This is a genomic window from Sandaracinobacteroides saxicola, assembly GCF_014117445.1.
Classification (GTDB): Bacteria; Pseudomonadota; Alphaproteobacteria; order Sphingomonadales; family Sphingomonadaceae; genus Sandaracinobacteroides_A; species Sandaracinobacteroides_A saxicola.
Window position 1 is genome coordinate 168,531 of record NZ_CP059851.1, and the last position, 450,807, is coordinate 619,337.

Genomic DNA, 450,807 nt, shown 5'->3' on the forward strand with positions numbered 1-450,807 from the left:
TGCACGCCTTCATCGTCGGCACCGCCGCGCCCGAGGCGCTGGCGAGCGCCGTCCGCGCCCGCCTGGCCTCCTACAAGGTGCCCAAGGGTTTCAGCTTTCTGGACGAACTGCCGCGCAACGCCGCCGGCAAGCTGTTGAAGCGCGAGCTGCGGGACCACCCGGTCACGACAGGATGAAGGAGGCAGGGGATGAAACGCCAGGTTGGACGGATTTCGATGGCGGCACTGCTGTGCGCCTGCGCGGGCGGTGCGCTGGCGCAGGCGCCGGCGGCCGGGGCGGGCGCGAAGGACAGCGACGAGATCGTGGTGACGGCGCAGCGCCGCGCCGAACGCCTGCAGGATGTGCCCATCGCGGTTACCGCGATCGACAGCGCGGCGTTGCAGGCGCGGCAGATGACGCAGCTGGTGGACATCATGGCGACGGTGCCCAATCTGCACGCCTCCAACAACATCGGGCAGGGTTCGGCCACCACCGTGTTCATCCGCGGCGTGGGGGAAACCGAATCGATCGTCGCCATCGACCCGCCGGTGGGCTTCTATGTCGATGACGTGCTGATCGCGCGGCAGGGCGTCAACAACATGGCGCTGTTCGACATCGAGCGGATCGAGGTGCTGCGCGGGCCGCAGGGCACGCTCTATGGCCGCAACACGTCGGCGGGTGCCATCAAGGTGGTGACGAAGAAGCCCGAGTTCGAAAACGGCTTCCTGGGCGAGGCGAGCTATGGCCGTTTCGACACCTGGATGCTGAAGGGCAGCGCCAACCTGGCGCTGGGACCGGCGACGGCGGTGCGGCTGAACGCGATGGTCGGCGATGGCGATGGCGACACCTTCAACCGCGTGCTGAACAAGCGCGTCAACGGCACCGAGACGGTGGGCGTGCGCGGCCAGCTGCGGCATCAGGCGGGCGATGTCGAGATCAACCTGTCGGCGGATTTCGCGCGCGGCAACCAGAATGGCCGCTATGGCGTCGATGTCTCGGGCCTCCTGCGGCCGCCGGCGCCCAGCCTCTACATCTCCTCCACCGGCACCGACATGCGCAATATCGGCAAAGCCTGGGGCTTTGCCGGCACGGTCGAATGGCCGCTGTCGGACGCGCTGACACTGAAGTCCATCACCGGCTATCGCGCCACGCAGCAACGCTATAACCTGGAGCTGACCGACCAGAACCCCAGCCTCTATCTGGTCTATTCCGATGTCGACAGTCGCCAGTTCACCCAGGAATTGCAGGCGAACGTCACGCAGGACCGCTTCAACCTGGTTGCCGGGCTTTATTATTTCAACGAGCGCAGCACGCAGTTCATCGGTGACTATATCTTCAGCAGCTTCTTCTTTCGCAAGGACATCCGCGTGCGGGCTGATGCCATCGCCGGGTTCGCGCAGGGAACGTTCAGGCTGACCGACACGCTGTCGCTGATCGCCGGCGGGCGGCTGACGCACGAGGTGAAGGCCATCGACATGTCGCTGAAAGGCGATTTCACGGGCACGGACCGGCAGTTCGCCGATTTCGCCGGCGTGCCGCTGTTCACCAACAGCACCATCTGCGGGCAAGTGATCCCGCAGCGGCCGAAACCCGTCGCCTGCCGGCTTTCGGTGACGCGCTTCACCCCGCGCCTGGGGCTGGAGTATAAGCCCGACGAGGATCTGATGCTCTATGCGAGCTGGACGCGCGGCTTCAAATCGGGCGGCTGGTCGGCGCGGGTGAACAGTGCCGCGGAGTTCCTGGATTTCGATCCCGAGCAGATCGACAGTTACGAGGCGGGGCTGCGCTCCAGCCTGCTCGACCGCCGCGCCACGGTGAACCTGACCGGCTTCTATTATGATTACACCAACCGCTTCGCCTCCGGCACCACGCCCTCGGGCGGGTTCGGCATCGCCATCACCGACGCGAAAATCTGGGGTGTCGAGCTGGAGACGAGCTGGCGGCTGGCACCCGGCGTGCGCGTCACCGGCAACCTCGCCTGGCAGGACAATTCGCTGTCGCGCCCGGCCACCGCGACGATCATTTTGGGCGACCGGTTGCAGCGGTCGCCGGCGTGGCAGGCGTCCGCCGGGCTCTATGTCGACACGCCGGTCGCCGAGCGCCTGAACCTGCTGGCCAGCGCCGACTATAGCTACATGTCCAAGCATTTCGTCAGCCCGCAAAATTTCGCCAGCACGGAGACCGGTCCGATCAACCTGGTGAACGCCTCGCTGGGGGTGCGGCTGGATGGCCGGCACGAGCTCAGCGTCGGCTGCCGCAACTGTTTCCAGGCCAATTATTTCAACCAGGCGCTGCCGTTCCCGGCGTTTGGCTTCGTCACCGTCTATCCCGGCGCCCGGGCCAGCTGGACGATCACGGCAAGGACCCGTTTCTGATGGACAGCCTCTCCCCCCGCGACCGCGCGGTCGCCTGCCTTCGCGCCTTCTGGGCCGCCGACCTCGACGCGACCTTCAGCCACTTGGCGCCGGGCGCGGTCTTCCGCTTCGCGCCCTCCATGCCCTACAGCGCCGAGGCCGGACGGGACTGGGACGCGCGGGTGGCGTTGCGGCGCATCATCGACGACCTGTTCACCACCTTCGACGCCGAGGGGCCGCTGACCGTCGAACTGACCGGAACGCTGGCGGAAGGCACGGAGGTTGCGGTCGAATATACCGCCCGCGGCACGGTGCGCGGCGGGCGGGTCTATGCCAACGACTATCTGATGCGCGTCAGCGTCGGCGCCGATGGCCTGATCACCCGGCTGATGCCCTATAACGACACGCGGCTGCTGTTCACGCTGATGATGGAATGACACGCCTTGATCCCAGCCACACCGCGCTGCTGCTGATCGACATGCAGCACGGCTTCCTGTCGCCCGGCGGTTCGGTCGCGCGCATCGGCTTTCCGGTCGGGCTGCTGGCACCGGCGGTGCCCGCATGTGCGCGGCTGCTGGCGGCGGCGCGGCGGCAGGGCATGCCCATCGCCCACACGCGCTATGTCTTTGAACCCGGCCTCACCGATGGCGGCGTGATGGTGGATGACATGCTGCCCGAGCTGCGGCGGGAACGGGCGCTGGTGCGCGGCTCGGCGGACGCGGACATCATCCCCGACCTGGCGCCGGCCCCCGGCGAGCGGGTATTCGACAAGAACCGGCCCTCGGCCTGCCTCAACACCGGGCTGGAAGCCTGGCTGCAGGCGGGCGGCATCCGCCAGGTCATCGTCGCCGGCGTGACCACCAGCGTCTGTGTGGAGACCAGCGTGCGCGACCTGGCGCAGCGCGACTGGCGCGTCATCATCGCCGAGGATGCCGTCGCCGAATATGATGCGGAACGCCATGCGGTCGCGCTGAAGACGCTGGGCCTGCTGTTCGCGCGGCGGATGATGACGGCGGAGATCATCGCCGCGATGGAGGATGCGGATGCCGCTGCCTGACCGCCTCTACCAGGTCGCCTTCATGGTCGATGACCTTGAGACCGCCTGCCACCGCTGGGTGGCGACCGCCGGCGCGGGACCCTTTTTCGTGATGGACCCGATGGCCTTCATCGATCCCGCCCCCGCCGATCCGGGCATCGCCATCGCGCTCGGCTATTCCGGCGACCTGTTCATCGAGCTGATCGCGGTGCGCGGCCCCGGACCCTCGATCTTCCACGGCCATGCCGCGAACGGCCTGCACCATGTCGCGCGGCTCTCGGCCGATGTCGATGCGACGCTCGCCGGACTGGCGACGGCGGGCCACCCGACCGTCTTTACCGGCGCCTTCGCCCCCGCGACGCGCATGGGCTTTGCCGATACGCGCGCCGCGCTCGGCTGCTATACCGAGGTCATCGAGGCCAACGCCGACATCGATGGCGCGCTCGCCTTCATCCGCGCCGCGCACGATGGCTGGGACGGGCGCGATCCGGTGCGGACCTTCGGCTGATGCTGGGCAGACGCCGGCTGCTGCTGGCGGGCGCCGCCACGGCGCTGGCCCTCGCGCTGCCGCTGCGCGCCGCGCCCGCGCCATCGCTGCTGCAGGCCGCGCGCGACCTGTTTCCGCACGATGATGTGCCCGACGCCGACTATGCCGCCACGCTCGCCGGCCTGTCGCCGGAATTGACCACCACGCTTGTCGGCCTGCTCGACACGCCGACAGTCCATGCCTCGCTGTCGCCTGCCGAGCGAAAGGCCCGGATGGCCGTGCTGCTGCCGCAACCGGCGATGCAGGCGCTGCGCGCCACCGTGATGATCGGGCTTTACGGCAATCTCGCCGTCACGCGCCGCTTCGGCTACCAGGGGCCCAGCCTCGCCGACGGCGGCTATCTCGACCGCGGCTTCGATGCGCTGCCCTGGCTCCCGCGCGCGCCGCGGGGCGGAGGCGAACCATGGTGGCCCTGAGCCTCGGGGAGCCGCAGATCGTCATCATCGGCTCCGGCGCCGCCGGCGGCACGGTCGCGCATGAGCTGACGCGGCGCGGCCACCGCGTGGTGCTGCTGGAGGCCGGCAAGCGCATCGAGCCGGGCGATTTCCACCAGGAGGACATGCCGGCCTATGCGCAGCTGAGCTGGCTCGATCCGCGCGTCGCCACCGGGGACTGGCTGGCGGCGCGCGTCGCGCCCGATCGCCCGGCCTGGGTGGTGAAGGCGGTCGGCGGCTCGACGCTGCACTGGAACGGCCTGGCCTATCGCGCGCAGCCGCATGAGCTGCGCGCGCGCTCCACCTATGGCGCGGTTGCCGGCAGCAGCCTTGCCGACTGGCCGCTCGACCATGCCGAACTCCTGCCCTGGTATGGTCGGGCCGAAGCGAAGCTGGGCGTCACCGGCACGCATGGCATCGCCGCCCACCCGGCCACCGCGCATTACAGCCTGCTCCACGCCGGCGCGCGGCGGGTGGGATACCGCCGCATCAGCAACGCCCGGCTTGCCATCAACAGCGCCGCGCGAGACGACCGCCCCGGCTGCCAGCAGCTGGGGTTCTGCAACCAGGGTTGCATGATCAGCGCCAAATGGTCGACGCTGGTCAGCGAGATCCCCAAGGCCGAGGCGACCGGCCGGCTCGACCTGCGCACGGAATCGACGGTGGTGCGCATCGAGCATGGCGCCGACGGCCGCGCCGATGCCGTCGTCTATGCCGACGCCACCGGTGCGCTGCATCGCCAGGCGGCGCATGTCGTGGTGCTGGCGGCGAACAGCATCGAGACCGCGCGCCTGCTGCTGTTGTCGGACAGCAACCGCTTCCCGCGCGGTCTCGCCAACGGCTCGGACCAGGTCGGCCGCAATTACATGCGCCACGTCACCGGCCTGACCTACGCCGTCATGCCCGGCCCGGTGAACATGCACCGCGGCATCGTGACGCCCGGCACGGTGTTCGACGAGGCGCGGCACGACCCGGCGCGGGGCTTCGCCGGCGGCTATCTGATGGAGGCCGCCGGCCTGTCGCCGCTCAGCGTCGCGCTGCTGCTCGATCCCGCGGGCTGGGGTGCCGACTATGCCGGCTTCATCGCGCGCTACGACCATCTCGCCGGGATGCTGATGAATGGCGAGGAGCTGCCGAGCGCCGACAATCGCGTGACGCTGGACGACAAGGTGAAGGATGCCCGCGGCCTGCCGGTCGCGCGCGTCCATGTGGTGGAACATGCGCACACCCGGGCGATGCGCGCGCATTTCTTCGAGCGTTCCGCCGCGCTCTACCGGTCGCTGGGCGCCACCGACATCCGCCACGGCCAGCCCGCCTCGGCAACACACAACATGGGCACCGCGCGCATGGGGGATGATCCCGCGACCAGCGTGGTCGACCGCTTCGGCCGGGCGCATGAGGTGCCCAACCTGTGGATCGTCGACGGCAGCATCATGCCCACCAGCACGGCGGAAAATCCCACGCTGACCATTGTCGCGCTGGCGTTGCGGGCGTCGCACCGCCTCGCCGGCCGGCATCTGTCGGGAAGCGCCGCCACAACAAAAGCTTAGGCCGGCACTCTGCGGATCGCCCGGTCGCCGCAGGACAGGGCCGGCGGCTTTCATCCCGCCGGGCATGATTTCGCCGGCTTGCCTTCGCCCCGCGTCCGCGCCACAGGCAGCGCATGTCCGAGGCCCCCGCCTATCGTGTGCTCGCGCGCAAATACCGGCCGCAGGGCTTCGATGCGCTCATCGGCCAGGATGCCATGGTGCAGACGCTGGGCAACGCCATCGCCAAGGGGCGGCTGGCGCAGGCCTGGCTGCTGACGGGCGTGCGCGGGGTGGGCAAGACCTCGACCGCGCGCATCATCGCCAAGGCACTGAACTGCACCGGCCGCGATGGCACGGGCGGGCCGACGATCAGCCCGTGCGGCGTCTGCGATGCCTGCACTGCCATCACCGCCGGCCAGCATATCGACGTGATCGAGATGGACGCCGCATCGAACACCGGGATCGACGACATCCGGGAGATCATCGAGGCGGTGCGCTACGCCACCGTCTCCGCGCGCTATAAGATCTACATCATCGACGAAGTGCACATGCTGTCGAAAAACGCCTTCAACGGCCTGTTAAAGACGCTGGAGGAGCCGCCGCCGCATGTGAAGTTCATCTTTGCCACCACCGAGGTGGCGAAGGTGCCGGTCACCATCCTGTCGCGCTGCCAGCGTTTCGACCTGAAGCGCGTGCCTGTCGAGCTGCTCGCCGCGCATTTCGCCGGCATCGCCAAGGCCGAGGAGGTCGGGATCGAGCCCGAGGCGCTGACGCTGATCGCCCGCGCGGCGGAGGGCAGCGTGCGCGACGGCCTCTCCATCCTCGATCAGGCCATCGCCCATTCGGCGGGCAGCGTCACCGCGGCGCAACTGCGGGACATGCTGGGCCTCGCAGACCGTGGCCAGACCCGCGCGCTGATGGCACTGCTGCTGGCGGGTGACGCGCCCGGTGTGCTCGCCCATGTCGCCCACGCCCATGCGCTGGGCGTCGAGCCGCAGGCGATGCTGAACGACCTCCTCGATCTCACCCACGGCCTCACCCGCGCCCGCCTGTCCGGAAGCACCGATGTCGCGCTGGCGCAGGAAGACCGCGCGATGATGCAGGATTGGGCGGCGGCGCTGGACTTCCCGCTGCTGCACCGGCTGTGGCAGCTGCTGCTGAAGGGGCTGGCGGAAACCAATGCCGCGCCCAATCCGATGCAGGCGGCGGAAATGGCGCTGCTGCGCATCTGCCATGCCAGCAGCCTGCCCGATCCCGCCGAACTGGTGCGGCGGCTGAGCGAGCAGGCCGATGCGCCGGCCGCTCCCGCCGCGCCGCCGCCGCGCGCGCCCATGGTGCCGGCGGCGCCGGCCGCCCTGGCGGCCATCCCGCCCGATTTCGCCGCGCTCGTCGCGCTGTTCGAGGGGCGGGAGCCGATGCTCGCCAACCTGTTGCACGATGCGGTCGCGCTGGCCGACTATGCGCCGCCACGCCTCGCGCTCAGTGCGTTGCGTCCGCTCGACGCGGGCTTTGCGAAACAGCTGGCCGCCCATCTGGCGGAATGGACGGGCGCCGCCTGGGATGTGTCCGTCACCCGCGGCGAGGGCCAGAGCCTGCATGCCGCTGCCATGATTGCCGAGGCGGCGCGGCGGGAGGCAGCGCTGGCCGACCCCACGGTCAAGGCGCTGTTCGCCGCCTTTCCCGATGCCGAACTCATTGAACCACGGAGTGCCGCATGAACCTCGACGATATCATGCAGATGGCCAGCAATGTGCAGGAGCAGATGGCCAAGGCGCAGAACGACCTCGACCGGATCGAGGTGGAGGGCAGCAGCGGCGGCGGCATGGTCAAGGTGCGCGCCACTGCCAAGGGCCGCATCCTGAAGCTGGACATCGCGCCCGAACTGCTGACGCCCGCGGACAAGGACATGGCCGAGGACCTGATCGTCGCCGCCTTCAACGACGCCCGCGCCAAGGCCGACGCCGCCGCCCACGCCGAAATGCAGAAGATGACCGCCGGCCTGCCGCTGCCACCGGGGTTCAAATTCTGAAGCCCATCGTCAACCCCGTACCCCGGCCCAGTACATCGGCCCGCCCGTGGCGCGCGGCCAGCCATAGCCGTTCACCCACACCACATCGATGTCGCTGGCGCGCTGGGCGATGCCCTCGGCCAGGATCGCCTTGCCCTCGGCGATGAAGGGCGTCATCAGCCGGTCGAGAATCTCCTCCTGCGAGATCGATCGCGGTGTCACGCCCTTCTCCCGCATGAAATCGCGGATCAGCGTCTCCACCACGGGGCTCGGGGTGCGCTTGCGCTCGGCATCATAGTCATAGAAGCCGGCGCCGGTCTTCTGCCCGCGCCGGTCCATCTCGCACAGCCGGTCGCGGATGGTGGCGCCGGTCGATGTCTCCCGGCTCCAGCCGATGTCCAGGCCGGCGAGGTCGCTCATCTGGAACGGCCCCATCACCATGCCGAAATCAGTGAGCGCCTTGTCCACCTCCCACGGCATCGCGCCTTCCAGGATCAGCGCCTGCGCCTGTTCCTGTCGCTTGCTCAGCATGCGGTTGCCGATGAAACCGGGGCACACGCCGCTGACGACCGGCACCTTGCCGATCTTCACCCCGATTTCCATGGCGGTTTTCAGCACGTCGGGCGCGGTGGCGGCGCCGCGCACCACCTCCAGCAGGCGCATGACATTGGCCGGGCTGAAGAAATGCATCCCCAGCACATCGGCGGGACGGTTCGTGGCGGCGGCAATCTCGTTCACGTCCAGATAGCTGGTGTTGCTGGCCAGGATCGCGCCGGGCTTCGCGATGCCGTCCAGCCGGGCGAAAATCTCCTTCTTCAGCGCCATGTTCTCGAACACCGCCTCGATGACCAGGTCGCAATCGCCGAGCGCCTCCATCGACAGCGTCGGCGTGAAGCGGCCCATGCGCGCCGCCACCTCGTCCGCCGTCAGCTTCCCCCGCGCGGCGCTGCGGTCATAATTGCCGCGCACCACCTTCAGCCCGCGGTCGAGCGCCGCCTGCGCCGTTTCCACGATCGTCACGGGCACGCCGATGTTGGCGAAGTTCATCGCGATGCCGCCGCCCATCGTCCCCGCGCCGATGATCCCCACCCGTGTCACCGGCCGGGTCGGCGTGTCCGCCGGCAGGTCGTCCACCACCGGCGAAAGCCTCTCCGCCGCGTCGATATGGGCCAGGGCGTCGCTCATCTCTTTTCCTTCGCGCTGTTCGCGCCTATCTGACGCGCAGCTCGCCCGCATGGAAGGCCGAAAATGGATGCCCGCCTGAACTTTGGCCGCAACCCTGTGGGAACCGACCTGCGCGCCGAGATCGACCGTCTGCGGCGCGACAGGAACGCGATCATCCTCGCCCATTATTACCAGAAGCCGGAAATCCAGGACCTGGCGGACTTCGTCGGCGATAGCCTCGAACTCAGCCGCAAGGCGGCCGAGACCGACGCCGAGGTCATCGCTTTTTGCGGCGTGCGTTTCATGGCGGAGGTGGCGAAGATCCTGTCGCCGGAAAAGACCGTGGTGCTGCCCGACATGGATGCCGGGTGCAGCCTGGAGGACAGCTGCCCGCCGGACGCCTTCGGCCGCTTCCGCGCGGCGCACCCCGATCACCTCAGCCTGACCTACATCAACTGTTCGGCGGCCGTGAAGGCGCACAGCGACATCATCGTCACCAGCAGCAGCGCTGAAAAGATCCTGAACGCGCTGCCCCGCGACCAGAAGATCCTGTTCGCGCCGGACAAGCATCTGGGCGCCTGGCTCGCCCGCAAGACCGGCCGTGACATGCTGCTGTGGGACGGCAGCTGCATCGTGCACGAGGCGTTCAGCGAGACCGAGCTGCTGAAGCTGAAGGCGCTGCACCCCGATGCCCCGGTCGCCGCCCACCCCGAATGTCCGGGGCACATCCTGGACCATGCCGACATGATCGGCAGCACCAGCGCCATCCTGGCCTTCGCGCTGGCGAGCCCCGCCCAGACCATCATCGTCGCCACCGAGCCGCACATCATCCACCAGATGCAGCTGAAAGCGCCGGAGAAACAATTCATCGGCGCGCCCGGTGCCGACGGCAAATGCAACTGCAACGATTGCCCCTACATGGCGCTCAACACGCTGGAAAAACTCTATCTGTCGCTGCGCGACCTGACCCCGCGGATCGACGTGCCGGAACCCCTGCGCAGCCGGGCGCTGCTGCCGCTGAACCGCATGCTGGACATCGCCGCCGGCAAACCGACCGATCTCACCCCAGCCCTCTGAAGGATGAAGATGCGCTTCATGACCGCCGCGCTCGCCGCCACCCTCGCCGTCGCCGCCCATGCCGCCGCGACTGACCCGCACCAGTGGCTGGAGGATGTCACCGGCGACAAGGCGCTCGCCTGGGTGCGGCAGCAGAATGCGAAATATCTGCCCGAGCTGGAGGCCGTTCCCGGTTTCGCCGCATGGCGCGAACGCGCCGAGGCGCAGCTGACCGACCCGCGCCGCATCGCCATGCCCTCGGGCGCCGGCGGCGGCTCGGTGACGGCGACGCAGGTGCATAATTTCTGGCGGGACAAGGCGAACGTGCGCGGCCTGTGGCGGGTGACCAGCCGCGCCGCCTATGACGCCGGCAAGCCCGAATGGACGACGCTGCTCGACATGGACGCGCTCGCCAAGGCCGAAGGTGCCAACTGGCAGTTCGGCGGCGCCGAATGCCTGCCCGCGCCTGCCACCCGCTGCCTCGTCGGGCTGTCGGACGGCGGCAAGGATGCCGAGACCGTGCGCGAGTTCGACCTGGCGACCCGCCAGTTCGTGCCCGCCAGCGCCGGCGGCTTCGTCTCGCCCGAAGCGAAGCAGACCGCCGCCTGGATCGACGAGAACACGCTCCTCATCGCCAGCGACTTCGGCCCCGGCAGCCTGACGACCAGCGGCTATGCCCGCACGGTGAAACGCTGGACGCGCGGCACGCCGCTTGCCGCCGCCACGCCGCTGCTGACCATCGCCGAGGGCGAAATGGGCGTCTGGCCCGCCGCCTGGGGCAGCGGGGCCAACCGGCGCGTTGCCGTCAGCCAGCGCACGGGATTCTGGACGGGCAAGATGCTGCACCTGATGGCGGACGGCAGCCTGGTCGCCGGCCCGTTGCCCGATGATGCCGATGTGCAGTTCATCGCCGCGACCGGCGGCACCCCGCGCGCCTACGCCCTGCTGCGCACCGATTGGCGGCAGTTCAAGGCCGGCAGCCTCGTCGCCTATCCCGTCCCCACCACCGGCGCCATGCCGGCGGAAAGCGTTGCCCTGGTCTATGCCCCCAGCGGCAACCAGGCGATCGCCGGCGTCGATGCGACCGACGCCGCCGTCTATATCAGCCTGCTGGCGGATGTCGCCGCGCGCCTGAAGCGCCTCACGCCCGGCAATGAAGGCTGGGGGCAGGCCGACGTCGCGCTGCCGGCCAACAGCGCGGTCACGCTGGCGGGCAGCAGCGATGGCGACGACAGCGTCTTCTTCACCGTCGCCGGCTTCACCGATCCCAACCGGCTGATGCTGGCGAAATCCGGTGCCGCGCCCGCCACCATCGCCAGCAACCCCGCCTTTTTCGACGGCGGCAACTTCACCGTCAGCCAGCGTTTCGCCATCTCGAAGGATGGCACGCGCGTGCCCTATTTCATCGTCCGCCCGCGCGATGCCAAGGGCCCGCTGAAAACCCTGCTGTGGAGCTATGGCGGCTTCGAAATCCCGCTGACCCCCGCCTATGCCGGCCCGGACGTGCAATTCTGGCTGGAGGACGGCAACCAATATGTTGTCGCCAATATCCGCGGCGGTGGCGAATATGGGCCGTCCTGGCACCAGTCCGCCCTGCTGGAAAACCGCCAGCGCAGCTATGATGACCTGCACGCCGTGGCCAAGGCGCTGAAGCGCGAGAAGCTCGCCAGCAAGATCGCCGTCCATGGCCGCAGCAACGGCGGCCTGATGGCGGCGGTCGCCTACACCCAGCGCCCCGACCTGTACGATGCCGCCATGGTCGGCGTGCCCTTGGCCGACATGCAGCGCTATCACCTGCTGCTCGCCGGCGCCTCCTGGATGGCGGAATATGGCAATCCGGACGATCCGAAACAGTGGGCCTATATCCGCCAATATTCTCCCTATCAGAACATCCGGAAAGACGTGAAATACCCCCGCGTCTTCTTCTACACCTCGACCAAGGATGACCGCGTCCACCCCGCCCACGCCCGCAAGATGGCGGCGCGCATGCAGGAACAGGGCCACCCCATCTATTATTACGAGAATATCGACGGCGGCCACGCCGGCGTCGCCAACCTGAAGGAAAGCGCCTACCGCAGTGCGCTGATGCTCGCCTATCTGAACCGCGAACTGGGCAAATGATCGACGGCTTCGACGTGGCCGGCTTCGTTGCTGCCACGCTTGCCGAAGACCTCGGCGAGCGTGGCGACGTTACCAGCACCGCCTGCATCCCCGCCGATGGACGGTTGACCGCCGTGCTCAGCAGCCGGGATGCCGTCACCGTCGCCGGCCTGCCGCTGGCGGCGGCCTTCTTCCGCGCGCTCGATCCCGTCTGCACGGTCGAACCGCTGGTCAAGGAGGGCGACAGCGTCACGGCCGGCACCGCGCTGCTGCGCGTTGCCGGCAACGCCCGCGCGCTGCTGTCGGCGGAACGCTCGGCGCTCAATACGCTCCAGCATCTCACCGGCATCGCCACGCTCACCGCAGCTTATGTGGCCGCGATCGCCGGCACCGGCGCCACCCTGCTCGACACGCGCAAGACCATCCCCGGCATGCGCCGCCTCGCCAAATATGCCGTGCGCATGGGCGGCGGCACCAACCACCGCGTCGGCTTGTTCGACGGTTTGCTGATCAAGGACAACCACATCGCCGCCGCCGGGGGCGTGACCGCCGCCGTGTCCGCCGCCAGGGCCGCGAACAGCGGGCTTCCTGTGCAGGTCGAGGTCGACACGCTCGACCAGATCGAGCCCGCGCTCGCCGCCGGCGCCGACCGGCTGCTCTTGGACAACATGTCGCCGCCGCTGCTGGCCCGCGCGGTCGCGCTGGTCGCCGGTCGCGTCCCGACCGAGGCGTCGGGCGGCGTCAACCTCACCACCATCCGCGCCATCGCCGAAACCGGCGTCACCTTCATCAGCGTCGGCCGCCTGACGCAGAGCGCGCCGGCCGCCGACATCGGCATGGATTATGGGTCGGGCTGAACGCGGCTGACCAGCAGCTTGTCGATCTTGCGCCCGTCCATGTCGATCACTTCGAACCGCCAGCCGCGCGCCTCGAAATGCTCGCCCGTCGCGGGAATGTGCTCCAGCTCCGCCAGCACGAAGCCGGCGACGGTCTGGTAATCCCGCTCCTCGGGCAGCTCGAACCCCAGCGTCTCCGCCAGCTCGTCCGCCGCCATGCCGCCGCTCACCAGCAGGCTGCCATCCTCGCGCGTCACCAGATGCGGGTCCAGCTCGTCGTCCATGTCGCTCTTGAACTCGCCGGCGATCGCCGCCAGCAGGTCGGCGGGCGTCACCACGCCTTCGAAATGGCCATATTCGTCGATCACCAGCGCCATCGGCACCGCGGCATCGCGCAGCGCGGTCAGCGCGTCGGTCGCGTCCGCCACATCGGGCACCGCCGGCGCGGCCTTTGCCAGCGCCCGCAGGTCCAATGGCCGGCCCTCCAGCAGCGCCGCCAGCGCGTCGCGCGCCTGCACCACGCCGATGATGGTGTCGATGTTGCCGTCCGCCACCACGATCCGCGTGTGCGGCGTCGCGATCAGCCGCGCCCGCACCTCGTCCTCGCCGGCGCTGGCGTCCAGCCAGTCCACCTCCACCCGCGGCGTCATCACCCCGCGCACCGGCCGGTCGGCCAGCCGCATGATGCCCGAAATCAGCGCCCGCTCGCTCTCCTCGATCACCCCGGCGCTCTCGGCGTCGGTCACCATGCTGCGCAACTCCTCCTCGGTCACGGCATGGTCGGCGTCGCGTTTCAGCCGCAGCAGCCGGAACACCAGTTGCGAGGATTGGTCGAGCAGGAACACGAACGGCCGTGTCACCCGGGTCAGCAGGTCCATCGCCGGCGCCACCGCCGCCGCCAGCGGCTCCGGGGCGCGCAACGCGAACTGCTTGGGCACCAGCTCGCCGATGATCAGGGAGACATAGGTGACGATGACGATCACCAGGGCGAAGCCCACATCATCGGCCACCGACGCCGACAGGCCGAACCAGCCCTCCAGCCGCGCCGCCACCGGCCCCGCCAGGCTGGCGCCTGAAAAGGCGCCGTTCGCCACCCCGATCAGGGTGATGCCGATCTGCACCGCCGACAGGAACCGGCCGCTGTCCGCCGCCAGCGCCAGCGCCCGGCCGGCGCCGCGTCGCCCGGCGCGCTGCATCGCCTGCAACCGCGGCCGCCGCGCCGACACGATCGCCAGCTCGGCCATGGCAAAAAAGCCATTGAGCGCGATCAGCGCGAGGATGATGGCAACATCCGTCCAGGGAAAGGCGGGCATGGTCGGCCCCCTTATGCCGTGCACACCGCCCATCGGCAAGCAACGCGACGCCGCTTCCCGCGTTGGTCAGGCAGGATTAAGCCACGCCGGGCCAGATGTGCCGCACCCAACAGGAGACCCCCATGAAAAAACCCGCCATCCTCATCGGCCTGTCGGCCCTGCTGCTGACCACAGCGGCCTGCACCACCGACCCGGACACCGGCGAGCGCCGCATGTCGAAGGCCGGCAGCGGCGCGTTGATCGGCGCCGGCGGCGGCGCCCTGCTGGGCGCCATCCTGGGTGGCCGCAACAACCGCACCGAAACCATCCTGGGCGCCGGCATCGGCGCCATCGCCGGCGCCGGCATCGGCAGCTACATGGACAAGCAGGAGCGCGAGCTGCGCGAAAAGACCCGCGGCACCGGCATCGAGGTCAACCGCGTCGGTGACGAGATCAAGCTGGAAATGCCCTCCAACGTCACCTTCGCCTTCAACTCCGCCTCGCTCGACCCCGCCTTCCGCCCCAATCTCGAAAAGGTGGCGCAGACGCTCGGCAGCTATCAGTCGACCTTCATCGACGTCTATGGCCATACCGACAGCATCGGCAGCGACGAGGTCAACCAAAAACTCTCCGAAGCCCGCGCCGCGACCGTCGCCGACGCGCTCGGCATGATGGGCGTCAACCGCGCCCGCATCGCCACGCGCGGCTATGGCAAGACCCAGCCGATCGCCAGCAACGACACCGAGGCCGGCCGCGCCCAGAACCGCCGCGTCGAAATCCGCATCTCCCCGGTGACCGAGCAGGACACCCAGGGGCGGCGCAGTTAAGCCCGCAGCGTCGCCCCCAGCTTCGCCGCCGCCACCACCACCGCCGCGCCGACCGCCTCCAGCTGCGCGTCGGTCAGCGTGGCGGCGGCTGGCTGCAGCGTCACCTGCACACCCAGGCTGACCTGCCCGGGTTCCAGGCTGCCGCCGCTGAAACGGTCGAACAGCGCGACATCCACGATCAGCGCCTTGTCCGCCGCCGCCACCGCGCGCAGCAGCGCATCGGCGGACAGGCTCTCGGGTGCGACAAAGGCATAGTCCCGCGTCACCGCCTGCAACGCGGGCGGCGCGAACACCGCGCGCGCCCGCTTTGCACCGCGCTGCGGCAGCGCATCCAGCATGATCTCGCCCGCCACCACCGTCCCGCGAAGCTCGGCGGTGACGCTGGGATGCAGCTCCCCGAACTGCGCCAGCACCGCCTTGCCCAGCACCAGCCTGGCCGAGCGTCCCGGATGATAATGCCCCTCCGCCGGCGCTTGGACACCCAGCCGCTCCACCGGCACGCCCAGCGCCGCCAGCGTTGCCATCACCTCCGCCTTGGCATCGAAGGCATCGAAAGGCAGCGCCTTCCCCGTCCGCCAGTCGCGGGGAACCCGATCCCCGGCCAGCAGCAGCGCCGCCGTCGCATGCTCGCCATCATCCCGATAGCGCCGGCCGATCTCGAACAGCCGCACGTCCGCCAGCCCCCGTGCCGCGTTGCGCGCCGCGGCCGCCAGCAGGCCGGGCAGCAGCGACGGCCGCATCACCGCCAGCTCCGCCGAAATCGGATTCTCCACCGTCGCCACGCCACCGCCGAAGCGCGCGGCATCCGCCTCCGCGATGAAGCTCCAAGTGATCGCTTCATTCAGCCCCCGGCTGGCCAGCGTCCGCCGTGCCCGCCGCTCCAGCCGCTGCGCTGCCGTCGCCGTCGGCTTCGCCACCCCCTCGGCCCGCGGCAGCGGCGTGGCGGGCACCCGGTCCAGCCCGTGCAGCCGCACCACCTCCTCCACCAGGTCGGCGCCGCCATCGACATCGCGCCGCCAGCTCGGGATGGTCACCGTCCAGCGCGCCTCGCCGCTCACGCCGAACCCCAGCCGCTCCAGGATCGCGCGCTGTTCCTCCGCCGGCACCTCGATCCCGGCCAGCCGCGCCACCTGCCCCGGGTCATACGCCGCCACCGTGCGCGCCGCCTCGGGCACCCCCCCGGCCACCGCCATTGCCGAGGCCTCGCCGCCGCACAGTTCCAGCACCATCGCCGTCGCCAGGTCCAGCCCCGGTGCCACGAACGCCGGATCCACCCCGCGCTCGAACCGCGCCCGCGCGTCGGAGGTGATGCCCAGCGCCCGGCCGGTGGCGCCGATGCGCTCCGGCGCAAAGAAAGCCGCCTCGATCAGCACCTCGGTGGTGGCCTCCGACACGCCAGACTCCATGCCCCCCATGATGCCGCCGATGTCGTGCACATGGGCATCGTCCGCGATCACCGTCATCGACGGATCCAGCGCATAGCTCTTGCCATTCAGCGCCAGCACGCTCTCGCCCGCCCGCGCCCGCCGCGCCGTCAGCCCCCCTTGCAGCGTCGCCACGTCATAGACATGCAGCGGCCGGCCATGGCCGATGCTGAAATAGTTGGTGATGTCCACCAGCGCGCTGATCGGCTTCTGCCCCACCGCCGCCAGCAGCCGCTGCAGCCAGGCCGGCGACGGGCCGTTCACCACGCCGCGCACATGCCGGGCCAGAAAGGCCGGGCAGCCCTCCGTGTCCTCGGTGGCGATGCGCAGCGGCGAAACGAAGGCTTCGCTCAACACCGGCGCCGGACGCGGCTTCAATGTCCCCAGCCCCAGCGCCGCCAGGTCGCGCGCGATGCCATAGACACCCATGCAATCCTGCCGGTTCGGCGTCACCGCGACATCGAACAGCGGATCATCCAGCCCGGCCCAGGCGGCATAGGCCACGCCCACCGGCGCATCCGCCGCCAGGTCCATGATCCCGTCATGCTCCTCGCCCAGCCCCAGCTCCCGGCTGGAGCACATCATGCCGCGCGATTCCACGCCCCGGATCGCCGCCACCTTCAGCGTCAGGTCCAGCCCCGGCACCTGCGCGCCCGGCGGCCCGAACACGCCCTTCATCCCCGCGCGCGCATTGGGCGCGCCACAGACCACCTGCACCGCCCCGCTTCCGGCATCGACGCTCAGCACCTGCAACTTGTCGGCCTGCGGATGCGGCTCGGCGCTCAGCACCTCGGCGATCACGAACGGCGCCAGCGCAGTGGCGGGATTGCTCACGCTCTCCACCTCCAGCCCCAGCCGGGTCAGCGCGTCGGCGATGGTCGCCGCGTCGGCATCGCTGTCGAGATAGCGTGCGAGCCAGCTTCGGGTAAATTTCATGCCCCCACCCCGCCGCTCAGCGTCGGCACGTCCAGCGCGCCGAAGCCATAGTGCCGCAACCAGCGCAGGTCGCCGTCGAAGAAGGCGCGCAGGTCGGTCATGCCATATTTCAGCATCGCCAGCCGGTCGACGCCGGTGCCGAACGCGAACCCCTGCCACTCCTCCGGATCCAGGCCGCAGTTCCGCAGCACCTTGGGATGCACCATGCCGCTGCCCAAAATCTCCATCCAGCTCTCGCTGCCGCCGATCGAGAGCCGCCCGCCCTGCCACGAACAGCCGACATCCACTTCCACCCCCGGCTCGGTGAAGGGGAAATAGCTCGGCCGGAAGCGGAGCGTCACATCGTCCACCTCGAAAAAGGCCTTGATGAAGGTCTCCAGCGTCCAGCGCAGGTGCGCCAGCGTGATGCCCCGGTCGATCACCAGCCCCTCGATCTGGTGGAACATCGGCGTGTGCGTCGCATCGCTGTCGCTGCGATAGACGCGCCCGGGCGCGATGATGCGAATGGGCGGCGCCTGCCCCATCATCGTGCGGATCTGCACCGGCGACGTGTGCGTGCGCAGCACGGCCCGGCCGTTCGCCCCCGCCGGGCCACCGCCCGTCACATAGAAGGTGTCGTGCATCGCGCGCGCCGGATGTTCCTCGGGAATGTTCAGCGCGGTGAAATTGTGCCAGTCGTCCTCGATCTCCGGCCCTTCCGCCACCGCGAAGCCCAGGTCGGCGAAGATCTCCGCCAGCTCGTCCATCACCTGGCTGATCGGATGCACCGTGCCGCGCGGGCCGGGCAGCACCGGCAGGCTCATGTCCAGGCGTTCCGTGGCCAGCCGCGCCTCCAGCGCGGCCGCCTCCAGCACCGCCTTGCGCGCCGCCAGGGCCGCGGACAATTCTTCCCGCAGGCCGTTGAACGCCGGCCCCGCCACCTGGCGCTGCTCCGCCGTCATGCCACCCAGCGTCTTCAACAAGGCCGTCACCTGCCCGGCCTTCCCCAGCGCCGCCACCCGCACCGCCTCCAGCGCGGTCAGATCGGCGGCACCGTCGATGGCGGCCAGCAGGTCGGTTCTCAGCGTCTCGGTCTCGGTCATCGCCGCGTCGGTTAGCCGCTTGCACCCGCCCCGGCAACCGCGCATCCTGCCCCGATGTCAGAGATGATCCGCCCCGTCGACGCCGCCGCCATCGAAGGCCGGACGCTCCGCTATTATGATTATTGCATGGCGGCCTTCGTCGCGCTGCTGATCTGCTCCAACCTGATCGGCGCCGGCAAGGTCGCCAGCTTCGACCTGCCGCTGGTCGGCGCGGTCACCTTCGGCGCCGGCATCCTGTTCTTCCCGCTCAGCTATGTGCTCGGCGACGTGCTGACCGAGGTCTATGGCTATGCCCGTGCCCGCCGCGTCGTCTGGGTCGGCTTCGTCGCCAGCCTGTTCACCGCGCTGATGGCCGCGGTGATCGTCGCCATGCCGCCGGCGCCGGGCTGGGGCGACCAGGCGGTCTATGAAAAGGTCTTTGGCCAGGTGCCGCGCATTTTCGCGGCGTCCATCGTCGCCTTCTGGGCCGGCGAGTTCGCCAACAGCTTCGTGCTGTCCCGCATGAAGGTCTGGACCAAGGGCCGGATGCTGTGGACCCGCACCATCGGCAGCACCGTGGTGGGGCAGGGCGTCGACAGCCTGATCTTCTACCCGCTCGCCTTCTGGGGTGTCTGGTCGAACGAGCAGGTCATCACCGTCATGCTCACCAACTATGCGTTGAAGGTGCTGTGGGAAGTGCTGCTCACGCCCGTCACCTACCAGGTCGTCGGCTTCTTCAAACGCCGCGAAGGGCTGGACGTGTTCGACACCGCGGTCGATTACACGCCGTTCAAGACGCGGATATAAGGGCGGATATAGGAAGGCGGCGGAGGTTGCCCCCCGCCGCCCGCCAAGCCACCGCTACAATGCCATTCAGGCGGCAACAACCTTGCGCCGGCGCATCGCGCTGCCCACCAGGCCGAAGCCCAGGATCATCATCGCCCAGGTCGCCGGTTCCGGCACCATCGAGGTCGTGCCGAAGTTGATGTCATCCACGGCGAAGTCGTTGCCGCTGAAATCGGTGCTGCCGTTGATCAGCCGCAGCACGACCGAGCTGTTGCCGCCCGAGTTCCACTGGTTGCTGAACCCCTGCCACACGCCCGGCGCGCCCGTGGTGTAGGTGTTGAGCACCGCCGAGCTGACATCGCCGATCACCGAAAAGGTGAGGTTCGACGCCGCGCCGGTGAAGCCGCCGCAGCACATGTTCGACGCGAAGGCTTCGAAGAAATAATTGGTGCCGCCCGTCACCGCGATGGGGCCGGATTCCCACACCGTCACGCCGCTCTGGATCGCGCCGTTGACGATCAGATAGTTGCCGCTGCCCGACGTATGGTCGCCATAGCTCGCCCACTGGTTGTGGACATTGTTGGCGTTGGTGTCGACGGTATAGGCACCTTCCGGATAGAGCGAAAACTGCCCCGCCGGCGCGATATAGGTGTAGCCGCTGCTGAAGCCGGTGTTGCCGGCCTCGAAATCGCCGTTCACCACCAGGTTGGCGGCCTGCGCGCCCGTGGCACCCAGCAGCAAGGCGGCGATCGCCGCGCGTGTCATCATCGTCATCATGAATTCCCTGTTCTCGGCGCTCAACCTTTGAGCATGCCGGCCGTTTATCGGATCGGGTCGATGAACCCAAGGCCGGAACAGGGTTAACCGCCGAAAGGTCATAGTTGTTTACCCATTTTCGCGCGTCCCCGCGATGCGCGGCGGCACGAAAAAGGGCGGCAGGGTCCACCCCCGCCGCCCCTCGCGGCACTTTTCAGAGCGCTCAGGCGAGCGCCAGACGCTGCCGGCGCATCGCGCTGCCCACCAGGCCGAAGCCGATGATCATCATCGCCCAGGTCGCGGGTTCCGGCACCGCGCTGCCGGTGATGTCGTTGAAGAAGCCCACCGTATGGTTGTCGCTCTCATAGCCGCCGACCATCGGCGACTCGAAAAAGCGGATACGGTCGAAGGTCAGGCCATCCTTGAAATAGACGTTGACGAAGGCATAGGGCTCGCCGCGGTTCCAGCCGGCGAACGGGCCGCTCGGGTTGCCGAAATAGGCGCTGTTGCCTCCGATGGCATTGCGCACATCACCCGGTGCGAAGGTGAACACCTTGCTGCCGCCCTTGTAGAATTCCAGCACATTGCCCCCGTCCAGCGCCGGCAGCCAGTAACCGAAATAGGTCAGCCCGCGCGGATCGCTGGTGCTCAGCGCCAGCTCGAAGCCGGTGCCGGAAAAGGTCTCGGCATAACGGCCGACGCCACCGGCGCCGCCATATTGGTTGGCATCGCGGATATCGACGTTGGAATAGCGCCCCGTGATCAGCGTCGACTGGCCGCTGGTGCCAAAATCGGTGACGAAGCTGGTGCCGCCCCCGGTCGGCCGGCTGTCGAACGTCTCCACGCCGACGAAATCGAAACCGGCGGTGGTGTTCACCACGCCCGGCGCTTCATAGGTCACGGTTACCGCGGCCTGGCCGGCGGTCGACAGCAGCGCCACGGCGCCGATCATCAGGCTCTTCATCATCATCCCATCCTTTTCCGACATCTCATTTGATGCCCGGGCCCTACCGCATCGGCCCGGAAAAGTTTAGGGTCGAACAGCGTTAATTGCTGCTTTTGCAAGCGAATTAACGATCTTTTGCCTTTCACGTAAAGTGCGCAAAAAAAAAGGCGCCGGGTTCCCCCGACGCCTCTGTTGAACAAAGATCACATTTTACAACCGGTTGCCCCGGCATCCTGTTCGGCGTCCGCAGCCGTTTTCGCGGCCCGGCCTGGGCGGTCTGCCGGGCCGTTTCAAAGCGCCTTGATCTCGTTGAACGGCGTGTCCTTGTCGCCGCGCAGGTCGCCCGGCAGCCCCAGCACGCGCTCGGCGATGATGTTGCGCAAAATCTCGTCGGTGCCGCCGGCGATCCGCAATCCCGCCGACCACAGATAGCTCTGCTGCAACTTCTCGATGTCGCTCCCCGGCTCTGCAGCGAACCCCGCGCCTTCCGAAAGGTCCAGCGCGAACGCCGCCATGTCCTGCATGGTCTTGGCGACCACCACCTTGCTGATGCTCTGCTCAGGCCCCGGCATCTGGCCCTTGCTCAGCGCGGAGAGCGCCCGCATCTGGGTCAGCTTGATCCCCTCGTCGGCGATATAGCTGTCGGCGATCCGCCGCCGCACATCCGCCTGCTCCATCGCCGGGCCGCGCTCGGTCTCCACCTCGGCCGCCACCTTCATCAGCGTGGCATAGCCCGGCGCGTGCCGCGGCTTGCCGCCCACCGCCAGCCGCTCATGCATCAGCGTCGTCAGGCTCACCTTCCAGCCATCGCCCACCTCGCCCAGCCGGTGGCTGTCCTTCACCCGCACATCGGTGAAGAAGACCTCGTTGAAGTCGCTCGAGCCGCTCATCTGCCGGATGCCGCGCACCTCCACGCCCGGCGCCTTCATGTCCACGATGAACATGGTCAGCCCCTTGTGCTTCGGCGCCTCCGGATTGGTGCGCGTCACCACGATGCCGAAATCGCTCTTGTGGGCAAAACTCGTCCACACCTTCTGGCCGTTGATCACCCACTCGTCGCCGTCCTTCACGGCCTTCGTGCGGATGCTGGCGAGGTCGCTGCCCGCCACCGGCTCACTGAACAGCTGGCACCACACTTCCTCGCCCTTGAGCGCCTTGGGCACATAGCGGGCGATGACGTCGGGATTGCCGTGCGTGAACACGGTCGGGATGCACATCCCAAGGCCGATGGAATAAAGCCCGGTCGGCACATAGGTGCGGCTTTCCTCCTGGTTGAAGATGATCTGGTGCATGGGGCTCAGCCCCTGCCCGCCGACAGCCTTCGGCCAGGTGATGCCCACATAGCCGGCGGCATGCTTCTTGGCCTGCCACGCCTTGGAGCGCACCACGAAATCCTCCAGCCCCCAGGGCTCCTTCGGCGGATGGAGATATTCGCCGGCGTTCGCCGCCATCCAGGCCTTCACCGTGGCGCGAAATTCGGCTTCCTGCGGCGTGTCGTTGAAATCCATCGTCCTTCTCCTCAAGCCGCCTGGCGATTCCGCCGCTCCAACGCCCGCACCAGCCGGTCGGCCCAGTGCGCCCGGCTGCCCAGCGCGAACTGCAGCGTCCGGTTGCGGCGGTAATAGAATTGGCAGTCATGCTCCCAGGTGAAGCCGATGCCGCCATGCAGCTGCACCGCCTCCTCGGCAACATAGTTCATCGCCTCCAGGCTCGACACCCGCGCCGCCGCCGCCGCCTGTGACAGCTCCGGCGCATCGCTGCCGAACGCCCAGGCCCCATGCAGCGCGTGCGCCTCCGCCAGCGTCACCTTGATATACATGTCCGCCAGCTTGTGCTTCACGCCCTGGTAGCGCCCGATGCGCAGCCCGAACGCCGTGCGATCCTTGGCATAGGCGACCGTCATGTCCATCGCCGCGCGCGCGCTGCCCAGCGTCTCGAACGCCGCGATCACCGCCAGCCGGTCGCACAGTTTCGCCCAGTCCGCCGCCGTCCCCAGCGGTTCGGCCGCGGCCCCATCCAGCGTCAGCGTTCCCGACCGCCGCACCAGGTCCAGGCTCTCGACGTCCGCGCGCGACACGCCCGGCCCCGCCAGGTCGACCAGCGCCATCGCCGGGCCATCCGCCGACGCCACGGTCACGATGGCCAGATGCGCCCCCATCAGGTCGGGCACCGGCGACTTCACACCGCGCACCGTGCCGGCCGCCAGAACCGTCGCCGGCATCGCCGAAATCGCCTTCGCGCCCTCGCTCCAGGCGATCACCGCCACCACCTCGCCGGCGGCGATCCGCGGCAGCCAGGCCGCCCGTTGCGCTTCCGTGCCCGCCAGCAGCAGCGCCTCGGTCGCCGCCAGCGTGCTGGTCAGCGGCACCGGCGCCAGGCTGCGCCCCACTTCCTCCGCCAGCACACACACTTCATCTGCGCCCAGGCCGATGCCGCCATGCGCCTCGGGAATGCGCAGCGCCGTCCAGCCCTGACCGACGACCTCCGCCCACAGGGCGGAGTCGAACGGCGCCTCCCGCCCCATCTGCGCCCGCGCCACGGCAGGTCCCGCCTTGGCATCCAGAAACTTCCGCGCCGCATCGCGCAGCGTCTTGGCATCATCCGACAGATCGAAATTCACGCGACAAACTCCCTCTCACCCGGAGTTAGGCCAGCGATGCCCCCTCGCCAAGCGCGGCAATCAGCGCGCTATCAAAAAAGCGCGGAGGGCCACTGCCCTCCGCGCCCTGTCGTCATTGCTTGTCGGCGCTATCGGCTCACGCCGCCTTTTTCATCCGGCGTTGCGGCGCGGCGGCCGCTTCCTTGTCTTCCTCTTCATCCGGCTGCTCGGCGCCGCTCTCGCTCAGCGCCTCGCCCAGCTGCTTCAGCTTGTCGCCATTCCTGTCGGCGCGGTCGGCGATCTTTGTCACGGCACCGCCCAGCCGGTGCAGCAGCGCTTCCACCCGTTCGCCGTCCGGCTCGTCCATTTCCAGCTGCTTGCGCAGCGCCGCCAGGTCGCGCGCGATGCCCTTCGCACCCGGCACATCCACTTCGGACAGCGCCGTCTCCCAATCCTCGATGATCGAAACGGCGGTCTTCGGCCTGGTGGATTCAATCCCGCGATTGAAGGCATTCATCGTTGCAGCAAAACGCACAGCCATGGCTCACTCTCCTGGGTTGCCGGGGCAGAATGACCCGGTCAGCCCCGTAACCCCGGCATCCATTGGGGGTTCCCAACGCTCTGTCTGTTGCAGAGACTGTGTGAGAAATTGCTCAGGCCGTGGCGAGAACGTTGATTTTCGAGCACCGAAGCGCAGCGACCTTCAGGGTCGTGAGCATCGGAGCGCAGAAAATCGGCGTTCGCAGCCCGGCATGGGCAATTTATCGCACAGTCTCTATGCGGCAGCCTGCCGCGCCATGCCCGGCCACTTGGCCAACAGCGCCTTCCGCCGCAACGCCACTGCCTTTGCCGCATCTTCCTTCACCGGCCCGAACCCGCGCACGTCCAGCGGCAGCCGCGCGATCTCCACGGCCAGCGCCAGATTGTCTGCCCGCAACCCGCGCAGCAGCATTTCCACATCCGCCTCGAACGCGCCGATCGCCGCCCGCTCATGCCGCCGCTCCTCAGTGCGCCCGAACAGGTCGAACGCCGTCCCGCGCAGGCCCTTCATGCGGGCGAGCACCCCGAACAGCGGCACCACCAGCCAGCCCGGCAGCCCGATCTTCTTCGGCCGCCCGGTCGCCGGGTCGATGCGGGAGAGCAGCGGCGGCGCCAGATGGAAGGTCAGCCTGGCGCGCTCGGCGAAGGTCGCATCCAGCTGGCCGGTAAAGCGCCCGTCGCTGTACAGCCGCGCCACCTCATATTCATCCTTATAGGCCATCAGCTTGTGCAGGCTGGCCATCACCGCCTCGGTCAGCGCGGTCGATCCGAACGGCGCTTCCGCCGCCCGTACCCGCGCAACCCCATCGGCGAACCGCTGCGCATAGGCCGCATCCTGATAGGCCGTCAGGTCACTCACCCGCGTGGCGATCCGTTCATCCAGCGTCAACGCCGGCGCCTCGCCCCCGCCGACCATCGCCTCCACCCGCGCCGGCTCCGCCGCCAGCAGCCGGCCGAGCGCGAAGGCCTGAAGGTTGAACGGCACCGATACGCCGTTCAGCTCGATCGCACCCTGGATCGCGCTGAGCGGCAGCGGGATCAGCCCCTGCTGCCAGGCATAGCCCAGCAGCATCACATTGGCGGCAATGGCATCGCCCATCAGCGCGGTGGCAATCTTCTCCGCCGCCACCATATGGCTCGCCTTGCTCGCCCCCTCGATGGTCTTCACCACCTGGTGCGTCTTGAAATCCAGGTCGCGGTTGCGCACGAAATCCGCCGTCGGCGCGATGTTCGCATTGGCCACCGTCACCGTCCGCGTCGGGATCATCAGCGTCTGCGCGGCCTTGTCCGCCGCCACCACCGCGTCGCAGGCGATCACCAGGTCCGCCGTCCCCGCCATGATGCGCGGCCCCAGCAGCGCCTCGTTGGTCGGCGCCAGCCGCACATGGCTCCATACCGCGCCACCCTTCTGCGCCAGGCCGGCCATGTCCGCGGTCGTGCTCGCCACGCCGGCCAGATGTCCCGCCATCCCCAGCAAGGCCGACACCGTCAGCACGCCGGTGCCGCCGATCCCCGTCACCAGGATGTTCACCGGCGCGGTCAGCGCGGGCACCGCCGGCTCCGGCAGGGTGCCGATCTCCAGCGACGTCGCCGCCGGCTTCTTCAGCTTGCCGCCGCTGACGCTCACGAAGCTCGGGCAGAACCCCTTCACGCAACTGAAATCCTTGTTGCAGCTCGATTGGTTGATGCGCCGCTTGCGGCCGAACTCGGTCTCCAGCGGCTCCACGCTGACGCAGTTGGATTGCACCGAACAATCGCCGCAGCCCTCGCACACCGCCGGGTTGATCACCACCCGCCGGTCCGGGTCCGCCATCAGGCCGCGCTTCCGCCGCCGGCGCTTTTCCGCGGCGCAGGTCTGGTCATAGATGATCACGGTGCAGCCCGGTGTCGCCGCATAGGCCTTGCTCACCACGTCCAGCATCGCCCGGTCGTGCAGCGCCACTTCCTTCGGCAACAGTCCATCGGGATAGCGGCTCAAATCCTCGGTCAGCACCGCGACCGATTTCGCGCCCTCCGCCAGCATCTGCCGCGCGATCTGCGGCACCGTCAGCTCGCCGTCATGCTTCTGCCCGCCGGTCATGGCGACCGCGTCGTTATAGAGGATCTTGTAGGTGATGTTCACGCCCGCCGCGATCGACTGCCGCACCGCCAGCAGGCCGGAATGGAAATAGGTGCCATCCCCCAGATTGGCGAACACATGCTTCTCGTTCGTGAACGGCGCCTCGCCCACCCAGGTCACGCCCTCGCCACCCATCTGGGTGAAGGTCTCCGCCCGGTCCATCCACAGCGCCATGATGTGACAGCCGATGCCGGCCAGCGCGCGGCTGCCCTCGGGCACCTTGGTGGAGCTGTTGTGCGGGCAGCCGCTGCAGAAATAGGGGCTGCGCTTCGCCGGCGTCACATGCCGCGCCGCCTTCGCGTCCTGGTCGGCGAAGAAGGACAGCGCGTTGGCGATCCGCTCGGTCTTGTGGAAGCGCGCGATCCGCTGTGCCACCACCTTGGCGATCATCCCCGGCGACAGCTCATTGTCCGGAGACAGGAGCCAGTCGCCCGCCTCGTCCTGCTTTCCCACCACCCGCGGACGCACATCCTCGCGCCAGTTGTACAATTGCCATTTCAGCTGATGCTCGATGAACTCGCGCTTCTCCTCGATCACCAGAACCTCTTCCAGCCCCTCGGCAAAGCCGCGCATCCCGTCCGGCTCCAGCGGCCAGGGCATGCCCACCTTGTAGAGCCTGAGCCCGATGTCGCGCGCCACCGCCTCGGTAATGCCCAGCTCGTCCAGCGCCTCCATGGTATCGGCAAAGGCCTTGCCCGTGGTCACGATGCCGAAGCGGGGCTTCGGCGTATCCCACACCACCCGGTCGATGCCGTTCGCCTTGGCGAACGCCATCGCGGCAAAACCCTTGTAGCGTTGCAGCCGCGTGTCCTCGTCCCGCCAGATGTCGTTCGGCCGGACATGAAGCCCGCCCTCGGGAAAATCGAACGGCGGAATAATGATCGACCGCCGCTCGTTCGCGGTATCCACCGTCGCGCTGGTCTCCACCGTGTCCGCCGTCGCCTTGTACCCCACCCAAGTGCCGGCAAAACGGCTCATGGCGATCCCCAGCAGGCCATATTCCACAAACTCATGCACGCTCGCCGGCGCCAGGAAGGGCACGAAAGCGGCGCTGAAATTATGGTCGCTCTGGTGCGGCAGGGTCGAGGATTTGGCGCCATGATCGTCCCCCACGATCGCCAGCACGCCGCCATGCTTCGCCGTCCCGGCGGCATTGGCATGCTTCAGCACGTCCATCGCCCGGTCGAGCCCCGGCCCCTTGCCATACCAGATGCCGAACACGCCATCCACGGTCGCGCCCGGCCGCATCCCCACCATCTGGCTGCCCCACACCGCCGTCGCCCCCAACTCCTCGTTCACCCCGGGCACGAAGCGCACATTGGCCGCCTCCAGCAGCTTCTTCGTCCGCCACAGCTCCTGGTCGAACGCGCCCAGCGGACTGCCGCGATAGCCGCTGATGAAGCCGCCGGTGTTCAGCCCCGCCGCCGCATCGCGCGCCCGCTGCACCAGCGCCAGCCGCACCAGCGCCTGCGTGCCGGACAGGAAGATGCGCTCCCCCTCCACCGCGTAACGATCATCCAGCTTCACCGCCCGATTGCGCAATTCGATGCTGCTCACCCGCCGTCTCCCCACCCGAATCAGGGCGTAATAGGACAATAATACTGACCTTTTATCCCCGATGCAAGATCAGGACTTTACCGTCTTGTGCCAATCTTCCGCAGGTCTTAGCCTGCCCTTGAGGGGATATCAGGGAGACACACATGAGCCTCGTCCGCGTTTCGATTGCAACCCTCGCCATCGCGCTCGCCACCCCGCCTGTCGCCGCGCACGGCTCCCACGGCGCGCTGCGGCCCGGCCTCGCCAAACTCACCATGGCCGGCGACCAGGACACCCCCACGTCCAAAACCCCCGCCGGCGCCGTGCCAAAGGAGCAGCTCGCCGTCCCGCCCGCCAACGCGCAGCGCTTCACCATCCTCTCGATCGCCGGCCCGCATGGCAGCGCCGCCATCTGGCGCACCGCGGACGGCACCCTCATCAGCCGCGAATCCATCCTGCTGCGCGGCCAGGTGTGGGAACAGGATCAGACCATCCGCCCCGGCGCCGACGGCATGCCCGTCTCCAGCACGGTGCGCGGCTACAGCCCGCAGGGCAACAGCGGCGAAACCTTCACCATCGCCAACGGCCAGGCGAGCTGGAAAAGCCAGATCGATGCCGGCAGCGTCGCCTACAGCGGCCCGGCCTATTATGCCACCGCCGGCGGCACCTTCAGCGCCAACGCCGACCTTGCGGAAAAACTGCTCGCCGCCCCCAACCGCACCCTGAAACTCCTCCCCGGCGGCGAGGCCCGCGCCACGAAACTCACCGAAGCCACCGTCGGCAGCGGCGCCAGCCAGAAAAAGATCATCGCCTGGGCGATCGAGGGCTTCGGCCTCTCCCCCTTCCCGGTCTGGATGAACGAGGACGGCAGCTTCTTCGGCATCGGCGGCGGCTTCGCGCTCCTCCCCGTCGGCTACGAGGGCGAGCTCAGAAAACTCGAAACCGCGCAGGACGAGGCGCTGGCGAGACGCTCCCCCGACATCGCCCGCACCGTCGGCGTGAAGGCGCCCGATGCCATCGCCTTCACCAATGTCCGCACCTACGACGCCGACAAACAGCGCTTCCTCGACGCGCAGACGGTCGTCGTCACCGATGGAAAGATCAGCCGCGTCGGCCCCGCCGCCGGCTTCACGCCCGCGCAGGGAACCACCCTCATCGACGGCAGCGGCAAGACCCTCGTCCCCGGCCTGTGGGACTGCCACATGCATTTCGGCGACGATTTCAGCGGTCCCATGCTGCTCTCCCTCGGCGTCACCAGCGTCCGCGACCCCGGCAACAGCATCCCCCTCACCCTCGCCCGCCGCGACCGCGCGGCGAAAGGCGAGCTGCTGACGCCCAAGGTCTACGCCAGCGTCCTCATCGACGGCAAAGGCCCCAACACGGCGCAGGTCGCCAGCGTCGCCACCACGCAGGCCGAGGCCGACAAGATCATCGAGGACGCCAAACGCGACGGCCTCATCGGCGTCAAATTCTACGGCACCTTCGATCCGAAGCTCCTCAAACCCAGCATCGCCAAGGCGCACAGCCTCGGCCTCCACGTCCACGGCCACATCCCGCAGGGCCTGCGCACGCAACAGGCGCTGGACGCCGGCTATGACGAGATCACCCACATCAACTGGGTGATGATGCAGGCCATGCCCGACAGCATCGTCACCACGTCGAACGGCATCAACCGCTTCGAAGGCCCGGGCCGCTACGCCAAGGATGTCGATCTCAACGCCGAGCCGATGAAGTCGCTGATCGCCCGCATGGCCAAACAGAAAACCACCGTCGATCCCACGCTGGTGACGTTCGAGGGGCTGTACGTCCCCGACAATGGCGACCTGTCGCCCGCCTACGCCCCCTTCCAGGGCACCATGCCGCCGGCGACCGAACGCGGCTTCCGCCAGGGCGGTTTCGCCGTGCCCGCGGACCTCACCCGCGCCGACTACCGCCGCAGCTTCGCCAAGATGCAGAGCCTGGTGTTCGAACTGTACAAGGCCGGCGTCCCCATCGTCGCCGGCACCGACGGCAGCGGGCTGGAGATCGTCCGCGAGCTCGAACTCTATGTCGCCGCCGGCATGACGCCCGCCCAGGCGCTCAGCACCGCCACCATCCAGCCCGCGCGGCTGGTGGGCGCCGCCGCCACCACCGGCAGCATCGCGGTCGGCAAGGCCGCCGACCTGGTGCTCGTCGATGGCGACCCCTCCAGGAACATCGGCGACCTCCGCCGCACCAAACTCATCCTCACCCAAAACCGCCTGATGGACGCCGACGCCCTCCGCAAAGCCAGCGGCTTCAGCGGCCCGCCGAAATAAACCAAAACACCCCTCCCGCACTGCGAAGCAGACAGCGGGGAGTCGCAGACGGCGCAAAGCACCAGCGGCGACTCGCGCGATAGCGCGGCGGGGGTGGGTGGTGTCAGCGCTTGAAGAGCACAACATCACCACCCCCCCAGCCCCTCCCCCGCAAGCGGGGGAGGTGTCAGCGGCCAAAGGCCGATGACGGAGGGGGCCCGGCCTGACACGCGGCCACCGCGCGCCCATCAGCTCTCCCCCGGCGCCGAAGGCCAGCGAAGCTACCGGGGAGCGACTCGCGCAGCGAGCGGAGGGGGCCAGCGCCCCAAAAGCAGCCATATGCACCCTTGCAACTAAGAACCATTCGCAATAATCTCCCGCCCCAAGGAGACCCGCGCATGCTCACCCCCCTCACCACCCTCCTCACATCCCCCCAGGTCGCCCCGCACCTCCCCCGCGCCCTCATCGTCCGCGCCGCGCGCCAGTGGGTGTTGATCGCCCGCGCCGGCCGCAACCCCCGCCCGGCGCTCGCCACGCTGCTCGGCCCGCGCGGCGCCGCCGCCTTCGCCTGCCTGATGGAAAGCCTGGTCGTCGCCTGGCCCGACCCCTTCACCACCTATCCCCCCTGCGCCACCACCGAATCCCCCGACGAACGCACCCTCCTCACCCTCCTCACGCTGGCCGGCGACGACCCCGCCTTCCACACCCACCTCGCCGACCTCCTCCCCGCCGCCGACCGCACCCGCCTCCACCGCCTCGCCACCCGCACCACCGCCGAACTCACCACCCGCTTCGCCTGACCAACACCCCTCCTGCCCCGCGAAGCGGAGAGCGGGGAGTCGAAGACGACGCGAAGCATCAGCGGCGACTCGAGCGATAGCGCGGCGGGGGTAGGTGCGCTGACGCCGCGCCCAAACCACCGCGCTGTTTCCCCCCGTCGGGGGGAGCGACTCGCGGCGCAGCCGCGGCGGAGGGGGGCCTCGCCAACACCAAGGTCCTCCCCTGCAAGGGGAGGTGGCCCGAAGGGCCGGAGGGGTGACACCCTTCCCGCTGACACCCCGCCGCTGCCACCACCCACGTCATGCTGAACTCGTTTCAGCACCCATTCCGCACACCGCACGCGCCAACACCCTTTTCCTGTCCCTCCGACCCACGCCATCATCCGCCATGCGCCCCGCCTCGTGCCCTCCTGATCCGGCATCAACCGGATAACTGTACCGATGGGCTATCGGCTGTGCGCTGCCGATGGGATCGGTCTGCAGGAACCGTCCCAGCTTGGGGGAGTAGGCCCGCGCCTTGTCGTGATAGACCCCCACCTCCAGCAGCCACATCTGACCCGTATAGCGGATGCGGCCCGTGTCCTGACCAGCCCCGCCAACCCCCGGTTCGCCGAGTGGGCCGTAGCTGTTCAGCACGGTCGCCACCTGACCCGAACCATCGGCCTGCGCCGCCACCGACCCTAGCGCATCGGTAAGCATCGATTGCCGACGGGCGTAGAAATGCTCACTAGGGCTGCCCTGGAACCGGCTTCATCCATGGCATCGCTTTGAACCGCGAGCGGCGGTTGTTCACAAACATTTTCTGGTTCGCCTGTTCAGCGTCATCGGGGTGGATATAGGTTTCATGAGGGGTCCGATAGGATTCGAAGCCATCTCCCATCACGCGGCCACCCAACCGTTCCGCCAGCTTCAGCAGCAGTTCCATGCCCATCGGCGATGGATTGATGATATACAGCGCCGATGACGCAAAGCATAACGTCGACTCATAAGGCGCGCCCGTATCCATGATGATCGCGCCCCGGTCGCGCTCTACCTTCCAGGTTGGGTTGTCGCGAATAATCGCTTCGACTTCATCTTCAAGCACCGCAAGCTGCTGAACAATCTTGCCAACTAAAAACTGCCTTCGGTGTATCGTTCTAATGATACCGACCTTGTATTTCTTCGTCATTTGCCGGACCATGATCGGTCGTTAATGGCGCCACCCGTGCTTTGGCCCAGGCCCGACCTCAAATTACGGTGACAGTTTACTAAATGAGCAGACTTGGCCTCAAGTCTGACGCAGTCAGTCGCTCTTCTCTGAAACAGCTTGCCAACCTCGCGGTCCTCTGCTAACCATATTGGCATCATCGAGTCTCCGTCCAACACGCATACACCCCGCCCGACCCACCCAAAATCCCCGAAATCGCTAACGCCTTGATTCAGGCTGTCACTTTTTTCGACAAACCTTCCAGATTTCCTATCCGCAACAAACCAACAGCGCGTGATCTCCCCCTGTAAGGGGGAGCGACTCGCGAAGCGAGCGGAGGGGGTGAAACCTTCCACGCCAACAGCCCAACTGCCGTGCACACAACCCCGTCATGCTGAACTTGGTTCAGCACCCATCGCCCCTCCAACACCCCACGCAGCGCACAAAACCGCCGTTTCCGCCAACCCCTTGATTAAGCACGCCACTTTTTTCGGTCAACCTTCCATAATCCTACAGCCCCTGCGCGGCTAAGCCGCGCGAAACGAGCGGCAATCTGCGCGCAGAGAGCGAGAAGAAAGAAAGGAAGAACAAAAAGCGTGGCCAAGCCACGCTGTCGGACGTGTCGGTCGGCCACCGGCCGCCCGCACGCCGGCCAGGCCTTCGGCGAGTCGAAAATAGCGCCCAGCGCTATTTTTCGCCGCCTACGGCCGCAACCGCGTCACACACCCCCACCACCCCCCCGGCACCCCCGCCCCCGCCCGCACCGCCGCGCCCTCATCCCCGAACAGCGCAAAACACGTCGCCCCGCTCCCGCTCATCCGCGCCAGCTGCACCCCCGCCAACCCGCGCAGCCACGCCAGAACCTCGGCAATCGCCGGCGCCATCCCCACCGCCGGCCCCTCCAGGTCATTCCGCGCAGCCTTCGCCACCGCCAGCGTCTCCCCCGCCGGCAGCGCGCCGCGATCCACCCCGTCCCAGGCCCGGAACACCGGCCCCGTCGCCACCGCCACCCGCGGGTTCACCAGCAGCACCGGCACCCCCGTCACCGCCGACACCGGCGTCAGCACCTCGCCCCGCCCCTCACCCCGCACCGTCACACCGCGCACGCACGCCGCCACATCCGCCCCCAGCGTCGCGCCGATCGCCTCCAGCTCCGCCACCGACCGACCCAGCCCCCAATGGCGGTTCAACAGCCGCAGCGCCGCCGCCGCATCCGCGCTGCCCCCGCCCAGCCCGGCCGCCACCGGGATCCGCTTCTCCAGCCGCAATGCCGCGCCCCGCCCGCTTTCCAGCGCCCGCGCCGCCCGCAGCACCAGATTCTCCTCCCCATCCCCCGCCGCCCCGGCGAATTCGCCCGACACACACAGCGTCAGCGCCTCGCTCTCCGCCACCGCCAGCGTGTCGCCGAACTCGGTAAACGCGAACAGCGTCTCCAGCGCATGATAGCCATCCGTCTCCCGCCGCCGCACATGCAGCGCCAGGTTCAGCTTCGCCCAGGCCGTCTCGATCACCGCGATGCCAGCCGCGCCGCGACCTCCAGCCCATAATCCAGCTTCTTCGCCAGCTTCGGCGCCAGCGTCGCCGATGGCTCCAGCGACGCCGCCTGCGCCCAGGCAAAGCGCGCCTCGATCCGCCGCCCTGCCATCCACAGCGCATCCCCCAGATGGTCGGCAATGGTGGGGTCCGCCGGCTCCGCCGCCACCGCCTTCTGCAACAGGCTCACCGCCTCGTCATACCGCCCCTGCCGATACGCCAGCCACCCTGCCGAATCGATGATCGCGCCATTGTCCGGCTCGGCTTTCAACGCCCGCTCGATCAGCGTCGCCGCCTCCGCCATCTTCAAGCCACGGTCCAGCAGCGAATAACCCAGATAGTTCAGCAGCGTCGCATTGTCGGGCGACAGCTCCACCGCCTTGCGCAGGTCCGGCTCCGCCGCCGCCCAGTCGCCGGCCTGCTCCAGCGCCGAACCGCGCAGGAAGAAAAAGAACGCATCCTCCGGCCGTGCCGGCGTCGGCAGCAGCGCGATCGCCTTGCTCACCGCCGCCGCCGCGGCGCGATAATTGCCCGCCCGCCGCTCCAGGTCGGCCAGCCGCATCCAGTCCTCCGGCACCACATCCGCCCTCTGCGTCAGCCCGGCCAGCACGTCGCGCGCCGCGTCCATCCGCTTGGCATCGGCCAGGATCGCCGAGGTCCGCCCGGCCACCGGCCGCACGAACCGCTCGCCCCCCACGCCGCGCAACGCCACCAGCGCCTGTTCGCCCTGGCCCTGGCGCGCCAGCTGGTCCGCCACCATCAGCAGCGCTTCCGGAAAGTCCGGCGCGGCAAAACTCCCCAACCGGGCGAAATACAGCGATACCGGGTTCGCCCGCTCCCGCGACAGGTCGGCCGACACCCGCAGGAACAGGTTCGCCACGCCGTCCGCCGGCCGCAGCAACAGCCCGCCGCTCTCCCGGTCGCCGATGTCCCGGCCTGCCAGCAGCTTCGCCCGCGCCGCCGCCAGCTGCGCGTCGTCCCGCGGCCCGCCGCCCAGCATGGTGATCGCCGCGTCGCGCCGCCCCACCTTCACCAGGCAGGCCGCCGCCGCCACCCGCAGCCGCGGCACATTGGCACCCTCGGTCGCCACGATCGCGCCAAAGGCCTCCGCCGCCTCGTCCCACCGCCCCGCCGCCGCCAGCATGTGGGCGCGGTTCTCCTCCATGTAGCTGCGGGCGATGCCGCGCTCCGTCGGCACCTCCAGCCGCGCCAGCGCCGCCTCCGGCCGGCCGGCCCCCAGCAGGCCCCAGGCCTCCAGGATCGGCTTGATGATGGCGATGCTGCCGCCATCCTCGAACTTCGCAGTCGCTGCGGCAAAGCGTGCCCAGTCGCGCCGGTTCAGCGCCGCCACCGCATTGGTCAGCGCGCTCAGCGCCGTGCCCTTGCCCGAGGCGTCCAGGCTCGCCGCCATGCGATAGGCCAGCCTGGCGTCGCCGCCCGCCAGCGCCAGCTCGAACGCCCGGCGCGTCAGGTCGGGGTCCTGCGGGTCGGACCGCAGCGCCGTCTCGAAATGCTTGGCCGCCACGTCCAGCCGCTGGTCGGCGAACGCCAGCCGCCCCTGCACATAGGCCGAAAGGCCCGCGTCCCCCGGCGCCGCCATGGCCGGCCCCGCCAGCAGCAGCGCGAACAGCAAAGCCCTCATGCGTCGATCTCCTCGGCGGCCACGCTGGCCGCATGCGCCTGAATGAAGTTGAAACGATGCTCGGGCAAGCGCCCCATCAACCGGTCCACCAGATCCTTCACCGCCGCCCGCTCCTCATATTCATGCGGCAGCGTCACGCGGATCAGCGTCCGCCGCGCCGGGTCCATCGTCGTCTCCCGCAGCTGCATCGGCGCCATCTCGCCCAGCCCCTTGAACCGCCCCATCTCCACCTTCCGCCCCTTGAAGCGCGTCGCCAGCAGCGCGTCACGGTCGGCGTCGTCGCGGGCATAGGCGACATCGCCGCCGGCGCTCAGCCGATAGAGCGGCGGCTGCGCCAGATACAGCTTCCCGTCCCGAACAAGGTTGGGCATCTCCTGAAAGAAAAAGGTCATCAGCAGCGTGGCGATATGCGCCCCATCCACGTCCGCGTCGGTCATGATGATGATGCGCTCGTACCGCAGCGCGTCCGGGCGATAGCGGTCGCGCATCCCGCACCCCAGCGCCAGCGCCAGATCGGCCACCTCCTGGTTCGCCGCGATCTTCGCGGCCGCCGCGCTCGCCACGTTCAGGATCTTGCCGCGGATGGGCAGGATCGCCTGCGTCACCCGGTCGCGCGCCTGCTTGGCGCTGCCGCCGGCGCTGTCCCCCTCCACGATGAACAGCTCCGTCCCCTCCGGCGCATCGCGCGAACAATCGGTCAGCTTGCCGGGCAGCCGCAGGTTGCGCTTGTTCACCGCGGTCTTGCGCTTGGTCTCGCGCTCCGCCTTGCGCGCCAGCCGCTCGTCCATCCGCTCCATCACAAAGGCCAGCAGCGCCCGCCCGCGTTCCTGGTTCCCGGTCAGCCAATGGTCGAAATGGTCCTTGACCGCCGCCTCCACCAGCCGCGCCGCGTCGGCGCTCACCAGCCGGTCCTTGGTCTGGCTCTGGAACTGCGGCTCGCGGATGAACAGGCTCAGCATCACCTCGGCGCCGTTCATCACATCGTCGGGGGTCAGCTCGGCGGCGCGCTTCTGCCCGACCAGCGCGGCAAAGCCCTTCAAGGATTTGCTCAGCGCCGCCCGCCAGCCGGCTTCGTGCGTGCCGCCGTCCGGCGTCGGGATTGTGTTGCAATACCAGCTCGCCTCGCCCTCGCCATACAGCGGCCAGGCGCAGGCCCATTCCACCGAGCCCTGGCCGTCGGGAAACGCCACCTTGCCGGCGAACGCCTCCTTCGTCGCGGTCTCGCGCTCCCCCACCCGCTCGGCCAGATGGTCCTTCAACCCGCCGGGAAACACGAACACCGCGCTGTCGGGCACATGCTCGCTCGCCAGCGATGCGTCACAGCGCCAGCGGATTTCCACGCCGCCGAACAGATAGGCCTTGGACCGCGCCAGCCGGTACAGCCGCCCGGCATCGAACGCCGCGCCCACCCCGAAAATCTCCGCGTCCGGCACGAAGCTCAGCGTGCTGCCGCGCCGGTTCGGCACCGCCCCCAGCTTTTCCAGCGGCCCCAGCGCCTGCCCCCGGCTGAACCGCTGCCGGAACAGCTCGCGATTGCGCGCCACCTCCACCACCAGCTCGCTCGACAGCGCATTCACCACGCTCACGCCCACGCCGTGCAACCCGCCGCTGGTGGCATAGGCATCGCCCGAGAATTTGCCGCCGGAATGCAGCATCGTCATGATCACTTCCAGCGCGCTCTTTCCTGGATAGCGCGGATGCGGGTCCACCGGGATGCCGCGGCCATTGTCGCTGATGGTCAGCCGGCCGTCGGCCGCCAGGCTCATCTCGATCCGTGTCGCGTGCCCGGCCACCGCCTCGTCCATGGCATTGTCCAGCACCTCGGCGGCCAGATGGTGCAGCGCGCGGGCATCGACCCCGCCGATATACATGCCCGGCCGCCGCCGCACCGGCTCCAGCCCCTCCAGCACCTCGATGTGAGAGGCATTGTAATCGGTGGCGGAGGCGGTGGCGGCAAACAGGTCGGTCATCCCCGGCAGCATAGCGGCGGACCGCGCCGATGGGAACGGGCCGGGAACGGCAATCTGCTGTTGCCGTCGCGCAACAATTTCCGCCCTGCGCTCCGGCCTCATGCTTTTCTTCTTGTGCGATGCACAAAACCCCGGCTAAACTTTCTGCCAGAAGGTCTAAACCTCACACCTCCGGACCGCTTGAGCGAGTGGCCACCGTTACCAACAAGAGGAGTGGGGAATGTCCCGTTTGCTGAACTTCACCGCCGCGCTTGCCGCGACCACCGCCGCGCTCGCCGCCACGCCCGTGCTGGCGCAGGACGAGGCGCCCGCCTGGGCCATCACCGGCACCGCTGCCTTCGTCAGCGACTATCGCTTCCGCGGCGTCTCGCTCTCCAACAAGGATCCCGCGGTGCAGGCCAGCATCCAGCTCACCAGCAAGGCCGGCTTCTTCGTCGGGGCCTGGGGCAGCTCGATCGCCACCTATGGCGGCGCCAATACCGAGGTCGACCTTTATGGCGGCTGGACCGGCCCGCTCGGGCCGCTGACCGCCACCATCGGCGTCTACAGCTACCTCTATCCGGGCGGCAGCGGCGTCGATGTCTATGAACTCTACGGTTCGCTCGCCGGCACGCTCGGGCCGGTCACCGCCACCGTCGGCGTCAATGTGGCCCCCGATCAGAAAAACCTGAACCGCAGCAGCCGCTACGCCTATCTCAACCTTGCCGCTGCCATTCCGGACACGCCGATCACGCTGAAGGGCAACATCGGCCACGAACAGGGCAGCTTCGTGGTGGACGGCACCGGCACCACCACCAAGAAGTTCGATTACCTGATCGGCGCCGACATCAAATGGCGCGCGCTCACGCTCGGCCTCGCCTACATCGGCAACGACCTGCCGTCGAAAAACCTGTTCAACACCCCGGCCAAGGACCGCTTCGTCGTCAGCCTGACCGCCAGCTTCTGACGCCGCCACACCCCTCCTGCCCGGCGCAGCCGAGAGCGGGAGGGGCGACTCGCGTTAGCGAGCGGGGGTGGGTGCCACCCCCAATTTGGCCACTAAGCCGCGTCGGCCTTCTTCGCCCGCGCCTTCTTCGCCGGCGCGGCGGGCGCTTCGGCGGCGGCTTCCGCCGGCGCGGCCTCGGCGTCCTTCGCCTTCTTCGCGGCCGGCTTCTTCACCGGCGCCTCTTCGGCCACCGCCTCGGCAGCAACCGCCTTCTTCGCCGGCTTCTTCGTCTTCACCGGCGCATGGTCGTGGTCATGGTCATGGCCGCAATCCGGCCCATGCACATGCCCCGGCGTCTCATCCTCGCTCTCGATCGCGGCCTGCAATTCCTCGCGGCTCACCACGCGGTCGCTGATCTCCGCCTTGCCCAGCAGGAAATCCACCACCTTCTCCTCATACAGCGGTGCCCGCAGCTGCGCCGCCGCCATGGCATTTTCGCTGAAATATTTGGCGACTTCCTGCTCCTGCCCCGGGAAGCGCCGCGCCTCCTGGGCGACCAGCCGGCTCATCTCCGCCTGCGAGATCTGCACGCCATTCGCCTGGCCGATCTCCGACAGCAGCAGCCCCAGCCGCACCCGGCGCTCGGCGATGCGGCGGTAATCCTCGCGCTCGGCATCCAGCTTGCTCGTCGCCTCGCTGTCGCCCTTGGCTTCTTCCTCCAGCTGCGCCCAGATCTGGTCGAATTCGGCGTCCACCATCGATGGCGGCACGGCGAAATCATGGCTTGCCGCCAGCTGGTCCAGCAGCTTGCGCTTCAGATGGGTGCGCGTCATGCCGTTCAGCTCGGATTCGACCTGGTCCTTCAGCACCTCTTTCAGCTTCTCCAGGTTTTCCAGCCCCAGGTTGGTCGCCAGCGTGTCATCGACCGCCACCGGCTTCGCCACCTTCACCGCGGTCACCTTCACCTTGAACTCGGCGGCCTTGCCCGCCAGGTTGCCGGCGCCATAATCGCTGGGGAAGGTCAGGTTCAGCACCTTCTCGTCGCCGGTCTTCACGCCCACCAGCTGCTCTTCAAAACCCGGGATCAGCCGGCCGCTGCCCAGCTCCACATCCATGCCCTCGCCGGTGCCGCCCTCGAACGCCACGCCGTCCACGCTGCCGGCGAAATCCATCACCACCTGGTCGCCCATCTTCGCCTTGTGCTTGGCCGGCGCGTCCTCGAACGCCTTCTGGCTGTCCGCCAGCTTCCGCAGCGCGTCCGCCATGGCGGCGTCATCGGCCTCCACCGTCAGCCGCTCCAGCTTGATGCCGTCGATCTTCGGCGCCTCAATGACCGGCAGCACTTCCATGTCCACCGTGAACGTCACGTCCTTGCCCTCGGCCAGGTCCGGGTCCAGATCCACCTTCGGCTGCACCGCCGGGCGCAGGCCGTTGTCGGCCAGCAGCTTGTTGACGCCGTCGTTCACCGCTTCCTTGATCGCCTCACCGCGCAGCGCCGGCCCGTGCATCTTGCGGATCAGGTTGCCGGGCACCTTGCCGGGGCGGAAACCGGGCATGCGCACCTGCGGCGCCACTTCGGCGATCGCCTTGTCGATGCGCGACGCCAGGTCGGCGGCGGGGATGGTGACGCGAAATCCGCGCTTCAGGCCTTCGTTCAGCGTTTCGGCGATGTTCATCAACGGCTCCAGAATAATGTTTCCCACGCTCGGACGGTCGCTTGGTGCGGGCGAAGGGACTCGAACCCCCACGTCTTGCAACACTGGAACCTAAATCCAGCGCGTCTACCAATTCCGCCACGCCCGCGCGCGCTCAGGCGAAGCGCCGCCCTATAGCAGCGCGCCCAAGAAGGGCAAGGCCGGCCTTCATCGCCAGCGCATCAGCCCAGCACGGCGGCAAACGCCCGCGCCGTCACGATCCGCGTGCCCCCATGGCTCCCCAGCGCCAGCAGGTCCCCCTTGTCCCCCGTCACCAGCCAATCCACCCCGCCGGCCTCACACAGCGCCAGCAGATAATCGTCCCGCGGGTCCGGCGAGCGCGACACGGCGCGCAGTCGGTCGGGCATGACGGCGTCCCGCCTGATGCAGTTGATCAGCCGCCCAACCACGGCGGGCTTCACCGCCCGCTGCATCCAGGGCCGGCGTGACACCTCGCGCAGCTCGTCGATCTGGACATCATGGCTGATCAGCGTGAAACGTTCCGCCTGCCAGGCTTCGATCATGCCGTCGCCGATGCCACCCTTGGTCAACAGCGCGCTGACCAGAATATTGGTGTCCAGAACAACCCGCAAATCAGGGTTGCGGATCGAGTTGGTAGCGCCCGGCCTCGCGCATCTCCCGGCGCACGATCGCCAGTTCGGCTTCGATCAACCGATCGATCTCGTCGGAATCGCGGTCCGCATTGGCCTGCCGCGTCCGTTCGATTTCCAGGGCCAGCAATTGCCGGGTGACGGCCTTGTCGACAAAGGCAGAGACCGCGCGCGTGTCATCGCCCACCAGCTCACGCACGGCAAGGTCGGTATCGCGCGGCACTTCCACGGTCCAGCGTGCAACGTCATCCATGATGCGGACCTAGCACAGCGCCCCGCTCCGGAAAAGCTACCCCAGCCCCACCACATAATGCCATGCCGTCCGCCCGCTGCGGCTGCCCCGCGTCGCCGCAAACTCCAGCGCCGCGCCCCGCTCCCACGCCTTGCCCGCCGCCTCGGCATGCCGCCGCACCATCTCCAGATACTCGTCCTGCCCCGCCGCATGAAACCCCAGCGTCAGGCCGAACCGGTCCGCCAGCGCCAGCTGGTCATCCTCCTCGTCCCGCGCGTGTCGAACCTCTGTGCTGGCCACCCGCTGCAACAAATGCCGATGGTTGCTCGTCACCACCAGCCGCACATTGCCCGGCCTGGCGCGGGTGCCGCCATCCAGCAGGCTGCGCAGCAACCGCGCCTCGCCATCCCCCAGCACCAGATCATCCACCCACACCAGCCACGCCCCCGCCGCCGGCAGCACCGCGAACAGCGCCGGCAGGCTCCGCAGGTCGCCGGCGGACAGCTCCACCAGCCGCAGCGGCACCCCCACATGCGCCGCCACGCTGCGCACCAGCGCGCTCTTGCCCATCCCCCGCGCGCCCCACAACAGCATGTCGTGCGCCTGCCCGCCGCGAGACAAGGCCCGCGCGTTCGCCAGCATCGCGTCGCGCTGCCGATCCACGCCCACGAACCGCGCCAGCGGCAGCGCCCCCGCCGCCTCCACCGCCTCCAGCCGCGCCCCGTCCCAGCGCAGCACCGCATGCGCCAGCGGGTCGATCGCCGCCGGCGGATGGGGCGCCAGCCGCTCCAGCGCATCGGCAATCCGCCCCAGAATCGCCGCCAGATCGCCCACGCGCATATCCCGTTTGAAAAACCCCGCGCCGCCGTCTATGGGGCGCGGTCAATCAACTCCACCTAATCGAGGTTTCCCGATGTTCGCAACCCCGGCCTATGCCCAGGCCGCCACCGGCGCCGCAGGCGGCACGTCCGCCTTCCTCATCCAGATCGTGCTGTTGATCCTGCTCTTCGTGATCTTCTGGTTCCTCATCATCCGGCCGCAGCAGAAGCGGCTGAAAACCCACCGGGACATGGTGGCCGCCGTCGCCCGCGGTGACGAGGTCGTCACCGGCGGCGGCCTCATCGGCAAGGTCAGCAAGGTGACCGATACCGAGGTCGAGATCGAACTCGCCCCCACCGTGAAGGTCCGCGCGGTCAAATCCACGCTCACCAGCGTCACGCCAAAGGGCACGCCCGCCGCCGCCAACGACGCGAAGGCCTGAGCCCGGTCATGCTCGATTTCCCGCGCTGGAAAATCTGGGGCATCATCGCCGTGCTGATCGCCGGCCTGGTCTTCGCCACCCCCAATTTCTTCCCCGAAAAAACCGTCGCCGCCTGGCCGGACTTTCTGCCGAAGAAACAGCTCAACCTCGGCCTCGACCTGCGCGGCGGCAGCCACCTGTTGCTGGAGGCGGACACCGCCGACATCGCCAAGGGCAAGGTCGAACGGCTGGAGGAAATCGCCCGCGCCGAACTGCGCCAGGCCGATGGCGGCGCGATTCAATATGGCGACATGAGCATCCGTGACGGCGCGCTCAGCTTCCTCGTCCGCAACCCCACCGATCTCGACCGCGCCGTCGAAACCATGCGCGGCCTCTCCCAGCCCGTCGGGCAATTGTCGGGCATCCGCGACCTCGATGTGGAGGTGCGCGACGGCGCCCGCCTCGTCATCACCCCCACCAAACAGGGCCTCGCCACCGAGGCCGACCGCGCCATGGGCCAGGCGGTCGAAGTCATCCGCCGCCGCATCGACGAGCTCGGCACCCGCGAACCCACCATCATCCGCCAGGGCGACAACCGCATCGTCGTCCAGGTCCCCGGCCTGAAAGACCCGACGGCGCTGAAGGCGCTGCTCGGCAAGACCGCCAAGCTCGAGTTCAAGCTCGTCGATCTGGAGGCCGACCCGGCGCAGGCCGCCGCCGGCCGCGCCCCCCCGGGCAGCCAGGTGCTGCCCAACGTCGAGGGCGGCGTCATCGTCGTGAAGCGCCGCGTGCTCCTCACCGGCGACCAGCTGATCGACGCCGGCGTGAATTATCGCGATGGCCTCCCCGTCGTCACCTTCCGCTTCGACAATGCCGGCGGCAAGCGCTTCGCCAAGGTGACGCAGGAAAACACCGGCCGCCCCTTCGCCATCATCCTCGACAACAAGGTGATCTCCGCGCCGCGCATCAACGAGCCGATCCTGGGCGGCAGCGGCGAGATCAGCGGGCAATATACCACCGAAACCGCCAACGAGCTCGCCATCCTTCTGCGCGCAGGCAAACTGCCCGTCGAGCTGAAGGTGATCGAGCAGCGTAGCGTCGGGCCGGATCTGGGTGCCGATTCAATCCGTGCCGGCGCCACCGCCAGCATCCTCGCCACCGTGCTGGTCGCCCTGTTCATGATCATCACCTACGGCCGCTTCGGCGTCTATTCGGTGATCGCCCTCATCTTCAACGTCCTGCTCATCCTCGGCACCATGAGCCTCGTCGGCGCCACGCTGACGCTCCCCGGCATCGCCGGCCTGGTGCTGACGATCGGCGCCGCGGTCGACGCCAACGTGCTCATCAACGAACGCATCCGGGAAGAATTGCGCAAGGGTCGCAACGTCATCTTCGCCATCGAAACCGGCTACCGCGAGGCGAGCCGCACCATCTTCGACGCCAACGTCACCAACGTCATCGCGGCGGCCGTGATGTTCTGGTTCGGCAGCGGGCCGATCAAGGGCTTCGCGGTCGTGCTCACCATCGGCATCATCACCTCGGTGTTCACCGCGGTCACCTGCACCCGCCTCATCATCGCCTGGTATCTGCGGGCGCAACGCCCCGCGGCGCTGGTTCTATAGGGTCCCGCCATGCGCCTCCTGAAACTCGTTCCCGACAACACCAACATCAAGTTCCTGCGCTGGCGCTGGGTGGCGCTCGCCTTCACCATGGCGCTGGTCGTCGCCTCCATCGTGCTGCTGGCGGTGCGCGGCCTCAACTTCGGCGTCGATTTCGCCGGCGGCCTGATGATGGAGGTGCGCTTCGAGAAACCCGTCGCGCTCGACGAGCTGCGCACCACCGTCAACCGGCTCGACGTCGGCGAGGTGTCCCTGCAAACCTTCGGCAACGCCAACACCATCAGCATCCGGCTGCCGCTGCCCCCCGGAGACGAGGAGGCTGTGCAGCGCGTCGTCGCCAAGGTGCAGGCGGCGCTGAAGGTCAACCACCCGGACGCCGAAACCCGCCGCGTCGAAACCGTCAGCGGCAAGGTCTCGGGCGAGCTGCTGCGCGACGGCGCCTGGGCGATGGCGCTCGCCATGCTGGCGGTCGCCATCTACATCTGGTTCCGCTTCGAATGGCAGTTCGGCGTCGGCGCGCTGTTCAGCCTGTTCCACGACGTCACCATCACGCTCGGCTTCTTCGCGCTCACCCAGCTCGAATTCAACCTCAACATCGTCGCCGCGGTGCTGACGATCATCGGCTATTCGCTCAATGACACCATCGTCGTCTATGACCGCATCCGGGAAAACCTGCGCAAATACCGCAAGATGGAAATCGAACCCCTGCTCGACCTGTCGGTGAACGAGACACTGTCCCGCACCATCGTCACCTCGCTCAGCATGCTGATCGCGCTCGGCACGCTGGTGGTGCTGGGCGGCGACGTGATCTTCGGCTTCTCGATCGCCATGTTCCTCGGCATCCTGATCGGCACCTATTCGTCGATCTACGTCGCCGCCCCCCTCCTCATCTGGCTCGGCGTCGGCCCCCACAGCTTCCTGCCGAAAGAAAACGAACTCACCGCCAAGGCAGAGCGCGTCGCGCCGAAAGCCTGACGCCCTCAACCCCCCATCTTGCCTTCTTCGCCTCGCACATGTCATTGTGCGCTGGGGCGACGGGGGGCAGTCATGGCATGGTCGGACGCAATGAAACTGGAGGATTTCCGCGATTTTCGCGCCGATCTGCAGGGTCAGTCCGGCTGCTATGAAATCGGCCATGTCCGCGCTGGCTATTTTTATGCGAAATATGCCGGGAAGGCGAGCTGCCTCTGGGACCGCATTTCCACGTACAACTCACCCTCGAAATGCCACAACATCCATATCGCCGAACGGCATCTGGCGTCCGACATCAAACGTCGAAACCTCTACTTCCACATTTTCCGAACGCGCGATTTCGCGGCCATGGAATCACGGCTGCTTTCGCGCGAGGGTATCGGCCTCGGCAACATGTACCGCTTCAACCAGAAATACGAAGCGGCCCATGAACATGAAGACTATTCACGCGCCGCCACGCTCAAGCTTCCCGACATCATGAACAAATGCAGTCACTGCACCAGGGCATGCCCCCGCCAGGCCTGAGATCCTACATCGGCAAACACACCCCGCTCACGCACAACTGGCTGCACCACCCCAGCACCGCCGCCACCGCCACCATCACCGCTTTCGACGTCAGCATCACATCTCTCCTTTGTCCAGCATCCCATGTAGGCGCTTCGGCGCCAACCGCACCCAGGCATCGCGCACCAGCTCCGCCAATTCTTCCACCTCGATCAGGTCCAGCCGCAGCCGCAACCCGCGCCAGCTGCCCCACACCGCCACCGAGAACATCTCCGGCCGAACCTCCGCCAGCAGCTCCCGCCGATGCTCCGGCACATTCACAATCGCATAGGTCGCCCCCGGCACCGCCACCTCGCCCTTCGGCCGGTCACTAATTTGCGCCCCCTTTGGGGGCAGCGTCTCCTGCGCGAAAATCTTGCCGCCCACGCGAAAACTCGTCACCTCCCAATGCGGCATCTCCACCGCCTCCGGCAACCCCATCGCCACCGCCCGCAAATCCTCCAGCGTCGCCATCACCCGCTCCCCACGCCGCAGCCCGTCAAAGCCCCTCCCCCACCCGTGGGGGAGGTGTCAGCGGCCAACGGCCGATGACGGAGGGGGCCAGTCAAGCCGTGCAAGGTCACCCCACCCGCGCCTTCACATAACGCCCCGGCGCCTCCTCGATCGCCGCGAACCCCGGCGCCGCCCCCGGCACCCGCGCCGCCACCTGCCCGCTCGAATGCGCCGCGATCCAGCGCGACCAATCCGGCCACCAGCTCCCCTTGGTCTCCCTGGCCGCCGCCTGGAAATCCTCCACCCGCTCCGGCATCGCTTGCCCCTCGGGCAGCGTCCAATGCTGGTATTTGCCGCTCGACGGCGGGTTCACCACGCCGGCGATGTGCCCGCTCCCCGCCAGCACGAACCGCACCGGGCCACTGAACGCCTTCGTCAGCTTCCACACCGATTTCAGCGGCGCGATATGATCCTCCTTGCCCGCCTGCACATAGGCCGGCGTCGTCACCTTCTTCAGCTCGATGGCCACCCCCGCCACCCGCACCGCGCCGGGGCTGACCAGCAGATTGTCGCGGTAACATTGCCGGATATAGTCGCCATGCCATTTCGCCGGAACGTTCGTGGCGTCGCTGTTCCAGAAAAGCAGGTCGAACGGCGCATATTCCTTCCCCAGCAGATAATTGTTCACCACATAGTTCCAGATGAGGTCGGTCGGCCGCAGCATGTTGAACGTCGCCGCCAGATAGCGCCCGTCCAGATACCCCTTGCCCTCGGACAGCTTGCCGATCGTCGCCAGCTGCGTCTCGTCGATGAAGTTCAACAGGTCGCCCGCTTCGGCAAAATCCACCTGCGCCGTGAAATAGGTCGCGGTCGCCACCTTCGCCGCTTCGCCCTTCGCCGCCAGATACGCCAGCGTCACCGCCAGCGTCGTCCCCGCCACGCAGTAACCGATGGCGTGCACGGCCTTCGCGCCGGTGGCGGCGAGTGCGGCGTCGATCGCCGCCACCTGTCCCTCCAGCACATAATTGTCCAGCACCACGTCCGCCAAACTCTCGTCGGCGTTGCGCCAGCTCACCACGAACACCGTCAGCCCCTCGGCCACCGCCCAGCGGATGAAGCTCTTCTCCGCCGTCAGGTCCAGGATGTAGAATTTGTTGATCCACGGCGGAAAGATCAGCAGCGGCTCGGCGTGCACGCTCTCCGTCGTCGGGCTGTACTGGATCAGCTGGAACAGCCGGTTCTCGAACACCACCTTGCCCGGCGTCGCCGCCACATTCACCCCCACCTCGAACGCGCTCTCATCGGTCAGCGTCAACTGCCCGCGCTGCAAATCCCGCAGCATGTTTTCCAGGCCGCGCACCAGGCTCTCGCCGTCGCTCGATTGCGCCGCCGCCAGTACCTCGGGGTTGGTCAGGGCGAAATTGGTCGGGCTCATCGCATCGACGAACTGCTTCGCCTGGAACTTCGCCCGCGCCATCTCCGCGTCCGAAAGCCCCTGCAACCGCCCCACCCCCTCCAGGATGTGCGCGCTCGCCAGCAGGTAACTGCGCTTCAGCATGTCGAACACCGGCTGCTCGCTCCAGGCACTCGCCCTGAAACGCCGGTCCTCGCCCGCCGCCGCCGCGGGGATCGCGCTCAGGTCGCCGGTCAACAGCCCGGACCACAGCTTCAGCGAATCCTGCCAGAAATCGGTCTGCATCCGCACGAATTCGCCCGGTTCCAGCATGTGGCTCGCCCGCGCCCAGGCTTCCCAGGTCTCCGCCATCGCCGCGAACGGGTTGGAATCGCCCCCCCCTTCCAGCAGCGTCGCGGGCAACTTCGCCGCGGACTTCTGCCAGAAATCCAGCATCATCGTCTGCACCCGGCCGCTCACTTCCGCCACCCGCGCCAGGGTCGCCGCCGGATCCGTCACCATCTCGCCCATCGCCATCTCCCGTCATTCCCGCTTTGCCATGATCGGCCCGTCCCTCACAAGCACCCGCTCATCGCCGATGCGGAACCATCCGCCGCGCACGGACGTTGCACCCCCATCGAATTGAAAGGAGACCCTCATGTCCCGATTCCTCTTGACCGTGGCCGGTGCCACCCTTCTCGCCGGCGCCGCCTTGGCGCAAATGCCGCCCGCGGACAGCACGCCCCCGGTCACCACCACGCCGCCACCCGCGATGCCCACGGATCCGGCGCCCGGCACCCCGCCGCCCACCGCGCCCTCCACCATGCCGGCGCCCGCCGACCCGATGGCACCCCCCGCCACCCCCCCGGCGCCGGGCGCGTCGAACGACATGCCGGTGCCTTCGGACACGCTGCGCCCCCCCACTGGCGGCCAGCCCACCACCACCGCGTCGATGGGCGGCACGCAGACCGCGATGACCTATCCGCTCTGCTCGCGCACCGTCCGCGACCGCTGCATGAACCGCAGCGAGCGTCCGCGCCGCTAGACTGGCACTGCACAGGGACTTTCGCCTATAGGGAAGGGCGGGCAATCACGCCCGCCCTTTCCGAATCGAAGGTCGCATGTCCGAAGACTTCTACCGCATCCGCCGCCTGCCGCCCTATGTCATCGCCGAAGTGAACGCGATGCGGGCCGCGGCCCGCGCCGGCGGAGAGGACATCATCGACCTCGGCATGGGCAATCCCGACCTGCCGCCACCCCCCCACGTCATCGCCAAGCTCGCCGAGGTCGCCGCCAAGCCCGACGCCCACGGCTACAGCGCATCAAAGGGCATCCCCGGCATCCGCCGCGCCCAGGCCGGCTATTACGCCCGCCGCTTCGGCGTCACCCTCTGCCCCGAAACCGAAGTCGTCATGACCATGGGCTCGAAAGAGGGCCTCGCCAGCCTTGCCACCGCCATCACCGCGCCCGGCGACGTCGTGCTCGCGCCCAACCCCAGCTACCCGATCCACACCTTCGGCTTCATCATCGCCGGCGCCACCATCCGCAGCGTCCCGACCACGCCCGACGAGAATTACTGGCGCGCGCTCGACCGTGCCATGGTCTTCACCGTGCCCCGCCCGTCGCTGCTGATCGTCAACTACCCCTCCAACCCCACCGCCGAAACCGTCGACCTCGCCTTCTACGAACGCCTGGTCGCCTGGGCGAAGGCCAACAAGGTCTGGGTGCTCTCCGACCTCGCCTATTCCGAACTCTATTTCGATGGCCAGCCCACCCGCTCCATCCTGGAGGTGCCGGGCGCCAAGGATGTCGCGGTCGAGTTCACCAGCATGTCGAAAACCTATTCGATGGCCGGCTGGCGCGTCGGCTTCGCGGTCGGCAACAAACAGCTGATCGCCGCTCTCACCCGCGTCAAATCCTACCTCGATTATGGCGCCTTCACCCCCATCCAGGCTGCCGCCTGCGCGGCATTGAACGGCCCGCAGGACATCGTCGAAACCAACCGCGCGCTCTACCACAAGCGCCGCGACGTGCTGGTGGAGGCGTTCGGCCGCGCCGGCTGGGACATCCCCGTCCCCCGCGCCAGCATGTTCTGCTGGGCGCCGCTGCCGCCCGCGCTGGCGCATCTCGGCAGCCTCGAATTTTCGAAACAATTGCTCACCCACGCCGGCGTCGCCGTCGCGCCGGGCGTCGGCTATGGCGAGGAAGGGGAGGGCTTCGTCCGCATCGCCATGGTCGAAAATGAACAGCGCCTGCGCCAGGCCGCCCGCAACGTCCGCAAATATCTGCTGTCGATGGGCGTCAACACCCCGGCCCAGGCCGCGGGCTGAGCACGATGCGCGGCGTGGCGGCGCTGGCGCTGGCGGCGCTGCTCACCGCCTGCGCCACCACGGCGCCACCGCCCCGCCCGCCCTCCCGCATCGTCGTCAAACCGCCACCCGCCCCCGCCCCGGCGCCCCGCCCCGCCTGGCAACCCCGCCGTGTCATCGCCGATGGCGCCGTCGTCCCCGGCGGCCGCCGCCACATCGTCAAGCGCGGCGAAACCGGCCTCGGCATCGCGCGGGCCTACAATGTCCCCTGGCCCCGCATCGTCGCCGCCAACAACCTCGATGCCGAGGAACCGATCGAAATCGGCCAGGCCATCTTCATCCCCTTGCCGAAACTCTCTCCCGAGGAAGCCGCCCGCAACTTCACCCTCGACATCGACGACCTCGTCAGCGCCACCACCGAAGCCCGCCGCGTCACCCCTCCCTCCCGCGGCTCCGCCACCACCCCAGCCCCTCCCCCGCTTGCGGGGGAGGTGTCAGCCCAACGGGCTGACGGAGGGGGCCGATCCTCCCCCAGCCTGTCTGCGGGAGGGGGCACCCCCGCCCCCACCTTCACCTGGCCCACCGACGCCCGCGTCATCCTCTCCGGCTTTGGGCCCAAACCCAACGGCCGCGTCAACGACGGCATGAACATCCGCGTCACCGCCGGCTCCCCCGTCCGCGCCGCCGCCGACGGCACCGTCATCTACAGCGGCAACGCCATCGCCGGCTACGGCAACCTCCTGCTCATCCGCCACCCCGGCGGCTGGACCACCGCCTACGGCCACCTCGAATCCGCGCTTGTCGTCCGCGGCGCCACCGTCCGCCGCGGCGACCTGATCGCCCGCGCCGGCAGCACCGGCACCGTCGACGAGCCCCAGCTCCACTTCCAGATCCGCACCGGCCGCCGCCCCCTCAACCCCGCCCCCCTGCTCCGCTAACACCCTCTTCCGCTCGCGGGAGAGAGTGGGAACGCGAGGAACCCCCACACCCCTCCCGCGCCGCGAAACGAAGAGCCGGGGGAGGCGACTCGCGTCTCTCCCCCGGCACGGGGGAGCGACTCGCGCAGCGAGCGGAGGGGGCCAGCGAGCGGGGGTGGGTGCCCACCGCCCGGCGAACTTGGGGGCGATTTACCGACCCGCCCCCAGCACATTCACCGTGAACGCCACCACCCCGATATTGAACACAAACGCCGCCAGGCAGTGCAGCGTCACCGCCCGCCGCATCGCCGGCGTCGTCACCTCGGTGTCCGATGTCTGGAACGTCATCCCCAGCGTGAAGGCGAAATAGACGAAATCGCCATAATCCGGATCGCCGTCCCCGCTGAACCCCAACCCGCCCTCGCTGCCGCGACGATAGTAGAGATGGGCATAGTGCAGCGCATAGATGCTGTTGGAAAACAGCCAGGCCAGCGCCAGCGTCGCCACGATCAGCGGCTTGGCCCAGGGATCGCTGCCGCCGATCTCCACGCCCACCGCGGTCAGGATGGCCGCCATCGTCGCCGCCGTCACCGCCAGCAGCATCGGCCGGTTGGCGTCATTCGCCGCCGCATGCTTCCGCAACTCGTCGGCCGAATGGCGCCGCAGGAAGGGCAGGCAGCTCAGCAGGAAGGCCAGCGCCGCCGCATCGAACCCCAGCATCACCGCCCGCGCCACCCCCAGCGGCCACAGCAACGCCACCCCGCCCAGGAACAACAGCACGAACATGACAAAACGCGGCGGCGCGATCCGGGAACCCATGGCCGCACGCTACCACACCCCTCCCGCGCCGCGAAGCGGAGAGCCGGGGAGGCGACTCGCGTCTCTCCCCCGGCACGGGGGAGCGACTCGCGCAGCGAGCGGAGGGGGCCAGCGCGGCGGGGGTGGGTGCCTCCTCCCCCCCCCCCCCCCACGAAGCATCGTCGGCCGTCATCGTTCGCCGCCGCATCGTGCGCCGTTCACGCCCCGCCGATTTGCCATCGACCGCAAGCAGCGATAGCATCACGCAAAACCGGTCTGGGAAGCATCAGCCGGAACCATAAAGACAGGGGGTATCCATGATCCGTCGCACCACCGCGCCGCGCGTCAAGCGTTCGCTGTTCTTCTCCACCGCCGCCGTCCTGTTCGCCGCCCCGGCCGCGGCACAGACCGCGCCGGACGCGCCGGAACCCGATATCGTGGTCACCGCCAGCGGCCGCGCGCAGACCGCCGCCTCCATCCCCTTCAACGTCAGCGCCATTTCAGAGGCGCAGCTGCGGGAGGAGAACATCACCGACATCAAGTCGCTGATCGCCCTCAGCCCCAGCATCAACGCGCCCGGCAACGGTGCCCGCTTCGCCGATTCCGTCACCGTGCGCGGCCTCAACGTCTCGCCGGTCAACGCCAACAACATCGAACAGTTCGCCCGCTCCACCATCGCCTATTATCTCGACGACACGCCGCTCCCCAACATCGCCTACCGCATCAAGGATATCGCCCGCGTCGAAACCCTGCTCGGGCCGCAGGGCACGCTCTACGGCGCCGGCAGCCTCGGCGGCACCATCCGCTACATCACCAACAAGCCGCGCTTCGATGCCGTCGCCGCCCGCCTCAGCACCAGCCTATTCGCCGCCCGCAGCGGCGGCCTCAGCCATGATACCGATGCCATGCTGAACGTGCCGCTCGCGGACAATGTCGCCATCCGCATCGTCGCCTCACGCCTGGACGACGCCGGCTATACCGACCGTGTCTCCAACCCCTCCTGGCGCACCGGCGCCTTCGCCTGGAGCACCAAGCCCGATCCCAACCGCAACCTTTACAAGAATGACGACTACAACCGCGTCAGCAGCGGCCGCGTTTCGCTCGCCTGGGAGGTCACCGACGATGTGAAGATCACCCTCGCCCACGCGCAGCAATCGCAACTCGCCCACGGCACCTCGGCCACCTCGCTGCTGCCGCTCGGCATCGCCAACGCCGGCGGTCCGGCGGACATCGCCGCCTACATCCAGGATCCGCGCTTCAACCCCTGCGGCAGCAGCTGCCGCTTCACCAACCCTTATGAAACCCCCACGCTCGCCGGCACCGATGTCACCGTCTCCCGCTACCCGGAATTCGCCCGCCGCAATTTCCGCCTGAGTTCGGTCGATCTCGACATCGGCCTCGGCTTCGCCGACCTCCACTCCAGCACTTCGGTGTTCCGCGACACGCGGCGCGGAGAGGCCGATTATGCCGGCCAGGGCTGGCTCTTCTATTTCGGCCTGGGCGATGCCGGCGCCGCGTTCGACAGCGGCCGCTCCGCCTTCATCACCTTCGACAACAGCTATTCCGGGGTCAACCACGAAACCCGGCTCACCTCTACCGGCGAAGGCCCGTTCCAGTGGATCGCCGGCATCTTCTACAGCAATACCAAGCGCAACCTCAAATTCTCCGAATTCCTGCCCGGCCTCGATGCCTACAACGGCATCAACCGCGCCGTCTCCGGCGGCAATGTCGATGAAGGCTACCGCGAAAATCTCGGCAGCCGTTACGAGGAGATCGCCGCCTATGGCGAACTCAGCTACGCCATCACCCCGCGCTGGACCACCACGGTCGGCGGCCGCATCTTCAATTACAAGGATCGCGCCATCTCGCAGATCCGCGATTATTCCTTCGACCTCGTGAACAACAATGTCGACGTCACCCGCTCGGTCAAGGGCAAGGCCTATTTCAAGTTCAATACCTCCTACAAGCTGACCGAGGATGCGCTCGCCTATGGCACCATCTCGCAGGGCTTCCGGCGCGGCGGCACCAACGGTTTCCGCAACGTCGGCGGCCTCACCGTCAACCCCGATGTCCAGGCATTCGCCCCCGACACCACCACCAATTACGAAATCGGCGTCAAGGGCCGCTTCTTTCAGCGTCGCCTGTCGGTCGATGCCAACATCTACCAGATCGACTGGAAGGATGTTCAGACCTATTTCAGCCAGGAAATCAACTTCTTCCCGGTGAACGGCACGGCCAACGGCCCGTCCGCGCGCAGCCGCGGGGTAGAGGCCACGGTCCGCGTCAACATCACCGATGACCTGAGCGCCGGCTTCAGCACCGCCTACAACGACGCGAAATGGAGCCAGACGCGCGAAGTCTGCCTCTACGTCAATCCCAACAGCGGCTGCCGCACCTATGAAAAGGGCGGCGTGCTCGGCGGCAGCCCGCGCTGGAAACATTCGGGCTTCGTCCGCTACGATACCGACCTCGGCGGCGATACCCGCGGCTTCATCAGCCTGAACGCCCGCCAGGTCGGCGCCATCCCCATCGATCGATCCGACTCCCCCAACGACGTGGTCGAAACCTTCCGCCCCTACGCCATCGTCGATGCTCGCATCGGCGTGAAATGGGGCCAGGCCGACATCAGCCTGTGGGTGGAGAATATCGGCAACAAGCGCAGCGTGGTCTCGCGCCAGCCCGACCGCGTCATGGGCAACCGCGTCTTCTACACCCAGCCCCGCACCATCGGCCTCAACCTGTCCTACGCGCTCTGACGACCCCCGCGCCCTGCCGCATGACGATTTGGCTTGCCAAAACGCCGGAAACGCGATAACCATATCGGTTATGCGGCCATTCTCCGGCGCACCCGCCCACAAAATACCGCCACCCTGTAGGAAAAAAGAACAAAATTCGAAAATCAGTCAAGATTTCAATCTTGACACATGCAAACAGGCCATTCAAAACAAACGATAATTACAGGCTACGCCGCAATCCGCATCCCCGCCGCCGCATATTCCCGCTGCAACCGCGCGATCAACTCGGCCGCCGGCACCACTGCCTTCACCGCGCCGATCCCCTGGCCACAGCCCCAGATGTCCTTCCAGGCCTTCGCCTCGGTATTGCCGCCGCTGCCGAAGTTCATCGTCGAATAATCGCCCTTGGGCAGATTGTTCGGGTCCATGCCGGCGGCCACGATGCTCGGTTTCAGGTAATTGCCGCTGACCCCGGTGAACAGGTCGGAATAGACGATGTCGTCGCCGCTGCTCTGAACGATCATCTCCTTGTACCGCTGGTCGGCCCGCGCCTCGTCCGTGGCGATGAAAGCACTGCCGATATAGCCGAAATCCGCCCCCATGGCGCGTGCCGCCAGCACCGCGTCGCCCGTGGCGATCGACCCTGACAGCGCCAGCGGCCCGTCGAACCACTCGCGGATCTCCTGCACCAGCGCGAACGGAGACAGCGTCCCGGCATGCCCGCCTGCGCCCGCCGCCACCGCGATCAGCCCATCGGCGCCCTTCTCGATCGCCTTCTTCGCAAACCGGTTGTTGATCACATCATGCAGCACCACGCCGCCATAGCTGTGGATCGCCGCGTTCACATCCTCCCGCGCCCCCAGGCTGGTGATGATGACGGGCGCCTGGTACTTCACGCACAGCTCCAGGTCGGCCATCAGCCGGTCGGTCGACTTGTGCACGATCAGGTTCACGGCATAGGGCGCGTCGTCCGGCCCCAGCTCGCCGTTCAGCCGCTGCAACCACTCCTCGAACTGCGGCAAGGGCCTCGCATTCAGGCTCGGAAAGCTGCCGATGATCCCCGCCCGGCACTGCGCGATCACCAGCTCCGGATTGGAAATGATGAACAGGGGCGACCCGATCACCGGGATCGACAGGCGGGAGAGCAGCTTCGCGGTAACCGGGTTCATGCCTATCCTTCCAGCATCATCTTCAACGGAACGGCAGGATCGGCCAGCCGCGCGGGATCGACCACAGCCCCCCGCTCCACCAGCGCCTTGCCCTGCACATAGTCACGCGGGCTGCTGATGCAGTCGAGCGCCACCACCGCGCCAGCCCGCAAATAACAGAGGCTCCACGACCGGGACGCCGGATCGCCCCGCACCACCACCGCATCATGCCCGGCGCTCAGGCCCACCGTCTGCAGGCGAAGGTCATACTGGTTGGACCAGAACCAGGGCACCGCCTCATAAGGGCGGGCGTCGTCGCCGTCCATCACATGCCCCGCCACCACCTTCGCCATCTCCACCGCATTGGCGACCGACTCCAGCCGCACATGGCCTCCGGCCGCAAAACGGTTGGGATGATGCGCGCAATCGCCGATGGCATAGACATCCGGCAACGTCGTGCGCCCATGTCCGTCCACCCGCACGCCATCGCCACTGTCCGCCCCCGCCGCCACCAGCGGCGCCACCGACGGCACCAGCCCGACGCCAACGATCACCAGGTCCGCCGGCAGCGCCTCGCCGCTCGCCAGCCGCACGCACGCCACCCGGCCATCCGCGCCCGCCTCCAGCAGCTGCACCCCGGCCCCCAGCCGCACCTCCACCCCCTGTGCCCGATGCTCGGCCGCATAGAAATCGCCCACCGCGGCCCCCGCCACCCGCGCCAGCAGCCGCGCCTGCGCCTCCACCACCGTCACGGTCTTGCCGGCCTTGCGCAGCACCGCCGCGCTCTCCAGCCCGACATAGCCGCCGCCCACCACCACCACGCGGGTTGCGGCGTCCAGCTCGGCCCGCAGCCCGTCCACATCGGCCCGGCTGCGGATGACATGCACGCCCGGCAGCTCACCGCCGGGCACCGGCAGCCGCCGCGCATGCCCCCCCGCCGCCCAGATCAACCGGTCATAGCCGAAGCCGCGCCCATCCTCCGCGTCCGCCGTCCGCGCCACGGCATCCACCGCCACGATCCGGCACCCGGTCACCACCTCGATCCCGCGCTCCGCCCAGAATCCCGCCGGCCGCAGCAGCAGCCGCGCCGCCTCGCGCTCGCCCGCCAGATATTCCTTCGACAGCGGCGGCCGCTCATAGGGCAGGTCGGGCTCCTCGCCCACCATGGTGATCCCGCCCCCGAACCCCGCCTGCCGCAGGGAGATCGCCGCCTGCGCCCCCGCCTGGCCCGCGCCGACGATCAGGACCCGCACCTACTCCTCGTCACCATGGATGCGCACCTGCCGCGCGCCGTCGCTGGTCACCCGCGCCCGGTACATGCCGTCGCTGTTGAACGACCAGCCGTTCACGCCGGCGGCATCGATGGCGATCACGCCACCGTCGCCGCCATAGGCCTTCACCTCCGCCAGCGCCGCGTCCATCGCCGGCTTCAGCTTTTCCCCGCCGAACCGGATGCGGTCGCAGATCTGCGCGGCAACGCGCGCCCGGATGAACATCTCGCCGCTGCCCGTCCCGCTGACCGCGCAGGCGCGGTTGTCCGCCACCGTGCCGCCGCCGATGATCGGCGCATCGCCCACCCGGCCCGGCATCTTGCCGGTCAGCCCGCCGGTGGACGTCGCCGCCGCCAGATTGCCCGCTCTGTCCCGCGCCACCGCGCCCACCGTCCCATATTTCAGCCGCACGTCGAACACACTGGCGCTCTTGCGCATGTCGTCCAGCATCTTCTGCCGCTCTGCCGTGATGAAATAGCCATTCGCCACCTGATCGGCGCCTGCCTTCGCCGCCACCGCATCCGCCGGCGCGCCCGCCAGCATGACATGCGGCGTCGTCTCCATCACCGCCCGTGCGGCACGAATGGGGTTCTTCGTGGTGGTTACGCCGGTCACCGTGCCGGCCTTGCGCGTCGCCCCGTCCATGATCGCCGCGTCCAACTCCGCCGTCCCCGCGCTGGTCAGCGCGGCCCCGCGCCCGGCGTTGAAATTCGGGTCATCCTCCAGCACGCGCACCGCGGCCTCCACCGCGTCCAGCGCCTGGCCGCCGCCCGCCAGCACCGCCTGGCCCGCATCCAGCGCCCGATTGAGCGCCGCCCGGATCGCCTTGTCGCGCGCCGGCGTCATCTCCGCCCGCGTGATCACGCCGGCGCCGCCATGCACCACCAGCGTCCAGTCGGGTGCCGCCTCAACCGGCATGGCAAAGGCTGCAGCAAGTGCTGCCAACAGCATCAGACGCATCGGAAATTCTCCCCATATCGCCGTCCGGCTAGCAGTGCCAAATCAGGGGCGCAAGCGACGGAGGGTGCTGGTGGCGGGGGCGGGAGTTGAACCCGCGACCTCAGGGTTATGAATCCTGCGCTCTAACCATCTGAGCTACCCTGCCACATGCGCACTGGCGAGCGCGCGCCATAGCCACATGGCGCCGGGCGGTCAACCGCCCTTCACCCAGGCGGCGACATCGGCGGCCAGCGCATTCGCCGCCTGGTTCAGCGCGATCGCCACCGCATTGCCGCTGTCGCCGGCCGCCGGGGCGCTCGCCTCGAACCGGCGGGTCGCCGTCCGGCCGCCGCCCACCAGCACGGCATCATAGCGCACCCGCACCGTCGGCGTGCCGCGCCGCATGTCCAGCCCGAACTCCGCCAGCTCGCCCCCCAGCACCCGCCCGGCGCGCGGCCCGCCGGCGCGCGCATCCAGCACCACGACGCCATTGGCGGACAGCGTGTCGCCCAGCAGCCGCGCGAACTGCCGGTTCGGCTGCTCCGCCCAATTCGCCTTGGGCAGATATTGCACCCTCGTGTCGGCGACGGTCACGGCCACGCGCGTCGTCTGCAAGGTGCCGGGCACCATCGGCACCTCCACCTGCAGGGCATTGGCCAGCGTCACCGGTCCCGCCGGCGCGCTGCCGGTCGCGGTGGCGCGCAGCGTCAACAGCGCGTCGGGCGGCGGCGTGTTGCCGCCCACCTGCACGATCGGGCCACAGGCGGCCAGCAGCAGAAGCAGCGGAAGGATGCGCATCATTTGTCTCCCTGTGGCGTGTAATCGGGCAAGGTGCGGCCGCCCACCAGCGCGCCCGCCGGGTCCTCATCCAGCTTGGCGGCAAAGGCGCCCAGCGATTGCGACACTTGGCGCAGGTCGCGCACCAGCCGGTCCACTTCGGGCAGCGTCGATTCGCTGAACCCCTTCACGCCGGGCTCCGCCGCCGCCAGCAGCGAATCGATCTTTTCCATGCTCGTATTGGCCCGGGCGAGGGTGCTGCGCAGGTCGGCGACCAGCGGCTTGCCGTCCTGGGTCAGCAGCGTGTTGGCGCTGGCGCTGACCTGGGCGATCTCCTCCGCCGCGCGGTTGGCGCTGGCCAGCGTCGTGCGCAGCTGCGCCAGGCTGGCGCGGAAATCGCCTTTCTCATCCGCCATGCTGCCGGTCAGCGAATCGATGTTTTTCAGGATGTTGGCCAGGCTGTTGCGGTTGCGGTCGTCCAGCAGCAGGCTGATGCGCTCGGTCAGCACGCTGACCCGCTCCAGCAGTTGCGGCGCGCTTGCCAGCAACTCGCCGAAACCGCTGGCCTTGGTGGGAATGACCGGCACGCCATAGGGGCCCTCGTCGACAATCGGCTCGGCGCCGCGCATCGCGCCCGACAGCGCGATCTGCGACACGCCGGTGAAGCCCACGCCCTCGATGGCCGCCGACGTGCCCTGCAGGATCGGCACGGTCTCATCCACATTGATGCGCACCCGGACGAATTCCGGGCTCTCCGGCATCAGCGCGATCCGCTTCACCTGGCCCACCGGCACGCCGCCGAACAGCACCGGCGAGCCGGTCGCCAGCCCGCTGACCGATTGCTTGAAGAAAATGTCATATTCCTTCTTCGGCTCGCCGGTCAGCCGCCCCAGCCACAGCGTGAAGGCAAAAAGGGCGACCAGCAGCGCCACCGCGATGGCGCCCACCAGCACATGCGATTGTCTATTTTCCATGCCCGGCTCCTGCGGCCCGTCCGCGCGGACCCGAAAAATAATCCTGCACCCAGGGGTGATCGAGTTTCACCAGTTCGGCGATCGGCGCCACCGCCAGCACCTTGCGGTCGGCCAGCACCGCGACCCGGTCGCAGATGGCATGCAGCGTATCGAGATCATGGGTGATCAGGAACACCGTCAGCCCCATGGCATCCGCCAGCGTGCGGATCAGCGTGTCGAACGCCGCCGCGCTGATCGGATCGAGTCCCGCCGTCGGCTCGTCCAGGAACAGCAGCCGCGGGTCGAGCGCCAGCGCGCGCGCCAGCGCCGCCCGCTTCACCATGCCGCCCGACAGCTGGCTGGGATATTTCGGGCCGGCATCCGTCGGCAGGCCCACCATCGCCACCTTGAAGCTGGCAATCTCGTCCATCAGCGTTTCCGGCAGCCGGAAATATTCGCGCAGCGGCACCTGGATGTTTTCGGCGACGGTCAGCGTGCTGAACAGCGCGCCATTCTGGAACAGCACGCCCCACTGGCGGGTCAGGTCGGCGCTTTCCATCGCGTCCAGCGCGTGCACGGTACGCCCCAGCACCCGGATTTCGCCCGCCGCCGGCTGTTGCAGGCCGATGATGGCCCGCATCAGCACTGATTTGCCCGTGCCCGACCCGCCGACCACGCCGATGATCTCGCCGGCATGGACATCCAGGTCGAGGTCCTCGTGCACCACCTGCTCGCCGAACTGGTTGCGCAGGCCACGCACGGAGATGATCGGCTCCTCGCTCATGCGAACCCCAGCGCGGTGAAGAACACGGCGAAAAAGGCATCGAGCACGATCACCATGAAGATGGACTGCACCACCGCGAGCGTGGTGCGCAGGCCGACGCTTTCGGCATTGCCGCTGACCTGCATGCCTTGGAAACAACCGGTCACGGCGATGATCGCGCCGAACACCGGCGCCTTCACCAGGCCGATCCAGAAGTCGCTGATCGGCACCACCTCCCGCAGCCGGGTGACGAAGGTGACCGGCGGGATGTCCAGGCTGACCCAGGCGAAAACGCCGCCGCCGGCGACCGCAAGCGTCGCCGCGTAAAAGGCCAGCAGGGGCATCATGATCACCATGGCGATGATGCGCGGCAACACCAGCACCTCCAGCGGATCGAGGCCGATGGTGCGCATGGCATCGATTTCCTCGTTCAGCTTCATGCTGCCGATCTGCGCGGCAAAGGCGCTGGCGCTGCGCCCTGCGACCATGATCGCCATCAGCAGCACGCCCAGCTCGCGATAGGTCGAACGGCCGACGAGATTGATCACGAACACATCGGCGCCGAACTGCCGCAACTGCACCGCGCCCTGCTGGGCAAGCACGATGCCGACCAGGAAGCTCATCAGGCCGACGATGCCCAGGGCATTCACCCCGGCGGCCTCCATCTGATGGGTGATGGCGTTGAGGCGAACGCCGCGACCATGGCGGATCACGCGCCACAGCGCCGCCAGCACCGAGCCGAGGAAGGCCAGGCCCGACCCGATCGTGTGGCTGAAACTCGACAGATACTGCCCGAAATCGCCCAGCGCGCGGATCAGCACCGGCCTTGTGTCCGGCCGCACCCGGCATGGCATGTCGGCCGCGGCGACCGCCTCCAGCAGCCGCTGCGCCTGCTCGCTGGCATGGGTCAGGCGGATGTCGTCGCGGCTGCGCAGCAATTTGTGCAGCACCCATGCCCCGGTGGTATCGATCCGGGAAATGGCGGACAGGTCGATGGTGATCGGCCCGGGCGTCGTGTCCCGGATATCGGCGAGGGCAGCGTCCAGCGTGGCGGCACGCGACACCGTCAGCCGCCCGGACAGCGCCAGCGTGGTGCCGCCATCGTCCTGGCGCCGTTCGATCTCGACCTCGGTCATGGGCGGCAGGGTGGGCATGGCGGCGCGTGCGGGCTCCTGGGGTGGCCACCGTCTTGCCCCGCGACGCCGACAGGTGCAAGTCAATGCAATGACGGTCAGAACATGGTTCCCGGCGATTGGTTCCCTGATGCTGGCGTGGCTGTTGCCACAAACAGCGGTCGCACAGACGTTCGATGGCGTGGTGGTGCGGGTGAAGGATGGCGACAGCCTGCTGGTGCAACGGCCGCTGGTCGGCCGGGTGAACGAGATCCGCATGGCGGGGATCGACGCGCCAGAACTGCACCAGCCCTGGGGACCGCAGGCGAAATCCGCGCTGCGCCGGCTGGTGCAGGGCCGGTCGGTGCGGGTGCAGGTGACCGACCGCGACCGCTATGGCCGCCTGGTGTCGCGCGTCTATGTCGGCCAGACCTATGTCAACGCGGCGATGGCGGCGGGCGGCAATGCCTGGGCCTACAGCCGCTATCTGCCGGATGCGGTGATCGCGCGGGCGGCGACACGGGCGAAGGCGCAGCGGCTCGGCCTGTGGTCGCTGCCGGCGCCCGACCGGCTGCCGCCGCCGGCGTGGCGCGAAAACCACCCGCGACGCCTGGACTGAATGACCGGCGGAACGGCCGTGCTGCTGGCGGGTGCCCGCCCTGGCGTCGACCCGCTGGCGCGGGCGGCGGGCGTCCGGCTGAAGGCGATGATTCCGGTGGCCGGCGTGCCGATGGTGCGGCGCGTCGCCTTGACGCTGCACCAGGCCGGGTTCGGGCGCATCCTGTTGCTGGCCCAAAGCCCCGACGAGGTGATGCCGTTGCTGGCCGGCGTGCCGGGCATGGTGCCGCGCGCCAGTGGCGCCGGCATCGCGGCAAGCATCGCATCGCTGCTCGATGAGGAGGCCGTGGCCATGCCGCTGCTGGTGACAACCGCCGACCATGCCCTGCTGACGCCGGCGATGGTCATGGATTTCCGCCGGTCGGCCGCGGGGGCCGACGCGGCGGCCGGCGTGGTGGCGGAGGCGACCGTGACGGCGGCTTTTCCCGGCACGCGCCGCACTTGGCTGCGCTTTGCCGAAGGCGGCTACAGCGGCGCCAACCTGTTCTGGCTGGGCAGCCGGGCGGCGCTGCCGGCGGTCCGGCTGTGGGCCGGGGTGGAGCAGGACCGCAAGCGCGGCTTTGCGCTACTCTGGCAGCTCGGGCCGGCGCTGGCGCTGGGCGCGGCGCTGCGGCTGCTGACGCTGGAGGGCGCCGTGCGGCGGCTTGGTGCGCGCCTGGGATTGACGTTGCGCGCGGTGGTGCTTGACCATGCCGGGGCCGCGGTGGATGTGGACAGCGTGGCCGACCTTGCCCTTGCCGAAGCCCGCCTGTCGTGAAGCTGGCGATCTATGACATGGACCGCACCATCACGCGCGGGCCGACCTGGACACCCTGGCTGCTGTTCTGGCTGCGGCATGAGGCGCCCTGGCGGGCGTTGCTGCTGCCGCTGCTGCTGCTGGCGCTGCTTGGCTATGCCCTGCGGCTGTTCGACCGCGGCATGCTGAAGTCGGCGATGCAGCGGCTGGTCATGGGGTCGCGCGTGGCCCGCGACCGGGTGAGCCGCGCGGCGGCGCGCCATGCCGACGCGGTGCAGGCCGGCAATGTGCGTGCCGGCGCGCTGGCGCGCATCGCGGCGGATCGGGCCGAGGGTTTTCGCATCCTGTTGGCAACCGCCTCCTGCCATTTCTATGTCGATGGGCTTGCGGCGGCATGGGGCATCGAGGATGTGGTGGCGACGCGCAACCGCTGGGAGGGCGACATGCTGCTGCCGGCGCTCGACGGGCCGAACTGCTATGCCGAGGCCAAGGCCGCGCTGGTGCGGCGATGGCTGGCGGACCAGGGCATCGACCTTGGCGCGTGCGAGGTGCGCGCCTACAGCGACCATATCAGCGACCTGCCGCTGTTCGCGCTGGCGGACGAGGCGGTCGCAGCCAACCCCAGCCGGGCGCTGCGCGATCATGCGCAGGCCGCCGGCTGGCGCATCGAGGACTGGCCATGATCCGCCTGCTTGCCCTGTTGCTGACCGCCGCGCCGCTGCTGGCCGCGACCCCACCCGACCCGCTGGCGCCGAAAAGCAGCGCCGCCGACGCGCTGACCAGCCCCTTGGCGGCGGTGACCCATCTGACCGGCGATCCGGCGAGCGCGGCGCGCTTCTATGGCACGGCGATGGGCATGAACCGGCTGGATTTCCGCATGGATGCCGGCTTTGCCCGCGCCATGGGCCTGCGCGGGCGGCCGCTGGTGATGCGCTTCACCCGGCCGGTCGATGGCGTGGCGGTGGATGTGGTGGCGGTGGACAGCGACGGGCCGAACGCACGGCCGGCCTGGCAGGCGCGGCTGCCCGGCGTGCTGGGGCTGGGCTTTCCCAGCGCCGGCAACGAGGCACTGGATGCCCGCGTGCGGGCAACCGGGTTCGCCTCCAACGCCGGGCTGACCAGCATCACGCTGCCGTGCGGGGAAGGATGCAGCTATCGCGTGGGCGAGGTGCATTACCGGGCGCCCGACGGCGTGCTGGCACTGGGCATCGACCGGGGCAGCATGAAGCCGGTGGGGGTGATCGATGTGGACGCCGGTGTCGGCGGCCCCGCCTATGCCAGCATCGTGGTGAGCGACGCGGGACAGGCGAAGCGGCTGCTGGGCGAGGTGCTGGGGTTCGAGCTGCGACGGGAGACGGAGCTTGAGACCAGCGGGCCGAGCGGCGGGCTGGGGCTGCCCAGGGGCACGCGCTTCGCCTTCCAGCAATGGTATGCGCCGGGCGCGGTCAGCGGCTATGTCATCGTCATGGCCTATCGCGGCGGGGGCGGCCTGCCGGGAGTGGCAAAACTCGGGCCGCCGACGCGCGGCATCGCCTTGCTGAGCGTGGCGACGCGCGACCTGGACGCGATCGCCGCGCGGGCGACGGCGGCAGGCATGCGCACGGAAGCGAAGGCCTACGCCAAGCCGGCGATCGGCCCGGTCAGGGCGCTGTGGTTGCGCACCGCGGACGGTTTTCCCATCGAAGTCTATCGGGCCGATCCGGAAGCCGACTGAGAAAATAACCAATCAGGTTCCACGTGGAACATGTTCCTACAGGGCGCGGCGTCGCGGCTGTAGGAATTTCACGCGCGACAGCAGCAGCAGGACGAGGATGGCGGCGTAGATCCAGGGTTCCCACTGGAAGCCCTTGACCCGCAGGATGAAATGCACCGCGACCGCGATACCGGCGAGATAGACGGCGCGGTGCAGCGCCTGCCAGGGGCGGCCGCCCAGGCGTTTGATGGCGGCCCGCGTGCTGGTGGCGGCGAGCGGCAGCAGCGCGAGGAAGCCGACCATGCCGAGCAGGATGAAGGGCCGTTTGGCGATGTCGGCGGCGAGCGCGCCGAAGGCCAGTTGCAGGTCCAAGAGCCAGTAGAGCAGGAAATGCACCAGCGCATAGGCGAAGGCCCAAAGGCCCAGCATCCGGCGGTAAAGAAGCGGCTGCCGCCAGCCGAGCCATACCCGCGCCGGCGTGGCGGCAAGCGACAGCAGCAGCAGCCGGAACGCCCAGAGGCCGGTGAAATTCTGGCTGAAGGCGACGGGTTCCGCACTGAGGGCCAGCGACGTTTGATCGATGAACAGCAAATTCACCCATGAAACCGCCAGCCACAGCAGCGGCAGCGCGGCGAGCAGGTGGAGGGCGGGACGTGTCAGCTTCGTGGCGGTCAGAACCATTTTCTGAGGTCCAGCCCCTTGTACAGGCCGGCGACCTGGGCGGCATAGCCGTTGAAGGGCAGGGTGTCGCGGCGCAGGAACTCGCCGATGCGGCGCTCCTTCGCCTGGCTCCAGCGCGGATGGTCGACGGCCGGGTTCACATTGCTGAAGAAACCATATTCGTTCGGCGCGCTCTCGTTCCAGCTGGTCTTCGGCTGGCGTTCGACGAGATCGATGGCGACGATGCTCTTGATCGACTTGAAGCCATATTTCCATGGCACCACCAGCCGCAGCGGCGCGCCATTCTGGTTGGGCAGGCGGCGGCCATAGAGGCCGACGGCCAGGAAAGCCAGCGGATGCATCGCCTCGTCGATGCGAAGCCCCTCCCGATAGGGCCAGTTCAGCACCGGGGAACGGAGCCCGGGCATCTGTTTCGGATCGTTGAGCGTGCGAAAGGCGACGAACCTGCCGTTCCCCGTCGGCTCGGCGGCTTTCAGCAGGGTGGAGAGCGGGATGCCGATCCAGGGGATGACCATCGACCAGCCCTCGACACAGCGCAGGCGATAGAGGCGTTCCTCGAGCGCGCTGCTGGTGATGAGCCTGTCGACGTCGAGCGTCTGCGGCTTGGCCACGGCGCCACCGATGGCGAGGCTCCAGGGCGAGGGCCGGAGCGTGCCGGCGTTGCGCGCGGGGTCGCCCTTGTCGAGACCGAACTCGTAGAAGTTGTTGTAGCTGGCAACCGCGGCGAGCGGCGTCGGGGTCTCGTCGAGCGACACCGTGCGGCGGGCCTTCAGCGCGGTGAGCTTGCCGACGTCGGTGCCAGCGGCGGCGGCCGCGGGCAGCAGGCCGGTGGCGGCCATGCCGGCGAGAATGTGGCGGCGGTTGAGGTAGAGGCTTTCGTCGGTCGCCTCGCGTTCGGGCAGGAACCAGTCGGGCTTGCGGTGGATGGGCATCAGGAGTCTCCGTTCGGCTCCTGCTTATACGCAGAGGCTGAACAAAGGATGATGCCTAAATCGCACGGGCCGACGACGACGCCTATCGCAGGTCGGCGCAGGCCCGCTGGATGCGCTCGCAGGCGTCGGTGAGGGTGGCGGTGTCGGTGGCGTAGCTGATGCGGAAGGCGGGCGACAGGCCGAAGGCGGCGCCGTGGACCACCGCGACGCCGACCGATTCGAGCAGGTAGCCGGCGACGGCTTCGTCGTCGGTCAGGGTCTGGCCGCCGGGTGTCACTTTGCCGATCAGGCCGGAACAGTCGGGATAGACGTAGAAGGCCCCCTCCGGACGCGGGCAGGTGAGGCCGCGCGTCTGGTTTAGCATCGAAACCACCAGGTCGCGGCGGGCGACGAAGGCGGCGTTGCGTTCCGCCAGGAAGTCCTGCGGGCCGTTGAGCGCGGCGGTGGCGGCGGCCTGGGCGATCGAGCAGGGGTTCGACGTGCTCTGCGACTGGATCTTGGCGATGGCCTTGATGATGCGCTCGGGGCCGCCGGCGTAGCCGATGCGCCAGCCGGTCATGGCATAGGCCTTTGACGCGCCGTTGACGGTCAGCGTGCGGTTGTAGAGGCGCGGCTCGACCTGGGCGATGGTGGCGAATTCGAAGCCGTCATAGACGATATGCTCGTACATGTCGTCCGTCAGGATGAAGACGTGCGGGTGGCCGAGCAGCACGTCGGCGAGCGCCTTCAGCTCGGCGGCGGTGTAGGCCGCGCCGGTGGGGTTGGAGGGCGAGTTGAAGATCAGCCATTTGGTGCGCGGGGTGATGGCGGCGTCGAGCTGTTCGGGGCGCAGCTTGAAGCCCTGGTCGAGGCCGCATTTGACGATGACCGGCGTGGCGCCGGTGAGCTGCACGATGTCGGGGTAGCTGACCCAGTAGGGCGCCGGGATGACGACCTCGTCGCCCGGGTCCAGCGTCGCCATCATGGCGTTGAAGATGGTCTGCTTGCCGCCGACGTTGACGGTGATCTGGCTGAGCGCATAGTCGAGGCCGTTGTCGCGTTTGAACTTGGCGCGGATCGCTTCCTTGAGCGCCACGGTGCCGTCGACGATGGTATATTTGGTGGCGCCCTTGCGGATCGCCTCGATGGCGGCCTCCTTGACGAAATCCGGCGTGTCGAAATCGGGTTCGCCGGCACCCAGCGAGATCACGTCGCGCCCTTCGGCCTTCAGGGTCGCGGCGCGGTTGCTGACGGCGATGGTGGGCGAGGGCTGGATGCGCTGGATGGCGGCGGACAGGACGGACATGGACTTCCCCTTTTTGGCGGGGGCGGGCTTACGCCGGTTGCTGCGTTGCATCAACCGCAGATGCGCGGCCAAAGGGCCGCGCGGGCGCAAGATGCGCCGGCAACAGCCCGCGCAGGCTGTTGCCGATGAAGAAAGGCTGCGTGAGGTCGGCGGCGGTGAGCGGGTGTTCCACCGCCTGCCCCGTGGCGATCAGCTCTTCGCGCAGGATGCCGGGGAGGAGGCCCGCGCTGGCGGGCGGAGTGAGCAGCAGGCCATTGCGAGGCACGAAAAGGTTGGTGAAGCTGCCTTCGGTGAGCTGGCCGTCGGGGCGGACGAAGAGGGTTTCGAAGGTGCCGGCGGCACGGCGGGCATCGTCGTAGAAGGCGCGGTCGCTGGTCTTGTGGGCGAGGCGCCAGTCGTCCGGCGCGACCGGCAGCGGGGTGAGGGCGACGGCGACGGGTTCGGTGGGGGTGGGGGGTGCGGGGGAGAGGTGGAGGGTGAAATGGCCGGAGGCGCTGAGGAGGATGCGGAGGCGCTGGGGTGGGTAGGGCGACGCCCCCTCCCGCTCGCTGGCGCGAGTCGCCTCCCCCTCTCTCCGCTGCGCGGGGTGGGGGAGGAGCTTTGCGATTTCACCCTTGAGGACGTGGGGATCGCAGGGGAAGGCGAAGCGGGCGGCGCTGTGGGTGAGGCGGGTGAGGTGGCGGGAGAGGCGTTGGGGGATGCCGTTTTCAACCCGCAAGGTTTCGATAAGGTGGTTGGGGCGCTGCGGGCGCAGGAAGCGGGCCTTGGTGAGGCATTCGGCCCATTCCTGCGCCGCGTCGCTGTCGGCGACGATGCCCCCGCCGAGGCCGAGCGTTGCATGGGTGCTGCCCTGTTTCATCTGTAAGGTGCGGATGGCGACGTTGAAGGCGGCATCGCCGTTCGGGGCGAGCCAGCCGATGCTGCCGCAATAGGCGTTTCGCGGGTGACGTTCGGTTTCAGCAATGATCTGCATCGCGCGGATCTTGGGGGCGCCGGTGACGCTGCCGCAGGGGAAGAGGGCGATGAGGGCGTCGAGCGCGGTTTGGCCGGGGTTCAGCGTGGCGGTGATGGTGGAGGTCATGGTGTGGAGGCTGGGGTAGGTTTCGAGCGCGAACAGGTCGGGGACGGCGACATCGCGGGCGACGCGGCTGAAATCGTTGCGCAGCAGGTCGGTGATCATCAGGTTTTCGGCGCGGTTCTTGGGGTCGGCGTGGAGGGCGGTGGCGTTGGCGCGATCTTGTGCCGGGTCGGCGCTGCGGGGTGCGGTGCCTTTCATCGGGCGGGCGGTGAGGCGGCGGTTTTCGGCGCGGAAGAAAAGTTCGGGGGACAGGCTGAGCAGCCAGTGCTCGCCGGTGTGGACGAGGGCGGCGTAGGGCGCGCGGGCCTGTTCGCGCAGGCGGGCGTAGAGGGCGAGCGGGTGGCCGGCGACGGCGACGCTCGCCTGGAAGGTGAGGTTGGCCTGGTAGATGTCGCCGGCGGCGATGAGCGCCTGGATGCGGGCGACGGCGGCGGCATGCTGGGCTTGCGTGATGCCGGGGAGGGCGGGGCCGATGTGGGTGGGGGTGTTGAAGGGGGCGAGGAGCTGGGGGGCGTCGACGGTGGCGGGTGGGGGGAAGGTGCCGAACCACAGGAGGGGTTGGGGCGCAGCGGGCTCGCTGCGCTCGCACCCACCCCCTGCCCCTCCCTTCTCCGCTTCGCGGGAGGGAGGGGAGACGCGGGAGGGAGGGGAGTTGAGGGGGGTGCCGGCTTCGTAGGCGAGGTGGCCGGCGAGGTGGGCGCCTTTGGCCAGCGCGGCGCGCATGGCCTTCAGCGCGGGCAGGACTTCGGAAGGGCAGTTGGCCTGGATGATGGTTTTGGGGTTGGTGAACAGGCGGGCGGGGCCGGCGAAGCTGTCGGTGAGGACGAAGGGGTGGGTGGGGTCGAAACGCACGGGCGGGGACTTGCCCGAGCGCGGCAAAATCGGCAAGGCGCGGGCAGGGAGAGTTTGCAATGATGAAACATGGTTTGCTGATCGCGGTGGCCTTGATGCTGGTGACGCCGGTGGCGGCGCAACCCGCCGATGTGATCCCGGCGCCGGCGGCGCTGGTGACCGATGGCATGCCGCCGGTGCCGGTGGCGCTGCGGGCCGCGACGCAGCCCTATATGGAGTTTCGCACGGCGGGGTTCGTCGGCTGGAATCCGGCGGGGCCGGGGATTTTGATCGCGACGCGGTTCGGCAACACCAACCAGTTGCACAGCGTGGCCATGCCCGGCGGCGCGCGGACGCAGATCAGTTTCGAGCCGGAGCCGGTGGCGAATGGCGGTTATGCGCCGGGTAAGGGCGATGTGCTGCTGGTGAGCAAGGACATCGGCGGCAACGAGAATTTCCAGCTCTATACGCTGAAGGAGGGCCGGCTGGCGCTGCTGACGGACGGCAGGAGCCGGCATACCGGCGCGCTGTGGAGCCGGGACGGCACGCGGGTGGCCTATGCGTCGAACGCGCGCAACGGCCGGGACAGCGACCTGTATGTGATGGACCCGCGCGATCCGAAGAGCGCCACCATGATCCTGCCGCGCGAGGGCGGTGGCTGGGCGGCGCTGGATTGGTCGCCGGACGGCAAGCGCCTGCTGATCGCGCGCTATGTCAGCGTGCAGCAGTCCGAGCTGCACCTTTATGATGTCGCCACCAAATCCGTGCGGCGCATCGACAATCCGAAGACGCCGGCAAGCTATGGCGGGGCGAAGTTCGCGGCGGATGGCACGCTGTTCGTGACCAGCGACCTGGGCAGCGAGTTCCAGCAGCTGGGGACGCTGGACCCGGCGAGCGGGCGTTTCGTGCCGCACGGCAAGCCCGCGGCCTGGGATGTCGAGGCGTTCGACCTGTCCCCCGATGGGCGGTTCATCGCGGTGGTGACCAACGAGGACGGCGCCTCGAAACTGCGGCTGCTGGATGCGGTGACGGCGAACGTGATGCTGGAGCCGAAGCTGCCGACGGGCGTGATCGGCGGACTGGAAATCGCGCAGGCGGGGCCGAACGCCGGCAAGGTGGGGTTCACGCTGTCGAGCGCGACGTCGCCGGCGGATGCGTACAGCGTCGATCCGGCGAGCGGTGCGGTGACGCGCTGGACGATGAGCGAGACCGGCGGGCTGGACCCGGCGAAGAACCGCGAGCCGGAGCTGGTGCGGGTGAAGAGCTTCGACGGGCTGATGGTGAGCGGCTTCCTGTACCGGCCCGATCCGGCAAAGTTTCCAGGGCGGCGCCCGCTGATCGTGAGCATCCATGGCGGGCCGGAGGCGCAGACGCGGCCGGGTTTCCAGGGGCGGAACAATTACCTGCTGAACGAGATGGGAGTGGCGATCTTCTATCCCAATGTCCGCGGCTCGACCGGCTATGGCAAGCGCTTCGTCAGCCTGGATAACGGGCCGTTCCTGCGCGAGAACAGCGTGAAGGATGTGAATGCGCTGGTCGGTGCGCTGGCGAAGGACGGCGGGCTGGATGCGACGCGGTTCGCGGTGACCGGTGGCAGCTATGGCGGTTACATGACCTATGGCAGCCTGACGCTGTTTCCGCAGCTGTGGCGGGCGGGGATCGGCATCGTCGGCATCAGCGATTTCGTGACCTTCCTGAAGAATACCGCGGAATATCGCCGCGACCTTCGGCGGGTGGAATATGGTGACGAGCGGGACCCGAAGCAGCGCGCGAAGCTGAAGGAGATCTCGCCGCTGGGGCGTGCCGAGACGATCAGGGTGCCGTTGATGGTGGTGACCGGGGGCAACGACCCGCGGGTGCCGGCGAGCGAGGCGGACCAGATCGTGGCGGCGGTGCGCAAGAATGGCGGGCAGGCCTGGCACCTGCTGGCGCGGAACGAGGGGCATGGCTTCGCCAAGAAGGAAAACCAGGATTACCAGTTCTGGAGCAGCGTGCAGTTCTGGCAGCGTTACCTGCTGGACGCGAAGTAGGAACCGGCGGCGGCGACGGTCGTTTGCCGCCCATGAGCGACAGGGTGCCGACGGCGACGATGGCCGCCAATGCCGAAAAGGGCCTGAAGCTGCGCGAGCGGTTCGGGCGTGGTGGCACGGCGGTGGGCGTGCGGCGGGCGCGGCAGCTGGCGGCGCGCGAGGCGCTGGGCGAGGCCGACATCAAGGCGATGCACAGCTATTTCGCGCGGCATGCGGTGGACAAGAAGGCGAAGGCCAAGCGCTGGGGCGACGAGAGCGACCCGAGCGCGGGCTATATCGCCTGGCTGCTGTGGGGCGGGGACGAGGGGGCGGCCTGGGCGCGGGCGCGGCATGATGAACTGAAGGACGGATGATAGCGACACTGCGGGTCGGGGCGAAGGTGAGCTGGCATTATGGTTCGGGCACGGCGCATGGGCGGGTGGTGGACATCTTCGAGCGGCGGGTGCAGCGGACGCTGAAGGGCGCGAAGGTCACGCGCAACGGCTCGGCGAAGAACCCCGCGGTGCTGGTGGAGACGGAGGGCGGCGACCGGGCGCTGAAACTGCGGTCGGAGCTGTCGGTCGGTTGACGCTGCACGCTGGCGCGTTGCGTCCGCGCCGGTTAACATTTCCGCCGAATCAAGGCGGAGGCGATCGTGGACCGTGTGTTGACCTGGTGGGATGGGGTGCAGGCGCTGGTGATTGCCGGTGCGCTGAAGGTGGCGGCGGCGATCCTGCTGTACATGGTGGGGCGCTGGCTGATCAGTTTCGCCATCCGCGCGCTGACCGGCGTGCTGACGCGGCGGAACTTCGACGCGACCTTGCAGCGCTACATCGCCAACATCCTGGCGGTGGTGCTGAACGTCGTTCTGGTCATCGCCATCCTGGGCTATTTCGGGTTGGAAACGACGAGCTTCGCCGCGCTGCTCGCGGGCGTGGGGCTGGCGATCGGGGCGGCGTGGAGCGGATTGCTGGGCAATTTCGCGGCGGGCGCGTTCCTGATCATCTTCCGGCCGTACAAGGTGGGGGATTATGTGGTGGCCGGTGGCGTGGAGGGCACGGTGGTGGAGATCGGCCTGTTCAACACCACGATCACCGCGCCGGACAATGTGACGACCATCGTGGGCAACAACAAGGTGTCGAGCGAGATCATCAAGAATTTCAGCCACAACCCGTACCGGCGGGTGGAGCGGTTCGCGCAGCTGGCGTTCGGGGTGAATCCGGCCGAGGCGATCGCGCTGTTGAAGGCCGATCTGGCGACGATACCGAATGTGATGGCGGAGCCGGCGCCGGACGTGGAGATCCTGGACTTCAACGAGCGTGGCACGCTGCTGGCGGTGCGGCCCTATTGCCATACCGACCATTTTTGGCAGGTCTGGTTCGATACCAACCGGCTGATCGCCGAGAAATTCGGGGCCGCGGGCCTGCCGGCGCCAAGGACGGTGCATGATGTGCGGCAGGTGGAATAGCCGGATCAGGGATGGGAGACGGGGGTGGTTTCCATCGCCGTCGCATGCCGCGCCAGTCTTTGGTCGAAGCTGAGAAAGCCGGTGCAATGGGATGCGCTGCCAAGGTGCAGGGCATCGGCGAAGTCCATGCCCCGTGACGACCAGTCGAGCGCCCGGGCGGCAAGCGCCGGATCTTCCAGCGTCACGCCTGGCAGCCCCGCCAGTTTTCGCAGGGCTGCGATGACGGCCGCCGGTGCGAAACCATAGGCGCTGCGCAGAACCCATTCGCTTTCCAGAAGCACGGTGGTTGAAATGAAAATCTGACCGGCGGAAAGGGCGGCGCGGGCCGCGGCTGCCTGATCCGGTTCGTCACCGGTGATGTAGCGGACGATGACGTTGGTATCGATTGCCCGCATTATTTGCCGGCAACCCGGCGAGCCTCCGCCACAATGGCGGCGTCCATCTGGTCGAGGGTCAACGGCTCGCCCTCATAGGGCAGGCAGCCGAAGGTTTCTTCGATGGTGGTCGGCGCGAACCAGGGCGCGGCCTTCAGCAGGACGCCGTCCTCATGCTCCTCGACAAGCAGGCGTGTACCGGCCTCCCATTGCCGCGCTTGCCGGATGGCCTTGGGGAGGATCAGCTGGCCTTTGGTGGAGAGCCGGGTGGCGAGTGCGGACATTGCAGAACCTTTGTAAGATGATGGTAAGATAGCAAGTGCGGTCGATGATGGCAAGGGGTTGGAGAGTGTTTGAGAAATTGTTCAGGCCGTGGCGAGAAGGGTGATTTGAGAGCACCGAAGCGCAGCGACCTTCAGGGTCGTGAGCATCGGAGCGCAGCAAATCGCCCTTCGCAGCCCGGCATGGACGGTTTATCAAATACTCTCTCAGAGGGTGTCGATGGCGGCGAGGAGGCGGGCGAGGGCGGCGTCGCGTTCGGCGCTGAGCGCGGCGGCGCGGTCGGGCGGGAGGCGGTAATCCTCGCTCCAGGGGGTGTCGGGACGGGTGGTGACCCAATGTTCGAGCCGGGCGAGGCGGTCGCGGGTGACCCAATGCTGCTGCGCCAGTTCGAGCAGCATGGCGAGCAGCGTGTCGATGGCGGGATCGGCGAACACCGGGGCGGGGCGGGTGCGGGCGGTGGTGGGGAGCGGCGGATAGTCGGCCATCAGCGTTTCCAGGCGCCGTAGATGAACCATTGCACGCCATCAGCCAGCCGGCCGGTCTTGCTGCTGTCGGCGGGTTTCGCCTGACGGATGGCGGTTTCGCCATACCAGCCGAGCGAGGGGACGGTGGTCTGGAAATAGTCGCTGAAGCCGGCGTCGGCGCAGAGGGTTTGGGGCGAGAGGTCGCGGTAGCCCTGGTAATAGGGTTCGGCGTTATAGTGGCTGTCCCAGTCGAGATAGAAGCCGTCATAGGGGCTGAGCGCCTCGTTGGGGGGCAGTTCATAGTGCAGCATGAGGCCGCCGGGCTTGAGGAGCCGGTGGGCTTCGGCGAAGACGGCGCGAATGTCCTTCACGGGGAGTTCGTGCAGGAACATGCTGCTGAAGACGAGGTCCTGGCTGGCATCGGGGAGGGGGACGGCGGTGGCATCCGCCTGGAGGAAGTGGGCGGCGAGGTCCATGGACTGGGCGCGGGCGTGGGCGTAGCGCAGGCAGGCGGCGCCGACATCGAGGCCGGTGACATGGGCCTTTGGGTAGGCGCGGACCCAGGGGAGGGTCTGGTGGCCGACCGAGCAGCCGAGGTCGAGCACGTGCGCCGGCTGGAAATCCGGGTGGTTGAGGGTGAGCCAGAGGGCGACCGAGCGGCCGATGTCGTCGAGCGTGTCCCCCATCAGGCCGAAGCTGAACACGCTGAGGCCATTGTCATACATCGCGCCAGCGGCGACGTCGCCCTCTCCGCCATCGAGATGGTAGTTGCCGGGCATCAGGTGGACGTCGAGCGCGCTGACGTTGCGGGGGATCGGCAGGTCGGGGTTCAGCGTGAGGGTGCCGCCGGTGGGGCGCGCGGCAAGCGCGGCGGCGCAGGCGGCGAGGGTGGCGCGCTGCCGTTCGAGGGTGGGGCGGACGCTGGCCCAGACCATCTCCTGCGCCTTGATGCGGGTGGCGGTGTAGAAGCGGAAGGCGGGATGGGGTTTCAGCGCCTTGTGGACGGCGCGGGCGTCGGCGTGCGCCGGAAGGGTGGGGGCGACATCGGCGTCGAAGGCGGTTCTGAGGGTGGTGGAGAGGTGGTTGAGGACATGGTTGCGCAAGGAGGAGACGAAATCCTGCGCGGCGGCTTCGTCCGCGGTGGGGGCGAGCGCGAGGTCGTGGGTGACGTAGCGGGTCATGGCGGGCTCCTCTGCGGCGGGTTTAGCGGGGGCGGCGCGGCGCGCAAACTGCGAGATGAAGGGGGAGGGCGGGGTAAAGCGCGCGGGGCGGTGGCCGTTACAGGAGGAGGAACGGGAGACAGGACATGCTGCACCAGGCGATGACGAACCCGCGGCTGCTGGCGGCGCGGCGGATGATGGCGCTGCGGGCGATGGACGGCGGCGCGGCGGCGCGGGTGCTGGCGGGGCAGGCCGATGCGGCGCCGGGCGTGCGCGACACGGTGGAGCTGCTGCGGCTGGCGGACCAGCAGCTGCATGCGGCGGCGCTGCGGGCCGCGGACGCGGCGGAGGGCCTGGAGGGACGGCGGGTGCTGAATGGTTTTGCCGAGTCGGTGCTGCTGGGCGTGCATTGGGCGGCGGAGGGCGAGGCGGTGTGACTTAAAGACTTTGTTAAACTTGCAAGTGCGCGGTTCGGCGGCTATGGCGGCGGCGATTCCACAAGGAGAGATGCCGTGGCGAGCCAGCCCAAGTTCGAGGATTTTGCCGTTGCCGACCTGAGCCTGGCGGGCTGGGGCCGGAAGGAAATGGCGATTGCCGAAACCGAGATGCCGGGCCTGATGGCGCTGCGCGCCGAATATGGCGAGCGGCAGCCGCTGAAGGGCGCGCGCATCGCCGGCTGCCTGCACATGACGATCCAGACCGCGGTGCTGATCGAGACGCTGACCGCGCTGGGCGCGCAGGTGCGCTGGGCGAGCTGCAACATCTTCTCCACGCAGGATCATGCCGCGGCGGCGATCGCGGCGGCGGGGATTCCGGTGTTCGCGCACAAGGGCGAGAGCCTGGCGGATTACTGGCGTTTCGTGGACGACATCTTCCAGTGGGGCGCGGAGCCCTGCAACATGATCCTGGACGATGGCGGCGACGCCACCTTCTATATCCTGAAGGGCGCGCAGCTGGAGGCGGGCATCGACCTGCCGGAGCCGACCAATGAGGAAGAGGTGGAGTTCTTCGCGATGATCCGCAAGCGGGCGGCGCTGTCGCCGGGCTTCTTCACCAAGACGCAGGCCGCCATCCGCGGGGTTTCGGAAGAGACCACGACCGGCGTGCACCGGCTGTATGAGGTGGCGAAGGCGGGCGCGCTGCCCTTCCCGGCGATCAATGTGAACGACAGCGTGACCAAGTCGAAGTTCGACAATCTTTATGGCTGCAAGGAATCGCTGGTCGACGGGATCAAGCGCGCGACCGACGTGATGATGGCGGGCAAGGTTGCCGTGGTGGCCGGGTTCGGCGACGTGGGCAAGGGCAGCGCGGCATCGCTGCGCAGCCAGGGCGCGCGGGTGATGGTGACGGAAATCGATCCGATCTGCGCGCTGCAGGCGGCGATGGAAGGATACCAGGTGACGACGATGGACGATGCGGCGCCGCATGCCGACATCTTCGTGACCGCGACCGGCAATGCCGATGTCATCACGCTGGACCACATGCGGGCGATGAAGGACCGCGCGATCGTGTGCAACATCGGGCACTTTGATGCGGAGATCCAGATCGGCGCGTTGCAGAACATGGTGTGGGAAGAGGTGAAGCCGCAGGTCGACGAGGTGGTGTTCCCCGATGGCAAGCGGCTGATCGTGCTGGCGAAGGGCCGGCTGGTGAACCTGGGCTGCGCGACGGGCCATCCGAGTTTCGTGATGAGCGCGAGCTTCACCAACCAGGTGCTGGCGCAGATCGAGCTGTGGACGGCGCCGGCGGGCAAATATGAGAACAGGGTCTATGTGCTGCCCAAGCATCTGGACGAGAAGGTGGCGGCGCTGCACCTGGCAAAGCTGGGCGCCAAGCTGACCGTGCTGAGCGAGAAGCAGGCGGGTTATATCGGCGTGACGCCGGCGGGGCCGTTCAAGCCGGAGCATTACCGTTACTAGGGTCTGATTTGCACGACCTTTACGCCGACGGCGGCCCCAACGGCGCTCCACGGTCGGTCGGCAGTCAACGCTGGTGCACCCATGCGGCGGGCCAGCGCCAGGCAAAAGCGGTCGCCGAGCGATAGACCGGCGGCTGATGTTTCGACGGCCATCAGGCCGGCCTCGATTGCGAGCCAGTCGTCCGGTCGGCGAAAGTGCAGCGGCAGGCTCTCCATTAGCGCCGGCAGCGCCGAGGGATCATGGTCGCGCGTCAGGCGAGCGACCACCTCCGACAGGTTGACAGTCGACATATGGGCATCCCCTAGCGCGTTTCGAACGACATCGGCGCCGGGTTCTCCGAGGAGATAGGCAAGGAGCGCTGACGAGTCGAGGACAACTGTCAAGCGTCACGCTCTGCACGGGCCTCGCGGCGGCGCTCCGCCAGAAAATCATCGACGGTGCCTGCATTGCCAGTGCGCACGGCGGCAAGCCGCGCCACCACTTCGTCACCTTGCTCGGCCGCGCTTTTGAGCGGCGAACGTGCGATGGGTGCCCCGCTCTGATGCGTCTGGCGCTCATAGATGGCCCCACTGCTGAAGAATCTGCCGCCGGATACCCGGTTACTGCGCGACACCCGCCACCCGCGCGGCGCAAGCACGTCACGCATCAGCCTGCCGGCATGCTGTTTTTCCGTATCGGTCAGGGGTGGCAACTCGCGCGATGCCCATTCATCAATGGCGGCAACGGCCGGTCGGCCCGCAAGCGATGTCTGTTCCACAGATGCGATGACGCGCGGGTCCATCAGGTGCGTGATGAGCTTTTCACCGGTTTGGGAATGGCGAAACTCGATATAGCTTGGCATGGCCCATCTTCTGACATTGGAGGACGGTAACGTCCAGAAAGTACATGCAAATTACATGTTGTCAACATGTTTATAGATGAAGTGTCGCATGTTGCTGAGAAGCTTGCCGCCGTGTTGCGCGTGGGCGATGTGGTGGCGCTGTCGGGCGAACTGGGAGCGGGCAAGACCACGCTGGCGCGGGCGGTGATCGCGGCGCTGGGGTGGGCGGGGGAGGTGCCGAGCCCGACGTTCAACCTGGTGCAGGACTATCCCGGCCTGCGGGTGCCGGTATGGCATGTCGACCTGTATCGGCTGGAAACGGCGGCGGAGGCGGACGCGCTGGGGCTGGACGAGGCGCTGTTCGACCATGCGCTGCTGCTCGAGTGGCCGGAGCGGCTGGGGGCGGCGTTGTGGCCGGAGGCGCTGTGGTTGCGGCTGGAGGGCGCGGGCGAGGCGGCGCGGCGCTTGACTTGGCGCGTGCCGGACGCTTGGGAGGGGCGATGGCCGCCGACCCTGCAACACTGATCGCCTGAGCCGCATGCAGCCGCCCGCGACCGCCCCGGATTTCCTGGCCGCGCATGGCTGGGCGGGGGCGACGATTGAGCCGCTGGCCGGCGACGCGAGTTTCCGCCGCTATTTCCGGGTGCATGACCGGGGACGGCGCGCGGTGCTGATGGATGCGCCGCCGGACCGGGAGGACAGCCGGCCCTTCCTGTTCGTGGCGGACGCGCTGCTGGCGCGGGGCTTTTCCGCGCCGCGGCTGCTGGCGGGCGACCTGCAACAGGGCCTGTTGTTGATCGAGGATTTCGGCGACGCGCTGATGGGGCCGGTGCTGGCACGCGGCGAGGCGGACGAAGAGGAGGTCTATGCCCGCGCGGTGGATATCCTGGTCGCGCTGGCGGCGGGACCGCCGCCGCTGGAGCTCAGGCCCTATGACCGCGGCGAGCTGGCGCGCGAGGTGATGATCTTCGCGGAATGGTATGCGCGGGCGGCGGGGATCGAGGTGGACGCCGACGGCTACCTCTCGGCCTGGGATGCGGTGTGGGGCGACGTGCTGCGGGAGACGGCGCTGGGGCCGGTGCTGACGCTGCGCGACTATCACGCCGACAATCTGATGCTGCTCTACCGGCCGGGCGTGCGGGGGCTGGGGCTGCTGGATTTCCAGGATGCGCTGGCGGGGCACCCGGCCTATGACCTGGTGAGCCTGTTGCAGGACGCGCGGCGCGATGTCTCGGTGCGGTTGGAGCGGGCGATGCTGGCGCATTATGCCCGCGGTGCCGGGGTGGAGGATGCGGGCGCCTTCGAGGCGGCCTATCAAATCCTGGGAGCGCAGCGGAATGTGAAGATCCTGGGGGTGTTCGTGCGGCTGCGGGACCGGGACGGCCGGGCCGGCTATGTCGAGCGGCTGCCGCGCGTCTGGGGCTATGTGGCGCGCAATTTCGCGCATCCCGCGCTGGCGCCGGTGAAGGCCTGGTTCGACGCGCAGGTGCCGCCGGAGAAGCGGGCCGACTGGTGCCGGTAGCGGTGCCCGAGTGCGCGATGGTGCTGGCCGCCGGGCTGGGCAAGCGGATGCGGCCGCTGACCGCGACGCGGCCGAAGCCGCTGGTGGAGGTGGCGGGGCGCAGCCTGCTGGACCGGGCGTTCGACACGCTGAAGGCCGGCGGCGTCCGGCGCGCGGTGGTGAATGTGCATTACATGGCGGACCGGCTGGAGGCGCATCTGCGCGCGCGATCGCCGGGGCTGGAGGTTGCGGTGTCCGATGAGCGGGCGCAATTGATGGAGACGGGTGGCGGCATCGCCCAGGCGCTGCCGCTGATCGGTTGTGATCCGTTCCTGTCGATCAACGCTGACAATATCTGGATCGACGGCCCGGTGTCCGCGGTGCGGATGCTGAGCGAACGGTGGGACGATGCGGCGATGGATGCGCTGCTGCTGACGGTGCCGCTGGCGCGGGCGAACAACCATCCGGGGCTGGGGGATTTCCACATGGACGCGCTGGGGCGGCTGCGGCGGCGGCTGCCGGGGCGGGTGGCGCCGTTCGTCTATACCGGGCTGCAACTGCTGTCGAAGCGGCTGTTCGCGGACGCGCCGGCGGGGCCGTTCGGGATGATGACCTTGTGGGAGCGCGCGGCGGCGGCGGGGCGGCTTTATGGCGTGGGGCATCAGGGGCTGTGGTATGATGTCGGCACGCCGGCGGCGGTGAAGGCGACGGAGGCGATGCTTGCCGCGGCCTGAGCGGGTCGCGCTGTACACCATCCCGGCGGAGCGGCCGTTCGTCGATGACCTGGCGGCGGGGCTGCTGGCGACGGCGGCCGATGCGATGGCGCTGGCGCGGACGCTGGTGCTGCTGCCGAGCCGGCGGTCGGTGCGGGCGCTGACCGAGGCGTTCGTACGGCAATCGGGGGCGCGGGCGCTGTTGCTGCCGCGCCTGGCGGCGGTGGGCGACCTGGACGCGGACGAGGCGCTGGGGACCTTTGCGGAAGGGCTGGAGGAGGCGCCGGAGCTGCTGCCCGAAATGCCGGCTCTGGAGCGGCAGTTGCTACTGGCGGCGCTGCTGTCCGACGGAGGGCCGGCGGCGCGCTTCGCGCTGGCGGGGCAGCTGGGGGCGGTGCTGGACACGCTGACCATCGAGGGGCGGCGGCCGGCCGAGCTGGCGGAGATCGATGCCGGCGGACTGTCCGACCATTGGGCGAAGAATCTGAAGGTGCTGGAGACGGTGTGGCGCCGCTGGCCGGCGGTGCTGAAGGCGATGGGGCGGCAGGATGCGGTCGACCGGCGCAACCGGCTGCTGCGGATGCTGGCGCGGCGCTGGCGGCGGGCGGGGCCGGGGCATGCGGTGGTGATGGCGGGCTTTGCCCAGGCCGCGCCGGCGGTGGCGGAACTGGCGGGAGCGGTGGCACGGATGGCGGGGGGCACGGTGGTGCTGCCGGGGCTGGATCTGGCGCTGGACGCCGCGGGCTGGGCGGCGATCGCCGGCGGGGAAGAGGCGCGGCCTGCGGACACGCATCCGCAGGCGGGGTTGGCCCGGCTGCTGGCGGCGATGGGGGTGGCGGCGGAAGAGGTGCAGCCGTGGCCGCACCGGTCGGACGCGGCGGGAAGCGCAGCCGCGCGGCGGGCGCTGGTGGCGGCGGCGCTGGCGCCGGTGCGGCTGGCGGTGCGGCCGGCGGTGGCGGAGGCGGCGGCGCTGGCCGGGGTGCAGTGGCTGGAGGCGGCGACGCCGGCGGAGGAAGCGGCGGCGATCGCGCTGGCGCTGCGGCAGGTGGTGGCGGTGCCCGGGAAGACCGCGGCGCTGGTGACGCCGGACCGGGAGTTGGCGCGGCGGGTGAGGGTGGCGCTGTCGGGCTATGGCATCGCGGTGGACGACAGCGCGGGGGAGCGGGTGGCGGCGACTCCGCCGGGCGCGCTGCTGGTGGCGCTGGCGAGTGCGGTGGCGGAGGATTTCGCGCCGGTGGCGCTGCTGGGCCTGCTGAAGCATCCGCTGGTGATGCAGGGCGGGGGGCGGCTGGACTGGCTGGAGCAGGTGCGGACGCTCGACCGGCTGGTGCTGCGCGGGTTGCGGCCGGCGCCGGGGCTGGCGGGGGTGCGGGCGCGGATCGCGGCGCGGATGGGCGACCGGACGCATCGGATGGCGCCGGCCGACCGGGCGCGGCTGGGGCCCCTGCTGGCCTGGTGGGAGGGGGATGTGGTGCCGCGGCTGGCGGCGGTGGCGGCGCTGCCGGCGGAGGTCGAGCTGGTGGCGCTGTTGGCGGCGCTGCGGCAGGCCGGCGAGGCGCTGGCCGGCGAGACGCTGTGGGCGGGGGTGGCCGGGCGCGCGCTGGCGGGGCGGGTCGAGGCGCTGGCGGCGGCGGCGGACGCGGTGCCGATGCCGGTGGCGCGCGGCGAGGCGCCGGGGCTGCTGGGGGCGATGCTGACGGATTGCGCGGTGCGGCCGCCGTTCGGGCTGGACCCGCGCGTGGCAATCTGGGGGCCGCTGGAGGCGCGGTTGCAGCGGGCGGACGCGCTGGTGCTGGGGGGGTTGAACGAGGGGGTGTGGCCGTCGTCGGGCGCGCCCGATCCCTGGCTGGCGCCGATGGTGCGGCGCGCGCTCGACCTGCCGACGCTGGAGCGGCGCGTGGGCTTTCAGGCGCATGACTTCATCAGCGCGCTGGGGGCGCCGGAGGTGATGCTGACGCGCGCCGGGCGGGTGGGGAGCGCGCCGGCGGTGGCGAGCCGTTTCTGGCAGCGGCTGCACGCGGCGTGCGGCGGGCAGGGCGCGGCGGGGACGCTGCTGCCCGACGCGGGCGCGTTGCTGACGCTGGTGCGGCAGATGCGGGCGGCGACGCCGGGGGTGATGATGGGGAAGCCGGCGCCGGTGCCGCCGCGGGGGGTGCGGCCGACGCGGTTGAGCGTGACCGACGTGGCGGTGCTGAAGGCCGATCCCTTTGCCTTTTACGCCAAACATATCATGAAGCTGGCGCCGCTGGAGCCGATCGATGTCGAGCCGACGGCGGGGGAGCGCGGGACGGCGGTGCATCGCATCCTGCAGCGCTGGGTGGAGGAGCCGGCGCGGCGCGGCGACCCGGCGGGGTTGATCGACGAGGTGCTGGCGGGGTTCGGCGAGCGGCCGGCGCTGGCGGCGCTGTGGCGGCCGCGGGTGGCGCGGATGATCGATTTTGCCGTGGCGCTGATGCTGGCGGACGAGGACTGGACCGCAAAAGGGGCAGAACAATCAGGCGCCATTGTGCTGGGGGGTGTCAAGCTGAGCGGGAAGGCCGACCGCATCGACGAGGGCGAGGAGGGGTATCGCATCGTCGATTACAAGACGGGCGGGTTGCCGGCGATTGCGAAAACAAGGACTTATTATGATCCGCAACTCGCGCTGCTGGCGTTGATGGTGGCGAGCGGTGGCATGGAGGGGATCGAGGCGAAACCGGTGGTGGCCTTGGACTATATCAAGCTGAGCGGCGGAAGGACGGAAGGGAAGGTGCAGGCGGCGATCGGCAAGGAGGGGCGGGATGTCGCGCTGGTACAGGCCTGGATCGAGGGCGCGAAGGCGGATTTCGAGGCGCTGGCGGCACGTTATCTGACCGGTGATGGCGCGTTCGAGGCGAAGCTGCATCCGGTCTATTCCGCTGCCAGCAAGGATTATGACCAGCTGGCGCGGCTGGTGGAATGGCTGGGGCGCGATGGCTGAGGCGGCGACCCTGATGCCGCGCACGGCGCGGCAGCTGGCGGCGTCGGCGCCGGACGCCAATGTGTGGGTGAGCGCGTCGGCGGGGACGGGCAAGACCGCGGTGTTGACCGACCGGATGCTGCGGCTGATGCTGATGGGCAGTGATCCGGACCGGATCCTGGCGCTGACCTTTACCAAGGCGGCGGCGGCGGAGATGCAGAACCGGTTGACGGCGCGGCTGGCGACCTGGCTGCGTTGCGATGACGACGCGCTGCGGCATGACCTGCGGATGCTGGGGGTGGTGGCGGATGCGCGGCGGCTGGCGCGGGCGCGGGCGTTGTTCGCGCTGGCGCTGGAGGTGCCGGGCGGGCTGAAGGTGCAGACGATCCACAGCTTCGCGCAGAGCCTGCTGGCCGGGTTTCCGGTGGAGGCGGGGGTGGCGCCGGGCTCGGTGGCGCTGGAGGAGCGGGATGCGACGCTGTTGCAGCGCCGGGCGCTGAACGAGCTGATTGAGGAGGCGGCGCGCGGGGACCGGGGGTTCCTGGACGATCTGGGCGCGCTGTCGGTGGCGAAGGGCGAGGGCGGGGTGTGGTCGGCGCTGGGAACGCTGGTGAAGCATGGCGGGGCGATTGCGCAGTTCAGCAGTGAAATGGCGGTTCTGCCGGCGGTGCGGCGGGCGCTGGGGCTGGCGGATGGCGAGACGGCGGAGAGCATCGTGCGCGATGCGGTGGCGCCGGGGGTGTTCGATGATGGCGCGCTGCATATGTATGCAGAGGCGATGGCGGCGTGGGGGGCGGCAACCCGAACGGTGACCGGCATCAAGAACGCGGCAGTGGCGAGAGATTGGTTGGCGCAAGATACCGTGGAGCGCGCAAAGAAACTGCCTGAGCTGCGGAAGCTGTTTCTGACGACAAAGGACAAGGACAAGGAGCCGCCAAAGAAGCATCCCGAACTAGCCGGGACGATTGCCGATTTTGCGCAAGCCGTGCGCGCCATTGAAGCGAGGGTGCGGCTGGTGGCGATGGCGGCGTTTGCGGCGCTGCATCTGCGCGTGGGGTTGCGGTTCGCCGGGCGCTATGCCGCGTTGAAGGACGCGGCGGTGGCGATCGATTATGACGACATGATCGCGCGCGCCGCGGCGATGCTGGCGCAGGATGGCATGGCGAACTGGGTGGCGATGAAGGCGGACGCGCGCTTCGACCATGTGCTGGTGGACGAGGCGCAGGACACCAACCCGGCGCAATGGGCGATCATCCGCGCGCTGACGGCGGAGATCGAGGCCGGCGGCGGCCGGGGCGATGCGCCCGGCGAGGGGCGCAGCCTGTTCGTGGTGGGGGATTACAAGCAGGCGATCTATGGCTTCCAGGGCAGCGATCCGCAGGAATTCGAGCGCCACGAGCGCGAGATCGCGGCGCAGCTGGAGGGGACGCCGCAGGCGTTGCGGCCGGTGGCGCTGGACCGCTCCTTCCGCTCCGGGCCGGCGGTGCTGACGCTGGTGGATGCCGTGCTGGACGCGGTGGGGCATGAGGCGCTGGGGTTGCAGGCGCCGCCGGGGCCGCATGTGCCCGAGCGCGAGAATGCACCGGGCGAGGTGGTGCTGTGGCCGGTGCTGGTGCCGGGGGTGGAGGAGGAGGATGACGGGGGTGCCGATGGGGGTGCCGACGGGGGCGCCGATGGGGATGGCGAGGAGGGTGCGGCGGCGGCGGCGCGGCTGATGGCCTCGACCTTGGCGCGGCAGGTTCGTGACTGGGTGACGGTGGGGCATCCGGGGCAGTTGTGGCTGGGGTCGAAGGGGCGGGTGGCGCGGCCGGAGGATATCCTGGTGCTGGTGAGGAAGCGCGGCGTGCTGATGGCGGCGCTGGTGGCGGCGCTGCACCGCGAGGGGGTACCGGTGGCCGGGGTCGACCGGCTGCTGCTGACCGAGCCTTATGCCGTGCTCGACTGTCTGGCGCTGCTGAAGTTCGCGGTGCAGCCCGAGGATGACCTGAACCTGGCGTGCCTGCTGGTGTCGCCCTTCCTGGGCTGGACGCATGAGGCGGTTCGGGAACTGAGCGGTCCGCGCCCGGCGAGCCTGTGGCAGGCGCTGGGGACGGCGGGGGATGCGGCGAGTGTGGCGGCGCGGGCCTGGCTGGGGCGGGTGCTGGCGCTGGCGGATTTCGGCACGCCCTATGGGTTGCTGGATACCGTGCTGGGGCCGGATTTCGGCGGACGCGAGCGGTTGCTGGCGCGGCTGGGGAGCGAGGCGGAGCAGGCGATCGACGAGCTGCTGAACCAGGCGCTGGCGTTCGAGGCGGCGCATCCGCCGCTGATCGAGCCGTTCCTGGCCTGGATCGGGGCGGAGGGCGTGACGGTGAAGCGCGAGGCCGACGCGGTGCGCGCCGAGGTGCGCCTGATGACGGTGCACGGCGCCAAGGGCTTGCAGGCGCCGGTGGTGGTGCTGGCGGATGCCGCCGGCGAGCCGCGCGGGGCGGACGGCCCGGTGATGATGGCGATGGCGGGGCAGGCGGCGGAGGTGCCGCTGTTCTTCGCTTCGAAAAAGGATCTGGGCGGCAAGGCGGCGTTGCTGTGGCAGGCGCAGGAGGCGCGCGCGGCGGAGGAGGATCTGCGGCTGTTGTATGTGGCGCTGACGCGGGCGGAGGATTGCCTGTTCGTGGGCGGGGCCGAGGGCGCGAAGGCGGCGGCGCGGCGGGCGAAGGCGGCGGAGAAGGAGGAGGTTCCGGTGGACCGGCGCTGGCATGCGCGGGTGCGGCAGGGGCTGGCGGCGCTGCAGGCGCGGGGGCTGGCGGTGGAGGCGGTGGCGCTGGCGGACTGGGATGCGAAGGCGCTGGTGCCGGGGGCGCTGCGGTTGCGGATGGGGAATGCCGGGATGGCGCCGCTGGCGGTGCGGCCGGAAACGGCGGTGCATGCGGTGCACCGGATTTTGACGACGCGCGCCGAGCCGCCGCCGCGGCCGCCGCGGCCGCTGGCGCCGAGCGCGATCCTGCCCGACGATGTGGCGCTGCCGCCGCCGGGGCCGGCGATGCGGGCGGCGGCGGAACGGGGGCGCTTGCTGCACAGCCTGTTCGAGCGGTTGCCGGCGGTGGAACCGGCGCGGCGGGAGGACGTGGCGCTGCGCTGGTTGCGGGCGCGGGATGCGGGGGATGCGGAGGCGCTGGTGGCGACGGTGCTGGGGGTGATCGAGGCGTTCCCGGCGCTGTTCGGCCGGCACGCCCTGGCGGAGGCGCCGATTGCCGGGCTGGTGGAGGGGGTGCCGATCGCCGGGACGGTGGACCGGCTGCTGGTGGAGGAAAGCCGCGTGCTGGTGGTGGATTTCAAGACCGGGCTGGGTGTGCCCGACGGGCCGGAGGGGGTGGTGGCGGGCTATCGCCGGCAGATGGGGGCCTATGTCGCGGTGTTGGGCCAGGCCTTTCCGGGGCGGGCGGTGGCGGCCGGGCTGCTGTATACTGCGGCGCCCAAGCTGGTGATGCTGCGCCCCCAAGATTTGCTGTTGCCGGCGGTGGCTTGAACCGGGCGGGACAGGGGTTATGTGCAGGGGTGAAGGAGTGTGGCGATGGCGACGATCAAGGTGAGTGACGAGAGTTTCGCGGCCGATGTGCTGGGGTCCGAGAAGCCGGTGCTGGTGGATTTCTGGGCGGAATGGTGCGGGCCGTGCCGGATGATCGGGCCCTCTCTGGAGGAATTGTCCGACGAGCTGGGCGAGAAGGTGACGATCGCCAAGCTGAACATCGATGACCATCCGGAGGCGCCGGGCACCTATGGCGTGCGCGGCATTCCGACGATGATCCTGTTCAAGGACGGGAAGCCGGTGGCGACCGAGGTGGGGGCGAAGCCGAAGAGCGCCATCAAGGGGTGGCTGGAGAGCCAGCTGGTTTGAGCCTTGGTGATTGCACCGGCTCGAAACATGCCGCGGACGTCTTCGGCTATTCAATGGTGATGCCGACAACCCGCCATTCGCCGCCTTCGTGCTCGAGGGAGACCGTTTCGATCGCGTCGGGCCGCCGGGCAAAGCGTGTGCGAAACTTGACCATCCAATAGCCGTTGGGCGGCGCCGGCACATCGCTGACGCTGACCAGGTCGCGGCTGATGGCGGCGCCCAGCGGCGCGCGGGCCTTTTCCGATGCGGCAGCCCAGGTCGCGCCGCTGTTCAGCGACCGGAACGCCGTTCCGGTGGCCTGGTAGCTGGCGTTCCAGTCGCCCGCGTCGAGCAGCGCCAGCCAGTGTCGCGCGGTGGCGACGGTTGCGCTCTCGGCGGTGGTTGCCACCGGTGTGGCGGGCGTCTCGTTCGATGGTGAGGATGCGGCGACGGCAAGGGCGACGAGCAGGGACAACATGGCAATTCCTCCGATGATCAGGCCAGGACGAGGATGGCGGTCGGCGCCAATGCCCTCGCTGGTCGAAGGTTGTGCGGGGGTCCGGTCTGTGTCTGCCCCCAAAAAGTTGTCCGCAGCTTTTTCGGGGGCTGCCCCCTCCTGATCGCGCAACAGCCTGGCCGCTTCGCGGCTGCTGGATGTGCCAAGCTTGTGGCGGGAGTCGCGAAGCCGCTCGTTGACGGTGTGCACGGACAGCCCGAGATGAGCGGCGATGCTTTTCGCGTCATGGCCGGCCGCCAGCAGGCGCAGCGTCTGCTTTTCCTTTTCGGTGAGCCGGGGGTCGGGCATCGGAGAGGGATAGGCGGGCGGTTTGGTGCAAACCACCCCGAATTTTTTGGGTAGGAGCGACGCTGGCGTCAGGCGGCGGCGATCGCCTGCCCGAGGCGCGGGAAGTGGAGGGCCAGCGGGCCGGCCTGGTCGCTGTGGCGGGCGATGACGATGCCTGTGTCGTTCAGGGCGAGCAATGGCCCGATGGTGGCGGGGTCGGCGCAGCCGGGTTGGCTGATGGCGACGGGCTGGTTGGCGGTGAAGCCGCTGGCGGGGTCGATGGGGCCGCCGGCGAAGGGGGTGGACTCTGCCGCGATGGCGATGGCCGCTTCGCCGCTGAGGGGGGTGGGGGTGCCATGGCCGAAGGCCGCGACGCGGGCGGTCCAGGCGGCGAGGTGGGGGCGGGGGATGAGCAGTTCGGCCTGGTTGCCGGCGAACTGCTGGAACCAGACGAGGCTGTAGTGGGCGAGGTCGGCGTGGCCGACGGTATCGCCCAGCAGGAAGGGCCGGGCGTCCGACAGGCGGGTTTCGAGGCTGTCGAGGTGGCTGTGGAAGGCGGCGATGAGGGCGGGGACCATGGCCATGAAGCCGGTGGGGTCCATGCCGAAGCGGGCTTTCCGGTCCTCCCAGAAGGCGTCCATATTGTCTGTGCGGCCGCCGTTGCCCATGGCGGCGCCGACGGCGGCGAAGAAAGTGGGGCCCTGCGCGGTTGCGGCGAGGTCGGACTGGCCGGGGCCAAGGAGGCTGGGGCCGAAGGGTTCGAGCGCGGCGATGATGGCGGTGGTGTCGCAGAAGATGTCGGCGCCGATCTGGAGCACGGGGGTGCGGGCGTAGTTGCCGCTGAGTTCGGTTTGGTGCGGTTTGGGGAGGATGTTGGGGACGGTGACGCTGTGCCAGGCGAGGGCTTTGACGCCGAGGGCGGCGCGGATGACTTCGGCCCAGGGGGACATGGGGTAGTGGTGGAGGATGGGCGCTAGCGGGTTCATGGTGGGGAGTGTGGGCGGGGTGGTGGGGGAGGGGTAGCTGGTGGATGGAGCAGGGGGGCGCGGTGCGGTGCGCAGCGCGGCGTAAAAATAGCGCAGCTATTTTCGACTCGCGCAAGCATGGCCGGCGTGCGGTTGGCCGGTGGCCGACCGACACGTCCGACAGCGTGGCTTGGCCACGCTTTTTCTTCTTCCTTTTGTTCTGTTCATCCCCTCCGCGCAGGCCGCTGTTCGTTTCGCGCGGCTTGGCCGCGCAGGGGGTGTTGGTTTGTTGCGGGTAGGAAATCTGGAAGGTTTGTCGAAAAAAGTGACAGCCTGAATCAAGGGCTTAGCGATTTCGGGGGGGTTAGGCGGGTCGCGCGGGGTGGCTGTGCGTTGCATGTTGACTCGATGATGCCAATATGGTTAGCAGGTATAGGTTGATTGGGCAAGCTTTTTTAACGGTGTTGGCGGGTGATATTGGCTTCGGGGGTCAAATTCGCTCATTTGGCGAACTGTCACTATAATCCAGTGTAATTCGAAACATAATGCAACCCGCTTATAAGAATTTTTCAATTATATTAGATACTTTATCATTAAATTCCGATAAAAGCGGTCCCACCGCAAATCCATCTAGTGCCGATGGCTCTTTATACACAATATCAAAACGTACTCCGAGCGGACAAGTTACTGCTGAAAACCATGCCAAATTTACTTCTCGTCCAATTTCACTAAAAACGACTGGCCCACATTGTAAATGTCCTATATGACCATCACCTGTAGGAAACACGTTTCCAAGACATGCCCGCCGCAGTAAATCTTGATGCTTACGAACTCGATCTGCTTCGTGCAATTGAAATAATACCTGATCTCTATCTTCAGGATTATCAACTGATGGTAGCCAAGGTTTCATAGATTCAATGGTTGTTTGATGGTCAGTTGAAATTTTGCGTATCTTTTTCTTTGTACTTGGTAGGTAAAATATATCTTTTGTTTTTGTGATTGGATAATATACATCACTAATATCATTCGCTCCGTTTCTCGTCGCCAGCTTACACGCAAGAGCATCTAATATTGATCGCTGCTCATTGACAATCATTCCTACTTTTTGACGAAGTGGTGTTGGTGGATGGGCAAGTAATTTCGCTTTAATGTCGCCAGTTCCTGGTTGCCAAGGAGAAAGCCAATGCAATATCGATTGTCCTGCCAAGTTAGCAATATTGATCTGCAAATCGTCAGCCTCAGCTTGACAATATTTTACTCTTTCGAGTAGTTCATCTAAATCACTATACATACAGCACGCTCCAAAGCAAAATTAATGTAATGGGCATAGATATTGCTGATCAAAAGGCGTGGTAAAGCACAATAAAAAAATTACTAACATATGAGATATTTTCTCAATGGTCCTTTAATTGTCAAGCGAGACGCTGCTATCGCAAAAATCCACTACGTCAATAATTTCATGGGTACTCCCTTAGTCTAAGTTTGCGGCGCTAACCTGCGGGAGGGGCAGGCGGCGCATGAACGGGAACGCCTCCAGCTTCACCGTCATAGGCCGGCCCTCGCGCACAAACCCCGCATCCTTGTTGAGCATCCGCGCCTCCACATGCAGGCCACTCTTGTTGTCATAGACAGGAAGGATCGGGTCTGCGGGAGTTGTCAAGCGGGACGGGGGGTAGTGGGTCGGGTGGGTTGCCAACGTCGAGGGTGTCACCCCTCCGTCCGCTTCGCGGCCACGTCCCCTTGCAGGGGAGGATCGTAAGGCCCCCCTCCGCTCGGCTGTGCCGAGTCGCTCCCCCCTGTGGGGGGAGACAGCGCGGTGGTGTGGGCGCGGTTATTCTGCTCGCGCTTTTGGCGTGCCGAATGGGCCCCGGGTCAAGCCCGGGGTGACGGGGTAGTGGGTGTGGTGGGTTGCCATCGGCGAGGGTGTCACCCCTCCGTCCGCTTCGCGGCCACCTCCCCTTGCAGGGGAGGATCAGCGAGGCCCCCCTCCGCTCGGCTGTGCCGAGTCGGTCCCCCCTGTGGGGGGATAGCTTGTCTGATGTTTGCGGCGGGTGGGGTGGGGAAAGGGCGGCTCTTGCCGCGTAGCGACCGCACCCACCCCCGCCGCGCTGTCGCGCGAGTCGCCCCTCCCGCTCTCCGCTTCGCGGGGCAGGAGGGGTGTAGTGCGTCACCGCCGTTCGCTCAACCTCCCACGCCTTCGGCGCGGGCCCCTCCCTCTCCCGCAAGCGGGAGAGGGGTAGGTCAGCTTCTATAATCGGCGTTGATGCTGACGTAGCCGTGGGTGAGGTCGCAGGTCCAGACGGTGGCGCGGCCTTCGCCGAGGCCCAGGTCGACGGCGATGTCGATGTCCTGGCCTTTGAGGTGGGCGGCGACGGGGGCTTCATCGTAGCCGGGGACGACGGTGCCGTGTTGGGCGACGGTGGTGCCGCCGAAGCTGATGCTGAGCCGGTCGCGGTCGGCGGGTTCGCCGGCCTTGCCCACCGCCATGACGATGCGGCCCCAGTTGGCGTCTTCGCCGGCGATGGCGGTTTTGACGAGGGGGGAGTTGGCGATGCTGAGCGCGATGGTGCGGGCGCTGGCGTCGGTGGTGGCGCCGGTGACGCGGATTTCGATGAATTTCGTGGCGCCTTCGCCGTCGCGGACGACGAGCTGGGCGAGCTGGCGGCAGAGGTCGGTGAGGGCGGCCTGGAAGGCGGGGGGGGGTTCGATGGCCGCGACTTCCCCACCCCCGCTCATTTCCCCACCCCCGGTCGTTTCCCCACCCCCGCTCGCTGCGCGAGTCGCCCCTCCCGTGAACGGGAGGGGAGATCCGGTGGCGAAGGCGAGGATGGTGTCTGAGGTGCTGGTGTCGCTGTCGACGGTGATGCAGTTGAAGGTGGTGGCGGTGGCCTGGGTGAGGGCGGCTTGCAGGGCGGTGGGGTGAAGCGCCGCGTCGGTGACGATGAAGCCGAGCATGGTGGCCATGTCCGGCGCGATCATGCCGCTGCCCTTGATGAAGCCGACGAGGGTGACGGTCTGGCCACCGACGATGGCCTGGGTCATGGCGGCCTTGGGGAAGGTGTCGGTGGTGCCGATGGCATGGGTGGCATCGAGCCAGCTGGCGGTGCCGAGCGCGGCGTGGGCGGCCTGCACGCCGGCGATGGCCTTGTCGCGCGGCAGGGGCACGCCGATGACGCCGGTGGAGGCGGGGAAGATGTGGGCGGGGTCGCAATCGAGCAGCGTGGCGAGCGCGGCCACCTGCGCGGCGGAGGCGGCGGCGCCGGCGGCGCCGGTGAAGGCGTTGCTGTTGCCGGCGTTGACGAGGAGGGCGCGGGCCTGGCCGGACGCCAGGTTGGCGCGGCAGGTCTCGACCTCCGGGCTGGGGCAGGCGCTGCGGGTGGTGACGCCGGCGACGCTGGTGCCGGGCGGGAAGGCGATTGCCGTGACATCGGCGCGGGTCCAGGGCTTGTAGCCGGCGGTCGCGGTGCCGATGCGGACGCCCGGGAGCGTGGGGAGGGCGGGGAAGGGGGTGGCGAGGGGGGAGACGGGCATGATGGACGCGCCATAGCGCGAGGCTCGTTTCGTTGACTATCCCCCGGCGCATGCCTATTTGCTGCCCGCTTGGGGTGGCGCGTTGCGCTGCCCATTTTCTGTTTGTGCTGGAAAGTGCCGGATGCTCGGGTTGAACAAGGTCGCCAAGGCGATTTTCGGGTCGTCGAACGACCGTTATGTGAAGTCTCTGGCGCCGCTGGTGAAGGCGGTGAACGCGCTGGAACCGCGGTTCGAGGCGATGACCGACGAGGAGCTGAAGGACCAGACGCGGATCTTCCGCGAGCGGCTGGCGACGGGCGAGAAGCTGGATGCGCTGTTGCCGGAGGCGTTTGCCTGCGTGCGGGAGGCGGCGAAGCGGACGCTGGGGCAGCGGCATTATGACGTGCAGCTGATCGGCGGCATCGTGCTGCACCGCGGCGAGATCGCGGAAATGCGCACCGGCGAGGGCAAGACGCTGGTGGCGACGCTGGCGGTGTATCTGAACGCGCTGGTGGGCAAGGGCGTTCATGTCGTGACCGTCAACGACTATCTGGCGCGGCGCGACAGCGAGTGGATGGGGCAGGTCTATAAGTTCCTGGGGCTGAGCGTGGGGGTGATCGTGCCCAACATGCACGATCCGGAGCGGCAGGCGGCCTATGCCTGCGACATCACCTATGGCACGAACAACGAGTTCGGGTTCGATTACCTGCGCGACAACATGAAATATGAGCGCAGCCAGATGGTGCAGCGGCCGTTCCATTATGCCGTGGTCGATGAGGTGGACAGCGTGCTGATCGATGAGGCGCGGACGCCGCTGATCATCTCGGGCCCGACCGACGACAAGAGCGAGATGTACATCGCGGTCGATAGCATCGTGAAGACCTTCCAGCCCGAGCATTATGAGAAGGACGAGAAGCAGAAGAGCGTGGTGCTGACCGAGGCGGGGACGGAGTTCGCCGAGCGGGCGCTGGAAGATGCGGGGTTGCTGGAAGGCGCCAACCTGTATGATTTCGAGAATACGCAGGTGGTGCATCACCTGAACCAGGCGCTGCGCGCGAACATGATGTACCGGCTGGACACCGATTACATCGTGAAGGGCGGCAAGGTCATCATCATCGACGAGTTCACCGGGCGGATGATGGACGGGCGGCGCTGGAGCGACGGGCTGCACCAGGCGGTGGAGGCGAAGGAGGGCGTGGAGATCCAGCCCGAGAACCAGACGCTGGCCAGCGTGACCTTCCAGAATTATTTCCGCATGTACCCGAAGCTGGGCGGGATGACGGGGACGGCGGCGACCGAAGCCGCGGAATTCTTCGACATCTACAAGCTGAACACGGTGGAGATCCCGACCAACCTGCCGGTGCAGCGCAAGGATGTGGACGACGAATTCTACAAGAGCGAGGGCGAGAAGTTCGAGGCGATCACCAAGGCGATCGCGGAGGCGAGCAGCCGCGGCCAGCCTGTGCTGGTGGGGACGGTGAGCATCGAGAAATCGGAGATGCTGAGCCGGTTCCTGAAGGCGAAGGGCGTGGAGCACAGCGTGCTGAACGCGCGCTTCCACGAGCAGGAGGCGCATATCGTGGCGCAGGGCGGCCGGCTGGGGGCGGTGACCATCGCCACCAACATGGCGGGCCGCGGGACGGACATCCAGCTGGGCGGCAATTTCGAATATCGGGTGGCGGACGAACTGTCCAAGCTGCCCGAAGGGCCGGCGCGTGACGAGGCGATTGCCGCCATCAAGGCGGAGGTGGCGGCCGAGCGCGAGAAGGTGCGCGAGGCGGGCGGGCTGTTCGTGCTGGGGACGGAGCGGCACGAGAGCCGGCGGATCGACAACCAGCTGCGGGGACGCTCGGGCCGGCAGGGCGATCCGGGGTTCAGCCGATTCTATCTGTCCTTGGACGATGACCTGCTGCGGATTTTCGGCCAGCAGAACATGCTGACGCGGGTGATGAACAGCGGGCTGGGCGAGGGCGAGGCGATCGTTCACCCCTGGATTTCGAAGGCGATCGAGACCGCGCAGAAGAAGGTGGAGGCGCGCAACTACGACATCCGCAAGCAGCTGTTGCAATATGATGACGTGATGAACGACCAGCGCAAGGTGGTGTATGAGCAGCGCGCCGACATCATGGACAGCGCCAAGGTGAGCGATGTGGTGCTGGACATGCGGCGCGACACGGTGGTGGACATCGTGGAGACGCATTGCCCGCCGGGGACCTATCCCGAGCAGTGGGACGTGGCGGCGCTGAAGGAGGCGCTGGCGACGCAGGTCAACCTGGACGTGCCCGTTGAGGACTGGGTGAAGGAAGAGGCGGTTGACCAGGAGATTTTCACCGACCGGCTGAACGCGCTGCTGGACGAGAAGATCGAGGCGAAGGCGGCGGCGCTGCCCGAGGAAAGCTGGTTGCAGATCGAGAAGAATTTCCTGCTGCAAAGCCTGGACCATCATTGGAAGGAGCATCTGGCGACGCTGGATGCGCTGCGGCAGGTGGTGCACCTGCGGGCGTACGCTCAGAAGACGCCGATCAACGAGTATAAGTCCGAGGCGTTCGCGCTGTTCGAGCGGATGCTAAAGGCGACGCGCGAGGATGTGACGCGGATGCTGGCGTTTGCGGAATTCAACTGGAACCCGGAACCGATGGCGATGCCGGACATGCCGGATTTCCTGAAGCTGGATGGCGGGGCGCAGACCAGTGGTCCGATGTTCGGGGCGGGGTCTCTGTTGGGCGGGGCGCCGGGTGCCGGGGTGTTCGCCATGGGCGATGCGCTGAGTTCGGATGAGCTGGCGGCAGCGGAAGCGGTGGCGGATCAGTTCGGGCCGGATTTCGTGGCGGCTGATCCCGAGAGCTGGCAGCGGACGGTGGCGCGCAACGCGGCCTGCCCGTGCGGGTCGGGCAAGAAGTTCAAGCATTGCCATGGGATCAGGGCATAGATTTTGTTGCCATGGGATCAGGACGTAGGCGCCCTGGTCAGGGCAGCCTGAAGCGGTCGCCGGCAAGCGCCAGGATGGCGATCCAGAACCAGGCGAACATCATGGTGGTGCCGCCGATGGGGGCCAGCGCCGCGATCCAGCGCGGGGCGCCGAGCGCCAGCGCATAGAGGTCCGCGGCGAAGATCAGGCTGCCCAGCGCGAGGCCGAGTGCGCCATAATGGGTGGCGCGGTCGGAGCGCCAGCCGAGCAGGGCGAAGACCGCGGCGACGTGCGGCAGCTGGAACAGCACGCCGGTCATGATCCAGTCCCGCGCCTGGCCGGGGGGGATGCCGTGCGCGGCGAAGGTGCCGACGGTCAGCGCCAGCATGGCGTTGAAGGCGGCGAGGGCGGGGATGAGGCGGGTCATGCGGCGCTTCGGGCGTGCAGGCGCAGCGCCAGTTCGGTGAGCAGCAGCGGCCCGATCCAGTAGAGCCAGATGCCGACGGCGATGGCCTGGTCTCCGAACGGGACGAGGAGCGGGGTCTGTTGCGCGAGACGGCAGAAGACGAAGGTCCAGGTGAGGACGGCGCTGCGGATCATCCAGCGGCGGTGGGAGGCGATGCGGTGCCGGGTGGCGCGGCGCCAGGCGATGCCGGCGACGAGGATCCAGACGACGGAGAGCGTGCCGGTGGCCAGGGCGATGCCGTTGGCGGCCGGGTGGGCGAGGGAGAGATACAGCGAGGCGAGCGTCGCGGTCATGCCGGCGCCGAGGTAGGTGCAGCCGACGTGGCGGTGCCATTCGAAGCCGCGGCGGGTCTGGCCGATGTAGAGGCCGAGCGGGGCGGTGACGAGCATGAGGGTGCCGGTGAGCGCGTGGAGCAGCACCCAGCCCCAGCGGTCGGGGAAGCGGGGCCGGGCCTCCCCCACCAGCACCGGCCAGACGACGGTGGCGAAGATGACGGCGGTGGAGAGGATGTAGAGGGTGAGCAGCAGCGCGCCGGTGCGGGGGAGGGGGGTGGTGGGGGCGGACGCGGGAGCGGTCATGGAGGGGGGAGGCTATCGTGGGGGCGGGGAAGGGGCAAGGTGGGGTTGACAGCGTGCGCCTGACCTGGTGCCAGGTTGCATGGCGCGGGCGTGGTGGCAGGGGGATGGTGCGACGCTGGCGGCGACGGAGGTTGCCGCGGTGGTGGGGGCGTTGGCGTTGAATTCGCCCTTTCCGGATGAACCGGCGCAGAAGGCGGCGTGGCGAGTGAGCGTCGAGCATCTTCGGTCTGTAGCGCGTGAATTGCCCGATGCCTGGGTGGCGCTGGAGTTTTCCATTCCACGCATGGGGCGGCGGGCGGATGCGGTGCTGGTGTGGCGGGGCATTGTCTTTGTGGTCGAGTATAAGGTGGGGGAGGTGGCGGCGACGCTGGCGGGGCGGGCGCAGGTGCATGGCTATGCGCTGGATCTGAAGAATTTTCATGAGACCAGCCAGGCGGTGCCGATCGTGCCGCTGCTGCTGCCGACGGCGTGCGCGCGGGCGCAGTTCGAGATGCCGATGCTGGCGCCGGATGGGGTTGCCGAGCCGGTGGTGTGCGCGCCGGGCGATATGGCCGGGGTGATGCAGGCGTTCGCCGATGCGGTGGCGGCGCCCGCGTTGGACGCGACGCGTTGGGCGGCGGGCCGCTATCGCCCGACACCGACGATCATCGAGGCGGCGCAGGCCTTGTTTGCCGGGCATCGGGTGGAGGAAATTTCGCGCAGCGAGGCGGGGGCGGAGAATCTGACGGTGACCGCGGACGCGGTGGACGCGGTGATTGCGCGGGCGCGGACGCAGCGGGAAAAGGCGATCATCTTCGTGACGGGGGTGCCGGGGGCGGGCAAGACGCTGGCGGGGCTGAATATTGCCTGCCGGCACCTGGATGGTCGGGCGGGGGAGGATGCGACCTATTTGTCGGGCAATGGCCCGCTGGTGGATGTGTTGCGGGAGGCGTTGCGGCGCGATCTGCGGGCGCAGCGGGCGGGCGCGCGGGTGGCTGGGCGGGATGGTTTTGTGGCGGCGCGGTCTCCGGACAAGTTCATTCAGAATGTGCATCATTTCCGTGACGATTATGCCGGCAATGGCGATGTGCCGAGCGATCATGTGGTGATTTTTGACGAGGCGCAGCGGGCCTGGGATCGCGACCAGACCAGTGCCTTCATGCGGCGCAAGCGCGGGCTGGTGGATTTCGACCAGTCGGAGCCGGCCTTTCTGTTGAGCGTGATGGATCGCCACCCCGACTGGTGCGTGGTGGTGGCGTTGATCGGCGATGGCCAGGAGATCAATACCGGCGAGGCCGGCGTGGCGGAATGGATGGCGGCGCTGGCGGGGCCGTTTCGCCATTGGCGGGTGCATGTGCCACCGCGGCTGTTGAGCGCGGGCCATGGCGTGTCCAAGGAATTGGCGTTTCAGGTGGGGCGGTTGGCGACGGGCACGGACCCGGCGTTGCATCTGGCCGTGTCGGTGCGGTCGTTTCGCAGCGAGCAGGTGGCGGCCTTTGTGGCGGCGATGCTGGGGGATGATGCGGCGGCGGCGCGGGAGGCCCGCCCCGACCCGGCGCGCTTTCCGATATGGCGGACACGTGATCTGGCCGTGGCGCGCGCGTGGGTGCGGGATCGACGCCGGGCCGGCGAGCGGGCAGGACTGCTGGCGCATTCAAAGGCGTTGCGGTTGAAGCCAGAGGGGGTGTTCGTGAAAGCGAAGGTCGATCCGCCGGTCTGGTTTCTGAACGAGGGTTGGGATGTGCGGGCGTCCGATGCGCTGGAGGATGCGGCGACGGAATTCGATGTGCAGGGGCTGGAGCTGGATTGGGCGGTGGTGGCGTGGGATGCAAATCTCACGCGCGTTGATGACCAATGGCTCCATCGGGAGTTTCGCGGTGCGCGTTGGACGCAGGTAGGGCAGGCGCATGCGCGGCAATTTCTGGTGAATGCCTATCGGGTGTTGTTGACGCGGGCGCGGCAGGGGATGGTGATTTTTGTGCCGCGGGGGGAGGAGCGGGATGTGACTCGGGCGCCGGCGGGGTATGACGCGATCGATGGCTGGTTGGCGGCCTGTGGGGTGGGGTTGGTGGGAGAGAGATTGTGAACCTGGTGACGGTGGCGATGCAGGGGCCGGTGGCGGTGGTGACGCTGAACCGGGCGGAGGCGATGAATGCGCTGTCGAAGGCGCTGCGCGCGGCGTTGGCGGCGGCGATGCGGCGGGTGGATGCCGACCCTGAAGTGCGGGCAGTGGTGCTGACGGGGGCGGGGACCCGGGCGTTCACCGCGGGGCTGGACCTGAAGGAGCTGGGCAGTGATGCCGCGGCGATGGACGATGCGACCGGGCAGGGGGCTGATGCCAATCCGGTGAAGGCCGTGGAGCAGTGCCGCAAGCCGGTGGTGGGGGCGATCAACGGCGTGGCGATCACCGGCGGGTTCGAGCTGGCGCTGGCGTGCGATGTGCTGATCGCCAGCGAGAATGCCCGGTTCGCGGACACCCATGCCCGGGTGGGGATCATGCCGGGGTGGGGGTTGTCCCAGAAACTCTCTCGGTTGATCGGGATTTACCGGGCGAAGGAGCTGAGCCTGACGGGAAATTTCCTGGACGCGGTGACGGCGGAACGGTGGGGGCTGGTGAACCGGGTGGTGGCGGCGGATGACCTGTTGCCGGCGGCGGTGGCCCTGGCGACCGACATGGCGGGCGTGGAGCCGGGGTTCAGCGCGGCGTACAAGCGGCTGATCGATGATGGCTTTGCAGTGGCGTTTGGGGAGGGGTTGCGGCTGGAAACGGCGCGGTCTTCGGCGGCGAATGCGGGCGTGGGGCCGGAGGAGGTTGCGCGGCGGCGGGAGGCGGTGCAGGCTCGGGGACGGACGCAGGGGTAGTTGATGCGTGTTTGACGTCCCCACCCCCGGCCCCTCCCCTGAAGGGGAGGGGAGTTGATGGAGATCTTATGTTGAAGCTGCTTTTGTCCTTGGGTGTGGTTCTGGCGGCGCCGGTGGGGGCGGAGACGGTGTTGGTGACGGCGGACCGGATGGTGGATGTGGTGGCGGGGCGCCTGGTGGAGCGGCCGGCGATCCTGGTGACCGACGGGCGCATCGTGCGGGTGGGCACACAGGGCAGCGTGGCGGCGCCGGCGGGGGCGAAGGTCATCGACCTCAAGGGCCTGACGCTGGTGCCGGGGTTCATCGACATGCATGTGCATCTGACCAGCGAGGCGACCATCGGCGGGTTGCAGGGGCTGCTCTATACCGACAATTTCTGGACGGTGATGGGGGTGGCGAACGCCAGGAAGATGCTGGAGGTGGGGTTCACCACCGTGCGCAACGTCGGCAGCGGCAATTTCGATGATGTGGCGATCAAGCAGGCGGTGGATGGCGGCTTTGTGCCGGGGCCGCGGATCGTGCCGGCGGGCTATGCGCTGGGGGCGACCGGCGGGCATTGCGACGAGACCTTCTTTCCGCCGAGCTTCAAGGCGGTGAGCCGCGGCGTGGCGGACGGCGAGGTGGCGCTGCGCGCCAAGGTGCGGGAAATCCGCAAATATGGCGCCGAGGTGATCAAGGTGTGCGCGACCGGTGGCGTGTTCAGCCGCAATACCGAGCCGGGGCAGCAGCAGCTGAGCGAAAGCGAGCTGCGGGCGATCGCCGAGGAGGCGCACATGTGGGGGCTGAGGGTGGCGGCGCATGCGCATGGCACCAGCGGCATCAAGGCCGCCATCCGCGCCGGGATCGACACCATCGAGCATGCCAGCCTGATCGACGATGAAGGCATCCGGCTGGCGAAGGAGAAGGGCACCTGGCTGTCGATGGACATCTACAACACCGACTATACCCAGGCGGAGGGGGCGAAGAACGGGGTGCTGGAGGATAATCTGCGCAAGGACCGCGAAGTGGCGGACGTGCAGCGCGAGGGCTTCAGGAAGGCGGTGAAGGCGGGCGTCGGGATGGTGCTGGGGAGCGATGCCGGGGTGATGCCGCATGCGCTGGCGGTGAAGCAGTTCGCGACCATGGTGCGGTTCGGGATGACGCCGATGCAGGCGATCCAGGCGGCGACGCTGAACGGCGGCAAGGCGCTGGGGCGGGAGAAGGATGTGGGGGCGATTGCGCCGGGGCGCTTTGCCGACATGGTGGCGGTGGCGGGTGATCCGACCGCCGACGTGACGCTGCTGGAGAGGGCGGCGGTGGTGCTGAAGGGCGGGGTGGTGGTGGCCGACCGGCGCTGAATCCCTGTTGACCGCAGAGGCTTCCCGGGATAAGGGCGCGCTTCGCTCGCGGGCTGGTCGTAGGTCTTCTCCTAAACACAGTGTCGCTTTGACATCGGGACGGTTTCCCCGGTTGGTTCCAAGGGCGGATGCACGGACAGGCTTTGGCTGCGCTGGCCCCATGGGGCTGGCAGGTCGAAGCCTTTGTGCATGGGATGAGGACGGGCGGTGGCCCACCCGCGCTGGTGCGGACAAACACGGAGATTGAAGTGCCGACGATTAACCAGTTGATCCGCAAGGGGCGCGAGCCGCAGAAGGCGCGCAACAAGGTGCCCGCGATGCAGGCCTGCCCGCAGAAGCGTGGCGTGTGCACGCGCGTTTACACGACCACGCCGAAGAAGCCGAACTCGGCTTTGCGGAAGGTGGCGAAGGTTCGCCTGACCAACGGGTTCGAGGTGATCGGTTACATCCCCGGCGAGGGCCACAACCTGCAGGAGCACTCGGTGGTGCTGATTCGCGGCGGCCGGGTGAAGGATTTGCCCGGTGTGCGCTATCACGTGCTGCGCGGGGTTCTGGACACGCAGGGCGTGAAGAACCGCAAGCAATCGCGTTCCAAATATGGCGCCAAGCGGCCCAAGTAAGAGGTATCTGATATGTCCCGTCGTCGTCGCCCCGAGAAGCGCGAAATCCTGCCGGACCCCCGTTTCGGGGATGTCACCCTGTCGAAGTTCATGAACCTTGTGATGTACGAGGGGAAGAAGTCGGTCGCCGAATCCATCGTCTATGAGGCGCTGGACACCATCGAGACGCGCGCCAAGCGCGAGCCGGTGGGCGTGTTCCACGACGCGCTGGCGAATGTTCGCCCGCTGGTGGAGGTGCGCAGCCGCCGGGTGGGTGGTGCCACCTATCAGGTGCCGGTGGAAGTGCGGCCCGAGCGGGCGCAGGCGCTGGCCATCCGCTGGCTGATCGCGTCGGCGCGCAAGCGGGCCGAGAAGACGATGGCGGCGCGGCTGTCGGCCGAGCTGATGGAAGCGTCGAACAACCGGGGCTCCGCGGTGAAGAAGCGGGAAGACACGCACAAGATGGCGGAAGCCAACCGTGCCTTCAGCCATTACCGCTGGTAGTCCTTGAATTTCATCTGAGAGATTGATCCCATGCCCCGCAGCAATCCGCTCGAGCGTTATCGCAATATCGGCATCATGGCGCACATCGACGCCGGCAAGACGACGACGACCGAGCGTATCCTGTATTATACCGGCAAGTCCTACAAGATCGGCGAAGTGCATGAAGGCACGGCGACGATGGACTGGATGGAGCAGGAGCAGGAGCGCGGGATCACGATCACCAGCGCGGCGACGACCTGCTTCTGGAACGATCACCGGATCAACATCATCGACACGCCCGGACACGTGGACTTCACCATCGAGGTGGAGCGGTCCTTGCGCGTGCTGGATGGCGCGGTCGCCTGTTTCGATGGCGTGGCCGGCGTGGAGCCGCAATCCGAGACGGTGTGGCGCCAGGCGGACAAGTATAAAGTGCCGCGCATGTGCTTCGTGAACAAGCTCGACCGCACCGGCGCGAATTTCGACCGCTGCGTGCAGATGATCAAGGACCGGCTGGGCGCGCGCCCGGCGGTGCTGTACCTGCCGATCGGGCTGGAGGGCGATTTCGTCGGCCTGGTGGACCTGGTGGAGAACCGGGCGATCGTGTGGCTGGAAGAGAGCCTGGGCGCGAAGTTCGAGTACAAGGACATTCCCGACAATCTGAAGGCGGCGGCGGCGGCCGCGCGTTCGGAGCTGATCGAGATGGCGGTGGAGCAGGACGACGCCGTCATGGAAGCCTATCTGGAAGGCAGCGAGCCCGACGTGGCGACGCTGAAGGCGCTGATCCGCAAGGGCACGCTGGCGTTTGCCTTCGTGCCGGTGCTGTGCGGCTCGGCGTTCAAGAACAAGGGTGTGCAGCCGCTGCTGGATGCGGTGGTGGATTATCTGCCCAGCCCGCTCGACATTCCGCCGGTGCAGGGCATCGACCCGAAGGGCAATGAGGACACGCGCAAGGCCGACGACAGCGAGCCGTTCAGCGCGCTGGCGTTCAAGATCATGACCGACCCGTTCGTGGGCACGCTGACCTTCGCGCGCATCTATTCCGGCAAGCTGGAAGCGGCCTCGACCGTGCTGAACAGCGTGAAGGACAAGCGCGAGAAGATCGGCCGCATGCTGTTGATGCATGCCAACAACCGCGAGGACATCAAGGAGGCCTTCGCTGGCGACATCGTCGCGCTGGTGGGGCTGAAGGATGTGACCACGGGCGACACGCTGTGCGCGCCGCTGAAGCCGATCATCCTGGAGCGGATGGAGTTTCCGGACCCGGTCATCGAGGTGGCGGTGGAGCCGAAGACCAAGGCCGACCAGGAGAAGATGGGCATCGCGCTCAACCGGCTGGCGCAGGAGGATCCGTCGTTCCGGGTCACCAGCGACATCGAGAGCGGCCAGACCATCATCAAGGGCATGGGCGAGCTTCACCTGGAAATCCTGGTGGACCGCATGAAGCGCGAGTTCAAGGTGGAGGCCAATGTCGGCGCGCCGCAGGTGGCGTATCGCGAGAGCCTGGCGCGCAAGGTGGACGTGGATTACACGCACAAGAAGCAGTCGGGCGGCTCGGGCCAGTTCGGGCGCATCAAGTTCACCGTCGAGCCGGGCGAGCGCGGCAGCGGCGTGGTGTTCGTGGACGAGGTGAAGGGCGGCAACATCCCGCGCGAATATATCCCGTCCGTTGAGAAGGGCATCCGCGAGGTGGCGGAATCGGGTTCGCTGATCGGCTTCCCGATCATCGACTTCAAGGCGACGCTGTATGACGGTGCCTATCACGACGTCGATTCGAGCGCGCTGGCGTTCGAGATCACCGGGCGTGGTGGCATGCGGGAAGCGGCGACGAAGGCCGGCATCAAGCTGCTGGAGCCGATGATGAAGGTCGAGGTGGTGACGCCGGAGGACTTCATGGGCGACTGCATCGGTGACCTGAACAGCCGTCGGGGCCAGATCCAGGGCACCGACAGCCGCGGCAACGCACAGGTGATCGAGGCGATGGTGCCGCTGGCGAACATGTTCGGTTATGTGAACCAGCTGCGTTCGATGACGCAGGGCCGGGCGCAATATACCATGCAGTTCAGCCACTATGACGAGGTGCCGGCCAATGTGGCCGAGGAAGTGAAAGCCAAGATGGCCTGAGGGCCGTGTTGAACCCTTAACAACAGCGCAAGAAGCACGAGGAAAGAGCAATGGCGAAGGCGAAGTTTGAGCGGAACAAGCCGCACTGCAACATCGGCACCATCGGTCACGTCGACCATGGCAAGACGTCTCTGACGGCGGCGATCACGAAGGTGCTGGCGGAAACCGGCGGCGCGACCTTCACCGCCTATGACCAGATCGACAAGGCGCCGGAAGAGCGCGAGCGCGGCATCACCATCTCGACCGCGCACGTCGAGTATGAGACGCAGAACCGCCACTATGCCCACGTCGACTGCCCGGGCCACGCCGACTATGTGAAGAACATGATCACCGGCGCGGCGCAGATGGACGGCGCGATCCTGGTGGTGAGCGCGACCGACGGGCCGATGCCGCAGACGAAGGAGCACATCCTGCTGGCGAAGCAGGTCGGCGTGCCGGCGATGGTCGTGTTCATGAACAAGGTCGACCAGGTCGATGACGAGGAAATCCTGGAGCTGGTCGAGCTGGAAATCCGCGAGGAACTGAGCAAGCGCGATTTCGACGGCGACAATATTCCGATCATCAAGGGTTCAGCGTTGATGGCGCTGGAAGGCAAGCGCGACGACATCGGTCGGGAAGCGGTGCTGAAGCTGATGGCGGCGGTTGACGAATATATCCCGCAGCCGGAGCGTCCGCTGGACCGCCCGTTCCTGATGCCGATCGAAGACGTGTTCTCGATCTCGGGCCGTGGCACCGTGGTGACCGGCCGCGTCGAGACCGGCATCGTCAAGGTGGGCGAGGAAGTCGAGATCGTCGGCATCAAGGATACGGTGAAGACCGTGTGCACGGGCGTGGAAATGTTCCGCAAGCTGCTCGACCAGGGCCAGGCCGGCGACAACATCGGCGCGCTGCTGCGCGGGACGAAGCGTGAGGACGTGGAGCGCGGCCAGGTGCTGTGCAAGCCGGGTTCGATCAAGCCGCACACCGAGTTCGACGCGGAAGTCTATGTGCTGTCGAAGGACGAAGGCGGCCGTCACACGCCGTTCTTCGCCAACTATCGCCCGCAATTCTATTTCCGGACGACCGACGTGACCGGCGAGTGCAAGCTGCCCGAGGGCACCGAGATGGTGATGCCGGGCGACAATGTGAAGCTGGGCGTGAAGCTGATCGCCCCGATCGCCATGGACCAGGGCCTGCGCTTCGCCATCCGCGAAGGTGGGCGCACGGTTGGCGCAGGGGTTGTCGCCAGCATCACGAAGTAGTAAGGGGCCTCTCCCGCCTGGCAGGTTGATTCGTCATCCTGCCGGGCGGGTCGCTTTTTGGGGATATGCCCGAACGAGCGGGTGGGTCGACAGTTAGAGAAGAAACGATGGAAACGCAGAATATCCGCATCCGGCTGAAAGCCTTCGACCATCGCGTGCTGGACACGGCGACCGGCGAGATCGCCGATACCGCCAAGCGCACCGGCGCCGATGTGCGGGGGCCGATTCCGCTGCCGACGCGGACGGAGAAGTTCACGGTCAACCGCAGCCCGCATGTGGACAAGAAGAGCCGTGAGCAGTTCGAGGTGCGCACCTACAAGCGCCTGCTGGATATCGTTAAGCCGACGCCGCAGACCGTGGACGCGCTGATGAAGCTGGACCTGGCCGCGGGTGTCGACGTGGAAATCAAGCTGCAGGGGTAACCCCGCGGTTTTCGCAAGCCCCCCGGGCATGGGGTTCAGGGGGCCTCTGAAGGACAAGCCGGTTCGCTTCGGCGGATTGGCCTCTGGAAGGAAAAGTGGATGAGAACGGGCGTAATCGCCAAGAAGATGGGCATGACCCGTCTGTTCCGGGACGATGGGGTGCATGTGCCCGTCACCGTCCTGGCCTTGGAAAACTGCCAGGTGGTGGCGCAGAAGACAGCGGAGCGTGACGGCTATGTCGCGTTGCAGCTGGGTGCGGGCACGGCCAAGGCGAAGAATCTGACGAAGCCGGAGCGCGGCCATTTCGGCAAGGCCGAGGTGGAGCCGAAGGCCAAGCTGGTCGAGTTCCGCGTCGACGAGGATGCGCTGGTCGAGGTGGGCGCAACCATTGCTGCCGACCATTTCGTGACCGGGCAACTGGTGGACGTGACCGGCGTGACGCAGGGCAAGGGCTTTGCCGGCGCGATGAAGCGCTGGGGTTTCGGCGGTCTGCGCGCGACGCACGGGGTTTCGGTGTCGCACCGTTCGCATGGTTCGACCGGGCAGCGGCAGGATCCGGGCAAGGTCTTTAAGAACAAGAAGATGGCCGGTCACATGGGTGACAAGCAACGGACGCAGCAGAATCTGGAAGTGGTGTCCACGGATGTCGAACGCGGCCTGATCTTCGTGCGCGGGTCGGTGCCGGGGTCGGCCGGTGGCTGGCTGTTCGTGCGCGACGCTGTGAAGGTGGCGCGCCATGCGGAGGCGCCGTTCCCGGCGTCCGTGAAATCGGCCGCCAATGATGTGGCGCCGGTGGCGGATGTTGCTCCTGAGGCTGTGGCTGAGGAGTCGGCACAATGAAGATGGTCGTGAAAACGCTCGGCGCGGCGGATGCCGGCGAGATCGAGCTGAATGCGGATGTGTTCGGGCAGCCGGCGCGGGCGGACATCCTGCACCGGGTGGTGACCTGGCAGCTGGAAAAGCGCCGGGGCACGGCGCGCGGCGCGCAGGAGCGGTCCGACGTGAGCCGCACCGGCAAGAAGTTCGGCAAGCAGAAGGGTGGCGGGACCGCCCGTCACGGCAACCGGGCGGCGCCGCAGTTCATCGGCGGCGGCAAGGCGCACGGGCCGCGGGTGCGGGATTTCAACCCGAGCCTGAACAAGAAGGTTCGCGCGCTGGGCCTGAAGATCGCGCTGTCGGTGAAGGCCGCCGAGGGCAAGCTGATCGTGGTGGACAATCTGGCGCTGGATGCCGCCAAGACCAAGGGGCTGCTGGGCACGCTTCAGGGTCTGGGCATCAGCAGCGGGCTGTTCATCGACGGAACGGCGGTGGATGTGAACTTCGCGCTGGCCAGCCGCAACATCCACAAGGTGGACGTGCTGCCGGCGATCGGCGCCAATGTGTATGACATCCTGAATCATGACCATCTGGTGCTGACGCGCGCCGCGGTCGAGCAGCTGGAGGCGCGTTTCAATGGCTAAGGAAAGCGCACAACCGATCGACCTCAAGCATTATGATGTCGTTCGCAAGCCGGTGATCACCGAGAAGAGCACGCTGGTGTCCGAGCACAACCAGGTGGTGTTCAAGGTGGCGCTGGGGGCCAGCAAGCCCGAGATCAAGGCGGCCGTCGAGGCGCTGTTCTCGGTGAAGGTGCTGGCGGTGAACACGCTGGTGCAGAAGGGCAAGACGAAGAAGTGGAAGGGCAAGCCCTATTTCCGCTCCGACGAGAAGAAAGCCGTCGTGACGCTGGCCGAAGGCCAGTCGATCGACGTGACCACGGGGATCTGACGCCATGGCGCTGAAGCAATATAACCCGACCAGCCCGTCGCGGCGGGGCCTGGTGCTGGTGGACAAGTCCAGCCTGCACAAGGGCAAGCCGGTGAAGGCGCTGACCGAAGGTCTGAAGAAGACCGGGGGCCGCAACAACATGGGCCATGCGACTGCGCGTGGCATCGGCGGCGGGCACAAGCGCAGCTATCGCATCGTCGATTTCAAGCGTCGCACCTGGGACGTGGAAGCGACGGTCGAGCGGCTGGAATATGACCCGAACCGTTCGGCGTTCATCGCGCTGGTGAATTATCCCGATGGGGCGCAGGCCTATATCATCGCGCCGCAGCGGCTGGCGCCGGGCGACAAGATCGTCGCCGGCAAGAAGGTCGATGTGAAGCCGGGCAATGCCATGGAAATCGGCCAGATGCCGGTGGGCACGATCGTGCACAATGTCGAGCTGAAGCCCGGCAAGGGTGGTCAGCTGGCGCGCGCCGCGGGCACGTTCGTGCAGGTGGTCGGGCGTGACCGTGGCATGGTGGTGATCCGGCTGAACAGCGGCGAGCAGCGTTATGTGCGCGGCGACTGCATGGCGACGGTGGGCGCGGTGTCGAACCCCGACAACAGCAACCAGAACCTGGCGAAGGCCGGCCGCAACCGCTGGCTGGGCTATCGTCCGCTGACGCGCGGTGTCGCGAAGAACCCGGTCGACCACCCGCATGGTGGTGGTGAAGGCCGCACCAGCGGTGGTCGCCATCCGGTGACGCCGTGGGGCAAGCCGACCAAGGGCGCCAAGACCCGCAGCAACAAGTCGACCGACAGCATGATCATCCGTTCGCGTCACGCGAAGAAGAAGAGGTAGGCGCGATGGCACGTTCAACCTGGAAGGGTCCGTTCGTGGACCTTCATCTCATCAAGAAGGCGCAGGCCGGCGCGCGGGGTCCCATCAAGACCTGGTCGCGGCGCTCGACCATCCTGCCCGACTTCGTGGGGCTGACCTTCAATGTCTATAACGGCAAGAAGTTCATTCCCGTGTCGGTGACCGAGGAAATGGTCGGCATGAAGCTGGGCGAGTTCGCGCCGACGCGCAACTTCCCCGGCCACGCCGCCGACAAGAAGTCGAAGAGGTAGTCATGTCGAAACCAGCATCTCCCCGCAAGGTCGGCGAACGTGAAGCCCTGGCGCTGGCCACCACGGTGCGTGGCAGCCCCTACAAGCTGAACCTGGTCGCCGGTTTGATCCGCGGCAAGAAGGCGGAAGACGCCGTCAACATCCTGACCTTCAGCCGCAAGGCGATGGCGGTGGATGTGAAGAAGTGCCTTCAGTCGGCGATCGCCAATGCCGAGAACAACCACAATCTGGACGTGGACAGCCTGTATGTGCAGGAAGCCAGCGTCGGGAAATCGATCGTGATGAAGCGTTTCGCCACCCGCGCGCGGGGCCGGAGCAGCCGCATCATCAAGCCGTTCAGCCGCCTGCGCATCGTTGTGCGCGAGCGTGATGCCGAAACGCAGGAGGCCTAAGCATGGGTCAGAAGACGTCCCCCATCGGTCTGCGCCTGCAGATCAACCGCACCTGGGACAGCCGCTGGTATGCGGATGGTGATGAATATGGCCGGCTGCTGCTGGAGGATCTGCGGATCCGCCAGTTCGTGCTGAAGGCGCATCCGCAGGCCGCGATCAGCAAGGTGGTGATCGAGCGTCCGGCGAAGCTGGCGCGGGTGACCGTCTATGCCGCGCGGCCGGGTGTGATCATCGGCAAGAAGGGCGCCGACATCGAGAAGCTGAAGAAGCAGATCGGCGCGATGACCAAGAGCGAGGTCAGCCTGAACATTGTGGAAATCCGCAAGCCGGAAGTCGATTCGAAGCTGGTGGCGCAAGGCATTGCCGACCAGCTGGAGCGCCGGATCGCGTTCCGCCGGGCGATGAAGCGCGCGGTGCAGTCGGCGCAGCGGCTGGGTGCGGAGGGCATCAAGATCACCTGCGGCGGGCGGCTGGGCGGCGCGGAAATCGCGCGTTCGGAAACCTATCGCGAGGGCAAGGTGCCGCTGCACACGCTGCGCGCGAATGTCGATTATGCCGAGGCGCAGGCGCACACCGCTTATGGTGTGTGCGGCGTGAAGGTGTGGATCTACAAGGGCGAAATCCTGGGCCACGATCCGCTGGCGCAGGAGCGACTGATGATGGAAGCACAAACGCAAGGGGTCCGACCCGCGCGATAAGCGACGCTGACAAGCGTCGCCTTATCGGGGGTTGTCCCTGTCTGAAGGCGAAAGACGATGTTACAACCGAAACGGACCAAGTTCCGCAAGGCCTTCAAGGGCCGTATTCATGGCGATGCCAAGGGCGGCACCGCGCTCAACTTCGGCTCATACGGGCTGAAGGCGATGGCGCCCGAGCGCATCACCGCCCGCCAGATCGAGAGCGCGCGCCGCGCGATCACCCGCCACATGAAGCGCCAGGGGCGTTTGTGGATCCGCATCTTCCCGGACGTGCCGGTGAGCAGCAAGCCCGCCGAAGTGCGGATGGGCAGCGGCAAGGGCACGCCCGAATATTGGGTGGCGCGGGTGAAGCCGGGCCGCATCATGTTCGAGATCGAGGGTGTGAGCCGCGAGATCGCGGAAGGCGCGTTCGAGCGCGCGGCGGCGAAGCTGCCGATCAAGGTGAAGATGGTTGCCCGCCTGGGCGACACGGCGCAGGAAGGCTGAGGCGATGGCGAAGATTGCCGATCTGAAGGTCGCGTCCGACGACCAGCTGGCGGATCAGCTGCAGCAGCTGAAGCGCGAGCAGTTCAACCTGCGGTTCCAGGCCGCGACGCAGCAGCTGGAAAAACCCAGCCGCGTGCGCACCGTGCGCCGGACGATTGCGCAGATCAAAACGCTTCAGACGCAGCGCGCCGCCGCTGCGGCTGGCAACTGAGGAGGCCTTCGATGCCGAAACGAATTCTGCAGGGCACGGTGGTCTCCCACAAGACCGACAAGACCGTGGTCGTGCTGGTGGAGCGCAAGGTCGCGCACCCGGTCTATGGCAAGATCATCCGCCGTTCGAAGAAATATCATGCGCATGACGATGCCAACGCCATCAAGGCCGGCGACGTGGTGCGGATCGAGGAATGCGCGCCGCTGTCGAAGCTGAAGAGCTGGCGCGTGCTGGACAAGGTGGCCTGACATGATTCAGATGCAGACCAATCTGGATGTCGCCGACAACAGCGGTGCCAAGCGCGTGATGTGCATCAAGGTGCTGGGCGGTTCCAAGCGGCGTTTCGCCGGCGTGGGCGACATCATCGTGGTGTCGGTGAAGGAAGCGCAGCCCAAGGGCCGGGTGAAGAAGGGGGACGTGCATCGCGCCGTCGTCGTCCGCACCGCCAAGGACATCCGCCGCGCCGACGGCAGCGTGATCCGGTTCGACAGCAATGCCGCCGTCCTCATCAACAAGAATGAGGAACCGATCGGCACGCGGATTTTCGGGCCGGTGGTGCGCGAGCTGCGCTCGACGGGGCACATGAAGATCATTTCGCTCGCGCCGGAGGTGCTGTGATGAGCATGGCGAAGATCAGGAAGGGCGACCGCGTGATCGTTCTGACCGGCAAGGACAAGGGCCGGGAAGGCGATGTGGTGCGCGCCATGCCGAAGGACGGCAAGGTGGTGGTGCAGGGCGTGAACATGATCGCGCGGCACACCAAGGCGACGCAGGCCGACCCGCAGGGCGGCATCAAGCGGCGCGAGGCGGCGATCGCCGTTTCGAACGTGGCAATCAAAGATCCCAAGACCGGCAAGCCGACGCGCGTTGGTTTCGAGGTGCGGGACGGCAAGAAGGTGCGGGTCGCGAAAGGCTCGGGCGAGGTGATCAATGGCTAAGGCAGACAGCACGCGGGCGCTGCCGCGCATGCAGAAGATGTATGAGGAGCGCATTCGCGCCGCGATGACCGAGGAATTCGGCTACAAGAACGTCATGCAGGTGCCGAAGATCGACAAGATCGTCATCAACATGGGTGTTGGTGAGGCGACGCAGGACAAGAAGAAGGTGGAGGTTGCCGCCGCCGAGATGGCGCTGATCGCCGGGCAGAAGCCGGTGATCGCCAAGGCCAAGAAGTCGGTCGCGCAGTTCAAGCTGCGTGAGGGCATGCCGATCGGCTGCAAGGTGACGCTGCGCCGCGAGCGGATGTATGAGTTTCTCGACCGGCTGATCACCATCGCGCTGCCGCGCGTGCGCGATTTCCGCGGCGTGAACCCGAAGAGTTTCGACGGCCGCGGCAACTATGCCATGGGCCTGAAGGAACAGCTGGTCTTCCCCGAGATCAGTTACGACAAGGTGGACAAGATGCGGGGCATGGACATCATCATCACCACCACCGCGAACAGCGATGACGAGGCGCGCGCCCTGCTGCGTGCGTTCGGCATGCCGTTCATCGGCGAGGCCGACGCCCGCAACGCTGCCGCTGCCAAAGCGGCCTGAGAGAGGAAGAACTTAAGTCATGGCGAAACTGAGTTCTGTGAACAAGAACGAGCGTCGGAAGGCGCTGGTCGTGAAATATGCGGCCAAGTATGAGAAACTGAAGGCAAAGGCCAACGACGACAGCCTGGATGAGGGCGAGCGTCTGGTGGCCCGGCTGAAGATGGCGGAGCTGCCGCGCAACGCGAACCCGACGCGGGTGCGCAACCGCTGCGAGCTGACCGGCCGCAGCCGGGGCTATTATCGCAAATTCAAACTGTCGCGCGTGATGCTGCGGGAACTGGGCAACAAGGGCCTGATCCCCGGCGTGACCAAGTCGAGCTGGTAAGGCTGACCCATGAACATGACCGATCCTTTGGGTGACATGCTCACCCGTATCCGCAACGGCCAGGCCGCGAAGAAGGACAGCGTGCTGACGCCCGCATCCAAGCTGCGCGCCAGTGTGCTGGATGTGTTGCAGCGCGAGGGCTATATCCGCGGCTATCAGCCGGTGGCGGATGCCGGCCCGGCGGCGACGATCCGCATCGAGCTGAAATATTTCGAGGGCCAGCCCGCCATCCGCCATCTGGCGCGGGTGTCGAAGCCGGGCCGCCGGGTCTATTCGGGGGCGCAGGAGCTGCCGCGCGTCCGCAACGGCCTGGGCATCACCATCGTTTCGACGCCGAAGGGTGTTTTGTCGGACGCGGAAGCGCGCACGGCGAACGTCGGCGGCGAAGTCCTCTGCCAGGTGTTCTGATATGTCGCGCATTGGAAAGAAATCCGTGGCCATTCCGGCGGGCGTTCAGGCGAGCATCGCCGACGGCCAGCTGACGGTGAAGGGGCCGAAGGGCCAGCTCGCGATGGCGCTGCTGGACGACATCAGCTATTCGGTGGAGGCGACCGAGATCAAGGTGCTGCCGGCGAACGACAGCAAGCGGGCGCGCGCCTTCTGGGGGATGCAGCGCACGCTGGTGTCGAACCTGGTGGTGGGTGTGACCGACGGCTTCACCAAGGTGCTGGAGATCACCGGCGTCGGCTATCGCGCGAGCGTGGCGGGCAGCCGGCTGAAGCTGCAGCTGGGGTACAGCCACGACGTGGAATATGACCTGCCCGAGGGCATCACGGTGAAAACGCCGGACCAGACCACGGTGGAGATTTCGGGTGCCGACCGCCAGAAGGTGGGCCAGGTGGCCGCGGAAATCCGCCGCTGGCGCAAGCCGGAGCCGTACAAGGGCAAGGGCATCAAGTATCGCGGCGAGTTCATCTTCCGCAAGGAAGGGAAGAAGAAATAATGGCACATCTGTCTCTCTTCGAGCGGCGCCGGCGCCGCGTGCGCACGGCGCTGGTGGCGAAGGCCGGCGGGCGGCCGCGGCTTTCGGTGCATCGCACCAACGGGCATATCTATGTCCAGGTGATCGACGACAGCGCCGGCAAGACGATCGCCGCGGCCTCGACCAACGAAAAGGGTTCGGCCGGTTCGGGCGGCACGGTGGCCGCGGCGAGCGACGTGGGCAAGCGGATCGCCGAACGGGCGAAGGCGGCCGGCGTGTCGCGCGTGGTGTTCGACCGGGGCGGGTTCCTGTTTCACGGCCGGGTGAAGGCGCTGGCGGATGCGGCGCGCGAAGGCGGATTGGAGTTTTAAGGCATGGCTGACGAAATTCAGATGGATGCGCCGGCGGCCGAAGCTTCGGCGCCCGAGGGTGGCCGGGGCCGGGGCGGTCGTGGCCGTGGCCGCGATGGCGGCAATCGTGAGGGCGGCAACCGCGGCGGCAACCGCGGGCGGCGCGACGAGAAGCAGGCGCTGACGGCGGACGATGGTGCGGAACTGGTCGAGAAGCTGGTGCACATCAACCGGGTGTCGAAGACGGTGAAGGGCGGCAAGCGCTTCGGCTTTGCGGCACTCGTTGTGGTGGGTGACGGCAAGGGCCGGGTCGGGTTCGGCCATGGCAAGGCGCGCGAAGTGCCCGAAGCCATCTCCAAGGCGACGGCAGCGGCGAAGAAGGCGATGGTTCGCATTCCGCTGCGCGAGGGCCGGACGCTGCACCATGACGGCTTCGGCCATTTCGGCGCCGGCAAGGTCTATGTGCGCAGCGCGACGCAGGGAACGGGCATCATCGCCGGCGGCCCGATGCGCGCGGTGTTCGAGAGCCTGGGCGTGGCGGATGTCGTTTCCAAGTCGGTGGGCACGAACAACCCGTACAACATGATCCGCGCGACCTTTGCCGCGCTGACCGAGCAGGTCAGCCCGAAGGCGGTGGCGCAGCGGCGCGGCAAGAAGGTGGCCGACCTGCTGGCGCGTCGCGGCGACATCAGCGCGGTGCAGGCGACGGTCGATGCCGACGCCGTGGTTGCCTGAGGAGAGTGACGATGGCAGCGAAGAAACAAGCGGAGGCCGCGGCGCCGGCGACGATCAAGGTGACGCAGACCGGTTCGCCGATCCGCCGCACGCCCGACCAGCGCGCGACGCTGGTGGGCCTGGGGCTGAACAAGATGCACCGGACGCGCGAGCTGGAAGACACGCCGGCGGTGCGCGGGATGATCCGCAAGGTGCAGCATATGGTGAAGGTGACCGAAGGCTGAAGGGCCGATATTCAGCCCATCCCGGGCTGCAAATGGCGACGCGCCGAACTTCCGGTGCTCACGTGCCTCAAGCACGCTGCGCTCCGGTTTCGTCTCCTCACCATTTTCGCCGCGGGCTGAGTTGAATCTCACCCCTTCAGACGGACGTGCAAAGAACAGGCGCGAACATAGCGAAAGCGAGTGCAATGAAACTGAATGAGATCAAGGACAATCCCGGCGCCCGCGTCGATCGCGTGCGGGTGGGGCGTGGCATCGGTTCCGGCCTGGGCAAGACCGCCGGGCGCGGACAGAAGGGTCAGAAGAGCCGCTCCGGCGTGGCCGTGAAGGGGTTCGAGGGCGGGCAGATGCCGCTGCACATGCGGCTGCCCAAGCGTGGCTTCAACAAGCCGAACGCGCGCGAATACAGCGAAGTGAACATCGGCGCCCTGCAGGCGGCGGTGGACGCCGGGAAGCTGGCGGCAGGTGGCGCGGTCGACGTGGCGGCGCTGCAGGCGGCGGGTCTGGTGACGCAACCGAAGGACGGCGTGCGGCTGCTGGGCAAGGGTGCCATCACGGCCGCGCTGAACCTGACCGTGGCGGGCGTTACCGCGTCGGCGAAGGCGGCGGTGGAAGCCGCCGGCGGCAGCGTGACGCTGATCGCGCGGCCGAAAACGGACGCCTGAGGCTTTTCACCCGGCGCTTTGCCCCTTACATCGGGCGGGCGCCGGGCGGGGCCTGAAGCGGTTTGAAGGATATTTGCATGGCGACGGCGGCCGATAATCTGGCATCCAATCTGAGCTTCGCCAATTTTTCCAAGGCGACCGAGCTGAAGAAGCGGCTTTGGTTCACGCTGGGCGCGCTTGTCGTGTTCCGGCTCTGCTCCTTCGTGCCGATCCCCGGCATCGATCCGGTGGCGCTGGACCAGCTGTTCAGCCGCACCCAGGGCGGTGTGATGGACTTCTTCAACATGTTCTCGGGCGGCGCCTTGCAGCGCATGTCGATCGTGGCGCTGGGGATCATGCCCTATATCACCGCCTCGATTGTGGTGCAGCTGATGGGCAGCATCTATGGCCCTTGGATGGCGCTGAAGAAGGAAGGCGAGAGCGGCCGCAAGAAGCTGAACCAGTATACCCGGTTCGGCACGGTGATCCTGACCATCTTCCAGGGCTATGGCATCGCCATCGGGCTGGAAGGCTGGGGTGCGTCCAATGGCATCAGCGCGGTGATGGATCCGGGCTGGTTCTTCCGCATCACCTGCATCATCACGCTGCTGGGCGGCACGATGTTCCTGATGTGGCTGGGCGAGCAGATCACGGCGCGCGGCATCGGCAACGGCATCAGCCTGATCATCATGGCGGGCATTGTCGCGCATCTGCCGACGGCGATCGGCGGCTTGCTGGAACAGGGGCGGACCGGGGCGATCTCGGCGGGTTTCATCCTGATCGTCGCCGTGCTGGCGCTGGTGGTGATCGCCGGCATTTGCCTGATGGAGCGGGCGCAGCGGCGCATCCTGATCCAGTATCCCAAGCGGCAGCAGGGCAACCGCATGTTCCAGGGCGACAGCAGCCACCTGCCGCTGAAGCTGAACACGGCCGGGGTGATCCCGCCGATCTTCGCCAGCAGCCTGTTGCTGATGCCGCTGACCGTGGCGCAGTTCGCCGGGCAGGGGGCCAAGGAGGGCAGCAGTGCCTTCGGCGATTTCCTGATCACGCTGACGACGGCATTGCAGCACGGCGCGCCGCTGTACATGGCGCTTTATGCCTTCGGGATCATCTTCTTCAGCTTCTTCTATACCGCGGTGGTGTTCAACCCCGAGGAGACGGCGGACAATCTGAAGAAATATGGCGGCTTCATTCCGGGCATCCGGCCGGGCGAGCGGACGGCGCAATATCTGGATTATGTGCTGACGCGGATCACGGTGGTGGGGGCGGCCTATCTGACCATCATCTGCCTGTTGCCGGAATTCCTGATCAGCCAGATGGCGGTGCCTTTCTATTTCGGCGGCACGTCCCTGCTGATCGTGGTCAATGTGACGATGGATACGGTGACGCAGATCCAGAGCCACATGCTGGCGCACCAATATGAGGGCCTCATCAAGAAGGCGAAGTTGCGCGGCGCTCGTCGCTGACGCGGATGGTGCGGCTGCGGCCGCGAAGGGGGACGGCATGGCGGCGTTGAACATCATCCTGCTGGGCCCGCCCGGCGCGGGCAAGGGGACGCAGGCGCAGCGGCTGGCGGCGCATCGCGGGATGGTGCAGCTTTCGACCGGGGACATGCTGCGCGCGGCGATCAAGGCGGGAACCGCGGTGGGTGTGCAGGCGAAGGCGGTGATGGACGCCGGCGCGCTGGTGAGCGACGAGATTGTCAGCGGGCTGATCGACGAGGCGCTGGCGGCGCTGCCGATGGAGACGGGGACCATCTTCGATGGCTATCCGCGGACGTCGGCGCAGGCGGACTCGCTGGATGCGCTGCTAGCGAAGCATGGCCGGTCGCTGGATGCGGTGATCGAGCTGGAGGTCGACGAGGATGCGCTGGTGGAGCGGATCGTCGGCCGCTTTACCTGCGCGAATTGCGGCACCGGCTATCATGACCGGTTCAAGCAGCCGGCGCGCAAGGGTGTTTGCGATGTCTGCGGCGGCATCGAGTTCAAGCGGCGCCCGGACGACAATGAAGCGACGGTGCGGACGCGGATGGCGGAATATCGGGCGAAGACCGCGCCGATCCTGCCGATCTACGAGATGCGGGGCCTGGTGGGCCGGGTGGACGGCATGGGCAGCATGGAAGCGGTCGAGGCCGGGATCGAAGCCATTCTGGCGGATGTCTGATGGTGGTTGACAGGAAGCGGGCTGGCGACTAGCACGTCCGCTTCCGAGTCCTGCTGTTGTCAGGGGCGCTTTTTCGCGTCTCTGCCGCATTTGGACGGATCAACGCAAAGAGATAGCGGGCGCGCCCAACGCCTGCTGTGGAGCAGGAGTGAGTTTGTGGCACGTATCGCCGGGGTCAATATCCCGACCAACAAGCGCGTTGAGATCGCGCTGACCTACATTCACGGCATCGGCCGTGCGAAGGCCAAGGAAATCACCACCAAGCTGGGGTTCGAGCCGCAGCGCCGGGTGCAGGACCTGAGCGACCAGGAAATCCTGACGATTCGCGAGGCGATCGACAAGGATTACACGGTCGAGGGTGACCTGCGCCGCGAGGTGGCGATGAACATCAAGCGGCTGATGGACCTGGCCTGCTATCGCGGGCTGCGCCATCGCAAGGGCCTGCCGGTGCGCGGGCAGCGCACGCACACCAATGCTCGCACCCGCAAGGGTAAGGCGAAGCCGATCGCAGGGAAGAAGAAGTAATGGCACGCGAACCCGCCCGTTTGAAGCGCCGCGAGCGCAAGAACATCACCGCCGGTGTCGCGCATGTGAACGCCAGCTTCAACAACACGATGGTGACGATCACCGATGCCCAGGGCAATGCCATTGCCTGGTCGTCCGCGGGCACCGTGGGCTTCAAGGGCAGCCGCAAGTCGACGCCCTATGCCGCGCAGGTTGCCGCGGAAGACGCCGGCAAGAAGGCGGCGGAACATGGCGTCCGCACGCTGGAGGTCGAGGTCAAGGGTCCGGGCTCTGGCCGCGAATCGGCGCTGCGCGCGTTGCAGGCGGTGGGGTTCCAGATCACGGCGATCCGCGATGTGACGTCGATCCCGCACAATGGGGTGCGCCCGCCGAAGCGTCGTCGGGTCTGATGATTCGGGTGCCGCCGGCGGGCTCGGCGGTGCCTTTTGACTGAACGGGTGGCGTGGCCTGCCGCCCCAGGTACGAGGTGATGAGCGTGGCAGCAGTGATCGCAAAGAATTGGCAGGAACTGAAGAAGCCGAACGCGCTGGAAGTGAAGGCGGGCGGCAATCGCAAGAAAAAGGCGTTTGTGGCGGAACCGCTGGAACGTGGTTTCGGCCTGACGCTGGGCAATGCGCTGCGTCGCGTGCTGCTGTCGAGCCTGCAGGGCGCGGCGGTGACGGCGATCCGCATCGATGGCGCTCTGCACGAGTTCAGCTTCCTGAACGGCGTGCGGGAGGATGTGACCGACATCGTCCTGAACGTGAAGCAGATCGTGGTGAAGATGCAGGGCGACCAGCCGAAGCGGCTGACGCTGTCGGCGACCGGCCCCGGCGAAGTGACCGCCGGGCAGATCGCGGTGACGGGTGATATCGAGATTTCCAACCCCGAGCTGGTGATCTGCACGCTGGACCAGGGCGCGACCTTCAACATGGAACTAACGGTGATGACCGGCAAGGGCTATGCGCCCGCGTCGGCCAACCGTCCGGCCGACGCGCCGATCGGGCTGATCCCGGTCGATGCGCTGTTCTCCCCCGTGCGTCAGGTGGCGTACAAGGTGGAGAATACGCGGGTCGGGCAAGAGCTTGATTATGACAAGCTGACGCTGACGGTGGAAACCGACGGCAGCGTGACGCCCGATGATGCGCTGGGCTATGCCGCGCGCATCCTGCAGGACCAGTTGCAGCTGTTCGTCAACTTCGACGAGCCGAGCGCGCGGCCGGTGGCGGTGCCGGTATCGACCGGCATGGCGCTGGATGAGCCGACCGATGTCAGCATGAACCGCAACCTGCTGAAGAAGGTGGATGAGCTGGAGCTGTCGGTGCGCAGTGCCAACTGTCTGAAGAACGACAACATCATCTACATCGGTGACCTGGTGCAGAAGTCGGAGCCGGAGATGCTGCGCACGCCGAACTTCGGCCGCAAGAGCCTGAATGAGATCAAGGAAGTGCTGGCCACGATGGGCCTGCGGCTGGGCATGGACATCCCGGGCTGGCCGCCGGAGAATATCGAGGAACTGGCGAAGAAGCTGGAGCAGGAGTTTTAGGCCAAGCGGGGCGCACGGCCTGGAAGCGGATTGCGAAGCAATCGGCTGAAGGGCGCCGACTCCCGCGCAGGCCGACCGGCGGGGCCTGCCGGAACCCGTCCGACGGCTTCGGCGCCCGACGACAAACCCAAGGCGCCCGGGGTCAAGCGGGCGTGGTCTGGGGTTCCCGGTCGGCACAGTGCCGCGCGGCCCCTTAACGAACGGAAGGAAGAGACATGCGTCACGGGGTTTCAGGTCGCAAGCTGGGGCGGACCTCCAGCCACCGCACGGCGATGTTCCGCAACATGGCGGCGGCGCTGATCAAGCATGAGCAAATCACGACGACGCTGCCGAAGGCGAAGGAGCTGCGCCCCTATGTTGAGAAGCTGGTGACGCTGGCGAAGCATGGCGGCCTGTCGAACCGGCGCCTGGCGCAGGCGCGGCTGATGGACGAGGCACAGCTGGCCAAGCTGTTCGATGTGCTGGCGCCGCGCTATGCCGACCGGCCGGGCGGCTATGTCCGCGTGCTGAAGGCGGGTTTCCGGGCCAGCGACCAGGCGGCGATGGGTATCATCGAATTTGTCGACCGCGACATGAGCGCGAAGGGGCAGGACAGCGGCCCGGTCGAAAACAACATGGTGGCTGACGAGGCCGCATAGACCCTCATCTTTTCCTTGCCTTGGCGCGAGCGAGGCGGAATAAGCCGGTCGGCGTTGCAGTGCAGCAATGCCGGCCGGAGTGACTTATGGCGGCGACGGGGACGGGGCGGTTTTTCGAGGGGCTGTCGGCGCGGTTTCGCGCGGGTCGGGATGTGGCGCTGCGGGCGTTCCTGTCGCGGCTGTCCGCCGCGAACGGCGGTGCGCTGCGCGTGCTCGATCTGGGCGGCCGCGTGGACTATTGGGCGCGCGTCGGGTTCGATTTCCTGGATGCCCATGATATCCATATCCATTGCATCAACTATACCACCGACGAGCTGCGGCTGAATGTCGGGCAGCATCCGCGGATCACCGCGGAGGTGGGGGACGCGCGGAACCTGCCGCATCTGGCGGACGGCAGCTTTGACCTGGTGCACAGCAATTCGGTGATCGAGCATGTCGGCCGGTTCGCCGACATGCTGGCCTTTGCCGGCGAAACGCGGCGGCTGGCCCCGGCCTATTATCTTCAGACCCCCTATTTCTGGTTTCCCATCGATCCGCATTCGCCGCGCGCGCCATTCATCCACTGGTTGCCCAATCCGCTGCGGCTGAAGATCGTGCGGCGGGTGAAGGTGGGGTGGGCGCGCCCGACGCGCGATGTGGCGCACAGCATGCGGAACATCGAAAGCACGATGCTGATCGACAAGTCCATGCTGCGTGCTTTGCTGCCGGATGCACGCATCCGGTTCGAGCGGTTGCTGCTGCTGCCCAAATCGCTGATCGCCGAGCGCGGCTGATGTTCGATTTCCGCTATGGCCCGCGGCTGCGTGTGGGCGCCGGGGCGGCGGTGGGAATCGATTCGCTGCTGCCGCCGGGACCGGTGCTGGTGGTGAGCGATGCCGGCCTGACCGCGCTGGGGCTGGTGGATCCGTTGCTGCGGGCGTTGCGCGCGGCGGGCCGGGTGGTGACCTTGTTCGATGCGGTGGAGGCCGATCCTTCGGCCGCGACGGTGCTGCGCTGCGTGGCCGCGGGGCAGGGCGTGGCGGCGGTGGTGGGGTTCGGCGGGGGCTCGCCGATGGATGTGGCGAAGCTGGCGGCCTATCTGCTGGGCAGCGGCGACCTGCTGGACGACATTTATGGCGTTGATCAGGCGCAGGGGCGGCGGCTGCCGCTGGTGCTGGTGCCGACAACGGCGGGGACGGGCAGCGAGGCGACACCGATCAGCATCATCACCGTGGGCGAAACCGAGAAGAAGGGTGTGGTATCGGCGCCGCTGGTGCCGGACTGGGCGGTGCTGGATGCGACGCTGACGCTGGGCCTGCCACGCGCCGTGACGGCGGCGACCGGTATCGATGCCATGGTGCATGCGATCGAAGCCTATACCAGCAAGCGGTTGAAGAACCCGATGTCCGACATGCTGGCACGGGCGGCGTTGCGGCTGCTGGCGGCGAACATCCGCCGGGCGTGCGATGTGCCGGGCGACATCGAGGCGCGGCAGGCCATGCTGATGGGCAGCCACTTGGCGGGTGTTGCCTTTGCCAATGCGCCCGTGGGGGGCGTGCATGCGCTGGCCTATCCGTTGGGGGGGCATTTTCATGTGCCGCATGGCCTGTCCAATGCGCTGATGCTGCCCGGGGTTTTGCGCTTCAACCTGCCGGAAGCCGCGGATTTCTATGCGGAACTTTCCTTCGAGCTTGACGCCGCGGGGGCGGACGTCGCAAAGGTTAACGGGGCGGAAGGTTTCATTGCTGCGTTGCAGCGCATCGCTGTTGATTGCGGTCTGCCGGATCGGCTGTCAGCAGTGGGGGTGGCCGAGAGCGATCTCGATCTGCTGGCAGCCGAGGCAATGAAACAGCAGCGACTGTTGATCAACAATCCGCGTGTCATCGGGGAGGGGGACGCGCGCCGGCTTTACGCCGAAGTGCTTTGAAGGAGTTTTATGTCGTCCCGTTCTGCCTATCGCCCGCGCAGCCATTATCGCGCCTGGCGCACCATCCCGACCCGATGGATGGACAATGACGTTTATGGCCATGTCAACAATGTGGTGTTCTACAGCTGGTTCGACACGGCGGTGAACGCCTGGCTGGTCGACAAGGGCCTGCTGGACATGATGAAGGGCGACAGCATCGGCCTGGTCGCCGAAACCGGATGCCGCTATGCCCGGCCGGTGGCGTTTCCGGACGAGGTGCAGGCGGGGATTGCGGTTTCGCACCTGGGCAACAGCAGCGTGCGTTACGACATCGGCCTGTTCGTCAACGGCAATCCGGCGCCGGCGGCGGAGGGGTTTTTCGTGCATGTTTATGTCGACCGTGCCCATCGGCGACCACGGCCGCTGGGGGACGATTGGCGCCGACTTTTGCAAACCATCATGATTTGATCCGCCGTTCAGCTTTGGTGCAACCGCCGTGCCACAAGAAGGTCAGCCGCAATCGCGCGGCGATGGGCAAGGATGATGGCCATGGGCCTGATGCTGCGGTGGATGGTGACGGGGGCTGCGACGCTGGCGATGCTGGGAACGCCGCTGGCGGCGCAGGATTGGCGCGGCGGCGGCTATGGCGGCTATGGCGGCTATGGCGGCTATGGCGGCTATGGCGGCTATGGCGGCTATGGCTGGCGGGGTGACGACCGGCGCGGCTGGGGCGGCTATGACCGGCACCGTCGGCGCGACCATGTGGATGTCGGCGCGGTGGCCATCGGCGCGCTGATCCTGGGGGGCATTGCGATTGCGGCCAGTCAGGCCGGGCGCAACCGGGCACCGCAGGATCGCTATGATCCGCGCTATCCGCCGCGGGACATGCCCCAGGCTTATGCGGATGAAGGCTATCCGATGTCCGGCGGGCGTTATGGCGGCGGGTCGGCGCTTGCCGCCTGTGGTGACGTGGCCTTGTCCCAGCTGGGCGGGCGCGGCCGGGTTGTGGAACTGCGCGATGCCGGCACGGATGGCCGGTTGAGCTGGATTACCGGCACAGTCGAGGGTGACGGTGCCTATGGCCGGGGGGAGAGCCGCTTTTCCTGCGGCTTCGACGGGCAGGGCGTGACGGCGTTTCGCTTTACCGACGGCTTTGCCGCGCGCTGAACTGGACGCATGGCATGGCGGGTCTTAAGGACCTGCCATGTCACATCCCGAGACCATCCTGATCGTCGATTTCGGCAGCCAGGTGACGCAGCTGATCGCGCGTCGCGTGCGCGAGGCCGGCGTTTATTGCGAGATCGCGCCGTTCAACCTGGCGGAGGCGGCGTTCGCGCGGCTGGCACCGCGCGGCGTGATCCTGTCGGGCAGCCCGGCATCGGTGACGGCGGCGGGATCGCCGCGGGCGCCGATGTCCCTGTTCGCGGCGGGCGTGCCGATCCTGGGCATCTGTTATGGCCAGCAGACGATGACCGCGCAGCTGGGCGGGCAGGTGGAGGCCGGCCATGGCGGCGAATTCGGGCGGGCCGAGATCGAGGTGTCCGAAGACTGCCGCCTGTTCGAGGGGCTTTGGGACAAGGGCAGCCGGCACCAGGTGTGGATGAGCCATGGCGACCGGGTGACGGCGTTCGCGCCGGGCTTTCGGGTGGTCGCGACCACCGCGGGGGCGCCGTTCGCGGTCATCGCGGACGAGGCGCGACGCTATTATGGCACCCAGTTCCATCCCGAGGTGGTGCATACGCCGGACGGCGCCAGGCTGATCGCCAATTTCGTGCGGACGGTCTGCGGCTGTACCGGGCAGTGGAACATGGCCGGGTATCGCGATGCCAAGATCGCCGACATTCGCGCTGAGGTGGGCGATGGCAAGGTGATCTGCGGCCTTTCCGGCGGGGTGGATTCGGCGGTGGCCGCGGTGTTGATCCATGCCGCCATCGGCGACCAGCTGACCTGCGTGTTCGTGGACCATGGCCTGATGCGGCAGGGGGAGGCCGAGCAGGTGGTGAGCCTGTTCCGCGAACATTATCATATCCCGCTGGTGCATGTGGATGCCGCCGACATGTTCCTGGCCGGCTTGGCCGGCGTGAGCGACCCCGAGCAGAAGCGCAAGTTCATCGGCGGGGCGTTCATCGATGTGTTCGAGGCGGAGGCGAGGAAGATCGGTGGCGCGAAATTCCTGGCGCAGGGGACGCTGTATCCCGATGTGATCGAGAGCGTTTCCTTCACCGGCGGGCCGAGCGTGACCATCAAGAGCCACCACAATGTCGGCGGATTGCCGGCGCGGATGAACATGGCGCTGGTCGAGCCGCTGCGCGAGTTGTTCAAGGACGAGGTGCGCCGGCTGGGTGTGGAGCTGGGCCTGCCGCCGGCCTTTGTCGGGCGACACCCCTTTCCGGGGCCGGGCCTGGCGATCCGGATTCCCGGCGAGGTGACGCGCGAGGCGTGCGATACGCTGCGCAAGGCCGACGCCATCTATCTCGACGAGATCCGCAAGGCGGGATTGTATGACGAGATCTGGCAGGCTTTCGCTGTCCTGCTGCCCGTGCGCACCGTTGGCGTGATGGGCGACGGGCGGACCTATGACAAGGTCTGCGGATTGCGCGCCGTCACCAGCGTGGATGGCATGACGGCGGATGTCTATCCGTTCGAAAGCGCCTTCCTGAGCCGGTGCGCGACCCGGATCGTCAATGAGGTGCCGGGCATCAACCGCGTGGTCTATGACTATACGTCGAAGCCACCCGGTACGATCGAGTGGGAATGATTTTTGCCTATCCGGTGGTATCCAAAACTACGCCGGAATACGACGTAACCACCTGAAAAACAAAAACATTTCAGACGAGACCTATCGAGAGCTATCGGTGGGCATCAAACGCGTCTGTCGTGCCCGCTGACGGACCCTGCCCCCGTTGATCATCCGGAAAATCGAAAGTACCGTCAGAGCCACTGAGGCCAATGACGGTACTTTTTTCAGCCTAACACGCTGAGCATAAACAGAAATATTCGTCAAAAGCCTCCAGAAACCGCGTGACGGTACTTTTCCGCTAGGAGGCGCAGAATGTTGACGGATGCGGCACTCAAGTGCCTGAAACCAAAAGCCAAAATGTACAAGGTGACCGATCGTGACGGCATGTATGTGCGTGTCGCGCCGACAGGTGGCATCTCGTTCAGGCTCGACTATCGGCTGAACGGCAGGCGGGAGACCGTCCATCTCGGCAAGTACGCCCGAGATGGGATCTCGCTCGCCCGGGCGCGGGAATTGTGCCTGGACGCGAAACGCATGATCGCCGAGGGGCGGTCCCCCGCCATCGAGAAGCAGCGGGAGAAGCGCCGGATCAAGGAGGCCAAGAGCTTCGGCGAGTTCGGCGAGAAGTGGCTGACGGGCGCGCCCATGGCGGACAGCACTCGCGCCATGCGCCGCGCCATATTCGAGCGTGAACTCAAGCTGGTCTGGCAGAACCGTTTGCTGACCGAAATCACGCCTGATGACCTGCGCGCCCACTGCGCCAAGATCGTGGAACGGGGCGCGCCCGCGACGGCCATCCATGTGCGGGATATCCTGAAGCAGATCTACGCCTTCGCCATCCTCCACGGCGAGAAGGTCGCGAACCCGGCCGATGACGTTGGCCCGGCTTCGATCGCCACGTTCACGCCCAAGGACCGGGCGCTTTCGCCGACCGAGATCCGCATCATGCTCAAGCAACTGGAGCATGTCGCGACGCTGCCGACGATCCGGCTCGGCATGAAGCTCTACCTCCTCACCATGGTCCGGAAAAGCGAACTACAGGACGCGGTCTGGGATGAAGTCGATTTCGAAAACGCCGTCTGGACGATCCCGAAGGAGCGCATGAAGCGATCGAAGCCGCACAATGTCTACCTGTGCCGGCAGACCCTCGACATCATGATCGCACTCAAGACCTGCGCCGGAAATTCCCGGTATCTGCTGCCTTCCCGGTACGATGCGGATGCGCCGATGTCGCGGGCGACCTTCAACCGGGTCACTTACGGTGTCGTCGAACAGGCCAAGAAGGAGGGGCTGCCGCTGGAGCCGTTCACCGTGCATGACCTACGCCGCACGGGCTCGACGCTGCTCAATGAGCTGGGCTTCAACCGCGACTGGATCGAAAAGTGCCTGGCGCACGAGGACGGGCGTTCATCACGCGGCGTCTACAACAAGGCCGAATACGAGGTTCAGCGTCGCCACATGATGCAGGAATGGGCCGACACCGTCGATGCCTGGGTCGAGGGGCGGAAGTATGTTCCGACGCTGCTTCCGACAGTCATGCCGTCTATCACGCTCGATCCTGCCCTTTGACTGGGCGGGACTTGCGCTTGGTGACGTCGGGATGCTGTGCGCGAGGGATTGGCTTCGCGCGCCGCGCCAGCAACCAGGCGTGGACCTCGGCGAGATCCCAGACGATGCAGCGCGGTGACAGCGCGAAGCGGCGTGGGAATTCGCCGCGCTGCTCCATCTCGTAAATCGTGCTGTCGGCCAGAGGCACTATCTCGCGCAGCTGGTGCCGCCGGATGGTCTTCCTGATTTCCAAAGGATCGTTTTGGCCCATTCTCAATCTCCTTCGCGGCTGTCGCTGGCGATTGAGAACGATAGGTGCCGATCCTGGAAGACTCTTCCGAGTGTCGTGCGGCAATTTCGGGCTCTCGCGTAGAAATCGGCGGCTTATGATGCCGCCGAGTGCCCGTGACAAGCCGCAATCATACTGCCTAGCGCTGACGTAGCATCGCGAACAGTATGGCGAGCGTCTTCTCGTGACGACAGTTCAAGCGAGAGCCGCTGCCGCAGCAGTAGAAACTTGTAATCTAGTACGGACGGTTTTGGGCCGCACACGAAACGACCAGGGTAAATGGCCGCGTCAATGAAATTCAGGAATGGCAATAGACGTGCCCCGCCAGCCATTCTCCTCGGTTGGCTGGTAGTCCGACGCGAAACTTAAACCGAAAGGACTTTGGTGAGCGCGTCAGTTGCGCTCACCATTTCCTCTTCGTTGAGACTGGCGAATCCGAGTCGGAGACCGACTTCGTGATCGCCACCGAATGCGCAGTCGAAGCTGGATATGAACTGCACCGAGGCCTCGGCAGAGCGAAGCGCCAGCGTCTCGCGGGTGACAGGATCGAGGAGCCGAAGCCAGATCGACAGGCCCCCAGCCGGAAGAGTGAACGTCGCGACGGCATGGAGCCGTTCCGCCAGTAGGGCGGCGAAGCTGTCGCGGCGCGCTTGGTACACCCCATGCATCCGTCTGACATGGCGGCGCAGCACGCCCGTCTCGATCAGCTCGACGATCGCGAGTTCGACGACTGGGTCGCCCTGTCGGTCAAGGCAGCCGATCCGCCGACCGACGCGCTCGACCAGCCAGGGCGCGGCAGAGACATAGCCTGCACGCAGGCTCGGACTAAGCACTTTCGAGAACGAGCCGATGTAGACGATCTGCCCGCCCGGATCGTTGCTGGCGAGGGGAAACATCGGCTGATGTTCAAAATGAAACTCGTGATCGTAGTCGTCCTCGACAATCGCAAAATCGAACTGCGCCGCTAGCGCCCTCAGGCGCAGACGTGCAGGTGGTCGCATCATCACCGTCGTCGGAAACTGGTGATGCGGGGTCACGTAGATCGCCCGCGGGGGCCTCCTACGACAGAGCTGTTCGAGCCCGTCGAGATCAAGTCCGTCTTTATCGATTCGAACGAATAGAGGTTTGGCGCCTGCCATTCGAAAAGCCTCCACCGCGGGCGGATAAGTCAGCTCCTCGAAAACGACTAGGTCATCTGTCGAAACGAGCGCGCCGGCGACCGCGTGCAGCGCCATCTGGCTGCCGCGCGTCAGGCAAATGTTCTCGGAAGTGGTGCTAAGACCCCGTTCGAGGTTGAGCATGCGAGAGACGGCGTCGCGCAATTCGAGCGAACCTCGTGGGTCGCCATAGGAAAAGAGCCGCTTGCGGCCGACTGAGCGCGCCGCCGAAGCGTAGGCCCTGGCGATCTCGTCGGCGGGTATCAGTCGCTGATCCGGCAAACCGTCATCGAAGCGGTGCTTGGCCGAAGGTGGCCACAACAATGGCGGGCCTAGCTTGGAGTTGTCGGGAAGGTTGAATGCCGGTGTATCCGTCGCGGGCGCTGCAAGCCCGTCGTCGCCTACGAAAGCATCCGATACGAACGTCCCGCGCCGCGGATGGCTCTCAGCCCAGCCTTGCGCGACGAGCTCGTCGAAGGCGCTGATCACCGTCTTGCGGCTGACCTTCAGTTGCTCAGCGAGTTCGCGTGTGCCGGGGAGCGCGTCTCCGGCCTTAAGCCTGCCGCGCTGGATCTCTTCGATCACGGCATGTGCGATCCTGAGCGACATGGAGCCACTCTTGCCTTCCCGCACAACCAATCCGGCGATCCAAGGCCGTAGCAAGCTGGACTCCTCGTCGCATAAAAACTGGATGACGACTGATACCTCCGAGCTTCGCAAATATACAGACTGAGTTTCGACGTTGCTTTTGTTGGACCTGAGGAACGCCTGGGAAACCATTCTTCGACATCCAAAGGAGGACCACATGTCAGCTTACCGTAAACCGCTTCGCTATGGCCATCTCGCGCTCACGCTCGCGCTCGGCATCTTCGTCTATTCGTCGTCAATGCGTGAAACGGCGTGGTTCGTTGATGTCATTCAACTGGTCGCGTTTCCGCTCTCGGCCTTCACGGGATTGGGAATGTGGTTGGCTCCGCGGCTCTTCCTGCACGCCGGTTCGCAGCAGGCCGCAGTTCCGGCAAGGAGGGCATCATGAGCGCGACCGAAAAGCTGCGTGGCAAGAAAGTCGTCATTTTCAACGGGGCCGAAGAGGATGGCCCCGTGCACGAGTTGGCGCAGACCTGCGAAAGTCAAGCGCTGGATCGGGAGGCGTCCGTCCGGATTTTCCACCTTCGTCACATGAGCGTCGCGCCGTGCCTCGGCGAGTTCGACTGCTGGGTCCGAACGCCGGGGCGCTGCCGCATTCCCGATGAAGGCCAAGAAATCGCCAAGGCAAGTCATGACGCCGATGTCGTCGTGCGCGTGACGCCCGTCGTGTTCGGCGGCTACGGCGCGACCATCAAGACGGCGATGGATCGACATTTGCCACTGATCTTGCCGTTTTTCCGGCAGACCAGCGACTTTACGCATCATCAGCTCCGTTACGGCTACGGACCACATCTTGTCACGCTGGGTGTCGACTCCACGCCGACACTTGAACGCCGACGCCTTTTTCGGGCTCTGGCGGAATCGAATGCCGTCAACAAGGGCTGTCCAACCTGGGCCGCCGATATCTTTGGCAGAGACCTCGCCGGTGCGGCTGCGACCTTAGACCTCGCCTTCGAATCTGGAGCGCAAGCAGGCGACGCGGCCGGATCGCGGGAGAACGCGCGCGCCGAGCTGGTTGATGCGATCCAGGCCGACGCAACCCATTGTGGGACCACGGCGCGGCCGAAAGTCGCCATCTTGATGGGTAGTCCGCGTCTAACCGGTGTTAGCACCTCGCGTTCGATCGCCGCCTACCTCTCGGAGCGCTTTGCCCACCACAACGTGACGACCGAACTCATTCCAGCGTCGCAGTTCATGCGTGGACCGGCAGCCGCCGATGCCGCAGCAGTGCGTTTGGCTGGTGCCGATGTGCTCTTTGTCATCGCGCCCATGTATGTCGACGCTTTGCCCGGACCCGTCATCGCCGCGATGCGCGCGATCGCAGCGATCCGTCAAGACCGTCCTAGACCCGGCTGCGTTGCGGCAATCATCAATTGTGGCTTCCCGGAGCCAGAACAGACCCGCTATGCCTTCGCGCTCGTTAAGGCATTCGCTCACGAGGCGGGATACGGATATGCTGGAGGCCTGCCGGTTGCCGGTGGCGAGGCGATTGCCGGCACGCCGCTTGCGGCGCGCGGACCGGTCACAAGTCATATTCGCGCAGCGATTGACCAGGCAGCGGCGCACCTTTCGGTCGGCCGCGCCATCCCGCATGCTGTCAGCAACGCGATTGCCGGACGCTCTACAATGCCGCCTGCGCTCTATCACATCGCCGGGACCGCCGGCTGGTATGCCAAGGGCTTGTCCAATCATGTCGCGCCATGGGCGATGCGGCAGGCGCCGCTCGACGGTGTCAGCGAAGCGCAGTGGGCCAAGATGGCGCTGGCGGGTTCGACTCGGGCGCGGCCGCTCCGTGTGATCGGAAAGCAACTGGAGACGCCCGATGCAACGACGATCCTGTTCGAGGACCCGGCCCATGATCCACTCATCTTCGAAGCCGGCCAGCACGTAACGCTCGAGGCTATAATCGATGGCGAACGCGTCCGCCGTGCATATTCCATCGCAACGATCCCCCGCGACCGCGCGATCGCGATTACCGTGAAACGGGTGTCAGGCGGGACAATGTCGAACTGGCTGCATGATCACCTCGACGTCGGCGATCTCGTCCGGAGCTACGGCCCTTCGGGCAGCTTCATTGCAGGACCCGCGCCCGCGGCAGGTCGACGTCTGCTGCTCATCGCCGGCGGTGCGGGGATAGTTCCCCTTCAGGCTATCGCGAGACAGGTGCTGGGTGAAGAGGCGGCAGCGCAGATCACCCTGATTTATGGCGCGCATAGCCCGCAGCACATGATCGGACGTGAGTCCCTGATGCAGCTTGCCGACATCCACGAGAGCCAGCTTCGGCTGCACCTGGTGTTTGAGAATGATGTGGACGGCGCGGCCAACGCTCGGCTCGACGCAGCAGGTCTCAAGCCCCTCCTTGATGGCCTCGACCTTGCACACTTCGACCGGGCCATGGTTTGCGGACCCGACGGCATGCGCGTCGCTGTGCGGGCCGCGCTTGCTCAGCGCGGCCTATCCGCTGAGCGGGTGGTCGAAGAAAGCTTCGTTTCGCCGCGCGCCGCCTGTGTCAGCGACCACGAAGAGGTAGTGACGCTCCATTCGCGCGATGGCGATCGGACCTTCAGCGTTAAACCTACAAAGACGCTCCTTGAAGCCGCGCTCGATGCCGGCGAAGATCTACCCTTCTCCTGCATGGCAGGCGGGTGCGGGGCCTGCCAGGTCCGCATCGTCGATGGCCTTGCCAATGTCCGTCTCGACGAACCGAACGAGACCGATCCGGCAGAGGTCGGCCGAGGGATCGTCCCGGCTTGCATTTGCCGCGTATCAGGGCCGATTTCGTTCGCGGTTGCTGGACCAGATGCAGCGCGACCGATGGAGAGGCGTCGCAAGCAGGAGAGCCTCTAATGGGTGACACCGTCCTTGCAGCCACCCACTTTGTGCTTGCGTTCCTTCTGGTCGCAACGCTCGCGGTGGAACTGACCTTGATTCGGCCGGGCATGTCGGCGGATGACGTCCGAACAGTCGGCCGGGTGGATATGGCTTATGGCTTACTGTTCGGCGCTTTGGTGCTTGTCGGATTCGGCCGCGTGTATTTCGGTCCTGCTGGCGCCAGTTACTATTTCGGCAACGGATGGTTTTGGACAAAGCTGGCTGCGCTCGGCGTCGCTGCTGCCTTGAGCTTGCCGCCAACCTTGACCCTCCTTCTCTGGCGGAAAGCAGCAAAACGCGACGGAACGGTGCCTGACGCGGCGCGCATCCGCGGCGTTCGCAATTGGATGCATGCAGAGGCCGCGGTCCTCCTGGCCGTGCCGGTCCTAGCCGTTCTTATGGCTCGCGGGTGATGCGGATCGGTCCCCAGACGCGGGAAACAAGCGGGTCGGCTCGCGACAGAAATCAACGATGCGCTACCTTTGATTGATATGGAGGAGAAAGTCTTGTGGAACTGTATGTGTTGCTTGTCTTCGGCGTGATCAGTAGTGCCGCGCTTCCGCTGGGAATTGTCTGGTTGGTCCAGCGCGGAAAGCTCGAAAGAGCTTTGCTGCAAGTACAGGTCGCTAGCGCGCCCGATGCAGCCCGATTGGATCGTATTGAGTCGCGGCTGGCAACGCTGGAAGCGATCGTAACGGATACGCCCGGCCAACTGGCTCGCGACATCGCCGCGCTTTGAGTTTTTGCGCCAAAGGGCGATCCGCATGGAAGCAGGCGGTTTTGCGCGATCGCGGCGGATCAAGTGCGCTTAAGCGATGGGGTTCTAGCCGAATGACCTCCTTTGACAATGACGTAGGAAAATTGAGACCGTGTCGTGCCGAGATCAAGGATCGAGCTGCGCCATGTGCGGTACGTCATCGCCGCTGCCGAAACCGGTAGTTTTCGGCGAGCGGCTCTCCTGCTCGGAGTAGCGCAATCGGCGATCAGCCGTCGGATCCGTGAAGTTGAGGAGGAAATTGGAGGCTCGCTATTTCATCGCCACGCCACGGGCGCCGAACTCACTCAACTCGGAACACGCTTCTTGCGTCAGGCCCAACTTGGGGCCAACCATATTGGGTTTGCCATTGACAGTGCCAAGTCGATCGCCCTTGCCGACCGAGGTTTGCGGATCGGCATTTTCGGCCCGCTTACCTTGGGGTTCTTGTCAGAGCTTTTCGGGCAGTACCGCCGCGACAATCCTCAGGTGAAGTTGCGATTTAGCGAGGGAAGTTCCCTTGAGCTTGTGGTAGGTTTAAGACGGAGACAATTGGACGTAGCCGTTCTTACGAATGTATCGGCGGTCAGAGGCTATCAAATAATGAATTTATGGAAGGAGTTTTTATACTTGGCGATGGCTGACAGCGACATACTTACGGCGCGCGACAAGATATGCTGGAATGACCTTCGCAACCGCCATTTCGTTGTGACTGACCTGCCAACTGGCGATTTTGCGAAACGGTATTTGCAGCAGATGCTTGAAGGGCGTTCGGACGAGCTGGACATTGAGCAACTGTCTGTAACGCGGGAGTCGCTCATGCAGATTGTGGCCCAAGGCGGGGGCGTGACTATTGTAGGAAGCGCCCACAGCCGTTTCGATTTCGCAGGCATTTCGTTTCGACCGATAGACACTGCGCCCCTTAGCTATGCCGCCATGCATGCGAGTGGGTCTTCATCTCGGGACCTGGAACGTCTGCTGTCTTCAGCGAAGTCGCTGGCGCAGCGAGATGATGCTTGGTTTGCGCAGCAAGGCCTCATTCGTCCTAGCTGTCTTTGCGCGCCGCCCCTTGATCGCCATCGCGGCGCGCGCGGGCGAACCCCCGATCGGTTGCAATGAAGCGCTCGAGCATGGGCACGATCAGCTTCGTCGGGTCGCCGATGGTCTGGCCTTGTTCGCGGCCGAGTGCTGCGGCGTAGGCGACGAGGTCGCGATGCAGCGGCGCAGGGAGTTCAATCGTCACCTTCACCGGCTTGTCGTCGATGATCGGGCCGAGCTTCAGCTTGGTCATCACAACCCTCCATAAGGTTCGAGCACGAGGTCGCGGGTGACGATGACGCGCACGGGGAACCCCGGTCTGATCGTTAGGGTCGGCGCGACATTGAGTTGCCGACGGATGATCTGCTGGCCTGCGTCGTTGATGGTGTCCTGCCCGCCGTTGCGGATCGCCCGGAGCAGCCGATCCTGATCGTCAACGGCGAGTTCGGCGCCGACTGACAGCAGTGTCGACAGGCCGGCAGCCTTGGCGAGATCCCACCAATGATAGTCGACGCCATCCTGAAGACCCGCATAGCCTTGCGCGTCGGCTCCAGGTTGACGTTCCAGGACAATCGAACGGCCGTTCGGGAGGATGAGCCGCTTCCAGACGAGCAGCACCCGGCGCTGACCGAAGCCGACGTCGTTGCTGTACTCGCCGATGAGCCGCGTGCCCTGCGGGACGAGCAGGATGCGCCCGGTCGGGCTGTCGTAGACATGCTCCGTGACCTGCGCGGTGATCTGGCCCGGCAGGTCAGATCGGATGCCGGTGATGAGGGCCGCGCCGATGACGGCGCCGGTCTGAAGCACGTAGGGCGATGCCGGAGCCATCACGCGATCTGGCGAGACGGTGCGGCGGTCCACGCCCGCATTCAGGAATGCGAGCTGGCGATCCTGCGCCGTTGGTGCGCTTGGCTGGCCCGGAAGACCCAGCCCGGCGAGGCTCGGGCCGCCTGGTCCGCCAGCTGTCGCAACCGGAGCCGCGATGCGCGCCTCCGTCTGAAAGAAGACGCGGCTCGCTCGGGCAGCTTCTTCTTCCGCGCGCCTGCGCTGCTCGACCGGATCGACGGCGGGCGCTGCCGCCATCGGCGGCGTGACGGGCTGGCCACGATTCTGCGCATCGAGGATGGGGCGCCCCAGATCCCCAGGAAGCGGAGTCCCAAGCACCGGACCGGTATAGTCGCGTGGCAGGCCGGCGAGCCCGTCCGCGGTTCGCCGGTTCTGCGTGGAGTAAAGCTCCTCACTGCCAGGGCCGATACTGCGCGTCTGAAGCGCATAGATGAGCGCGCCACCGACCCCAAGGGCAGCGACGAGACTGACACCGCCCAGCACCTTTCGCGACAGTCGGGTGACCCGGGGCGGTTCGGCGCGCAGCCGCATTGGCGCAGCGGCGTCGCCGGGCTGTGTGCCGACCAGCGGTGCGTTGGCTTCGTTGGGCGCGTCGCGCTCGCTCATGACGCGGGCCTCCCATCGGTGCGAACGATCCGGACCGTCTGCTGGCGCTCGCCACTGCCGAGACGGAGCTCGGCGGCGCCGAACATGCGGTCGACGATCAGGATGTTCTGGTGGATCCGGCTGTTGGCGATCTGCGGTTCGCCATCTGCGCCGATGACGAAGAGCGGCGGCATCTCGCCCTGAACGATCCCGCGCGGGAACTCGACATAGACGCGGCGCCCGTCGTCGTAGACCGAGATCGGCCGCCACGGCGGCGTGTCGCCCGTGAGGCCGTAGCGATAGTTCCGTGCCGCAACGGCCGGGATCACTGGCGTGGCGGGCGCTGCCTGTCTCTGCGAGGCGGGCGGCTGCGGATAGGCCCAGGCGACGGCCGGCATATAGGGGCGTTCGCCCGAGCGCAGCTCGATCATGTAGATGCGCCGGTCGGTAGTGATGACCAGATTGGTCGTGATGTCTGGCCGCGTCGGCTTCACGAGGACATGGACGCGCCGGGTGGTGCCCGAGCCGCTCTCGGTGTCGCCGATGATCCAGCGCGCCGTGTCGCCCGCAGCGATCGGGCCGGCGCCGGTCAGGCTTTCGCCTGTTTCCAGCGCGATGTTGGTGATCTGCCCGGGGGCGGCATAGACCTGATAGAGCGCGCCCTCGCTCCACGGATAGATCTGGATCGAGTTGTAGTAGCCCTCGCGACGTGGCTCGACGCGCGCGGCGGCATTGGCATTCTCCACGCGGCCCGCCGGCGTCCCTGCGGCAGCGCCACCGCGCGCGGGTGTCCAGGCGGGCGGTGTGTGAAGCGGCCTTGGTGGCGCCTCCGTAACGGCAGCCGGCGCAGGGGGAAGCGGCGGTACATCGGCGTCATAGCTGATCTGTGGCGGCCGGTTGGTTGCGCAGCCGGCCAGCGCCAATCCGGAGATCAGCAAAAGCGCAGACCCGGATAGGCGGAAACCACGGCTCGCGGATCGGCGGAGATGATTTCTCATTGCCCCATCTCCCGCGACCAGTTGATGGCGTTGACGTAGATCCCAAGCGGATTGGCCCGCAGCCGCTCTGCGTCGCGCGGGGGTTGGATCACGATGGTCAGGATGGCTGTCCAGCGCTGTGTCGTGGAGAGCTGGCCGTTCTCGTACTGGCGTTCGGTCCAGGCAACGCGGAAGCTGTCAGGCGACGCGCGGATCACGCTCGACACTTCGACCGACACCTGCTGCTTTCCGACGCGGGTGAACGGATCGTTGTCGCGTGCGAAGTCGTTGAGGGCCGCCGCGCCGCGATCGGTCGTGAACTCGTAGGCGCGCAGCCAATTCTGCCGCACGACGATGGCGTCGGCCGGGATCGAGCGGACCTGCTCGATGAATCGCGCCAGATGCCAGGCCACCTGCGGGTCGGTGGGGCGGTAGTCGGCCTGCGCTGGCGCGACCGCCTGCGCCTGGCCGAGATTGTCGACCTGCACCACCCACGGGACGATGGTCCCGCGCGCCGATTGCCAGACCAGCGCGGCGGCGAAGCCGGCGGAGAGGATCAGGCAGCCGAAGGCCATGAGCCGCCAGTTTCGGGCCTGGACACGCGCTGAGCCGATCCGATCGTCCCAGATCTGCGCCGCGCGCTGATACGGCGTCTCGGGCTCGGGCGTCTTTCCAAAGTGGGTTGCGGGTCGCTTGAAGAAGCTCATGTGCGGTCGCCTCCGGAGAGATTGATGGAAGAGCCGCCGCCGTGGCTGTCGCCCGATCGGATCGCGTGTGCCGCGAGCGTGACGCCGTGGCTCATGGTCTGCCCACGCCGCATGCGCTGTGCCCACGCCGGCGGGCTGGCGGCCGAGCCTGTGGCGGCCGGTGCGGCCGAACCGACATCATTCGCGACCGTTCCCATGCTCGAGGAGCCGCCGGTGCCGCCGAAGCCGCTTTTGACGCCGTCGGCGAAGCTCGAGCGAACGCTTTGCGCGACCCGGCGCAGCGGAGAGGCTGCCGCGCCGCCGGCCGCTCGTGCGACGCCGCCAAGGCCCGACGCGACGCCGGCAGCGCCCGACTGGCCGAGGGAACCGAGACTGTAGGCAGCGGAGGCGGCTCCCGCCGCGGTGGCACCACCGCGCATGGCGGCGGCTCCGCCGGAAATGGCGCTCGCGCCACCGCGCAGGGCGAGCCCGGCCGCGCCGCCGACAGCCATGGCTGCGCCGCCCGCGACGAGGCTGGTGCCGATGGCGGAGCCTGCGCCGAGTTGCGGGCCGCCGGAGACGATGCCGTTGGCGATACCCGGACCGAAGATGCCGAGACCGAGAAGCGACAGCGCCGCCAATACGACGGCCATCGCGTCGTCGATGGTCGGTGGCTGACCGCCGAACCCTGCCGTGAACTGACTGAACAGAGTCGAGCCGATGCCAATGATGACGGCGAGCACCAGCACCTTGATCCCTGACGAGATGACGTTGCCCAGCACGCGCTCGGCCATGAAGGCGGTCTTCCCGAACAGGCCGAACGGGATCAGGACAAAGCCGGCCAACGTGGTCAGCTTGAATTCGATCAGCGTGATGAAGAGCTGGATGGCGAGGATGAAGAAGGCGAGCAGCACCAGCGCCCAGGCGAAGAGCAGGCAGGCGATCTGGATGAAGTTTTCGAAGAAGGCGATCCAGCCCATCAGGTTTGAGATGGATTCGAGCAGCGGCCTCGCCGCATCGAGACCCGTCTGCGCGACCCGGCCCGGGCGCATCAGGTCCTGGATGGAAAACCCGGTGCCGGACGCCTGAAGTCCGAGGCCGGCGAAGCTTTCGAAGACGATTCGCGCGAGGTTGTTCCAGTTGCCGATGATGTAGGCGAAGACGCCCACAAACAGCGTCTTCTTCACCAGGCGCGCGATGATGTCGTCGTCCGCGCCCCAGCTCCAGAACAGGGCGGCCAGCGTGACGTCGATGACGATCAGCGTCGTCGCGATGAACGCTACCTCGCCGCCGAGCAGGCCGAAGCCGCTGTCGATGTAGGAGGTGAAGACTCCGAGGAAATTGTCGATGACGCCGCTGCCGCCCATGGTTCAACGCCCTTCGTCGGCGCGTCGCGGCGCGGTGCGGCTGCCAAGGAAACGGTCGCGGGTTTCGGCCCAGATGCGCAGACACTCGCCGTCCCTGGCGGCGGCTTCCCCCATCTGCTGGCACCGACGCTGGCCCTCGCGCAGCGGGTCCGGCGCCTCCTCAAGCACGGGCGTCGGCCGAACCGCTGGCCTTTCCTCTTTCCGGGTCATCTCGATCGCCGTTGCCGTGATCGCGACGGAGACGAAGATGATTGCGCCCACACGGGCCAGCGTCTTGCCCTCCATTCTGCTGCCCTCAGTTGCCGTTCGGGAACATCCGGGCGTTGCCGGGCTGATAGCCGGAGCCTGGCGTCAAGAACCGGCGGCGCTGTTCACGCCCTTGTTCGGCGGCGGCGGCGCGCTCGGCATCGACAAGCGCCTGCGCCCGGCCGTTTGCAGCGACGACGGCGACCAGGTCTGCGAGTTGCTGCGCCTGCAATGCGAGCAACTGGTTGCCGGCCTGGGTTGCCTGAAGCGCGCCGGTCGCACCCTGGCTCTGCCCGACCAGAGCCGCCATCTCGGCGCGGTTGGTGTCGATGTTGCCGACGACACCCGCCTGCACGCGCATCGCGTCCTGAAGACCGCCGACGGTGTTCTGCCAGCGCGATCGGGCATCGGCGACGAGCCGCTGATCCGAATTCGACAGCGAGATGTTGCCGTACTGGCTCTGGAAGGCCTGATCGATCTGCTGCACGTCGAAGGCGATGCGCTGTGCCTGACCCAGCAGCGCTTGCGTGCGCTGCACCGATTGCTGGAGCTGCTGAAGCGAGGAATAGGGCAGGCTCGCGAGATTGCGGGCCTGGTTGATCAGCATCTGCGCTTCGTTCTGGAGGCTCTGGATCTGGTTGTTGATCTGCTCGAGCGCTCGCGCGGCCGATAGGACATTCTGGACGTAGTTGGTCGGATCATAAACGACCCACTGCGCCGCTGCCGGGGTGACGAATACGGGCGAGAAGGCGACGGGCAGCGACAGGATGGTTGCGGCGAACAGCGCCGCGCGAGAGCGTCGGATCATCATGGCTTGGGCTCCAGGTTGGTGAGATCGGGAATGAGGTCGGCGGCCCATCCGACATCGCGGGCGCGCAGCCAGGCGGACAGGAAGCCGTCGCGGCCATGCTCGGCGAGGATCGCCTCGATGGCGGCCTGATCAGTTTTCGAGGATGCCGCGCAGAGCGCGAGGGCGACTTCGGAGAGCCCCAGCTCGAACAGCCGGTTGCCGCGCCGCGACTGGCAGTAATAGTCGCGCTTGGGTGTGGCCCGGCTGAGGATTTCGATCTGACGGTCGTTCAAGCCGAAGCGCCGGTAGATCGCGGTGATCTGCGGTTCGATCGCGCGTTCGTTCGGCAGCAGCAGGCGCGTCTGGCAGCTTTCGATGATGGCCGAAGCGATCGCGCTCCCATCGATGTCGGCCAGCGACTGCGTGGCGAAGACGACAGACGCGTTCTTCTTGCGCAGCGTCTTCAGCCATTCGCGCAGTTGCGCCGCGAAGCCCTCGTCGTCGAGCGCGAGCCAGCCTTCGTCGACAATCAGGAGCGTGGGCCGTCCATCCAGACGGTCGCCGATCCGATGGAAGAGATAGGCGAGGACCGCCGGCGCCGCGCCGCGGCCGATCAACCCCTCGGTTTCAAAGGCCTGCACTGCGGCGTCCCCCAGCTGCTCGCCTTCCGCATCGAGGAGCCGTCCGTAGGGACCGCCCACGCAATAGGGTCGCAGCGCCTGCTTGAGATCGTTCGACTGGAGGAGGACGGCGAGGCCCGTCACCGTGCGTTCGGGGATCGGCGCTGACGCCAGCGAAGTCAGCGCTGTCCACAGATGTTCCTTCACCTCCGGCGTGATCGTGACGCCCTCGCGGGCAAGGATCGCCGCGACCCAGTCGGCTGCCCAGGCACGCTCATGGGTCTCGTGAACACGTGCGAGTGGCTGGAGGGAGACCGACGACGCGGCGCCGTCCGTCAGGCTGCCACCGAGGTCGTGCCAATCGCCTCCCATGGCGAGCGCGGCTGCGCGGATCGAGCCGCCAAAGTCGAAGGCGAAGACTTGGGCGTCCGGATAGCGCCGGAACTGAAGCGCGATAAGCGCGAGCAGGACGGACTTGCCCGCGCCGGTCGGTCCGACCACCAGCGTGTGGCCGACGTCCCCGACATGCAGCGAAAAGCGAAACGGCGTGCTGCCTTCGGTCTTGCCGTAGAGCAGTGGCGGCGCACCAAAATGCTCGTCCCGTTCCGGCCCTGCCCAGACCGCCGAGAGCGGAATCATGTGGGCGAGGTTCAGGGTGGAGATCGGTGGCTGGCGGACGTTGGCGTAGACGTGGCCGGGCAGCGATCCGAGCCAGGCGTCGACGGCGTTGATGGTCTCGGACATCGCGGTGAAGTCGCGGCCCTGGATCACCTTTTCCACGAGGCGCAGCTTCTCGTCGGCGGTGCGCGGATCGGCATCCCAGACGGTGACGGTGGCGGTCACATAGGCCTGACCGGCATAGTCCGCTCCTAGCTCCTGCAAGGCCATGTCGGCATCTGCCGCCTTGTTCGCAGCATCCGTGTCGACGAGCGCCGATGCCTCGTTGGTCATCACTTCCTTGAGGATCGCGGCGATGGACTTGCGCTTGGCGAACCACTGCCGCCGGATGCGCGTCAGCAGCTTCGTGGCGTCCGTCTTGTCGAGAAGGATCGCCCGCGTGGACCAGCGATAGGGAAAGGCGAGCCGGTTGAGATCGTCGAGAATCCCTGGCGTCGTCGCGGTCGGAAAGCCGTTGATCGTCAGGACGCGCAGATGGGCGGCGCCGATCCGCGGTTCGAGGCCGCCGGTCAGCGGCTCATCGGCGAGAAGTGCATCGAGGTAGATCGGCGTTTCGGGCACGCGGACGCGGTGGCGCTTCGTTGAGACGGTCGCGTGCAGGTACGTCAGGGTCTCGGCATCATCGAGCCACCGGCATTCCGGCATGAAGCCATCGACGAGCTGGAGGACGCGGTTGGTGCGGTCAATGAAGGCCGCGAGGGCTTCATGGGGATCGACGCCGGACTGTTGGCGACCCTCGTAGAGCCAAGTCTCCGCCCGCGCGGCGTCCTCGGCAGGCGGGAGATAGAGAAAGGTCAGGAAGTAGCTCGACTCGTAATGCGCGCCCGCTTCCTCGAAGTCAGCCTTGCGCTCCGCATCGACGAGGGCGGAGGCAGCGTCCGCGAAGAGGCTTGCCGGATAGGAGGCGGCTTCGTGACGCTGCGCTTCGACGAAGATCGCCCAGCCCGAGCCCAGACGCCGGAAGGCGTTGTTGAGGCGGCTGGCGACGGCCACCAGTTCGGCCGCCACAGCTGAGTCGAGATCGGGACCGCGAAAGCGCGCGGTGCGCTGGAAGCTGCCATCCTTGTTGAGCACGACCCCTTCGCCGACCAGCGCCGTCCAGGGCAGGAAATCAGCGAGGCGGGTCGCGGTACGGCGGTATTCGGCGAGGTTCATCATGGCCACGCCTCAGACCGAGAGATGGCCCGGAATGCGCAGATGCCGGCGGCCGACTTCGACAAAGAGCGGATCGCGCTTGGCTGCCCAGACGGCGGCGAAATGGCCGATCGCCCAGATGAGGAGACCGACCAGCCATAGCCGCAAGCCGAGACCGACAGCGCCGGCGAGCGTACCGTTCATGATGGCGATGCTGCGCGGTGCGCCGCCCAGCAGGATATGCTCGGTCAGCGCGCGGTGGACCGGAACCGAGAAGCCCGCGACCTCATCGGGATGATGCAGGAGGCCCGCCATCAGACGAGCGCCCCGCCGCCGAACGAGAAGAACGACAGGAAGAAGCTGGACGCCGCGAAGGCGATCGACAGGCCGAAGACGATCTGGATGAGGCGCCGAAATCCTCCGCTCGTGTCGCCGAACGCCAGCGTCAGGCCGGTGACGATGATGATGATCACCGCGATGATCTTGGCGACCGGTCCCTCGATCGACTGGAGGATGGACTGCAGCGGCGCTTCCCAGGGCATCGAGGAGCCGGATGCGTGGGCGGCGGGCGCCAGAAGAAAGCTCAGGGTCAGCGCTGTGGCGGCGGTTGCGAGGCGCTGATGGCCGCGCGCGATATGTCGGATCATGCGGGTTCTCCTTGTGGGTCGGGGGGCTGGGTTGCGGGGGAAAGGCGGTAGTCGGTGTCCGTCCCGAGCCCTTCGACGCGGGCGAGTTCGGCGAGACGCCGCGCAGCGCCGCGGCCGGAGAGCACGGCCACCAGATCGATGGTCTCGGCGATCAGCGCCCGGGGGACGGTGACGGCAGCTTCCTGGATGAGCTGCTCGAGGCGGCGCAGCGCGCCGAGCGCGGTGCCCGCGTGGATCGTGCCGATCCCGCCGGGATGGCCGGTGCCCCAGGCCTTCAGGAGATCGAGCGCCTCAGCCCCACGCACCTCGCCGATCGGGATCCGATCCGGCCGCAGCCGCAGCGAGGAGCGCACCAGGTCGGACAGGGTCGCGACGCCGTCCTTGGTGCGCATGGCGATGATGTTCTGCGCCCGGCATTGCAGCTCGCGGGTGTCTTCGATGACGATGACGCGGTCGGTTGTCTTCGCGACCTCGGCCAGCAGGGCATTGGTCAGCGTGGTCTTGCCTGTGCTGGTTCCGCCGGCGACGAGGATGTTGGCGCGCGCTGCGACCGCCTGCCGGAGGATGTCGGCCTGGTCGGCCGTCATGATGCTGGCGGCGACATAGTCGTCGAGCGTGAAGACGGCGACGGCAGGCTTGCGGATCGCGAAGACCGGAGCCGTCACGACCGGCGGCAGCAGGCCCTCGAAGCGCTCGCCGGTTTCGGGCAGCTCGGCCGAGACACGCGGCCGACGGTCATGCACCTCGGCACCGACATGATGGGCGACGAGGCGGATGATGCGTTCGCCATCGGCTGCCGAAAGTCGCTCTCCCGTATCGGACAGGCCGTCAGACAGCCGGTCGACCCAGAGCCGCCCATCGGGGTTGAGCATGACCTCGACGATCGCGGGGTCTTCCAGGAATCGGGCGACCGCAGGCCCCAGCGCGGTGCGCAGCATGCGTGCGCCGCGTGAAGCTGCTTCCGATTGCTGATGGTTGACCGCCACGTCGTCCCCGTTCGCTTGCGGGCTCGCGCGACGCGCGGCCCTGGATCGGGGATGAGTAAGAAAGGCAGGAATTGGGGCGTTGCAACAACGCTTGAGGGGTCATCGTACTGTGGCGAAGAAAGACAGGTGATCGGCGGACCGGCGTCGAGCCACGGCAGCGTTTGCGGCTCCTGATTGGCGCGTTTTCCCGAGCGGGAATAATTCAGACCCGGGAGCTACCCCCACACGCAGGCTTTCCCGAGCGGGAAATTCTTATAGACATTCTTCAGGAATCCATGATACTTTCCCGTTCGGTAAATATCATGGCCAGACGCAACCTCACCACCGCCGAGATCGGCGACATTGTTCGGACAACCCGCAAGGCCGCTGGCCTGCGGCAGGACGAGCTTGCCGGCGCAGCTGGCGTCGGCCTGCGCTTCATCGTCGATCTCGAAGCGGGCAAGGCGACCGCGCAGATCGGCAAGACGCTTCAGGTCCTATCGGCGCTGGGCTGCTCGCTCGATATCACACCGCCGTCCGACCCCAAAGGAGCGCGGAAGGCATGACGCGCACCCTCGATATCTGGTGGGACGGGCGCCTGGTAGGCCAGCTGACGCAGGACAAGCACGGTGAACTCGGCTTCGCCTATGCGCGGGCTTGGCTTGACGATGAGGAGGCGCAGCCCTTGTCCGCCTCGCTGCCAAAGCGGGCGGAGCCGTTCACCCGCCGCGAATGCCGCCCGTATTTCAGCGGTCTCCTGCCGGAAGAAAGCCAGCGCGACGCCGCAGCTCAGGCACTCGGCGTGTCGCGGGCCAATGATTTCGCCCTTCTTGATCGCCTCGGCGGCGATGTGGCGGGCGCGCTCCAGCTTCTGCCGCCCGGCGAAGTACCAGCCACTCTTGCCCCCGATCAACGGCCAACCCCGCTTGACGATGCAGGGTTGATCCGGGTTCTGGATGCGCTGCCCGTCCGACCATTGCTGGCTGGCGAGGAAGGCCTGCGTCTCTCTCTCGCTGGCGCGCAATCGAAGGTTCCGGTGGTTCTGGTGGATGGCGTGGTGGCCTTGCCTGCGCCGGGCCAGCCGACGACGCATATTCTCAAGCCCCCGATATCCCGCTTCGCGGCCACGACCGAGAACGAGGCGTTTGTGATGCGCCTTGCTGCCGCAATCGGCTTCGATGTCGCGCCGGTAGAAGTCCGCATCGTGCAGGATCGAACATTTCTGCTGGTCCAGCGCTATGACCGCGCCACCGGCGACGATGGCTTCGTGCGCCGGATCCATCAGGAGGATTTCTGCCAGGCGCTCGGCGTGCCGCCGGAGACCAAGTACGCCAGCGAGGGCGGCCCGACGTTCAAGGATTGCTTCGCGCTGCTCCGCCGGGTCGTCGCAAGGCCCGCTGTCGATGTGCTGAAGCTCCTCGATGCCGTGATCTTCAATGTGATCGCCGGGAACGCCGACGCACATGGCAAGAATTTCTCGATCCTCTACGGCGCCGAAGGCCCACGCCTCGCCCCGCTCTATGATCTGCTCGCAACCGTTGCCTATCCCGATCTCTCGCCGAAATTCGCTATGAAGATCGGAAGGCGGGCGACGCTCGCGGAACTGGACGCCGATGGCTGGGCAGCGTTTGCGGCGGACGCGGGTGTCGGTCTGCCGCTGGTACGACGACGGATTGCAGAGATCAGCAAAGCTGTCCTTGAGAAGGCAACCGCCGTCGGAGCCGAGCTTTCGCGTCCAGGGTTGGACAGAACGGCTATTGCGCGGTTTGCCGAGATGATCCGCGAGCGCGGCGAGCGCTGCGCTCTTACGGTCGCGGGACCTTCTCAATGAGCCGACCGACTCAGAGCCACCCATGCAGGTTGGGCGTGACCTCGACGATTCCCGCATCTTTCAGGAATCGAGCGATCGCAGGTTACATCTCAGCGCGAAATGTGCGTGCGTCGCATGACGCTGCTTCCGACTACTGATGGCTGAAAGACGCATCAATGAAAACGACGGACGCTCCCCAACAAGCAGCCGCGCGATCGCACACCGTTCAAATCAACAACATTGAGCTGCATTATGAGGAGTACGGAGACGGAACACCTCTCGTGCTTTTGCATGGGTTTGGCGGTTGTGCGCAAAACTGGCATCCTTTCACGACCGACCTCTCAAAGCGCCATCGACTGATCGCCGTGGACTTGCGCGGGCATGGCTACTCAACCAATCCCGACAAGACGTTCACGCATAGAGCAGCGGCCAGCGACGTGTTTCTGCTGCTGGAAAGACTGAAAGTCGATCAGTTCTCTGCAATGGGAATGAGCTCGGGTGGGATGGTACTCCTGCATATGGCCACAAGCCAACCTAAACGCATCGACTCGATGGTGTTGATCAGTGCCACCTCCCATTTCCCCGACCAGGCGAGGGCGATTATGCGCCGAGCATCGTTCGTCGCCATGCCTCGACACGTGCAAGACATGTATCGGCACTGCGCAAAACGCGGCGACGCACAGATTCACGAACTCATCTCGCAGTTCAACGCCTTGGGCGACAACTACGACGATATGGATTTCACGGCACAGCGTTTATCGAGCATTTCAGCTCGTACCCTGGTCGTCCACGGTGATCGCGACCAATTCTTTCCCGTTGAAATTGCGGTAAGCATGTACCGTTCAATACCGAACGCTGAGTTGTGGATTATTCCTGGCGGCGATCACGTTCCGATCTACGACTCCGAGGTGCCATTCAGCTCAGCCGCTCTGCGATTTCTCGATCAGCACGTCGGCAAGCAGCAATCATTATTCTAATGAGGTGCTCTGCTCGGTCGCTTTTAGCTGATTGCCGCCAAATTCACCCACGCAGCGCGTCGACGATCTTCGCGATGCGCCGGGCCCTGGTTTCGGGGGTTTTGGCTTCTTCGATCTGGCGCAGCCATTCCTTGCGGCGGGAGGGCGCAGCGCTTTCGAACGAGGCCTCCAGACCCGCCGAGCGGAGGGCTGATGCGACGTCGTCCGGGACGATCGCCGGCGTCGGCGCTTCGGCCAATTCGAGGGTGACATCGACCTCGTCATCGCCTTTCAGACCGGCCGCCTCTCGATGCTGGGCGCTCAGGCTGATCATGAACTTGCCGTCCATCTTTCCGACGGTCGAAATATATTCGTAGCCGTTCAGACGAACCTTCAGCCGGGGGCGCTGGCCGGCTCCAAGGGCGTCGATCACGTGGGGCGGCACCTCGATTCCAGTGACGTTCTTCGTTTGCCCAGCCAGGATGCGGGTGCGGAATTTCTGCGCGGACATTGTCTGATCTCCTCATCAAGGCACGCGGGTTCTCGTTCTCGCCGCCGGTCGTGCGGCTAGCTCGTCTTGCCCTTGAAGGTCGCGTAGATCGCCATGGCGTGGCCGTGGCCGAGGTCGTACTCCGCCTTGAGCCAGTCGGTGACCATCGTGGCTTTTGTCGACGGTTTCAGGACGCCATCGGCAAGGAAACCCTTGTCCTCGGCGCGTTTTCGGAAATCGTCCGGCGATAGACCGGTTTTGGCCTTTATGTTGTCGATGTAGGACTGGAACGACATGTCGGACTCTCTTTCTTGACTGCAGGTTAGGATGGCTGTTCCTGCGACGGCAGGGGTGTCTTACCTGTCGAGAAGGAGCGCGCGGAGACGGCCGTTGCGCAGCATCAGGCCGCCCCAGACCATGATGCCGAGATAGACGCCGAAGAGGACATGGCTGAACAGCGGCGCGCCGATCCGCAACTGGCTCGCGATGGCCCCGCCGAGATAGCCCGTCAGCAGGATCGCTCCCATCAGAGCCGTTCGCGGAAAGGCGTAGAGCGCCGCCGATAGCAGGCCAAGAACGCCCAGGAGGCGCGCCAATTCCGGCGTCGTCGGCCAGCCGATCTGGCTCATCGTCTCGGTGACGATGTCGAGCGGGATCAGCTTGATGCCGCTGTCGAAGAGCATGAAGGCGAACACGAGACCGCTGAGCGTGCGGCCGGTCCACATCGCGGCCCGAGAGCGAGGCCGATCCGTCGTGGCGGCATGCCATTCACCTGAATTCGCTGAGAGAACGGACATGGTGTTTCCTCCTATGTTCATGGTGTTTTGAAGAGAAGTTCGACGTAACGCCGCAGATGATCGACGCTGGCGGCAGCGATCGCGGCGTCGCCGGTGGCCTTGGCCAGGATGAATGCGCCCTGGAGAACGGCCTGCATGTGCAGAGCGAGGCTCTCGGCGGTCCATCCGCCCCGAAGACCGCGCTCAGCCATCGCCGCCGTGATGTCCGGAACGAGCGTGGCCGCATGCCCGGTGATGCTGGCGGCGGAGGCGTCGCGGATCGCCGGGGCCGTGCTGTAGGTCTCCTGCACCATGGTGCCGACGAGGCAGGTGAAGTCCGGCACCTCGCCCTGCAGGATCGCGCGGCGGAAATCGATATAGCCGAGCACCCTGTCCAGCGGATCGGGATGGTCGTGGTAGGGCGCCGCGGTGAAGAATCCTCCGGTCGTCTCCGACCAATGGCCCGCCGCCGCCACCGCGAGGGCTTCCTTGGACGCGAAGTGATGGAAGAAGGCGCCCTTGGTGACGCCGGCCTCGCGGCAGAGATCGTCGACCGTGGTGCCGGCATAGCCTTGCCTGCGGATGACCTTCAACGCCGCGTCGAGAAGCGCCGTGCGGCCGTCTCGCCTGGGTTTCGGGGGTTGGGCGTGTTCCATGAGGCTACATACCAACCGGTCGGTATGTTTGTCAATACTGAAACTCAGCTTGATCAGAGACCCGGTCGCACGCCAAAATTCCACGGGATTTGGAGCAACCTAGCCTTCGCGCAGTTTGCACGTCGCTATAGCGACCATGCTCTATTCCACGCCGCTGTGCTCGTTCGCCACCAAGCCGCCGGTTTCCGCCCTGATCGCTCGATCCCGCCGACTTCTGGCAAGTTCGATTTTGGCCGCTTAGCTGCCTGCGGCGTCGTCGCTGCCGACGTCGTCTGGGATCTCCCGCAAGAAGCTCTGGCCCTTTTGGAGGCGCCGCCCCAGCGTCTCGATGAATCCCTCGTAGCGTTCCCGCCCTTTGGCCTGTGCTGACGCTTGGGCATCGTTCGGCAAGGGCGGCGTGATCGTCAGCCAGAACCGGACGAACAGGGCGAGCGTTTCTGCGGTGACGCCGAGGTCGCGCTCCAAGCGCTGGACCTGGCGCGACAGGCGATCAAGGCGGCGCGCGAACGCGGCCTCGCGCTTGTCCGCGCCATCAGGTGACAGGAATGACGCAACCGCCGCCTCGACGATCGCGGAGCGGGAGAGTTTCTTGCGGTCGGCGAGATCGGCGATCTGGCGGAGCATCTCGGGCGGGAAATAGACGTTCATCCGGTCGCGCATGGCCGCCTCACAAATCGATGCCGTCATTGGGATCGAGCGCGACCTGTCGCGCCACGCCGCGCATCTGCTGGCGCAGCGCCTGTCGCTGCCGGGCCGCGTCTTCGGGCTCATCGTCAAGGATCATTGCGAACTCGTCGACCGGCGCCGGTCCGGTCTTCTCCTTGGCGATCGCGACATGGTCGGGCAACTCGGGCTCGCGCCGCAGCCCGCCATTGGCGGTATCTTCCGCCTTGTCGAGCTCAGCCGCGAGCACCGCGTCGGGCCGCTGCGGCTTCAACTCGGACCAGGCGTCCTTTCGGGTCGAACGCCCGCATTTCGCCGGGTTGGGCGATGGCAGGATGCGCTCCTTGAAGCGGCGATCCTCGAAGTAACGGGCCTTCTTGGCTCGGATGGGATGGACACCAGCGGCCATGACGATCTCGTCTGTAGCGGGCAGCTGCATCACCTCGCCGGGTGTGAGGAGCGGCCGCGCCGTCTCCGAGCGCGAGACCATCAGGTGGCCAAGCCAGGGGCTGAGCCGATGCCCGGCATAGTTCCGCATCGCCTTCATCTCGGTGGCGGTGCCGAGCGCGTCGCTCACGCGCCTGGCGGTGCGTTCGTCATTGGTGGCGAAGCTCACGCGCACGTGGCAGTTGTCGAGGATCGCGTTGTTCGGGCCATAGGCCTTCTCGATCTGGTTCAATGACTGGGCGATGAGGAACGACTTCAGGCCGTAACCGGCCATGAAAGCGAGCGCGCTCTCGAAGAAGTCGAGGCGGCCGAGCGCTGGAAACTCGTCGAGCATCATCAGCACGCGATGCCGCCGGTCACGCGCATGCAGATCCTCGGTCAGGCGTCGGCCGATCTGGTTCAGCACGAGCCGGATGAGCGGCTTCGTCCGGGAGATGTCGGATGGCGGAACCACGAGGTAGAGCGTCGCCGGCTTCTCATCTGCGATCAGGTCGGCGATCCGCCAGTCGCAGCGGCGCGTCACCGCGGCCACCACCGGGTCACGATAGAGGCCGAGGAAAGACATGGCGGTGGACAGGACGCCCGAGCGCTCGTTGTCGCTCTTGTTGAGGAGTTCGCGCGCCGTCGACGCCACGACGGGATGAGGGCCGCCGGGTCCGAGATGCGGCGTCGTCATCATCGCCTTTAGCGTGGCTTCGATCGGACGGCGTGGGTCCGACAGGAAGGCAGCGACACCGGCGAGTGTCTTCTCCTCTTCCGCGTACAGCACATGCAGGATGGCGCCGACGAGCAGCGAATGGCTCGTTTTCTCCCAGTGATTTCGCTTGTCGAGCGAGCCCTCGGGGTCGACGAGAACGTCGGCGACGTTCTGCACGTCGCGGACCTCCCACTCGCCGCGTCGCACTTCGAGGAGCGGGTTGTAGGCGGCCGACTTCGCGTTGGTGGGATCGAACAGCAGGACGCGGCCGTGCCTCGCGCGGAAGCCGGCTGTCAGCTGCCAGTTCTCGCCCTTGATGTCGTGGACGATAGCGGAGCCCGGCCAGGTGAGGAGCGTGGGAACGACGAGGCCGACACCCTTGCCCGATCGGGTCGGTGCGAAGCACAGGACATGCTCCGGTCCATCGTGCCGGAGATAAGCGTCACCGAGCTTGCCAAGGACGACGCCATCGGGTCCGAGTAGGCCCGCTGCCTTCACCTCCCGGATTTCAGCCCAGCGGGCCGAGCCATAGGTCTCGACATTCTTCGCCTCACGGGCACGCCATACCGACATCGCGATGGCGACGGCGATGGAGATGAAGCCGCCTGAAGCGGCGATGATTGCGCCTTCAACAAAGATCGGCGGGGCATAGGCGTCGTAGAAGTACCACCACCAGAAGAAGGCGGGTGGATAATAGACCGGCCAACCCGCCAGCTCGAACCACGGCGTGCCGAGCTGCGCCTGAAAGCCGAGCCGCCAGGCGGTCCATTGGGTCGCGCCCCAGGTCGTGAGCAGCACGATGAGGAACACGGTGGTGATCTGGCCCCAGAGGATTTTCGTCGCGGACATCGGCGGCGGTCCTTTCTTCCTTGCTGGCTAGAGGGCGAGCCCGCGCTTGCGGCCGAGGCCCCATTCGATGCCGCCGCCATCCTTCACGGCGCCAGCGACATGCTGGCCGAGCTTGCGTTCGATCTCGCGGGACCAGGGCACGAGCTGGAAGCCGAGGCCGTTGTCGATCATCGCGAACCGGCCGGAGGAGAGGTCGAGACGCTGGCGATAGATGCCCGCGACCTGATCACCGGCGGTCTGCTTCATGTGCGCAAGGCCGGTCTCGGCGGAGAGGCGCGCCCCGACCGCATCCAGTTCGCGCCGCCGCAGCGTGGCGAGGAGGTCGCGTTGCAGGATGATCCGCTGGCCTTGGCGTCGACCGAGGCCTTGGTCGGCGAGATGCTCGGCCCGTGCCTGAAGGGCGTCGCGCACCTCTCGCCCGAAGCCTCCCATCGACAGCGGCATGGGGTCCGCCTCCACAAGCCGATGGTCCAGCCAGGTGGCCCCCGGCGCCTTGATCTGCTGGCCGAGTTCGAGGTCTGACCGGCTCGCGAGAACAAGCGTCGGGCGCGGCTCATCGGCTCGGCCAAAGCGCCGAACCTCCACGATGCCGCCGATCGCAGGCGCATGCTCGAAGGCCTCGACACCGCGGAACCGGACATGGTGGGCGCGGCCATCGGTGCCGTCGATCACCGCATAGGCTTCGCCCGTCAGTTCGTCGTGCAGGCCGCGATCGACCAGCCGCCCGATGATCGGCACCTGTCCGCTGCCGCCTTCGATGACATAGTCGGCGACAGCGCGATCCTCACCGCGCTCGGCGAAGGCGCGGTGCATGGTCTTGATGATGTCCCCGCGAAGCCCGAGGTCGCGCAAACTGCGTTCGGCGTCGAGCCCGACCATCCACTCGCCGGGGCTGGCGGATGACGCGAGGCCCATCTTCTCCAGGTGCTGGAGCCGCCCGATCATGAGCCGGCGGGTCTGGGGATCAGCGGCGCCGGATTGCTCGGGACGAAGATCGATGAAGCCGGTCTCGTCGGCGGCGATGCGAATCTCGACATCGAGGCGCGTCCAGCGCTCGGCCGTGATTTCGCGCTCGAGCGCCGTCTTGATCTCGTGCTCCGGCTTCGGGCCGAGTTCGATCGACACGAGATCCTCGGCCCGGGATCGCAAGCCGCGGCTGATGTAGTCGCGTGAGATGACGAGGTCGGTGCCCTGGGTGTCGACGCCTCGCACCAGCAGGTGGACGTGGGGATTGTCGGTGTTCCAGTGATCGACCGCGACCCAATCGAGCCGGGTCCCGAGGTCGGCTTCCATTTGGCGCGCGAGGTCGCGCGTGAAGGCGCGCAGGTCCGTCATCTCGCCGGCGTCCTCGGGCGAGATGATGAAGCGGAAATGGTGCCGGTCGTCCTTCGAGCGCGCGGCGAAACCAGCGTCATCGGCGCGGTCGCTGTCTGCATCGAACATCACGGCCTTTTCACCGTCGCGCGTGACGCCGTCGCGCTTGAGATAAGAGAGGTGGGCATTGAGCGGCGCAGACCGAAAGGCCCGGCCCTGGTGGCGGGCGATCCGCGCCTTGACGACGACGCGGCGCGACGAGCTGAAAAGCCGCGCGCGGCTGAAGGCGATCCGTCCGCGCCCGAAGCTCGAACGGCCATAGCCGGACGCCTTGCGGCCAGGACCGCCGCCGGTGCCGACATGCCCCGAGCGCTTGGCGGCGCGCAGGACTTGGTTGATGAAGCTCTTGGGTTTCGGCGCCCGCGTCGAACCGATGCGGCCCGGCCGGACCCGGAAGTCGCTGTCGCCGTCGCTCATCGCCGGCCTCCGGCGGGCCAAACGCGGGACAGTGCCGGCAATGTCCTTGAAATAACTTGGATAATAGCCGGAACCGGCACTGCCCCCGACCGACCGGCACGTGAAAAGCCATGCGAAAGCAATGGCTTGCACGCGAGTGGCGAGCCGCTTTTATCTCGCCATCTGTTGGTCGTGTCTGCTTCGCCCCAACCGCCCCGTGCCGCCTCTTTCCGGGAGCTCGCTACACCGCGCCGGAGTGCGATTCTGGTCATGGACGCCCCCTATCAAAGGCGCGGGTCACGAAGATGCCTGCCGTCTGCGTCGAACCGGCGATTGGGGGTTGCTGCGGATCTGCTGTTCGGCTGCCGTTCCTTTGACGATCGGGCTGCGATCGTTCTGCTGCAGCGCTGCCGTCGGAGCGCGCGACGAACAACGGAGACCGAGTCCACGCGAGCGGGTCGACGGTCGCGACAGCGACGCCGGCAGCGAGCGGCTCACTGCCGATCAACGGCACGATCGCGGCCACGTAGGCGATGGTCTCGGCGGGCAGCGCGCGGCCAGCCGAGAGATAGTCATCGTAGCGCCCGGGGCCGGCATTGTAGGCCGCAAGGAAGCCCGGCGCGCCGTAGCGGTCGTGCATTTCGCGCAGATATGCTGCACCAGCCAGGATGTTGTCGCGCGGGTCAAAGGGATCGGCCCCCAGACCGTGGCGCGCCCGCAGATCCGCCCAGGTCGCGGGCATGATCTGCATGAGTCCCAGCGCGCCTTTGGGCGAGACCGCGCGCGCACGACCGCCGCTCTCGACGCGCATGACTGCCCAGATCCAGCGCTCGGGAATGCCGAACCGCTGCGCTGCCTCGGCGACCGCTTGTGTGTAGGGCGAGCCTGCAGCGGGTCGCTCGATGACCGAGGTCTGCGCCAGAGACGGCGCGGGCATCGCGCCGGCAAAGGCCAGGCCGGAAAGCAGAAGGAAGGGCAGTCGGCGGGCAGCCCCTTTCGCTCCTGCAGCGGGCTGGCGACGGGAGACGCGCATCGGTCAGTCCCGCTCGCTGCGCTTGGTCGGCCGGTTCCAGTAGAGACCCCATGCTGACTTGTCGTCGGCCGACTGGAACAGGTTGGCCCGGATCGGCTGTGCGAAGGTCGGATCGTCGAGCTGCAACGACACATACTCGCCGGCTTTCTCGCCGGTGCGCTTCCATCCCGCCCCCACTTCCGGCCCATCGGCGTCGTCGCCGAGGTGAACGCGATAGTCGGGCGCGTTCTCGGCGTCGGTGTGCTCCGCCGGCACGAGCACCAGAGCGGCGTCGAGGGCGAGCGTGCGGATGCGGCCGCCATAGCCGCTCTTGGTGCGGGTGAATTCTCCTATCAGGCTCATGGCAACCTCTTTGGCGATGCGGTGGAACGGGTCATGGCTGCGCCGTCACCGCGTCGGCGCGTGCCAGACGAAGCGACCGTCGCCGTCTTCGTCGGTGTAGAGAGGCGTGGCCCGGCCGATCACGGTGGTGACGGCGAGAGGCCCGAAGTAGCGGCCGTCCAGGCTGTCCCGGACGCCGATGTTCATGAGGAAGAGTTCGCTCGCGCCGATCCGGTGGCAGCCTCTCCAGATAGGCAGCGTGCGTCCCAGACGGTCGCGGTCGAGCGCATTGCCGACGGTGATCCCGTCGACGGTAATGTCCCCTTCCGAACGGCAGACTGTCTGCCCGGGAAGTGCGGCAACGCGCTTCAAGAGCGGTACGCCGCGCGGCAGATAACCCCGGTCCGCGAGGAATGCGGCAAGCGGCTCCGGTGCATTGACCGCGACAAGGTCGGTGACCTCGAGCGGCGTAGCCGAACCGATCTCATAGAGGCCGACCGGGACGCTGGCCGATGCGTTCCAGACGAGCCGCGGTGCAACGTGCACCATCGCCAGCGTGATCACCAGGAGCGCGGCGCCCGTGGCCGTCAGCAGGTAGCCGGCGCGCGTCATGGCTCGGCCCTCTGTCGCAAGCGCCAGGCGCGGTGCTGCTGTCGGGAGTAGGATCGCGGGGCGTCCCCGGCGGCGAGCCGGTTATGGATATGGCGCCAATAGTCAGGCGCAGCTTCGGCGGGATCGATGTCGAGCGCTTCGATCGCGTCGATCAGAAGCAGCACCTGCTCGACGCTCGGCCAGCCGCTCGTTTGCAGCAGGATTTCACCACCGGGCCGCACCGAGGGTAGCGTCTGATAGCCTTCGCCCGCGCGGACGGCGCGCAGGATGTCGATGCGCGAGACGACGGTGCCAAAGCCATTCGATGCCCAGCGGACGAAGGCGAAGACAGCCCCGGCGGGGAAGCTGAGGACGCGGCGCCGTCGGTCGAGGATCTGCTCGTGGACCGCATGGCCGAAGCGGATCCAGTGCTCGATCTGCTTCTCGCGCCAAACCAGTTCGACCTCGGTGAACCGACCGGGAGGTGATGATGGCCGAACGCCCGCTGCGCCATGAATTGCCGGTGCGCTCATGGCGCGTCCCCCTCGGCAGGAAACGCGCCCGCGAGGAGATCGCGCAGCATGTCCGCCACAGTCTGGCCGCGCCGGAACGCGGTGACCTTGATCCGGCCGCGCAGGTCGGGCGTGACATCGATCGTGAGGCGCGCGGTGTAGGCGATGGCGTCAGCCCTGCGGCCGCGCGGATCGTCGGCGGCCTTGATCCAGGTGTCCGGGTCGCCGGGCCGTGCGGCGAAGCTGCGCGTGGTCATGGTGCGAGCCTTCCAACCTCGGCGCAGAGCGCTGCGATCTCGCGCGTACCGGCACGCTGGCCATCGAGCTCCGAGATCAGGCGGCCGGATTGCGCGGCATCCGCGAAGCCGACGCGTTGGCCGATCGCGCTAGCCAGCACCGGCGGATCGTGTTCGGCGAGCGCCTTGGCGGTCTCGCGTGCGATGATGGTGCGCGCGCCACAGCGGTTGAGCACGAACCGGGCGACAAGCGACGGGCGGAACAGGCGTGCTTCGCGGAGCAGTGCCAGCATCTCGGCTGACGCCCATCCGTCGAAGGGCGACGGCTGAACCGGGATGAGGACGAGATCGGCGGCGAGCAGGGCCGAGCGCATGAGGCCGGCGACGCGCGGGGGACCATCGATCACCACATGATCGGCGCCGCGCGCCAGTTCGGGCGCTTCGCGGTGCAAGGTGTCGCGCGCCAGTCCGATGACGGCGAACCGGCGGGGCAGGCCTTCACGGGCGCGCGCTTCGGACCAGTCGAGTGCGGAACCCTGCGGATCGGCATCGATGAGCATGACGCGTTGATCGCGGTTCGCCCATTCGCCGGCGAGATGGAGGGCGAGCGTCGTTTTGCCGACTCCGCCCTTCTGGTTGAGCAACGCGACGATCATGACCGCGCGCTCCGTCGGCCGCGGGGTGGTTTTCCACCGTCGCCCCGCTCCAACAAGAAGTTAGATTCCTTGTTAGACTCCAAGTTAAGGCTCGGAATCGCCGTTTCAGGCCAGAGGGTTAGTTGCGATCCGCGCGCCCGAAGTCCCGAGGCGGCTGCGCCCGAAATCCCGATACCATTTGCGCCCGAAGTCCCGATCGCATCCACAACACCATCCACAGGGCCTATGGACAAGTTGATGGGGCGGATGTGCAGGCGTTCCTGACGAGCGGCGCGCTCCAGAGCCAAGCGATAGCCGGGCAGCGGCTGGCGGGCGACGATGCGGCGGATGTCGATTGCGAAGTCGGAAACACGCGCCTGGCTGCCCGATTTGGCGTGCAGGTGCGCGATTTCAAAGGTCCAGCCCGCTGGCTGACGGCCGGCATGCTTGCGGGCGACCCGATAGAGCCAGCGCTCGATGCCGCCGGTCAGTCGGAAATAGGCGGGATCGATGGCGAGGACGAGCGAGCGGTCGATGACACCGCGATAGAGCCAGTCGGGCAGGACGAATTCCATGCCCTCCACGCGGCCGTCGCGCGTCGTGCATTCCCCCCACTCGTTGATCCAGGAGAATTGCTGACGCCGCCAATGCTCGCCGTTGCGGATCGTGGTGCGGATGACCGTCGATTGAAGGCGCGCGAGAGCGCCCTTGAGAAGCCGATAGTCGCGCGATCCGGTCTGGCGCCCGATGGCGGTCAGGAGTTGATACGGCGTGAAGCGCAGGAAGCGTGACGTTTGGAAGTCGAGGTTTGCGGCCTCGACGATCTGGCTCGCGGCCCAGATCAGGATGTCGGCGTCCCAGATGGTCGCCATGCCATGCTCGGGAACTGCGAAGACTTCGACGCGGACGTCGCCGGCTTCGTAGTGGATCGGTGAGGTGCGCTTGGCCTTGGCAAGCGAGAAGAAGGGCCGCTCCATCAGATCGCGCTGGTCGCGCGGACTGGCGTCGCCGGTGGCGACGACGAACGGGTCGAGCCGCGATCGTTCGCTCAAGGAGAGGGGGCGCTGCCGCGGGGACATGTCGGATGGCTCAGCGGGCTTGGCCGCCGCCGAAGGCAGGCGTGACGGCGGCATGGCGCTTGGCGGGAAGGACACTCCCGCGCGGATCGGACGTCGAGGTGACGAAGCCGCGGTCGGCCCAGGCTTTCAGGTCCTCGAGCGCGTAGACGACGCGCCCGCCGAGCTTGCGATAGGCGGGACCGGTGCCGTAGGTCCGGTGCTTCTCGAGCGTGCGATCCGAGAGACCGAGGAAGCGGGCCGCTTCAGGCGTGCGGAGAAAGCGCTGCGGTACGCCGGCGCCATTGGGTGACATGATCGAGCCTCCGAGGTTGCGCGAGAGCCGCAGGGGGACAGCGGCGGTCGGCGGCTACCCTGGCGGAGCGCGAAGTTGCGGAGGGAGTGGGAAGCTGGCGGGAGCAAATCCCCACACCAAACCCGCACCAGTCAAAGAGCGTGAATTGGAGAAGCCGCCTCTGCGGCAAACCGCGACGACGTCTGAGCCGGGTCCTTAGAAAAGCGTCGGACTTGTTGCGATCGTCTCGTGATCGACTAGAATCTTACCATGGCCGCCAGATCAATCTCTTTTGTTATCAAGGCAGAAGTCAAAGACTGCCAGAAGACTCGGCTCAAATTTGAAGCGCAAAAGACGATGTATGGCGGTAAGAACATAGCTGTGGGTGACTGCATCTTCATATTCGCAAGTGAGAATGAAGGCGGGCACGGGCTGTTCGGCCGTGGTGTCGTGTTGAATGCCGAGGCCACACCAAGGACGGAAGCTGTCAGGCAGACGCCGCGTGTCACGGTTGAAGTTGAGCTCACCAAAGTTGCAAAATGCCCACTCGGCCGGACGGAGCTGCGAAGCTATCGAAGCTGGGTGGACGGTCGACCGGAGACTGAACTGAATTTTAAGCTCTACAGGCAAGCCACGAACAAAATTGTGGGGCTGTCAGATGCGGCTCGCCAATACCTTGAAGGCTTCTTTTGACCTCATCCGCCTTGCGGTCGATTGAGTCGAAGGTTTGTATTTCGATATCGCCAAAAATGTAGCCTTGTCCTTGGCCGATTTCTTCGGATTCTCCGTGTGCGCTGGCAGCCCTACCATCTACGGCGATGACTCAGCAGGCGTCGATAGCCGCCCGCGATCATGGCGAGGCCGCCGCGCACAAGTTCCATCGTTGCAAACCGGCGCGAGGATGTTTTCCACGGTTCATCGGCAAGGTCGCGCGTGCCGAACAGTGTCACGGCGATTTCGCGGTAGCTGGCGCCGCTGAGACGACCGTCCACGGCCTGCAACATCCGTCGCGCACGTTGACGCTGCTGCCGCGTGAGCCGCGTGTCGGCAGGGATCGCGCGACCATGAAGCGAACTCAGAAGACGGGCGACGGCCTCAAGCCGATCAAAGCCTTCGGGGCCGAGCGGGATGACGGCCGCTGCGCCTTCGTCGGCGCTCGCGCCGGCGAGGCGTAGTATCTGAAGCCGTTCACCGTTCGTGAGGCTGTGAAGAAAGTGGGATCCCTGCGCGTCTGAGTGGCTGGCAGTCTGCGACTCAATGGCTGGCGACTTGTCGTCCTTCGCCAGGATCGCAGGCGGCGCGGTCAACATTACGACGCCGGTGTTCACGGTGGGCGCCCAGATGGGTGCGGCCTCTTTGGCGTCGAGGATCGGCGACAACAGGAAATCGCAGCCCCCATTTGCGCCGCGCCGCATCGGCCGCCGTGGTGTTAGCGTCCGGCGCTGCCTGAGCCGTTTGGAAGTCGTGCTGGTAGTCTTCGTTGCGGCGCAGCCATTCCCAGGCGAGTTCAGGCGAGACGAGATCTTCGACGTATTCGTAGCGTCCGGACGATCGCCAGTGCGAGATGTCGGGGGTCATTAATACTCCGCCAGCAAATCTACAACAGCTTTGCCGAATAGATTCCACTGCTGCGACGAGAGCGGAAGCGGGAGAATCGGAAACCCGCGATGCCACACCGGCATCACCTCCCGGATCACCGGCGAGGGCGCTCGTGCGCGAGCTCGCGGTAGCCGTGCTGGCTCATCCATCTGGCGCGGGCAAGATGACTGTCGTGGACGCGGCGTGCGCGCTCCGGCTCGGCAGCCGGGTCGATGCCGAACAGGATCGAAACTGCTTCTTCCCAAGCCGCGCCGTCGGAAGCGGCATCGAGGAGGCGCAGGTAGAGCGTCATGTGCGACCGATCATAGTCGGTGACCGATACGCCCTCGGGCGGTCGTTCCAAGAAATCAGCCTTTGTCACGACGCCCCACCCAGATCGCTTCGCTGCCCGTCGGCGGCCGGAGCGTTAACCAGCATGGGTTCACGGAGCAATCGCTCCAGATGCGCAAGCTCGACCAACTACACTCGCGAGCGTTCCTGCACGGTCGATGTTCGGTTACGGACAAGCATCACCCCTTCACCTTGGTCGGACTGCAGAACAACGATGCCATGCGCTTCAAAGGCCCGGCGCACCTGATCGCGCGTGCTCTCGTACACCTTCAAGTCGCTCTCCGACTCGAGGCGCTTGAGCGCGGTCAGTGATACACGGGCTTCGTCAGCGAGCGTCTCCTGTGTCCAACCCAGCAGCGCGCGTGCGGCCCGCGACAGTCGGGCGGTGATCATGCATGATCACCTCCACTCGGACCTCAGCGCACGCCAGAACTACGGCTATAATAGTCGTTCTGGGCCTCAGTGGCCAGACTGAAGAGCGTCTATTGCGGTCGTTCGAGTAGTTCAGGCAGCAACCTGATTCGGATGCTTTGGCTGACGAAGACCCCGTCCGGATCGACCGGACGGGGCGTCGCCGGAGCCTCAGTCGCCGTTGCGGCGGGTGGGGCGAGACCAGATGAGGCTGAAACCTTCGCCGTCCTCATCGTCGAACAGGTTGGCGTAGATCGGGGCGTTGAAGCTTGGGTCGTCCAGCTTGAGGCCAAGATAGTCGCGGCCCTCGTTGGAGCGCTTGGACCAGGCGGCGCCGATCTCGGCGCGACCGACCAGGACGCGGTGGCTGGGGGCGTTCTCGCCGGTGGCCCGGGTCTCGGGGACGATGCGGACATTCTTGGCCTGAACGCTCAGGGTGACGATCTCGCCGGTGAACTCGTTCGTGCCGGTCTTCTTGAAGGTGCCGATGGTGGCCATGTCATTTCTCCTCGATCTGAAGTCTCGAGCCCGCACCATTGCGGCCTCGATGGCGATCGACGGGCCGGAGACGCTCGGCGGCGCACCCCAGCCTCGGGGCCCCAGTTCACTGGGTTAGGCTTGGGGCCTGACAGCAAAGGAGGAACTTTCTTGTCCCGCGAGGAATGGCGGCGCAGCCGGCAGGGGAAGAAAGTTGTGACGCCGCTGTTGCGCCATAGGCGAGCGAGGCGTGAGCCGGTATTCGGCCAGATCAAGCCATTGAAGAGGCCGCTCGGGTGCGCTCGATGTGGCTAGATCCCGAGGGGATGAAGTGGCGGCGCAGGGCATCGACCGACTTGGCACGCGCGGTTCACGTGATCGACGTTTCTGAGCGCGGAGCTGACACGTCTCGTCCTGCTGATGAGGAGCGCCTGACCGATGACGCCCGTCAGCTTGCGTTAGGTCAGTCGGCGAATGAGCAGCCTGGGATCAGACGATCAGCGAGCACTGCGCCATGACAGGTTGCGCGCTGACGTGCGCGCCCTTTCGCCCGATCTCACATCAGGTCGGTCGATGGTTGTTGCGTGGTGCACGTCCGCTTTCTGGTCCGGCTCTGCGGCCAGTTGGGCATTCAGGCATTGGCAACGCCCCGGCTAGTCGATCCTGGCGGGGTGAGCGACGTCACGCGGATGAAGGTCGTGACTGCAACCGCAATCGCCCCGATGACCGAGAACGCGAGCTGCCAGGTTTCCGAGGGCATGATGTGCTTCACGATGCCATGCGTCGCGTGAAAGCCCGCGATGGCTGCGGGCGCGACGAAAGCCAGGGCGACGAGGATTTTCAGCCAGGCCGGCCGCAGAACGGCAAGCAGAAGCTGGCCGACGCCGAGTGCGATACCGGCGCCAACGGCGCCGATGACGATGGCACCGAGCAGGCCGGCGCCGGTCTGATGCGCCCAGATGCCGGCGCTGACGCCGATGAAGGCTGGGAGCGCAAAGACAGCGAGCGTGAACAACAACCAGCAAAGCACGCCGATGGCGGCAAGCGAACCGAGAATGGCGAAGACGATCATGGTGGTGGCCTCCGTGACAATAGGTCTGACGGGTGCGCCGACCACCACCACCAAGGCGCAATAGAAAGTATAGCCAAATTCGATGCGCTTCGGGAGCGGAAATCGAACCGATCTCCGCCTGCGAAGCTGTTCCGCCAGACGTCAGACGTCGAACGGATCGATCTCGGCCACGATCTCGGCATCGCCGTCGAACTCGTTGCAGGGAGTGACGGACAGTGTGCCGTCGCCCGCCCGGAAGATGATGATGGCGACCATCAGGGTGCCAGCGAGGCTGTTTGCGAAGGCGTAAGCGGCGTCGAGGGACATCGGTCCGGCTCCTGTTCCGAGCGGAGGACCATCCCCCGCTGACAGGCGCCCCGAAGTGTCCGGCCGTGGGCCGCAATCACCGCGCAGGCGAAGACGAAGCGGCGGCACGCCATGGCGTAGCCGACCCTTCACGGGTTGATGGCTTCAGGCCCTCGGTTGGACCAAGGATCAGCGCAGGGACGAGGGGGTGGGCGGACGCTGAATATGGGCGGGATTGCAGCTTGCTTACCGAAGTTTGGCTGACTGCAGTCAGCGCGTCACGGTTGCCAAGGATCGGCCAAGGTCGGGCCTGGGGCGCCGAACGTTCTTGTGTCACCCCATTGCACCACGAACCCGACCTTGTGGGCGATCGTGGCGATGCAACTCGTGAACATCGGGAAACCCATGCAAACGGGCGTGCATTGACGGCTAGAATGAGCCGGCGGCGCTTACAAACCGCCATGTATCGAGGTCCGAGTTGCGGTGGCATGCAGACAGGCAGGCCCTGGGCGACATGTGACAAAAATCGCCGTTTCGCTGACTTGCTTGAGCGGGTTGCGAGCCCCATGAGCGCTGTGGCGAGCATCTACTAGCGACCGCCTGCAATGCCAGTTAAGAAGAGGACGACGAGCTCTGGAATTGAGCAAAACGAGGCGTTTCGAGGCAGGTGAAAGCCGATGAAGACCATCGGACTAATTGGCGGCATGAGCTGGGAAAGCTCGGCGCAGTATTATCGGATCATCAATCAGGGCACCCGCACTCGGTTAGGCGGCGTTCATTCAGCCAAGAGTGTGATGGTGTCGGTCGACTTTGGCGAGATTGAGCGCCTGCAACACGATGGACGCTGGACCGACCTGACGGAGCGCATGGTGGAGGCGGCTCGTCAGGTGGAACGAGCAGGCGCAGACTTCTTCCTGATATGCACCAACACCATGCACCGAATGGCGAAGGAAGTAGAGGATGCGGTGGAAATCCCGCTCCTTCACATCGCGGACCCTACGGCTGAACGGATCACAGCGGACGGACATGCCCGTGTCGGGCTGCTTGGTACCGCATTCACGATGGAGCAGATGTTCTACAAAGGACGGCTGACAGACCGGCACGGGCTGGAGGTGCTCATCCCTGATCGGGACGACCGTGCTGTGGTCCACCGGATCATCTACGAAGAGCTTGTCACCGGGCGCGTGCTCGACTCTTCGCGCGAGGCGTATCGGGACGTGATTGCCCGGCTGGTTGTGCGCGGAGCCGAGGCAGTTATTTTGGGCTGTACGGAGATCATGCTTTTGGTCGGTCGCGACGACAGCGCTGTGCCTTTGTATGACACGACCGCCCTCCACGCCGAGGCGGCAATCGAGTTAGCAACCGCCATCGCAAGCTGATCAGTCCAAGCTGCCGGAAAGCAGGCGATCGGCATTGGGCGTTTCAAGGCGGCGGCAAGCGATAGGACCCCTTCGCGATTTCGTTGAGAATGCTTCCCTCATGTACCGGACGCCAACCGAGTGAGCGCGCCCTCGAACTTGCCGTCTGATTGTTGATCGCCATCATTGCGGCGAGCCAATCGCCCCAAATCGTCGTCGCCTCGTTTCGATCAATCGAAAGAGCTGACCTTTCCGTCGCCACACCGACGGCTTGGGCGAGGCCGAACGCGGAGACGCCATTCTCGGCGGCGGCGTGGATCAATGTACCGCCGAGTTCTGCGTTTTCGAGGACGATACGATAAAGCGTCGCAGCGTCGTCGACATGAACCGCTGAATAAAGGTTTGCGCCCGCGCCAACATAGCCCGAATAGCCAATCTTGCAGGCCGCCTTAAAGAGCGCGGGAACGAAGACGCTCCCTCCATGGCCGTAAACAAAAAGCGGCAGCCGCACGACGGCGCAATGCATCTTGTTTCGGCGGCCGTAGTCAACGACGAGGTGCTCGACCGCCGCACGGCCCGAACGATCCGCGACCGGCATCGCCGTCTCCGCCGCATCGTCGATCACCTCCTTTCCGGTGTCGCCCAGAATGCCGGAGCCGGATGATAGGATGAAGCGAGTTCCCGGTCGTGACAGCCCGTCCAACATGGCGAGCACGGCCGCGCGATCGGTCTGGACGGCCTCGCCGAAGCGGGACAGGTCGTGGTCGAATGCGGTATGAACGACCGCGTCAACGGATTGCACGGCGCTGGTCAGCGTCGCCGTATCGCGGAGGGATCCTTGCTTCGGTGCGACGCCGATCCGGTGGAGCGCCTGCGCGGAAGCATCCGACCGTGCCAGTCCGATGACTTCGTGCCCTGCCTCGATTAGCAGGTTTGCGACTCGGCTGCCGACATAGCCGGTGGCACCGGTAAGGAAGACGCGCATCCTCCGCCTCAACCGACGCGAAGAAGGATTTTGCCGACGACCGTGCCGCTGTCCTGCGCCGCGTGGGCGCGGGCGATTTCGTCGAGCGGCAGATCAAGTCCGATGACCGGGCGACAGGCGCCGCTTGCCAGCGCGGCATTGATGTCGCGCGCGGCATCGAGGTGCGCCTGATGCGGCATGGCATAGACGAACACCCAGCGGATCGTTGCGCCGCCGAGCAGCGCGGGCACGAAAGGCACGGTTAGCATCGTATCGGCGCTGTCCGAAGCGTAGGCACAAATGACGCCGTTGGTGGCGAGGCAGGCGAGATCGGTCGCGATGTTGGTGGCGAGCGAAACGTCAATGACGCGGTCGACGCCGTGTCCATCCGTTGCCTCGCGCACGTGCGACGCGATGTCGTCGGCGTGCCGGTTCAGGACGAGGTCGCACCCGGCAGCGCTGACCACGCGCGCCTGTTGTTCGCGGCTCACCGTCGCGATCACGCGCGCGCCGAGATACTTGGCGAGCATCACCGCCGCCAGTCCGACCGCGCCCGTGCCGCCCTGAACCAGCACCCAGCGTTCTTCGATCGCTCCATCGGCGAGGAGGCAGCGATGCGCCGTCATCGCGGGCACGCCGAGACAGGCACCGACCTCGAACGAAACCCCTTCGGGCAACGCAACCGCCTGTTCGGCGGGTACGATGCAGAGCTCTGCGCCTGTGCCGAAGGGGCGGCCGCGCTGCGCCTCGTAAATCCAGACACGTTCACCGATCCGTGCGGGATCGACGCCGGGACCGACGCTTTCAATCACGCCAGAGCCGTCCTGATGAGGCACGATGCGCGGGAACGGCATCGGCGCGCCGCCCCATCCGCTACGCCCCTTCGTGTCGGACGGGTTCAGCCCGCTGACCGCGATGCGCACGCGCACTTCGCCAGGGCCGGCCATCGGATCGGGCAGTTCGCCGAGCCGGAGGACCAATGGGTCTCCCTGCTGATCGTAATAGGCTGCGCGCATATCTCTGCTCCTCGCGTCGACCATCGTCCGGACGGATCACCAAACGCAAGTAGGCAACTTGATTGCTGCTAGGGTGCTTTTGTATACTAAAAAGATGCCAAGTGCTGATCGCCAGTTTCAATGTCCCGTCGCCGCGACGATTGCGGTCGCTGGCGGCAAGTGGAAGCCAATCATCGTCTTCCACTTGCTCGATGGCACGCGACGGTTCGGCGAGCTGAAGAAGCTCAGCGGTGGCGCGTCGCAGCGCGCACTGACAATGCACCTGCGTGAACTCGAAGCCGATGGGATCGTGTCGCGCCGCGTTTACGCGGAGGTGCCGCCGAGGGTCGAATACTCGCTCACTGAGCGGGGCCGAAGCCTTGAACCCGTGCTTCGGGCGATGAAGGCGTGGGGCAGTGAATACGTGACAAGCTACAAGGGCCCGGAGAAGTAGCTAGGGATGCGGCCGCTAGTTGCGGTTAAACGTTCATTGCCGACCGACCGAAGCAATGTCGGTAGCAGACGTTGCAAGCGGATCGTGATGGCGGCGCTCACGCGCCGCCGAACCTCCAGACCGGGATGCCGAGCTTCTTCGCCTTGTCGGCCAGGTTGTCCTGGATACCGGTGCCGGGGAAGACGATGACGCCGATCGGCAGTATGTCCAGCATCTGATCGTTGCGTTTGAACGGGGCGGAGCGGCCGTGCTTGGTCCAGTCGGGGGCGAAGCCGATCTGCGCGACGCCGCGGTTGTCGGCCCAGCGGGCAGCGATCTTCTCGGCCCCTTTCGGAGATTTGCCGTGCATCAGCACCATGTCGGGATGCTTCGCGCGGACTTGGTCGAGCTTGGCCCAGATCAGTTGGTGGTCGTTGAAGTCGAGCCCGCCGGTTAGCGCGATCTTCGTCCCGGCGGGCAGCAGCACCTCGCGATCGGCGCGTTTGCGCGCGGCGATGAAGTCGCGGCTGTCGATCATCGCAGAGGTGAGCTGGCGATGGTTGACGCGTGAGCCGTGGCGGGGAGACCAGTTCGAGCCGGTCGTCTTCCGGTAGAGGTCGGCGCCGGTGTCGCGGAGGAGTTCGAGGGCGTCGCGGCGTTCGATGAGCCGCTGTCCGGTGGCGATCAGCGCTTCGAGTTGCACGGCCTTCACCTCGGAGCCGTCCTGTTCGCGTTGCCCCTGCTTCTGCGCCTGCTCGTTGTCGTCGAGCGTGCGTTCGACCCGTTCGACGGCGCGGTGGAAGGTGTTGACCGTTGACCAGAGCAGGTCGTCGAGATCTGCGTCGAGGCCGGTATCGGCCATGGTGGCGATCAGAGCGTCGAAGATGTCGGCGACGGCGCCGGCGATCACGCGATCTTCCGGGATTGGTCGAGGATCGGGTTCATCCTCGCGGGGATGGAAGCCGTAGAGCTGAAGCTCGGTCAGAACGTGGTCGGTGGGAGATGAGATGTGGTCGGGCTCAAATTCGTCATGCTCGCTCATCGGAAGCTCCGTTCGCTGGACCGCGACCGCCGCGGCCTTCATGGCGACGAAGCCGTCGGACGGGCTGGACTGGCACCGGGAGCGAAGCGAGGGGCCGCAGCGTGAGCGAAGGACCGCAGTGGCCGGCTATTTTGTCTCGCGATGGAAAGGCCCGAGCCGGGGTCCCCGCGCGGCTTGACCGCGTGGGGTGGAACGGGCCGCCGGAAAATAGTCGGCCACAAGGTTGCCTGGATGGACCGTCTGATGGCCGATCGCCCTCTGGAAGGCCGGGGCGCGGTCCTCTGGCGAAACGGTTATCCCAGATGCAGGCGTTTCACGAAGTGCTCGACCGGCGGTCGCCTGCCTCCATCCCGGTCAGGCTGCATGCTCCATGAAGCGTGCGACGTCCTGGGGCGCGATCTGGACTCGGATGGCCGCCCGTAGCGCCGCGAGCCCCAGCAGCCGGAGGTCTTCATTGAAGTCGCCAAGCGTCGGAGACAGGATGACCGCCTCGATGCCCGCTTGCTCCGCGCGGGTCATCAAGGTCGTCACCGCTGCATCGCCGGCGGGATCGTCATCACGCGCGACATACAACCGGTGCAGGGTGTCGGGGAACTGGATGGCGGCGAGATGCGCCGCCGACAGCGCGGCCACCATCGGCATGGTCGGCAGGACGCAGCGCAGCGACAGCATGGTCTCGACGCCTTCGCCGGCCGCCATCACCGAGCCCGGCAATCCGAAGCGCACGGCAGAACCGAGGAGACTGCCCATCGCCCGTCTCGGTGTCTCGACTGGCGCCTTGCCTAAGGTCGCTTCGTTGAAGCCGTCGGGGTCCAGCCAGGTGCGGTGCGCGCCGGTGAGCTTGCCATTGAGATCCGTGACGGCGGCGATGATCGCCGGCAAGATCTCGGTCGGGGAATGCTCATCGGGCCGGAAGAAGCAGCGAGGATGGAAGCGCAGCGATCCGGTTTCGTGCAAAGACGTAATGCCGCGTCTGCGCAGATACGTCTCGGCGAGTGTACGGCTGATTGGCCGTGCCATCGCGAAGAGACGCCTCGCGGCTTCTGGCGAACCCATGGGCATCGCAGACGTCCTAGCCCGCCGCGACTCTAGTGCGGGCTCTGGATGCGGGAGGCTCAAGAAGCGCCGCGCCTCCTCGGCGATTTGCTTGAAGTCGCGAAGGCCGCAGGTTTCGCGAATGACATCGAGCAGATCGCCATGCTCGCCGGTGGCGGCGTCGGTCCACTTGCCGACGGCGCCCTTACCCGTCTGCGGCCCCTTGAGCCGCACGAACATTGAGCGGCCTGGCGTGTTGCGAACGTCGCCGACCAGCCAGTAGCCTCCCTGTCTTGTGCCGTTGGACAGATAGTGCCGGCACACGGCTTCGGCTTGGCCGGCAAGGCGGGCAGCAAGATCGGATGCGTGCAAGCTGGCCATCACGCGGCCTCCCGTTCAGAGATTCGCGTGACCGGATAGCGCTCCATCACCTTGGCAAGGACGGCCACGCCGGTCGCGTCGGTCGGAACGAACATCCGGAGCTTCCAGGAGATGATCTCGTGGAACAGGCCGTAGGATCGGAGGCGATCGCGCATCGTGTCGGAGAAGCCCGATAGCTCGATGCGGTGGACGCCCATCACCCGCACGCGGTGGAGCTGTAGGTCTTCGGCGAGATCGATCACCGTGCCGCCGGCCACCAAGGCTGCGAAGGCATCGGCAGCCGTCAGCGTGGGCACTTCGATCGCGAGCGCGTTGGCCGCCCAAGCTGGAGACACGCGTCGACCTATGATGCGTTCACCGTCGTCCGTCTGGAGGCGATAGACACGCGTGCACTCATCCGGGAGACGCTTCCAGATTGGAAGCAGGAGCCCGGCGACGACATGGATCGTGCTGTTGGTGAACTCGGGGATCTGCCCCAGTTCGCGCTGCCATGCCGCCGCGAAGACCTCGCGATCGGCCACTCGCCAATGGCTTTCCGCCATCGACGCCAGCGATGCATGGTGATGTTCCATCGGCCGGAGCAAGCGCACCCGGCGTTCGATTTCGCCATCATCCAACATGATGCTCGGGGCAGGCACCTGCACCGCCGCCCTTGCGGACCGCTCGTTGATGAGCAGAGCCGCCCGTGGATCGGCGAGAAGCTCGAAGGCTTGCTCGAGCGACAGGGGCCGGTTGCGCTCGCGCTGAGTGATCGTCAGCAAGCGGGTTTCCGCGCCAGTGGCGGGATGCGTGTAGATGGTGTGCCGGTCGGTGACGACGAAGCTTTCGGCCTTCAGCGTTTCAAGCCCGATGTCATAGGTTCCGCTGGCCAGTGCTCCAGCAATCCGGGCATTGAGAAGTTGCTCGAAGGCCCTGAACAATATGCTCTGCAGGTCGATCGTCAGCGCCAGCAACCGATTGAGAAAGGTCGTGATCGGCGGCAGCTCGTCGCGGATGCCCGTGTCGTCCATCAGGCTGAGGCCGGTGGCGCTCTCGAAGAGCTGGAGCGGGCAGCCATCGACCTTGCCGCGGACGATCAGCATGTAAAGTTGGCGCAGCGCGTCGCGCGCGTGGGGGCTTTCGAGATTGTCCTCGGGTCTGAAGAGGCCCTGTCCGCCGGTCTGGCGCTGGCCGCGGGTGATTGCCCCGAGCGTGTCGAGCCGGCGGGCGATGGTCGACAGGAAGCGCTTCTCGGCCTTCACATCGGTTGCGATCGGACGAAACAGCGGCGGCTGCGCCTGGTTGGTGCGGTTGGTGCGACCAAGGCCCTGAATGGCGGCGTCGGCCTTCCAGCCCGGCTCGAGGAGATAGTGGACGCGAAGGCGCTGGTTACGCGCCGCGAGGTCGGCGTGATAACTGCGCCCGGTGCCGCCAGCATCACTGAACACTAGGATGCGCTTGGCATCATCCATGAAGGCGGCGGTCTCGGCGAGGTTGGCGGAGCCCGGACGGTTCTCGACCATGAGCCGATCACCTTTGCGGATGATGCGCCGCGATCGCCCGGTCACCTCGGCCACCAGGTCGGTTCCGAAGCGCTGGACGATCTGATCGAGCGCGCCAGGCACCGGTGGCAGGCTTGCGAGTTTCTCGATCAGCCGGTCACGCCGGGCGACCGCTTCGCGGCTTTCGACGGGCTGCCCGTCGCGGGAAACGGGTCGCGAGGAGAGATTGCCTTCCGCGTCGGTGAACGGCTCGTAGAGCTGCACCGGGAAGGAGTGTTGAAGGTAAGACAGCACATATTCGCGCGGCGTGATGTCGACGCGCACGTCGTTCCAATCCTCAGTCGGCACCTCGGCCAGTCGCCGCTCCATCAGCGCCTCACCGGTGGAGACGATCTGGACGACGGCCGCGTGTCCGTCATCGAGATCACGCTGGATCGAACGGATCAGCGTTGGGGTCTTCATCGAGGTCAGCAGATGCCCGAAGAAGCGCTGCTTGGTGCTCTCGAAGGCCGAGCGGGCCGCAGATTTGGCGCGGGCGTTGAGGGTTCCGGTCTCGCCGGTGATGTTCGCGGCCCGCATCGCGGCATCGAGATTGTTGTGGATGATCGAGAACGCGCCAGCATAGGCGTCATAGATGCGGCGTTGCTCATCGGTCAGCGCGTGCTCAACCAGCTCGTACTCGACGCCGTCATACGACAGGGACCTGGCAGTATAGAGGCCGAGGGCGCGAAGATCGCGGGCCAGTACCTCCATCGCCGCGACACCGCCGGCCTCGATGGCTGCGACAAATTCGGCCCTGGTGACGAACGGGAAATCCTCGCCGCCCCACAGGCCGAGACGCTGGGCATAGGCGAGATTGTGGACGGTGGTGGCGCCTGTCGCCGAGACGTAGACGATCCGAGCGCCGGGGAGGGCGTGCTGGAGCCGCAAGCCGGCACGGCCCTGCTGCGATGGCGCGACATCGCCTCGTTCTCCCTTTCCGCCGCCGGCGTTCTGCATGGCATGGCTCTCGTCGAAGATGATCACCCCGTCGAAATCGAAGCCCAACCAATCGACGATCTGGCGGACGCGCGAAACCTTGTCGGCCTTCTCATCGGACCGCAGCGTGGCATAGGTGGTGAATAGGACGCCTTCCGGCAGTGTGATCGGCCGTCCCTGCGAGAAGCGCGAGAGCGGCGTCACCAGCAGGCGCTCCATGCCCAGGGCCGACCAGTCGCGCTGCGCGTCCTCGATCAGCTTGTCCGACTTCGAGATCCAGACGGCCTTGCGCCGACCGTGCAGCCAGTTGTCGAGGATGATGGCGGCGGACTGGCGCCCCTTGCCGGCGCCCGTGCCGTCGCCGAGCATGAAACCGCGCCGGAAGCGGACGGCGGATGCCGCCTCGTCAGGTGCAGCAGAGACGACATCGAACGTCGCGTCGACAGTCCAGGCGCCGCTGAGGAAGCCCGTATGGGCCTCGCCGGCATAGATCACGGTTTCGAGCTGCGCGTCCGACAGTATGCCCTCGTTGATGAGCCGTTCGGGCAGGCGTGGACGATAGCTTGGCTTGGGCGGCGCGACCGACGCCATGGCCGCAGATTGCACGAGCTTGGTCGGATGGGCCTGAGAGCCGGGAATGCGGATCGTCTGAAGTCCGTATTCCTCGTAGATGGCGTCGGTCAGTCGCCCACCCTCGGCCGGCTTCCAGTCGAGGGTCTCATAGGAGATGTCGAGGTAACCCGGCTCTTCGAGCGATGACCTCTGCGGCGCGTTCGCGGTGCCGCGCGCAATCGGACAGGCAACCTGCTTCGGCGCCATCGCCGACGGCGCCGGCAGGGCGACCGAACTCGCCAGTGTGAGCCGTGGGGGAACGTGTTCCGTGACCCAGCCCATAAGCGTCTGCGTGTCGGGTGCTTGACCCTGTGATGCGGGAAACCGGGCCGGATCGTCTGCTGGCAGCTTGTCGAAGACGGTGAGCCGCGTCTCGATAGTGGTGCCGTGCTTGGCGTAGACGGCGCCGTCGATGCTCGCGGTGAATACGACGCGTCCGCGCTCCTGCAGTCGGATGAACGCGTCGCGCCAGGCTGGATGCTCCGGGCTGACATTGGCGCCGGTGATGGCCACCAAGCGCCCGCCCTCGGCGAGGCGGGCGAGCGCGGATGCGATGTGTCGCAGCGCTGCGTCGGCCATGCGACCGGAGACGTTCGCCATCGCCGAGAATGGCGGGTTCATCAGCACGACCGACGGGACCATAGCCGGGTGCAGATGATCGTCGATCTGCGCTGCGTCGAAGCGCGTGACTGCGACCGTCGGGAAGAGGGAGGACAGGAGGCTGGCGCGGGTTTCCGCCAGTTCGTTGAGGATCAAAGTAGCGCCCGCAATCTCGGACAGAATGGCGAGCAAACCGGTCCCGGCGGACGGTTCGAGCACACGGTCGGCAGGTGTAATAGCGGCCGCGCGCGACGCGATGAATCCGAGCGGGATGGGCGTTGAGAATTGCTGGAACGTCTCGCTTTCGAGGGAGCGGCGGGTGTGCGTGGGAAGCAGACCGGCGACTTTTGCGACCAGCGGCAGGGCAGCGGCCGGAGAGCCGGCTTTTTGCAAAAGCGCTTTGCCGTATTTGCGGAGGAAGAGAACAGTTGCTGCCTCGCAGGCGTCGTAGGCCAGTTTCCAATCCCAGGCTCCGGCAGCGTCGCTCGCGTTGAAGCTCGCTCCCATCGCGTCACGAAGCAGGGTGGCGTCGACACGTCGGCCGGCCTCGAGGTGGACGAGGATGGATCGGGCGGCATCGAGCAGGGCGGCCGTCCGATCGACGCGTGGCAGATGAGACGCCGGCCTGTGTTCTTGCGCGCATGGTGCGGAACGATCGTGCATGGGGAAGACCTCGAGGAGAGCGGGAACAGGGCGAGCCCTTGGGCGCTCTCTCTCGACCGTCCGGGCTCAAACCCGTCCCGGCCCCCTCTGCCTCTCGACGTGCGAGCGGCAGGCTGAATCAGCCGAAGCGCCGGCCCGCTTCGGTGAAGGTGTAGCCGTTCGCTGCAATCGCCTCGTCAACCACCTCGTCCGAGGTCAGATGCTCGTATTCCCGTTCGAGCTGGCGGTAGAGCCAGCGGGCCAGATCGCGGAGCGCTTCCGATACGGCATCTTCTGCATCGGCGGTCATGTCCTGACCCACGGGACTGTCGCGATCGACCATGATGGCCATGCACTGCTCGTGATAGTAGCGCCCCCGCTGGGTCATCGTGGCTCGGAGCTGGTAGACGTTGCGCCGCTGAACGGGCTGGAGGGTATCGGCGATCCGGTGAAGCGCGGTATCCGTCGGTGCATAGGCCCGGATGCGGCCGGAGGCGGATCTCGCGTGTCGGTAGTCGCCCTCGAAGCAGGCTCCGTCGCCCTGGCTCCAGAAGCCCGAAAACCAGATGCAGGGTTTCGAGCGGGTGCTGCCGCTGAACAGCGGGACAGGGCGCGTCCTGAGGCGGATGCCGAGGATCGCGCAGATACGTTCGAAGTCGTCATAGACGAACTCGAACCAGTCATAATCGAAGCCGCCCTCGCGGTACCATCCGCGCGCGGCATCCTTCGCCGCAGCTGAGAGTTCGTCGAGGCGATAGACGATGGTCTCGATGATCTCAGGCATCGGGATCACCTCCATCCACCGCGGCGGCGAGCCAGCCATCGGTGTCGATCCATCCGAGGGTCTCACCCGTGCCGAGGTCGAGGACGTGCGCACCGCCACCGAACGCATTGAGCCGGGGCCGCGAGCAGGTATTGGCGTATTGGAAGCCCCAACGGCCCTTGAGGCTGAACTCCGCCGCGCAGAGTTTCACGAACTGGATCAGCCGTTCGGGATCGCCGGAGACGTCATCCCGTAGCCAGAGCTGCGAGCCTCCGTGCTCCGGTTGGATGGAAATGAGGAAGCCCTCCGACGGCGGTTCTTCTGGCGCGCCAGCCTCGGACAAGGCATTGAAGAGATCGAGCGCACGCGCGGCATTTTGTGGCGTGCCGACGTCGAGCAGGCAGGAGAAGTGCGTGAAATAGTCTGCCATGACAGTCTCCCAAGAACATGGAAAAGCCCGGCGTGGCGACCGGGCTGATGGAAGGGGCTTATGAGGAAAGATGCGGGACCGCCGGAGCGGTCCCGCCTGGATCGGCTACTCGGCTGCGATGGCCGGGAGCGGCTCGGAATCTTCGTCCGAAGCTTCCTCGTCGCCTGAGAGGAACGCCGGCAGATCCACGGAACTTCCCTCAGCTTCGGGTTCGCCCGGTTCGGACGATGTGTCCGTGTCGGCGAGCCGCAGCGGCTCGGGGAGCCACCGGGCGTCGGCGAGAAGGCGTTCGGCTTCTTTGGCCATTTCAGCCTTCTTCAGATGCTCGATGAGCTGCGCCGCCCGGTCTCCCGCGCCCTCACGCACGGCCTCGACGATGCGGTGCTTCGGCACCCGGCCGAGATAATTGTCGACCGAAGGACGCCATCCGGCCTCCACCATGTCGAGACCAGTCGCCCGCGCGAGCCGGTCGGCCTGGGTAAGACGGCGTTCGAGCCCGTGCTGGGACACGCCGTTCCCGCCGTAGGGGTTCGGCTTCTCGTAAAGCGCGTTGACGCCGAAGCTCACGCAATGCGCGAGCAGCGAGAGTCGGCTCTCGTCGTCGAGTGCCGACAGCCAGTTCCAGAGCGCCTGATCGTCCTGCGGAAGATCGGCCTTCCAGGCGTCCTGACGCTTCGCGATCGCGCGTGCGGAGGGGCTGTCCTTGAGGTCGGCGGCCTGTGCGGGGAAGAAGACGTGTCGCACGGACGCTTCCAGGCATCCGCCGCCGGTGCTGGTGCGCTGGAATGTGTCGATGACGAGCTTGTGCAGCAGCGCCGTCAGCGCGGTCTGTGGGTTGCTCGCCACGGCGTCGCGCAGCGCGAGCGTGCGATGGGCGGTCAGTTCGATCACCAGGCGCTCGGGCAACGGCTTGATCACGTCGTCCTCGTCGTCCTCGCTTTCGATCGGCTGCCCGCCGACCGTGATGACGGTGCGGGACGTGCCGCTCGGTCCGGGTTCGCCGGCTTGGGCGCTGGTCGCCGCCGTAGCGCCATCGGTCTCGTCATCGGGCAGGACGAGGGGCGCCTCGTCGTCCGGGCGAACATAGCCGCGTTCGACCACGAGCCTGCCGTCCGCGCCGATGCTGACGAAAACGCCTGCACGGGTGATGTCGCTCGGATCGAAGATCATCGGCCGGTTGTCGAACTCGCCAAGCATGGCTTCGATCTCACCGAGCCGCGCATCGACCTCGTCGGGCAGTTCGTCCGCTTCTTCATACTCGGCCTCGAGCCGCTGGTACTCGGCGTTGAGCGCATCGATCGTCGCCTGCTCGTCTGCCGATCGTTCGGCGGCGACGCCGTCGATTTGGCGTAGACCATGGGTGTGACCGTAGGGGAAGTCGGCAGCGACCTCGATCCACTTCCAGCCTTCGGCCGCGATGGCCTCGGCCTCTGTCTTCAGCTTGGCGGCAACCAGGGTATCGAGCAGGGTGATATCGGCGAGCCAACCGCCATCGTCCTGTTGGAAGAGATCGCGCAGGACCGTTCCGCCAGCGGCTTCATAGGCATCGAGCCCGACGAACATGGCGCGGCGGTCCGACGCGCGCACCGTCTTCTCGGTCAGCATCCGGCGGATCTGATACGGCTCCCTGGACCAGGAGCCTGCGATAGTCTCCCAGACCTGTTCCTGCCTTGCATGGTCGGCACCGACCGTGAAGGCCATCAGCTGCTCCAGCGTCATGCCGTCCTCGGCATAGATGTCGAGAAGCTTCGGCGAGACGCCGGCAAGGCGCAGACGCTGCTTCACCACATGGGCCGAGGTGAAGAAGGCCGCGGCAATGTCTTCCTCGGACTGGCCCTTGTCGCGCAGCGCCTGGAACGCCCGGAACTGATCGAGCGGGTGGAGCGGGGCACGCTGAAGGTTCTCTGCGAGGGAGTCGTCTTCGGCCAGAATCGGCGTCGCGGGATCGCGCACCACGCACGGCACGGGGGCAGTCTTGGCGAGGCGCTTTTGCTTCACCAGGCGCTCGAGCGCCCGGTAGCGACGCCCGCCGGCCGGGATCTCGTACAGGCCGGTCTCAGCGCCATCGGCATCGAGGACGGGCCGGACGTTGAGGCTCTGCAGGAGACCGCGGCGCGCGATGTCCTCTGCGAGTTCCTCGATAGACACACCGGCTTTGATGCGCCTGACGTTCGCCTGCGAGAGCGTGAGCTTGTTGAAGGGGATGTCGCGCGACGGCGACAGGGTGATCTTCTGAATGGCAGTGGCCATGACAGGTCTCCGCGACGGGCGGCCTGGAGCCTCTCTCCCGACCTCCAACCCGTCACGAAAATCGGCGCAGCCCTCTTCCTCTCATCGCTTCCGGAAAGCCGGAACGCCGTAGAGCCGGAAAGACGGGACTGCGCCGATGCTTGGACCGATAACGAGTCGGTCAGGCCGCCTGGCGTGCGGCCTCGGGGGTGGTGGCAATTGCCTGACCCGGTTCGCCCGCATTTGGGGCGAAGGCCAGCAACCAGTCCGCTGCCTTGCTTGCCTGACTGGCTGCACGGACGATGGCGCGATTGTCCTCGCGCAGGACCTCGGCCCAGGATCCGATGTAGTCGGCGTGGCGGACGGTCGGGGCGATGCCGAGGGCGGCGCAGCAGAGGGCCGAGGCGATTTCGGCCACCAGTTCCTCGAACGCGTATTTCTTGGAGCCGAACGATCCTGTGAGATCGCGCCCCAGCCGATGGGCCGCGCCGCTGGCATGGGCGCATTCATGCAGCGCCGTGCGATGCCAGTTGATGGGCTCGAAGAAGGCCTGGGGCGGCGGCACCATCACATAGTCAGGTGCCGGCGCGTAGTAAGCCCTGTCGCCGCCGATGCGAAAGTCGATCCCGCTCGCCCGGATCAGCGCGTCGACCGTGGGCTCGATCAGCCCGGGTTCGGGCGTCGGCACGGCGGCCACGAGGTCCTCGGGCAGGCCGTCACACTGAGCGACGTTGAAGACCGTGAAGCGCTTCAGGAACGGGACCGCCTGTACGTCGTCGCCGGTCTCTCGCGCACGACGGCGTTCACCGTCCGGCACGAAGCGGTCGGCATAGACGACGGTGGTGCCGCGCTCGCCCTTTCGGACATTGCCGCCGAGCGACAGGGCCTGGCGGAAGGTCAGCCAGCCTTGGCTCGGGAAGCCAAGCGAGATCACCGCGCCCCAGAGGACCAGCACATTGACCCCCGAGTAACTGCGCCCAGTTGCGGCGTTGGTCGGCATGGCGAGTGGCGCCTTGGCCGCGGCCGTCCCCCAGGGCTGGACCCAAGGCAACCGTCCGGCCTCAAGTTCGGCCAGGATCTTGCCGGTGATTTCGTCATACAGGCTCGTCCGGTCGGCGCTCGGCCGGCAGCGTGGATCAAGTTTCGTCATCGCGGGTCTCCGCTACGGGCGCCGGAAGCCTCTCTCCCAGCCTTCAACCCGTCACGGAAAACCCAGCCTGCACTCTCACTCTCGGGGGCGTTGCGGGGAACTCCCCGCAGAAGGGGTCGGCTGAGACACGGCTCAGCTGCAGGGGAATGCTTTCCCCTCAACCGCTTACGGCGGTAGACAGCGCTGTCGAATCTCAATTAGCGGGTTTCTGGCTACCAATCTGCCGACGTTTTAACCTATCTCCACTTGGGAGTTTGGTTGAAGAGATCCGTCGACCTGCGTGCCGTCATATGGCGGCAGGCAGAGCTGAAAAGACCGTTCGAGGCGCGATCTCACCATGGGTTGTACGGCTGCGCGCCGAGCTTTAGGGCTTCCTGAGCAACAAAATAGATCTGTATTTCAATACTTTGAAAAAAAGTTTGTCGAACCGCGCACATTAGGCTCGGGATGTTGGCCTAGTGTAAGTGTCACCACGCGGCCAGGAGCCGTGATCAAAGGAGGATGACATGACCACCACTGACTTGAACACCACCAGCGACCGCCTGCTCACCGAGGTCGAGCGCCAGCAGAAGTACCTCGACCGTTTGCCGGAGAACTACGCCTTCCCGCTTTTCAATGCGGCGCAGGCGCTCGAGTCCCAGCGGCGCAGCGGATACCGCAACACGGCATCTGCGGCCCGCGAAATCGTCGATAACGCCTTGGAAGCTGGGGCGACCCGCGTCGATGTCTGCTTCGAGCGTCCCAAGACGCTGAAGGCTTATCAGCGCGCCGACTCCATCAGCGCGATCGCGTTCATCGACAACGGCTCTGGCATGATCCCGAAGATGGCCCAGTACGCGCTGTCCTGGGGCGCCGGCACGCACTTCGATGAGCCCGACTTCATCGGCAAGTTTGGCTTCGGCCTGCCGAATGCGTCGATCAACCAAACTCGCCTGGTAGAGGTCTACACCAAAGTCTCCGGCGCGCCGACGCTCACGAAGGCCTGGCTGGACGCCCGCGACGTCAAGGATCATGGCTTGCAGGCGATCCCTGCGCCCGTCGAAGCGCAACTGCCCGAGTTCGTGCAGACCTACTTGGACAATAAGGGCCTCTCGTTTGACCACGGCACGGTGGTCGTGTGGGTCGAGCCGGACCGCATCTCGTACCGGACACCGGCGCTGATGCGCGAGCATCTGGTCGATGATTTTGGCGTGACCTACCGCTACCTGCTCGACAAGGCGGAACTGTACGTTGAAGGCTCCAAAATCGAGCCGGTCGATCCGCTCTTCCTGACGAAGGGCGCGCGCTTCTACCTCGATGAGGACAAGGGCGGTGCGAAGATGCAGCGCGACTGGAACATTCCGGTGAAATACGCACGCGACGAGGAGGGCATCCTCTCGCTGTCGAAGGTCGAGGATATTGCGGAACTGGATTCGGAGGATCCGAATCTTGAAGCTGCCGGCGCGATTTACATTCGCGTCAGCCGGTTTCCGTATGGCTTTGCCGAGCACAGCAAGGGCAAGGCGGAGAACGACAGCCACCGTCGTTTCGAAATTCGCAAGACCCGCCGCGGCATGTCCTTCGTTCGGGCGGGTCGCGAAATCGAAACCGTGGACGTTTTCCCCAAGTCGATGCGCGATCAGGCCAAGGGTCTGGGCGATTGGCCGCTCCTGCAATCTTATGCGTACCACTGGGGCGTGGAGGTTCGTTTCGATCCGGCGCTGGACGAGATCTTCGGCATCACCAATGACAAGCAGACGGTCCGGCCGATCGAAGACCTATGGCGTCTGTTGACCCTTGAGGGGGTCGACAAGCAACTAGGCCTTGAACAGTCGTACCAGCGCAAGATGCGCAAGGAGGAGAAGGAAAAGCGCGAGGCCGCGGAAGCGGCGCGAAGCGCTGTCGCGACCGTCGCCGAGACGGCGGCGGCTCAGGCCGACTCCATGACCGGGAACAAGCCGCGGGTCACCGATCGCGCCAAGGGACAGGTGCGGGAGGAACTCGAACAGCAGGCGAAGCAGCAGGCTAAGGTCACCAAGACCTCGATCGAAAGTGCCCGCAAAGCACTGGAGGACCAGGCCAAGCAGCGGCCCTACGTCATCGATTTCTATGACGAACCCAAGGGGCCGTTCTACAAGCCCGAGTGGCAAACGGGCGGACAGGTCGCGGTGCTGATCAACCGCGAGCATGCCTTCTTCCAGGCCCTGTATGGCCCGCTCCTGAAGTTCGCGCAGGGCAATCAGGCAAAGCAGGCGCTCGATGTGTTGCTGATCACGCTCGCTCGTGCGGAACTGGTCATTGAGGACGAAACCTGTGCCGCTTGGTACGAGACGCAGCGTGAGCAGGCGTGGAGCCCGTTCTTGGCCAACGCCTATAAAATGCTGCAACAGGCAAATGCCCCGGTCGACGAAGAGACTGCCGAGTCGGCTGATGTCGATACAGATGACGAGGCCGGAGACGAGGGCAATCAGGCCGCCGCCGCGTGACCGTTTGGGGTGAGGACGTGGCCAACGTCCTCACCCTCTAGCCTGCCGGTCGCAGGCGCGCTATCATGGCCGAAGTACGAGTACAGCTCGAGACCAGTGTAGGTGCGGCCAAGAGCCGTCATGTCCCCGGACGCTGCAACGGCCTTCAAGCTGAGTTTTGAAGGCAATCGCAGCGAAAGGAGGACTCCGTGGGCAACGGCGTCACAACAGTCATGTTGGATCAGTTGATCCAGGCCGCCCTTACGGGCCAGCCGTATAATCAGCAGCGTCTCGGCGCTGAAGCCGAGCGCTACTCCCTTCGGCTGACCCGCGCTAAAGCGCCGGATCTGCCGGACGACCTGCACGAAGAAATCTGCCTTGAGGCGTTCGTCGAACTGTTCAAGGTGGGCGCCAGCGCGTTGACCAAGCACAGCGGTCGCATCCTGTTCCGGCACGCTGTCCTCGCGGCAATGCGCACGGTGCGCGCCAACTATGCGCCGCCGGGCGAACGGACTCGTCCTGCCAAGTTCAAGTCGGCCGCTGCTCGGCAGACGGTTCCGGCGAAGATCGCTGCCGAAGATGTTGGCCGTATCGCCGACGCTTATACGGTGGAGGGCAATACGGTCCTGGAAGGCGAGTTCGGGCACATCGACTTCGATCGCTTTTCGGATCGCCAGCAGCAGGTGGAGATTCAAAGGATCGAGTTCCGGGTCGAAGCCGACGCCGTTCTCAAGCACGCCCTTCCGGAGGTGGCGCGAGCGCTCCGTCTGATCCATCTCGACGACCACACGATCGAAGAGGCGGCTCAGCAGGTTAACATGAGCCGCTTCGTATTGAAGAGACGCATGGACAGCTTCTGCGCGGATATGCAGGCGGCCGCCTGAGCGATGTCCTACGTCAGACAGTCGGCGCGGGAGCCGGATTTCGGTCCGGTTCTCGACGCTCAGCGCACCTACGCCGCGAGTCGCGGTCAACGCTCGCGCTTTGGCCTGATGGTTCCGGAGGCCTTTGTTCGAGGCATCCGGGACATTGGGTATCGCAGCAATGGCGACGCGATCGCTGAACTGATCGACAACGCCCTTCAGGCCTACGCGGATCGCGTCGATGTCCTGTTTGGCTACGAGGGTACCACTTCCAACAAGAAGCCGATGCAGTTGGCCGTCGTTGATAACGGCCACGGCATGGAAGCAGAAATGATCCGTATGGCGGTCATGTGGGGTGGCACGCACCGGGAAAACGACCGTCGGGGGCTTGGGCGGTACGGCTATGGTCTACCATGCTCGTCCGTCAGCCTGGGGCGGCGGTTCACCGTCATTTCGCATGTCACCGATGGTTCATTTCGAAGCGTCACCCTCGACCTCGATGCTATCACTGCGGGCGATTACACCGTTGCTTCGGGAGACATCGTCGTACCTGAACCGGTCCCTGCCGAACTGCCGCCTTTCGTTCGCCGGCACATCGCCGAAGCTTATCCAGACGGCTTCCGGTCCGGAACGATCATCCTGGTCGAAAAGCTAGACCGGCTGGAATGGACGACTGCGCAGGGGCTGCGAGACAATCTCTGCCGACAGTTCGGCGTCACCTATCACAAGCTAAGAGGGGAGGCGGCGCTGTTCGTGGACGGCACCTTTGTCGAGCCGATCGATCCGTTGTTTTTAACCCCCGGCTTCCATCTGGTCGACCTTGACACGGATCGGTCCAACCCCTTCGATCCGGTTCGGATCGAGATCCGCGATCCTGAGTCCAATGCCTATCTCGGCGCGGTCACCCTTCGCTATGCTTGGTTTCCGCCGAGTTTTGGCTCCATCGACAAAGGTCGAGACGCCGTTGGTCTGAATGCAAATCCTCGCTTCTCGATCCTGAAAGATTATCACGGGCTGATCTTCAGCCGGAATGGCCGTCTCATCGACGTACAGACGCGTACGCCTTGGACGAGCTTCATCAACAACGACCGCTATATCAAGGTCGAAGTCGAGTTCTCCGCCACTCTCGACGAAGCCTTCGGGGTCACGACGTCCAAGCAGCAGGTCACAGTCTCGCCGTTCATTTGGGACCACCTGCGGGCAGCGGGCCTTCCCAAGGCGATCGAGCAGTTGCGTAACAAGGTCAAAGAAGCGAAAGCCGAGCGAAGACAGGAGGCCTTGTCGCCAGGTGCGGGGGAGCAGCGACTGTCCGAGCGCGCCATGACAATCGCCGGCGCGATGGGCGTCGCGGGAGGCGATCAGCACCAGTGGAATCTGGCGTTACGCGTTTCCCCTTATCGGCTTGAATATGAACATCTGATCGGGCAGCCCTTCTTCAGGGTAGGCCGCGAGCATGGCGCACGGACCCTGCACCTCAACACGGCGCACCGATTTTTCGAAGAGATTTACGATAGCCGGATGTCGACGCCAGAACTGCGCTCAGCGCTCGAAATCCTGCTCTTCTCGCTTGGCGACGTCATGCTTGAAGGGCCGGAGGAGGACCGACAACGGGCGTCTGACCAACTGCAGTCCTGGTCAAAACGTCTCGACCTTGCGTTGGGGATGTTGGCCGAACACCTGAGCGTGGGCGATGGCACGGATGTGGGCGTGTCAGCTTGGTCGGACGAACTTCCCTAGCGAAGAGGACCCTGTTGGGCTATCGTCCAAAGGGGTCGCTTGCGCGGCCCCTTGCGATTCTGGGGTTTGAGTGTCCACTGACGAGAAACTATTTGGTCCAGGCCGTTCGCGCGCGTTTTCCCCCTATCTGGCGCCGGGGGAACGCAAGCAACTTCATGCCCTCCTCAATCCTGGTGCCGCCCTTCCTGCCAGTTTTGCCGACGAATTGCGCTCCCTCGCGCGGCGCTACATCGATGACGGCGACAGCATAAAGTTGCGGGCGGTTTGCCTGCTCGTCGCAGATCTGTGCGAACAGGGCTGGCAAGTCGCGTTGGAGTCCGATCGCATAACTTTCCAGCCTCCGGGCATCTCTCGAACGGACGAACAGTCCGTCGACGATATCAAGGTTCGGGTTCGAGCGGCCCTTCAGAGCGCTCGGCGCCGACAATTGCAGGAACCGGCGGTTCGCAATTTCTTGATCAGGGTCGAAAGGCGCACGTTCCGATCTGGCCATCGCGCTTCAATTATCGACCTGATCGACGACGGGGTGTCACTCGCCAAAGCTCTGCGGTCGATCGAACATCTGCCGGACGACGATCGGGAGATCGCCTTGAGAGGCATCATCGACCCTGTCGTCGAGATCGCCGAGGCCGGCGCGAAATGCGCCGATACCGGGCTGCCCCTCATCGATATCTGGCGTTACTTTCGCCACACCTGGGCGCACGAATATCGTTCGATTCCGGGGCGTCAGATGATGGTGCTGATCCGGAACGCGGCGCGACCGCTGCGGCCGGTCATGGGGATCGCCATGCTCGCCAGCCCCGTCATGCGGCTGGCTGCGCGGGACAACTGGATTGGCTGGCTTCGCGACGCAGCTGAGGAGCGGGTGCGCTCAGAGGTTTGGGACGCGGGCGATTTCGGCGCTTCGCTGATGCATCGGATCGACTCGTCGATAAACGCCGTACGCTGGGATGATTTGGCGACCATCGATGAAATCGCGGATCCGGGTGAAACGGTCGCGCTGCGGTTAGAGCAGAGGGCTGCCGGCGCCGCTTTCGCGCGGGATCAGCAGTTACGTGATCACTACGAAATGCATCGAGATGCTGATGGTCAGGTTCGGCCACATCGCGGCGTTCTGAAGAGCGCTCAGCCGGACTCCGATTGGCGAGCGGCCTCGGAAGATCTGCTGTTTGTTCGCAAGCGCGCCGAGAGCCTTGCCCAGCTTCTTTTCGCAAAGGGCATGTTGAAGGGCGCGAATTTGATCCGGGAGCCGGCGGCTGGGCTGGAGCGTCTGTTTGCAACCCGCAGCGGACAGCGGGCCTTGGACATCGCGCTTGCGGAGTTCCGTAAGGCAGGCTTGTCCAGCGAGGTTGCCGACGTCAGTATCTGCGGCGCCGTTCACCCGTACAATGAATTGCTAGGTGGCAAGCTCGTCGCGCTCCTCCTGACGTCTCAGGAAGTCAGGGACGCCTACTCGAGACGTTATGGCGGTCAGACCAGTGTCATCGCCTCGCAGATGGCGGGACGTGCCATATCGAAGCCTGCCGATCTCAAAATCCTGACAACCACCAGCCTCTACGGCGTGGGCTCCAGTCAGTATAATCGCCTCGTGCTTCGTGCCGATGACCACCCCGGGCTCCCCTACGACATCAAATGGGGTGCAATCGGGAAGAGCCTTACCGGCGGCTTCGGCACCCTCCACCTGGGCGGCGAGACCGCTCAGGCCTTGAGAAGCATGGCGATGTCCCGTCACGACTCGCGGCGGGTGAACAACCGGTTCGGCGAAGGCACAAGCCCTAGGCTGCGGCAAATCCGGGAAGGTCTTGATGCCTTGGGGCTGAAGAGCGATGCGATCCTACACCATGCGACGCCGCGGATCTTTTACGGGTGTGAACTCAGCCCTGGGTCAAGGTCAGCGCTGCTGAATTTGACGCCGGCAACCGACACCTACGCGACCTGTCCTGACATCGGTGCCGCTTGGCGGCGTCGGTGGGTCATGAACCGGGCTCGCCGCGAGGAGACGCTCCAGGCGCTTGAGAGGCTGGGACCGACCAGCATCCGGGCGAGCCTGCATGCAGATGCGGATGGTCAGTTTCTGCTGCCTATAGATGGCGGATAGGCAACTGCGGGCTAGCCTGCCGCTTAGGTGACTTGTGACAAAACCTCTGATAGAAGCGCGATCGATCGGAGGATTCGTCACATGCCGCCTTCCCGGGATTCGCAAAGGATCCAGCTCAGAACCCTGCTCGACAGTCGTAGCATGATGCGCGCACACGAACTGCGTGAAGCTGGGATCAGCGCGCAAACGATCGCGCGTGCCGTCGAGACCGGGGACATCGAACGCATATCGCGCGGGGTTTACCAGAGGCGTGGATCCGAGATCGAAGAGAACCAAATCCTCGCCGAGGCCACCATGCGCGTCCCCAAGGGTGTTATCGCTCTTGTGTCGGCGCTCGCGTTTCACGGCCTGACCGATCAGATGCCGCGGCGCATCTGGATGGCCATCGGTGCCAGTGACTGGGCTCCGGTGCAGGCCTATCCCCCGATGCGCATGGTGCGGTTTACCGAGCCTTACCTGCGCCAGGGTGTCGAGAACCATATGATCGCTGGCCTTCAGGTCCCGATCTATTCCGTGCCGAAGACGCTTGCCGACCTTTTCCGCAATTCGAAGCTGGTTGATCGGTCGGTCGCCGTGGAAGGCCTGCGCGCCACCATCGAACAGCGCAAGGCGACCCCGAGCGCGATCGCGCAGGGGGCGAAAGACGGCGGCGCTTGGAAGATCATGCAACCCTATCTCGAGGCGCTCACGTCCAATGGCTAAGACACCGACCGACATGGCCAAATCCGTTAAGGATCGGCTGCTGAACATCGCCCGCCAGGAAGGCCGGGTGTTCGACGTTCTGTTGGTGCGGTTCGCGCTGGAACGTCTGCTCTATCGGCTGTCGATTTCGGAGCATCGGGACCGTTTCGTCCTGAAGGGTGGAATGCTGGTAACGGTCTGGGTCGAAGACGACAATCGGGTCACCCGAGATGCGGACTTCCTGGGCCATGGCGATCCCAACCCCGAACGCCTAACCGCCGACTTCCGGGAGATCATGGCGATCGAGAGCGAGGACGGCCTCGTTTTCGACCTCGACTCCCTGGCTGCGACAGCAATCCGCGAGGAGATGGAATATGGCGGCACTCGCCTTAAGACCGCGGCTTATCTCGAAAAGACGCGCATCCCTGTGACGATCGATATCGGCTTTGGCGACGCGATGGCCGATGCTACCCAGCGACTGGACTATCCAACCTTGCTGGATCTCCCTGCGCCCAATGTGCGTGCCTATACGCCCGCCACCGTTATCGCCGAGAAATTCCAGGCGATGGTCGCGCTTGGCGTCCTGAACGGACGGATGAAGGACTACTACGATTTGTGGGCGATCCCGCGCGCGCTCAATATTGCCGCTGAAGATCTGGATGCGGCCATCACCGCGACGTTCGAGCGCCGCCAGACGGCGATCCCGACGGAAAGGCCGCCGGGACTTTCGGCCGAAATGGTCGATGATGAGGTCAAGCAGCGCCAATGGCGTGCCTACGCAGCATCCGTCGAACTTGAGGGCGTCTCTCTGGAATCGATCGTCGACACGGTGTGGGGACTGGTCGGACCATCCTGCGCGAGGATCGCGGCAAAGGCAGCGAAGGCATGATCGCCGATAAGGTGGGCGGCAGGGTGGCAGTAACTATCGACTTGCCATCGAAATGACGGTACTTTTTGCGAGTCTTGCCGCTAGCCGCTGTCGCGTCATAACGGCTTCGGAAGCGCAATCGACATCGATAGATGCCGAAGCCAAGCAAAAAAATTTTCAGCACAATTTTCTAATAAAATCAAAAGCGTAGCATTTTGACGGCCTCACAGTCGGCGACGGACCGTCAAATACGGGTAAAAGTCTATTCTTTTCAGGAGCTTATGGTCGATTTAGACAATCGAGTGGGAGTGATTTTGCCCGTCCGGAGGTATTCGAAACGACGCCGGAAGGAACCGTAACCACCTGAAAAGGTGGGAAGTATCAGCGGCTCTATCGACAGCCTTTGGCCTTCATCAGAATCGATTCTAGGACCCGCGACGATGGTGATCGTCATGTGGCGTGACCTTCTTTCCGGGCGCCGCGGATACGTCTTGCCATGAAACGCTTGACCAACCTCCTTTTTGCAATCGCAATCAAATTGCTTGCTCAAATTCATGTTTCAACGGCGATGTGCGCCGCCTCCGAGCCGGTAGTTGTCCTGTTGTTTGCGATGAGGCAGAAAGCTGCCTCTTTCGTCTGCATGTCCGCACATCCTGTATTGCATACCAATGCAAAAAACGGCATTAAAAGCGCGTGGCGGTAGGCGATGGTTTGTCCAAAAAGCATCATTTGGTGCTCTGCTGCATGCGATGGGGCGGATCAGGGAGGGCAAGGTGATGACGGAATCAGAAAGCTGTAAGGCCAATCTGCCATTTCTCCTCCCCGAAAGGCCGAATGCGCGGCGTATTCGCAAGGTCGATACGCGCGAACTGAAGCAGGCGGGCGGTCCGCGGACGATGCCGATGCGTGGTTTCGAGGACAGCTATACCGATATCGTCGACTACATCGTCCGCATCACGGAGGAGATCTGGGCTGGCCGCGGCATCGGGCGCATTTACGATACCTATGATGCCGGTTGCGTCGTCTATTCGGCGCTGTCGACGATCCGTTCGGTCGAGGATGTGGTCGCCAATACGCTCACCGGCATCGATCAGGTTGCCGATGGCGAGTCCCATCATCTCAATGTTGCCTGGAGTGGGGACGACGAGGAGGGCTATTACACGTCACATTTGGGGTTTCACCTGTCGACCAACAGCCGCGATACCATGTTCGGTCCGGCGTCGGGGCGCAGGGTTGGGCGGTTTTTCGTCGCCGACTGCATCACGCGCGACAACCGCATCCACACCGAATGGTTGATGCGTGACAATGGTGCCGCCGTGCGGGCCATGGGGTATGACATACACGAGGTCGCGCGCCGTTTGGCCGACAGCCCGTCAGGGGAGCGATCGTTCGTCGTCCCGGCGACCCGGCTTGAGGGTCAGGCACCGCGCAAGCTGTATGAAGGCCCGACCGACACGATCGAAGGGTGGGTTACACATCATTTCCAGAACATCTGGAACATGCGCCGCCTTGACCATGTGTTTCAGCATTATGCCCCTCATGCCATCGCGCATTGGTGCGGCGGACGCGTGGCGCATGGTCGGCGCAATATCCAGGCGCTACTCATTCATCTGCTCGCGAGCGTGCCCGATTCCGTCGTCCGCGTTGACCATGTCAGCTGGTCGGACGAGACCGACGGCGTCATCGTCGCGGTGCGCTGGGTGCTTGAGGGACGATCGCGCAGTGGCGGCTTTCTGGGCAGCTTGCCGTCGGGATTGCCGGTCAGCATCCTGGGATCGACGCATCTGCGTTTCGATGGCCCGTATATCGTTGAAGAATGGAGCATCTTCGACGAGGTCGGGACGCTGATGAATGCTTATCGTGGCAGCTGAAGCGACCGGAATGCGCAGCCGCGCCTATTGGCTCGAACTGTGGCGCGAGCGACGGCCATTGGGCGCCGCCGCGATCGGCACCGGGTTCAGCGTCGCGCTCAACATGTTCATCGCGAGCATATTCATGCCCGCGATGACCGCGGAATTCGGCTGGACGAGTTCGGAAATATCCTTCGTCGGAACGCTCGGCCTGATCGGCATGCTGACATTCCCCCTGGCGGGGCGTCTCGCCGACGTTTTCGGCAGCCGTCGCGTGATGATGTTCGGTGTCATCGCCTTGCCATCAATCTACTTCCTGTACAGCCTGCAAACTGGTCCGATCTGGCAGTTCTGGGCCATCCAAGCGATCTGGGCGATCTTTTCACCCCTCTGGAGTGCGACAGTCCTGGGTCGCATCGCGGCGGGGCGGCTCGTTCTGGCGCGCGGGTTCGGCATCGCCCTGCTGTTGTCGGCTCCCGCAATCACCGGTGCGATCGCCGCGCCGCTGCTGGGTGGGCATATCGAGGCCGAGGGGTGGCGGTCGGCCTATCGGGTGCTCGCCGCCGTGGTGTTTGTTGCGGGAGTCGTCGCAGTCCTGCTGCTGCCCGGGCAGGGGGATCGGCAAGCAACGCGCACTGACACGCGGCCGACCGCACAGGCGTTTCAGGATATTTTTCGCTCGCGCGCGTTCATCATTCTCGCTGCCGCCATGGTGCTGTGCAACCTGGGCATCATCGCGACCGGATTGCAGTTCGCGTCGATGTTGATCGAGCGTGGGGTGAACCCGCGCGCGGTCGGAAGCTATCTTTCGGCCTATGCGGTCGGCGTTATCATCGGACGTTTCGCCATCGGCCTGTCGCTTGACCGCTTTCCCACGCGCTATGTCGCCGCGATCGGCATGGGCATGCCTGCGATCGGCTTTGCGCTGCTTGCAGCGCTGCCTGGCGCGTCGGAGGTGGCGTTCGCCGCGGTGCTGCTGCTCGGCCTCAGCCAGGGGGCGGAAGGCGACATCGGCGGTTATGTCGGTGCGCAATATCTGGGGCCGCAGTTGTTCGGCACAATCTTCGGGCTGGTGACCGCCTTCACAAATTTCGCAGGCTTCATCGGCGCCCTGGTGGCAGGCTGGCTGATGTACGGATCATCGAGCTTCGGTCCGTTTCTCGCCTTTCTCGCCTGCACAACGGCGCTCGGCTCGGCAACTTTCCTGCTGCTTCCAAAGGCACCATCGCTGCGCGCGGCCTGACCAGGCGCCGCCGCCACGCAGGCTTCCGACGCGACACGGCGGGGCAACGAGGGACATCATCAAGAGCTTGCCGCAGTGCCTCATGTGGGTGCCTGGCGGCTCGGCCAGGCACAAGGCATTGCTTCCCGCCACCCGAAAATGTCCGCGCGTGGACGCTTTCAGGTGGCGGGGATGATCAGAAGCGAACGCCCGCCTTGATGCCGTAGGTGCGTGGCGTGCCGAAAACGCCGTTCAGGCTGCGGTTGGCGCCGAATGCGACACGGTTGAGCACCGCCGCATTCTCGAGATTTTCGACATAGGCCTGAACGCGGAACTTCTCGTCGCCTGACACCCAGCTCAGCCGCATATCGGTGCGGGTGAAGGCGGGTTGATTGCCGAAATTGGGCGTGAAACCGGCGTTGATGAACGATGAGGAGAAGTAGGTCTGCACGCTTGGCGTCAATGTGCCGCCGGCCACGTCGAGGTCATAAGACACGCCGACCTGGACCACATATTTTGGCGACAATGGTGTATCGGCGACATAGGTGGTGCCATCGGCACCCTTGCCGCCGATGACATAGTTGTAGACCGGCAGGGTCGCACCGCCCGATGTCTGCGTTGCAGGTACCACCGTCCCGTTGGGCAAGGTGATGAAGACCTGGCGGAAGCGATTGGGATCGCTGATCACGTTCGGGAATGCTGCACCTTGCGGACCGACCCCGACCGCATTGACCGCCAGCGCGGCTGAAACCGCCGCAATTTCGGCCGCCGTCGGCGCAGCCGGGTTGGCGTATGCCGGAACCGCGACGCAGCCGCCGGACGAGAGGACGCCCGTGCTGCAGATGCCGTTCGCCTGCGTGCCGAACACCAGGTCGGTATCCTTGGCATTGAGGTAGTTGAACGAAGCCTGGAAGGTGAGGCGACGCGTCGGCTTCACGATGGCGTCGAGCTCGATGCCATAGGCGCGGCTTTTGCCTGCGTTCGTGATAATTGAAACCGTGGTCAGGCCATTCGGCGCAGGCAGCGTATTCTGTACTTGCAGCTGTTTGAAATCATTGTAGAAAACGGCGGCGTTCAGCTGCACTTTGCCATCCGCCAAGCGATTCTTCGTGCCCAATTCATAGGCAGTCACGACTTCGGGTTCGAACGGCAGCACCTGCCCGGTCACCGTGTTCAGCACATTGTTGAACCCGCCCGACCGGATGCCGCGCGAAACGCTGCCATAGACCATGTTGTCGCGCGTGAACTGATAGTCGATGGCGCCGCGCCAGGTGTGGAAATTGAAGTCGCGCTCGCCGCACTGGATGCCGAGCGCATTGGCGGCGTTGGTCGCGGTGGATTGTGGCGAGGCTGGGTTGTTGCCAAACAGGGCAGTTGTCGCGCCGGGCGCCGGGCAGGTATAGTTGACACGCTGGTTGAGGTCGAAGGCGAGGAAGCCGCCACCGGCAGCGCCCGAGGTGATGCCTGCCGCATAGCGTTTCTGATCGCTCGTGTAGCGGTAGCCGGCCGTCAGGCGCAGCTTGTCAAAGAAGGTGTATGACAGCTGCGCGAAGCCTGCATATGACTTGGTCTTGAGCAGCACCGGCGCGAAATTGTCCGACCGGATATTGCTGAGTGGCGTGTTCGCCGGAAAGGCGGCGCCTGGCAGATAGCTGATCCCGAAGGTCGATAGCGCGGGTTGTCCCGCTACGGGATAGTTGGTGAAGTTGTCGGAAAAGAAGATCTCTTCCACCTTGTCATTATAATAGAAGCCGCCAATAATCCATTGGAACGGTGACGTCGTGTCATTCGACAGCAACTGCAATTCCTGTGTGAACGTCTTCACTTTCGTCAGATTGCTGTCGATCGCGATCGGGACTGAGGAGAAATCATTGTCCGATTGCCGCAGTGCGTTGAAATCGGTGTAGCTTGTGATCGAGCGGATGCGCGCCGTGTCGAAATCATAGTTGATCACGCCGGAAAACTGTTTCTGTTCGGTCCGCCTCGTCACGCGCGCATCGAAGTTGATTTTCCAGGGATCGGCTTCGATCGGCACGCCCACATCGGCCCCGCCGATATCGGGGATGCCATCCCGGAAGCGCGAATTGAACGGCGCCCGGAATTCCGAACCCAGCGAGGTCGGAAAAGCCTGACCATTGAAGCCATTGGTAAATGTCAGGACACGTCCGTTGGGAAGCGCGATCGATCCGCCTGGTGCGCGGACGAGGTTGGGCGCCACCAGTGTTCCGATCGACTTGTAGCCGAATGCCGAAATGCCCGCGCCGCCCTGCTTGTAGTAGGAACCGCGGAGTTGCACCTCAAGTCCTGAACCCACGGGCGCGATCTTCAGGATACCGCGCACATAGCCAGCGTCCTCGTCGCCCAGGTCCGACCCGGTCGAGCTGTTCTTGACATAGCCGTCCTGCCGTTCGTAGCTGCCGGCAAGCCTGAAGGCGATGCTGGGGCCAAGCGGCTGATTGATGAAGCCTTCGAAGCGGGCCCGGTTGAAACGGCCATAAAGCGCGTCGAAGCCGGCCGCGAATTCGTCCTTGGGCACCGTCGAATAAATGGCGATGTTGCCGCCAAAGCTGTTGCGCCCGTACAATGTTCCCTGCGGCCCCTTTTGGACCTCGACACGCTCAAGATCGACAAAGCCGGTCAGCGCCTGGCTGGTGCGCGACTGATAGATGTCATCGATGTAGAAACCGATGCGAGGATCTGAGTTGGCGCCGATGGCTTCGGTATAGACGCCCCGGATCGCCGGACGCGCATCCGAACCCGACCGCCCGATCCGGACGCCGGGAACCAGCTGCTCGATCCGATTGACATCGGTGACATTGGCTTCGCGCAGCGCTTCTCCGGTCACTGCCGTGATCGACAGCGGCACACGCTGCAGGCTTTCTTCGCGGCGCTGCGCGGTGACGACGATGTCGGCAATCGCCCCATCGTCGACCTGTGACGCCGGTGCGGTCTGCGCGACCGCCGAGGAGGCGAGCGCTGTCGCCAGCGCCGAAGATGAAACCATCGTCCAAACTGCTTGACGGATCGCGCGCATTTCTCACTCCCCCGGTTATGACTGGCACAATGCATCACAATCTGACTGCGTAGTCAATACCAACTTCTGCAGGGAGTGACATTGCCTGGAGCGGTCTCGTGCTCCCCAATGAGGAACCAAGGTTGATTGCCTCGATAGGGGCGCAACGCGGATTGCAAACCAATGCATGTCGATTTATCGCATCAGGATGGGATCACGCCCCCGAGTCGAGAATCCACGTGGCAATCGCGCAACGGCGGCAGAGGTCGCAGCGCTCGCCGGCGTGTCGCAATCAGCGGTATCGCGCACCTTTCGGGACGGTTCGGTATCCAAGCCTTATCGCAAACGGATTCTCGCCGCGGCGGAACAGCTTGGCTATCGACCCAACGCGATCGCTCAAGCCCTGCTGAGCCGGCGAACGCATATCCTTGCCGTCCTGATGAATGCGTTGACGAACCATTATTATCCTGAGGTTTTGCCGGCCCTGACACGGGAAGCCGCTGCCCGAGGGCTTAGGATCATGCTGTTGGGCATCGATGATGCCACGACCGTCAGCGCGGCCGTCGAATATTCATTGGCCTATCAGGTGGACGCCGTGATCGCGCTCGTCGACCTGCCGTCGGACGATGCAGAGCGTCTGGCGCATGAGCGTGTTCCTATCGTGCTCTACAACCGCTCCTCCGCTGACTATAAGGCGACCAGTGTCGGGTGTGACCATTATGCCGCCGGAAGGACGCTCGCCACGCATGTCATGAGGGCCGGACACCGGCATGTTGCCTTGATCGGGGGCCCAGCGGAGTCCGTCCTCGCCGCAGAACGCGCGGCCGGTTTTGCAGAAATGCTCGCGCGCAATCAGGATGCCCCGCGATTGTCCCGGATAGCGGGCGACTTTGGCTATGCCAGTGGCCGTGCTGCTGCGCGGACCGTGCTCGCCATGCCCTCGCCTCCGACGGCGGTGGTCGCGGTGAATGATCTCATGGCGATTGGCGCCATCGACGGGGCGAGCGATCATGGTCTGCGCGTCCCGCACGATGTGGCAGTCGCGGGCTTTGATGGCATCGCGGCGGGAAACTGGGCTCCCTATCGGATCACGACGATGAGGCAGCCTTTGCAGGCGCTGGCGGCGGCAGCCGTCGATGCGGCGCTGGCCCTTATCCGGAAACCGGATGCACCGGCAGAACGGCGCATTTTCGCATGTGACTTGCATGTCGATCATTCAACCGGCCAGGACAGGGGCGGCAGCGCCTGTGACGTCCGCTAAGGTTTCGCCCTGCGCTTGCTGCTCCCGCCCAGATCAACCGGGGCGAACAGGACAAGACCGACCGGACTGCGGCGCGCCTGATGTTGTGCGCTCCATCGAGCATCAGGACAGCACCCGCCGCGAGCCCGGATGGATTTTCACGACAGCGATCACCGACGGAATAGGGTTTCCCATGGAGATGGACGGTCGTGGAGGCCTCCGGTGGAATGACGCAGCAGTCACCGTGCCATAACGATATTTAATAGATTTCCTTTTTGTCATTTTGTATCTTGACGGCAGCAAGTGGGCGATGAGATACTCCCTGCGATGACGGGGGTTGCCGATCAGATTGGTCCAAGCGCTCGTGCCGGCACGGGTTGGGGAAGCCTTTGGCCGATCAATCTGTCGGCCTTCCGGCGGTTTGTCAGCATGGACGAGCCCTGGATCTGGCTCTGCTATTCCACCTGTTACGCCCTGCCATGGCTCTGGCTGCCGCCGACGCCGCAGCAGATATGGGGCGGGCTGTTCGCCTTTGTTTTCCTCACGTCGCTCTATGTGCTCAGCTACCGCACCGACGGCTGGCGGCTGTTTGCGGCGTCATCGGGCATCATGGCGATCGCCCTTGCCGTCATGCCGCTGGGGGACAATTGGAGCGCCTTGACCATCTACGCCATGGCAGCGGCCGGGCGGCTGCGACCGCCGCTGCATGCGATGGGCGCGATTGCGCTGTTTTTCACCATCGGCGTCGTCGCCGGCGTGCTGAGCGCCCATTCGCCGATGTGGTGGTTGCCGAGCGTGATGATCGGGGTCCTGATCGGCGGGGCCGCGATGTCGCGGCGTGCGCTGGCGGACAAATCGGCGAAGCTGATCGCGGCACGCGAAGAGGTCCGGCAGCTGACGATGATTGCCGAGCGCGAGCGCATCGGCCGGGATCTGCACGATGTGCTCGGGCGCACGCTGACGCTGATCGCGGTGAAGGCCGATCTGGCGGCACGCCTGATCGGCACTGGCAATGCCGAGGCGCGGACCGAGGTTGAGCAGATCGCGGCCACCGCCCGCGCGAGTTTCGCCGATGTGCACGGCGCGCTGGTCGGGATCGATCAGCCGGCCCTGGCGGATGAGATGTTGGCCGCCAGAGACGTGTTGGTCCTGGCGGGGCTGGAAGCGGACGTTCGCGGCGATGGCCGCGACATTCCCATGGAACAGGCGGCCATCCTAGCTGCCGTCTTGCGCGAAGGAGTGACGAATGTCGTGCGCCATGCGCACGCGGGACGCTGCATGGTGGAGGTCACGGAAAGCCCCACCCATGTCGGCGTCAGTATCGAGGATGATGGCATCGGCGGCGTGAAGGAGGGTTTCGGGCTGCTGGGCATGCGGGTCAGGGTCGAAGCGGCGGGGGGACATCTGCATGTCCGTTCGCGCTGGCCGGGGAGTGTGGTTACGGCCGCCATCCCCCTGCATGCTCCAGCAACCATGGCACCTGCGTGACGGCGGCGATCACCATCGTGATCGCGGAGGACCAGGCGCTGGTGCTGTCCGCGCTCAGCCGTCTGTTGTCGCTGGAGACGGATTTTACCATCGCCGGCAGTGCCGCCGACGGACAGGAGGCGTTGCAGGTGACGCGCTCGCTGCGGCCCGATGTGCTGATCCTGGACATCGAAATGCCGGGCATGCTGGGGCTGGACGTGGCGGCGATGCTGCATGCCGAACGGGCGCGTACGCGGGTCATCATGCTGACAACCTTCGCGCGGCAGGGGTATCTGCAACGGGCGATGGCAGCGAATGTCGCGGGGTTCCTGCTGAAGGACAGCCCGGTCGATGTGCTGACCGCGGCGGTGCGAAAGGTGGCCGCGGGACAGCGGGCCATCGATCCGAAACTCGGCGCCATGCTGTGGGATTTCAAGCCGGATCAGCTTTCGGATCGGGAGCGGTCGGTCATCCGGCTGGCGGAGGAAGGGCGGTCGAACAAGGATATCGCCCGGGCGCTCGGCCTGTCGCCGGGGACGGTGCGCAACTATCTCTCCTTTGCCGCCAGCAAATTGGGGGCGGCGAACCGGCAGGAGGCAGGCCGAATCGCGCGGGAGAATGGCTGGCTGTAACGGCCGCTGCGATCAGGCGCGTGCGCCGGCAAGAGGCTGTTGGGCTGGATCGAGTCCGGGGTCGTCGAACGCATCGCTGGCTTCCAGAAGATAGGCCGCCACCATATGGCCCAGCAGCGGTCGCAGCCCGTCAAAGCCCAATGACCGGGCATGGCGTTCGGGATCGGGCCACATCGGCCCGCAGCGCCCTTCATACCATTGCTGAAGCAGGGTAACATCGATGGCATGGTCGGTGGCGGTCAGCCGGCCGGCATAGTTGCTGCCGAACGCCGCCGCGGCTCGCACGGCGAGTTCGCGGACGGCGCTCGACCGGTCAGTGGTGACAGCCGCGGCGGCGGCGAAGCGGCCAAGCGACGGCGCGAAGCGCGCGACCAGTTCGGCGACGCGGGCCTCCATCGACAGCAGGGCCTGCCAGCGTTCGGGGTCGGAAACCTGGTTGCGTTCCCGCCAGGCCGCCAGGGCAGTGCGGGTCGACAGCCGGTTGACGCGCGCCAGCCGGCCCGCCGCCGCCGCGAGGTCGGCCGGTTGCGGGTGCCAGTGCGGCAAGGTCGAGGCGGCAAATGCCATCAGCGTGGCGCGTTCCATGATGGCATCGCGCGCCGGATCGACGGCGCGCAACAGGTCGAGCGCGGCGCCATCCAGACCGAAATCCTCACCGTCGCGGGCATCGCGGTCGGCGGTCAGCGCCGTCCAGAAGCTGGTGCGGTTCAGGGTGAAATCGACCCGGCTGGGCAGGGTGGAAGCACCTTCTTCCATCGCAACGCGGCTGAGCGCCGCGCGGGCGTCGGCACTTTTGGCATCGCTGCTCGCGGACAGGCGAAGGCCATCCAGGGCGGTGGCGCCAAGCCCGATGCGACGGGCCTCCGCGATTGCTGCCGGCCAGCTCCGCTCCGCATAGGGCAATGCCTTCATGGCGGCGACAAGATGGTCGTGGGCCTTCGGCACGAGAACGCCGGAATCGCGCAGGCCGGCAAGACCGAAGCGCAGGCTGACCATGGCAGCTGACAGCGAGCGATAGCCCTGCGTGGCGTCGGCGTGCACCACCGCCACCTCGTCATCATCGGTCAGCTCACCCCTGCTGATCGCGGCATAGATGCGGCCGATGCCGATCATGCCGAACGCGTCCAGTTCCGCGGCGCGCAGCGCACCCATGCTGGACGCGCCATAGAGCGCGACGCCCCGTTCCAGCGCAAACAGCAGTTCCTTGTGCCAGACCGCAGCGGTCTGCTCGAACAGGCCGTCGATCAGCAGGATGCGGTCACCCGCGCCAAGGATGCGCGCGACCGCATAGATGTCGCCGGCGGCCGCCGGCGGGTGGAAATGGGCGGTTTCCAGAAGCGCGTGGGCGGCCGGAAGCGGCAGCGAGGGGCCGAGAAAGACGTGAACGGTCATGCCGCGCTCCTGAAGGTCTGGCGGATGCGGCGGCCGCGCAGCAGCGGTACCGGCGCGGCGAGCCCGGGGCAGACCAGACGGACGACCGCCACGCCGATGTCCGGCCGCGACAGGTCGACCGCGACCGCGCGCCGGATGCCGCGCCGCCGCAGCGCCGTCAGCAGCCGGGCGAGATCGCCTTCGAAATCGTCGGTGGCGAGGTCGCCGCGGTCGAAACGCCGCTGGGGGTCGCGTCGGAGGAGCTGGCGGTAGGCACCGACATCGTCGTCATTGCCGGCACGGGCGAAATCGGCGGGCAGGATGTCGTCCCGGCTGCCGCTGATGTGGGTCAGGCGGCTCTGCGCCGCCTCTGTCAGGGCGCGCAGCAGGGCCACCGCGGGGGTCAGGTGGCAGCCGTAACCGTTGAAGGCGGGAAGGGTGCGCCAGCGGGATGCGCTGTCCGCGTCGACGATGGTGGCGCCATAGACCGGAATGCCAAGGTCGCCGGTCAGGTCGAACAGTCCGGTCATCAGCCCGGCGGCGGCCAGACGGTCGAAAAGCTGCCGGCAGGTCGTGTCTTCCACACTTGCGGGGTCCACCATGATGGCCGGGTCGAGGGTGCGGACTGCGTCCTGCGCCATCGTAAGCTGATCGCGTTCGATCAATTCTGCGAGCGCGTGGACGCAGGCCTCCAGCGGATGGTTGCCGCCGGACAGGCCGTTGCTCGACTGCACGAAAGCGGATTCCATGGCGCGTCCGGCGCCGACGACATAATCGGCGCTGACCGTTTCCAGCGGCACGAGACAGGTGCCGCCACCGAGCAGGTCCTCGCCTTCGACCCAGGGAATGGCGATGTCGGCGCGTGGTGGCCGGTCCTCATAGTGCGGCAGGCCATCGAAGACGAAGGCCGCGCCTTCCGCTCGCAGCGCCGCGGCGGAGGCAATGCGCATCGGCCTTACGATCGTTTCCGCATGCCAGCATTCGATCGATTCCATGATCGCCGATGCCTGTGCCGCGGCGTCGGTCAGGCCCTTCCCCTGCGCCGTCGAAAGCCCGCGGCTGTTCGGGCGGACCGCGATCCACACCGGCAGGCCGATGCGGTCGAGCCCGGTGATGTTCGCCAGGCGCGTGATGCCGAGCCGCGGCATCAGCGGCTTGAGACGCGCGACCGTGTCCTCCGGCGGGCGGCTGCGGTGGGTGCCGTCGCGGAACTGCTTGGGCAGGCAGGCGGTCTTGCCGAACAGCCGCATGGCTCAGGCGGCCCGCGCGGCGGGGCCGCAGACGGCGCAGTGGGGATCGGCGGCATGGCGCAGCTCCCGGAAACTGCCGGCGAGCGCGTCGAAGCGAAGCGCCCGCCCGGACAGGGGCGCGCCGAGGCCGAGCAGCAGCTTGAGCGCCTCGGTCGCCTGCAGCAGGCCGATGACGCCGGGCAGCACGCCGAGCACGCCGCCTTCGGCGCAGGACGGGGCCAGTTCCGGGGGCGGTGGCGCGGGATGCAGGCAGCGGTAGCAGGGGCCGCCGGGCAGGCCGAAGACCCCGACCTGCCCGTCGAAGCGATAGACCGAGCCGTGGACGACTGGCAGGCCGAGGCCGACGGCGACATCGTTGATGACATAGCGCGCGGCGAAATTGTCGGTGCCGTCGATGATCAGGTCATAATCGGGAAAGATGGCGCGGGCGGCGGCTTCGTCCAGCCGTTCGCTGTGCAGGCGCACAGCCACATCGGGGTTAAGCGCCTGCAACGCGTCGCGGGCGCTTTCGGTCTTCAGCCGGCCGATGCCGTCGGCACGGTGCAGGACCTGGCGCTGGAGATTGGAGGGATCGACGATGTCGGCATCGCAGATGCCGAGGGTGCCGACACCGGCCGCCGCGAGATAGAGGCCGGCGGGACAGCCGAGGCCGCCGGCCCCGACCAGCAGCACCCGCGCCGCCAGCAGGCGGGCCTGGCCTTTCTCCCCCACACCGGGAATGGCGAGGTGGCGGAGGTAGCGCCGCCGCTGGGCATCGGAGAGCTGCGGCGGCAGTTCGACCGCCAGCCCCTCGGCCTTCCAGGCTTGTAGGCCGCCGTCCAGGCTGACCACCCGTTCATAGCCAAGATAGGCCAGCGCCTGGGCGGCGAACAGCGACCGCACGCCGGACTGGCAATAGCAGAGGATGGGGGCGGTGCGGTCCGGCACCAGGTTTTCGATCGACTGTTCCAGAAAGCCGCGGTCGGCGTGCACGGCGGAAGGCAGATGGCCCTGGCCCCACTCCTGCGCGGTGCGCACGTCCAGCGCGACGGCGCCATCGGCCAGAAAGGCGAGCGCGGCCGCGGGCGCCATGGTCTCCACCGCCGATTGCAGTTCGCGGCGCCAAGTGGCGAAACTGCGTGGCGCGTCGCCGCCGGCGATGGCGGGCACCAGTTCCAGCGTGTCGGCCGGGCTGACCGGCGTGTCCACGCCATCGAGCATGCGCACATCCTGACCGTTGAGGAACAGCGCGACGAAGCTGCGCAGCCCGTTTGCCGGATCCATGATCTGGTCGCGCAGTCGCGGGTGCGCCGCGGTCAGCGCGTCCAGCGCCTGGATGATGGTGCTACCGGGCATCGCCAGTTCCGCGGTGCCACCGGCGAACGGGCGCAAGGTCGTGGGGATCAGCACGAGCGGCATGGCTGGGTCTCCTGGATGAGGGGCTGTTCGTGCCAGGCGTCGGCGGCCGTGATGAAGGCGCGCAGCCCGGCGGGGGCGATGATGATGTGCAGCGTGCCGGGAAAGCCGCCGGCGGTGGCGATGTCGCGGGGCGATGGCTGCGGTGCGCCGCGCGGGTGGCCGTGGAACCAGCCGATCAGATCGAGCCGGTCCTGTCGTGCCAGCGCGGACGAACGGGCGCTGTCGGCGGGGTCGATGGCAAAGCCGTTGAGCGGCGACGGGGCCCGGTTCGGCAGGGCGACGGCATCGATGACTCTGGCGCCGGCTTCGTCGTGGCGACCGAGCAGCGCGCCGCAGCATTCCGCCGGCGTCGCCGCGGCAGCCGCCGCGACGATGGCGGCCCGCGCCGCCGCCGACAGCAGGACAGGATCAGGCCGGGACGGCGGCATCGACAAAGCGCCCCTTGTCCAGCGCCAGCGTGGTGCGCGCATGGTCGGCGGCCATGCGGTCGTGCGTGACCATGATGATGGTCTTGCCCAGCTCCTCGTTCAGCGTCCGCAGCAACTCCAGCACCTCGGTCGAGGCGTTGCGGTCGAGGTTGCCGGTGGGCTCGTCGCACAGCAGCACCTCGGTATCGGCGACGATCGCGCGTGCGATCGCGACGCGCTGCTGCTGCCCGCCCGACAGTTGCGAGGGCGGCCGGTGTCCGCAATGGCCAAGGCCGACGAGATCGAGGGCGACGCCCACCCGCCGTTCCCGTTCCGCCCGGCCGAGGTCGGTCAGCGTCAGCGGCAGCTCGACATTGCGCGCCGCCGTCAGCATCGGCAGGAGGTTGAAGGACTGGAACACGAAACCCACGTGCCGCGCCCGCCAGACCGTCAGCTCCGCCTCGCTCATGCTGTCGATGCGGCGACCATCGTAGCGAAGCTCGCCGCTGTCGGGCCTGTCGATCCCGCCGAGCAGGTTGAGCAGCGTGGTCTTGCCCGAGCCCGACGGCCCCATCAGCGCGATGAAGGCGCCGCGCGCAATGTCCATGTCGAGACCGTCGAAAATGGTGACGGCGTCATCGCCGCGGGCGTAGCGTTTGGCGATGCCGGACAGGGTGAAGATGTTCGCTTGCATGACAGTCTCCTCGGGCGCGGGATGGAAGGGGCTTACAGGAAGGCTACCCGCGCCCCCATGTCGGGCAGCACGCGGGGGTCGGGGTCCTTGATGGCGATGCGCACCTGCAGCGTGCCCTTGGCGCGGTCGGCGCTGGGCATGATGCGGGCCACTTCGCCTTTCAGGGTCAGGTCGGAAAAGGCGTAGAGGCGGATGTTGACGGGCTGTCCGATCCGCACCCGGCGCAGCATCTGTTCCGACACGTCGACGACGATTTCCAGGGACGCCATGTCGACGATGGTGAGGAGGCCGGTGCGGGTGAAACCGCCGCTGGCGCCGGCCGGGGCCAGCAGTTCGCCGACCTGGGCGTTTTTCTCGACCACGATACCGGCGAAGGGGGCACGCAGCGTGTAGTTCTGCAACATGGTCATCTGCTGCTGGATCTGCAGCCGCTGCACGGCCATCTCGTCCCGCGCCACTTCGAGGAGGGTCTCGGCGGTTTCGACAGCGGACTGTTTCACCTCCAGCCGGGCGGCGGTCGAGAAGCGCTTTTCGAACACCGCCTGTTCGCGTTCCAGTTCGTGCTGCGCATGCAACAGTTGCTTCTGGGCGTTTTTGACGCGGGCGATGATTCCCAGCAGCTGCGTTTCGGCGACTTCCACCTCACGCCGCGCGAGGCTGTCGTCGAGATGACCGAGCACCTGGCCCTTGGCGACACGATCGCCGGCATCCACCTCGACCGCGGTGACCACGCCGGCGACGCGGGTGGAGATGGTGGCGCGGCGGGTCGCCTGAACGAAGCCCTGCGCCTCCAGCGCGGCGGCCGGGGCCGGAGCGCCGGCGGCGGTGGATCGAACGGCGATCGCCGCCGGCGCCGGCGCGGCGGCGGGGGGGCTGTTGCCGAACATCAGCCAGACGATGACGCCGGTTTGCGCCAGCAGGCCGGCGCCGAGCAGCCAGCCGCGTCTGTCGCGCCGCCGTGCCGGTGCCGGCATCTCCCGCGCCACCGGCGCGCCATCGCGGGCGATGACCAGGCTGCGCAGCCGGGCACTGCGGTCATCGGGCACGGGCGCTTCGGCGCGCGGCGGCGGGATCGTTGCAGTCAGCGGTGCGGACGCCATGGCTCAGGCCCTCCTTTGGAAAACGGATTTCAGCGTCGGCAGCGAGCCGCCGAGCAGCCCCAGGAACGCGGCGAGGCCAAGGCTTTGTGCAAAGGCCAGCGCGTCGATGCGCAGGTCATAATTGATGGTGGTGAAGCCGCTGCCGATCATCGTGGCCGGCGCGCCGTTGGCGGCGAGCCAGACCAGCAGCGTGCCGGCCACGCCGCCCGCCAGCGCCAGCAGGATGGTCTCCATGACCGAGGCAAGGACGATCGCCGCATTGGAGAAGCCCAGCAGCCGCATCACCCGCAGGCTGTGCCGCCGGCCTTCCAGGACGATCAGCATGGTGTTGAAGACGCCCGCAAGCGCCCCGATCGACAGGATGCCCGCCAGCGGCCAGCCCATGTACATGATGAGGTTCGAGGTGTTCTTGACCTGGTCGTGATACAAGGCACGTTCGGTCAGCGCATCGAGATCGAGGCGCGGGTCATGGGCCAGGAAGGCCTTCAGCGTCGCCATGCCCGTGGTGCCGTCCAGCCGGGCGCGGATCGACTGATATTGGTTGTCGCGGTTGTAGGCGGACTGGACCGCCCCGATGTCGGCGAGATACTCGCCCTCGAACACCGCGCTCGCCAGTTCATATTCGCCGACCACGGTCCAGGTGCGGCCCGCCAGCATGATCTGGTCGCCGACGCGGCTGTTGCGGACACTCTCGGTCAGGCGACGGCCGGCGATCAGCTCGTAGCGGCCGGGCGTGAAGCTGCGTCCGGCGGTGATGCGGAAACCGTCGCGCAGCGCCAGGCCGTTGGGGCCGAGGCCGCGCAGCGTGCTGTTGGTGCGCGCCCCGTCCTCGATCTTGCGGCCGCTGACGGTCATGGTCAGTTCCGGCGACAGGATGGCACCCGAAGCCCCGCGGACGATGCCCGGCGCACCCGCCAGCAGTTCGATCTGCTCGCGGCTGATCTGGCTGTTTGCTTCCGACTGGCTCTGCCGGCCGATCAGCACCGCGACGGTTTCGGACCCGGCGCTGCGGGACGCGGCGGCGAAGCCGCGCGACATGCCGAGGAAAGCGTTCAGGATGATGACGACCAGCATCACGCACAGGAAGATGGTGAGGCTGGACCAGTGCGCCTGGCGCATGTTGCCAAGGGCGATCGGGCCGAGTGCCCGGACCTGCCGCAGCAGGGAGGGGCCTTTGTCGGCGGCGGTGTGGACGGTGCTGGTCATGGTCATGCCTGCTCCATGGCAAAGGCCTGAACCGGGCGGACCCGGAGGGCGATGAGGGTGGGAAGAAGCGCGGTGCCGACGGCGAGCAGCAGGGCGGCGGCGATGCCTTGCGCCAGCACGACCAGCGGCAGGGTGAGGTCGGGCAGGATCTGTGCCATGTGCGTGGTGATCCAGCGGTTGAAGACGGAGGCCGCGGCCAGCCCCAGCGCCGCCCCGCCGCCCAGCAGCACCGCCGTCTGCCCGGCGACCAGGCGCCAGACCCGCGCATCGGAAAAGCCGAGCACGCGCAGCACGCCGATGTCGCGCGTGCGCTGCCGCATCGACAGCGTCATGCCGCTGGTGACGACCAGGATCAGCGACAGGAAGGTCACCGCCATCACGATGCGGATCATGCTCGCGACATCGCCGAACTGGGCGAAGAACTCGGCATGGAACGCCTTGTCGGTGGCGGTCGAGGTGGGTGCGCCCGAGCCTGCGAACGCCTGGTCGATCCGCTGCGCCAGCGCTTCGGGCGCCAGGCCGGCGGCCGGGCTGACGACGAAGGTGCCGACCGTATCGCGCCACAGGTCGCGGTTCTGGTTGAGATAGCTGTAGTGGAAGATGGCGAAGTTGCGCCCGCCGCCGGAATCGGCGCTGCGGAAGGTGCCTGCGATGGTGAAGGTCCAGGCGGGGTCACCGGCCGGGGGCACGAACAGGATGCTTTTCAGCGGGATGGAATCCCCCGGCTTCCAGCCATATTTGCGCGCCAGTCCTTCGGACACCAGGATGCTGCGCCGGTCGGCCAGGAAGGCGCGGCGGGTGGCGTCGGTGACGATCATGTCCGGGTGACCATCGAGCCAGGGGGCGGGATCGACCGCGAAGGCCATCAGCATGTCGCGCTGCTCGCGGTAGAAGGTGCCGGCCCAGGTCGCGTGGCTGACATGCTCCGCGCCGGGGATGCCGCGCAGCCGCTCCAGATAGGAGATTGGCAGCTGCTGCATCAGCCCGGCCTCGTGCGTCACGATCAGGCGGCGGCCGGTGACGTCGCTGTCCCCGCTGTTGAGCGAGAAATGCATCGAGCCGAGGATGCCGAACGTGAAGAAGGCGAGCACCACGGTGGCCAGCATCAGCAGCGTGCGGGTGCGGAAGAAGCGCAGGTGCGCCAGGATCAGCTTCAGTTCGGTCATGCGGCGAGCTCCTGTCGATCGTGGCGGGAATGCGCGAGAATGTCGGCCAGCCGGGCCTCGACCGCGGGCGGCAGGCCGAGCCGGTTGTTCAGCATGTGAAGGTGCGAGGCGACGATCGCGCCGATCGCCGGCGAGACATCCTGTCCGGTCGGCTGGCCGTCCCATGGTTGCAGCAGGCAGCCCGCGGCGGCCAGCACCCGCAGCCGGTCGACGAAAGCGGCGATTTCGCGTTGCCAGATGGCGGCGGGGGCGAAGGCGGCAAGCATGGCCGATGCCGGCGCACCGGCGGCTGATGGGGCGTTGCCGCGCCAGAAAGCGGCGTAGGAGGCAAAGAAGCGGGTTCGCGCCTCCGCATCGGGCGCCACGACGTCGGCGGCGGCCGCCATCAGGGCGAGCGCGGCGGGCAGGCGCCGTTCGGGATTGGCGACCGTGGCGGCGATGATGGCGACCGCCAGGCGGCTCGACCGCTCGAACAGCCGCTCGCTCTCCGCCATGGCATCGGCCCCGCCATAGCGCTGCCACTCGGGCTCATAGGGGATGAGCAGTGCGCTGCCTTCGTCGAACCAGGGCAGGGTCGTGGCGTCCACCGCGGCGCCATCGAAGCTGTGGCCGGCGTAATAATGGTTGCGGGTGGGCGGCGTTTCGCTGGCCCAGGCGTCGAGACCGTGCGCGAGCGCGGCGCGGGCGCGTTCCGGATCGCCGGCGAGCCTGCCTTGCAGCCGGATGCGCAGATGTGGCCCTCCGTGCCAGTAGCGGATGAAGAACCACCCCGAAACATCGCCGGCGCGTTGCCAGTCCTCGACCAGCGGCCGCACCCGCTCGGCGAGGCAGGCATCGGCCCGCGCCCGGTCGGACAGGAAGAGATGGACCGATGTCCAGGGTGCGCGCGTCACAGCAGCTCCCCCGTTGGATTGGCGCGCCGGGCGAAGCCGGCGACGACAAGATAGAGCGGCAGGCCGCCCACCGGCAGCACGGCTTCGAGCGCCGCTTCGCGCATCATCCGCATCGGTCGGGCGAACAGGCCATAGGCCGCGCAGGCCAGGGCGAAATCATGCGCGGCGGCACCCGCGGCCAGATGGGATTCGCGCAAGGAGGCGTCGCCCAGCTGGGCCACCGCGGCGCGCGGATCGACGGCGACGAACAGGATCGCGGTCGCCGTCGCCAGGTTCACCCGCATGCCGCCATAGGGCAGCATGGCGCCCAGTTTCAGCGGCAGCGCGATGCCCTGTTCGATGATCGCGCCCGAGGTGTCGCAGAGCGCCGGGCCGCCCCGGTACGATGCCCAGTAAAGGGTGAAGCGCAGCATCGCCTCGGCCGCGCCCCGCGGCCTGACGGCGCGCAGGCCGCGCCACAGCCCGTCGATGTCGGCGGCGAGATCGGGGCGGAGCGGCGCCAGCGTGGCGGCGATGCCGGAGCGGTCGTTGCCGGCCGTCCGCACGCGCATGGTGCCGAGCAGGCCGATGGACGGCGGCGTGATTGCCTGCGCCGTCGACGACGCCGGCAGGCCGGGTGCCGCCGGCGGCGCGTCGAAGCAGCGATGCAGCGCCGCCAGTGTCGGAAAACGCTCCGCCAGCGCCGGCGGCGCGACGGCCTCTGCGATCACCGTTTCCAGGGCCGGCAGATCGTGAACGTCGAAGCCGTCGAGCCTCAGTGGAAGGGCAAAGAGCGGCAGTTCGAGCGCCGCTGCGCGACCGCTGCCGGTAAAGCCGGACATGGCGCGCGCGGGCTCTTCCGCCGGCAACAGGCCGAGCGCGCGGGCGAGATGGCCGGCCTGGGCAAAGCCGTGGCCGGCCTCCAATGCGCAGGGCACGTCCGAGAAATCGCCATATTTGCCGGCGATGCGCCACACTTCGGCGACGCACAGCAGGGCCCAGCCGCTGGCGTGCATTGCGGGCGCATCGTCGGGGTGCATGTCGTCGTCAGTCGGGCGCAGGGCATGCCAGTCGCCATGATACACCCATTCCCGCCGCGTTCCGTCGGGGCTCAGGTGACGGAGCGACCAGCGCAACGGAAACAGGCCACGTGCCGATGGCACCGCGCGGTGGATCGCGCTTTCCCCCAGCGGTTCGAACCGCATCGGCGCCGCCAGATAGCGCAGCAGGAGCGCGACTCGCTCATCGGGCCGCAATCCCGTCACGGATGCGCACGGCGTGCCGCCGACATGATCGGCCAGCGTCGAGATTTCCGCCGGCAGGTCCGTGGAAAGCCGGTACAGGCGGGCACGCCGCATGCGCGTGCTCGGCGCGATGGGGTCCGTGTCGTGGCCGAACACCGGGACATCCAGCCGTTCCAGCCGCTGGTAGCCGGTCAGCGCAAAGACTTCCATCGCGCCGAGGCGGTCCCGTTCCGGGGCGGAGACGGCCAGCCGGTTCATGGGAAATTGTGCGGCCAGGGGTTGACGTTGTCCGGGCCGAAGCGAAGGTCGGGACGGCCCCGCGCCGCGGCCCAGCGGTCGAGCCGGGGATAGCTGATGCGGCGATGCTGGTGCCCGAAGGTGACTGGCAACAGCCCCGGCACGACCAGTTTTGCAGCGGCAAGGCCAAGTGGCTCCAGGGCCGGGAAGCCGAGGTCGACGAGGATGGCTTCGTCCGCGGCAATCGACACGCGGGACAGCAGGGCGCGCAGTTCCGCCGTCGAATCGTCGCACGCCAGCGCCGGTCGCGCGCCGCGCCGCTCCGCCAGCGTCTGCATTCCACCGCCATGAAGGAAGGCGAGCCGGTCGATGCTTTCGGGCAGGCTGTGCAGGAGGACATGATCCTCCATCCGCTGCACGGCCGAAGGATCGGCGAACAATTGCCGCGCCCGTGCGCGCGACGCGGGCATCGACCGGCGATAGACGCCCATCGATGTCGTGATCTCGACCAGCGCGCCGAACAGCGCCTCGTCGATGCTGTGGTGGCTGGCGGAGGCGCAATAGCTTTTGACGGGCGCATCCTCGCGCGGATCGACGATCATGCCGAGGACGACCGGCACGGCAATGTCGCCGCTGAGGTCGAACAGCCGGATGTCGAAACCGGCCGCGCGCGCGCGGGCGATCAGGGCTGCCGAACCCGGTTCGTCGACGCTGGCGGGATCGATCCCAACGGGCGGCAGGCGGCTGTACCAGGTGGCGAGATAGGCATCGCGCTCGATGACCTCGTACAGGCCGGACACAGCCGCTTCCTCCAGGCTGCCGCCCAGCGCGCATCCGTTCGACGAATCGAAGACGAAACGATTGAGCGGCCGCCCCGGCTGGTCGGTCAGGCCATAAAAGACCAGCTGCGCCGGGACCAGGCGCGGTGCGCCATCGGGCAGGGCATGGCCCCAGACCCAATCGAAGGGCAGGTCCGCGTTCCAGCGTTGCAGGCGGAACCCCGGCTCGCTCTCCCGTGCCGGGTCGTGCAGGATGAAGCGCCGCGGGTCGACCACATGGTTGCCGTGCGCGGCCCGCATCGCGGCATGGCTGCCGCGCTCGATGCGTTGCGCGCCGCGAGGGCGTTGCCCGACGTGGCGCTCGATCGCTTCCAATATGGCCACCAGTTCGGAGGCCGCCCGCGTGCCGGCGCGGCCATAGCCCATTTCCACGCCGGCGCTGCCGGGCAGGCGCATTTCCGCCGCCGCCAGCGGCATCATGTCCGACCCCAGGTTGGCAAACACATGGTGCACGATCCCGCTCATCGGATCGACGAAGGCATCCCGAAGCGCGGTGAGACTCAGCCGCGGGTTTGCGGCGCGGCGGGCACCGGGGGGGCGGGGGCGGGGGGTCAGGCTCAGGGCGGCCGGGGCGCCGGTCGCCGCGGGTGGGGAGCAGCGATGACAGTCGGACAGCGGCAGGATGCGGTGGCGGCTGACGGTCAGGGTGTCGGTGGCGATACGCAGCAGGGTGTCGGAGGACCCAGCCGACACCGCGTGATGAAGCAGCGCGACCAGTGCATCGAAGGCGGGTGCGGGCAAGGGGCCGCCGGGCTCGGTCGCGCGCGCCGCCGGCGCATGGTCGGGACGACCGCTGTTCAGCGTGAGCCGTGCCTCGACACAGGCCGGGCAGATGGCGGCTGGTCCGTCGGCGGGCAGCAGCGGCCCGATGCGGATGCTGCCGGCCGTGACCGCCACCGGGATCAGCGTGATGCCGGCGGCCTTTGCGTGATCCTGCTGCCGGACGGCGGAGGCGGCGTCGGCACGCCGATCGTAAAGATAGAATTGAACCTCGGCCGCCTTGCCATGGGCCACCGAAGGCGTTGCAAAACCGGCGGCCAGACGCCTTGCGAGACCGTGGCAGGCGTCGTCGGCGAGGATCATGGCCGCGCTCACCGCAGCATCCCCTGCGCATAGCCGCAGTGCACCAGCGGCGGCAGGCCCAGTTCCTCCAGCTGCCGATAAAGCGGTTCGGCGACGAAGGGCGTCTGCCGCAACGCCCCGCGCCAGTCGGCGGCGGGCGGCGCGGACAGGGGTTCGACCGGATCGCCGGAGAGGTGCGGAACGCCGGCGAGCTGGAGCCGGCTGACGGCCTCGCCGAGCGCCTCCGTGATGGCCTCCACAATACCGCCGCCCACGCTGCGGGCCTGCGGCGCATCGCCCAGCCACAGCTCCGCGACGCGCGCCGGGCCCAGCGGCGACCAGTGGAGTCGCAGGCGTGCGGGACGGGGATCGATCCAGCCCAGAAGGCGGGTCAGCAGGCGGATTTCCGGCGCGGCCAGGGCTTCATCCGGCAGCCAGGCGCTGACGGCGCTTTCGCGGAACAGGGGTGATGCCGCGAAGGCGGCGGTGCGGGCCGCGGCGCCACACGCCTCTGCATCCCAGCCCACGGCGATGGCGGCACCCGGCCGCATCAGCGGGTTCGCCAGCCGCGCCACCGCGGCGCGCAGCGCGCGCAATCCCGCCTGGCCGAAATCCACGCCCCAGCCGAATACCCGGGTCGAGGCCGACGCACCGGAGGCGCGCACATCGATGGCGCAGTGCATCAGCGGCATCTGGCGCGCCTGCGGATCCTCAACTTGGCTCAGCGGGCCGAGCAGCGGATCGAACCAGGGGTCCAGCGCCATCCTGATCGTCTCGTAGAGTTCGAGCGGCCGGTCGGGCGGCAGATCGTGACGGGGGGCGTGGACGAACGCGGGCGCGCCGCGGGATTGCGCCGGCACCCACGCCGGCGCCACCACCGGCACCACGGCATGGCGCGCGCAGGTCAGCGCCGGGCTGACCACCAAGGCATGCGCCCGCCGCGCCTGATGATCGAAGCCGAAAAAGGCATGCAGGGCCGCCTGGGCGGCGACGCAGCCGAGCACCGACAGTGACGCCGGGCTGTGGTCCTGGCCACCCACCGGCGCCGGCGGCAGCCAGTGCAGCAGCGCGGCCACGCCCATGCCGTCCGGTTCCGGCGGCGGGGCGACGCAGGCGTGGCCGGCGAACAGGCCGGCGATCACGCCCGGCACGGCACGCTGGCGCAGCGTCGCCTCGATCGCCAGGGCCGTCTTGGCGCCCATCGTGTCCGCGACATGGAGGACAAGATCGCCGTCGGCGGGCGGCGCGTCGCCCGGCTGCTGTCGCAGAACCACGGCACAATCGGGGGCCGCGCGGTCGGTGGTGGCCCGCAGCACTTCGGCCGCCGTGATCAGCGACACGCCGCGCCAGTCGATGGCAAGCTCGGCACAGCCGCTCGCCGCCAGCGCGCCGGCGGCCGCCTTCAGGGCATAGCCGCTGCCGACGACCACCACCCGCGCCGCCCGCCAGCGTGTCGCCGCGTCGACCAGCGCGGGCCCATGCAGCCGGTCTTCGAGCAGCTTCATCAATTCGTCCAGGCCATCATGGCCGGTTCGTGTGCTAACCCAGCTCTCCTGCGGGTGCACCGGCACCAGCATGTCGTGATCGATCAGCGATTGGGTGACATGCGTCAGCACCGTCCTCGCCGTCGCGGGCGCCGCCGCAAGGATGGCATCGAGCGGCCGGCCGCGGTCGATCATCGTCACGAAGCGTTCGATCAGCGGATACAGCCGCACGTCCGGCAGCAGGAAGGAGCGGTCGCCGGCCTCGAACCAGACCCCGCGATCGACCAGCCCGAAATAGACATAGCTTTTCAGGCGGTGAGGGCCGGACGGCGGCACGGTTGCGGCTTGGCTGGCCATCGCGCTCACCCCGCCGCCTGCCACAGCTGACGCCAGTCGCGCCCGGTGGTGCGCTCGATGGAACTGGCGGTCAGATGGCACAGCAGGAATTTCTGCGCCGGGGCGACATCGAGCAGCGGCAGCAGGCCATAGAAGAAATTGACCGTGGCGCGATAGGCGAGGAACGCGGGTGCCCGCTGGGCGGCGCGGCCCCGCTCGCTCTGCAGGAAAATCTCGGCGATGTCGGTGATCCGCCGTTCCTGCTCCGCCCGCAGCAGGTCGGCAGGCGCCTGCGGGCGCAGGCGTTCGGCAAGGTCGGCGTGAACGGTGGCGTCGGCGATCGCCGCATGATGGGCATCGACGACGGCCCGGTTCGCCGCGGCCGTGCGCGCCAGCAGCGGCAGCCACGCCGCGAGGATCCGCTGCGCCGCCGTGGGTCCGGCGCTGTCATGCTGCCGGTTGCGGATGGCCTGCGTGATGGCGTCGGCGCGCGCGCCGAGCATGGCATCCACCGCATCGAAGCGGCGGCGCGCGGCGCCCCCCACATCATGCGCCGCGAAGAAATAGTCGGCGTGGGACCGGATCGACATGAAGCCCTGGGCCATGCCGCCCTCGCTGTAGCTGTCGGCGGTGGCTGCCAGCATGCCGTGCAGGACCAGCAGGAACCTGTTGGGATCGGTCAGCTTCAGCTCGCGCAGGGCGAAGGCGATTTCCATGCTGCCGCTCAGCAGGTCGGCGCGCACATCGGCGAAGGCCGGATGGATGAGGGCGGTCGGGGCGCGCCACGGCACCAGACGGACGCTGTTGTCACGCCGCAGCGGCAGATAGGGGCCGGGTTCAAGCTCGAACATGCCCAACCGCTTCGACAACAGGTCATAGCCTTGCGGATCGGGCGCCGTATTGCTCGGGTTTGCCTTCAACCAGCCTTCCAGACGGTCGAGCGCCGCGGGAAACACCCGCGCATGCAAGGCGGAGGGTTCGCATTCCACCACCAGTTCGACATGCGGCCCGAATTTCCACCGCGGCATCGCCCAGGCGCGGCTGACGGCTTTATCGGCGCGCATCGCCGATAAAGTCGGCGCGATCGCGTCCGCCATCAGGCGGGTGCGGTCGGGGTCGAAATAGCCGACCTCGATGCGGAACCACTGACGCGCCGGCGTCGGCACGGCGCGGGCGGGCCGCGTCAGCTCGAAATGCAGTTCCGCCACCCGCGGCTCGCCGCCGACCTGCACGATGCTGTCGCCGAAAGCGGGCAACAACTCGCTGATCGACAGTGTGAGCCGGCTGCGTTTCAGCATGTTCTGCAGCAGCCGGACGAAGCGCGGGCTCGCCAGGTCGACGAAGAAGGGCTTCATGTCCTTGAAGTTGACGGCACCCCAGTCGATTGCCTTGCCCTCCCCGGCGGAGGGCAGGGCGCGAACGAAGAAGCGCTGCGGCAGCCCCAGCCGGGTCTGCCAGCGCCGCGCTGCGCGATAGAAATCCAGCGGCGGCTGCGCGGCCTCGGGATATTCACCCGGACTGACCAGCCAGGTTTGGCGCAGCAGCAGGATATCGCCCAGCCGGATGCGCGGAACCCTGCTCACCGTCTCGCCGGCGGCCAGGCTGCGCGCCGCCAGCGCCTTGGTGATGGCAAGGCTCGGCCCTTCGGTGAAGGCAAGTGCCAGCACCCGGTGTAGTTGCGGCAGCAGGCCGGGGATCAGCAGACCCTGGTAATGCAGGTCGAAGGCGCGACCATTGCCGTCGCGGAAGCGCAGGCGGTGCAGGTCGGGATCGTGGAACAACCGCGTATCGGCGAGCGCGATGCGGTCGATGCCCGCATGGGAGGGCGGGAAGGGCGGCACGTCCAGCTCGCGGGACAGCAGCGGCGGGTGGCGATTGGCGTTGAAACCGAACACGCCCGGCAGCTCGACCGCCGCCGCCTCGGCCGCCGTGGCCAGATAATCGCGCGTGTCGGCCAGCGCGTCCTCGTCGGCAATCTCCAGAAAGCGCGACAGGATCGAACTACGCCCGCCGAACACCTGGTTCAGCACCAGCGTGTCGCGGCCATCGTAGCGCGCGACCTGCACAACATGGCTGTAGGAGGCGCTGCGGGCGCGAAGGGTCGGCGGCATCATGTCGACGATCGCCCGCAGCGTGTCGAGGTCGAGGTCGATGTCCTCCCCGTGCCGCAGCAGCGTTTCCAGATAATGGTCGAAGGCTGCCTTCGCGCGCAGCAGGCCGGCGGTGCAGGGGCCGGGTGGCGTGGTGCGTTCGCTGTCGAATGGGCGGTCCAGCACGCCCGGTGCGTAATGCGCGTCGAACTCCTCGAGGAAGGCGCGTGGATCGCCGCACTCGCCTCCTTCACCGAAGCGGGCGACAAAGGCATCGACCATCCGCGAATGCAGCTCCTGATGGGGATCGAGCAGCAGCGACAGGTCCTGCAGCACGGACAGGGCGTCCGCATGCGGTGCCAGCAGCGCGGACGACAGCGGGGTCTCCGGGGCACCGAGGTAGCAGTTTTCGTGAAAGGCCGGCCGAAACAGCGGGCTGTCCGTTTCCGCACCGGTCAGGGCGGCGACCGCCCGCACAGCGTTGCCGACGATGGCCGTGGCCGTGGCGTGCGCTTCCGCATCATCGCTGCATAGCGTCGCCAGCGCGGCGGCAACCTGGTCGAACTGCGCCAGTAGCGCCGGCGCTTCGGGATGGCGCAGCTGCCCGATCAGCGCCGTGGCCGCAGCGAGCGGATCGTCCTGCTCGAACAGGCCGGCGTCCACCTGCAACAGGCCGATGTCGAACAACTGCCGCAGGAAACGGTCGATGCCCGGGGCCAGCGCCGGGGCGCGCTCGACCAGCGCCGCTGCCAGCGTCGACAAGGTCAATTCGCGCCCCTGTAGCAGCGATTCGACAAGGCGGATCGCGCCATTGTCATCCAGCTCGGCACGCGCCAGGCCGGCGCCCCAGGTGCGGCCGGAAACCTCGTTGCCCGGTGTGGCGCGATAGAAGGCGATCCGCCCCTGGATGCGCCCTGCCGAGGCATTGAAGCGCACGGGCAGGGTTTCGCGCACCAGGTCGAAATCCGCCAGCAGAGGCGCGAGCAGGTGACGCATCAGCCCCGCCTTCACCGCCACCCGCCGCCGAAGCCCCGGCGGGAAGTGCAGGCCCGTGCCGCCGCTTTCTGCCCAGCGGCCGACGCCGATCACCGTGAAGGAGGACAGCGGGCTGGTCTTGGTCGAGGCGCGGGCATGATATTGCAGCAGCGAATCCTCGAAATTGCGGGTGGTCTTGGCATCCGCCGGCGTGCCGGCGACATGCCGGGCCAGCTTCGCCAGCAGGACAGGGTTGGCATAGCCCAAGGCGGCACGAAGATTGGATCCCGCCAGCAGAGACGGCAACGCCGGCACCCCATGGGCCATCTCGGCCTCGAAAGACCCGGCCAGCGCTTGCTCCGTCGCGTCGATGGCGACGGAAAGCGCCACCAGCCGATCGAGGACGCCCAGCAGGTCGGCCGGGACATGACCGGCGAGCGCGGCGAGGTGTGCGGGCTTGGGCGCCTGTCCGTTGAACAGCAGGCGCTTTGCGGCCAGCGCGGCGCGCGAGGCGTCGCGGTCAGCCAGCCCGGGGACCAGCCGTTCCAGTTCGGCGCAGGCGGCCGGCGCATCGGCACCGAGCGCGGCACGCAGGCTGTCGGCATGGTGCCACAGCCGATCGGTTTCGCCAGTGCCCAGGGCATCGAGCGGGGCGGTCGGCTCCCCCGCGACCCGCACCACGAACAGCGGGTGCAGATGGCAACCCGCCAGCATCATCGCGGACGGCACGCCGGCGGGCGAGGCCGCGGTCATGCCACGCCCCGGCGGAACAGGTGGGCGGCAAGGCTGCCGGCGGCGGCGCCGATCACCACGAGGATGATCGAGGGCAACAGGGCGTCCGTCGTGAGGAAACGACCTTCCCAGCCCAGTCGCATCGCCTCCACCACATAGGTGAAGGGCAGGAGCTGCGCCGCCCACTGGGCAAAGCGCGGCATCGATTCCAGGGGCATGCCCGCGCCCGACAGCAGCAGCATGGGCTGGATCAGCAGCATGCCGGCGTTGAACGCCGCCGCCGGCTTGCTGAACAACGCCCCCAGCAGAAACCCGCAGGACAGCAGCGCGAAGGCGGCGAGCAGCGCGGGCAGCAGCAGGTTCGGCAGTGACGCGCGCGGCACCTGCCCGAACAGCACAAGGCCGGCGAACAGGATCAGCGCATAACCGACGGCGAACACCAGCAGCGTGCGCGCGATGGACGCCAGCCACAGCTCGACCGGCGTCGCCGGCGTGATCATCAGGCGCCGCAGCATCCCGGCGTCCTTGGCGATGGCGATGCCCGGCCCCAGGTTCAGGAAGGCGATGTTGAGCAGCACCGCGGCGGCAAAGCCCGGCGTGTAGCGGTCATAATAGCGGGCACCAGCTTCCGGGCTGTCGGTGGCGCCGAACATGGCCGCGAAGAAGACATAGAGCAGCAGCGGAAAGGCGAGCAGGAACCCCATCGCCATGCGATCGCGAAGGCACGCCTTCACGTCGAACAGGAGGAGGGCGGAAAGCCGGCCGGGGTTCATGCCGCTGCTCCCGTTATCGTGCCCTGGCCGACCAGCGTGGCGTAGGCCTCATCCAGACTCGCGGCACCACGCGCCGTGGCGACGACCGCGTCGACGCTGCCGGTGGCGACGAGGCGCCCGCGGGAGAGCATCAGCACGCTGGTGGCGAGCGAGCGCACTTCCTCCATATAATGGGTGCTGAACAGCAGCGTGCGACGGCCGCCGTCGTGCAGGCGGCGGATCAGTGCCCAGAAATCTTGGCGGGCGATGGGGTCGAGGCCGACGGTCGGCTCATCCAGAATGACGAGGTCGGGATCGTTGATCACCGAAAGCGCCAGCGCGAGACGTTGCCGCTGGCCGCCCGAAAGGCCCGCGATGCGCCGGTCGACGAAGGCATCGAGCCCGAAATCGGCGATGAGGCTTTCAGGGCTGATGCCACCCGGCTCCAGCCTGGCGAACAGCCGCAGATAGTCGTGGGGGGTCATCTGGCCGTAGAAGCGGCTGTCCTGCAGCTGCGCGCCGATGCGCAGGGCGGTTGGGGCGGTTGGGCCGGCGCGGCCACCGCGCCGGTCGAGCAGCACCGAGCCGGCATCGGGGCGGCGAAGGCCCATGATCATTTCCAGGATGCTGGTCTTGCCGGCGCCATTGGGCCCAACCAGCGCGGCCATCTCGCCGCGGGGAACCGCGAACGAGACGTCATCGAGCGCCATGGTGGTGCCATATCGCTTGACGACATGCAGGAACTGCACGGCCGCCGGGCTGGCCGAAACGGCGCGCCCCCGGGGGGCGGGATTGCGCCGGTCCGGCTGAACAGGGCCCCGGGGAGACGGCCGCACCGCATCTGCGATTGCCTGAGGTTCCACGGTCATGATAGTCTCCCGAAGGCCGGACTGTGACGGGGTTGCTGTTCGGAAGGGCGCACCGGCCGTGGCTGCGGACGGTGCGCCCGACATGATCGGCTCAGTTGAGCGCGACGCACGAGCTCGAGCCGCAGCTCGAGCAGCTGTTGCACGAGCTGATGCCGCTCGATGCACCGGTTTCCGGAAGCGCCATCGCTTCCTTGAGGCTGATCACCTCAAGGCCGTCGATCTGCAGGTCCGAAAGGTCCAGAGCGTCGAAGCTCAGCTCGTCCTGGGGTTGAAGGGACATGGTGTCCTCCTTGAAAAAGCCGCCTGTGGCTGAGACTGGATGGGGCGGCCGCCATCCAATGCCGTGCCCTGTCCCGCGCGCGGCGGGCGCTGTCGCGATCAGCTGAAGTAGCGCAGCTTGACCGCGACCGTGGTCGAACCCTGGACGCGGAATTGCGAGCGTTCGAATTCCGGGCGGTCGGGCGTCGGGTTGGCGATGTTGCTGAAGCCGATGCCTTCACGGATGAAGGTCAGCTGGTCGTTGGCGTCCTCATCGTGGAACAGCGCGATGGCATAGGTGCCATCGGGCACGTTCGGGATGCTGACCTTGGTGCTGCCGGCTTTCGCCTTGGCCGCGACCTTGAAGGTGCAGCCCTGCGGGAACTGCTGCCCTTCGCGGCACATCGAGATGACGACGTTGCCCTTGGCGCTGCGCACGCCTTCGACATCGACCGTCAGTTGGCTGCCGCTGGCCGCGATCACCGGCAAAGCTGCGGCCATGGCGCCGACCGCAAGCGCGGCGGCCATTCCGATTTTCATGTTGGTCATGTTCATGCTCCTGCTTGCAACCGGCCAGCGCCGGGCAGGAGCAGAAGGTCATGGGTCGGGGGCAGAGTCAGCGATGACATCCGTCACGATGTCGGAGGGCATGATGCAGACCGTGACATCTGTCACCCGATCCGGGATGGCGGGCGTCATGTGGGACACTTCCGGGGCGCGCACTGGCGCGTCCGGGCCTGTCGATGGTGAAGGAAAACCGGCATGCGCCGGCTGTTGGTGGGAGCCGGGAACGACCCAGCGCGAATTCGTTACGGCTGCTTCCTTCCGGACCTGACCGGGTTGGCGATGCAACTGCCCGCCCGACTCCCGCGGCGCGACATAGGGGCGAACAGGGTTTCAGGCAAGTCGCGTCATCCCCTGATTATCTGCGTGGGTGCCGGCGGCTGCCGGATCGACATCGGCACGATCATCGTCGGCGACCTGAAAATCCGTCAGTTGCAGGTCGAACCAGGGCCTGCCGCCCTGGTCGATGCGGAGGCGCCGGGGCCAGCGCAGGCCGCCATCACCGATCTCGCCTGAGAAGGTGAAGCGCTGCGTGACGAGACCCTTGCCCTGGGGATCGGGCACGCTGTTGGCCGCTGAGGCCAGCCGCGCGTCGCGGTCGAAGCCGAGCAGGGTTGGCGGTGCATCCGGATGGCTGGCCATCAGCGTATCCGGGTCCGGCCCGGGCCGTGCGCTGGCGCCCGCTTCGGTCAGCGGCAGCAGCAACATCAGGCCGTAGATCGCATATTGCGCCCGTTCGTGGCGCACCACGGCATCGGGCAGCGGCGTGCGGACGCCGGCGCGCTCCACCCATCCACCCGACGGTTCGATGATCAGTGAGCGCTGCTTGGACGGTCCTTCGCTCAGCAGCCAACTGTCCGACCGCGCCGCGCGAAAGGGGATGACGCGGGTGGAGACGCCGATCTCGATCCGCCGTGGCCCGGCGAAGATGCTCGCCCGGCCGCGCCATCGCAACAGGCGGGCGTTGCGCAGCGCGTGGGCGCCGCCGGCCCGGCGGATGGCGCGGTCGAGCAGCGATTCGGGCAGGCGGGCGGCGGCGAGCGCGCCGGCGCTGCCCAGCAGGAACAAGCGGCGGTCGAACATCGGAACCCACCTCCGCCGCCATGGTAGCGCGGCGGGGATGAGGGTCAAATCAGAATGACGACATGGCCGCGGGCGCCGGCCGGGGGCGCGGCACCGGTGATGCGCGCCGCATCGCGCCGCACCAGGGCCAGAACGTCCGCCGGGCAGTCCGCCGGATGTACCACCAGGTCGGCCTGGGCCAGCAGCCGGAGCTGGCGCAGGGTGAGGTCCTCGGCGCTGGCGGGAAGCGGGATTTCGCTGATGCTGTCGGCCGGGTCGGCGGCGACGGCAGAGAGCGCGGCGGCGATGGCGGCAGGCGCGTCCGCGCTGTCGCGCAGCGGGTCCAATGCTGCGCCGTCGGCCAGCAGCCGGCTCCAGAAGGCGCGGCGGGCGGGCACGGTGCGATGGACCGCAGCGACGGCATCGCGGGCAGCGAGAATGGCGGTGGCGAGCGTGCCAAGGCCCCCGGGCAACAAGCGCTCCAGCCGTTCCTTCAGCGCTTTCGACAGGCTGGCGGAGGCGCCGCCGGTACCGATGGCGACCAGCACGGGGGAGCGATCGACGATCGCCGGCACGGTGAAATCGCAGAGCGCCGGCTGGTCGACGACGTTGACGAGCAGGCCCCGCGCCTTGAGCCGCGTGGCAACCGCGGCGGCGGTGTCGCGGTCGTCGATGGCGACGAAGGCCAATCGGGTGGCGGCTGTCGCTTCCGCCATGACCACGCCGCCGGCGTCCTCGATCAGGCGTCGTTTGGCGTCGGCGGCGTCGCCCTCTCCCACCAGCAGCACGGTCTGGCCGCGTAGCCGGTGGAACAGCGGCAGGCTTTCCATCAGAGGTTCGTGGTCATCCAGGCGCGCACTGCCGGGCCGATGTCCGGCCGTTCCAGGGCCAGCGCCAGGTTGGCGGTGATATGCCCTGCCTTGTCGCCGCAATCGAAGCGCGCGCCGGCATAGGTGTAAGCATGAAACGGTGATTTACCGATGAGTTGCGCCAGCGCGTCGGTCAGCTGGATCTCGCCCCCGGCGCCACGCTTTCCCTCCGCCAATATGTCCATCACCTGCGGTTCGATCAGATAGCGGCCCACCGCCGCCAGCCGGCTCGGGGCGGTGCCGGCCCTGGGTTTTTCGACGAAGCCGCGCACCTCGGTGAGCGCGCCATCGACCGCGCCGGGGGCGACGATGCCATAGCGGTGTGTCTCCTCCTCGGGCACTTCCATCACGGCGATCACCGTGCCGCCCACCTTGTTCCGGGCATCGACCATCTGTTTCAGGCACGGGTAATCGGGCTGCCACAGCAGCTCGTCGGGCAGCAGCACGGCGAAGGGTTCGTCGCCGGTGATATGCCGCGCGCACCAGACGGCGTGGCCCAGGCCAGCGGGCTCCTGCTGCCGGACATAGGCGATGTTGCCCGGCGCCAGCTGCGTACCCTCCAGCACCGCCAGTTCGGCGGTCTTGCCCTTTTCGCGCAGGGTCATCACCAGTTCGCCCGCCACGTCGAAATAATCCTCCAGCGCGCTTTTCCCCCGTGCGGTGACGAAGATCATCTGCTCGATGCCGGCGGCCAGCGCCTCGTCCACCGCATATTGCAGCAGCGGCTTGTCGACGACGGGCAGCATTTCCTTCGGCACGGCCTTGGTGGCGGGCAGGAAGCGCGTACCCATGCCACCAACGGGGAACACGGCCTTGCGAACGGGTTTCATGGACGTTCCTTCAACCAGGGGGCGATACGGTCGGCGCCGATCAGCTGGTCCAGTGTCTGGCGCGGGCGCACGACGGCATAGTCGCGGCCGCGCACCAGAATCTCCGGGATCAGCGGCCGCGAATTATAGGTGCTCGCCATGGTTGCGCCATAGGCGCCGGCGGTCATGACCGCCACCAGGTCACCGGGCTGCACCGGGGTGATCGAACGGTCCTCCGCAAACTGGTCGCCGGTTTCGCATACCGGTCCGACGATGGTGGCGGTCATGCCGCCGGCGCGGGGGGAAAGCGCGCGGATGTCGTGCCAGGCGCCGTAGAGGCTGGGGCGCAGCAGGTCGTTCATCGCGGCATCGAGCACCACGAACGTCCGTTCGCCGCCGCTTTTCACCGTGATGACCCGGGCGACGAGCACGCCGGCATTGCCGACGATCAATCGGCCCGGTTCGAAGGCAAGCCGCACGCCCCAACCGGCGGTGACCCGCGCCACCATGGCGCCATAGGCCGCCGGGCCGGGCGGCGGCGGCAGGGAGGGGTCATAGGGGATGCCCAGGCCGCCGCCGAGATCGACCCGCTCGACCGTCTGGCCCTGGCGGCGCAGCGTGGCGACGAGCGCGCCGAGCTTGCCATAGGCTTCCTCCAGGGGCTCCAGGCTGGCGAGCTGGCTGCCGATGTGCGCGGCGACGCCGACCGGCCGGATGCCGGGCAGTCCGGCAGCGGTGGCATAGAGTGCGGCGATGCGATCGAGCGGCACGCCGAACTTGTTTTCCTTTTTCCCCGTGGAGATTTTGGCGTGCGTCCGGGCATCGACATCGGGGTTGACGCGGATAGCGACGCTGGCGGTGCGCCCCAGCGCGGCCGCCACCTCGGACAGGGCGTGCAGTTCGCCCTCGCCCTCCACATTAAACTGGAAGATGCCGGCAATGAGCGCTGCCGCCATTTCGGCGCGGGTCTTGCCGACACCGGAAAAGATGATGCGGCCGGCGGGCACGCCGGCGGCAAGCGCGCGGCGCATCTCGCCCTCGCTCACGACATCCGCACCGGCGCCGAGACGGGCCAGCGTGGCGATGACGCTGACATTGGGATTGGCCTTGACGGCGAAGGCGATCAGCGGATCGTCGAGGCCGGCCAGCGCATCGCGGAAGACCGTGAAATGGCGTTCGATGGTGGCGCTGGAATAGGCATAGAAGGGTGTGCCCTCGGCAGCGGCAAGCGCGTCCAGCGCCACATCCTCGGCGTGCATCACGCCGTCCCGATCGTGGAAATGGTCCATCAGCGTGGTTTTTCGACGGTGTCCGCCGGCGGCAGGTTGAAGGGATCGTCCTGCCGCACGCCCGACGGCACCGCGCCGTCATCGACCCGCTTCGGCGCCGCCTGGGCGGGCGGAATCAGCGCTTTCATGGTCGCCGCGCCTTCCTCCTTCTTCATGGCGCGCACCTGGGCGTTGGTCAGTTTGCTGTCATCGGTGGCGCGCACCAGCGCGCCCTTGTGGCCGCAGGCCGACAGCAAAAGCAGCAGCAGGACCAAGGCCGGCTTCACAGGCCCGACCTTGCCGCAGCGATGGCTTCCCGCACGCGAAACGGCGCGGTGCCGCCCAGGCTGCCCCGGCTGGCGACCGACGCTTCGACGCTGAGCACGCCGAAAACGCGACCGTCGATCCGGGGATCGACGGCGCGCAGCGCGTCCAGGGACAAGGCATCGAGCTGCACGCCGGCGGCTTCCGCGGCCTTTACCGCGCGGCCGGTAATGTGATGCGCCTCCCGGAACGGCACGCCGGCTTCGCGTACCAGCCAGTCGGCGAGGTCGGTCGCGGTGGAAAAACCGCTGGCCGCCGCCGCGCGCATCCGGTCGGGCACGAAGGTCAGGCTTTCCACCATGCCGGTCATCGCGGCCAATGACAGAGCCAGCAGGTCATGCGCCTCGAACAGCGGCTCCTTGTCGTCCTGCATATCCTTGGAATAGGCCAGCGGCAGGCCCTTCATCACCGCCATCAGGCCGACACAAAGCCCGACGATGCGCCCGCTGTGGCCACGCGCCAGTTCGGCGGCGTCGGGGTTGCGCTTCTGCGGCATGATGCTGCTGCCGGTGCTCCAGGCGTCGGGCAGCCTGACCCAGCCGAAGGGCTGGCTGGCCCACAGGATGATCTCTTCCGCCAGGCGGGAAAGGTGCAGCGCGGTCTGGGCGGCGCAGGTGAGGAATTCGATGGCAAAGTCGCGGTCGGATACGCTGTCGAGGCTGTTGGCGGTGGGCCGGTCGAAGCCGAGCGTCGACGCCGTCATCATGCGGTCGATCGCAAAACCCGTGCCGGCGAGCGCTGCCGCGCCCAGCGGACATTCATTCATGCGGGCGCGGGCATCGGCAAAGCGGCCACGATCCCGCCCGAACATGGCGAAATAGGCCATCAGATGATGGCCGAGCGTCACCGGTTGCGCCACCTGGAGGTGGGTGAAGCCCGGCATGATCGTGTCCGCATGCGCTTCCGCACGCGTCAGCAACGCCGCCACCAGCGCCTTCAGCGCGGCATCAATGTCGTCGCAGGCGGCGCGCACCCACAGGCGGAAATCGGTCGCCACTTGGTCGTTGCGGCTGCGCGCGGTGTGCAGCCGGCCGGCGTCCGGGCCGATCAGCTCGGCCAGCCGCGTCTCGACATGCATGTGGATGTCTTCGAGCGCCGGATCCTCCGGCACGCCGTCGGCTTCATAGTCCGCGTGGATGGCCCGCAGGCCCGTCTCGATCCGGGCCACGGCATCTGGTTCCAGGATGCCGGTCGCGCCCAGCATCGCCACATGCGCCAGGCTGCCGGCGATGTCCTGCCGCCACAACCGCTTGTCGAACGGAATGGAGGCATTTATCTGTTGCATCACGGCGGCAGGTCCGCCGTCGAAGCGGCCACCCCACAGGCTGTTGCTGACCTTTCCGGAGCCCGCCATGCGTCTGACCTTCATTGCCCTTCTGTCGCTTGCCGCCTGCGGGCAGGCACCCGCGGGCGATAGGGAAAAGGCACCGCCCTCGCAAGCGGCGTTGAACGCGGCGGAGGCGCCGCCGGTGGCGCTGGCGGCGAAGATCGACCGCAGCCAGGCGGGAAAGCCGGCGCCGACCGTCCCGTTTGAGATGAGCAACGGCGGCGCGACGAAAACCGTCGCCGATTTCCGCGGCAAGCCGGTGCTGGTCAACCTGTGGGCGACCTGGTGCGCGCCCTGCATCAAGGAAATGCCGGCGCTTGACACCCTGGCGAAGACGCTTGGTGACCGGGTCACCGTTCTGGCGGTCAGCCAGGACATGGAGGGCTGGCGCGCAGTCGACAAATTCTTCACGCCCGGCAAATTCACCACGGTGAAGCCACAGGTCGACAGTGCGATGGCCTATGGCGCCGCCATCGGCGCCAAGGGTCTACCGGTCACCATTCTCTATGATGCTGCCGGAAAGGAAGTATGGCGGATCAACGGCGACTATGACTGGGCCAGCGCCGAAGCGGAGGCGCTAGTCGTCGGCTGAGGTGGCGTAGCGCTCGCTGACCACCGACCAGTTCACGGCGTTCCAGAACGCGTTCAGATAATCGGGGCGGCGGTTCTGGAAACTGAGATAATAGGCATGTTCCCAGACGTCGTTGGTCAGCAGCGGCACGCCCTTCTCGTCAGCGTCATCGAACAACGGATTGTCCTGATTGGGGGTGCTGGTGACCGCCAGCCTGCCGTCGTCCTGCAGGATCAACCAGGCCCAGCCGGAGCCAAAGCGGCCTTTGCCCTTCTCGTCGAACGCGGTGCGCAGCCCCTCCATGCCGCCAAAGGCGCGCTCGATGGCGGCCGACAGCGCCTTGGACGGAGCGCCCCGGCGATCGGGGCCGGCCATCGATTCCCAATAGAAGCTGTGGTTCCAATGACCGCCACCATTGTTGCGGATGGCGGCCGGCAGGGTGGACGCACTCGCGAACAGCGCTTCCAGCGGCTTGCCGCGCGCCGCCGGCGTCTCGGCAACGGCCTTGTTCAGGGCATCGACATAGGCCTGGTGATGCTTGCCATGGTGCAACGCCAGGGTTTCGGCGCTGACCGCGGGGGACAGGGCGGACGGCGCATAGGGCAAGGGCGGCAGCGTGAAGCGGCCGGAGGCGACGGGTGCGGCGCTGCCAAGAAGCGGCGCAGCGGTACGGGCGGTGGACATGCTGGACATGCCGGCAACAACGGCAGCACCGGCACCAAGTTCCAACAGCCGGCGACGGTTCAGGACGGACATGGGCAACCTCCTTGCTGGCCGGGACAACGCGCCATTCACGCGGCGATTCATCGGCCTTCTCATCGCGCACCTTGGTGTCGGATAAATTGACAGGTAGCGCGCCATCATTAACCATTCCGCATCCATAAAATGTTGAATCAGATAGGTTAAATCTTACGCCAAAGACTGGCATAAATGTTGCACCTGCCCTTGTCGCATCGATTTCCAATGTCGATCCGCACGCAAAAGGGGACGGAACATCATGATCAAGGCCTTGATTCTCGCCGCCGCGCTGACGGGTGCCACCGCGGTTTCTGCCGTGACGCTCGACAATACCGCGTCGCTGCCCGGCAGCGTCTCGCCCTATGGGTTCGATGGCAGCACGACCTATGGCGTGACCTTCACCGCGCCGGTCACCGGCACGCTCACCGGCTTCTCGCTCTATTCCAACGGCGGCGGGTTCGATTCGGTCGGTTACATCGGCGACTGGAACGGCACCGCCGCCTTCGGTTTCGGCTTCGGCGCCACCTCGATCCTGTATCAGAGCAGCGCCTTCACGCTGGGCAGCATCAACAGCTTCACCACCAATGTGGCGGTCACCGCCGGGCAGAATTATGTCGCCTTCCTCAGCGTCGCCGGCCTGACCGGCAGCGGCTCCGTAAGCTGGCCGGTGTCGGCGGTGAGCGTGCCGGGTCTCAACTATTTCGTGTGGGACAATGGCACCACGCCGGGCGACATCACCGATGGCGACTGGAACTATTTCTTTGAAAGCAGTCCCACCGGCGTGATCCTGAACTTCGCGGCTGTGCCCGAACCGGCGACCTGGGCGATGCTGATCGCAGGTTTCGGCCTTGTCGGCGCCTCACTGCGGCGTCGCCGCGTCGCTGCGGCGCAGTAAAAAGGCCGCGTCGCCGCGGCGCAATAAAAAGGCCGCGTCGCCGCGGCGCAATAAGTAAGGCCGCATTGCCGTGTCGCAGTAAAAAGACCGCGTCGCTTAGCGAAGCTGCGGTCCTGCGCCGGCACGCCGCTCGCTGAAATGAAGCGCAAGATCCGGAGCGCCGGTGCCCCGCGTTCCCTGCAAAGGAGGTTGGCAGCCACCCTTGCAGGAAGATTTTGCCATGATCCGGTCAAGCGAACCCGCCATCCTTTATTTCGGCACGCCGGTGGCGTTGCTAAGCAGCCTGAATGCGGATGGCAGTGCCAACCTGGCGCCGATGTCGTCCGTGTTCTGGCTTGGCTGGCGCGCGGTGCTCGGCCTGTCGGCGGCATCGCAGACCGCGCAGAACCTGCTGCGCCATCCCGAGCTGGTCATCAACCTGCCGTCGGCCGACATGGCCGACCGGGTGGACCGGCTGGCGCTGACGACGGCAGCCAATCCGGTGCCGCCCTACAAGGCGCAACGCGGCTATGGTCATGTGCATGCCAAGTTCGCGCGGGCCGGGCTGACGCCGGTTGCCAGTGAGACCGTGGTGCCGCCCCGCGCGCTGGAAGCGCCGGTGCAGCTGGAGGCGCGGATCGAAGCGGTGCATTCGATCGCCGCCGAGGATGCGGCATTGGCCGGCAGGATCCTGACATTCGAAGCGCGCATCCTGCGCGTGCATGTGGATGAGGCGATCCTGCTTGCCGGCGATCCGAACCGGATCGATCCCGACAAGTGGCGGCCGCTGATCATGAGCTTCCAGAAATTCTACGGGCTGGGGGAGCAGGTGCGGCCCTCGACCCTCGCGACCATCGCGGAGGCGGAATATCGCAGTCCGGATGTCGACAAGGCTCGTCTTGCGGGTCCGGCAGACCGGCTTCGCATTGCAGCGTGAAACGCGGCGCGTGGCGCCGCATAAGGGAATGAAAGGAACCGCCATGGACAAGGATATCGACGCTGCGCGCTGGGCGCGGGTGCAGGCGCATGACAAGACGGCGGACGGCGAGTTTTTCTACGCCGTCAGAACGACGGGTGTATTCTGCCGCCCGTCCTGCCCGGCGCGGACGGCGAAGCGGGCCAATGTCATCTTCTACGAAACGGCCGCCGGGGCCGAGGCCGCCGGGTACCGGCCGTGCCGACGCTGCCATCCGCTGGCCATGGAGGGCCGCGATCCCCATGGCTCGCTGATGCAGGCGATGGCATCGTTCATCGTCGCGCATGCCGACGAGAGGCTGTCGCTCGAACGGCTTGCCCAGGAGGCGGGCATGAGCCCTTTCCATTTCCAGCGCAGCTTCAAGGCGGTGATCGGCGTCAGCCCGAAGGACTATCAGGCGGCGGAGCGGCTGCGTCGCTTCAAGGACCGGCTGCGCGCGGGTGATACGGTGCTGGGCGCGACGTTCGAGGCCGGCTATGGTTCGACCAGCCGCATCTATGAACGGGTGGGCGACAATCTCGGCATGACGCCATCGGCCTATCGCGCCGGCGGCGCCGGAGAGAGGATCGTGCATGCCGCGCGCGAGACGGCGCTGGGACCGTTGATGATGGCGGCGACCGAACGCGGCATATGCTTCGTGCAGTTCGGGACCTGCGCCGATGCGCTGGCGCGGCAATTGGCGCAGGAGTTCCCGAGGGCGCAGCTTGAGCCGGCGGCGGCCGGCGGGAGTGCCGAGCTCGATGCCTGGATGGTGGCGCTGGGCGATCACCTCGCCGGTGTGGCGCCCCGTCCGGATCTGCCGCTCGACCTGCGCGGCACGGCGTTCCAGATCAGCGTGTGGCGCCTCCTGATGAGCGTCAGGGAAGGGGAGGTGGTGAGCTATTCCGAGCTTGCGGCCGGCGTGGGGGCGCCGCGTGCCGTTCGTGCCGCGGCGAGCGCCTGTGCCGCCAACCGCGTCGCGGTCCTGATCCCCTGCCACCGCGCGCTGCGCGCCGATGGTGGCCTGGGCGGTTATCGCTGGGGCCTGGAGCGGAAGCGGGCGCTGCTGGATGCTGAACGTGCACACCGGGTGGCGGCGTGAGCGCGATCGGGTTTCCCGAGGTGTCGGCTCTGGCGGCCGCCCTGGACACCCAGGGCTATGCCATGCTGCCCGGGCTGGTCGGGCGGGCGGAGTGCGCGGTGCTGGCGGGAATGCTCGACGATGGCAAAACGGCGTTCCGTTCCACGGTGATCATGGCCCGCCACGGCTATGGGCGTGGTGAGTATCGCTATTTCGCGCGGCCCCTGCCGGCGCCCGTGCAGACGCTGCGCGAGATGCTCTACCCGCCGCTAGCCGAGGTCGCCAATCGCTGGGCGACACGGCTGGCCGGTCAGCGAACATGGCCGGCCGACCATGCCGGCCTGGTCGCCGAATGCGCTGCCGCCGGCCAGGCCCGCCCGACACCGCTGCTGCTGCGCTATGGTCCCGGGGACTATAACCGGCTGCATCAGGATATCTATGGCGCGCTGGTCTTTCCGCTGCAGCTGGTGGTGCTGCTCGACGAACCGGGGCGTGATTTCAGCGGCGGGGAGTTCCTGCTTGTGGAGGGGCGGGCACGCATGCAGTCCCGCGCCTCGGTGGTGCCGCTGGCACAGGGCGATGCGGTGGTGTTTCCGGTCCGCGATCGTCCGGTCAGCGCCAGCCGGGGCTGGGCGCGTGCCACCATGCGCCACGGCGTTGCCGAGGTGCGGTCGGGCCAGCGCCGGACGCTGGGCATCATCTTCCACGACGCGGCGTGAACCTGCGTGTCACGGGGCTTGCGTCCGCGGACGGGCGAGCTATGGCGGTCGGCGAGAGGGGAGTCTCGCAACAGGAGCCATGTCATGCGCAAACCCCTTTTCTGTCTTGCTTTCTTGTCGCTGTCCGGTGCCGCGATGGCGGCGGAGCGAAGCTTTTCCGTCGGCGCCTTCGACCGTGTGACCTTGCTGGGATCGCCCACGGTCGAGGTTTCGACCGGCGGCGGCTTCGCGGTGCGGGCAACCGGGGATGAAGCCGATCTGGAACGGCTGGAGATCGTGGTCAGCGGCGGTGAGCTTCGCGTCGGCCTGAAGTCGGGCAGCTGGGGCGGCTGGTCCCGCCGCGAACTGAAGGTGTTCGTCAGCCTGCCGGCCCTGCGTGCCGTGAACCTGCGCGGATCGGGGGATTTGAATGTCGACCGGGTCAGCGGCGCGGCTTTTGCGGCGGAGCTGGCGGGTTCGGGCGATGTGCGGCTGCGACAGGTGGATGTCAGCGCGCTGACCCTGTCGCTTGCCGGCTCGGGTGATATCGAGGCGCAGGGGCGGTGCGGCTCCGGCACCTACACCCTGGCGGGGAGCGGCGACATCCAGGCGCGGCGGGTGTTGTGCACGTCGCTGACCGCCAGCCTGCGGGGCAGCGGCGATATCGACGGGGCCGCCAGTGGTGGCGCCGATGTCGCGTTGATGGGAAGCGGCGATGTCCGCATCACCGGCGGGGCGAAGTGCAAGGTTTCGACGCGCGGCAGCGGTTCGGTGAACTGCGGCTAGTCCAAGGTGGCCCTCTGCCGGCGCGGGCGACGCGCCGGCAGGCGGCGGGCATCATTCCAGTTCGAAGGTCATGCTGACATTCAGCGAAAGGTCGATTTCACCCGGCGCGACCGGGCTGTCGGCCTTTTCGGCGCGCATCGCCATCGCCATCATCGGCTGCGGCCGCGGGGTGAAGGGGTTGTTGTTTTCGGCGATGGCGGTGATGCGCTTGATGCGCAGGCCGGCGGCGGTAGCGTAAAGGTCAGCGCGGGCGCGCAGGGTCTTGATCGCCTGCTGGCGCACCTGATCGAGCAGGGCTTCGGGCTTGTCGACACGGAATGTGGGGCCGTCGATCTGGTTGGCGCCCTGGGCGACCAGCGTGTCGATGATGCGGCCGGCCCCTTTCAGGTCGCGCAGGGTGACAGAGACGCGGTTGTTCGCCTGATAGCCGGTGAGCACGGGGGGCACATTGTTGCCGTAGCGATATTGTGGTTGCAGGTTCAGGCCGCTGGTCTGGATGTCGCGTTCCGCGACGCCGGACTTGCGCAGCGCGGCGATAACCGCGCTCATGCGGCTGGCGTTTTCGGTCATCGCCGCATTGGCGTCCTTGGCTGAGGTGACGACGCCGGCGCCGATGTCGGCCACATCCGGTACGGCGCTGAGCCGAGCTTCGGTCGAGAGGGTGAGCGTGGCGGGCGCGGCCTGCGCGTGCAGGGGCGACAGGGCGGCCAGGGCGAGCGCAGCGGCAAGCATTTTTTTCATGAGGGATCCTTGAACATGGAACAGCGACCTGCCGTTGCGGCACGGTCGCTGTCCGGAAGCTGAACTGAGTCAGGTGAAGGGGCGGTCAGCTTCGCCGGCGAACCATGTTGTAGAGATAGATCAGGATGACGGCGCCCAGGGTGGCGAGGATGATCGACCAGATGAAGCCGCCACCCCCCAGGCCGATGAGGCCGGCGAGAAAGCCGCCGACGACCCCGCCGAGGATGCCGAGAAGGATGGTGACGATGATGCCGCCCGGCTCGTCCCCGGGGACGATCCAGCGCGCGAGCAGACCTGCGACCAAGCCGATGATGATCCAGGCAAACCAACCATGTTCCATAAGTGCCTCCCTGCGCCGTGATGATGTGTAGCGTCATAACAGGCGTGCAACAAGTTGGTTGCAGGAAAGACGGATGGCGGTGATGGGCGAGATAGGCTTGCACGATGCGTGGGAAGGCGATAAGAGGGCGTTGCTTTGAGGGGAGCAACGTCGCTGGCGGCGTGCTGAGGCATGCTGTCCAACCAGTAGCGGAAACTCAAGCGATATGAACATGCAGCTCTCCCCACTCGACCCCAGCATGGCCGACCAACTCCGGTCGCCCGATGACAGTGACGCGGCGCGCCGGTCGCGCCGCCGGCGTATCCTTCTCTATGCTGCCGCCGCGCTGGTGGTGGCGGCGATCATTGCTTTCTATGCCCTGCGGGGCGGCAAGCCCGAGCCGGCGCCGGCTCCGACCCGGGCCAAGGTGACCGTGATGGTGCCCGGGATGACCGCGGTGCGCGATCAGGTGACAGCAAGCGGCAGCATCGCCGCGCGGCGCGACATGCCGGTGGGTGTGGCGGGCGAGGGCGGCCAGATCGTGGCGATCCGGGCCGAGGCCGGATCACGCGTGGCGAAGGGTCAGGTGCTGGCGGAAATCGATGCCCGGGTCCTGCGGGCGCAACTGGCGCAGTTGCAGGCCGGCGTGGTACAGGCGCGTGCCGATGCGCGGCTGGCGCAGGCGGAACTCGACCGGGCCAGTGCACTGGTGACACCCGGTTTCATCAGTAAAGCGGACATCGACCGGCGGACGGCAACCCGCGATTCGGCCAATGCCCGGGTAACGGTGGCGGTGGCGCAGGTTCGCGAAAGCGAGGCGCGGCTGGCGCGGCTGTCGATCCGCGCGCCGGAGGCCGGCATCGTGTTGCAGCGCATGGCGGAAGTGGGCCAGATCGTGTCGCCGGGCAGCGGCATGCTGTTCCGCGTGGCGGCGGGTGGCATCCTGGAGATGCGCGCGCGGGTGGCGGAGCAGGATCTGGTGAACCTGAAGGCCGGCATGCCGGCGACGGTGACGCCGGTCGGGTCGCGCTTGGGCTATAGTGGCCGCATCTGGCTGGTGGAACCGGCGATCGACACCGAGACGCGGCAGGGGGTGGTGCGGATCGCGCTGAACTATGATCCGGCGCTGAAGGTCGGGTCCTTCGCCAAGGCCAGCATCATCGCCGTGGAAACGCAGCGCCCGGTGCTGCCGCAGTCGGCGGTGCAGGCGGACGACCGCGGCAGCTTTGTCTATGTGGTGGACGCCAACAACAAGGTGGAACGGCGCGCCATCACGGTGGGCACGGTGAACGACCAGGGCGTCAGCATCGCGGCCGGGCTGAACGGGCGCGAACGGGTGGTGGTGAGCGCGGGCGCCTTCCTGCGGCCGGGCGAGACCATCACGCCCGTCCTGAACCGCTAGGGAGGCCGCGATGCGCAACATTTCGGCCTGGTCGATCAAGAATCCGGTGGCGCCGCTGGTCGCCTTTGCCATGCTGACGCTGGCGGGGCTGGTCAGCTTCTTCACCATGGACATCAACAACAATCCGGACATCGATTTCCCGGCGGCGCAGGTGGTGGTGGTGCAGCCCGGCGCGGCGCCGACCGAGCTGGAGACGCAGGTGACGCAGCGCGTGGAGGCGGCGCTGCGCAGCATCAACGGCGTCGATGAGATCAGCAGCTATGTCAGCGAGGGCAACAGCCGCACCTTCGTGCAGTTCGCCATCGGCACGCCGGTGGACCGCGGGGTCAACGATGTGCGCGATGCCATCGCCAACATCCGCTCCGACCTGCCGCAGGGCATCCTGCAGCCGCAGGTGACGCGGGTGGACGCGGCGAGCGGCGGGCCGATCGCCTACATCTCGGCCGAAGCGGTCGACATGACGCTGGAGGAACTGAGCTGGTATGTCGACAACACGGTGGCGAAGAAGCTGCTGTCGGTGTCGGGCATGGCCGCGGTGCGGCGGGATGGCGGGGTCAATCGCGAGATCCGCGTGATCCTGGATCCGGCGCGCATGCAGGCCTATGGCATCACGGCGGCGCAGGTGAACGGCCAGTTGCGGCAGGTGAACCTGAACGCCGCCCGCGGACGGACGGAGATCGCCGGGTCCGAGCAGGCGGTGCGCGTGCTGGGCAACGCGCGCAATGCCGATGACCTGGCGGCGACGCAGATTTCGCTGGGCAACGGCCGCACCATCTATCTGCGCGACATTGCCACGGTGCGCGATCTTTACGCCGAGCAGCGCTCCATCTCCAAGATGGACGGGCGGCAGGTGCTGAGCTTCAGCCTGGAGAAATCCAAGGGCTCGTCCGACGTGGCGGTCTATGATGCCGCGCAGAAGGTGCTGGCGGAGCTGCAGAAGGACAATCCCAAGGTCCGCTTCAAGCAGCTGTTCACCACGGTGGATTATACCAAGGAGCAGTATGACAGCGCGCTGATGGCGATGATCGAGGGCGCGGTGCTGGCGGTGATCGTGGTCTTCCTGTTCCTGCGGGACTGGCGGGCGACGGTGATCTCTGCGCTGGCGATCCCGCTGTCGGCGATCCCGACCTTCTGGTTCATGGACCTGATGGGCTTTTCGCTGAACAGCCTGAGCCTGTTGGCGCTGAGCCTGGTGGCGGGCGTGCTGGTGGACGATGCCATCGTCGAGATCGAGAATATCGTCCGCCACATGCGGATGGGCAAGAGCGCCTATCAGGCGGCGATGGACGCGGCCGACGAGATCGGGCTGGCGGTGGTCGCCACCACCTTCTCCATCGTGGCGGTGTTCCTGCCGGTGGGCCTGATGCCCGGGATTTCCGGACAGTTCTTCAAGAATTTCGGCTTTACCGTGGTGTTCGCGGTGCTGCTCAGCCTGGCGGTGGCGCGGTTGATCACGCCGATGCTGGCGGCCTATTTCCTGTCGGCCAAGGGCGAGGCGGCGCATGGCGACAGCCGCTGGGTGCACTGGTACATGGACCTGTTGCGCTGGTCCTTGAAGAACCGCTGGAAGACGGTGGGGATCGGCGCGCTGGCACTGGTGGCGACGGTGTTCAGTTTTGCCACGCTGCCGCTGACCTTCCAGCCGAACATCGACACCGATTACAGCCAGATCCGCATCCAGATGCCGCCGGGTTCGACGCTGGCGCAGAACGCCGCGGTCGCCGACAAGGTGACGGCCATCGTGAAAACCTCGCCGGCGGTGGAATACAGCTTTGCTGAGATCAATATTGGCAACAGCAATATCTATCTGACGCTGCGCAAGGACCGGCCGATGTCGAGCGTGGAGTTCGAGCGCTCGATGGCGCCGAAACTGGCGGCAATCCCCGATGCGCGGGTGAATTTCCAGTCGCAGACCGGCGGCGGCATCGGCCGTGACATGACGGTGATGCTGGCCGGCAATGATCCGGTGCAGCTGGAGGCGGTGGCAAGCAAGATCGTCGACGAGATGCGCGGGCTGAAGGAATTGCGGCAGCCGCGCATCGAGGGCGATGTGCGGCGACCGGAGATCACCATCAAGCCGCGGTTCGACCTGGCGGCCGAGCTGGGCGTGACGACGGCGGCGCTGTCGGAGACGATCCGCATCGCGACGCTGGGCGACATCGACCAGAATGTCGCCAAGTTCAGCCTGAGCGACCGGCAGATCCCGATCCGGGTGGCGCTGTCCGAGGAGTCGCGTCAGACCATCACGACCCTGGAAAACCTGCCGGTGCCGACCACCCGCGGTGGCACGGTGCCGCTGAAGGTGGTGGCCGACCTGAGCTTCGGCGCGGGGCCGACCGAGCTTCGCCGGTTCAACCAGCAGCGGCGCGTGGTGGTGGGTGCCGACCTGGCGCCCGGCCTGGTGAGCGGTGACGCGCAGCCGAAGATCGACGCGCTGCCGACCATGAAGAACCTGCCGCAGGGCGTGGAGAAGGTGCAGTTCGGGCAGGACAAGTGGCAGGCCGAATTGCTGGTGAACTTCATCATCGCGGTGATCGCCGGGGTGCTGCTGGTGTTCGCGGTGCTGGTGCTGCTGTACAAGCGGGTGCTGCCGCCGTTCGTGAACATGGGGTCGCTGCTGCTGGCACCGCTGGGGGGGGCGATCGCGCTGCACCTGACGGGAAATGCGATTTCCATGCCGGTGTTCATCGGCCTGCTGATGCTGCTGGGGATCGTGGCGAAGAACTCGATCCTGCTGGTCGACATGGCGATCGAGGAGATGCACCACGGCGCCGAGAAGCTGGCAGCGATCCTGGAGGCCGGGCACAAGCGGGTGCAGCCGATCGTGATGACCACGGTGGCGATGGTGGCGGGCATGCTGCCGATCGCCCTGTCGCTGTCGGGCGATGGCAGTTGGCGGGCGCCGATGGGCATCGTGGTGATCGGCGGCCTGATCATGTCCACCGCGCTGACGCTGCTGATCGTGCCGGCGGGGTTCAGCCTGGCGGTCAGCGCGGAGACCTGGCTGGCGCCGCGGCTGATGCGTTGGTTCACCAATGGCGAGCGGGCACCGAAGCCGAAACCCACCCCGGTGGCGGGCCCTGCGGAGTAAGCTTTTGGGCGACAATGCCGCGCGGTTGAAGGCGGTTGCGGGCGGGCTGCTGCTGCTGTCGGCGTCGTTGCTGATCGCGGCGACGCTGCTGATGCGGGCGGGCTATCCGCAGTTTGTCTGGCTGCAGGCCTTTGCCGAAGCGGCGCTGGTGGGCGGACTGGCGGACTGGTTCGCGGTGACGGCGCTGTTCCGCCGGCCGATGGGGCTGCCGATCCCGCATACCGCGATCATTCCGGCGAACAAGGACCGCATCGGTGATGCGTTGGCGCTGTTCGTGCGCGACAATTTCCTGACGCCGGGTAATGTGGCGCGCCGGCTGGAGCGGTTCGACGCCGCCGACACGCTGGCGGGATGGCTGGAACGGCCGGCAAGCGGCGCGCGGGCGCGGCGCGGGCTCGGCAGCCTGCTGGAGATGCTGGCGAGCGGGCCGGCGGCGGACGAGGTGGGACGTCGCATCCGCGAGGCGGGCGCGCGCAAGCTGCGGGAGACCCCGGTGGCGCCGCTGCTGGGGCGGATGCTGGAGGCGATGGTGGCCAACGGACGCCATCTGCCGGTGCTGGAGGCGGCCATCGGCTGGGCGCGCAACACGCTGGACAATCAGGAAGGGCTGATCCGCGCGATGGTGGAAGATCGCACCGCCTGGCTGCTGCGGCTGGTGAATGTCGATGAGAAGGTGGCCGATGCCATCGTCGATGGGCTGCGGGCATTGCTGGCGGAGGTGCAGATGGACCCGCACCATCCGATCCGGGAGAAGGCCGAGCGGGCGATCGCCGACCTGATCTTCGACCTGAAGCACATGCCCGAGATGCAGGCGAAGGTGGAGCGGGTGAAGCGCGAGCTGCTCGACAGCCCGGCGGTGGGGGAGTGGCTGGAGGGGCTGTGGGGCGAGGCGAAGGCGGGGCTGAAGGGCCTGCTGGCGGGCGATGCGCCGGGCGCCATCGGCGCGAGCGTGGCGAAGAGCCTGCGCGGCGAGGCGGCGCTGGCGGCGGCGGTGAATGCGCTGGCGCGGCGGGCGATCGTGGGGACAGTGGCGCGCTATGGCGATTCCATCGTCGGGTTGATCAGCGATACGGTGCGCGGGTGGGACGCGGCGACGATCACCGACAAGCTGGAGAGCGCGGTGAGCCGTGACCTCCAGTTCATCCGGCTGAACGGCACGCTGATCGGCGGCCTGATCGGGGTGGCGTTGCATGCGGTGCTGATGCTGGCGTAGCCTTTCCGTCAAAGGAGAGCGGGCATGGCCTATGCGCGGGGATTGGTCGATCTGGGGGCGGGGCTGTGGGCATGGATGCAGCCCGATGGCGGCTGGGGTTATTCGAATGCCGGGCTGATCAGCGACGGTGGCGAGGCGGCGCTGGTGGACACGCTGTTCGACGAGGCGCTGACGGACGACATGCTGCGGGCGATGGAAGCGAGCTGCGGCGTGCGGCGGGAGACAATCGCGACGGTGGTGAACACGCATGCCAATGGTGACCACACCCACGGCAACGCGCTGCTGGCGCATGCGGAGATCGTGGCGAGCGCGGCCAGCGCGCGGGAGATGGAGGCCTTTCCGCCGGCGACACTGGCAATGATGAAGGCGGCGGGCGCGGCGGGGCAGCTTGGGGAGGCGGGGCGTTACTTCGCGGAGATTTTCGCGCCGTTCGATTTCGCCGGCGTGCGCCACCGGGCGCCGACGCGCACCTTCAGCGGCGTGGCGGGCTTGCAGGTGGGCGGGCATGGCGTGCAGCTGCTGGAAGTGGGGCCGGCGCATACCGCGGGCGATGTGATCGTGCATGTGCCGGGCGCGCGAACGGTCTTCACCGGCGACATATTGTTCATCGAGGGGACGCCGATCATCTGGGCGGGGCCGGTGAGCAACTGGATCGCGGCCTGTGACCTGATCGAGAGCCTGGACGCTGCGCATATCGTGCCCGGCCATGGCCCGCTGACGGATCGCGCCGGGGTGCGCGAGGTGACGGACTATCTGCATTTCATCGAAGCGGAAGCGGTGCGGCGGTTCGAGGCGGGGATGGGACCCGAGGAGGCAGCGCGCGATATCGGCCTGGGGCGCTATGCCGGTTGGAAGGATGCTGAGCGGGTGGCGGTGAATGTCGATACGGTGTGGCGCGAATGGAGCGGCAGCAACGCGCCGGCGGATGCGCTGGCGCTGTTCGGACGGATGGCGACGATCTACTACGACACGCGCTGACGGAGTCAGACTGGAACGGCTTCGGGGTTCGGCGAGGCCGATGGCGCGCTGGGGAGCGCGGCCGCCTGCATGCGGCGGAAGGCGAGTGGCAGCAGCAGCAGCATGAAGGCAGTGGCGCTGACGATGCCGCCGACGATGACGCAGGCGAAGGGGCGCTGCGTCTCGCTGCCGATGCCGGTGGAGAGGGCCGCGGGAAGCAGGCCGAGGCCGGCCATCAGCGCGGTCATCAGGATGGGGCGGAGGCGGTCGACGGCGCCCTCGACGATGGCGGTGTCGCTGTCGTCGCCCTCCCGAAACCGCCCGACGATATGTTCGACCATGACGACGCCGTTCTGCACGCTGATGCCGGCGACCGCGATGAAGCCGACGGCGGCGCTGACCGACATGTGCAGGCCGGCGAGCGCCAGCGCGGCGACGCCGCCGATCATGGTGAAGGGGATCATCGCCATGATGAGGGTGGCGAGGCGGACGCTGCGGAAGGCCCAGAACAGCAGGCCGAAAATGCCCATCAGCGCCAGCGGCACGATGACTTCGAGGCGCTTGGTGGCGCGCTGCTGGTTTTCGAACTGGCCGCCCCAGACCAGGCGATAGCCAGAGGGCATTTTCACCTGGGCGGCGACCTTTGCCATCGCCTCGGTGACGAAGCCGCCCTGGTCGCGGCCGTCGACATTGACCTTGACGGCGACGTTGCGGCCGCCGGCCTCGCGGGCGATGCGGCTGGCGCCGGTGCGCACCTGGACGTCGGCGACATCGCTGAGGCTGACGGTGCCACCGGCGGGCAGCGGGATTTGCAGGTTGGCGATGTCGTCGACCGACTGGCGCGCGGATTTGGCCAGCCGGATGACGACGTCGAACTTGCGGTCGCCTTCGAACACCACGCCGTTGTTGCTGCCGCCCATGGCGGTGGCGATGACCGCGTTGGCATCGCCGGTGTTGAGGCCGAGGCGGGCGAGGGCGAGGCGGTCGAGCACGACGGTGACTTCGGCCTGGCCGCCGATCTTGATGGCGGCGACGTCGGCGGCGCCGGGCACGGTGTTGACGGTGGCGGCGACGCGATCGGCGAGATCCTCGAGGATGTCGAGGTCGGGGCCGAAGATTTTGACCGAGACTTCGCCCTTCACGCCGGAGAGCGATTCCTCGACGCTGTCCTGGATGACCTGGCTGAAATTGGTGTCGACGCCGGGCATGGTTTCGATGCGGCGGCGCATGTCGTCGATCAGCTTCTCCTTGGTGGGGAATTGCGCGCGCCATTCGCCGCGTGGTTTCAGGTCGATCAGGATTTGCATCGAGGAGGGGAGCTTGGCGTCGGTGCCGTCGTCGGGGCGGCCGATCTCGCCGTTGACCATGCGCACTTCGGGGTAGGAGAGCATGATGGCGCGCACCTGGCGCTCGACGCGCTGGCTGGTTTCGATGGCGGCGGAGGGGGCGAGCTGGATGGTCAGCCAGATGTTGCCCTCGTCGAGCTTGGGCAGGAATTCGCTGCCCAGCGTGGGGACGACGGCGGCGGCGATGGCGAGCGCGGCGAGCGCGGCGATGAACACCGGCTTGTCGCGCCCGCCGAAGCGCAGCAGCGTGCGGCGATAGGCGTCTTTCAGTTTCTCCATCCAGCCGAGATGCCGTTCCTTCATGTCCGGGCGGTCGATCAGGGTGGAAAGGGTGGCGGGGAGGAAGGTGAGGGTGAGGAGCAGCGCCGCGCCGAGTGCGAAGCTGAGGGTGAGGGCGACGGGGGTGAACATCTTCCCCTCCACCCGCTGGAAGGTGAAGATGGGGACGAAGGCCATGATGATGATGGCCTTGGAAAAGAGGATCGGCGGGGCGAGGTCGTTGACGGTCTTGCGCAGCACGCCCAGGCGCTGGCCGTGGGTGACGACGGCGCTGGCGGCGAGGCCGACCATCAGGGCTTCGGTGAACACCACGGCGCTGTCGATGATGATCCCGAAGTCGACGGCGCCCATGCTGATCAGGTTGGCGGGGATGCTGACGGCGTTCAATGCGGTGAAGGCGGCGAGCAGCGCCAGCGGGATGATCGCGGCGACGGCCAGGCTGGCGCGCCAGTTGCGCAGGAAGAAGATCAGGATGGCGATGACCAGCACGGCGCCGACCACAAGGTTTTCGGCGACGGTCTCGACGGTGCGGTTGATGAGGTTGGTGCGCTGATAGGTGGGGATGATCTTCACCGGCGGCTTGCCGGTACGGGCGGCGTCGGCGGCGAATTGCGCGTTCAGGCCATCGACGACATCGCGGACACGCGCGACGACTTCGGCGGCATTCTGCTTCTTGATCATCAACACGACGCCCTCGGTCACATCCTCCCGCCGGTTGTTGTTGACGATGCCGGCGCGGTCGGCGATGCCGATCTGGACATCGGCGACATCGCCGATGCGCACGGTACGGCCGCCATCGGCCTTCACCAGCGTGCCGGCGATATCGTCGGTAGTCTGGTAAAGGCCGATGCCGCGGATCACCATCGCCTCGTCGCCGCGGCGCATGATGCCGCCGCCGACATTGACGTTGGCGCTGCCGACCGCAGCTTCGAGCTGTGCCAGCGTGACGCCGAAGCGACGCAGCGCATCGGGGCGCACCTGCACCTGATATTGTTTCAGCGGGCCACCGAAGACGGTGACGTCGGCGACGCCCTGCACCATGCGGATGGCGGGGCGGACGACGAAATCGTGGATCGCCCGCTCCTCATAATCCGGCATGTCGGCGGGACCCTCCACGACATAACGGTAGATTTCGCCCACCGCGGTGGAGAGCGGCCCGAGGCTGGGGGTGACGCCATCGGGGAGGTCGGCATCGCCCAGCCGTTCGAGCACGCGCTGGCGGGCGAAATAATCGTCGGTGCCGTCGGCGAAGATGAGCGTGGTGATGGAGAGGCCGGTCATGCTGACCGAGCGCATGGTGGTGACGCCGGGGGTGCCGGCAAGCGCGCGTTCGATGGGAAGGCTGATGCTGCGTTCGATCTCCGCCGGGGCCAGGCCGGCCTCTTGCGCGATGACGGTGACCTGCACGTCCTGCACGTCGGGGAAGGCTTCGATGGGGAGTTGCAGCGCGGCGCGGACGCCGACGAGGACGAGCGCCGCAGTCGCGATGAAGATGAACATGCGCGATTGCAGGACGAAGTGCGAAAGGCCGCGGAGCATGGATCAGTTGCCGATCTGGGCGTTGAGGAGGAGCGCGCCGTCGCCGACGACCGTGGTACCCGGGGCGATGCCGCCGGTGATGTAGCTGTTGCTGGTGCCGCGTGAGGCGACGGTGACGGGGACGCGGCGGAAGCGGCTGGGGGTTTCGGCGACCAGCACGAAATTGCGCACGCCATCCTCGATCAGCGCGGTGTTGGGCACTTGCAGCCCGGTGCGGCCATCGTTGGCGGCGATGCGCGCGCGGGCGAACATTTCCGGTTTCAGCGCCAGGTCGGGGTTGGCAACGGCGACGCGCACCTGCACCCGGCGGGTGACCGGATCGACCGCGGGCGAGACCCGCGCGATGCGACCGGTGAAGCGGCGGCCGGGCCAGGCATCGACGGTGAAATCGACGGACTCGTTCAACCGGGCGCGGGCGATGTCGCTTTCCGGCAGGTCGATGAGCAGCCACAGTCGTTTGGGGTCGCTGACCACGAACAGCGCGTCGCCACCGGGTTGCACCTGTTCGCCGGGGTTGGCGGTGCGGGCGATCACGATGCCGGCAACGGGGGCGCGCAGGGTGAGATTCTCGCCGGCGCTGCCGCTGCCCAGGTTGCCGACGCGCAGCGCCGCACGCTGACGCTCGGCGCTGGCCTCGGCGGCGTCGGCTTCGGCGGCTTCCAGCTCGCGCCGGGCGATGGCCTGGCCTTGATAGAGGTCGCGGGCGCGGCGCAGCGCCTCGGCTTTCAGCCGGGCATCGGCTTGGGCACGGGCGAGGTCGGCCTGCGCCGCGCCAAGGTCGGGGGCGTCGAGGATGGCGAGCGCATCGCCGCGCGCGACACTGTCGCCAAGGTCGCGCAGGATGCGCGTCACGCGGCCGGCGACGGGGGAGGCGACGCGGCCGGTGGCGTCTTCATCGACGGCCAGGCGGGCATTGAGATCGCCGGAGAGGGGCAGCGGCACCTGCACCGCCTTGGCCAGGCGGATGCTGTCGAGCTCGGGGGCGTTCGGCGCGAAGGCGATGACACCGGGGGTGGCGGAGACGGGTGGCGCGGCGTCCGGCGCGGGTTCGGGGCGCAGCGTGAACCAGGCGAGCACCGCGACCGCGAGGGCAACGGCGGCGGCAATCAGGGTCTTGCGGGAGGCGGGCATCAGCGGTTGTCCTGGGGCTGTGCGTCGGCTGTGGTGGCGGCGCGGCGGAAGGCAAGGGCCTGCGCGAAGGCGAGGCGGGCATCGATGGTGTCGAGTTCCGCGGCGAGGCGGCTGCGGCGGGCATCGAGCAGGTCAAGGAGGCCGAGCGCACCGCGGCTGAACGCGAATTCGGCGATGCGCGCGGCGCTGGCGGCGGCGGGCAATTCCTGGTTCTGGGCGGCGTTCAGTCGCGCGGCGGTCTCGGCAACGGCACGGTCGGCGGTGGCGATTTCGGCGCGGGCGACGGCGCGGCTTTTCTCCAGCAACGCTTCGGCCTGGGCGACGTCGGTGCCGGCCTGGGCGATGCTGCCGCTGTAGCGATTGCCCCACAGCAGGGGAATCGCGACCGCGACGCCGAAGCTGCTGCCGACACCGCGCGGGTCATTCTCCGCCTGCAGGCCGACATCAACATCGCGGGCACGCTGCGCGCGGGCAAGGCCGAGCGCGGCGCGGGCGGCATCGACGCGGGCGCGCGCGGCGATGACGTCGGGACGGCTTTCGACGAGGGCGTCGGCATCGGCGGGCGGCGGGGTGACAGCTGTGTCCGGCCAGGCGGGGGCGGCGACGAGGATGTCCTGCTCGGCGCCGATCAGGATGGCGAGCGACAGGCGGGCGTCGCGCAGGTCGTTGCGGGCGGTGGCGAGCTGCCCCTGGGCGCGGGTGAGATCGACCCGTTGCCGTTCGAGGTCGAGACCGGCGGCGGCACCGGCGGCGAGGCGCTTTTCGCCAATGGCGACGGCCTGGGCATAGCTGGTGGCGACCGCTTCGAGCGCGGCGACGCGGTCCTGCGCGGCGGCGAGGGCGAAGAAGGCCGCCTCGGCATCGGCGATGCGCAGGCGTTGCGTGTCGGCGAGATCGCCACTGGCGGCGGACAGGGTGGCGGTGGCATTTTCCACGCGCAGCCGGCGCTTGCCGCCGGTTTCGATCAGCTGGTCGAGGCGGGCGGTGACGTCCGCGGAATCGCGGAAACGTTCGAGCCCCCAGCGTTTGGGGGAGATGCTGAAGGCTTGCAGAGTGAGGGTGGGGTTGGGCGCGACGTCCGCCGCGCGGATGCCCGCGCGGGCGCGGCTGACGGCATTGTCGGCGCTGCGGATGTCGATGTTGCCGGTGAGGACGGCGCTGTCGATGTCGGCCAGCGTGACCGTGCGCGTCGCCTGGGCGGCGAGCGCCGGGGCGATGAGGAGCAGGGTTGCCAGCGCGAGGAAGCGTGGCAGGGTGGAGACGGGCATGCGGTGGTTTCAACCCCCAGATGATGGTGTGGGGGTGATGCGGCCGCCGGCTGGCGCCGGTATGGCTGAAAGATTAAATGCGCTTCAGCCGATGGGTTCGTTGGGATAGCTGCCCGTGGTGTGCTCGCGCAGGATATAGCCGCTCTTGCCCTCGATCTCGATGCGGCACCAGCTGTTCGCGCACATCACGACGCGGCCGACAACGCCCGGCTCGGCGCGCCAGACCGCGGGGGAGGAGACGTCGGGCTGGGCGTGCAGCGTGCGGATGCTGCGGGTGACCATCAGCGTGCGCTCGCCCGACAGCATGGCGCGGTCCATCCAGCCGGTGGCGCCGTCGGGATCGCGCACCAGCCGCCAGACATTCCATTCGCGCAGCACCTCCAGCGGGATGCCGGCGCGGCGGAAATTCCAGCTGATCGGATAGTCGCGGCCCGGACCGGTGCGCATGTTGGCATCCCCCGAGCGCAGGCTGACGAAGCGCGGCAGCTTCTCGCCGGACACGCCCTTCAGCGCATCGGGATTGGTGGGGACGCCGGGCACAGGCGCTTTGGTTGCGGGTTGCGCGGTCGCGGCAGTGGCGAGCAGGAGGATGGGAAAGAGCATGCGCATGCCTGGGCCTTAGCGGATGGGGCGGGCGGCGCCAAGTTTGGCGCGGGCGCTTGCGCGCGGGCCGCTCGCGGGCCTATCCTTGCCCCCATGCCCCAGACGCGCTTCGTCAAGCTTCCGCACCGGCCCAAGGTGGCCGTCACCCGCCGCTTGCCGCAGGCGGTGGAAACCCGGATGGCCGAACTGTTCGAGGTGACGCTGAACCATGAGGACATCGCGCTCGACCGCGAGCAGCTGGCGGCGCTGATGGCGGATTGCGACGTGCTGGTGCCGACGGTGACGGACGAGATCGATGCCGGGCTGATCGGCGGGGCCAGCGAGCGACTGAAACTGATCGCCAATTTCGGCGCCGGCATCGATCATCTGGACGTCGGCGCGGCGCGGGCGCGGGGAATTCCGGTAACCAATACACCGGGCGTGCTGACCGACGATACCGCCGACATGGTGATGGCGCTGATATTGTCCGTGCCGCGGCGGCTGGCGGAGGGCGAGAAGCTGGTGCGCAGCGGCGAATGGCGCGGCTGGTCGCCGACGGGGATGCTGGGGCATCGCGTCTCGGGCAAGCGGCTGGGCATCGTCGGCATGGGGCGGATCGGCCAGGCGGTGGCGGCACGGGCGCGGGCCTTCGGGATGGCGGTGCATTACCACAACCGGCGGCGGCTGCCCAAGGCGGTGGAGGGTGCGCTGGAGGCGACCTGGTGGCCGAGTGTCGATGACCTGCTGGCGCGGGTCGACGTGATCAGCCTGAACTGTCCGGAAACGCCGGAGACGCACCATCTGATGAATGCCGAGCGGCTGAAGCGGATGGCACCGCATGCCTATCTGATCAACGCCTCGCGCGGCACGCTGGTGGATGAGGCGGCGCTGGTGAACGCGCTGACCCATGGTGGCATCGCCGGTGCCGGGCTGGACGTGTTCGAGGAGGAGCCGCGCATCCATCCAGGGCTGCTGGCGCTGCCCAATGTCGTGCTGCTGCCGCACATGGGCAGCGCGACCTTCGAGGGGCGGCAGGCGATGGGCGAGAAGGTAATCGCCAACATCCGCATCTGGGCGGATGGGCACCGGCCGCCCGACCAGGTGCTATCGGAGTATTGACGGGAGCGAGGGCCGGTGCGCGAGAAGGAGTTGCGGCTGGCGCTGGTCTGCTATGGCGGGGTCAGCCTGGCCGTTTACATGCACGGCATCACCAAGGAATTGTGGAAACTGCTCCGCGCGTCGGAGGCGTTCGCCAGCGGCCAGGCGGTGTCGGGCGACAGCGAACCGGTGTGGGCAGCGTTGCTGCAGGCGCTGCCGCTGCGGCTGCGGGTGGTGACGGACATCATCGCCGGCGCGTCGGCGGGGGGCATCAACGGAATCCTGCTGGGCCATGCCATCGTCGGCGGGCACGACATGGAGGCACTGCGCGACCTGTGGCTGGCGAAGGCCGACATCGATGTCATGCTGGACCCCGACGCGCGGCCGGCATCGCGCCTGAGCCGCATCTATGCCGAACCCTTTGCCTGGTGGGCGGCGAAGGCCAGCAACACGCTGGCGGCGATCGACAGCGAGGTGCGCGCCGAGGTGACGATGAAGCTGTCGCGCTTCGTCCGCAGCCGCTGGTTCGCGCCGCCGTTCAGCGGTGACGGGCTGACGCTGCTGCTGGACGAGGCGATCGCGGCGATGCGGGCGACGGGCCCGCCGCTGCTGCCGGCAACGCAGTCGCTCGACCTGTTCGTGACGGTCACCGACTATCACGGCATGGGTCAGCGGCTGATGCTGCACAGCCCGACCGCGATCACCGAGACCGAGCACCGGCGGATCATCAGTTTTTCGGTGCCGCCGGGCAAGGGGCGGGTGTTGGGGGAACGGCCGGCGCTGGTGTTCGCCGCGCGCGCGACGGCAAGTTTTCCCGGCGCCTTTCCCCCCGCGGGCATCGGCGAGATCGACCGGATGCTGGCGGCGCGGGGCGAGCCCTGGCCGGGGCGCGCGGCGTTCGTCGCGGCCTCGCTGTCCGGTGACCGGCCGGTGGAGGAGCTGCGGCTGATCGACGGCAGCGTGCTGAACAATGCGCCGTTCGGGCCGGCGATCGCGACGCTGCGGCATCGGCCGGCGCATCGGTCAGTGGATCGGCGTTTCGTCTATATCGATCCCTCGCCGGGGGTGCATGGGCTGGTGCCGGGAGGCGACCGGCCGGAGCCGGGGTTTTTCACCACCATCCTGCGGGCGCTGGCGGACATTCCGCGCGAGCAGCCGATCCGCGACAATCTGGAGGCGATTGCCGCGGTTTCCCAGCGGATCCGCCGCCTGCGCGGTGTGGTAGAAGGGATGACGCCGGCGGTGGACGCGGCGATCGCGCGGGCGGTGGGTGGCGGTTTCTTCCTGTTGCCGCTGTCGGCGCCGCGGCTGGCGCGGGCGCGCAGCCGCATCCAGTCGGTGGCGGCGAAAGAGGCGGGCTTTGCCTATGCCGCCTATGCCCATTTGAAGCTGCGCGTGGTGATCGACGAGGCAGCGGCGCTGCTGGCGCAGGCAGCGGGGATGGATGCCCTGCACGAGCAGGACATGCGGCAGGCCTTGCGCGGGCACGCCGAGGCCGTGGGCGCGATGGATGTGGCGGCGGTGACGGCGAAGGAGGGACCATCGAGTGCCTATGTCGGGTTGATGCGGGCGCTCGACCTGGGCTTCCGGGTGCGGCGGCTGCGCTTCGTCATCCGGCGGGTGACACAGCTGGCGGAGGCCGCGGACAGCGGCGAGGCACCGGACGCCGCCGATGCGATGAAGGCGCGGCTGCACCTGGCGCTGGCGCCTTTCCTGAGGCTGCGCCGGGGGGACGAGGTGCTGGCGCCGGTGGCGGCGCAGCTGCGGGCGGGTGATATCGCGGGGGCGGTGGAGGCGCTGAAACGATGGATGGACCTGTCTGCGCTGGATGCGGCGGCCGACCGGGCGGTGCTGGACGTCAGCGGTGGCAAGCCGTCGCGCGGGCTGCGGCAAGCGGTGATCCGGGCCTGGCTGGGGTTCCCCTTTTACGACATCGCCCTGCTGCCGTTGATGCAGGACGATGGTTTCGAGAGTTTCGACGAGATCAAGGTCGACCGGATCAGCCCGGAGGATGCGACGGCGCTGAAATCCGGGGGCACCCGAGCGACGCTGAAAGGCTGGCAGATGAACGCGTTCGGGGCGTTTTTCAGCCGGGCCTGGCGGGAGAATGACTATCTGTGGGGGCGGCTGCATGCCGCCGAGCGACTGGTGGATATCGTTGTCAGCGCGGTGGATGGCGAAATGCCAGTTGCCATCACCAAGATGAAACGGCAGCTTTTCGCCGCGATCCTGGCGTCGGAGCGCGAGCATCTGACGCTGATCCACCCGTTGATCGACGAACTGGAAGGATATAACCGTGCGCCCACCTCATCTTGACCGCCGGACGATGTTGCAGGGGATGGGGGGCGCGGCGCTGGCGGCGGGCCTGCCGGCCGCGCTGTGGGCGCGGCGGCGCGATCATGCGGCGGTGAAGGCGCTGATCGAGCGCTATGTCGCCGAGGGAAAGGTGGCGGGCGCGGTCGTCGGCTATGTGACGCCGGGCGCGTTCAGGCCGGTCTATCTGACGGCGGGCAAGACGGCGTTCGATGGCGAGGCGGTGACACCCGATACCATCCACCGCGTCTATTCGATGACCAAGCCGGTGACGGGCATGGCGGTGATGCAGCAGGTGGCGCTGGGGCGGCTGACGCTGGACACGCCGGTTTCCGACATCCTGCCGGCGTACAAGGACATGCAAGTTGCGGTCGACCCGGCGAAAAGCCTGGAGTCGGTGCCGGCCAAGGCGCCGATCCTGGTGCGGCACCTGCTGACCCATACCGCCGGCCTGACCTATCACATCATGGGCAACGGCCCGCTGCAGCAGGCCTATCGCAGGGCCGGGTTGATGCCGGGCGTGGGACGGCTGGGGGCGCAGCCGGGGGATGGCGCGCAGCCGAACCTGACCGGCTTCGTGGAAGCGCTGGCCAAGCTGCCGTTACGCAGCGAACCGGGGAAGGAGTGGCATTATTCGGTGGCGCTCGACCTGGCGGGCGGGGTGCTGGAGAAGGTGACGGGCAAGACGCTGGACGCGGTGTTCGCCGAGCAGTTGCTGGGGCCGTGCGGGATGCCGGATACCGGGTTCCGGCTGAGCGCGGCGCAGGGCAGGCGGCTGTCGACGAATTATTATCGGATCGGCGAGAAGCTGGTGCCGATCGACAGCGCGGCGAAGAGCGAATGGACCAGCGAGCCGCTGATTCTTGCGGGCGGGGCCGGGCTGGCGTCCAGCACGCGGGATTATGCCCGGTTCGGGCAGATGCTGCTGAACGAGGGCGAGATCGACGGTCGGCGCGTGATGCCGCGGGAGACGGCGCGGCTGGCGATGAGCAACCTGATGCCGGCGGGGGTGTTTTTCGAGAAATCGCAGGGTTTCGGGGCCGGGGGCCGGGTGACATTGCCCGGCAATCCGGAGGGCGATCCGGCGGGGAGCTATGGCTGGGGCGGTGCCGCGGGGACGATCTTCGCGGTGGATCGGGCGCGGGGCTTCGCCGTGGTGTTGATGGTGCAATATATGCCGAGCGAGCAATATCCGCTGAACAAGGAGTTTCGTGAGGCGGTGAAGGCGGACTGGGTGTGAGGATCAGAGGGGCAGGACGGAGGGGCCGTAGGCGCCGAGCGCGGCGTCGGCGGTGAGGAAGATGCGGCGTTCCGCGATGGACTGCGCGATCAGTAGCCGGTCGAAGGGATCGCGGTGGTGCCAGGGGAGGGTGGAGAGTGAGAGGATATGCTCAGTGCTGATGGTGAGCGGTTGAAAGTCGGCGTTTCGGATGAGATCCAGCGTCGCTTCGGGTGAAAAGGGTATCGGGTCACGCGGTGTGCGCGGCAAATGATATTTGATCGCGATTTCCCACAACGAAGCCAGACTGACGCAGATGTCGTTGGTGGGATCGTTGACCATCGCCCGCCCTATGGGGGCCAGCCGTTGGTCGCCGCTGAAATACCAGACCAGGATATGCGTATCGAGGAGCAGCCTCATTCGCCGTAGAACATTCGTTCGATTTCGGCGTCCATTTCCTTGTCGGCTTTTGCCCAAGCATCCCAATCGAAGTTTTCCGGGACCAGATGACGGCCCATGCCGAACGCGCGCTGCGGTTTGGGCGCGGGTTCCGCGGCGATGGGGACAAGGCGCGCGACGGGTTTGCCGTTGCGGGCGATGATGATTTCGGTTGCCTGACCGCTTTCCACCTGGGCGAGCAGGCGGGAGAAATGGGTTTTGGCTTCGAGCACGTTGACAGCGGGCATGGGCGCCTCCTGACTAAGCTGGTCAGATAGGCCGATGCAGATTATTTGGCAATATCGGCTTGGGTCCTGAACGGCCGCAGGCCGCAAGCGCGACCGCGCGCCGGCGGGAGTCCGCCGTCTTCTCCGGCGTTAGCCGGCTTAAAACAGATTCCGCAGGGCGCAAGGCCGACCGGCCGCCGGCGCCGGTGCGCCGTCTTCTCCGGGCGCAGCCCGGTTTCAAACGATGGTCGCGCCGCCGTCGATGACCATGGCCTGGCCGGTGGTAAAGGCGCCGGCGGGGCTGGCGAGGAACACGGCCATGCCAGCGATCTCGTCGGGCATGCCGATGCGTTTCAGCGCGCTGCCGGCAGTCGCCTGTTTCAGGATGTCGGGATTGTCCCACAGCGCGCGGGCGAAATCGGTCTTGATGAGGCCGGGGCAGATGGCGTTGACGCGGACGCCGGCGGGGCCGAATTCCGCCGCCAGGTTGCGTACCAGTTGCAGGTCGGCGGCCTTGGAGATGTTGTAGGCACCGATGACGGTGGAAGCCTTGAGGCCGCCGATCGAGCTGACGACGGTGATGCTGCCCTGGCCGCGTTCGACCATGGCGGGGGCGCACATCTGGATCAGCCAATGGTTGGAGATGACGTTGTTCTGGAGGATTTTCAGGAACTGCTCGTCCGCGATGCCCCCCATCGGGCCGAAATAGGGGTTGGAGGCGGCGTTGCAGACGAGGTGATCGACCTGCCCGCAGCGTTCGACCGTGAAGTCGACCAGCGCCTGCAAGGCGTCCTTCGCGGCGATGTTGGCGGCGAAGGAAAGGGCGGCGCTGCGGCCGACCGCGCTGTTGATCTCGTCCGCCGCAGCGTCGCAGGCGTCCTGCTTGCGGCTGCTGATGATGACGGTGGCGCCGGCTTCGGCCATGCGGTGGGCGATGGCCTTGCCGATGCCCCGGCTGCTGCCGGTGATGATGGCGGTCTGGCCGGTCAGGTCGAAAAGGCTGGTCATGCGTCACTCTCCTATGCCCGCCCCTGTTGCCGTGCTGGACAGCCCCGCGCAAGCATGGTTGAAGGCACGCGACCTTGGTGGAGATCCGAATGACCGCATCCCGTCGCCCCGCCGTGATGGCGATGCTGGCCGCGTGCCTGTTCTATGCGGCGTTCGGCGGGCTGATCCAATGGTTCCCGATCTGGCTCATCGAGGTGAAGGACATCACGGGCGAGCAGCTGGGGCTGCTGATCTCGCTGGCGGGGGCGGCACGCATCGTGTCGGGGCCGCTGTTCGGCGCCTGGGCGGACGGGCGGCGGGACCGGCGGGCACCGATCCGCATGCTGGCGGCGCTGACGCTGCTGGCGATGGCAGGGCTGGTGGTGAGCGAGATCTATGCCGTCAACTTCGCGCTGGCGATGATGGCGGAGGTGACCTTCTGGGCGCTGATCGCGTTCCTGGAATCGGCGCTGTTGCGGCTGACCCGGCCGGACCGCTTTCCGACCTATGGGCTGGCGCGGGGCCTTGCCAGCCTGTCCTTCGTGGTGGGCAACATCGCCTGCGGCATGCTGGTGGACTGGGGCGGCAACGGGACCATCTGGTGGTGGATGACGCTGCTGATCGCGGCGCTGCTGGCGTCGGCCTTCATGATGTCTGCGGAGCCGGTCGAGCGCGGGGACGAGCCGCCCTTCGGGGTGCGGCTGCGGGAGGGGCTGGCGATGGTGCGGCGGACGGAGTTCGCGCTGTTGATGTTCGGCTGCGGCATCATCCAGGCGGCGCACCAGTTCTACTACATCTTCGGCACCAAGCTCTGGATCGATGAACTCGGCATTTCGGCGACCACCGCGGGGTGGGTGTTCGCGCTGGGTGCCACGGCGGAAGCGCTGTTCCTGATGCTGGTGGCACGCCATCTGGAGCATGTCCGGCCGGCGACGCTGATGGTGATCGGCGGCGTGGGCGCGATGCTGCGCTGGTCGCTGATGGCGACGGGGCCGGAGCTGCCGCTGCTGCTGGCGTTGCAGTTGCTGCACGCCGCCAGTTTCGCCTGCACCTTTCTGGGGGCGATGCGCGGCATCCAGGCGATGTGGGGCGATGATCGGACGCCGACGGCGCAGATGATCTTCATGGCGCTGGCAACCGCGCCGTCGCAGGCGGTGGCGAGCTATCTGGCGGGCGCTGCGTTCGAGCGCGGCGGCGGGCCGGTGGGCTATGCGGTGATGGCGGGCGTGGCGATGGTGGGGACGCTGTTGGTGCTCTGGCTGCGGGTGCGCGTGGGGCGGGCGGTGGCGGCGTGAGCGCGGAGACCATCCTTGTCGAGGCGGTGGGCTGGCTGGGCGCCTCGCTGATCCTGGGCGCCTACATCCTGGTGTCCATGGGGCGGATCGCGGCGCGATCGCGCACGTTCCAGTGGATGAATGTGGTGGGCGCGGCGGGGTTCGTGGTGAACAGCGGCGCCAATGGCGCGATCCCGTCAGCGGTGCTGAACGTGATCTGGGTGGGGATCGGCCTGTGGACGCTGTGGGCCATCCGGCGCGACGCCTGACCCCCAGTCGAAGCGCCAGGCGAACAAGCCGATGACCGGCGGCAGCAGGGCATAGGCGAAGGCAGCGGAAAAGGCCGTGGCCGGGATCAGGGCGACGATCACCGACAGGCTGGCGATGCCGGCCATCAGGCCATAGATGATGGCGCGGCCGCGGAGTTCCGGCGGGTTGGCCGGGGTGCCGTGGCGCATCCCTTGGAGAAACAGCAGCATGACGAGCGCGCACATCATGGCGAAGCCGGCGCCGTAGATCCGGTAGAGCGCGGGCAGGTCGGCGCCGCGAAACTGGCCGGTGTGGCCGCCGAGCGCATAGTCCGCGATGGCGCCGGCCATCGGACCCAGGGCCAGCACGAAGCTGAGCACCACAAACACAAGGGCGAGGCTGAGCAGCGTGGCGCTCCAGTGGGCGTTGCTAGCGAGGCGACGCCAGCTGACATGCTCATGCCAGAACATGGCGAGCACGGCGAACCCGAAGACGAAGGCCGGCAGGCTGGCGAGCGCGGCATCGAGGGCGGCGATCAGGGTGCCGGTGGTGCCGGCGTTGGTGGCGACCAGCAGCGTGAGGGCGAAGGCGAAGGCGGCGTCGACGAACGCGTCGAGCCGCGCGGCATCGGAGCGGTTGCCGTCTTCGCGCATGCCATCAAGGATTGCACCGCCAGGAGGGCGAGGCAAGCGTGTTGCTTGGCGACCGGTGGCCGCTGTGATAGCGGACGCGCATGGCAATGGCGCTGGCAATCGCATTCGCGGTGAAGCTGTTTCTGGTGGCGCTGTTTTTCGGCGTGCGGGCCGCGCGGCGCTGGCGGCGCCAGGCGCTGAGCGATCCCCTGACCGGCCTGCCCAACCGGCGCGCACTGGATGCGGCGCTGGCGCGCGCGGCGCCGGGGCTGGCGCTGCTGTTCATCGATGTCGACCGCTTCAAGGCGGTCAACGATGCCCGCGGGCATGCCGCAGGCGATGCGCTGTTGCTGGCGCTGACGGCCACCTGGCCGCGCGGGGATTTCATCGCGCGCTACGGTGGTGACGAGTTCGTGGCGCTGGTACCGGCGGCCCGGGCCGGGGCATTGGCGCAGGGACTGCTGGTGTCGGCACGAAGTGCGGGCGCGACGCTGAGCATCGGCCGGGCGGAGGGGGATGCGGCCACGCTGCTGCTTCGGGCCGACCGGGCGCTGGCGCTGGCGAAGGTGCGGGGCGGTGACCGGGTGGTGGCCGACAGTCCGGCGATCGGTCTGCTGCGCGTGGTGTGAGGCGAGGCGGCCACGCCACCATCCGGTCGTCGTCATTCAATCGTCATTCACCGCGTCGGTGGGATTCTGCGGCGGCTGGGTACGTGGCGTGCCCTGGAGATGGATGATGCGGTACCCCCGACGGATGGCGGCGCTGGCGATGCTGGGCGGATTGGCGCTGGCCGGCTGTGTCGACAGCTACAACGCCGGCTATTACCCGGACGCCGGCTATGGCGGCGGCATTGCCGGCGGCTATGGCTATGGCGAGCGTCGGGTCAGCAGCATCGATGATTTCTATCGCCCCCTGTCCAGCTATGGCCGCTGGGACAGTTATGGCAGCTATGGGCGGGTCTGGTTTCCGACCGTGGGCCGGGACTGGCGACCCTATACGCGCGGCCGCTGGGACAGCAACCGACGCTGGTGGTCGGACGAACCGTTCGGCTGGGCCACCTATCATTATGGCCGCTGGGCCTATGACAATCGCGCCGGCTGGTTCTGGGTGCCGGACACGCGCTGGGGGCCTGCCTGGGTCGATTGGCGCGACGCGGGCGATTATTGGGGCTGGGCGCCGCGCCCGCCCTATGGCTGGGGCTATGGCAGCGGGTTTGGCATCAGCTGGGTGTTTGCGCCGCGCAGCTATGTCTATCAGCGGGATCTGTATCGCCGGGTGGTGCCCTGGGATGCCGGACGCTGGCACTATGACCGCTCGCGGCCGTGGAATGGCGATTGGGGCGGCCGGCCGGGATGGAACGGCGGCTGGCAACGGCCCGCGCCGCCGCCGCCGGTCACGCGCCCGCCGCAATGGAGCGAGCGGCCCCCGCGGGATGGCCCGCGTCCGCGCTGGGAATCGGAGCGGCCGCGACTGAACGACGATGGTCGCCCGGAACGGGGCGAGCGGCCGGACGGCTGGCGCGGGGGAGAGCGCCCGGCCGCCGGCTGGAATGGCGGGACGCCGCCGCAGGGACGCCCCGCTTGGGGCCAGCCGGGAAACCGACCGGAGGGAGGCCGCGGCGGACGCGGGCGCCCGCTGGCGGATGCCGGCGACGGCCTGCCGCCGGCCGATCCGGTGCGGTCGTCCCCGGTGGCGGAGGTGGCACCGCCGCGCATGCCGGTGCCGGTGCAGCGCTTTGACCCGCCGGCGGTGAACGGCGGCGCGCTGGGTGGTTTCGGCGGCGAGGCAATCCCGCGCGTCGAGGCGCCGCGCTATGAGCCGCCGCCGCGGGCGGAGCCGGCACGCATGGAGCCGGCGCGCATGGAGCCGCCGCGGATGGAGATGCCGCGGGCCGAGCCGTCTCCGGCGGCGGAACGGCGTGAAATGTCAAGGGAACAACCGCGGTAGCGGCGGCGCACGGGCGAATTCCCGATTGCATAAATGGTGCGCCGCAACCAATGTAGCGCGGTGCAGGCCTATGACGAAATGTTCGGCAACGGGGCCGTCTATCCGGGCGATGCCTTGCCGCCCGGCAGTTCGCCGCCCTATGCCCGGGTGCGGGAATGGATCGAGGCGGCGCCGCCCGGGCTGATGAAGACGCGGCGGGAGCAGGCCGAGCTGTTCTTTCGCCGGATCGGCATCACCTTCGCGGTCTATGGCGATCCGGACGCGACCGAGCGGCTGATCCCCTTCGATATCGTGCCGCGCATCATCGCCGCCAACGAATGGGCGGCGCTGGAAGCCGGCCTGACGCAGCGGGTCAATGCGCTGAACATGTTCCTGAGCGATATCTACGGGTCGCAGGAATGCCTGCGCGCCGGGATCGTGCCGGAAGAGCTGATCGCACGCAACACGCAGTTCAGCCTGCCGATGGTGGGGCGGCGGCCGCCCGGCGACATCTGGGTGCATATCGCCGGCATCGATCTGGTGCGCACCGGCCCCGACCAATTCTATGTGCTGGAGGACAATGCCCGGACCCCCAGCGGCGTCAGCTACATGCTGGAGAACCGCGAGGTGATGATGCGGCTGATGCCCGAGCTGCTGCTGCACGGGCAGGGCGGGGGCATCGCGCCGGTGGAGACCTATCCGGACATGCTGCTGTCGACGCTGCAATCCGTGGCGCCGGCGAGCACGCGGGGCGAGCCGTGCCTGGCGCTGCTGACGCCGGGCGTGCACAACAGCGCCTATTACGAGCACAGCTTTTTGGCGGACAAGCTGGGTGTGGAGCTGGTGGAGGGCAGCGACCTGTTCGTCACCAACGACATCCTGTTCATGCGCACCACCGACGGGCCAAAGCGGGTGGACGTGCTGTACCGGCGGGTGGACGATGATTTTCTCGATCCGCTGGTGTTCCGGCCGGATTCGATGCTGGGGGTGCCGGGCATCGTCAACGCCTATCATGCCGGCAACCTGACGCTGGCCAACGCGATCGGCACGGGCATCGCCGACGACAAGGCGATCTACAGCTATATGCCCGATATCGTGCGCTTCTTCACCGGCGCCGAGCCGCTGCTGCCCAATGTGCCGACCTGGCGCTGCCGGGAGCCGGACGCGCTGGGCCATGTGCTGGAGAGATTGCCGGAGCTGGTGGTGAAGGAGGTGGACGGCTCGGGCGGCTATGGCATGCTGGTGGGGCCGCATGCGACGCGGGCGGAACTGGACGCCTATGCGGCGCGGTTGCGCGCCGATCCGGCAAAGTTCATCGCGCAGCCGACGCTGGCATTGTCCACCTGCCCGACGCTGACCGATGCCGGCATCGCGCCGCGTCATGTCGACCTGCGGCCGTTCGTGCTGAGCGGTGCCCATGGCGTGCGGATCGTGCCGGGCGGGTTGACGCGGGTGGCGCTGAAACCCGGCAGCCTGGTGGTGAACAGCAGCCAGGGCGGCGGCACGAAGGACACATGGGTGCTGACGGGCGACCTGCCGGCCGTCGGAGCGGCGTTGAATGGCGAGTTGTCGTCTTGAGCGGCCTCGCCGCGAGGTCAGCCGTCGAGCGCCCAGTCCGGGGCGGCCAGCGCTTTGGCGAGCTTGCGACGGGTCGCGGGGCGGCCGGCGCCGGGTTCGACCTTCTCCAGCCGCGCGATGGCTGCCTGGCTGGTGCCGGCGAGATGTGCAAGGTCGGCTTGGGACATGCCACGATATTGCCGCCAGGCGACAAGGGGATGGGCCCCGCGAATGGTCGCGTGGACAACTTCGCCCGGAATGCCGCCGTCCGATTCGATGCTTTCGAGACCGGCGCGGGCAGCCTCGAGGTCGGCGTTTTCCTCGACTACCCTGGAAAGACGGTTCCACAGGACTTCGCTCAGGACAACGAGGCGGCTGCCGTCCGGCGCTGTGATGAATTGGGGGTCCTGCATGGCCTTGTCCTATTCGTAGATGCTGCCGCGGGGGCCGATATTGACGATGGCGAGAATATCCAGCGTTTCGGTGAAGATGACGCGATAATCGCCTACCCGCAGACGCATCGCGTCGATTCCTTTCAATGCCTTGATCTGGTTGGCCAGCGCGGCACGGTTGCTGGCCAGCAGTTCGATCTTGTCCACGATCCTTTCGGCGTGCGGCCGTGGCATGCGTTTCAATGCGCGCTCCGCCAGCCGGCTGTAGCGAATGGCTCGCATGGCCTTTTAATAACAAAACATGTTCAAAAAGCAATAGGAAAATGTGATGGGAGCGGCCGCCATGCTCTCGCGTAACGCGGCCAATCTCTATTGGCTGGGGCGGCATATCGAGCGGGCGGACTATCTGTGCCGGCTGACCGAAGCGACGATGCGGCTGTCGTCGCTGCCCAGCAGCATGGGCGGGGCGGGCAATGCCTGGGAGAGCGCGCTGCGCGCCGCGGCAATGGTCTATGCCTTCGAAGAAACCGGGCGAACCGTGGGCGAGGAGACGGTGGGGCATTTCCTGACGCTCGACCCCGACAACAATGCGTCGATCCGCACCTGTCTGGAGCGCGCGCGGGGCAATGCGCGCAGCGTGCGCACGGCGCTGACCACCGAGACCTGGGAGGCGATCAACGGCGCCTGGCTGGACGTGCAGCGGTTCGGCGTGGGCTTCCCGTCGCGCAACACGCTGACGCGCGTGCTGGACGCGGTGAAGGCAGCCTTGCAGAGCTTCGAGGGTGCGGCCTATCGTACCCAGCTGCGCGAGAAGACCTATTGGTTCATGCAGCTGGGGACGATGATCGAGCGGGCGGACAACACGGCGCGGCTGCTCGACGTGAAATATCACCTGTTGCTGCCGCGCACCGAGCCGATCGGTGGCAGCCTGGACTATTTCCAGTGGACGACGCTGCTGCGGACAGTGAGCGCGCTGACCGCCTATCGCTGGGTGTATCGCGACGCGGTGAAGCCCTGGCTGGTCGCCGACCTGCTGATCCTGAACCGGTCGATGCCGCGCAGCCTGGCGGCCTGCTACGAGGAGGCGGTGCGATTGCTGGACGCGCTGGCGGCGGGCAATGGCGGCCGGCGCGGGCCGGCGCACCGGGCGGCGCTGGCGGGGCTGCGGCGACTGTCCAACACGCATATCGACGCGATTTTTCAGGGCGGGCTGCACGAATTCCTGGCGAGCTTCATCGACGACAACAATGCCTTCGGCGCGGCCATCGCCGAGCAATATCTGTTCTAGGGGGATGCCGGCTTGCGCCTGCTGATCGATCATCAGACGCGCTATGATTATGCGATGCCCGCGAACGGCATCGTGCAGCTGTTGCGGCTGACGCCACGGACGAGCGACGCGCAGCATGTGCTGAACTGGCGGATCGACATGGACGCGGACGGCTGGTTGAACCCGTTCACCGATCCGCACGGCAATTTGTGCCATATTTTCTACGCCGCGGGCGCCGTGTCGGAGTTGACGCTGACGGTGACGGGCGAGGTGTTGACGCGGGATACGGCGGGCATCCTGGGGCCGCTGTCTGAAACATTGCCGCCCGGCCATTACCTGCGCGCGACCGCCCGTACCGAGCTCGATGCGGCATTGCAGGCATTCGCCGCGGCGGCGGCTGGCAATGAGCCGTCGGCGCTGTCGCAGGGGCATGCGCTGATGGCGGCGGTGAAGGACCATGTGTCGTTCGACACCGACGCCACGCACGCCGCGACCGACGCGGTGACGGCATTCGGGCTGGGGCGCGGCGTGTGCCAGGATATCAGCCAGATCTTCATCGCCTGCGCCCGTTCGCGCGGGATCCCGGCGCGCTATGTCTCGGGCCACTATGCCGCCGAGGATCATCCCGACCAGGAGGCGTCGCACGCCTGGGCGGAGCTGTGGATCGACGGGCTGGGCTGGGTGGGGTTCGACCCGACGCACGGCGTTTGCCCGGGCGAGCGGCACATCAGGGTTGCCATCGGGCTGGATTCGCTGGAGGCGTCGCCCGTGCGCGGCAGCCGGCGCGGGGGTGGCGCGGAAAGGCTTGCAGTGACGGTCAGGGGCATTGAAAAGGCGGCCCAGACGCAATCGCAGGGCTGATTCGATGACCTATTGCATGGGGCTGCTGGTGAAGGAGGGGCTGGTGATGCTCGCCGACACGCGGACCAACGCGGGCATCGACAATGTCAATGTCTATCGCAAGCTCAGGGTCTATGGCGAGCCGGGCAAGCGCATCATCGGCATCGCGGCGTCGGGATCGCTGAGCACGACGCAGGCGGCGATCAACCGGCTGCAGGAGGGCGTGCACCTGCCGGGCGATCCGGACACGGTGCATTACATCGAGACCGCGCCGACCATGTTCAAGGTGGCGCAGATCGTCGGCGTGGCGCTGGCGGAGGCGCGCTCCGCCATCGAAAGCACGGTCAACCAGGCCGATGTGTCGATCGACGTGACGCTGCTGGTGGGCGGCAGCATCGGCGGCGCGGCACCGCGCTTGTTCCTGGTCTATCCCGAAGGCAATTGCATCGAATGCGGGATGGACACGCCCTATCTGCAGATCGGCGAGAACAAATATGGCAAGCCGATCCTGGACCGCCTGCTGAGCTATCGCACCGGTCTGGCGGAGGCGGTGAAGATCGGGCTGATCTCGATGAACAGCACGATGCGGTCGAATCTGGCGGTCGGGCTGCCCATCGACATGCTGGTGCTGCGGCCGGGCCAATCGGTGGCGGCGACGCACCGGATCGCGGAGGACGACCCCTATTACATGGAGCTGGGGGCGCGCTGGCTGAAGGCTTTGCGGGAGGCACAGGCGGACATTCCGGCCCCGCCCTATGCGCTGCCCTAAGGTTGCAATTTCGGCGATTATGTGCAACATCGCTGATTAAGTGCACATCATGGGATATTGTGATGAACGCGATCAATGCCAAGGTTTTTCACGGCGGGCGGATGCTGATTCCGGCGGAGGTGCGACGGGAACTGGGTATCGAGGTGGGAGACCAGCTGGAGCTGCGGGTGGAGGGCAAAGTGTTGCGCGTGATGACGCGCCAGGCGGCCATTGAGGAAGGGGTGAGGCGGGCGCAGGCCATCTTGAAGGCGGACCCCGCTTATGATCCTGGTCGTTCCTTGGTTGACGAACTGCTTGCCGACCGTCGCGCCGAAGTAGCGAAGGAGGAGGCGGATACGCATGCGTATCGCCTTCGGCAAGGTCTTGCCTGAGCGGTGACGGCCTATGTGCTCGATACGTCGGCCGTGCTTGCCCTGGTCCTGCATGAACCAGGCGGGGAGCGGGTGGTGGATGTTCTGGAACAATCCGTTATCGATGCCGTGAACTTGGCCGAGGTCGTGACCAAATTGAACGATGCTGGTTACACGGACGATACGGTTCGCGCGTCGATTGCTGCGCTAGGCCTCACGGTTCTCGCGTTGGATGGAGATGATGCCATAGCCACGGGCCTGCTGCGGACCCGCACGCGTGCGCGTGGCCTTTCATTGGGCGACCGGGCCTGCCTGGCGCGGGCGGCTTCCCTGGACGCCGTGGCGCTGACGGCGGATCGGGCGTGGGCGGATATGGATATCGGCGTGAAGGTCGAGATGATCCGGTAGCGTGGCTTGACCGCGCGACGCGTGCGGGCTATCCGCCGCGCTCGATTTTGATGATTCCCTAAAAGGCCGGTTCGATGAAGCGCACCTATCAACCCTCGAAGCTCGTCCGCAAGCGGCGGCATGGTTTCCGCAGCCGCATGGCGACCGTGGGTGGTCGCAAGGTGCTGTCGGCGCGCCGCGGGCGTGGCCGCAAGGTGCTGTCGGCCTGAGCCTGCCGCTGGGCCGCATGCGGGCCCGTGCTGATTTTCTGGCTGCCAACCGGGGCCGGCGCGTGCCGACCCCGGCTTTTGTTTTACTGGTGCATCCCCGCGGCACCAGTGAACCGATGCGCGTGGGGCTGACCGTCACGAAAAAACTGGGCAATGCCGTGGTGCGCAACCGGATCAAGCGGCGTTTGCGCGCCCTGACGCGGGAGATACTGCCGGTTTCGGGCGTGGCGCATGCCGACCATGTGCTGATTGCGCGCGATGCGGCGTTGACGGCCTCGTTCGACAGCCTGCGCGCGACCTTGGAGAAGGCGTTGGCGAGGGCGGCGGCATGAGCCTGTCGGCACGGCTGTTGCGGGCGTTGTTTCGCGGCTGGCAGCTGAGCTTCTCCGCCATTTTACCGGCGAGTTGTCGTTTCATGCCCAGTTGCTCCGCCTATGGCATCGAGGCGGTGACGCGACATGGCACTGTCAAAGGCGGTTGGTTGACGCTAAGGCGCGTCTGCCGATGCCATCCCTGGGGTGGCCACGGCTTTGACCCTGTTCCCTGATTTGAAAGAATGCGCGCGTGAGCGGTGACAATCGCAACCTGATTCTGGCGCTGGTGCTGTCGGCGTTCGTGCTGTTCGGCTGGACCTTCCTGACGGAGCGTTACTTCCCGACCGCCAAGCCGGCGGCGACGGCACCGGCCACGCCTGCGGCCTCCACGCCCGCCGCCCCGACAGTGGCGGCGCCTGTGACCGCACCAGGACAGGTGGCGCCGGCGGCCGTGCCGGTGAATGCGCCGCTGCCCGCGGTGCTGGCGGCGACGCCGCGCGTGGCGATCGAGACGCCGAGCCTGCGCGGATCGATCAACCTGGCGGGGCTGCGGATCGATGACCTGCTGCTGATCCGGCATACGCAGGCGGTGGACAGCAAGGAAGCGGTGCGGCTGTTCGCGCCGTCGGGTGCGATCGTGCACCATGATAAGCTGTCAGACGGGACGGTGACCGGGCGAAACGCCAATTCAAATCCGAACTATGGCACGAATGCCGCCTATTTCGCCGGGTTCGGCTGGGCCGGCGCGGGGGCGCCGCCGGCGGATGCGCGCTGGACGGCGAACGGCGACAAGCTCACGCCGCAGACGCCGGTGACGTTCAGCTGGGCGGGCGCGAACGGGCTGACGTTCGAAGTCGTGCTGGCGGTGAACGATGCCTATCTGTTCACCGTGACACAGCGGGTGGTGAACCGGGGCGCGGCGGCAGTGGCGTTCCGGCCCTATGGCTATGTCAATCGCACCGGCGTGGGGCCAGAAGTGAACAGCTTCAACCTGCATGTCGGGCCGATCGCCGTTCTGGACGGCACGTTGAAGGAAGGCGAGATCGACTATGACAAGCTGCGCGAGGATGGGCCGCAAAAGTTCGCCTCGACCGGCGGCTGGCTGGGCATCACGGACAAATTCTGGCTGGCGGCGCTGATCCCCAACCAGAAGACGGCGATCGACGCCAATTTCACCCATGGCGCGGGTGACCGGTATCAGGCCGATTTCCTGGCACCGGCGCAGGTGGTGGCGCCGGGCACGGTGGTGGCGAGCACGACGCATCTGTTCGCCGGTGCAAAGGAAGTGGCGGCGGTGAACGCGGTGCGGGACGGGCTGGGGGTGAAGCTGTTCGACCGCAGCATCGCCTGGGGCTGGTTCTGGTTCATCGCGCAGCCCATCTTCTTCATCCTGGACTGGCTGTTCAAGTTCACCGGCAATTTCGGGCTGGCGATCGTCGGCCTGACGCTGCTGGTGCGGCTGATCCTGTTCCCGATCGCCAACCGGCAATATGCCAGCATGGCGAAGATGAAGGTTTTCGCGCCGAAAATGAAGGAGTTGCAGGAGAAGTACAAGGACGACAAGCTGAAGCAGCAGCAGGAGATGATGGAGCTTTACAAGCGGGAGAAGATCAATCCGCTGGCCGGCTGCCTGCCGATCCTGTTGCAGATCCCGATTTTCTACGCGCTGTACAAGACCCTGCTGATTTCCATCGAGATGCGGCACCAGCCGCTGGCGCTGTGGATCAAGGACCTGTCGGCAATGGACCCGCTGACGCCGGTGAACCTGTTCGGCCTGCTGCCCTTCACGCCGCCCGGCATCCTGCACATCGGGCTGCTGACCATCCTGCTGGGGGTAACCATGTACATCCAGTTCAAGCTGAATCCCCAGCCGATGGACGAGTTGCAGGCCAAGGTGTTCGCCTGGATGCCGTGGCTGTTCATGTTCATGATGGCACCGTTCGCCGCCGGGTTGCAGCTCTATTGGGTGGTGAACAATCTGGTCTCCATCGCGCAGCAGTGGGTGTTGATCCGCAAATATCCGTCGCCCGCGCCCGCCGGAGCGAAATAGGCTGGTGGCGGGATCGCTGGAGGATGGACGGCGGCTGTTCGCCGGGCCGGTGGAGTTCCTGCTGGCGGCACCGCGGCTGGACATCTTGCCGCCGCCGACGCTGCCCGAGGTGGCGGTGGCCGGGCGCAGCAATGTGGGGAAATCGAGCCTGTTGAACGCGCTGACAGGGCGGCATGGGCTGGCGCGGACCAGCGTGACGCCGGGGCGGACGCAGGAACTGATCGTGTTCGATGTCGGCGCGCCGCCGGTGATGCGGTTGATCGACATGCCGGGCTATGGCTTTGCCGAGGCGCCCAAGGACATCGTACGGCAGTGGCAGTATCTGATCGGCGACTATCTGCGCGGGCGGGTGGTGCTGAAGCGCGTGCTGCTGCTGATCGATTGCCGGCACGGGTTCAAGGCTGTGGATCAGGAGATCATGACGCTGCTGGACAAGGCGGCGGTCAGTTACCAGATCGTGTTGACCAAGGCGGACAAGGTGAAGCCGACGGCGCTGGCGGCGATGCTGGAGCGGATGGCCGACGAGGCGCGCAAGCAACCGGCGGCCTTTCCCGGCCTGATCGCGACGAGCAGCGAGAAGGGGACGGGCATCGCCGAATTGCGGCTGGCGGTGTGGGAGGCGGCGTTCCTGGGATCGTGACCGGCGTCACGCGCGCGCACGTTCAGCAGGGGCAAATAACAGGGGCAAAACCGATACAGCTCTGTTATGGGGGCGCCGGACTGGAGGCAGGATGTTCAAACTGGATGCAATCCGCATGGGCGGGCGCGAAATCTGGCCGCTGGTGGAGGGCGGCAAGGGCGTCTCGGCCACCAACCATGCCAGCGCCGGCGCCTGGGCGGCGGCGGGCGGCGTCGGGACGGTGAGCGCCGTCAATGCCGACAGCTATGACGCGAACGGCTTCGTCATCCCCCAGATCTATCGCTCGCGGACGCGGGAGGGGCGGCATGAGGAGCTGGTCGCCTATGCCATCGAAGGGGCGGTGCAGCAGGTGCAGCGGGCGTTCGACATCGCGCGCGAGACGCTGAGCGCGGGGCGGGGCGGGTTGAACATCAATGTGTTGTGGGAAATGGGTGGCGCGCAGCGGGTGCTGCATGGCGTGCTGGAGCGGACGCGGGGCCTGGTGAACGGCGTGACCTGCGGCGCCGGCATGCCGTACAAGCTGAGCGAGATCGCCGCCGGTTATGGCGTGCATTATTATCCGATCATCAGCAGCGGCCGGGCATTCCGGGCGCTGTGGAAGCGGGCCTATTCCAAGGCGGCGGAGTGGCTGGGCGCGGTGGTGTATGAGGACCCCTGGCTGGCGGGCGGGCATAACGGCCTGTCGAACGCGGAGGACCCGCGCAGCCCGCAGGCGCCCTATCCGCGCGTGGCGGAGGTGCGGGCGGTGATGCGCGAGGGCGGCATTCCGGACAGCGTGCCGATCATCATGGCGGGCGGGGTCTGGTATCTGCGCGACTGGGCGGACTGGATCGACAATCCGGAGCTGGGGACGATCGCGTTCCAATATGGCACGCGGCCGCTGCTGACGCAGGAAAGCCCGATTCCGGACGTATGGAAGGCGAAACTGACGGCATTGGAGCCGGGCGATGTGCTGCTGCACAAATTCTCGCCGACCGGATTCTACTCGAGTGCGGTGCTGAACCCCTTCCTGCTGGAATTGCAGGGGCGGAGCGAGCGGCAGATCGCCTTTTCGACCGAAGCGGCGGGCGACCACCAGTATCTGCTGGATGTCGGCGTGCCGCGCGGGCGAAGCTATTATGTCACGCGCGACGACCTCAACCGCGCCCGGGAATGGTATGGCGCGGGCCACACCGAGGCGCTGAAGACGCCGGACAACACGCTGATCTTCGTGGATGCGGCGCGGAAGAAGGAAATCCGAAAGGACCAGGCCGATTGCATGGGCTGCCTGTCGCACTGTTCCTTCAGCGCCTGGAAGGATCATGACGATCATTCGACCGGCTATCTGGCCGACCCGCGCAGCTTTTGCATCCAGAAGACGCTGCAGGAGATCGCGCATGGCGGCGAGCCGGACGCGAACCTGATGTTCGCGGGGCATGGGGCGTATAATTTCCGCAGCGATCCCTTCTATTCGAACGGCTTCGTACCGACGGTCAAGCAGCTGATGGAGCGCATCCGCACGGGCGATTGATCGGCGCCTTGCCATTTTTTGCCAACGGCGCCATGTTGCCGGCATGACGACGATGAATATCTCGCTGCCCGATTCCCTGAAGCAGTTTGTCGACCGGCAGATTGCGGAAGGTGGGTTCGGGACGAGCAGCGAATATGTGCGCAGCCTGATCCGGTTGGATCAGGATCGCCAGATGCTGCGGCAGCTGATGCTCGACGGGGCCAGTTCGCCCGCGGCGGAACCGGTTGATGCCGGCTATTTCGCGCGGTTGCGCGAGGCGGCGAATGCCCCGGCGCGGTGAGCGCCAGACTGTTGCTGGTTCCGCGCCGGCTTGCCAATGATGACGTCGAGCAGGCGGTTGCCTGGTATCGGGATGAAGCGGGCATCGGAACTGCCAACGCCTTTATCAATGCGCTGGAGGCCGCCTATGCCCGAATTGCTTCGGCACCGGACAATGGATCGCCTCGCTACGGCTACGAGCTGGGTTTGCCGGGGTTGCGGACGCGCGGTCTGAAACGATTCCCTTATATCGTGTGCTATGTCAGGCAGCCGACCTATGTCGATATCTGGCGGGTGCTGCACGGAAAGCGCGATGTTCCCGCCGCCCTGATGCTCGACTGACCGACTGAACGGGTTCACGCCGTCCAGCCGCCGTCGATGACGAGTTCGCTGCCGGTCATGTAACGGCTTTCGGGGCCGGCAAGGAAGACGATGCCGTTGGCGATGTCCTCCGGCGCGCCGGCATGGCCCAGCGGCGTGCCGCTGGCGGCGATCAGGTCCGCGTTCAGCGTGTTGGCGCCCGGTGTGCTGAAGGCGTCGGCGACGCTGTCCAGCCCGCCCTCGTTGATCTTGCTCCAGATGGGTGTGTCGATGATGCCGGGGTGCACGCTGTTGACGCGGATGCCGTCCTTGGCCGCGGCGCATTCCTTGGCGATGGCCTTGGTCATCAGGCGGACGCCGCCCTTGGTGGCGCAATAGCCGGCGAGGCCGGCGGAACCCTGGAGACCGGCGACCGAGCTGATGTTGACGATGGAGCCGCCGCGGCCGCCGGCGCGGATCAGGGGAATCGCGTGCTTGCAGCCGAGGAAGACGCCGGTGAGGTTGATGGCGAGCTGCCGGTTCCACATCTCCAATGGCATGTCGGTGACGAGCATGCCGCTGCCGATGCCGGCGTTGTTGACGAGCGTGTCGAGGCGGCCCTCGCTGTCGCGGATGCTGGCGATGACGGCCTGCCATTCGGGCTCCTCGGCGACATCGTGCGGCATGAAGCGGGCGGCGGCACCGATGGCGGCGACGGTTTCGCCGCCACCCTGCGTGTCGATGTCGGTGACGATGACGCGGGCGCCCCTGGCCGCCAGCGCGATGGCCGCGGCGCGGCCGATTCCGCTGGCGCCGCCGGTGACGAGGGCGACGGTGTCGGTCAGGCTCATGGCTGTTCTCCCTTGCGCCCATCATGCGCGGCACGGGCGGTGCGGCAAGCCTGTTCAAAGCGACGGGCGGCCTCTACATCGCCGGGATGGCCCGTGCGCAAACCCGCTATGTCTGTTCGCAATGCGGGTCGGTGGCGTCGAAATGGGCCGGGCAATGCGGCGATTGCGGCGCGTGGAACAGTTTCCAGGCGGAGGCGGCGCCGGCGAACACGCCGTTCGCGGCGAAGCACAGCCTGAAGAGCGGCGGCGCGGTGATCGCGCTGGCGCCGCTGGACGCAGGCGTGGTGCTGCCGCAGCGGGTCTCCACACAGATTGCCGAGTTCGATCGGGCGCTGGGCGGCGGGCTGGTGCCGGGGAGCGCGGTATTGATCGGCGGCGATCCGGGCATCGGCAAATCGACCCTGCTGTTACAGGCGGCGGGGCGGATGGCGCGGGCCGGAGTGGGGGTGGCCTATGTAAGTGGTGAGGAGGCGGCGGACCAGGTGCGGCTGCGGGCGCGGCGGCTGGGGCTGGCGGACGCGCCGGTGCTGCTGGCGGCGGCGACCAGCGTGCGCGACATTTTGACGACGCTGGCGCAACAGAAGGCGCTGGGGCTGCTGGTGATCGACAGCATCCAGACGATGCATTCGGACCAGCTGGAGGGGGCGCCGGGGACGGTGAGCCAGGTGCGGGCGAGTGCGCTGGAGCTGATCCGTTTCGCCAAGGACAGCGGCACCGCGCTGGTGCTGGTGGGTCATGTGACCAAGGATGGCCAGATCGCCGGCCCGCGCGTGCTGGAGCATATGGTGGACGCGACGCTCTATTTCGAAGGCGAGCGCGGGCATCAGTATCGCATCCTGCGGCCGGTGAAGAACCGGTTCGGTGGCACCGACGAGATCGGCGTGTTCGCGATGGAGGGCGACGGGCTGGCGGAGGTGCCGAACCCGTCCAGCCTGTTCCTGACCGCGCGCGATACGCCGGTGAGTGGCGCGGTGGTGTTCCCCAGCCTGGAGGGGACGCGGCCGGTACTGGTGGAGTTGCAGGCGCTGGTGGTGAAGATCAATACCGGGGCGACGCCGCGCCGCGCGGTGGTGGGCTGGGACGGCGGGCGGCTGGCGATGATCCTGGCGGTGCTGGAGGCGCGCTGCGGGCTGAGTTTCGGCAATTGCGAGGTGTATCTGAACGTGGCGGGCGGCCTGCGGGTGGCGGACCCGGCGGCGGACCTCGCCGTGGCGGCGGCGCTGGTGAGCGCCTTGCTGGACCGGCCGATCGCGGCGGAGACGGTGGCGTTCGGGGAAGTGGCGCTGTCCGGCGAAATCCGGCCGGCGGCGCATGCCAATCTGCGGCTGAAGGAGGCGGCCAAGCTGGGGTTCAGCCATGCCCTGGCGCCGCCCGAGACCAAGGGCGTCGGCGGGTTGCGGACGGAACCGTGCCGGACGCTGGGCGTGCTGGTGGATCGGCTGGCGCGGGATTGACGGCGGCGGGGCAACTATGAGATTGCCCGGGCACGGAGATCACTATGGCGCATCGGTTCTGTCGCATCTGACCGTCGGCTGAAGCCCGGCCTCACCGGGCCTTTGGCGCCTGCCATCCCATAGCCTTCGAGGTTTTCATGTTGTCCGCCCTTGCGCGCGCGCATGCGCGCCCTTTGTCTTTTGCCTATGCCCTGCGTGCGGCCGCGGAGGCGGCCGGGCAGCTCTATCCGCTGGCGACCGGCGTTGCCATCAATGGGGTGCTGACCGGGCATGTCGCCGCGGTGGGCTGGCTGGTGGCGTGCCATGCCGCGATGATGGTGCTGGAGGTGTCGGCGAAGATGCTGGACACGCGGGTGTTCACGCGCGTCTATGGCCAGCTGGCGACCGATGTGGTGCGGCGCGGGCATGATGCCGGCGCCGACCCGAATGTGATCGTCGCCCATGCCTCCTTGAGCCGCGAATATGTGACCTTCTTCGAGGAGCAGGTGCCGGCGATGCTCTATGCGGCGATCAGCATCGTGATCGCCGTTGTGGTGCTGGTGGGCTATGACCGCTGGATCGGTGCCGCCTGCCTGCTGCTGGTGCTGCCGCTGGCGGCGATCAACCTGTGGTTGTCGCGCCGGTCGAAGCGGCTGAACCGCGGGTTGAACGACCGGCTGGAGCGCGAGGTGGAGCTGGTGCGCGGTGGCGGCATGGTGCGGGTGGCACGGCATTTCCGGGCGCTGGCGGGCTGGCGGGTGAAGCTGTCGGACGCGGAGGCGAAAGGGTTCGGGTTGATGGAGCTGACGGTGATCCTGCTGGTGGCGGTGGCGCTGTGGCGGGTGGGGCAGGGCGAGGCCGTGCTGGCGGGCGACGTCTATGCCGTGTTCGCCTATGTCTGGCGTTATGTGCACGCGCTGGACCAGGTGCCGCTGCTGGTGCAGCAGTTGGCGAAGATCAGCGACCTGAACCGGCGGATGGCACCGGTTGCCGCCCCGGATGGCAGCGTCTATCGGACCATGCGATGAGCGACCTGACATCTTTCGACCTGTTGATCCTGGCGCTGGTGGTGGGGCTGGCGCTGTTGGGGGCGGTGCGCGGGTTCACCACCGAGGCGCTGAACCTGGCGGCGTGGGTGGCGGCGGTGTTCGCGGTGCGGCTGTTTCATGAGGAGATGACGGGCAAGCTGACGGGCTTTGCCGGCAGCGAGGGGAAGGGCGCGATCCTGGCGTTCCTGCTGCTGTTCCTGGGCGTGCTGATCGTGGGGAAGCTGATCGCTGGCTGGGTGGGCGGTGCGACGAAGGCGAGCGTGGTGGGGCCGGTGGACCGGGTGCTGGGGCTGGGATTGGGAGCGGCGAAGGGGTTGATCGCGGCGAGCGCCATCTTCCTGCTGGCGGAGTTCGCGACCCACCTGTTCGTGGCGGAGAAATCGCGGCCGGCATGGCTGGCGCAATCACAGGTGACGCCGATCCTGATCATCACCAGCAAGGCGCTGGTGAACTGGGTGAAGGAGGTGCAGGCCGACGCGCCGGCGGCGGATGGCGCCGGGCCGGATCGGGAGGGCTATTCGGCGAAGGACCGGGCAGCGCTGGATGACCTGTTGAACAAGGGCGAAGGGACGGCGGTATGAGCGAGCTGCGCCTGTGGAATACGATGACCCGGCAGAAAGAGGCAGTGCGCCTGCCGGAGCCGGGGAAACCCGTGACGATGTATGTCTGCGGCCCGACGGTCTATGGCCGGGCGCATATCGGCAATGCGCGGCCTGCCGTGGTGTTCGATGTGCTGTATCGGCTGCTGCGGCACCTGCATGGGGCGGAAAACGTGCGTTATGCCCGCAACATCACCGATATTGACGACAAGATCATGGCGAAGGCGGTGGCGGAGAACCGCAGTCCACAGGCGGTGGCGGCCGAATATGAGGCGGCCTATTTTGAGGACATGGCGGCTCTCGGCTGCCTGAAGCCCGATTTCAACCCGCGGGCGACCGAGCATATCGCCGGCGACCATGGCATGGTGGCGATGATCGCGGCGCTGATTGCGCGGGGCCATGCCTATGCCGCGGAAGGCCATGTGCTGTTCGATGTCGGCAGTTTTGCCGGCTATGGCCAGCTTTCGCGCCGGCCGATGGACGAGATGATCGCCGGGGCACGGGTGGAGGTGGCACCCTACAAGCGCAGCCCGGGGGATTTCGTTTTGTGGAAACCCTCGACGCCGGAGCAGCCGGGGTGGGAGTCGCCCTGGGGACGGGGGCGGCCGGGGTGGCATATCGAGTGCAGCGCAATGATCCGCGCCGTGCTGGGGGTGGAGACGATCGACATTCATGGTGGCGGGCTGGATTTGCAGTTTCCGCACCATGAGAATGAACGGGCGCAGAGCTGCTGCGCGCACGATGGCGCGGAGCTGAGCCGCATCTGGATGCACAATGGTTTCCTGACGATGGGGGAAACCAAGATGAGCAAGTCGCTGGGCAATATCATCACGCCGCGGGAGTTGCTGGACGCCGGGTGGGATGGCGAGGTGCTGCGGCTGGCGTTATTGAGTGCGCATTACCGGCAGCCGTTGAAGTGGGATGATGCGCTGCTGGCGCAGACGCGAGCAATCTACAGAAAATTTTGTTCGGAAATGTTGATTCTGGATGTGCACGATCGTGAGCAGATATCGCTGCCTGACAAAAACTCTCCCGTTGTTGCAGCGCTGAACGACGACATGAATACCAAGTTAGCCGTCGACTGCCTGCATAACGCATATCGTGTTGCAAAGAATCATCAAAGCGGTGCAGTTATAGCGCGTTCCCAAGGCGAGAATGACTCCAAGATAAAGAGTGCAGAATATAAGTCTTTTTTCGAGCTGCGAAACATAGGGTTGCTGCTGGGGCTGGATTTACGGGTCGAAGGCAGTCCTGAAATGGTCAGCGCGATCGCAAGCATAAGTGATATCCTGACCCAAGAGGAAGTTGACCTGAGATCAGCTGCAAAATTAGCTCATAATTGGGCTGAGGCCGACCGTATTCGGAATAAACTGAAAGCCAACGGCATCCGCCTGAAGGACAACAAGGACGGGACGACGAGCTGGGAACGGGTTTAGCGGCGCGAGTGTCGCTCGCGGTGCTCGCCCCACCCCTAACTGCTGACGCTTCGCGTCGTCTTCGACTCCCTTTCTTTGCTTCGCGGGAGGGAAGGGAGCGCGGCGGTATAGGTGGCGGGTGTGTGGGTTCGCGTCAGTGATTTCAGGGCGCGGGCGGTTTCGGTGATGAGGGGTTGTTTGTCCACGTCGTGGGGGTGGAGGGCCAAGCGGATGATCTTTTGCAGCGGCAGGGCGGCGGTGGCGAGGCGGCTGAAGAACAGGCTGCTGGCCATGCGCACGGGCGTGCGGCTGGCGTAGCTGATGACCGGGCCCTTGGTGAGGATCCGGTTGCTGCTGGGGTTCCAGACGCGGAAATGATCCTCGGCCAGGGTGAAGCCGAGGTCGGTGAGGGCGGCCTTGCTGGCGTCGGAATAGAGCCAGGCGGGGGCGACGAAGCGGGGGATGGGGGTGCCGAGGATGTCCTCCAGCAGCGCGCGGCCCTCGTTCAGGCGACGGCGGCTTTCGCGGGCGTCAAGCCCGAGGAACTCGCCTTCGCCGGCGGTCAGCAGCCGGGCTTTCAGCGCGGCGCCGCCGGCGTCGTGCGCGGTCAGGTCCTTGTGATAGAAGCCGTGCAGCCACATCTCGACGCCGGACGCGGCCCAGGCGCGCAGTTTCGCCTGGAAGGCCGGTGCCTTTGCCAGCGGGCTTTCGCCCCAGAAATCGGGGACGACCAGCATGCCGAAGCGGGTGCCGACGCCGGCGGCGTGCAGCCCGTCGATCAGGCGGTCGATGCGCGCCTCGTGGCGGGGCGACACGTCGTGGATGGTGATGAGGAGGCTGCGCATCGCGCGCTATGTGCGGCCGCTGGTGTCCAGCGGCAAGGTCACGCGGGCGCGCAGGCCGCCTTCGGTGCGGTTTTCCAGCAGCACGTCGCCGCCATGGGCGCGGGCGATGGTGCGCACCACCGACAGGCCGAGGCCGATGCCGCCGGTTTCGCGATTGCGGCTGCGTTCCGTGCGGTAGAAGGGTTCGAATACGCGCTCCAGCTCGCCTTGGGGCAGGCCGGGACCATCATCGTCGATGTCGACGATGGCGAAGCGACCGTCGCGATAGGCGCGCGCCCGGGCGCTGGCGCCGAATTTCTCGGCATTGTCGAACAGGTTGTTGAACAGGCGCCGCAGGTTGACGGGGTCGCCTTCGACCACCAGCCGGTCCTCCGCGTCGGCCTGGACGCGACGGCCGGTGATCGCCATGTCGTCGGCGACACGCTCCACCAGGCTGCCGAGCTCGATGCGCTGGCGTTCGCGGACCTCGTTGGCGCCGCGCACGAAGGCCATGGTGGCTGCGACCATCGCCTCCATCTCGGCGACGTCGCGTGCCATCGGATCGCGCTGCGGCTCGTCGAGATTCTCGATGCGGAAGGCGAGGCGGGTGAGCGGCGTGCGCAGGTCGTGGGCGATGGCGCCGACCATCTGGGTGCGGTCGTCGACATAGGCGCGCAGGCGCTGCTGCATCTGGGTGAAGGCGTGGGCGGCGCGCTGAACCTCGATCGGGCCATCGATCCGCGGCGGTGGCGCGCTGGGGTCGCGGCCGAGACGGTCGGCGGCGGCGGCGAGCGCGCGGAAGGGTTCGGCGAGGCGGCGGGCGAACAGCCAGGCGGCGGGCAGCATCAGGACGGCGCCGGCGAGAAACAGCAGCAGGAACTGCTGCTCCCAGCTTTCCAGCAGGCCGCGATTTTTCGGCTGGACGATCAGCCATCGGCCGTCCGGACGCTTCACGCTGATGACGAAATGGCCGACCAGTGCCGGTTCGAGCGGGGCATTGGCGGCGGCGTCGCGGGGGATCAGGTGGACGATCTTGCCATTCTGCTGCCGGTCGAGATCGAGAATGACGTTGCCCTGGGGCAGGCCGAGCTGGCGCGCCAGGGTGCCGGCGAGCAGCGGCCCGGCGGCGCCGTCCTGAGGATCGAAGGGGCGTGGTTTGTCATCCGGGACATAGCTGAGGCGGCCATTGGCACCGCGGGTGCCGCCGCTTTCGATGCCGATGGCAATGGAGGTGAGGCCGATCGACAGGATGGGGGGTGGCTTGACCAGGGTGAGGACGGCGAGGTTGATGCCCTGCGCGACGGCAAGCGTGGCGAGGACCAGCAGCAGGATGCGCGCGAACAGTGACCGGCGCAGGCGGGAGAGGGCCTCCAGCCAGTTTCTCGGGGGGGCGTTGAGCGGCAACCAACTAGCGCCGGGTCACCTTGGGGGTGAACATATAGCCTTCGTTGCGGATGGTGCGGATCAGCTCGTCCGTGGAATGGCTGGCGCCGTCGAGCTTCCGCCGCAGCCGGCTGATCTGCACGTCGATGGCGCGGTCGTACGCGTCGGAATCGCGGCCGCGCGCCATGTCGAGCAGCTGGTCGCGCGTGAGGACGCGCTGCGGACGTTCGACAAAGACCCGCAGCAGGCTGAATTCCCCGTCCGACAGGTTGATGAGGACGCCATCGGGCGAGCGCAGCTCGCGCCGGACCAGGTCGAGGCGCCAGCCGGCGAATTCGGCGATGACGCCGCTGACATCGCCGGTCTCGCGCGGTTCGTGGCGACGGCGCAGCACGGCGCGGATGCGGGCGAGCAATTCGCGCGGGTTGCAGGGCTTGGCGACATAATCGTCCGCCCCGACCTCCAGCCCGACGATGCGGTCGGTGTCCTCTCCCATGGCTGACAGCATGATGATGGCGGGGCCGCCGGGTGCGGCAATGCGCCGCGCGATGGCAAGGCCATCCTCCCCGGGCATCATCAGGTCGAGCACCATCAGGTCGAACGGCTGTGATGAGGTGGCGATGATCTTGTCCATGGCGACGCCATCCTCGGCGGTTTCGACATCATATCCATGCTTGCCAAGGAATTCGGCGACGACGGAGCGGATGCCGGGATCGTCGTCGACGATCATGATGCGGGGGTTCACCATTGGAACTTCGGTTTCCATCCTTTGCGCGTTATGCGCGAAACGTAGCGTCCATATGTCCGCAACGCAACGCGGCGGCGTCGCGTATGTCAGCATGGATTTGCACCGACATGCGGCCGCAATGTGGGCCGATGAACCTGCGTCATCGAATCGTCGCGGCAGACCCCCATGGTCGCCGCCGTCGGGCCTGCCCGAAAGGGTGGACACGGTGATGCGGCCTGCTGCCGCGACGTAGGTGGCCCGGTCGGACCCTGCCCCTGTCCCCGACCGGGCCACCGGCTCGACCATTGCCAAGCGGGCGGGTGATTCCCACGACGGGTGCGGTATAGGAAATCGATGCGAATAGCACCTGTCATTCTTTCCGGATTTTGCATTTTTGCAACGAAGGCGCCGGACTGTGGCCGCAGGGTGACGCCGGAATGAGGCAACGACAGGTTGCAACCGGGACATGGTGGCTGCTGCTGGGGATCGCGACGGCGGTGCACGCCGGCGCGGCGCTGGCGGGGGACGATCCGCGCGGTCTGATGCCGCCGTCCGCGCCGGACTATCGGCTGACGGGCGTTTCCGGGCCGGAGCGCTGCCCGACGGAGGTCGGCGCGGCGCCCTTGACTCCGGTGGCGCTGGTTGACCTGGCGCTGTGCCGGAACCCCAATCTGCGGGCCGCCTGGGCGGCGAACCGCACCGCGGCGGCGCAGGCGGGACAGGCGCGGGCCAGCCTGTTGCCGACGCTGAGCGCGGCGCTGACGCCGGGGGCGAGTTACAGCGAGAGTTTCGGCAGCGGCACCCTTCCCGGATCGAGCACCAATGCGACGGCGACCGCGAGCCTGAGCCTGAACTGGCTGCTGTTCGACTTTGGCGGGCGGCGGGCGCGGATCGATGCGGCGGATGCCGCGCGGGGGGTGGCGCTGGCGGGGTTCGCCGACAGCGCGCAGGGCGTGGTGGCGCAGGTGGTGCAGGGCTATAACAGCGTGATCGCGGCCGAGGCGGCGGACGTGGCGGCCCGGGAGAGCCTGCGTTTTGCCAGCGTCAGCCTGGAGGCGGCACGGGCGCGGGAGGCGGCGGGCGTGGGCCTGCGGTCCGACACGTTGCAGGCGCAAACCGCCTTTTCACAGGCGCAACAGGTGCAGCGACAGGCGGAGGGACAGGTGGCGATCGCGCGCGGCCAGCTGGCGGTGAGCGTGGCATTGCCGCCGGATGCGCCGCTGCTGCTGGCGCCGCCGCCGGCGCTGGAGACCGGCCGGCTGATGAACGAGCGCGCCGATGCGCTGATCCGCGAGGCCGAGCGCGCGCGCCCCGACCTGCGCCGGGCGAGCGCCAACCTGGCGGTGGCGGAGGCCAATCTGCGCGCCGCGCGGGCGGACCGGGCGCCGACCGTCAGCCTTGGCGTGGCACCACAGGTGAGTTTGAACGATGCGCAGCGCAACAGCGCCGCCGGCAGCGTGGGGGTGACGCTGAGCATCCCGCTGTTCACCGGCTGGTCGCGCACCTATGCCGTCGCCGCGGCGACGAGCGAGGTGGACCGCAATGCCGCGCAGTTCGAGGCGAGCCGGCAGGCGGCGGGGCTGGATGTGTGGACGGCGTTGCAGACGCTGCGGACGCAGGCGGCGACACTGGACGCGGCGCGGGCCGCCTTTGACAGCGCGGCGGCGGCAGCGGGGCTGGCGCAGGGGCGGTTCCGTGCCGGGGTTGCCAGCATCACCGAACTGCTGAATGCGCAAAGCAGCCTGGCCAACGCGCAGCAGGCGCTGGTGGCGGCGGATTTCGGTGTGCGCAGTGCCAATGTGACGCTGGCGCGGGCGGTGGGCATGGTGGGGGAGGCGGTTCGATGATGGCGCTGGTGCGGCGGCGGTGGGGCTGGGCGCTGCTGGCGCTGATCGTGGTGGCGCTGGCGGCCTGGTGGGGGCTGCGATCCGAGGACAAGGGCGCGCAATATCGCACGGCGGAGGTGCTGCGTGGCGACCTGACCGAGGGGGTGACGGCGAACGGCACGATCAACCCGGTGCGCGTGATCAATGTCGGCACGCAGGTGTCGGGCACGGTCGCGAAGCTGAATGTCGATTTCAACGACCGGGTGACCGCGGGGCAGGTGCTGCTGGAGCTGGATCCGCGCGTCTATCAGGCACGGCTGGCGGCGAGTGAGGCGACGCTGGCGCAGCTGCGGGCGACGGCGGCCTTGCAGGCGGCGAACGCGGCCCGGGCGGCGAACCTGCGCAAGCAGGATTTCATCAGCCAGCAGGATTATGAGACGGCGCGGGCGACGGCGGCCGCCAGCAGCGCGCAGGTCAGAAGCGCCGAGGCGCAGATCGTGCAGGACCGGACCAACCTGGGTTATACCATCATCCGCGCGCCGGTGAGCGGCGTGGTGATCAGCCGCCAGGTCGATCTGGGGCAGACGGTGGCGGCGAGTTTCCAGACGCCGACGCTGTTCACGCTGGCGCTCGACCTGACCAAGATGCAGATCGAGGCCTCGATCGCCGAGGCCGATGTGGCGAAGGTGAAGGTGGGGCAGGCGGTACGGTTCGACGTGGACGCATTCGGCGGCCGGCAGTTCGCGGGCACGGTGCGGCAGGTGCGCCTGAACCCGGTGACGCAGCAGAATGTGGTGACATACACCGCGATCGTGGCGGTCGATAATCCCGACGGCGCGCTGCTGCCCGGGATGACGGCGAACGCGCAGTTCCGGGTGCGGGACTATGCGGGTGTGTTGCTGCTGCCCAATGGCGCGATGAGCTGGAAGCCGGCGGACTGGACGCGCGCCCGGGCGGCGCAGGAAGGACCGCCCAACCCCTTTGGCGGGGGGGCGGCCGACCCGTCGAAGAAGACCATCGGTGACGCGCGCTTGCGCGATCCGGGCGATGTGACGGTGTTCGTGCTGGGCGCGGATGGCCGGGCGGTGCCGCGGCGCATCCGGGTGGGCGCGTCGGACAATGATTATTCGGTGGTGACGGCGGGCGAATTGAAGGCCGGCGACAAGGTCATCGTGGGTGAGCTGAAGCCGGGCGAGGCGAGCGCCAGCGCCGGGCCGGCGACGAAAAGCGATGACCGCAAGGCGCGGGCGGGTGCGGCGGGCGGCGGCCACCCGCCGGGCATCTGATGGCGCTGCTCAGCCTGCATGACGTGGTGAAGGACTATGCCTCCGAGGCCGGGAGCTTTCGCGCGCTGCACGGCGTGAGCTTTGATGTGGCCGAGGGCGAGCTGATGAGCATCATGGGGCCATCGGGATCGGGGAAATCGACGCTGATGAACATCATCGGCTGCCTGGACGTGCCGAGCGAGGGCGTGTTCCGCTTCGACGGCCAGGATGTGTCGGGGCTGGACGAACGGGCACAGGCGAGCCTGCGCAACCGCGACATCGGTTTCGTTTTCCAGCAGTTCAACCTGCTGCCGCGGCTGAGCGCGCTGGGCAATGTGGCGTTGCCCCTGGTCTATGCCGGCGTGGCACGGGCGGAGCGGGAGGCGCGGGCGGCGGAACTGCTGGGGCTGGTGGGGCTGGCGGACAAGCCGGCGTCGCGGCCGAGCCAATTGTCGGGTGGGCAGCAGCAGCGGGTGGCGGTGGCACGGGCGCTGGCGACGCAGCCGCGCCTGCTGCTGGCCGATGAGCCGACCGGTGCACTGGATACAAGGACCGGTGCCGAGGTGCTGGCGATGTTCAAGGCGCTGAATGCAGACCGGGGTGTGACGGTGGTGATCGTGACGCATGATCCGGGCGTGGCGGCGGCGACCAACCGCGTGGTGCGGATCCAGGACGGGCTGATCCTTTACGATGGCCCTCCAACCGCGGAGGCGCTGGCGGGGGCGGGTCATGATTTCGGGAGTGTCGCGGCATGCTAGGCTCGATGCTCGCCGAAGCCTGGAGTGCGCTGGTTGCCAATCGCTTGCGGTCGGGGCTGACGATGCTGGGGATGATCATCGGGGTGGCCTCGGTGATCCTGCTGCTGGCGTTGGGGGGCGGGGTGCAGAAGCGGGTGAGCGAGAGCATCTCGGCCCTGGGATCGAACCTGCTGATCATCACCTCGGGCTCGGCGCAGGGGCGGGGCGGGATCAGCCAGGGGGCGGGCACGGGGCCGACGCTGACCCTGGATGATGCGGAGGCCATCGGCGCGTTGCCGGACGTGGTGGCGGCGGCGCCGTCCGGCGCGCTGGCGGCGCAGGTGGTGGCGGGGCCGACCAACTGGCTGACGCAGGTGCAGACCAGCACGCCGGCCTGGTTCGCGGTGCAGGACTGGTTCCCCGACGAGGGCCGGGCCTTCACCGAGATGGAAAACCGGGCCGCGGCGCGGGTGGCGGTGATCGGCGCGACGGTGGCCGACAACCTGTTCGGCGCCAATGATCCGCTGGGCCAGCAGGTGCGCATCAGGGGCGTGACCTTCACCATCATCGGCATCCTTCCCAAGAAAGGCCAGGGCATCGGCGGGCAGAACCGCGACGATGTGGTGGTGGTGCCATTGTTGGCGGCGCAGCGGCTGATCCAGGGCGGCGGCGCGTTCCGGCGCAGCATCCGGACGATCTCGGTCAGCGTGACGCGGCCCGAAGCGGTGGATGACGTGCAGGATGTGATCGGCGCGATGCTGCGGCGGCGGCACGGACTGGCGCCGGGCGTGCCCGATGATTTCACCATCACCAACATCACCGCGGTGGGGGACACGTTCAAGGAAACGACGCAGGCGCTCAGCCTGCTGCTGGGGGCGATCGGCGGCATCAGCCTGGTGGTGGGCGGCATCGGCATCATGAACATCATGCTGGTGAGCGTGACCGAGCGGACGCGGGAGATCGGCATCCGCATGGCGATCGGCGCCAGTCGGGCGGCGGTGCGGTTGCAGTTCCTGCTGGAAGCGCTGATGCTGAGCCTGGTGGGATGCCTGGCGGGCGTGATGATCGGCGTGGGGCTGACCTTGATCGCCGGCAAGGCGCTGCCGTTCGCGCCCGTCATCACGGCGGGTTCGATCGTGACCAGCTTCCTGATTTCCGCGGGGATCGGCATTTTCTTCGGCTGGTATCCGGCCAACCGGGCGGCGAAACTGAGCCCGATCGAGGCCTTGCGCAGCTGAGGGCAGGAACCGCTGCCCGTTCCATCGGTTGCGACCTTATGCAGGACGACAAGATATTGCTGGCGGTGGCCGGGCTGGCGGTGATTGTGGCGCATTGGGTGCCGCGCCTGTTCACCCGGCGCGAGCCGTCGGCGACGCCCTTGCTGCTGCTGGGCGGGATGCTGATCGGGCTGCTGCTGCCGGAGGTTGCCGAGACAATCGATCCGGCGCGATCGCATGGGCTTTGGGAGCGGGTAACCGAAGCCTGCGTGATCGTCAGCCTGTTCGGCACGGGGTTGCGCATCGACCGGCCGCAGGACTGGCACCGTTGGTTGCCGACCTGGCGGCTGCTGCTGATCGCCATGCCGCTGACCATCGCCGCGATGGCGCTGGGCGGGCTGATGCTGGGGCTGCCGCTGGCGAGCGCGCTGCTGCTGGGGGCGATGCTGGCGCCGACCGACCCGGTGCTGGCGAGCGGCGTGCAGGTCGGCAAGCCGACCGAGGGGGGCGAGGAGCCGGTGCGCTTTGCGCTGACCACCGAGGCGGGGTTGAACGACGGGCTGGCCTTTCCCTTCGTGCATCTGGCGATTCTGGCGGCGCTGGCGGGCGGGATCAGCGGCGGCCTGTTGGGGGAATGGGCGCTGCGGGACGGGCTGATGCGCATCGGCGTGGGCGCTCTGGCCGGGGCGGCGATCGGCTGGGCCGCGGGTGTGCTGTTGTTCCGCTGGCCACGCGGCAACCCGCTGGCACGGACGGAAGCGGGCGTGGTGGGGCTGGGTGTGGTGGCGCTGGTCTATGGAGCGACCGAATTGCTGCATGGCTATGGTTTTGTGGCGGCGTTTGTTGCCGGGCTGATGGTGCGACGGGCGGAGGAGGGGCATGAATTCCAGAAGACGCTGCACGGTTTTGCCGATGCGACCGAGCTGTCGCTGACGGCGCTGCTGCTGTTGGGGCTGGGCATGGCGTTGCCGGCGCTGTGGCCGGCGATGGGGTGGCCGGCGCTGGGCCTGGCGGCGCTGCTGGTGCTGGTGGTGCGGCCGGCGGCGGGGTGGCTGAGCCTGATGGGGTCCGCGATGGATGCGCGGCAGAGGCGGGTGACGGCCTTTTATGGGATCAGGGGCATCGGGTCGGTCTATTACCTCGCCTATGCCGCCGGCAAGGCGGAGTTCGCGGCGCTCGACCTGCTGTGGGGCACGCTGGCGCTGGCGATCATCCTGTCGACGCTGACCCATGGCCTGACGGCGGAGCGGGCGGTGGAGGCGGCGGAGACCGGTTAGCGGATGCTCTCGTAGGCGGAAAGGGCGCGGGTGCGGGCCTGGGCGTGGTCGACGATGGGGGCGGGGTAGGCGGCGGTGGGGCGGGCGGCGCGCCAGGGGGCGTGGATGTCGGTGTCGGAAAGGGGGGCCAGTTCCGGCACCCAGCGGCGGATGTAGCCGGCGGCGTCGAACTTCTCGCTCTGGCCGACGGGGGCGAAGATGCGGTTGTAGGGGCTGCTGTCCACGCCGCTGCCCATCACCCATTGCCAGCCCATGGCGTTGTTGCCGAGGTCGGCGTCCAGCAGCGTGTCCCAGAACCATTCCTCGCCGCGGCGCCAGTCGATCAGCAGATGCTTGGTGAGGAAGCTGGCGGCGACCATGCGGACGCGGTTGTGCATCCAGCCCGATTGCCAGAGCTGGCGCATGCCGGCATCCACCAGCGGATAGCCGGTGCGGCCGCGTTGCCAGGCGCGGAGATCGGCCGGCGCATCGCGGAAGGGGAAGCGGGCGAAGGCATCGCGGTGCGGGACCCAGTGGCTGTCGGGGAGCGTGTCGATCATGCCCTGGCCGAAATCGCGCCAGACGAGCTGGCGGGTGAAGCTGGCGGCGGCCTTGCCGGCGGCGTCGAGCGCGGCGTGCCAGACGGTGGCGGGGGAGAGTTCGCCGAAGTGGAGGTGGGGGGAGAGGCGGGAGGTGCCGGCTTCGCTCGGGAGGTTGCGGGTGGTTTCGTAGCCGGCGACTTGGGGCAGCCAGGCTTTCAGCGCGCGGTGGGCGCCTTTTTCGCCGGGTTGCCAGGCGGTGAAGCCGGTCGACCAGCCGGGATCGGTGGGAAGCAGGGCCCAGTCCGCCAGCGTGTCACCGTCGGGTCCGTCGGTGGCGGGGATATGCTGAGGGGCGGGGAGGGGGTCGGGGGGCGGCATCTGGTTGAGGAGCGCGCGCCAAAAGGGGGTGAAGATGCGGTAGCGCCCGCCGCTGCCGCTGGTGACGCTGGCGGGATCGGCGAGCGTGTGGCCGGGGTGGAGGGTGAGCAGGTCGGCGAGGTCGGCCTGGGCGGCTTTCCACCAGGGTTCGTAATGGGTGGTGGCGTGGATGCGGGTGGCGCCGGTGCTGGCGGCAAGCGCGCGCAGGGTGGCGGCGCTGGGGCCGCGCAGGAGCAGCAGTCGGTTGCCGCGCTTGCGCAAGGAGGCGTCGAGCGCGGCGAGGCTGTGGTGCAGCCACCAGCGGCTGGCGGCGCCCATGGGGCGGAGGCCGGGGGTCTCGTCATCGAGGATGTACACCGGCAGGACGGGGCCGGCGGCGACGGCGGCGAGGAGGGCGCGCTGGTCGGAGAGGCGGAGGTCCTGACGGAACCAGAGGATTTGCATGGGCATGCAATGCGCCATGGTCGCGCCGGTTGCACGGGGCAAGGCCGCTTTGTAGGGGTGCGGCATGGGGATTGCCTTTGTGAACGGCCGCTATGGGCCTTTGGCCGATGCCGCGGTGCATGTGGAGGATCGGGGGCTGCAATTCGCCGACGCCGTCTATGAGGTGTGCGCGGTGTTGAACGGCCGGCTGCTGGATTGGGACAAGCATTGCTGGCGGCTGCGGCGCGGGCTGGCGGCGCTGTTCATCGAGGGCGTGATGGGCGACGCGGCGCTGGGGCAGGTGGCGGCGCGGCTGCTGCGGGCGAACCGGGCGGGTGATGGCCTGCTCTACATCCAGGTGACACGGGGGAGCGCGCGGCGGGACCATCCCTTTCCGAGGGACATCCGGCCGACGCTGATCATGACCTGGAAGGCGTTCGATTTCGCGGCGCGGCTGCGGCACCAGCGGGAGGGCCTGGCGGCGGTGAGCCTGCCGGACCAGCGCTGGGCGCGGTGCGACATCAAGACCACCGGGCTGCTCGCCAATGTGCTGGCGAAGCAGGCGGCGAAGGCGGCGGGCGGCGCGGAGGCGGTGCTGGTGCGCGAGGATGGCGTGGTGACGGAGGGCGGCAGCACGAACATCTGGATCGTGGACGCGGCGGGCGTGTTGCGGACGCATCCACTGTCGGCGCGGATCCTGCCCGGCGTGATGCGCGACACGCTGATCGGGCTGGCGCGGGAGCGGCAGATGCTGGTGGAGGAACGGGCCTTCACGCTGGACGAGGTGCGGAGCGCGCGGGAGCTGTTCATGACGAGCACGACGGCGCCGGTGGTGCCGCTGGTGACGCTGGACGGGGTGGCGGTGGGCGATGGCCGGCCGGGGCCGGTGGCGACACGGCTGGCCGATGCGATGTGGGGCGAGATCGAGCGGCAGACGGGGTGGCGTGTCAGCGGAGCGGCCGGCTGAGGACGACGAAGGCGAGGTCGGGGGTGCGGGGCAGGCCGAAGCGCGGGTCATGGTGCGGGAAGGGGCGGGTTTCGCCGGTGAGGGCATAGCCGCGGCGCTGGTAGTAAGCGATGAGGTCGGACCGTTGGGCGATGACGGTCATTTCCATGGCGGTGGCGCCGAGGCCGCGGGCGTGGGCCTCCGCAGCGGCGATGAGGGTGCGGCCGAGGCCAGCGGCCTGGTGCGTGGGATCGACGGTAAGGAGGCCGAGATAGGCGAGGCCGTTCCCCTTGTCGCTGACCTGGACGCAGCCCTGGAGGTGGCCGGCGGTGTCGGCGAGGAGGATCGTTTCGGTTGGCGTGGCGAGCGCGGCGGCGAGGGTTTCGGGGTCGGTGCGCTGGCCGTCGAGCAGGTCGGCCTCGTGCGTCCAGCCCTGGCGGGCGGAGTCGCCGCGGTAGGCGCGGTGGATGAGGGCGTCGAGCGCCGGCAGGTCGGCGGGCGTGGCGGGCCGGATGGGCACTTCAGGCGGCTTCGGCGAGCACCCTTTTGTAGATGCTGTTCAGCGGTTTTTCGAAGAGTTTCATCACCATGGGTTCGAAGAAGCTGAGGGGCGCGGTGTCGTAGGCCGGGTCGAAGGCGGGGCAGTCGTAGCGGTCGATGAAGGCTTCGGTGGCGGCGAAATGGGGGTGGCCGCGGAATTGTTCGCGCATGTCGCGGTCGAGGCCGATGTGGTGGAAGAAATTGTGGCCCTGGAAGATGCCGTGGTGCTGGACGATCCAGTGCAGGTCTTCGGACAGGAAGGGTTTGAGGATGGCGGCGGCGATGTCGGGGTGGTTGTAGGCGCCGAGCGTGTCGCCGATGTCGTGGAGAAGGGCCATGACGACGTAGGGTTCGGACTGGCCATCGCGGTGGGCGCGGGTGGCGGTTTGCAGGCTGTGGGTGAGCCGGTCAACGGCGAAGCCGCCGAAATCGCCATCGAGGAGGCGCAAATGGGCGAGGACGCGGGCGCCGCCGTTGGGGGCGAAGTGCATGTTGTGGCGGACGATGATGGCCCAGTCCTCGGCGGTGCTGGTGCTCATGTCGGTGAAGCTGGCCTGGTCGCTCATGTGCGGTCTCCCGCTGGGGAGGTTATCGGTTTGGTGGAGTGGGTGCAATGGCGTGCGCAGCGCGGCGAGAAATAGCGGGGCGAAGCCCGCTATTTCGAGACTCGCGCCAGCATGGCCGGCGTGCGGTTGGCCTTGGCCGACCGACACGTCCGACAGCGTGGCTTTGCCACGCCCTTTCTTTCTTCTTTTGTCTTTCTGCCCTCTCCGCGCAGCCGACTGCCCGAGTTCGCGCGGCTTGGCCGCGCAGGGGTTGTAGGACTATGGAAGGTTGGTCGAAAAAAGTGACAGCCTGGATCAAGGGCTTGGCGGGAATGATCGGTTCTTTCCGCTGCGTTGGGTGTTGGTGGGATGATGGATGCTGAACCGAGTTCAGCATGACGGCGAGTTCTACCGACATCACCGCCTCACCAGCCAGCTCGGTATCCAAACCTACTTCTGCGACCCCTGTGCACTCTGGCAAAAAGGCGGCATCTAAAACGCCATCGGACGCCTTAGGCGCGCACTGCCCAGAAAAACCGACCCAACAACCTTGCCCGCAGACCACATCGACGCCATCCTCAGCGCCTACAACAACACACCCAGAAAATGCCTCGGCTTCCTCACACCAGCCGAAACCTTCTCCCCGTTGCACTTCCAATGTGAATCCACACCCGGGTCAAGCGCGGGGTGACGGGTCGGTTGCGCGGAAGCGGAGGGTGGCGGTTTGGCCGAGGGCGAGGCGGTTGGTGGTGAGGGCGAAGGCGATGCTGGCAAGGAGGGTGACCAGCATCCAGTCGATATAATGGAGGCCGAGCCAGTTGGGGGGGGCGGCCAGCGTGGCGAGGGCGTAGAAGGCGATGCCGAAGAGGGTGCCGGCGATGGCCGCGGCGGCGCGGACGTTGCGGAACAGCAGCCCGGTGACGAAGGCCGACAGGATCGGCATGGAGAAGAGGCCGTTCAGCTGTTGCAGCAGGTTGATGATGCTCTTGGCGTTGGCGAACAGGGGCACGAGGGCGACCGAGCTGAGCGTGAGGAGCGCGGCGAGCGTGGCGGCGAGGCGGCGCTGGTGGCGGATCGGGCGGAACAGCCGTTCGTGGAAATCGACCGACCAGAGCGCGACGGTGCTGTTCAGGATGGCGGCGGTGTGGGCGATCACCGCGGCGGCGATGGCGGCGGCGAACAGGCCGGAAAGCGCCGGCGGCAGCACCTGGGCGACGAGGAGGCCATAGGCGCGGTCGTCGACGTCGCCCATCAGCTTGTAGGCGACGACGCCGGGCACGGTGACGATGACGGGAATGATGAGGATGCGGATGCCGGCGGCGGCGAGGACGCCCTTTTGCGCCTCCCGGACAGTGGGGGCGGTCATCGCCTTTTGCGTGATGTTCTGGTTGGTGGACCAGTAGAAGATCTGGATGAACAGCATGCCGGTGAAGAGGGTGTGGAAGGGGATGGGGGAGGTGCGGTCGCCGACCATGGTGAGGCGATCGGGCGGGATGCCGGAAAGGTCGAAGTTGATGGCCTGGAGCGCCAGGAGGACGATGAGGAGCGCGATGGTGAGGACGAGGACGCCGGAATAGGTGTCCATCACGGCGACCGCCTTCAGCCCGCCGAGCATGGTGTAGGCGGCGGCGATGATGGCCATGGCGGCGGCGAACGCCACGAGCGGGATGGCGGCGCCAGACATCGATTGCAGGAAGAGCGCGCCGCTGTACAGGCCGGCGGGCAGGTAGATGACGATGTTGCCGAACAGGAACAGCGCGGAGATCAGCGTGCGGATGCCGCGGCCGCCATAGCGGCGTTCGAGCAGTTCGGTGACGGTGGTGCAGTTGTTGCGGTAGTAGAGCGGCACGAAGACGAAGGCGAGGATGAGGAGGCCGACGAAGCCGGCGATTTCCCACCAGGCGAGGAGCAGCATCTGGTTGCCGTTCATGCCCACCAGCTGTTCCGTGGAGAGGTTGGTGAGGGTGATCGAGCCGGCGACGAAGGGCCAGGTCAGGCTCTTGCCGGCGAGGTAGAGATCCTGCTGGGTGGCGTTGCGGGCGCTGTGGCGGAGCTTTGCCCAGGTGGCGAGCGCGATGGTGGCGAGCAGCAGCGCGGCGATGAGGCCCTGGCCGGCGGCCGATGTTGCGAAATGGCTCATGCTGCGTCCCCCGCCTGTGATGGCAGGGTGGCGGCGGCGGGCGGCGATGGCAAGCCGTGCGAAATGTCGGATTGATACAATCTGAATGCGACAATCCGTGCCAAATCATTGACAAGCGTGATGGCGTGCGCACAGTGCCATGGTGCGTGGATGAGTCGGGAGGCGTGACATGACGGGGCAGGACATCGTTCGGCGGGTCAGCATGGTGGCGCTGTTGGGCGCGCTGCTGGCGGGGCCGGTGCAGGCGCAATCGGTGGAGGATCTGGCGGGGCAGCTGGCGGCCAAGCCGAAGCCGAAGCCGGCGGAGACGCCGGGGTGCGAGAAGAAGCTGCCCGACGGCAGCTGTCCGGACATCGTGGACACACGGCAGATGCGGCTGGGTGGCGGGAGTGCCGGCGCGACGGCCGCGAAGTCGGTGCGGCAGGATATCAGCATGACCTTCATGGCGGGGTCGGCGCAGCTGACCGCGTCGGCGATGGCGACGCTGGACCGTTTTGCCAAGGCATTGAGCGCGGTGGGCAATTACCGGCCGTTCACGGTGGAGGGGCATACCGACCGCAGCGGTTCGCGCGAGGTGAACCAGGCGCTGAGCAAGGCGCGGGCGGAATCGGTGGTCAATTATCTGGCGGCCAAGGGTGTCGACCGGAGCCGGATGACGCCGCGTGGCTTTGGTTTCGACCGGACGCTGCCGGGGCGGTCGGCGACGGACCCGGCGAACCGCCGCGTCGAGGTCAGTGCCAACTGACCGGGCGTTGGCCGGTGTCCGGGAGGGTCGGCGCGGCGTCTTGTTGTCGGTCGGACGCCGTGCGGTTGGACATGCGCGGTCATGAGGTGGTTCGTTTGGGGGAATATCGGACATGGGTGCTGGCGGGGGTGCTGTCGGGGGTGCAGGCGGGAACAAGCGGCGCGCCACTGAGGGATTGCGCGCCGGGCTGACCCTGGGGCTGCTGTGTTCGGCCGGGGGACTGGGAGCGCAGGCGGTGCCGCCGGTGGGGCAGGTGCCCAATGTCAGCCCGCCGACCGCGGGCGAGATTTTGCGGACGCCGCCGGCGCCGCCGACCGCGCCGACGGTGAGCGTGCGCAGCCGCGGGGCGATGGTGGCCGGGCCGTGCCCGGAGGGCATCGCCAATTCACCGCTGAGGATGGCGTTGAAGGGCGTGGATTTCACCGCGCCGGGGGGTGCGCCGCTGCCGCCGCAGATCGCCGCATTGCTGGCGGGCGTGGGCGCCGGGCTGGATGGCAGCGAGCGGCCGCTGGCCGACGTGTGCACGCTGCGCGACGCGGCGACCGCGGCCCTGGCGCGCGGCCGCTATGTGGCGGTGGTGCAGGTGCCGGAGCAGACGCTGGGCGACGGGCGGCTGAAGCTGACGGTGGTGACCGCGCGGATTGCCGAGTTGCGGGTGCGGGGCGATCCCGGGCGCTCCCAGGGGCGGCTGGAGGCGCTGCTGGGGCGATTGAAGGCGCTCGATCCACTGAACGAGGCGGATGCCGAGCGGGTGCTGCTGCTGGCGAGCGACATTCCGGGCATCTCCGTGAACCTGGAGCTGCGGCCGAGCCCGACCGGTCGGCCGGGCGAGGTGATCGGCGAGGTGGCGATCGAGCGGACGGCGGGGTCGCTGCTGTTCAACGCGGTGAACACGGGGTCGCAGCAGATCGGGCGCTGGAGCGGGCTGGTGCGCGGCGAGCTGTTCGGGCTGACCGGGATGGCGGACCGCAGTTTCGTAGCGCTGTTTTCGACCGCCGACTTCAAGGAGCAGCAGGTCGTGCAGGGCGGGCACGAGTTCGGCATCGGCAGCAAGGGGTTTCGGGTGGGGGCGACGGCGACCTATGCCTGGACCTCGCCCTCGATCGACAATGCCGGCGCCGGGTTCGACCTGGCGTCGCGGTCGCTGCTGATGCAGTTCCAGGCGAGCTATCCGGTGCTCAGGAGCACCAACCGCAACATCCGCATGGCGGCGGGGCTGGATTATACCGACCAGCGGGTGCGGGCGGGAATCCTGCCGATCAACCTGGACAAGCTGCGGACGCTGTTCCTGCGCGCCGATGGCGAGTTCCAGGAGCGGCCGGTGCTGGGGCTGGCGCCGGCGTGGCGGGTGGGCGGCACGCTGGAGCTGCGCAAGGGGATCGCGGCGCTGGGGGCGACGCGGCCGGGGCAGATCAGCGGCACCGCGGTGCCGACGCGGTTCGAGGGTGACGGCCAGGCGTTCGTGGTGCGCGGCGGGGTGAACGGCGAGGCGCGGCTGCGGTTCGGGCCGGCATCGCCCTATGCGGTGACGTTCGCGGGCGACGTGCGCGGGCAGTGGACGAACAAGCCGCTGCTGGCGTTCGACGAGTTCGCGGTGGGCAATCTGACGATGGGGCGCGGCTATGACCCGGGCGCGACCTCGGGCGACCGGGCGATCGGTGCCTCGGGCGAGTTGCGGGTGGGCAAGCCGCAGCCGCAGGGGCGCAACGACCTGGCGCTGGAGGCGCTGGGCTTTTTCGACTGGGTGAAGATCCGCAACCTGGACAGCACCAATTTCGAGCGCGACCGGACGCTGAAGAGCGTGGGCGGGGGCGTGCGGGCGACCTGGGGGGCGCGGACGCGGCTGGACGTGACCTATGCCCGGCCGCTCGACAAGGCGCTTGAGATTGACAACGACCGGGCGCCGGCACGGGTGCTGGTCTCGCTGACCGTTCGTGCGTTGCCGTGGCGTTGAGGGGAAGATCGATGGGCAAAGACACTTCGATCCGGATGCGGCTGCTGGCAGGCGCCGGGCTTGCGGCGCTGCTGGCGACGCCGGGCATGACGCAGATGCCGACGGGCGGCGTGGTGCAGAGCGGTACGATCACGTCGAGCGTGGCGGACGGCGGCCTCGACCCCGAGCTGGGCGGCGGCACGGGGGCGTTGCTGTCGGGTGATCCCACGAAGACGCTGTTCACGATGACGCTGCCGACGGGGACGACGTCCGCCTCGGTGAACTGGGGCAGTTTCAACATCGATGCCGGCAACACCGTGCGGTTCGTGCAGGCGGACAATGCGGCGTTCGCGGTGCTGAACCGGGTGACGGGCGGCAATCCGACGACGATCGCCGGCACGCTGTCGGGCAATCCGGCAGGCGCGGTGGGGGCGAAGGGCACCATCTTCGTGCTGAACGAGGCGGGGCTGAGCTTTGCCGGCAGCGCGCGGGTGACCAACCTGACCGGGCTGGTGGTGAGTTCGCTGGCCGTCGACCTGGGCGCGGATGACGCGGGTTTCGCGGCGCTGGCGGGCGATCTGGAGGCGGCGGGCGCGACGGTGCGGTTCAACGGCGCGGGCACGGCGGCGGTGTCGGTGGCGAATGGCGCCGAGCTGACCGTCGAGGGCGTGCTGTTGATGGTGGCGCCGAAGGTGGACACGGCCGGGCTGCTGTCGGCGAGCGGCGACGCGGGTTTCGTGGTGGCGCAGGACACCACCGTGCAGCTCAACAAGACCAGCCTGATCAATGTGAAGATCGATGCCGGGACGGCGCTGGCGGATGGCGCGGTGCTGCTGGGCGGCACGGTCGGCGGCAACAAGGTTTATGCGGCGGTGGCGTCCGAGGCCGATGTGGCGGCAGCGTTGCTGAACGTCAGTGGCGCGGTGACGGCGACGAGCGCCAGCAGCGGCGAGAATGGCATCATCCTGAGCGCCGGGCGGGATGTCGGCACGGCGGTGACGGTGACGGCGGGTGCCACGACCGACGGGCTGGGCGATGTGAGTGTGTCCGGCGGCCTGACGGCGGGCGTGACCGACGTGGCGGTGCTGGGCAACCGGGCGGTGACGCTGGGCAATGCCAGCACGGTGGGCGGCGCGGCGCTGGCGTTCGACGCGGCGACGGCGCTGACGCTGGGTGGCGGGCTGACGGCGACGGGGGATATTGTCGCCACCGGCGCCTCCGTGGCGTTGGGCGGAACCAATGCGGTGACGCAGGCGGCGGCCGGCCGGGTGTCGGTGACGGCCGGCGGGGGGGCGGTGACGGTGGGCGCCGGCGGGGTGACGCTGCGCGCCAACAGCGGCGATGTGGACGATGGCGTCAACCGCGGCCTGACGCTGTCGGCGACGGCGGGTATCGGCAGCGGCGGCACGCTGGTGCTGCGCGCCGGCACCAGCGGCGCCGACGGCCGGACGGTGACGGTGACGGCGGGGGATGCGGCGGCGGTGACGCTGGGCAATGTGACCGGCGGGACGCTGGCGCTGGACGCCTCGACGCCGGGGGCGCTGGGCGATGTCTCGCTGGGCGTGGTGAACACGCGCGCGGCAGTGTCGGTGGCGAATGCCGGTGCCATCGCCGTGACCGGCGTGACCAGCCAGACGGCGGGGATCACGCTGAACGCCGGCACGACGCTGAACGCCGGGGCGCTGACAGCGACCACCGCCGGCGCGGCGATCGACCTGGATGCGGGGGGCAGCGCGACGCTGACCGGGGATATCGCGGCGGGCGGCACGCTGAATGTCAACGCCGTGGGCGTGGCGCTGGGCGGTGCCGTCGCGCGGACGATGGCGGCGGCGGGGCTGGTGGATGTCAACGCAGGCACCGGCGCGCTGACGGTGGGGGCGGGCGGCGTGACGCTGCGGTCGAACAGCGGCAATGTCGATCGGGCCGGGGATGCCGATGTGCGTTCCATCACGCTGGCGACGGGCGGGGCCATCGGGGGTGGTGGCGCGCTTTCACTGGTGACCGGCAACGCGGCGACGAATGTGCGCAACATCAGCGTGACCGGCGGCAGCGGCGCGGCGATCACGCTGGGCGACATCGTAGTCGACGGGTTGACTGTGGGGCCGACCGATGCCGGCAATGTGACGCTGGGCGATATCGATGCGCAATCGTCGGTGGAGCTGGTTTCCGGCGCGGCGCTGGTGGTGGGGAACGTGACCAGCGCCATCGGCGACATCGGGCTGTTCGGGGCGACCGGGGTGACGACGGGGGCGCTGAGCGCGACCGCCCTGAGCCAGAGCATCGTGGTGCAGGCGAACGGCGGCGCGGTGATCGTGGACGGCGATGTGACGACGGGCACCAATTTCACCGTGACCGGCGACAGCGTGCGGCTGGGCGGCGCGGGTGCCGTGACCCAGGCGGCCGGCGGGCTGGTGAATGTGACCGCGGATGTGGGGGCGGTGACGGTGGGCGCCGGTGGCGTGCTGCTGCGCGCCAACAGCGGCGATCTGGCGGACGGGACGGACCGATCGCTGACCATCGGCGCGGCGACGGGGATCGGCGGCGGCGGCGTGTTGACGCTGCGCGCCGGCACGAGTGGCGCCGACGGGCGCGCGGTGACGCTGACCGGCGGCAGCGCGGGCGTGGTGGCGCTGGGCGACGTGACGGGCGGCACGCTGGCGATCGACAGCGGCACGCCGGGGCAGCTGGGCACTATCAGCGCCGGCGCCCTGGACGTGCGCGGGGCGATTGCCATTGCCAACGCGGGATCGATCGCGCTGGGCAGCGCAGTCAGCCAGACGGCGGGGATCAAGCTGGACGCGGGGACAACGTTGAGCGCGGGGGCGCTGACGGCGACGAGCGTGGGCGCGGCGATCGACCTGGATGCAGGCGGCGCGGCGACGCTGGCGGACAGCATTGCGGCCGGCGGCGCGCTGACCATCGACAGCAACGGGCTGACGCTGGGGACGAGCGGCGCGACGCGGACGGTGACGGCGGGGACGAGCGCGACGATCAACGCCGGGACCGGGGTGACGGCGCGCGGCGTGCTGACCATCGACGCGGTGGGCGCGCTGGGTGTGACGGGGGCGATCGGGCATAATGACACGCTGACGCTGGAAGGCGTTTCGGTGTCGGTGGGGGCGATCAGCCGCACTGGTGACGCGCCCACGGGGACGGGCGATCTGATCATCAACGCGACCGCTGGCAATGTCAGCGCCGGGGCGGTGGCGGCGCGTCGTGATGCGGTGCTGAGCGCGTCGGGCGCGACGTCCGACCTGAGCGTCGGCGGGGTCGCGTCTGGCGGCCGCACCGGGCTGAGCGCCGGGCGTGACGTGACGGTGACGGGCGCGGTGACAACCGGTGTCGACGGATTCGATGTGACCGCCGGACGGGCGGCGGCCGTGCGCGGCGCGGTGACCGCCGTGGGCGACTATCGGGTGGATGCGCAGAGCGTGGCGCTGGGCGCGGCGGGCGGCGTGACGCAGGCGGCGACCGGGCGGGTGGCGGTGACCGCCTCGGCCGGGGACGTGACGGTGGGCGCCGGCGGGGTGACGCTGCGTTCCAACAGCGGCAATCTCGCGGATGGCAGCGACCGGACGCTGGCGGTTTCGGCGACCGGCTCGGTGGGGACGGGGGGTCTGCTGGCACTGTCGTCGGGGTTGGCGAGCAATGCCTCCGGCCGGCTGATGACGGTGCGGGCGGGTGATACCGAAACGATCACGCTGGGCAATGCGACCGGCGGCAGCCTGGAAGTGGCGGCGAGCGCGGGGGCGACCGGCGATGTGGCGCTGGGCGTGGTGACGGTGCGCGAGGCGCTGACAGTGGTGAGCGGCGGGGCGCTGGACATCGGTGGGGCGAGCAGCCGACTGGGCGCGATCAGCCTGACCGGCGCGGGGGCTGTGACGGCGGGCGGCCTGAGCACGCTGGCCGACGGGCAGGGCATCATCGTGGACGCTGGCGGCGCGGCGGCGCGGGTGACCGGCGATGTCAGTTCGGGCGCGGACCTTGCCATTCTTGGGTCCACCGTGACGCTGGGCGGCGCGTCCGCGGTGACGCAGGCGGCAAGGGGCAAGGTGACGGTGACGGCGGCCACGGGCGTGGTGGATGCCGGCGCGGGCGGTGTGACGCTGCAATCGAACAGCGGCAATCTGGTGGATGGCACGGACCGCACCCTGTCCTTGAGCGCGGCGGGGGCGATTGGCTCGAGCGGGCTGATCGGGCTGGTGGCGGGCAATGCCGATGCCAGCGGTCGGGGCATCACGGTGACGGGCGTGACGGGCGCGACGATCCGGCTGGGTGATGTCACCGGCGGCACACTGACCATGCTGCCGGCGGACAGTGGCGCGGTGACGCTGGGTCAGCTGACGCTGAACAGCATCATCGACATCAATGTCGGCACGCTGAGCGTGGGTGGCGCGAGCAGCACGACCGGCGGCGTGTCGCTGGTGGCGAGCCTGGGCGACCTGGTGGTGGGCAAGGACCAGGCAGACAGCGGCCTGGTGAAGTCGGCCGCGGGATCGGACGTGCTGATGCGCGCCACCGCCGGCGCGGTGACGGTGCTGGCCAATGTCGACAGTGGCAATCTGCTGACGGTACGGGCCGGCAGCGGTGACGTGACGCTGGGGCGCGCGGCGACGACGGTTTTACAGGTGGCGGCGGGCGTGACGGTGGAGGCGCCGCGCGCGATCATCGGGCGCGGTGCGCTGACGCTGCAATCGGGTGAGGGGACGGCCATCGCGCTGACCGCGGGGACGGTGGCACCGGTGGGCGGGCGCACGCTGGATTTCGGCGCAGATACCCGCCTGGTCGGTGGTGCGCTGCTGCCGGGGGGCGCGGGCGGCACGGGCGATGTATTTGTGGTGCAGGGCGGCGCGGCGAGCGGGCTGCGGTTCGGGCGGGTGGATGCGCGCGGCTTCGTGGGATCGACGGACGGGGTGAGCGCGGCGAGCAGCGACGGCTTGCTGGCGAGCGTGGGGGCGTTCGATACCGGGGTGGTGACGACGCAGGAGGGGTTGACGCTAAGCGCCGGCAGCGACCTGACCATGGCCGGCGCGGTGGTGCTGGGGCGGGGTGCCGTGCGGACGCCGGGGGTGACGGCGGATGACAATCTGACACTGACGGCATCGGCCGGCGGGCTGTCGGTTTCGGGCGCGCTGCAGAACCGGGCCCTCGACACGCAGGGCGGGGATATCGGGTTGAGCGCGGCGAACGCGCTGAGTTTCGGCACCATCGCGGCGCGGCGGGACCTGGCCATCACCTCGACCGGCGCGGGGGTGACGGTTGCCGCGGCGCGGGCCGGGCGCACCCTGACGCTGAGTGGCCGGACGGTGAACGCGACGCTGGCGGCGGCGGGGGTTTCGGTGTCGGCGACGGCGACCGCCGGCGGCGCGACCGTGGGCCAGGGGACGACGACCGGCAAGAAGCTGCTGGATGACCTGTCCGGCTTTGGCGTGGTGGATGCGCTGTTGCCGGGGGCGGATGTGACGGTGTCGGCGACGGGCAACGCGCTGTTGACCAGCGGCAATGCGGTGGCCGGAATCAGCGTGACGTCGAGCGGCGGCGGTGCGACGGTGGGCAATGGCGTGGCGCGCGATTTCGTGACCGCGAATGCGGCGGGCGCGGCCGCGGTCAATGGCGCGACGGTGACGGCGGGCGGCGCGAGCGCGACGGGCGCGAGCGCGACGGTGGCGAATTTCACGGTCAGCGGCTCGGCGACGGCGAACAGTGGTGCCGGCGCGGCGCGGGTAGTTGGGGGCACCGCGGGTGGGGATGTGGTGGCCCGGTCGTCGGCCGGGGGCGACGCGTCAGTCCGTGCGCAGGCGGGCGGATCGGTGCTGGTGGCGACCTCCGGCGTCGCGTCCGTTAACATATCGACGGCAGTGACGGGCAGCATCGTGGTGCGCGGCGGCAGCGTGCAGTCCGAAGGTGCGCTGAGCGCGGGCAACGACATCATCCTGCTGGCGAGCGGCAGCGTGACGGCGTCCGGCAGCATGATCACGACGGCTTCGGGCAGTGACGCGGCAGCGGTGGACGCGCTGACCGGGCTGGCGCCGCTGGATCCCTTCGGCGGACCGGCGGTGACCGGGGTTGGCGGATCGCAGGTCATCGCGCGCGGCACCGGCCCCGTGACGCTGAGCGGCAGCGTGTCTGCCTTTGACGATTATCGCGTGCGCGGCGGCGGGGTTGCGCTGGGGACCGCCGGTTTCCTGCTGGAGCAACTTGCGCGCGGGGCGGTGGTGATCGAGGGCGGTGCGGGTGGCGTGGCGCTGCGCGGCAGCGGCGGTGTCCTGTTGTCCAACGCCGGTGGTTTGCGCACGGGAGCGGCCGGGGCGTTGGCAATCACGTCGACCGGATCGGTGGATGATGGCGCCGGGGCGCGGTCGCGGGCGGCGGTGCGCGCCGCGACGGCGACCGGGCAGGCGCAGGGGGTGCAGCCTGGGGTGACACTGGCGGTGGATGCCGGCTGCGGTGGCAACCTGAGGCTGGGGTCGGTGACGGGTGGCGACATCGTGGCGAGCGCGCCGGGCGCGATCGATCTCGGCACGGTGAGGACGACGAGCCGGGTGGCGGTGAGCGGCGTGGGGCCGGTGTTCCCGGATACGGCGACGATCACCATCGACAGCCTGGTGGTCACGGCGACGGATGTCAGTGGCTTCGTGGCGCAGGACAGCACGCTGATCGCGGGCAATGGCGTGACGTTGGGGTCGGCGGCGGCGTTCAATGGCGGGCGGATCGCCGGGCTGGCGCTGCGCGCGAATGGCGGCGCCGTGACGCTGAACAGCGCGCCGGGCAGCACGAACGACATCGCGCAGCTGACGCTGGAATCGCAGAGCGGGGCGGTGAGCGCGACCGGCGTGGCCGCGGGGGTGATCGAGCTGGCGGGCCGGCAGGGCGGGTCGAGCGTGAGTGGCGTCGCCCTGACCGCGGACGGTGACATCGTCGCCAGCGGCCCGACGGTGACGCTGGGATCGGTGACCAGCCTGAACGGCAACATCCGCGTCGGCGCGACGGGGCTGGCCTCGGTGGCGGCGGCGGGCGGCCAGAGCGCGTCGGCGGCGAACGGTCGCCTGCAGCTTTCGGGCGGCAGCGTGCTGCTGGGCAATGCGGCGGCGCGGACCATCGTGGTGAGCGCGCCGGCGGTGACGCTGGCGTCGGGCGCGGCGCTGGCCGCGGGCGATGACCTGTTGCTGGTGAGCGGCGGCGCGGTCGACCTGGGCAGCGCGACATTGTCCGCGGGGCCGGGCGCCGATGCGCAGGGTGGCAATGACGGGGTGGGCCTGACGGGGACCACGCTGACGCTGGTGAGCGGCAGCGGCTATGGCGCCGGGGCACAGGTGTTGCAGCTGAACGACGCGGTGGCGCTCGATCCGCTGAGCGGGCAGGCGGTGACGCAGTTCGGCGGCAACAATGTGACGGTGATCGCCGGTGCGGCCTTGACCAGCACGGGGGCGACGCTGGCGGCGGCGCGCGACGTGCGGCTGGCGGCCGGTGGCGGCCTGACGGCGGGGGCGGTGGGCGCGGGGCGCGACCTGATCCTGACGGCGGGACGCAGCCAGGCGGGCACGCTGACCACGAGTGGCGCGCTGAGCGCCGGGGGCAATGCCATCCTGCTGAACGGCAATGGCGGAATCGTGGCGGGTGGCGGCAGCATCAAGACGACGGGCGCCAACCCGGGGCTGGCGGCGCCGCGCGACCTGACGGGGGCGGGGCTGGTCGATCCGGTGAGCGGCGGGGCCATCGTGGGCCTGTCCGGCCGGGATGTGGTGCTGGCGGCGAGCGGCGCGGTCACGCTGCCGACGGCATCGGCGACGGTGGCGGGCAGCTTGCGGGCCTTTTCGGCGGGCGCGGTGACGGCGGGGGCCGGGGCGCTGACGGTGGCGGATTCGCTGCTGGTGCGGGGTGCGAGCGTCGACCTGGGTGGCGCGGTGACTGCGGGGGGTGACATCGTCCTGCTGGCGCTGGCGGGCAATGCGCGGTCGGTGGGGACGTTGACCACGAGCGGCGCGGCGGCGGGGTTGAGCCCGCTGGTCGACCTGGCGGGGGCGGCAGTCGCGCTGCCGGGCGAGGGCGCGCTGACGCGGACGGGCGGTGGCTCGGTGCTGGTGGCGGCGACCGGGCTGGCGACGGTGGGTGGCGATGTGAGCGCCGCGGGGCGCTATACGGTTCAGGGGCGAAACGGCGTTTCACTGGCGGGATCGCAGGCGGCGCGGCGGGATGTGCTGGTGGAGGCGTCGCTGACGGCGAATCCGGCCTCGGTCACGCTGGCAGATGGCATGGTGCTGGCGTCCAACAGCGATGGCGCGGGCGCGGGCGAGGGCCTGGTGCTGCGGCTGGGCAATGGTGATGTGAATGCGGCGAACGCGACGCTGCGGGCCGGGCGGAGCGTCGGCGAGACGCTGGCGAACCAGGGCAATGTGGTGCTGGCGGCGGCGCAGGCGGACGGCGTGCGCGCCGTGGCCATCGGCACGCTGGACAGCGCCAATGCGGCGCTGGTGGCGCGTGATGCATTTGCGGTGACGACGGCGCTGGTGGATGGCGGGCTGGCGTTGACCTCGACCAATGGCGCGGTGTCTCTGGGCAGCGTGAGCGTGGGCAGTGGCGTGCCGCTGATGAGCGCGGCGGAGTTGGCGGCGATCGACCTGTCATTGAAGGGGGCGGCGGGGGCGACGCTGGGCGGAACGCTGAGCGATGGCCGGCTGCGCGACATCACGCTGGTGGCGAGTGCCGGCAATGCGGCGATTACCGGGCGGGCCAGCGCGCGCGATGACATAGCCGTGGTGGCGCAGGCGGGGACGGCAAGCGCGGCGACGCTGGCGTTGCAGGGCGCGGCGAGCGACAGCGAGGGCGGCGACTCGGGTGCGGCGCTGCGCGACGCGCAGGGGCAGGTGGCGAATGATCCGACCGGCGGCGGCGCGCTGGTGGGGCTGGACGGGCGCAACCTGGTGGTGGTGGGCGCGAATGGCGCCAGCGTGGGTGTGGCGGAAGCGGGCACGGGCGTGAACCGGCTGCGCGTGCAGACGCAGGATGGCGCGGCGACGCTGACGACGGCGGATGCGGCGGCGGGCAGCCGGCCGCAGGTGATTCTGGTGGCGAGCGGCACGGGCGATGCGACGGCGACGACGGCGCGATCGGACGGCAGCCTGACGGTGCGCGGGGTGAATGCGACGCTGGTGACCGGCGAGGCGGCGGGTGCGATTCTGGTGGATGCGGCGGCGGCGGCGACGGTGACCGAGGCGCGCGCCGGCACCACGCTGGACGTGCGTGGCGGCACGCTGGTGGAGGTGGCGAGTGGCAGCGCCGGCGGCGATGTGCTGTTGGCGGGCGGCGGGGTGAGCGCCGGGACGATCGGCGCCGGCAATGATATCGTGGCAACGGGCGGCGGCATGGGTCTGGCCGATCTCTCCGCGGGGCGCGACATATTGGTGGACGCGAGTGGTGCGGTGACGCTGACGCGGGGGGTTGCCGGGCGCGATCTGATGCTGACAGCGGCGAGTGGCGATCTGGGGCTGAGTGGCGGGCTGGTGAGCGCGGTGCGTGTACTGTCAGCGACGACGACGGGTGCGCTGAACGTCGGTCTGGCGAGCGGTGGGACGGTGGTGCTGGATTCGGGCACGGTCGCGACGGTGGCGGATGTGACCGCGGGGACGACGCTGGATATCCTGGGCGATACGGCGATTGTGCTGACGACCGGTGACGCCGGCACGACGGCGACGCTGACCGGCGGGTCTGTGGACGTCACCACGCTGACCGCAGGTGAGGATGCGGTAATCGGTGGCAGCACGCTGACGCTGGCGCGTGTGGAGGCCGGGCGGGACCTGCTGGTGAGTGCGAGCGGGGCGGCGACGCTGACTCGCGGGACGGCCGGGCGGGATTTGATCCTGACGGCGGCGAGTGCGAATTTGGGCGCGGATGTGGTGAGCGCGGTGGGCGCGCTGTCGGCGACGACGACGGGTGCGCTGACAGTGGGCGTGGCGAGCGGCGGCACGGTGCTGCTGGACTCGGGCACGATAGCGACAATCGCGGACGTGACCGCGGGCACGACGCTGGATATCGTGGGTGATACGGCGATTGTGCTGACACAAGGCAATGCCGGCACGACGGCGACATTGGCGGGCGGCACGGTGGATGTGACGACGCTGACGGCGGGTCAGGATGCGCTGATCGGGGGCAGCACGCTGACGCTGGCGAGTGTCGAGGCGGGGCGGGACCTGCTGGTGAATGCGAGCGGCGCGGCGACGATGACGCGCGGCACGGCCGGGCGTGATCTGACGTTGACGGCGGCGAGTGCTGATCTGGGCACCGGCGGCGGGCTGGTGAGCGCGGTGCGGGCGCTGTCGGCGACGACGATCGGTGCGCTGACGGTCGGCACGGCGACGGGTGGCACGGTGGTTCTGGACTCGGGCACCGTGGCGACGGTGGCGGATGTGACCGCGGCGACGACGCTGGATATCCGGGGCGACACGGCGGTGTTGCTCACCAATGGCAGCGCCGGGACGACGGCGACGCTGAGCGGCGGCACGGTGGATGTGACCACGCTGACCGCGGGCGAGGATGCGGTGATCGGCGGCAGTGCGCTGACGCTGGCGCGCGTGGAGGCCGGGCGTGACCTGCTGGTGACGGCCACCGGCGCGGCGACGCTGACGCGCGGGACGGCCGGGCGTGATCTGACGCTGACGGCGGCGAGCGCGAACCTGGGGGCTGATCTGGTGACCGCGGTGGGCGCGCTGTCGGCGACGACGACCGGCGCGCTGACGGTTGGCACGGCGACGGGTGGCACGGTGCTGCTGGATTCGGGCACGGTGGCGACTGTGACCGATGTGACGGCGGGGACGACGCTGGGCATTTCGGGCGATGGCTCGGTGGTGCTGACCAGAGGGGTGTCGGGCACGGTGGCGACGCTGAGCGGCGGCACGGTGAATGTGGCGGAGCTGCGCGCCGGGACGGACGGCGTGATTGGCGGCAGCGTGGTGACGCTGGCGGATGTGCGCGCCGGGCAGGATCTGGCCATCAGTGCGAGCGATGCGGCGCTGGTGACACGGGCGGGCGCGGCGCGTGACCTGACGGTTAGCGCGGGCAGCGCGCGGCTGGGCATGGACGCTGGGCGGGTGGCGGCAGGGCGCGATCTGCGTGCGACGATCACCAGTGGGGTAATGGTGGGAGATGCCGGGGCGGGCCGGGCCATGGCGCTGTCCGGCGCGACGCTGGAGGCGGCGACGCTGCGGGCGGGCGACAGCATCAATGCGACGGCGACGGCCGGGGGTGCGACGGTGACGAACGCCACGGTCGATGGCCGGCGGCTGCTTGCCGATCTGTCCGGGCCGGACGGCGCCTCGGTGGCGGATGGCAATGTGCGCAGCGTCACGGTGGGGGCGAGCGGGCTGGCGACGGTGACGGCGGCGACTGCGGTGCGGTCGGTGACGGTGACCGGTTCGGCGGTGACGGTGGGGACGGCGTTCGGCAATGTCGGCGATGCCTCGGTGAGCGATGGCGACCTGGTGCTGACGGCGAATGCGGGCACGGTCAGCCTGGTCGATGGCCGGGCGCGGGATGTGGCGATGACGGCGAGCGGGGATGTGCTGGTCGATCCGGTGACGGCGACACGCGATGTCATCGTATCGGCGGGCGGGCTGGCGGATATCGACACCGGCACGGCGGGGCAGGATCTGCGCATCACGGCGGGGCGGATCAGCTCGACCGACCTGTCGGCGGGCCGGGATGTGGCGATGACGGCGAATGCCGGCGATATCACGTTGGGCCGGCTGGCGGCCGGGCAGGACATGGCGCTGAGCGCGAGCGGCGCGGTGACCGCGGCGACGCTGGGCGCCGGGCGCGACCTGCGGGTGCAAGGGGGTTCGGTGGACGTGGCCACCGCCGATGCCGGCCGCGACCTGCTGCTGGATGCGGCCGGGCTGCTGAAGCTGACGACCGGAACCGCGGTGCGCGACGCCAACCTGGTGGGCGGATCGGTGACGCTGGGCACGGTGAGCGCGGGCGACGATGTGGTGGCGATTGCCACGGCGGGCGACCTGACGGCGACGACGCTGACAGCGCTGGGCGGGGGCGACGACGGCAGCGGGCCTGTCAGGGGCGATGGCTCGGCAACGCCCGATCCGGTGCTGGGCGGCACGCTGGGGGCGCTGCCGGGCGCGTCGGTGGTGGGTCTGGCCAGCGGCACCGCGACGGTGGGCAGCGCGACGGCACCGGCGCTGGTGCGCATCGGCTCGCTGGGCGGCGCCATCGTGGTGGATGTGCTGGTGGCGGCGAGCGGCGACATCAACCTGGCGGGCAGCAGCATCACGGCGAACGAGCTGCGCGCGGCGCGCGACGTGATCCTGCGCAGCAGCGCGGGGGATATCGCGGTCGGCACGATGGGCGCCGGCCGCAATCTGGAGTCGAACGCTTCGCAGGACCTGCTGATCGACCGGGAGGCGACCGCCGGGGGGGCGGCGACCCTGCGCGCCGGGCGCGATGTGGCGCTGGGCCGGGCGCTGGTGCCGCCGGCGCTGGCGCTGCTGACGGGCGGCGAGACGGTGTTGAATGCGGGGCGCACCCTGAGCAGCAACAGCGGGGTGAAGGCGGGAACGACGCTGACCAGCCGCAGCGGCGCGGCGACGCGGCTGACCGGGCTGGAGGCGGGCGGTGCGGCGACGCTGTCGGCGGGGACGGACATCAATCTGACGGACGTGAGCAAGGCGGGCGGGGCGCTGGCCATCACCAGCGATGCCGGCAACCTGCGGAGCGATGCCCTGGTGGGCGCGGGCGTGAGCGCGACCGCGAGCGCCGGCGCGATGACCGTGGCGAGCGTGGACTCGAGCGCGGCGGCCAGCCTGAACGGGGCACAGGGCGTGACGGTGACGGGCGCCACCAATGCGACCGGCGCGGTGAGTGTGGGCAGCGCCAATGGCGCGATCGTGACGGGGGGCCTGAAGGGCAGTGCGGTCACGGTGAACGCGGTTGCTGACAGCGCGACGCTGGCGAGTGTCGACAGCGTCGGGGAGGCGACGCTGAGCGGTGGCGCGGGCCTGACGGTGACGGGGGCGACGACGGCGGGTGGCAATGTGTCGCTGGCGAGCAGCGCCGGCAGCATCGGCACGGGGGCGGTGAGCGGCGGCAATGTGACGGCGAGCGCGATGGCCGGCGGCGCGCTGATCGCCAGCCTGAGCGCCACGGGCACGGCGAACGTGACGACGCGGGATGCGCTGACCCTGCAGGGGCCGGCCAATGCCGGTGGGGCGCTGACGCTGCTGAGCCAGAATGGCCCGGTCACCACCGCGGCGCTGGTCGGCAACGGGGTGAGCGTGACCTCGACGGGCGGCAGCATGCGCCTGGCGAGCGTGAATTCGGGCGGCGCGGCGACGCTGCGGGCCGGCGGCGACATCGGCGTGACGGAGGCGACGACGGCGACGGCGGCGGTGGACGTGCGCAGCGACAATGGCTCGGTGACGGCCGGCGCGGTGAGCGGCAATGGCGTGACGGTGGCCGCGCTGAATGGCGGGGCGACGCTGGCGAGCCTGGCCTCGGGCGCCAATGCGCAGGTCAGCACCGGCGGCGCGCTGGGCATCACGGGCGCGGGCAGCGCGGTGGGCACGCTGACGCTGCTGAGCGGCAATGGCCAGGTGACGACGGGGGCGCTGGGCGGCAACGGGGTGAGCGTGACGGCGACCGGCGGCGGGATGCGGCTGGCGAGCGTGTCGTCCGGCGGCGCGGCGACCCTGCGGGCTGGCGGCGATATCAACGTGACGGACGCAACGACCGCGACGGCGGCGGTCGATGTGCTGAGCGGCAATGGTTCGGTGACGATGGGCGCGGTCGGCGGCAATGGCGTGACGGTGGCGGCGACGAACGGCGCGGTGACGCTGGCCAGCCTGGAGTCCGGCGCAGCGGCGAGCGTGGGCGCGCGTGATGCGCTGGCGGTGACGGGCGCGGCGAATGCGGTGGGCACGCTGGCGCTGCTGAGCGGCAATGGCGCCATCGGCACGGGCGCGCTTTCGGGCAATGGCGTGACGGTGACGGCGACCAATGGCTCGGCGACGCTGGCGAGCGTGAGTTCGCGCGCGGCGGCGGCGCTGAGCGCCGGTCAGGCGCTGGTGGTGACGGGGGCCGCGGGCGCGGCGGGGACGCTGGCGCTGGTGAGTGGCAACGGATCGGTCACGACGGGGGCGCTGAGCGGCAATGGGGTGATGGTGACCGCGAACAATGGCGGCATGACGCTGGCGAGCGTGGCATCGACCGGGGCGGCGACGCTGCGGGGCGGGCAGGCGGTGGCGGTGACCGGGGCGACGACGGCGAGCGGCGTGGCGGATATCGCCAGCAGCAACGGCTCGGTGACGACCGGTGCGGTGAGCGGCAATGGCGTGACGGTGGCGGCGGGCAACGGGTCGGCGACGCTGGCGAGCCTGGCCTCGAGCGGCAATGCCAGCGTGACCACCGGCCAGGCGCTGACGGTGACGGGTGCGGCCAGCGCGGCGGGGACGATGAGCCTGGTGAGCGCGAACGGGGCCATCGGCGCCGGCGCGGTGAGCGGCAATGGCGTGACGGTGACGGCGACGCGGGGCGCGGCGACGCTGGCGAGCGTCGATTCGCGGGGCAGCGCGACGCTGAGCGCCGACAGCGACCTGACGGTGCGCGGCGCGACGGTGACGGCGGGCACGCTGGGCGCGACGGCAGCGAAGGGCGCGCTGGCGCTGGCGGATGTCAACAGCGGCGGCGAGGTGACGCTGGCGGCGACGGCGGGCAATGCCACGGTCGCGGGCATCAGCCGGGCGCCGAAGGTGACGCTGACCGCGGGCGGCACGGCGGCGGTGGATGGCGCGGTGACTGTTGCCGGCGACTATCTGGTGACGGCGTCCAGCATCCGGCTGGGCAGCGTGGGCGGACGGCAGTCGATCGGCGGCAAGGCCGAGCTGAAATCGGCGAGCATCGCGCTGGGCGGGTCGCACACGCTGGCGGTGACGGGACCGGTGCTGCTGGGGGTGACGGGCAATGCCGCGGGGGTTTCGCTGGGCGATGGCGATGGCGCGCCGTCGGGCGCGGACCGCTATCGGCTGACGACGGCGGACCTCGCCAAGATCAGCACGCCGACGCTGGAGATCGATGCCGGGGCGAAGCGGTTCGACATCGGCGACGCGGCGTTCGCCAACATCGGCCGGTCGGTGGGGCTGAAGACCACGGGCGACATCCGGGTGGCGGGGACGTTGCAGTTCGCGACCGCGCAGGGCGGCCAGGCGCGGGTGCTGACGATGGGCGGCAGTGCCGGTGGCGCCGATCTCGACCGCAGCACGGCGACGGCGCGCAGCATCGAGGTGACGGCGCGCAACACGCTGGACAACAGCGCGACCAGCGGCACGGGCGGGCAGATCCTGGCCGGCGGTTCGGTGGTGCAGCTGCGCGGCAACTTCATCGCGCTGGGGCAGCGGCCGTCGCCCGATGGCGGCATTCCGTTCATCGATGCGTTGCTGCTGGGGGCGGCGCCGCTGACGGCGGACCAGGTGCGCGGGCAATATCTGTCGAACCCGGGCTCCACGCTCTATACCGCGATCCGGCCCTATGTGCGGCAGGCGCCGACGCCGCAGGCGATCGTGCGCGCCGACCGGCTGGTGCTGGCGGTGGGGCAGTGGGCGCTCATTCAGAACACCGGCCTGGCGGCGCAGCCGGGCGGCGGGGTGGAGGTGGGATCGATCCAGCTGAACAAGGTGGCGGGCGCGGCGGCGCCGGACCCGGCGGTGGCGGTATTCGGCTCGCTGGCGAATACGGTCGGCATCGCCTCGGCCTTGAGGATTTCGCCGGAGCAACTGGATGGCATCAGCCCGAACAATGTGCGGATCAACGGCTGCGTGGCGCTGTCGACGGCGGGCTGCATCCAGTCCGCGGTGACCATCCCGACGATCCGCCTGACCGACCCGAGCAAGGTGCTGGTGGTGAGCAACGCGCCCGACCTGATCATGTCGGTGGACCTGTTCACCGGATCGAGCAACGAATCGCTGTGGCGGGATGCCAATGAGGAACCGGCGCCGATCGAGGAAAAGCGCGAAGAGGAGCGGCGGCCATGAGGGGAATGCGTCGGCACTGGCTGGGGGCGATGCTGCTGGCGGGCGCGGCGCTGCCGGCGGTGGCCGCGGCGCCGTTGCCGGACAGTTTCGACCTGGGGCGCGGGCCGCAGGGGGAATTGTGCCGCGCCGACCGCATCTGGTCCGACCCGGCGGCGAGCGGCATGTTCGACCGGGTCTATGGCGTGCGCTGTCGCGGCTGGACGGATACCGGATCGGTGGGACGGCTGTTCCTGGTGACGGCGGGGGCGAAGGCGAGCGCGGCGGTGGCGGCGCAACAGGACGCGCGGATGAGCTGTGGCGCGCCGGCGGCGGTGACTGTGGAGCGGCTGGGCCGGGGCGAGGGGCGGCGCTGCCTGGAGCGCGAGGCCGGCTATGACGCGGTGGCGGTGAGCATCCCGCGCGGCAAGCAGCTGCTGGTGGTGGAGGGGCTGGGGCGGTTCCTGCCCAATCTGCTGGCGGGTGCCAGGGCAATGGCGGGCGTGGGCAAGGTTCCGACCGGGGCCGAGTTGCCGAAGGCGACGATCGACCTGGGCGCGGCGCCGGCGCCGGCGGCGGGTGCGCTGGCAGGGGCGCGGACGCTCGACCGCGAGGCACTGGACGGGCGCAAGGTGGAGGTGCTGGATTACAGCATCCGCGGCCAGCACAGCGAGGCGCGGGAGATCGTGACGCGTTACCTGGCACGGTTGCCGGCGGATGTGCCGGTGGGCGACCGGATCGAATTCACGCTGGATGCGGCGCTGTCGGAATCAAACCTGGGCTATGGCGACATCGCCGGCGCCTATCTGGACCGGGCGGCGACGCTGCTGGCGGGGCCGGACGCGCCGCGAGGGAGCCTGGCGGAGGAATTGCGCACCAAGCTGGCGGTCTATCGCGCGGTCGATGCGCTCAACCGGCGCGATTTCGCCAATGCCGCGACGCTGGCGAGCGCGGCGCTGGCGCTCGATCCGAGCGCCGGGGCGGAGGTGGCGGGCGGTGGCCCGTTGCAGGACCCGTTCCTGTTGCGGCAGATCAACAATGCCGGCGGCAGCCGCTCGCTGACGGCGCGCGACACCAGCTGGGTGCGGCCGTTGATCCTGCGGGCGCAGACGCTGTATGTCCGCGGCGCGGCACTGCGGGCGCAGGGGCAGTTCCAGGAGGCGCAGGAGGTGCTGCGCCAGGCCGAGCGGCTGATGCAGCGTTTCGACGACAGCGGGCTGGAGCTGTCGAACCTGCTGTGGCTGCGGAGCGGCGTGGCGGCGGAACAGGGGCGGGTGGCGATGCGGCTGAAACAGCCGGCGGAGGCGCGGGCGGCCTTTGCCCGGGCGGCGAGCGTGCTGGAGCGGTCGTCGGTCTATGCCGACACGCCGCTGGTGGCGCAGCGGCGGATCGAATATGCCAACGCCCTGCTGGCGGTGGGTGACGGGGCGGCGGCGCGCAAGGAGTTCGACCAGGCGGTGGCGGTGCTGCGCGCCAATGGCCCGTCGGCATCGGCGGGGATCACCGGGCTGGACGGCTATTTCGGGTTGCTGGCGGCGGAGATCGCCAGGGGCGGCGCGGGCGCGGAGCCGGCGAAGGCGACCTTCTTTGAAGCGTCGCAGCTGATCAGCCCGCCGGCGGTGGCGACGCAGATCGCGCAACTGCAGAAGATTTTCGAGAGCGGATCGAGCGACGCGGCGGTGCGCGCGAAGGCGTTGCAGGATCTGGACCGCGACGCGCGGGCGATCGCGACGCGGCTGTCGACGCTGCCGCCGTCGGCGACGCGGGACCGGGCGGCGCTGGAGGCCGAGCTGGGGCAGGTGGAGGCGCGCGCGGCGCAGGTGCGCAGCGAGCTGGCGGGCGACCAGCAGTTCCAGCAGGCGGCGGAATCGGTGGTGACGCTGACCGAGCTGAAGAATGCGCTGGCGCCGAACGAGGCCTATCTGAAACTGCTGTCGCTGGCGCAGGCGAGCTATGCCATCGTGGTGCGGCGCGAGGGAGTGGCGGTTTACGCGACCACGCCGGGGACGGCGGGACTGGCGAAGCTGGCGGCGACGGTGCGGCAGTCCATCGATGGCACGGTGGCGGCCGATGGCCGGGTGATCCCCCTGGTCTATGATGTGGAGAGCGCGTTCGCGCTGAAGGAGGCGCTGCTGGGGCCGGCGGACAGCCTGTTGAACGGCGCGACGACGCTGGTGACCGAGCCGTCGGGGCCGATGACGCAGCTGCCGTTCGGGGTGCTGGTGGCGGACAAGGCGAGTGTCGATGCCTTTGCCGAGAGCGTGAAGCTGAACAGCCGGGATTATTCCAGGGTGCGCTTCGTGGCGGGGGCCTATCGCATCGATACCGCGGTGTCGCCGCGGTCCTTCGTGATCGGCCGGACGCAGACGCCGACGCGGGCGCAGTACAGCTATCTGGGGCTGGGCAACCATGCCCGGCCGACGCCGACCGAGCTGGCGGCGCTGCCCAACCGCGGGGCCTTCGCCGGGCGGTGCGCGGTGCGCGCGGATGCGCTGCGCGCCGGGTTCGCGGCGATGAAGTCGATCGGGGCGGCCGAGCTGGCGACGGCGGCGAAGGTGATGGGGGCGGACGCCAAGGTGGTGCAGCAGGACGCCTTCACCGACAGCGCGCTGGATGACGGCAAGGGACTGGGCGGCACGCTGCGCGATTTCGCGGTGGTGCACTTCGCGACGCACGGGCTGAAGGAGGGCGAGCTGGATTGCGACAGCCCGCCGGCGCTGATCACCTCGATCGCGGAGACGGGCGATTCGGACGGGCTGCTGAGTTTCGAGGAGATCGCCGGGCTGAGCATGGACGCCAACCTGGTGGTGCTGTCGGCGTGCAACACGGCGGCGCAGACGACGGCATCGCGGGCCAGCGGATCCGGGTTCCGGGCGCGGCCGGGGCAGGCGGCGACGCTGAACGGCCTGGTCCGTGCCTTCCTGGTGGCGGGCAGCCGCGCCGTGCTGACGACGCACTGGGCGATCCCCGACAGTTTCAGGGCGCGCGACGGCCGGCAGGTGGCGGCCTCCACCGCGCTGGTGGGCACGCTGTTCGAGGCCGGGGTGAAGGGCGGCATGGGGGATGCGCTGAAGACCGCGCAGACCACGATGATCGCCAACGTCGATACCTCCCACCCCTATTACTGGGGCGCCTTCATGCTGGTGGGGGATGGTTCGCGTTCGATGCTGGCGCGGGCGAAATAGGGGGCACGGGAATGGCGCTGTTCGATCTGGAGACGTTGCTGGTTCCGCTGTCGGACGAGGCGCCGTGCGGGCCGGACCTGCGCGGCGAGCCGGATTTCCGCGACATCGAGGATGCGCCGGGCGCCTTTGCCAACCAGAAGCCGCCGGAATTGCTGAAGGTGGTGCGGCAGTGCGCCGAACTGCTGACGCGGACCAAGGACCAGATGCTGGCGATCGTGGCGGTGCAGGCGGCGGCGCGGGCGGGGGACATCGCGACGGCGAACGAGGCGCTGGCGTTCATCGCGCGGCTGACCGACGAGCAGTGGGAGCATTTCCATCCCGGGCCGGCAGACGAGATGGTGATCGGCCGGATCAACGAGCTGTCGGCGCTGACACGGCCGGCGGCGGTGGTGCTGCCGCTGCAGCGGCTGGGGCTGGCGGCGATGCCGGGGGCCGCGGGCACGGAATTTTCCACCGGCATGCTGGCGCAGGCGATGGACACGGTGCCGGAATGGACCGAGGAGCTGGAAAGCAAGCTGGCGGCGCAGGTGGAGAGCGGCGCGCTGACCAGCGTGGCGGCGCGGTCGGTGAAGCCGACGCACGAGGGGGCGCGGCAGCTGCGCATCATCATGCTGTCGCTGTCGCCGGCGGCACGGTCGAAGGACGCGGCCGAGGATGCGGTGCCATCGGATTTCGATGCCGACGCGACGCGGCCGCTGGCGCTGGCGCTGCGCGGGCAGCTGATTGAGCGGCGGGCGCAGTTGCAGGCGATGTCCGACCATTTCTATACGCTGATGGAAATCTATCAGAACCGGGCATCGGATTCCCCGAGTTTCGGGCCGATCACGGCGCAGCTGAAGACCATGCTGAAGGCGATCGACGATTTCCTGGAGGCATTCCCGGAACCCGGCGAGGGGGAGGGCGAAGCCACGGGGGATGCGGGCGAATCGGGCGGCGCGGTGGCGGTGGCCGGCGCCCCGGCGCGGTCGCGCGGCTTTTCCGGCGACACGCCGCGGACGCGGGCGGACGTGATCACCGCGCTGGATGCCATCAAACGCTATTATGCCGAGCATGAACCGACCAGTCCGGTTCCTTTGATGCTGAATCGCGTGCGCGATTGGGTTGAAATGGATTTCATGCGGCTGATGCGGGACATTGCGCCAGAGAGTGCGGGAGAGGTGGCAAAACTCTTGGCAATAGACGATGAGTAGGACATAGTTAACAAAGCTGAAGGGGGCAGCTGATGATCGGCTGTGCCCACTGAGGAGAGGGAAGAGGCATGGCGCAGGACGGTCAGAAATTCATCAAGCGCAACCGCTCGCCGCGGGTTCATATCGAATATGAAGTGCAGACCTATGGGTCCATTGAAAAGGTGTCGCTGCCGTTCGTGATGGGCGTGCTTTCCGATCTTTCCGGCAAGTCCGAGAAGGAAAAGAAGGGCATGCAGGAGCGCGACTTCGTGAATGTCGACATGGACAATTTCGGCGAGTTCCAGAAGTCGATCGCGCCGCGCGCGGCGTTTTTCGTGGACAATACGCTGACCGGCGAGGGCAAGCTGGCGGTGGATCTGACGTTCAACAAGATGGAGGATTTCACGCCGGGCAAGGTGGCGGAAAGCGTGCCGGCGACGGCGAAGCTGCTGGACGCGCGGCGCGAGCTTTCGGACCTGCTGGCCTATATGGACGGCAAGGACAAGGCGCAGGATGTGATCGAGCAGCTGCTGAAGAACCCCGACCTGTTGGGGACGCTGGCGGCGGAATCGAAGGCGCGGGCGGGTGGCGAAGGCTGACACCGTTTGGCGATGTAAACCGTAGTCCAGTTTGACGGGGAAGAATGATGGCGACCGATCCGAACGCATTGCAACAGGGTGCAGCAGCCGCTGCCGAGATTACCGTCGATGATTTTTCGGCGCTGCTGACCAAGGAATTCAAGCCGCGCACCGACGAGGCGAAGAGCCGGGTCGAAGGCGCGGTGCGGACGCTCGCCGAGCAGGCGCTGGCGGGCAGCAATGTCATGCCGGGCGATGTCATCGGCACGATCGAGAGCATGATCTCGGCGCTGGACCGCAAGCTGACCGAGCAGGTGAACATGATCATCCACCATCCCGAGTTCCAGGCGCTGGAGAGCGCGTGGCGGGGGCTGGAATATACGGTGATGAACACCGAGACCTCGACCGACCTGAAGATCAAGGTGATGAACGTCTCGAAGGACGAGCTGCGGCGGATGTTCAGCAGCTATCGCGGCGCGGCCTGGGACCAGAGCCCGCTGTTCAAGCGGGTTTACGAGGCGGAGTTCGGCCAGCTGGGGGGCCAGCCCTATGGCTGCCTGGTGGGCGATTATTATTTCAGCCAGACGCCGACCGACGTCGAGGTGCTGGAGGGGATGGCGAAGGTGTCGAGCGCGGCGCACGCTCCGTTCATCTCGGGGACCTCGCCGGGGCTGTTCCAGATGGAGAGCTGGCAGGACCTGGCGAAGCCGCGCGATCTCGCCAAGATTTTCGACACGCCGGAATATGCCGCCTGGCGGAGCCTGCGGGCGAAGGACGACAGCCGCTACATCGCGCTGACGATGCCGCGGGTGCTGGCGCGCAAGCCCTATGGCGCCACGTCGGAGCCGGTCGCCGAGTTCGCTTTTGAGGAGGATACGGCGGGCGACCATGACAAATATGCCTGGATGAACGCGGCGCATGCGATGGCGGTCAGGATCAACGCGGCGTTCAAGGAATATGGCTGGTGCACGCGCATCCGCGGCGTGCAGTCCGGCGGGACGGTGGAGGGGCTGCCGACGGCGATGTTCCCGACCGAGGAGGGCGATACCGCGGTGAAATGCCCGACCGAGATCGCGATCAGCGACCGGCGTGAGGGCGAACTGTCGGCGGCGGGTCTCATTGGCCTCATCCATCGCAAGAACACCGACCAGGCGACGTTCATTGGCGCGCAGACGCTGCATTCGCCGAAGGAATATGTCGACAAGGCGGCGACGGCGAACGCGCGGCTGTCGGCACGGCTGCCTTACCTGTTCACCAGCTGCCGCTTCGCGCATTATCTGAAGTGCATGGTGCGCGACTGGGTGGGCGGCACGCCGACCGCGGCGCAGATCGAGGCGCGGCTGGACGGCTGGGTGAGCCAGTATGTCGACCGGATGCCCGACATGTCGAGCGAGGAGCAGAAGGCGCGGCAACCGTTGAAGGCCGCGTCCGTCAAGCTGTCCGAGGACGAGGAGAATCCCGGATATTATCGTGCCAGCTTTGAGTTCGTGCCGCATTTCCAGATGGAAGGCATGGACATCTCGCTGAGCATGACGTCGTCCCTCAGGCAGGCCAATGGGTGAGCCCTGACCTGATCAACCTTCACCCGCGTAGCATAGGAGAGCAATAATGGCACTCGACATGTTCATGGTCATCAATACGCCTGACATCAAGGGCGAGTCGAAGGACAAGGAATTCGGGCCGAAGGGCGGGATCGACGTTCTCGCCTGGTCCTGGGGGATGTCCCAGTCGGGCACCTTCCACCAGGGCGGTGGCGGCGGCGCCGGCAAGGTGAATGTGCAGGACCTGTCCTTCACCAAGTGGATCGACGATGCCTCGGCACCGCTGCATTTCGCCTGCATGAAGGGCACGCACATCGGCAAATGCACGCTGACGGTGCGCAAGGCGGGTGACAAGCCTTACAAATATTTCGAGATCATCATGGAGAAATGCATGGTGACGGCGGCGAGCACCGGCGGCAGCGGCGGTGAGGACCGGCTGACCGAGAACATCACGCTGAACTTCGCCAAGGTGTCGGTGAATTACTTCATCCAGGGCGACAAAGGTGATGTGAAGGCCGGCACGAAATATGTGTTCGACATCGAGGCGAACGCAGCCGGTTGATGCAAGGCAGGGCAGGCGGCGGGCCTGAACGGGGCCGCTGCCTGCGCTGGGTGAAGGAACGGGAATGGATGCCGAGGCGCTGCTGAAAAGCGGTGATCTGGTCGGTGCGCGCGCGTCGCTTGCCGAACTGCTTCGCCGGGAGCCCGGAAACGCGAAGGCGCGCCAGTTTTTCTGGCAGCTGATCGCGGTGGCCGGGGAATGGGAGAAGGCGGGCACGCAGCTGCGCGCGCTGTCCTCGGCGGAGCCGAAGGCGATGATGCTGGCCAGCGTCTATAACCAGGCGCTGGCCGCCATGCTGGTGCGCGACGCGGTGTTCGAGGGCAAGGCGAAGCCGGTGTCGCTGGTGGGCCAGGAGCCATGGGTGGAAGGGCTGCTGGATGCGCTGCATGCGCAGGTCATGCTGCTGCCCGATGCCGCGGCGCGGCAGGCGGCGGCGCTGGAGGCGGCGCCGGCCAGCGAGGGCCGGCTGAACGGCGAGGAATTCGCCTGGATCGCCGATGCGGATGCGCGCTTCGGCCCGATGCTGGAAGTGATCATCGGCGACAAATATGGCTTTATCCCCTTTGCCGCGCTGAAGCGGGTGAAGGCGAAGGAACCGGAGGACCTGCGCGATTTCGTGTGGCAGGCGGTCGACCTGGAGTTGCGGTCGGGGCAGACCTCCGCGGCGCTGGCGCCGGTGACCTATCCCGGCACGCGCGCGGCGGGCAAGCCGGCGCTGATGCTGGCGCGGGGCACGGAATGGCTGGCGCAGGGTGAGGCGGAGCTGGGTCTGGGGCAGCATCTGCTGGCGACGGATAGCGCGGACATCGGGCTTCTGGAGCTGCGCGAACTGATCATCGCCTGAGCCGATGCGCGAGGAAAGGCCCTTCAAGCCGTCGGTCCTCGACAAGCTGATCGGCGGGCTGGCGCGGAAGAAGGGCGATGGCAGCCGCGACACGCTGCCCTGCTATGTCGGATCGCTGGACAATTTCAACGAGCGCGAGCTGCGCGCGGTGGTGATCCGCGACATCAGCTGGATCCTGAACGACGTGCATTTCGAGGCGGTGGTGCCGCTGGAGGATTATCCGGAGATCGCGACCTCGGTGGTGAACCAGGGGATCGGCGACCAGACCTCGTTGATCGTCAATTCGACCGGGCTGGCGCGGCGGGCGCGCAGCCTGGCCGATGCGGTGCGGGCGTTCGAGCCGCGGCTGCTGCCCGACTCGGTGCGGGTGACCTATGAGCGTACCGATGTGGACGATGAGAACAAGCTGCGTTTCACCATCCAGGGCGAGCTGAAGGGGGCGGTCGACGACCGTTATGTCGAGCTGAAGACGGCGATCGCGCTGGATACCGGTGAGGTCGAGGTGAAGGGATGACCGCCGTCGATCCGCGGCTGCTGGGCCATTACAATCGCGAGCTGACCTATCTGCGGCGGCGGGCGGCGGAGTTTTCGCAGGATCACCGCCAGGTGGCGGGGCTGCTGGGGCTGGACGCGCCGACCGACCCTGATCCGCACGTCGAGCGGCTGATGGAAGGCGTGGCGTTCCTGAACGCGCGCGTGCGGCTGAAGCTGGACGAGCAGTTCCCGCTGTTCACGCAATATCTGCTCGACGCGCTGTATCCGCATTATCTGGCGCCGACGCCGGCGATGGGCATCGTGGCGATCCGGCCAAAGGCAGGGGACGAGACGCCGGCCGATGGCGTGCGCCACGCCAAGGGCTCGGCGCTGTTCGCCAGCCTGGCGGGCGATGCGACGCAACCGGTGCAGTTCACCACCGGCGCCGACGTGCAGCTGTGGCCCCTGACGGTGGCGACCGCGGATTACCTGCCGACGCGGGCGGCGGTGGCGGCGGCGGCCGGCGACGCGCAGGCGGAGGCGGGGTTGCGCATCCGCATCGAGGCGACATCGGCGGTGCCGCTGTCGGCGATCCCGGTCGAGACGCTGCCGCTGTTCCTGGACGGAGGCGGGGATACGCCGAACCTGCTGTACCAGCAGATGCTGAGCGAATGCGTGGGCGTGCGGGTGGTGGCGCCGGAGCGCGGGCGCAAGGCCAGCTGGAGCGAGCAGGCGGGTCCGGTGGAGCCGATGGGCTATGGCGCGGAGGAGGCGCTGTTGCCGGCGGACGCCCGGGCATTCGGCGGATATCGGTTGCTGGCGGAATATTTCGCCATGCCGGAGAAGTTCCGTTTCGCCCGGCTGACCGGGTTGCGCGCCGGCTTCGCGCGCGCCGAGCGGGCGCTGGACATCGTGCTGCTGTTCCGGCGATCGGTGCCGGCGCTCGCTGGGGCGGTGGCGGCGGACACGCTGGTGCCGTTCGCGGCGCCGGTGATCAACCTGTTCGAGCGGCGGTTCGACCGGGTGCTGGTGGACGGCCGGCAGGTGGAGAGCATCGTGCTGCCCGACCGGACGGCGCCGCTGGATTATGAAGTGTATCGGCTGGACCAGGTGACGGGGTTCGCATCGGAGGATGTGACCGGCACGCCGGCGCTGCCGCTCTATGCCCGTCGGGTGGAGCGGGGGGAGAAGCCGCTGTTCTATGCGCTGCGGCGGCGATTGCGGCGGCTTTCGGACGCGGAGGCGAGGAAGCGGCGCGAGGGCGACTATATCGGCACGGAGAATTGGATCAGCCTGTCGTCTCCCGGTGATCCCGGGCTGGCGCGGAGCATCATGGAAATCGGGGTGCGGGGGCTGGTGACCAACCGGGCGCTGGCGACGCGGCTGCGGCCGGGGGCGGCGACGCTGGAACTGAGCATGCAGGACAGCAAGGGGGTGGGCGGCATCGCCTTCCTGCGCGGCCCGACCAAGCCGATGCCGCCGATGGGGCTTTCGGACGGGGCGTGGCGGATCGTCAGCCATATCGCGCCGGCGAACGATGGCTTCGTGCGGCCCGATGGCTCGCCGGCGACGCTGGCCGACCATCTGTCGCTGTACCTGCGCGATGAATCGCCGGTGTTGCGGCGGGAAATCCAGGGGCTGACCGGGCTGACCTCCCGGCTGGTGACGCGGCGGGCGGGGGATGTCAGCCGGCTGGCGTTCCAGCGCGGGCAGCGGCTGACGCTGGGGGTGGCGATGCAGAGCTATGAGGCCTCCACCGCCTTTCTGTTCACCAGCGTGGTGGCGCGGTTTCTGGGGGATTATGCCACCGTCAACAGCTTTGCCGAGTGCGAGGTGAAGGCGGACAATGGCTTGAGCTGGGATTGGGGGACATGGGCGGGCCGGCGACCGACGATCTGAGCGCGCTGTTCGAGGCGCTGGCGGCGGACCCGACGCGTTGGGATTTCTTTGCCGTGGGCCGGGGGGTGGATGCGGCGCAGCCGGATCGTCCGCGGATCGGCGAGGCGCTGGATCCGGCGCAGGAGGCGCTGGACCTGGAGCATTACCCCTCCTTCAATTTTCCGCGTACCACGCTGGCGGAATATCGCGAGGCTGGCGAACGGGCGGGCAGGCGGCCGGGCATCCGGTCGCAGCATCTGGGGATGACCGGGCCGATGGGGCCGCTGCCCAGCCATCTGACCGAGATCGCCATCTATGAGCGCGGCCGCCGCGGGCCGACGCCGTTCGCCGATTTCCTCGACATGATTTCGGCGCGGGCGTTGCAGGGCTTTTACCGCGCCTGGGCGGACAGCACGCCCTGTGCCAACGCCGACCGGCCGCTGGACGACCGGTTCGCCGGCTATGTCGGCGCGGCGTCGGGGGTGACGGGGCTGGATTTTCTCGACCCGCGCTCGCGGGCGGCGCCGTCGGCGGATGCGGCGGCGTTCGATGACTGGCGGCGGCTGCCCTATGCCGGGCTGCTGGCCTCGCTGCGGTCGCCGGATGCCGTCGCGCGGACGCTGACGCATCTGCTGGGGCGACCGGTGCAGGTGCGGGAGGCGATCGGGCGCTGGCGGCCGGTGCCGGACGGGCAGCGCACGCGCATCGGACGGGCGCATGCCGGGCTGGGGCAGGGCGCGACGCTGGGGCGGCAATTCTATGCGGTGGAATTCGATGTCGGCCTGCGCATCCGTGCGCGCAGCATGGCGGAGCTGAACGACCTGTTGCCGGGCGGCAGTGCCCACCGGCTGCTGAGCGAGGCGGCGCGGTCGGTGTTGCCGCACCATGTCGACTGGCGGGCGCAGGTGGCGATCGACGAGGCGGCGGTTGAACCCGCGCGGCTGGGGCGCGCCCAGTTGGGCTGGACCGGCTGGATGGCGCCCAGGGGCAATGTTCAGGGTGGCGCGCCCTCTGGCGCGACGCGATTGCGCGAGGATCTGGTTTTACGGGAACGGCCGGTGGCACCGGCGCATCAGACGGAGGAAATGGCATGACGGAGATCAGCAGGGCAGCCTTGTTCGGACGGCTGGCGCCATCGGCGCTGAAGGCGATCGAGACCGCGTTCGGATTTTGCAAGCTGCGCGGCAACCCCTATGTCGAGCTGGTGCACTGGCTGCACACGCTGAACGCCGATCCGAAGGGCGACCTGGCGGCGATCCGCGCGCATTTCGGCCTTGATGAGGGCCAGTTGGGCCGGGACACCGTGGCGGCGCTGGACAAGCTGCCGCGCGGGGCGAGCGCGGTCTCCGACCTGTCCGCGCATGTCGAGGAGGCGGTGGAGAAGGGCTGGCTCTATGGCAGCCTGATGTTCAACGCCGGGAAGGTGCGCGGCGGGCACCTGCTGTTCGCGATGCTGAAGACGCCGAACCTGAAGAATGTGCTGGTGGGCGTGTCCAACGAGTATCGCAAGATCGACGCCGACAAGCTGGCGGCGGGGTTCGCGAGCATCACGGGGGGCAGCAGCGAGGCCGGCGAGAGCGGCGGGCTGGCGACGACCGGCGGCGGCGGCGGCGAGGGCGAGCCGGGGCTGGAGCCGGCGCAGGAGGGTTCGGCGCTGGCGAAGTTCAGTGTCGATCTGACCGCGAAGGCCCGGTCTGGCGAGATCGACAAGATCGTCGGCCGCGACGCGGAAATCCGGCAGGTGGTGGATATCCTGCTGCGGCGGCGGCAGAACAACCCGATCCTGACGGGCGAAGCGGGCGTGGGCAAGACCGCGGTGGTGGAGGGGTTCGCGCGGCGGATCGCCGATGGCGACGTGCCGCCGGTGTTGAAGAATGTGACGCTGCGCTCCCTGGACATCGGCCTGTTGCAGGCGGGTGCCTCCGTGAAGGGTGAGTTCGAGAAAAGGTTGCGGCAGGTGATCGACGAGGTGGAGGCCGCCTCCAGCCCGGTGATCCTGTTCATCGACGAGGCGCACACGCTGATCGGGGCGGGCGGCAGTGCCGGCACCGGGGATGCGGCGAACCTGTTGAAGCCGGCGCTGGCGCGCGGCAAGCTGCGGACGATCGCCGCCACCACCTGGGCGGAATATCGGCAGTATTTCGAGAAGGATCCGGCGCTGACGCGGCGGTTCCAGACGGTGAATGTCGGCGAGCCGGAGACCGACAAGGCGATTGCCATGCTGCGGTCGGTCAGCGACGCGATGGTGAAGCATCACCAGGTGATCGTGCTGGATGAGGCGATCGAGGCGAGCGTGAAGCTCTCCCAGCGCTATATCCCGGCGCGGCAGCTGCCGGACAAGGCGGTGAGCCTGCTGGATACCGCCTGCGCGCGGGTTGCGGTGTCTCAGCATGCGACCCCGGCGCCGGTGGAGGACCGGTTGCGGCGGGTGGAGCTGCTGGAGGTGGAGCTGGACATCGCGACACGCGAGGCGGCGAGCGGGCTGGGGCCGCAGAAGCGGATCGCCGAGGTGGAGGAAGCGCTGGCCGAGGCGCGTGCCGGCCTGGAGGAGGTGCGCGCCAAGTGGGACGGCGAGAAGGCCGCGGTGGAGGCGGTGATCGCGGCGCGGAGCGCGCGGGCCGATGCGGCGGCCGCCAGGGCCGCGGCGCCGGGCGACGAGGTGTCCGAGCAGGTGCCCGAGGAAGAGGAGGAGCAGGGCCGCCATGATGCGGCGCTGGCGGACGCGATGGCGGCGATGGCGGCGGCGCAGGGCGACGCGCCGATGGTGTTCGCGCAGGTCGATGCCAATGCGGTGGCGAGCGTGGTGGGCGACTGGACCGGGGTGCCCGTTGGCCGGATGGTGAAGGACGAGATCGCCGGCGTGCTGACCATGGGGGCGCAGCTGAAAAAGCGGGTGATCGGCCAGGACCATGCCATGGACGCGATCGCCAAGCGGTTGCAGACCAGCCGGGCCAAGCTGGACAATCCGAACAAGCCGGTGGGCGTGTTCATGCTGTGCGGCCCATCGGGCGTGGGCAAGACCGAGACGGCGCATGCGCTGGCCGAGCTGATGTATGCCGGCGACGACAGCCTGATCGTGATCAACATGAGTGAGTTCCAGGAGGCGCATACCGTTTCCACGCTGAAGGGCGCGCCGGCGGGCTATGTCGGTTACGGGCAGGGCGGGGTGCTGACGGAGGCGGTGCGGCGCCGGCCCTATTCCATCGTGCTGCTGGACGAGGTGGAGAAGGCGCACCCCGATGTGCACGAGATGTTCTTCCAGGTGTTCGACAAGGGGTACATGGACGACAGCGAGGGGCGCTACATCGATTTCAAGAACACGCTGATCCTGCTGACGTCCAATGTCGGCACCGACATGATCATGGACATGACGGCCGATCCGGAGACGGCGCCCGATGACGAGACGCTGGGCAAGGCGCTGCGGCCGGAGCTGCTGAAGGTGTTTCCGCCGGCGCTGCTGGGGCGGTTGAACGTGCTGCCCTATTACCCGCTGTCACCCACCATGCTGGGCGGGATCGTGCGGTTGCAGCTGAACCGGATCGTGAAGCGGGTGGCGGAGAACCACAAGATCAAGCTGAGCTATGACCAGGGCGTGGTGGACCATATCGTCAGCCGCTGCACCGAAATCGCCAGCGGCGGGCGGATGATCGACAATATCCTGACCAACGCGATGCTGCCGCACCTGTCCACCGAACTGCTCGGCCGGATGGCGGACGGGGTGAGCGTGGCGGCGATCAACATCACGGCGCCGGGCGATGAGCTGGAATATGAATTCGTGGCGGAGGCGGCGTGAGCCGGCGGATGGGTGCGGCGGGATGAGGCGGCGACGACCATGACTGGATCGACGCCGATCGGAGGCTTTGTCGCCTCTTCCCAGAACCTGCACGGCCGCACCTGGGCGGAGGTGGAGGAGATATTGGGCTTTAACCGCGGCCGGTTCAATGATGGCGGCACGGTGTGGCGGATAGCGCCAGGCGGGCCGCTGGAGGCCTTTGTCAATGCGCCGACACCGGCCAGTTTCGCCGCGCTGGGGATGGTGATCGCGGGGTTCAACGACGAACGCGGCAGGCGTGACTGGTCGGCAATGGAGAAGGATGCGCGGAACAATGGCTATAGCGTGCAGAGCATCCTGCGCGACCGTGCCGACTATGTCCGGAGCGCGCCGATGTTCGATACCAGCGCCGCAGCGAGGGCACTGCTGCTGGCGGAAATGGTCAGCATGATGGCTTGCGGAGCGACTCTGGTGAAACTGCGGCCCAACCGGCCGCACGATCCGGGACGGGAGGCTGTATATCAGTATCCGGCAGGCGGCGGCATCCGGGAGTATTTTCTGGTAACGCCGCAACTGTTTGTCCCCTGGATGAACTTTGGCGCGGGCGAGGCGGCGCGCCAGGGCCGTTTCCTGAGCCAGCCATGAGCGGGGAACCCGATGCAAAACGGTTGCAGGTGATGCAATATGGTTCCAAGTTTGCCGAGCGGCCTTCACATGCCGTTGTGGGGGGAGCCGTGAGAAGCTGATGTCGAACCATCCGGTCTGGTCTGAGGGGCTGTTCCTTCGTCCGCAGCATTTGCAGCTGAGCGACGCGGCGCGGGAGGCGGCGTTGCATGCGCGGTTGGGGGGGGCGGTGCTGCACCCCTGGGGGCTGGTGGAGCTGGCGCTGGACGAGGACCTGGCGTCGGATGCCAAGGCCGGCGTGCGGCGGCTGGTGGCGGTCCTGCCCGATGGCGAGGTGGTGGCGGTGCCGGGCGGGCTGGCGCCGCCGCCGGCGTTCGATGTCGATGACCAGGTGCGCGGCGAGCTGCTGTATCTGACCCTGCCGGCGCGGCAGGAGGGGGCGGTGATGTATGCCCGGGCGTCTGCCGAGAATGCCAGCATCGCGCGATACCATATCGCCGAGCGCAATGCGGTGGACCAGGCCGATCCCGACCGCGCGGTGGAGACGGTGGAGGTGGCGGTGCCGAACCTGCGCTTCGGCATCGAGGAGGCCGACCTGGCGGGGCGGACGAAGATCGGCATCGCGCGCATCCGCGAGCGGGTGGGCAAGCGGGTGGTGTGGGACGAGACCTATATCCCGCCGCTGCTCGACATCCGGGCGTCGCCGGCGCTGAGCGGGTTTCTGATCGATATCCTGGGCCGGCTGGAGCAGCGGCAGGAGGAGCTTTCGATGCGGGCGGTGGAGGGGGCGGATGGCGGCAGCGAGACCTTCGCCGCCTATCTGCTGTTGCAGCTGCTCAACCGCTGGCAGCCGGCGCTGCGGCATGTGCAGCGGCTGGAGCGGGTGCATCCGGAGCGGCTGTTCGCCGATTTCCTGGCGTTCGCGGGCGAGCTGGCGACGTTCACGCGGGCCGACCGGCGGCCGACGGATTTTCCCCCCTATGACCATGAGGATCTGGAGGCCTGTTTCAAGCCGGTGGTGGAGGCGCTGCGGGCCGGGCTGTCGACCGAGTTCAGCCGTTCCGCGGTGCAGCTGGAGCTGAAGCTGATCCAGCCGGGGGCCTATGTGTCGACGATCACCGACCGGGGGCTGTATGACCAGGGCCGCTTCTACCTGGCGGTGAGCACGCGGCGGCCGGCGGACGAGGTGCGGCGGGCGCTGCCGAGCGTGGTGAAGATCGGCGCGGTGACGAAGATGCAGCAGCTGGTGCAGGCGGCACTGCCGGGCGTGCCGCTGTCGGCGATCGCGGCGCCGCCGCAGCAGATCCGGGCGATGGCCGGCTATGTCTATTTCGAGCTCGACCGCAGCCACCCGGACTGGAAGGATTTTTCCACCGCGCCGGCGCTGGGGCTGTATATTGCCGGTGAATGGCCGGAACTGGCCATGGAGCTGTGGTGCGTGAGGAGGCAGGCGCGATGAGCGATCCGACAGGCCCGCAGAAGACGGTGTTCCGCCCCTCGCCGCTGGCGGCGGCGCAGGGCGGTGGCGAGAAGACGACGTTCCAGCCGCTTCCCCCAGCAGGGGGGCCGCCGCCCGCGCCGGGGGTGCCCATGGCGGCGGCGGGTGCGGCGCCGCGGGCCTGGGCGGATGATGATGTGCCGCCGTTGGATGTGCCGATGCGGGTGCGCAATCCGCTGACCGCGGCGGCGGCGCGTCTGCTGGCGCTGGCGGCCGCCGTGCAGGCCGACCGGCAGGTGGCCGATGTGGGTGCGCTGCGGGCGCGGGCCGACGGCGAGGCGAAGGCGTTCGAGAAGGTGCTGGCGGCGCTGGGGCTGACCCAGGAGGACAATGCCCGGGCGCGCTATGCCGTGCTGGCGACGGTGGATGACGTGGTGCAGAACCTGCCAGGCGGCGCGCAGTCCGACTGGGCGCGCAACAGCCTGGTGGTGGCGAGCTTCGGGCAGGCGTTCGGGGGCGACCAGTTTTTCACCATCCTGGACGCGATGCTGGCGCGGCCGGCGGCGCATGTCGACATGCTGGAGCTGTATCACGCCTGTCTGGCGGTGGGCTTCATGGGCCGGGCGCGGGTGGCGCCGGACGGGCAGCAGACGTTGCAGGCGCGGATGGCGGCAATTTTCGCGGCGCTGTCGGGCATCAGGCCGAGGCCGGAAACCGACCTGGTGCCGGCCTGGGCGGGGGTGCCGACGCCGATGCGCAAGGTCGGCTGGCTGGCGCGCGCGGCGATCATCGCGGCGGCGGTGCTGGCGGTGCTGCTGCTGGTGTTCGCGGCGCTGAAATTCTTTCTGGACAGCCGCGACCAGCCGGCCTGGCTGGCGCTGCGGCAATTGCCGCCTGTCGCACAGGCGCGGATCGACCGGGTGGGGGGGGATGTGGCGGTGGCGCCGTCCGGCCAGCTGGAGCGGGTGCGGGGGCGGCTGGCGAACAGCTGCATCCAGGCGCTGGACGATGGCGCGACCATCCGCCTGGTGATCGCGGCCTGTCCGGGCATCCCGTCGGGCATGTTCGACCGGGGGGCGGCGGATGTGTCCGACGCCTATCGGCCGCTGATCGAGGAGGCCGGGCGGGCGCTGAAGCCGGAGCCGGGGGCGATCGCTGTGGTGGCGCATACCGACAGCGACCCGATCCGCGGCGCGCTGGCTGCGACCTATCCTGACAATATGGCGCTGTCGCAGGCGCGGGCGGCCTCTGTGGCGGCGCTGCTGGAAGGCGTGGTCGGCGATCCGGCGCGGCTGTCGGCGGACGGGCGCGGCGACCGCGAGCCGGTGGACCGGGCGGACACGGCGGAAGCGAAAGCGAAGAACCGGCGGGTCGAGCTGGTCATTCCACGCAGTGAATAAGGGGGGGCGCGAGTGATGACGGCCGTGAAGCGCTTCTTTTCCAACTGGTGGGTGCTCAGCGTCGGCGCGGCGCTGCTGGCGACGCTGGTGGTGTTCCTGGTCTTCGGGCTGCTGTTCGGGTCCTTGCTGTTCCTGCGCTGGTGGCTGATCGGGCTGGTGTGGCTGGTCTTTGCCGGCGCGGCCGGCTGGCGTTTCTGGCGGGCGCGCAAAGCGGCGAAGGCGCTGGCGGAGGCGATGGCGGGGCCGGCCGACCTGGAGGGCGAGGCGATTTCCGCCAAGATGCGCGACGCGCTGGCGCAGGTGAAGGCGAAGGGCAAGGGGGCGCTCTATGCCCAGCCCTGGTATGTCATCATCGGTCCGCCGGGGTCGGGGAAGACGACGCTCATCCAGAAGAGCGGCCTGCGGCTGCTGACCGACGAGGCGACCGCGGGGGTGGGGGGCACGCGCAACTGCGACTGGTGGTTCACCGACGAGGCGGTGCTGGTGGATACGGCGGGGCGCTATACCAGCCAGGATTCGAGCGCCGAGGCGGATGCCAAGGGCTGGAGCAACTTCCTGAAATCGCTGAGGAAGGCGCGGCCGCTGGCGCCTTTGAACGGGGTTATCGTGGCAATCGGTCTGGACGAGATCGCGCGCGTGAGCGCGGACGGGCTGGACCGGCATGTGGTGGCGATCCGGGCGCGGGTGGCGGAGCTGACGCGCGAGCTGGGGCTGGAACTGCCGGTCTATGTGCTGTTCACCAAGGCCGACCTGATGGTGGGCTTCACCGAATTCTTCGACGACCTGTCGGTGGAGGGTCGGCGTTCCGTGGTGGGGCATACGCTGCCGCTGGCCGAGGAGCGGGCGAGCGTGGCGGCGTTGGCGGGCGGCTATGACGATGCCGTGCAGGCGCTGGCGGACCGGCTGCCGGCGCGGTTGCAGGCGGAGGGTGACCCGGTGCGGCGCGGCGCGGCGTTCACGCTGCCGGCGCGGTTCATCGACCTGCGGGCGCGCATCATCCGCCTGCTGGACGGAGTGTTCGGCGCGGGGGCGGCGGCGACGAAGGGCGCGGGGGCCGGGTCGGCGCGGTTGCGCGGGTTCTATTTCACCAGCGGGGTGCAGCAGGGGACGCCGTTCGACCGGCTGCTGGGCAATCTGGCGGGCACGCTGGGGCAGCGGGCGCGGCCGTCGAACCCGCGCGCCTTTTTCGTGAACCGGCTGCTGAGCGAAGTGATCATTCCCGAGGCGGGGCTGGCGGGGCCGGACATGGCGCGGCGGCGGCGCGACCGGATGCTGAAGCTGGCGGCGGCGGGCGCGGGGGCGCTGCTGGCGCTGGCGCTGCTGGTGGGGCTGATCGTGAGTTTCGTGCGCAACATGGGCGGGCAGGACGCGACCCAGGTGGCGGCGAAGGAGATGGCGGGGGCGCAGCAGGGGCTCGATGCCGGCGACCGGGTGGCGCTGACGGCGTCGCCGGCGGAGCCGCTCGACCTGCTGGATGCGGTGCGCGACGGCCTGCCCTATGGCGTGACGCCGGCGCTCGACCGGCCGCTGTCGAAACAGTTCGGGCTGTGGCGCGGCGGGCTGGAGGATGAGAGCGCGCGGGTTTATGGCGATGCGCTGCAACGCTATCTGCTGCCGCGGCTGATCGTGAGCGCCGAGGGCGCGCTGCGGGCGGCGGGGAATGATCCGGTGGCGGTCTATGAGCCGCTGAAGGTCTATCTGATGCTGGGCAACCGCGCCGGGGCGAAGCGCGACAATGGCTATATCCTGCAATGGCTGGAGAATGACCTGGCGGCGCGGGCCTTGCCCGGTGAGGAGAATGCCGCGACGCGGGCGCGGGTGCTGGGGCATGCGCGGGCGTTGCTGGCGGATGGCGGCAGCTTTGGCCGGCAGCTGACGGGGCCGTTGCTGGATGCCGGGCTCGTGGACAGTGCGCAGGGGATCGTGGCGGCGATGACGCCGGCGCAGCGGGCGCTGGCGCTGATGAAACAGCAGGTGACGGGGGAGGACTGGCGGCTGGTGGGCAATGCGCTGGTGGCGGGCGAGGCCGGGGCCTTTGCCAATGCCGCGGAGTTGCAGGCGCTGACGGTGCCCTATCTGTTCACGAAGAAGGGGTTCCAGGCCGGGTTCACGCCGAACATCGCGGGCATCCGCGATGCGCTGGAGAAGGACCGCTGGATGCTGGGCGGCAGCGCGGCGGCGCAGGCCCCGCTCGACATGCAGGAGCTGGGGCTGCTCTATGCCGATGAATATACGCGGCGGTGGAATGCCGTGCTGGCGGCGCCGGCGCCGGCGGATTATGCCCGCGACCCGACCGGGCTGGCGCGGATCGCCAACGCCGGTGCCTCGCCCTTGAAGAAGATCGCCGACCAGGTGATCGCCAACACCAGCGGCATGATGCCGGCGGTGAAGGCCCCGACCCTGCCCGGCGGCGCGGTGGGGGCGGCGGCGGGCGCGCGGCTGGCGGCGGGGGCGCAGGGAAGCGCGTCCGGCGTGGCGGCGAGCACGATCGAGGCGAATTTCCGCGGCTTGAAGGACTATGCCGGCGGGCCGACGGCGCCGCTGACGCAGTTGCTGGGGGCGCTGGGCAAATATCAGCTGGCGCTGGCGCAGGCGAAGGTTGCTGGCGCTGCCGGCGGCGGCGGCGGCGGCGGCGGCGGTGGGGGCGGCGGGTCCGGCGCCATCGCGGCGGCGGCGGCGGAGTTGCAGGTGGCGGCGGCCAATGCGGGCGCGGGGGCGCCGGCGCTGGCGGCGTTCGTGGCGCAGGTGGCGGGCGGGTCGGCGCGGGCGGCGGAGACGCAGCGCACGACCGAGCTGCGCGACAGCTATGCCCAGACCGTGCTGCCGGATTGCGCGCGCACCTTTGGCCAGGGCTTTCCGTTCGGCACCGGCGATGACCTGCAACCGGCGGATGTCAGCCGGGCGGCGGGGCAGATGGCGGGCTTCGCGCGCGACGCGCTGGGGCCCTATTTGAAGCGCGAGGGTACGCTGAACAAGAGCTGGGCGTGGATTGCCGAGCCGACGGTGCGGTCCTTCTCTCCGCTGAGCGCGCGGCAGTTCCAGCGGGCGACCGATGTGGAAGCGCTGATGGGGGGCAATCTGGTGCTGCGCGTGGGCGCGGCGCCGATCACCAAGGGCAGCATCCGGTTGCGCGCCGGCGGTGTGCCGATGGATTTCGCGGCGGGCGGCGCGGCGGAGCGGTTCAGCTGGTCCACCGGCGGCAGCCAGGTGGCGGAGCTGGGCGCGGGGACGGGCGGCACCGCGCCGGCGCTGCGCGAGGAAGGGCCGTGGGCGCTGTTCCGGGTGCTGGCGAAGGCGAAGAAGCAGCAGCTGGGGCCGAACCGCTATCGCTTTTTGTTCACGCCGGATGCCGCGCTGGATATCGAGGTGGCGGGCGGGCCGGACCCGTTCGCGGCCGATGGCCCGTTCGCGCTGCGCTGCCCGGCGAAGCTGTGAGCACGCTGACGCCCAGCTTGACTCCGGGCTTGTTCGGCAAGCTGCCGGCGCATGGTGACTTCGTGGCGCGGGGCTGGGATGCGGCGACGGTGGCGGCGGTGGACGGCTGGCTGATGGAAGGCGTCGCGGCGGTGCGGGCGGCGAGCGGCGAGGATGGCTTTGCGGGCGCGATGGCGGCGGGGCCGCTGTGGCATCACTGGCTGCCGCCGGGGGTTGTTGGCGAGCAGGCGCTGCACGGCGTGCTGACGCCGACGGTCGATTCGGCAGGGCGGCTGTTCCTGTTGCTGGCGGGCGTGGCGGGGGAAGCGGCGGCGAGCTGGGCGGTGGCGAGCCAGGCGCCGGGGTTCGCCGAGGCGGTGGAGGCGGCGGCCTATGAGGCGCTGGCGGGCGGGCTGGACGCCGACGGCTTGCAGGCGCGGATTGCCGACGCGGTGCCGGCGGTGGATGCCCGGGCGCATTTCCTGGCGGGGCTGTCCCTGCCGGGGGAGGCGGCCTTTTGGGTGGCGGCACCGGCGGAGGGGGCGCCGCTGGGGATGCGGCGGCGCGGCGTGGATGCCGGCGTGCTGTGCGAACTGGTGAGCGGGGGGGCGAGGACATGCGGCTGAGATATCGTTCCGCCTTGCGGACGCATCCGGGAAGCGTGCGGCAGGTGAATGAGGATGCCGCGCTGGCGCGCGACGATGTGGCGCTGTGGGTGGTGGCGGATGGCATGGGGGGGCATGCCAACGGGCAATGGGCCTCGCAGACGGTTGCCGATCATTTCGCCGCGCTCGACCTGGCGGTGCCGCCGGCGGAGCGGGGCCCGGCGATGATCGCGGCGCTGGAGGCGGGCAATGCGGCGATCGTCAACGCCGCGGCGGCGAGCGGGGTGTCGATGGGGACGACTGCGGTGATGCTGCATCTGGAGGCGGGGCATGTGCTCTGCCTGTGGGTGGGGGACAGCCGCATCTATCGCTTCCGGCGGGGTGGGCTGGTGCAGATCACGCGCGACCACAGCGTGGTGCAGGAGCTGATCGACCGCGGATCCTTGACGCCGGAGGAGGCGGAATCGCACCCGATGGCGCATGTGCTGTCGCGCGCGGTGGGCACCGAGGCGACGCTGCGCTATGATGTGGTGAACGATGCGGTGATGCCGGGCGATACCTATCTGCTGTGCAGCGACGGGCTGACCAAGGTGGTGCCGGAGGATGTGATCGCGCGGTTGCTGCGGCTGCCGAGTGTCAATGCCGCGGCGGACCGGCTGGTGGCGGAGACGTTGCAGCGCGGCGCGCCGGACAATGTGACGGTGGTGGTGGTGTCGGTGGAGGAAGCGACCGAAGTGACGAGGCTGGAGCCATGACCGAACCGACGAAACCGGGCGTCGAGGAGACGCCCGATCCGTTCGGCGGCAGCGATCCCTTCGGGGTTCAGGCGCCGGCGGATGCCGCCGCGACACCCCCGACCGTGCCGCCGGTGGCGGACATGGTGGTGCCGCCGGCAGCCGCGGAACGGACGGTGATCGCGTCGGAGGCGGAGATCGCGGCGGCGCTGGCGGCGGCACGACCCGCCGCCCCGCCGACCCCGGCGCCGCTGTCGGTGCCGCCGGCGGCGTTGGTGTCGGCGCCTCAGGGGGCGCCGCTGGTCGCCCATGGCTCGCCGGGGGCACTGGTGGGGACGCAGCTGAACGACCTGTTCGAGATCGTGCGCTTCATCGCGCAGGGCGGGATGGGCATCGTTTATGAGGGGCGCAACATCCACAGCGGCGAGCGGGTGGCGATCAAGGTCATCCTGCCGCAATATGCCGCCGACCAGCAGTTCATGGCGCTGTTCCGGCGGGAGGCGAGCGCGCTGGAGCGGATCGGCCATGACGCGCTGGTGAAATACCGCACGCTGGCGTTCGACCGGGGGACGCAGATCAACTATCTGGCGATCGAATATGTCGACGGGCCGTCGATGGCCGACGCGCTGTCCGGCGAGCCGACCGATCCGGCGGTGGTGAAGCGGGTGCTGCGGCGGCTGGCGCAGGGGCTGGGCGCGGCGCACGAGGCAGGCGTGATCCACCGCGACCTGTCGCCGGACAATGTGCTGCTGCCGGGCGGCAATATCGAGCGGGCGAAGATCATCGATTTCGGCATCGCCAAGGATACCAATCCCGGCGAGAAGAGCGTGGTGGGCGATGCCTTTGCCGGCAAGTTCGGCTATGCCGCGCCGGAGATTTTCGGCAAATATGGGCGGAAGATCGGCCCCTGGTCCGACATCTACAGCCTGGCGCTGGTGATCGCGGCGCTGGCGCGGGGGACGCCGATCGACATGGGGATCACCATCGTGGATGCGCTGGATGCGCGCGCGGCGGTGCCCGACCTGTCGGACATCGCGCCGGAATTGCAGCCGGTGCTGGCGAAGATGCTGGCGCCGGACCCGGCCGACCGGTTCCAGACGATGGACGAGGTGGCGGACGCCGCCGATCCGCGCGGGGCGACCATGTTCATGGCACCGGTGGCGCCGCAGGTGGCGGCGGCGGAACCGGTGCCGGAGCCTGCGCGCGCGGTGGAGCCTGTGGCCGCGTTCGTGCGGGCGGAGACGCCGGTGGCGGCGGCGCCGGAGCCCAGGAAGGGACGCGGGCTGCTCTATGGCGGGATCGGTGCGGCGGTCGTGGTGCTGGGCGTGGCGGGATTCCTGTTGAGCAGCGGTGGCGACGAAAAGGCGCCGGAGGCGCCGGCGACGGCGGTGGAGGCACCCGCGGCGGCGCCGCCCTGGGCCAGCGCGCAGGCGGCGGTGGCGGCGGCGTTGCGCGGGGTGGCGTGCGCCGACCTGCGTGTCAGCGGCACGCCCGTGGGTGGCAGCGTGCGGCTGACGGGCTGGCGGGCGGCGGGATCGGCGCTGCCGGCCAATGCCGGGGGCTGGGCGATCGACGGCAGCGGCGTGCTGGCGGTGGAGACGCCGTCGGCGGAGACCTGCCGGCTGATCGATGGGCTGCGGGCGGCGGTGCCGACGGCGGTGGACGCGCGCTTTGCCATGGCGCCCGACCAGAAGCTGTCGCTGGCGACGATGCCGAAGGATGGCAGCGGCGGGGTGCTGGTGGATTTGCAGGTGCGCGAGCGGCCGCCGGGGCGCGCGCTGATCGCCACCATCGACGACAAGGCGACGAGCGCGGCGAACCGGGTGGTCTCTGGCGATGTCGAGACGGCGGGGGTGGATCTGGCGCGGATTCCGTTCGATCCGAAGACCAGCCGCTATCTGATCGCGCTGGTCAGCAGCACGTCCACGCTGGAGCCGGTGACGGCGGAAGGGCCGCCGGCGTCGCTGCGGGCGGCGTGCATCGCCGGCGGTTGCACGCTGACGAGCGGGTGGGTGGAGATCCGGGAGTAGGGCGGCGGCCTTCGACAGGCTCAGGCTGAGCCGGCGGTTGGGGGGTTCGGCACGGGAGTCGCTCGCGTCGCATGTCCCCACCCCCGGCCCCTCCCCTGAAGGGAAGAGGAGTTGCGCTATCCGCCGATGAGGACGGTGGGGAAGCCGAGGATGATGGTGCCGCCATGGGCGGTCAGGTCGCCGATGCGGGCGGCGGGGAGGCTCTGGACGAGGACGGTCATCGAGCCCTTGGCGATCATGTCGGGCGGGCCGACGCAGACCGCCAGGTCGGTGGCGCGCGCCTGCGGCAGCATGCCGGTGAGCACGGTGAAGCAGCCGAGCGCGATCGGGCCGCCGACATGGGGGACGACGCCGGTGACCATCGGGCAGACGTGCATGTCGGTGATGCGGGATGCAGGGGGGCCGGGCATTATTGTTTGACCGACTGCGTCGGAGTCGGGCCGGCGCCGTGCCACACAAAAACAATCATCGGGGTGCTCCATCCACTTTCGCGATGTTGCGTTCGTAGGCTTTCTTGAAGTTGCGGGCGAAGAGGTCGAGGTAGGCGGCTTCGCTTTCGGTCGCCAGCACCTTGTATTCGGCCTCGAAGGCTTTCCACAGCGCGGCTTCGCGGCTGCCTGGCAGCAGCCCGGCCTTGGCGTTGACGCGGGCCCTGATGGCGTCCGGGCTGAAGCGTTCGACGGTGGCGGCCATGGCGTCCTGCATGGCGGCGATCATCGCGACCTCGTGCGCTTGCAGATCCTCGAAGGCGCCCTGCACCGCCTGGGGGCCGGGCAGGAAGCCGGCGTCGGGTTCGCCGACGAGCTGGCGCAGCGCCTGTTCGGGCGAGCGGGTCCATTTCAGCGGGTTGTTGCCGGCACGCTGGAAGGTGGTGACGTTGGCGCCGACGCCGAACTGGTGGCGGATGCGGGTGCGCGCGTCGAGCAGGCGGATGAGCCCGTCCGCCGTCTGCCGCAGCAGCCGGCCGGCGGCATCGAGCACGGCGGCGGGGGAGAGGTCGCCGATATCCTTCGGCTTCAGGCCGGCGGCGGCAAGGAAGGCATCGAAGGCGCCGTCGGCGGTGGCCCGCGGCGTCGCGGCAACGCCGGCCGGGGTGGCGGGCGCGGCGGCGGGGGCAGCGGGCGGCGGGGTCGGTGGCGGCGCGGTGGGGGCGACGCCGAAATCGATGGTGTCGAAGGCGTGGAGTTTCGCCCAGGGGTCGTCCGCGGGCGCGGTGGTGGGCGCGGTGGTGGGCGCTGTATTGGGCGGGGGCGCGGGGGCGCCGATGCCGAAGGGATCGCTGGCGGGGGGGGCGACACCGAAGGGGCTGGACGCCGGGGTGGCGGCGGGGGCGACGCCGAAGGGGTTGGCGGCAGGGGATGGCGCGGCGGGGGCGTTGATGCCGAACGGGTCGGCGGCGGGTGGCGGAGGGGGTGCGGCGGGCGTGCCGCCGAAACCGAAGGGGTTGCCGGCGGGCGCGGGCGCGGCGATGCCGAAGGGGTCGGCGTTGGGGCCGCTGGCGCCGGGCATCTGGAAGGCGTGCATCAGCGGGTCGGCGCCGGACTGGAACAGCGGTTTGGCGGGTTCGCGGCCGAACCTGTTGGTATCGATGGCGGCGCTGGAGCCGCTGCCGGCGGCGGACAGCCAGTCGAGGCCGCCACCCATGCCGGCGCCCGCCATGCCGGGGGCGGCGGTGGTGGGGCGCGCGCCGCTGAGTTCGGCGCGGATTTCATATTGGCCGATGGTGATGAGGTCGCCGTTCTTCAGCGGATAGGGGGCGGTCAGGCGCTGCGCGCTGCCGTTGATGAAGGTGCCGTTGGTGCTGCGGTCGGTGAGGACATAGGCGCCATCGACGAAGTCGATCTCGGCGTGCAGCGAGGAGACATGGTTGCGGGCGTCGGGCAGCGTCCAGTCGGCATGGGCGGCGCGGCCGATGACGAGGCCATGTTCGTTGAGCGTCTGCTCGACGGGGTCGCCCGAGGCGAGCGAGGGGACATTCTCGATGCGCAGGCGCAGCGTCACTCAGCCTTCTCCACTTGCCAGTCGTTCCGCGGCGTCGAGCGCGCCGGCGAGGCGGCCATCGAAGCCCTTGGGATCATTGTTGAGCATCGCCATCATGACCGCGCCGGCGACCGCCTGGCCGAAGCTGCCCGGCGCCGGCTGCACGCCCTGTTCCTGGGTGGCGGGCGCGAGGCTGCCGCCGGAGAGGAAGACGGCGAGGCAGGCGGCGCCCTCCGCGGTCGCGAAGCCGGCGGCCTGGCCGGCATCGAAGGCGAGGCGGCGGTTGGCGTCGGACGGTTCGGCGAGCCAGCGGTTGACCGCCTTGCGCGCCACCAGGCGTTTCGGGTCGGTGACGTCCTTCATGCTGCCGAGCGCGGCGGCGACCCAGCGCAGCGCCTCCATCCGCGGCAGGCATTGCGCCACGAAACGGGTGGCCTGCAGGAGGTCGGTGCCGCGCAGCGCGGCAAAGGCCAGCGGCGGCGGCGTGTCTGCATGGTCGCCGAGGTCCACCAGATCCTCGAGCAGCGGGGCGAGCTGGCCGGCGCGGGTCCATTTGACCCGGGGCCAGGGGCGGGGGGGTGCGGCGGTGGGGGGTATTGTGCTGGCCATCAGTTGATCATCACCAGGGCGCCCTTGACGATGTGGATGGCGCTGGCCTGTTGCTGCACCATCAGGCCCTTGGTCTCCAGCATCAGCGAGGCATCGATCTTGATCATCATGCCCTTCAGCTCGATCCCCATGGGGGTGAGCTTGATCGAGCTGGGGCCGCATTTCAGCTCGATGGATTGCATCGCGGTGGTCTTGTGGTTGCCGAGCGAGACGGTGGTTTCGCTGTTGCCCAGCGAGACGGTGAGTTCATGGTTGCCGACCTTGATGGTGGATTTCTTGTTGCCGGTTTTGATCTCCAGCGTGTCGTCCCCCATGATGTCGGTGGTGCGCTTGCCGGTCTTGATGCTGCGGGTGACGTTGCCGGTCTGCACCGTGTGGACGACGTTGCCGCTTTCGATGGTGGTGGTTTCGTCGCCCTTGATCTTGGTGGTGCGCTTGCCCTTGGTCACCGTCATCGTCTCGTCGCCCTCGTGAATGACGGTGGTGCGGTGGCCTTTCATGATGTCGCGCTTTTCGTCGCCGGTGACGACCTTGGTGGTGAGGTCGTGCTGGGCCTGGACGTAGAAAAGCTCCTGGTCCTTCTTGTCGTCGAACTTGATCTCGTTGAAGCCGCCGCCGCCCTTGCTGCTGTTGGTGCGGATGCCCTGTTGCGTGTTGGTGGGGGCGCTGCCGTAGGCGGGCAGGTTGCTTTCGTTGTAGACGCCGCCGGTGACGAGCGGCCGGTCCGGGTCGCCGTTCAGGAACTCGACGACGACCTCATGGCCGATGCGCGGGATCATGAAGGCGCCATAGCCGGAACCGGCGCCCGTCTGCATGACGCGGATGAACAGGCTGCTGGCCTCCCGCTCGGCCTTTTTTCCCTCCTCGTCCCAGAAGAAGCGGACCTTCACCCGGCCATATTTGTCGGTGTGGATCTCCTCCCCCTGCGGGCCGATGACGACGCCGGTCTGCGGCCCCCAGATGCGCGGCTGCGGGGTCTTGCGCTCGGGCCGGAAGGGGTGGGTGATCGGCATCAGCTCGAGCTCGACATGCATCTCCTCGTCGGCGCCGCCGTCCGAACGCAGGCCGGACGCGGTGTAGAGGTGGCGGGTGGCGACGATCAGGTAGGTTTCGCTGGCGTTGAACTTGTGGTTGGCGTCGCTCTCGTCGGAGTGGAGGGTGAGCTTGCGGCCGACGGCGGCGGCGAACATGTTGCTGTCGGCATAGCTGCGCGCCATGCCCGCGCGGGCGGATTCGAGGCGGACGGTGGCGTAGCGCTGCCCCATGTCCGCCGTGGGTTTCAGGAAGTTGGCGGGGTTTTCGGTGATCGGCGCGATCTTGCCGGCCTGTTCGGCGGGTTCGCTGGTGGCGAAGCGCTTGGGCGGCTTGCCGAGGTTTTCGAGCTTCTTTTCCTTTTTCAGCGCGACGGTGGGGGCGGTGAAATCATAGTCGTCGACATAGGAGGCGGTGGCGGCGAGCGCGCGGTGCTCGTGCAGGTTCCAGACCAGCGCTTCCTTGCCATCGGGCACGCCGGATTCGAGGCGGGCGGCCTTGGGCAGGTTGTCCGGGTGGGCATTGGGCGCGTCGACGAAGGTGATCTCGTGCCGCTGCGGGCTGTGGTTGTAGTAATAATAGACGCCTTCGCGTTCCAGCCAGCGGGACAGGAAGGCGAAATTGCTCTCGTCATACTGGACGCGATATTCGAGCACCGGGTAGCTGGCGGACAGCGTGGTCTTGCGCCAGTTGCCGCCATGCTGGGTGATGAGGTCGGTGAGGCTTTTCTTGTAGTAGATGGCCGACGTGCGGTTGAGCGCCCAGAGGTGATGGCCGGGGCGGAGCACGAGGCGATAGACGAAATCGTCGCCATCATCGAGGCGGCCCAGTTCGGCATATTCGGTCAGCATGCCGTGGAAGATGCGGCTGACATGCGGCAGGCCGTCGAACTCGAGATGCATCATCGTGCTGAGCATCGGTTGCAGCTTGGCGGGCTTGCCGCGGCTGATGCATTCGACCTCGATCACGAACAGTTCGCTGAGGCGTTCGACGGCGGTCATGCTGGTGAGGATCAGCGCGTCGGCGCCGAGATCGCAATGCAGGCGCCCGATGCGGTTTGCGCTGCTCGGCATGATCACCCCTCCCGTTCCTCTTGTGCCACCTTATCAGCGCAAAGTCATGGTGCAACAGCGGGTCGTCACAGGCTTTTCTGGCAGGCCGGTCTTTCGGGATGCGGTTTCCGTTGCTAGCGTCGGCGCATGCGACTGGGTGTCTGTTATTATCCGGAACATTGGCCGGAGGCGCGCTGGGCCGATGACGCGGCGGCGATGGTGGCGATGGGGCTGAGGCAGGTGCGGATCGGCGAGTTCGCCTGGAGCCGGGTGGAGCCGGAGCCGGGGGTGTTCGACTGGGGCTGGCTGGACCGGGCGATCGACACGCTGGGCGGGGCGGGGTTGCGGGTGATCCTGGGGACGCCCACGGCGACGCCGCCGAAATGGCTGGTGGATGCGGCGCCGGACATCCTGGCATGGGACCGGCAGGGCCGCGTGCGGGGGTTCGGCAGCCGGCGGCATTATTGTTTCAGCAGCCAGACCTACCGGCAGGAGGCGGCGCGGATCACGCGGGCCTTTGCCGGGCGCTATGGCATGCACCCGCATGTCGCGGGGTGGCAGATCGACAATGAATATGGCTGCCACGACACGACGCTGAGTTACAGCCCGGCGGCGCGCGAGGGGTTCCGGCGCTGGCTGCGGTTCAAATATCGCGACATCGCGGCGCTGAACGCGGCCTGGGGGACGGTCTTCTGGTCCCAGGACTATGGCGGGTTCGGGGCGGTGGAGCTGCCCAACCTGACGGTGACCGAGCCGAACCCGGCGCAGGTGATGGATTTCCGGCGCTATTCGTCCGAGCGGGTGGTGCGGTTCAACCAAGTGATGGCGGGAATCGTGCGCGAGCATTCGCCGGGGCGCGACATCATGCACAATGTGATGGGGTTCGTGACCGATTTCGACCACCATGCGCTGGGCGCCGACCTGGATGTGACCGCCTGGGACAGCTATCCGCTGGGGTTTCTGGAGCAATATTGGTTCAGCGAGGCGGAGAAGGTGCGTTACGCGCGGACCGGGCATCCGGACATCGCGGCGTTTCACCACGACCTTTATCGCGGCTGTTCGCGCGGTCGCTGGGGGGTGATCGAGCAGCAGCCGGGGCCGGTCAACTGGGCACGGCACAACCCGGCGCCGCTGCCCGGCATGGTGCGGCTGTGGACGCTGGAGGCGGCGGCGCATGGGGCGGAATATGTGAGCTATTTCCGGTGGCGGCAGTTTCCGCAGGCACAGGAGGCGATGCACGCCGGATTGCAGCGGGTGGACGGGGCGGAGGCGCCGGCGGCGGCCGAGGTGCGGGCGGTGGCGGCGGAGCTGGCGGCGCTGGGGGCGCAGACGGTGGAACGGGCGCCGGTGGCGCTGATCGTCGATTATCCGGGGCTGTGGGCGATGGAGGCGCAGCCGCAGGGGGCGGACTATCGCGGGATCGAGCTGCTGTTCCGTGCCTATGAGGCGTTGCGGCGCCTGGGACTGGATGTCGATGTCGTGTCGGCGGCGGCGAATTTTTCGGACTATGCGATGGTGGTGGCGCCGGTGCTGCCCTTTGTCGACGAGGGGCTGGTCGCGCGGTTGGCGGCTTTTGAGGGGCAGGTGCTGCTGGGGCCGCGGGCGGGGAGCAAGACGGCGGATTTCGCGATCCCCGGGGCGCTGGCGCCAGGCGCGTTGCAGGCGTTGATCCCGCTGAAGGTGACGCAGGTGGAATCGCTGCGGCGGGACGTGCGGCATGCGGGCGACGGGTTCGTGGTGGAGCGCTGGCTGGAGCATGTGGAGAGCGCGCTGGCGCCGGAGCTGGCGACGGATGACGGGCATGGCGTGCTGTGGCGGCAGGGTGGCGTGCGATACCTGTCGTGCTGGCCGGATGCGGGGCTGTGGCGGGCGGCGCTGGTGGCGATGGCGGGCGAGGCGGGGGTGGCCGTGACAACGTTGCCCGACGGGGTGCGGATGCGGCGCACGGCGGAACGGATTTTCGTGTTCAACTGGGGACCGGACACGGTCGATCCACAGCCGTTTCTGGGCGACGACGATGTTACGAAAGAACTTCCGGTCGCTGGCGTGCTGATAGCGAATTGCTGACACACGCTCTTGTTGGAATCAGTTATTTCGACTAGGAATGTGACGAAGCCTCCGGGGCGGGGGCTCAACAGGAGGACAGCATGTTGAAGCAGATGGTTGTCGGCGCTTGCGCGCTGCTGGGCGCGGTGAGTGCGGATGCGGTGGTGGTAACGGTGAACGGCGCCTTCACGGCCACCGATTGGAGCGTGTATTTCGGCACGCCGTCGGCGCCGATCGATCCGCTGTTCCTGACCTATTCGGCGACGTTCGATACCGATCTCGAATATACCGACGATGCGACCGTGCTGACGATCGGCTCGACCAATATCCCCTACGCCATCCGTTTTTCGAAGGGTGCCGGCGACGGGGCGGTACTGGTTCTGGCGACGGCGGGCGATCCGGACAGCTGCACCCATTTCACATCGACCTTCTGCGCGTTCGTGTCGGACTACATGACGGGCACGCCGACGTTCGTCGAGCAGTCCCCGGCGGATGGTGGCGGCTGGGTTGCCGGCACGATCACCGGCGGGGTGGTGCCGGAGCCGGCGACCTGGGCGATGATGATCGCGGGCTTTGGCCTGGTGGGTGGCGCCATGCGTCGCCGCCGGATGGTTGCAGTCTGAGCTAGGGTGCGGCGGCGAAGGCTGCCTCAACAATGATGAGAGGGGAAAGGTCGGCGTCCGAGGCGCCGGCCTTTTCCAGTGCGGCGAAGCGGGCGTAGAGGCGCTGATATTCGGGCAGGTGGGGGGTTTCGACCAGGGTGCCGTCGACGTGGAGGGTGGCGCCGCCGTTCGACAGGAGCAGGGGGCCTTCGCGGGTGTCGAAGGCGATGTCCCAGGTTTCGGTGGCGACGGGCGACCAGTCGAAATGGGCGTGGACGGGGATGCCGGCTTGCGAGAAATCGAGGGTGGCGATGATCGGCATGGGCTTGCCGGGGGGGCGGATCAGGTGGGCGGACTGCATGCGAGTGTCGCCAGGGACGAGGCTGGTGAGGATGGAGAGGGCGTTGATGCCGGGGTCGAAGACGCCGAAGCCGCCCGGCTGCCACACCCAGTCCTGGCCGGGGTGCCATTTGTTGACGTCTTCGCGCCAGACGATGCGGACGGCGGTGATGGTGCGGGTTCTGAGGAGCTCGCGGGCGGCGTCGACGGCGGCGTTCTCGCGGGCGTGCCAGGTGGCGAACAGGGTGAGGGGGCCGGCGGCGGCGACCAGGGCTTCGGCCTGTGCCACGGTGGCGGCCGGGGGTTTTTCCAGCATGACGTGCCAGCCGCGCGCGAGCGCCTCCATCGCGGTGGCGAAGCGTTCGGCGGGGCGGTTGGCGAGGCTGATGGCGTCCACGGAAAGCCCGCTTTCGGCGAGTGCGGCGAGGCTGGGGAAGACCGGGACGCCGGGCGGGCCTTCGCCGCGGCGGCTGATGACGGCGGCCAGCGTGACGCCGGGGGTGGCGGCGATGGCGGGGACGTGGCTGTCGGCGGCGATCTTGCCATAGCCGAGGAGGGCGATGTTCATGACGCTGCCCAGGCGGCGGCAAGGGTGGCGGCGCGGGCGGCGACGGTGGTGGCGCTGTCGCCGGGGCGGTAGAGGCTGCCGCCGAGGCCGAAGCCGGTGGCGCCGGCGGCGCGCCAGGGGGCCATGGTGGTGGCGTCGATGCCGCCGACGGGGAGGAGGGGGACGGGAGGCAGGACGGCGCGCAGGGCCTTGAGGGCGGCGGGGCTGCTGGCTTCGGCGGGGAAGAGTTTGAGGGCGTGGGCGCCGGCGTCGAGCGCGGCGAAGCCTTCCGTGGCGGTGGCGACGCCGGGGAGGCTGGTGAGGCCGGCGGCGACGGTGGCGCGGATGGTGGCGGGGTTCATGTTGGGGGAGACGATGAGGCGGCCGCCGGCGGCGGCGACGGCGGCCACCTGGTCCGGCGTGAGGACCGTGCCGGCGCCGATCAGGGCGCGGGGGCCGGCGAGTGCCGAGAGGCGGGCGATGCTGGTGAGCGGGTCGGGCGAGTTGAGCGGGATTTCGATGAGGGTGAAGCCGGCCTCGATGAGGGCGGTGCCGATGGCGTCGATCTCGGCGGGGGTGATGCCGCGCAGGATGGCGACGAGCGGGAGGCGGGCGAGGGCGGTTTCAAGGTCCATGCGGGGTGTCTCCGATGGCGGCGGGGCGGGCTTTGGCTGTTGCATGTTGGGGTGTGGTGCGCGCAGGCCCCCTCCCGCTCGCTTCGCGAGTCGCCTCCCCCGCGAGCGGGGGAGGGGCTCCCCGGTCGACGTTGCCGAGACCTCTCCCGGTTAATGGGGACGAGCGTCAGCCCTTGCCGGGTTCGGGGCTGAAGTGGGCGTCGTATTTGCCCGGGACGCCCTTGAAATCGTCGGCGTCGGCGGGGGTTTCGCCCTTGACGGTGACGTTGGGCCATTCGGCGCTGAATTTGGCGTTGAGCTCGGCCCATTTTTCGAGGTTGGGTTCGGTGTCGGGCACGATCGCCTCGGCCGGGCATTCGGGTTCGCAGACGCCGCAGTCGATGCACTCATTGGGGTTGATGACGAGCATGTTCTCGCCTTCGTAGAAGCAGTCGACCGGGCACACCTCGACGCAATCCATATATTTGCACTTGATGCAGGCTTCGGTCACGACATAGGCCATCGGGCGCGCTCCTTGGGTGTTCGGATAGAGCGCTAGCTTTGCCGCCGTGAGGCGTCAACAGGCGGCCATGCGTTGCGTCATCAGGCTGGTGTAATGTTCCTGCGCCTCGGTGAAGGGCCCGCGGCGGTGGGGGAGGCCCTCGACGCGGACGACGACGATGTCGTCGCCGCGGGGGAAGCTGACGACGCTGCCCGGCCGGACGAGGGCGCTGGGGCGGTCGATGACGCGGCCGTCGAGGCGGAGGCGGCGGCTTTCGCACAGCGATTGCGCCGAGCTGCGCGACTGCGCGAGGCGGGCGAACCAGAGGAACTTGTCGATTCTCAAGCCCGGACCATAGACCATAAGCTACACTCCCATCAAACCCGCAAGACCGGCGAAGGGTGAGGCAGAAGCGGGGGCTGCGTCACCGGTGGTTTTGTCCCTTGGCGCGCCGCGCCAGGCGAAGGCGGGTGTCTCGCCGGGGGCGGCGCGGAAGCCGAGCGCGCGCATGACCCGGCGGAAGGCCGGCGGTTGCAGGCCGAGCGTGGCGGCCCAGGGCGCGTCGGGCACGAAGGCGTTGCCGCCGGCCTTGTCGCGCAGCCGTTGTTCGTGCAGCGCGCGGGCGAGACGGTCGGCCATGTCGACGCGGACGGCGCTGCCCTCGACGCGCCAGTAGCCGGCGACCTCGTAGAAGCCCGGCGGCGCGTCGGGGTTGACGGTGAGGCTGACGCGGCCCGGCGCCGGCGGGGCGGGCATGGCGGCGACCTGCGCGGCGACTCCCCAAAGGGCGAGGCGCCAGCGGGTGGCCTCGGGCTTCAGGGCGTGGGCGACGAAGACATGGGTGACGCCGAGGCGGACGCCGCCCTTGTGCAGGGCGCGGCGGTCGGCCTGCGTCAGGCTGTGGATCAGCGGGTCGACGCTGGCGCGGGTGAGCGAGCCCATGGTTTCGACGAGCTGCACGACGAGGCCGCGTGCCGGGGCGGAGAGCTGCGGCGCGAGCGCGGCGACGCGGGTGAGGGCGGAGAGATGGTGGGCGGTGGCGGCGGCCAGCCAGGTTTCGAGGCGGGCCTGTGCCTTCGCGCGGTCGGCGGGGGTGAGGGCTTCCAGGCTGCGGTCCAGTTCGACGCGGGGGTGGAGCGCGTCCTTGCCGCGCCGCAGGCTGGCGATGCGGGCGCCGCGCCAGAGGAGGCGGGGGGGCATGCCGCCGTCGAAGCCGAGGGCGAAGTCGGAATCGGTGGCGCCGGCGAGCGCGGCGGCCCGCGTGGCATATTCGCGGGCGAGGCGGCGTTCGGCGGCGGCGAGCAGCATCTTCTTCTCGCCGGCGCGGGCCGAGGGGTCGGGGGTGAAGCGGAAGCCGGCGAGCGTGCCGATGATCGCGCCATCGACGACGACGGTGCCGTCGGGGTCGACCTCGACACGCAGGTGCGGGTCCTTGACCGAGAGGTCGCGCAGCAGGACGGCGGTGCGGCGGTCGACGAAGCGCTGCATCAGCCGGGCGTGCAGCGCGTCCGACAGCTTGTCCTCGACGGCGCGGGTGCGTTCGGCCCAGCCGGCAGCGTCGGCGAGCCAGTCGGCGCGGTGGGCCACGTACGTCCAGGTGCGGGCGGCGGCGATGCGGTCGGAGAGGGTGGCGATGTCGCCGGCGACATTGTCGAGGATGGCGAGCTCGCTGCGCAGCCATTCGGGCGGCAGGTGGCCGCTGCCCTCCGACAGATGCCGGTAGATGCGGCTGACGAGCTTGGCGTGCTGGTCGACGCCGGTGCGGCGGTAATCGGGGAGGCCGCAGGCGGCCCACAGGCGTTGCAGCGCGGGGACGCCGCGGGCGCGTTCCATCACCCAGGGTTCGCCGGCGAGCTTCTTCAGCACGGCGACGTCGATGGCATCGTCGCCGCGGTGCAGTTCGGGGGCGGTGGCGCGGGCGTCGAGGCTCATCATGAGGCGGTGCAGGCTGTGGAAATCGAGCCGGGCGTTGCGCCAGAACAGGCTGGTGAGCGGCGGGAAATGATGGCCTTCGATGGCTTCGACATTCTCGGGGTCGAGCAGCAGGCCGTCGGCCTGGCCGAGCTGCACGGTGCCGAAGCTGCCGTCCCGCTGGTGGCGGCCGGCGCGGCCGGCGATCTGGGCGAGTTCGGCGGCGGTCAGCTTGCGGTGGCGCCGGCCGTCATATTTGGCGAGGCTGGCGAAGGCGACATGGGCGATGTCCATGTTGAGGCCCATGCCGATGGCGTCGGTGGCGACGAGATAGTCGACCTCGCCCGATTGGAACATTTCGACCTGGGCGTTGCGGGTGCGGGGGCTGAGGCCGCCCATGACGACGGCGGCGCCGCCCTTGTGCCGGCGCAGCATTTCGGCGAGCGCATAGACATCCTCTGTGGTGAAGGCGACCAGCGCCGTGCGCGGCGGCAGGCGGGAGAGTTTCTTCGCGCCACTGTAGCTGAGGGTGGAGAAGCGCGGGCGGTTGACGATTTCGGCATCGGGCAGCAGCCGGCGGATGAGCGGGCGCAGGGTTTCGCTGCCGAGGATCATGGTTTCGGCGGTGCCGCGGCTGTGCAGCAGCCGGTCGGTGAAGACATGGCCGCGTTCGGGATCGGCGCCCATCTGCGCCTCGTCGATGGCGACGAAGGCGGGGGCGCGGTCGGTGGGCATGCTTTCGGCGGTGCAGAGGAAGTAGCGGGCGCCCGCGGGGACGATCTTTTCCTCTCCCGTCACCAGCGCGACCTGGGCGGCGCCCTTGATCTTGACGACGCGGTCATAGACTTCGCGGGCGAGGAGGCGCAGCGGGAAGCCGATCATGCCGCTCGCGTGGCCGCACATGCGGTCGATGGCGAGGTGGGTCTTGCCCGTGTTGGTGGGGCCGAGGACGGCGGTGAGCTGGGAGCGCAGGCCCGTCATGCCGGGGCTGACGCGGCACGCCGCCGGCGGTTCCCGGTGGCGGTGGTCAAAACGAAACGCCGTTTTGCAGCAACGCGCATCACCTTTCTGATGCCCTACCCAGATATGGTGTCACAGGGCGTTTCCCGACGCAAGTGATGGATATGTGACGGCGGCAACGGAAGTGCGGGGCGTTGCGCCGCTGCCACAGCCGGGCTGCGCCGAAACGTGCGGGTTCCACGATGAAATAACGGCTCATCGCGTGCAGATACCGGATCGTCGCAGGAAGGAATCGGCCGGCCGCAGGGCATTTGACATTTTTTATCAAATTCTTGTCTAACGGCATCGCGCATGGGCGAGGTTCTGGTCGGACATGGAATCCCTGGCCCTGAGCAATAAAAGCCCGGTGGAGGGCCGATAAAGACTTATCCGGGAATAAAGGGTCGCTTTTGTTTCAGCCACTGACACGCGGTTGGGAGACGGGGGATGGGAACGGCATGACGGGCGGCACGCTCGCGCTGGCGCCCTCCGTCCTTCCGCGCGCGCCGGCGATCGACTGGCAGCGGGCGCTGCCCAAACGGGCCACGCTGGAGCGGATGGCCGCCGGCCTGTCCCACGGCGAGCTGACGGTCGACCTGGGGCGGGCCATCGGCAGCGCCCTGTGGTGGCGCGGGGCGGCGACGCTGGCGCTGCTGCTGGCGGGGGCCGGCATGATCGCGCTGCGGCCGGCGGCGATCCCGGGCGATGCGCCGCCCGCCTTCAGCCCGGCGCAGGTGGAGGAGCGGGCGGCGGACCGCATTTCGCCGCTGGCGCTGGGCGGGGCGACCGGGCGGATGACGCCGGCGACGAAGGCGGTGGAGCGGCTGGCGGAGCCGCCGGAGCGGCCGCGCATCGAGGTGACGGCGAAGCTGGGGGCGGTGGACAGCATCGAGGGCGCGTTGCGGCGCGCCGGGGTGGGGCGCAAGGATATCGCCGAGGTGATGCGGATGGTGTCCTCCGCCGCCAATGTGCGGCGGGTGAAGCCGGGCACCGAGTTCGAGCTGGTGCTGGGGCGGCGGGAGGCGAAATCGCAGCCGCGGCCGCTGGATGCGCTGGCGTTCCGGGCGGCGCTGGAGCTGCGGTTGAGCATCACGCGCAACATGCAGGGGACGCTGGTGATGCAGCGGATCCCGATCAAGGTGGACGAGACGCCCTTGCGGGTCAGTGGCACGGTGGGGCGGTCGCTCTATGCCGCGGCGCGCTCGGCGGGGCTGCCGGCCGGCGTGGTGGCGGATTACATCAAGCAGATGAGCTATGTGGTGGACTTCCAGCGCGAGGTGCGCGGGAAGGACCGGTTCGACATGGTGATCGAGCACCGGCGGGCGGAGACCGGGGAGACCGAGATGGGCCGGCTGCTCTATGCGGGCCTGGTGAACGACGGCGAGCAGGTGAGCCTGATGCGCTGGGGCAAGGACGGGGCCTTCTGGCGGAGCAATGGCGAGAGCGCCAAGAAGGGGCTGATCAAGACGCCGATCGACGGCGCGCGCATGTCGAGCGGGTTCGGCATGCGGCTGCATCCGGTGCTGGGATACAGCCGGCTGCACCAGGGGGTGGATTTCGCGGCGCCGACGGGGACGCCGGTGATGGCGGCGGCGGCGGGGCGGGTGACGTTCAGCGGCTGGCACGGCGGGCATGGCAATTATGTGCGCGTGCAGCACCGGCCGGGGCTGGAGACGGCCTATGCCCATCTGTCGCGGCTGAACGTCCGCAACGGGCAGATGGTGGGGCAGGGGCAGATCATCGGGCTGGTGGGCTCGACCGGGCTGTCGACGGGGCCGCACCTGCATTATGAGGTTTGGATGAACGGGCGGGCGGTGGATCCGCGCAGCGCCAGGCTGCCGCTGAGCGCCAAGCTGGCGGCGGGCGAGATGGGGCGGTTCAAGGCGCAGATGGCGCGGTTGCGGGGGCTGACGCCGGCGGGTCGGTAGATGCCCCTGGCGCGTGAGGGTGCTTCGACAGGCTCAGCATGAGCGGGTTTGGGGTGATGCCGTTGGTCTGAGGGAGTGGGCAGTGCTGGCCCCCCCGCTCGCGTTCCGTGAATCGCTCCCCGGTCGCTTCGCTGGCCTTCGGCGCCGGGGGAGAGCGGGGTTCCGCTGTGACGTCGGCAGAAAAGCCGCCGCGAAAAATGCACCCAGATTTCGACACTGTCTGTGGCCGGCGAACATATCTTACATTTCATCCAACAGCGGGATGAAGGACAAGATCATGCAATCCAACGGGATTTCGCGTGCGGGGGCGATTGTCTCTGGCAAGGGGCGTGCGGCGGGGCCGATGCGGTGGCTGGCGTCGACGGCGCTGGTGGCGCTTGCGGCGCCGGGGGTGGCGCAGGTGCGGGAGGCGGCGGTGACGCTGACCGCGGGCGACGATGTGCGGGTGGTGCCGGGGGCGAGCCGCGCGCTGGCGCCGGCGGCCGTGGCGGGGCTGGTGCCGCTGGCGACGGTGGTGGGCGTCGAGGCGCTGGCGGGCCATGACGATGTCACGCTGAAGGGGCGTTCGACGCTGACGGCGGAGGTGAAGCCGGCGCGCAATTATCTGACCCTGCCGGGTGGCAGCCAGCTGGGGGCGTTCTTGGCTGCGCCGCTGAACGCGGCGATGGCGATCGGGGTGGATGGCGGGTTGGGAAACGACCGGCTGGTGAATGTCGACATGCTGACGGTGCGCGGCATCGGCAATTTCTCGCAGGCGAACTTCAGCGTCTCCAACCCCGGCCTGCCGGCGGGGCTGGGCGGGGTGTCGACCGACAGCCGGCTGGACGCGGGGGCGATCGGCCTGCTGGGGGGCGGCGGCAGCAATGTGCTGATCAACCAGGGAAGCATGACGGTTGAGGGCAGTGCCGAGGCGACGCGGCTGTCGATGGCGCTCGACATGGCCAAGCTGAGCGATCCGGTGCAGAACCTGACGGCGAATGCGCTGGGTGTCGGCCTGATGTCCGGCGGCGCGGGTGATGCGCTGCGCAACGAGGCCGGCGCGACCATCACCGCCGGCGCGAAGGCGAAGGCGACCTCGATCGGGATTTCGGTGAGCGGGGTGGAGATCAGCAGCCCGTCCAGCGCCAGCGTGGCGAACGCGCGGGCCGAGGGGATGCGCGGCGACAGGGGGGCCGACACGCTGGCGAACGCCGGCAGCCTGGTGGTGAGCGCGGAATCGGACGTGTTCGTCGGCAGCCTGTCGGTGAGCCCGAATTCCCTGACCCTGCCGACCGTGGTGATCCCGGACAATCCGGTAGAATCGAACGCCTCCTCACGGGCGCTGGGGATGGTGGGCTGGGGCGGCAATGACGCGCTGACCAACAGTGGCACCATCAGCCTGACGGCGGACACGGATTTCATCACCGGCAGCATCTCGATCGTGGATCGGGTGTTCGACCTGAGCGGCATCGACACGCTGGTGACGCCGCCGGGTCCGCCCACGGAGCCGACCGGCGGGTCGAACGCGCGGGTGGTGGGCATGCTGGGCGACGGGGCCGGGGTGGGCGACGGCAATGACCGGCTGGACAACAGCGGGCTGATCACGGGGGCGGCGACGGCGACGGTCAGCAACCTGTCGATCATCATCGCGGCGCCGATCAATTCGATGACGGGGACGAGCGACAATGCGCTGTCGACGATCTTGGACTTCGTGTCGGTGGGGATCGGCAACGGGCCATCGGCGAGCGCGCTGGCGTTCGCGGACGGGATGGTGGGCGGCGGCGGCGGCGACCGGCTGCGCAACGCCGGCAGCATCCTCTTGGGCAGCAGCGCGACGGCGCAGACCGGGTCGGTCAGTCTGGACGTGCTGGGCTTCATCGAGGACGCGGGCGGCGGCGGTGGCGGTGGCGGTGGCGGTGGCGGTGGCGGCGGTGGCGGTGGGGGCGGCGGCAGTTCGCCGGACTTCAACCTTTCGCTGTCGGTCTACAACACCAGCACGCTGGCCTCGGCGCGGTCGGTGGGGATGGACGGCGGCAATGGCGCCGACCTTCTTGAAACGACGGCGGGCAGCGTGACCAGTGCGGGGTCCAACGCGCTGGCGCAGAATCTGGACGGGGCGGTGACGGTGAATGTCAGCACCGACGACCAGCAGTTCAACGTCGGCGGCTCGGCGCTGTTCACGCGCATCTGGGCCGGGGCGGAGTCGGTGGGCATCGATGGCGGCGCGGGGGCGGATTCGATCCTGTCGGGCGGCACGGTGTTGAGCCAGGCGACGGCGGCGGCGAAGGCGCTGTCCGTCAACGCCAATGTGCAGGTGCAGGGCAGCGGGCTGTCGCTGTCGGCGAATTTCCTGGACATGGCGCTGATCGCCGACGGCGGCGCGACGGGGATTCGCGCGCTGGATCATGGCGACCTGGTGCGGTCGGGCGCGGTCGGCGCGGTGGCGGACGCCAGCGTGCAGTCCCTGGGGGTGTCTGCCGGGGTGACGGTGGCGAAGGAGCAGGGGCTGGTCGGATCGGGCAGCATGGTGACCGCCGGGCAGACGGCGACCGCGGTGGCGCGCGGCATCGACCGGGCAAGCGCGGAGCTGGTGCCGGGGCGGGGTGCCGGCGGCAGCCTGCCGGGGCAGACGGTGGTGGCGGAGAATGCCGCGCTGACCGCGGCGGCGACGTCGGACGTCAGCCGGATCGTGGTGGCGGCGAATGTCACCTTCGCCAAGGAGGGCGTGGCGCTGGGCGCGACCGTGCTGGACCTCGACAATGTCAGCAGCGCCGATGCGGCGGGATTCACGGGCGGATTGCAGGCGGACCGGGTGACGCTGGGGGGCGACCTGCGCGCGACGGCGGCGGCGGACGGGTTGTCGACGCAGACCGGCGTGACGGTGGGGCTGGCGGACAGCGGCGTGGCGGCGGGGGTGACGGTGCTGCGCTCCGACGCGACATCGGCCGCGGGCGCGGTCGGCGCGACGCTGGGCGGGGGCGATGATGTGCTGGTGATGCGCGGCGGCACGGCGACGGCGACGAGCGACAACACCAACAATGTCAATGCGGTGACGGTGTCGGGCGCGAACAATGGCGTGGGGCTGGGAGCCTCGCTGGCGTCGCTGGCGACGGCGTCGGAGGCGGTGGCGACGCTGGTGGACGCCGGTGATGGCGCGGACAGCGTGAGCGTGGCCAAGGATGTGAGCGCGAAGGCGGATGCCGAGGCGGATGTGGTGGTGGTGGGTGTGACCCTGTCCGGCGCGGTGAATGGCGTGGGCGCCGGGGCGACGCTGGCGCAGACCGCGGGCACGGCGTTCGGGCGTGGCGCCGGCGTGACGCTGGGGGGCGGCAATGACGTTCTGACGCTGGCGGGCACGGCGACCGCGGATGCGCTGGCGGATATTTCCACGATCGGCGCGGGGATTGCGATTTCGGGCGCCTATCAGGGGGTGGCCGCGGGGGTCAGCGTGCTCGACCTGAGCGGCGATGCCATCGCGCAGGCGGTGGCGGCGGACGGCGGCGACGGCGACGATGCGCTGGACGTGCAGAAGGTGGATGTCGGCGGCAGCGCGACCTCGAAGAGCACGGGCGTGACGGTGAGCGTGGGGATTGCCGCTTTCGGCGTCGGCGCCGGCGGCTCGGTGATCAGCGGCGACACGCGGGCGACGATGCTGTCGGTGGGGCTGGATGGCGGGCTGGGCGCGGATGCGCTGACGCTGCGCGGCGGCGGCTTGGTGGAAAGCAGCGCGACGGCGACGCGCACCGACGTGGCGGTGTCGGGCAGTTTCGCCATCGGCGCGGCGTTCGCGGGCAATTTCCTGGACACGGCCTCGGGCGCCAGCGCGCGCTCGGTGGGCCTGCTGGGGGATGGCGCGTTGGGCATCGGCGGCGGGGCGGATGTGCTGCTGCTGGGCGGGCCGTTGACGGTGAAGGCGACGTCGAGCGCGAAGGGCGCCAGCTATGCCTTCACCATTCCCATCGCGCCGGTGCCGATCGGCGCCAATGTGGTGACGGGCGCGGTGCGGGCGGATGCGGTGGCGACGGGCCTGGAGGGCGGCGAGGGCGACGATATGCTGACCGCGAACGCGAAGGTGGACGCAGGCGCCAAGGCGACGGCGACGGCGAGTTCGCTGTCGCTGGGGATCGGCATCGCGATCAATTATGGCGACCTGTCGACGACGGCGGAGGCGGTTGCGGCGGCGCTGTCGGGCGGGGCGGGGAATGACCGGCTGAGCGTGGCGGCGGGAGCCTCGGCAACCGCGGCGGCGGATACCAAGACCTCGACGCTGGGCTTTGCCATGACCGGCGGCTCGATGAGTTCGCTGGCGACGGATGCGCGCGCGCTGGCGACGGTGCTGGACGGCGGTGCCGGTGACGATGTGCTGGATGCCAGTGGCCTGATCGAGGCGACGGCGACGGGCAGCGCGCCGGTGAGTGCCATCCAGGCGACCGGCACGGGCATGGCGATTTCCGACATGTCGAGCCAGGGCTTTGCGCGGGCCGTGGGTTTGAGCGGTGGCGATGGCGCGGATGCCATCGTGTCGCGCGGGCTGACGCGGGCGGTGGCCTCGGGGACGGTGACCGCCGGCTCGGTGAACGTGTCCCTGGCGGGGGCGGCGGGCAGCCAGTCCGACATTTCGGCGCTGGCGCAGGCGGTGGCGGCTGAGGGCGGCGCCGGCGCCGATGCGGCGGATCTGGGGGCGCTGGATGTGCGCTCCACGGCCGCCTCCTCCTCGAACTCGATCGCGGTGACGATGGTGGGGCTGGGGACGGCGCTGTCCGGCATGGGCAGCGTGGCGCAGGCAAGCGGCTTCGACGGCGGCGCGGGAGATGACCGGCTGCTGCTGCGCGGCGGCGGCACGGTGAGCGGGCTGGCGACCAGCAGCGCGAAATCGACGAGCGTGTCGGTGCTGGGGATGAACATCGATGCCTCCAGCGCGCGGACGGGGGCCGATGCGGCGCTGGCGCGGGGCGGGGCGGGGGCCGACCGGCTGGAGTTGGGGAGCCTGGCGGCGTCGGTGTCGGCGACGGCCAGCGCGGCGGACAAGTCCACCAGCTTCGCGGCGCTGGGGGGCACGCTGGCGCGATCGGGCGTGAACGCCGATGCGGTGGCGCGCGGGCTGGACGGCGGCGACGATGGCGACGTGCTGCTGGCGGGCGGCGACCTGTCGGTGAGCGCGAACGCGGTGGCGGCGACCGAGGCGCTGACCATCACCCTGCTGGGGGGCACGATGTCCCGCGCCGGGGCGCAGGCGACGGCGCTGGCGGCGGGGCTGGATGGGGGCGCGGGTGCCGATCAGCTCCGGTCGAGCGGGGCGCTGGTTGTGAATGCGCAGGGAAGTGTCGGGATGAAGGCGCTGACGGTCAGTGGCGCCAGCATCGGGGTGAGCCGGGCGGACCTGGCGGGCAGTGCGACGGCGGTGGGGCTGGCGGGCGGCGCCGGCGCCGATGGTTTGCAGGCGTTCGGCAGCGTGACGGCGACGGCGACGATGCGCGCGGTGGCGGAGGCGAGCAGTGCCTCTTTGCTGAACGTGTCGCGGACCGATGGCGGCAGCCGGCTGGAAGCGGCGGCGACCGGTTTCGACGGCGGTGACGATGACGATGTGCTGGTGAACGGCGCGCTGCTGCGGGCGGAGGCGAATGCGCTGGCGGCGGCGTCGAGCACGGCGCTGTCGCTGATCGGCGTGACCTTGCAGGATGCCTCGACGGTGACGCGGGCGGCCGCGCTGGGGCTGGGCGGCGGCACCGGTGGCGACCGGATCAGCAACCTGTCGGCGGTGACCGCGGTGGCGACCACCACGGCGCGCAACAGCAGCGTGACGGGGTCGCTGCTGGGCGGATCGGGCGCCAATGTGGCGATGCTGGGCCAGGCGCTGGCGACCGGGATCGATGGCGGCAGCGGGGATGACATCATCCAGAACATCGGCAATGTCAGCGCGACGGCGGCGGCCAGCGGCCAGGCGCAGTCGCTGGATGTGACGCTGCTGGGGGCGGCGAGCTTCGCGCTGGACAGCAGCGCGGAGGGCCTGGCGACGGGCGTGGGCGGCGGTGCCGGCAACGACGAGCTGAGCAATTTCGGCCGCATCGGGGTGAGCGCCGGCGCGACGCTGACCTCGATCGCGCGCAGCGTGAAGGTGCTGGGCGGGTCGGCCGGGCGGCTGGGGCTGGCCGGGCGGGCGACCGGCGTGGGGATGGCCGGGGACGACGGCGACGACAGCCTGTTGAACGCCGCCGGCGCCTCGATCGGCGGGACGGCGAGCGCGACGCTGACCATGGCGGCGACCAGTTTCAACCTGCTGGGCGGCACCGTCAGTGACGGGCTGGCGCGCGGCGTCAGCATCCTGACCGGGATGGCGGGCGGTGGCGGCAGCGACCGGCTGGTGTCGGCGGGGTCGATCGGGCTGGTCTCGGCGGCGACGCTGGTGTCGACCGCGGACAGCGTGCAGGGGCTGGGGGCCAGCCTGTCGGTGGCGGACCTGAGCGCGCGGGCGGCGGCGGCCGGGCTGGATGGCGGCGACGGCAATGACGCGCTGGGCGTGTCGGGCGCGTTGACGGTCTCGGCGGCGGCCAACGCGACCTACAGCGCTTCCTCGCTGAGCCTGGTGGGGCTGGGCGCGGCGGCCGGCGTGCTGGGGGCGGATGCGCGCTCGGTCGGGCTGATCGGCGGGGCTGGCGATGATGTGCTGCTGCTGAACGGCGCGGGCGACGCGCGGGTGACGGCGCGGGCGGAGACGCAGTTGCAATCGAAGGTGAAGGTCGGGCTGGGCGCGGCGGTGGGGCGGGGCGCGGTGACCTCGTCCGGGCGGGCGACGGGCCTGGAGGGCGGCGAGGGCGCCGACACGCTGACCCTGCAGCGGGCGCTGTTCGTGCAGGCCGAGGGCATCGCCGGCTTCGATGCGACGCAGTTCGCCTTTGCCGGGGCGGCGCAGGGCAGCGCGTCGGGTCTGGTGCAGGCCTATGCCCGCGGGCTGGCCGGCGGCGAAGGGGAGAATGCGGTGACGGCGGCGGCGCCGCTGACGGTGCGGGCGATCGCGCAGGCCGATGGCTCGGCGGCGGCGGGGTCGACCATCGGGGCGACCTCCGCGGCGGCGGTGTTGCAGGCCGAGGTGGTGGCCACCGGGCTGGAGGGAGGCCGCGGCAGCGACCGCTTCGTGGCGAGTGGCCCGGTGACGGTGGAGGTGGGCGCCGAGCTGAACAGCAACGCGGTGGTGCGTGACGGGCTGCTGTTCACCGGCGGCGTGGCGCGGACGGTGGTGGCGAGCCAGCTGGTGGCGAGCGGCATCGGTGATTTCGGCGGCAACAGCCATGTGACGCTATCGGACCTGCTGTCGGTGACGCTGCTGCCGGGCGATGTGCGGACGGGCAGCGGGGTGACGCTGGCGAATTCGCTGTCCTTCGGCTCGAAGATCGGTTCCACCACCGAGGCGGAAGCGGTGGCGACGACGACGACCAACGGCTTTGCCCGGGGGGTGTGGCTGGGCGTGGGCGACGCGACGCTGGGCAACAGCGGCACGATCCGGGTGCGGGCGCAGGCGGAATCGCTGGCGCTGGCGCGGGCGGACGGTCTCTCTCAACTGGGTGGTTTCGCCTATGCGACGGCGAACGGCACCGCGTTGTCGGGGGCCGCCGGGGGCGTGGAGGCGGCGGGTGCGCTGACCATGCTGAACAGCGGCATCATCGATGTGCTGGCGGCGCCGACCGTGCGCGGGCTGGCGGATGCCGGGGCGAACGGCGGCGGCTTCACCGATCCGGACGCGGTGGCGAACATCGGCCTGAATGCCAACGGCATCGGCGCGGCGGGCGTGATGGCGGTGTCGGGCACGGTGCAGAATGACGGGCGCATCCTGGTGGTGAGCGCGCCGGTGATCGATGCGGCGATCGCGGTGGCGACGCAGCGCGGCGGCGGCGAGAAGAACACCGACGGTTTCGCGACCGCGACGGCGAACGCCAACGACGCGCGCGCCTGGGGCATCCGGATGACGGGCTTGGCGGACAGCAGCGTGCTGAACGGCGTGGCGGGCAGCATCACCGCCACGGCGGCGCCGGACGTGCTGGCGCGGGCGACGGCGAACGGCACCGGGCGGGAGGGCGACGCGACCGCGACCGCCATCGCCAATGCGTTGAACGCGCGGGCGGTGGGCATCGAGACGGCGGGTGGCAACGACCGGATCGAGAACCGCGGCATGATCGTGGCGGGCGCGAGCCCCCGCGCGGTGGCGGAGGCGGGCGCGACCAAATCCGGTTCCGGCGAGAAATCGGAGTTCCGGCTAGCGCAGGTGATCGGTGCGGATTCGGTGGGGATCAGCGCCGGTGGCGGCAATGACGTGATCATCAACCGGGGTGTCATCAGCGCGGCGACGGCGATCGATGCCGGCGCGGGCAATGACCAGCTCTTCCTGGTGGGCGCCAACCCCGATGTGCCGCAGCCGGTGAACCCCGATGTGACCGGGGTGATCGCGCTGGGCAGCGGCAACGACAGCATCCAGATCGAGGGCAAGATCCGCATCCGCGGGCGGATCGACGGCGGCACGGGCACCGACAGCCTGCTGGCGATCGGGGCGCAGACGCTGGAAGGCGGCCTGGCGAATGTGGAGACGGTGGTGAAGCGCGGGCCGGACGCGCTGGACGTGCGGCAGACGCTGTTCACGCCGCTGACCACGACCATTGAATCGGGCAGCATCGCCATCATCGGCGGGCTGAACCAGGCGGGTGGCAAGCTGACGCTGAACATCCGGGGCGATGGCAGCAACGGCCTGTTGAACATGACGGGCGCTGGCCCCTTCTTCCCGCAGGGCGGCATCGTGGTGGCGCGGGACAATGGCGTTTACAGCGCGGGCACGCGCTGGAACGTGATGCGGGCGGCGGGGTCGCTGAACCTGGCCCTCGCCACGGTGACTTTGCCCAATCCGACCGCGCTGGTGAGCTTTGGCCGCACGATCGTGGACGGGCGGACGTTGCAGGTGGTGGCCAATGTGCGCAGCATGGGCAGCATGGCGCCGCTGGGCGAGGCCCAAAGCCTGGGGGCGGCGCTGGACGCGGCGACCCCGGTGGCGGCGGGCGCCGTGGCGACGCAGGTGGCGGCGTTGCAGCGGCTGCAGAGCGAGGCCGAGGTGAGCGCGGCGCTGGGGGCGATGGCACCGGCGCTGCCGACGCACGCGCTGGCGAGCGGTGGCGCGGCGATGGACGGCGCGGTGGCGCTGGTGGCGCAGCGGCAGGACGGGCTGGGCCTGGTGGCGCGGCCGGGCCTGCGCATGGTGGGCGGCGCGGCGGTGCCGGGGCGGATGGCGGGCTGGGCGGCATCGTTCAGCCAGTCGCCGGGGGGTGCCACGGGGCTGGGCCAGACCGCGGGCTTCGCCACCGGCATGGACTGGATGCCGAAGGAGGAGGTGACGCTGGGGATCGCGATGGTGCGGCAGGTCGGCGAGCGGCAGCTGGCGCGGGGCAGTGGGCAGAGCGACTCGACGCTGCTGACGGCGGCGCTGCGGGTGCAGGCGGGTGAGCGGCTGCAATGGCAGAGCGTGCTGGGGCTTGGGTCCGCGCGGTTCAGTGGGGCGCAGGCGCTGTTAGGGGGCGAGAGCCGGTTGTGGTCGCGGCAGGCGCTGCTGGCGTTCGATACCGGCGCGGTGTGGAGCCTGGACGATGGCGGCCTGATGCCGGCGCTGCATCCCGCTTTCATTGGCGGGCTGAGCTTCCGCCGGGCGGAGAGCGATGGCGAGGCGCGGCTGGCCTCCGGCGCGCTGGGGCTGGTGACGGGCGCCGGGCGGCAGGAGCGGTTCGAGGGCAGCCTGGGGCTGCGGCTGGCGCCGGTGTGGCGGTTCGACGGCGGCGTGCTGGGGCCGCTGACGCTGCGCGGCCGGGTGGAGGCGGCGATGGTGACGCGGCTGGGCGAGGGCGGCGCGCGGGTGGCGGCGCATTTCGCCGACATACCGGACATGCGGTTCGACCTGGCCGGCGCGGCGGGGCCGCGGGCCTGGCTGGACGTGAAGGCGGCGCTTTCGCTGACGACGCCGGGCGGCGCCGGGCTGAGCGCGAGCTGGCGGCAGCGGCAGCTGGGGGCGCTGCCCTCGCGCGAGATCGGGTTGGGGCTGGTGGTGCCGTTTTGAGAGGAAAAGCCATGAAATACATGATGATGGGGTTGGCGGCGGTGGTGTTGGCAGGGCCGGCGGCGGCGGTGCGGATCGTGGAGCGGGAGTATCGGCTGAGCGCGCCCTCGTTCAACGGCGACGGGCGGGACGGCGAGGTGGTGGTGGCGCGCTGGCAGTTCGGGGTGATGCCGGACGAGGTGATCACGAAGGCGCTGTTCAGTTCGCGGTTCGGCAATGAGGTGGCGGATTCGTCGTCGGTCGGGACGGTGAGCGTGAACGGCATCGAGGTGGGATATTGTGGAGGGCCGGGGGAGGCGTGCTGGGACGGACCCGGCGCGCCGATCCGGTTCGAATTCGAGCAGAGCCAGTTCGCGCGGCTGCTGGGGAGCATCGTGGTGCGGTACCGGCAGACGGATTGCTGCGTGATCCGGCTGGGTTCAAGCGAGCTGATGATCCGCACGGCGCAGGCGGTGGTGCCGGAGCCGGCGACCTGGGCGATGATGATCGCGGGGTTCGGGCTGGTGGGCATGGTGGTGCGGCGGAGGCGGGACGGTATGGCACGGCTTGTCTGACGCGAGCGGCGCATGAGATAAGCGGCCCCAGCGGGGGGCCGGGTGATGGTGGTGACCGATTTCGTGGCGCTGGCTCGGCGGATCGGGGATGATCCGCGGTTTCCGCGCGCGGCGGCGCGGCTGTGCGGTGACCTGGTGGATTTCTATGCGGGCGAGCCGCTGGCGATGCGGCTGCTGGGGGACCAGGGGCAGATGCGGGTGGCCGCCATCTGTGTGTATCTGAATCCCCGGATCACGGTGACGGCGGTGCAGCGGCTGGTGCCGGCGGGGATTGCGTCCGCCAACCGGGTGGCGGCGGCGGTGGCGTTGCTGCGCGGGCAGCAGGTGCTGCTGCCGGTGGCGGGCGGTGACCGGCGCACGCAGGTGCTGCGGCTGTCGGCGGAGGGCGAAGCGATGCTGGGGCGCTGGCTGGGGGCGTTTCTGGCCGGCGGGCTGTGCCTGGTGGAGGGGCCGGTGCCGGATCCGGCGGACCGTGCCTTGCATGCCGGCTGGTGCGGGGCCTTTGTGCGGGCGACGCAGGTGCCGGGCGCGTCGTTGAAATCGGGGCCGGAGATGGAGCGCAGCCAATCCCGCCGGGGCGGCGGGTTGCTGCTGGTGGAGCTGCTGCGGCGGGTGATGGCGGGGGAGGAAGCGGGGTTTTCGCGCAAGGGGTTCGCGGAGCGGTTCGGGCTGTCGCGCAGCCAGGTGATCGCGCTGGTGGAGGAGGCGGAGGCGCAGGGGTGGGTGGAGGGGCGTGACGGCGTTCGGCTGACCGATGTGGCGCGGGCGAAGGGGCAGGAGTGGCTGATGCGGTTTCTGGCGATCAGCGTGGCGACGCTGGAGGGGCGGTTCGAGGCGCTGGTGGCGCGGAGCCGGGCGCAGCGGGTGGGGTGACGGGCTGGTGGGCCTGTCTGTCGCCTTGGGCTTGCAGCGCGGAGGGGTGTGCACCCACCCCCGCTCGCTAACGCGAGTCGCCCCTCCCGCTCTCCGCTTCGCGGGGCGGGAGGGGTGTGGGGGTGGTTACAGGCGGCGGATAAGCGTCTTTGTGGTGGCGAGCCAGGGGGCGTCGGCGACGATGATCTGGCGGGCGCCGGGGCGGTGGGGTTGGACCTGGAGCTTGTTGCCCTCGAGCGCGATGAGGCGGCCGAAGACGAAGCGGCCGACGGGGCGGGGCACCAGGACATCGGTGTTGACGGCACGGGCGAAATGCTCGGGTTGCAGTGTTTCGAGCCAGAGCTGGTCGCCGGCGCGATAGTCGCCGACCGAGGATTCCACTGTCAATCCAACGGGTTTGGCGGGGGCCGCGGGCTTGGCGAGCATCAGCGGAGAGGTGAGGGCTTCGGCGCCGTCCGCCGTCAGCGTGGCGGCGACGGGGATTTCGGGATCGTCCTCGTTATGGAGCAGCTCGGCCGGGTTGACCTGAAGCGCGGCGGCGATGCGGTTGACCCAGGGGAGCGTGAGGATGCGGGCGCCGGTTTCCAGGCGGCCGATGGTGACGGCGGTGGTGGGGGGCGTGCAGCGGGCGGCGACGTCGGCCAGCGTGAGGCCCTTGGAGCGGCGGAGGTCGCGGACGCGGGACTGCATGGGGGTTCCTTTGGCTGTTTGGCCTGTGGTTGCAGGGCTTTGCCGCGAAAGCAAGGAAAATGTGCCGGAATGGCATTTTTTTGCTTGACTTTTATCGCCAGTATGGTTATATCGGTGTCATGAGGAGAGCGGATATGGTATCTGCCCGGCGGACAGGGAGGCGGCGATGGAACGGAAGGCCGCTTCGGGCGCGCCGGCGGGCGCCCTGATCGCGCCGCACGACGGGCCATTGGCGTGGTTCGGGGTGGGGGTGGTGATCGAGGGCTGGACGCGGGACGGGTTCCGCTGGCCGGCGCATCCGCGGGTATCGGACTGGCGCTATGTCGCGCGGGCCGGGCAACTGCCGCCGGAAGGCGACTGGTCGACCTGGCTGGTGATGGCGGGGCGCGGGTTCGGCAAGACGCGGACCGGTGCCGAATGGGTGCAGAGCGTGGCGATCGCGCATCCGGGGAGCCGGATCGCGATGATCGGGGCGACGGCGGCGGATGTGAAGGCGGTGATGGTGTTCGGCGAGGCCGGGCTGATGGCGGTGGCGCCGCCGGCGGGACGGCCGAAGTGGAAGAGCGACGATGCGCGGCTGGAATGGCCGGGCGGGTCGGTGGCGGAGACGTTCGGGGCGGTCAATCCCGAGATGGTGCGGGGCCATGCGTTCGATTTCGCCTGGTGCGACGAGCTGGCGCATTGGCGCCACCCGGAGGCGGTGTGGGCGAATTTGAAGCTGGCGCTGCGGCGGGGGAACCGGCCGCGGGTGCTGGTCTCGACGACGCCGAAGCCGATGGGGTTGTTGCGGGCGCTGCTGAAGGATGACCGGATAGCGGTGTCGCGTGGGGGTACGCGGGAGAATGTGGCGAACCTGCCGGCGGCCTATCTGGAGGAGGTTTATGCGGCCTTCGATGGCCGGGAGATCGGGCGGCAGGAGCTGGATGGCGAGCTGCTGAGCCAGGTGCCGGGGGCGCTGTGGTCCCTGGACATGATCGCCGCGGGGCGGAAGCCGATGGACGTGGCGGCGAAGCGGGTGCTGGTGGGGGTGGACCCGCCGGCGACCGACGGCACCTGCGGCATCGTGGTGGTGGCGCTGGGCGCGGACGACGAGGCCTATGTGCTGGCGGATTGCAGCATTGCGGACGTGATGCCCACGGGCTGGGGCCGGGCGGTGCTGGCGGCGGTGGCGGACTATCGCGCCGACGCGGTGGTGATCGAGACCAACATGGGGGGGCGGATGGTGGCGGATGTGCTGCGGCAGATGGATGCGGGCGTGAAGGTGATCGAGGTGCGGGCGGCGGCGGGCAAGGTGGCGCGGGCGGAACCGCTGGAGGTGCCATACCGCGCGGGCCGGGTGCATCACACGCGGATTTTCGAGGCGCTGGAGGCCGAGATGTGCGGGATGGTGGTGGGCGGCGGCTATGCCGGGCCTGGCCGCTCGCCGGACCGGGCGGATGCGCTGGTGTGGGGGCTGACGGAATTGTTGCGGCTGGAGGTGAAGGGGCCGCGGGTGGTGGGTCTGTGAGGCGGGCTGGCCCCCTCCGCTCGCTGGCGCGAGTCGCACCGCCCTTGCCGGGGGAGAGGTTGAGGCGGCCGCGGACGGGATGGACGGGCTGGCCCCCTCCGTCATCGGCCTTTGGCCGCTGACACCTCCCCCGCAATCCACCCCACGAACAAGTTCGCGGGGGCCCCAGGGGCGGGGGAGGGGCTTGAGGGCTTTTGGCGGGTGATGGGGCACGGTGCGGCACCGCCCCCACCCTGACCCTCCCCACTCTACGCTTCGCGTGGGGGGAGGGGAGGCACCCACCCCCGCTCGCTTCGCGAGTCGCCGCTGACGCTTTGCGTCGTCTGCGACTCCCCGCTGTCTGCTTCGCAGCGCGGGAGGGGTGTGGCGGACGGTATCTGATGAGGGAGAATGGCGATGAAGAAGATTTGGGCGTGGTTGCGGGCGCGGGCGGTGGAGCCGAGCACGTGGACGGGGGTGGCGGTGATTGCCGGCAGCCTGGGAGCACATCCGGAACAGGCGCTGACCATTGCGCAGGGCATTGGCCTGGTGGTCGGCGGGACGCTGATTGGGACGCCGCGCGGGGTGTCGCGCGAGATCATGGGGGGTGACGCCTGATGCGCTGGCCGTTTTTCCGGAAGGCGGCGGCGCCGGCGGCTCCGCTGCGGCGCTGGGCGCTGCCGGGGGGCGGCGGGGAAGTGCCGCAGGGCTATGAGGCGCAGCTGCGCGCCGGCTATGGGCGCAATGCCATCGCCCAGCGGGCGGTGCGGATGGTGGCGGAGGCGGCGGCGAGCGCGCCGCTGATGGTGGACGGGGTCGACCATCCATGCATCGCGCTGGTGGCGGGGGAGCTGGTGGAGACGCTGGCGACGCAGCTGCTGCTGCACGGCAATGCGTTCGTGGAAACGGGGCTGAATCATGCCGGCATGCCGGCGGCGCTGTGGGCGCTGCGGCCGGAGCGGATGACGCTGGAGACGGATGTTGCGGGCTGGCCGAAGACCTGGCTGTATCGGGCGGGGGGCAGCATCGCGCGCTATGCCGCGGAGGGCGACGCCGCGGCGCCGGGGTTGCTGCACCTGAAGATGGTGAATCCGCTGGATGACCATTTCGGCATGGGCTGCCTGGGGGCGGCGAGCGATGCGGTGGCGCTGCTCAATCGCGCGGCGGCGTGGAATGCGGCGCTGCTGGACAACGCGGCGCGGCCGAGCGGCGCGCTGCTGCTGGACGGCAAGGACGGCTGGCTGTCGCCGGAGCAGGTGGACCGGCTGCGCGACGAGCTGGAGCGGGCGTTCCAGGGGGCGGCCAATGCCGGGCGGCCGATGCTGCTGGAGGGCGGCCTGCGCTGGCAGGCGATGGCGATGACGCCGGCGGAGATGGATTTTGCTCGGGCGCGCGAGGCGGCGGCGCGGGAGGTGGCGCTGGCGTTCGGCGTGCCGCCGATGCTGCTGGGGCTGCCCGGTGATGCCACCTATGCCAATTATGCCCAGGCCAATGTGGCGCTGTGGCGGCTGACGGTGCTGCCGCTGCTGGGGAAGATCTTGCGGCGGCTGTCGGGGCATCTGGGGCTGTGGTGGCCGGGGGTGCAGTTGTCGGTGGACCTGGATGCGGTGCCGGCGCTGTGGAGCGACCGGGAGAGCCTGTGGCGGCATGTCGGGGCGGCGGACTTTTTGAGCCGGGACGAGAAGCGCGCCTTGCTGGGCTGGGGGGCGGAGGCATGAGCGCGGTGGTGCGGATCGCGGGCTATGTCAGCCGGTTCGACAGCGTGGATCGGGGCGGCGATGTGGTGCGGCGCGGGGCGTTCGCCGAGGTGAAGGCCGGCGTGCCCCTGCTGTGGCAGCATGATGTGACGCGGCCGGTGGGGCGGGTGGAGAGCCTTTCCGAGGATGCGCGGGGGTTGCGGATGGTGGCGGCGGTGGCGGCGGACAGTGCGGGGGGCGCGGAGGCGCTGGCGCTGGTGCGCGGCGGCGCGGTGACGGGCCTGAGTTTCGGTTATCGCGTGAAGCGGGCGCGCGGGCTGCCGGGTGGCGGGCGCGAGCTGCTGAAGCTGGAGCTGATCGAATGTTCGATCGTGACGCTGCCCATGCAGGACGCGGCGCGGATCGGCGCGGTCGAGGGTGTTGACGGGGCAGAGGTGGAGAGACTGGCATGAGCGACTATGAGGTGAAGGCGGATGCGATTGCGGATGTGGCGTTCGGCGGCGATGGGCCCGACCATGGCGCGGAGATCGCGACGCTGCGCGGCGAGGTGGCGGCGCTGTCCAAGCGGCTGGTGGAGCGGGGGCGGCCGCTGCTGAGCGAGGTGAAGGCGGCGAAGGCGGAAGGCGGTTTTGCCGAGCGCTATCTGCGCAAGGGTCTGGAGCCGCTGGTCGAAGTGAAGCGGCTGAGCGGCTCGGCGGGGTCCGAGGGCGGCGTGGCGGTGCCGGTGGAGATCGACAGCGCGATCGAGGTGGCGCTGCGCGCGGCCTCCCCCCTTCGCCAGATCGCCACGGTGGTGCGGGTGGGCAGTGCCAATTACCGCAAGCTGGTGGCGAAGGGCGGCTTCGCCAGCGGCTGGGTGAGCCAGACGGGCGCCCGGCCGGAGACGGCGACGCCGGATTTCGTGGAGGTGACGCCGCCGGTGGGCGAGCTGTACGCCAATCCGGCGGCGAGCCAGGCGATGCTGGATGACGCGATGTTCGACGTCGAGGGCTGGCTGGCGAGCGAAGTGGCGGCGGAGTTCGCGCGGGCGGAGGGCATCGCCTTTGTGAATGGCACGGGCATCAACCAGCCGAAGGGGTTTCTGACGGGGCAGACGAGCGCGGACGGGGATGCCGCGCGGCCCTGGGGCACGGTGCAGCATGTGGCGAGCGGGCTGGCGGGCAATTTCGCGCCCGGCACCGGACCCGACAAGCTGATCGATGCGGTGCATGCGCTGAAGCCCGGCTACCGGCAGGGGGCGTGCTGGGTGATGAACAGCAACACGCTGGCGCGGTTGCGGAAATTCAAGGACGGCGACGGCGTGTTCGTGTGGCGGCCGGGGATCGGCGAGGGGGTGCCGGCGACGCTGCTGGGCTATCCGGTGGTGGAGGCCGATGCCATGCCGGACGTGGGGCCGGACAGCCTGAGCATCGCGTTCGGCAATTTCGCCGCCGCCTATGTGATCGCCGACCGGGCGGAGACGGCGGTGCTGCGCGATCCCTATTCCAACAAGCCGTTCGTGCATTTCTATGCGACGCGGCGGGTGGGCGGCGCGCTGGTGAACAGCGAGGCGGTGAAGCTGATAAAATTTAGCGTCGTTTAAGCCGGCTGCGCCGGAGAAGGCGGCGCATTGGCGCCGGCGCCCTTTGGGCTTGCGGCCTTCGGCCGGAGGTTTGAGCGGCAAAGCCGGGTTTTGGGATGAGTTCCGGCGGGCGCTGAAGGGCGCTCGCTGAGCCGGCGCCCGCGGGGTTGGCCCGTGGCGGGTGAGAGCGGGCCGACCCCATGGCGGGGGCGGGCGCCGGCAGTCTTTTGGCTTTTTCGGGAGAATGAGCGGCCATGGCGATCGTGTCGGCGACAGTCGAGGGCAATGGCTGGGTGCTGGCCGTGCGCGGGGTGTGGGGAGCCTCTGCCTTCGCGGATTTCGTGCTGGAGCCGGATGCGGCGGCGCGGGTGGCGGTGAGCGTGACGCAAGCGGCGGGGTTCGACCGGGTGGCCGGCCAGGCGGTGGCGAACAATGCCCGCGCTCGGGTGGCGATGGTGGCGGTGAAGCCGCTGCGGCGGGCGTTTCCCAACGCGGGGCAACTGGACGAGGTGAACCATGGCGGCGGCGAGCGCACCGTGCGGTTGGCGCTGAGCAACCGGGTGCATGGCGGCGAGAGCGTGAGCGTGGCGTTTGCGGCGGGGTGGCGGACGGGCGAGGGCGCGGCGGTGGTGGCCGCGGTCAATGGCAGCACGCGGACGGCGGCGCTGCCGGTGATGCGCTGGGCGACGCCGGCCTATCAGCGGCAGACGGGGCCGTTCCGTGTCGACCTGCTGGTGGCGAGCCATTATCCGATAGCGGCCGACGCGGTGGCGGCGGTGCGCTTCCAGGTGACGGACGGCACGACGGTGCTGACGCAATGGGTGACGGCGACGAGCGTCAGCGGCGATGTTGGCGATGGCCTGCGCTGCTGGGGGGCGGTGATCAACCCCGCGGGGCTGAATGCCGGGGTGGTGACGGTGCACGCGACGGTGTTTCCGTGGATCGGGGCGAGCCGCTCCACGGGTGCCGCGCAGGGGACGGCGACGAGCGGGTTCGGCACGGCGGCGGTGGTGGGGCTGGGCGTGGCCTGGGACCCGGCGGGGACGCGGTATCCGGAGGCGCATGTGTTCGTCGATCCGGCGGGCGGCAGCGCGACGGCGAGCGCGGGCATGGTTTATGCGAGCGCGGCGGCGGCGAAGGCGGGCAGCAAGGCGGCGAGCATCAGCGTGGCGGTGCAGGCGCTGTATCTGGCGAACCGGAGCGCGGCGGCGGCGAACGGGCTCTCTGCCATCACGCGGATGGCGGACAATGGGGTGATCAGTCTGGCGGCGGGGAACCATGCCGGGCTGGGGAGCCAGAGCGTGACCAGCGGGCTGATGACGGCGGAGTGTGCGCTGGTGATCCAGGGCGATCCCTCGCTTGCCGATGCGCGGGCGCAGGTGGTGCTGGCGACGGCGGCGGGGGCGCCGGCGATCCGCAGCACGCGGCACCTGCTGCGCAACCTGACGCTGGAGGTGGGAACCAACACGCTGGCGGCGGCGGCGCAGCGATACTGGCATCTGGACAATGTGACGGTGCGGGGCAAGGCGGGGCAGGCGACGAACGGGGTCGCGCCGTTCCTGGCGCCCAATGCCGGGGAATGGAACCTGTCCGCGACGCGGACGCGCTGGTGGCAGACGGGCAGCAGCTTTCTGGGCAGCAACGGGCGCTTCGGCCTGGTGCGCAACTGCGAACATGCGCGGATGGCGGAGGCGCTGTGCCTGGTGGGGAACAGCCAGATCGCCGATGCGAGCGTGACGGTGGTGGTGAATGCCTGGGGCGGCTGGGGCAACCAGAGCGTGGGCAATGGCGATGCGGCGTCTCAGGCCGATGTGGTGATCTGGGGCAACCGGGCGATGGCGCTGACCGGGCGGGCGATCCTGTGGCCGATGTGGGGGGGTGGCAATGCCGCCGATCCGGGGCGCTGCGTGCGCGGGGTGGCGGTGAACAATGTCGCCGAGCGGGTGAGCACGCTGGGGAGCGGGGAGCCGCTGTGGAGCCTGGGGGAGGATGCCTATGAGATCGGGGTTGACCTGATCGTGGAGGGCAACAGCTTTGCCGGCGAGCGGTGCAATTTCCACAATGATCCCAACGACACGGTGACCAACCTGGCGCATCTTGGCTGGCGGGTGGCGAACAATGTGTTCGACTGGGCGGCGACCAAGCATGACGACTTCGTCGACGGCACCCATGGCGCGCGGCCGGCGCTGACGGGGGCGTGGGAGCTGCTCTATGGCGTGGGGTTCGAGGGCAATGTGCACCTGCTGCGCCATGGCAGCGCGGCGAATTTCGGGTTCGAGAGCGATGGCTTGCGCAGCGCGCGCAACCCGGTGGTGGGGCAGCCGGGCAATGGTTGGGCGCGGTTCGCCAACGACCGCTGCAAGCTGAGCGGCGGGGCGACGACGGGGGGCGGGGATTACCGGCCGACGGCGGGCGCGCCGATGCTGGCGCGGGCGACGCGGGGCCAGCTGGCGGTGGATGCCAGCGGGCGCGAGCGGGCGGCGAGCTGGGCCGCCGGGGCGCTGGAGGCGGATGTGGCGGTGGTGCTGGCGCCGGCGGGGGCGGTGAGCGCGACGCGGGCCGGCGGCCCGGCGCTGGGCTGGCGCGGGGTGCTGGCGGCAGGCTCGGCGAGGAGCGGCGGACGGGCCGGGGCGGCGCTGCTGGGCTGGTCGGGCGGGGTGTCGCCGCTGCCGGGGTGGCAGGCGGTGCGCGGGGACGGTGCGGGCCTGGTCTGGGCCGGGGCGCTGCTGGCGCGGGCTGGCGGGCTGGCGACGGTGTCGGGCGAAGCGGGATTGGCGTGGGCGGGCGTGCTGGCCGGGGAGGCCGCAGCGCAGGCGGGGCGCGGGGATGCGGGCGCGCTGGCATGGCGGGGGGTGCTGGTGGCGCTGCCGGGGATGATGCGGCTGGTGTCGGCGGAGGCGGGCGTGGCGGCGGTGGCGGGCGGGCCGCTGCGGGCGGCGGCGCGGCGGCAGCGGCGGGTGACGGGTGACGTGCGCGGGCGGCGCGCGGAGGCGATCGAAATCTGAAGGAGAGTGACGATGGGCAAATGGGTGGCGGATGTGGTGCTGGACGGCGCGTTGAACATCGTGGCGGGGGCGACGCGGATGGTGGCGGTGAATGGCCAGCCGGCGAGCTTTGCCGCGGCCAATGCGGGCAAGCTGGCGGAGGCGGTGATGGCGCCGGCGGACTTCACGCTGGCGGCCGGCGACGTGTCGGGGCGGAAGGTGACGGTGGCGGCGAAGAACGGGCTGGCGGTACTGAGCAATGGCTCGGCGGACCATGTGGCGCTGCTGGATGCGACGCGGCTGCTTTATGTGACGACGTGCCCGGTTCAATCCTTGCCGACGGGGGGGACGGTGAACTTTGCGGCGTGGGCGGTGGAAATTGGCGCTCCTGTTTGAGGCTGCGCGATAAATCGTCCAGGCCGGGGCTGCAAATGGCGATTTGCTGCGCTCCGATGCTCACGACCATCAAGGTCGCTGCGCTTCGGTGCTCGCAAATCACCATTTTCGCCGACGGCCTGAACAATTTCTCGCACAGCCTCTCAGCGGAAGACTTCGCTGGTCTTGGTTCGGGTGTTGATGACGGAGATGGCCGATGGAGCTGTTCCTGAAGGATCCGGTGGGGAGCCTGGATTATTCGGTGGCCTGGGGTGGCGAGTGGCTGGCGGGGCGGTCGATTGTGTCGAGCGACTGGTCGGTGCTGCCGGTGGAGGCCGGGGGGATCGTGTGCGGCGCCGCGGCGGTGGCGGATGGCGTGGCGGCGGTGAGCCTGTCGGGCGGGATCGCGGGGCGGGTCTATCGGGTGAGCAACCAGGTGACGCTGAGCGATGGGGCGCGTGACGCGCGGCTGTTGCTGGTGCGGGTGGAGGCGCGGTGATGGAGACTGTGGGCGCGGTGCCGGCGGTGTCGCTGGCGGAGGTGAAGGCCTTCCTGCGGGTGACGCATGACGCCGAGGATGCGCTGATCGCGGCGCTGGCGCGGGCGGCGACGGAGGCGGTGGAGGCCTGGACGGGGCAATTGCTGATCGAGCGCAGTGTTTCGGTTGACGTGGCGGTGACCGGGCCCAGGTTGCGGTTTCCGCTGTGGCCGCTGGTGCGGGTGGAGGCGGTGAGCTGGCTGCCACGCACGGGGGCGGCGCCGGGCGCGGTGAATGGCTGGAGCGTGGCGGTGGATGCGGCGGGCGCGAGCTGGGTGACGCATGGGCTGGACGTGCGCGACGGGCTGTTGCGCGTGGGGGCGCGGGTGGGCCTGGCGAAGGACTGGAACGGGGTGCCGGAGACGGCGCGGCTGGCGGTGTGCCGGCTGGCGGCGGTGGGCTTTGCCCGGCGCGATGGCGGCGAGGGGTCGGCGATGCCGGCGGATGTGGCGGCGGCGCTGCTGCCGCTGCGGCGGGTGGCGCTGTGAGCGGCGAGCTGTCGGGTGCGCTGCGCGAGCGGGTGGTGATCGAGCAGCGGCTGGGCGCGGGCTGGGCGGCGGGGGAACCGCGCTGGGCCGAGGTGGTGCCGGAGACGGCGGGCGTGGTGCAGGCGGATGGCGAGACGCGGGTGCAGCGCCGGCGCTGGTGGGTGCGGTGCCGGGCGGAGTTCGTGCCGAACCTGTCGATGCGGGTGCGCTGGCGCGGGCGGGCGTTGCGCCTGCTGCGGCGCGAGGAGGATCCGCGCGCGCCGGGCGAGGTGCGGATGCTGGTGGAGGATATGGATGGTTGAACATATGGCGATGGCGGATGCGGCGCTGCGGCTGGTGACGGCGCGGGCGGTGGCCTCGGGCCTGGTGGTGCAGGGGGCGGACGGCGGGCTGCGGCTGTCGGGCGCGGGGCTGCGGGCACGGCTGTGGGGATCGCGGCAGGCGGATGCGGACGCGGCGCTGGGGTGGCTGCGCGGGGCATTGCGGTGAGCGCGATGGCCGCCAGCCTGGCGGTGCAGGCGATGCTGGTGGCGGCGCTGGAGGCCGATCCCGCGCTGGCGGGGGTGGGGGTGCATGACGCGCCGCCGCCCGATGCGGCGGTGCCCTATGTGACGGTGGGGCCGGATGTGGCGCGCGACTGGGGCTGGAAGGGTGGCGGCGGGGTGGAGCACCGGCTGACGCTGACGCTGTGGGAGCGCGGTGAGGGGGTGGCGGACGCGAAGCGGTTGTTGGCGGCGGTGGAGCGCGCGGTGGCGGCGCTAGAACCGGAGCAGGATGGCTTTCGGCTGCTGCTGAACCGGCTGGAGCGGGGATCGGTGCGGCGCACGGGCGGGCTGTGGACGCAGGGGCTGCTGGAATGGCGGATGGTGACGGTGTGGGAGAATGGCGATGGCGATTGAGCGGGGCGCGGCGTTTCTGCTGAAGCTGGGCGATGGCGCGGTGCCGCCGGGCTTTGTGACCGTGGCGGGGATGCGGACGACGCAGCTGAGCATGGCGGCGGAAACGGTGGTGGTGACCAACAAGGGCAGCGGCGGCTGGCGCGAATTGTTGAGCGGAGCCGGGGTGCGCTCGGTCTCGGTGAGCGGGGCGGGGGTGTTCACCGGGTCGGCGGCGGAGATGCAGCTGAAGGCGGCGGCGCTGAGCGGCGACATCCTGGCGTGCGAGCTGAGTTTCGAGGGGGGCGAGCGGCTGCGCGGCAGCTTCCAGGTGGCGCGGCTGGATTACAGCGGCGATTTCAACGGCGAGCGGACCTATGCGGTGATGCTGGAGAGCAGCGGCGCGGTGGTGGCGGCATGAGCGGCCAGGTCAATCCGTTGCGGGGTGAGGTGTCGCTGGCGCTGGAGGGCGGCGAAATGGCGTTCCGGCCAAGCTTTGCCGCGCTGGTGGCGGCGGAGGCGGAGGTGGGGTCCCTGTTCGCGCTCATTGAGCGGGCAGGGCTGGGGGATTTGCGCATCGGCGAGATGATCGCGCTGCTGTGGCATTGCCGGGCGCGGCGGGATGAGAGCGAGACGCGGGAGGCGTTTTCGGAGCGGGCGCTGGCGGCGGGCGTGGTGGCGCTGATGCCGGTGGTGAAGGTCTTGTTCATGCAGCTTTTGTCGGGGGCTTGATGGCCCCCTCCCGCTCGCTGGCGCGAGTCGCCTCCCCCGCAAGCGGGGGAGGGTTGCCGTTGCCTTGCCTTCGGGTGGGAGAGGCTTTGGGGTTGGGAGCGGGTGATGCTGGATTTCGCGGGGCGTGCGCTTTGGGCGGCGCGGGTGGCGACAGGGGTGCTGGGCTGGTCGCCGGCGGATTTCTGGGCGGCGACGCCGGCGGAATTGCGGCTGGCGGTGGAGGGCCGGGCCGGGCGGTTCGGGGATGAGGGAGCGCTGGACAGCGTGGCACTGGCGCGGTTGCAGGAGATGTTGCCCGATGGATGAGGAACTGGAGAGCCTGGTGGTGAAGGTGCGCGCCGATGGCGCGGGGTTCGCGCGCGAGGTGGCGGCGATGCGGCGCGAGCTGAGCGAGGGGATCGGCGAGGGCGCGGGCGCGGCGGCGCGCGGGCTGGAGAATGCCTTGTTGCGGGCAACGCGCAATGGCCGGGTGGGCTTTGACGATCTGGGGCGGGCGGCGCTGCGGACGCTGGGGCAGATCGCGGCCGAGGCGCTGAAGATCGAGGTGGGCGGTGGCGGGCAGGGTGCGTTGACGGCGGCGATTGCCGGCCTGCTGGGGGCGCCGGGGCGCGCTGTGGGCGGGCTGGTGTCGCCGGGGAAGGCCTATCGCGTGGGCGAGGCGGGGCCGGAAACCTTCGTGCCGGCATCCTCGGGCCGGATCGTGCCGCATGGCGGCGGCGGGCGCGGGCCGGTGAATGTGACGGTGAATGTGGCGGTGCCGCGCGACGCCGGGGCACCGTTCATGGCGCGGACCGGGGCGCAGATCGCGCGGCAGTTGCGCCAGGTGATGGGGAGCGTTTGAGATGCTGCGGCACTGGCTGGCGGAGGCGGGGGATCGGCAGCGGTGGGAGAGCGTGAAGCGCTTCACGCCGCGGCTGTGGACGGTGGCGTTCCCGCGACCGATGACGGCGACGCTGGCGGCGCCGGGCGCGGACGAACTGACGGTGACGCTGGCGTTCGTGCGGCGCAACGACCTGGCGGGGCTGGTGTGGGAGAGCGTGGACCGCTGGAGCCATCCGCTGCTCGGCTATGAAACGCGACGGGACTATCGGGGCTGCGTGTGGCGGTTCCGCTGGCAGGCGGGGGCGGGGGTGAAGCCGCTGGACGCGGTCAATGGCCCGACGCTGACGGTCGAGGGGCGGGACGCGGCGGGGGTGCCTCGCACCTGGTATGTGCGGTTGTGGAATTACGCCGTGGGGACGCCGTGGGACGCGGTGGTGACGCTGGATTTCGATGCGCTGGCCGGCGGGTTCCTGCATCCGGCGGAAGCGGACCCACTGTGGGCGGGGGATATCGACCGGCTGTCGATCTCGCTGGTGGCGGCGGATTATGACGGCGTGGAGGCACCGCTGGCGGCGGCGGTGGAGACGGCGGTGACGCTGTCAGGGATGCGGTGCGACGGCCCGGGATCGGTGTTGCGACTGGGGGATGCGTTCGTGCCGGCGCATGGCGTGGCGATGGCGAGCGGTTATGACGACAGCTGCCACCAGGCGCCGGAGCGGCTGGTCGAGCAGTGGATCGCGCTGGGGTATCGGGGGCTGGTCAACCACTATGTCGGCATGAGCCATTATTATGCCGTGGCGTGGGATGGTTCGGGCTATCGGGTGAACGCGGCGCGGACGCTGGGGGCGCCGGCGGCGGCCTGGCACGCGGCGCTGGCGCGGGCGTGCGCGGCGGCGGGGCTGGGGCTGATCTGGTCCTTGTCGTTCGAGATTTTCGCGGCGAATGCGCCGCTGGACTGGGTGCAGCGTAAGGCGGACGGGAGCATCGGGCTGACGGGGTGGCAGCCGCCTTCGGCGCTGGTGTCGCCGTGCCATGCGGCGGCGGTGGGCTGGCTGTGCGAGGTGGCGGCGGCGTTCGCGGACATGGCACTGGCGGCGGGGTTGCCGCTGCATGTGCAGGTGGGCGAACCCTGGTGGTGGGTGGGGGCGGATCATGCGCCCTGTTTCTACGACCCGGCGACGCGGGCCGCCTGGGCCGCGGAGCGGGCGGTGCCGATGCCGGTGGTGACGGACGTGCGGGTGGCGGTGGATGCCGGGACGGCGGCGATGCTCGACTGGCTGGGGGGGAAGCTGGCGGCGGCGACCTTCGCGGTTCGGGACCGGGTGCGGGCGCTGGGGGCGGTGAGCTATCTGTTGTTCTATGCGCCGCAGGTGCTGGGCGTGGCGGAGCTGCATCGGGCGAACATGCCGGCGGCCTGGGCGGCGCCGGCATGGGATGTGTTGCAGCTGGAGGATTATGATTTCGTGACCGGTGGTGACGCGCTGGGGATGGCGCGCGCGAGGGACGCGGTGACGGGGGCGCTGGGGTATCCGGCGGCGGGGCAGCATTACCTGTCGGGCTTCGTGCTGCGGGGCGAGGAGCGGTTCGTGCAGTGGCCGCGGATCGTGGCGGCGGCGGGGGAGGCGCGCGCGCGGGGGGTGGCGGCGGTGTTCCTGTGGGCCTGGCCGCAGGTGGCGCGCGACGGACTGACATTATGGGCGAGCGGGGAGGATGGCGTGGGGACAAGCGGGGCGGATGCGTTTCATGATGTGCGGTTTCCGCTGGAGCTGGGGTATAATGCGGCGGGCGGCCCGGAGTTTTCGACGCAGGTGGCGCTGATGGCCTCTGGCCATGAGCAGCGGAACAGCGCCTGGGCGAGCGCGCGGTTGCGCTTCGATGCCGGGCTGGGGGTCAGGTCCGAGGCGGACCTGGTGGCGCTGGTGGCCTTTTATCGGGCGCGGCGGGGCCCGGCGCACGGGTTCCGTTTTCGCGATCCGCTGGACAGCAGCTCGGCGGCGGACAATGGCGCGCCGGCGGCGGGGGATCAGTGGCTGGGCGTGGGGGACGGCGTGCGCTCGGCCTTCGCGCTGGTGAAACGCTATGGCGAGGGCGGGGACTGCGAGGTGCGGCGGGTGACGCGGGCGGTGCCGGGGACGGTGCGGGTGGCAGTGGACGGGGTGCCGGTGACGGACTGGCTGCTGGGCGATGGCGGCGTCGTGGAACTGGCGGCGGCGCCGGCGGCGGGGGCGGTGGTGAGCGCGGGGTTCCGCTTCGATGTGCCGGTGCGCTTTGCCGAGGACCGGCTGGATGTCTCGATCACCGGCTGGCGCGTGGGGGAATTGCCGAGCGTGCCGCTGGTCGAGTTGCGGGAGGCGCCCTGATGGAGGGGCTGGCGGGCGAGGTCACGCGGCTGGCGTTTTGCTGGCGGCTGCTGCGGCGCGACGGCGTAGCGCTGGGGCTGACCAGCCATGATGCCGCGCTGGTGATCGGCGGGCTGCGTTATGAGGCGGCGCCGGGGATGACCCCGAGCGCGGTGGTGGCGAGCGAGCGGTTCGAGGCGCAGGGGATGAGCGTGGAGGTGGCGCTGGGCGGGGTGTTTTCTGCCGCGGACCTGGATGCCGGGCGCTGGGCCGACGCGATGTTGCGGCTGTTCGTGGTCGATTGGGCGGCGCCGGAGGCGGGCTCGGTGGTGCTGGTCGAAGGGCGGCTGGGGGATCATGTGCGCGAGGGCGCGCTGGTGCGGATGGAGCTGCGCGATGGCTTCGCGGCGCTGGAGCGGCGGGAGCCGCCGCGATACTCGCCGACGTGCCGGGCCGAGCTGGGGGATGCGGCGTGCGGGGTGGACATGACCGGGCGCCGGGTGCGGGTGCTGGCGGACGTGGATGGCGATGGGCTGCGGTTGCGTGCGGTGCTGGCCACGGCGGACTTTGTCGAGGGGCGGGCGCGGGTGCTGTCGGGTGGGCTGTGCGGTTTGACGCGGCGGATCGTGGCGGCGGAGGCGGGGCGGCTGGTGCTGGAGGAGGCGCTGCCGGCGGCGGCGGGGCCGCTGGCGGTGATGCTGTGGCAGGGGTGCGACCGGCGGCTGGCGACCTGTGCGGGGCGTTTTGGCAATGCGGTGAACTTTCGCGGGGAACCGGATGTGCCGGGGAGTGATGCGCTGGTGCGCTATGGCGGATGATGGCAGACATGCCCGCTGGGCGGGAATCGTGGCGGGGGCGAGGGCTTGCGTGGGCGCGCGATTCCGGCCGCAGGGGCGGGGGCCGGGCGACTATGATTGTGTCGGTGTGGTGCTGGCGGCGGCGGAGGCGGCGGGAATCGGGCTGGGGGCGTGGGATGGTTATGACTGGCGGCATGCGTCGGCGGCGATGGTGCGGCGGGGCCTGCGGGCAGCGGGGCTGGTGATGCGTGACGGGGCAGGGGTGGCGGGCGATGTCGGCTGGGCGGCCCCTGGGGGGAGCCAGCATCTGGTGGTGCGGGGTGAAGCGACGGTGATCGAGGCGGATGCGACGCGGCGGCGGGTGGTGGAACGCGGGCTGCTGCCGGGGGATGGCGCATGCGGATGGTGGCGGCTGCCGGAGGGGGAGTGAGCGATGGCGACGCTGGTGTTGACGGCGGCGGGGCAGGCGGTGGCGGGGCCGCTGGGGGCGGTGCTGGGGCAGTCGCTGGGAAGCGGGCTGGATTCGGCGCTGTTCGGGGGTGGCCGCGGCGCGGCGGTGGCGCAGGTGCAGCAGTCGCTCTATGGCGCGCCGATTCCGCGCGTGTTCGGTCGGGCGCGGGTGGCCGGCAACCTGGTGTGGATGGCGGAGCGGCCGGCGGCGCCGGTGCGGGGCGGCAAGGGGGTGCCGACGCCGGGCGTGCGGCAGTCTTTCGCGGTGGTGATCGCGCGCGGCGAAATCCGGGACATCGGGCGGGTCTGGGCGGACGGGCAGTTGCTGCGGGATGCGGCCGGCGTGTGGGCGGTGCCGGTGCGCTGGCGGCTGTATCGGGGTGGCGAGACCCAGGACATCGATGCGCGCATCGCGGCGGAGCGCGAGGTAACGGGCGGCTATCGCGGGCTGGCCTATGCGCTGTTCGAGGAATTGGACCTGGGGCCGTGGGGCAACCGGATTCCCAACCTGTCCTTCGAGGTGATGGGTGCCGATGGCGCGCCGGGGGACTGGGCGGCAAGGCTGGGTGAGGAAGCGGGGGTGACGGTGACGGCGGACGCTGGCGCGGCGGCGACGGGGTTCGTGGCCGATGGTGCGCTGGCGGAGGCGGTGCCGACATTGGCGCTGCTGGGAGGGTTGCAGCCGCTTGCCGCGGTGGATGGCGCGCGGCTGTGCGATGGCGCCCGACTGTGGCGGGTGCCGGCGGGCGAGGTCGATGCGGTGGCGGGTGACGCCGGTTTGCCGATGCAGCGGCTGCGCGGCGGTGGCGCCGTGGGCGATGTGCTGGTGGTGCATGCCGATCCGACGCGCGACTATCAGGCGGGAAGCCAGCGGGTGGCGGGTGTCGGGCGCGGGCCGGCGCGCACGCTGGAGTCGGGGGCCTGTTTGAGTGGCGCCGAGGCGCGCGCGCTGGCCATGCGGGTGGCGCTGCGGGAGAGTGGTGCGCGCGAGCGGTTGCGATTGTCGCTGGGCTGGCGCTGGCTGGGGATCCGGCCGGGCGATCATCTGCGGGTGGGCGACCGGGAGACGCGCTGGCGGGTGGTGCAGGTGACGCTGGTGGGGATGATCCTGGAACTGGATTGCGTGCGCGACGACGCGCGCGCGCGGGTGCCGGAGGTGGTGCATGACAGCGGGGCGGTGGCGCCCCAGGTGGTGATGCCGCCGGTGGCAGGCTGGGCAAGGGGTGTGGAGCTGCCCTTCGTACCGGGGCGGGCGGCGGCGCTGTGGGTTTTGGATGGGCCGGCGCAAGGCTCGGCACGCTATGTGCGGGTGCGCAATGCGGCGAGCGACCGGGTGACGGGGCAGGGCTGGCGGCAGGGCGGCGCGGCGCGCGGCTCCTTGCTGGCGGCGTTGCCGCCGGGGCCGGAGACGATGTGGGACGAGGCAGCGCTACTGGATGTGCAACTGGCAGAGGGGGCGGTGCCGGAAGCGCGCGCGGCGCTGGCGGTGCTGGAGGGGGACAATCTGCTGTGGGTGGGTGGCGAAGTGCTGCAATACCGGCGGGTAACGGCGCTGGGCGGGGGCCGGTGGCGGTTGCAGGGGCTGTTGCGCGGGCGGATGCTGACGCCGGCGACGGCGCATGCCGCCGGGAGCGAGGTGCTGTTGTTCGCGCTGGACGATCTGGCGGACAGCGGGGTGGGTGGCGATGCGACGGGCGCCGCGATGACCGTGGAGGTTCTGGATTCCGTCGGCGCGGTGGTGAGCGGGCCGCCGTTGACGCTGCAGGGGCTGGCGCTGGCGCCGCTGGCACCGGCGCATCTGTCTGTGCAGCGAACGGCCGAGGGGGGGCTGTTGCTGCGCTGGGTGGCGCGCGATCGCAGCGCGACGGATTGGCAGGGCGTGGCTGCGACGTCGGGGCCGTGGCGCGTGATGCTGGCGGTGGATGGCGGTGTGGTGGTCGAGCGACGTTGCGACAGCTGTGCGCTGGGGATGTCGGCCGCGGAGCTTGGCGGGCCGTTGGCGGAAGCGGTGGGCGCCATGGTCATGGTGGAAGCGCTGGGCGTGGGGCCGGAGGCGTTCCGGACGGCGTGGCGGCGCGTGCGGTTATAAGGGAGAGGGCGCGATGGAGGCGATGACGGCGTTGCTGGGACTGCCGCTGCTGGTGGCGGGGCAGGGGCAGAAGGATGTGACGCACAATGAGGCACTGCTGCTGCTGGAGGCGGTGGTGGCGGGGCAGGTGGAGAGCGAGGACCTTGCGGTGCCGCCGCCGGCGGCGACGCCGGGCCAATGCTGGCTGGTGGCGCCGGGGGCAAGCGGACTGTGGGGTGGCCGGGCGCAGCAGCTGGCGGTGATGAGCCAGGGGGGCTGGCGCTTTGTCGATCTGCCGGTGGGGCATGTGGTGCGGCTGAAAGGTGGGGAACGGCGGGAGCGGACGGACGAGGGATGGCGGACGATCGTGCCGGAATTGCGCGATGCGGTGGTGGTGGCGGCGCCGGCCGGGGGTGCGGTGGTGGATGCCGAGGCGCGCGCGAGTCTGATGGCGCTGCTGGCGGGATTGCGGTCTTTGGGCGTGCTGGCATAGCCCGCGGTCCGGCGCGCGGAGGCTGCGCCATGTTGCTTTGACGACACAGTTTTCAGATACATGCCCCTTGCGTTGGGAACGAACGGTCGTCTAGAAGCGTTAGGCGCCCGTTAATGTATCTGAAAGGGGATGAATATGCGCAAAATTGCCGTAGCAATCGCGCTGGCGACCACAGCGCTTGCTGGTTCGGCCAGTGCGCGTGATGGTGCCTGGTATATCGGCGTTGACGCCGGTCCGATGATTTCCGAAGCAACGTCTTTCAATCTGAAGAATGCCGCGGGAGTGACCACGCCCAACGCGCTGCGCATGACCTATATGACGGGTTATGATGTCGGTGGCACGCTGGGCTATGATTTCGGCCTGTTCCGTGCGGAATTCGAAGTGGCGCACAAGGACGCCAACCTCGACAACATCACCGTGAATGGCACGATCCCGCCAATTCGCCAGGCGAATGGCGTGATCGGCGTGCCCCCCAGCGGCCCCAATGCTTCGGCCGACGGCAATGCGCGCGTCCTGTCCTTCATGCTGAATGGCATGTTTGATTTCGGTGGTACCGAAACGCCATGGAGCGGTTTTGTTGGTGGTGGCGTGGGTGTTGCCCGCGTGAAGCTGTCGCAGTATCAGCTCGCGAAGTTCGGCAATACCTTTGTCGATGACAGTGATACCGGCGTTGCCTGGCAGGCATTGGCGGGGATCCGTCGTGCGCTGAGCGACAAGGTGGACCTGTCGTTGAAGTACCGCTTCTTCAACGTGAACAGTGTGAGCACGCGGACGACCAACGGGTTGCCGTTGGATGGTCGTTTCCGTAGCCACAGCATCCTGCTGGGGCTGTCGTTCAACCTGTTCGAGCCGGCGCCTCCGCCGCCGCCTCCGCCGCCTCCGCCTCCGCCGCCTCCCCCGCCGCCTCCGCCTCCGCCGCCGGCGCCGGTGCAGACGGTTCCGGGACCGTTCCTGGTCTTCTTCGACTGGGATAAGTCGGACATCACGCCGGAAGCGGCAGCGATCCTGGATCGTGCGGCTGAAGCCTATGTGCAAACGGGGCAGACCTCGGTTGTCCTGGCGGGCCACGCCGACAAGTCGGGCAAGCCCGACTATAACCAGAGACTGTCGCAACGCCGCGCTGACGCCGTGAAGGCCTATATGGGCAACAAGGGTGTGGCCGGTGGCCAAGTGACGACCGAAGCGTTTGGTGAAAGCCGTCCGCTGGTCGATACCGCCGATGGGGTGCGTGAACCGCAAAACCGTCGCGTGGAAATCACCTTTGGCGCGCCGATGGCACCGGCCCAATAAGGCTGGCTTCATCGCCCAACAGAGAAGCCGCCCGGAAACGGGCGGCTTTTTTGTTGGGCAGTTGCGTTTCGTTCAAGAGGGCGAAATCGACGGCTTTTCGGTCATACCGATGCCATAAAATCCTTTCGTTTAATGGCCATCCGTTCATATGATTTTTCGTTGACCAGCTTTCACGGCCTGGGCCTGAGCTGGTCATTGCGGTCCAGCCACGACTTCATCTGCGAAATTTCCGATTGCTGAGCTCTGACGACGTCTTGAGCGAGCTTTCGAACCTCTGGATCGCGCCCGTGGCGCAGTGCGACGTTCGCCATCAGCACTGCACCTTTATGATGTGGGATCATCCCGCGCATGAAGTCGATGTCGGCATCGCCCGTATAGCGCTGATTCATCCCCTTCATCATGGCATCGTGGGCGGCACGAAAGGCGGTTGTCGATGCGGTTTCAGTCGCGGTCTGCGATGACGTCTCGACGTGCTCGGCATGCCTGTCAGCATGAGCGGCCATCGGCAGAAGGCCGACCGAGCCGATGGCCATCCAGATCGCCATGCCGATCATCATCAGATTTTCAGTCAGCGAAACGAATCCGAGCGGAACATTGCTCGAGCCGCCGACACAGGCGCATTTGATGTCGCGTCGATCAACATAGACCGCCTTGAACACCGAGACCGCGCCAATCGTCCCAATGAAGAGGGCGATCGGGACCGACAGCCATGTTAGCACGCCTGCAACCATCAACAGCCCTGCAGCTCCTTCGGCAAAGGGGTAAATATACCCGTAAGGCACCCAGCGTTTGGCGAGCAGGTCGTAATTGAGGAACATCGTCGCAAACGTCTCGACATTCTGAAGCTTGAGCAGGGCCAGGACGACCATCGAGAAGCCGATGAACCATTCGGCCGCGCGCAGGGTAAAGGCGTTACCGCTGACCGCGTAACTTGCCGCCATTGCGAGCAGTGCCGTCATAGTGAACACCGCGATCACCGGTCGATATGAGGTCACCTTGGGGTCGGTGACAGGCTTACCGAGAAAGCGCCGCAGGTCGTCATGTCCGCCGATCCGTTGTCCGCCGATGAAGATTTGCGGCGTCGTCGCCACCTCAAGCTCGGCCTTGAACGCATCGGTTTCTTCGCGCGTCGCCAAGCGGTGATCCTCGATCGCATAGCCCGCGCGCTTGAGTAAATGCAGCGCCTTCAAGCCGTGGGGACAGGTATGGCCGGGTATCTCCATGCGATAAATGACAGCGGTCTTTCCCGAGCTTTTGTTGCTTGCGTCCAACACTGTGTCACTCCTTGAAATTGTGTTGGAACGCTTATAACTTCCGTACCATGGTACAGAGTCAAGCCATGAGTTCATTCACGGTCGGTCAGCTTGCCGCGCATGGCGATGTCGGCGTGGAGACCGTGCGCTTCTATCAACGCAAAGGCTTGCTGAATGAGCCTCCTCGGCATGGCGGCATCAGGCGTTATGGAAGCGAGGACGTGCGACGGCTGCGCTTCATCAAGCGTGCGCAAGCTGCAGGATTTACGCTTTCGGAGATCGGCGAATTGCTCCGCCTTGAAGTCGGCCGCGACCGTGATCGGGTGCGTGAGCTTTCAGTGCAACGTGTGGCCGCACTCAACGAACGGATTGCCGACCTCGTCCACGCGCGTGATGCTCTTCAAAGGCTGGCGACGACTTGTGCCAAAGGAAGCAAAGGGCCTTGCCCGATTCTCGCTTCGTTCGAAAACTAACGCTTTGCGAGGTCGCTGTCTCGAGATGACAGCCACTTGCGACTGAAATGCGTGGTATCAACGGCAAAAGCGGACAGTCAGCTCCCGCAACAAAGCTGTCACGATGGCGAAGTTAAGGGGGTGATTGTGTTGTCTTTCCCAACAGCATCACGATCGAATCCGTGTCAGTCTGCGAGTTGCAGTCTGACCTTGCCGGCGCGGAGCCAGCCGAAGCCTTTGGGTTCGGCGTAGCGGGGAAGCGCCGCCTGCATCAACGCGGCGACCTCGGCATCGAGTGCGGGACAGCCGCTGGGGTTGCGGATGCGCACCTGGTCCGGGCGGATGGGGGTGCCGAGTTCGTAGCTGTTGGGATATTTCGCCTCGATATCGAAGGTGTAGATGACGCCGCCGGGGCCGGGGACGAGCGAGGGGCAGAGCCTGTCGTTGACGACCCGGCGGGCGAGAGCGGCCATGGGCTGAAGCGCGGTCGCCATTTCGGCGCGGTCGATCCAGAGGTCGCCGACGGACAGGCGGGGAGTGGGCGCCGCGTTGAGGGGTATGGCGCCGAGCAGCAGGGCAAGGAGCAGCGGCTTCATGCGGGTTCCTTTCGGACGAGAGTGCCCGCGCCCTGGCGGGTGAAGATCTCCAGCAGCATGGCGTGGGGCACGCGGCCATCCAGGATGACGGCGGCATCGACTCCCCTGGTGACGGCATCAACGCAGGTTTCCAGTTTCGGGATCATGCCGCCGCTGATGGTGCCGTCCGCGATGAGGGCGGCGATGGCGGCCGGGTCGAGATCGGTCAGCAGGCGCTTGTCCTTCGAAAGGACGCCCGGAACGTCGGTGAGCAGGAACAGCCGGGCGGCGCCGGTGGCGGCGGCGATGGCGCCGGCCATGGTATCGGCGTTGATGTTGTAGGTGTGGCCGTCGGCGCCGGTGCCGATGGGCGCGATTACCGGCACCATGTCGGCGGCGGTCAGGACATCGAGCAGGGTGCGGTCGACACCGGTCGGGTCGCCGACGAAGCCGAGGTCCACGACCTGTTCGATCATGCTGCCTTCATCACGACGGGTGCGACTGACCTTGGTGGCGGTGATGAGGGCGGCATCCTTTCCGGAGAGGCCGACCGCCCTGCCGCCGGCCTGGTTGATCCAGGTGACCAGCTGCTTGTTGATCGCGCCGAGCACCATTTCGGCGATTTCGGCGGTGGCGGCGTCGGTCACGCGCAGGCCATCCACGAAGGCGCTTTCATGGCCCAGCCGTTTCAGCATGGCGCCGATCTGCGGCCCGCCGCCGTGGACCACGATCGGCCGGATGCCGACGGCTTTCAGGAGGACGATGTCCTCGGCGAAATCGCGGGCGAGTTCCGGGTCGCCCATGGCGTGGCCGCCATATTTCACCACGAACACGGCGCCGGCATAGCGTTGCAGATAGGGAAGGGCCTCGACCAGGACTTCGGCCTTGGCCAGCAGCTCGGGCGCGGGGGCGTGGCGGGTTTCGGCGAAGGGCTTGGCGCTCATGACAGTGGCGTAGCGGATTGTCAGCCGAGCGAAAAGGCACCCCGGATGCCGTCGATGACGATCTGGCTGGCGAGCGCGGCGAGGATGACGCCGAGCAGGCGGGTGATCATCGCCTCGACCTTGTGGCCGAGCAGGCGCATCAGCGGCCCGGCGGCGAGCAGCGCGGCGAGCGTGAGCAGCAGGACGAGGGCGAGCGCGGCGAAGACGACGGCGGTTTCGGTGGGACCCTTGGCCTCGCTGGTGAGCAGCATGACGGACGCGATGCTGCCGGGGCCGGCGATCATCGGGATGGCCATGGGGAAGACGCTGACATCCTCCACATGCTGCTGCGCGACTTCGCTGGCGCGGGTCTCGCGGCGGGCGGTGCGCTTTTCGAACACCATGTCGGCGGCGATCAGGAACAGCATGATGCCGCCGGCGATGCGGAAGGCATCGAGGCTGATGCCGAGCGCGGACAGGAAGGCTTCGCCGACCGCGGCGAAACCGACGAGGATGGCGCTGGCGATGGCGACGGCGCGGATCGCCATGGCGCGGCGGTGCGCGGGGGTCGCGCCGGTGGTGAGGCTGGTGAAGATCGGGGCGCAGCCGGGCGGATCGATGACGACGAGCAGCGTGACCAGTGCGGAGACGAAGAGTTCGACGAGCGGCCCGGTCATGTGGCAGCCCGTGCGGTTGCCGCGGTCAGAGTGTTTTCGAGGAGGCAGGCGATGGTCATCGGACCGACGCCGCCGGGGACGGGGGTGACGGCGCCGGCGACCTCCATGGCTTCGGCGAAGGCGACGTCGCCGACGAGCTTGTGGCCATCCCCCGACGCGACGCGGTTGATACCGACGTCGATGACGGTGGCGCCGGGTTTCAGCCAGGGCCCGCGGATCATTTCCGGACGGCCGACGGCGGCGATGACGATGTCGGCGCGGGCGGTCAGCGCGGGCAGGTCGCGGCTGCGGCTGTGGGCGATGGTGACGGTCGCGCTCTCGTTGATGAGCAGGCTGGCCATGGGCCGGCCGACGATGGTGGAGCGGCCGATGACCAGCGCCTCGGCGCCGGCGATGCCGCCGAGCGTGCGGGTGAGGAGGCGGAGGCAGCCGAGCGGCGTGCAGGGGACGAGGCCGGGAAGGCCGGCGGCGAGGCGGCCGGCATTGAGCGGGTGGAAGCCGTCGACATCCTTGGCCGGATCGATGCGCGCGATGACGGCATCGGCGCGGCATTGCGGCGGCAGCGGCAACTGGACGAGAATGCCATCGACGCTGTCGTTGGTGTTGAGCGCATCGACGAGCGCGAGCAGGTCCGTTTCGGTCGTGGTGGCGGGCAGGCGGTGTTCGAGGCCGCGGAGGCCGGCCTCGGCACAGGCGCGGGCCTTGCTGCGCACATAGACGGCGCTGGCGGGATCGTCGCCAACGAGGACGACGGCGAGGCAGGGGGCGCGGTGGCCGGCGGCGGTGCGGGCGGTGACGGCGGCGGCGACATCGGCGCGCAGGGTGGCGGCAATGGCCTTGCCGTCTATGAGCGTGGCGGTCACATCATCAGGTCCATGGCGAGGCCGGTGAGCAAGCGCTGCACCAGGATGATGGCGAGCACCAGCAGCAGCGGCGACAGGTCGATGCCGCCCATGTCCGGCAGGACGCGCCGGATCGGGCGGACGAGCGGGCCGATGATACGGTCGAGGCCATCGATGACGGCGCGGACGAAGCGGTTGTGATAGTTGATGACGTTGAAGGCGACGAGCCAGGACAGGATGACCTGCGCCAGGATGATGTAGATCAGCAGTTGCAGCAGGTAGGAAATGAAGCCGAGAAGCTGGCCGAGGGTGTTCATGCGATGCTCCGCTTTGTTGCCCTGCCTCTAGCGACTGTTGCGGCGCGCGGCTAGGCGTTGCGGGTGACTGTTTGCGCGCGCATTACCCGGTTGAGCCTGACGCGGTTCCGCAACCATGCGGCGAGCGTGATGGCGCCGGGCGATGCGGATGTCGTGCTGCTGACCGGCGACAATGGCGCCGGCAAGACCAATGTGCTGGAGGCGCTGAGCCTGCTGGCCGTGGGGCGCGGGCTGCGCGGCGCGGCATTGTCCGACATGGCGCAGGCGGGCGGCGGCGGGGGATTTGCGGTCGCGGCGGCGCTGGGGGAAACCTTGCTGGGAACCGGCACGGCACCGGCGGCGCCGGAGCGGCGGGCGCTGCGGGTGAACGGCGCGGCGGCGCCGCTGGGGACGTTGAACGAATGGCTGGCGCTGTCCTGGCTGACGCCGGCGATGGACCGGCTGTTCGTGGACGCGGCATCGGCGCGCCGGCGGTTTCTCGATCGGCTGACGTTGCCGCTGCGGGCGGAGCATGCGACGCACGCCAGCCGCTATGAGGCGGCGATGCGCGCGCGGACGCGGTTGCTGACCGAGGAGACGGCGCCGGATGGTGACTGGCTGGCGGCGCTGGAGGCAGCGATGGCAGCGCATGGCGTGGCGCTGCACGCTGCACGGGTGGAGACGGTGTCGGCGTTGGACAGGGCGCTGGATGCTGCCGGCGAAGGCGATTTTCCGCTGCCGAAGCTGGCTCTGTCCGGGTGGGAGGCAGCGGACGAAGTGGATTTCGCGGCCGCGTTGCGGCGGGCGCGAGGCGTGGATGCAGCCGCCGGACGGGCGACGGTGGGGCCGCATCGCACGGACTTGTCCGTTGTACATGGCGGCAAGGGCGTGGCGGCGGCGCAGGCCTCCACTGGCGAGCAGAAGGCGTTGCTGAGCGCGATCATCTTGGCGCATGCCGAGTTGGTGGCGGCGCGGCGGGGGGCGACGCCGATCCTGCTGCTGGACGAGGCGACGGCGCACCTGGACGCGCGGCGGCGCGCGGCACTGTTTGCGCGGCTGGCGCGGCTGGGGGCGCAGAGCTGGGTGACGGGGACGGACGCGGCGCTGTTCGACGGTGTGGTCGCGGCACGCTTTCGGGTGGCGGGGGGCGCGGTTCAGGCGGCGTGACGCCCACAAAAACCGTGCATTTGCGGGGGGTGCGGCCTATAGGCTTGGCATGAGCGAAACATACGAAAACACGCCGACCGAAGGCGCCTATGACGCCAGTGCCATCCAGGTCCTGAAAGGGCTGGAAGCGGTGCGGAAACGGCCCGGCATGTATATCGGCGACACCGACGACGGCAGTGGCCTGCATCACATGGTGTTCGAGGTGAGCGACAATGCCATCGACGAGGCGCTGGCCGGCCATTGCGACCGCATCGACATCACGCTGAACGCCGATGGCAGCATCACCGTGCTGGACAATGGCCGCGGCATCCCGACCGGCATGCACCCGACCGAGGGGCGGAGCGCCGCAGAGGTGGTGATGACCGACCTGCACGCCGGCGGCAAGTTCAACAATGTCGAGGGCAACAGTTACAAGGTCTCCGGCGGGCTGCACGGCGTGGGGGTGAGCGTGGTGAACGCGCTGTCCGACCGGCTGGACCTGCGCATCTGGCGCGACGGGCATGAGCATTTCATGCGCTTCCACCAGGGCGTGCCGGAAGCGTCGCTGAAGATCGTGGGCCCGCAGGGCGACCGGCGGGGCACCAGTGTGACCTTCATGCCGAGCATCGAGACGTTCCGCAACGGCATCGAGTTCGACTTCGAGCGGCTGGAGCATCGCTATCGCGAGCTGGCGTTCCTGAACAGTGGCGTGCGGCTGTTCCTGACCGATGCGCGCCATGCCGAGCCGAAGACGGTCGAGCTGTTCTATGAGGGCGGGGTGGCGGCATTCGTGCAATATCTCGACCGGGCGAAAACCCCCCTGATGGCGTCGCCGGTGGCGATCCGCGGCAAGCGCGACGAGATCGGCATCGACGTCGCGCTGCAATGGAACGACAGCTATTATGAGCAGGTCCTGGCCTTCACCAACAATATCCCGCAGCGCGACGGCGGCACGCATCTGTCGGCGTTCCGCGCGGCGCTGACGCGGACGCTGAACAATTATGCCGAGCGCAGTGGCCTGTTGAAGAAGGAGAAGGTCGGCCTGAACGGCGACGACATGCGCGAGGGCCTGACGGCGATCGTCAGCGTGCAGCTGCCCGATCCGAAGTTCAGCAGCCAGACCAAGGACAAGCTGGTCAGTTCGGAGGTGCGGCAGCCGCTGGAGAGCCTGATCGCCGACAAGCTGGCGGAGTGGCTGGAGGAGAATCCGGCGCCGGCGAAGGCGATCATCCAGAAGATCATCGAGGCGGCGATCGCGCGCGAGGCCGCGCGCAAGGCGCGGGAGGCGAGCCGCAAGGGCGCGCTCTCCATCGCATCCCTGCCCGGCAAGCTGGCGGATTGCCAGGAGAAGGATCCGGCGAAGAGCGAGCTGTTCCTGGTGGAGGGCGACAGCGCCGGCGGCAGCGCCAAGCAGGGCCGCGACCGGCATTTCCAGGCGATCCTGCCGCTGCGGGGCAAGATTTTGAACGTCGAGCGGGCACGGTTCGACCGGATGCTGTCGTCCAAGGAAATCGGCACGCTGATCCAGGCGATGGGCACGGGAATCGGCCGGGACGAATTCAACCTGGAGAAGCTGCGCTATCACAAGATCGTCATCATGACCGACGCCGATGTCGATGGCGCGCACATCCGCACGCTGCTGTTGACCTTCTTCTATCGGCAGATGCCCGAGCTGATCCGGAACGGCCATTTGTTCATCGCGCAGCCGCCGCTGTACAAGGTGAGCAAGGGCCGCAGCGAAAGCTATCTGAAGGACAATGCGGCGCTGGACGAGTATCTGATTTCGGCGGGGCTGAACGGCCTGTCGCTGGTGACGGGCAGCGACACGCGCACGGGTGCGGACCTGGCCGCGCTGGTCGATCATGCGCGGCGGATGAAGCGGTTGATGACCTATGTGCCGCGGCGCTATCCGCCGGCGCTGGTGGAGGCGATGGCATTGGCCGGCGCGCTGGACCCTGAGGCGGGGGATGAGGCCGGCGTGGCCGCGCGGCTGGCGGCCTGGCTGAACGCCGGTGGCGGCGGCTGGACGGTGGAGCCGGCGGTGGAGGGCGGGTTCGTGATCAGCCATCTGGACCGCGGCGTGACCGACAAGCACATCATCGACCGGGCCTTCATCGCCAGCGCGGAGGCGCGCAAGCTACATGCGCTGGCGGCGGAGCAGGCGGCGGTCTGGGCGGTGCCGGCGATGCTGGGAACGGCGCCCTTGCGGCGGCCGGCGGAACTGCTGGAAGCCGTGCTCGACGCCGGCCGCAAGGGACTGTCGGTGCAGCGCTACAAGGGGCTGGGCGAGATGAACGCCGAGCAGCTGTGGGAGACGACGCTGGATCCCTCGGCGCGGACGCTGCTGCGGGTGGATATCGGCGATGCCGGCTTGGCGGATGAGACCTTTACCGCGCTGATGGGGGATATCGTGGAGCCGCGGCGGGAGTTCATCCAGCAGAATGCCTTGAGCGTCGCCAACCTGGATATCTGACAGGCGCTGGGGGGCGCCATCACTCTTCACTGGAACTGGGGGGCGGTTATGGCGTAGCCTTTGTCGGCTTTGCCAGGAGAGAATCATGGGTATGCGTTATCGGATCGGATTGGTGGCGATGGTCGGTGCGCTGCTGGCGCAGCCGGCGCTCGCACAGAAGAAGCAGGATCCCGAGGACAAGGCGGCGGACATCGTGGCACAGCCGGTGCGGGATCTGGGGCTGGACGAGAAGAAGGTGGCCGAGGTGCTGACGAAGGCGCGGGACAATCCCTATTCGCGTGCCGGGCTGAGCAGCTGCAAATCCTACGTCAACGCCGTCGCCGAACTGGATGCCGTGCTCGGGCCGGATTTCGACCGGGCGAAATCGAGCGGCAAGGCATCGGAGGAGGATGTCGCTGCCGGCGTGGCCGGTGGGCTGGTGAACGGGCTGATTCCGTTTCGCGGCCTGATCCGCGAGGTTACCGGGGCGGCGAGTGCCGACCGGCGGGCGCTGGCGGCGGCCATGGCCGGGGCGACGCGGCGCGGGTTCCTGAAGGGTACGGCGCGGGCGAAGGGCTGCAAGATCTGATCGCTTGCCGAACGTCGCGCGACGCTTGAAAATGCGGCACGATCCCTGCACCTTGCGGCAAAGGGGGTCGTGCCATTCAGCCGGGGTCGGAACTGCATCTGGGAATCATCGCGCGCAGTTTCGATTGCGCGCCGGATGTCGCGCGCGCGGTGGCGGCGCGGGCACAGCTGCGGCGCTGGCCGGCACAGGCGACCATGGTGGCGGCGGGCGGCGAGGCGGGGGGCGCCTACCTGATGCTGGGGGGTGAGGCGCAGGCGCTGGCCTATACCGCGGCGGGTCACATGGTGCTGCTGGGGCGTTACCTGCCCGGGGATTTGTTCGGCGACATGGCGGGGCCGGCGGAAAGCGAGCATGACCTGGTGGCGTTGCTGCCGAGCGAGGCGGGGCAGTTCACCAGTGCAACCTTCGTTGCATTGGTGGAGATGCATGGGTGCATCGCGATTGCACTGGCGAAACAGCTGACGGCGCGGCTGTCGGCGGCGACGCGGCGCATGGTGGAGGTGGCGACGGTGTCGACCACGGGCCGCATCCATGCCGAGCTGCTGCGGCTGGCGGGCGACGCGCGGGTGATCCGGCCGGCGCCGGTGCTGAGCCAGCTGGCGATCGCGTTGCAGACGACGCGGGAGACAGTGAGCCGGACCATCAGCGCGCTGGAGAAACGCGGCATCGTGCGGCGGGAGGATGGGGCGCTGTTCATCGTGGCGCCACACCGTTTGGAAGAACTGCTGGAATGAAGGCGTTCAGGCCGCGCTGAGGGCGAAGAGGCGCAAGGTGTCGCGGCTGCGGGGCGGGATATGGTCGCCGACATAGTCGGCGTGCAGCCCGCCGGTGTCGTGGGCGAAGAGGGCGGTGGCGAAATCCTCGCTGACATAGATGGCGCCGGGCGGGGTGACGGGTTCGATCCGGGCGGCGAGGGTGACGGCGCCGCCATAGAGGCCCTGGCCGTGGGCGAAGGGATCGAACGCGGTGTGCGCGATGCCATAGTGGCCGGCGACCCTGAGGGCGAGGCTGGCGGGGAAATCAGGACCGGCGGGCCGCTGATTGAAGCCCTGTTGCAGGGCGAGGGCGGCGCGGGCGGCGTCGGCGACATCCTCGAACGCGATGATCAGGTTCTGGCCCCAGCTTCGGACGTGCAGCGGCGAGGTGGGGAGGCTGTTGACGGCGGCGCCGAGGCTGGCGGTGAAGTGGCCGAGGAAGGCGGGGACGTCGGCGTCGGGCAGCTCATCGAAGCCGGCGACATCGGCGTGCAGGATGGCGGCGAGGCAGCGATGGCCCGGTTGCGGGTTGACGCCGCCCGTGCCGCGGGGCTGGGCGCGGGGATAGCGCAGGATGTGCTGGCGGCGGCCGCTGGCCTGCCAGATGCGGCCGTCGCGGATGGCGGAGCCGCCGCCGCCGAAGGGGCCGTCGCCCTGGTCGGCGATCAGCAGCTGCACGGCGCCCGATTGCAGGCGGGCGGCGTTGAGCGCGGCGGCGCCCATGGCAACCTCGCCGGCAAGCTCGGTGGCGAGCGGGACATAGGGGCCTTCGATGCGGGAGAGTTCGCGGACGCTGCTGGCCTGCTCGAGCGCGGCGAGGAAGCGCGGGAGCCAGACATCGCCATAAGGCAGGATGGACTGGGCGATGAAGGTTTCGCGGGTGACGGGGAGGATGATGTGGAGTTCGGCGCCGCGGGCGAGCAGCGCTTCGGCGACGAGCAGGTCGGCGCCGGCGGCGAGCGCGCCATAGCCGAAGCCGATGTTTTCTCGGTTGAGCAGCGCGGCGATGGCGGTGGTTGCGGCGGCGCTGTCCGCGCTGCCGGGCAGCAGCGACAGGTGGCCGGCGAAATGCAGGCTGCGCGGCGGGCGGTGGGCATCGAGCCAGGCGGCGTCCGTGCCGGTGCATTCGGCGATCAGCGCGAGTTGGCGGAGCGTGGAGGCGTGATCCTCCCAGGCGTCGGGCGCGTGGCCGCGGGCGCGGGTGAGGGCGGCGTCGGCGTCCCTGACCTCGCCACGCAGCAGCAGCGCCTCGGCGCGGGTGGCGGCGAGATAATAGGGGGTTTCGGCAATGTCCGCCGCGTCCAGCCGGGCGAGCACGTCCGCGGCGAGGGTGCGGGCGGTGCCCGTGTCGCCGGCGAGGCAGGTGAGGGTGGCGACGTTGATCAGGGTGTAGGGCGCGGGGGCGAGCGCGTCGGCGGAAGCGTAGGCCGCGGCGGCCTGGGCGAAGAGGGCGCGGCGTTGTTCGCCGTGGCTGCGGAGCGCGCGGTCCTTCAGCAGCCGGCCCTTGACGGAGAGGGCGGCGGGGTCGGTGGTGGCGGCCTCGAACCCGCCGGCGCGGAACTGGGCGCTGGCATAGTCCAGCGCGCCGGCGCGCGCGGCGGCGATGATGGCGGGAAGGGTGGTCATGCGGCCTATCCCCCTTGGCGTGGTGGCCCATCATTGGGGACGCGAGGGTCGATGACAATGGTCACGCCGTTGAAACTGGTGCCCTCTTCGGCATAGGGCGCGCGCAGGAAGAGTTCGAAGGCATAGCCTTCGCCGATCCCGGGGGTATCCGGCATGATCGGGCCATCGACGGTGCAGCGCAGCAGCGGCCGCTTGTCATTGCCGACAGCCCGCGCTTCCAGGTTGTAGAAGCGCTTGTTTGCGAGGAAGTGGCGGAAGGTTTCCGGTGTGCCGTCGTTGCGCCAGCGGGTCTTGGCGGCGATGAAGATCAGCGGGTCGGGGCAGTCTTCGTTGGCGGGGCTGAAATCCCAGGCATCCTCGTCCAGGAAGATGGAGAGGTAGGTGGAGGGCTCGGGGAAGGCCAGCGCCTCGAAATTATAGCCCCATTTGATGAGCCGCTTTTCCGGCGCCTTTCGTCGCCCGTCACCGGGGCGGGAGAGCCAGATGAGATGATCCTCCATCTGGACAATGGTGCGGTCGCCGAGCGGGGCATGGTGCTGGCGGACGTAGAGCGTGAAATCGCGGTTGAGACGGAGGTAGATAAATTGGATGTGGGTGGGCGGGCCATTTTTCGGGGGCTGTATCTTGCTGACGGGCTCGCCGTGGGGGGTGCGGAGGCCGGTGTTGGCGGGGGTCATTATGCTTCCTTCACGCCTGCGCTGGGCAGGACAATCGAACAAATACATGGCGGGTCGGGTTAAGCGTGGCGATCACGGATCATCCGGCGGCCCTTGGTTGCCGGTGGGTGGGTCCAGGATGAGGGTCAGTTGGCCGGCGTTGCCACCAGAGCCGTCGGCCATGGTTAAGAGTGTATAGATGTCCATGGCGTAAAGTTCTTTTTCGTTCTCATCAAGGTTACCAGTGCTTTTTTGGCAATGGTTGATGAAAGCAAAGGCGCTTCGGGTTTTACCGGAAATCTGCAGGTCGAAATTCTTGCCGTCGGCGAATGAATAATTTTCATTATAAACTGTTGTGTCACCTGGCTTGTCTGTCGGGGAATGGATAGGTGGAATCTTGCTGCTGCTGTCCGGGAAAGTGCAGTTGGGTTCGTTGATCGCGAGGACGATCCATATCCGGTTCTTGAATGCGATGGGAACGCTGTTTTCTTGGAAGTTTCGACCTAGCTCAACCCAGCCATTCGGCAAGCTGCTTGATGAAGAGAGCTTCGTTTCGAGTGCCTGGACGGCGCCGCGGGCAGCGGCGTGGTCCAGGCGCGATGAACCGGCCACGGCAAATCGATAGCCGGCTACGGCCAGCCGCTGGTTGACGAAGCCAATGCGAAAATACTGGATCCGGCGGGGAAACGGTTTGGCAAGCGCCTCATTTTCCGATGCAACAACCTCGCGGATCGGTCCGGCGGACAGCGTGCCTGCGCGAAACGAGGCAAGCCTAGCGTCGGTTGCGGCAGATTTGCGAAACTGGCCGAAATCAATATCGTCGTCGGTCATTGTCTTTCTCCGTCAGCGAGTGTTTTTCGAACTGCCTCGATACGCGCGGACTGCAGCCGGAGGCGGGCTGGATCTCCGGCATTTGCCTTGACCAGCACGACCATCAAGCGGTCCGCCTTGTCCAGATAACGAAGAGCTTCGTCGCCCGCACCGCGCCTTGCGGCGATATCCGCGCGGGCGATGGCGACCGATAATTGCTGGCTAAGCCAAAGCATGTTTTTGGGTTCGACTGCTACCAGACCGGACATCAGCGCGTCTGCATCGGCAGCAAGCACGGCGGCTTGGGACAGTTTACCTTGTTCGACAAGAATGCGCGCCTGAGCGCGGCGGTTGACGACGGCGGCGAAACGGTATGTTACGTTGACACGGTCGGTTGCGATCATCTGGTCGAGCAAACGGGCTTGTTTCTGCCGGTCGAGAAGCGCGGCGTCGAAGCGGCGAAGGTCGAAGTTGGTGTCGGCGAGCCAAGCTAGCGCCTCTGCGCGATCCATCAGATAATCGTTGCCGCCGATTCTTGCGGCCTGCTCGATGAAGCGAAGGGCCGCCTCGAACGAAGGCAGCGCCTCATTTGGCCGGGCAATGTCGCGGAGCAGGATGGTTCCTATTGCAGCCGACGCATAGTGACGCTCGACCAAACCGCGCACGGCGTCGGGTTCGGCTTTCGCCAATGCCTCAGCGGTGGCGCTATAGGCCTGCATCCGCGCGAGCGCTGCATTGGCATTGCCCTGCTGCCGGTAGGTTTGGCCCAGCCAGAATTCGCTCTGGGCCTGGGCGAACAGGCGGTCGGGATTGCGGGGGGCGTCGGCGAGGAGGGTTTTGGTGACGCGGTTGGCTTCGGTGAAGTGCCGGAGGGCGGCGGCCGTGTTGCCGCGCGCGAGCTCATCCTCGCCCATGGCGTGGAGGATGCGGGCGCGGCGTTCCAGCGCGTCGGGGGCGAGGCGGGTGAGGTCCTGCGCGCCATAATAGGTGAGGGCGCGGCTGTTGACGCCGCCCATCACGTCCAGCCGGCCGACGCCTTTCAGTTTTTCGCGCAGGTCGGTGAGCATATATTCGACCAGTCCCTCAGCTTGGGCCCGCGCGGTTTCCGCCTCGGCCCGGGCTTTCAGCGCCAGGATCAGCGCCGTCGACAGGATTAGCACCAGCGCGACGGCGCCGACCGTGATGGCGGTCACGCGGGCGCGCTGTCGTTGCGCGTCGCGCTGCACCAGCGCATCGAGGCCGACGCCGCTGAGGCCGGCGACCAGCTTCAGCAGCGCAAGCCGACGACCGCCCTGGCCGGGGCGAAGGTCGGCGGCGATGGGTTCGGCCGCGGCGAGCGCGGCGGGGAAGGCGTCGGCGGGTTCACCGCGGGCGAGCGCGACGAGGATGGGGCGGCCATGGCCGTGCAGGGCGCGGAAACTCTCGATCTCCTTCGCCACCCAGCGCGAGGCGGCGGCGTCCGGCGAGGCGAGCACGATGAGCGCGGCGGATTGGCCGAGCGCGGTGGTGACGGCAGCGGAGAGATGTTCGGCGGCGGGGAGTTCATCGAGGTCGCGGAAGATGGGGGACAGGCGGGCGGGCACGGGGCCGAAGGGAGACTCCGTGCCGACCAGGCGGGCGGGCAGGCGATAGCGTTCGAGCGCGGCGTGCAGCCATTTCGCGGTGGCGAGGTCGCGGTGGCTGTAGCTGATGAAGGCGCGGTAGCGCGGGGGCGCGGGGGATGGCGCGGGCGGTAACGCCCCCTCCAGCCCGGCCAAGGCCACCATGTTCACTGCCCGTCTCCCCCGAGGTCAGCAACGCATCCGACGTGGCGCCAGACTGCCGTATTGGCAGGGGAAGTGCAAATGCGTTGTGCGCATGGCGGGCCCGGGCTGCTGCCATTCGTTTTTTTCATGGCTGCCGTGAAATCAGCAATTTGCAGGCTGGGTGACGAGGGCGTGATGGCGGTCACGCAGGGGCCGGCCCGGGGGCGGTAGGCAGGGGCGACCCGGCAGGGCGGGTCATGCACGCTGGAGGATCGGATGAGCCTGATGAGCCTGGAGATGGAGCGCGACGAGACGGTGGAGTTGCCGGAGCCGGACCGGGTGGACTGGGCGGCGCGGACGCGGGCGCTGCTGGACCATTGGCATGGCGTGGCGCGGGACAGTGCGTTCGGGCCGGAATTCGCCGGCGTGGTGCCGGCGCTGGCCCGCGCGCGGGCGCTCGCCGGGCCGGCCTGGATGGAAACGGTGCTGCCGATGCTGCGCGCGCATCCGTTGCAGGCGCTGGTGCGGAATTGTCCGATCGTCGACCATTCGGTGCGCAAGCCGCGCGGCTATGCCGGGGATGCGGCGCTGCTGGACCTGATCTATCAGCATCCGTCGGCGCCGCTGCGGCCGGGCAATGAACTGGGGCAGCGGCTGACGCTGCACATCGCCAGCGGCGCGGCGAGCCGGTCGGTGCGCTATCGCCGGCTGCTGCTGGCGGAAGCGATCGACGATGCGGCGCTGCGGCACGACGGTGCGCGGGTGATGTCGCTGGCGTGCGGCCACATGCGGGAGGTGGAATGGTCCCTGGCGCTGGCGCATGGCGGGGTGCGCGAGCTGCTGGCGGCGGACCAGGATGCGGAGAGCCTGGCACGGGTGGCGGCGGATTATGGCGCGCGCTTCCCGATGGTGCGGCCGACGGCGCTGTCCGTGAAGCAGGTGATCCGCGGGGCGGTGCCGGGGGAGGGTGGCTTTGACCTGGTCTATGCGGCGGGGCTGTACGACTATCTGCCGGCGGCGGTGGCGCGGGCGCTGACGAAGCGGCTGTTCGGCTTGCTGCGGCCCGGCGGGCGGTTGTTGCTGGGCAATTTCGGCGATGATTTCGACGGCATCGCCTTTACCGAATCGCTGATGCACTGGCCGCTGCTGTGGCGGACGCCGGTGCAGATCGAGGCCTTCGCCAATGACATTCCGGCGGGTGCGATGGCGACGCGGCGGGTGTTCGCCGACCCGACGCACACCTGCTGGTATCTGGACCTGACGCGGGCATGAGTGCGGCGGCCGCCCTGGCGGAGGCGATGGCGCCGGCGCGGCTGCTGCTGGGGGCGGTGGTGTGGCGGGACACGCGCGCGCTGCTGTTCACGCTGGCGAGCTGCGGCATCGCCAGCGTGGTCGCGGCGTTCCAGCTGGCGGTCTATACCAGTTTTCTGCTGGCAAGCTCGGCGCCGCCGCGGCTGTTCGCGGCGGACCTGTGGCTGATGGATCGCAGCATCGAGGTGTTCGACATGCCGACGCCGATGGCGGAGGAGATGGCGGCGGCGGTGGCGAGCGAGTTTCCCGGCGCGGTGACGCAGCGGATGGTGGTGGGGTTCGCGCCATGGTCCGGGCCGGCGGGCGCGCGGGGCAATGTGCTGCTGATCGGGATGGACGACGCGCCGCTGGGGGCGCGGGAGTTCCGGGTGGACGCGAGCGAGATGGCGCGGCTGGCGCTGCGCCGGGTGGGCGACGAGGCGGCGATCGGCGGGGTGACGATGCGCTTTGCCGGCGGGATGAGGGGCCTCGCGAGCTATATCGGCGCGCCCTATGCGGTGGTGCCGTTCGATGTCGGGCGGGCGATCCTGCGCTACCCCGCAGGCCAGGTGGCGTTCGTGGCGGTGCGGCTGAACGGGGGCCGGCCGGCGGATTTCGCGGCGCGGCTGGCGCGGTTGCAGGCGCGCTGGCCCGATGTGGGGTTTCGGGAGGGCAAGGATTTCATCGCGTCGAGCGCGGCCTATTGGCAGAACAAGACCGGGGCGGGGGCGGCGATCCTGCTGGCGGCGGGGCTGGCAATGGGGCTGAACGCGCTGCTGCTGGTGAACGGGGTGGGGCGGTTCGTGCAGCGGCGGCAGGCGGACATCATCAGCCTGATCGGTCATGGCTCGACGCGGGCGCAGATCGGCTCGATCCTGGTGGGGGTGGCGAGCCTGCTGGTGGCGGGGGCCTATCTGGCGACACTGCTGCTGTGCCCGCTGCTGGATGTGGCGACGGACGCGTGGCTGCCCTGGGTGCATTTCACGCCGGTCAATGCGCTGGCGGCGGGCGTCGTCGCTTTGCTGTGCTGGGGGGTGGCGGTGGTGGCCAGCCTGGGGGAATTGAGGAGGTTTCCGGCCGATGCGATCTTTAGAAGTTAGTGCCTGCCTGTTGCTGGCGGGGTGTGGCGTGGCGGATGCCGCGGCGCCGGCCTTGCCGCCCAGCCCATGGGCGGTGAGCGCGATGGGGCGGGTGGATGCCGCGGAGGAAGCGCGCGCTCTGGTGGCGGAGCGGGACGCGGTGATCGCGCGGGTGCATGTGCGGCCGGGGCAGGCGGTGCGCATGGGCGATGTACTGGTGGAATTGCGTTGCGCCGATGCAATGGCGCGGGAGGCCGGTGCGGTTGCGGCGGCGCGGGCAGCGGGGGCGGAGGCGGCGCTGGTGGACGCGGGGCCGCGCGAGGAGGTGCGCGTGGAGCTGCGGGCGCGGGCGGACGAGGCGGTGGCGCGGGCGGCGGATGCGCGGGATTTGCTGGCGCGGGCGGAAGGGCTGGTGGGGCGGGGGTTCGTCTCGACGCGGCGGGTGAGCGAGTTGCGGGCGGAGGTGGCAGCGCGGGAGGCCACGGTTGCCGCGGCGGGGGCGGCGCTGCGGGCGGCGGAGGCGGGGGCTCGGCCGGAGGAGCGGATTGCGGCGCGGGCGCGGTTGGCGGGTGCTGAGGCGGAGGCAGCGGCGGCGCGGGCGATGGCGGAGAAGTGTGTGGTGAAGAGCCCGATCGACGGCACGGTGACGCGGCTGTGGAAGCGGGAAGGCGAGTTTTCCGGGGCGAGCGCGGGGACGGCATTGCTGAGCGTGGCCGACCTGAGCCGGATGATGGTGCGGGCGGAGATCGCCGACCGGGATGCGGCGAAGGTGCGGCTGGGGCAGGCGGCGACGGTGTGGATCGATGGCGATATGCGGCACTGGCACGGGCGGGTGGTGGAGCTGTCGGCGCAGATGGGGCGCAAGACGGCGCGCTCGCTCGACCCGAGCGACCGGTTCGACCGCGATGTGCGCGAGGCGCTGGTGGCGTTCGACGGCGCGGCGCCGCCGGCGGTCATTGGCCTGCGGGTGAATGTGGGGCTGGCGCGGTCGTGAGCGCGTTGCGGCTGGAGGGGGTGGCGCATGCGATGGGGGAGGGCGCGGCGCGGCGGGCGGTGCTGGCGAAGGCGGACCGGGCCTTTGTGCCGGGGCGCTTCGCCTGCCTGACCGGGCCGTCGGGGGCGGGGAAGACGACGATGCTGTCGATCCTGGCGGGCGTGGTGCTGCCGGAGGAAGGCGTGGTGCGGCATGGCGCGGTCGCGGTGTCGGCGCTGGGGGAGGCGGGACGGCTGGACTGGCGGCGGCGGCAGGTGGGGATGGTGTTCCAGACCAACCGGCTGATCGACATCCTGACGGTGGACGAGCATCTGCAGATGGTGGCGCGGCTGCGCGGCCGGCCGGAGGCGGTGGCGGCGGGGCGGGACTGGCTGGTGCGGCTGGGGCTGGCGGACAAGGGTTCGCAGCGGCCGGGGCAGCTTTCGGGGGGCGAGAAGGCGCGGGTGGCGCTGGCGCAGGCGCTGGCGGTGGAACCGGCGGTGCTGCTGGCGGATGAGCCGACGGCGGCGCTGGACCGGGCCAATGCCGAGATGGTGGCGGCAGCACTGCATACATATGCAGAGCGCGAGGGGCGGATTGTGGTGGCGGTGAGCCATGACGCGGCGATGATCGGCGCGGCGCATGACGAGGTGCGGTTGGAAAAGGCGTGAAGGCACGGCATAGGGCGGGGATGGGAGCCGCGCCGATGCCGCCTGAAATCCGATTGTCCGCCCGAGCCGCCGCGATGCGCAGCGGCGGCGATGCCTGGTGGGTGGCGGGGGAGGCGATGCGGCGCGCGGCGGCCGGGCAGGATATCATCGCGCTGACCATCGGCGACCCTGCCGGGCCGCCGCCGGATGTGGTGGTGGCGGCGACGATTGCGGCGCTGGAAGCCGGCAGGACGCATTACAGCCCGCTGCTGGGGGAGCCGGTGTTGCAGAGGGCAATCGCCGATTATCTGAATGCGGATGCAGTGCGGCGGGTGGAGCCGGGGCAGGTGGCGGTGATGCCGGGGGCGCAGCATGCGCTGCTGGGGGCGATGGCGATGATCGCCGGGCCGGGGGACGAGGTGATCCTGCTCGATCCCTTCTATCCCAGCTATCCGGCGGTGGTGGCGGCGAGCGGGGCGAGCCCGGTGTTCGTGGGCTGTGGTCCGGGCTTTGCGTTCGATGTGGAGACAATCGTGGCGGCGATCACGCCGCGCACGCGGGCGATCCTGATCAACTCGCCGGCCAATCCCAGCGGGCAGGCGCTGGACGCGGGCGACTGGGCGGCGCTGGTGGCGGCGACGGCGGCGGCGGGCATCTGGCTGGTGTCGGACGAGGTTTATGCGCGGTTCCGGTTCGATGGCGACCATGTGGGGGTGTGGGATGCGGGCGCGCCGGAGCGGTCGGTGCTGCTGGGCAGCCTTTCGAAATCGCACCGGATGACCGGATACCGGCTGGGCTGGGCGGCGGGGCCGCCGGCGCTGGTGCGGGCGCTGGAGGACTGGTCCGCGGCGAGCCTGTTCGGGGTGTCGCAGTTCGTGCAGGATGCCGGGGTGGCGGCGCTGGCGGTGCCGCGCGCCGCGCTGGAGGGTTATTGGCGGGGGTTCGCCGAGCGGGCGGCGCGGGTGGTGGCGCGGGCGAACGCCATTCCCGGGCTGCGCGCCGCGATGCCGGCGGGCGGCATGTTCGTGATGCTGGACGTGCGTGGCGTGGACGGCGACGATGTGCGGTTCGCGCGCGCGCTGCTGGATGCGACCGGCGTGGCGGTGACACCGGGCAGCGGGTTCGGGCGCGCGGCGGCGGGGCATGTGCGGGTGAGCCTGTGTTCGGAGGAGGCCGTGCTGATGGCGGCGTTCGACCGGATTGAGGGATGGCGGGCGGGGTTGGCACGGGCGGCGTGAGGCTAGCTGGTAGGCTTACTTTTTCCTCTTGATTATATGCAAAGATGACCATATAGGACATTTTCTGAGACGTTTAAATTATGCTGCATCGCGCCGTTCATGTATCATGCATATGCGCTCAAGCATTGACCCGAATCCGTATTCACGCCAATTAGCTGTGATGAGCGATTCGAAATTACCGCCGCGTCACCGCGACTCGAACCAATTAGCGGACCTTGTGGCGGCCATTGCTGCAGGAGACATGCCAGATGGACCAATCTTGACCAACGATGGGCGCGATTTAGGCGCAGTTATGCTTGGTCGTCGCGGAGGTTTGATAGGAGGCCGAGCGCGGGCGGAAAAGTTGGCTCCCTCTGAGCGAACCCGCATTGCCAAACTTGCGGCAAGGAAAAGATGGGAGAAAAAATGACGCGCTCATTGGATGAGTTGACTTCGTCAAACAAGTTCATCGAAGGCCAGCTTGATAAGAACTTAGCAGCAGTAGGAGAATATCTAGATCGAGATATTATAACAGTCGTTGCACCAATGTTTAACGGTATCGATGATATGGTCAGAGACATGATCGAAGACATCGAACCAAAAAAGGAAAAGCTGGCAGTAATTATTGAAACATCTGGTGGCTCGATTGAGGTTGTTGAGCGGATGGCAGAGATGTTCAGGCATCACTACCCAAAAGACATAGCCTTTTACGTACCAAGCTATGCGATGTCTGCAGGTACCGTATTGGTAATGTCTGGAGACAGTATACACATGGACTACTTTTCCGTTCTCGGTCCTATCGACCCGCAAGTCAAACAGAAATCTTCCGATAATTATGTGCCAGCTCTTGGATATCTGGAAAAATACGCCGATTTCGTTGAAAAATCTTCACGTGGCAAGCTCACTGAGGCGGAGGTATTATTTTTCTTGCAGAAGTTTGACCCTGCTGAGCTGCATTTTTTTGAGCAAGCCAGAGACTTGTCGGTGGAACTTTTGAAAAAATGGCTAGTTAATTATAAGTTTCGGAATTGGAAGAAGACGGGTTCTTCCGGTAAGATTGTTACAGCTGCCATGCGCGAAAAGCGGGCTACGGAGATTGCCAGAAAGCTGAATGATGTGAAAAGGTGGAAATCTCATAGTCGCACATTGTCCAGAAGTGTAATTGAATCAGAAATGAAGTTGATGATTGACGATTTTGGCGCGGACAAAGAGCTCAATAGGCGGATAAGGTCTTACTCACGTCTGCTGCAAGATTACATGATGCGTGTAGGACATTCTATCGTAGTTCATGTTCCACAGACGTACAAGGGGATGTAATATGGTGACGAAAAAGCTTGATATTGACTCGCTCATTGAGGCTAACCCTAAGGTAAAAGCGGGTGAGGTGCGTGTGCGTAGACTCGTTGAGAGGCTAGCTGAGTTGGAGAATATTGGCATGGTGTCAAAGCGATACGACCTTGCGTCACCTCTTGATGGTCGAGGATGGGTGAGGCGGTTGGCATTGCAACGAAACTGACACTTTATGCTTGGAGCAGAGATATTTCTGCCATTGATGGTTGGTGGGTGAATGTATTGTCTGCTGAAAATTGCGCTACATGTTGGATATTGAAATCCTGTTTACATTAGGGAGACACTATGTGCGATCGCTAACACGGCCCCAGGCATGGCCAATCTGTTATAGGAACTTGTAGATGCTGTGATGCTAGTCAAAGTTAAGAGGGTAAACTTGGCCGAAAGACGATCTTTCAGCAGGATTTAAACTGATCCAGCACTGGAAGAATAACCAAGGCTTGGCAAATTCGGCGACTTGCAGCAGCCTTGGCCTTGAGGGGGACTCGGGCCATGGCGGAGCGGGCTTTTGTCAGTGGGCGGAATGCGGCGGCGGCGTTTGGGTTGCGGTTGCATCGGGGGGAGGGGATGGTGTTGCTGGCGATGGACTGGCGCAGGCAGCGCCCGCCGCGCGATTTCGTGGGGTTTGCCATCGAGGTGAAGGCGCCGGGGGCGGCGGATTTCGTGGCGTTGAAGAACCGGTTGTCCTTTTCGCTCGACGCGCGGCATCTGCCGGATGACCGGGACACGCGGCAGAACCCCTCCATCCTGGCGCCGTTCCAGGCGTTCCGCTGGATGCACATGCCGCAGGAAAATGCCCGGCAGGGCGAATATCGCTATCGCGTGACGCCGCTGTTCATGGATGCGGCCGGCGCGTTGCGCACCGGCGCGGCGCAGGAGGCGGCGACGACGTTGATGCACGAGACGGTGCCGGGCGTGCTGAACATCGCCTTCACCCGCGGCTATGTCAGCAGCCAGGCCTTCACCGACCGCTTCGGCGGGCCGGCGGCGATCCCGACGCTGCTGCCGCGCCGCGCCGCGGAGGGACTGGATTTCGTGGCGACGGCGCCGCAGGCGGAGGAGGCGCTGGCCTGGATGGGCTATGAGGCGCGGGCGGCGATCCTGAAGCTGCTGGACGAGGCGATCGCCGACAGCAGCGCGAAGGTGGACGTGATCGCCTATGACCTGAACCTGCCGCCGCTGATGGACCGGTTCGCGGCGCTGGCGGGGCGGCTGAGGATCATCATCGACGACAGCGGCGACCATGGCGAGGCGCACAGCGCGGAGACCGAGGCGGCGAAGCGGCTGGTGGCGATGCTGGGGCCGGCGAATGTGATCCGCCAGGATGTGAAGGGATTGCAGCACAACAAGATGATCATCGTGCGGGCGGCAACCTGGGCGAAGGCGGTGGGGGGATCGACCAATTTCAGCTGGCGCGGATTCTATGTGCAATCGAACAACGCCGTGATCGTCAGCGGGGCGGCGCCGGTCGCCATCTTCGCCGCGGCGTTCGAGGCCTATTGGGCGGGGCGGTGGCCGTTCGCCTCGCCGGGGTGGCAGGCGCTGGGGCTGGCCGGGGTGGACGCGCAGGTGACCTTCTCTCCGCGCGATGGCGGCGCGGTGCTGGCGGCGCTGGCCGAGGATGTGGCGGCGACGAAATCGAGCCTGTTCTATTCGCTGGCGTTCATCTCGATCACGCCGGGGGCGGTGCAGGACGCGCTGGCGGCGGTGACCGACAAGGCCGACCGCTATGTCTATGGCATGTCCGACAAGCGGCTGGGGCTGAACCTGCAGCGGCCCGGCGGCAATCCGGTGCCGGTCGATTCGGGCGGGCTGGGGATGACGCTGCCGCCGCCGTTCCGGCCGGAAGCCACGGGCGGCGGCGGGGTGCGGTTGCACCACAAGTTCATCGTCATCGATTTCGACCTGCCGACGGCGCGGGTCTATACCGGGTCCTATAATGTCTCGCGGTCGGCGGACGGCAAGAATGGCGAGAATTTCTTCTGCATCCGGGACCGGCGGGTGGCGACGGCCTATATGATCGAAGCCTTGCGGATTTTCGACCATTATCATTTCCGCACGAAGCGGGCGGCGAACCGGGACAGCAACACGCCGATGCTGCTGCAAAAGCCGCCGGCGGCGGGCGAAAAGGCCTGGTTCGACCGCTTCTGGGACGATCCGGTGAAGGTGAAGGACCGGACGCTGTTTGCGGGAACGGGGGCGGCGTCTGTTTAGACCCCGGATGAAACATCCGGGGTAGAAGGCGGCGCACAAGCGCCGGCGCCCGGTCGGGCTTGCCGCCTGCGGCGGGTAGGCGAACGACGATGCCATGTGCTATTGCGCGGGCATGAGCAACCTGCCCCCCGTGCCGACGACGTTCGCGGAATTCTGGCCCTATTACATGGCGGCGCATCAGGATCCGCGCAACTGCGCCGTGCATTATGTCGGCTCGACGGGCGGGGTGGCGGCCGCGGTGGCGGCGGTGTGGACCGGGCAATTGGGGTGGATCGCGGCCGGGGTGGTGTTCGGCTATGCCTGCGCCTGGTTCGGGCATTTCGTGTTCGAGCGCAACAAGCCGGCGAGCTGGGTGCGCTGGTGGTGGAGTTTCCTGGGCGACTGGCGGATGTATGCGGCGAAGCTGAGCGGGCGCAGCGCCGAGGCGGTGGCGCTGGGGCGGGGCCTGCCGGACATTTCGGAGATGGTGCGGGCAAAACAGCGTGCGTGATTGATGTATCACGCACGCTGTTTTGCTTTTTGTTGTCGCGCGTCCTGATGCGGAAAACCGGTTCCCACTTTTCCGCGACGCGCTTTATCCGGGCAGGGTGACGGGGACGGTTTCGAAGCGGTCGGTGGCGGGGTCGAGCACGCGCAGGCTGCCGTCCGCGATGTCGAAGATGGCGCCCTGCAGTTTCAGTTCGCCGGCGGTTTCGGCGGCGGTGACGAAGGGGTAGCTGCGCAGGTTGGCGAGGCTGAGGCGGACGGCGGCCTGTTCCAGCGCACGCTGCGCATCGACATCGGGGCTGAGCGCGGCGGCGGCGACCACCTGTTGCCGCGCCGGTTCGATCATCGCCATCCATTTGCCGATGAACTGGCCCTGGCCGGGGCCGGCATCGGTGAAGGCGCCGGAGAGGCTGGCGGCGATGCCGCCGCAGCGGGCGTGGCCGAAGACGACGATCTGGTGCACCTTCAGCACGCAGACGGCATATTCGATGGCGGCGGCGGCGCTCGCCTGGCCGGCGGCGTCGCCGTAATCGGGCACCAGGTTGGCGACGTTGCGCAGCACGAACATCTGGCCCGGCGCGGTATCGAACACGCGGCTGGGATCGACCCGGCTGTCCGAACAGGCGACCAGCATCACCCGCGGCGACTGGCCCTGGGCGAGCGCGTCGAAACGGGTGCGCTGTTCGATGTAGGGGCCGGTGCGGAAGCGGCGGTAACCTTCGATGAGTTCGCGGAATTCGGGCATCAGCGGACGGTGGAACGGACGAAGCGCGTGGCGGTCATGACGGTTGGTTAGGACGTGCCATCCAGCTTGGCAATCATCCAGGCGAGGGCGTGGCCGCCGCGCCGTGTCTTACGGGTTGGGCGGGTCGAGGCGGGGCAGCGTGTCCGCGGCCGGGCATTGGGCGGCGCGGGCGGCCCTGATGGCGGAGAGGTCGGCACTGCGCGCCGCGCGCAGCAGCGATTCGCAGCCGGCTTCGCGGTCGGTCTTGCCGCCTTCGCCCGCCAGCAGCATCAGGCCGAGCTCGCGCTGGGCGGCGACATTGCCGGGGCGGACGGGGGTGTTGACCGGCATGGTGTAGCCGGGCCGGCCATCGACGCCGGGGACATAGACATACATCGTCCCGCCGGTGGTGGCGGCCATGGCGGCATAGGTGCTGCGGGCGGTGGCGGCGTCGGCGGGGAGCAGCAGGCCTTCGCGCTGCAGCATGGCGCGGGTGAGCTGCGCGGGTTGCTGGTTCTGGTCGGCGCGGCAGGCGAGCGCGGCCTTCACGGCTTCGCGGTACGGGGCGGCATCGGTGTTTTCGGGGAGGGTCGGCGCGTCGAAGCCGAGGATCCAGGCGGCGCTGTCGGCGGTGGCGCGGGCCCCGGCGCTGCTGTCGGCGTTGAGCGGGTTGGGCTCCCAGCCGACGGCCATGCCCATCGCCTCGGGCAGGCGGCCGTTGTTGTCGAGGCGGGAGAAGAGCAGGAGGCGACCGTTGCGCAGGCCGTTTCGCACCGGCAGCAGGCCGGGCGGCAGGGCGAGGATGCCGGGTTCGAGGGCCAGGGAGACGGTGGTGTTGAGCAGGCCCTGGGCGCGGCCGCTGTCGATGAGGGTCTGGATGCGGTCCCAGTCCCGCGCCTTCAGCAGCCAGGGGAGTTCGTCGGCCAGCGCGGCCTGGGCGAGCAGGCGGGCGGCGGGGCTGTTCGCTTCGGCACGGGCGCGGGCCATGGCGTCGGTGGTGGCCTTGGCTCGTTCGGCGAGGCCGGCGCGGGTGGCGTTGGGGGCGATGGGGAGCGCCGAGCGGGCGAGGGTGGTGGTGAGGGTGGGGAAGGGCGGGCAGGGGCGGTCGTTGGTGGCGCAGGCGCCGAGCAGCAGGAGCAGCGGCAGCGCGGCCTTCACGCGCGGCGCGCCTCTGCGGCGAGCAGGATTTCATAGGCGGCCTGCGAGGCCTGGAAGCGCTCGGCGGCGGCGGCGTTGCCGGGGTTCAGGTCGGGGTGGTTGGCCTTCGCCATGCGGCGGTGGGCGGCCTTGATGGCGTCGGCATCGGCATCGGTCGGCAGGTCGAACAGGCGCAGCGCGTCGAGCTCGGCACGGCTGCGGGAGCCGTCGCCCTCGCCCCAGCCCCAATGTTTGGCGCTGCCATAGCCGCGCGCCTCGCGGGTTTCGGATTCCTCCTGCGCGGCGGCGCCGGCAGCGTCCAGCGCGGCGAAATAGTCCCAGCCGGCGTTGTACTCGGCGGCGTGGGCGGTGCAAAACAGCCACTTCTCGCGGCTGTTGGGGGCCTTGGGGGCGGGGCAGGTGCCGGGCTGGTCGCAGCCGTGGCGATCGCAGAGCGCCACGCTCTGCGCGGCGCGGGCGGCGCCATAGTCGCGCCAGCGGGGGAAGCCCCAGTCATCGCTGCGGCGGAAGCGGGCCATCAGGCGGGGCTGGAGAGCTGGCGGAGCATGTCGCCTGTGTAGAGGGTTTTGGCGGTCGCATCGATACGCGATTTGAGCGCGGGGTGGCGAAGGCGCTCGTAGGCGACCACATCGACATTGAGGCTGAGGAGGGATTCGTCGAGATCGGTGACAAGCTGGTCGGTCTCGGCCTCGGTCAGCGGACCATAGAGCACAAGGTCGAGATCGGAGGCCGGCCGCGCGGTGCCGGCGGCACGGGAGCCGAACACGGCGACGCGGTCGATCCGGTGGGCGTAGGGCATGAGCAGGCCCTGCAGGATGCGCGCGTCCCAGTCGCTCAGGCCGGCGTCGGTCATGACGAGAGCCCCTGTCGCCGGGCGGCATAATGGCTGTGCAGCGCCTCGAACAGCGGGCGATAGCGGGTGCGGAGGTCAGCGATGGCGGCCTCGAACAGCCGGGCATCATAGACGTGGCTCAGCTTGTTGCGGGCGTTCAGCGCCTCCATCCAGATGCTGGCGTCGTGGATCAGGCCGGCGGCCGCCGCGGCGCGGATGGTCGCCGCGGGCGTGCGGGGTTCGAGTGGAATGCCCTGTTCGGTGAGATCGTCGGCGAGCAGCGACCAGGCGAGCTGCCAGCTGTATTCGAAGCGCTGGATGGTGCCTTCCTGCTCCAGCGGGTTGAGCCGGTCGCGGTCGAGCGCTTCGCACAGCAGGTCATAGGCGCGGCTGTAATTGTCGAACCTGGTGGCCCAGCGCGGGAGGTCGGGCTGGGCCATGGCAGCGTTTCAGGCGGCTTTCGGGGCGGCGTCGCGGACGCCCTGTTCGACGTGGCTTTCGAACTGGGCGAAATTCTCGACGAACATCGAGACGAGTTTCCGCGCCTTGGCGTCATAGTCGGCCGGGTTGGGCCAGGTGCCGCGCGGGTCCAGGATCTGTTCGGGGACGCCGGGGACGCTGACGGGGACGGCGAAGCCGAAGAAGGGATCGCGGCGGAACTCGGCATTTTTCAGGCTGCCGTCGAGCGCGGCGTTGAGGAGCGCACGGGTGACCTTGATCGGCATGCGGGTGCCGGTGCCGCCGGTGCCGGCGCCCCCCCCCGTCCAGCCGGTGTTGACCAGCCAGACATCGACGCCACCCCTGGCGATGCGTTCCTTCAGCAGATTGCCATAGACGCTGGGGTGGCGCGGCATGAAGGGGGCGCCGAAGCAGGTGCTGAAGGTGGCGTCGGGCTCGGTCACGCCGATCTCGGTGCCCGCCACGCGCGCGGTGTAGCCGCTGAGGAAATGGTACATCGCCTGGTCGGGGGTGAGCCTGGCGATCGGCGGCAGGATGCCGAAGGCGTCGGCGGTCAGCATGATGATGTTCTTGGGGACGGGGCCGAGGTTGTCGGCGCTGGCGTTGGGGATGAAATCGATGGGGTAGCTGCCGCGGCTGTTCTCGGCCAGGCGGTTGTCGTCGAGGTCGATCTCCCGCGTGACGGGGTCGATAACGACATTTTCGAGGACGGTGCCGAAGCGTTTCGTGGTGGCGAAGATTTCCGGCTCGGCCTCGGGCGAGAGCCGGATCATCTTGGCGTAGCAGCCCCCCTCGAAATTGAAGACGGCGGTGTCGGACCAGCCATGCTCGTCGTCGCCGATCAGCGTGCGGCTGGCGTCGGCCGACAGCGTGGTCTTGCCGGTGCCGGAGAGGCCGAAGAAGACAGCGGTGTCGCCATTGGGGCCGATGTTGGCCGAGCAGTGCATCGGCATGACGCCCTTCACCGGCAGCAGATAGTTGAGGATGCCGAACACGCTCTTCTTCATCTCGCCGGCATAGCGCGTACCGCCGATCAGGATCAGCTTCTCGCTGAAATTGACGGCGACCACCGTCTCGCTGCGGCAGCCGTGGCGCGCCGGGTCGGCAACGAAGCCGGGCAGGTCGATGATGGTATATTCGGGCAGGAAGTCGGCCAGCGCCGACGCTTCGGGCCGCACCAGCAGCGTGCGGATGAACAGGCTGTGCCAGGCATATTCGGTGATGACGCGCACCTGCACGCGATGTTCGGGTTGCGAACCGCCGTACAGGTCCTGCACGAACAGCGTGTCCCTTGCCGCCAGCGCGGCCATGAAGTCGGCACGCAGCGCGGCGAATTGTTCGGGCGTGATCGACTTGTTGGTCTTGCCCCACCAGACGCTATTTTCGGTTTCGGCATCGCGCACGATGAACTTGTCGTTGGCGCTGCGGCCGGTGTGCTTGCCGGTTTCCACCACCAGCGGGCCATGTTTGGCGAGGATGCCTTCGCCGCGCTTGACGGCAAGCTCCACCAGGGGCGCGGTGCCGAGGTTCCAGTGCAGCGCGGCGGGCGTGACAATGCCCTGCGCGGCAAGGTCATGGCGGGGGATGGTGATGGTCACGGATGAAGGCCCCTTCATGCATAGGTATGCGAGAACTGGCCGCCCCATGGCGCGAAGCGGCGGATTCTTCAAGCCGCGATGACGGCTTTTGACGGCAAGCCTTGCTTCTGTGATAGCAAAACAAGGTTCAACCGTGCAGGCAAGGCGACCATGCAACCGACCATCGCGCTGGTGGATGACGACCGCAACATCCTGACGTCGGTCAGCATCGCGTTGCAGGCGGAGGGGTTCGTGACCCGGGTCTATTCCGATGGCGCGGCGGGGTTGAAGGGGTGCCTGGACAACCCGCCCGACCTGGCCGTGGTGGACATCAAGATGCCGCGCATGGACGGCATGGAGCTGTTGCGGCGGCTGCGCGAGAAGAGCGACCTGCCGGTCATTTTCCTGACCAGCAAGGATACCGAGATCGACGAGGCGCTGGGGCTGGCGATGGGCGCGGACGATTATATCGGCAAGCCGTTCAGCCAGCGGCTGCTGATCGAGCGCATCCGCGCGGTGCTGCGGCGGACGGCGGCGCGGGCGGCGCCGGAGGTGCCGGCGGAAGCGGTGGCGGAACCAATCCGGCGTGGCGCGCTGGAGATGGACGCGGCGCGGCACCGGGTGCGCTGGAGGGGCGCGGACGTGGCGCTGACCGTGACCGAGTTCCTGATCCTGGATGCGTTGGCGCAGCGGCCGGGGTTCGTGAAGAGCCGTGACGCGCTGATGGATGTGGCCTATTCCGACGATGTCTACGTCGATGACCGCACCATCGACAGCCACATCAAGCGGCTGCGCAAGAAGTTCCGGCTGGTCGATCCCGCGTTCGACAGCATCGAGACGCTTTATGGCGTCGGCTATCGCTTCGATGTCGAAGAGTGAACGGCGCGGTCCGTGGCCGCTTCGCTGGACCGCGACGATTGACCGCCCGGCGCGAGGCGTGCCGCGCTGGACGGCGACGCGGTCGCTCTCGTGGCGGATCCTGGCGGTCAACCTGTTCGCGCTGCTGGGGCTGGCGGGCGGCGTGCTTTATCTGGACAGTTTCCGCGCCCGGCTGATCGAGGCGCGGCACGCCGAGTTGCGGGCACAGACCGAGATCGTGGCGGCGCTGCTGGGCGGGCGCGGGCGCATCGATGACGGCCTGCTGGCGGCGGTGCCGGTGACGCGGGGAACGCGGATCCGGATGTATGACGGCGCCGGCGGCCTACTGGCGGACAATTGGCGGGTGGCGGGCACGGCGCGCTTTGCCGCCCGCGATCCGACGACGCCCGGTTTTCCGCAGAAGAGCGCGGTGGCGATCGACCGGGCGATCGAGCTGTTCACCGGCGCCGCCGTGCTGCCGGCCTATGCCGAACCGGCGGGCGGCTGGCCGGAGGTGGCGCGGGCGGCGCGGCTGCCGCTGGGCGAGACGGCGAGCGCGGCGCGGCTGGGCGATGACCGCATCGTCATCCTGCAGGCGGCGGCGCCGGTCATGGGGCCGCCGCCGCGCCGGACGGTGATGCTGACGGCGGGGACGGCGGACCTGATCGACATCGTGCGCGGCGAGCGGGCGACCTATTTCCTGATCTTCCTGGCGGTGCTGGCGCTGTCGCTGCTGCTGAGCGGGTTCCTGGCGCGCACCATCGTGGGGCCGCTGCGACAGCTGGCGCTGGCGGCGCATCGCGTGCGGCTGGGGCGGGCGCGCGACGTGGTGGTGCCGCGGCTGCCCGGCCGGCGCGACGAGATCGGCGCGCTGGCGCGCGCGCTCGCCGACATGACGCAAACGCTGCGGCAGCGGATCGACGCGACGGAAGCCTTTGCCGCGGACGTGGCGCATGAGCTAAAGAACCCGCTTGCCAGCCTGCGCTCGGCAGTGGAGGCGTTGCAGACGGTGAAGGTGCGCGAGCACCGGAGCCAGCTCTATGCCCTGATCCAGGCCGATGTGCGCCGCATCGACCGGCTGGTGACCGACATCAGCGCGGCCTCACGACTGGATGCGGAATTGAGCCGGGCGCGGCTGGAGCCGGTCGACCTGGGGGCGATGATGGCGGCCATGGTGCAGTCCATCACCACCACCGGCACGCTGCCCGAGGGCGTGAAGCTGAAGCTGGAGAGCGATGGCCGCGAGGCGCTGGTGGCGGCGGAGCCGGGCCGGCTGGGGCAGGTGGCGCGCAATCTCATCGACAATGCGCTGAGCTTCTCGCCACCGGGGGGCGTGGTGGCCGTGCATGTGGGCAAGCGCGACGGCGTGGTGACTTTGACGGTGGAGGATCAGGGGCCGGGCGTGCCGGTGGAGGCGCGGGAGGCGATTTTCGAGCGCTTCTATTCCGAGCGGCCGGACGGCGAGCATTATGGCCAGCACAGCGGGCTGGGGCTGTCGATCGCCCGGGCGATCGTGGAATCGCTGGACGGGCGGATATCGGTGGGCGACGCCAGCCTGGTGGGGGGCGCGCGGTTCACCGTGACGCTGCCGGCGCTGTGAACATCCATGCGACCGCGGTGCGGGTGGGGGAGGCGGGCGTGCTGCTGCTGGGACCATCGGGCAGCGGCAAGAGCGACCTGGCGCTGCGGCTGATCGACCGCGGCGCGATGCTGGTGGCGGACGACCGGGTGGTGCTGCGGCGAGAGGGGGAGGCGCTGTGGGCGGATGCACCGGCGGTGCTGGCGGGGCGGCTGGAGGTGCGGGGGGTTGGCATCCTGGCCTTTCCGGCGGTGGCGGCGACGGTGCGCCTGGCGCTGATCCTGGACGAGTCGATGCCGCGGCTGCCGGAGCGGCGGCATCTGTCGTGGCTGGGCATCGACGTGCCGGCGCTGATATTGCCACCGTTCGGCGCGTCGGCGGTGCTGCGGGCCGAAGCGGCGGTGGGACTCGTGCTGCGGGATCGGCTATGGTCGCACGATGACTGAGCTGCGCGAACCCGATGTGCTGGTGGTGACGGGGATGTCGGGCGCCGGCAAGTCCACGGCGCTGAAGGCGTTCGAGGACCTGGGGCATGAGGCGGTGGACAACCTGCCGCTGTCATTGCTGCCGACGCTGCTGGCGGCGCCGACGGAACGCCCGCTGGCGCTGGGGCTGGACACGCGGACGCGGGCGTTCGATGCGGCGGCGATCGTAGAGGCGGTGGCGGCGGAGCGGGCGGCGGGCCGCGCGATCCGAATCCTGTTCCTGGACTGCGCCGGGCATGAGCTGGTGCGGCGCTTTTCCGAGACGCGGCGGCGGCATCCGCTGGCCAATGACCGCCCGGCGGGCGACGGCGTGGCCCGGGAGCGCGAGCTGCTGTCGGACCTGCGGCGCCATGCCGATGCGGTGATCGACACGACGGATTACAGCAGCAACGACCTGCGGCGGGCGATCGCGACGCGCTTTGCCGGCGGTCGCGACGGCGCGCTGACGCTGACGCTGATGAGCTTCGGCTATGCCCGCGGCGTGCCGCGCGATGCCGACCTGGTGTTCGACATGCGTTTCCTGAAGAATCCGCACTGGGTGCCGGCGTTGCGGCTGCTGACGGGGACGGATCCGGCGGTGGCGGCCTATGTGATGGCGGACCCGGCCTATGCGCCGGCGTTCGAGGCGATTTCGGCCCTTTTGCTGCAACTTCTTCCCGGCTATGGGCGCGAGGACCGGGCCTATGTGACGGTGGCGTTCGGCTGTACCGGGGGCCGCCATCGCTCGGTGGCGGTGACGGAGGCGGCGGCGCTGCGGCTGGCGGCGGCGGGATGGCCGGCGACGGTGGTGCACCGCGACCGGGGCGAGGACCCGGTGGTTGAGGAAGGGGCGAACGAAGTCGCATGATCGGACTGGTTCTGGTAACCCACGGCCGGCTGGCCGCCGAGTTCATCCTGGCGATGGAGCATGTGGTGGGGCCGCAGGCGCAGTGCGAGGGCATTTGCATCGGCGCCAACGACGACATGGAGGCGCGGCGGGTGCATATCGCCGAAGCGGCGGAGCGGGTGGACACGGGCAAGGGCGTGATCCTGTTGACCGACATGTTCGGCGGCACGCCATCGAACCTGGCGATCAGCCTGATGGGGAAGCCGCAGCTGGAGGTGATCGCGGGCGTGAACCTGCCGATGCTGATCAAGCTGGCGACGGTGCGGCAATCGAAGCCGCTGCGGGAGGCGGTGGCGATCGCCGAGGATGCCGGGCGGAAGTATATCAAGCTGGCGAGCACGGTGCTGGGCGAGGCGGCTTGAGCCTGTCCGCCGAGGTGGTGATCCGCAATCGTCGCGGGCTGCACGCCCGTGCCAGCGCGCGGCTGGTGACGCTGGTGACCGGCTATGACGCGCAGGTGTGGGTGGCGAAGGACGGCGAGGAAGTGACGGGGACGAGCATCATGGGCCTGATGATGCTGGCGGCCGCGCCGGGGGACAGCGTGACGGTGCGGGCGGAGGGGGTTCAGGCCGAGGCGGCGCTGAAGGCGGTGGTCGAGCTGATCGAGGCGAAGTTCGGCGAGGAATGATGCGGCGGGTGGACAGGGGAGACGGCGTTGAGCTGGCCTTTGTCCATCATGCCGGGCGCGGGCCGCTGGTGCTGTTCCTGCCCGGCTACATGTCCGACATGAGCGGCACCAAGGCGTTGTTCCTGGAAGGGCATTTGCGGGCGAGGGGCCGCGCCTTCCTGCGGCTGGACTATAGCGGCTGCGGGGCGAGCGGGGGTGATTTCGCGGACGGCGGCATCCGGCGCTGGGCGGCGGACGTGGCGGCGGTGGTGACGGCCGTTGGCGGGGGACCGGTGGTGCCGGTGGGGAGCAGCATGGGCGGCTGGGTGATGCTGCGGCTGCCGGGGATGCTGGACGTGCGGGCCATGGTGGGGATCGCGGCGGCGCCGGATTTCACGGACTGGGGGCTGGTGCTGGACGAGGCGGACCGGGTGGAATTGAGTGCTCGAGGCTATGTCTCTCGGCCGAGTGCCTATGGTGACGCGCCCTATCGTTACCATCGGGCGCTGCTGGAAGATGCGGACGGGGCGCGGGCGCTGGACGGGCTGGTTGCCTTTGAGGGGCCGGTGCGGTTGCTGCATGGGCAGGCGGATGCCGATGTGCCGTGGGATGTTTCCCTGCGGTTGATGGCGGCGCTGGGGTCAGCGGATGTTCAGCTGATCCTGGTCAAGGACGGCGACCATCGGTTGAGCCGGCCGGGCGATCTGGCCCTGCTGGGCGGCACGCTGGATGCGGTGCTGGAGGCGTTGTGAGACATTGGTTGCTGGTGGCGGTGATGATGGCGGCGCCGCTGATGGCGCAGCCGGTGGTGCAGTCAGCGCGGGAGAAGGCGCGCTATGACGGCTGTGTGCGGGCGCTGGAGAGCGATGCCGTGAAAGCCGAGGCGTTCGCGGCGGAGTGGCAGGCGCTGGGCGGGGGCCTGCCGGCGCGGCATTGCCTGGCGCTGGCGCAGCTGAAGCTGGGGAAGCCGGCGCTGGCGGCGGCGACGCTGGCGCGGGCGGCGCAGGCGGCGGAGGCGGCAAAGGAGCCGTTCGCCGCGGATTTCTGGGGGCAGGCGGGCAATGCCGCGCTGCTGGCGGGCGATGCGAAGATGGCGATGGCGCATTTCAACAGCGCGCTGTCGGGCATCGGCGATTTCGCGCCGAAGCGTGCCGCCGAGCTGCATATTGACCGGGCGCGGGCGGCGGTGGAGGCGGGCGACCGGAAGCAGGCAAGGGCCGACCTCACCCGCGCGAAGGCGCTGGCGCCGGACAATGCCGATGGCTGGCTGCTGTCGGCAACGCTGGCACGGGAGGCGGGCGAGCTGGTTCCGGCGAAGGCGGACATCGACCGGGCGCTGGCATTGGGGCGGACACCGGCGGCGCTGCTGGAGGCGGGCAATATCGCCGGCTTGGCGGGCGATGTGGCGGCGGCGCGCGGATACTGGCGGGAGGTGGCGCCGGGCTCGGCGGAGGCGGACGCCGCGGCGCGGGCGCTGGCGGCGAATCCGGAGTGACTTACCGGCGCTGGCGGAAGGCGCGGATCGACAGGTAGAGCAGCAGGCCGATGGGGCCGGACATGAGGGTGAGGAAGAAGCAGGGGTAGAGCGCCCAGGTGGGGACGTTGCTGCGCTCGGCATCCTCGGCCTCCCACGTGGCGACGAAGAGATCGAAGGCGAGATAGTGCGCCCAGCCGGCGAGCACGGCTTGCGGCGTCTGGAACAGCAGCATGACGCCGGCGAGGCTGGTAAAGCCGGCGCCTTCGGGCGCGCCTTGGCCGAAGGCGAGGCCGTGGATGAGCAGGGTGGCGTAGAAGCCGCAGGTGATGGCGGCGACCCAGCGGGCGAGTTGGATGGCAAGGGGGCGGCGGAAGGGGGTGAGGAGCGCGAGCGCCAGCCAGCCCAGCATGGCGAAACCGTTGGCAAGGCTGAATAATTTTTCGGGCGTCATGCGGGGTCCTTGATCCAGGGCAGGCGGTCGAGATCGACGTTGCCGCCGGTGAGGATGATGCCGACGCGCTGGCCGCGCGCCTCCCAGGCGTTCGACAGGATGGCGGCGAGCGGGACGGCGCAGCTGGGTTCGATGACGATCTTCATGTGCATGAAGATGAGGCGCATGGCGTGGATGATCGAGGCTTCGCTGACGGTGACGACGGCGTCCACATGGGCGCGCATGATGGCGAAGGTGCGTTCGCTCATCTGGCCGAGGAGGCCGTCGGCGATGCTTTTCGGGTTTGGCATGGGTTCGCGGAGGCCCGAGGCGAAGCCGCGCGCGCCGTCGGCTGCGCCTTCGGGTTCGGCGGCGATGACGCGGATGGCGGGGTTGTGGGCTTTCGCGGCCAGCGCCGTGCCGGCGAGCAGGCCGCCGCCGCCCAGCGGCACGGTGATGACGGTAAGGTCGGGGATGTCGGCGAGGAGTTCGGCGGCCGCGGTGCCCTGGCCGGCGATGACGTCATCATTGTCGAAGGGATGGACGAGGGTGGCGCCGGTATCGGCGATGACCCGGGCGCAGGCGGCTTCGCGGGCGGCGAAGGTGGGTTCGCATTCGATGATGGTGGCGCCATAGGCGGCGGTGGCGGCTTTCTTCACCGCGGGCGCGGTGCGGGGCATGATGATGGTGGCGGCGATGCCGTGCGCCTGGGCGGCCATGGCGAGCGCGGCGCCGTGGTTGCCGCTGCTGTGGGTGACGACGCCTTTCGCGGCGGCCTCGGGAGAGAGGCGGGCGACGGCGTTGCTGGCGCCGCGGGCCTTGAAGGAGCCGGTTTTCTGGAAATTCTCGCATTTGAAGAAGAGGGTGGCGCCGGTGAGGGAGTCGAGCGTGCGGCAGGTGAGGATGGGGGTGCGGTGCAGGGCGCAGCGCGGCGCAACAATAGCGAAGCTGTTGTCGACTCGCGCAAGCCTGGCCGGCGTGCGGTCGGGTTCGCCGACCGCCACGTCCGACAGCGTGGCTTGGCCACGCCCTTTTCTTTCTTCACCTTCTTTCTTCCACATTCTCAGCATCCTGTTTGCCCGAGTTCGCGCGGCTTTGCCGCGCAGGGGCTGTTGGTTTGTTGCGGCGACGAATTCTTGATAGATTCTCGTGTTCTTTTCATTTTTGGGTCATTTTGCGGTATCGGGTTACTCAAATTCGGTGTTTTGCGTAAGGAGGGTTCGCAGTTTCGAGCTTGCTTCGATCCTACAAAGGCTCGGATCGTGTCGGCATCGTTACAGGGTGTTTCACGGCGTTCAATCCGGTTGAGCTGAATAACCGATATGGTTACTGCAATCAGCGGCGTTTGGCAAGGACTTTCGCTGAGGTGCTGTTAGGGGCCGTTGCCGAAACTGGCTCCTTACGCTATGTAAGGCGCATGACCATTGCGACCCTTACGACCAAAGGACAGGTGACGATCCCCGCAGACCTCCGCAGCCGGTTGGGGCTGGAGGCCGGGATGCAGCTGGATTTCAGCGTGACGGAGGAGGGCCATCTGCTGGCACGACCGCGGGTGGGGGATATTCGGGCGCTGAAGGGGAGTGCCGGCTATGTGGGGCCAGCGCTGTCGCTGGATGAGATCGAGGCCCGGATGTTGCCGCGCGGATGATCGCCATCGATACAAATGTGCTGTTGCGATACATCGTTCAGGATGACCCGGCGCAAGCCGTTGTCGCCGCCGAGGTGATGGAAGCGCGGCTGAGCCCGGCGACGCCCGGCTTTGTCGGGCTGGTGGTGCTGGCGGAGCTGTGGTGCTCTCTGGTGAACAGCTATGACGTGCCGAAGGGGCGGGTGCGGGGAATCATCGTCCAGTTGATGGCGACGCGGGATATCCGGGTGGAGGCGCCTGATGTGGTACGGGCGGCGCTGGCGGATGAGGCGACGGATTTTGCCGATGCGCTGGTGCACCATTCGGGTCGTGCGGCGGGATGTGCGGAGACGGTGACGTTCGACCGGCGGTTTGCGCGGCAGGAGGGGGTGCGATTGGCCGGGTGAGGGCAAGGGCTGTCGAAAGCAGGATTCGCGTACTATTCGAAGAATAAAGCAGTCTCTGAGCTAGAGGGATTCCTTATATCGTTCAGCTGCGAACATCTGTGGGCTTGATCATCGATTGACATTTCCGTGCAGCGGTGTCCGATTGTGAAATGGCGATGTCGTGGGGGCGGCTGTGGGTTTCAGGTTTCGCAAATCTTTCGGATTATTGCCCGGTGTTCGGTTGAATGCCAGTAAATCCGGTTTCAGCTTAAGTCTGGGCAGGCCAGGACTGACGGCGAACATCGGTCGAAAAGGGTTGACCGGTTCCGCCGGCTTGCCCGGAACCGGACTTTCCTATTCCACGCGACTGGGGTCGATGCCAACCGCGGGCAGTCAGCAAACAGGATGCGGCGGAGGGGTAGCCGCTGTTATAATCGGTCTTCTTTGTCTTGTTGGGCTCGCGGCAGCCATTGCCCCGAAACCCGATGCCTCGTCTGTATCATCACTTGGTCTGGCCGGCTCCGGGACAATTGGCGATACTGCAAGTCCGGAACGATTATATGTGCGTCCGACACGGGCGAACTGCCGAAAAATGGCATCATTCCGCTCGGCGATCATAGCAAAATTCGACCAGAATGATCTTTTGACGATTGCAGAGACGAGGAATGGCTGGGCGCGCATTGACCGCCTGCCAGCCGCCACATGCTGGGTGTCGCGGCCACTGCTTGCGGAAAACGAGATTTCACCGCCGCCGCGCCGGAGCCCGGCAACAGCACGTCCCCACGCTGGTTATCAGTACCGCGCCGCTGTGCGCCCATCGCGATCAACCTACACTAGCAGCTATAACTGCCCTTGCGGTTCCGGCAGAATTTGTGTTGGCCCACGGGGCGGGCGTTATTGTCTGACTAGCGGAGGGAATAAGCGCTATGGCGTCTGAACGGCCAGGCTGGCGTGCCGGTCTGTATCGGCTGCTCGATCCCAGGGCGCGAAAACAACCGGGCCTCTCATGGTTGAACCGGTTGATTGTCGTCCTGATCGTCCTGGCGGCGACGCTTGCGGTCATAGATACGGAGACTGCGATATCGAACGCCCACCGGGCCTTTTTCGCGACAGCCGATCTGGTTTTTGCGCTGTTGTTCCTGCTCGAATATGTTGCCCGGCTATGGGTTGCGAAGGAGAATCCGCACTATGCCGGCAAGCGTTGGCCGGCGTTGCGCTATGCCCTTTCACCCGCGGCAATCATCGACCTTCTGGCCATTCTGCCGACATTGCTAGCCTGGGCAGGGGGTGGGTTTGTGGTGCTCCGCCTGGTGCGCGTGATGCGGCTGGTGCGGCTGGCAAAGCTGGGGAGGTTCAGCAGGGCGTGGCTCTACATCTCGGAAGCTGTGTGGTCCCGACGCACGGAGTTGCAATTGACCTTGGCGTTCGGGCTGTCTGCCATGCTGCTCTCTGCGACCGCGTTATACTGGGCGGAAGGGCAGGTTCAGCCCGACAAGTTCGGCAGCATTCCGCGCGCGCTCTGGTGGTCTGTCGTCACGCTGACGACGGTTGGCTATGGCGATGTTTACCCGGAGACTGTGGTGGGGAAGTTTGTTGCGGCGGTGGTTGCCATCATTGCCATCGGGTTGATCGCGCTGCCGACGGGGATACTGGCGGCTGCTTTCAGCGAGGCGGTGCAACGGCACAAGGATGACGAGCGGTGAGCATCCGGAAGCGGCACCCACTGTAGCGAGGATGACGCGTACCCACCCCTGCTCGCTGGCGCGAGTCGCCCCTCCCGCTCTCCGCTGCGCGGGGCAGGAGGGGTGTCGTTCCCTCACCCTCCCAGCCTGCGGCTGGGCCGCTGACGCTTTGCGTCGTCTTCGACTCCCCTCTCCCGAAAGCGGGAGAGGGGTTTTATTTCCAGCGGCTCTTGTCGGCGAGGAAGCGTTTGGCGTCCTGGCCGTCCGTCGGCAGGTAGGTGGCGAAGAGGTTGGCGGGGTGGCGGCTGCGGTAGGCCTCATATTCCTTCAGGATGAGGTCGGTGTGAACGTTGGGCTGGCGGTGGCGGGCGCGGAAGGCGCGGATGGGAATGGTGGCGCCGACCAGTTCCTCGGCCTGGGTTTCGGCCATCTGCACCACCTTGCCGTCCGGGCCGTAGAGCGCGCTGCCGCCGCCGCCCGCGGCCTCGAAGAATTTGCCGATGCCGGGCGAGATGCTGTTGTTGCAGATCGCGACATAGACGCCGTTATAGAAGGCGCTGGCGGCGATATCGAGGTCGGAGAAGCCGCCGGATGCCGTCCGCAGGATGATCTCCCCGCCCTTCATCGCCATGGCGCGGATATATTCGAACTCGCGCTGCGTGCTGCTGGTGCAGAGGTTGCCCAGCGGCGTGCGGGTGACGGGGACAACGGCGTCCCAGCCATACATTTCGACATAGCGGTCGAGCACGTCGTGGATGGTGGTGGTGAACAGCTCGAAGCCGACGAACACGCCCTTGATGTTGCGGGCCTTCCAATGCTTGTCGAGGATCCGGCCGTCGGGGCCGATGATGAAGGTGATCGACAGCAAGTGGTTGGGCCAGGCGGGTTCTTTTGCGTAGCTGCCGAAGACGATCATGCAGTTATATTGTTTGGCCTTTTTGCCGATGGCGGCGACTTCGGGGCCGTCGACATCGATGGCGACGCGCAAGGCTTCCTTGCGGCCCCACTCATAGCTCCAGCCGGTGAGGGGGAATTCGTGGAAGAAAAGGATGTCGCGGCGGCCGCCATAGGCCTGGGCGGCGTCGATCAGGTCGAGCATGTGGGCAAGGTTTTCGGCGCGGCCCTTTTCCGGCGATGCCGCGTCGATGGGGCGGACGCGGGTCTGGCAGATGCCGAGGCTGACCGAGTCCTGCGCGAGGGGGACGGTGGCGTAGGTGCCGTCGGGGATGAGGGTGGTGGTGTCCGGCCCCTTGCCCATGGCGGCCATGGCGGGAACGGCGGCCAGCCCGGCGACCCCGAGCGCGCCGGTATGGAACAGGGCACGACGGCTGATTTCAGCGAGACTTTTGTCCATCGGTCATCCTTTCATGGCGAGGTCAATGTGGCCATCCTCGGCGGCATAGTCGAACAGGTCGAACGGATAGGCGGCCAGCGGCGGAAAGGCCTCCCGCCAGTCGGTGGTTTGGGCCATGAGCCAGTCGAGGCCGGGGCCGACCGTTGCCGCATAGCTCAAGGGCGCTTCTGCTCCCAATGTGACGCCTTCATCCGCAACGACCTTGGGCCCGGGAACGCACCAGGGATGATAGCCGACCGCGCCGCGCGGGCTGCCGGCAAGCGGGACGACGCGTACCTGCCGGCCCAGATGCCGGGCGATGATGCCGACCAGCCCGGCGGCATCGGGGCAGTCGGCGTCCGCGACGTTGGCGATAGTGACTCCGCGACGGCCGATGGCTGCCTCCACCACCGCCGCGATGCGGCTGGTTGCGGTGGGCTGGAAGCGGCTTGTGCCGTCAAACGCGAGCGGGATGCGCGGACGCCCGTCGCGCAAGCGCTTCACGACCCACCATTCGCGCGGATGACGGCTGAAGGGCCCGTGGATCGCGCAGGGGCGCAGGATGACGATGGACGGGTGGGCACTGTCCGCCAGTGCCTGCTCCATCGCGATCTTGCGGGTGGAATAGGTTGCCGGCCCGGCTGACACCGTCGGCTGCTGGCTGCTGATCGGCACGGGGAAGTCGGGAAAACCGGTGACCCGCGCTTCGTCCAGCGTCCGGCCCGCCGCATCGCGATAGACGCTGGCCGACGAGATCGCCATGAGTGTCCCGACATCGCCGGCGACGTCCAGCATCGGCCGGGTGTCCGCCGCGTCGAAGGCGACGGTGTTGAGCAAAAGGTCCACGCCACCGGCGAGGGCCGGCCGGAGGTCAGGCCCGTCCAGCAGGTGCAGGCGCACGCCCGGTGGCACCACGGCCGGGCTGCGGTTGGCGACGGTTACGCTGGTGCCCGCCGCCATCAGGCGCGACGCGACCGCCACGCCGATCTGGCCTGCGCCGATGATGAGCGCGCGTCGCACGATCGTCAGCCCGCTCGCGTCGCTTTCTCCCCTGAAGGAGAGGGAAACTCGAGCGGGTCGGTGAGGATGCCGGGGTGTTCGGCGTTGCATTGGGCGACGAAGGCGGGGGGCAGGTCGGCGAGGCGGGACATTTTGGTGCCGTCGCTTTTCCAGAGTTGGGCGCCTTTTTGTTCGGGGGGGTTTTTCAGCCAGGTCTGGAACTCGGTCTGGCTGGTCCAGCTGCTGGTGGCTGGAATGCTGGTGAGGCGCGGGTTCAGCAGGTCGCGGGTGAGCATGACCCAGGTGTCGAGCGTCATTTCGGTGCGGGCCTGGGTGGCGCCCTTCGGCGTCCAGCGGGTGAAGGCGGCGCGGCTGACCCAGGTCTTGTCGCCGATGGTGGTGAACTCAAGCTCGGTGGGGCGGTTGAAGACCGTGGATTCCATGGTGAAATTGGCGCTCACCTTGGGGCCGTTGGGGGTGAGCGTGCCGCCGCCGATGCCGCCGCGGAAGGGCGGAACGGGGACGGTCTGCCCGGTGTAGGGGTTGCGCCATTCCTTGAGATAGGCGCCGGTCGCGGGGTCGGTGTAGAAGAGCCAGCTGCGGCTGACGGTCTCGATGTCGCCGTTGGGGAGCTCGCGGGTGCGGCTGACGCTGGCGCCCTCGTAATCATAGAGCCGCTTGCCATAGTCGGGGATGGGGAGGCCGGCGCCGGGGTTGAGGCCGAAGACGCGGCCCTTCGAGTAGCCGAACTGCACCTTGCCGCTGAGGTCGTTCTGCAGGCGGGCGAGCGTGAGCATGTTGAAGCGGGGATCCTTCGGATCGAAGGTGGCGCGGCTGGCGGCATCGGCGCGGACGCTGAGGCCGGCGGTGGCGGCCAGCGTGAGGAGCCCGGTGGTGGCGACGAACTGGCGACGGTTGGCAAGCATGGCGGACCTTTCAGGCGGAGAGGATTTCGAGCGCGGCGCGTTGGCCGGATTCGAAGGCACCCTCCATGCCGCGCGCGACTTCGGAGGTGTGTTCGCCGGCGAAGTGGAGGCGGCCCCAGGCTTTGCCGATCTCGTTGGCGAAGGCGCGGACCTGGCCGGGTGCCCAGCAGGCGTAGGCGCCGCCGGCGAAGGGGTCGCGGGCCCAGCTGACGACCTTCACCGGGGTCAGCGCGCCTTTTGCCGCGGGGCGGATGCGCATGAGGTCTTCGAGGACGGCCTGGGCGGCGGCCGCCGGTTCCATCCGGTCGAGGCGGTCGGCGGCGAACCCGCTGACGAAGGCGACGAAGCTGGTGATGACGCTGGGGTCGGGACCATAGCGCAGGCCGATGAAGCGGCCGGCCAGCGTGTCCGTCCACATGCCCGTGGGCAGGCCGTCCGCCTCCCAGAACTTGCGCGTGGGAACGTAATGGACCTGGAAGACGCGGTTGTAGGGCAGCTGGTCGATGCCGGCCTGCTGCTTGGCGGGCGGGGCGGGATCGAGGCTGATGAGCCGGAGCGCGGTGGCGGGGAGCGCGATCAGGGCACGCTTGGCGGTGACCTTGCCGCCGTCCTGCAGGGTGACTTCGACGCCGGTGGCGCTGCTTGCGATGCGGCGGACGACGGCATCGGTGCGGACGGGGTTTTTCAGCGCCTTGGCCATGGCTTCGGGCAGGCGCTGGTTGCCGCCCTGAATCGCGAAGGTGCCGGGGCCGGCGGCGGACATCAGCTCGGCATTGCGGAAGATGTGGAACCACATCATGGCGGAGAGGTCGTGCGCGCTGTTGGCGTAGCTGGGGTTGGTGGCGTAGGCGAGGCGAAGCGCCTCGTCGCTCCAGCCCTTGGCTGCGAGGAAGTCGGCGACGGAGACATCATATTGCGCGAAGGCGGGGTCGCGCCAGGCGGCGGCCTCGGGCAGCGGCTGGTAGGGGCGCAGGCCGGTGAAGCCCATCAGCCAGGGGGCGCGTTTGCGGAGATCGCCGGTATAGGGGTTGAGCTTGTGGCCTTCCCATTGCGCGAGGCGGATGTTCTCGCCGCGCAGGTGGATGAGGGTGTTGTCGGTGCCGAATTCGGTGCGGTTGCGGACATCGACGAGGTTGACGCCGAGGGTCTTGGCGCGGTCGACCAGGCGGGCGTAGCCGCTGCCGATGCCGTTGCCGCCGGCCTCCGGGTGGCCATCGACATCATCGAGCGTGTAGAGGCGGCCGCCGACGCGCTTTTTCGCCTCGAGGACGAGGACACGCTGGCCCTGTTCCTGCAGGGTGAGCGCGGCCTCCAGACCCGAGAGGCCGGCGCCGATGACGACGGTGTCGACAGCGTCACTGGCGCGGGCGCCGGTGGGGAGCATCGCGGCGGCGGTGGCGGCGGCCGCCAGTTTCAGCGTGTCGCGGCGGTCGAGCATGGTTCAGAACTCCGGTTTCGCGTCTTTCAGGGGCACCATGGCGCAATTGGCGAGCAGCTGCTTGAGGTTCATGCCGATGCGCTGCGCCTTGGGTTCGCCAAAGACATAGGCGAGCTCCTTCGAACCGCCGTCGGCGGCGATTTCGGCGATGTACAGGGTGAGCGAGTTGCGGGTGAAGACGCCAGGCGCGTTGTTGTAGGCCCAGGCGACGTTGCGCAGGCGGAGTTCGAGCGTGCGCGGCGGGGTTTCATGCGTGTCGAAGCGGGCGCTGCCGCCCTGGTCGGGGACGGTGAAGGGGCCGAAGCGCTTGAAGGGGATGGCGCGGCCACCGCCGACGCCGGGGATGTCGACATAGCAGGTGAAGGCGCGGGATTTCAGGTAGCGGGTGGCGCGGGCGGGCGACGGGCCGAGGAGGATGGTGCGCTCGCCGATATCGAGGAACAGGGGGGCGCGGCAGCCCGGGCCGGTGCTGCCGGTGAAGCTGGCGGCGGCGCGGGTCAGCAGCAGGTCGCAACCGGGGGCATCGTCGCGCGCCAGGCGCACGCCCTCTGGGGTGGCGGTGAAGCGCCAGCGTGTGGATGGGGCGCCGGCGACGCTGGCGCGCAGGGCGAGCAGATCGGTGGTGGCCAGCCGTTCCAGCGTCAGGTCGCGGCGGGGAAAGTCCACGGCGTCCCGCTCATTGCCGCCCTCCCGCCGCTGTCGCCCCTCGAAATAGGCCTGCTCGATGCTGTCCCAGCGGCTGTCGCCGGCGAACCAGGCGCCGAGCACCATCAGGTCGCGCTGGGCGGGGAGCTGGTCGGTGCCCTGGGCGTGCGCGGCCGAAAAAGAAAGGGCGGCGAGGATGATCCCCGCCGCCCCGATGACTGGCCTGATGGGGTGCATCAGAATTTGTAGGCCGCGGTGACGCCGAAGTTGCGCAGGCGCGGCGCGGTGACGGCGAAATCGCGCAGGTTGGCGCTGCTGACGTTGACGCCGCCGAGGTTCGCCGTCGCCTCGCCGGGGCGGAGCGCCGGGCGGAAATAGGTCTGGCGGTTGTCGATCGAGCGCAGGATGTCCACCGGCGTGCGGTCGTTGAGCGCGTTGGTCATGAAAGCGGTGATGCTGAAGCCATCGAACTCGACCCCGGCGCGCAGGCCGAGATTGTAGCTGTCGCCCGACCAGCCGAGGTTGTCGACCTGGATGTAGCGCTTGCTTTCATAGGCGAGGTTGGCGGTGAACAGCGCCTTGACCGTGTCGGTGATGGGCACGTTGATGGTGCCGCCCAGCGTGATCTGGTGCTTCGGCACGCGCGGCAGGCTGTTGCCGGCGGCGTTGCCGCGCGCGGCGAGCAGCGCGTTGACGGCGGCAAAGCGCGCCGGGGTGGCGGCGTTGAGCTGGGTCAGATAGCCCTGCGCATAGGTCAGGATCGGCGCGGTGCAGCGCGGATCGGGCGAGGCGCCGAGACAGGGCGCGAAGCTGGTCAGCCCGGTGCCGGCAAGCGACGGCGCGGGGATGAAGGCCGGCAGCGGCGCGGTGCTGTTCAGCGTGTTGATGTCCGCGGCGGTGATGTAGAGGTCGGCCTGGTCGTCGGCGACGAAGTCCCTGATCTTCGCATCCTGGAAGGCGTAGCCAAGGCGGAGTTCGAGCCAGTCGGTGACTTTCGCGCTGGATTCGAGCTCGAAGCCGCGGACGCGCGACTTGCCGACGTTGGAGGTGAAGCTGACCGAGCCGAGCACGCCGTCGCGGCGGGCGACCTGGATGGTCTGCGTCAGCTGCTGGTTCTTCCATTCGATGTTGTAGGCGGCGACGTTGACGGTGACGCGGCGGTCCATGAACTGGGTCTTGGCGCCGATTTCATAGTTCCAGCTCGATTCCTCGCGGAAGGTGTCGAGGCCGAGGCCGACGAGGCGGGCGACTTCGCTGTCTTCATAGAGCGCCGAATAGACGCCGCTGTTGAAGCCGCCGGGCTTGTTGCCGCGCGCGACGACGCCATAGAGCATGACGTCGTCGGTCGCCTTCCAGTTGACGGTGAAGCGCGGCAGGAAGCTCTTGTACTGCGCGACGCCCAGCGGCGCGACGATGGAGCGGGTGAAGGTCTGGCCGGCGACAACGGTGCTGCTGGTGCCCGACGTGGTCAGGTCCTCCACCTGGTAACGCGCCTCGGCCGATGCGGTCAGCGTGTCGGTGATGTCGACTTCGAGCTGGCCGAAGACGGCGCGGTTTTTGACGCTGCCCAGGAAGACCGAATTGCGGGTGAAGGGCACGGCGGGCGGCGGCGGGACGACGGCGGGCAGCGAGGCGCTGTAGTTGCCGGGCAAGTCCTTCTCCCGGTAATAATAGACGCCGGCGAGGCCGCGGACGCGGGATGCGGCGGGGGAGGCGACGCGGAATTCGAGCGTGTAATCCTTGGTGCCGCTGCGGTCGATGGTTTCGAAGCCGGGGGAGCGCAGGTCGCTGTAGTCCTGGTCGGTGGCGACGGTCTGGCGGCGGCGGTTGTAGGCGCCGGTGCCGGTCAGCGTCCAGTCGTTGAGGTCATATTCGACCTTCACATAGCTGCGCAGGATGTCGCGATTGAGCGCGTCATCGATGCCGGCCTGGCGGAAGATGTTGCTGTTGAGCGCGAATTGCGTGGGCGTGTTGAGCTGGCCGCAATTATAGCCGCGGGCGCGGTTGTCGGCGACGGGACGCAGCGCCGGCGCCGGGCCGAAGACGCCGGGGCGAAGGTTGGGCAGGAAACAGTTGAGCGCGTTGTTGTTGATGCCGAGCACGCCCGGCACCGCGGCGGTCTGGCCGGGCACCCAGTTCAGGCGGCCGATGGCATAGGCGCCGTCATTGTCCTGCGAGCGGCTGTAGCGGGCGGTGATGGTGAGATTTTCGGTTGGCGCCGCGCGCAGCGTGAGGCCGTAGGACAGCGATTTCTCGCGGCCCAGCTTCTCCTCCGGATCGACGAGGTTGGTGTATTGCCCGGCGAAGCGGTAGAATTTGGCATCCACGGACGCCCACAGCTTGTCGGTGATGAGCGGGCCGGAGACATAGCCGGTATATTCCTGCAGGCCGTCTTCCCCGAAAGTGACGGAGAGACGGCCGCGCGGCGTGTTGTCCGGCTGGCGGGTGATAAAGTTGATGGCGCCGGCGAAGGTGGCGCGGCCGAACAGCGCGGCCTGCGGGCCCTTGATGACCTCCACCCGTTCCAGATTGTCGAGGTTGAAGGCGCTGATCGAGCCGGTGAAGAAGATGCCGTCGACGAAGAAGGCGGCGTTGGGGTTGCCCTGGATGTTGGACATGCCGCGGATCACCGGGCGGTCGCCGTTGCGGCCGAAGGCCTGGCGGAAGCTGAGGCCGGGGGTCTGCTGCGCGATGTCGGCGATCGACTTGATGCCCTGCTCCTCGATCCGGCTGGCGGTGAAGGCGCTGATGGCAAGCGGCACCTCCTGCAGGTTTTCCGCGCGCTTGCGGGCGGTGACGATGATCTCCTCCACATCGGCCTCGGCGACCGTGGGGGCGGGCGCCGCCTGGGCGAAAAGGGCGGTGCCGCCCAGCATGGAAAGCGCGAGGGCGGCGAGCGAAACCTGTGTGATGGTGCGCGGCGTGAGCATGATGGTCCCCTTTTTGCGGCCTTTGGCCTTTTTCCCTGACGGTGAAGTTGTCCGGACATTTCATCAGTCGCGCGCGCCCGTCAACGCGGGAGCAGGATTTTTTCATGAAAGCCGCAAAAAACAATCGCCGGGCGTTGCAGATATGCCGCAGCGGGAAAGAAAACCTATTTCGCGGCGGACTTCAGCCAGGCGATCACCGCGGCGCGGTCCTGCGGCTGCTTCAGGCCGGCGAACGCCATCTTGTTGCCTTTCACCATCGCGGCCGGCGAGGCAAGGTAGCGGTCGAGCGTGGCATCGTCCCAGGTGAGGCCGGAGGATTTGAGCGCGTCGGAATAGAGGGTGAAGCCGGGGCGGGTGCCGGCGGCGGCGCCGACGATGCCGAAGAGGTTCGGCCCGACCTTGTGCGCGCCGGCCTTTTCCACCGTGTGGCAGGCCTTGCATTGCAGGAACAGCAGTTGGCCCCGTTTCAACTGCGCGGCATCCTGGGCGCCGGCCGGCGTTGTGGCGAGGAGCAGCAGGGCGAGCGTCAGGCGGATCATTTCGGTGGTTCCGGGATGCGGGGGATCGAGGCGGCGACCGACGGGTCGGCGGGGGCGGCATAGGCGCCATCGGCGACGCGGCCCTTCATGTAATCGGGCAGCGGCAGCTCGGGATAGACGGTAACGGTGAAATCCCCGGCGCTGGGGTTCTGGCGGACGGGGATGATCTGTTTCTGGTAAAGCTCTGAGTACCAGAAGGCGCGGGCGTGGGCGAAGCAGGGGAAGCGCACCATCAGCACGCTGTCATTGTCCGCCGGCGTGCCTTCGAAGGTGGCGACGCTGCGCGGGTTGTTGAGATAATAGGCGCCCAGTTTCGGGTAGAGGCCGGAGGCGCGGATGGCGGCGGCATATTGCGCCAAGCGGGCGCGGTCCTTCAACAGGCCGCGCACCAGCATGATGACCGGCTTGTTGTCGCAGACGGTGGGGTCGAGCGGCGGGGGCGGGCTGCCGGGCGCGGCGACGGGAGAAGTTGGTGCCGCGGTGGGCGCGGCGACCGGCTGCGCGGCGAGCGGGGTGGCGAGGAGGAGGGCGAGCAGCGCTGCCCTCATTTGTCGACCGGCTCGATGGCGCGTTCGATGCCTTCCTTCGCGCGGCGGACGGCGGCGACGACGTTGAGGCCCTGGTTGCAGCCGATCATGCCGCCGGGGCCGACCGAGGAGCAGCTGCCGATGCCCGTGGCCGACGGCTTGCCGCTGGCGAGCGCGGCGCGCTGCTCGCCGACATTGTCGCGGCGGTCGATGCTGGTGTCGGTCTCCCGCACCGGGCGGGGGATGCGGAACCGCTCTTCCTCTGGCCGGCGGGTGCAGACGACGATCTCGTCGGGGTTGCTTGCCTTCGGGCAGGCATCGGTGCCGTACACGGTGACGAGCCGCTCGCGATAGGTGCCGGCCTGGGCGAGGAGGGGCGTGGCGCTGAGGGCGGCTGCGATGAGAAGCGTGGCGCGAATCATGGGGTGGTCTCCTGTCCGTCGATCTGTACAGCATAGCTGTAACGGTCGCCGGGATGAACCGACGATGACATTTCGAAGATTTCGCCGTCCGGATCGCGATAGAGCCGCAGGATCCTGAGGCAGGGGGCGCGGCGGGGGATGTGGAGCAGCGCGGCCTGGGCGGGGGTGGCGGCGACGGCCTGAAGCTCTTGCGTGATGGTGGCGACGCGGACGCCGGCGAGGCGTTGCAGCTGGCTGAACAGCGTTTCGTGGCCGGAGGCGAGGTGGGGCACGTGCGCCGAGAGGCGGGGGTGGATGAAGACGTCGGTCAGCGCCATCGCCTCGGTGGCGCCGGCCATGCGGCGCACGCCGGTGACATGGTGCCAGGCCTCCCCGGCGGGGCGGCGGAGGTCGCGCGCCTGGGCGGGGGAGAGGCGGATGCCGCCCCGGTCCTGGATGAGGAAGCTGCTGCTGGCGGCATATTGCAGGATTTCGCGCAGGTCGCTGAACGACTGGCGCAGCGCCGGCGTGTCGTCCGCGATGACGGTGCCGCTGCCGCGCCGGCGGGTGATCAGGCCTTCGTCCTGCAGCTGTTTCAGCGCGGCGCGCACGGTGAAGCGGCTGAGGCCGAAACGGTCGGTGAGCGCGCTTTCGGTGGGGACCGGGTCGCCGGGGCGGAGGTGGCCGCCGCGGATCTCGTCGCGCAGCTGCGCCGCCAGCCGGGCATAGCGTGGTTCGGCTGGGCGGCGGTGCGGCAAGCTGATGTCCCCTCGCGCGGTTGCAACCGCTCTCTTGCGCACCCTGCCCGATGATGGCTAGGCAGACAATATGTCCGGACAAATTGCCGCTGCCGATGCTCCGCTGCTGGTACAGCTGGCGCATCATTTGCAGCGGCCGGTGGATGAAGCGACGCGGCAGAGGGCGCGGCTGCACCTGCTGGACTGGCTGGCGTGCGTGGCGGGGGCGCGACAGGCCGCGGTAAAACCTTTTGCCTTTGACGCTAATATCGCATCGACTGCGGCACTTCTCGGCAATGTGCTGGAAATGGATGACGTTCATCGCCTCGGACGGCTACATCCAGGTCCCGTTGTCTGGTGTTCGATCGTTGCCGACTACGAAGCTGGTCTTGATGCATGGCTCGATGCCGCCGTCCGGGGCTATGAGGCGATGATCGGTGTCGGAGCCACATTCGACGATTGGCACTATGCCCACTTTCATCCCACCTCCACGGCAGGCCTGTTTGGCGCAGCAGCCGCAGTCGCATCGCTCCAGGAGTGTGACGTCAGCGAGACAGCCCATGCACTGGGACTTGCGGGGTCCGTGACCGGCGGCCTTTGGCAGATGCGGCACGAGGACACGATGGCAAAGCAATGGCATGTCGCAAATGCCATGGTGTCAGGTGGTTCGACAGCCGTTTGGGCACGGCGGGGAATGACCGGCCCGCTATCCCTGCTCGAAGGCCCGCAAGGCCTGTATGCCGCGACCTGTCGCGCGCCGAAGCCGATGCTGTTCGGGCCCGGCTGGCGGATCGAGGAGGTGAGTTTCAAGCCCTGGGCGGCGTGCCGCCATGCCCATCCGGTGATTGACTGCGCGCTGGAACTGCGGGCGGCGGGGCGGCTGGCGGCGCCATTTCATGTCGAGACCTATGCCGACGCGCTGGCCTTCTGCGACAAGCCGCACCCGACGACCGACGTGGAGGCGAAATTCTCGCTTCAGCATGCGGTGGCGGTGATCGCAGACGGGCGCAACGCCACGCCCGCCGATTTCACGCCCGAGGCCATCACCGCGCTGGCGCCGCTGCGCCGCCAGGTGACGGTGGCGGAGGACCCCGCCATCACCGCGCGTTACCCGGCGCATTTCGGCGCGCGGCTGAACGGGCTGGAGCTGGTGGACTGTCGCGGCGACCCGGAACGCCCGGTCACGGAGGCCGACATCATCGCGAAGATGCACATGCTCGCCAACTGGGGCGGCCTGCCGCCGTCGGAGGCCGACCGCGCCGCTGACCTGGCGCTGCATGGGAATGATGCCGCGGCGGTTGTCGCCATGCTCGATAAGTGGCTGAAATGACCGCCACCGAAGACGTCCTCGCCTTCGCCGCCGCGCCGCACGCGATTCCGGCGGTGGTGGCAGGGCATGCGGTGCGGTTGCTGGGGGATACGCTGGCGTGCGGGTTCGCGGGATCGGGCGCGCCGGGGGCGGATGGGGTTTATGCCGCCGCGAGCCGCATGGGGGCGGGGGATGACGCGCCGGTGCTGGGGCGGGGTTTGCGGCTGCCGGCGCCGGGGGCGGCGATGGTGAACGGCTTCCAGATCCACTGCCTGGAATGGGATGCGGTGCATGAGCCGGCGGTCGTCCATGCGATGAGCGTGGTGACGGCGGCGCTGCATGCCGCCTGCCACCGGGTGGGCGGGGTGAGCGACGACGAAGCGCTGGCGGCGCTGTGCGTCGGCGTGGAGGTAGCGTGCCTGCTGGGGGTGGCGGCGACATCCGGCTTGCGCTTTTTCCGGCCGGCGACGGCGGGGGTGATGGGGGCGGCGCTGGCGGTGGCGCGGGTGGAGGGGCTGCCGGCGGAGCGGTTCGGCGATGTGCTGGGGCTGGCTTATTCCCAGGCGGCGGGCACGATGCAGGCGCATGTCGAGGGGTCGATCGCGCTGCCGTTGCAGGTGGCGCTGGCGGCGCGGGCGGCGGTGACGGCGGTCGACCTGGTGCACTATGACCTGTCCGGCCCGCGCGATGTGCTGGAGGGGCCGTTCGGCTATTTCCGGCTGTTCGACGAGGGGTCGCTGGCGGGCCATGCGGACGGGCTGGGGCGGCAGTGGCGGATTGTGGAACTGAGTGTGAAGCCCTTTCCCAGTGGCCGGGCAAGCCACGCGACACTGGGGATGCTGCACGCGCTGGGCGCAGCAAAATGTGCAGCATTGACCGCCATCGAGGCGCGGGTGCCGCCGCTGATCGCGCGGCTGGTGGGCCGGCCCTGGGTGGAGGACATGACCACCGCCTATGCCCGGCTGTGCCTGCCCTTTCTTGTCGCGCTGATGCTGACCGATGGCCGGATCGATCCCCGGCGCTTTACCGCGGCCAATTTCAACGATCCGGAACTGCGCCGGCTGGGGGCGATGCTGCGCGTGGTGGTGGATGACAATCCTGATCCCAACGCGCTGTTTCCGCAAGATTTCACGCTGCGTTTCGCCGACGGCCAGAGCGAGCAGGTGTCGGTGCCGGTGACGCTGGGAGCACCGGACAATCCGCTTGGCCCCGCCCGGCAGGCGGAGAAGCTGGCCTTCGCGCTGTCGCTCGCCGCGACGCCGCCTGATGCCGCGACCCGCGCCGCGCTGTTCGACAACCCGCTTTCGTTGCTTGCAGGACGACCATGAGCCATCCGACCTATTTCGAGACCGCCGACACCGCGCAGTTGCTGCGCGATTATCCCATCGGGGAGGCCTTCACCGCGCGCTACACACGCATGAGCCGCGACGAGCTGCGCGCCCGCCAGAATGCGCAGTTCCTGAAACTGATGGCGCGCGGCTGGCAGCTGCCCTTTTACGCGCGGCACTGGGGGGCGAAGGGCATCGAGCCGGGGGACATCCGTGGCCTGGACGACATCGTGAAACTGCCGACCTATGACAAGAGCGACCTGATGGCCTCGATCGCGGCGCATCCGCCGTTCGGGGATTTCGCCGGGCTGGGCGGTGCCGATCGACCGCCGGCGATCCTGCACACGACGTCGGGCACCACCGGCAAGCCGCAGACCCTGCTGTTCGGGCCGAAGGGGCGGGAGGTGGGAAACCTGCTGGTCGGGCGGCATGCCCGCTGGCTGGGGGTGGGCGCGGACGATGTGGTGCACAGCGTCTATGGCCATGGCATGATCAACGGCGGCCATTATATCCGCGAGGCCTATACCCGCTTCACCAACGCCATCTTCCTGTCTGCCGGTACGGGGATCGAGACGCGGAGCGCCACCCAGGTGCAGCTGATGGCGGATTTCGGCGTGACCACCATTGTCGGCTTTGTGGATTATATCCGCAAGCTGGCCGAGGTGGCGCGGGAAGCGGGGCTGGTGCCGGGGGAGCAGATCCCGGTCAAGCGCATCATCGGCCATCTGGGGACGGAGGATCGCGCCGCGACCGAGGCCGCCTGGGGCGGGGCGGAGGCATTCGACTGGTATGGCGTGGGCGATACCGGCAGCATCGCCGGCGAGGGACCGGACCGCGACGGGCTTTATGTGTGGGAGGATGCGCAGTATCTTGAGCTGCTGGAGCTGGACGGCGGCGGGGCCGTTCCGCGCGGGCAGAAGGGGGACATGGTGGTGACCTGCCTGTACAAGGACGACATCGCCCCCTGCATCCGCTTCAACACGCATGATGTCAGCGCCTTCCGGACGGATGGCAATGCGACCGGCATGGTGTTCGACCGGATCGAGGGATTTCTGGGGCGCAGCGACAATATGGTGAAGCTGCGCGGCATCAACATCTTCCCGCATGCGGTGGCGGCGCTGATCGAAAACCGGCCGGAGCTGACTGGTGAATATATATGCAGCGTGCGCCGCGACGCCGCCGGCCGGGACGAGATGACGGTGACCATCGAGGCGCGCGACGGCGCCGCGCCCGCCGACCTGCCCAACCTGCTGCGCCGCGGGCTGGGGATCGAGGTGGCGGTGCAGCTGGTCGGCGTGGGGGGGACGGCGGCGATGACGCAGATCGACGTGCGGCAGAAGCCGATCCGCCTGATCGACGAGCGGCGTTGATGGCGAAGATCCATGAGCTGGGCGTGGTGCGGCTGCGGGAGGCGTTTGCCGCCGGCCGGGTGAGCGTGGTGGCGGCGACCGAGCATTATCTGGCGCGCATCGCGGCCTTGGACGGGCGGATCGGCGCCTATACCGGGCTTGACGCGGTGGGTGCGCGGGCGGCGGCGGCGGAAAGCGCGGCGCGGTTCGAGGCCGGCACGGCGCGGGCGCTGGAGGGTGTGCCGATCGCGGTGAAGGGCAATATCGACGTGGCCGGCCTGGCGACGCATGGCGGCATCGGGGCGCGGCGGCAGGCGATCGCCGGGGCGGATGCCGCGGTGGTGGCGCGGCTGCGGGCAGCGGGCGCGGTGGTGCTCGGCAATCTGAATCTGCATGAGGCGGCGCTGGGGGCAACGACGAACAACGCCTTCTTTGGCGCGACGCAGAACCCGCACCGGCCGGGGTTCACGCCGGGCGGCTCGTCGGGCGGCAGCGGGGCTGCCGTGGCGGCGGGGCTGTGCGCGGCGGCGCTGGGGACGGACACGCTGGGCAGCGTGCGGATTCCCGCGGCCTATTGTGGCGTTTATGGCCTGAAGCCGACGGCGGGGCTGGTGAATGATGCGGGGCTGCTGTTCCTGGCGGAGCGGCTGGATACGGTGGGGCCGTTGGCGCGCAGTGCCGAGGATGTGGCGGCCATGATCGAGGCGATGGCGGCCCTGGACGGCTCGCCGCCGGTGAATCGGGTGGCGATGCTGGACAGCACGGACGCGGTCGACATGCATCCGGCGGTGGCGGCGGGCTATGCCCTTGCCGCCGACCTGTTGCGCGGGCTGGGGTGCGAGGTGACGGTGCACCATGTTGCCATCGACGCGCATCGCGTGCGGCTGGCGGGGTTCATTGAGGCGGCGCGCGAGGCCGATGCCCGCTTCGGCGCGGCGATGGCGGCCGACCCGGAGGGTTTCTCGCCGGCGTTCAAATCCTATCTGGCGTTCGGGCGCAACATCGACGCGCGCGGGGTGGCCGATGGCCGCGCGGTGCTGGACGCGGCGGCGACCGAGGTACGGGGCGTGTTGCAGGCGGCGGACGCCATCCTGCTGCCGACGGCGCCGCAGCCGGCCTTCGCCCATGCCAGCGAGGCGCCGGTGTCTCAGGCAGATTTCACCGCGCTCGCCAATATCGCCGGGGTGCCGGCGTTCGCGATGCCGTCGGGCTGGACGAGTGATGGCCTGCCGGTGGGGGTGCAGCTGATGGGCCGCGCCGGGGGTGAGCGGGCGCTGCTGGCGCTGGGCGGGGCGCTGGACCGGACGCTGAACGCCTATCGGCCGCCGATTGATTTTGCCTGAGGGAGAATTGCGATGCGCATCGTCTGTCTGTTCAATCTGAAACCAGGGGCCTCCGCCGCCGATTATGAGGCCTGGGCGCGGGGGGTGGATATTCCCGGCGTCAACGCGCTGCCGTCGGTGGCGCGGTTCACGGTGCACCGCGCGACCGGCCTGTTCGGGTCGGAGGCGAAGCCGCCCTATGATTACATCGAGGTGATCGACATCCATGGCATGGACGCCTTCGTGGCGGACGTCAGCGATCCCGAATTCCAGAAGGTGGCGGCGGCGTTCGGGCAGTTCACCGACAACCCCGTCTTCATCCTGACCGAGGACCTGTGATGCGTTTCACGGGTAAAACGGTGGTCGTCACCGGCTCGGGCCGGGAGAAGGGGCTGGGGCAGGCGATTTTGCAGCGCTTTGCCGACGAGGACGCCAACTGCGTGGTGAGCGATGTGGCGGTGACGCCCGAGGTGGAGGGGGTGGCGGCGGAGCTGCGCGCGCGGGGCGCGCAGGTGGCGGTGATCGCCTGCGATGTATCGGATGCGGCGCAGTGCGAGGCGCTGGTGGCGGGCGCGGTGGCGGCGTTTGGCGGCGTGGATGTGATGGTGAACAATGCCGGCATCGGTTTCATGATGAAGCCGCTGCTGGAGGTGGTGCCGGCGGACTGGGACAAGGTGATCGCGGTCAACCTGTCGGGCGCATTCTATTGCACGCAGGCGGCGGCGCGGGCGATGATCGCGCGGGGGAACGGCGGCCGGATCATCAATATCGCGAGCCAGGCGGCGAAGACGGGGTTTCCGCATTTGCCGGCCTATGTCAGTTCGAAGCATGGCATGGTCGGGCTGACGCGGGCGAGCGCGGTCGAGCTGGGCAGGCATGGCATCACGGTGAACGCGGTGTGCCCGAACCATGTGACGACCGGGCTGGGGGCGGAGCAGAACGCCTATTTCTCGAAGCTGCTGGGGTTTGCCAGTGTCGGGGATTATCTGGCGAACATGGCGGCGAAGAACCCGATGGGGCGGCCGGGGCTGGCGAGCGATACCGCGGCGGCCTGCGCCTGGCTGGCGAGCAAGGATGCCTTTTACGTCACGGGAGAGGCGCTGAATGTGAGCGGTGGAGAGGAGATGCATTGAGGTGGTTGACGATATGTATCGATATTGATACATACCTTTGATGAAGCCGATCACATTTGTTGGCGATAGTCTTTCCCGGCTGAGGGATTTTCCTGACGATGCACGCGCTGATGCGGGATATCAGTTGAGCCTGGTGCAGCAGGGACAAGAATCTGCTGACTGGAAACCGATGAAGACCGTCGGCACGGGTGTTCGGGAGATCAGGGTTCGCGAGGCGTCGGGGGCGTTTCGGGTCATTTATCTGGCGACATTGCCGGATCGGGTTCTGGTTCTCCACGCGTTCCGAAAGACGACACAAGCCACGTCGCAAAAAGACATCATGTTGGCGGCGCAACGATTGCGGGAATGGAAGGCATGATGATGGAAACGCAGACATTTGCCGATGTGTTCGATGCGATTGCCGATACGCCGGCGGAAGCGGCGAACATGAAGGCTCGGGCGGAGTTGTTGTCGGCGCTGACCGCGCGCGTTCGCGAGTGGGAGCTTTCACAGGAGGCGGCGGCGGCGCGATTGAGGATCACGCGACCGCGGTTGAACGACCTGATGCGTGGCAAGCTGACGAAATTCTCGCTGGATGCGCTGGTGAATTTGGCGACGGCGGCGGGGCTGGTGTTGCAGATCAGGGTTGCCGATGCGGCGTGAGGGCTTTGTCCGCTGGGGACGATCGGACTTTTTGTCGGAAGGCGGTTCCTTCGACGGGCAGCAGTCAGAGGCGTGGCAGGGTGACGCCGCGTTGGCCCTGGTATTTGCCGGCGCGGTCGGCGTAGCTGGTTTCGCAGATGGCTTCGCCGGTGAGGAAGAGGAACTGGCAGGCGCCTTCGTTGGCGTAGATTTTGGCGGGCAGCGGCGTGGTGTTGGAAAACTCCAGCGTGACATGGCCTTCCCAGCCGGGTTCCAGCGGCGTGACGTTCACGATGATGCCGCAGCGGGCGTAGGTGCTTTTGCCCAGGCAGATGACGAGGATGTCGCGCGGCACGCGGAAATATTCGACGCTGCGGGCGAGGACGAAGCTGTTGGGCGGAATGACGCAGACATCCTGCTGCCGGTCGACGAAGCTGGTCGGGCTGAAATTCTTGGGGTCGACGATGGCATTGTCGACGTTGGTGAAAATCTTGAACTCGTCTGAGACGCGCGCGTCATAGCCATAGGAAGAGAGGCCGTAACTGATGATGCCCTGGCGGCGCTGGCCGTCGACGAAGGGGTCGATCATGCCCTCGTTCAGCGCGCGGTCGCGGATCTGGTGGTCGGCAAGCACGCCCATTTCTAGCTTTCTACTGGCGAATGTGGAGGACGCAGATGAGGGTGAAGAGGCGGCGGGCGGTGTCGAAATCGACCTCGGCCTTGCCTTCCAGCCGCTCCATCAGCAGGGTGGCGGCGTCGTTGTGGATGCCGCGGCGCGCCATGTCCACGGTTTCGATCTGGCTGGGCGTGGCCTGGCGGATCGCCTTGTAATAGCTGTCGCAGATGGCGAAATATTCGCGCACCACGCGGCGGAACGGGCTGAGCATCAGCACCAGCGTGTCGATGGGAACGCCCGCCGCGTCCGAAATGTCCATGGCGAGGCGGCCTTCCTCGACGCGCAGGACAAGCCGATACGGCCCGGTGGCGGCGGCGAAACTGTCGCCCAATGGCCGGAAGCTGTTGCCTTCCAACAGGTCGAAGATGGCGACGCGGCGTTCCTGCTCCACGTCGGCATTGCGCCAGAGCACGGTGCGCTCGTCGAGCTCGACGGCGATGATGCGGTGGTCGGCGGTCACCGTGAATCAGGCAGGCTGTTGACGAGGCGGCCCAGCGCGACGCGGACCGGTTCGAGGACATCGTCCTGCGTCTTCCCCAGGCGGACGACGACAAGGCGCTTCGACGGCACGATGATGACATATTGGCCGAGGTGGCCGATGGCGGCGTAGGCGTCGGCTGGGCCTTGCGTGGGGAAGAGCGCCACGTCCCGCCCGGCGGGGCGGCGGCGGTTGAGCCAGAAATGGCCGCCATAGCCGCTGTCCGTCGCGGCCGGCGTGCCGACGAAATCCACCCAGGCGGCGGGGACGACCTGCTGGCCGCTGGCGACGCCCTTGTTCAGGTAGAGCTGGCCGAAGCGTGCCCAGTCGAGCGCGGTGGCGTGGCACAGGCTGCCGCCGTGCATCGTGCCGGCATTGTCATATTCGCAGAGCAGGCTGGGCATGCCGGCGGGGATCATCAGGCGGCTGATGAGGGCCGCGCGCATGGCTTTCTTGCGGGCTTCCGGGTTGGTGAGGCCGGGGGAAAGGGTGCGCTGCACCTTGTCGGCGAGCAGGATGCTGGTGGCGGTGCTGTATTCATATCTGGCGCCGGGCGCGGCTTCCAATGGCTTCGCCTTCGACCAGCGGGCGGCGTCCTGCGCGCGGTCGGTGAAGAGGATGCGGATGGTGTCGTCGAGCTCGGGTTGCGGGGAGGATTCGCGGTGGGAGAGCCCGCTGCTCATGTGCAGCATGTGGCGGAGCGTGATGGCTCGGCGCGCGTCGTTCGCCCATTCGGGGAAGACGGGCGCGGCGTCGAGGGACAGTTTTCCTTCGCCGACGAGCTGGCCGACCAGCGTGGCGGTGATGGATTTCGACATCGACCAGCCGATGAGGCGGGTGGTGGCGTTGTAGCCGGGGGCGTAGCGTTCGTAGATCGGCACGCCGTCCTTCAGCACGACGATGGCGCGGGTTTCGGCAAGGCGGCGGTCGGCGAAGAAGCGATCCGCGATGATCCGGGCCTCCGCGGGCATGGCCACTGGCATGACCGGTTGCGCTGGCAGGGGCGCGGAGACTAGCATCAGCATTGGGATCAACAGGCGTCGCATGCGCGCCAGCTTAAGGGGCTGCACGGTGAAGGCAAGACGATGGGCCGCGAACCTGGGCTTTCTGCTGCTGGGGCTGGTGCTGCTGTGGCAGCTCGTCCTGCACTCGCCGCTGGGGCGGCGGGCGGATGTCGCCGCGGGCTATAGCGCGCGGGTGATCTGCGCCTGCCATTTCGTGGCCGGGCGCTCCCTGCAATCCTGCCTGACCGACATGGAGCCGGGGACCGAGCTGGCGCGGGTGACCATCGACGACAGCGCCGGCCGGGTGACGAGCGTGGTGCCGCTGCTGGCGCGGCGGAGCGCGAGCGTGCGCGGTGACCTTGGCTGCACGATTGATCCCTGATGGCCGGGCCGCGCATGGATGAAAGCTGGCGCGCGGCGCTGGCGGATGAATTCGCGTCCGAGCGGATGGGGCGGTTGCGCGATTTCCTGCGGGCGGAGAAAGCGGCGGGGAAGCGCATCTATCCGCACAGCGCCAACTGGTTCCGCGCGCTGGAGCTGACGGCGCTGGATGATGTGCGCGTAGTGATATTGGGGCAAGATCCCTATCATGGGCCGGGGCAGGCGCACGGGCTGGCGTTCAGCGTGCTGCCGGGCGTGCCGGTGCCGCCGAGCCTGCTGAACATCTACAAGGAACTGCACAGCGACGCAGGCGTCGCGCCGGCGCGGCATGGTTTCCTGGAACCCTGGGCGGCGCAGGGCGTGCTGCTGCTGAACAGCGTGCTGACGGTGGAGGCCGGGCGCGCGGCCTCCCACGCGGGGCAGGGGTGGGAGGGGTTTACCGATGCCATCGTGGCGCGGCTGAATGCCGAACCCCGGCGCATCGTCTTCCTGCTGTGGGGCGCGCAGGCGGCGAAGAAGGGGGCGATCGTGGACACCGGCCGGCATGCCGTGCTGAAGGCGGCGCATCCCTCTCCGCTGTCGGCGCACAATGGTTTTTTCGGCTGCCGGCATTTCTCGCGCGCCAACGCCCTGTTGGCGGAAAGCGGCGCTTCGCCGATTGACTGGGCGCTACCGCCGCTCTGACGCTTGCCAGCGCTTCCCTGACATGGCGCAATGCGTGCCAGAATCGGGGAGGACATGCCGTGTTGAAAGCGATGTTGTTGGCGGCCGTTGTGGTGACGGCGCCGGTCAGGGCCGATCCGGCGGTGCCCGATCCGGCGGATATGCGCGATTTTGCCTTCGCCGATCAGGGGTTCGTGGCGACGCGCGCCGATCCGCTGATCCGCGCGGAGGATGGCCGGCCGGTGTGGAATCTGGACCGCTTTGCCTGGGCGCGGAAGGGGGCGGCGCCGCCGACCATCCACCCCAGCCTGTGGCGCAACCTGCAACTGCAAAGCCGGCACGGACTGTACAAGGTGGCCGACGGCGTGCACCAGGTGCGCGGCTTCGACGTGTCGAACATGACCATCGTCAGCGGGCGCACGGGCTATATCGTCGTCGATCCGCTGGTGACGGTGGAGACGGCGCGCGCGGCGATGGCGCTGGTGAAGGAGAAGCTGGGCGACCGGCCGGTGGTGGCGGTCATCTATACCCACAGCCACAGCGACCATTTCGGCGGGGTGCGCGGCGTGGTGGACGAAGCCGCGGTGAAGGCCGGCAAGGTGGCGATCATCGCGCCCGACGAGTTCCCGGAGCATGCCGCGTCGGAGAATGTCATCGCGGGCACGGCGATGGCGCGGCGGGCGCAATATCAGTTCGGCATCGGGCTGGAGCCGGGGCCGGAGGGCACGGCGGGGAGCGGCATCGGGCTGGGGATTTCCGCCGGTGCGATCAGCCTGCTGGCGCCCACCGACCTGATCAGGGCGACCGGTGACACGCGGGTGATCGATGGCGTGCGTTTCGAGTTCCAGATGGTGCCGGAGACCGAGGCGCCGGCGGAGATGAACTTCATCCTGCCGGAGCGCAGCACGCTGCTGATCGCCGAGCAGGCGACCTGCACCTTCCACAACATCCAGACGCCGCGCGGCGCGCCGGTGCGCGACGCGCTGGCCTGGGCGCGATACCTGACGCAGGCGCTGCGGCTCTATGCGCCGCGCGTGGACCGGGTGGCGATGAGCCATTGCGCGCCGCGTTTCGGCACGGCGGAGGTGCGCGATTTCCTGGGGAAGCAGCGCGACCTGTACAAATATGTCCATGACCAGAGCGTGCGGATGATGAACCTGGGCGCGACGCCAGCGGAAATCGCCGAGGCGCTGACGCTGCCGGACAGCCTGGCGCGGGAATGGTATAACCGGGGCTATTACGGGACGCTGAGCCACAATGCGAAGGCAGTCTATGACCGCTACATGGGCTGGTTCGATGGCAATCCGGCGAGCCTGAACCCGCATCCGCCGGCGGTGCTGGGGGCCAAAATGGTGGCGGCGTTCGGGGGTGCGGCGGCGATGCTGGCGGCGGCGGAAGCGGCGGTGGCGGCAAAGGACGACCGGTTCGCGGTGACGCTGCTGAACCACCTGGTCTTCGCGCAGCCGGACAATGCGCGCGCGCGGGAATTGCTTGCCGGGGCCTATCGGCGGCTGGGTTTCGCGTCGGAAAGCGCGATCTGGCGCAACATCTATCTGATGGGGGCAAAGGAGCTGCTGGCGCCACGGGAGCGCCGGCCGGCGGCGCTGAGCCTGGACCTGATCACGGCGATGCCGACGGAGACCTTCTTTGACGCGATGGCAAGCCGGCTGAACCCGGAGCGGATCGGCGACCGGGCCTTTTCCGTGCAGCTGAACCTAGCGGATCGCGGCCCGGTGCACCTGTCGGTCAGGAACCGCGTGCTGGTGAGTGAGCCGGGGGTGACGGCGCCGGCGGAGGTGACGGTGGCGACGGACACGCGCGGGCTGCTGGCGCTGCTGGGAACGGCGATGCCGGTCGCGGGGCTGCAGGCGGCGGGGCTGTTGAGCGTGACGGGCGATGCCGCGCCGCTGGAAGCGCTGCGGGCGTCGCTGGAGACATTGGTTCCGGACTTTGCCATTGTGGAGCCATGACGATCGTCAAGATTTTCCGGGCCGCGGAATGGGCGGCGTTCCAGGCCACCGGTCGGTTCGCCGGGTCGGCGGACGATGTGCGCGACGGTTTCATTCACCTGTCCACCGGTGAGCAGGTCGCGGGCACGCTGGAACGGCATTTCAAGGGTGAAACGCAGCTCATCCTCGCCGAGCTGGCGCTCGACGAGGATGATCCGACCCTGAAGTGGGAAGTGTCGAGAGGCGGCACGCGCTTTCCCCACCTGTATCGCGCGCTGACGCTGGCGGATGTGCTGCGGTCAGAGGCGGCTGAGGCGGCTCAGTTCGGTTAGCCGCTCGCGATAACGGGCGTCGACTTCGGCAAGTGGTACGCTTCCGATGTTGCGCACCGGGGTGAAGCCGGCGCCGAGGCCGGCGGACTGGCTGCCGGAGCGGACGTTGAAATCCTCGACACGGGTAAGGCTGATGCCGATATTGCCGACAAACTGCGCTGCGGGTGAGGCGCCTCCCGGGTTGCGGACGTCAGCCAGATCGACATTGTTGCGCATCGTCGGGGTTGAGGCGATGTTGAGGAAGTGGGGGGCGATGTTGCGCTCGATCGTGATTCCGGTGGAGTTGCGAGCGAGGATGCCGGGCTCGTGGACGACATCGGGACTGGAGACGGCAGTGTTGCGCGCGATCAGGCCGCGATCGACATTCGCCAAGCTGAAAGCGGAGCGCATGGTGCCGAAGTAAAGATTGTTGATGACGGTGATATCGCTGTGGTTGAAGGCCGGATCGCCGGTCTCGTTGCGTACGAAGAAACCCTGAGCCTGATGGCTGGTGAGTTTCATGGCATTGTTGCTGACGGTGATATGACGGCTCGCCATGGGAATGGCGCCGGCATAGACTTGGATCGCGTCGCTATGGTCACCGAGCGCCAGATTCGGGCGGATGTCGGAGAAATGATTGGCATCGATAACGACACCGCGGACGCCGGTGAGGTTCAATCCTTCGCGGGCCACAGAGACCCTGTTGCTGGCAAAGGTAAAGGCGCTGACATCGTCGATCAGCAGCGCCATCCTGGCTTCACGGAAGCTGCTGTTCATGACCAGACCGCCGGTGGTGCGCATGAAGCGCAGCATCAGGCCGTCGTCGTTGGGGTCGTTGTTCACGGACCCGGTGAAGGTGCAGCTGACGAAATGAATGTCGCGGCCGCCCCGTACCACGGCGCCAGCGGTCGTATTTCCTTCGCCCGGCTGCAGGATGTGGCGCACTTCGATCGCTTCAAAGCGCAGCCTGCTGCTGTCACGGATGACCATGTCGGTGAAGACAGCCCGCCGATTGGCATCGGCCGAACGGATGCGAACGGGTGCCGCGGGGTTGATATTTTGAAGGTTGAGCATGCCATAGTTGCCAGGGGCCAGCACGATATCGGCGGGCTGAGTGATGGTGCGAAGCAAGGATATGATCTGGGCGCTGCTGGATGCTTGAAAGACAGTGGTCGCTGTTAACGGTGTCGTCATCATGAGAGCAGCGCCGGCAAGAAGAGAAAGCATGTTACGTGGCATTGGCAATGTCCTTGTCACTCGGGATATTCGAATGACGCACATGCTTGCCCGAATTTAATGCTGTGTTACCGGCAGTTAAGACTGATCAGTATTTGTTCACCATTTTCGCGTCAATAGTCATCCCTGTGCCAGTTTCGCGCGGGCGAAGGCGGGGCGGGCCTGGCAGCGGTCCCACCAGGCGCGGATGCCGGGTGCCACGTCGGCGATCAGGCCGAGGTGGCCCGCGAGCAGGAAGGCATAGCCGACGGCGATGTCGGCGGCGGTGAAGCGGCCGGCGCACAGCCACTCGCGCCCGTCCGCCAGCGCGCGATCCACCCACAGGGTGCGGGCGAGGAACCATTTGGCGTAATCCTCGGCGACCTTCGGCTGGCGCTTTTCCGGCGGTTCGAGGACCCGGTAGCGGAAGGTGATGGTCTGCGGAAAGGTCAGCGTCGCGTCCGACTGGTGCAGGAAGTTGAGCCAGGCGGCATAGTCGGGGTCTTGGCAGTCGACGGCGAGCGGCGTCGGGCCATGTTTCGTGACGAGATAATGCACGATGCCGGCGCTTTCGGTCATCGCCGCCTCGCCATCGGTGAAGAAAGGGATGGTGCCCAGCGGGTTGACCGAAAGATAGTCCGGCGCGCGGTAGCGCGGCGGGAAGGGCAGCAGCATCAGCTCATAGGGCAGGCCCATTTCTTCGAGCGCCCACAGCGCGCGGAACGAACGCGCGTCGGCGCAATGCCACAGCTTCAGCATGTCTCTCTCCTTTGGCCGTGGATTAGCGGGCGCATTGCGGCTATTCACCTCACCTATGGACCAGATACGCATTCGTGGCGGCCGCACGCTGTCGGGCCGGTTGCCGATTTCAGGCGCGAAGAACGCCGCGCTGACGCTGATGCCGGCGGCGCTCTTGACCGACGAGCCGCTGACGCTCAGGAACCTGCCGCGGCTGGCCGATGTCGACACCTTCAGCCACCTGCTGAACCAGCATGGCGCCTCGACCGCGGTGGAGGGGTCCCGGCCGGAGGATTTCGGCCGGGTGATGACCCTGCGCGCCGGGAAGATCACCTCCACCACGGCACCCTATGACATCGTGCGCAAGATGCGCGCCTCGATCCTGGTGCTGGGGCCGCTGCTGGCGCGCGAGGGCGTGGCGACGGTGAGCCAGCCGGGCGGCTGCGCCATCGGCAACCGGCCGATCGACCTGCATCTGAAGGGGCTGGAGGCGCTGGGGGCGGAGATCGAGCTGACCAGCGGCTATGTACGGGCGAAGGCACCGGGTGGGCTTCGTGGCGGGCGCATCACCTTTCCGATGGTGAGCGTGGGGGCGACCGAAAATGTGCTGATGGCGGCCGTGCTGGCGAAGGGCGAGAGCGTGATCGAGAATGCCGCGCGGGAGCCGGAGATCGTTGATCTGGCGAACTGCCTGGTGGCGATGGGCGCGAAGATCGAGGGGATCGGCAGCGAGCGGCTGCTGGTGCAGGGGCGCGACCGGCTGCACGGGGCGACCTATGCCGTGATGGCGGACCGGATCGAGACGGGGAGCTATGCCTGCGCGGTGGCGACCGCGGGGGGCGAGATCGAGCTGGTGGGGGCGACGGCGGCCTCGCTGGGGGCGACGCTGGACGCGCTGCATCAGGCGGGGGTGGAGACGCACCAGACAAACGATGGTTTACTGGTGAAACGGGCGAACGGATTGCACGGCATCAATGTCGGCACGGCGCCCTACCCTGGGTTCCCGACCGACATGCAGGCGCAGTTCATGGCGATGCTGTGCCTGGCCGAGGGCGCCAGCCTGCTGACCGAGACGATCTTCGAAAACCGCTTCATGCATGCGCCGGAACTGTCGCGCATGGGCGCGGACATTACGGTGAAGGGGCGGTCGGCGTTTGTGCGGGGCGTGCCGGCGTTGACGGGGGCGCCGGTGATGGCGACCGACCTGCGCGCCTCGATGAGCCTGATCATCGCCGGACTGGCGGCGCAGGGGGAAACGGTGGTGAGCCGCATCTATCACCTGGACCGCGGTTACGAGCGGCTGGAAGAGAAACTGCAAGGTGTTGGCGCTGATATCGAGCGTGTCAGCGATGGCTGACGCGCTGCATCTTCGCGCCGAAAATCCCGAGGACCTGCCGGCGCTGTCGGCGCTGGTGCAGGACATGGTGCTGAAGGCCGGCGACGTAGCGTTCGACGCGCGGCGGCGGATGCTGGTGCTGGTGGGGAACCGGTTCCGCTGGGAGGACCGGCAGGCGAGCCGGGTGCGCAGCGCGTTGCGGATCGGCGGCGTGCTGAAGGCCAGCCAGCGGCGCTGGCCGGCGGACGGGGAGACGGTGCTGGACCTGCTGGCGCTGACCGCCACCGCGGACAGCTTGAGCCTGCTGTTCGCCGACGACATCAGCATCCGCCTGCGGGTCGAGTGCATCGACCTGACACTGGATGACCTGTCGGGCCCCTGGGGGGCGACGCGGCGACCCGCGCATTGAAAAGCCCCGGCAGCAGCACTGCCGGGGCTTTGGTTCATGGGTGAAACGCTGGTTTACTTGCGAACCGCGTCGGCCTGGTCTTCCATGGCGTCGGCCTTCTTCTCGGTATTGGCGCGGACGGCGTCGGCCTGGTCTTCCATCTTGTCCGCCTTGGCCTCGCCGGCGACGCGGGCGGCGTCGGCATTGTTTTCCATCTTGTCCGCGGCGTTTTCAGCCCCGGCGGCGCCCGCCATTTCGGCGTTTTCAACGGCCTTTTCGTTCGGGCCCTGCGCCGGGGAATCCTCGCCCGCGGTGAAGCCGGCGTTGGCGTCCTTTTGTTCAGCCGCATTTTCCTTGGCGCTGTCGCAGGCGACGAGCGTCAGCGACGCGATGGTGGCGGCCAGAAGGGTCATGAATTTGGTCATGGTCATTCTCCTGTTTTTCGGCAAACGCGGCAATGGCGCGCCGGTTCCCTCAATTGATGCGGGCGCTGACATCGTCGCCCATGTTGTCGGCCGACGTGCCGGTGATTACGGCGGCGGCCATGCGCGCGAGCGACACGATCATCGTCGGGCCGTCCCACATTTCGCCGATGGCGGGTTCGAAGCGCAGGGCGACAATCCCGGGATCATCCGGCCCCTGCGGATAGAAGGCCTGCGCCGCGGTCGACCACAGCCGCTTCACGGTGGCGCGGTCGCTGACGACCGTGCTGTGCCCGGTGAAGGCGACATGGTTGTTGCCGCCGTCGGAGAAGGTGACGGCGGAGGTGCCGTCGGCCTCGATCTCCCATTCCTTGGCGCTGTCGGCGCTGGTCAGGAACCAGACCAGCCGCTCGTCGGCCTTGACGATGGCCGACATCGGCCGGGCATGCGGGCCTTCGGCGCCGCGGGTGACCAGCATCGCCGTGCGGATCTTTCCCGCCATGGCGAAGATGCGGTCGATATCCTCATGATCTGACATGGCCGCTCCTCAATTCAGGTGCATCTGGAGCATCCAGGCATTCTGCTCATGCTGGCCCAGGCGGCCGGTGAGCAGATCGGCGGTGACGACATCGTCATGCTCCTCGGCGGTTTCCACGGCGTCGCGCAGCGTCTTGCACAGCAAGCCGTTGTCGCGCACCAGCATGGCGATCATCGAGCCGGCGTCGGCCGGGCGATCCTCATCCTTGATGGAGGACAGCTCGCCATAGGTGGTGTAGCTGGCGGGCGCCTTGTGGCCCAGGGCACGGATGCGTTCGGCGACCTTGTCGATGGCCTCGTACAGGTCCTCATACTGCCCTTCGGTCAGCTTGTGCAGGCCGTAGAAGCTGGCACCGGCGACGTTCCAGTGGACGCCCTGGGTCTTGATGAAGAGCTGGTAGCAATCGGCGAGCACCCGCCCGAGGGCTTCGGCGACCGCGGCATAGCCTTCAGTTTCGAGGCCGGTGCCCGGGTCGAATTCGGCCTTTTCGGTGTCGAGGGCGAGCGTTTCATCGGATTTGGCGCGCGTTGCCATGATGCGATCCTTCAGAGACGGGGGCTGCGGCCGCGCGCCAGGCTGACGATCAGGCTGACGGCGAACAGGATGATGAAGATGAAGAACAGGATCTTGGCGATCCCGGCCGACGCCGCCGCGATGCCGCCAAAGCCGAACACGGCAGCGACGATAGCGACGACGAGGAAAATCAGTGCCCAGTTGAGCATGGCAACCTCCGTTGGATGAGTGATGACAGGGTAACGCCCTACTCTCCCGGGGGTTCCCTGCGTCCGGCGAGGGGGAAGGACAGCACCAGGCGGGTGCCCGCGGGCACGTCGCCACGCTCGAACCGGCCGCCGAGCTGGGCGGCGATGGCGCCGAGCAGGCGCAGGCCGCGGCCGCTGAGCGACGGGTTGTGGCCGATGCCGTCATCCTCCACGGTCAGTTCGCCGGTGTCGTGGCGGATGCGCAAGCGCAGGCGGATGTGACCGGGCCGCCCCTCCGGAAAGGCGTGGATCAGGGCGTTGCTGACCGCCTCGACGATCCACAGCGTCAGTGGCTCGGCGGTGTCGATGGCGACGGGCGCATCGTCGAGGTCGCAGTCGAGGTCGATGTCGTCGCGGCCGACGATGCGTTGCAGCTGGGTGCAGAGGTCGCCGATCAGGCGCTTCAGGGACACCATGGTCAGCTCGCCGGTCTCGTAGAGCAGGCGGTGGACGAGGCCGAGCGCGGCGACGCGCATTTCGGCGGAGCGCAGCGCGCGCTGCGCCGCGGAATCGGGCACGCGGCGCAGCTGCGTGGTGAGGATGGCGGAGACCGTCTGGAGGTTGTTCTTGACGCGGTGGTGCAGCTCGCGGGCGAGTTCGCGCTGTGTGTCGAGCGAGGATCGGAGGCGGGCGTCGCGCTCGTCGATGGTGAGTCCCATGCGGCGCAGGTCGGCGGCGAAGCGGCGGATTTCCAGCGGCGCGCCCTCGAAGCTGGCGGCGCGGCTGCGATAGTCGCCGGCGGCATAGGCGGCGGCGAGGCGGCGCAGCTCCCCCAGCCAATCGAGCACCAGGCGATTGGCACCGAACCAGATGGCGAGGCTGCCGAGCAGCAGCGCCAGGATCGGCAGCACGATGGCGGCGGTCACCTGCCAGCGGCCGGGCGCCGACAGGCTGACCTCCGGACGGGCATAGGCGACATGATAGACGGCCGGGCCGGCGCCTTCGCGGAACAGCGGCGCGACGGCGTAGCGCCAGCGCCGCCCGTCCCCGCCGGTGGCGCGCAGCACGCGGTCGACCGGCTGGTTGACCAGGAAGCGCGCCGGGCCGTCCCGGTCGCTTTCCAGCAGCGGCCGCCCGTTGGCATCGAGCAGCACCACCAGCTGCTCGGGGCCGAGATAGCGTTGGCGCAAATTTTCGCGCAGGCGCGGAATGTCGATGCTGGCCATGACCGCGCCATCGAAGCGGCCGTCATCCGTGGTGACGGGAAGCACCGCCATGAACACCAGCCGGTCCGAAAGTTCCCCCCAGAGCGGTCCGCGCACCATGAAGCGTGGGCGTTGCGTGAGGTCGGTCCACCAGGGCCGGTCGGTGACGCTGATGCCGCCGTTGGCCGGCTGGCCGCTGCAGGTGACGCGACCGGCGGCATCCAGCCGCACCATGTTGGAGTAGGCGGGAATGGTGGCCACCATCCGCGCCAGCATGCTGTCGCAGGCGGGGCCGCCGGCGAGCACGACGGGGTTGGCGCGCAGCAGGGTGAGCAGTGCCTGCGCGCCATAGAATTGGTTGAGTTCGACGCTGGCGGTGGCGCGGGCGCCGGCGGCGAGGCGGCGGTTGATGTCGGCCTGTTCGCGCCCCACCGCCTCGTTCGCCTGCCAGGCGGAGATGATGGCGATGGGCAGCATGGCGAGCAGCAGCAGCAGCACGAAGCTGGTGCGCAGGCGCCAGCCCTGCGGCCACCATCCGTGACGGCGTGGCGCGGAGGTCTCGTCCGCCGGGTCCAGCGAGGGCACGGGATCAGGCAGCGGCGGGGAGATCCGGCCGCGACGGGCGCTGCGACGCTCCCTCGCTTCGGTCGGACAGGGGCAACCTGTCGGCGGGCTTCGGACCGTCGAGGTAGCGGGTCAGGGCGGCGCGGGCGCGGGCGACGCGGCTTTTCACCGTGCCGACGGCGCAGCCGGTGACCTCCGCCACCTCCTCATAGGGCATGCCCGACGCATTGACGAGCAGCAGCGCTTCGCGCTGTTCCGGCGAGAGGGTGGCGAGGCCGCGTTCGAAATCGCGCATGTGGAGCGCGGTTTCCTGGCCGGCGGGAGAAATCAGCAGGCGCTCGGCGGCGTCGGGGTCCCAGCTGGTCATGCGGCCGGATTTGCGACAGAGCGAGAAATAATGGTTGCGCAGGATGCGGAACGACCAGGCCCGGAAATTGGAATCGAGGCGGAAGCTGGCGCGGGCGGCCCAGGCGCGCATCAGCGTGTCCTGCACGACATCGTCCGCGGTGTCGCGGTTGCCGCACAGCAGGCGGGCGAAGGCCCTCAACGCGGGGACGTTTTTCAGCATGAGCGCACGGAAGATGCGGTCGAATTCTGCCGGCGCCAGTTCCGCCGGCGCCAATTCCGCGGATGCCGATTCAACAGGCGCCATCGAATCGGGTGCATCCGTGGCGCTGTTGGCGGCACCGGTCACGGCCGGGCCCCGTCGCCGTGGGCATCCCCGCGGGGCTGCGCGCTGTCGATCCGGTCGAGCAGCGCCAGCAGGTCATCGGGGACCGGTTCCTCGGCGATCTGGGCGAACAGGCTTTTGAGGCCGGAATCGATGGCGGTCTGCGTGCTCCGCCCAGGGCGGGGCGCAGTGCTGCCGTCCGGTGATGGCGGTTTCTGCATGGATGCCTCGGCCCTCTCGCTCTGTTATCATGCCCTTATGCGCGAAGGAAAAAAAGGTTCCGTCGCGCGGTGGAACATTTTTTCGCCAAGCCCGTTTAGCATTGGCCGAAGTTGCATCATCAAGGGGAAATCATGTCCGCCGCCACGCCAGCCGCCGTTGCACCTGTTTCCCACCCTTCGACCCGGGCCGCCTTCGGACCCCATCTGCCTTTCCTGCGCCGCTATGCCCGCGCGCTCACCGGCTCGCAGCGGTCGGGCGATGCCTATGTGCGGGCGGCGCTGGAGGCGCTGATCGCTGATCCCGACAGCATCCGCCACGATGGCGATCCGCGGGTGGAACTGTTCCGGCTGTTCCATGCCTTCTGGAACGGCGTGGCCGAGGAATCCGGCGACGAGGCCATGGGCAGCCAGGGCGAGGAAATGATCGCCCAGCTGCCGCGCAACCGGCGGGAGGCGCTGCTGCTGACGGCGGTGGAAGGGTTCGGCGCGGCGGACGCGGCGACGATCCTGAACCGGTCCCGCGAGGAGGTCGAAGGCGACATCGCGGCGGCGACGTCGAGCATCGGCGCCGAGATGGCGTGCCGCGTGCTGATCATCGAGGATGAGCCGATCATCGCGCTGCACCTGCAGGACATCGTCGAGGAGATGGGCCACAGCGTTGCCGGCGTGGCCATGACGCACAAGGAAGCGACCGCGATGATGGCGGCCGAACCTGCGGAGCTGGTGCTGGCGGACATCCGGCTGGCGGATGGCTCCTCTGGCATCGATGCCGTCAACGAAATCCTGGCGGCACGGCCGGTGCCGGTGATCTTCATCACCGCCTATCCGGAGCGGCTGCTGACCGGGGAGCGGCCGGAGCCGACCTATCTGATCACCAAGCCGTTCGAGCCGACGATGGTGGTGGCGACGATCGGCCAGGCCTTGATGCTGGCGCGCCAGACCGCCGGCTGAACCGGAACCGCAGCGCTTGCGCGGGGTTTCAGCATCATTCGTTTGAAAGGATGGATGATGCGCGACCGGAATGACGTGGCGAGCGACGATGCCGACTTCGAGACCGTGGCCGGCGATCCGGCCTCTTACTATGCCGACCCGCAGGCGATCGTGGCCGATGACAGCCTGAGCCAGGCGCAGAAGCGGCGGTTCCTGACCGAATGGGCGCAGGACCTGATCGACCGGCAGGCTTCCGACAATGAGGGGATGGCGCCGGCCGCGGGCCATGCCGGCCATGACGATTCGGCGCTGCTGCGGCGGGTGAATGATGCCATCGCGGATGTGGAGATCGCCGGTGAGCGTGAGGCGGGCGCCAACGGCTGGCGGCAATGGTGGCGGCGCCTGACCAGCGGCTGAGCCGACGCGAACATCAGGGCAATCGGATGCCGCCGCCGAAGATGTTCGGCGGCGGCATTTTTCGATGGCCGGATGCTGTTGGTGACCGGACGCAAAAAATCCCCGGATGTCCATGACATCCGGGGAAGGTGGGGTCGAGAGAGGTCAGGGTTCGAAATCAGCGCTTGGCGCTGCCATCATCGGCGGGCTTGTCCACGTCGACGGTGGGGACTTCGATGGTGGTTTCCTTGGTGCCGACATTCACATCGGCGGTTTCCATCTGCACGGCGGGCAGTTCACCGCCCTCCACCTTCACATCGGGGGCACGCAGGCTGCCCGACGTGTCGAAGTTGATGAAACCGGTGGCCCAGGCGATGGCGAAGAGGGCAACGGCGACGAGAAGGATGATGCCCAAGGTGCGACCGAGGCCGCCTTCGCGTTTCTGCACGACCGTGGTCGTGGTGCCGGGGGTGCCGGGGGCCGGACGATAAACGGTTTCGCGAACAGGTTCGGACATGGGCTTGCTCCTTCGACGGATTGGTCTGAGGGCTGAAACCACGGTGAAGGCACATGGTTCCGCGACGAAATATTTTTGCGGACGCGGAACATGGGAGGTGGTGAGACGTAATGCGCGGATGGATGCAGGCGAGCTGCGGGGGCGTAGGGTACGGTTGCAGGCGCTGTGGGCGTCGGCGCCGCTGTTCATCGCGCTGCTGCTAATCATCCTGATCGGGCTGACCACCGCATGGCTGGTGCATGAGAACCGGCGGCAGAATGAGCTGGTCGTCCATACCTTCACGGTCATCAACGAGGCCAACCGCTGGGAGCTGAACTCGGCATCGGCGACGGCGCAGCAGCGCGGCTACATGCTGACGCGGGACCCCGCCTTTCTGGGGCATTTCCGCAATTCCATCGATGCCATGACCCCCTCGGTGGAGCGGCTGGTGCGGCTGACCGCGGACAATGGCGCGCAGCACCGGCGGGCAAGGGAGATCCAGGCGCTGGCGCAGGCGCGGGTACGGGAATTGTGGCGGGTGCAGTCCCTCATCGAAAGCGACGACCGGCAGGCGGCGATGGCGGCGGTGGCGGTGGCGCGGGTGCAGAATGCGACCCTGCGCGACCGGCTGAATGAATTCCGCGCCACGGAGGTCCAGCTGCTGAACCAGCGGCAGGCGCGCGCGGCGAGCAGCGGGCGATGGGTGCTGGTGCTGGTGATCACGGGGCTGGCGACGGCGACGGTGCTGGCGGTGGGGGTGATCCAGGCCCTGAGGCGGACCCTGGGGCAGGTGCGCGAATCGAATGCGCTGGTGACGGCTGCGAACGAGACGCTGGAAGCGCGGGTGCGGGAGCGGACGGCCGAGCTGGTGGAGGCGAACGAGGAATTGCAGCGCTTCGCCTATATCGTCAGCCATGACCTGCGGGCGCCGCTGGTCAATGTCATGGGGTTCACAGCCGAGCTGTCGGAATCGCTTGGGACGCTGACGCGCTTTGCCGAGGCCCGCGCGGCCGACGGCAGCGATGCGCTGCCTGGCGAGGTGCGGCGGGCCATCGGCGAGGACCTGCCGGAAGCGATCGGCTTCATCAACGCGAGTTCGGCGAAGATGGACCGGCTGATCAAGGCGATCCTGAACCTGGCGCGGGCGGGGCGGCGGACGCTGACGCCCGAGCCGACGTCGCTCGACTGGCTGGTGGCCGGCGTGGTGGCGACGCTGAAGCACCAGATCGACAGCGCCGGCGCGCGGGTGGAGGTGGGGAGCCTGCCCACCATCGAGGCCGACCGGGTGATGCTGGACCAGATTTTCGCCAACCTCATCGAGAATGCGGTCAAATATCGGCGGGCGAATGTGGCGCCGGTGATCCGGGTGGAGGGCGAACTGGCGGGGCCGGTGGCGACCATCCGGGTGATCGACAATGGCCGCGGCATCGCGCCCGCCGACCAGGGGCGGGTGTTCGAGCTGTTCCGCCGCGCCGGCGCGCAGGACCAGCCCGGCGAGGGCCTGGGGCTGGCGCATGTGCGGGCGCTGGTGCGCCGGCTGGGGGGCGGCATCGCGCTGGCCTCGACCCCGGGGGTGGGAAGCATATTCACGGTGACGCTGCCGCGTCATCCGCCGATGGAGGAACGACTGCATGAACGACAGCCATGAGGGCCGCGAGGTGACCATCCTGATGATCGAGGACGATGCCGGACATGCGCGGCTGATCGAGCGCAACATCCGGCGCGCCGGGGTGGCGAACAGGATCGAGCATGTGACCGACGGGACGACGGCGATGGCGCGCCTGTTCGGGGACAGCGACCTGACGGCGCCGCTGCTGATCCTGCTTGACCTGAACCTGCCCGACATGAGCGGGGTGGCGATCCTGGAGCGGTTGAAGGCCGATCCCAGCCGCAAGCCGATTCCGATCATCGTGCTGACCACCACGGACGATTCGCAGGAGATCGCGCGCTGCTATGCGCTGGGGGCGAGTGTTTATATCACCAAGCCGGTGGATTATGATGCCTTCGCCAACGCCATCCGCCAGCTGGGGCTGTTCCTGTCGGTCATCCGGCTGCCCGAGGGGAGCCTGTGAGCGACGTGCTGCGACTGTTGTATATCGACGACGATGCGCTGTTCGCGCGCCTGGTGACGCGGGCCCTGCGGCGCGACGGCATCGAGACGACGCATGCCGACCGCGGCGAGCCCGGGCTGGCGCTGCTGGCGGCCGGCGGCTTCGATGCCGTGGCGCTCGACCACATGATGCCGGGCATGACCGGGCTGGAGACGCTGGCGGCGATCGCCCGGCTGCCGGCGCCGCCGCCGGTCATCTATGTGACCGCGGCGGACGAGGGTCGGATCGCGGTGGCGGCGCTGAAGGCGGGGGCCGCGGACTATGTGCTGAAGGACGCCGGCGATACCTTTTCCGAGCTGCTGGCCGAGACGATCCGGCAGGCGATCGCCGGTGCGCGGCTGCGCGCGGCCAAGGAGGCGGCGGATGCCGCGGTGCGGGAAGCGCGCGACCGCGCGGAAATGCTGTTGAAGGAGGTCAACCACCGGGTGGCCAACAGCCTGGCGCTGGTGAACTCGATGGCGCATCTGCAGGGGCAGGCCAGCGACTCGCCCGAGGTGAAGGCGGCGCTGAAGGCGATGCAGCGGCGGATCGCAGCCATCGGCCAGGTGCACCAGCGGCTGTACACCTCGGACGATGTGCGGGCGGTGTCGATGGACAGTTACTTGTCGGGGCTGTTGCAGGAAATGCAGCAGGCGATGGCGGATGACGGCGCCAAACCCCAGCTGATACTGGAAGCGGAGCCGATCCTGCTGGCGACCGACCAGGCGATCTCCATCGGGGTGGTGGTGACCGAGCTGGTGACCAATGCCTGGAAATATGCCTATCCGGCGGGCGCGGCGGGGGAGGTGCGGGTGGCGTTCCATCGTGTGGACGAGGGGCTGTGCCTGGTGGTGGCCGACGACGGCGTGGGGTTCGACGTGGCGGCGTCACCACGCGGATCGGGCCTGGGCAGCCGGCTGGTGAAGGCGATGGCGGCGGGGCTGCGCGGCCGGCTGCGCTATGAGGCGAATTTGCGGGGAACGCGCGCGAGCCTGCTGTTCGCGGCGTGACGGCGCTCAGCCGCGCGTGGCGGCTTCGCTGACGATCAGGCGGGCCTCGGCCTCGCGCCCGGTGCGGCGCAGGGCGTCGACGATGCGGCGGAGCACGTCCGGGGCGACCTGGGTCCAGCCGAGCTGCATGCCGGTGGCGGCGAGGATGAGGACGCCGCCGGCATCGTCGGCGGCAAGCGCGGCATCCAGCGCGCGGGTCCAGCCGTTTTCCAGCGGTTCGGGCGCCGGGCCGATGCTTTGGCCCAGGCCGCGCAGCCCGGCGGCGAGCAGCGCGGCCCGGTGCGGCGGCACGGTTTTCGCCCAGCTGTCGAAGCGGTCGCCTGATGCGCCATGCGGAGCGAGCAGCGCCCAGACGGCGGGATCCTCGCCAGTGACCGATGCCCACAGGCGGGCGCGGGGAACGATGCCGGCGGCGAGCATCGCGGCAACGAGGGTGGGCGCCTGCGCGCGCAGGGCCGTGCCCGGCAGGATGGTGGAGGCGGCGGGGCCGGCGGCGACCAGCCAGCCATAGCGTTCGGGGCTGCCGTCTGGCGCGCGCGCCAGCAGCGCGGCGATGGCGTCGGCGCGGTCGCCGACGTCGGGGGCGCTCCAGGCAACGCGCAACTGGCCGGCGGCGCTGGCTTCGACGGCGGCGGGGTTGAGCGATGGCAGCTGCGCGGCGAGCAGGCGGTTGGCCTCGACGGCGCTGAACGCGCCGGTGGCGACGGCGCGCGGCAACATCTCGACACGGCGGGCGAGCGGCAGGCCGGGGAGCCGCACCATCCAGGCGGCGAGTTGGGGCGAGGCGCCGGCCACCAGCGCGTCGGGCAGGGCGAGGCCGGCGGCGCTGGCGAGGCCGAGCCGCCAGGCGCTGAGGCGGCCGACCTCGCCCCAGTCAGGATTGGAGGCGCGCCGGCCCTCGCCGGCGGTGGAGGCGAGCCGTTCGGCAAGGCCGATGTCGAAGCCGTTCACCAGCTTGCGGCGGCGCAGCGCGTCGAACAGGCTGGCCGACGTGAGGTCGTCGCCGGCGATGGCGCTGCAATAGCCGTCCGCCAGCGCCCACATGCCGGCGGTGGACAGGCTGCGCGCGGTGGCGGCGAGCGGGCAGAGCGCCACCGGGTCGCCGGCGGCCAGCGCGGCGTCACCGGCGGCCTGGTACAGGTTGCGGGTGAAGCGTTCGGGCGGGATTTTCAGCAGCAGCCGGTGCGCGTCGGCGGCCGCGCCGAGGCGGGTGAGCGCGCGGGCGCGGGCGGCGAGCCAGTCCGCGGCGTTGACGTCGGCGGGGGCGTCGGCGCTGCTGAGCAGGGCGCGGGTGACGATGATCTGCAACCAGCGGCTGGCGAGCGGTGCGTCGAGGCGATTCATCAGGCCGGCGAGAAAGCGCCCGTTGGAACGGGCGAACAGGCCCTCTCCATAGCCGCCGTCGGCCGGCAGCAGCAGTCCGGCGCGGCGCAGTTCGGGGGAGGCGGGAAGGCTGACGAGAAGCTCGGGTGCCGCTTCGGCGGGCGCGGCGTCGGCGGCGGGGTCGGTGGTTTCATCCTCGGCCGGGGGTGCCGGCAGGACGGTCGGCGGCAGTTCGACGGGGGCGGCCTGCTCGGCGGGCGTCGCCATGCCGGGCGGCAGCAGCGGCTTGGGTGCTTCCTGCGCTTGCGCCGCCGCTGCCAGCAGCAGCGCCAGCCACGCCACCCCATGATTTGCCTGTCTTGCCATGCTCCCCCTATAGCGAGGCGGATGAGCATCGTGGAAGCCCGGGACGTTGGCAGCGATTGGCGTGAGCGGCCGCTGGTGCTGGTCGGCCTGATGGGCTGCGGCAAGACCAGTGTGGGAAAGCGGCTGGCGGTGCGGCTGGGGCGGCGGTTCGTGGACGCCGACGACGCCATCGAGCTGGCGGCGGGGATGAGCGTGCGGGAAATTTTCGAGCGGCTGGGGGAACCGGCATTCCGGGATGGCGAGCGGCGGGTGATCGCGCGGCTGATGGCCGAGGCGCGGGAACCGACCGTGATCGCAACGGGCGGTGGCGCCTTCGTGGATGCCGATACCCGCGCCCTGATCCTGGCACGCGGCACCGCGATCTGGCTGGACGCGGATGTGCCGACGCTAGTGGCGCGGACGGCGAAGCGGCCGACGCGGCCGCTGCTGGTCGGCCGCGATCCGGCGGCGGTGCTCGCAGAGCTGGCGCGGGTGCGCAACCCGCTCTATGCCGAGGCGCCGATCCGGGTGATGAGCCGGTCGGCGGCGCATGAGGCGACGGTGGACGCCATCATCGGGGCGCTGGAGGCACAGGCGGCATGACCCAACCCTTGATCGTGCCGGTCGCGCTGGGCGACCGCGGCTATGACATCCATGTGGCGGACGGGCTGCTGGCACGGGCCGGGGCGCTGGTCGCCCCGTTGACGCGCAGCCGGCGGATCGCCGTGGTGACGGACGAAAATGTCTGGCCGCTGCACGGCGCGGCGCTGCGGCGCTCGTTCGAGGCGGCCGGGCTGGGCGTGCATCCGCTGGTGCTGGGGCCGGGGGAGGCGAGCAAGAGTTTCACGGTGCTGGCGGACCTCTGCGATGCGCTGCTGGCGCTGGACATCACCCGCGCGGATGCGATCGTGGCGTTCGGCGGCGGGGTGATCGGCGACCTGACCGGCTTTGCCGCGGCCATCCTGAAACGCGGCACGGGGTTCGTGCAGATGCCGACGACGCTGCTGGCGATGGTGGATTCCAGCGTGGGGGGCAAGACCGGCATCAATACCGCGGCGGGCAAGAATCTGGTGGGGGCGTTCCACCAGCCGCGCGCAGTGATCGCCGATACGGCGCTGCTGGCGACGCTGCCGCCGCGGGAACGGCAGGCGGGCTATGCCGAGATCGTCAAATATGGGCTGATCAACGATCCGGCGTTTTTCGACTGGTGCGAAGCGCAGGGGCGGCGGGTGCTGGCGCTGGAGCCGGACGCGGTGGCGCATGCGGTGGCGCAATCCTGCCGGGCGAAGGCGGCGGTGGTGGCGGCGGACGAGCGCGAGACCGCCGATGTGCGGGCACTGCTGAACCTGGGCCATACGTTCGGGCATGCGCTGGAGGCGGAGACGGGTTTCGGCACGGCGTTGCTGCATGGCGAAGCGGTGGCGATCGGCATGGCGCAGGCGTTCCGCTTCAGCGCGGCGCGGGGCCTGTGCCCGCCGGCGGACGCGGAACGGGTGGTGGCGCATCTGGCGGCGGCGGGGCTGCGCACCCGGGCGGCGGAGGCGGGGATCACGGCCGATGCGGCACCGCGGCTGGTGGCGCACATGCTGCACGACAAGAAGAAGCTGGGCGACACGCTGCCGTTCATCCTGGCGCGTGGGATCGGGCAGGCGTTCGTGGCCAAGGATGTGGCGCTGGCCGAGGTCGAGCGCTTTCTGGCGGACGAGCTTCGCGGGTGATCAGCTCGCCAGGTTCCACAGCCATGCGCTGCTGAGGCCCACCGGCATGACGACGAGCAGACCGAAAAACCAGTTGTCACTGGGCTGGCGGGCGCTGCGGCGGAAGGGGGTGCGGGTTTGCGGTGCCATGCCCCTTGAACGGCCGGCGGCGACGGTTGTTTAGCGCGGGCTGAGGCGATAGGGGTCGGCGATGTCCTATACGCCTTCCGCCCTGGGTCAGGTCAGCGCGCTGCCGGCATCGCCGGCGGCGGCAGTGCTGGATTTCCCCCCCAACCCGCGGCCCGGCGCGCTGTATCTGGTGCGCTTTACCTGCCCTGAGTTCACGTCGCTGTGCCCGGTGACGGGGCAGCCGGATTTCGCGCATCTGGTGATCGACTATGCGCCGGCGGCAACGATCGTCGAATCGAAATCGCTGAAGCTGTTCCTGGCGGCGTTCCGCAACCATGCCGCCTTTCACGAGGATTGCACGGTGGGCATCGGCCAGCGGCTGGTCGGCGAGATGGCGCCGCGCTGGCTGCGGATCGGCGGCTATTGGTATCCGCGCGGCGGCATCCCCATCGATGTGTTCTGGCAATCAGGGCCACCGCCGGAGGGGCTGTGGCTGCCCGACCAAGGCGTACCGGGGTATCGCGGGCGGGGGTGACCTACAAAAGTCCGCGGGCGCGGAAGCTGACGTGGCCGCCCGGGGCGATGACAAGGTGATCGTACAGGTCGATGTCGAGCGTGGCGAGCGCCGCGGCCATCCGCTGGGTGACGATCTGGTCCTGCCGCGAGGGCTCGGGGTCGCCGGAGGGATGGTTGTGGACGAGGACGACGGCGGAGGCACCGAGCTCCAGCGCCCGGCGGGCGACCTCGGACGGGTGGACGCTGGCGCTGCGCACGGAACCGCGCGCCAGCGTTTCGATGCGCAGCAGCCGGTGGCGGGCATCGAGGAACAGCACGCGGAACTGTTCGAACGGCAGGTGCGCCATTTCGGCGTGCAGCAGGTCGACGATGGCGCTGCTGTCGGTGATCGTCGGGCGTTCGACCGTCCGCCGGGACAGCACGCTGCGTGTGATTTCCCGCACCAGCCGCAGCGCGCCGAGACATTGGGGGTCGGCCCCCAGCTGCGCCAGGCGCTCGTCCGACGTGGCGAGAACGGCCGCGATCGAACCGCGCTCCCCGAGCAGGCCGCCGGCGACGGAGCGGGCGCGCGGGGCGCCCACCAGCATCGACAGCAGGCCGGTCAGCAGCTGCTCGTCGCGGACATCGTCCAGCCGCACGGCGCGTGCCGGTGCCGTACCGCGGGCTCCCTGGGACAGTGCCTCTGCATGCATGTTCGTTCAACTTTCTCAGCCGCGACGTCGGTCAGGCACGGTTACAGGGCACGGGTCCGTTCCGCGAGCACACCGCCCGCCAGGGCGAACAGGACGGCATAGGACCAGATCGCCAGCGTATCGATGTAGGCAGCGGGGATCATGTGCGGCACCGCCATGGCGGCCACATGCACCATCAGCGCCCCCAGCTGGAACCCGGCCGCCCAGGTCGGCCAGAAACAGGCGGAGCGCACCGCAACAGCGATCAGCAGGGCGAACAGCAGGGCATCGACCAGCACCACACCGGCTTCCGGCTGCTCGAACCCGTGCGCCGCGACAACGGGCGTCAGCAGGGCGGCGGCGACGAGCGCGAAGGCGACCGTCCGCTCCTCTCGTCCGCCGCGCAGCAGGGCGAGCGCGGTCACCGCGAACAGCACCGTCAGGAACAGGATTGCGGTAAGGGCCATGGCGAAGCCTTTACAGGATGCGCGGGGCCAGGACAGGCCCCGCGCAGCCGCAAGCTGTCCTATGCCGCGCGCGTTTCGACGACGCGCAGGCCGAATTTGGGATAGGGCGGCTTGTCGACCAGGGCGCCGAAATTGACTTCCTGCAGGCCGACCTGGGCCTGGACGCGGGCGAGCGCATCGTGCGCGGCGATGATGGCGCGGCGGGCTTCACCCAGCGCGGTGACGGTGTCGATGGCGCGATCGATCGCTTCCTGGCCGATGGTGGCCGCCAGCCGCGCCTCTTGCCGGGCGGCGGGCATGATGCCGACCATGGTGGCGGCGGCGGCGAGCGCACCGTCGATGGCCTTTTCGGTTTCGAAAAGGGCGGTGGCGACCTTGAAGCCGGCGTCTTTGCGTTGCTTGGACATGAGAAATCTCCTTCGCCGCACGGGGTGCGGACGTCTGTGTTGCGGAAAATGACGAAGCCCGGGGGGTGGGCCGAGGGCCGGGATCAGCGCGGGCGAAGGTCGCCCAAAGCGTCGATTCCGGCGAGCATGCTTCCAAAGGCGAGCATCGCGAACAGCATGATCAACAGGACTGCCACGGCGCGCTGCATCAGCGTCAGATCATTGGCGCCTCCCCACAGCCGGAAGCGGGGCTGCGGGACGATGAAGCTGTCGAAGCCGCTGTTGGGCGACCAGCCCGGCGCGGCCATCGCGGCATCGTGCAGCGTGGTGTCGCCCAGCGCGGGCGACGGCGCTGCATGCCAGCCATGGGCATCCCAGGCATCGCTGCTGCGACCTTGCCCCGGGCGACCATGTTCATCTCCTGCACTCCGTAATGTTTGCGGATGCGCAGGAGGTGGCAGCGGGCCGCTGCCGGCGGCAAGCTGCGGTGCTTGATATGCCAATGATTGATAGTCGCTGGTGCCCTCATGCTCGGCGAGGAGCCGTGCCGCTTCGCGCCGGGAGGCGACCCCCAGGGTCTGGATCGCGGCCTTCAGCCGGGCGTCCGCGGTGTGGGGCGAGATGCCGAGTTCGCGGGCGATTTCCTTGGACGTCGCGTTGGCGCGCACAAGGCGCAGACAGTCGCGCTGGCGCTCGGTCAGCAGCGCCACCCTGCTGTGCGGATCGACCGAGGTCATGACCGGGCTTCCAATGTTGCGCTCCACGTCTTTTCTGCGACACATATTTATCCGGCTTTTTGCGGCCGGTGCAGCCATTCCTATAGCAGCTTGGTGACAAATGTCAGCACATGATGCGCAGCCGCGCTATTGACTCGTGAGTTTCAGCCCGGCGATGCACATGATGAGGCCGAGGAGCAGCAAAATCCGCAGCAGGCCGGCACTTTCGCCGAAGAACATGAGCCCGGTGACCATGGCGCCGGCGGCGCCGATGCCGACCCAGACGGCATAGGCGGTGCCGAGCGGGATGGTGCGGCTGGCGCGCTCCAGCAGACCCATCGACAGGGTGACGCAGACCAGGAAGCCCAAGGTCCAGGGCAGGTTGCGGAAGCCGTCGGCGAAGCGCAGGCAGATCGTGAAGCCAACCTCGAACAGACCGCCGAGGATGAGCAGGAACCAGGCCATGTTCATTTCCGGCGTTCCCTTGCTGGACAGTCGCGCGCACCCACCCTATGCGGCGGCGGGGACGGGCGCAAACGAGGAACCATCATGCGTATCGACGCCGTGCCGATTGGCAAGAATCCCCCGCAGGACGTGAACGTCATCATCGAATGCCCGCTGGGGGGCGAGCCGGTGAAATATGAGCTGGACAAGGCCTCGGGCGCGCTGTTCGTCGACCGGATCGTGCATACCTCGATGCGCTATCCGACCAACTATGGCTTCATCCCGCATACGCTGGCGGAGGATGGCGACCCCATCGATGCGCTGATCGTCAGCCGCACGCCGTTCATTCCGGGCTGCATCGCCCGCGCCCGCCCGGTGGGGGTGATGATGATGGAGGATGACGCCGGCGGTGACGCGAAGCTGCTGTGCGTGCCGGTGGACAAGCTGTTTCCCTATTACACCAACGTCAACAATTACACCGACCTGCCCGCCATCCTGATTTCGCAGATCGAGCATTTCTTCAAGCATTACAAGGATCTGGAACCCGGAAAGTGGGTGAAGTTCAACGGCTGGCGGGATCGGGACGTGGCCGAGCGGCTGATCCTGGAAGCAATCGAGCGGGCATCCCAGGCGGCGCGCGGGGAGGTGTATGTGAAACCCAAGCTCCACGAAGGGGCGCCGGCTTAAGCGTCGGCGGCCAATCGTTTGAGCGCGTCGCCCTGCAGGCGATAGACCGTCCATTCCTCCATCGGTTCGGCGCCGAGCGAGCGGTAGAAGCCGATGGCGGGTTTGTTCCAGTCGAGCACCGACCATTCGAAGCGTGTGCAGCCGCGTGCGACGGCAAGCGCGGCGATATGCGCGAGCAGCGCCTTGCCGGCGCCGGAGCCGCGCGCGTCGGGGGTGACGTAGAGATCCTCGAGGTAGATGCCGCGCCAGCCGGTCCAGGTGGAGAAATTGTGGAAGAAGAGGGCGAAGCCGATGGCGGCACCCTGTTGTTCGGCGATGATCGCCTCGACCGCGGGCGGGTCGCTGAACAGGGCGGCGTGCAGGTCGGCCTCGGTGGCGACGACCTTGTCGGGCTCCTTTTCGTAGGCGGCGAGGTCGCGGACGAACCGCATGATCTGCGGCACGTCGGCGGGGACGGCGTCGCGGATGATCGGGGTCATTTTTTCGGCTTCTTCGCCCGCCGCGCGGCGGCCAGCGCCAAGGCGGCCCATTCGCGCAGGATGTCGGGATCGTCCATCGCGGCGTCGGGCGCGCGGTGATAGCTCATGGCGATGGGCTTGCCCTTGCCGTCATAGGTGAAGGGCTCCAGCCCCTCGGCCTCGAAGATCGGCTTCGTCTGCCCGTCCACCTTCAGGTAGAGCGTGTCGTCGCCGACCAGGCCGATGCTGAAGCCGTCGATGCCGACACCATGCCCGCCGAACATGGCCCGGATGCGGACATGGCCCAGCGGTTCGAGACTTTCCACCAGATAGTCGTGAA

At 68.1% G+C, this 450,807-nt stretch carries 436 protein-coding genes, 2 tRNA genes, 1 other RNA gene and 4 pseudogenes (2 of these 443 running past the window's edge); 244 read left to right on the forward strand and 199 right to left on the reverse strand.

Annotated features, from left to right (window positions below; all coding sequences use genetic code 11):
* The 9 genes from H3309_RS00805 to H3309_RS00845 all read left to right on the forward strand — a co-directional run.
* A protein-coding gene (locus tag H3309_RS00805) for a class I adenylate-forming enzyme family protein (protein ID WP_182296601.1) crosses the window boundary here: on the forward strand, positions 1-176 show its final stretch. It extends 1,321 nt beyond the left edge of the window; 176 of the gene's 1,497 nt are visible here — the last part of the coding sequence; its start codon lies off the left edge, out of view; it ends in the stop codon at positions 174-176.
* Between the two features lie 12 nt (positions 177-188).
* Positions 189-2,354, forward strand: coding sequence for a TonB-dependent receptor (locus tag H3309_RS00810; RefSeq protein ID WP_182296602.1), 2,166 nt, complete (start codon positions 189-191; stop codon positions 2,352-2,354).
* The gene (locus tag H3309_RS00815) at positions 2,354-2,770 is read left to right on the forward strand and encodes a nuclear transport factor 2 family protein (RefSeq protein WP_182296605.1); all 417 of its coding nucleotides are present in this window, start codon (positions 2,354-2,356) and stop codon (positions 2,768-2,770) included. Before H3309_RS00810 ends, H3309_RS00815 begins: the two co-directional genes overlap by 1 nt.
* Positions 2,767-3,390, forward strand: a complete 624-nt coding sequence (locus H3309_RS00820; protein WP_182296607.1) for a cysteine hydrolase family protein — start codon at positions 2,767-2,769, stop codon at positions 3,388-3,390. Before H3309_RS00815 ends, H3309_RS00820 begins: the two co-directional genes overlap by 4 nt.
* On the forward strand, positions 3,377-3,877 hold the full coding sequence (locus H3309_RS00825) for a VOC family protein (RefSeq protein WP_182296609.1): 501 nt from the start codon (positions 3,377-3,379) through the stop codon (positions 3,875-3,877). Before H3309_RS00820 ends, H3309_RS00825 begins: the two co-directional genes overlap by 14 nt.
* Positions 3,877-4,332, forward strand: coding sequence for a hypothetical protein (locus H3309_RS00830; RefSeq protein WP_182296611.1), 456 nt, complete (start codon positions 3,877-3,879; stop codon positions 4,330-4,332). The genes H3309_RS00825 and H3309_RS00830 overlap by 1 nt, the downstream gene beginning before the upstream one ends.
* Positions 4,320-5,900, forward strand: a complete 1,581-nt coding sequence (locus H3309_RS00835) for a GMC family oxidoreductase (protein ID WP_182296613.1) — start codon at positions 4,320-4,322, stop codon at positions 5,898-5,900. The genes H3309_RS00830 and H3309_RS00835 overlap by 13 nt, the downstream gene beginning before the upstream one ends.
* Before the next feature lie 113 nt (positions 5,901-6,013).
* Positions 6,014-7,597: a DNA polymerase III subunit gamma/tau gene (locus H3309_RS00840; protein WP_182296615.1), complete on the forward strand. Its 1,584-nt coding sequence runs from the start codon at positions 6,014-6,016 to the stop codon at positions 7,595-7,597.
* A complete protein-coding gene (locus tag H3309_RS00845; protein ID WP_182296617.1) occupies positions 7,594-7,908 on the forward strand; it encodes a YbaB/EbfC family nucleoid-associated protein in 315 nt (104 codons plus the stop codon). Before H3309_RS00840 ends, H3309_RS00845 begins: the two co-directional genes overlap by 4 nt.
* 9 nt (positions 7,909-7,917) lie before the next feature.
* Here the strand turns inward: H3309_RS00845 and H3309_RS00850 are convergent, their stop codons facing one another.
* Positions 7,918-9,072, reverse strand: coding sequence for a 3-hydroxyacyl-CoA dehydrogenase (locus H3309_RS00850; RefSeq protein ID WP_207791535.1), 1,155 nt, complete (start codon positions 9,070-9,072; stop codon positions 7,918-7,920).
* A gap of 63 nt (positions 9,073-9,135) precedes the next feature.
* Here H3309_RS00850 and nadA point away from each other — a divergent pair, with 63 nt between their 5' ends.
* From nadA to nadC, 3 genes are read left to right on the forward strand one after another with little or no spacing between them, the layout of a single operon-like run.
* Entirely contained in the window at positions 9,136-10,128 is a 993-nt protein-coding gene (nadA, locus tag H3309_RS00855; protein WP_182296621.1) for a quinolinate synthase NadA, read from the forward strand.
* Between the two features lie 9 nt (positions 10,129-10,137).
* On the forward strand, positions 10,138-12,228 hold the full coding sequence (locus tag H3309_RS00860) for a prolyl oligopeptidase family serine peptidase (protein ID WP_182296623.1): 2,091 nt from the start codon (positions 10,138-10,140) through the stop codon (positions 12,226-12,228).
* Positions 12,225-13,064: a carboxylating nicotinate-nucleotide diphosphorylase gene (gene nadC / locus H3309_RS00865; protein WP_182296625.1), complete on the forward strand. Its 840-nt coding sequence runs from the start codon at positions 12,225-12,227 to the stop codon at positions 13,062-13,064. Before H3309_RS00860 ends, nadC begins: the two co-directional genes overlap by 4 nt.
* Here nadC and H3309_RS00870 read toward each other — a convergent pair.
* Positions 13,049-14,356 (reverse strand): hemolysin family protein, encoded by a 1,308-nt coding sequence (locus H3309_RS00870; protein ID WP_182296627.1) that lies wholly within the window; start codon positions 14,354-14,356, stop codon positions 13,049-13,051. The genes nadC and H3309_RS00870 overlap by 16 nt on opposite strands.
* Before the next feature lie 122 nt (positions 14,357-14,478).
* On the opposite strand from H3309_RS00870, the gene H3309_RS00875 reads away from it, so the two are divergent.
* Positions 14,479-15,162 carry an OmpA family protein gene (locus H3309_RS00875; RefSeq protein ID WP_182296629.1) on the forward strand — a complete coding sequence of 228 codons (684 nt, stop codon included), beginning with the start codon at positions 14,479-14,481 and terminating at the stop codon, positions 15,160-15,162.
* On the opposite strand, the gene pheT is transcribed toward H3309_RS00875, so the two are convergent.
* A complete protein-coding gene (gene pheT, locus H3309_RS00880) occupies positions 15,159-17,522 on the reverse strand; it encodes a phenylalanine--tRNA ligase subunit beta (protein WP_182296631.1) in 2,364 nt (787 codons plus the stop codon). The two genes, H3309_RS00875 and pheT, sit on opposite strands and share 4 nt — an antisense overlap.
* On the reverse strand, positions 17,519-18,604 hold the full coding sequence (gene pheS, locus H3309_RS00885; protein ID WP_182296633.1) for a phenylalanine--tRNA ligase subunit alpha: 1,086 nt from the start codon (positions 18,602-18,604) through the stop codon (positions 17,519-17,521). The genes pheT and pheS overlap by 4 nt, the downstream gene beginning before the upstream one ends.
* A 54-nt stretch (positions 18,605-18,658) precedes the next feature.
* Here pheS and H3309_RS00890 point away from each other — a divergent pair, with 54 nt between their 5' ends.
* The gene (locus tag H3309_RS00890; protein WP_182296635.1) at positions 18,659-19,390 is read left to right on the forward strand and encodes a queuosine precursor transporter; all 732 of its coding nucleotides are present in this window, start codon (positions 18,659-18,661) and stop codon (positions 19,388-19,390) included.
* 66 nt (positions 19,391-19,456) lie between these two features.
* Here the strand turns inward: H3309_RS00890 and H3309_RS00895 are convergent, their stop codons facing one another.
* From H3309_RS00895 to H3309_RS00920, 6 genes are all read right to left on the reverse strand, one after another.
* On the reverse strand, positions 19,457-20,146 hold the full coding sequence (locus H3309_RS00895) for a PEPxxWA-CTERM sorting domain-containing protein (RefSeq protein ID WP_182296637.1): 690 nt from the start codon (positions 20,144-20,146) through the stop codon (positions 19,457-19,459).
* A 202-nt stretch (positions 20,147-20,348) separates the two neighbouring features.
* Positions 20,349-21,095: an Npun_F0296 family exosortase-dependent surface protein gene (locus H3309_RS17045; RefSeq protein WP_243453791.1), complete on the reverse strand. Its 747-nt coding sequence runs from the start codon at positions 21,093-21,095 to the stop codon at positions 20,349-20,351.
* Between the two features lie 266 nt (positions 21,096-21,361).
* The gene (locus H3309_RS00905) at positions 21,362-22,579 is read right to left on the reverse strand and encodes an acyl-CoA dehydrogenase family protein (RefSeq protein ID WP_182296639.1); all 1,218 of its coding nucleotides are present in this window, start codon (positions 22,577-22,579) and stop codon (positions 21,362-21,364) included.
* Positions 22,580-22,590: 11 nt separating this feature from the next.
* Complete coding sequence (locus H3309_RS00910; protein ID WP_182296641.1) at positions 22,591-23,691, reverse strand: acyl-CoA dehydrogenase family protein; 1,101 nt, start codon at positions 23,689-23,691, stop codon at positions 22,591-22,593.
* Between the two features lie 136 nt (positions 23,692-23,827).
* Positions 23,828-24,211: a hypothetical protein gene (locus H3309_RS00915; RefSeq protein ID WP_182296643.1), complete on the reverse strand. Its 384-nt coding sequence runs from the start codon at positions 24,209-24,211 to the stop codon at positions 23,828-23,830.
* 234 nt (positions 24,212-24,445) lie between these two features.
* A complete protein-coding gene (locus H3309_RS00920) occupies positions 24,446-27,886 on the reverse strand; it encodes an indolepyruvate ferredoxin oxidoreductase family protein (protein WP_243453792.1) in 3,441 nt (1,146 codons plus the stop codon).
* Positions 27,887-28,029: 143 nt separating this feature from the next.
* On the opposite strand from H3309_RS00920, the gene H3309_RS00925 reads away from it, so the two are divergent.
* A complete protein-coding gene (locus H3309_RS00925) occupies positions 28,030-30,162 on the forward strand; it encodes an amidohydrolase family protein (RefSeq protein WP_182296645.1) in 2,133 nt (710 codons plus the stop codon).
* 377 nt (positions 30,163-30,539) lie between these two features.
* Positions 30,540-30,941, forward strand: coding sequence for a hypothetical protein (locus tag H3309_RS00930; protein WP_182296647.1), 402 nt, complete (start codon positions 30,540-30,542; stop codon positions 30,939-30,941).
* Between the two features lie 279 nt (positions 30,942-31,220).
* Here H3309_RS00930 and H3309_RS00935 read toward each other — a convergent pair whose 3' ends face one another.
* From H3309_RS00935 to parE, 5 genes are all read right to left on the reverse strand, one after another.
* Positions 31,221-31,619 carry an RHS repeat-associated core domain-containing protein gene (locus H3309_RS00935; RefSeq protein WP_182296649.1) on the reverse strand — a complete coding sequence of 133 codons (399 nt, stop codon included), beginning with the start codon at positions 31,617-31,619 and terminating at the stop codon, positions 31,221-31,223.
* 28 nt (positions 31,620-31,647) lie between these two features.
* On the reverse strand, positions 31,648-32,088 hold the full coding sequence (locus H3309_RS00940; RefSeq protein WP_182296651.1) for a hypothetical protein: 441 nt from the start codon (positions 32,086-32,088) through the stop codon (positions 31,648-31,650).
* A 719-nt stretch (positions 32,089-32,807) separates the two neighbouring features.
* On the reverse strand, positions 32,808-33,617 hold the full coding sequence (locus tag H3309_RS00945) for a 4-(cytidine 5'-diphospho)-2-C-methyl-D-erythritol kinase (protein WP_243453793.1): 810 nt from the start codon (positions 33,615-33,617) through the stop codon (positions 32,808-32,810).
* A complete protein-coding gene (locus tag H3309_RS00950; RefSeq protein WP_182296653.1) occupies positions 33,614-35,281 on the reverse strand; it encodes a tetratricopeptide repeat protein in 1,668 nt (555 codons plus the stop codon). The genes H3309_RS00945 and H3309_RS00950 overlap by 4 nt, the downstream gene beginning before the upstream one ends.
* A complete protein-coding gene (gene parE / locus H3309_RS00955) occupies positions 35,278-37,251 on the reverse strand; it encodes a DNA topoisomerase IV subunit B (protein WP_182296655.1) in 1,974 nt (657 codons plus the stop codon). Before parE ends, H3309_RS00950 begins: the two co-directional genes overlap by 4 nt.
* Before the next feature lie 220 nt (positions 37,252-37,471).
* Here parE and H3309_RS00960 point away from each other — a divergent pair, with 220 nt between their 5' ends.
* Positions 37,472-38,197, forward strand: coding sequence for a TorF family putative porin (locus H3309_RS00960; protein ID WP_182296657.1), 726 nt, complete (start codon positions 37,472-37,474; stop codon positions 38,195-38,197).
* A 92-nt stretch (positions 38,198-38,289) separates the two neighbouring features.
* Here H3309_RS00960 and tig read toward each other — a convergent pair whose 3' ends face one another.
* From tig to H3309_RS00985, 5 genes are all read right to left on the reverse strand, one after another.
* Positions 38,290-39,852 (reverse strand): trigger factor, encoded by a 1,563-nt coding sequence (gene tig, locus H3309_RS00965; protein WP_182296659.1) that lies wholly within the window; start codon positions 39,850-39,852, stop codon positions 38,290-38,292.
* A 42-nt stretch (positions 39,853-39,894) separates the two neighbouring features.
* Positions 39,895-39,979 (reverse strand) — tRNA-Leu (locus H3309_RS00970).
* A gap of 73 nt (positions 39,980-40,052) precedes the next feature.
* Positions 40,053-40,463 carry a putative toxin-antitoxin system toxin component, PIN family gene (locus H3309_RS00975; protein ID WP_182296661.1) on the reverse strand — a complete coding sequence of 137 codons (411 nt, stop codon included), beginning with the start codon at positions 40,461-40,463 and terminating at the stop codon, positions 40,053-40,055.
* A gap of 1 nt (position 40,464) precedes the next feature.
* Complete coding sequence (locus tag H3309_RS00980; protein ID WP_182296663.1) at positions 40,465-40,734, reverse strand: ribbon-helix-helix domain-containing protein; 270 nt, start codon at positions 40,732-40,734, stop codon at positions 40,465-40,467.
* Positions 40,735-40,770: 36 nt separating this feature from the next.
* Positions 40,771-41,553, reverse strand: a complete 783-nt coding sequence (locus tag H3309_RS00985) for a DUF815 domain-containing protein (protein ID WP_243453794.1) — start codon at positions 41,551-41,553, stop codon at positions 40,771-40,773.
* A gap of 73 nt (positions 41,554-41,626) precedes the next feature.
* Here H3309_RS00985 and yajC point away from each other — a divergent pair, with 73 nt between their 5' ends.
* From yajC to H3309_RS01005, 4 genes are all read left to right on the forward strand, one after another.
* Entirely contained in the window at positions 41,627-41,974 is a 348-nt protein-coding gene (gene yajC / locus H3309_RS00990; protein ID WP_182296665.1) for a preprotein translocase subunit YajC, read from the forward strand.
* A gap of 8 nt (positions 41,975-41,982) precedes the next feature.
* Complete coding sequence (gene secD / locus H3309_RS00995; RefSeq protein ID WP_182296667.1) at positions 41,983-43,575, forward strand: protein translocase subunit SecD; 1,593 nt, start codon at positions 41,983-41,985, stop codon at positions 43,573-43,575.
* A gap of 9 nt (positions 43,576-43,584) precedes the next feature.
* Positions 43,585-44,547, forward strand: coding sequence for a protein translocase subunit SecF (gene secF / locus H3309_RS01000; protein ID WP_182296669.1), 963 nt, complete (start codon positions 43,585-43,587; stop codon positions 44,545-44,547).
* 72 nt (positions 44,548-44,619) lie between these two features.
* A complete protein-coding gene (locus H3309_RS01005) occupies positions 44,620-45,069 on the forward strand; it encodes a hypothetical protein (RefSeq protein WP_182296686.1) in 450 nt (149 codons plus the stop codon).
* 96 nt (positions 45,070-45,165) lie between these two features.
* Here H3309_RS01005 and H3309_RS01010 read toward each other — a convergent pair whose 3' ends face one another.
* Together H3309_RS01010 and H3309_RS01015 are read right to left on the reverse strand one after the other, a co-directional pair.
* Positions 45,166-45,561 carry an MmcQ/YjbR family DNA-binding protein gene (locus H3309_RS01010; RefSeq protein WP_182296688.1) on the reverse strand — a complete coding sequence of 132 codons (396 nt, stop codon included), beginning with the start codon at positions 45,559-45,561 and terminating at the stop codon, positions 45,166-45,168.
* Between the two features lie 106 nt (positions 45,562-45,667).
* Entirely contained in the window at positions 45,668-47,464 is a 1,797-nt protein-coding gene (locus H3309_RS01015) for a PHA/PHB synthase family protein (protein ID WP_243453795.1), read from the reverse strand.
* 127 nt (positions 47,465-47,591) lie between these two features.
* On the opposite strand from H3309_RS01015, the gene H3309_RS01020 reads away from it, so the two are divergent.
* The 3 genes from H3309_RS01020 to H3309_RS01030 all read left to right on the forward strand — a co-directional run bounded on the left by H3309_RS01020 (position 47,592) and on the right by H3309_RS01030 (position 50,180).
* On the forward strand, positions 47,592-47,978 hold the full coding sequence (locus tag H3309_RS01020; RefSeq protein WP_182296690.1) for a Fe-S oxidoreductase: 387 nt from the start codon (positions 47,592-47,594) through the stop codon (positions 47,976-47,978).
* Between the two features lie 76 nt (positions 47,979-48,054).
* Positions 48,055-49,263 (forward strand): LL-diaminopimelate aminotransferase, encoded by a 1,209-nt coding sequence (locus tag H3309_RS01025; protein WP_182296692.1) that lies wholly within the window; start codon positions 48,055-48,057, stop codon positions 49,261-49,263.
* Positions 49,264-49,268: 5 nt separating this feature from the next.
* On the forward strand, positions 49,269-50,180 hold the full coding sequence (locus H3309_RS01030; protein ID WP_182296694.1) for a M23 family metallopeptidase: 912 nt from the start codon (positions 49,269-49,271) through the stop codon (positions 50,178-50,180).
* Positions 50,181-50,369: 189 nt separating this feature from the next.
* Here H3309_RS01030 and H3309_RS01035 read toward each other — a convergent pair whose 3' ends face one another.
* Positions 50,370-50,978, reverse strand: a complete 609-nt coding sequence (locus H3309_RS01035) for a DUF1345 domain-containing protein (RefSeq protein ID WP_182296695.1) — start codon at positions 50,976-50,978, stop codon at positions 50,370-50,372.
* Between the two features lie 296 nt (positions 50,979-51,274).
* Here H3309_RS01035 and H3309_RS01040 point away from each other — a divergent pair, with 296 nt between their 5' ends.
* The gene (locus tag H3309_RS01040) at positions 51,275-53,713 is read left to right on the forward strand and encodes a TonB-dependent receptor (RefSeq protein WP_182296697.1); all 2,439 of its coding nucleotides are present in this window, start codon (positions 51,275-51,277) and stop codon (positions 53,711-53,713) included.
* Positions 53,714-53,919: 206 nt separating this feature from the next.
* Here the strand turns inward: H3309_RS01040 and H3309_RS01045 are convergent, their stop codons facing one another.
* From H3309_RS01045 to H3309_RS01080, 8 genes are all read right to left on the reverse strand, one after another.
* Positions 53,920-54,861 carry an NAD(P)H-dependent flavin oxidoreductase gene (locus H3309_RS01045; RefSeq protein ID WP_182296699.1) on the reverse strand — a complete coding sequence of 314 codons (942 nt, stop codon included), beginning with the start codon at positions 54,859-54,861 and terminating at the stop codon, positions 53,920-53,922.
* A 2-nt stretch (positions 54,862-54,863) separates the two neighbouring features.
* Positions 54,864-56,093 carry an NAD(P)/FAD-dependent oxidoreductase gene (locus H3309_RS01050; protein ID WP_243453796.1) on the reverse strand — a complete coding sequence of 410 codons (1,230 nt, stop codon included), beginning with the start codon at positions 56,091-56,093 and terminating at the stop codon, positions 54,864-54,866.
* Positions 56,094-57,062 carry an isoaspartyl peptidase/L-asparaginase family protein gene (locus H3309_RS01055; RefSeq protein WP_243453951.1) on the reverse strand — a complete coding sequence of 323 codons (969 nt, stop codon included), beginning with the start codon at positions 57,060-57,062 and terminating at the stop codon, positions 56,094-56,096. It abuts the gene before it with no gap.
* Positions 57,063-57,139: 77 nt separating this feature from the next.
* A tRNA-Met gene (locus H3309_RS01060) sits at positions 57,140-57,216 on the reverse strand.
* A 47-nt stretch (positions 57,217-57,263) separates the two neighbouring features.
* Complete coding sequence (locus H3309_RS01065) at positions 57,264-57,851, reverse strand: ABC-type transport auxiliary lipoprotein family protein (RefSeq protein ID WP_182296703.1); 588 nt, start codon at positions 57,849-57,851, stop codon at positions 57,264-57,266.
* Positions 57,848-58,801, reverse strand: coding sequence for an MlaD family protein (locus H3309_RS01070; RefSeq protein WP_182296705.1), 954 nt, complete (start codon positions 58,799-58,801; stop codon positions 57,848-57,850). Before H3309_RS01070 ends, H3309_RS01065 begins: the two co-directional genes overlap by 4 nt.
* Positions 58,791-59,564, reverse strand: a complete 774-nt coding sequence (locus tag H3309_RS01075; RefSeq protein WP_182296715.1) for an ABC transporter ATP-binding protein — start codon at positions 59,562-59,564, stop codon at positions 58,791-58,793. Before H3309_RS01075 ends, H3309_RS01070 begins: the two co-directional genes overlap by 11 nt.
* Entirely contained in the window at positions 59,561-60,679 is a 1,119-nt protein-coding gene (locus H3309_RS01080; RefSeq protein WP_182296717.1) for an MlaE family lipid ABC transporter permease subunit, read from the reverse strand. The genes H3309_RS01075 and H3309_RS01080 overlap by 4 nt, the downstream gene beginning before the upstream one ends.
* A gap of 88 nt (positions 60,680-60,767) precedes the next feature.
* Between H3309_RS01080 and H3309_RS01085 the strand changes: the two genes are divergently transcribed.
* The 4 genes from H3309_RS01085 to H3309_RS01100 are packed head-to-tail and all read left to right on the forward strand — an operon-like array spanning position 60,768 to position 63,723.
* Complete coding sequence (locus H3309_RS01085) at positions 60,768-61,274, forward strand: thermonuclease family protein (protein WP_182296719.1); 507 nt, start codon at positions 60,768-60,770, stop codon at positions 61,272-61,274.
* Positions 61,275-62,030, forward strand: a complete 756-nt coding sequence (locus H3309_RS01090; protein WP_182296721.1) for an NTP transferase domain-containing protein — start codon at positions 61,275-61,277, stop codon at positions 62,028-62,030. It abuts the gene before it with no gap.
* On the forward strand, positions 62,027-62,692 hold the full coding sequence (locus H3309_RS01095) for an HAD family hydrolase (protein WP_243453797.1): 666 nt from the start codon (positions 62,027-62,029) through the stop codon (positions 62,690-62,692). Before H3309_RS01090 ends, H3309_RS01095 begins: the two co-directional genes overlap by 4 nt.
* Entirely contained in the window at positions 62,689-63,723 is a 1,035-nt protein-coding gene (locus H3309_RS01100; protein ID WP_182296723.1) for a VOC family protein, read from the forward strand. The genes H3309_RS01095 and H3309_RS01100 overlap by 4 nt, the downstream gene beginning before the upstream one ends.
* Positions 63,724-63,759: 36 nt before the next feature.
* On the opposite strand, the gene H3309_RS01105 is transcribed toward H3309_RS01100, so the two are convergent.
* From H3309_RS01105 to pabB, 4 genes are all read right to left on the reverse strand, one after another.
* A complete protein-coding gene (locus H3309_RS01105; protein WP_182296725.1) occupies positions 63,760-64,383 on the reverse strand; it encodes a protein-methionine-sulfoxide reductase heme-binding subunit MsrQ in 624 nt (207 codons plus the stop codon).
* On the reverse strand, positions 64,374-65,315 hold the full coding sequence (gene msrP, locus H3309_RS01110; RefSeq protein ID WP_182296727.1) for a protein-methionine-sulfoxide reductase catalytic subunit MsrP: 942 nt from the start codon (positions 65,313-65,315) through the stop codon (positions 64,374-64,376). Before msrP ends, H3309_RS01105 begins: the two co-directional genes overlap by 10 nt.
* An 82-nt stretch (positions 65,316-65,397) precedes the next feature.
* Positions 65,398-66,600: a pyridoxal phosphate-dependent aminotransferase gene (locus H3309_RS01115; protein WP_182296729.1), complete on the reverse strand. Its 1,203-nt coding sequence runs from the start codon at positions 66,598-66,600 to the stop codon at positions 65,398-65,400.
* Positions 66,601-66,628: 28 nt separating this feature from the next.
* Positions 66,629-68,530, reverse strand: a complete 1,902-nt coding sequence (pabB, locus tag H3309_RS01120) for an aminodeoxychorismate synthase component I (protein ID WP_243453798.1) — start codon at positions 68,528-68,530, stop codon at positions 66,629-66,631.
* A gap of 59 nt (positions 68,531-68,589) precedes the next feature.
* Here pabB and H3309_RS01125 point away from each other — a divergent pair, with 59 nt between their 5' ends.
* From H3309_RS01125 to H3309_RS01140, 4 genes are all read left to right on the forward strand, one after another.
* Positions 68,590-70,539: a S9 family peptidase gene (locus H3309_RS01125; RefSeq protein ID WP_243453799.1), complete on the forward strand. Its 1,950-nt coding sequence runs from the start codon at positions 68,590-68,592 to the stop codon at positions 70,537-70,539.
* 32 nt (positions 70,540-70,571) lie between these two features.
* On the forward strand, positions 70,572-70,892 hold the full coding sequence (locus H3309_RS01130) for a hypothetical protein (RefSeq protein ID WP_182296731.1): 321 nt from the start codon (positions 70,572-70,574) through the stop codon (positions 70,890-70,892).
* Positions 70,889-71,107, forward strand: coding sequence for a hypervirulence associated TUDOR domain-containing protein (locus tag H3309_RS01135; protein ID WP_182296733.1), 219 nt, complete (start codon positions 70,889-70,891; stop codon positions 71,105-71,107). Before H3309_RS01130 ends, H3309_RS01135 begins: the two co-directional genes overlap by 4 nt.
* Before the next feature lie 66 nt (positions 71,108-71,173).
* A complete protein-coding gene (locus H3309_RS01140) occupies positions 71,174-71,986 on the forward strand; it encodes a mechanosensitive ion channel family protein (protein ID WP_207791538.1) in 813 nt (270 codons plus the stop codon).
* A 5-nt stretch (positions 71,987-71,991) separates the two neighbouring features.
* Here H3309_RS01140 and H3309_RS01145 read toward each other — a convergent pair whose 3' ends face one another.
* The 4 genes from H3309_RS01145 to H3309_RS01160 form a co-directional block, all read right to left on the reverse strand.
* Positions 71,992-72,381, reverse strand: a complete 390-nt coding sequence (locus H3309_RS01145; RefSeq protein ID WP_182296736.1) for a type II toxin-antitoxin system VapC family toxin — start codon at positions 72,379-72,381, stop codon at positions 71,992-71,994.
* The gene (locus tag H3309_RS01150; RefSeq protein ID WP_182296738.1) at positions 72,381-72,644 is read right to left on the reverse strand and encodes an AbrB/MazE/SpoVT family DNA-binding domain-containing protein; all 264 of its coding nucleotides are present in this window, start codon (positions 72,642-72,644) and stop codon (positions 72,381-72,383) included. The genes H3309_RS01145 and H3309_RS01150 overlap by 1 nt, the downstream gene beginning before the upstream one ends.
* A gap of 204 nt (positions 72,645-72,848) precedes the next feature.
* Entirely contained in the window at positions 72,849-73,127 is a 279-nt protein-coding gene (locus H3309_RS01155; RefSeq protein WP_182296740.1) for a hypothetical protein, read from the reverse strand.
* The gene (locus H3309_RS01160) at positions 73,127-74,287 is read right to left on the reverse strand and encodes a class I SAM-dependent methyltransferase (RefSeq protein ID WP_182296742.1); all 1,161 of its coding nucleotides are present in this window, start codon (positions 74,285-74,287) and stop codon (positions 73,127-73,129) included. Before H3309_RS01160 ends, H3309_RS01155 begins: the two co-directional genes overlap by 1 nt.
* 125 nt (positions 74,288-74,412) lie before the next feature.
* On the opposite strand from H3309_RS01160, the gene H3309_RS01165 reads away from it, so the two are divergent.
* Entirely contained in the window at positions 74,413-74,703 is a 291-nt protein-coding gene (locus tag H3309_RS01165; protein ID WP_182296744.1) for a hypothetical protein, read from the forward strand.
* 147 nt (positions 74,704-74,850) lie between these two features.
* Positions 74,851-76,185 (forward strand): adenosylhomocysteinase, encoded by a 1,335-nt coding sequence (gene ahcY / locus H3309_RS01170; protein ID WP_398400358.1) that lies wholly within the window; start codon positions 74,851-74,853, stop codon positions 76,183-76,185.
* Here the strand turns inward: ahcY and H3309_RS01175 are convergent.
* Positions 76,182-76,568 carry a type II toxin-antitoxin system VapC family toxin gene (locus H3309_RS01175; protein ID WP_182296749.1) on the reverse strand — a complete coding sequence of 129 codons (387 nt, stop codon included), beginning with the start codon at positions 76,566-76,568 and terminating at the stop codon, positions 76,182-76,184. The two genes, ahcY and H3309_RS01175, sit on opposite strands and share 4 nt — an antisense overlap.
* A complete protein-coding gene (locus H3309_RS01180; RefSeq protein ID WP_182296751.1) occupies positions 76,565-77,026 on the reverse strand; it encodes a hypothetical protein in 462 nt (153 codons plus the stop codon). Before H3309_RS01180 ends, H3309_RS01175 begins: the two co-directional genes overlap by 4 nt.
* A 66-nt stretch (positions 77,027-77,092) precedes the next feature.
* On the opposite strand from H3309_RS01180, the gene tsaE reads away from it, so the two are divergent.
* From tsaE to trxA, 6 genes are read left to right on the forward strand one after another with little or no spacing between them, the layout of a single operon-like run.
* Positions 77,093-77,530: a tRNA (adenosine(37)-N6)-threonylcarbamoyltransferase complex ATPase subunit type 1 TsaE gene (gene tsaE, locus H3309_RS01185; protein WP_182296760.1), complete on the forward strand. Its 438-nt coding sequence runs from the start codon at positions 77,093-77,095 to the stop codon at positions 77,528-77,530.
* A 13-nt stretch (positions 77,531-77,543) separates the two neighbouring features.
* On the forward strand, positions 77,544-78,527 hold the full coding sequence (locus H3309_RS01190; RefSeq protein ID WP_182296762.1) for an aminoglycoside phosphotransferase family protein: 984 nt from the start codon (positions 77,544-77,546) through the stop codon (positions 78,525-78,527).
* A gap of 17 nt (positions 78,528-78,544) precedes the next feature.
* Positions 78,545-79,240: a nucleotidyltransferase family protein gene (locus H3309_RS01195; protein WP_182298406.1), complete on the forward strand. Its 696-nt coding sequence runs from the start codon at positions 78,545-78,547 to the stop codon at positions 79,238-79,240.
* Complete coding sequence (gene addB, locus H3309_RS01200; protein ID WP_182296764.1) at positions 79,227-82,178, forward strand: double-strand break repair protein AddB; 2,952 nt, start codon at positions 79,227-79,229, stop codon at positions 82,176-82,178. Before H3309_RS01195 ends, addB begins: the two co-directional genes overlap by 14 nt.
* Positions 82,132-85,662 (forward strand): double-strand break repair helicase AddA, encoded by a 3,531-nt coding sequence (gene addA / locus H3309_RS01205; RefSeq protein WP_182296766.1) that lies wholly within the window; start codon positions 82,132-82,134, stop codon positions 85,660-85,662. Before addB ends, addA begins: the two co-directional genes overlap by 47 nt.
* Before the next feature lie 45 nt (positions 85,663-85,707).
* Positions 85,708-86,031 carry a thioredoxin gene (trxA, locus tag H3309_RS01210; RefSeq protein WP_182296768.1) on the forward strand — a complete coding sequence of 108 codons (324 nt, stop codon included), beginning with the start codon at positions 85,708-85,710 and terminating at the stop codon, positions 86,029-86,031.
* 46 nt (positions 86,032-86,077) lie between these two features.
* On the opposite strand, the gene H3309_RS01215 is transcribed toward trxA, so the two are convergent.
* Complete coding sequence (locus H3309_RS01215; protein ID WP_182296770.1) at positions 86,078-86,815, reverse strand: helix-turn-helix domain-containing protein; 738 nt, start codon at positions 86,813-86,815, stop codon at positions 86,078-86,080.
* A gap of 68 nt (positions 86,816-86,883) precedes the next feature.
* Positions 86,884-87,744 (reverse strand): glutathione S-transferase family protein, encoded by an 861-nt coding sequence (locus H3309_RS01220; RefSeq protein WP_182296772.1) that lies wholly within the window; start codon positions 87,742-87,744, stop codon positions 86,884-86,886.
* A 205-nt stretch (positions 87,745-87,949) separates the two neighbouring features.
* Here H3309_RS01220 and H3309_RS01225 point away from each other — a divergent pair, with 205 nt between their 5' ends.
* Positions 87,950-88,096 (forward strand): hypothetical protein, encoded by a 147-nt coding sequence (locus H3309_RS01225; RefSeq protein WP_182296774.1) that lies wholly within the window; start codon positions 87,950-87,952, stop codon positions 88,094-88,096.
* A 219-nt stretch (positions 88,097-88,315) separates the two neighbouring features.
* Here the strand turns inward: H3309_RS01225 and H3309_RS01230 are convergent, their stop codons facing one another.
* The 3 genes from H3309_RS01230 to H3309_RS01240 form a co-directional block, all read right to left on the reverse strand.
* The gene (locus tag H3309_RS01230; protein ID WP_182296777.1) at positions 88,316-89,050 is read right to left on the reverse strand and encodes a hypothetical protein; all 735 of its coding nucleotides are present in this window, start codon (positions 89,048-89,050) and stop codon (positions 88,316-88,318) included.
* 180 nt (positions 89,051-89,230) lie between these two features.
* On the reverse strand, positions 89,231-89,419 hold the full coding sequence (locus tag H3309_RS01235; protein ID WP_182296779.1) for a hypothetical protein: 189 nt from the start codon (positions 89,417-89,419) through the stop codon (positions 89,231-89,233).
* 581 nt (positions 89,420-90,000) lie between these two features.
* The gene (locus H3309_RS01240) at positions 90,001-91,290 is read right to left on the reverse strand and encodes a bifunctional ornithine acetyltransferase/N-acetylglutamate synthase (RefSeq protein WP_182296780.1); all 1,290 of its coding nucleotides are present in this window, start codon (positions 91,288-91,290) and stop codon (positions 90,001-90,003) included.
* Positions 91,291-91,411: 121 nt separating this feature from the next.
* On the opposite strand from H3309_RS01240, the gene secA reads away from it, so the two are divergent.
* A complete protein-coding gene (gene secA / locus H3309_RS01245) occupies positions 91,412-94,198 on the forward strand; it encodes a preprotein translocase subunit SecA (RefSeq protein ID WP_182296782.1) in 2,787 nt (928 codons plus the stop codon).
* A gap of 37 nt (positions 94,199-94,235) precedes the next feature.
* On the opposite strand, the gene H3309_RS01250 is transcribed toward secA, so the two are convergent.
* Both H3309_RS01250 and H3309_RS01255 read right to left on the reverse strand, forming a co-directional pair.
* Positions 94,236-94,604 carry a DUF423 domain-containing protein gene (locus H3309_RS01250; RefSeq protein WP_182296784.1) on the reverse strand — a complete coding sequence of 123 codons (369 nt, stop codon included), beginning with the start codon at positions 94,602-94,604 and terminating at the stop codon, positions 94,236-94,238.
* Positions 94,601-95,221: a DUF2306 domain-containing protein gene (locus H3309_RS01255; RefSeq protein ID WP_182296786.1), complete on the reverse strand. Its 621-nt coding sequence runs from the start codon at positions 95,219-95,221 to the stop codon at positions 94,601-94,603. Before H3309_RS01255 ends, H3309_RS01250 begins: the two co-directional genes overlap by 4 nt.
* 79 nt (positions 95,222-95,300) lie before the next feature.
* On the opposite strand from H3309_RS01255, the gene H3309_RS01260 reads away from it, so the two are divergent.
* The 40 genes from H3309_RS01260 to H3309_RS01455 all read left to right on the forward strand — a co-directional run bounded on the left by H3309_RS01260 (position 95,301) and on the right by H3309_RS01455 (position 124,710).
* Entirely contained in the window at positions 95,301-97,286 is a 1,986-nt protein-coding gene (locus H3309_RS01260) for a DUF2075 domain-containing protein (protein WP_243453801.1), read from the forward strand.
* A 17-nt stretch (positions 97,287-97,303) separates the two neighbouring features.
* Complete coding sequence (locus tag H3309_RS01265; protein ID WP_243453952.1) at positions 97,304-98,062, forward strand: enoyl-CoA hydratase; 759 nt, start codon at positions 97,304-97,306, stop codon at positions 98,060-98,062.
* Between the two features lie 68 nt (positions 98,063-98,130).
* Entirely contained in the window at positions 98,131-99,399 is a 1,269-nt protein-coding gene (locus tag H3309_RS01270) for a Xaa-Pro dipeptidase (RefSeq protein ID WP_182296788.1), read from the forward strand.
* A gap of 248 nt (positions 99,400-99,647) precedes the next feature.
* Complete coding sequence (gene rpsL / locus H3309_RS01275; protein WP_182298412.1) at positions 99,648-100,019, forward strand: 30S ribosomal protein S12; 372 nt, start codon at positions 99,648-99,650, stop codon at positions 100,017-100,019.
* 12 nt (positions 100,020-100,031) lie between these two features.
* The gene (gene rpsG, locus H3309_RS01280) at positions 100,032-100,502 is read left to right on the forward strand and encodes a 30S ribosomal protein S7 (protein ID WP_182296790.1); all 471 of its coding nucleotides are present in this window, start codon (positions 100,032-100,034) and stop codon (positions 100,500-100,502) included.
* Between the two features lie 30 nt (positions 100,503-100,532).
* The gene (gene fusA / locus H3309_RS01285; protein WP_182296792.1) at positions 100,533-102,605 is read left to right on the forward strand and encodes an elongation factor G; all 2,073 of its coding nucleotides are present in this window, start codon (positions 100,533-100,535) and stop codon (positions 102,603-102,605) included.
* A gap of 50 nt (positions 102,606-102,655) precedes the next feature.
* Positions 102,656-103,846 carry an elongation factor Tu gene (gene tuf / locus H3309_RS01290; protein ID WP_182296794.1) on the forward strand — a complete coding sequence of 397 codons (1,191 nt, stop codon included), beginning with the start codon at positions 102,656-102,658 and terminating at the stop codon, positions 103,844-103,846.
* Positions 103,847-103,953: 107 nt separating this feature from the next.
* Positions 103,954-104,268, forward strand: a complete 315-nt coding sequence (gene rpsJ / locus H3309_RS01295; protein WP_182296796.1) for a 30S ribosomal protein S10 — start codon at positions 103,954-103,956, stop codon at positions 104,266-104,268.
* A gap of 99 nt (positions 104,269-104,367) precedes the next feature.
* On the forward strand, positions 104,368-105,108 hold the full coding sequence (gene rplC / locus H3309_RS01300) for a 50S ribosomal protein L3 (protein WP_182296798.1): 741 nt from the start codon (positions 104,368-104,370) through the stop codon (positions 105,106-105,108).
* A complete protein-coding gene (gene rplD / locus H3309_RS01305) occupies positions 105,105-105,728 on the forward strand; it encodes a 50S ribosomal protein L4 (protein ID WP_182296799.1) in 624 nt (207 codons plus the stop codon). The genes rplC and rplD overlap by 4 nt, the downstream gene beginning before the upstream one ends.
* Positions 105,721-106,035: a 50S ribosomal protein L23 gene (locus tag H3309_RS01310; protein WP_182296800.1), complete on the forward strand. Its 315-nt coding sequence runs from the start codon at positions 105,721-105,723 to the stop codon at positions 106,033-106,035. Before rplD ends, H3309_RS01310 begins: the two co-directional genes overlap by 8 nt.
* Before the next feature lie 4 nt (positions 106,036-106,039).
* Positions 106,040-106,876 carry a 50S ribosomal protein L2 gene (gene rplB, locus H3309_RS01315; RefSeq protein WP_182296801.1) on the forward strand — a complete coding sequence of 279 codons (837 nt, stop codon included), beginning with the start codon at positions 106,040-106,042 and terminating at the stop codon, positions 106,874-106,876.
* Between the two features lie 5 nt (positions 106,877-106,881).
* Positions 106,882-107,145 (forward strand): 30S ribosomal protein S19, encoded by a 264-nt coding sequence (rpsS, locus tag H3309_RS01320; RefSeq protein ID WP_182296802.1) that lies wholly within the window; start codon positions 106,882-106,884, stop codon positions 107,143-107,145.
* A 2-nt stretch (positions 107,146-107,147) separates the two neighbouring features.
* A complete protein-coding gene (gene rplV, locus H3309_RS01325; protein WP_182296803.1) occupies positions 107,148-107,537 on the forward strand; it encodes a 50S ribosomal protein L22 in 390 nt (129 codons plus the stop codon).
* Between the two features lie 2 nt (positions 107,538-107,539).
* Positions 107,540-108,235, forward strand: a complete 696-nt coding sequence (gene rpsC, locus H3309_RS01330) for a 30S ribosomal protein S3 (RefSeq protein WP_182296804.1) — start codon at positions 107,540-107,542, stop codon at positions 108,233-108,235.
* A 57-nt stretch (positions 108,236-108,292) separates the two neighbouring features.
* Positions 108,293-108,721, forward strand: a complete 429-nt coding sequence (rplP, locus tag H3309_RS01335; RefSeq protein WP_182296806.1) for a 50S ribosomal protein L16 — start codon at positions 108,293-108,295, stop codon at positions 108,719-108,721.
* Between the two features lie 4 nt (positions 108,722-108,725).
* Positions 108,726-108,932, forward strand: coding sequence for a 50S ribosomal protein L29 (gene rpmC / locus H3309_RS01340; protein ID WP_182296808.1), 207 nt, complete (start codon positions 108,726-108,728; stop codon positions 108,930-108,932).
* An 11-nt stretch (positions 108,933-108,943) separates the two neighbouring features.
* Positions 108,944-109,180 (forward strand): 30S ribosomal protein S17, encoded by a 237-nt coding sequence (gene rpsQ / locus H3309_RS01345; protein ID WP_182296810.1) that lies wholly within the window; start codon positions 108,944-108,946, stop codon positions 109,178-109,180.
* Between the two features lies 1 nt (position 109,181).
* Entirely contained in the window at positions 109,182-109,550 is a 369-nt protein-coding gene (rplN, locus tag H3309_RS01350; protein WP_182296812.1) for a 50S ribosomal protein L14, read from the forward strand.
* Complete coding sequence (gene rplX / locus H3309_RS01355; RefSeq protein ID WP_207791540.1) at positions 109,550-109,870, forward strand: 50S ribosomal protein L24; 321 nt, start codon at positions 109,550-109,552, stop codon at positions 109,868-109,870. Before rplN ends, rplX begins: the two co-directional genes overlap by 1 nt.
* Positions 109,863-110,468 (forward strand): 50S ribosomal protein L5, encoded by a 606-nt coding sequence (rplE, locus tag H3309_RS01360; protein ID WP_182296814.1) that lies wholly within the window; start codon positions 109,863-109,865, stop codon positions 110,466-110,468. Before rplX ends, rplE begins: the two co-directional genes overlap by 8 nt.
* 19 nt (positions 110,469-110,487) lie before the next feature.
* Positions 110,488-110,793 carry a 30S ribosomal protein S14 gene (gene rpsN, locus H3309_RS01365; RefSeq protein WP_182296816.1) on the forward strand — a complete coding sequence of 102 codons (306 nt, stop codon included), beginning with the start codon at positions 110,488-110,490 and terminating at the stop codon, positions 110,791-110,793.
* 9 nt (positions 110,794-110,802) lie between these two features.
* A complete protein-coding gene (rpsH, locus tag H3309_RS01370) occupies positions 110,803-111,201 on the forward strand; it encodes a 30S ribosomal protein S8 (protein ID WP_182296818.1) in 399 nt (132 codons plus the stop codon).
* 1 nt (position 111,202) lies between these two features.
* Positions 111,203-111,736, forward strand: a complete 534-nt coding sequence (gene rplF / locus H3309_RS01375; protein WP_182296820.1) for a 50S ribosomal protein L6 — start codon at positions 111,203-111,205, stop codon at positions 111,734-111,736.
* Positions 111,736-112,086, forward strand: coding sequence for a 50S ribosomal protein L18 (gene rplR, locus H3309_RS01380; RefSeq protein ID WP_182296822.1), 351 nt, complete (start codon positions 111,736-111,738; stop codon positions 112,084-112,086). Before rplF ends, rplR begins: the two co-directional genes overlap by 1 nt.
* A 3-nt stretch (positions 112,087-112,089) precedes the next feature.
* Positions 112,090-112,800, forward strand: coding sequence for a 30S ribosomal protein S5 (gene rpsE, locus H3309_RS01385; RefSeq protein ID WP_182296824.1), 711 nt, complete (start codon positions 112,090-112,092; stop codon positions 112,798-112,800).
* An 11-nt stretch (positions 112,801-112,811) separates the two neighbouring features.
* Positions 112,812-113,024, forward strand: coding sequence for a 50S ribosomal protein L30 (gene rpmD, locus H3309_RS01390; RefSeq protein WP_182296826.1), 213 nt, complete (start codon positions 112,812-112,814; stop codon positions 113,022-113,024).
* 185 nt (positions 113,025-113,209) lie between these two features.
* Positions 113,210-113,686 (forward strand): 50S ribosomal protein L15, encoded by a 477-nt coding sequence (rplO, locus tag H3309_RS01395; protein ID WP_182296828.1) that lies wholly within the window; start codon positions 113,210-113,212, stop codon positions 113,684-113,686.
* Positions 113,687-113,763: 77 nt separating this feature from the next.
* On the forward strand, positions 113,764-115,131 hold the full coding sequence (gene secY, locus H3309_RS01400) for a preprotein translocase subunit SecY (RefSeq protein WP_182296830.1): 1,368 nt from the start codon (positions 113,764-113,766) through the stop codon (positions 115,129-115,131).
* Between the two features lie 46 nt (positions 115,132-115,177).
* Complete coding sequence (locus H3309_RS01405) at positions 115,178-115,828, forward strand: adenylate kinase (protein ID WP_182298416.1); 651 nt, start codon at positions 115,178-115,180, stop codon at positions 115,826-115,828.
* A gap of 156 nt (positions 115,829-115,984) precedes the next feature.
* On the forward strand, positions 115,985-116,353 hold the full coding sequence (gene rpsM, locus H3309_RS01410; RefSeq protein ID WP_182296832.1) for a 30S ribosomal protein S13: 369 nt from the start codon (positions 115,985-115,987) through the stop codon (positions 116,351-116,353).
* On the forward strand, positions 116,353-116,742 hold the full coding sequence (gene rpsK, locus H3309_RS01415) for a 30S ribosomal protein S11 (RefSeq protein WP_182296834.1): 390 nt from the start codon (positions 116,353-116,355) through the stop codon (positions 116,740-116,742). The genes rpsM and rpsK overlap by 1 nt, the downstream gene beginning before the upstream one ends.
* An 80-nt stretch (positions 116,743-116,822) precedes the next feature.
* A complete protein-coding gene (locus tag H3309_RS01420) occupies positions 116,823-117,878 on the forward strand; it encodes a DNA-directed RNA polymerase subunit alpha (protein ID WP_182296836.1) in 1,056 nt (351 codons plus the stop codon).
* Positions 117,879-118,093: 215 nt separating this feature from the next.
* Positions 118,094-118,516 (forward strand): 50S ribosomal protein L17, encoded by a 423-nt coding sequence (rplQ, locus tag H3309_RS01425; RefSeq protein ID WP_182296838.1) that lies wholly within the window; start codon positions 118,094-118,096, stop codon positions 118,514-118,516.
* Positions 118,517-118,602: 86 nt separating this feature from the next.
* Positions 118,603-119,289, forward strand: coding sequence for a class I SAM-dependent methyltransferase (locus H3309_RS01430; RefSeq protein ID WP_182296840.1), 687 nt, complete (start codon positions 118,603-118,605; stop codon positions 119,287-119,289).
* Positions 119,289-120,422 carry an iron-containing alcohol dehydrogenase gene (locus H3309_RS01435; RefSeq protein ID WP_182296842.1) on the forward strand — a complete coding sequence of 378 codons (1,134 nt, stop codon included), beginning with the start codon at positions 119,289-119,291 and terminating at the stop codon, positions 120,420-120,422. The genes H3309_RS01430 and H3309_RS01435 overlap by 1 nt, the downstream gene beginning before the upstream one ends.
* Before the next feature lie 9 nt (positions 120,423-120,431).
* On the forward strand, positions 120,432-120,869 hold the full coding sequence (locus H3309_RS01440; protein ID WP_182296844.1) for an acyl-CoA thioesterase: 438 nt from the start codon (positions 120,432-120,434) through the stop codon (positions 120,867-120,869).
* An 81-nt stretch (positions 120,870-120,950) separates the two neighbouring features.
* The gene (locus H3309_RS01445; protein WP_182296846.1) at positions 120,951-121,568 is read left to right on the forward strand and encodes a hypothetical protein; all 618 of its coding nucleotides are present in this window, start codon (positions 120,951-120,953) and stop codon (positions 121,566-121,568) included.
* A gap of 37 nt (positions 121,569-121,605) precedes the next feature.
* Complete coding sequence (guaA, locus tag H3309_RS01450; RefSeq protein WP_182296848.1) at positions 121,606-123,159, forward strand: glutamine-hydrolyzing GMP synthase; 1,554 nt, start codon at positions 121,606-121,608, stop codon at positions 123,157-123,159.
* A 294-nt stretch (positions 123,160-123,453) separates the two neighbouring features.
* Positions 123,454-124,710: a tyrosine-type recombinase/integrase gene (locus H3309_RS01455; RefSeq protein WP_182296850.1), complete on the forward strand. Its 1,257-nt coding sequence runs from the start codon at positions 123,454-123,456 to the stop codon at positions 124,708-124,710.
* Here H3309_RS01455 and H3309_RS01460 read toward each other — a convergent pair.
* Both H3309_RS01460 and H3309_RS01465 read right to left on the reverse strand, forming a co-directional pair.
* On the reverse strand, positions 124,688-124,960 hold the full coding sequence (locus tag H3309_RS01460; protein ID WP_182296851.1) for a helix-turn-helix transcriptional regulator: 273 nt from the start codon (positions 124,958-124,960) through the stop codon (positions 124,688-124,690). The genes H3309_RS01455 and H3309_RS01460 overlap by 23 nt on opposite strands.
* A 383-nt stretch (positions 124,961-125,343) precedes the next feature.
* Positions 125,344-126,744 carry an aminotransferase-like domain-containing protein gene (locus H3309_RS01465; RefSeq protein WP_182296852.1) on the reverse strand — a complete coding sequence of 467 codons (1,401 nt, stop codon included), beginning with the start codon at positions 126,742-126,744 and terminating at the stop codon, positions 125,344-125,346.
* A 196-nt stretch (positions 126,745-126,940) separates the two neighbouring features.
* On the opposite strand from H3309_RS01465, the gene H3309_RS01470 reads away from it, so the two are divergent.
* From H3309_RS01470 to H3309_RS01490, 5 genes are all read left to right on the forward strand, one after another.
* The gene (locus H3309_RS01470; RefSeq protein WP_182296853.1) at positions 126,941-127,171 is read left to right on the forward strand and encodes a hypothetical protein; all 231 of its coding nucleotides are present in this window, start codon (positions 126,941-126,943) and stop codon (positions 127,169-127,171) included.
* Positions 127,168-129,630, forward strand: a complete 2,463-nt coding sequence (locus tag H3309_RS01475; RefSeq protein WP_182296854.1) for an NAD(P)H-dependent oxidoreductase — start codon at positions 127,168-127,170, stop codon at positions 129,628-129,630. The genes H3309_RS01470 and H3309_RS01475 overlap by 4 nt, the downstream gene beginning before the upstream one ends.
* Positions 129,630-130,067, forward strand: a complete 438-nt coding sequence (locus H3309_RS01480) for a DUF2214 family protein (protein ID WP_182296855.1) — start codon at positions 129,630-129,632, stop codon at positions 130,065-130,067. Before H3309_RS01475 ends, H3309_RS01480 begins: the two co-directional genes overlap by 1 nt.
* Positions 130,068-130,162: 95 nt before the next feature.
* Positions 130,163-130,393: a hypothetical protein gene (locus H3309_RS01485; protein WP_182296856.1), complete on the forward strand. Its 231-nt coding sequence runs from the start codon at positions 130,163-130,165 to the stop codon at positions 130,391-130,393.
* A gap of 165 nt (positions 130,394-130,558) precedes the next feature.
* Positions 130,559-131,527: a LysR family transcriptional regulator gene (locus tag H3309_RS01490; RefSeq protein ID WP_182296858.1), complete on the forward strand. Its 969-nt coding sequence runs from the start codon at positions 130,559-130,561 to the stop codon at positions 131,525-131,527.
* Here H3309_RS01490 and H3309_RS01495 read toward each other — a convergent pair.
* The 11 genes from H3309_RS01495 to trbB all read right to left on the reverse strand — a co-directional run bounded on the left by H3309_RS01495 (position 131,454) and on the right by trbB (position 140,960).
* Positions 131,454-131,699: a DUF2274 domain-containing protein gene (locus tag H3309_RS01495; protein WP_182296860.1), complete on the reverse strand. Its 246-nt coding sequence runs from the start codon at positions 131,697-131,699 to the stop codon at positions 131,454-131,456. The two genes, H3309_RS01490 and H3309_RS01495, sit on opposite strands and share 74 nt — an antisense overlap.
* The gene (locus tag H3309_RS01500; protein ID WP_207791588.1) at positions 131,699-132,823 is read right to left on the reverse strand and encodes a TrbI/VirB10 family protein; all 1,125 of its coding nucleotides are present in this window, start codon (positions 132,821-132,823) and stop codon (positions 131,699-131,701) included. The genes H3309_RS01495 and H3309_RS01500 overlap by 1 nt, the downstream gene beginning before the upstream one ends.
* Positions 132,824-132,894: 71 nt before the next feature.
* Entirely contained in the window at positions 132,895-133,875 is a 981-nt protein-coding gene (gene trbG / locus H3309_RS01505) for a P-type conjugative transfer protein TrbG (RefSeq protein WP_182296864.1), read from the reverse strand.
* Positions 133,872-134,561, reverse strand: a complete 690-nt coding sequence (gene trbF, locus H3309_RS01510; RefSeq protein WP_182296866.1) for a conjugal transfer protein TrbF — start codon at positions 134,559-134,561, stop codon at positions 133,872-133,874. Before trbF ends, trbG begins: the two co-directional genes overlap by 4 nt.
* A complete protein-coding gene (trbL, locus tag H3309_RS01515; RefSeq protein ID WP_182296868.1) occupies positions 134,558-135,907 on the reverse strand; it encodes a P-type conjugative transfer protein TrbL in 1,350 nt (449 codons plus the stop codon). Before trbL ends, trbF begins: the two co-directional genes overlap by 4 nt.
* Positions 135,908-135,910: 3 nt before the next feature.
* Positions 135,911-136,192, reverse strand: coding sequence for a putative entry exclusion protein TrbK-alt (trbK-alt, locus tag H3309_RS01520; protein ID WP_182296870.1), 282 nt, complete (start codon positions 136,190-136,192; stop codon positions 135,911-135,913).
* Positions 136,193-136,202: 10 nt separating this feature from the next.
* Positions 136,203-136,964, reverse strand: a complete 762-nt coding sequence (gene trbJ / locus H3309_RS01525) for a P-type conjugative transfer protein TrbJ (RefSeq protein ID WP_182296872.1) — start codon at positions 136,962-136,964, stop codon at positions 136,203-136,205.
* On the reverse strand, positions 136,961-139,399 hold the full coding sequence (gene trbE / locus H3309_RS01530) for a conjugal transfer protein TrbE (RefSeq protein WP_182296874.1): 2,439 nt from the start codon (positions 139,397-139,399) through the stop codon (positions 136,961-136,963). Before trbE ends, trbJ begins: the two co-directional genes overlap by 4 nt.
* 9 nt (positions 139,400-139,408) lie before the next feature.
* Complete coding sequence (locus H3309_RS01535) at positions 139,409-139,690, reverse strand: VirB3 family type IV secretion system protein (protein WP_062765738.1); 282 nt, start codon at positions 139,688-139,690, stop codon at positions 139,409-139,411.
* Positions 139,690-140,022 (reverse strand): TrbC/VirB2 family protein, encoded by a 333-nt coding sequence (locus H3309_RS01540; protein WP_035599872.1) that lies wholly within the window; start codon positions 140,020-140,022, stop codon positions 139,690-139,692. The genes H3309_RS01535 and H3309_RS01540 overlap by 1 nt, the downstream gene beginning before the upstream one ends.
* Positions 140,019-140,960, reverse strand: coding sequence for a P-type conjugative transfer ATPase TrbB (trbB, locus tag H3309_RS01545; RefSeq protein WP_450097661.1), 942 nt, complete (start codon positions 140,958-140,960; stop codon positions 140,019-140,021). Before trbB ends, H3309_RS01540 begins: the two co-directional genes overlap by 4 nt.
* A gap of 350 nt (positions 140,961-141,310) precedes the next feature.
* Between trbB and H3309_RS01550 the strand changes: the two genes are divergently transcribed.
* The 3 genes from H3309_RS01550 (at position 141,311) to H3309_RS01560 (ending at position 143,774) form a co-directional block, all read left to right on the forward strand.
* Positions 141,311-141,553, forward strand: a complete 243-nt coding sequence (locus H3309_RS01550; protein WP_182296878.1) for a helix-turn-helix transcriptional regulator — start codon at positions 141,311-141,313, stop codon at positions 141,551-141,553.
* On the forward strand, positions 141,550-142,818 hold the full coding sequence (locus H3309_RS01555; protein WP_182296880.1) for a type II toxin-antitoxin system HipA family toxin: 1,269 nt from the start codon (positions 141,550-141,552) through the stop codon (positions 142,816-142,818). The genes H3309_RS01550 and H3309_RS01555 overlap by 4 nt, the downstream gene beginning before the upstream one ends.
* A 155-nt stretch (positions 142,819-142,973) precedes the next feature.
* On the forward strand, positions 142,974-143,774 hold the full coding sequence (locus H3309_RS01560) for an alpha/beta fold hydrolase (protein ID WP_182296882.1): 801 nt from the start codon (positions 142,974-142,976) through the stop codon (positions 143,772-143,774).
* A gap of 43 nt (positions 143,775-143,817) precedes the next feature.
* Here the strand turns inward: H3309_RS01560 and H3309_RS01565 are convergent, their stop codons facing one another.
* From H3309_RS01565 to H3309_RS01635, 15 genes are all read right to left on the reverse strand, one after another.
* On the reverse strand, positions 143,818-144,264 hold the full coding sequence (locus tag H3309_RS01565; RefSeq protein WP_182296884.1) for a YdeI/OmpD-associated family protein: 447 nt from the start codon (positions 144,262-144,264) through the stop codon (positions 143,818-143,820).
* Between the two features lie 56 nt (positions 144,265-144,320).
* Positions 144,321-144,539, reverse strand: coding sequence for a DUF4287 domain-containing protein (locus H3309_RS01570; protein WP_182296886.1), 219 nt, complete (start codon positions 144,537-144,539; stop codon positions 144,321-144,323).
* A gap of 60 nt (positions 144,540-144,599) precedes the next feature.
* Positions 144,600-144,968 (reverse strand): DoxX family protein, encoded by a 369-nt coding sequence (locus H3309_RS01575; protein WP_182296888.1) that lies wholly within the window; start codon positions 144,966-144,968, stop codon positions 144,600-144,602.
* A gap of 89 nt (positions 144,969-145,057) precedes the next feature.
* On the reverse strand, positions 145,058-145,675 hold the full coding sequence (locus H3309_RS01580) for a TetR/AcrR family transcriptional regulator (protein WP_182296890.1): 618 nt from the start codon (positions 145,673-145,675) through the stop codon (positions 145,058-145,060).
* A 237-nt stretch (positions 145,676-145,912) separates the two neighbouring features.
* The gene (locus H3309_RS01585) at positions 145,913-146,335 is read right to left on the reverse strand and encodes a CopG family transcriptional regulator (protein ID WP_182296892.1); all 423 of its coding nucleotides are present in this window, start codon (positions 146,333-146,335) and stop codon (positions 145,913-145,915) included.
* A 7-nt stretch (positions 146,336-146,342) separates the two neighbouring features.
* Positions 146,343-148,331 carry a conjugal transfer protein TraG gene (locus H3309_RS01590; protein ID WP_182296894.1) on the reverse strand — a complete coding sequence of 663 codons (1,989 nt, stop codon included), beginning with the start codon at positions 148,329-148,331 and terminating at the stop codon, positions 146,343-146,345.
* 27 nt (positions 148,332-148,358) lie between these two features.
* Positions 148,359-150,122, reverse strand: coding sequence for a relaxase/mobilization nuclease domain-containing protein (locus tag H3309_RS01595; protein ID WP_182296896.1), 1,764 nt, complete (start codon positions 150,120-150,122; stop codon positions 148,359-148,361).
* A gap of 247 nt (positions 150,123-150,369) precedes the next feature.
* Complete coding sequence (locus H3309_RS01600; RefSeq protein WP_182296898.1) at positions 150,370-151,134, reverse strand: lytic transglycosylase domain-containing protein; 765 nt, start codon at positions 151,132-151,134, stop codon at positions 150,370-150,372.
* 3 nt (positions 151,135-151,137) lie between these two features.
* The gene (locus tag H3309_RS01605) at positions 151,138-151,476 is read right to left on the reverse strand and encodes a DUF736 domain-containing protein (RefSeq protein ID WP_182296900.1); all 339 of its coding nucleotides are present in this window, start codon (positions 151,474-151,476) and stop codon (positions 151,138-151,140) included.
* A 45-nt stretch (positions 151,477-151,521) separates the two neighbouring features.
* Positions 151,522-152,067 carry a S26 family signal peptidase gene (locus H3309_RS01610; RefSeq protein WP_182296902.1) on the reverse strand — a complete coding sequence of 182 codons (546 nt, stop codon included), beginning with the start codon at positions 152,065-152,067 and terminating at the stop codon, positions 151,522-151,524.
* The gene (locus tag H3309_RS01615) at positions 152,064-152,579 is read right to left on the reverse strand and encodes a DUF2840 domain-containing protein (protein ID WP_182296904.1); all 516 of its coding nucleotides are present in this window, start codon (positions 152,577-152,579) and stop codon (positions 152,064-152,066) included. Before H3309_RS01615 ends, H3309_RS01610 begins: the two co-directional genes overlap by 4 nt.
* Entirely contained in the window at positions 152,576-152,815 is a 240-nt protein-coding gene (locus H3309_RS01620) for a hypothetical protein (protein WP_182296906.1), read from the reverse strand. Before H3309_RS01620 ends, H3309_RS01615 begins: the two co-directional genes overlap by 4 nt.
* A complete protein-coding gene (gene parA, locus H3309_RS01625) occupies positions 152,812-153,450 on the reverse strand; it encodes a ParA family partition ATPase (protein WP_182296908.1) in 639 nt (212 codons plus the stop codon). Before parA ends, H3309_RS01620 begins: the two co-directional genes overlap by 4 nt.
* Complete coding sequence (locus H3309_RS01630) at positions 153,447-154,481, reverse strand: replication initiator protein A (RefSeq protein WP_243453802.1); 1,035 nt, start codon at positions 154,479-154,481, stop codon at positions 153,447-153,449. Before H3309_RS01630 ends, parA begins: the two co-directional genes overlap by 4 nt.
* 37 nt (positions 154,482-154,518) lie before the next feature.
* Entirely contained in the window at positions 154,519-154,800 is a 282-nt protein-coding gene (locus tag H3309_RS01635; protein ID WP_011579870.1) for a helix-turn-helix transcriptional regulator, read from the reverse strand.
* 249 nt (positions 154,801-155,049) lie between these two features.
* On the opposite strand from H3309_RS01635, the gene H3309_RS01640 reads away from it, so the two are divergent.
* Positions 155,050-155,472, forward strand: a complete 423-nt coding sequence (locus H3309_RS01640) for a hypothetical protein (RefSeq protein ID WP_207791541.1) — start codon at positions 155,050-155,052, stop codon at positions 155,470-155,472.
* A 110-nt stretch (positions 155,473-155,582) separates the two neighbouring features.
* On the opposite strand, the gene H3309_RS01645 is transcribed toward H3309_RS01640, so the two are convergent.
* The 7 genes from H3309_RS01645 to H3309_RS01675 form a co-directional block, all read right to left on the reverse strand.
* On the reverse strand, positions 155,583-156,089 hold the full coding sequence (locus H3309_RS01645; RefSeq protein WP_207791542.1) for a DUF2285 domain-containing protein: 507 nt from the start codon (positions 156,087-156,089) through the stop codon (positions 155,583-155,585).
* A complete protein-coding gene (locus H3309_RS01650) occupies positions 156,034-156,357 on the reverse strand; it encodes a transcriptional regulator domain-containing protein (protein ID WP_182296914.1) in 324 nt (107 codons plus the stop codon). The genes H3309_RS01645 and H3309_RS01650 overlap by 56 nt, the downstream gene beginning before the upstream one ends.
* A gap of 115 nt (positions 156,358-156,472) precedes the next feature.
* Positions 156,473-156,739, reverse strand: a complete 267-nt coding sequence (locus H3309_RS01655; protein ID WP_182296917.1) for a DNA -binding domain-containing protein — start codon at positions 156,737-156,739, stop codon at positions 156,473-156,475.
* Positions 156,740-156,837: 98 nt separating this feature from the next.
* Entirely contained in the window at positions 156,838-157,101 is a 264-nt protein-coding gene (locus tag H3309_RS01660) for a helix-turn-helix domain-containing protein (protein ID WP_182296919.1), read from the reverse strand.
* A gap of 189 nt (positions 157,102-157,290) precedes the next feature.
* Entirely contained in the window at positions 157,291-157,617 is a 327-nt protein-coding gene (locus H3309_RS01665; protein ID WP_182296921.1) for a DUF736 domain-containing protein, read from the reverse strand.
* Positions 157,618-158,227: 610 nt separating this feature from the next.
* A complete protein-coding gene (locus H3309_RS01670; protein WP_182296923.1) occupies positions 158,228-158,668 on the reverse strand; it encodes a hypothetical protein in 441 nt (146 codons plus the stop codon).
* Between the two features lie 141 nt (positions 158,669-158,809).
* A complete protein-coding gene (locus tag H3309_RS01675; RefSeq protein WP_182296925.1) occupies positions 158,810-158,974 on the reverse strand; it encodes a hypothetical protein in 165 nt (54 codons plus the stop codon).
* Positions 158,975-159,630: 656 nt separating this feature from the next.
* Here H3309_RS01675 and H3309_RS01680 point away from each other — a divergent pair.
* Positions 159,631-160,332 (forward strand): aspartate/glutamate racemase family protein, encoded by a 702-nt coding sequence (locus tag H3309_RS01680; protein ID WP_182296927.1) that lies wholly within the window; start codon positions 159,631-159,633, stop codon positions 160,330-160,332.
* 43 nt (positions 160,333-160,375) lie between these two features.
* On the opposite strand, the gene H3309_RS01685 is transcribed toward H3309_RS01680, so the two are convergent.
* Complete coding sequence (locus tag H3309_RS01685) at positions 160,376-161,296, reverse strand: NAD-dependent epimerase/dehydratase family protein (protein ID WP_182296929.1); 921 nt, start codon at positions 161,294-161,296, stop codon at positions 160,376-160,378.
* A gap of 8 nt (positions 161,297-161,304) precedes the next feature.
* Complete coding sequence (locus H3309_RS01690) at positions 161,305-162,291, reverse strand: NADPH:quinone reductase (RefSeq protein ID WP_182296931.1); 987 nt, start codon at positions 162,289-162,291, stop codon at positions 161,305-161,307.
* Between the two features lie 94 nt (positions 162,292-162,385).
* Here H3309_RS01690 and H3309_RS01695 point away from each other — a divergent pair, with 94 nt between their 5' ends.
* On the forward strand, positions 162,386-162,724 hold the full coding sequence (locus H3309_RS01695; protein WP_182296933.1) for a winged helix-turn-helix transcriptional regulator: 339 nt from the start codon (positions 162,386-162,388) through the stop codon (positions 162,722-162,724).
* 97 nt (positions 162,725-162,821) lie between these two features.
* Here H3309_RS01695 and H3309_RS01700 read toward each other — a convergent pair whose 3' ends face one another.
* From H3309_RS01700 to H3309_RS01730, 7 genes are all read right to left on the reverse strand, one after another.
* Entirely contained in the window at positions 162,822-163,745 is a 924-nt protein-coding gene (locus H3309_RS01700) for a DUF2493 domain-containing protein (RefSeq protein WP_182296935.1), read from the reverse strand.
* A 354-nt stretch (positions 163,746-164,099) separates the two neighbouring features.
* Complete coding sequence (locus tag H3309_RS01705) at positions 164,100-165,161, reverse strand: DUF7146 domain-containing protein (protein ID WP_182296937.1); 1,062 nt, start codon at positions 165,159-165,161, stop codon at positions 164,100-164,102.
* Positions 165,161-169,495 carry a strawberry notch family protein gene (locus tag H3309_RS01710; RefSeq protein ID WP_182296939.1) on the reverse strand — a complete coding sequence of 1,445 codons (4,335 nt, stop codon included), beginning with the start codon at positions 169,493-169,495 and terminating at the stop codon, positions 165,161-165,163. The genes H3309_RS01705 and H3309_RS01710 overlap by 1 nt, the downstream gene beginning before the upstream one ends.
* 118 nt (positions 169,496-169,613) lie before the next feature.
* Positions 169,614-170,258 (reverse strand): antitoxin of toxin-antitoxin stability system, encoded by a 645-nt coding sequence (locus H3309_RS01715; protein ID WP_182296941.1) that lies wholly within the window; start codon positions 170,256-170,258, stop codon positions 169,614-169,616.
* Positions 170,251-170,667 carry a hypothetical protein gene (locus H3309_RS01720; RefSeq protein ID WP_182296942.1) on the reverse strand — a complete coding sequence of 139 codons (417 nt, stop codon included), beginning with the start codon at positions 170,665-170,667 and terminating at the stop codon, positions 170,251-170,253. The genes H3309_RS01715 and H3309_RS01720 overlap by 8 nt, the downstream gene beginning before the upstream one ends.
* 105 nt (positions 170,668-170,772) lie before the next feature.
* The gene (locus tag H3309_RS01725; RefSeq protein ID WP_182296944.1) at positions 170,773-172,917 is read right to left on the reverse strand and encodes a ParB/RepB/Spo0J family partition protein; all 2,145 of its coding nucleotides are present in this window, start codon (positions 172,915-172,917) and stop codon (positions 170,773-170,775) included.
* A 160-nt stretch (positions 172,918-173,077) separates the two neighbouring features.
* Entirely contained in the window at positions 173,078-174,046 is a 969-nt protein-coding gene (locus H3309_RS01730; protein ID WP_182296946.1) for an ArdC family protein, read from the reverse strand.
* A gap of 506 nt (positions 174,047-174,552) precedes the next feature.
* Between H3309_RS01730 and H3309_RS01735 the strand changes: the two genes are divergently transcribed.
* From H3309_RS01735 to H3309_RS01775, 9 genes are all read left to right on the forward strand, one after another.
* A complete protein-coding gene (locus H3309_RS01735; RefSeq protein WP_182296948.1) occupies positions 174,553-176,511 on the forward strand; it encodes an ATP-binding protein in 1,959 nt (652 codons plus the stop codon).
* A 188-nt stretch (positions 176,512-176,699) separates the two neighbouring features.
* The gene (locus tag H3309_RS01740) at positions 176,700-177,374 is read left to right on the forward strand and encodes a hypothetical protein (protein ID WP_182296950.1); all 675 of its coding nucleotides are present in this window, start codon (positions 176,700-176,702) and stop codon (positions 177,372-177,374) included.
* Positions 177,375-177,377: 3 nt separating this feature from the next.
* Positions 177,378-179,090, forward strand: a complete 1,713-nt coding sequence (locus H3309_RS01745; RefSeq protein ID WP_182296952.1) for an ATP-binding protein — start codon at positions 177,378-177,380, stop codon at positions 179,088-179,090.
* Positions 179,091-179,160: 70 nt separating this feature from the next.
* On the forward strand, positions 179,161-181,188 hold the full coding sequence (locus H3309_RS01750; RefSeq protein ID WP_182296954.1) for a Druantia anti-phage system protein DruA: 2,028 nt from the start codon (positions 179,161-179,163) through the stop codon (positions 181,186-181,188).
* A gap of 141 nt (positions 181,189-181,329) precedes the next feature.
* On the forward strand, positions 181,330-181,890 hold the full coding sequence (locus tag H3309_RS01755; protein WP_207791543.1) for a type IV toxin-antitoxin system AbiEi family antitoxin domain-containing protein: 561 nt from the start codon (positions 181,330-181,332) through the stop codon (positions 181,888-181,890).
* Complete coding sequence (locus tag H3309_RS01760; protein WP_182296958.1) at positions 181,883-182,758, forward strand: nucleotidyl transferase AbiEii/AbiGii toxin family protein; 876 nt, start codon at positions 181,883-181,885, stop codon at positions 182,756-182,758. Before H3309_RS01755 ends, H3309_RS01760 begins: the two co-directional genes overlap by 8 nt.
* A gap of 475 nt (positions 182,759-183,233) precedes the next feature.
* A complete protein-coding gene (locus tag H3309_RS01765) occupies positions 183,234-183,440 on the forward strand; it encodes a hypothetical protein (protein ID WP_182296960.1) in 207 nt (68 codons plus the stop codon).
* 73 nt (positions 183,441-183,513) lie between these two features.
* Positions 183,514-184,608 carry an ester cyclase gene (locus H3309_RS01770; RefSeq protein ID WP_243453953.1) on the forward strand — a complete coding sequence of 365 codons (1,095 nt, stop codon included), beginning with the start codon at positions 183,514-183,516 and terminating at the stop codon, positions 184,606-184,608.
* 58 nt (positions 184,609-184,666) lie between these two features.
* Positions 184,667-185,830 carry an MFS transporter gene (locus H3309_RS01775; protein WP_182296964.1) on the forward strand — a complete coding sequence of 388 codons (1,164 nt, stop codon included), beginning with the start codon at positions 184,667-184,669 and terminating at the stop codon, positions 185,828-185,830.
* Between the two features lie 175 nt (positions 185,831-186,005).
* Here the strand turns inward: H3309_RS01775 and H3309_RS01780 are convergent, their stop codons facing one another.
* Complete coding sequence (locus H3309_RS01780) at positions 186,006-188,843, reverse strand: TonB-dependent receptor (RefSeq protein ID WP_182296966.1); 2,838 nt, start codon at positions 188,841-188,843, stop codon at positions 186,006-186,008.
* A gap of 166 nt (positions 188,844-189,009) precedes the next feature.
* Here H3309_RS01780 and H3309_RS01785 point away from each other — a divergent pair, with 166 nt between their 5' ends.
* From H3309_RS01785 to H3309_RS01795, 3 genes are all read left to right on the forward strand, one after another.
* Complete coding sequence (locus H3309_RS01785) at positions 189,010-190,083, forward strand: LacI family DNA-binding transcriptional regulator (protein WP_182296968.1); 1,074 nt, start codon at positions 189,010-189,012, stop codon at positions 190,081-190,083.
* A 306-nt stretch (positions 190,084-190,389) separates the two neighbouring features.
* A complete protein-coding gene (locus tag H3309_RS01790) occupies positions 190,390-191,550 on the forward strand; it encodes a sensor histidine kinase (RefSeq protein WP_182296970.1) in 1,161 nt (386 codons plus the stop codon).
* Positions 191,547-192,161 carry a response regulator transcription factor gene (locus tag H3309_RS01795; RefSeq protein ID WP_243453803.1) on the forward strand — a complete coding sequence of 205 codons (615 nt, stop codon included), beginning with the start codon at positions 191,547-191,549 and terminating at the stop codon, positions 192,159-192,161. The genes H3309_RS01790 and H3309_RS01795 overlap by 4 nt, the downstream gene beginning before the upstream one ends.
* 12 nt (positions 192,162-192,173) lie before the next feature.
* Here the strand turns inward: H3309_RS01795 and H3309_RS01800 are convergent, their stop codons facing one another.
* The 24 genes from H3309_RS01800 to argH all read right to left on the reverse strand — a co-directional run bounded on the left by H3309_RS01800 (position 192,174) and on the right by argH (position 218,723).
* Positions 192,174-193,553, reverse strand: coding sequence for a TfuA-like protein (locus H3309_RS01800; protein ID WP_182296972.1), 1,380 nt, complete (start codon positions 193,551-193,553; stop codon positions 192,174-192,176).
* Positions 193,550-194,782, reverse strand: a complete 1,233-nt coding sequence (locus tag H3309_RS01805; protein ID WP_182296974.1) for a YcaO-like family protein — start codon at positions 194,780-194,782, stop codon at positions 193,550-193,552. The genes H3309_RS01800 and H3309_RS01805 overlap by 4 nt, the downstream gene beginning before the upstream one ends.
* Before the next feature lie 3 nt (positions 194,783-194,785).
* Positions 194,786-196,180 (reverse strand): molybdopterin-synthase adenylyltransferase MoeB, encoded by a 1,395-nt coding sequence (gene moeB, locus H3309_RS01810; protein WP_182296976.1) that lies wholly within the window; start codon positions 196,178-196,180, stop codon positions 194,786-194,788.
* A complete protein-coding gene (locus tag H3309_RS01815; RefSeq protein ID WP_182296978.1) occupies positions 196,165-196,608 on the reverse strand; it encodes a Mov34/MPN/PAD-1 family protein in 444 nt (147 codons plus the stop codon). The genes moeB and H3309_RS01815 overlap by 16 nt, the downstream gene beginning before the upstream one ends.
* Entirely contained in the window at positions 196,589-197,281 is a 693-nt protein-coding gene (locus tag H3309_RS01820) for an ABC transporter ATP-binding protein (protein ID WP_182296980.1), read from the reverse strand. Before H3309_RS01820 ends, H3309_RS01815 begins: the two co-directional genes overlap by 20 nt.
* Before the next feature lie 32 nt (positions 197,282-197,313).
* Positions 197,314-198,381, reverse strand: coding sequence for an efflux RND transporter periplasmic adaptor subunit (locus tag H3309_RS01825; protein WP_182296982.1), 1,068 nt, complete (start codon positions 198,379-198,381; stop codon positions 197,314-197,316).
* Between the two features lie 3 nt (positions 198,382-198,384).
* A complete protein-coding gene (locus H3309_RS01830; protein WP_182296984.1) occupies positions 198,385-199,593 on the reverse strand; it encodes an ABC transporter permease in 1,209 nt (402 codons plus the stop codon).
* The gene (locus H3309_RS01835) at positions 199,590-200,753 is read right to left on the reverse strand and encodes an ABC transporter permease (protein WP_182296986.1); all 1,164 of its coding nucleotides are present in this window, start codon (positions 200,751-200,753) and stop codon (positions 199,590-199,592) included. The genes H3309_RS01830 and H3309_RS01835 overlap by 4 nt, the downstream gene beginning before the upstream one ends.
* The gene (locus tag H3309_RS01840) at positions 200,750-201,646 is read right to left on the reverse strand and encodes a thiopeptide-type bacteriocin biosynthesis protein (protein ID WP_182296988.1); all 897 of its coding nucleotides are present in this window, start codon (positions 201,644-201,646) and stop codon (positions 200,750-200,752) included. Before H3309_RS01840 ends, H3309_RS01835 begins: the two co-directional genes overlap by 4 nt.
* On the reverse strand, positions 201,643-203,127 hold the full coding sequence (locus tag H3309_RS01845) for a hypothetical protein (RefSeq protein WP_182296990.1): 1,485 nt from the start codon (positions 203,125-203,127) through the stop codon (positions 201,643-201,645). Before H3309_RS01845 ends, H3309_RS01840 begins: the two co-directional genes overlap by 4 nt.
* Positions 203,124-205,040, reverse strand: coding sequence for a TOMM precursor leader peptide-binding protein (locus H3309_RS01850; protein WP_182296991.1), 1,917 nt, complete (start codon positions 205,038-205,040; stop codon positions 203,124-203,126). The genes H3309_RS01845 and H3309_RS01850 overlap by 4 nt, the downstream gene beginning before the upstream one ends.
* On the reverse strand, positions 205,037-206,848 hold the full coding sequence (locus tag H3309_RS01855; RefSeq protein WP_182296992.1) for a hypothetical protein: 1,812 nt from the start codon (positions 206,846-206,848) through the stop codon (positions 205,037-205,039). The genes H3309_RS01850 and H3309_RS01855 overlap by 4 nt, the downstream gene beginning before the upstream one ends.
* A 5-nt stretch (positions 206,849-206,853) precedes the next feature.
* Positions 206,854-210,645 (reverse strand): lantibiotic dehydratase, encoded by a 3,792-nt coding sequence (locus H3309_RS01860; RefSeq protein WP_182296993.1) that lies wholly within the window; start codon positions 210,643-210,645, stop codon positions 206,854-206,856.
* Entirely contained in the window at positions 210,642-211,397 is a 756-nt protein-coding gene (locus H3309_RS01865; RefSeq protein ID WP_182296994.1) for an ABC transporter permease, read from the reverse strand. The genes H3309_RS01860 and H3309_RS01865 overlap by 4 nt, the downstream gene beginning before the upstream one ends.
* Positions 211,394-212,245 (reverse strand): ABC transporter ATP-binding protein, encoded by an 852-nt coding sequence (locus H3309_RS01870; protein WP_182296995.1) that lies wholly within the window; start codon positions 212,243-212,245, stop codon positions 211,394-211,396. The genes H3309_RS01865 and H3309_RS01870 overlap by 4 nt, the downstream gene beginning before the upstream one ends.
* 91 nt (positions 212,246-212,336) lie before the next feature.
* Positions 212,337-212,525, reverse strand: coding sequence for a thiazolylpeptide-type bacteriocin (locus H3309_RS01875; protein ID WP_182296996.1), 189 nt, complete (start codon positions 212,523-212,525; stop codon positions 212,337-212,339).
* A 98-nt stretch (positions 212,526-212,623) separates the two neighbouring features.
* On the reverse strand, positions 212,624-213,052 hold the full coding sequence (locus H3309_RS01880; protein WP_182296998.1) for a DUF2141 domain-containing protein: 429 nt from the start codon (positions 213,050-213,052) through the stop codon (positions 212,624-212,626).
* Between the two features lie 231 nt (positions 213,053-213,283).
* An RNA gene (gene ffs / locus H3309_RS01885) (signal recognition particle sRNA small type) lies at positions 213,284-213,374 on the reverse strand.
* A gap of 26 nt (positions 213,375-213,400) precedes the next feature.
* Positions 213,401-214,150: a hypothetical protein gene (locus H3309_RS01890; protein WP_182297000.1), complete on the reverse strand. Its 750-nt coding sequence runs from the start codon at positions 214,148-214,150 to the stop codon at positions 213,401-213,403.
* A 44-nt stretch (positions 214,151-214,194) separates the two neighbouring features.
* A complete protein-coding gene (locus H3309_RS01895; protein ID WP_182297002.1) occupies positions 214,195-214,959 on the reverse strand; it encodes a precorrin-2 dehydrogenase/sirohydrochlorin ferrochelatase family protein in 765 nt (254 codons plus the stop codon).
* On the reverse strand, positions 214,959-215,828 hold the full coding sequence (locus tag H3309_RS01900; RefSeq protein ID WP_182297004.1) for a UTP--glucose-1-phosphate uridylyltransferase: 870 nt from the start codon (positions 215,826-215,828) through the stop codon (positions 214,959-214,961). The genes H3309_RS01895 and H3309_RS01900 overlap by 1 nt, the downstream gene beginning before the upstream one ends.
* Positions 215,825-217,096, reverse strand: coding sequence for a diaminopimelate decarboxylase (lysA, locus tag H3309_RS01905; RefSeq protein ID WP_182297006.1), 1,272 nt, complete (start codon positions 217,094-217,096; stop codon positions 215,825-215,827). The genes H3309_RS01900 and lysA overlap by 4 nt, the downstream gene beginning before the upstream one ends.
* The gene (locus H3309_RS01910) at positions 217,096-217,362 is read right to left on the reverse strand and encodes a hypothetical protein (protein WP_182297008.1); all 267 of its coding nucleotides are present in this window, start codon (positions 217,360-217,362) and stop codon (positions 217,096-217,098) included. Before H3309_RS01910 ends, lysA begins: the two co-directional genes overlap by 1 nt.
* Entirely contained in the window at positions 217,359-218,723 is a 1,365-nt protein-coding gene (gene argH / locus H3309_RS01915; protein ID WP_182298421.1) for an argininosuccinate lyase, read from the reverse strand. The genes H3309_RS01910 and argH overlap by 4 nt, the downstream gene beginning before the upstream one ends.
* Positions 218,724-218,751: 28 nt before the next feature.
* Here argH and H3309_RS01920 point away from each other — a divergent pair, with 28 nt between their 5' ends.
* Complete coding sequence (locus tag H3309_RS01920) at positions 218,752-219,318, forward strand: TlpA family protein disulfide reductase (protein WP_182297009.1); 567 nt, start codon at positions 218,752-218,754, stop codon at positions 219,316-219,318.
* Here the strand turns inward: H3309_RS01920 and H3309_RS01925 are convergent.
* Positions 219,304-220,053, reverse strand: coding sequence for a superoxide dismutase (locus tag H3309_RS01925; RefSeq protein WP_243453804.1), 750 nt, complete (start codon positions 220,051-220,053; stop codon positions 219,304-219,306). The two genes, H3309_RS01920 and H3309_RS01925, sit on opposite strands and share 15 nt — an antisense overlap.
* Positions 220,054-220,294: 241 nt before the next feature.
* On the opposite strand from H3309_RS01925, the gene H3309_RS17050 reads away from it, so the two are divergent.
* From H3309_RS17050 to H3309_RS01950, 5 genes are all read left to right on the forward strand, one after another.
* Positions 220,295-220,930 (forward strand): PEPxxWA-CTERM sorting domain-containing protein, encoded by a 636-nt coding sequence (locus H3309_RS17050; RefSeq protein ID WP_243453805.1) that lies wholly within the window; start codon positions 220,295-220,297, stop codon positions 220,928-220,930.
* A 220-nt stretch (positions 220,931-221,150) separates the two neighbouring features.
* Complete coding sequence (locus tag H3309_RS01935; RefSeq protein ID WP_182297011.1) at positions 221,151-221,846, forward strand: flavin reductase family protein; 696 nt, start codon at positions 221,151-221,153, stop codon at positions 221,844-221,846.
* Positions 221,847-221,889: 43 nt separating this feature from the next.
* On the forward strand, positions 221,890-222,966 hold the full coding sequence (gene ada, locus H3309_RS01940; RefSeq protein ID WP_182297013.1) for a bifunctional DNA-binding transcriptional regulator/O6-methylguanine-DNA methyltransferase Ada: 1,077 nt from the start codon (positions 221,890-221,892) through the stop codon (positions 222,964-222,966).
* A 62-nt stretch (positions 222,967-223,028) separates the two neighbouring features.
* Positions 223,029-223,664, forward strand: a complete 636-nt coding sequence (locus tag H3309_RS01945; protein WP_182298425.1) for a 2OG-Fe(II) oxygenase — start codon at positions 223,029-223,031, stop codon at positions 223,662-223,664.
* A gap of 114 nt (positions 223,665-223,778) precedes the next feature.
* Positions 223,779-224,429, forward strand: coding sequence for a head GIN domain-containing protein (locus H3309_RS01950; RefSeq protein WP_182297015.1), 651 nt, complete (start codon positions 223,779-223,781; stop codon positions 224,427-224,429).
* 51 nt (positions 224,430-224,480) lie between these two features.
* Here the strand turns inward: H3309_RS01950 and H3309_RS01955 are convergent, their stop codons facing one another.
* Together H3309_RS01955 and H3309_RS01960 are read right to left on the reverse strand one after the other, a co-directional pair.
* A complete protein-coding gene (locus H3309_RS01955) occupies positions 224,481-225,170 on the reverse strand; it encodes an SIMPL domain-containing protein (RefSeq protein WP_182297017.1) in 690 nt (229 codons plus the stop codon).
* Positions 225,171-225,255: 85 nt separating this feature from the next.
* Positions 225,256-225,510, reverse strand: coding sequence for a GlsB/YeaQ/YmgE family stress response membrane protein (locus H3309_RS01960; protein WP_182297019.1), 255 nt, complete (start codon positions 225,508-225,510; stop codon positions 225,256-225,258).
* Positions 225,511-225,748: 238 nt separating this feature from the next.
* Between H3309_RS01960 and H3309_RS01965 the strand changes: the two genes are divergently transcribed.
* Genes H3309_RS01965 through H3309_RS01980 form a run of 4 tightly spaced genes read left to right on the forward strand, consistent with a single transcriptional unit; the run spans position 225,749 to position 232,173 of the window.
* Positions 225,749-226,891, forward strand: a complete 1,143-nt coding sequence (locus tag H3309_RS01965) for an efflux RND transporter periplasmic adaptor subunit (protein ID WP_243453807.1) — start codon at positions 225,749-225,751, stop codon at positions 226,889-226,891.
* 10 nt (positions 226,892-226,901) lie between these two features.
* The gene (locus H3309_RS01970; RefSeq protein WP_182297022.1) at positions 226,902-229,982 is read left to right on the forward strand and encodes an efflux RND transporter permease subunit; all 3,081 of its coding nucleotides are present in this window, start codon (positions 226,902-226,904) and stop codon (positions 229,980-229,982) included.
* 4 nt (positions 229,983-229,986) lie between these two features.
* Positions 229,987-231,195 (forward strand): DUF445 domain-containing protein, encoded by a 1,209-nt coding sequence (locus H3309_RS01975; RefSeq protein ID WP_243453808.1) that lies wholly within the window; start codon positions 229,987-229,989, stop codon positions 231,193-231,195.
* 24 nt (positions 231,196-231,219) lie between these two features.
* Positions 231,220-232,173: an MBL fold metallo-hydrolase gene (locus H3309_RS01980; protein ID WP_207791544.1), complete on the forward strand. Its 954-nt coding sequence runs from the start codon at positions 231,220-231,222 to the stop codon at positions 232,171-232,173.
* A 5-nt stretch (positions 232,174-232,178) separates the two neighbouring features.
* Here the strand turns inward: H3309_RS01980 and H3309_RS01985 are convergent, their stop codons facing one another.
* From H3309_RS01985 to H3309_RS02000, 4 genes are all read right to left on the reverse strand, one after another.
* Positions 232,179-235,277 (reverse strand): efflux RND transporter permease subunit, encoded by a 3,099-nt coding sequence (locus H3309_RS01985; protein WP_243453809.1) that lies wholly within the window; start codon positions 235,275-235,277, stop codon positions 232,179-232,181.
* Between the two features lie 42 nt (positions 235,278-235,319).
* Positions 235,320-236,447: an efflux RND transporter periplasmic adaptor subunit gene (locus H3309_RS01990; RefSeq protein ID WP_182297029.1), complete on the reverse strand. Its 1,128-nt coding sequence runs from the start codon at positions 236,445-236,447 to the stop codon at positions 235,320-235,322.
* Positions 236,447-237,715, reverse strand: coding sequence for a TolC family protein (locus tag H3309_RS01995; RefSeq protein WP_182297031.1), 1,269 nt, complete (start codon positions 237,713-237,715; stop codon positions 236,447-236,449). The genes H3309_RS01990 and H3309_RS01995 overlap by 1 nt, the downstream gene beginning before the upstream one ends.
* A gap of 84 nt (positions 237,716-237,799) precedes the next feature.
* Positions 237,800-238,324 (reverse strand): SH3 domain-containing protein, encoded by a 525-nt coding sequence (locus H3309_RS02000; RefSeq protein WP_182297033.1) that lies wholly within the window; start codon positions 238,322-238,324, stop codon positions 237,800-237,802.
* 87 nt (positions 238,325-238,411) lie between these two features.
* Between H3309_RS02000 and H3309_RS02005 the strand changes: the two genes are divergently transcribed.
* The 3 genes from H3309_RS02005 to H3309_RS02015 are packed head-to-tail and all read left to right on the forward strand — an operon-like array spanning position 238,412 to position 242,948.
* Entirely contained in the window at positions 238,412-239,416 is a 1,005-nt protein-coding gene (locus H3309_RS02005) for a 2-hydroxyacid dehydrogenase (protein WP_182297035.1), read from the forward strand.
* A gap of 15 nt (positions 239,417-239,431) precedes the next feature.
* Positions 239,432-241,711, forward strand: coding sequence for a patatin-like protein (locus H3309_RS02010; RefSeq protein ID WP_182297037.1), 2,280 nt, complete (start codon positions 239,432-239,434; stop codon positions 241,709-241,711).
* A gap of 10 nt (positions 241,712-241,721) precedes the next feature.
* Complete coding sequence (locus H3309_RS02015) at positions 241,722-242,948, forward strand: serine hydrolase domain-containing protein (protein ID WP_182297039.1); 1,227 nt, start codon at positions 241,722-241,724, stop codon at positions 242,946-242,948.
* 3 nt (positions 242,949-242,951) lie between these two features.
* On the opposite strand, the gene H3309_RS02020 is transcribed toward H3309_RS02015, so the two are convergent.
* The 3 genes from H3309_RS02020 to H3309_RS02030 all read right to left on the reverse strand — a co-directional run bounded on the left by H3309_RS02020 (position 242,952) and on the right by H3309_RS02030 (position 244,600).
* A complete protein-coding gene (locus tag H3309_RS02020; RefSeq protein WP_182297041.1) occupies positions 242,952-243,347 on the reverse strand; it encodes a type II toxin-antitoxin system VapC family toxin in 396 nt (131 codons plus the stop codon).
* Positions 243,344-243,613 (reverse strand): type II toxin-antitoxin system Phd/YefM family antitoxin, encoded by a 270-nt coding sequence (locus H3309_RS02025; RefSeq protein WP_182297043.1) that lies wholly within the window; start codon positions 243,611-243,613, stop codon positions 243,344-243,346. The genes H3309_RS02020 and H3309_RS02025 overlap by 4 nt, the downstream gene beginning before the upstream one ends.
* Positions 243,614-243,829: 216 nt before the next feature.
* Entirely contained in the window at positions 243,830-244,600 is a 771-nt protein-coding gene (locus H3309_RS02030; protein WP_182297046.1) for an SDR family NAD(P)-dependent oxidoreductase, read from the reverse strand.
* A gap of 89 nt (positions 244,601-244,689) precedes the next feature.
* Between H3309_RS02030 and H3309_RS02035 the strand changes: the two genes are divergently transcribed.
* A complete protein-coding gene (locus H3309_RS02035; protein ID WP_182297048.1) occupies positions 244,690-245,874 on the forward strand; it encodes an MFS transporter in 1,185 nt (394 codons plus the stop codon).
* The gene (locus H3309_RS02040) at positions 245,871-246,122 is read left to right on the forward strand and encodes a CBU_0592 family membrane protein (protein WP_182297050.1); all 252 of its coding nucleotides are present in this window, start codon (positions 245,871-245,873) and stop codon (positions 246,120-246,122) included. The genes H3309_RS02035 and H3309_RS02040 overlap by 4 nt, the downstream gene beginning before the upstream one ends.
* Here H3309_RS02040 and H3309_RS02045 read toward each other — a convergent pair.
* Positions 246,051-246,755: a TMEM175 family protein gene (locus H3309_RS02045; protein WP_182297052.1), complete on the reverse strand. Its 705-nt coding sequence runs from the start codon at positions 246,753-246,755 to the stop codon at positions 246,051-246,053. The two genes, H3309_RS02040 and H3309_RS02045, sit on opposite strands and share 72 nt — an antisense overlap.
* Before the next feature lie 80 nt (positions 246,756-246,835).
* Between H3309_RS02045 and H3309_RS02050 the strand changes: the two genes are divergently transcribed.
* The 3 genes from H3309_RS02050 to H3309_RS02060 all read left to right on the forward strand — a co-directional run bounded on the left by H3309_RS02050 (position 246,836) and on the right by H3309_RS02060 (position 250,238).
* On the forward strand, positions 246,836-247,363 hold the full coding sequence (locus H3309_RS02050; RefSeq protein WP_182297054.1) for a GGDEF domain-containing protein: 528 nt from the start codon (positions 246,836-246,838) through the stop codon (positions 247,361-247,363).
* A gap of 103 nt (positions 247,364-247,466) precedes the next feature.
* Positions 247,467-248,681, forward strand: a complete 1,215-nt coding sequence (locus tag H3309_RS02055) for a DUF6600 domain-containing protein (RefSeq protein ID WP_182297056.1) — start codon at positions 247,467-247,469, stop codon at positions 248,679-248,681.
* A gap of 33 nt (positions 248,682-248,714) precedes the next feature.
* Positions 248,715-250,238: a circularly permuted type 2 ATP-grasp protein gene (locus H3309_RS02060; RefSeq protein ID WP_243453810.1), complete on the forward strand. Its 1,524-nt coding sequence runs from the start codon at positions 248,715-248,717 to the stop codon at positions 250,236-250,238.
* A gap of 17 nt (positions 250,239-250,255) precedes the next feature.
* On the opposite strand, the gene H3309_RS02065 is transcribed toward H3309_RS02060, so the two are convergent.
* Both H3309_RS02065 and H3309_RS02070 read right to left on the reverse strand, forming a co-directional pair.
* Positions 250,256-250,630, reverse strand: coding sequence for a helix-turn-helix domain-containing protein (locus H3309_RS02065; RefSeq protein ID WP_182297057.1), 375 nt, complete (start codon positions 250,628-250,630; stop codon positions 250,256-250,258).
* 9 nt (positions 250,631-250,639) lie between these two features.
* Positions 250,640-250,891 carry a type II toxin-antitoxin system RelE family toxin gene (locus H3309_RS02070; protein WP_182297059.1) on the reverse strand — a complete coding sequence of 84 codons (252 nt, stop codon included), beginning with the start codon at positions 250,889-250,891 and terminating at the stop codon, positions 250,640-250,642.
* Between the two features lie 46 nt (positions 250,892-250,937).
* Between H3309_RS02070 and H3309_RS02075 the strand changes: the two genes are divergently transcribed.
* The 13 genes from H3309_RS02075 (at position 250,938) to H3309_RS02135 (ending at position 259,566) form a co-directional block, all read left to right on the forward strand.
* Positions 250,938-251,897 (forward strand): alpha-E domain-containing protein, encoded by a 960-nt coding sequence (locus tag H3309_RS02075; RefSeq protein WP_243453811.1) that lies wholly within the window; start codon positions 250,938-250,940, stop codon positions 251,895-251,897.
* Positions 251,898-251,909: 12 nt separating this feature from the next.
* The gene (locus tag H3309_RS02080; protein ID WP_182297061.1) at positions 251,910-252,737 is read left to right on the forward strand and encodes a transglutaminase family protein; all 828 of its coding nucleotides are present in this window, start codon (positions 251,910-251,912) and stop codon (positions 252,735-252,737) included.
* Between the two features lie 4 nt (positions 252,738-252,741).
* Positions 252,742-253,485, forward strand: a complete 744-nt coding sequence (locus H3309_RS02085; RefSeq protein ID WP_182297063.1) for a peptidase — start codon at positions 252,742-252,744, stop codon at positions 253,483-253,485.
* Between the two features lie 62 nt (positions 253,486-253,547).
* Complete coding sequence (locus tag H3309_RS02090) at positions 253,548-253,856, forward strand: AbrB/MazE/SpoVT family DNA-binding domain-containing protein (protein ID WP_182297065.1); 309 nt, start codon at positions 253,548-253,550, stop codon at positions 253,854-253,856.
* Positions 253,857-253,859: 3 nt separating this feature from the next.
* Positions 253,860-254,243, forward strand: a complete 384-nt coding sequence (locus H3309_RS02095; RefSeq protein ID WP_182297067.1) for a type II toxin-antitoxin system VapC family toxin — start codon at positions 253,860-253,862, stop codon at positions 254,241-254,243.
* 74 nt (positions 254,244-254,317) lie between these two features.
* Entirely contained in the window at positions 254,318-254,452 is a 135-nt protein-coding gene (rpmH, locus tag H3309_RS02100; RefSeq protein WP_182297069.1) for a 50S ribosomal protein L34, read from the forward strand.
* Positions 254,453-254,469: 17 nt separating this feature from the next.
* Positions 254,470-254,784: a ribonuclease P protein component gene (gene rnpA, locus H3309_RS02105; protein ID WP_182297071.1), complete on the forward strand. Its 315-nt coding sequence runs from the start codon at positions 254,470-254,472 to the stop codon at positions 254,782-254,784.
* Positions 254,781-254,999 carry a membrane protein insertion efficiency factor YidD gene (gene yidD, locus H3309_RS02110; protein ID WP_398399314.1) on the forward strand — a complete coding sequence of 73 codons (219 nt, stop codon included), beginning with the start codon at positions 254,781-254,783 and terminating at the stop codon, positions 254,997-254,999. The genes rnpA and yidD overlap by 4 nt, the downstream gene beginning before the upstream one ends.
* Before the next feature lie 17 nt (positions 255,000-255,016).
* Positions 255,017-256,816 (forward strand): membrane protein insertase YidC, encoded by a 1,800-nt coding sequence (yidC, locus tag H3309_RS02115; RefSeq protein WP_182297073.1) that lies wholly within the window; start codon positions 255,017-255,019, stop codon positions 256,814-256,816.
* A gap of 4 nt (positions 256,817-256,820) precedes the next feature.
* Positions 256,821-257,456, forward strand: coding sequence for a ribosome biogenesis GTP-binding protein YihA/YsxC (gene yihA, locus H3309_RS02120; protein ID WP_243453812.1), 636 nt, complete (start codon positions 256,821-256,823; stop codon positions 257,454-257,456).
* Positions 257,457-257,547: 91 nt separating this feature from the next.
* The gene (locus H3309_RS02125; RefSeq protein WP_182297075.1) at positions 257,548-258,966 is read left to right on the forward strand and encodes an NAD(P)H-dependent flavin oxidoreductase; all 1,419 of its coding nucleotides are present in this window, start codon (positions 257,548-257,550) and stop codon (positions 258,964-258,966) included.
* Positions 258,967-259,009: 43 nt separating this feature from the next.
* The gene (locus tag H3309_RS02130; protein WP_182297077.1) at positions 259,010-259,246 is read left to right on the forward strand and encodes a type II toxin-antitoxin system ParD family antitoxin; all 237 of its coding nucleotides are present in this window, start codon (positions 259,010-259,012) and stop codon (positions 259,244-259,246) included.
* Positions 259,243-259,566, forward strand: a complete 324-nt coding sequence (locus tag H3309_RS02135; RefSeq protein ID WP_182297079.1) for a type II toxin-antitoxin system RelE/ParE family toxin — start codon at positions 259,243-259,245, stop codon at positions 259,564-259,566. The genes H3309_RS02130 and H3309_RS02135 overlap by 4 nt, the downstream gene beginning before the upstream one ends.
* Positions 259,567-259,580: 14 nt before the next feature.
* Here H3309_RS02135 and H3309_RS02140 read toward each other — a convergent pair whose 3' ends face one another.
* Positions 259,581-260,375, reverse strand: coding sequence for an SDR family oxidoreductase (locus tag H3309_RS02140; RefSeq protein ID WP_182297081.1), 795 nt, complete (start codon positions 260,373-260,375; stop codon positions 259,581-259,583).
* A gap of 86 nt (positions 260,376-260,461) precedes the next feature.
* Between H3309_RS02140 and radA the strand changes: the two genes are divergently transcribed.
* The 4 genes from radA to cysS all read left to right on the forward strand — a co-directional run bounded on the left by radA (position 260,462) and on the right by cysS (position 264,892).
* Entirely contained in the window at positions 260,462-261,829 is a 1,368-nt protein-coding gene (radA, locus tag H3309_RS02145) for a DNA repair protein RadA (protein ID WP_182298436.1), read from the forward strand.
* A 137-nt stretch (positions 261,830-261,966) separates the two neighbouring features.
* Positions 261,967-262,836, forward strand: coding sequence for an ABC transporter six-transmembrane domain-containing protein (locus H3309_RS02150; RefSeq protein WP_182297083.1), 870 nt, complete (start codon positions 261,967-261,969; stop codon positions 262,834-262,836).
* The gene (locus H3309_RS02155) at positions 262,833-263,438 is read left to right on the forward strand and encodes a CvpA family protein (RefSeq protein WP_182297085.1); all 606 of its coding nucleotides are present in this window, start codon (positions 262,833-262,835) and stop codon (positions 263,436-263,438) included. The genes H3309_RS02150 and H3309_RS02155 overlap by 4 nt, the downstream gene beginning before the upstream one ends.
* Entirely contained in the window at positions 263,435-264,892 is a 1,458-nt protein-coding gene (gene cysS / locus H3309_RS02160) for a cysteine--tRNA ligase (RefSeq protein ID WP_182297087.1), read from the forward strand. The genes H3309_RS02155 and cysS overlap by 4 nt, the downstream gene beginning before the upstream one ends.
* A 35-nt stretch (positions 264,893-264,927) precedes the next feature.
* On the opposite strand, the gene H3309_RS02165 is transcribed toward cysS, so the two are convergent.
* From H3309_RS02165 to H3309_RS02175, 3 genes are read right to left on the reverse strand one after another with little or no spacing between them, the layout of a single operon-like run.
* Positions 264,928-265,716 (reverse strand): DUF2334 domain-containing protein, encoded by a 789-nt coding sequence (locus H3309_RS02165; RefSeq protein WP_182297089.1) that lies wholly within the window; start codon positions 265,714-265,716, stop codon positions 264,928-264,930.
* Between the two features lie 6 nt (positions 265,717-265,722).
* Entirely contained in the window at positions 265,723-267,099 is a 1,377-nt protein-coding gene (locus tag H3309_RS02170) for a sensor histidine kinase (RefSeq protein WP_207791545.1), read from the reverse strand.
* Between the two features lie 4 nt (positions 267,100-267,103).
* Complete coding sequence (locus H3309_RS02175) at positions 267,104-267,808, reverse strand: response regulator (protein ID WP_243453813.1); 705 nt, start codon at positions 267,806-267,808, stop codon at positions 267,104-267,106.
* A 434-nt stretch (positions 267,809-268,242) separates the two neighbouring features.
* On the opposite strand from H3309_RS02175, the gene H3309_RS02180 reads away from it, so the two are divergent.
* The 5 genes from H3309_RS02180 to H3309_RS02200 are packed head-to-tail and all read left to right on the forward strand — an operon-like array spanning position 268,243 to position 274,127.
* The gene (locus H3309_RS02180; RefSeq protein WP_182297093.1) at positions 268,243-269,652 is read left to right on the forward strand and encodes a TolC family protein; all 1,410 of its coding nucleotides are present in this window, start codon (positions 268,243-268,245) and stop codon (positions 269,650-269,652) included.
* A complete protein-coding gene (locus H3309_RS02185; protein ID WP_207791547.1) occupies positions 269,649-270,917 on the forward strand; it encodes an efflux RND transporter periplasmic adaptor subunit in 1,269 nt (422 codons plus the stop codon). Before H3309_RS02180 ends, H3309_RS02185 begins: the two co-directional genes overlap by 4 nt.
* Positions 270,917-271,654 (forward strand): ABC transporter ATP-binding protein, encoded by a 738-nt coding sequence (locus H3309_RS02190; protein WP_182297095.1) that lies wholly within the window; start codon positions 270,917-270,919, stop codon positions 271,652-271,654. Before H3309_RS02185 ends, H3309_RS02190 begins: the two co-directional genes overlap by 1 nt.
* Positions 271,648-272,871, forward strand: coding sequence for an ABC transporter permease (locus H3309_RS02195; protein ID WP_182297097.1), 1,224 nt, complete (start codon positions 271,648-271,650; stop codon positions 272,869-272,871). Before H3309_RS02190 ends, H3309_RS02195 begins: the two co-directional genes overlap by 7 nt.
* A 38-nt stretch (positions 272,872-272,909) precedes the next feature.
* The gene (locus H3309_RS02200) at positions 272,910-274,127 is read left to right on the forward strand and encodes a cation:proton antiporter domain-containing protein (RefSeq protein WP_182297099.1); all 1,218 of its coding nucleotides are present in this window, start codon (positions 272,910-272,912) and stop codon (positions 274,125-274,127) included.
* Here the strand turns inward: H3309_RS02200 and H3309_RS02205 are convergent.
* Positions 274,124-275,476, reverse strand: coding sequence for a cryptochrome/photolyase family protein (locus H3309_RS02205; protein ID WP_182297101.1), 1,353 nt, complete (start codon positions 275,474-275,476; stop codon positions 274,124-274,126). The two genes, H3309_RS02200 and H3309_RS02205, sit on opposite strands and share 4 nt — an antisense overlap.
* Positions 275,477-275,534: 58 nt before the next feature.
* Between H3309_RS02205 and H3309_RS02210 the strand changes: the two genes are divergently transcribed.
* Positions 275,535-276,416 (forward strand): D-amino-acid transaminase, encoded by an 882-nt coding sequence (locus H3309_RS02210; protein WP_182297103.1) that lies wholly within the window; start codon positions 275,535-275,537, stop codon positions 276,414-276,416.
* Here the strand turns inward: H3309_RS02210 and H3309_RS02215 are convergent.
* Together H3309_RS02215 and H3309_RS02220 are read right to left on the reverse strand one after the other, a co-directional pair.
* Positions 276,397-276,915: a GNAT family N-acetyltransferase gene (locus tag H3309_RS02215; protein WP_182297105.1), complete on the reverse strand. Its 519-nt coding sequence runs from the start codon at positions 276,913-276,915 to the stop codon at positions 276,397-276,399. The genes H3309_RS02210 and H3309_RS02215 overlap by 20 nt on opposite strands.
* Before the next feature lies 1 nt (position 276,916).
* A complete protein-coding gene (locus H3309_RS02220) occupies positions 276,917-277,501 on the reverse strand; it encodes an HD domain-containing protein (RefSeq protein WP_182297107.1) in 585 nt (194 codons plus the stop codon).
* 382 nt (positions 277,502-277,883) lie between these two features.
* Here H3309_RS02220 and H3309_RS17865 point away from each other — a divergent pair.
* Positions 277,884-278,171, forward strand: a pseudogene (locus H3309_RS17865) (transposase); the annotation flags it as partial.
* On the opposite strand, the gene H3309_RS02225 reads toward H3309_RS17865, so the two are convergent.
* On the reverse strand, positions 278,157-279,620 hold the full coding sequence (locus H3309_RS02225) for a sodium:solute symporter family transporter (RefSeq protein WP_182297108.1): 1,464 nt from the start codon (positions 279,618-279,620) through the stop codon (positions 278,157-278,159). The pseudogene H3309_RS17865 and the gene H3309_RS02225 overlap by 15 nt on opposite strands.
* Positions 279,621-279,789: 169 nt before the next feature.
* On the opposite strand from H3309_RS02225, the gene H3309_RS02230 reads away from it, so the two are divergent.
* From H3309_RS02230 to H3309_RS02325, 20 genes are all read left to right on the forward strand, one after another.
* Positions 279,790-280,365, forward strand: coding sequence for an OmpA family protein (locus tag H3309_RS02230; protein ID WP_182297109.1), 576 nt, complete (start codon positions 279,790-279,792; stop codon positions 280,363-280,365).
* A gap of 175 nt (positions 280,366-280,540) precedes the next feature.
* The gene (locus tag H3309_RS02235) at positions 280,541-282,319 is read left to right on the forward strand and encodes a ShlB/FhaC/HecB family hemolysin secretion/activation protein (RefSeq protein ID WP_182297110.1); all 1,779 of its coding nucleotides are present in this window, start codon (positions 280,541-280,543) and stop codon (positions 282,317-282,319) included.
* 11 nt (positions 282,320-282,330) lie between these two features.
* Entirely contained in the window at positions 282,331-298,326 is a 15,996-nt protein-coding gene (locus H3309_RS02240) for a filamentous hemagglutinin N-terminal domain-containing protein (protein ID WP_182297111.1), read from the forward strand.
* Entirely contained in the window at positions 298,323-301,487 is a 3,165-nt protein-coding gene (locus H3309_RS02245; protein ID WP_182297112.1) for a CHAT domain-containing protein, read from the forward strand. Before H3309_RS02240 ends, H3309_RS02245 begins: the two co-directional genes overlap by 4 nt.
* Before the next feature lie 11 nt (positions 301,488-301,498).
* Positions 301,499-302,677 (forward strand): type VI secretion system protein TssA, encoded by a 1,179-nt coding sequence (locus H3309_RS17610; protein ID WP_182297114.1) that lies wholly within the window; start codon positions 301,499-301,501, stop codon positions 302,675-302,677.
* A 68-nt stretch (positions 302,678-302,745) separates the two neighbouring features.
* Positions 302,746-303,255: a type VI secretion system contractile sheath small subunit gene (gene tssB / locus H3309_RS02255; protein WP_182297116.1), complete on the forward strand. Its 510-nt coding sequence runs from the start codon at positions 302,746-302,748 to the stop codon at positions 303,253-303,255.
* Positions 303,256-303,299: 44 nt separating this feature from the next.
* Complete coding sequence (tssC, locus tag H3309_RS02260) at positions 303,300-304,796, forward strand: type VI secretion system contractile sheath large subunit (protein WP_243453814.1); 1,497 nt, start codon at positions 303,300-303,302, stop codon at positions 304,794-304,796.
* Positions 304,797-304,842: 46 nt separating this feature from the next.
* Complete coding sequence (locus H3309_RS02265) at positions 304,843-305,337, forward strand: Hcp family type VI secretion system effector (RefSeq protein WP_182297118.1); 495 nt, start codon at positions 304,843-304,845, stop codon at positions 305,335-305,337.
* A 64-nt stretch (positions 305,338-305,401) separates the two neighbouring features.
* Entirely contained in the window at positions 305,402-306,181 is a 780-nt protein-coding gene (locus H3309_RS02270) for a type VI secretion system accessory protein TagJ (RefSeq protein WP_182297120.1), read from the forward strand.
* Positions 306,182-306,185: 4 nt separating this feature from the next.
* Positions 306,186-306,695, forward strand: a complete 510-nt coding sequence (locus H3309_RS02275; protein WP_182297122.1) for a type VI secretion system baseplate subunit TssE — start codon at positions 306,186-306,188, stop codon at positions 306,693-306,695.
* Positions 306,692-308,554 carry a type VI secretion system baseplate subunit TssF gene (gene tssF, locus H3309_RS02280; protein ID WP_182297124.1) on the forward strand — a complete coding sequence of 621 codons (1,863 nt, stop codon included), beginning with the start codon at positions 306,692-306,694 and terminating at the stop codon, positions 308,552-308,554. The genes H3309_RS02275 and tssF overlap by 4 nt, the downstream gene beginning before the upstream one ends.
* Positions 308,527-309,627 (forward strand): type VI secretion system baseplate subunit TssG, encoded by a 1,101-nt coding sequence (gene tssG / locus H3309_RS02285; RefSeq protein ID WP_182297126.1) that lies wholly within the window; start codon positions 308,527-308,529, stop codon positions 309,625-309,627. Before tssF ends, tssG begins: the two co-directional genes overlap by 28 nt.
* Positions 309,624-312,326, forward strand: coding sequence for a type VI secretion system ATPase TssH (gene tssH / locus H3309_RS02290; protein ID WP_182297128.1), 2,703 nt, complete (start codon positions 309,624-309,626; stop codon positions 312,324-312,326). The genes tssG and tssH overlap by 4 nt, the downstream gene beginning before the upstream one ends.
* Before the next feature lie 39 nt (positions 312,327-312,365).
* A complete protein-coding gene (locus H3309_RS02295) occupies positions 312,366-312,950 on the forward strand; it encodes a hypothetical protein (RefSeq protein WP_182297130.1) in 585 nt (194 codons plus the stop codon).
* A 100-nt stretch (positions 312,951-313,050) separates the two neighbouring features.
* Positions 313,051-314,388 carry a type VI secretion system baseplate subunit TssK gene (tssK, locus tag H3309_RS02300; protein ID WP_207791548.1) on the forward strand — a complete coding sequence of 446 codons (1,338 nt, stop codon included), beginning with the start codon at positions 313,051-313,053 and terminating at the stop codon, positions 314,386-314,388.
* Complete coding sequence (gene icmH, locus H3309_RS02305) at positions 314,364-315,767, forward strand: type IVB secretion system protein IcmH/DotU (RefSeq protein WP_182297132.1); 1,404 nt, start codon at positions 314,364-314,366, stop codon at positions 315,765-315,767. The genes tssK and icmH overlap by 25 nt, the downstream gene beginning before the upstream one ends.
* A 15-nt stretch (positions 315,768-315,782) precedes the next feature.
* On the forward strand, positions 315,783-319,202 hold the full coding sequence (gene tssM / locus H3309_RS02310; RefSeq protein ID WP_182297134.1) for a type VI secretion system membrane subunit TssM: 3,420 nt from the start codon (positions 315,783-315,785) through the stop codon (positions 319,200-319,202).
* 17 nt (positions 319,203-319,219) lie between these two features.
* Positions 319,220-319,807 (forward strand): type VI secretion system-associated protein TagF, encoded by a 588-nt coding sequence (tagF, locus tag H3309_RS17510; RefSeq protein ID WP_182297136.1) that lies wholly within the window; start codon positions 319,220-319,222, stop codon positions 319,805-319,807.
* Entirely contained in the window at positions 319,798-320,541 is a 744-nt protein-coding gene (locus H3309_RS02320; RefSeq protein WP_207791549.1) for a PP2C family protein-serine/threonine phosphatase, read from the forward strand. Before tagF ends, H3309_RS02320 begins: the two co-directional genes overlap by 10 nt.
* A complete protein-coding gene (locus tag H3309_RS02325) occupies positions 320,538-322,550 on the forward strand; it encodes a serine/threonine-protein kinase (RefSeq protein ID WP_182297138.1) in 2,013 nt (670 codons plus the stop codon). Before H3309_RS02320 ends, H3309_RS02325 begins: the two co-directional genes overlap by 4 nt.
* Before the next feature lie 116 nt (positions 322,551-322,666).
* On the opposite strand, the gene H3309_RS02330 is transcribed toward H3309_RS02325, so the two are convergent.
* From H3309_RS02330 to H3309_RS02345, 4 genes are read right to left on the reverse strand one after another with little or no spacing between them, the layout of a single operon-like run.
* Positions 322,667-322,960 carry a PAAR domain-containing protein gene (locus tag H3309_RS02330; protein ID WP_182297140.1) on the reverse strand — a complete coding sequence of 98 codons (294 nt, stop codon included), beginning with the start codon at positions 322,958-322,960 and terminating at the stop codon, positions 322,667-322,669.
* A 55-nt stretch (positions 322,961-323,015) separates the two neighbouring features.
* The gene (tagH, locus tag H3309_RS02335; protein WP_182297142.1) at positions 323,016-324,551 is read right to left on the reverse strand and encodes a type VI secretion system-associated FHA domain protein TagH; all 1,536 of its coding nucleotides are present in this window, start codon (positions 324,549-324,551) and stop codon (positions 323,016-323,018) included.
* Positions 324,552-325,139 (reverse strand): DUF6931 family protein, encoded by a 588-nt coding sequence (locus tag H3309_RS02340; protein ID WP_182297144.1) that lies wholly within the window; start codon positions 325,137-325,139, stop codon positions 324,552-324,554.
* Entirely contained in the window at positions 325,139-327,244 is a 2,106-nt protein-coding gene (locus H3309_RS02345; RefSeq protein ID WP_182297146.1) for a type VI secretion system Vgr family protein, read from the reverse strand. The genes H3309_RS02340 and H3309_RS02345 overlap by 1 nt, the downstream gene beginning before the upstream one ends.
* Before the next feature lie 126 nt (positions 327,245-327,370).
* On the opposite strand from H3309_RS02345, the gene H3309_RS17515 reads away from it, so the two are divergent.
* A complete protein-coding gene (locus H3309_RS17515) occupies positions 327,371-329,290 on the forward strand; it encodes a beta-galactosidase (protein WP_182297148.1) in 1,920 nt (639 codons plus the stop codon).
* A 509-nt stretch (positions 329,291-329,799) separates the two neighbouring features.
* Positions 329,800-329,892 (forward strand): annotated as a pseudogene (locus H3309_RS17745) (PEPxxWA-CTERM sorting domain-containing protein); the annotation flags it as partial.
* 1 nt (position 329,893) lies between these two features.
* On the opposite strand, the gene H3309_RS02360 reads toward H3309_RS17745, so the two are convergent.
* The 5 genes from H3309_RS02360 to H3309_RS17615 all read right to left on the reverse strand — a co-directional run bounded on the left by H3309_RS02360 (position 329,894) and on the right by H3309_RS17615 (position 334,765).
* Positions 329,894-330,778 carry a Gfo/Idh/MocA family protein gene (locus tag H3309_RS02360; protein WP_207791550.1) on the reverse strand — a complete coding sequence of 295 codons (885 nt, stop codon included), beginning with the start codon at positions 330,776-330,778 and terminating at the stop codon, positions 329,894-329,896.
* Entirely contained in the window at positions 330,775-331,392 is a 618-nt protein-coding gene (locus H3309_RS02365) for a 2-dehydro-3-deoxy-6-phosphogalactonate aldolase (protein ID WP_182297152.1), read from the reverse strand. Before H3309_RS02365 ends, H3309_RS02360 begins: the two co-directional genes overlap by 4 nt.
* A gap of 166 nt (positions 331,393-331,558) precedes the next feature.
* Positions 331,559-331,894 (reverse strand): ferredoxin FdxA, encoded by a 336-nt coding sequence (fdxA, locus tag H3309_RS02370; protein WP_182297154.1) that lies wholly within the window; start codon positions 331,892-331,894, stop codon positions 331,559-331,561.
* A gap of 54 nt (positions 331,895-331,948) precedes the next feature.
* On the reverse strand, positions 331,949-332,218 hold the full coding sequence (locus H3309_RS02375; RefSeq protein WP_398399358.1) for an RNA-binding S4 domain-containing protein: 270 nt from the start codon (positions 332,216-332,218) through the stop codon (positions 331,949-331,951).
* Positions 332,219-332,239: 21 nt separating this feature from the next.
* Complete coding sequence (locus H3309_RS17615; RefSeq protein ID WP_182297158.1) at positions 332,240-334,765, reverse strand: helicase-related protein; 2,526 nt, start codon at positions 334,763-334,765, stop codon at positions 332,240-332,242.
* A gap of 476 nt (positions 334,766-335,241) precedes the next feature.
* On the opposite strand from H3309_RS17615, the gene H3309_RS02385 reads away from it, so the two are divergent.
* The 4 genes and pseudogenes from H3309_RS02385 (at position 335,242) to H3309_RS02400 (ending at position 348,201) form a co-directional block, all read left to right on the forward strand.
* The gene (locus H3309_RS02385; protein ID WP_182297159.1) at positions 335,242-336,711 is read left to right on the forward strand and encodes a M23 family metallopeptidase; all 1,470 of its coding nucleotides are present in this window, start codon (positions 335,242-335,244) and stop codon (positions 336,709-336,711) included.
* 262 nt (positions 336,712-336,973) lie between these two features.
* The gene (locus tag H3309_RS02390; protein WP_182297161.1) at positions 336,974-346,774 is read left to right on the forward strand and encodes a beta strand repeat-containing protein; all 9,801 of its coding nucleotides are present in this window, start codon (positions 336,974-336,976) and stop codon (positions 346,772-346,774) included.
* A gap of 452 nt (positions 346,775-347,226) precedes the next feature.
* Positions 347,227-347,328: pseudogene (locus H3309_RS17750) on the forward strand (PEPxxWA-CTERM sorting domain-containing protein); the annotation flags it as partial.
* Positions 347,329-347,373: 45 nt separating this feature from the next.
* On the forward strand, positions 347,374-348,201 hold the full coding sequence (locus H3309_RS02400) for a hypothetical protein (RefSeq protein WP_182297164.1): 828 nt from the start codon (positions 347,374-347,376) through the stop codon (positions 348,199-348,201).
* A 126-nt stretch (positions 348,202-348,327) separates the two neighbouring features.
* Here the strand turns inward: H3309_RS02400 and H3309_RS02405 are convergent, their stop codons facing one another.
* Positions 348,328-348,891 (reverse strand): helix-turn-helix domain-containing protein, encoded by a 564-nt coding sequence (locus H3309_RS02405; protein ID WP_182297166.1) that lies wholly within the window; start codon positions 348,889-348,891, stop codon positions 348,328-348,330.
* Between the two features lie 166 nt (positions 348,892-349,057).
* Here H3309_RS02405 and H3309_RS02410 point away from each other — a divergent pair, with 166 nt between their 5' ends.
* The 22 genes from H3309_RS02410 to H3309_RS02515 all read left to right on the forward strand — a co-directional run bounded on the left by H3309_RS02410 (position 349,058) and on the right by H3309_RS02515 (position 367,886).
* A complete protein-coding gene (locus tag H3309_RS02410) occupies positions 349,058-350,398 on the forward strand; it encodes a terminase large subunit domain-containing protein (protein ID WP_182297168.1) in 1,341 nt (446 codons plus the stop codon).
* A 396-nt stretch (positions 350,399-350,794) separates the two neighbouring features.
* A complete protein-coding gene (locus H3309_RS02415) occupies positions 350,795-350,995 on the forward strand; it encodes a hypothetical protein (RefSeq protein WP_182297170.1) in 201 nt (66 codons plus the stop codon).
* Complete coding sequence (locus tag H3309_RS02420) at positions 350,995-352,095, forward strand: phage portal protein (RefSeq protein WP_182297172.1); 1,101 nt, start codon at positions 350,995-350,997, stop codon at positions 352,093-352,095. The genes H3309_RS02415 and H3309_RS02420 overlap by 1 nt, the downstream gene beginning before the upstream one ends.
* Positions 352,092-352,526: an HK97 family phage prohead protease gene (locus tag H3309_RS02425; protein ID WP_182297174.1), complete on the forward strand. Its 435-nt coding sequence runs from the start codon at positions 352,092-352,094 to the stop codon at positions 352,524-352,526. The genes H3309_RS02420 and H3309_RS02425 overlap by 4 nt, the downstream gene beginning before the upstream one ends.
* Positions 352,523-353,656, forward strand: a complete 1,134-nt coding sequence (locus H3309_RS02430) for a phage major capsid protein (protein ID WP_182297176.1) — start codon at positions 352,523-352,525, stop codon at positions 353,654-353,656. The genes H3309_RS02425 and H3309_RS02430 overlap by 4 nt, the downstream gene beginning before the upstream one ends.
* Positions 353,657-353,889: 233 nt before the next feature.
* The gene (locus tag H3309_RS02435) at positions 353,890-356,640 is read left to right on the forward strand and encodes a hypothetical protein (RefSeq protein ID WP_182297178.1); all 2,751 of its coding nucleotides are present in this window, start codon (positions 353,890-353,892) and stop codon (positions 356,638-356,640) included.
* Positions 356,641-356,652: 12 nt separating this feature from the next.
* Positions 356,653-357,015, forward strand: coding sequence for a hypothetical protein (locus H3309_RS02440; protein WP_182297179.1), 363 nt, complete (start codon positions 356,653-356,655; stop codon positions 357,013-357,015).
* 196 nt (positions 357,016-357,211) lie between these two features.
* Positions 357,212-357,493, forward strand: a complete 282-nt coding sequence (locus H3309_RS02445; RefSeq protein ID WP_182297181.1) for a phage fiber-tail adaptor protein — start codon at positions 357,212-357,214, stop codon at positions 357,491-357,493.
* Complete coding sequence (locus H3309_RS02450; RefSeq protein ID WP_243453892.1) at positions 357,493-358,020, forward strand: head-tail connector protein; 528 nt, start codon at positions 357,493-357,495, stop codon at positions 358,018-358,020. The genes H3309_RS02445 and H3309_RS02450 overlap by 1 nt, the downstream gene beginning before the upstream one ends.
* Entirely contained in the window at positions 358,017-358,322 is a 306-nt protein-coding gene (locus H3309_RS02455) for a phage head completion protein (protein WP_182297185.1), read from the forward strand. Before H3309_RS02450 ends, H3309_RS02455 begins: the two co-directional genes overlap by 4 nt.
* Positions 358,315-358,509 carry a hypothetical protein gene (locus H3309_RS02460; protein WP_182297187.1) on the forward strand — a complete coding sequence of 65 codons (195 nt, stop codon included), beginning with the start codon at positions 358,315-358,317 and terminating at the stop codon, positions 358,507-358,509. The genes H3309_RS02455 and H3309_RS02460 overlap by 8 nt, the downstream gene beginning before the upstream one ends.
* A 5-nt stretch (positions 358,510-358,514) precedes the next feature.
* Positions 358,515-358,919 carry a DUF3168 domain-containing protein gene (locus tag H3309_RS02465; protein WP_243453893.1) on the forward strand — a complete coding sequence of 135 codons (405 nt, stop codon included), beginning with the start codon at positions 358,515-358,517 and terminating at the stop codon, positions 358,917-358,919.
* Positions 358,909-359,316, forward strand: a complete 408-nt coding sequence (locus tag H3309_RS02470) for a phage major tail protein, TP901-1 family (protein ID WP_182297191.1) — start codon at positions 358,909-358,911, stop codon at positions 359,314-359,316. Before H3309_RS02465 ends, H3309_RS02470 begins: the two co-directional genes overlap by 11 nt.
* Entirely contained in the window at positions 359,313-359,627 is a 315-nt protein-coding gene (locus H3309_RS02475) for a GTA-gp10 family protein (protein ID WP_182297193.1), read from the forward strand. Before H3309_RS02470 ends, H3309_RS02475 begins: the two co-directional genes overlap by 4 nt.
* A 105-nt stretch (positions 359,628-359,732) precedes the next feature.
* Entirely contained in the window at positions 359,733-359,933 is a 201-nt protein-coding gene (locus H3309_RS02480; protein ID WP_182297195.1) for a phage tail assembly chaperone, read from the forward strand.
* Complete coding sequence (locus H3309_RS02485) at positions 359,926-360,468, forward strand: tail tape measure protein (protein ID WP_182297197.1); 543 nt, start codon at positions 359,926-359,928, stop codon at positions 360,466-360,468. Before H3309_RS02480 ends, H3309_RS02485 begins: the two co-directional genes overlap by 8 nt.
* 1 nt (position 360,469) lies before the next feature.
* Positions 360,470-362,809, forward strand: coding sequence for a DUF2460 domain-containing protein (locus tag H3309_RS02490; RefSeq protein WP_182297198.1), 2,340 nt, complete (start codon positions 360,470-360,472; stop codon positions 362,807-362,809).
* The gene (locus H3309_RS02495; protein WP_182297200.1) at positions 362,809-363,606 is read left to right on the forward strand and encodes a DUF2163 domain-containing protein; all 798 of its coding nucleotides are present in this window, start codon (positions 362,809-362,811) and stop codon (positions 363,604-363,606) included. Before H3309_RS02490 ends, H3309_RS02495 begins: the two co-directional genes overlap by 1 nt.
* Positions 363,581-364,015 (forward strand): peptidoglycan endopeptidase, encoded by a 435-nt coding sequence (locus H3309_RS02500; RefSeq protein ID WP_182297201.1) that lies wholly within the window; start codon positions 363,581-363,583, stop codon positions 364,013-364,015. Before H3309_RS02495 ends, H3309_RS02500 begins: the two co-directional genes overlap by 26 nt.
* 3 nt (positions 364,016-364,018) lie before the next feature.
* Positions 364,019-366,124, forward strand: coding sequence for a phage tail protein (locus tag H3309_RS02505; RefSeq protein ID WP_182297202.1), 2,106 nt, complete (start codon positions 364,019-364,021; stop codon positions 366,122-366,124).
* Between the two features lie 13 nt (positions 366,125-366,137).
* The gene (locus H3309_RS02510) at positions 366,138-366,596 is read left to right on the forward strand and encodes a DUF2793 domain-containing protein (protein ID WP_182297203.1); all 459 of its coding nucleotides are present in this window, start codon (positions 366,138-366,140) and stop codon (positions 366,594-366,596) included.
* A gap of 135 nt (positions 366,597-366,731) precedes the next feature.
* A complete protein-coding gene (locus H3309_RS02515; protein ID WP_182297204.1) occupies positions 366,732-367,886 on the forward strand; it encodes an OmpA family protein in 1,155 nt (384 codons plus the stop codon).
* A gap of 170 nt (positions 367,887-368,056) precedes the next feature.
* Here H3309_RS02515 and copM read toward each other — a convergent pair whose 3' ends face one another.
* Entirely contained in the window at positions 368,057-368,431 is a 375-nt protein-coding gene (gene copM / locus H3309_RS16920; RefSeq protein WP_398400227.1) for a CopM family metallochaperone, read from the reverse strand.
* A pseudogene (locus tag H3309_RS16925) lies at positions 368,411-369,109 on the reverse strand (MauE/DoxX family redox-associated membrane protein); the annotation flags it as partial. The gene copM and the pseudogene H3309_RS16925, both read right to left, overlap by 21 nt.
* Before the next feature lie 116 nt (positions 369,110-369,225).
* Here H3309_RS16925 and H3309_RS02525 point away from each other — a divergent pair.
* Positions 369,226-369,612, forward strand: a complete 387-nt coding sequence (locus H3309_RS02525) for a MerR family transcriptional regulator (protein ID WP_207791551.1) — start codon at positions 369,226-369,228, stop codon at positions 369,610-369,612.
* A 164-nt stretch (positions 369,613-369,776) separates the two neighbouring features.
* Here the strand turns inward: H3309_RS02525 and H3309_RS02530 are convergent, their stop codons facing one another.
* From H3309_RS02530 to H3309_RS02550, 5 genes are read right to left on the reverse strand one after another with little or no spacing between them, the layout of a single operon-like run.
* Positions 369,777-370,187: a hypothetical protein gene (locus H3309_RS02530; protein WP_182297207.1), complete on the reverse strand. Its 411-nt coding sequence runs from the start codon at positions 370,185-370,187 to the stop codon at positions 369,777-369,779.
* The gene (gene argB / locus H3309_RS02535) at positions 370,184-371,110 is read right to left on the reverse strand and encodes an acetylglutamate kinase (protein ID WP_182297208.1); all 927 of its coding nucleotides are present in this window, start codon (positions 371,108-371,110) and stop codon (positions 370,184-370,186) included. Before argB ends, H3309_RS02530 begins: the two co-directional genes overlap by 4 nt.
* Positions 371,111-371,130: 20 nt before the next feature.
* Complete coding sequence (locus H3309_RS02540) at positions 371,131-371,766, reverse strand: MarC family protein (RefSeq protein WP_182297209.1); 636 nt, start codon at positions 371,764-371,766, stop codon at positions 371,131-371,133.
* Complete coding sequence (gene folD, locus H3309_RS02545; protein WP_182297211.1) at positions 371,763-372,629, reverse strand: bifunctional methylenetetrahydrofolate dehydrogenase/methenyltetrahydrofolate cyclohydrolase FolD; 867 nt, start codon at positions 372,627-372,629, stop codon at positions 371,763-371,765. Before folD ends, H3309_RS02540 begins: the two co-directional genes overlap by 4 nt.
* Positions 372,626-372,925: a YggT family protein gene (locus H3309_RS02550; RefSeq protein ID WP_182297213.1), complete on the reverse strand. Its 300-nt coding sequence runs from the start codon at positions 372,923-372,925 to the stop codon at positions 372,626-372,628. The genes folD and H3309_RS02550 overlap by 4 nt, the downstream gene beginning before the upstream one ends.
* 129 nt (positions 372,926-373,054) lie before the next feature.
* Between H3309_RS02550 and recF the strand changes: the two genes are divergently transcribed.
* The 4 genes from recF (at position 373,055) to H3309_RS02570 (ending at position 377,825) form a co-directional block, all read left to right on the forward strand.
* Positions 373,055-374,071, forward strand: coding sequence for a DNA replication/repair protein RecF (recF, locus tag H3309_RS02555; RefSeq protein WP_243453894.1), 1,017 nt, complete (start codon positions 373,055-373,057; stop codon positions 374,069-374,071).
* A 49-nt stretch (positions 374,072-374,120) separates the two neighbouring features.
* Positions 374,121-376,523: a DNA topoisomerase (ATP-hydrolyzing) subunit B gene (gyrB, locus tag H3309_RS02560; RefSeq protein WP_182297215.1), complete on the forward strand. Its 2,403-nt coding sequence runs from the start codon at positions 374,121-374,123 to the stop codon at positions 376,521-376,523.
* An 85-nt stretch (positions 376,524-376,608) separates the two neighbouring features.
* A complete protein-coding gene (locus tag H3309_RS02565; RefSeq protein ID WP_243453815.1) occupies positions 376,609-377,091 on the forward strand; it encodes a hypothetical protein in 483 nt (160 codons plus the stop codon).
* A gap of 149 nt (positions 377,092-377,240) precedes the next feature.
* The gene (locus H3309_RS02570) at positions 377,241-377,825 is read left to right on the forward strand and encodes a Crp/Fnr family transcriptional regulator (RefSeq protein WP_182297217.1); all 585 of its coding nucleotides are present in this window, start codon (positions 377,241-377,243) and stop codon (positions 377,823-377,825) included.
* A 6-nt stretch (positions 377,826-377,831) separates the two neighbouring features.
* Here the strand turns inward: H3309_RS02570 and H3309_RS02575 are convergent, their stop codons facing one another.
* From H3309_RS02575 to H3309_RS02590, 4 genes are all read right to left on the reverse strand, one after another.
* Positions 377,832-379,472, reverse strand: coding sequence for a tetratricopeptide repeat-containing protein (locus tag H3309_RS02575; protein ID WP_182297219.1), 1,641 nt, complete (start codon positions 379,470-379,472; stop codon positions 377,832-377,834).
* A 5-nt stretch (positions 379,473-379,477) separates the two neighbouring features.
* Positions 379,478-380,149: a hypothetical protein gene (locus H3309_RS02580; protein WP_182297221.1), complete on the reverse strand. Its 672-nt coding sequence runs from the start codon at positions 380,147-380,149 to the stop codon at positions 379,478-379,480.
* A gap of 72 nt (positions 380,150-380,221) precedes the next feature.
* On the reverse strand, positions 380,222-380,959 hold the full coding sequence (locus H3309_RS02585; protein WP_182297223.1) for a hypothetical protein: 738 nt from the start codon (positions 380,957-380,959) through the stop codon (positions 380,222-380,224).
* Complete coding sequence (locus H3309_RS02590; protein WP_182297225.1) at positions 380,956-382,704, reverse strand: toll/interleukin-1 receptor domain-containing protein; 1,749 nt, start codon at positions 382,702-382,704, stop codon at positions 380,956-380,958. Before H3309_RS02590 ends, H3309_RS02585 begins: the two co-directional genes overlap by 4 nt.
* Before the next feature lie 255 nt (positions 382,705-382,959).
* On the opposite strand from H3309_RS02590, the gene H3309_RS02595 reads away from it, so the two are divergent.
* The 8 genes from H3309_RS02595 to H3309_RS02630 all read left to right on the forward strand — a co-directional run bounded on the left by H3309_RS02595 (position 382,960) and on the right by H3309_RS02630 (position 391,946).
* Positions 382,960-383,955, forward strand: a complete 996-nt coding sequence (locus tag H3309_RS02595; protein WP_182297227.1) for a methyltransferase type 12 — start codon at positions 382,960-382,962, stop codon at positions 383,953-383,955.
* Entirely contained in the window at positions 383,952-385,073 is a 1,122-nt protein-coding gene (locus H3309_RS02600; protein WP_182297229.1) for a hypothetical protein, read from the forward strand. Before H3309_RS02595 ends, H3309_RS02600 begins: the two co-directional genes overlap by 4 nt.
* Positions 385,054-386,046, forward strand: a complete 993-nt coding sequence (locus tag H3309_RS02605; RefSeq protein ID WP_182297231.1) for an HlyD family secretion protein — start codon at positions 385,054-385,056, stop codon at positions 386,044-386,046. The genes H3309_RS02600 and H3309_RS02605 overlap by 20 nt, the downstream gene beginning before the upstream one ends.
* Entirely contained in the window at positions 386,043-386,696 is a 654-nt protein-coding gene (locus H3309_RS02610; RefSeq protein WP_182297233.1) for an ABC transporter ATP-binding protein, read from the forward strand. Before H3309_RS02605 ends, H3309_RS02610 begins: the two co-directional genes overlap by 4 nt.
* Positions 386,697-386,731: 35 nt before the next feature.
* The gene (locus tag H3309_RS02615; RefSeq protein ID WP_182297235.1) at positions 386,732-387,913 is read left to right on the forward strand and encodes a pyridoxal phosphate-dependent aminotransferase; all 1,182 of its coding nucleotides are present in this window, start codon (positions 386,732-386,734) and stop codon (positions 387,911-387,913) included.
* A gap of 405 nt (positions 387,914-388,318) precedes the next feature.
* Entirely contained in the window at positions 388,319-389,209 is an 891-nt protein-coding gene (locus H3309_RS02620) for an SDH family Clp fold serine proteinase (RefSeq protein WP_182297238.1), read from the forward strand.
* 525 nt (positions 389,210-389,734) lie between these two features.
* A complete protein-coding gene (locus H3309_RS02625) occupies positions 389,735-391,456 on the forward strand; it encodes a phospholipase D-like domain-containing protein (RefSeq protein WP_182297239.1) in 1,722 nt (573 codons plus the stop codon).
* 112 nt (positions 391,457-391,568) lie between these two features.
* Complete coding sequence (locus H3309_RS02630; RefSeq protein WP_182297240.1) at positions 391,569-391,946, forward strand: DUF962 domain-containing protein; 378 nt, start codon at positions 391,569-391,571, stop codon at positions 391,944-391,946.
* Between the two features lie 84 nt (positions 391,947-392,030).
* On the opposite strand, the gene H3309_RS02635 is transcribed toward H3309_RS02630, so the two are convergent.
* The 6 genes from H3309_RS02635 to H3309_RS02660 form a co-directional block, all read right to left on the reverse strand.
* Positions 392,031-392,687 (reverse strand): carbonic anhydrase, encoded by a 657-nt coding sequence (locus H3309_RS02635; RefSeq protein WP_182297241.1) that lies wholly within the window; start codon positions 392,685-392,687, stop codon positions 392,031-392,033.
* Between the two features lie 108 nt (positions 392,688-392,795).
* Positions 392,796-393,824, reverse strand: coding sequence for an SEL1-like repeat protein (locus H3309_RS02640; protein WP_182297242.1), 1,029 nt, complete (start codon positions 393,822-393,824; stop codon positions 392,796-392,798).
* Positions 393,821-394,342, reverse strand: a complete 522-nt coding sequence (locus H3309_RS02645; RefSeq protein ID WP_182297243.1) for a DnaJ domain-containing protein — start codon at positions 394,340-394,342, stop codon at positions 393,821-393,823. Before H3309_RS02645 ends, H3309_RS02640 begins: the two co-directional genes overlap by 4 nt.
* Positions 394,342-394,677, reverse strand: coding sequence for a nucleotidyltransferase family protein (locus tag H3309_RS02650; protein ID WP_182297244.1), 336 nt, complete (start codon positions 394,675-394,677; stop codon positions 394,342-394,344). Before H3309_RS02650 ends, H3309_RS02645 begins: the two co-directional genes overlap by 1 nt.
* Complete coding sequence (locus tag H3309_RS02655) at positions 394,674-395,096, reverse strand: HI0074 family nucleotidyltransferase substrate-binding subunit (protein WP_182297245.1); 423 nt, start codon at positions 395,094-395,096, stop codon at positions 394,674-394,676. Before H3309_RS02655 ends, H3309_RS02650 begins: the two co-directional genes overlap by 4 nt.
* A 9-nt stretch (positions 395,097-395,105) precedes the next feature.
* A complete protein-coding gene (locus H3309_RS02660; protein ID WP_182297246.1) occupies positions 395,106-396,731 on the reverse strand; it encodes a phosphoenolpyruvate carboxykinase in 1,626 nt (541 codons plus the stop codon).
* Positions 396,732-396,863: 132 nt separating this feature from the next.
* On the opposite strand from H3309_RS02660, the gene H3309_RS02665 reads away from it, so the two are divergent.
* The 8 genes from H3309_RS02665 to H3309_RS02700 are packed head-to-tail and all read left to right on the forward strand — an operon-like array spanning position 396,864 to position 402,602.
* Positions 396,864-397,571 carry a response regulator transcription factor gene (locus H3309_RS02665; protein WP_182297247.1) on the forward strand — a complete coding sequence of 236 codons (708 nt, stop codon included), beginning with the start codon at positions 396,864-396,866 and terminating at the stop codon, positions 397,569-397,571.
* Entirely contained in the window at positions 397,558-399,150 is a 1,593-nt protein-coding gene (locus tag H3309_RS02670) for a sensor histidine kinase (protein WP_182297248.1), read from the forward strand. The genes H3309_RS02665 and H3309_RS02670 overlap by 14 nt, the downstream gene beginning before the upstream one ends.
* On the forward strand, positions 399,147-399,575 hold the full coding sequence (locus H3309_RS02675) for an HPr kinase/phosphorylase (protein WP_182297249.1): 429 nt from the start codon (positions 399,147-399,149) through the stop codon (positions 399,573-399,575). Before H3309_RS02670 ends, H3309_RS02675 begins: the two co-directional genes overlap by 4 nt.
* On the forward strand, positions 399,568-400,461 hold the full coding sequence (rapZ, locus tag H3309_RS02680) for an RNase adapter RapZ (RefSeq protein ID WP_182297250.1): 894 nt from the start codon (positions 399,568-399,570) through the stop codon (positions 400,459-400,461). The genes H3309_RS02675 and rapZ overlap by 8 nt, the downstream gene beginning before the upstream one ends.
* Entirely contained in the window at positions 400,458-400,862 is a 405-nt protein-coding gene (locus tag H3309_RS02685) for a PTS sugar transporter subunit IIA (RefSeq protein ID WP_182297251.1), read from the forward strand. The genes rapZ and H3309_RS02685 overlap by 4 nt, the downstream gene beginning before the upstream one ends.
* Positions 400,859-401,128 carry an HPr family phosphocarrier protein gene (locus H3309_RS02690; protein WP_182297252.1) on the forward strand — a complete coding sequence of 90 codons (270 nt, stop codon included), beginning with the start codon at positions 400,859-400,861 and terminating at the stop codon, positions 401,126-401,128. Before H3309_RS02685 ends, H3309_RS02690 begins: the two co-directional genes overlap by 4 nt.
* The gene (locus H3309_RS02695) at positions 401,125-401,859 is read left to right on the forward strand and encodes an alpha/beta fold hydrolase (RefSeq protein ID WP_182297253.1); all 735 of its coding nucleotides are present in this window, start codon (positions 401,125-401,127) and stop codon (positions 401,857-401,859) included. The genes H3309_RS02690 and H3309_RS02695 overlap by 4 nt, the downstream gene beginning before the upstream one ends.
* Positions 401,856-402,602, forward strand: a complete 747-nt coding sequence (locus H3309_RS02700; protein ID WP_182297254.1) for a tetratricopeptide repeat protein — start codon at positions 401,856-401,858, stop codon at positions 402,600-402,602. Before H3309_RS02695 ends, H3309_RS02700 begins: the two co-directional genes overlap by 4 nt.
* A 1-nt stretch (position 402,603) precedes the next feature.
* Here the strand turns inward: H3309_RS02700 and H3309_RS02705 are convergent, their stop codons facing one another.
* Positions 402,604-403,035 carry an ABA4-like family protein gene (locus H3309_RS02705; protein WP_182297255.1) on the reverse strand — a complete coding sequence of 144 codons (432 nt, stop codon included), beginning with the start codon at positions 403,033-403,035 and terminating at the stop codon, positions 402,604-402,606.
* A complete protein-coding gene (locus H3309_RS02710) occupies positions 403,032-404,075 on the reverse strand; it encodes a pyridoxal-phosphate dependent enzyme (protein WP_182297256.1) in 1,044 nt (347 codons plus the stop codon). The genes H3309_RS02705 and H3309_RS02710 overlap by 4 nt, the downstream gene beginning before the upstream one ends.
* Before the next feature lie 356 nt (positions 404,076-404,431).
* Here H3309_RS02710 and H3309_RS02715 point away from each other — a divergent pair, with 356 nt between their 5' ends.
* The 4 genes from H3309_RS02715 (at position 404,432) to H3309_RS02730 (ending at position 406,730) form a co-directional block, all read left to right on the forward strand.
* Positions 404,432-404,662 (forward strand): AbrB/MazE/SpoVT family DNA-binding domain-containing protein, encoded by a 231-nt coding sequence (locus tag H3309_RS02715; protein ID WP_182297257.1) that lies wholly within the window; start codon positions 404,432-404,434, stop codon positions 404,660-404,662.
* Entirely contained in the window at positions 404,659-405,048 is a 390-nt protein-coding gene (locus H3309_RS02720) for a PIN domain-containing protein (protein WP_182297258.1), read from the forward strand. Before H3309_RS02715 ends, H3309_RS02720 begins: the two co-directional genes overlap by 4 nt.
* A gap of 172 nt (positions 405,049-405,220) precedes the next feature.
* Entirely contained in the window at positions 405,221-405,964 is a 744-nt protein-coding gene (locus H3309_RS17755) for a DUF4236 domain-containing protein (RefSeq protein ID WP_182297259.1), read from the forward strand.
* Entirely contained in the window at positions 405,954-406,730 is a 777-nt protein-coding gene (locus H3309_RS02730) for an ion transporter (RefSeq protein ID WP_182297260.1), read from the forward strand. The genes H3309_RS17755 and H3309_RS02730 overlap by 11 nt, the downstream gene beginning before the upstream one ends.
* A gap of 193 nt (positions 406,731-406,923) precedes the next feature.
* Here H3309_RS02730 and H3309_RS02735 read toward each other — a convergent pair whose 3' ends face one another.
* From H3309_RS02735 to H3309_RS02780, 10 genes are all read right to left on the reverse strand, one after another.
* Positions 406,924-408,063 (reverse strand): nitrilase-related carbon-nitrogen hydrolase, encoded by a 1,140-nt coding sequence (locus H3309_RS02735; RefSeq protein WP_182297261.1) that lies wholly within the window; start codon positions 408,061-408,063, stop codon positions 406,924-406,926.
* Between the two features lie 3 nt (positions 408,064-408,066).
* Positions 408,067-409,062 carry an NAD-dependent epimerase/dehydratase family protein gene (locus H3309_RS02740; protein WP_207791552.1) on the reverse strand — a complete coding sequence of 332 codons (996 nt, stop codon included), beginning with the start codon at positions 409,060-409,062 and terminating at the stop codon, positions 408,067-408,069.
* 5 nt (positions 409,063-409,067) lie between these two features.
* A complete protein-coding gene (locus tag H3309_RS02745) occupies positions 409,068-409,967 on the reverse strand; it encodes a DUF1838 family protein (protein WP_182297262.1) in 900 nt (299 codons plus the stop codon).
* Between the two features lie 10 nt (positions 409,968-409,977).
* Positions 409,978-411,405, reverse strand: coding sequence for a flavin monoamine oxidase family protein (locus H3309_RS02750; RefSeq protein ID WP_182297263.1), 1,428 nt, complete (start codon positions 411,403-411,405; stop codon positions 409,978-409,980).
* Between the two features lie 3 nt (positions 411,406-411,408).
* On the reverse strand, positions 411,409-412,287 hold the full coding sequence (locus H3309_RS02755) for a hypothetical protein (protein WP_182297264.1): 879 nt from the start codon (positions 412,285-412,287) through the stop codon (positions 411,409-411,411).
* Entirely contained in the window at positions 412,287-414,980 is a 2,694-nt protein-coding gene (locus tag H3309_RS02760; RefSeq protein WP_182297265.1) for a TonB-dependent receptor, read from the reverse strand. The genes H3309_RS02755 and H3309_RS02760 overlap by 1 nt, the downstream gene beginning before the upstream one ends.
* A 164-nt stretch (positions 414,981-415,144) precedes the next feature.
* Positions 415,145-415,519 (reverse strand): c-type cytochrome, encoded by a 375-nt coding sequence (locus H3309_RS02765; RefSeq protein ID WP_182297266.1) that lies wholly within the window; start codon positions 415,517-415,519, stop codon positions 415,145-415,147.
* The gene (locus tag H3309_RS02770; protein WP_182297267.1) at positions 415,516-416,067 is read right to left on the reverse strand and encodes a DUF1330 domain-containing protein; all 552 of its coding nucleotides are present in this window, start codon (positions 416,065-416,067) and stop codon (positions 415,516-415,518) included. Before H3309_RS02770 ends, H3309_RS02765 begins: the two co-directional genes overlap by 4 nt.
* Positions 416,064-416,468, reverse strand: a complete 405-nt coding sequence (locus H3309_RS02775) for a hypothetical protein (protein WP_182297268.1) — start codon at positions 416,466-416,468, stop codon at positions 416,064-416,066. Before H3309_RS02775 ends, H3309_RS02770 begins: the two co-directional genes overlap by 4 nt.
* Positions 416,465-417,205 (reverse strand): GntR family transcriptional regulator, encoded by a 741-nt coding sequence (locus H3309_RS02780; protein WP_182297269.1) that lies wholly within the window; start codon positions 417,203-417,205, stop codon positions 416,465-416,467. The genes H3309_RS02775 and H3309_RS02780 overlap by 4 nt, the downstream gene beginning before the upstream one ends.
* A gap of 70 nt (positions 417,206-417,275) precedes the next feature.
* On the opposite strand from H3309_RS02780, the gene H3309_RS02785 reads away from it, so the two are divergent.
* Genes H3309_RS02785 through H3309_RS02820 form a run of 8 tightly spaced genes read left to right on the forward strand, consistent with a single transcriptional unit; the run spans position 417,276 to position 424,267 of the window.
* The gene (locus tag H3309_RS02785; protein ID WP_182297270.1) at positions 417,276-418,514 is read left to right on the forward strand and encodes an MmgE/PrpD family protein; all 1,239 of its coding nucleotides are present in this window, start codon (positions 417,276-417,278) and stop codon (positions 418,512-418,514) included.
* The gene (locus H3309_RS02790) at positions 418,511-419,821 is read left to right on the forward strand and encodes an MmgE/PrpD family protein (protein ID WP_182297271.1); all 1,311 of its coding nucleotides are present in this window, start codon (positions 418,511-418,513) and stop codon (positions 419,819-419,821) included. The genes H3309_RS02785 and H3309_RS02790 overlap by 4 nt, the downstream gene beginning before the upstream one ends.
* Complete coding sequence (locus tag H3309_RS02795; RefSeq protein WP_182297272.1) at positions 419,818-421,191, forward strand: phenylacetate--CoA ligase family protein; 1,374 nt, start codon at positions 419,818-419,820, stop codon at positions 421,189-421,191. The genes H3309_RS02790 and H3309_RS02795 overlap by 4 nt, the downstream gene beginning before the upstream one ends.
* A complete protein-coding gene (locus H3309_RS02800; RefSeq protein WP_182297273.1) occupies positions 421,191-422,513 on the forward strand; it encodes an amidase in 1,323 nt (440 codons plus the stop codon). Before H3309_RS02795 ends, H3309_RS02800 begins: the two co-directional genes overlap by 1 nt.
* A gap of 12 nt (positions 422,514-422,525) precedes the next feature.
* Positions 422,526-422,831: an EthD domain-containing protein gene (locus H3309_RS02805; protein WP_182297274.1), complete on the forward strand. Its 306-nt coding sequence runs from the start codon at positions 422,526-422,528 to the stop codon at positions 422,829-422,831.
* Positions 422,831-423,625, forward strand: a complete 795-nt coding sequence (locus H3309_RS02810; RefSeq protein ID WP_182297275.1) for an SDR family NAD(P)-dependent oxidoreductase — start codon at positions 422,831-422,833, stop codon at positions 423,623-423,625. The genes H3309_RS02805 and H3309_RS02810 overlap by 1 nt, the downstream gene beginning before the upstream one ends.
* A 40-nt stretch (positions 423,626-423,665) precedes the next feature.
* Complete coding sequence (locus H3309_RS02815) at positions 423,666-423,983, forward strand: type II toxin-antitoxin system RelE/ParE family toxin (RefSeq protein ID WP_182297276.1); 318 nt, start codon at positions 423,666-423,668, stop codon at positions 423,981-423,983.
* Entirely contained in the window at positions 423,980-424,267 is a 288-nt protein-coding gene (locus H3309_RS02820) for a helix-turn-helix domain-containing protein (RefSeq protein WP_243453816.1), read from the forward strand. The genes H3309_RS02815 and H3309_RS02820 overlap by 4 nt, the downstream gene beginning before the upstream one ends.
* A gap of 64 nt (positions 424,268-424,331) precedes the next feature.
* On the opposite strand, the gene dcd is transcribed toward H3309_RS02820, so the two are convergent.
* From dcd to H3309_RS02835, 3 genes are read right to left on the reverse strand one after another with little or no spacing between them, the layout of a single operon-like run.
* Complete coding sequence (gene dcd / locus H3309_RS02825; RefSeq protein ID WP_182297277.1) at positions 424,332-424,886, reverse strand: dCTP deaminase; 555 nt, start codon at positions 424,884-424,886, stop codon at positions 424,332-424,334.
* A gap of 10 nt (positions 424,887-424,896) precedes the next feature.
* Positions 424,897-425,382, reverse strand: a complete 486-nt coding sequence (locus H3309_RS02830; RefSeq protein WP_182297278.1) for a UPF0262 family protein — start codon at positions 425,380-425,382, stop codon at positions 424,897-424,899.
* A complete protein-coding gene (locus H3309_RS02835) occupies positions 425,379-426,371 on the reverse strand; it encodes a serine hydrolase domain-containing protein (RefSeq protein WP_182297279.1) in 993 nt (330 codons plus the stop codon). The genes H3309_RS02830 and H3309_RS02835 overlap by 4 nt, the downstream gene beginning before the upstream one ends.
* Before the next feature lie 100 nt (positions 426,372-426,471).
* Here H3309_RS02835 and H3309_RS02840 point away from each other — a divergent pair, with 100 nt between their 5' ends.
* From H3309_RS02840 to H3309_RS02855, 4 genes are read left to right on the forward strand one after another with little or no spacing between them, the layout of a single operon-like run.
* Positions 426,472-426,786: a hypothetical protein gene (locus H3309_RS02840; RefSeq protein ID WP_182297280.1), complete on the forward strand. Its 315-nt coding sequence runs from the start codon at positions 426,472-426,474 to the stop codon at positions 426,784-426,786.
* Entirely contained in the window at positions 426,786-427,469 is a 684-nt protein-coding gene (gene ung / locus H3309_RS02845; RefSeq protein WP_182297281.1) for a uracil-DNA glycosylase, read from the forward strand. Before H3309_RS02840 ends, ung begins: the two co-directional genes overlap by 1 nt.
* Before the next feature lie 59 nt (positions 427,470-427,528).
* Entirely contained in the window at positions 427,529-429,418 is a 1,890-nt protein-coding gene (locus H3309_RS02850) for an alkyl/aryl-sulfatase (RefSeq protein WP_182297282.1), read from the forward strand.
* Positions 429,415-429,729: a DUF952 domain-containing protein gene (locus H3309_RS02855; protein WP_182297283.1), complete on the forward strand. Its 315-nt coding sequence runs from the start codon at positions 429,415-429,417 to the stop codon at positions 429,727-429,729. Before H3309_RS02850 ends, H3309_RS02855 begins: the two co-directional genes overlap by 4 nt.
* Here H3309_RS02855 and H3309_RS02860 read toward each other — a convergent pair.
* Together H3309_RS02860 and H3309_RS02865 are read right to left on the reverse strand one after the other, a co-directional pair.
* Positions 429,697-430,905, reverse strand: a complete 1,209-nt coding sequence (locus H3309_RS02860; protein ID WP_182297284.1) for a right-handed parallel beta-helix repeat-containing protein — start codon at positions 430,903-430,905, stop codon at positions 429,697-429,699. The two genes, H3309_RS02855 and H3309_RS02860, sit on opposite strands and share 33 nt — an antisense overlap.
* A 159-nt stretch (positions 430,906-431,064) precedes the next feature.
* Positions 431,065-431,682 (reverse strand): glutathione S-transferase family protein, encoded by a 618-nt coding sequence (locus H3309_RS02865; RefSeq protein ID WP_182297285.1) that lies wholly within the window; start codon positions 431,680-431,682, stop codon positions 431,065-431,067.
* Between the two features lie 55 nt (positions 431,683-431,737).
* Here H3309_RS02865 and murA point away from each other — a divergent pair, with 55 nt between their 5' ends.
* Positions 431,738-433,018: a UDP-N-acetylglucosamine 1-carboxyvinyltransferase gene (gene murA / locus H3309_RS02870; RefSeq protein ID WP_182297286.1), complete on the forward strand. Its 1,281-nt coding sequence runs from the start codon at positions 431,738-431,740 to the stop codon at positions 433,016-433,018.
* On the forward strand, positions 433,011-433,406 hold the full coding sequence (locus tag H3309_RS02875) for a DUF2948 family protein (protein WP_182297287.1): 396 nt from the start codon (positions 433,011-433,013) through the stop codon (positions 433,404-433,406). Before murA ends, H3309_RS02875 begins: the two co-directional genes overlap by 8 nt.
* A gap of 53 nt (positions 433,407-433,459) precedes the next feature.
* Here H3309_RS02875 and H3309_RS02880 read toward each other — a convergent pair whose 3' ends face one another.
* Genes H3309_RS02880 through H3309_RS02910 form a run of 7 tightly spaced genes read right to left on the reverse strand, consistent with a single transcriptional unit; the run spans position 433,460 to position 437,706 of the window.
* On the reverse strand, positions 433,460-433,882 hold the full coding sequence (locus H3309_RS02880; RefSeq protein WP_182297288.1) for a hypothetical protein: 423 nt from the start codon (positions 433,880-433,882) through the stop codon (positions 433,460-433,462).
* Entirely contained in the window at positions 433,860-434,345 is a 486-nt protein-coding gene (locus H3309_RS02885) for a pyridoxamine 5'-phosphate oxidase family protein (RefSeq protein ID WP_182297289.1), read from the reverse strand. The genes H3309_RS02880 and H3309_RS02885 overlap by 23 nt, the downstream gene beginning before the upstream one ends.
* 9 nt (positions 434,346-434,354) lie before the next feature.
* Positions 434,355-434,879, reverse strand: a complete 525-nt coding sequence (locus tag H3309_RS02890) for a Dps family protein (RefSeq protein WP_182297290.1) — start codon at positions 434,877-434,879, stop codon at positions 434,355-434,357.
* Positions 434,880-434,890: 11 nt separating this feature from the next.
* On the reverse strand, positions 434,891-435,067 hold the full coding sequence (locus H3309_RS02895) for a DUF1328 family protein (RefSeq protein WP_182297291.1): 177 nt from the start codon (positions 435,065-435,067) through the stop codon (positions 434,891-434,893).
* A gap of 38 nt (positions 435,068-435,105) precedes the next feature.
* Positions 435,106-436,836 (reverse strand): sensor histidine kinase, encoded by a 1,731-nt coding sequence (locus H3309_RS02900; RefSeq protein WP_182297292.1) that lies wholly within the window; start codon positions 436,834-436,836, stop codon positions 435,106-435,108.
* 4 nt (positions 436,837-436,840) lie between these two features.
* On the reverse strand, positions 436,841-437,509 hold the full coding sequence (locus H3309_RS02905) for a sigma-70 family RNA polymerase sigma factor (RefSeq protein WP_243453817.1): 669 nt from the start codon (positions 437,507-437,509) through the stop codon (positions 436,841-436,843).
* The gene (locus tag H3309_RS02910; protein WP_182297293.1) at positions 437,506-437,706 is read right to left on the reverse strand and encodes a NepR family anti-sigma factor; all 201 of its coding nucleotides are present in this window, start codon (positions 437,704-437,706) and stop codon (positions 437,506-437,508) included. Before H3309_RS02910 ends, H3309_RS02905 begins: the two co-directional genes overlap by 4 nt.
* 132 nt (positions 437,707-437,838) lie before the next feature.
* Here H3309_RS02910 and H3309_RS02915 point away from each other — a divergent pair, with 132 nt between their 5' ends.
* Together H3309_RS02915 and H3309_RS02920 are read left to right on the forward strand one after the other, a co-directional pair.
* A complete protein-coding gene (locus H3309_RS02915; protein ID WP_182297294.1) occupies positions 437,839-438,657 on the forward strand; it encodes a response regulator in 819 nt (272 codons plus the stop codon).
* 54 nt (positions 438,658-438,711) lie between these two features.
* The gene (locus tag H3309_RS02920) at positions 438,712-439,053 is read left to right on the forward strand and encodes a hypothetical protein (RefSeq protein WP_182297295.1); all 342 of its coding nucleotides are present in this window, start codon (positions 438,712-438,714) and stop codon (positions 439,051-439,053) included.
* Between the two features lie 157 nt (positions 439,054-439,210).
* On the opposite strand, the gene H3309_RS02925 is transcribed toward H3309_RS02920, so the two are convergent.
* On the reverse strand, positions 439,211-439,549 hold the full coding sequence (locus H3309_RS02925; protein WP_243453818.1) for a hypothetical protein: 339 nt from the start codon (positions 439,547-439,549) through the stop codon (positions 439,211-439,213).
* Between the two features lie 100 nt (positions 439,550-439,649).
* Between H3309_RS02925 and H3309_RS02930 the strand changes: the two genes are divergently transcribed.
* The 3 genes from H3309_RS02930 to H3309_RS02940 are packed head-to-tail and all read left to right on the forward strand — an operon-like array spanning position 439,650 to position 442,628.
* Positions 439,650-441,176 carry a sensor histidine kinase gene (locus H3309_RS02930; protein ID WP_182297296.1) on the forward strand — a complete coding sequence of 509 codons (1,527 nt, stop codon included), beginning with the start codon at positions 439,650-439,652 and terminating at the stop codon, positions 441,174-441,176.
* Positions 441,160-441,600: a response regulator gene (locus H3309_RS02935; protein WP_182297297.1), complete on the forward strand. Its 441-nt coding sequence runs from the start codon at positions 441,160-441,162 to the stop codon at positions 441,598-441,600. Before H3309_RS02930 ends, H3309_RS02935 begins: the two co-directional genes overlap by 17 nt.
* Positions 441,597-442,628 (forward strand): sensor histidine kinase, encoded by a 1,032-nt coding sequence (locus tag H3309_RS02940; RefSeq protein ID WP_182297298.1) that lies wholly within the window; start codon positions 441,597-441,599, stop codon positions 442,626-442,628. The genes H3309_RS02935 and H3309_RS02940 overlap by 4 nt, the downstream gene beginning before the upstream one ends.
* Before the next feature lie 6 nt (positions 442,629-442,634).
* On the opposite strand, the gene H3309_RS02945 is transcribed toward H3309_RS02940, so the two are convergent.
* Positions 442,635-444,317, reverse strand: a complete 1,683-nt coding sequence (locus H3309_RS02945; protein ID WP_182297299.1) for a hypothetical protein — start codon at positions 444,315-444,317, stop codon at positions 442,635-442,637.
* A gap of 21 nt (positions 444,318-444,338) precedes the next feature.
* Between H3309_RS02945 and H3309_RS02950 the strand changes: the two genes are divergently transcribed.
* Entirely contained in the window at positions 444,339-444,899 is a 561-nt protein-coding gene (locus H3309_RS02950) for a shikimate kinase (RefSeq protein WP_182297300.1), read from the forward strand.
* A complete protein-coding gene (gene aroB / locus H3309_RS02955; RefSeq protein ID WP_182297301.1) occupies positions 444,896-446,014 on the forward strand; it encodes a 3-dehydroquinate synthase in 1,119 nt (372 codons plus the stop codon). Before H3309_RS02950 ends, aroB begins: the two co-directional genes overlap by 4 nt.
* Here the strand turns inward: aroB and H3309_RS17525 are convergent, their stop codons facing one another.
* Positions 446,015-446,143, reverse strand: a complete 129-nt coding sequence (locus H3309_RS17525) for a hypothetical protein (RefSeq protein WP_256401828.1) — start codon at positions 446,141-446,143, stop codon at positions 446,015-446,017.
* A gap of 61 nt (positions 446,144-446,204) precedes the next feature.
* Here H3309_RS17525 and queF point away from each other — a divergent pair, with 61 nt between their 5' ends.
* The gene (gene queF / locus H3309_RS02960) at positions 446,205-446,657 is read left to right on the forward strand and encodes a preQ(1) synthase (protein ID WP_182297302.1); all 453 of its coding nucleotides are present in this window, start codon (positions 446,205-446,207) and stop codon (positions 446,655-446,657) included.
* A 1-nt stretch (position 446,658) separates the two neighbouring features.
* On the opposite strand, the gene H3309_RS02965 is transcribed toward queF, so the two are convergent.
* The 5 genes from H3309_RS02965 to H3309_RS02985 form a co-directional block, all read right to left on the reverse strand.
* Positions 446,659-447,330 carry a JAB domain-containing protein gene (locus H3309_RS02965; protein ID WP_182297303.1) on the reverse strand — a complete coding sequence of 224 codons (672 nt, stop codon included), beginning with the start codon at positions 447,328-447,330 and terminating at the stop codon, positions 446,659-446,661.
* 41 nt (positions 447,331-447,371) lie between these two features.
* Positions 447,372-447,776, reverse strand: coding sequence for a hypothetical protein (locus tag H3309_RS02970; protein WP_182297304.1), 405 nt, complete (start codon positions 447,774-447,776; stop codon positions 447,372-447,374).
* A gap of 59 nt (positions 447,777-447,835) precedes the next feature.
* On the reverse strand, positions 447,836-448,183 hold the full coding sequence (locus H3309_RS02975; RefSeq protein WP_182297305.1) for a hypothetical protein: 348 nt from the start codon (positions 448,181-448,183) through the stop codon (positions 447,836-447,838).
* A gap of 83 nt (positions 448,184-448,266) precedes the next feature.
* On the reverse strand, positions 448,267-448,899 hold the full coding sequence (locus H3309_RS02980) for a response regulator transcription factor (protein WP_182297306.1): 633 nt from the start codon (positions 448,897-448,899) through the stop codon (positions 448,267-448,269).
* Between the two features lie 126 nt (positions 448,900-449,025).
* Positions 449,026-449,349 (reverse strand): DMT family transporter, encoded by a 324-nt coding sequence (locus tag H3309_RS02985; protein ID WP_317983333.1) that lies wholly within the window; start codon positions 449,347-449,349, stop codon positions 449,026-449,028.
* A gap of 78 nt (positions 449,350-449,427) precedes the next feature.
* Here H3309_RS02985 and ppa point away from each other — a divergent pair, with 78 nt between their 5' ends.
* Complete coding sequence (ppa, locus tag H3309_RS02990) at positions 449,428-450,009, forward strand: inorganic diphosphatase (protein ID WP_182297307.1); 582 nt, start codon at positions 449,428-449,430, stop codon at positions 450,007-450,009.
* Here the strand turns inward: ppa and H3309_RS02995 are convergent.
* Complete coding sequence (locus tag H3309_RS02995; RefSeq protein ID WP_182297308.1) at positions 450,006-450,488, reverse strand: GNAT family N-acetyltransferase; 483 nt, start codon at positions 450,486-450,488, stop codon at positions 450,006-450,008. The genes ppa and H3309_RS02995 overlap by 4 nt on opposite strands.
* Positions 450,485-450,807 carry the 3' portion of a TfoX/Sxy family protein gene (locus tag H3309_RS03000; RefSeq protein ID WP_182297309.1) on the reverse strand. The gene runs 10 nt beyond the window's last position, so the window shows 323 of its 333 coding nt (coding positions 11-333); its start codon lies off the right edge, out of view; its stop codon occupies positions 450,485-450,487. Before H3309_RS03000 ends, H3309_RS02995 begins: the two co-directional genes overlap by 4 nt.

Bases quoted from the DNA above. Each gene is read 5' to 3' on its own strand.
- H3309_RS01430 (WP_182296840.1), top strand. From the start codon at position 118,603: ATGGCGGCGACGGGGACGGGGCGGTTTTTCGAGGGGCTGTCGGCGCGG.
- H3309_RS02890 (WP_182297290.1), bottom strand. From the start codon at position 434,879: ATGGCAACGCGCGCCAAATCCGATGAAACGCTCGCCCTCGACACCGAA.
- tssG (WP_182297126.1), top strand. From the start codon at position 308,527: ATGGGCGGGCCGGCGACCGACGATCTGAGCGCGCTGTTCGAGGCGCTG.
- H3309_RS01080 (WP_182296717.1), bottom strand. From the start codon at position 60,679: ATGACCGAGGTCGAGATCGAACGGCGCCAGGACGATGGCGGCACCACG.
- ung (WP_182297281.1), top strand. From the start codon at position 426,786: ATGGCCGGGCCGCGCATGGATGAAAGCTGGCGCGCGGCGCTGGCGGAT.
- H3309_RS02970 (WP_182297304.1), bottom strand. From the start codon at position 447,776: ATGGCCCTTACCGCAATCCTGTTCCTGACGGTGCTGTTCGCGGTGACC.
- H3309_RS02950 (WP_182297300.1), top strand. From the start codon at position 444,339: ATGAGCATCGTGGAAGCCCGGGACGTTGGCAGCGATTGGCGTGAGCGG.
- H3309_RS02985 (WP_317983333.1), bottom strand. From the start codon at position 449,349: ATGAACATGGCCTGGTTCCTGCTCATCCTCGGCGGTCTGTTCGAGGTT.
- H3309_RS02245 (WP_182297112.1), top strand. From the start codon at position 298,323: ATGAGGGGAATGCGTCGGCACTGGCTGGGGGCGATGCTGCTGGCGGGC.
- H3309_RS00820 (WP_182296607.1), top strand. From the start codon at position 2,767: ATGACACGCCTTGATCCCAGCCACACCGCGCTGCTGCTGATCGACATG.
- H3309_RS02705 (WP_182297255.1), bottom strand. From the start codon at position 403,035: ATGACGCCCGAAAAATTATTCAGCCTTGCCAACGGTTTCGCCATGCTG.
- tssM (WP_182297134.1), top strand. From the start codon at position 315,783: ATGACGGCCGTGAAGCGCTTCTTTTCCAACTGGTGGGTGCTCAGCGTC.
- tssC (WP_243453814.1), top strand. From the start codon at position 303,300: ATGATGGCGACCGATCCGAACGCATTGCAACAGGGTGCAGCAGCCGCT.
- H3309_RS02045 (WP_182297052.1), bottom strand. From the start codon at position 246,755: ATGCGCGAAGACGGCAACCGCTCCGATGCCGCGCGGCTCGACGCGTTC.
- H3309_RS01265 (WP_243453952.1), top strand. From the start codon at position 97,304: ATGCAGGGGCCGGTGGCGGTGGTGACGCTGAACCGGGCGGAGGCGATG.
- H3309_RS02895 (WP_182297291.1), bottom strand. From the start codon at position 435,067: ATGCTCAACTGGGCACTGATTTTCCTCGTCGTCGCTATCGTCGCTGCC.
- H3309_RS01130 (WP_182296731.1), top strand. From the start codon at position 70,572: ATGAGCGACAGGGTGCCGACGGCGACGATGGCCGCCAATGCCGAAAAG.
- H3309_RS02320 (WP_207791549.1), top strand. From the start codon at position 319,798: ATGCGGCTGAGATATCGTTCCGCCTTGCGGACGCATCCGGGAAGCGTG.
- H3309_RS01615 (WP_182296904.1), bottom strand. From the start codon at position 152,579: ATGAGCGCACCGGCAATTCATGGCGCAGCGGGCGTTCGGCCATCATCA.
- H3309_RS02240 (WP_182297111.1), top strand. From the start codon at position 282,331: ATGGGCAAAGACACTTCGATCCGGATGCGGCTGCTGGCAGGCGCCGGG.
- yidD (WP_398399314.1), top strand. From the start codon at position 254,781: ATGAGCCTGTCGGCACGGCTGTTGCGGGCGTTGTTTCGCGGCTGGCAG.
- H3309_RS02765 (WP_182297266.1), bottom strand. From the start codon at position 415,519: ATGATCCGCCTGACGCTCGCCCTGCTGCTCCTCGCCACAACGCCGGCC.
- H3309_RS02595 (WP_182297227.1), top strand. From the start codon at position 382,960: ATGAGCCTGATGAGCCTGGAGATGGAGCGCGACGAGACGGTGGAGTTG.
- H3309_RS01945 (WP_182298425.1), top strand. From the start codon at position 223,029: ATGCTGCCCGGGCTGGTCGGGCGGGCGGAGTGCGCGGTGCTGGCGGGA.
- H3309_RS02995 (WP_182297308.1), bottom strand. From the start codon at position 450,488: ATGACCCCGATCATCCGCGACGCCGTCCCCGCCGACGTGCCGCAGATC.
- H3309_RS01705 (WP_182296937.1), bottom strand. From the start codon at position 165,161: ATGGCCAGCTTGCACGCATCCGATCTTGCTGCCCGCCTTGCCGGCCAA.
- H3309_RS02655 (WP_182297245.1), bottom strand. From the start codon at position 395,096: ATGGCCCAGCCCGACCTCCCGCGCTGGGCCACCAGGTTCGACAATTAC.
- H3309_RS01695 (WP_182296933.1), top strand. From the start codon at position 162,386: ATGCCAAGTGCTGATCGCCAGTTTCAATGTCCCGTCGCCGCGACGATT.
- lysA (WP_182297006.1), bottom strand. From the start codon at position 217,096: ATGGACCATTTCCACGATCGGGACGGCGTGATGCACGCCGAGGATGTG.
- tssB (WP_182297116.1), top strand. From the start codon at position 302,746: ATGGCGCAGGACGGTCAGAAATTCATCAAGCGCAACCGCTCGCCGCGG.
- H3309_RS01005 (WP_182296686.1), top strand. From the start codon at position 44,620: ATGGCATGGTCGGACGCAATGAAACTGGAGGATTTCCGCGATTTTCGC.
- ada (WP_182297013.1), top strand. From the start codon at position 221,890: ATGGACAAGGATATCGACGCTGCGCGCTGGGCGCGGGTGCAGGCGCAT.
- H3309_RS01845 (WP_182296990.1), bottom strand. From the start codon at position 203,127: ATGAACCGGCTGGCCGTCTCCGCCCCGGAACGGGACCGCCTCGGCGCG.
- H3309_RS01495 (WP_182296860.1), bottom strand. From the start codon at position 131,699: ATGACCAAGCTGAAGCTCGGCCCGATCATCGACGACAAGCCGGTGAAG.
- rplR (WP_182296822.1), top strand. From the start codon at position 111,736: ATGGCACATCTGTCTCTCTTCGAGCGGCGCCGGCGCCGCGTGCGCACG.
- rplN (WP_182296812.1), top strand. From the start codon at position 109,182: ATGATTCAGATGCAGACCAATCTGGATGTCGCCGACAACAGCGGTGCC.
- H3309_RS02620 (WP_182297238.1), top strand. From the start codon at position 388,319: ATGACGCGCTCATTGGATGAGTTGACTTCGTCAAACAAGTTCATCGAA.
- secD (WP_182296667.1), top strand. From the start codon at position 41,983: ATGCTCGATTTCCCGCGCTGGAAAATCTGGGGCATCATCGCCGTGCTG.
- tssF (WP_182297124.1), top strand. From the start codon at position 306,692: ATGACCGCCGTCGATCCGCGGCTGCTGGGCCATTACAATCGCGAGCTG.
- H3309_RS02885 (WP_182297289.1), bottom strand. From the start codon at position 434,345: ATGTCAGATCATGAGGATATCGACCGCATCTTCGCCATGGCGGGAAAG.
- trbG (WP_182296864.1), bottom strand. From the start codon at position 133,875: ATGAGAAATCATCTCCGCCGATCCGCGAGCCGTGGTTTCCGCCTATCC.
- H3309_RS02490 (WP_182297198.1), top strand. From the start codon at position 360,470: ATGCTGCGGCACTGGCTGGCGGAGGCGGGGGATCGGCAGCGGTGGGAG.
- H3309_RS01720 (WP_182296942.1), bottom strand. From the start codon at position 170,667: ATGGCAGACTATTTCACGCACTTCTCCTGCCTGCTCGACGTCGGCACG.
- H3309_RS00825 (WP_182296609.1), top strand. From the start codon at position 3,377: ATGCCGCTGCCTGACCGCCTCTACCAGGTCGCCTTCATGGTCGATGAC.
- H3309_RS01690 (WP_182296931.1), bottom strand. From the start codon at position 162,291: ATGCGCGCAGCCTATTACGATCAGCAGGGAGACCCATTGGTCCTCCGG.
- H3309_RS02810 (WP_182297275.1), top strand. From the start codon at position 422,831: ATGCGTTTCACGGGTAAAACGGTGGTCGTCACCGGCTCGGGCCGGGAG.
- H3309_RS01925 (WP_243453804.1), bottom strand. From the start codon at position 220,053: ATGTCCGTCCTGAACCGTCGCCGGCTGTTGGAACTTGGTGCCGGTGCT.
- H3309_RS00810 (WP_182296602.1), top strand. From the start codon at position 189: ATGAAACGCCAGGTTGGACGGATTTCGATGGCGGCACTGCTGTGCGCC.
- H3309_RS17525 (WP_256401828.1), bottom strand. From the start codon at position 446,143: ATGGCACCGCAAACCCGCACCCCCTTCCGCCGCAGCGCCCGCCAGCCC.
- H3309_RS01470 (WP_182296853.1), top strand. From the start codon at position 126,941: ATGTCAGCTTACCGTAAACCGCTTCGCTATGGCCATCTCGCGCTCACG.
- H3309_RS02180 (WP_182297093.1), top strand. From the start codon at position 268,243: ATGAGGCAACGACAGGTTGCAACCGGGACATGGTGGCTGCTGCTGGGG.
- H3309_RS02475 (WP_182297193.1), top strand. From the start codon at position 359,313: ATGAGCGGCCAGGTCAATCCGTTGCGGGGTGAGGTGTCGCTGGCGCTG.
- H3309_RS01895 (WP_182297002.1), bottom strand. From the start codon at position 214,959: ATGGAAAGCCTGCCGCTGTTCCACCGGCTACGCGGCCAGACCGTGCTG.
- H3309_RS02495 (WP_182297200.1), top strand. From the start codon at position 362,809: ATGGAGGGGCTGGCGGGCGAGGTCACGCGGCTGGCGTTTTGCTGGCGG.
- H3309_RS02485 (WP_182297197.1), top strand. From the start codon at position 359,926: ATGGATGAGGAACTGGAGAGCCTGGTGGTGAAGGTGCGCGCCGATGGC.
- H3309_RS01735 (WP_182296948.1), top strand. From the start codon at position 174,553: ATGACCACCACTGACTTGAACACCACCAGCGACCGCCTGCTCACCGAG.
- H3309_RS02710 (WP_182297256.1), bottom strand. From the start codon at position 404,075: ATGTGGAAGAAAGAAGGTGAAGAAAGAAAAGGGCGTGGCCAAGCCACG.
- H3309_RS02325 (WP_182297138.1), top strand. From the start codon at position 320,538: ATGACCGAACCGACGAAACCGGGCGTCGAGGAGACGCCCGATCCGTTC.
- rpsG (WP_182296790.1), top strand. From the start codon at position 100,032: ATGTCCCGTCGTCGTCGCCCCGAGAAGCGCGAAATCCTGCCGGACCCC.
- H3309_RS02445 (WP_182297181.1), top strand. From the start codon at position 357,212: ATGGAGCTGTTCCTGAAGGATCCGGTGGGGAGCCTGGATTATTCGGTG.
- H3309_RS01105 (WP_182296725.1), bottom strand. From the start codon at position 64,383: ATGGTTCTGACCGCCACGAAGCTGACACGTCCCGCCCTCCACCTGCTC.
- H3309_RS02630 (WP_182297240.1), top strand. From the start codon at position 391,569: ATGAGCAACCTGCCCCCCGTGCCGACGACGTTCGCGGAATTCTGGCCC.
- H3309_RS01645 (WP_207791542.1), bottom strand. From the start codon at position 156,089: ATGTTGACCGCGCCGCCTGCGATCCTGGCGAAGGACGACAAGTCGCCA.
- H3309_RS02130 (WP_182297077.1), top strand. From the start codon at position 259,010: ATGACGACGATGAATATCTCGCTGCCCGATTCCCTGAAGCAGTTTGTC.
- H3309_RS00940 (WP_182296651.1), bottom strand. From the start codon at position 32,088: ATGACGAAGAAATACAAGGTCGGTATCATTAGAACGATACACCGAAGG.
- H3309_RS01830 (WP_182296984.1), bottom strand. From the start codon at position 199,593: ATGACCATGACCAGCACCGTCCACACCGCCGCCGACAAAGGCCCCTCC.
- H3309_RS02125 (WP_182297075.1), top strand. From the start codon at position 257,548: ATGTTCAAACTGGATGCAATCCGCATGGGCGGGCGCGAAATCTGGCCG.
- H3309_RS02775 (WP_182297268.1), bottom strand. From the start codon at position 416,468: ATGATTCGCGCCACGCTTCTCATCGCAGCCGCCCTCAGCGCCACGCCC.
- H3309_RS01670 (WP_182296923.1), bottom strand. From the start codon at position 158,668: ATGATCGTCTTCGCCATTCTCGGTTCGCTTGCCGCCATCGGCGTGCTT.
- rapZ (WP_182297250.1), top strand. From the start codon at position 399,568: ATGACTGAGCTGCGCGAACCCGATGTGCTGGTGGTGACGGGGATGTCG.
- H3309_RS02605 (WP_182297231.1), top strand. From the start codon at position 385,054: ATGCGATCTTTAGAAGTTAGTGCCTGCCTGTTGCTGGCGGGGTGTGGC.
- H3309_RS00815 (WP_182296605.1), top strand. From the start codon at position 2,354: ATGGACAGCCTCTCCCCCCGCGACCGCGCGGTCGCCTGCCTTCGCGCC.
- H3309_RS02875 (WP_182297287.1), top strand. From the start codon at position 433,011: ATGGCTGACGCGCTGCATCTTCGCGCCGAAAATCCCGAGGACCTGCCG.
- H3309_RS01875 (WP_182296996.1), bottom strand. From the start codon at position 212,525: ATGTCCCTTCAACCCCAGGACGAGCTGAGCTTCGACGCTCTGGACCTT.
- rplV (WP_182296803.1), top strand. From the start codon at position 107,148: ATGTCGAAACCAGCATCTCCCCGCAAGGTCGGCGAACGTGAAGCCCTG.
- trbF (WP_182296866.1), bottom strand. From the start codon at position 134,561: ATGAGCTTCTTCAAGCGACCCGCAACCCACTTTGGAAAGACGCCCGAG.
- H3309_RS02385 (WP_182297159.1), top strand. From the start codon at position 335,242: ATGACGGGCGGCACGCTCGCGCTGGCGCCCTCCGTCCTTCCGCGCGCG.
- H3309_RS02510 (WP_182297203.1), top strand. From the start codon at position 366,138: ATGGAGGCGATGACGGCGTTGCTGGGACTGCCGCTGCTGGTGGCGGGG.
- H3309_RS01900 (WP_182297004.1), bottom strand. From the start codon at position 215,828: ATGAAACCCGTTCGCAAGGCCGTGTTCCCCGTTGGTGGCATGGGTACG.
- H3309_RS01920 (WP_182297009.1), top strand. From the start codon at position 218,752: ATGCGTCTGACCTTCATTGCCCTTCTGTCGCTTGCCGCCTGCGGGCAG.
- H3309_RS01420 (WP_182296836.1), top strand. From the start codon at position 116,823: ATGAGCGTGGCAGCAGTGATCGCAAAGAATTGGCAGGAACTGAAGAAG.
- H3309_RS02965 (WP_182297303.1), bottom strand. From the start codon at position 447,330: ATGCATGCAGAGGCACTGTCCCAGGGAGCCCGCGGTACGGCACCGGCA.
- H3309_RS02205 (WP_182297101.1), bottom strand. From the start codon at position 275,476: ATGCCCATGCAAATCCTCTGGTTCCGTCAGGACCTCCGCCTCTCCGAC.
- H3309_RS02665 (WP_182297247.1), top strand. From the start codon at position 396,864: ATGCAACCGACCATCGCGCTGGTGGATGACGACCGCAACATCCTGACG.
- radA (WP_182298436.1), top strand. From the start codon at position 260,462: ATGGCCCGTGCGCAAACCCGCTATGTCTGTTCGCAATGCGGGTCGGTG.
- trbL (WP_182296868.1), bottom strand. From the start codon at position 135,907: ATGGGCGGCAGCGGCGTCATCGACAATTTCCTCGGAGTCTTCACCTCC.
- ppa (WP_182297307.1), top strand. From the start codon at position 449,428: ATGCGTATCGACGCCGTGCCGATTGGCAAGAATCCCCCGCAGGACGTG.
- H3309_RS01595 (WP_182296896.1), bottom strand. From the start codon at position 150,122: ATGAGCGACGGCGACAGCGACTTCCGGGTCCGGCCGGGCCGCATCGGT.
- pheS (WP_182296633.1), bottom strand. From the start codon at position 18,604: ATGACCGAGACCGAGACGCTGAGAACCGACCTGCTGGCCGCCATCGAC.
- H3309_RS01555 (WP_182296880.1), top strand. From the start codon at position 141,550: ATGACGCGCACCCTCGATATCTGGTGGGACGGGCGCCTGGTAGGCCAG.
- H3309_RS02795 (WP_182297272.1), top strand. From the start codon at position 419,818: ATGAGCCATCCGACCTATTTCGAGACCGCCGACACCGCGCAGTTGCTG.
- H3309_RS01020 (WP_182296690.1), top strand. From the start codon at position 47,592: ATGTCCCGATTCCTCTTGACCGTGGCCGGTGCCACCCTTCTCGCCGGC.
- trbJ (WP_182296872.1), bottom strand. From the start codon at position 136,964: ATGATGATCCGACGCTCTCGCGCGGCGCTGTTCGCCGCAACCATCCTG.
- H3309_RS01215 (WP_182296770.1), bottom strand. From the start codon at position 86,815: ATGCCCGACCCCCGGCTCACCGAAAAGGAAAAGCAGACGCTGCGCCTG.
- H3309_RS01675 (WP_182296925.1), bottom strand. From the start codon at position 158,974: ATGTCCCTCGACGCCGCTTACGCCTTCGCAAACAGCCTCGCTGGCACC.
- H3309_RS01540 (WP_035599872.1), bottom strand. From the start codon at position 140,022: ATGATCCGACATATCGCGCGCGGCCATCAGCGCCTCGCAACCGCCGCC.
- H3309_RS01725 (WP_182296944.1), bottom strand. From the start codon at position 172,917: ATGGCCACTGCCATTCAGAAGATCACCCTGTCGCCGTCGCGCGACATC.
- rpmC (WP_182296808.1), top strand. From the start codon at position 108,726: ATGGCGAAGATTGCCGATCTGAAGGTCGCGTCCGACGACCAGCTGGCG.
- H3309_RS00925 (WP_182296645.1), top strand. From the start codon at position 28,030: ATGAGCCTCGTCCGCGTTTCGATTGCAACCCTCGCCATCGCGCTCGCC.
- H3309_RS01100 (WP_182296723.1), top strand. From the start codon at position 62,689: ATGATCCGCCTGCTTGCCCTGTTGCTGACCGCCGCGCCGCTGCTGGCC.
- rnpA (WP_182297071.1), top strand. From the start codon at position 254,470: ATGCGGGCCCGTGCTGATTTTCTGGCTGCCAACCGGGGCCGGCGCGTG.
- tssH (WP_182297128.1), top strand. From the start codon at position 309,624: ATGACGGAGATCAGCAGGGCAGCCTTGTTCGGACGGCTGGCGCCATCG.
- H3309_RS02185 (WP_207791547.1), top strand. From the start codon at position 269,649: ATGATGGCGCTGGTGCGGCGGCGGTGGGGCTGGGCGCTGCTGGCGCTG.
- H3309_RS01260 (WP_243453801.1), top strand. From the start codon at position 95,301: ATGGCGCGGGCGTGGTGGCAGGGGGATGGTGCGACGCTGGCGGCGACG.
- H3309_RS00850 (WP_207791535.1), bottom strand. From the start codon at position 9,072: ATGAGCGACGCCCTGGCCCATATCGACGCGGCGGAGAGGCTTTCGCCG.
- H3309_RS02925 (WP_243453818.1), bottom strand. From the start codon at position 439,549: ATGTCCGAACCTGTTCGCGAAACCGTTTATCGTCCGGCCCCCGGCACC.
- H3309_RS01565 (WP_182296884.1), bottom strand. From the start codon at position 144,264: ATGTCCGCGCAGAAATTCCGCACCCGCATCCTGGCTGGGCAAACGAAG.
- H3309_RS01230 (WP_182296777.1), bottom strand. From the start codon at position 89,050: ATGTATAGTGATTTAGATGAACTACTCGAAAGAGTAAAATATTGTCAA.
- H3309_RS02980 (WP_182297306.1), bottom strand. From the start codon at position 448,899: ATGACCTCGGTCGATCCGCACAGCAGGGTGGCGCTGCTGACCGAGCGC.
- rpsK (WP_182296834.1), top strand. From the start codon at position 116,353: ATGGCACGCGAACCCGCCCGTTTGAAGCGCCGCGAGCGCAAGAACATC.
- H3309_RS01855 (WP_182296992.1), bottom strand. From the start codon at position 206,848: ATGGCCAGCCAAGCCGCAACCGTGCCGCCGTCCGGCCCTCACCGCCTG.
- H3309_RS01135 (WP_182296733.1), top strand. From the start codon at position 70,889: ATGATAGCGACACTGCGGGTCGGGGCGAAGGTGAGCTGGCATTATGGT.
- H3309_RS02020 (WP_182297041.1), bottom strand. From the start codon at position 243,347: ATGAGGCTGCTCCTCGATACGCATATCCTGGTCTGGTATTTCAGCGGC.
- H3309_RS02865 (WP_182297285.1), bottom strand. From the start codon at position 431,682: ATGCTGAAGCTGTGGCATTGCGCCGACGCGCGTTCGTTCCGCGCGCTG.
- H3309_RS01250 (WP_182296784.1), bottom strand. From the start codon at position 94,604: ATGACCCGCCTCATCCCCGCCCTCGCCGCCTTCAACGCCATGCTGGCG.
- H3309_RS02470 (WP_182297191.1), top strand. From the start codon at position 358,909: ATGGCGATTGAGCGGGGCGCGGCGTTTCTGCTGAAGCTGGGCGATGGC.
- H3309_RS01820 (WP_182296980.1), bottom strand. From the start codon at position 197,281: ATGCAAGCGAACATCTTCACCCTGTCCGGCATCGCCAAACGCTACGCC.
- H3309_RS02815 (WP_182297276.1), top strand. From the start codon at position 423,666: ATGAAGCCGATCACATTTGTTGGCGATAGTCTTTCCCGGCTGAGGGAT.
- H3309_RS00895 (WP_182296637.1), bottom strand. From the start codon at position 20,146: ATGATGACGATGATGACACGCGCGGCGATCGCCGCCTTGCTGCTGGGT.
- H3309_RS02755 (WP_182297264.1), bottom strand. From the start codon at position 412,287: ATGCACCCCATCAGGCCAGTCATCGGGGCGGCGGGGATCATCCTCGCC.
- H3309_RS02580 (WP_182297221.1), bottom strand. From the start codon at position 380,149: ATGACCCCCGCCAACACCGGCCTCCGCACCCCCCACGGCGAGCCCGTC.
- H3309_RS02330 (WP_182297140.1), bottom strand. From the start codon at position 322,960: ATGCCCGGCCCCCCTGCATCCCGCATCACCGACATGCACGTCTGCCCG.
- H3309_RS02920 (WP_182297295.1), top strand. From the start codon at position 438,712: ATGATGCGCGACCGGAATGACGTGGCGAGCGACGATGCCGACTTCGAG.
- H3309_RS02670 (WP_182297248.1), top strand. From the start codon at position 397,558: ATGTCGAAGAGTGAACGGCGCGGTCCGTGGCCGCTTCGCTGGACCGCG.
- H3309_RS02220 (WP_182297107.1), bottom strand. From the start codon at position 277,501: ATGAGCGACCAGGCCAGCTTCACCGACATGAGCACCAGCACCGCCGAG.
- recF (WP_243453894.1), top strand. From the start codon at position 373,055: ATGGCGCCGGGCGATGCGGATGTCGTGCTGCTGACCGGCGACAATGGC.
- H3309_RS02835 (WP_182297279.1), bottom strand. From the start codon at position 426,371: ATGCCCGCGGAGGCCCGGATCATCGCGGATCGCTTCTTCGCCGACCGC.
- H3309_RS02155 (WP_182297085.1), top strand. From the start codon at position 262,833: ATGAGCGACCTGACATCTTTCGACCTGTTGATCCTGGCGCTGGTGGTG.
- parE (WP_182296655.1), bottom strand. From the start codon at position 37,251: ATGACCGACCTGTTTGCCGCCACCGCCTCCGCCACCGATTACAATGCC.
- H3309_RS01600 (WP_182296898.1), bottom strand. From the start codon at position 151,134: ATGCGCGTCTCCCGTCGCCAGCCCGCTGCAGGAGCGAAAGGGGCTGCC.
- H3309_RS01580 (WP_182296890.1), bottom strand. From the start codon at position 145,675: ATGGAACACGCCCAACCCCCGAAACCCAGGCGAGACGGCCGCACGGCG.
- rplB (WP_182296801.1), top strand. From the start codon at position 106,040: ATGGCGCTGAAGCAATATAACCCGACCAGCCCGTCGCGGCGGGGCCTG.
- H3309_RS02515 (WP_182297204.1), top strand. From the start codon at position 366,732: ATGCGCAAAATTGCCGTAGCAATCGCGCTGGCGACCACAGCGCTTGCT.
- H3309_RS01805 (WP_182296974.1), bottom strand. From the start codon at position 194,782: ATGCGGCTGTTCGGCAAGACCGCCTGCCTGCCCAAGCAGTTCCGCGAC.
- trbK-alt (WP_182296870.1), bottom strand. From the start codon at position 136,192: ATGGAGGGCAAGACGCTGGCCCGTGTGGGCGCAATCATCTTCGTCTCC.
- H3309_RS02820 (WP_243453816.1), top strand. From the start codon at position 423,980: ATGATGATGGAAACGCAGACATTTGCCGATGTGTTCGATGCGATTGCC.
- H3309_RS01460 (WP_182296851.1), bottom strand. From the start codon at position 124,960: ATGGGCCAAAACGATCCTTTGGAAATCAGGAAGACCATCCGGCGGCAC.
- H3309_RS02195 (WP_182297097.1), top strand. From the start codon at position 271,648: ATGCTAGGCTCGATGCTCGCCGAAGCCTGGAGTGCGCTGGTTGCCAAT.
- H3309_RS00835 (WP_182296613.1), top strand. From the start codon at position 4,320: ATGGTGGCCCTGAGCCTCGGGGAGCCGCAGATCGTCATCATCGGCTCC.
- H3309_RS01435 (WP_182296842.1), top strand. From the start codon at position 119,289: ATGTTCGATTTCCGCTATGGCCCGCGGCTGCGTGTGGGCGCCGGGGCG.
- H3309_RS01145 (WP_182296736.1), bottom strand. From the start codon at position 72,381: ATGCGGGCAATCGATACCAACGTCATCGTCCGCTACATCACCGGTGAC.
- H3309_RS02590 (WP_182297225.1), bottom strand. From the start codon at position 382,704: ATGGTGGCCTTGGCCGGGCTGGAGGGGGCGTTACCGCCCGCGCCATCC.
- addA (WP_182296766.1), top strand. From the start codon at position 82,132: ATGACCAGCTGGCGCGGCTGGTGGAATGGCTGGGGCGCGATGGCTGAG.
- rpsH (WP_182296818.1), top strand. From the start codon at position 110,803: ATGAACATGACCGATCCTTTGGGTGACATGCTCACCCGTATCCGCAAC.
- H3309_RS01040 (WP_182296697.1), top strand. From the start codon at position 51,275: ATGATCCGTCGCACCACCGCGCCGCGCGTCAAGCGTTCGCTGTTCTTC.
- secY (WP_182296830.1), top strand. From the start codon at position 113,764: ATGGCGACGGCGGCCGATAATCTGGCATCCAATCTGAGCTTCGCCAAT.
- copM (WP_398400227.1), bottom strand. From the start codon at position 368,431: ATGGCGATCTGGATGGCCATCGGCTCGGTCGGCCTTCTGCCGATGGCC.
- H3309_RS01620 (WP_182296906.1), bottom strand. From the start codon at position 152,815: ATGACCACGCGCAGCTTCGCCGCACGGCCCGGCGACCCGGACACCTGG.
- H3309_RS02405 (WP_182297166.1), bottom strand. From the start codon at position 348,891: ATGCAGTCCCGCGTCCGCGACCTCCGCCGCTCCAAGGGCCTCACGCTG.
- H3309_RS02505 (WP_182297202.1), top strand. From the start codon at position 364,019: ATGGCGACGCTGGTGTTGACGGCGGCGGGGCAGGCGGTGGCGGGGCCG.
- argB (WP_182297208.1), bottom strand. From the start codon at position 371,110: ATGAGCGCCAAGCCCTTCGCCGAAACCCGCCACGCCCCCGCGCCCGAG.
- H3309_RS01685 (WP_182296929.1), bottom strand. From the start codon at position 161,296: ATGCGCGTCTTCCTTACCGGTGCCACCGGCTATGTCGGCAGCCGAGTC.
- H3309_RS02635 (WP_182297241.1), bottom strand. From the start codon at position 392,687: ATGCCCGAATTCCGCGAACTCATCGAAGGTTACCGCCGCTTCCGCACC.
- H3309_RS02360 (WP_207791550.1), bottom strand. From the start codon at position 330,778: ATGAACATCGCCCTCCTCGGCTATGGCAAGATCGCCGCCGACAGCCAC.
- H3309_RS01465 (WP_182296852.1), bottom strand. From the start codon at position 126,744: ATGTCGCTCAGGATCGCACATGCCGTGATCGAAGAGATCCAGCGCGGC.
- H3309_RS01995 (WP_182297031.1), bottom strand. From the start codon at position 237,715: ATGCCCGTCTCCACCCTGCCACGCTTCCTCGCGCTGGCAACCCTGCTC.
- tsaE (WP_182296760.1), top strand. From the start codon at position 77,093: ATGTTTATAGATGAAGTGTCGCATGTTGCTGAGAAGCTTGCCGCCGTG.
- H3309_RS02465 (WP_243453893.1), top strand. From the start codon at position 358,515: ATGGCCGCCAGCCTGGCGGTGCAGGCGATGCTGGTGGCGGCGCTGGAG.
- H3309_RS00905 (WP_182296639.1), bottom strand. From the start codon at position 22,579: ATGGATTTCAACGACACGCCGCAGGAAGCCGAATTTCGCGCCACGGTG.
- rpmH (WP_182297069.1), top strand. From the start codon at position 254,318: ATGAAGCGCACCTATCAACCCTCGAAGCTCGTCCGCAAGCGGCGGCAT.
- fusA (WP_182296792.1), top strand. From the start codon at position 100,533: ATGCCCCGCAGCAATCCGCTCGAGCGTTATCGCAATATCGGCATCATG.
- H3309_RS01865 (WP_182296994.1), bottom strand. From the start codon at position 211,397: ATGAACCCCGGCCGGCTTTCCGCCCTCCTCCTGTTCGACGTGAAGGCG.
- H3309_RS02210 (WP_182297103.1), top strand. From the start codon at position 275,535: ATGGGGATTGCCTTTGTGAACGGCCGCTATGGGCCTTTGGCCGATGCC.
- H3309_RS02345 (WP_182297146.1), bottom strand. From the start codon at position 327,244: ATGCCGAGCAGCGCAAACCGCATCGGGCGCCTGCATTGCGATCTCGGC.
- H3309_RS01055 (WP_243453951.1), bottom strand. From the start codon at position 57,062: ATGCTGTTGGCAGCACTTGCTGCAGCCTTTGCCATGCCGGTTGAGGCG.
- H3309_RS02650 (WP_182297244.1), bottom strand. From the start codon at position 394,677: ATGACCGACGCCGGCCTGAGCGACTGGGACGCGCGCATCCTGCAGGGC.
- H3309_RS00980 (WP_182296663.1), bottom strand. From the start codon at position 40,734: ATGGATGACGTTGCACGCTGGACCGTGGAAGTGCCGCGCGATACCGAC.
- H3309_RS02720 (WP_182297258.1), top strand. From the start codon at position 404,659: ATGATCGCCATCGATACAAATGTGCTGTTGCGATACATCGTTCAGGAT.
- H3309_RS01745 (WP_182296952.1), top strand. From the start codon at position 177,378: ATGTCCTACGTCAGACAGTCGGCGCGGGAGCCGGATTTCGGTCCGGTT.
- H3309_RS02660 (WP_182297246.1), bottom strand. From the start codon at position 396,731: ATGAAGGGGCCTTCATCCGTGACCATCACCATCCCCCGCCATGACCTT.
- rplP (WP_182296806.1), top strand. From the start codon at position 108,293: ATGTTACAACCGAAACGGACCAAGTTCCGCAAGGCCTTCAAGGGCCGT.
- H3309_RS01190 (WP_182296762.1), top strand. From the start codon at position 77,544: ATGCAGCCGCCCGCGACCGCCCCGGATTTCCTGGCCGCGCATGGCTGG.
- msrP (WP_182296727.1), bottom strand. From the start codon at position 65,315: ATGCCCATCCACCGCAAGCCCGACTGGTTCCTGCCCGAACGCGAGGCG.
- rpmD (WP_182296826.1), top strand. From the start codon at position 112,812: ATGGCAGCGAAGAAACAAGCGGAGGCCGCGGCGCCGGCGACGATCAAG.
- H3309_RS00930 (WP_182296647.1), top strand. From the start codon at position 30,540: ATGCTCACCCCCCTCACCACCCTCCTCACATCCCCCCAGGTCGCCCCG.
- H3309_RS00950 (WP_182296653.1), bottom strand. From the start codon at position 35,281: ATGAGGGCTTTGCTGTTCGCGCTGCTGCTGGCGGGGCCGGCCATGGCG.
- yajC (WP_182296665.1), top strand. From the start codon at position 41,627: ATGTTCGCAACCCCGGCCTATGCCCAGGCCGCCACCGGCGCCGCAGGC.
- H3309_RS17515 (WP_182297148.1), top strand. From the start codon at position 327,371: ATGCGACTGGGTGTCTGTTATTATCCGGAACATTGGCCGGAGGCGCGC.
- H3309_RS02575 (WP_182297219.1), bottom strand. From the start codon at position 379,472: ATGACCACCCTTCCCGCCATCATCGCCGCCGCGCGCGCCGGCGCGCTG.
- H3309_RS01270 (WP_182296788.1), top strand. From the start codon at position 98,131: ATGTTGAAGCTGCTTTTGTCCTTGGGTGTGGTTCTGGCGGCGCCGGTG.
- H3309_RS01710 (WP_182296939.1), bottom strand. From the start codon at position 169,495: ATGCACGATCGTTCCGCACCATGCGCGCAAGAACACAGGCCGGCGTCT.
- H3309_RS02275 (WP_182297122.1), top strand. From the start codon at position 306,186: ATGCGCGAGGAAAGGCCCTTCAAGCCGTCGGTCCTCGACAAGCTGATC.
- H3309_RS00830 (WP_182296611.1), top strand. From the start codon at position 3,877: ATGCTGGGCAGACGCCGGCTGCTGCTGGCGGGCGCCGCCACGGCGCTG.
- H3309_RS01965 (WP_243453807.1), top strand. From the start codon at position 225,749: ATGGCCGACCAACTCCGGTCGCCCGATGACAGTGACGCGGCGCGCCGG.
- H3309_RS01160 (WP_182296742.1), bottom strand. From the start codon at position 74,287: ATGACCCGCTACGTCACCCACGACCTCGCGCTCGCCCCCACCGCGGAC.
- H3309_RS02790 (WP_182297271.1), top strand. From the start codon at position 418,511: ATGACCGCCACCGAAGACGTCCTCGCCTTCGCCGCCGCGCCGCACGCG.
- H3309_RS00935 (WP_182296649.1), bottom strand. From the start codon at position 31,619: ATGCTTACCGATGCGCTAGGGTCGGTGGCGGCGCAGGCCGATGGTTCG.
- H3309_RS02750 (WP_182297263.1), bottom strand. From the start codon at position 411,405: ATGCTCGACCGCCGCGACACGCTGAAACTGGCGGCCGCCGCCACCGCC.
- rpsQ (WP_182296810.1), top strand. From the start codon at position 108,944: ATGCCGAAACGAATTCTGCAGGGCACGGTGGTCTCCCACAAGACCGAC.
- H3309_RS02730 (WP_182297260.1), top strand. From the start codon at position 405,954: ATGGCGTCTGAACGGCCAGGCTGGCGTGCCGGTCTGTATCGGCTGCTC.
- rplQ (WP_182296838.1), top strand. From the start codon at position 118,094: ATGCGTCACGGGGTTTCAGGTCGCAAGCTGGGGCGGACCTCCAGCCAC.
- rplF (WP_182296820.1), top strand. From the start codon at position 111,203: ATGTCGCGCATTGGAAAGAAATCCGTGGCCATTCCGGCGGGCGTTCAG.
- rpsJ (WP_182296796.1), top strand. From the start codon at position 103,954: ATGGAAACGCAGAATATCCGCATCCGGCTGAAAGCCTTCGACCATCGC.
- H3309_RS02565 (WP_243453815.1), top strand. From the start codon at position 376,609: ATGGGTATGCGTTATCGGATCGGATTGGTGGCGATGGTCGGTGCGCTG.
- queF (WP_182297302.1), top strand. From the start codon at position 446,205: ATGTCCTATACGCCTTCCGCCCTGGGTCAGGTCAGCGCGCTGCCGGCA.
- H3309_RS01240 (WP_182296780.1), bottom strand. From the start codon at position 91,290: ATGCCCGTCTCCCCCCTCGCCACCCCCTTCCCCGCCCTCCCCACGCTC.
- H3309_RS02270 (WP_182297120.1), top strand. From the start codon at position 305,402: ATGGATGCCGAGGCGCTGCTGAAAAGCGGTGATCTGGTCGGTGCGCGC.
- rpsE (WP_182296824.1), top strand. From the start codon at position 112,090: ATGGCTGACGAAATTCAGATGGATGCGCCGGCGGCCGAAGCTTCGGCG.
- H3309_RS01560 (WP_182296882.1), top strand. From the start codon at position 142,974: ATGAAAACGACGGACGCTCCCCAACAAGCAGCCGCGCGATCGCACACC.
- H3309_RS02035 (WP_182297048.1), top strand. From the start codon at position 244,690: ATGACCGCATCCCGTCGCCCCGCCGTGATGGCGATGCTGGCCGCGTGC.
- H3309_RS02945 (WP_182297299.1), bottom strand. From the start codon at position 444,317: ATGGCAAGACAGGCAAATCATGGGGTGGCGTGGCTGGCGCTGCTGCTG.
- H3309_RS00840 (WP_182296615.1), top strand. From the start codon at position 6,014: ATGTCCGAGGCCCCCGCCTATCGTGTGCTCGCGCGCAAATACCGGCCG.
- H3309_RS02050 (WP_182297054.1), top strand. From the start codon at position 246,836: ATGGCAATGGCGCTGGCAATCGCATTCGCGGTGAAGCTGTTTCTGGTG.
- nadA (WP_182296621.1), top strand. From the start codon at position 9,136: ATGGATGCCCGCCTGAACTTTGGCCGCAACCCTGTGGGAACCGACCTG.
- H3309_RS02460 (WP_182297187.1), top strand. From the start codon at position 358,315: ATGGTTGAACATATGGCGATGGCGGATGCGGCGCTGCGGCTGGTGACG.
- H3309_RS01090 (WP_182296721.1), top strand. From the start codon at position 61,275: ATGACCGGCGGAACGGCCGTGCTGCTGGCGGGTGCCCGCCCTGGCGTC.
- H3309_RS01665 (WP_182296921.1), bottom strand. From the start codon at position 157,617: ATGGCCACCATCGGCACCTTCAAGAAGACCGGCACGAACGAGTTCACC.
- ahcY (WP_398400358.1), top strand. From the start codon at position 74,851: ATGGCGATTGCCGAAACCGAGATGCCGGGCCTGATGGCGCTGCGCGCC.
- H3309_RS01815 (WP_182296978.1), bottom strand. From the start codon at position 196,608: ATGCCGCCGTCCCGGCCTGATCCTGTCCTGCTGTCGGCGGCGGCGCGG.
- H3309_RS02910 (WP_182297293.1), bottom strand. From the start codon at position 437,706: ATGCAGAAACCGCCATCACCGGACGGCAGCACTGCGCCCCGCCCTGGG.
- rplX (WP_207791540.1), top strand. From the start codon at position 109,550: ATGAGCATGGCGAAGATCAGGAAGGGCGACCGCGTGATCGTTCTGACC.
- H3309_RS02200 (WP_182297099.1), top strand. From the start codon at position 272,910: ATGCAGGACGACAAGATATTGCTGGCGGTGGCCGGGCTGGCGGTGATT.
- H3309_RS17610 (WP_182297114.1), top strand. From the start codon at position 301,499: ATGGCGCTGTTCGATCTGGAGACGTTGCTGGTTCCGCTGTCGGACGAG.
- H3309_RS02065 (WP_182297057.1), bottom strand. From the start codon at position 250,630: ATGCAGGACCCCCAATTCATCACAGCGCCGGACGGCAGCCGCCTCGTT.
- H3309_RS01980 (WP_207791544.1), top strand. From the start codon at position 231,220: ATGGCCTATGCGCGGGGATTGGTCGATCTGGGGGCGGGGCTGTGGGCA.
- H3309_RS01935 (WP_182297011.1), top strand. From the start codon at position 221,151: ATGATCCGGTCAAGCGAACCCGCCATCCTTTATTTCGGCACGCCGGTG.
- trxA (WP_182296768.1), top strand. From the start codon at position 85,708: ATGGCGACGATCAAGGTGAGTGACGAGAGTTTCGCGGCCGATGTGCTG.
- H3309_RS02625 (WP_182297239.1), top strand. From the start codon at position 389,735: ATGGCGGAGCGGGCTTTTGTCAGTGGGCGGAATGCGGCGGCGGCGTTT.
- H3309_RS01535 (WP_062765738.1), bottom strand. From the start codon at position 139,690: ATGGCGGGCCTCCTGCATCATCCCGATGAGGTCGCGGGCTTCTCGGTT.
- H3309_RS01310 (WP_182296800.1), top strand. From the start codon at position 105,721: ATGGCTAAGGAAAGCGCACAACCGATCGACCTCAAGCATTATGATGTC.
- H3309_RS01150 (WP_182296738.1), bottom strand. From the start codon at position 72,644: ATGTCCGCACTCGCCACCCGGCTCTCCACCAAAGGCCAGCTGATCCTC.
- H3309_RS02500 (WP_182297201.1), top strand. From the start codon at position 363,581: ATGCGCTGGTGCGCTATGGCGGATGATGGCAGACATGCCCGCTGGGCG.
- H3309_RS02770 (WP_182297267.1), bottom strand. From the start codon at position 416,067: ATGAGGGCAGCGCTGCTCGCCCTCCTCCTCGCCACCCCGCTCGCCGCG.
- H3309_RS02440 (WP_182297179.1), top strand. From the start codon at position 356,653: ATGGGCAAATGGGTGGCGGATGTGGTGCTGGACGGCGCGTTGAACATC.
- rplC (WP_182296798.1), top strand. From the start codon at position 104,368: ATGAGAACGGGCGTAATCGCCAAGAAGATGGGCATGACCCGTCTGTTC.
- H3309_RS02085 (WP_182297063.1), top strand. From the start codon at position 252,742: ATGACCTATTGCATGGGGCTGCTGGTGAAGGAGGGGCTGGTGATGCTC.
- H3309_RS02075 (WP_243453811.1), top strand. From the start codon at position 250,938: ATGGGAGCGGCCGCCATGCTCTCGCGTAACGCGGCCAATCTCTATTGG.
- dcd (WP_182297277.1), bottom strand. From the start codon at position 424,886: ATGGGCGTGCTTGCCGACCACCAGATCCGCGACCGCGCGCTGAACGAG.
- H3309_RS17615 (WP_182297158.1), bottom strand. From the start codon at position 334,765: ATGACGGGCCTGCGCTCCCAGCTCACCGCCGTCCTCGGCCCCACCAAC.
- H3309_RS01955 (WP_182297017.1), bottom strand. From the start codon at position 225,170: ATGAAAAAAATGCTTGCCGCTGCGCTCGCCCTGGCCGCCCTGTCGCCC.
- H3309_RS01780 (WP_182296966.1), bottom strand. From the start codon at position 188,843: ATGCGCGCGATCCGTCAAGCAGTTTGGACGATGGTTTCATCTTCGGCG.
- H3309_RS01765 (WP_182296960.1), top strand. From the start codon at position 183,234: ATGAAACGCTTGACCAACCTCCTTTTTGCAATCGCAATCAAATTGCTT.
- H3309_RS01680 (WP_182296927.1), top strand. From the start codon at position 159,631: ATGAAGACCATCGGACTAATTGGCGGCATGAGCTGGGAAAGCTCGGCG.
- H3309_RS01970 (WP_182297022.1), top strand. From the start codon at position 226,902: ATGCGCAACATTTCGGCCTGGTCGATCAAGAATCCGGTGGCGCCGCTG.
- H3309_RS02615 (WP_182297235.1), top strand. From the start codon at position 386,732: ATGCCGCCTGAAATCCGATTGTCCGCCCGAGCCGCCGCGATGCGCAGC.
- H3309_RS02975 (WP_182297305.1), bottom strand. From the start codon at position 448,183: ATGTCCAAGCAACGCAAAGACGCCGGCTTCAAGGTCGCCACCGCCCTT.
- H3309_RS02480 (WP_182297195.1), top strand. From the start codon at position 359,733: ATGCTGGATTTCGCGGGGCGTGCGCTTTGGGCGGCGCGGGTGGCGACA.
- H3309_RS02860 (WP_182297284.1), bottom strand. From the start codon at position 430,905: ATGATGACGACACCGTTAACAGCGACCACTGTCTTTCAAGCATCCAGC.
- rplD (WP_182296799.1), top strand. From the start codon at position 105,105: ATGAAGATGGTCGTGAAAACGCTCGGCGCGGCGGATGCCGGCGAGATC.
- H3309_RS02015 (WP_182297039.1), top strand. From the start codon at position 241,722: ATGTTGCAGGGGATGGGGGGCGCGGCGCTGGCGGCGGGCCTGCCGGCC.
- H3309_RS00860 (WP_182296623.1), top strand. From the start codon at position 10,138: ATGCGCTTCATGACCGCCGCGCTCGCCGCCACCCTCGCCGTCGCCGCC.
- H3309_RS02295 (WP_182297130.1), top strand. From the start codon at position 312,366: ATGACTGGATCGACGCCGATCGGAGGCTTTGTCGCCTCTTCCCAGAAC.
- H3309_RS02745 (WP_182297262.1), bottom strand. From the start codon at position 409,967: ATGCTTGCCAACCGTCGCCAGTTCGTCGCCACCACCGGGCTCCTCACG.
- trbB (WP_450097661.1), bottom strand. From the start codon at position 140,960: ATGCTGCGCACCGCGCTGGGGCCTGCGGTCGCCCGATTCCTGGAAGAC.
- H3309_RS02420 (WP_182297172.1), top strand. From the start codon at position 350,995: ATGCGCTGGCCGTTTTTCCGGAAGGCGGCGGCGCCGGCGGCTCCGCTG.
- gyrB (WP_182297215.1), top strand. From the start codon at position 374,121: ATGAGCGAAACATACGAAAACACGCCGACCGAAGGCGCCTATGACGCC.
- H3309_RS01985 (WP_243453809.1), bottom strand. From the start codon at position 235,277: ATGTTCATCTTCATCGCGACTGCGGCGCTCGTCCTCGTCGGCGTCCGC.
- H3309_RS02525 (WP_207791551.1), top strand. From the start codon at position 369,226: ATGAGTTCATTCACGGTCGGTCAGCTTGCCGCGCATGGCGATGTCGGC.
- H3309_RS02090 (WP_182297065.1), top strand. From the start codon at position 253,548: ATGAACGCGATCAATGCCAAGGTTTTTCACGGCGGGCGGATGCTGATT.
- H3309_RS02585 (WP_182297223.1), bottom strand. From the start codon at position 380,959: ATGACCGACGACGATATTGATTTCGGCCAGTTTCGCAAATCTGCCGCA.
- H3309_RS01890 (WP_182297000.1), bottom strand. From the start codon at position 214,150: ATGTTCGACCGCCGCTTGTTCCTGCTGGGCAGCGCCGGCGCGCTCGCC.
- H3309_RS01605 (WP_182296900.1), bottom strand. From the start codon at position 151,476: ATGAGCCTGATAGGAGAATTCACCCGCACCAAGAGCGGCTATGGCGGC.
- H3309_RS01445 (WP_182296846.1), top strand. From the start codon at position 120,951: ATGGGCCTGATGCTGCGGTGGATGGTGACGGGGGCTGCGACGCTGGCG.
- H3309_RS01715 (WP_182296941.1), bottom strand. From the start codon at position 170,258: ATGCCTGAGATCATCGAGACCATCGTCTATCGCCTCGACGAACTCTCA.
- H3309_RS01610 (WP_182296902.1), bottom strand. From the start codon at position 152,067: ATGACGCGCGCCGGCTACCTGCTGACGGCCACGGGCGCCGCGCTCCTG.
- H3309_RS01440 (WP_182296844.1), top strand. From the start codon at position 120,432: ATGTCGTCCCGTTCTGCCTATCGCCCGCGCAGCCATTATCGCGCCTGG.
- H3309_RS01700 (WP_182296935.1), bottom strand. From the start codon at position 163,745: ATGAGCGAGCATGACGAATTTGAGCCCGACCACATCTCATCTCCCACC.
- H3309_RS00875 (WP_182296629.1), top strand. From the start codon at position 14,479: ATGAAAAAACCCGCCATCCTCATCGGCCTGTCGGCCCTGCTGCTGACC.
- H3309_RS02540 (WP_182297209.1), bottom strand. From the start codon at position 371,766: ATGACCGGGCCGCTCGTCGAACTCTTCGTCTCCGCACTGGTCACGCTG.
- H3309_RS01035 (WP_182296695.1), bottom strand. From the start codon at position 50,978: ATGGGTTCCCGGATCGCGCCGCCGCGTTTTGTCATGTTCGTGCTGTTG.
- H3309_RS02230 (WP_182297109.1), top strand. From the start codon at position 279,790: ATGACGGGGCAGGACATCGTTCGGCGGGTCAGCATGGTGGCGCTGTTG.
- H3309_RS02785 (WP_182297270.1), top strand. From the start codon at position 417,276: ATGTCCGGACAAATTGCCGCTGCCGATGCTCCGCTGCTGGTACAGCTG.
- H3309_RS02435 (WP_182297178.1), top strand. From the start codon at position 353,890: ATGGCGATCGTGTCGGCGACAGTCGAGGGCAATGGCTGGGTGCTGGCC.
- rpsS (WP_182296802.1), top strand. From the start codon at position 106,882: ATGGCACGTTCAACCTGGAAGGGTCCGTTCGTGGACCTTCATCTCATC.
- H3309_RS02715 (WP_182297257.1), top strand. From the start codon at position 404,432: ATGACCATTGCGACCCTTACGACCAAAGGACAGGTGACGATCCCCGCA.
- H3309_RS02165 (WP_182297089.1), bottom strand. From the start codon at position 265,716: ATGCGCAGCCTCCTCATCACCATCCACGACGTGTCGCCCCGCCACGAG.
- H3309_RS01870 (WP_182296995.1), bottom strand. From the start codon at position 212,245: ATGACCGTGGAACCTCAGGCAATCGCAGATGCGGTGCGGCCGTCTCCC.
- H3309_RS01025 (WP_182296692.1), top strand. From the start codon at position 48,055: ATGTCCGAAGACTTCTACCGCATCCGCCGCCTGCCGCCCTATGTCATC.
- H3309_RS02150 (WP_182297083.1), top strand. From the start codon at position 261,967: ATGTTGTCCGCCCTTGCGCGCGCGCATGCGCGCCCTTTGTCTTTTGCC.
- H3309_RS01180 (WP_182296751.1), bottom strand. From the start codon at position 77,026: ATGCCAAGCTATATCGAGTTTCGCCATTCCCAAACCGGTGAAAAGCTC.
- H3309_RS02390 (WP_182297161.1), top strand. From the start codon at position 336,974: ATGAAGGACAAGATCATGCAATCCAACGGGATTTCGCGTGCGGGGGCG.
- H3309_RS02695 (WP_182297253.1), top strand. From the start codon at position 401,125: ATGATGCGGCGGGTGGACAGGGGAGACGGCGTTGAGCTGGCCTTTGTC.
- H3309_RS02735 (WP_182297261.1), bottom strand. From the start codon at position 408,063: ATGGACAAAAGTCTCGCTGAAATCAGCCGTCGTGCCCTGTTCCATACC.
- H3309_RS00960 (WP_182296657.1), top strand. From the start codon at position 37,472: ATGTCCCGTTTGCTGAACTTCACCGCCGCGCTTGCCGCGACCACCGCC.
- H3309_RS02685 (WP_182297251.1), top strand. From the start codon at position 400,458: ATGATCGGACTGGTTCTGGTAACCCACGGCCGGCTGGCCGCCGAGTTC.
- H3309_RS02225 (WP_182297108.1), bottom strand. From the start codon at position 279,620: ATGAGCCATTTCGCAACATCGGCCGCCGGCCAGGGCCTCATCGCCGCG.
- H3309_RS01770 (WP_243453953.1), top strand. From the start codon at position 183,514: ATGACGGAATCAGAAAGCTGTAAGGCCAATCTGCCATTTCTCCTCCCC.
- H3309_RS01760 (WP_182296958.1), top strand. From the start codon at position 181,883: ATGGCTAAGACACCGACCGACATGGCCAAATCCGTTAAGGATCGGCTG.
- H3309_RS01575 (WP_182296888.1), bottom strand. From the start codon at position 144,968: ATGTGGACCGGCCGCACGCTCAGCGGTCTCGTGTTCGCCTTCATGCTC.
- H3309_RS01085 (WP_182296719.1), top strand. From the start codon at position 60,768: ATGACGGTCAGAACATGGTTCCCGGCGATTGGTTCCCTGATGCTGGCG.
- H3309_RS01660 (WP_182296919.1), bottom strand. From the start codon at position 157,101: ATGATCACCGCCCGACTGTCGCGGGCCGCACGCGCGCTGCTGGGTTGG.
- H3309_RS01635 (WP_011579870.1), bottom strand. From the start codon at position 154,800: ATGTCACCCAATGGCGCCGGCGTACCGCAGCGCTTTCTCCGCACGCCT.
- H3309_RS02060 (WP_243453810.1), top strand. From the start codon at position 248,715: ATGGTGCGCCGCAACCAATGTAGCGCGGTGCAGGCCTATGACGAAATG.
- H3309_RS02450 (WP_243453892.1), top strand. From the start codon at position 357,493: ATGGAGACTGTGGGCGCGGTGCCGGCGGTGTCGCTGGCGGAGGTGAAG.
- H3309_RS01455 (WP_182296850.1), top strand. From the start codon at position 123,454: ATGTTGACGGATGCGGCACTCAAGTGCCTGAAACCAAAAGCCAAAATG.
- H3309_RS01475 (WP_182296854.1), top strand. From the start codon at position 127,168: ATGAGCGCGACCGAAAAGCTGCGTGGCAAGAAAGTCGTCATTTTCAAC.
- H3309_RS02140 (WP_182297081.1), bottom strand. From the start codon at position 260,375: ATGAGCCTGACCGACACCGTCGCCCTCGTCACCGGCGGCGCCAGCGGA.
- H3309_RS00870 (WP_182296627.1), bottom strand. From the start codon at position 14,356: ATGCCCGCCTTTCCCTGGACGGATGTTGCCATCATCCTCGCGCTGATC.
- H3309_RS02070 (WP_182297059.1), bottom strand. From the start codon at position 250,891: ATGCGAGCCATTCGCTACAGCCGGCTGGCGGAGCGCGCATTGAAACGC.
- H3309_RS01125 (WP_243453799.1), top strand. From the start codon at position 68,590: ATGATGAAACATGGTTTGCTGATCGCGGTGGCCTTGATGCTGGTGACG.
- H3309_RS01585 (WP_182296892.1), bottom strand. From the start codon at position 146,335: ATGCGCGACCGGATGAACGTCTATTTCCCGCCCGAGATGCTCCGCCAG.
- H3309_RS01030 (WP_182296694.1), top strand. From the start codon at position 49,269: ATGCGCGGCGTGGCGGCGCTGGCGCTGGCGGCGCTGCTCACCGCCTGC.
- H3309_RS02800 (WP_182297273.1), top strand. From the start codon at position 421,191: ATGGCGAAGATCCATGAGCTGGGCGTGGTGCGGCTGCGGGAGGCGTTT.
- rpsC (WP_182296804.1), top strand. From the start codon at position 107,540: ATGGGTCAGAAGACGTCCCCCATCGGTCTGCGCCTGCAGATCAACCGC.
- H3309_RS01255 (WP_182296786.1), bottom strand. From the start codon at position 95,221: ATGACCGCTCCCGCGTCCGCCCCCACCACCCCCCTCCCCCGCACCGGC.
- H3309_RS02175 (WP_243453813.1), bottom strand. From the start codon at position 267,808: ATGATCGTCGACGACGATCCCGGCATCCGCTCCGTCGTCGCCGAATTC.
- H3309_RS01755 (WP_207791543.1), top strand. From the start codon at position 181,330: ATGATGCGCGCACACGAACTGCGTGAAGCTGGGATCAGCGCGCAAACG.
- H3309_RS02530 (WP_182297207.1), bottom strand. From the start codon at position 370,187: ATGAAGCCGCTGCTCCTTGCCCTGCTGCTCGGCGCCATACCCCTCAAC.
- moeB (WP_182296976.1), bottom strand. From the start codon at position 196,180: ATGCCGCTCGTGCTGATCCCCACGACCTTGCGCCCGTTCGCCGGTGGC.
- H3309_RS02340 (WP_182297144.1), bottom strand. From the start codon at position 325,139: ATGGCCAGCACAATACCCCCCACCGCCGCACCCCCCCGCCCCTGGCCC.
- H3309_RS02880 (WP_182297288.1), bottom strand. From the start codon at position 433,882: ATGTCAGCGCCCGCATCAATTGAGGGAACCGGCGCGCCATTGCCGCGT.
- H3309_RS02055 (WP_182297056.1), top strand. From the start codon at position 247,467: ATGATGCGGTACCCCCGACGGATGGCGGCGCTGGCGATGCTGGGCGGA.
- secA (WP_182296782.1), top strand. From the start codon at position 91,412: ATGCTCGGGTTGAACAAGGTCGCCAAGGCGATTTTCGGGTCGTCGAAC.
- H3309_RS01785 (WP_182296968.1), top strand. From the start codon at position 189,010: ATGTCGATTTATCGCATCAGGATGGGATCACGCCCCCGAGTCGAGAAT.
- H3309_RS02915 (WP_182297294.1), top strand. From the start codon at position 437,839: ATGTCCGCCGCCACGCCAGCCGCCGTTGCACCTGTTTCCCACCCTTCG.
- H3309_RS01500 (WP_207791588.1), bottom strand. From the start codon at position 132,823: ATGCGGCTGCGCGCCGAACCGCCCCGGGTCACCCGACTGTCGCGAAAG.
- cysS (WP_182297087.1), top strand. From the start codon at position 263,435: ATGAGCGAGCTGCGCCTGTGGAATACGATGACCCGGCAGAAAGAGGCA.
- H3309_RS01960 (WP_182297019.1), bottom strand. From the start codon at position 225,510: ATGGAACATGGTTGGTTTGCCTGGATCATCATCGGCTTGGTCGCAGGT.
- H3309_RS02400 (WP_182297164.1), top strand. From the start codon at position 347,374: ATGGTGGTGACCGATTTCGTGGCGCTGGCTCGGCGGATCGGGGATGAT.
- H3309_RS00915 (WP_182296643.1), bottom strand. From the start codon at position 24,211: ATGGCTGTGCGTTTTGCTGCAACGATGAATGCCTTCAATCGCGGGATT.
- H3309_RS02030 (WP_182297046.1), bottom strand. From the start codon at position 244,600: ATGACCAGCCTTTTCGACCTGACCGGCCAGACCGCCATCATCACCGGC.
- H3309_RS02550 (WP_182297213.1), bottom strand. From the start codon at position 372,925: ATGAACACCCTCGGCCAGCTTCTCGGCTTCATTTCCTACCTGCTGCAA.
- H3309_RS01990 (WP_182297029.1), bottom strand. From the start codon at position 236,447: ATGCCCGCCTCCCGCAAGACCCTGATTGCCGCCGCCGTTGCCCTCGCG.
- H3309_RS02425 (WP_182297174.1), top strand. From the start codon at position 352,092: ATGAGCGCGGTGGTGCGGATCGCGGGCTATGTCAGCCGGTTCGACAGC.
- secF (WP_182296669.1), top strand. From the start codon at position 43,585: ATGCGCCTCCTGAAACTCGTTCCCGACAACACCAACATCAAGTTCCTG.
- rplO (WP_182296828.1), top strand. From the start codon at position 113,210: ATGAAACTGAATGAGATCAAGGACAATCCCGGCGCCCGCGTCGATCGC.
- H3309_RS01075 (WP_182296715.1), bottom strand. From the start codon at position 59,564: ATGAGCGAGGAGCCGATCATCTCCGTGCGTGGCCTGCGCAACCAGTTC.
- H3309_RS02760 (WP_182297265.1), bottom strand. From the start codon at position 414,980: ATGCTCACGCCGCGCACCATCACACAGGTTTCGCTCGCCGCCCTCGCG.
- rplE (WP_182296814.1), top strand. From the start codon at position 109,863: ATGGCTAAGGCAGACAGCACGCGGGCGCTGCCGCGCATGCAGAAGATG.
- H3309_RS02000 (WP_182297033.1), bottom strand. From the start codon at position 238,324: ATGCGCATGCTCTTTCCCATCCTCCTGCTCGCCACTGCCGCGACCGCG.
- H3309_RS01800 (WP_182296972.1), bottom strand. From the start codon at position 193,553: ATGACCGTTCACGTCTTTCTCGGCCCCTCGCTGCCGCTTCCGGCCGCC.
- H3309_RS01115 (WP_182296729.1), bottom strand. From the start codon at position 66,600: ATGTCCGTCCTGTCCGCCGCCATCCAGCGCATCCAGCCCTCGCCCACC.
- H3309_RS02600 (WP_182297229.1), top strand. From the start codon at position 383,952: ATGAGTGCGGCGGCCGCCCTGGCGGAGGCGATGGCGCCGGCGCGGCTG.
- H3309_RS01220 (WP_182296772.1), bottom strand. From the start codon at position 87,744: ATGTCCCCCTGGGCCGAAGTCATCCGCGCCGCCCTCGGCGTCAAAGCC.
- H3309_RS02430 (WP_182297176.1), top strand. From the start codon at position 352,523: ATGAGCGACTATGAGGTGAAGGCGGATGCGATTGCGGATGTGGCGTTC.
- H3309_RS02410 (WP_182297168.1), top strand. From the start codon at position 349,058: ATGGAACGGAAGGCCGCTTCGGGCGCGCCGGCGGGCGCCCTGATCGCG.
- H3309_RS01835 (WP_182296986.1), bottom strand. From the start codon at position 200,753: ATGACCGAACTGAAGCTGATCCTGGCGCACCTGCGCTTCTTCCGCACC.
- H3309_RS01010 (WP_182296688.1), bottom strand. From the start codon at position 45,561: ATGGCGACGCTGGAGGATTTGCGGGCGGTGGCGATGGGGTTGCCGGAG.
- H3309_RS02415 (WP_182297170.1), top strand. From the start codon at position 350,795: ATGAAGAAGATTTGGGCGTGGTTGCGGGCGCGGGCGGTGGAGCCGAGC.
- H3309_RS01065 (WP_182296703.1), bottom strand. From the start codon at position 57,851: ATGATGCGCATCCTTCCGCTGCTTCTGCTGCTGGCCGCCTGTGGCCCG.
- pheT (WP_182296631.1), bottom strand. From the start codon at position 17,522: ATGAAATTTACCCGAAGCTGGCTCGCACGCTATCTCGACAGCGATGCC.
- fdxA (WP_182297154.1), bottom strand. From the start codon at position 331,894: ATGGCCTATGTCGTGACCGAAGCCTGCATCAAGTGCAAATATATGGAT.
- tig (WP_182296659.1), bottom strand. From the start codon at position 39,852: ATGAACATCGCCGAAACGCTGAACGAAGGCCTGAAGCGCGGATTTCGC.
- H3309_RS01570 (WP_182296886.1), bottom strand. From the start codon at position 144,539: ATGTCGTTCCAGTCCTACATCGACAACATAAAGGCCAAAACCGGTCTA.
- H3309_RS02190 (WP_182297095.1), top strand. From the start codon at position 270,917: ATGGCGCTGCTCAGCCTGCATGACGTGGTGAAGGACTATGCCTCCGAG.
- H3309_RS01550 (WP_182296878.1), top strand. From the start codon at position 141,311: ATGGCCAGACGCAACCTCACCACCGCCGAGATCGGCGACATTGTTCGG.
- H3309_RS02805 (WP_182297274.1), top strand. From the start codon at position 422,526: ATGCGCATCGTCTGTCTGTTCAATCTGAAACCAGGGGCCTCCGCCGCC.
- H3309_RS17050 (WP_243453805.1), top strand. From the start codon at position 220,295: ATGATCAAGGCCTTGATTCTCGCCGCCGCGCTGACGGGTGCCACCGCG.
- H3309_RS01650 (WP_182296914.1), bottom strand. From the start codon at position 156,357: ATGACCCCCGACATCTCGCACTGGCGATCGTCCGGACGCTACGAATAC.
- trbE (WP_182296874.1), bottom strand. From the start codon at position 139,399: ATGATGAACCTCGCCGAATACCGCCGTACCGCGACCCGCCTCGCTGAT.
- guaA (WP_182296848.1), top strand. From the start codon at position 121,606: ATGTCACATCCCGAGACCATCCTGATCGTCGATTTCGGCAGCCAGGTG.
- H3309_RS01730 (WP_182296946.1), bottom strand. From the start codon at position 174,046: ATGACGAAACTTGATCCACGCTGCCGGCCGAGCGCCGACCGGACGAGC.
- H3309_RS00845 (WP_182296617.1), top strand. From the start codon at position 7,594: ATGAACCTCGACGATATCATGCAGATGGCCAGCAATGTGCAGGAGCAG.
- H3309_RS17045 (WP_243453791.1), bottom strand. From the start codon at position 21,095: ATGATGATGAAGAGCCTGATGATCGGCGCCGTGGCGCTGCTGTCGACC.
- H3309_RS01070 (WP_182296705.1), bottom strand. From the start codon at position 58,801: ATGGAAAATAGACAATCGCATGTGCTGGTGGGCGCCATCGCGGTGGCG.
- nadC (WP_182296625.1), top strand. From the start codon at position 12,225: ATGATCGACGGCTTCGACGTGGCCGGCTTCGTTGCTGCCACGCTTGCC.
- H3309_RS02365 (WP_182297152.1), bottom strand. From the start codon at position 331,392: ATGGACCTTGAAACCGCCCTCGCCCGCCTCCCGCTCGTCGCCATCCTG.
- tuf (WP_182296794.1), top strand. From the start codon at position 102,656: ATGGCGAAGGCGAAGTTTGAGCGGAACAAGCCGCACTGCAACATCGGC.
- H3309_RS02855 (WP_182297283.1), top strand. From the start codon at position 429,415: ATGACGATCGTCAAGATTTTCCGGGCCGCGGAATGGGCGGCGTTCCAG.
- H3309_RS01015 (WP_243453795.1), bottom strand. From the start codon at position 47,464: ATGGGCGAGATGGTGACGGATCCGGCGGCGACCCTGGCGCGGGTGGCG.
- tssK (WP_207791548.1), top strand. From the start codon at position 313,051: ATGTCGAACCATCCGGTCTGGTCTGAGGGGCTGTTCCTTCGTCCGCAG.
- H3309_RS02025 (WP_182297043.1), bottom strand. From the start codon at position 243,613: ATGCCCGCTGTCAACGTGCTCGAAGCCAAAACCCATTTCTCCCGCCTG.
- H3309_RS01860 (WP_182296993.1), bottom strand. From the start codon at position 210,645: ATGACCGCGGCCTCGCCCGCCGGCGTGCCGTCCGCGATGATGCTGGCG.
- H3309_RS02265 (WP_182297118.1), top strand. From the start codon at position 304,843: ATGGCACTCGACATGTTCATGGTCATCAATACGCCTGACATCAAGGGC.
- H3309_RS00890 (WP_182296635.1), top strand. From the start codon at position 18,659: ATGTCAGAGATGATCCGCCCCGTCGACGCCGCCGCCATCGAAGGCCGG.
- H3309_RS02005 (WP_182297035.1), top strand. From the start codon at position 238,412: ATGCCCCAGACGCGCTTCGTCAAGCTTCCGCACCGGCCCAAGGTGGCC.
- H3309_RS01480 (WP_182296855.1), top strand. From the start codon at position 129,630: ATGGGTGACACCGTCCTTGCAGCCACCCACTTTGTGCTTGCGTTCCTT.
- H3309_RS01825 (WP_182296982.1), bottom strand. From the start codon at position 198,381: ATGGCGTCCGCACCGCTGACTGCAACGATCCCGCCGCCGCGCGCCGAA.
- aroB (WP_182297301.1), top strand. From the start codon at position 444,896: ATGACCCAACCCTTGATCGTGCCGGTCGCGCTGGGCGACCGCGGCTAT.
- H3309_RS01155 (WP_182296740.1), bottom strand. From the start codon at position 73,127: ATGGCCGACTATCCGCCGCTCCCCACCACCGCCCGCACCCGCCCCGCC.
- H3309_RS01045 (WP_182296699.1), bottom strand. From the start codon at position 54,861: ATGAACCCGGTTACCGCGAAGCTGCTCTCCCGCCTGTCGATCCCGGTG.
- H3309_RS02935 (WP_182297297.1), top strand. From the start codon at position 441,160: ATGAACGACAGCCATGAGGGCCGCGAGGTGACCATCCTGATGATCGAG.
- H3309_RS01590 (WP_182296894.1), bottom strand. From the start codon at position 148,331: ATGTCCGCGACGAAAATCCTCTGGGGCCAGATCACCACCGTGTTCCTC.
- parA (WP_182296908.1), bottom strand. From the start codon at position 153,450: ATGATCGTCGCGTTGCTCAACCAGAAGGGCGGAGTCGGCAAAACGACG.
- H3309_RS01790 (WP_182296970.1), top strand. From the start codon at position 190,390: ATGACGGGGGTTGCCGATCAGATTGGTCCAAGCGCTCGTGCCGGCACG.
- murA (WP_182297286.1), top strand. From the start codon at position 431,738: ATGGACCAGATACGCATTCGTGGCGGCCGCACGCTGTCGGGCCGGTTG.
- H3309_RS01880 (WP_182296998.1), bottom strand. From the start codon at position 213,052: ATGACCAACATGAAAATCGGAATGGCCGCCGCGCTTGCGGTCGGCGCC.
- H3309_RS00985 (WP_243453794.1), bottom strand. From the start codon at position 41,553: ATGCGCGTGGGCGATCTGGCGGCGATTCTGGGGCGGATTGCCGATGCG.
- rpsN (WP_182296816.1), top strand. From the start codon at position 110,488: ATGGCGAAACTGAGTTCTGTGAACAAGAACGAGCGTCGGAAGGCGCTG.
- H3309_RS01640 (WP_207791541.1), top strand. From the start codon at position 155,050: ATGGCCGCCAGATCAATCTCTTTTGTTATCAAGGCAGAAGTCAAAGAC.
- H3309_RS01195 (WP_182298406.1), top strand. From the start codon at position 78,545: ATGGTGCTGGCCGCCGGGCTGGGCAAGCGGATGCGGCCGCTGACCGCG.
- H3309_RS02645 (WP_182297243.1), bottom strand. From the start codon at position 394,342: ATGGCCCGCTTCCGCCGCAGCGATGACTGGGGCTTCCCCCGCTGGCGC.
- H3309_RS01165 (WP_182296744.1), top strand. From the start codon at position 74,413: ATGCTGCACCAGGCGATGACGAACCCGCGGCTGCTGGCGGCGCGGCGG.